This window comes from Agromyces aurantiacus, assembly GCF_016907355.1.
GTDB lineage: Bacteria > Actinomycetota > Actinomycetes > Actinomycetales > Microbacteriaceae > Agromyces > Agromyces aurantiacus.
Window position 1 is genome coordinate 2,653,171 of sequence record NZ_JAFBBW010000001.1, and the last position, 454,050, is coordinate 3,107,220.

The window sequence follows — 454,050 nt, forward strand, 5'->3', positions numbered from 1 at the left end:
GCGCTCCATCGCGGCGTCGACGTGCGTCGTCGAGTAGCCGCCCTTCTGCATCGAGAAGGCCGTGAGGCGGATGCGCTCGGCGTCGAGTTCGGGGTCGTCGGGTCGGGCGGCGCCATCGTACGCGCGGCGTGCGCGCTGCAGGAACTCCTCGACCTCGGTCGTCTTGTAGCCCAGCTGGTTCCTGCGGGCACGGGGGAACGTGGCATCCACCGCACCAGTATCGCGCACGATCACCCGAACAACCGGAACGCCGCGTACGCCACGGCCGCCGAGGGAAGGATCGAGTCGAGCCGGTCGAGGAATCCCCCGTGGCCGGGCAGCCACGAGCTCATGTCCTTGATGCCGAGATCGCGCTTGATCAACGACTCGGCGAGATCGCCGAGCGTGGCCGTCAGCAGGATGATCGCGCCGAACACCAGGCCGAACCACCACGGCTGCCCGAGCATGAAGAGCGCGAGGATGACGCCGGCGACGAGGCTCGCGAGCGCCGCGCCACCGAATCCCTCCCACGTCTTCTTCGGGCTGATGACGGGCGCCATGGGGTGCTTGCCGAACGCGAGGCCGAACGCGTAGGCACCCGTGTCGGTGGCGACCGCCGTGATGATGAAGGCGAGCGTCCACCACTGCCCGCCGTCCGCCGCGGTGAGCACGACGGCGAAGGTCGCGAGGAAGGTCACGTAGCCCTGCACGAACAGGCCGGCGCCGAGGTCGCGGGCGAGCCCCATCGAGCTGCCGGCGCGGATGCGCGGGATCGCCTGCTCGACCAGGCGCCAGGTCACGACGAGCACCATGCCGCCGAGCACCGCGACCAGTTGGCCGGCCCCGCCGCCGTAGTACGCGGCCGGTACGGCGGCGACCGCGGCGACGACCGTGGGGATGCGGGGCACGAGGTACCCGCCGTGCCGGAGGGCCGCCGCGAGCTCTGAGCTGGCGAACGCGGCGACGACCACCGCGAACACCATGAACAGCTCCTTGACCACCAGGAGGCTGAGCAGCAGCGATCCGCCGAACACGACGCCGATGACGATCGCGAGCAGCAGGTTCCGTCCAGTGCGCGCGTTGATGCGCTCCTGCGCCTGGTCGAACTGCGCGCGGGACGTCTCGAGCTGACGCTCGAGGTCGATGCGCGCCTGGTGCATCGACTCACGGAACTCGGATCGCGCCGGATGCCGCTCGTCGCCGGCGCCCGGATCCTCCCCGTCGGGGACGCCTGTCATGATGGGCCCTAGACCTCGAGGAGTTCGGCTTCCTTGCGCTTGAGCGCCTCGTCGATCTGGTCGACGTGCGTCTTCGTGACGTGCTCGAGCTCCTTCTCGCCGCGAGCCACCTCGTCGTCGCCGACCTCGCCCTTCAGCGCATCGAGGTCGTCCTTGGCCTTGCGTCGGATGTTCCGGACGGACACGCGAGCGTCCTCCGCCTTCGACCGCACGATCTTCACGAACTCCTTGCGACGCTCCTCGGTGAGTTCGGGGAGGGTCACCCGCACGATGTTGCCGTCGTTGGTGGGGTTCGCGCCGAGGTTCGGGGTGTCGCGGATCGCCTGCTCGATGTCCTTGAGCGCGCTCTTGTCGTAGGGCGTCACCACGAGGGTGCGGGCCTCGGGGTTCTGCAGCGAGGCGAGCTGCGAGAGCGGCGTGGGCGTGCCGTAGTAGCTCACCATGATCTTCTGGAAGAGCTGCGGGTTCGCGCGCCCGGTCCGGACGGACGCGAAGTCGTCCTTCGCGACCTCGACGGCCTTCTGCATGCGTGCACTTGCTTCGGACAGTACATCCGCGATCACGGGGACTCCTTCTCTCGGGCTCGGGCCAGTCTATCGAGCGAGGGCCGGTTCGCCGTTGCTCACGACGGTGCCGAGTTCCTCGCCCAGGATGGCCTTGGTGACGTTGCCGCTGGGCTCCATGCCGAACACGAGCATCGGCATGCCGTTGTCCATGCAGAGGCTGAACGCGGTCGAGTCGACCACCTTCAGGCCCCGCTGCAGGGCCTCCTGGTAGCTGATGCGGTCGAGCTTGCGCGCGTCGGGATTGGTGCGCGGGTCATCCGTGTAGACGCCGTCGACGCCGTTCTTGGCGACGAGCACGACGTCGGCGCCGATCTCGAGCGCGCGCTGCGCGGCGACCGTGTCGGTCGAGAAGTACGGCAGGCCCGCGCCGGCGCCGAAGATGACGACCCGGCCCTTCTCGAGGTGCCGCTCGGCGCGGCGCGGGATGTACGGCTCGGCCACCTGGGTCATCGAGATCGCCGACTGGACGCGCGTCTCGGCGCCCGCCTGCTCGAGGAAGTCCTGGAGGGCGAGCGAGTTCATGACCGTGCCGAGCATGCCCATGTAGTCCGCGCGGCCGCGATCCATGCCGCGCTCGGAGAGCTCCGCGCCGCGGAAGAAGTTGCCCCCGCCGACCACGATCGCGACCTCGACGGTGCGTGCCGCATCCGCGATCTCGCGGGCCATCGCGCTGACCACGTCGGGGTTGACCCCGAGCGCGCCGCCGCCGAACGCCTCGCCCGAGAGCTTGAGCATGACCCTGCGCTTGTGTTCCGTCATCGCCGAACCGATCCTTCCCCTCTGGGAGTCAAAACTAGTGCGTCGCCGGTCCCCGGCGCAGCGCCGGGTCCCGACCGGGCCGACCCGGCCCGGATCGTCCGGTCGCCGTTCCACCGGCGTCCGGACACAGCAAAGGAGTCCGGATCGCCGAGGCGATCCGGACTCCCCTGTCGCAACTTACGCGCCGACCTTGAAGCGGGCGAAGTCGGTGACCGTGAGGCCGGCGTCGGAGACGACCTTGCCGACATTCAGCTTGTTGTCCTTGGCGTAGTCCTGCTCGAGCAGCGCGACCTGCTTGAAGAACGCACCGAGGCGACCCTCGACGATCTTCGGGAGGGCGGCCTCGGGCTTGCCCTCCTCGCGGGTGATCTGCTCGACGATCGTGCGCTCCTTCTCGACCGCCTCGGCCGGGACGTCCTCACGCGTGAGGTACTCCGGCGCGGCGAACGAGATGTGCTGGGCAATCGAGCGCGCCGTGTCGGCGTCGGAACCGGTGTACCCGAGCACCACGCCGACCTGCGGGGGCAGGTCCTTCGAGGTCTTGTGCAGGTAGATCGAGAAGCTCTCGCCCGTGACGAGGCGGACGCGACGCAGCTCGACCTTCTCGCCGAGGATCGCGGCGTCCTCGGAGATGACGTCGGCGACGGTCTTGCCCTCGGCCGGCGCGGCCAGGGCGGCCTCGACGGTCTCGGCGCGAGACGCGGCGACGGCCGCGAGCACGCGGTCGGCGAGCCCGACGAACTTGTCGCCCTTGGCGACGAAGTCGGTCTCGCAGGCCAGCTCGATGAGGGTGGCGGTGCCGTCGCCGTTGTCGACGGCGGCGACGAGGCCCTCGGCGGTCGAGCGGTCGGCACGCTTGGCGTTGCCCTTCGCGCCCTTCAGGCGGAGGATCTCGACGGCCTTCTCGAGGTCGCCGTCGGCTTCGACGAGCGCGTTCTTGGTGTCGACCATGCCGGTGCCGAGGCGCTCGCGCAGGGTCTTGACGTCTTCGAGGGTGAAGTTGGCCATATCAGGCAGTCTCCTGGACTCGTGGTCTTACTTGGACTCGGCGGCGGCAGCGCCCGCGGCGTCGGCCTCGGACTCCGTCGCGGCGACCTCGGCGGCCGCCTCGTCGACGACCTCCGCGGCCTCGGCCTTCGCCTCGGTCTCGGTGCCGGCGACCTTCGCCGTCTCGGCCGACGACTGCGCGGGGGTCTCCGCGGCGCCGGCCTGCAGCAGCTCCTGCTCCCACTCGGCGAGCGGCTCCGCCTCCTCGCCCTCCTCGGGCTTCTGGTGGCGCTGGATCAGGCCCTCGGCGGCGGCGTCGGCGATGATGCGCGTGAGCAGGCTCACCGAGCGGATCGCGTCGTCGTTGCCGGGGATCGGGTACTGGACCTCGTCGGGGTCGCAGTTGGTGTCGAGGATTCCGATGACGGGGATGCCGAGCTTCTTGGCCTCGTCGATCGCGAGGTGCTCCTTCTTGGTGTCCACGACCCAGAGCGCCGACGGCGTCTTCGAGAGGTTGCGGATGCCGCCGAGCGACTTGTGCAGCTTGTCGAGCTCGCGCTTCTTGAGGAGGAGCTCCTTCTTGGTGAAGCCGCTCGTGGTGCCCTCGAAGTCGAGCTCCTCGAGCTCCTTCATGCGCGCGAGGCGCTTGGAGACCGTGGTGAAGTTGGTGAGGAGGCCGCCGAGCCAGCGCTGGTTGACGTAGGGCTGGCCGACGCGGGTGGCCTGCTCGGCGATCGACTCCTGCGCCTGCTTCTTGGTGCCGACGAAGAGGATGGTGCCGCCGTGGGCGACCGTCTCCTTGACGAAGTCGTAGGCCTTGTCGATGTAGGCCAGCGACTGCTGGAGGTCGATGATGTAGATGCCGGAACGCTCGGTGAAGATGAAGCGCTTCATCTTGGGGTTCCAACGGCGTGTCTGGTGCCCGAAGTGGACGCCGCTGTCGAGCAGCTGGCGGATGGTGACGACGGCCATGGCCGTTCTCCTTCTGTTCTCAGTTGTCGCCCCGGCCGGCGGCCGGAAGCCCTGGTGCCCGGCACGGCTCCGCCGGCTCGCGCTTCGGGAGCGCGGAGCGGGACTGAGTGGAGTCGGTGGCCGAATGGGCACGCGTAGTCGCCCCGACAGGCGGGGCGCTTCGCACATGCTATCACGCGCGGGGCCCGCACTCCGGTCCTCCACAGGAGCGTGCGGACGCACCGCCGGCACCGATCCCGCGGGGTCCCTCGCGACGGATGCCGCGGCGCGCATGATCCACGCATGCCCCGAGCACCTCGTCGTCCCGCCCGTCACACGCTCGTCCTCGCGGCCGTGCTCGCGATCCATCTCACGTTCACTGCGGCGGAGCCATCCGCAGCGCGCGACCCGGCTGAGATCAGCCCCTCGCCGTCGCCGATCGACGTGGACCCGGCATGGGCCTGGCCGGTCGGGCCGCCGGTGCGCCTCCTCGCGCCGTTCCGCGCGCCGGCGACGCCGTACTCGGCCGGCCATCGCGGGATCGACCTCGCCGCGGCTCCGGGCGGCATGGTCCGCGCGCCGGCCGACGGCGTCGTGTCGTTCGCCGGGCCGGTCGCCGGGCGTCCGGTGCTCTCCATCGCGCACGGCAACGGCATCGTGAGCTCGATCGAGCCGGTGGCCGCCTCCGTCGCGGCCGATGATGCGGTGCGCGAGGGCGAGGTCGTCGGCGTCGTCGGCGTCGGCGGACACTGCGACGGGGCCTGCGTGCACGTCGGGGTCCGGGTCCACGGCGAGTACGTGTCGCCGCTGCTGTTCCTCGGCGGCGTGCCGCGCGCGGTGCTGCTGCCGCTCGGGGGGTGATGCGGCGGCACCCCCGATCCCGGCCCGCTCCGTTCGCCGCGCTCAGGCCCGCGGGTGCGCCGTGCGGTAGGTCTGCTTGAGCCGCTCGGCGGAGACGTGCGTGTAGATCTGGGTCGTCCCGAGGCTCGCATGACCCAGGTACTCCTGCACCGCGCGCAGGTCGGCGCCGCCGTCGAGCAGGTGCGTCGCCGCGCTGTGGCGGAGGGCGTGCGGCCCGGCAGGGCCGGAGCCGGGCAGGTCGCGGAGCAGGCCGGCGACGAGGCGATGGACGCTGCGGACGCCGAGGCGGCCACCGCGGACGCCGACGAACGCGGCACTGGTCGCGTCGGACGACAGCGGCGCCGCGGCCGCATCGGCTCGGGCGTCGGCGAACATCCGCGCGCGAGCGCCGTCGAGGTAGCGATCGAGGGCGATCGCGGCGGGTGCGCCGTAGGGCACCACGCGCTCCTTCCCGCCCTTGCCGGTGACGCGGACCGTACGGTTGCCCCGGTCGATGTCGTCCACGTCGAGGCCGACGAGTTCGGAGACGCGCAGGCCGCACGCGTAGAGCAGCTCGACGATCGCGAGGTCCCGCACGGCGGCCGGCGCGCCGTCGGCGGCCCTCGCCTGCAAGCCGGCGAGGAGCTCGTCGATCGCCGGCGCGGAGACCACGCGGGGCAACGTGCGGTTGGCGCGCGGCGCGCGCAGCCGCACGGCCGGGTCGAGCGGCACGAGCCCGGTGCGCTCGAGCCAGGCGCCGAACCCGCGCGCGGAGGCGGCCCGGCGCGCGATCGTCGCGCGCGCGAGCCCCTGTTCGGTGGAGACCCAGAGCCAGTCGCGCAGCAGGTCGAGGTCGAGCCGGTCGAGCGCAGCGGCACCGCGAGACTCGGCGAACCGGAGGAGATCGGCGAGGTCGGAGGCGTACGCGGCGACGGTGTGCGCGGAGTACCCGCGTTCGATGCGGACGTGGTCGAGGTAGCGGTCCACGAGCGCGTCGACGGGGACGTCCGCGTCAGTCACCCGCCGGGACCTGCCGCTTCCGGGAGAACATCTCCAGGCGCCCCGCCTCGTCGAGGCCCTCGAGTTCGCGGAGGAACTGCTCGCCGAAGCTCGTGATCTCGTGGAACGACCCGACCGGGACCACGGAGGTCACGACGTCCTCCTGGAACAGGTGGACGAGCGAGACGGAGTGACCGCCGTCGATGCCGACGAGTTCCCGCGGCGGAGCGGAGAGGTCCATGGTGTAGGCGAGCGAACCGGCCACCGACACGGGGATGCCGGCGAACGCACCCTGCGTCGGGTAGTGCAGGTGCCCGCCGAGGATGGCGCGCACGTCGCGCCCGCGGATGACCTCGGCCAGCTCGTCCTGTCCGCGCAGCTCCAGCACGTCCATCAGCGCGAGGGGCGTCGCGATCGGCGCGTGGTGCATCGCGAGCACGGTGCCGTCCGGAGCGGGCTCGGAGAGCACGTCGTCGAGCCACTCGAGCGTGGTCCGCTCGAGCCGCCCGTGGTGGTAGCCGGGCACGCTCGTGTCGAGCGTGACGATGCGGAGTCCGGCGAGGTCGACGACGCGGTTCACGGGCTCCCCGTCGGACTCCTCGCCGAGGAGGATCTCGGCGAACGGCCGCCGCTCGTCGTGGTTGCCCATGACCCACACGAGCCGCGCGCCGGTCTCCTCGGCGAGGGGTTCGAGCGCGTCCTTGATGCGCCGGTACGCGTCGGGTTCGCCGAGGTCGGTCACGTCGCCGGTCACGAGGATGGCCGCGAGCGACCCGGCCAGGCGGCGCACCTGGGTCACCGCCCGCTCGACGTGCGCGACGGTGTCCGCGAGGCCGCCGAGCGGCGCACCGCCGGCGAGGAAGTGGGTGTCGCTGAAGTGCGCGATCACGTGCCGTGCCGCCGGGTACCGGCCGAGCCGAGGATGGTCCATGTCTGCCTCCGCGGCCAGCCTAGGACCAGGTCCGCCGTCGGGTCACGCCGTCACGCCGAACGCCGCCGAACCCACCCCTGACCGGCGCGTCGCGCGAGCCCGGCCGCGTCGAGCGCGCCGAGCGCGCCCATCACCGCGCCGGGCGTGACCCGCGCCCGCTCCGCGAGCTCCTCGACGGTCCGGGCGCGCCGGACTCCGAGCGCGCGCAGGACGGCCCGCTCGTCGTCGACTGGCTCGTGGCTGGCAGGCCCGGACGGCGTCGGCCGATCGCCCCGCACGGGCGTGTCGGAATCGCCGACGGCCGCCTCGGCGACGTGCACGAGCTCGGCCATCTGCGCGGCGTCCGTCACGCAGACCGCGTCGAACTCGCGCAACAGGCGATGGCATCCGGCCGACGCAGGGCTGGTCACCGGGCCCGGCACCGCGCCGAGCGGCCGGCCGAGCGCGGCCGCGTGCCCGGCCGTGTTGAGGGATCCCGAGCGCACCCCCGCCTCGAGCACCACGGTGGCGTCGGCGGCCGCGGCGATCAGGCGGTTCCGCTGCAGGAAGCGCCATCGCGTCGGTGCCGCTCCGCACGCGAGCTCGGACACAACGGCGCCGGTCTCGGCGATGCGCGTGAGGAGGGCCTCGTGCCCGGCCGGGTAGAACCGGTCGACGCCGCCGGCGAGGAAGGCCACCGTGGTGCCGCCGTTCGCGAGGGTCGAGCGATGCGCGGTGCCGTCGATGCCGTACGCACCGCCCGAGACGACGGCGAACCCCCGGTCGACGAGCCCCGCGGCCGCCTCGATCGCGACGTGCTCGCCGTAGTGCGTGGCGGCACGCGCGCCGACGAGGGCGATCGACGGCGATTCCGCGAGCGCCTCGACGCGCCCCCGCACCCAGAGCGCGAACGGCGCGTGCACGTCGAGCCCGCGCAGCCCGGCGGGCCACGCGGCGTCGCCGGGCAGCACCAGTCGTGCGCCGACGCGCGCGGCCTGGCCGAGCGCGCGGCGGAACGCCGCGTGGTCGACCCGCGGACGCCATCGGTCGAGTCCGGCGGAGAGTTCGCGCGCGCCGATGGCCGCGCCAGCCGCCTCGGCGGCCGCCCGCCACTCCTCGCCGGGACGATGCTCGATGAGCGCCGTCGTCGTCCACTCCGCACCGAGCGCGGCGACGAGGCGCCCGAGTGCGCCATCGCCGGGTTCGGAGACGAACCCAAGGATGGCCGCCGCGACGGCGGCGCGATCGGCGACCGGGTCATCCGAGGTCCGGCGCAGCGCCGCGAGCTCGGTCGCGACGTCGGCGACGGTCGAGTCCAGCCGGTTCATGCCGCCATCCCCTGCCGCATCCCGAGGGCGCGACCGACGTGCTGCGCGGTCGGGCGCGCGGCGCCCTCGAGATCCGCGATGGTCCAGGCCGCCTTGAGCACGCGGTCGTACCCGCGCATGGTCACCGCACCGCGCTCGAGCGCGTGGTCGAGCGCCCGCGTCGCGCGTCCGCCCGGGTGCAGGCCACCCTCGCCGCGCAACCACGGGCCGGGGATCTCGGCATTGGTGCGCCAGGGCGTTCCCGCGAGCCGCTCGGCGGCCGCGCCCCGAGCCCGCTCGACGAGCGCCCTCGCCTGCTCCGAGGTCATCCGCCCCTCCTCCGCGGGCATGCGCAGCTTCGCCGGCGTGATGCGGTTCACCCAGAGTTGCAGGTCGACGCGGTCGAGCAACGGCCCCGAGATCCGAGCGAAGTAGCGTCGTTTCGCGGCGGCCGGGCACGCGCAGCCCTCGTTGGGCGAGTCGCCCCCGCCGCACGGGCAGGGATTCGCGGCGAGGACGAGCTGGAACCGCGCGGGGTAGGTGGCGACGGCGTTCGCCCGGTGGATGCTGATCTCGCCCGATTCGAGCGGTTGCCGGAGGGCGTCGAGCACCGCCGACGCGAACTCGGGCGCCTCGTCGAGGAACAGCACGCCGTGCGAGGCGCGCGCCGCGGCGCCGGGTCGGATCACCCGGCTGCCGCCCCCGACCATCGCCGCTGCGGACGCCGTGTGGTGCGGCGCCTCGAAGGGCGGCCGCACCACGAGCGTCTCCCCCACGCGCCGGCCCGCGAGCGATCGCAGCGACGCCACCTCGAGCGCAGCCTGGGGTGTGAGATCGGGAAGGATTCCGGGCAGTCGCGACGCCAGCATGGTCTTGCCCGCGCCGGGCGGTCCGGCGAGGAGCAGGTGGTGGCCGCCCGCAGCGGCCGTCAGCAGTGCGTCGATCGCCTGCGGATTCCCGACGACGTCGGCGAGGTCGCCCGTCGGTGCGGGCGGCCCGTCGGATGCCGGGTCGGGATCGGCGTCATCGGGGACGGGATCGATCACGGCGGTGGCGGCGTCATCGAAGCGCCCGCCATGCCGGATGGCCGCATCGAGCAGGGAGGAGACGCCGACCACCTCGATGCCGGGCACGAGTCGCGCCTCGGCCGCGTTCGCAAGGGGCACCATGACCCGCCCGAGCCCGGCCCGCGCGGCGGCGAGGACCGCCGGCAGGATGCCGTGCGTGGGCCGCAGTCGTCCGTCGAGTCCGAGCTCGCCCAGGTGGACGAAGCGCTCGACGGACGCCGGGTCGATCGTGCGCGCGGCCGCGAGGCACGCCATCGCGATCGCGAGGTCGAAGCCCGAGCCGTGCTTCGGGAGCGCGGCGGGCGAGAGGTTGACCGTCAGCCGACGAGCGGGCAGGGCGCAGCCGGCGTTCGTCGCGGCGGCGCGCACCCGCTCACGGGCCTCGCCCAGCGCGGCATCGGGCAGGCCGATGATGACGAACGCCGGCAGTTGCGAGGAGAGGTCGGCCTCGACCTCGACCACGGACCCTGCAAGCCCGACGAGGGCGATGGAACGCGTGCGGGCGACGGGCATCAGGCGATCCCCTCGAGGTGCTCGACGATCGCGGGCGCCGCGGCGGGCGCGAACACCGCGACCGCGTCGATCCGGATGCGTCCGGATGGCGCACCCCGCTCGCCGCACCACTCGAGCGCGAGGCGCCGGAGCCGCGCGAGCTTGCGTGCCGTGATCGCCTCGAACGGGTGGCCATAGCCCTCGCCGGCGCGGGTCTTCACCTCGACGAAGACGGTCTCGTCGCCGTCGCGCGCGACCAGGTCGAGCTCGCCGTGGCGGCAGCGCCAGTTGCGGTCGATGACGCGCATGCCGCGCGCCTCGAGGTGGTCGGCCGCCAGCTGTTCGCCGCGTCGGCCGAGTTCGGTGTTGTGGGCCATGGCCCCAGCATCGTGGCGCCGTCGACCAGCTCACCCGGCCCGGCGCACTCCCGTGGGAACGTCGCCGTCACGACTTGCTGTTGGGGACGAGTCCGCGCGGACCGTTACTCCTCGAGCGCGAGGTCCTTCGGGAGCTCGAACTCGCGCGTGGCCAGCTCCTCGACGTTGACGTCCTTGAACGTCAGCACGCGCACGGCCTTGACGAACCGGTCGGCGCGGTAGACGTCCCAGACCCAGACGTCCTTCATCGAGAGCTCGAAGTAGAAGTCGTGCTCGGTGTCGCGGCGCACCAGCTCGACCTCGTTCGCGAGGTAGAACCGTCGCTCGGTCTCGACCACGTACTTGAACTGCGCCACGATGTCGCGGTATTCGCGGTAGAGCGCGAGCTCCACCTCGCGGTCGTAGTCGTCGAACTCGTCCTCATCCATCGCTGATCATCCTACTTCGAGGTCGAACAGCGACGGTGCCGCCTCGGCGGGCCGCTCGTGCAGCCACGTGTGCCGGTGCAGCCCGCTCGGGCCGTGCTCCGCGATCGCGGCGAAATGGGCCGGGCTCGAGTAGCCCTTGTTCTCGTGCCAGTGGTAGAGCGGGGTCTCGTCATGGGCGCGTCGCATGCCGCGGTCGCGATGCACCTTGGCGATGACGGACGCCGCCGACACCGACGCGCAGTCGCGGTCGGCCTTGATGCGCGTCACGACCTGGGCGCGGTGCTCGATGGACTGGCTCAGCCAGTCGTAGTTGCCGTCGAGCAGCAGCGGCGCGCCGGCGACGAGGCCGCGGTCGACCCCGAGCGCCGCGAACGCGCGCGCGCCCGCGAGCCCGAGGCAGGCCATGATGCCGAGGCGGTCGATCTCGTCGGCGGACGCCTCGCCCACGGCCGAGGCGAGCACCCACGACGCGGCGCGCGGCGCGAGCAGCTCGCGCTTGGGCTCGGGCAGCAGCTTGGAGTCGCGCAGACCCGCGGGCATCCGCTTGACGGTCGCGTCGATCACGACGATGCCCACGGTCACCGGGCCGGCCAGTGCTCCCCGCCCGACCTCGTCGCAGGCGAGGACGACGGGCGCTCCCCCGGCCAGCAGTTCGCGCTCGATCCTCAGTGTCGGCACGCCGGCGGGGCTCACCTCACCCGGTCCCCTCGTCGACGCCGGCGAACACCTCGGGGTAGTTGTCGAGCCAGGTCCAGTGCGAGATCGGCCAGCTCACCACGACCGCGCGGCCGACGACGTTCTCGATCGGCACGAAGCCCTTCAACGGGGTCTCGGTGTTGTAGCGGGAGTCCTTGGAGTTGTAGCGGTTGTCGCCCATGACCCACAGCGAGTCGTCGGGGACGGTCACGTCGAAGTCGTCGGCCGACACCTTGGTCTCGCCGGGCGGCAGTGCGACGTAGGGCTCGTCGAGCGGCACGCCGTTGACGCTCATCTGCCCGAGCGCGTTGCAGCACACCACGTGATCGCCGGGCAGGCCGATCACACGCTTGACGAGGTGGTCGTTGGAGTCGGGCGCCGAGAGGCCCACGAACGCGAGGAACCAGTCGATCGCGGCGACGAGCGGCGGCGGCGTCTCCTCGGCGCGGGCCGGCAGCCATCCGCCCGGGTCCTTGAAGACGACGATGTCGCCGTGCTCGATGGGCATCAGCTCGGGCGTGAGCTGGTTGACGATGATCCGGTCGTCCTGGACGAGCGTCATCTCCATCGACTGCGACGGGATGAAGAACGACCTGATGAGGAACGTCTTGATCAGGAACGAGACCAGCACCGCGACCAGGAAGATCACGACGAGGTCGCGCAGGAACAGCAGTGTGCTCCGGCGGCGCGATGACGGCGCCCCGGATTCGGCGCGTTCGTCGCGCGTGATGCGTGTGTCTTCAGTCATGAAACGGCTCGAGCTCCCCGACCCAGTCTAGGGGTGGGGAGCTCGAGCGGATGACGCCTGTGGGGCGCGGCGATCAGCTGTCGCGCTTCTCCTTGATCTTCGCCTTCTTGCCGCGAAGCTCGCGCAGGTAGTACAGCTTCGCGCGGCGCACGTCACCGCGGGTGACGACCTCGATGCGGTCGATCACGGGCGAGTGCACCGGGAACTTGCGCTCGACACCGACCTGGAAGCTGATCTTGCGGACGGTGAAGGTCTCGCGCACGCCCTCGCCCTGGCGGCCGATGACGACGCCCTGGAAGACCTGGATGCGCGAGCGGCTGCCTTCGATGATGTTGACGTGCACCTTGACGGTGTCGCCGGGGCGGAAGTCCGGGATGTCGGAGCGGAGGCTCGCGGCGTCGACGTGGTCGAGGATGTGCATGATGGTTCGCTCTCTGCGCCCGCCACCGGTCGAACGCGGATCATTGATGGGAAAGTTCTGGTGCCGCTTCGCGCGATCACTCACGCCGTGCGAGCTCCCCGGAGGCAGAGCCATGCGGCGGCACGATCCTCCATTCTGCCAGATCGCAGGCCACGCGGCCAAAAGAGGGTGACGGATGACTCGACGCGCCGCGGTCTCCGACGCGCGGGCTAGTCGCGCCGCTCCTCCCAGCGCCGCTCCTCGCGGATCACGATGACCTCGCCGCCGTCGGCGGCGCGATCCGTCCCGCCATCGCCCGAGGCACCCGCGCCCGGCGCGCCAGTGGCGGCCAGCCGCTCGTATTCGGCGATCGTGGCGCGCACCCGCCGGGCGCCGTCCCTGAGCAGGCGCCACACCGCGTACCAGAAGGCGCCGATCGCCCCGACCATCGCGAGGATCGCGAAGGTGATGCCGGTGTCGCCGTAGAACCCCGCGGCGATGATCAGCAGGTGCCAGACGCCGAGCACCGCGACATCCGCCCAGTCGACGGCCCTGTCGCGGCGCACATCGGGCCGGGCCGCGACGATGAGCGCGACGACGCCGAGCGTGATGAAGGCGATGGGCGTCGCGAACATGAGGCCGATGACGCCCCAGCCGCTGTCGCCGAACATCGCGTAGCCGATGAGCAGCCACACGGGCAGCACGATCGCGGCGGCGAACTGCCACCGGTAGAACCCGCGTCGGATCAGCATGGATCAAGGGTAGCGAGGCCCCCTGCGCGCGGGCGGGGTGTTCACTCAGGGCGGAGCCGACAGAATGGTGGGCGGAGAGGATGAGCGTGATCGAACTGAGGACCCCTGCCGAGATCGAGGAGATGCGACCCGCCGGTCGGTTCGTGGCGAGCGTGCTGGAGGCCACGTCGAAGGCGGCGGCCGTCGGCGTGAACCTGCTCGAGCTCGATGCGCTCGCGCACGAGATGATCCGCACCGCCGGCGCCGAGAGCTGCTACATCGACTACCACCCGTCGTTCGGCGCCAGCCCGTTCGGCAAGGTCATCTGCACGTCGGTGAACGACGCCGTGCTGCACGGCCTCCCGCACGACTACGCGCTCGAGGACGGCGACCTGCTGAGCCTCGACTTCGCCGCGTCGGTGAACGGCTGGGTCGCCGACTCGGCCGTCTCGATCGTCGTCGGCACGCCGCGCGAGGAGGACCTGCGGCTCATCGAGACGACCGAGCGCGCGCTCGCCGCCGGCATCGCCGCGGCCCGCCCCGGCAACCGCATCGGCGACATCTCGCGCGCGATCGCCGACGTCGCGAAGGCCGAGGGCTACTCGATCAACACCGACTTCGGCGGGCACGGCGTGGGCCGCACGATGCACGGCGACCCGCACATCCCGAACAACGGCCGCCACGGCCGCGGCCTGCCGCTGAAGCCCGGGCTCGTCGTCGCGATCGAGCCGTGGTTCCTCCAGACGACCGACCGCATCTTCACCGACCCCGACGGCTGGACGCTGCGCAGCGTCGACGGGTCGCGCGGCGCGCACTCCGAGCACACGGTCGCCATCACCGACGGCGAGCCGCTCGTGCTGACGCGGCGGGATTGAACTCCGGGACTCGCGACGCCGGTCAGGCCCGCAGTTCGACCTCGAGCATGCCCCCCACCACGCGCGTGCGGTAGGTGTGCAGCGAGAGGGCCGGATCGGTGAAGCACTCCCCCGTGCCGAGGTCGTAGACCTCCTTGTGCAGTGGCGAGGCGATCGTCGGGCGGTCGCCCCGCGATCCGACGATGCCGCGCGCCATGACGGGCGCGCCCGTGTGCGGGTCGTGGTGGTCCACGGCGTACACCTCCTCGCCGGCGACGCGCACGAGGGCGACCCGCCGTGCGTCGAGCAGCGCGACCTCGCCCCAGCCGGGCTCGAGGTCGGACACCGCGCACGCGCGGACCCAGGTGGTCGTGATCTCGATCGTCGACGTCATCTCGGCTCCTGTCGTCTCGGTGCTGCCGACGCTAGGCGCGGCATGTTTCCCGCGCGCCATCCGGCGTGTTTCGCGAGGGTGAAACCGGCCTCACATCGACGGCCGGCCCGCGTAAGGTCCGCGAGCGCTTGCGTTACGACCCCGAAACAGGGCGGAAACGCCCCCGCCCTACGCTCGCCGTCAACCTGACCCGGGGAGGCAGCCATGAACGAGACCGCGAGCAGCGCGTCCGGCACGCGACACGTCGTCGTGGTCGGCGGCGGGCCGGCCGCGCACCGACTGGCCGACAGCCTGCACGCCCGCGACACCGAGCGCCGCCTGCGCGTGACGGTCGTCGGCGAGGAGCCGTGGGCGCCCTACGACCGCGTCGCGCTGAGCACCCGCCTCGCCGACACCGGCGCCGACCTCTCGCTGCCGGACACGCCGTGGGACGACGGGCACGTGCGGCTGCTCACGGGCGAACGCGTGGTCGAGGTGAGCCGCGCGACCCGCACGGCGACGACCGCGTCGGGGCTCGAGCTGCGCTGGGACGACCTGGTGCTCGCAACCGGCTCGAGCGCGCCGGTGCCCGACCTGCCCGGTCGCGAGCATGCCCGCGTCTACCGCACGATCGACGACGTCGACGCGCTCGTCGCCGAGACCCGCGAGCTCGCCGAGCGGCTCGGTCGCGCGCCCCGCGCGATCGTCGCGGGCGGCGGGCTGCTCGGCCTCGAGGCGGCCGGCGGCCTCGCCGCCATCGGCGCGGAGGCCGCGATCGTGCACTCGGGCGGCTGGCTGATGTCGGCACAGCTCGACGAGGGCGCCGGGCGCGCACTCGGCCGGATCATCGCCGGCACGGGCATCGGATTGCACCTCGGGGTCCGCCCCGCGAAGGTGCTCGCACGCAGCGGCGGCGTCGTGGGGGTGGAGCTCACCGACGGCCGCCGCGTCGACGCCGATCTCGTCGTGTTCGCGATCGGGATCACGCCGCGCGACGAACTGGCTCGGGCGATGGGGCTCGAGCTCGGTCCGCGCGGCGGTGTGGCCGTCGACACGTCGTGCGCGTCCTCCGCGCCGAACGTGTGGGCGATCGGCGAGGTCGCGAGCTTCGAGGGCCGATGCACCGGTCTCGTCGCCCCCGCGAACGCGATGGCGGAGGTCGTCGCCGACCGGCTGCTCGGCGGCGCGGCGGAGTTCACGACGGTCGACGACGCGACCAAGCTCAAGCTCGCCGGCGTGGACGTCGCGAGCTTCGGCGACGCGCTCGCGCGCACCGAGCAGGCGCTCGAGATCGTCTACGCCGACCCGGCGCGCGGGCTGTACCAGAAGCTCGTCATGACGGACGACGCGAAGACGCTGCTCGGCGGCATCTTCGTGGGCGACGCGTCGCCGTACGCGTCGCTTCGGCCCCTGCTCGGCACCGAGCTGTCGAGCGAACCGGCGGCGTACCTCTCCGCGTCGGGCGTGGAGGCGCCGGCCGGCGACGAGCTGCCCGCGGCCGCGCTCGTCTGCGCCTGCAACAACGTCGCGGCGGGCACCATCCGCGACGCCGTCGACGGCGCGCACGGCGCGCACGAGGCCGGCTGCACCGACCTCGGCGCGCTGAAGACGTGCACCCGGGCGGGCACGCAGTGCGGTTCGTGCGTGCCGCTCGTGAAGAAGCTGCTCGAGGCGGAGCTGAGGAAGTCGGGGCAGGCGATCTCGCGCGCGCTCTGCGAGCATTTCGCGATCTCCCGTCAGGAGCTGTTCGAGTCGATCCGCGTGCTCGAGCTCGCCTCGTTCGAGGAGATCGTCGAGCGGCTCGGCACCGGGCGGGGCTGCGACGTGTGCAAGCCCGTGGTCGCCTCGATCCTCGCCGCGCAGCACGGCTCCTACATCCTCGACGGCGGTCGCGGCGGCCTGCAGGACACCAACGACCGCGCCATGGCGAACATGCAGAAGGACGGCACGTACTCGGTCGTCCCGCGGATCCCGGCGGGTGAGATCACGCCGCAGAAGCTCGCGGTCATCGCGCAGGTCGCAACCGACTTCGGCCTGTACACGAAGATCACCGGCGGACAGCGCATCGACCTGTTCGGCGCGCGGCTCGAGCAGCTGCCCGACATCTGGAGGCGGCTCGTCGACGCGGGCTTCGAATCCGGCCAGGCGTACGGCAAGGCGCTGCGCAACGTGAAGAGTTGCGTGGGGTCCACGTGGTGCCGCTACGGCGTCCAGGACTCGGTCGCGATGGCGATCCGCCTCGAGCTGCGATACCGAGGGCTGCGATCCCCGCACAAGCTGAAGTTCGGCGTCTCGGGCTGCGCGCGCGAGTGCGCCGAGGCCCGCGGCAAGGATGTCGGCGTCATCGCGACCGACCAGGGCTGGAACCTCTACGTCGGCGGCAACGGCGGCTTCCAGCCCGCGCACGCGCAGCTGCTCGCGAGCGACCTCGACGACGAGACCCTGCTGCGCTACATCGACCGCTACATCATGTACTACGTCCGCACGGCCGATCGGCTGCAGCGCACCGCGCGCTGGATCGAGGACCTCGAGGGCGGGCTCGACCACGTGCGCGACGTCGTCGTGCACGACTCGCTCGACCTCGCCGACGAGCTCGAGGCCGCGATGGCCAGGCACGTCGACACGTACGAGGACGAGTGGGCCGCGACGCTCGCCGACCCCGACCGGCTCCGCCGCTTCCGCTCGTTCGTGAACGCGCCGGGTGCGCCGGACGCGCCGCCGGCGCGCGTCGAGGAACGCGGCCAGCTCCGGCCGGCGCGCCCCGACGAGATCGCGCGCGGCGAGGCGGTGCTCGTCGCCGGCGCCAGGATCCCCGTGCGGGAGGCCGACGCATGACCGGCCGCGTCACCCTCGTCGGCGGCGGCCCGGGCCGCGAGGACCTGCTGACGGTCGCCGCGCTGCGCGCGCTGGGGTCCGCCGATGTCGTGCTCTACGACCGCCTCGCCCCGCACTCCCGGCTGTCGGAGCTCGCGCCCGACGCCGAGCTCGTCGACGTCGGGAAGCGGCCGGGGCACCATGCCATCCCGCAGTCCGAGATCGAGGCGATCCTCGTCGGGCATGCGCTCGCCGGTCGCCACGCGGTGCGGCTCAAGGGCGGCGACCCCTACGTCTTCGGCCGCGGCGGCGAAGAGGTGCTCGCATGTCATCGCGCCGGCGTGCCCGTCGAGGTCGTCCCCGGCGTGACGAGCGCCGTCGCGGTACCCGGCGCCGCCGGCATCCCGCTGACCCATCGCGGCGTCAGCCACCTGTTCACGGTCGTGTCGGGTCACGCACCGCTCACCGACGACGAGCTGCACCACCTGGCGGGCCTCGGCGGCACCATCGTCGTGCTGATGGGCGTCAACACGCTGCCCATGCTCGCCGCCGGGCTCGCCCGGCACGGCATGCGCGCGTCGATGCCCGTCGCGATCGTCGAGCGCGGCTTCCGCCGCGACCAACGCACGACGATCGCCGACCTCGCGGGCATCGTGACGGCGGCCGGCGTCGCCGGGGTCGGCTCGCCCGCGGTGGTCGTCGTCGGCGAGGTCGTGAGGCTCGCACACGAGGGCGACCAGAGCGCCGCGCAACTCATGGAGCGCGCGGCCGGCTTCGCGGCGGTGGCCGCGTGACCGACCAGGCCGAGTGCGCGATCGGTTTCCGGCCCGACCAGCTGCAGGGATTCCGGATCGGCGTCACGAGCGACCGCCGTTCCGGCGACCTCATCGACGCGTTCGTGCGGCGCGGCGCGCAGGTGCTGCACGCGCCGACGATCCGGATGGCGAACGCGAGCTCCGACGAGCCGGTGATCGCCGACACGCGCACGATCATCGCGGCTCGGCCCGACGTGCTGCTCGCGACGACCGCGTACGGCGTGCGCCGCTGGTTCGAGGTGGCGGATGCCGCGGGGCTCGGCGACGATCTGCTCGACGCGCTCCACGACACGGCGATCCTCGTCCGCGGGCCCAAGGCGCGTGGCGGCATCCGCGCCGCCGGGCTCGACGACGTCGGCATGAGCGCCGAGGAGACCACCGAATCGCTCATCGACACCGTGCTCGCGGACTACCCCCCGGGGCTGACCGTGGCGGTGCAGCTGCACGGCTACCTGCCGCCGGAGGCCCTCGATCGGCTGCGCGATGCGCACGCCCGGGTCCTCACGGTCGAGCCATACCGGTGGATCGACCCCGACTTCACGGACGAGCGCGTGGACCGACTCGTCGAGGCCGCCTGCACGGGCGGCCTCGACTGCATCACGTTCACGAGCGCGCCGGCGGTGCATGCGCTGTTCGGCGCCGCCGAGGCGCGCGGGCGGTACGACGACCTGGTCGACGCCATGCGCGGTCCCGTCGTCGCGGCGGCCGTCGGCCCGGTGACAGCGGCCCCGCTCGTCGCCGTCGGCGTCGAGCCGGTGCAGCCCGAGCGATTCCGCATGGGCGCGATGATCCGGCTCGTGTGCGAGCACCTCGAGAGCACGCGCATCGTCCGCCTCGAGACGCAGCGCGGTCCGCTCGCACTGCGCGGCGCGGCGGTCGACCTCGGCGAGCGCCGGATCGAGCTCGCCCCCGTGGGCCTCGCCATCCTGCGCGCGCTCGTGCAGGCGCGCGGCTCGGTCGTCTCGCGCGAGCGACTCGCGGCGAGCATGCCGGGCACGACCGACGAGCACGCGCTCGAGGTCGCGCTGAGTCGGCTGCGGCAGACCCTCGGCGTGCCGGGGCTGATCGCCACGGTCGTCAAGCGGGGGTACCGGATCGATGTCTGAGCACCGCCTCACACGGCCCGCTGCGCGTGGTGAGCAGGTGGGAACGCAGGATTCACAGCCCGAACCATCCGGGGAAACACGCCGCGGATAGCGTCGGCGACACCCTCTCGAACCGACGAGACCGACCTCCCGGAGGCACCGATGACCGACACCATCCAGGCTCCCGCGTCCGAGTCGACGGATGCCGCGACGCGCGTCGCGGCACCCGTCGACCAGGCCCTGCTCACCATCCGTCCCGGCCGCTGGATCGACGGCTGGGACGCGGAGCATCCCGTCCAGTGGGAGCGCGAGGGGCGTCGCATCGCCCGTCGCAACCTCAACTGGTCGATCTTCGCCGAGTTCCTCGGCTTCGTCGTCTGGCAGCTCTGGAGCATCGTCGCCGTGGCCCTCCCCGCCGCGGGCTTCGAGCTCTCGACCGGCGAGCTGTTCTGGCTCATCTCGATCCCGAGCCTCGTGGGCGCGACCCTCCGCATCCCCTACTCGTTCCTCGTGCCGATCTTCGGCGGACGGAACTGGACCATCATCTCGGCGGGCCTGCTGCTCGCCCCGACGATCGCACTGGCCGTGTGCGTCTCGAACCCCGAGACGCCCTTCCCGGTGCTCCTCGGCGCGGCGGCGCTCGCGGGCTTCGGCGGCGGCAACTTCGCCAGCTCGATGTCGAACATCACGTTCTTCTACCCGCAGCGCGAGAAGGGCTGGGCGCTCGGGCTGAACGCCGCCGGCGGCAACCTCGGCGCCTCGGTCGCGCAGTTCACGGTCCCGATCGTCATCACGATCGGCGCGGGCGCGACCCTGAACCTGCCGCTCGCGGGCCTCATCTGGATCCCGCTCATCCTGGTCGCCATGTTCGGCGCCTGGCGGTACATGGACAACCTCTCCAACGCCAAGGCCGACCTCTCCGGTTCGGCCGCGGCGCTCAAGGAGCCGCACCTCTGGCTGCTGTCGCTGCTCTACATCGGCACGTTTGGCTCGTTCATCGGGTTCGCGAGCGTCTTCCCCAAGCTCATCGCCGACCAGTTCCCCGAGTTCTCGACGATCGGCGTGCTGGGCGCGACCGTCTCGCTCGCCTTCCTCGGCGCGCTCGTCGGCTCGCTCGCTCGGCCCTATGGCGGCCGCCTCTCCGACCGGTTCGGCGGCGCCCGCATCACGATGATCGCCTTCGCGGCGATGGCGACGATCACCGTCGCGGTGCTCGCAACGCTGCCGCTCGGGAGCTTCTGGCTCTTCCTCGGCCTGTTCCTCCTGCTGTTCGCCACGGCGGGCATCGGCAACGGCTCGACCTACCGCATGGTGCCGATCGTGTTCGCGATGCGTGCCGGCCACGGCGCCGGCGACATCTCGACGCAGCGCAAGGCCGCGGCCGCGCTGGGGCTCATCTCGGCGATCGGCGCCTACGGCGGCTTCCTCATCCCGCAGGCGCTGAACCTGTCGTTCCAGACCACCGGGAACTACGCCGGCGCGTTCATCGGCTTCATCGCCGGCTACGCGGTGCTGCTCGTCCTGACCTGGGCGGTGTACGTCCGTCCCCGCCACCTCCGCGAGCACAAGATCTGACCCCCGCACCATGACCGATCGCCCCGCCTCCACGCACTGCCCGTACTGCGCCCTGCAGTGCGCGATGACCCTCACGCCGACGGACGCCGCGGATGCCGCGACCACGCCCGTGACGGTCGCCGGCCGCGACTTCCCCACGAACCGCGGCGGGCTGTGCAAGAAGGGCTGGACGTCGGCCGAGCTGCTCCGCGCTCCCTCACGTCTCGGCGCCCCGCTCGTGCGGGGCGCCGACGGCGTGCTCCGGGAGGCGAGCTGGGACGACGCGCTCGAGCTCGTGGCGACGCGACTGCGCGACATCCGCTCGGAGTACGGCGCCGACGCCGTCGGCGTGTTCGGCGGCGGGGGGCTCACGAACGAGAAGGCGTACCTGCTCGGCAAGTTCGCGCGGCTGGCCCTCGGCACGAGCCGCATCGACTACAACGGCCGCTACTGCATGTCGTCGGCGGCCGCGGCCGGCAACCGGGCGTTCGGCGTCGACCGCGGGCTGCCGTTCCCGCTGGCCGACCTCGGCGACGCCGAGACGATCCTCCTGCTCGGAACCAACGTCGCCGAGACCATGCCGCCGTTCATCGGCCACCTCGCGGGGGCGCAGGCCGCGGGCGGGCTCGTCGTCGTCGACCCGCGGCGCACCGCGACCGCGAAGCTCGCCGATGACGGCAAGGGACTGCACGTGCAGCCGGCGCCGGGGACCGACCTCGCGCTGCTGCTCGGCATCACGCACGTCGTCATCGCCGAGCGGCTGGTCGACGAGGCGTACGTCGCCGAGCGCACGACCGGGTACGCGTCGCTGCGCCGCAGCGTGGCCTCGTGGTGGCCCGAGCGCGTGCAGGCCGTCACGGGCGTCGCCGCGCCGACCGTTCGTCGCCTCGCCCGCCGGCTCGCGGCCGGAGGCAGCACCTACATCCTCACGGGGCGCGGCGTCGAGCAGCACGTCGACGGCACCGACACGGCGACGGCCGCGATCAACCTCGCGCTGCTGCTCGGCCTGCCCGGCCGACCGGGCAGCGGCTACGGCACCCTCACAGGTCAGGGCAACGGCCAGGGCGGCCGCGAGCACGGCCAGAAATGCGACCAGCTGCCCGGGTACCGCAAGATCACCGACCCCGAGGCGAGGGCGCACGTCGCGCGCGTGTGGGGCGTCGACCCCGCCGAGATCCCGGGCCCCGGCGTACCCGCGATCGAGCTGCTCGCCTCACTCGGGCAGCCGGGCGGCGTGCGGGCGCTCATGGTGCACGGCTCCAACCTGGTGGTCTCCTCGCCCAACGCGGCCGCGGTGCGCCGCGGCATCGAGGCGCTCGACCTCCTCGTGGTGTGCGACTTCGTGCTCTCCGAGACGGCGGCCATGGCCGACGTCGTGCTGCCGGTCCTGCAGTGGGCCGAGGAGGAGGGCACGATGACGAACCTCGAGGGTCGCGTCATCCGTCGCCGCCGTGCGATCGCGCCGCCCGACGGCGCCCGCGACGAGCTCTGGATCATGCACGAACTGGCCCGTCGCCTCGGCTCGACCGCGGCGTTCGACATCGACCCCGAGGCCGTGTTCGAAGAGCTCCGGCTCGCGTCCGAGGGCGGCATCGCCGACTACTCGGGCATCGACTACGCGCGGCTCGATGCCGGCGAGGCCGTGTACTGGCCGTACCCGCGCGGAAGCGCCGGAACGCCCCGGCTCTTCGCCGACCGCTTCGCGCACCCCGACGGACGGGCCCGGCTCGTCGCCGTGACCGTGCGCGCCGCGGCGCACCCGGCGCCCGGCGCCGGCGAGGTCACGCTCGTGACCGGCCGGCTGCTCGAGCACTACCAGAGCGGCGCGCAGACGCGGCGCGTGCCCGAGCTGCTCGAGACGCAGCCCGAGCTGCGCGCGTCGCTGCACCCCGCCACCGCGGCCCGGCTCGGCATCGCCGAGGGCGACCCGGTCGAGGTCGCGAACGCTCGCGGCCGGGTGCACGGGCGCGCGCGGCTCACGGCCGACATGCGCCCCGACGCGGTCTTCCTGCCGTTCCACTACGGCGACGACCAGGCGGCCAACCTGCTCACCTCCGACGCGGTCGACCCGATCTCGTCGATGCCGGAGTTCAAGACCAACCTCGTGCGCGTCACGAGCCTCGCGGAAACCGGAGCCCCCGCATGACCGAACCGCTCAGGATCGTCCTCGTCGGATACGGCCCCGTCGGCGCCCGCTTCGTCGAGGAGGTGCTGCCGGAGGTCGCAGCCGGCCGCATCGCACTGACCGTCGTCGGGGGCGAAGAGGTCGAGGCGTACAACCGCGTGCTCGTCGCTGAGTACGCCGTGGGCAATGCCGACCTCGAAGCCATGCTCGTCGGCGATCGCGACGCGGCCGAGGCCGCCGGGGCGCGCATGCTCGTCGGCGTCGCCGCGACCTCGATCGATCGCGACGCGCGCGTCGTGCGGTGCTCGAACGGCGAGGCGCTGCCCTACGACAGGGTCGTCCTCGCGACCGGCTCGCGCGCGAACGTGCCGACCCTCGACGGCGTCGAGCGCCACCGCCGCGACCTCGCCTCGCTCGAGAAGCACGCCGCCGCCCTCGTCGCGCGCGACGACGCCCTCCCCGAGGGCATCACGGCGCTCCGCGACCTCGCCGACGCCGAGCGCGTGCTCGCGGCCGTGCGGGGGCGACGCCGCATCATCGTGCTCGGAGCAGGAGTGCTCGGCCTCGAGCTCGCGCTCGCGGCGGCGCACGCCGGCGCCCAGGTCTGCGTCGTGCACCACGGGCCCATTCCGATGCCGCGCAACCTCGACCGGGGCGGCGGCCAGGTGCTGCGCTCGGCGCTGCGGCGCACCGGCATCACCGTCGTCGCGCACAGTCGCGCCGAGGCCGTGGGCTTCCGCACCGACGACGACGGCACGCGCCGCTTCGACATGCTCGTCACCGCCGACGGCAAGCAGCTGCGCGGCGACCTGCTCGTGCTCTCGTGCGGCGTGAGCCCCCGCAACGAGCTCGCGACCCTCGCGGGGCTCCGCACCGCGGTCGGCGTCGTGGTCGGCACCGACCTGCGCAGTTGGACCGACCCCGACGTGTACGCGATCGGCGACTGCGCGCACGTCGTCGAGCGCACCGACGAGACCGCCGGACGCCGAGACCTGCCCGGCGCGCCATCCGGGCTCATCGGCCCGGGGTGGCGGCAGGCGTCGTGGCTCGCGGCCGAGTTCGCGGCCCAGGCCGCGGCCGCATCGCCGGCCTCAGCGGGCGATCGCGAGCACGGCGCCGCCGAGCGCCTGCCCGCCGAACGCGACCCCATCGTCATGCTCAAGGCCGAGCACGTCGACGTCGTCGCGGTCGGCGACGTCAGCGCCGACCCGTGGGACGACGATGCGCTCGCGACGCGGCGCCGGGTCGCGCAGTGGGCCGATCCCGAGCACCTGCGTTACGTGAAGATGGTCACCGAGGACGGCGTGCTGACCGGGTTCGTGAGCGTCGGGATGCCGCGCACGGCCGCCGAGCTCACGCTCCTGTTCGAGCGCGGCGGCGAGCTGCCGGCCGACCGGTCGCTGCTGCTGCGCTTCGACGGCCCCGACTACGACCCCGCCGAGGACGCCGACGCGTTCGCGCCCGAGACCACGGTCTGCTGGTGCAACGGCGTCACCGTGGGCCGGATCGAGGAGTCGGCCGCGTGCGGCAACGCCACGGTCGAGTGCATCGGTCGCGACACGCGCGCGGGCACGGGCTGCGGCGGATGCCGCGGACGCATCGCCGAGGTGCTCGCACGGGCCGCGGAGGCCGACGGCGCGCTCACGGCATGAGCCCGGCGTCGCGAACGTGCCGCGACACCCCTGTGCATCGAGTGGGCGATCTTGGCGATGCTCGGCGCAGCCGAGCCGCCAAGATCGCCCACTCGATGCACGTGCCGCGTCGGACACCGGCGCGCAGCGGTCGAACACGGCGGGAGGTCAGGCGCGCTCGCGCCGATCCTGGCCCACGGCCGCGTAGCGGTCGAGCACGAGGTCGACGAGCGCGGCGGGCGCGGGCTCGCCGGGCAGGAGCAGCGGGTCGGCGATCGCGTCGGCGCCGGAGGTCGCGGCCTGGTCGTAGAACGTGCCGGGCGCGAGCAGGTACGGCACCACGACCACGCGCGAGCCGGGATGCACCTCGCGGATCATCTCGATCGCGTCGGGAAGTCGCGGGATCGCCGCGGCGATGAAACCGGCCGTGACCGACCGGCCCAGTCGCTGCCCGAGCCGACGAGCGGTCTCGAAGCACTCGCGCACGGCGCGCGGATCGTTCGAGCCGGCGGCGGCCAGCAGCACGGTGTCGCCCTCCGCGAGGCCGAGCTCGTCGAGCCGCTGCGCGAGCACGCGGACGATGCGCTCGTCCGGTCCGAGCTCCGCCGCGAGCCGCGCCGAGCCGCCGATCCGGTCGAGGCCCAGCGAGAGGCCCGTACGCACGTGGAACCCCGCGGAGAGCACGAGCGGCACGATGACCGCGTCGGGCTCCGCCGCGGCCTCGAGCGCCGATCCCACGTCGACGTTGCTCGCATCGACGAAGGTGATCGAGACGTTCAGCTCGGGGCGCGCGGAGGCGACGCCGTCGACGAGGCGGATGACCGCCTCGCGGTTGGCCGTGGAGGGCGTCCCGTGCGTCACCGCGACGAGCCGGAGCGGCGGGTGCCCGATCCGGTCCGATGCTCCGGATCCACTCGTCCGATCCATCTCCCGACCCGCGCTTCCCGGCGGAATCCGGTGTCACCCGCCGGTTTCGACGCTATGCAGGGCGTGTTTCGCGAAGTACACCCGCGTGTTTCCGACGCGTGAAGACTCCCTCACTCGGGCGGCGTCGACGGGTCGCCGGGAAGCATCTCGGGACGCACCCGACGGGTGCGCTCGAGCTGCTGCTCGCGCCGCCACTCGGCGACCCGGCCGTGGTGGCCCGAGAGCAGCACGGGCGGCACCTCGAGGCCGCGCCAGACGGCGGGCTTGGTGTAGCTGGGGTACTCGAGGAGCCCGTCCTCGTGGGACTCCTCCACGAGGCTCTCGGGGTTGCCCACGACGCCGGGCACGAGCCGTCCGGCGGCCTCGATCATCGCCATGACGGCGACCTCGCCGCCATTGAGGACGTAGTCGCCGAGGCTGATCAGCCGTACGCGCATGCGCGTGGCGTAGTGGTCGACGACGCGCTGGTCGATGCCCTCGTAGCGGCCGCACGCGAACACGAGGTGCTGCTCGGCGGCGAGCTCGCGCGCGACCGCCTGCGTGAACGGCTCGCCCGCGGGCGACGGCACGACGAGCAGGGCGTCGGATGTCGCGTCGCCGACGATCGCGTCGAGCGCCTCGCCCCACGGCTCGGGCTTCATGACCATGCCGGCGCCGCCGCCGTAGGGCGTGTCGTCGACCGTGCGATGCCGGTCGTGCGTGAAATCGCGCAGGTCGTGCGTGCGCACGTCGATCAGGCCCGTCTGCCGGGCCTTGCCGAGCAGCGAGAGGTCGAGCACGTCGAAGAACGACGGGAAGATCGTGACGATGTCGATCCGCACGACGTGCCTACTCCGCGTCGGCGCGAGCGGATGCGTCGGGCTCGTCGTCGCCGGAATCCGCGGTCTCCGGGAGCTCAGCGGTCTCCGCGACCTCGGCGGACTCCGACGGCTCCTCGGGCAGCTCCTCGAAGAGCCCCGGCGGCGGCGTCACGGTGACGGTGCCGGCGTCGAGGTCGACCTCGGGGACGATCGCCGAGACGAACGGGACCATGACCTCGCCGCGGCCGGTCCGGACGACCAGCAGGTCCTGGGCCGGCAGGTGGTCGACGTGCGCGACCTCGCCGACCTTCTCGCCGTCGCGCACGACCGCGAGGCCCACGAGCTGATGGTCGTACCACGCGTCGGGCTCGGGTGCCTCGTCGGCGGGCTGGTCGACCCAGAGGATGGCCCTGACGAGCCCCTCCGCGGCGGTGCGGTCGTCGACGCCCTCGAAGAAGCCGACGGGGTGACCGTTGTACCAGCGCAGCTCGCGCATGGTGAGGTGCTTGCCGTGCCAGGGCGAGTCCTCGGGCACCTGCAGCGAGAACTCGGCGCCGGGCACGAAACGGCGCTCGGGATCGTCGGTGTACAGCTCCAGCTTGATGGCGCCCTTGAGGCCGTGCGCCTTGGTCAGTCGCCCGACGCGCAGCTGCTGGGGACGGTTCGCCGCGGCCACGTCAGTCGTCGGTGTCGACGACGTCGACACGCACGCGGCGGCCGTCGGCGAGGGCGGCGACGATGGTGCGCAGCGCCTTGGCGGTGCGACCCGCCCGCCCGATCACACGACCGAGGTCCTCGGGGTGCACGTGCACCTCGAGGACCTCGCCGCGTGCGCTCGACGCGGAGACGACCTTCACCTCGTCGGGGTGATCGACGATCCCCTTGACGAGGTGCTCGAGCGCGGAGGTGAGCAAGGCCTACGCCTCGTCCGACGCGGCCTCGTCGGCCTCGGCGGCCGGCTCCTCGGCCTTGGCCGGCTTCTCGGCCTTGGGCTTCACGACCGACTTCTTGGCCTCGTCGACCTTGAACTCGGCCTTGGGCTCGGCGGTGCGGACGGTGCTCTTCGCACCCTTCTCGCCCTTGAACGTGCCCCAGTCGCCGGTGAGCTTGAGGATGGCGAGCACCTGCTCGGTCGGCTGGGCGCCGACGCCGAGCCAGTACTGGGCGCGCTCGGAGTTCACCTCGATGAACGAGGGCTCCTCGGTCGGGTGGTACTTGCCGATCTCCTCGATCACGCGACCGTCGCGCTTGGTGCGCGAGTCGGCGACGACGATGCGGTAGTACGGGGCACGGATCTTGCCGAGCCGCTTGAGGCGGATCTTGACAGCCACGATTCTCCTGAAGATGTAGTGAGGTAGGCGAACTGACAGCCGTGAGCGTGGGGTGCACACCCGGCGGAAGCTCAAAGGTGCCCTGCACCACCGGATAGAGGGTCGGGTGGCACAGAACTCGACTGACCATTCTTGCAGATTTCGTCCCGCGACGATAATCACGCGGGTCCGCGAGGTCGCGTGACAGGATGAGCGCACGTCGCGATCGCGGCGATGCGAGGGGGAACCATGCACATCGGGTTCGCGCAGTCCGAGCGCTCGACGGTCGGCATCGAGTGGGAGCTCGCGATCGTCGACCGGGTCGGCGGCCAGCTGGCGTCGGTGGGCGACCGCGTGCTCGGCGAGCTCGGCGACGCGGACGGCACGCCGCATCCGTTCATCACCTCCGAGCTGCTGACCAACACGGTCGAACTGGTCAGCGGCGTGCACGATCGCGTCGCCGGCGCGGTCGACGACCTCACCGGGCAGGTCGGCGAGGTTCGCGCCGTGCTCGACCGGCTCGGCGAGTACGAGCTCATCTGCAGCGGCTCCCACCCCTACAGCCAGTGGTACGACCAGCGGCTGACCGACAAGCCGCGCTACCGCAAGCTCATCGAGCGCACCCGCTGGTGGGGGCGCAACATGATGATCTGGGGCATCCACGTGCACGTCGGCATCGAGGAGCGCGACAAGGCGCTGCCGATCCTCGACGGCATGCTCGCGTACGTGCCGCACCTGCAGGCGCTCTCGGCGTCCAGCCCGTACTGGGCCGGCGTCGAGACGGGGTACGCGTCGAATCGGGCGCTGATGTTCCAGCAGCTGCCGACCGCCGGCCTCCCCTACCCCCTGCCCGACTGGGACGCGTACGAGCGCTACGTCGACGACCTCGTGCGCACCGGGGTCATCGAGGACCACACCGAGGTGCGCTGGGACATCCGCCCGTCGCCGCGCTGGGGCACGATCGAGGTGCGCGTGTGCGACGGCGTCTCATCGGCCGACGAGATCGGCGCGATCGCGGCGCTCATCCAGTGCCTGGTCGAGTGGATGTCGCAGCGGCTCGACGCCGGCGAGGAGCTCACGGTGCTCCAGCCGTGGTACGTCCGCGAGAACAAGTGGCGCGCGGCCCGCTACGGCATGCACGCCCGCGTCATCACCGATGCCGCCGGCACCCAGCGTCCGGTCGTGGACGACCTCGCCGACCTCGTCGAGACGCTCGCGCCCATCGCCGAGCGCCTCGGATGCACCGCGGAGCTCGAGCGCGTGCGCCGGACCCTCGAGGGCGGCGCGAGCTACCAGCGGCAGCTCGCGGTGGCCGCCGAGCACGACGGCGACCTCACCGCCGTCGTCGCGCACCTCGCACGCGAGCTGCGCGAGGGCACCGCGCCGGCCTAGGCGGGGATCCTGCGGGAGCGGATCAGTTCGGCGAACCAGCGCGCGCTGGCCTTGGGCAGCCGCTCGAGCGTGTCGTAGTCGACGCGCACGATGCCGAAGCGCTTGGAGTACCCGTAGCCCCATTCGAAGTTGTCGAGCAGCGACCACACCTGGTAGCCGCGCAGGTCGACGCCGCGCGAAATGGCGCGGTGGGCGGCGGTGAAGTGGCGGCGCAGGTAGTCGATGCGGTCGAGGTCGCGCACCTCGGGACCGTCGGGACCCTCGGTCACGACGTCGTCGAAGGCGGCGCCGTTCTCGGTGATCATGAGCGGCACGTCGGGGTACGCGCCGTGCAGTGCGACGAGGAGGTCCTCGAGCCCCGACGGGTCGATGTTCCAGCCCATCGCGGTGTACGGGCCCGGCTGCTCGAGGAACTCGACGTGCTCGGAGCCGGGCCAGGGCGTGCCGCCCATGTCCTTGTGGCCGTCGGCGTTCACGCGTGGGGAGACGCCGTCCCACATCCGCACGGTCACGGTCGAGTAGTAGTTGACGCCGAGCACGTCGATCGGCTGGGCGATGAGGTCGGTGTCGCCCGGCTTGACGAACGACCAGTCGGTGACCCCGGCGGTGTCGGCAATCACGTCCTCGGGGTAGCCGTCGCCGAAGATCGGGCCGAGGAAGACGCGGTTCGCGAGGCCGTCGATGCGCCGCGCCGCCTCGTGCCCGGTCTCCCCCGACGGACGGATCACGTGGAGGTTGAGCGTGATCGAGAAACCGGGATCGTTCGTGACGACCTCGCGGAGCGCGCGGACCGCGAGCCCGTGCGCGAGGTTGAGGTGATGCACCGCGGCGAGAGCCTTCGCGCCGTCGAGCAGCCCCGGGGCGTGCGCTCCCGACCCGTAGCCGAGGTACGCCGAGCACCAGGGCTCGTTCAGCGTGGTCCAGACGGCGACTCGGTCGCCGAGCCGCTCCCCCACGAGGCGCGCATACTCGGCGAACGCCTCGGCCGTGGCCCGGTTGGTCCAGCCGCCCTCGTCCTCGAGCGCCTGCGGCAGGTCCCAGTGGTAGAGCGTCGCGATGGGGCGGATGCCGCGTGCGATGAGCCCGTCGACGAGGCGCTCGTAGAACGCGAGCCCGGCCTCGTTCGCGGGGCCGCGGCCGGTCGGCTGGATGCGCGGCCATGCGATCGAGAAGCGGTACGCCTCGAGTCCGAGCTCGGCCATGAGGTCGAGGTCGGACTCCCACCGGTGGTAGTGGTCGCACGCGACGTCGCCGGTGTCGCCGTTCCAGACCTTGCCGGGCGTGTGGCTGAACGTGTCCCAGATGGACGGGCCGCGGCCGTCCTCGTGCACGGCGCCCTCGATCTGGTACGACGCGGTCGCGGAGCCGAGCAGGAAGTCGGCGGGGAACTCCAGGCCGGAGTCGCGGTAGTCGGGGTCGCCGGTCGTCATGCTCGTGCTCCAGTCGTCGTTCGCCGCATTTGTTGCGGCACCCACCCTATCCTCGCCCCGACGCGCATGACATGGCGCGCCGCGTCCGCCGGCGAGCGCCGCCTAGCGCCCGAGGAACTTCTGCAGGGCGGCCATCTCCTCCTCGGAGGGCGCGCCCTTCGGGGCACCGCCGCCGAGGCCGAAGCCGGAGCCCGCGGGAGCCGTGGACGCGGCCGGGTTCACGCCCGACGCGATCGCCGCGTTCTCGGCGGCGCGCTTGGCCGGGTTGCCCGAGCGCGAGCCGCCGCCCGACTTCTTCTTGTTCTTCGCGGCCTGCCGCTTGCCGCCGCCGTAGCCGCCGACGCCGGGAATGGGCCCCATGCCCGGGACCTGCGGCACGCCGCCGCGCGCGACGGTCTTCATCATCTTGGCCGCCTGCTCGAAGCGCTGCACGAGCTGGTTGACGTCGGTCACGGTCATGCCGGAGCCCTTCGCGATGCGGAGGCGCCGCGAGCCGTTCAGGAGCTTGGGGTTGCGTCGCTCGGCGACGGTCATCGACTGGATGATCGCCTCGGTGCGCACGATCTCGCGCTCGTCGAAGTTCTCGAGCTGCTGCTTCATGCCGCCCGCGCCCGGCAGCATGCCGAGCATCTTCTTGATGGAGCCGGCGCCGCGCAGCTGCTGCATCTGCTTCAGGAAGTCCTCGAGCGTGAACTGCTCGGTCGCGAGCTTCTCGGCGACCTTGAGCGCCTCCTCCTCGTCGAAGGCCTGCTGGGCCTGCTCGATGAGGGTGAGGATGTCGCCGAGGTCGAGGATGCGGCTCGCCATGCGGTCGGGGTGGAAGGGCTCGAAGTCGTCGAGGGTCTCGCCCGTCGAGGCGAAGATGATCGGGCGCCCCGTGACGGAGGCCACGGAGAGCGCGGCACCGCCGCGTGCGTCGCCGTCGAGCTTGGAGAGCACGACGCCCGTGAAGTCGACGCCGTCCTGGAAGGCCTTCGCGGTCGCGACGGCATCCTGGCCGATCATCGCGTCGATCACGAACAGCACCTCGTCGGGGTTCGTGGCCTTGCGGATGTCGGCGGCCTGCTTCATCATCTCGGCGTCGACGCCGAGTCGGCCGGCGGTGTCGATGATGACGACGTCGTGCTGGGCGCGCTGGGCCTGCGCGACGGCGTCCTTCGCGACGCGCACGGGGTCGCCCACGCCGTTGCCGGGCTCGGGCGCGAACACCTGCACGCCGGCCTGCTGGCCGACGACCTGGAGCTGGTTCACCGCGTTCGGGCGCTGCAGGTCGGCGGCGACGAGGAGCGGCGTGTGGCCGTCCTTCTTCAGCCACTTCGCGAGCTTGCCCGCGAGCGTGGTCTTCCCGGCACCCTGGAGGCCCGCGAGCATGATGATGGTCGGCGGCGTCTTCGCGAACTGCAGGCGACGCTGCTGCCCGCCGAGGATGCCGACGAGCTCCTCGTTCACGATCTGGACGACCTGCTGCGCGGGGTTCAGCGCACGGTTCACCTCGTCGCCGAGCGCGCGCTCGCGGACGGTCGCGGTGAACGACTTGACCACGTCGAGCGACACGTCGGCGTCGAGCAGCGCCCGCCGGATCTCGCGGACGGTGCCGTCGACGTCGGAGGCGGAGAGCTTGCCCTTGGTGCGGAGGTTCTTGAACGTCTCGGTGAGACGGTCGGAGAGGGTGCCGAACGTAGCCATAGTGGGCAGAAGTCTACTTGGCGCGGATGGGCGCCCGCCGCGCGCGGCCTACGCGTCGAAGCGGAGGTCGACGAGTTCGCGGCCGATGTCGATCGTCGCGACCAGGCGCGCGTCGAGGTCCTCGGGTGCGAGGCCGTACTCGAACTCGGCGAACGTCTCGCCGTCCTGGTCGGCGTCGGGGCGCAGGTCGACCCGGACCAGCGAGAGCGATCGCAGGGCGTCGATGTCGCGATCGCCGGAGTCGCGCGTGATCGCGTCGGCTGCGGCATCCGCCTCGTCGCCCTCGCCGCCGAGCACGGCGCGCAGGAATCGCACGACCGGCGAGCCCGACGAGTCGAGCTGCCCGACGAAGAGCGACCGCAGCTCGTCGTCGACGAGCTCGAGCTCGCCGATCAGCGTCGCGGCCGCGTCGAGCGCCGCGGTCGTCACGCTGTCGGCGTCGGCGTCGAGCACGACCTCGACGTCCTGGTCGGCGTACTGGAAGCGCTCCGACCAGTAGTCGCCCACCAGCCCGAAGTAGTCGTGCTCCATCGACATGCCGGTCTCCCCTCTCAGCCGACGAGCTTCTGGGCGAACACGTGCGGCGTGAAGCCCGTCAGGTCGCCGATGCCCTCGCCCTGGCCGATCAGCTTGATCGGCAGGCCCGTCTTCTCCTGCACGGCGATGACGAACCCGCCCTTGGCCGAGCCGTCGAGCTTGGTCAGCACGAGGCCCGTCACCCCGCCGTGCTGGATGAACGCCTCGGCCTGCGCGAGCCCGTTCTGCCCGGTGGTCGCGTCGAGGACGAGCAGCACCTCGCTGATCGGAGCCTGCTTCTCGACGACGCGCTTGATCTTGCCGAGCTCGTCCATGAGCCCGCCCTTGGTGTGCAGCCGGCCGGCCGTGTCGATGATGACGATCTCGGTGCCCGTGCGCTTGGCGTACTCGACGGTCTGGAACGCGACCGACGCCGGGTCCTGGCCCTCGCGCTCGGGGCGCACGACCTCGGCGCCCGCGCGCTCGGCCCAGGTGGCGAGCTGGTCGACCGCCGCGGCGCGGAACGTGTCGGCGGCGCCGACCACGACGCTGCGGCCATAGGTGCGCAGGAACCGGGCGAACTTGCCGATCGTCGTGGTCTTGCCGACCCCGTTCACGCCGACGACGAGCACGACCGCTGGCCGCTCGGTGAGCTTCAGCGTCGGGTCGTACTTCGAGAGCCGCTCCTCGACGAGCTCGCGCAGCATCCGCTGCACGTCGCGCGGGTCGGTCGTGCGGTACCGCTCGACCTGCGCCTTGATGCGCTCGACGATCTCCTCGGTGACGGCGGGCCCGAAGTCGGCGCGGATGAGCGCCGACTCGAGGTCGTCCCAGGTGTCCTCGTCGATGGTCTTCGCGCCGAACACGTTGCGGAGGGCCGCGCCGAGCGACCACGATGCGCGTTCTGCCATGTCCTCCAGCCTAGGGGCCGAGCGGACGGCGCGGCTCCCCGCGCTCGCGGATAGCGGCGGCCGCAACGCCCCCGCAAGGCCTTGCCCGCGTGCCGCGCCTGCGGAAGCATCGGGCACGGCGGAAGGAGAACCCCATGCCCCTCGTCGGATTCCACGCCTCGCACGAGCAGCTGCCCCCGAGCGCACTGCTCGATGCCGTCGTCCGCGCCGAGCAGGCCGGCTTCGAGGCCGCGATGTGCAGCGACCACTGGGCGCCGTGGAGCGTGCGCCAAGGCCATTCGGGCTACGCCTGGAGCTGGCTCGGCGCGGCGCTGCAGGCGACCTCGTTCTCGCTCGGCGTCGTCACGGCGCCCGGCCAGCGCTACCACCCCGCCATCGCTGCGCAGAAGATCGCCACGTTGGGGGAGATGTTCCCCGACCGGTTCTGGGCGGCGATCGGCAGCGGCGAGCGCATGAACGAGCACATCACCGGTGATCCCTGGCCCGACAAGGAGACCCGCGACCGGCGCCTCGCCGAGTCCATCGACGTGATCAGGCGCCTGCTCGCCGGCGAAGAGGTCGACCAGGACGGCATCGTGCCGGTGCACCAGGCGCGGCTGTGGACCCGTCCCGAGACCGCGCCCGCGCTGCTCGCCGCCGCGGTCTCCCCCGAGACCGCCGTCGAGACCGCCGGCTGGGCCGACGGCGTCATCACCGTCGACCAGGACCGCTCCGCCATGCGCGACTTCATGCAGGCCTACCGTGACGCGGGCGGGCGGGGCCCGATCTGCGTGCAGGTGCACCTCAGCTGGGCTCCGACCGACGAGCAGGCCGTCGCGATCGCCCACGACCAGTGGCGGCAGAGCCTGGTCCCCGCGCACGAGGCGTGGGAGCTCGAGCAGCCCGAGGACTTCGACCGCCGGACGGCGGACGCGACGCCCGAGAAGGTGGCGACCACCCTGCTCGCGTCAGCCGACACCCGACGCCATCTCGACGCCCTGCTCGAACTCGCCGAGACCGGCGTGGACCGCATCTACCTCCACCACGTCGGCCAGGAGCAGCGGGGGTTCGTCGACGCCTTCGGCGAGCACGTGCTGCCGGAGCTGACGAACGCCGGCCCCCGGATCGGAGCCTGACCCGTGCGCGCCACCGATCGAGGCGACCTCTGGTGGAAGACCGCCGTCGTCTACTGCCTCGACGTCGAGACGTTCATGGACTGGAACGACGACGGATGCGGCGACTTCGAGGGCCTCGCGCAGCGGCTCGACCACCTCGCCGAGCTCGGCGTGACCTGCATCTGGCTCATGCCGTTCCAGCCGTCACCCGACCTCGACGACGGGTACGACATCGTCGACTTCGTGGGCGTCGACCCGCGCCTCGGATCGCTGGGCGACGTGGTCGCCTTCACGCGCGCGGCGCGCGACCGCGGCATCCGGGTGATCATGGACCTCGTCATGAACCACACGTCCGAGCGGCATCCGTGGTTCCAGTCGGCCAGGCGCAGCCGGAACTCGCCGTACCGCGACTTCTACGTGTGGCGCGACGAGGTGCCGCCGAACCCGCCGCCGAGCGTCTTCCCCGGCGAGGAGGACGGGGTGTGGGAGTGGCACGAGCCCACGGGGCAGTACTACCTGCACTCGTTCTACCGGCACCAGCCAGACCTCAACATCGCCAATCCCGACGTGCGCGACGAGATCGCGAAGACCGTCGGCTTCTGGCTCGAGCTCGGCATCTCGGGCTTCCGGGTCGACGCCGTCCCGTTCCTGATCGAGCCGCCCGCCGGCGAGGACGTCGGCGATCCGCACGAGCTGCTGCGCGACCTGCGGCGCTACCTGCAGCGCCGCGCGAGCGAGGCGATCCTGCTCGGCGAGGTCAACCTGCCGTACGACCAGCAGCTCGACTACTTCGGGCGGGCAGGCGACCCGGCCGAGCTCACCATGCAGTTCGACTTCGAGGCGATGCAGCGCCTCTACCTCTCGCTGGCCAGGCAGGATGCCACGCCGCTGCGCGACACGCTCGCCCGACGCCCGCAGCTCGAGCCGGAGATGCAGTGGGCCAACTTCGTGCGCAACCACGACGAGCTCACGCTCGACAAGCTGAGCGACGCCGAGCGCGAGGAGGTCTTCGACGCGTTCGCGCCCGAGGACTGGATGCGCGTGTACGGCCGCGGCATCGTGCGCCGGCTCCCGACGATGCTCGAGGGCGACCCGCGCCGCATCCGGATGGTGTACAGCCTGCTGTTCTCGCTGCCCGGCACGCCCGTGCTGTTCTACGGCGAGGAGATCGGCATGGGCGAGAACGGCGAGCTCGAGAAGCGGCAGGCCGTGCGCAGCCCGATGCAGTGGACGGGTGGCCGGCACGGCGGCTTCTCGCGGGCCGCGGCGAACCGGCTCGTCGCCTCGCCCCCGGCCGACGGGTACGCGCCCGAGCACGTCAACGTCGAGGCGCAGATGCACGATCCCGACTCGCTCCTGTGCACCATCTCGGGGTTCGTGCGGCGCTACCGCAGCTCGCCCGAGATCGGATGGGGCCGCCTCGAGCTGCTCGACGTCGGCGAGCCCGCCGTGCTCGCGCATCGCATCGTCGAGGACGACCTCCGGTTCGTCGCGCTGCACAACTTCGCGCCGCGACCGTCGCGCGTCGGGCTCGAGCTCGGCGACGTGCCGGAGGGGTCGGTGCTCTCCGATCTCTTCGCCGTCGGCGCCGACGACATCGACGAGCGCGGGCGGGTCGACGTCGAGCTCGACGCCTACGGGTACCGCTGGTTCCGCGTGCTCGCGCCGGACGACCGACGACTCACGTGAGCACCGGGGCGGGTCGAGCTCAGCTGGCCTTGGCCTCGACCTCGTCGCGCACGCGCTGGCCGACGACGGCCGAGACGCCGTCCTGTCGCATGGACACGCCGTAGAGCGCGTCGGCGATCTCCATCGTGCGCTTCTGGTGCGTGATCACGATGAGCTGGCTCGACTCGCGCAGGTCCTCGAAGGTCGTCAGCAGCCGCCCGAGGTTCGCGTCGTCGAGCGCGGCCTCGACCTCGTCCATGATGTAGAACGGGCTCGGCCGGGCCTTGAAGATCGCGAGCAGCAGCGCCACGGCCGCGAGCGAGCGCTCGCCGCCCGAGAGCAGCGAGAGCCGCTCGATCTTCTTGCCGGCCGGCTTCACGCTCACCTCGATGCCGGTCGTCAGCATGTCGTCGGGGTTCGTGAGCGCGATGCGCCCCTCGCCACCCGGGAAGAGGATCGGGAAGACCTCGGCGAACGCCGCCTGCGTGTCCTCGAACGCGGCGCGGAAGATCGACTCCATCCGGCCGTCGATCTCCTCGATGATCGTCAGCAGGTCCCTGCGCGTGTTCGACAGGTCGGTGAGCTGCTCGGTGAGGAACTGGTGGCGCTGCTCGAGCGCCGCGAACTCCTCGAGCGCGAGCGGGTTCACGCGGCCGAGCTGGGCGAGCTTGCGTTCGGCGGCCTGCAGTCGCTTCTGCTGCTCGGCCCGGTCGAACGGGCGCGGCTCGGCGTCGGCGTCGCCATCGACCGGCACCGGCTGGTCGGGCCCGTACTCGGCGACGAGGACCTCCTCGCCGAGGCCGAGCTCGCTCTCGGCGCGCTCGATGAGCGAGGCGACGTGCAGCTTCTTCTCGTAGATGCGCAGTTCGAGTCCGTGCACGTCCTCGGTGACGGCGTGCAGGCGTTCGCGGACGGATGCCTCGGCGCGGCGGGCGGCCTGGACCTCCTCGTTGCGGCTGGCCCGCTCCGCCTCGGCCGACGCGAGCGCGACGCGCGCCTCCGCGACGGACGCGCCGACCGACGCGAGCACGGGCGGCAGGGCGTCGGCGACGCGCGTCGCGGACGCCAGCTGGGCGCGCCGCACGACTGCGCGACGCGCGGCCTCCTCGGCGGCCCGGCGCTCGGCCTCGTACTGGCGTTCCATCGCGGCGATCCGGGCCTCCTCGGCCCGCACGCGCTCGCGTGCGGTCTCGAGCCGCAGGCGCGCCTCGACCTCGCCCTCGCGAGCCCGCTCGAGCGCGACGAGCGCACCGTCGCGACGCTCGGCCTCGAGCACCGGGCGCGGCTCGGCACGCGCCGCCTCGAGGTCGGCCTTCGCGGCACCGGCCGCCGTCTCCGCCTCGGCGATGCGCTCCTCGGCCGTGCGCAGCGCCTCCGCGAGGCGCTCGGTCTCGGCCGACGCCGCCTCGGCCTGCACCCGGGCGCGATTGAGGGCCTCGGTACGCTGGGCGAGCCGCGCGTCGAACTCGCGGAGCGCGGCGAGCGCGAGCTTGGACTGCTCCTTGGCGTGTTCGGCGAGTCCTCGCTGCTCGTCGAGGTCGAACCGCGCGCGCTCGATGTCGGCGCGGACCTCCTCGAGCCGGGCTCCGGCCCGGTCGCGCTCGGCGATCAGCTCGATGCGGCTCTGGGTGCGACCCGATCCGCCGCGGACGACGTAGCGGCCGACGACGGTGCCGTCGCGCGTGATGACGGTCGCCGGCCGGTCGAGCGCGGCGAGGTGCGCCTCGGCGGCGCGCGCCGCGGCGAGGTCGTCGGCCACGAGCACCTCGCCGAGGAGCGCGAGCACGCCCGACGGCGCCGTGACGACGTCGGCCGCGGCGACGAGCCCCGGGACCGCGAGCGCCGCGGGGACGGCGCGGCCCGGCTCGGCGATGGTCAGCGCGACGCGGCCGAGGTCGCCGTCGGTCGCCGCGGCGACAGCGCGCAGCGCGGCCTCGCGGTCGTCGACCAGCACGGACTCGGCGAGCGAGCCGAGGGCCGCCGCGACCGCGGCCTCGTAGCCCGGATCGACCCGGAGGTGCTCGGCGAGCAGGCCGCGGACACCGGCCGTGCCCGAGGCCACGAGCGCGGCCGAGCCGTCCTTCTGGTCCAGCGCGAGCGAGAGCGCGCCCACGCGGGCGCCCAGCGCGTCGCGTTCGCGCTCGCGCTCGTGCAGCGCCTCGCGGAGCCGCTCGATCTCGCCCTCGGCCTCGAACACGGCCGCCTGGGCCAGCTCGTACGCCTCGTCGAGGTCGGTCTCGGCCGCGGGGTCGGCGTCGGACTCGGCCTCGACGCGCGCGAGCTCGGCGTTCGCGGCCTCGCGGCGCGACAGCGCGGCGTCGAGCGCGTTGCGGTGCCGCAGCACCTCGCCGCGCACCGCCGCGAGCTTCGAAGCCGCGGCATCCGCGCGCCCCGCCAGCTGCGACGCACGCAGGTCGTACTCGCTCACCCGAGCGGCCTGCGCGGCGATCTCCTCGTCGACCGCGTCGAGCGCGGTGCGGGTCTCGCGCGTCGCCGAGGCGGCCTGCTCGAGCGCGGATGCCGCATCGCCGACGCCGCCGCGGATGCCCTCGAGCTCGGCGCGCGCGGCGTCGATGTCGGCGCGGGTCAGGGTCGGTGCGGCATCCGTGCCCTCGTCGGCCGCGGAGAGGAGCGCGATGCGCTGGCGTGCCAGGGAGTCGAGCGATCGCAGGCGCGCCTCGGACTGCTCGAGCGCGAAGCTCACCGCGCGCGCCCGGTCGACCTCGTCGCCGCCCGACGCCTGCTCGAGCCGGGCGATGTGCGCCTGGTGGCGCTCGAGCTCCTGCTGCAGCACGAGTCGCTCGGCGTGCCGCTCGTGCTCGGTGCGGCCGGCGGCCTCGAGCCCGCGCCGCAACTCGACGACCTCGTCGGCGACGAGCCGCGCCTTCGCATCGCGCACGATCGCCGCGATGCCCGCGGCCTCGCGCGCGACCTCGGCCTGGCGGCCGAGCGGCTTCAGCTGGCGGCGCAGCTCGGCCGCGAGATCGGTGAGGCGCGTGAGGTTCGCCTGCATGGCGTCGAGCTTGCGGAGCGTCTTCTCCTTGCGGCGGCGGTGCTTGAGGATGCCCGCAGCCTCCTCGATGAAGCCGCGCCGATCCTCTGGGCTCGCGTGCAGCACCTGGTCGAGCTGGCCCTGCCCGACGATGACGTGCATCTCGCGTCCGAGGCCCGAGTCGCTGAGCAGTTCCTGCACGTCGAGGAGCCGGCACTGCTCGCCATTGATCGCGTACTCGCTGCCGCCGTTGCGGAAGAGCGTGCGCGAGATGGTGACCTCGGTGTACTCGATCGGCAGCGCGCCATCCGAGTTGTCGATCGTGAGGCTCACCTCGGCCCGACCGAGCGGGCCCCGCGTCGAGGTGCCCGCGAAGATGACGTCCTCCATCTTGCCGCCGCGGAGCGTCTTCGCGCCCTGCTCGCCCATCACCCAGGCGAGCCCGTCGACGACGTTGGACTTGCCCGAGCCGTTCGGGCCGACGATGCATGTGACCCCGGGTTCGAACGCGAAGGTGGTCGGCTGCGCGAAGGACTTGAAGCCCTTGAGGGTGAGGCTCTTGAGGTACACGACCACCCTTCCGACTGCCGAGCGCTGCGGACTACGGTAACCGACGTTCGAGGCGCGGCCCGTCGCGCTCGCCGCCGAGCGCCGATCTCTCCTTGCCGCCGGGCGTGCCGCGTCGTAAGCTGACGGGCTGCACCGACGCGGCGAGAAGGGGGTCTCGTGGCCGTCGACATCCGCCCCATCCGAGTGCCCGAACGCGTCGAGGCCGATGACGCCGGCGAACTCCTCGCCCTCGCCGAGCTGTCCCGCCGCCTCGACGCCGAGGCGCTCGGCACGAGCGACCTCAGCCGCCGGCCCCGGGAGCTGCTGCGCGACCTCCAGCAGACCGAGTACACGGCGCGGACGGCCATCGGCGCGTTCGACGGTGACGCGCTCGTCGGGGTCGCCGAGGTGCAGTGGGAGCTGGATGCCGACGCCGGGACCGCGTACGTGACGACCGTGGGCGTCGATCCCGCGCGCCGCCGCCGCGGCATCGGATCGCGCCTCCTCACCGCCGCCGAGGAGGCCGCGAGGCGCGCCGGCCGGGCCACCACCGTGATCTGGGCCGATCAGCTCATCGACGAGCGGGATGTGCCGGGGCCCCGTCTGCATGCGCCCCAGGGCGACGCGAGCATCTCCGCCGACGGGCCCATCCCACAGTTCGCCCGCACCCACGGGTACGAGCTCGGCCAGCTCTACCGCATCAGCGCACTCGACGTGCTCGGGCGAGGCGATGAGTTCGCGTTCCAGCTGGATGCGGCGCTGGACGCGGCATCCGACGGCTATCGCCTCGTCACGTGGCGGAATCGGGCCCCGGACGCGCTGGTCGATTCGCTCGCGCGCGCGCACGAGCGCATGTCGGTGGATCCCCCGAGCGGCGCGATCTCGTTCGAGCTGGAACCGTGGACCGCCGCCCGCGTGCGCGAGGCCGAGGGACGCGCCGTCGATGCGGGTCGCGTGAACCTCAGCGTCGCGGCCGTCGGGGCCGACGGCGAGGTCGCCGGGTTCACCGAGCTCTCGCTGCTTCCGGAGTCCCCCGCCGTCGAGCAGTGGGACACCATCGTGCTCGGCCCCCACCGCGGGCACCGGCTCGGACTGCGGATGAAGCTCGCCAACCTGGTCGCCCTCGCCCGGGAGGACCCGTCGCGCGATCGGGTCTGCACGTGGAACGCCGACGAGAACGCGCACATGCTCGCGATCAACGTGGCGCTGGGCTTCCGGCCCTTCGCTCTGGAGTCGGCGTGGGAGCGCCCGTCGACTGGCGAGTCATCCGCAGCCGCTGGCAGCGCGGGCATCGGTGCGACGACCGGTTCATGAACGCCTCTCGCACGATGGGCGTGCCGCACCGCGGGCACGGCTTCCCCGTCTGCCCGTAGGCGTTCAGCGAGTGCGAGAAGTAGCCCGACGCGCCGTTGACGTTGACGTACTGCGCGTCGAAGCTCGTGCCGCCCTCGGCCAGGGCCTTCTGCAGCACCTCGCGCACCGCCTGCAGCAGCTCGCGCACCCGACGCGGGCTCAGCGTGTCGCCGGGCTGCTCGCCGTGCATGCGCACCGCCCAGAGCGCCTCGTCGGCGTAGATGTTGCCGATGCCCGAGATGAGCCCCTGGTCGAGCAGGATGCGCTTGATGCCGGAGGCGCGGCGCCGGACCGCACGGACGAACTCGTCGTCGCGGAACGCGGGGTCGAGCGGATCGCGCGCGATGTGCGCGACCTGCGAGGGGATGGTCCGCGCCCATGGGCCCGTGACGTCGGCCGAGTACCCGGCGATCTCGCCGTCCGCCGTCGGCAGCATGCGGTCGACGGCCATCGAGCCGAAGATGCGCTGGTCGACGAAGTCGACGCGCAGTTCGCCGTGCTCGGGGTGCTCGAGGTGCAGCCGGATGCGCGCGTGGCGGTCGTCGCCCGGGTGGTCGGGCGTGCGGAGGAGCATCTGCCCGCTCATGCCGAGGTGCCCGACGAGTGCGTCGCCGCTCGCGAGCGGCAGCCACAGGAACTTGCCGCGGCGCACCGCCGCCTCGATCCGCTCACCCGTCAGCCGGTGCTCGAAGTCGCCGGATGCCGCGTCGTGCCGCTTCAGCGACCGCGCGTCGAGCACCTCGACGCCGGCGATGCGCGCGCCGGTGACCGCGGGCGCGAGCCCCGCGCGGACGACCTCGACCTCGGGCAGCTCGGGCACGTCAGCGGTCGTTCAGCGTGGTCCACGCCTCGAGGGCCGCGGCCATCTCGGCCTGCTTCTTGCTCGACCCCTCGCCCGACGCCGTGACCAGGTCGCCGACCGTCACGGTCGCGACGAAGTGCTTGCTGTGGTCGGGCCCGCTCTCGGCGACGACGTACGCCGGCGCCGGTGCACCCCGTCGCGCAGCGATCTCCTGCAGGCTCGTCTTCGGGTCCATCGCCGCGCCGAAGCGGCCCGGATCCTTCATGAGGGGCGTGATCAGGCGCAGCACGAGGTCGGTCGCGACGTCCCCGCCGCGGTCGAGGTAGACCGCGCCGATGATCGCCTCGACCGTGTCGGCGAGGATCGACGGCTTGTCGGCGCCGCCGGTGAGCGTCTCGCCGCGCCCGAGCCGGATGTAGGGCCCGAGGCCGATCGTGCGGGCCACCTCGGCCAGCGCGACCGACGAGACCAGGCTCGCGCGGCGCTTGGCGAGCTCGCCCTCGTCGAGCTCGGGGTGCTCGGTGAACAGCCGCACGGTGACGGCCTGGCCGAGGATCGAGTCGCCGAGGAACTCGAGGCGCTCGTTGGTCGGGATCCCGCCGTTCTCGTACGCGAACGACCGGTGCGTGAGTGCCAGGAGCAGGAGCTCGGGGTCGAGCTCGACGCGCAGCGTGCGCTGCAGCTCGGCGAGCCCTGATGCCCCGGTGTCCGTACGCGCAGCGCGCCTCACGACCGGTCGTTCGGGAGTCTCGGGCCGACTAGACGTCGGCGACCTTGCGGCCCTTGTACTCGAGGAAGAGCGGGGTGCCCGCCGAGTCCTCGACCACGCGAGCGCGGTGCGGGAGGCTGTAGGTGACCTTGCCGTTCTCGACGGTCTTGACGAGCGTGGGCACCTCGGCCTTCCACTGCGAACGGCGCGCGTGGGTGTTGGCGCGTGACTTCTTCCGCTTGGGAACAGCCATGACTCTCTCTCAATCTCTCTGCTGGTCGGCGTCGGATGCAGCACCCGCGCCCTCGTCTTCGGAAGCCCTGAACCCTGCGAGCGCGGCCCATCGCGGGTCGTTCTCCTCAGGGGCGACGAGTTCCGGATGATCGGCCAGACGCAGCCCGGTCTCTGGGTCGAGACCCGGGCAATCCGGCCGGCACACCGGCTGGAAGGGCAGTGCCAGCACTACCGCATCTCTGATGAGCGGTTCAAGATCCACGTGGTCGTCTTGAACCTCATACTCGAAAGCTTCTCCGGAATGATACGCGAAAAGCTCCTGGAACTCGACTTGGAGGGGCAGCGCGATGTCGATCAGGCATCGACCGCACTCGCCCTCGGCCGTCGCGTCGACCTCGGCGGTGACGAGAATGCCCTCGTGCACCGACTCGAGACGGAGGTCGATCTCGAGCTCCGAACCCGTGCGCACGGCGACGAGCCCCTCGCCCATCTGCTCGGGCGCGGGCACGTCGAGGAGCTGCTCGCGCATCTCGCCGGGCTTGTTCACGAGGTCGCGCACGTTGACGCGGAAGGGGGTCTGCTGGACGGCCACGATCGACGATTCTACGCGCCGCGCGGCGCCCCGCGCCCGAGCACGGCACGGCCGGCCGAGCGCAGCGAGCGCGCCAGCAGCACGGCCTCGGCCCGTCGCGCGGCGGGCGCGTCGGCGCGGAGGGCGGCCGACGCGATCGCGAGGTCGTCCGCGAGGGCGCCCCGCACCGCGGCATCCAGGGGCGCGGAGGGCGCGTAGCGCTCACGCTCGACCGCGTCGCGCAGCCGGCGCAGCGACGCCGCCGCACTCGGCGCGCCGGGCTCCGCCGGGTCGGCCGCGAAGCCGGGCCGTCCGGCGAGCTCCTCGGCGAGCGCCCGCGCGGTACGGCGATCGTCGACCGCGACGCCGAGGTCGACCGCCGTCGCCGCGAGTTCCCGCCACGCGGCATCCGCGGGCTGCGGCCCCACCCGGATGCGACGGCGCCGGGCCGCACGCGCGCCCCACCGGATCATGGCCGGCAGCAGGACCAGCACGAGCGCGGCGACGAGGATGGCGCCGCCGCGCACCCATCCGGACGCGGCCGTGACCGTGCCCGAGTCGCCGCCGAGCGCGCGGTCCGGATCGCCGTCGGGCCGCCCGGTGGACCCCGGCCCGGTCGACGGGGAGGACGGGATGAGGCCGGGCGACTGCTCGTCGGCGCCGGGGCGGGAGTAGCCGGGGACCGTACCCCGACCCGGAGTCGGCTCGAACGGCACCCACCCGACGCCCTCGAAGTAGAGCTCGGGCCAGGCATGCAGGTCGTGCGAGTCGACCTCGACGACCACCTCGTCGTCGACGCGGCGGTCGGTGGGCGTCCCCGACGTGTAGCCGACGGAGATGCGCGACGGGATGCCGACCTCGCGCGCGAGCACCGCCATGGTCGAGGCGAAGTGCACGCAGTAGCCCTCGCGCACCTCCAGGAACTGGGCGATGGCGTCGAACCCGCCCCCGTCGAACCCGCCCTCGACCGGCGCCTCCTCCGAGTAGGCGAACGCCGAAGAGCGCAGGAACGCCTGGATCTCGACCGCCGCGTCGTAGCGCGTGGGCGCCGAGGCCGTCACCTCGGCGGCCGTCTCGGCGATGATCGGCGGCAGTTCCTCGGGCAGGGCCAGCGTCGACGCGTGCACGGCGCCCGGCGCCGGCTCGCCCGAGCTCCGCAGCTGCTGGACGCTCGGCTGCACGTCGAGGTGGGTCAGCCGATAGCGCTGCTCGAGCGTCGTCGCGTCGACGCTGCGCACGTTGAGGGTGCCGTCGTCCCAGAACCAGGAGCCGCGGACGCCGTCGATCTCGGTGACCGGATACGGCAGCGGGAGCCAGGCCGTGCGCACCTCCTGCGTCTGCACCGCGACCTGCCGCGCCTCGGTGACGACATCGTCGGCGAGCCCGTCGGGGCGCGGCAGCGTGTCGAGCGTGTGGTCGCCGTCGACGGCGCGCTCGGTCGCGGTCCACACCTCTCCCTCGAGCCGCTCGACCGTCAGCAGCGTGAAGTAGGGGCGGATGCCGTCGGGCGACACGTACGTGAACGCCGGCACGGGGTCGGGCCGCCGCAGGTCGCGGCCGAGCTCGAGGTACGGGCTCACGCCTCGGGCGAAGAGCGTGCCGGGCCCGCCGGTGCCGATCAGGAAGCTCGTCGAGATGCTCGGGGTGGCCGCCGTGATCACCGACGCGGCCACGAGACCGACCGCCGCGAGCCCGAGCGAGGCCCCCATGGTCGGCACGATCGGCGCCCGCTTGGGTGCGATGACGAGCGGCGCATCGTCGCGGTCGTCCTCCTGGAGCAGCTCCGCGCTCCGTCGCACGCGCACGTCGACGCGGAGCAGCAGCAGGTAGGCGGCCGCCGTGAGCACGAGCGCGCCGACCTCGGCGCCGGCCTCGGTGAACAGCCCCGGCACGAGGACCGGCACGAGCACGGGCACCGCGGCGAGCGCGGGCAGCCGCACGCTCTGCACGATGAGGTCGAGCAGCACGGCGATGATCCCGACCCCGACGCAGATGGCGAAGACGAGCGCCGGAACGGGGATGGCCGGCACGGACTGCTGCTCGATCGTGCTGCGCGCCCCCTCGGCGAGCTCGCCGAACGCCGCGAACGTGTCGGGGGTCGGCACGATCAGCGCGAGGCTCGTCGAGCCTCCGAACAGGAGCGTGAGCACGAGGAGCATCGCGACGAGCTCGAGGGGCGGCACCAACGACGGAGGCGTCCGGACGGCGCGCAGGCCGGCGCCCGCGCCGATCACGCCGATCGCCATGACGGCGCCGGCCCACCACCATCCGCTGCCGCTGATGAGCGGCCCGAGGGCGGTGGTGGCTACCAGCAGGAGCAAGAGCGTCGCGCCCGACAGCGCGAGGCTCTGCGGCGTGGACAGCGGGAGGCGTTCAGGGCGCACGGCGGCCTCCGGTGCGCGCGGCCTCGCGCGCGGAACGCCAGGCGTCGGACCACGCGGCGGGAAGCTCGGCGGGCCGGCGCACCCGGACCACGCGCCAGTCCGCCTCCTCGAGGCGGTCGACGACGGCCTGCGGCGTGCTGCTGGTCGCGAACGCGAGCGCCGGCTCGACGCCCGGGCGAAGCGCCACGAGCGACTCCACCGCGCCGGCCGCGGGCTCGACGAGCACCGCGAGCGCGGGCATCCTGGCGTCGCGGCGGGTCGATGCGGACGGGGGCTCGGCCGCGGTCACCCGCCCGCCGGGCTCGCGACGGGCCGCCCGCCGCGGCGGCTCGAGCCGGGCGAGGTCCTCGAGGAGCGACCCCTCGCCGCCGACGGCGCGGTACCCGCCGGGCTCGGCGGCGATCCGGGCCGACGGTGCGTCGGGGTCGTCGACGGCGTCCAGGCGCACGCGGAACCCGTGCGCGAGCAGGTGCACGCCGAGCGAGGCCGCGATCTCGACGCCGAGCTCGAAGGCGGGGTCGAGCGTCGCCGCGCGCTCCGGCGCATCCGCGGCGGGGTGGTGCGAGCGCCCGCCGAGCGCGATGTCGAGGAGCAGCCGCACCTCGGGGTCGCCGCGCTGCTCCTCCTCGCGCACCATGAGCTCGCCGCGCCGAGCGGTCGCGGCCCAGTGCACGCGGCGGAGGGGATCGCCGTAGCGGTACTCGCGGGCGATGAGCTCGTCGCTGTTGGGGTGCGTGCGTCGCTGCAGCGCGTGCACCGTGCCGTCGACGCTCGCCACGACGCCCGGCTCGGTCTCGAGCGGCGTCACGCGGGGCGTGACGACGAGTTCGCGGGGCGTGCCGGCGACGCGATCGATGCGGGCCAGCCCGAACGGGTCGGTGACGGCCACGCGCAGCGGGCCCACCTCGAACACGCCGCGGCGGGGGGTGCGCAACCGGTACTCCAGCCGCACGGTGTCGTCGCCGGACGGCAACGCGCCCTCGTGGCGGCCCACCGCCGGCAGCACGGCTTCGCCCGGCGGGTGCAGCGCCGGGCTCGCGAGGTCGCGCCAGTGCGCGCCGTCGAACGCGCGCGAACTGCGGTTCTGCACGCGGAGCCGCACGGCCGTGGACTCCCCCGCACGCACGACCGCGGGCTCGAACACGCGGGTCACCGCGAGCCGCGGCGCGCGCAGGGCCAGGAACCCGAGCGCGGCGAGCGGCGTGGCGAGCCCGACCGAGGCCAGCATCATGATGTCGCGGAGGTCGAACCAGAGCGCGATCGCGAACAGCACGCCGCCGATGGCCATGAGCGCGATGCCCCGCCCGGTCAGGCGCGGTCGCGACTGGGCGCGTGCGGCGCGGACCCGCGACATCGGGCTCATTCCCTCCGGGCGCTGCCCACCGGCACGGGCGTGTCGGCCACCACGCGACGCACGATGGCGTCGATGAGCGGACCGCCGTCGCGGTCGTGGCCGCCGACCGCCCGGCTCGTGGGCACCAGCCGATGCGCGAGCACGGGCACGGCGAGCGCGTCGACGTCGTCGGGCAGCACGAAGTCGCGGCCGTGCATCGCCGCGTGCGCCTTCGCCGCGCGGATCAGCTGCAGCGTGGCCCGCGGGCTCGCGCCCAGGCGCAGCTGGCGATCGTCGCGGGTGGCCCGCGCGAGCTCGACGGCGTACTCCTTGACCGGCTGGGACGTGAACACCCGGTGCACGGCGGCGATCATCGACCGGAGCTCGTCGAGCGAGACGACGTGCTCGAGGGCGTCGAGCGGGCTGGCCGTCTCGCGCTGCGCGAGCATGTCGAGCTCGTCTGACGGCGCGGGGTAGCCCATCGAGATGCGCGCCATGAACCGGTCGCGCTGGGCCTCGGGCAGCGGGTAGGTGCCCTCCATCTCGACGGGGTTCTGGGTGGCGACGACCGTGAACGGCTGCTCGAGCCGGTAGGTCGTGCCGTCGGCGGTGACCTGCCGTTCCTCCATGCACTCCAGCAGGGCCGACTGGGTCTTCGGGCTCGCCCGGTTGATCTCGTCGCCGATGACGATGTTCGCGAACACGGGCCCGTGCTTGAACTCGAACCGGCGCGTGGCCTGGTCGAACACCGACACGCCCGTCACGTCGGAGGGCAGCAGGTCGGGCGTGAACTGGATGCGGCTGACGGTGCAGTCGACCGAGCGCGCGAGCGCCTTGGCCAGCATGGTCTTGCCGACGCCCGGGACGTCCTCGATCAGCAGGTGCCCCTCGGCGAGGAGGACGGTGAGCGCGGCCGTCACCGCATCGCGCTTGCCGCTGATGACGGTCTCGACGTTGCGGACGATGGCGGCGGCACGGTCGCCCACCTCGTCGATCCTCATCGCGGGCAGGGTCTCGGGGCTCGCGACGGCCGCCGGCTCGCTCACGGTCGCATCGCCCCCTGGAGGAAGTCGGCGACCGCGCGCGGCACGTAGGGGCTGACGTCGCCGCCGAGGGCGGAGACCTGCCGGACCAGCGAGCTCGAGACGTGGCCGTTGGCCGGGTCGGGCAGCAGGAAGACGGTCTCGACGCCCGCGAGGTGCCGGTTGACGATGGCCATCGGCGTCTCGTAGCCGACGTCGACCGCCGAGCGGATGCCCTTCACGAGGACGGACGCGCCGACGTCGGTGCAGTAGTCGACGAGCAGGCCCATGCTCCACGAGGCGACGATGATATCGCCCGGGATGTGCGCGTCGGCGATGGACTGCTCGATGAGCGCGACGCGCTGGGCGATGGGTAGCAGGGCCGACTTGTCGGGGTTGTGGACGACGACCACGTGCAGCTGGTCGTACAGCCCCGCGGCACGCTCGATGACGTCGAGATGCCCGCGCGTGACGGGGTCGAACGATCCGGGAACGACGGCGATCCGCTGCATACGAGCCAGCGTAGTGGGCGATCGCGGCTGCGGAGCCGCCGCTGGAGAGTCTCAGCCCCTGCTCAGGTACTCGCTCGCCTCGTCGTCGAGCCGGCGCCGCAGCGCGGCCGCGAGCGCGGGGTGGCGGGTGAGCGCGGGATCGTCCTCGATGACGCCGGCCGCAGCCTCGCGGGCGTCGGCGATCACGTCGCCGTCGCGCGCCACGCGGAGCAGCTTGAGCGAGGACCGGCCGCCCGACTGGACGGCGCCGAGCACGTCGCCCTCCTGCCGCAGCTCGAGGTCGACCCGCGCCAGCTCGAACCCGTCGAGCGTCGCCGCGACGGCGTCGAGCCGCTCGCGCGCCACGGTGCCGGCCTCGGCGGCGGTGACGAGCAGGCACAGGCCGGGGACGCTGCCGCGCCCGACGCGGCCGCGCAGCTGGTGCAGCTGGGACACCCCGAAGCGGTCGGCGTCGACGACGACCATCGTGCTGGCGTTGGGCACGTCGACCCCGACCTCGATGACCGTCGTCGCGACGAGCACGTCGAGCTCGCGAGCCGCGAACGCCCGCATGGTCTCATCCTTCTCGTCGGAGCCCATGCGGCCGTGCAGGGGCGCGACGCGCGCCGAAGTGAGGTGCTGGTTCGCCTGCAGCTCGGCGAGCACCGAGGCCACGGATGCCGCAGGGCCGGCGCCCGGCGCGGCCTCCCCCTCGGGCGGGTCGGCCTCCTCGGCCGCCTTCGCGTCGATCGCCGGGCACACGACGAACCCCTGGCGGCCCTGCGCGAGCTCCTCGGCGAGGCGCTCCCAGACCCGGGCGCGCCACGCGGGTCGCTCGGCGAGCGGCACGACGTGCGTCTCGATGCCGGCGCGGCCCGCGGGCAGCTGCCGGATGGTCGAGACGTCGAGGTCGCCGAACACCGTCATCGCGACGGTGCGCGGGATGGGCGTCGCGGTGAGAACGAGCACGTGCGGGTGCCGCCCCTTGAGACGGAGCGCCTCGCGCTGCTCGACGCCGAAACGGTGCTGCTCGTCGACCACGACGAGTCCGAGGTCGGCGAACGAGGTCGTCTCGCCGAGCAGCGCGTGCGTGCCGACGACGATCCGCGCTTGCCCCGCGGCGACGCGCAGGGCCGCCTTGCGCCGGTCGGCGGCGGGCAGCTGCCCGGTGACGAGGGTTGGCATCACCTCGGCGGAGAGCTCGGGGCCGAGCATGCGCGCGATCGAGCGGAGGTGCTGGGCGGCGAGCACCTCGGTCGGCGCGAGCAGCGCGGCCTGCCCGCCCGATTCGGCGACCGCGAGCATGGCGCGCAGCGCGACGACGGTCTTGCCCGAGCCGACCTCGCCCTGGATGAGCCGGTTCATGGGCACCGGCCGGCCGAGGTCGTGGAGGATCTCGTCGCCCACGGTGCGCTGGTCGTCGGTGAGCTCGAACGGCAGCGCGGCCTCGAAGCGCTCGAGCAGCCCGCCGGGCGCGGGTTCGCGGCGCACGGCCTCGTGGGCCCGCGCCGCCGCCCGGCGCTCGAGCAGCGCCGACTGGAGGACGAACGCCTCGGTGAACCGGAGCGTGCGGCGTGCCGCCTTCCAGTCCTCGTCGCGTTCGGGCCGGTGCACGCGCTCGAGCGCGTCGCGGTGCGCGAGCAGTCCGCGGCCGCTGCGCACCGCGTCGGGCAGCGGGTCGTCGACGACGCCGAGCCCGTCGAGCACGACGCCCACGGCGGTCTGCAGCTGCCAGCTCGAGAGCGTGCCCGTGGCGGGGTAGATGGGGATCGGGGCGGTCGCCCAGCGCACCGCCGCGGCGTCGACGCCGACGGCCGGCTGGGCGTTGTCGAAGAGCTGGTAGTCGGGGTGCGCGAGCTGCCGGGTGCCGCGGTAGTCGGTGACCTTGCCCGCGAACATGCCGCGAACGCCCGGCTTCAGCTCGTTGGCGCGCCATTTCTGGTTGAAGAAGGTCAGCGTGAGGATGCCGGTGCCGTCGGAGATCTTCGCCTCGAGGATCGAGCCGCGGCGCGACCGCATCGTCCGCTCGCGGACCTCGAGCACCTCGGCGACGATCGTGACGTTCTCCTCGAGCGGGAGTTCGGCGAGGGCGGTGAGCTCTCCGCGCGCGGCGTACCGGCGCGGGTAGTGCGCGAGCAGGTCGCCGACCGTCGTGTGCCCGAACGCGCGCTGGAGCGCCTGCGCGGTGCGGCCGCCGAGCGCGCCGGTGAGCCGGCTGTCGAGCGTCAGCGCGCCCTCGGCGACACGTTCGGCGGTCATGCCTCGATCGTAGGCTCCGCCTCCGGCGTCGCGTCCGTGAGCGCCTCGATCTCGGCCTGGACGTACGTGTCGTCGGGGCGCGCCCGCGCGAGCTCGCGCTGCAGCTCGAGCGCCTCGTCGGTGCGGCCGAGGCTGCGCAGCGCGCGGCCCACCGACCAGCGCGCGACGTGCTGCTGGCCCGCCGTACCGTACTGGTCGGCCGCGTCGACGGCCTTCTGGAAGTGGTACAGCGCGGCCTGCGCGTCGCCCGCGTCGTGCTTGGTCCAGCCGAGGTTGTTGTGCAGCGCGACGCCCCAACGCTTCAGCCGGGGATCGCGGACTCCGTCGAGGATGTCGAAGCCCTCGGCGGCCCACTCCTCCTCGTGCCCGGTGTCGTTCAGCGCGAGCATGTGAAGCGCGTCGAGCACGAGGAACGTGGAACCGGCCAGCGCGGCCTCGCGCACCGCCCTGGTCAGCAGCGGCACGGCCTCCTCGCCGTGCTCGGCGGCCGCGGCGATGCGGCCGCGCTCGAGCGCGACGCGCGCGCGCACCTCGGCGGCCTCCTCGGCCGTCTCGCCCTCGCGCTCGGCCGCCTCGAGCTCGTCGAGCGCGGCGAGCGCCTCGTCGTCGCGGTGCTGGATGCCCATCGCGCGGGCCAGCTGCGTGATCATGACGGCGCGCTCGTGCGCCGAGTGCGCCTCATCACCGGAGGCCGCACGGAAGCGGGCCTCGCTCGCCGCCGGATCGGCGAAGTCCCACAGCCGGTCGATGGTCTGCTGTTCTTCCCCCCGGTGGCGGGACGGATCGGCGTGCAGGGCGTCGGTCATCTCTTCCACACCTCCATCATGGCAGCGTCGCGGAGCGGCCCGTTATGCTCCCGAGACATGACGCGCATCATCGCCGGGTTCGCCGGCTCGCTCGCGCTGGCCGTGCCGCGCTCGGGCACCCGCCCCACGAGCGACCGGGTGCGCGAGGCGATCTTCTCCGCGCTCGAGGCTCGCGACGCCGTCCACGGCGCGGTCGTGGTCGACCTGTACGCGGGCTCGGGCGCGCTCGGGCTCGAGGCCGCGAGCCGTGGTGCGAGCGAGGTCGTGCTCGTCGAGCGGGCGAAGCCCGCCGCCGACGTGTGCCGGCGCAACGCCGCCGCGGTGGTCCGGGCGGCGCGCGGCACCCGACCCCGGATCCGGGTCGAGGCGCGCAGCGTCACCGCCTACCTCGAGACGGCGCCGGGCGGCGTCGACCTCGCGTTCATCGATCCCCCGTACGACCTCGGCGAGCGCGAGCTCGCCCGCGACCTCGCGCTGCTCGCACCGCGGCTGGCGGATGACGCGACCGTGGTCGTCGAACGCAGCTCGCGCTCCCCCGAGCCGACGTGGCCGCCGGGGATCGCGGCCGAGCGCCGCCGCGACTACGGCGAGACGACGCTGTGGTGGGCGTCCGCCGCGGCGGCGCACGATCGCGAGCCGGATCAGCCCTCGACGCCGTCCCAGCCCGCGTAGGGATCCCACCCGCTCGTGTCGACGGGCTCGCCGTCGAGCGTGAGGCGGCCTGCGTCGGCGTTGGCCGTCCCGATGGCCTCGAAGGGATGCGGCGGCACCACGCCGGGCGGGAAGGCGGCGAGCAGTCCGTGGTCCTCGGCGCCGGCGAGGGCCGTGAGGGGGTCGGCCCCGAGCGCACCGCGGCGGAAGTCGATGCCGACCGCGCTCGCCTCGGCCAGGCGGCGCGCGTCCCGCGCGAGTCCGTCGCTGACGTCGAGCATCGCCGTGGCGCCCGCCAGTGCGGCGACGACGCCGGCCGCGACGGGCGGGCGCGGTGCGAGCTGGGCGGCCACGAGCCGTGGATGCCGTTCGCGCGCGGCCGCCGCGGACGCGGCATCCGGTTCGCCGTGCTCGTCGCGCCCCTCGGCGAACAGCACGGCGAGTCCCCGGGCGGCGTCGCCCCGGGCTCCGGCGTGGGCGATGACGTCGCCCGGCCGGGCGCCCGAGCGGAGCACCGGGCTTCGGCCCTCGAGGTCGCCGAACGCGGTGACCGCGATCGTGAGGGCATGCGAGGCCGACAGGTCGCCGCCGACGACCCCCGCGCCGGGCGCGAGCTCGGCGAGCGCATCGCGGAGGCCGTCGGCGATGCCCTCGAGCACGGCGACCGGCAGGTCGACGGGCGCCGCGATCGAGACGACGAGCGCAGTCGGGCGGGCGCCCATCGCCGCGACGTCGGTGAGGTTCGTCGCCGCGGCCTTCCAGCCGAGGTCGTGCGGCGTCGACCAGGCGAGCCGGAAGTCGGGCCCCTGCACCATCATGTCGCTCGTGACCACGAACCGGCCGTCGGGCGCCGCGACGACGGCGGCGTCGTCGCCGGGTCCGAGCAGCGATGCCTCGCCGGACCGCAGGCGCGGGAGCACACGCGCCAGCACGGCCGACTCCCCCAACTCCCCGATCGTGGGCGCGGACGTGCGTGCAGGGGGCTCCATGGCTCCCACGGTAGCCTGAACGACGATGTCCGCTCCCCGCTTCCCCCGCCCACCGCGCACCCTCCCGAGGCGTGCCGCCGCGGCATCCGTCGCCGTCGTCGTGCTGTCGGCGCTCACGGCGTGCAGCCAGCCCGTGCCGTTCGATCCCGCACCGGACGCCGCCGACCCCGACTGCGCGGCCGTCGTCGTGCGGCTGCCCGACGAGGTCGCGGGCCTGGCCGCGCGCGAGACCAACGCGCAGGGCACCGGGGCCTGGGGTTCGCCCGCGTCGGTGCTGCTGCGCTGCGGGGTCGAGCCGCCCGGGCCGACCACGCTGCGCTGCGTGAGCGTCGACGACGTGGACTGGATCATCGACGAGTCCGACGCGCCGCGCTACCGCTTCGTGACCTACGGGCGCACGCCCGCGGTCGAGGTCGTCGTCGACAACGACGTCGTGTCGGGCACGACCGCCGTCACCGACCTCTCGACCGCCGTCGCTGCGATCCCCGCGGAGGGCGGCTGCACCGACCTCGAGGAGCTGCCGGACGCCGGCTGACCGGAGCCTGCGCGTCCGCGGGGCCCGTCCGCCGCGCCGGCACTCCGCGTCCCGCACGAATCCCGGGTTCGTGCGGGCTCACCCGCACGAACCCGGGATTCATATCGGACTCCGCCGCGGCGGCGCGGGGCGGTCGGCTGCTGCGGGCTGGTCTACCTGGCGCCTCGCGCGACCCCGAGGTCGATCAGCTCGGCGATGAGCTCGGGATAGGTCAGGCCCGAGTTCAGCCAGCACGTCGGGAACATCGAGATCGGGGTGAAGCCCGGCAGCGTGTTCACCTCGTTCACGACGAACTCGTCGCCCGTGTAGAACACGTCGACGCGAGCGAGGCCCTCGCCGCCGATGGCCTCGAACGCGCGCTGGGCGATCCGGCGCAGCTCCATCGTCTCGCCGTCGCCGAGGTCGGCCGGGCACACGAGCTCGACGCCGGCGCCGTCGAGGTACTTGCCCTCGAAGTCGTAGAACTCGCGGCCGCTCAGCACGATCTCGCCCGCGACGCTCACGCGTGCGGGGCCTCCGTCGCGCGCCTCGAGCACGCCGCACTCGATCTCGCGGCCGGCCACGGCCGCCTCGACGAGCACCGTGCGGTCCTCGGCGAACGCGACCTCGAGCGCCGCGTCGAGCGCGCTCCAGTCGGCGACCTTGCTCACGCCCACCGACGAGCCGCCGCGCGCGGGCTTCACGAACGCGGGCAGTCCGAGCGAGCGCACGCGCCGCTCCCAGAGCTCGCGGTCGCCGTCCCACGCCGCGCGGGTGAGCGTCACCCATGGCGCGACCGGGATGCCGGCACCCTCGAGCACCGTCTTGGTGACGTGCTTGTCCATGCCGATCGCCGAGGCGAGCACGCCGTTGCCGACGTACGGCAGTCCGAGCAGCTCGAACAGGCCCTGCACCGTGCCGTCCTCGCCGAAGCGGCCGTGCAGGATCGGGAACACGACGTCGACGTCGCCGAGCGAGGACTCCGCGCCGTCGGCCTGCACGACCCGCAGCTCGCGGCTCGACGCCGACTCGGGCCAGCGCACGCGCGTGCCGTTGTCGACGACCTCGGGCAGGTGCCCGGGGTCGAGCACGAAGCGCGAGGGGTCGTCGGCCTCGAGCACGAACGCGCCCTCGCGCGTGATGCCGACCGGGATCAGCTCGAAGCGGTCACGGTCGATCGCCGAGAGCACCCCGCCCGCCGTGGCGCAGCTGATCGAATGCTCGCTGGAGCGCCCTCCGAAGAGCAGAACCACCCTGAGCTTGTCCATCCATCGTCCTTTCGCCCTGCGGCTCGTCGTCGGTCGTGAGGTGCGGCGCGATGTCCTTCGGTGCCAGCGTGCCGGCGAGCACCTGTCGCACCTGCTCGACGATGGGCATCTCGACGCCCTTCGCGCGCGCGAGCTCGAGGATCGGACCGACCGACGCGAGACCTTCGGTGGTCTGCTGCATCTGGTTGACGACCTCGGGCAGCTTGTAGCCCTGGCCGAGCAGGCGCCCGGCGGTGTTGTTGCGCGACAGCGGCGACTGGCACGTCGCGATGAGGTCGCCGAGCCCCGCGAGGCCCGAGAGCGTGTCGGGATGGGCGCCGTAGGCGACGGCGAAGTCGGTCATCTCGACGAGCCCGCGCGTGATGATCGACGCCTTCGTGTTCTCGCCGTAGCCCGCGCCGTCGACGATGCCGATCGCGACGGCGATGAGGTTCTTCAGCACGCCGCCGAACTCGGTGCCGATGACATCCGTGTTCACGAACGAGTGGAAGTACGGGTTGCGCGAGACGGATGCCACGGCCTGCGCGGTCTCGAGGCTCGTCGACGACACCACGGCCGCCGTCGGCTGCTCCTTGGCGATCTCGAGCGCGAGGTTCGGGCCGGAGATGACGGCGATCTTGGACTCCGCGATGGGCAGCACTTCGGCGATGACCTCGCTCATGCGGTGACCGGTGGATTTCTCCACGCCCTTCATGAGCGAGACCACCGTGGCCTGCGCGTGCAGGTGCGGCTCGGCCGCGATGAGGTTCTGCCGCAGGGTCTGGCTCGGCACGCACACGTAGACCTGCTCGGCGCCCGCGAGCGCGAGGTCGAGCCGGCTCGTGGCGCGAAGGCCGATGGGCAGGTTCACGCCGGGGAGGTAGTCGCTGTTGCGCTTGGCCTCCTGGATCTCACGGGCGAGCTCGGGACGACGCGCCCACAGCACGACGTCGGCGCCGCCGTCGGCGAGGATCTTCGCGAACGTCGTGCCCCAGCTGCCCGCGCCGAGCACCGCCACGCGCTTGCCGGGCGCGCGGCGTGCGGCCGGCCTAGCCATCGAGGCGCCCCGTCTCCTTCTGGCCGTGCTTGGCGGGGTCCCAGCGATCTGCCGGCGGCGTCTCGCCACGCAGTTCGCCCAGCAGCGCGGCGATCGCGTTCATCAGGTCGTTGGTGGCCGCGAGGAGGTTCGCCTGGTCGAGCGGCTTGTCGCGGTAGGCGGACAGGTCGAGCGGCTCGCCGATGATCACGTCGACGGTCTTCCGCGGGAACAGGCTGAGCTTCTTGCCGTACCGAGGCAGGATCGCCTGCGTGCCCCAGTGGGCGGCGGGGACCAGCGGGATGCCGCGCTCGAGCGCGATGCGCACGGCGCCGGTCTTCCCACGCATGGGCCACAGGTCGGGGTCGCGCGTGAGCGAGCCCTCCGGGTACACGATGACCATCCGGCCCTTCTCGACGAGCTGCTCGGCGGCCCGGATCGCGGTGTGGCTCTGGCTGCCCGCGCGCTCGACCGGGATCTGTCCCGACGTGCGCAGGAACCACCCCAGGACGGGGTTCTTGAAGAGCGACGCCTTGGCGAGGAAGCGGGGCGCGCGGCCCAGGTGCCATGCGGCGGCGCCCATCACGACCGGGTCGATCTCGCTGTAGTGGTTCGGCGACAGCACCAGGGCGCCGGTCTGCGGCATCCGCTCGCCGTGGTGGAAGCGGTACTTCACCCCGAGGCTCCACAGCGGGAGGATCAGGGCGGCCAGCACCCAGAAGAACGAGGGGCGGCGCTTCTCGGCGCCGGGCTTCACTGCGGGCACGGCGGCGGGGTCATGTTGGGGCACCGACCCATTATCCTTCGAGCGCGAAGTCCGCTCCGAGCAGCTCCAGCTTGGTGATGAAGTTCTCGTAGCCGCGCGCGATGATGCCGACGTTCGACACGGTGGAGCGCCCCTCGGCGGTGAGGGCCGCGATGAGGTGGCTGAAGCCGCCGCGGAGGTCGGGCACCTCGATGTCGGCGCCGCGCAGCTGCGACGGGCCGGAGATCACCGCGGAGTGCTTGAAGTTGCGCTGGCCGAACCGGCACGGGCGACCGCCGAGGCACTCCTTGTGCACCTCGATCGAGGCGCCCATCTCGACGAGCGCGTCGACGAAGCCGAAGCGCTGTTCGTACACCGTCTCGTGCACGATCGAGACGCCCTTGGCCTTGGTGAGCGCCACGACGAGCGGCTGCTGCCAGTCGGTCATGAACCCGGGGTGCACGTCGGTCTCGATGATGACGGGCTTGAGGTCGCCGCCGGGGTGGTAGAAGCGGATGCCGTCCTCGTGGATCTCGAACGCGCCGCCGACCTTGCGGAAGACGTTGAGGAAGGTCAGCATCTCGGCCTGGCGTGCGCCGCCGACGAAGATGTCGCCCTCGGTCGCGAGCGCGGCGGCCGCCCAGCTGGCGGCCTCGTTGCGGTCGAACAGCGCCCGGTGCGTGTAGCCCTGGAGCTTCTCGACGCCCTCGATGCGGATCACGCGGTCGGTCTCGACCGTGATGATGGCGCCCATCTTCTGGAGGATGTTGACGAGGTCCATGATCTCGGGCTCGATCGCCGCGCCCGAGAGCTCGGTGATGCCGTCGGCGAGCACGGCCGTGAGCAGCACCTGCTCGGTCGCGCCCACGCTCGGGTAGGGCAGGGACACCTTGGCGCCGTGCAGTCCGTTCGGCGCCGACATGCGGATGCCGCTCGGGAGCTTCTCGACGATCGCGCCGAAGTTGCGCAGCACCTCGAGGTGGTAGTCGATGGGGCGGTCGCCGATGCGGCAGCCGCCGAGGTCGGGGATGAACGCCTCGCCGAGGCGGTGCAGCAACGGCCCGCAGAACAGGATCGGGATGCGGCTGGAGCCCGCGTGCGCGTCGACCTCGGCCATGTGCGCGGTCTCGACCGCGGACGGGTCGAGCACGAGGTCGCCCTCGTTCGCGCCCTCGGTGACGGTCACGCCGTGCACCTCGAGCAGCCCGCGCACGATGCGCACGTCGCTGATGTTGGGGACGTCCTTCAGCACGCTCGGCGTGTCGCCGAGGATCGCCGCGACCATCGCCTTGGTGACGAGGTTCTTCGCGCCCTTCAACTCGATCCTGCCGCGGAGCGGCTTGCCGCCGTCGATCGTGATGCGGTCGACCTGGAGGCCGACGGCCGTGCCGTGCTGCTTCGCGTCATCCACGAGTGTGTTCACTCAGTTCCCTGTCTCTGCCGGCTCCCGGATGGGGAGGGTCGTCGGGCGCCACGCCTCTCGGTGCGACTCGAACTCGGCGATCGCCGGCTCGTCCCGGAGGGTGAGCCCGATGTCGTCGAGCCCTTCCAGGAGCCGCCACCGAGTGTAGTCGTCGATCTCGAACGGCACCGTGAGCGTGCCGATGCCCACCGTACGGTCAACGAGGTCGACGGTCGCCGCTATTCCCGGCTGGGCCTCGATCGCCTCCCACAGGCGCTCGACGTCCTCGTAGGCGACCTGCGCGGCGAGGAGTCCCTGCTTGCCCGCGTTGCCGCGGAAGATGTCGCCGAAGCGACTCGAGATCACGACGCGGAAGCCGAAGTCGCGCAACGCCCACACGGCGTGCTCGCGGCTCGAGCCGGTGCCGAAGTCGGGGCCGGCGATGAGGATCGACGCGCCCTGGAACGCGGGCTGGTTGAGCACGAACTCCGGATCCTGCCGCCACGCGTGGAAGAGGGCGTCGTCGAAGCCCGTCTTGGTCACGCGCTTGAGGAAGACCGCGGGGATGATCTGGTCGGTGTCGACGTTCGAACGGCGCAGCGGGGCGGCGACGCCGGTGACGGTGCTGAACTTCTCCATGTCAGTTGCCCTCCGCTCCAGTGGTCGAGTACGCCGGCGCGGCGGTGCCGTCACCCTCCTGCTCGAGGTCCCACGGACTCGACAGCGTGCCGCGCACCGCGGTCGCGGCCGCGACGAGCGGGGAGACCAGGTGCGTGCGGCCGCCCTTGCCCTGGCGGCCCTCGAAGTTGCGGTTCGACGTCGAGGCGCAGCGCTCTCCCGGCGCGAGCTGGTCGGGGTTCATGCCGAGGCACATCGAGCAGCCCGCGAAGCGCCACTCGGCGCCGAACTCCTCGAAGACCTTGTCGAGGCCCTCGGCCTCGGCCTCGAGGCGCACGCGCGCGGAGCCGGGCACGACCATGACGCGCACGCCGTCGGCCTTCTTCCGGCCCTTGACGATCGACGCGAAGGCGCGGAGGTCCTCGATGCGGCTGTTCGTGCACGAGCCCATGAACACGGCGTCGACCGGGATCTGCTTGAGCGGCGTGCCGGGCTCGAGGTCCATGTACTCGAGGGCGCGCTCGGCGGCGGCGCGCTCGTGCTGGTCCTCGATCGCGGCCGGGTCGGGCACGACGTCGCTGAGCGAGACGCCCTGGCCGGGATTGGTGCCCCACGTCACGAACGGCTCGAGCTCGTCGGCGTCGATAAAGACCTCGGCGTCGAACACGGCGCCCTCGTCGGTCGGCAGCGAGCGCCAGTACTCGACCGCGGCATCCCAGTCGGCGCCCTGCGGCGCGTGCGGGCGGCCCTGCAGGTAGGCGAACGTGGTCTCGTCGGGTGCGACCATGCCGGCGCGGGCGCCCGCCTCGATCGACATGTTGCAGATCGTCATGCGGCCGTCCATCGAGAGCGAGCGGATGGCGCTGCCGCGGTACTCGAGCACGTAGCCCTGCCCGCCGCCGGTGCCGATCTTGGCGATCACGGCGAGGATGATGTCCTTCGCGGTGACCCCCGGACGCAGCGTGCCCTCGACCGTGATGGCCATGGTCTTGAACGGTTTCAGCGGCAGCGTCTGCGTCGCCATGACGTGCTCGACCTCGCTCGTGCCGATGCCGAACGCCATGGCGCCGAACGCGCCGTGCGTCGACGTGTGGCTGTCGCCGCAGACGACGGTGATGCCGGGCTGGGTCAGGCCGAGCTGCGGGCCGACGACGTGGACGATGCCCTGTTCCTTGTCGCCGAGCGAGTGCAGGCGGATGCCGAACTCCTTCGCGTTGCGGCGGAGGGTCTCGATCTGCGTGCGGCTCGTCGGGTCGGCGATGGGCTTGTCGATGTCGAGGGTGGGGGTGTTGTGGTCCTCTGTGGCGATCGTCAGGTCGGGACGACGCACGGGCCGACCCGCCATCCGGAGGCCGTCGAACGCCTGCGGGCTCGTGACCTCGTGCACGAGGTGCAGGTCGATGTAGATGAGGTCGGGCGTGCCGTCCTCGCCCTTCTTCACCAGATGCGCATCCCAGACCTTCTCGGCCAGGGTGCGCGGGTGCTCGGGGATGTTCGGGCTCTGCTCAGTCGCTTCCGCGGTCATTGGTGATGCGTTCTTCCTCGTGACGGGTGTGGCAGCCGACGACGAACTCCGCGACGGGGAAGGCCGTCAGAACGAGGCCCCGTCGCGGCGGAGAAGGAGGAGCCGGCCGCTGAGCACGTGGCAAGGCTACCATCCCCTCGCGGGGTGCCCGTTCCGGCGCCGTCACGGACCCGCGCGGTCAGGATCCGGTGCCCGGCACCAGGTCGACGAGGAAGGCCACGTCGCCGAGGAGGAGGACGGCGTCGAGCGGGACCGGCGTCGGTGCGCCCGGGCGCAACTCGATCGCGTCGCCGCCCTCGGGCCAGATGCGCACGCCGTTGGTCGAGCGCAGGTCGGTGACGAGCAGGCGGTCGCCCTCGACCTCGAGCAGCGCGTGGGTCTTCGACATCGACCGGGCCGGGTCGGGCACGGCGACGGGCGTGCCACCGCCGTGCACCGCACTGGGGAGGGGATCGCGTCCGACGACCGCGCGCGAGCGCACCGTGAACTCGACGCCGTCGGCGGTCCGCAACCGCCACGCACGGGCGGAGTCGGCGGACGGCGGAACCGGGCCGGACGGGTCCGGACCGGCGATCCGCGCCGGCGCGAACGCGGGTGGCCGCGCGCCGGCGCCGGAGACCGGCGCGACCGGGGCGACCGGAGGGAACGAGGGAGCGGGTGCGGCCGCGCTGCGCTCGGCCGGAGGCGGCTCGTCCGGGGGCGCCGCCGGCGGCGCGGGCGGCCCGGGCGGCAACGGCAGCGCCGACGGCACGGCCGATGGGGGCGGCGCGATCCGATCGACCGCGGGCGGCACCGAGCCGACCGGGCGGAAGGCGGGCAGCCGCCGGCTCGCCCGCACCGTGCCGTCGGGCGTCTCGCCCGCCTCGGGCTCGGGCTCGTCGGGGACGAGCCCCGGCGGGGGCACGATGAAGTCGGGCTCGCTCACGCCCCCACCTTAACCGTCGCGTCGCCGCCGCCGCAGCCGGTACCGCGACACGAGGCGCCGCAGTCGGCCGCCGGCCGCCGACACCGCCGCGGCCGCGGCATCCGCCTCGGACCACCGGCGCTCGATCGAGGTCGGGGCGACGTCGCCGCCGCCGAACACATCGCGATCGACCGTCGCCGCGAGCGTCACGAGCCGCACGCCGTCCTCACCGGTGCGCACGCCCGCGAGCCCCTGCTCGTCGAGCTGACGCTCGAGGGTGCGCGCGGTCTGCAGGCGTGAGGCGCGCTCGGGCGGCTCGAAGCCGAGCTCGGCGAAGCGGTCGACCAGCTCCTCCCAGGCTCCGGCCGCCTGCCGGTCGCCGGCACCGCGGCGACGGATGGCGCGACGCCGTCGCTTCGCGAGCGCGACGACGAGCATCGGCAGCAGCAGGATCGCGGCCGGGATGCCCACGCCGGCGATGATCGCCCACGCCCACGCCGGCAGCTGGAACGGGCGATCGCGGTCCTGGTCGTCGGTGTCGTCGATCTCGACGGTGGTGAGCAGCTCGTCCTCCGCCTGCTCGGCGCGCGGCGGCTGCCGCACCTGCGGCTGCGGCTCCGACTTCGGCTTCGGGGTCTGCTCCTGTGGCACGTCGACGTTGTCGGGCGTGGGCCGGAAGGCGACCCATCCGACGCCCTCGAACGGCACCTCGACCCACGCCGTGACATCGGAGCCGAGCACCTCGACCTCGTCGGCGCCCTCGGCGACCTCGGGGGCATAGCCCATGACGACGCGGGACGGATAGCCGAGGTGCCGGGCCATCAGCGCCATGGCCGCGGCGTACTGCTCGGCGTCTCCGACCATCTGCGTGCGCGTGAACAGCTCGATGAGCCGGTCGGCGCCGTGCCCGGCGCGTGAGGGCACCGCGTCGCTCGCGAGGCCGTGACTGAGGAACCCGTTCGTCTTCAGCGCCCGCTCGATCGCGCGCAGCTGCTCGATCGGGCTGGCGGCCTCGCCCGCGTACTCGTCGGCCTTCGCCGCGACCACGTCGGGCAGGTTCTCGACGATCGGCAGCGGCAGCTGGGCCACAGGCACGTCGGCGAGCGCCTGGTCGTCGGGCTCGCGCTGGGTCCGCGACTCGAGGCGGTACCGCGTGCCCTCGGCCGCGCCGCTCGTGAGCACCGCGGTGCCGGCGGCCGCGTTGTAGCGCACGTCGCCGGCGCGCTCCGCGGAGCCCGCGTCGAGCAGCTCGAGGCGCGAGCCGTAGCCGACGGTCGGCAGCCACACGTCGTCGTAGGCGAGCATGTCGACCTCGATCGAACGCGCGCTGCCGAGGTCGGCGAGCTCGGGTTCGGGCAGGGTCGTGCCGACGATCGCGTAGCCGCCGTCCTCGGCGGCCTGCTCCGGACCGGCGACGTTCCACAGTCGCCCGGTGTACGAGTCCATCGCGGCGAGCCGCACGGTGTCGCCCGGCTCGAGCCCCGATACCGTGAACAACGGCTCCTCGGCGAGGTCCTTCGTGTACTGCCGGAACCCCGCGAGCGGGCTCGGGAACTCGAGCGGATCGAACGGCGGCACGACCTCGTCGCGGAGCACGAACCGGTCGGGCGCGATGGGGGCGACCGCGAGGCCCGCGACGGCGCCGATCGCGACCGCGCCGGCCACGACGGTCGCCGAGCCCGTGAGCCTGCGGCGTCGCAGGCGCGCCGCGCCGTCCCCCGCCGTCTCGACCTGCGCGCCGCGGCGCCACGCGATCCAGGACAGGGCGATCGCGGCGAAGGCCACGCCGCGCACGGCCGCGAGGAATGCCTCGTCGGTGCCGAGCAGGATGCCCGAGAGGAAGAGCAGCACTGGGCCGATGAGCAGCACGGCCGCGCGCAGCGGTGTACGCCGCACGGCCAGCCAACGCAGCACGAGCCGTCCGCCCACGAGCGAGACGACGCTCGCCGCCGCGTACGGCACGGCGCCCACGTACGCCGGCGCCTCGACCGGTGCCGAGATCGTCAGGATGTCGGCCCAGCCGTGCACGGCGCCGATGGCGAGCCCGGCGAGCGACGTGAGGCTCGGCAGGACCCCGAAGAGCGCCGCCTCGGGCATGACGAACGGCGTACCGACGACGAAGTACAGCGCGATGCCGAGCAGGACCGTGACGAGCACGCCCAGCCGCCACAGCGTGCCGAGCACGGCGGCGAGCGTGCCGACGGCGAGCCCCGCGATCGCGGCGAGCAGGAAGTCGAACCCGCCGAAGCTCGTCTCGTAGCCCGCGATCGCGAGCAGCGACAGCAGTGAGAGCACGCCGAGGTCGGCCACGGCGGCACGGGGGATCCGCGTCACGGGCGCACCCTCCTCACGAGTCTGGGCAGCTCGTCGAGCGAGCCGACCGTGACGACGGTCGACTCCCCCACCCGGGTGATGCGCGACGCCGCTCCGAGCTCGGCCCGGAACACGATGACCTGCGTGTCGGAACCGAACACCGTCTCGACGGCGCGGAACTCGGCCAGCGGCGCACGCGAGCCGCCGACGACGATGAGCACGCTCGGCACGGGCACCCGCTTGGCCGCCTCGCGCACGAGGTCGCGCACCGGCGCGGCGCCCTGCGCGAGCGACTCGATGCGGCTCGTGTCGTCGAGCAGCGCGGTGGGCGTCGCGGTGTTCAGCCGCAGCCGGTCGGTCGCGGTGGCGAGCCGCGTGGCGTCGCGGATGACCTGCACGCCGATCGACGCGAGCACCGACACCGCGAGCTCGAACTCGTCGTCGGACGCGTAGTGCGCCGCGCTCGTGGCCTGCACGAGCAGCAGCTGCGAGCGGCGCGTCTCCTCGTACTGCCGCACCATCAACTGCCCGGTGCGCGCCGACGTGCGCCAGTGCACGTTGCGCAGCGCGTCGCCCGGCTCGTACGCGCGGAGCGCGTGGAAGGAGATGTCGTTGTTCGTGATGGTCTTCGTGACCTCGCCCTCGAGGTCGCGCACGAGGCCCGCCGCCGAGGGACGCAGCCGCGCCGTCACGGGGTGCACGAACAGCTCCACGGGCTCGGTCCAGCGCACCTCGCGGCGCAGCAGCCCGAGCTGGTCGCCGCGCACGGATGCCGCAGGCCCGGCGACGATCACGGCGCGCCGCTGCGTCGGCACCGCGAAGAGCTCCTCGTGCTCGCCGCCCGCGGGGATCGACGGGATCACGAACTCGGCGAGCCCCCGGCCGACCGGGAGCTCCAGCTGCGACGGCACGGATGCCGCGTCGGCGACGTTGTGCACGACGAGCCGGCCGAGCGCCCGCTCGCCCGCCACGACGCGGCGCGGCTGCAGCTCGATCTCGACGCGGTACCGCATACGCCCGAACACGAACGGGACGGCGACGAGCAGCGCGGCGAGCAGGGTCGCCCCGACGAAGGCGAGCTCGATCCAGCCGAGGCCCCACGCCAGCGCGAGCGCCACGGCCGAGCCGGCGAGCACGAGCCATCCGACCGGCGAGATCACTCCCGTCACCGGCGCGGTGAACGCGGCCACGGCCGCACCCGCCCGGCGCAGGCGTGCGCCACCCGAGCCGGCGGATGCCGCGATCGAGCGTCGCACGGAGCGCAGCGCGAGGCGCGCCTGCGACGGCGCCGCCGCGGGCGACGGGGTGGGCGGTCGGCTCGCCGGGGCGGGCGCGCCGGGCGCCTCGGTCTCGAGCGTCATGCCGCCCGGTACGCCGGCGGCGCGATCTCGACGAGGACCTTGCCGACGATCTCCTCGGCGGTCACCCCCGCGAACTCCGACTCGGGGTCGACGATGATGCGGTGCGCGAGCACCGGCACCGCGAGCTCGCGCACGTCGTCGGGCGTGACGTAGGTGCGGCCGCGCGAGATCGCCCAGGTCTTCGCGGCGCGCGCGAGGGCGAGCGCGCCGCGCATGCTGACCCCGAGCGCCGAGTCGCGGTGGTCGCGCGTCGCGGAGACGATCTGGTTGAGGTACGAGAGCACCGCGGCATCCACGTGCACCTCGGCGGCGAGCCGCGCCATGGTCGTCACCGAGCTCGAGGCGATGATCGGCGAGACCTTCGAGGCGCGCGCCCGGTTCGCCGAGTCGAGCAGCAGCGTGACGGCCGTGTCGTGGTCGGGGTAGCCGAGCGAGGTCTTCACGAGGAACCGGTCGAGCTGCGCCTCGGGCAGCGAGTAGGTGCCGGCCTGCTCGACCGGGTTCTGCGTCGCGATGACCATGAACGGGCTGCCGACCTCGTAGCTCACGCCGTCGACCGTGACGCGGCCCTCCTCCATGACCTCGAGCAGCGCCGACTGGGTCTTCGGGCTCGCGCGGTTGATCTCGTCGGCGAGCACGATCGAGGCGAAGATCGGCCCGCGGTGGAACTCGAACTGGCCCTTGCCCTGGTCGTAGATCGTCACGCCCGTGACATCCGAGGGCAGCAGGTCGGGGGTGAACTGGATTCGCGAGTGCGTGCCGTCGAGCGTGTTCGCCAGGGCCTTCGCGAGCACCGTCTTGCCCGTGCCGGGGAAGTCCTCGAGCAGCACGTGCCCCTCGGAGAGCATCGCGGTCACGACGAGCTCGATGATCTCGCGCTTGCCGAGGATCGCGCGGTCGACGTTGTCGACGAGCTTCGAGAAGGCGTCCTGGAACCAGAGGGCCTGGTCTTGCGTCACGGTCATGCTCGGGTCTTCTTCCTTCTGTATCTGGTCGTCTCGAGGCGGGGTCGGCTCACCAGTTGTTGCTCCGGATGCCGTCGATGACCACCCACGCGTCGGGGTTGCCGCACCACGAGTCGGGGAACTTCCCGGAGTAGCTGCCGGTGCCGTTGCGCACGTCGATGCGGATGTTCGTCGAGAGTCGCGTGCCGCTGCAGTAGGCGTAGCCCGAGGCGACGCCGTCGGGGAAGCCGCTCACGGTGACGTCGTAGTGCCAGCAGGTGCCGTTGCAGTAGCCGTACGGCCCGTTGTAGTAGCCGAGCGTGTCGCCCTTCTTGAGGGTGACCACCTTCGGCGGGTTGCTGACGCCGACCGAGTCGGAGGCGAAGTCGCCCGTGCCGCCGCCGTTCTTGTTCACGGCGCGGACGTCGACCCGGTGCGTCCCCGCGCCGACGCTGCCGAACGACGTCGACGTGCCGCTCACGGCCTTCCACCCGCCGCTGTCGATGCGCGCCTCGTAGGTCACGCCGCCGCCGCCCGTGTCGGACGGCGCGTTCCACGTCACGTCGATGCGCGTCGGCGCGTATCCCGCCGCGGTGGCCTTCACGTCGCGCGGCGCGCTCGGCACGCCGTAGGGAGTGCGCGAGGCCGACGGGCTCGACCACTCGCCCCAGCCGATGGCGTTCTGCGCGCGGACCTGGAAGTCGTAGGCGGTGCCGTTCGTCAGCGGCGCGAACCGCTGGTTCGTGCCGGCGCCGTCGGCCGCGAACGAGGCGGTCTGCCCGTTGTACTCGACCTGGTACCCGGTGATCGGCGAGTTGTTGTTCGCGGGCGCGGCCCATCGGATGGTGATGGCGCTGTCGCCGGACGAGACGATCTCGGGAGCTGCGGGCTTGTCGGGCTCGTCGCGTACGACGACGGTGATGCGTCCCTGCGTCTCGCGGGCCGGGTCTTTCGTGCCGTCCTGGATGCGGTAGACCACGCTGAGCGTGCCCGTGAACGCGGCACCCGTCCGAACCGTGACGTCGGACTCGGTGTGGCTCGCCGTGGCCTCGGCGCCGACGCTCTGCTGGTCGATCTGCGCGTCGACCACGCGGAGCGGGGCGTCGGGCGCGAACGGGTTGAAGTCGTTCGCGAGCACGTCGAAGGTCTGGACGTCGCCGCGCTGCATCTCGTACGGCCCGTCGTCGTTGGCCTGCGGCAGCGCGCGCGTCGACGAGACGACCTTCACGTCGACGTACCCGGGAACGGTGAACTCGTTGAAGACGACGTCGAACGCGATGCGCACCTGCGTGCCCGGCTGCACGCCCAGCGGTGCGGACACCCGCAGCACCGAGCCCTCCACGATCTCGGCGCGCACGTCGGCCGTGGCGCCGCTGAGGTTGCGGTACTCGACGCGCTGGATGTTGTCGGGGTTCGGCTGGTCGGTCGAGGAGCGCAGGTCGACCTCGAGCGGTGCCTCGCCCGCCTCGATCGTCTCGCTCCGCGGCGTGAACGTCGGCGGCACGTCGTTGAAGTTCGGATCGCCCACGGTGATGGGGATCGTCAGGATCGCGGTGCGGCCGACGGGATCGTCGGCGCTCTTCCCGTCGGTGACCTCGAACGTGACGGATGCCGCGCCGCGGTAGTCGGTCGCGGGCACGAACTGGAGTGCCGTGCCGCTGACGAACGGCGCCTCCCCGGAGTTCGTGGCGGTTGCCGAGAGGATGAGGGCGGGGTTGCCGGACGGCACCACGACGAGGTCGTCGACGTTCCAGCTGATCCGGCCGTTCATGGGCACGATGACCTCGCCGAGGTCCTTCAGGTACGGCGCCGGGAACTTCGCCTTCTCCTCGGCGAGCAGCTCCTCGGGCGTCTTCGGACGCTGGGTCTCCTCGACCGTGTCGTCGCCGGATGGCACGGCGGGCACGATCACGAACGCCATCGCCGAGAGGTCGTCGAGTTCGTTGGTGAGCCGGTAGGCGACGGCATAGCGCTCGCGCCCCGGCGTGACCGTGATGGTGCCGTCGGAGGCGACCTCGGCCCGGCCGGCGTTCGGCCCCTCGACGGTGACCGCGAGATCCTCCACGAGCCCGCCGGGGTTCGTCGCGTCGGCGAGCGGATCGACCGTGACGGGCGCGCCGTCGACGACCTGCTCGGGCTCGATCACCTGGTCCTCGGCGGTCGGCGGGTCGATGACCGCATCCTCGGTCACCGCGACCTGCAGGAAGGCGGTGTCGGCGCCGCCGTGGCCGTTCGAGATCTCGTATCGGATCGTGTACGCGGCTTCCTGCTGGGGCGCCGTGACGACCACGCGCCGGCGATCGCGGATCTCGGCGTCGATGCCGTCGTCGACCTCGGGGAGGTCGGCGACGTGCAGTCGGTACCCGCTCGGGTCGGAGTCGTTCAGCAGCACCTCGACCGACGCCGTGCGACCCGGCTTCATCTCGATCGCGTCGTCGACGGCCTTCGGCGGCAGCTGCACCTCGGGCCGCGGGATGACGCCGATGCGGATGGCGCCCTCGGCCGTCGCGCCGAACGTGTCGCGCACCTCGTACGTGAGCTCGTCGGTCCCGGCCGAGCCGGCGAACGCCTCGTAGGTCAGCGACGTGCTCGTCCGCTCGATCACCCGGCCGAGTTCGGGCGCGACGGCGATGCCCGTGAGCGTGACGGAGTCGCCGTCGGGGTCGAGCTGGTCGAGCGGCACGTCGATCGTCACCGCGGAGCCCGCGAAGGTGCGCGAGGTGAGCGGGGTGGGCAGGGGCGCGCGGTTCTCCCCGGCGTCCTTCGCGACGACGGTGAAGCGGACGGCGGCGCGCGCCGTCTGCTCGAACTCGTCGCCGATCGTGTACACGGCGCTGTAGACGCCGGCCTTCTCGGGCGCCTGGAACCGCACGGCGTCGCCGTCGACGAACGCGAGGCCGTCGGGCGCGTCGACCTCGACGAGCTCGGGCTGCACGTGGAGCGTCGCGGCATCCGGGTGGTAGTCGTTCTCGAGCACCGGCACGGTCACGATGTCGCCCGCGCGCACGATCGCCCCGTCGTCGACCGCGACCGGAGGCTGGTGCTTGACGAGCGGCGGGACCGGCACGACGGTCACGGTCGCCGTGGAGGAGTTCACGCCGTCGGAGACGGTGTAGGCGACCTGCAGCTGCGTGTCGACGGCCTGCGACGCCGTGATGCGCAGCACCGTGTTGGTGAGGATCTCGACCGAGACGAGCCCCTCGGCGGCCGAATCGTCGATGGACTGCACCGCGAGCACCCGGCCCGAGGGCGAGACGTCGTTGGCGAGCACGGGCACGGTGAGCGGCTCGCCCGCGCGCAGGTACGCGGTGTCCTTGACCGCGATCGGCGGCGGCACCGCGGCGGGCGGCTCGACGACCTGCACGCGGATGAGTCCCTTGCTCACCGCGGCACCGGCGCCGAGGCCGTAGAGGAACACGTACTCCCCCGGCTCGTTGGCCGAGAACGACAGGGTGCCCCGCTCGACGTTGGGCGTGACGGCCGCGCCGTCGGGCACCTCCTCGACGCCGAGCAGCTCCAGGCCGGCGCCCGAGGGCGAGAGGTCGTTGGCGAGCGGCTCGATGAGCTCGGTCTCGCCCGCGAACACGCGCGCGTAGTCGGGCGTGCCGACCGGATTCAGCGACCCGGTCGGCTTCACCTCGACGGTGAGGGTGCCCGCGGCGGTCGTGGCGCCGTCCGAGACCGTGAAGCGCACCTCCTTCGTGCCGAGCTCGGCCGAGCGGTGCTCGAAGGTCACGTACCCGTCGGGGCTGGAGCGCACCACGTCACCGCCCGCCGGGGACGCGTCGACGAGGTAGAGGTCGTCGCCGTCGGGGTCGTTCCAGTCGGCGAGCACGTTGTACGAGATCTGCTGGCCCTGCTCGACGCTGATCGCGCCGCTGCGGATCGACGTGGGCGCGGTGTTCTCGCTCTCCGGCACGATCCGCACGTTCACCGACGCCTCGGCGACCCCGCCGCGGCCGTCGTCGACGCCGTAGCGGAAGGAGACGCTGCCCGCGGCCCCGTCGGCGGGCGAGAACTGCAGGGCGCGGCCGCCGTCGATGAGCTCCAGCCGGCCGGCCGATGCCGAGACCTCGGAGGTCGACGCGATCGTGAGCACGTCGCCGTCGGGGTCGGTGTCGTTCTCGAGTACCTCGAGCACGGTGGTGCGCCCCGGCCGGACGCCGTACTCGTCGTCGCGGGCCACGGGAGGCCGGTTCACGTCGGTGCGCTCGGCCAGGGTGTCCTCGAACGTCTGCTGCGCCGACTTCTCCTCGCCCTCGAGGTCCTCGCTCTCCTCGGGCGGCGTGACCTCCTCCCAGTTGTCCACGAGTCGGAGGTCGGAGTCGACGAGCCACGAGTTGCCGTTGGTGAGGTCGTTGAGCACGATGACGTCGCGGTTGACCCGGAACTCCAGTCGCGAGCCGGCCGTCGGCTGGTCGATGGCGGTCGATTCGGGGTCGCGCCCGTCGCATGCGGCGACGTACCGGCCGCCGGCCGCCCACGCCCCGTGGATGCACGAGCCCAGCCGCACCGGCGCCGCGACCTCGTCGGCCTTCGTCGCGGCGACCTCCGCCCCGTTCGGGATGGTGCGGATGCCGCCGCCGCCGAGCGGCACGTCGAGCAGGCCGGTCGCGGTGGCCAGCACGACGGCATCGCGCTCGGGGCCGGACTGCTGGAGCCTCAACGCCGGTTCGGGCAGGGGGATCTCGCGGTCGTCGACGAGCACCGCGTCGCCTTCGACGTCGAGCACGACGGGTCGCTCACCGACGGCGGCGAGCTGGTGGCGGCCGAGCTTGCGCAGCTCGCGTCGATCCGGCTCGGTCGCGTCGCGACGCAGCGAGAGCAGCTCGCGGTCGCCGGGCGCCGTCGCGAAGACGGTGCCCTCGGCGCTCACGGCGACCTCGGCGCCGTCGCCGAGGTCGGCGACCGGGTCGGTCCCGCGGAAGTCGAACGCGAGCTCGGCCCCCGCGGGCACGCGCCACAGCTCGCCTTCGGGAGAGAGCACCGCGAGCACGTCACCGCCGTACGCGACGGAGGAGGCGGGCGGGACGTCGATGCGCTGCACGAGCGTGGTGAAGGACGGGTCGATCCGCTCGATCGAGCCGACCCCCGGGTCGTAGAGGAACGCGTCCTCGCCGTCCTGGAAGACGTCGATCTCGTTCGTGGCCGTGGCGACGGCCGCGTCGAGCTCCTCGATCTGGCGGTTGAGCCGTCCCGCGAGCAGGTCCTCGGCGTTGGTGACCCACACCTCGCGCGCGCGCAGGTCGGGGTCGGTCACAGGGAAGCCCTGGTGCAGCACGGCGATGCCGACGGGCACGCCGGCGAGCACCGCGATGGCGGTCGCCGACGCCACGTTGCGGCGCGAGCGCAGCCAAGACCTCAACGTGACCAAGCTCGTCTCCCCCGGGTGCCGTCCGTCGGTAGGGCGTCGGATGGCGCCGCCGAGACCGGCGGGCCGGGCATCACGCTAACACGGGGTCCGAGGCCCCCGAAATGGGGAGTCCTGCCCATCCGAACGCATGAAACGGATGCGCCCCTCCGGGGATGTCCGGGCGATCACGAGGCGCCGTCGGCCGCCTCGTCGCGCGCGCCGTCGAGCAGCACGAGATCCTCCGCGCTCACCAGTCGCGTCGCGACCGCGTACTCGACGAGGCGGGCGCGGCGGTTCACCGCGAGCCGGCCCCGGCCACCCCGCAGGCCGTCGACCCCGATCTTGTCGAGCTTCTCGCACACGTTGTCGAGCTTGCGGTTGAAGGTCGTCATGCTCCAGCCCAGCCGCGCGGCCGCCTCGGCCGAGCTCGGCACCGTCGCGCGCCCGGCGGACGGCTGCGAGAGCACGTGCTCGGCGAGCGCGACCACCAGCAGGCGCTGGCTCGTGGTGAGCGTGACCGGCAGGATCGTCGTGCCGCCGTCGGCCGGCGAGGCCGTGAGGGAGGTGTTGTAGAAGTCCTCCTCGGCGTGCACGGTGAAGTCGTACGTGGTCGCGCCCGCGCTGAACATCACGTGCACGGACTTGAACACCAGCGGCAGCTTCGCGCCCGGCGCCACCCACGACTGCACGCTGCCCGTGGCATCCGACACCGTCGCCGACAGCAGCTGCCCGACGTTCGAGAGCCACCACAGCCCGAACTCGCTGGAGAGCGTGAGGAAGGTCCGGTGCAGGTACGGGTTGTCGTCGATCGTGAGGTCGGACTCGCGGCCGATGGTGAACGTGCGGCCGGCCTCGACCGTGTACCACTCGCCGCAGTACTCCACGCGCAGGGGCCTCATCCGCTGCACCCCCGCACCGGCTCGGAGGTCTTGCTGCCGCGCTGCACCTGCACCTCGATGCAGACCGTCGCACCGTCGGCGACGCCCTGCACCACGATCTCGGACCCGGTCGCGACGGCGGTCGTGCCGACGCCGTCGACCCGCCGCCAGCGGTAGCGGTCGCCGTCCTCGGTGGGCTCGTGCGATACCGGGAACACCACGTCGCCGCCGCTCGTGCGCTCGCCGTCGCCGACCTCGGGGGCGGGCACGCGTGCCGCGATGATCGCATCCTCGGCGGAGGGCTCCGGGGTGCTCGGATCCTCGCCGCCGGCGCTCCCCGCGCCGCCGAGCGCGATGGCCGCGGCGACGGCGCCGACCACGACGATGGACGCCGCCGCGACGATCGCGCCGGTCACGGCGCGACGGCGACGCGCGGGCCGATCTGCGGGTTCCGCTTCGCTCGACGGCCCGCTCGGGCGGGCCGCGCCGGAGACGGCCGGGCGGACGACGGTCCCGTCCTCGACGGCATCGCCGAGATCGCCCGCCATGGACGACGCGGATGACGCGGCCGCGCCGGGCTGCGCGCGCACCTCGCGGACGCTCCGCGCCCGGGTCGCATCCTCGTCGGGCGCAGCGGCGCGCAGGGGCGCGGACATGGGCGCCGGGCCGGGCGGCGGCTCGGCGTGCACCACCCGGACGGCTCGGGCTCGAGTCGCCGCGTCATCGTCCGGGGCGCCGGGCTCCGCCGCGGCATCCGGACCCGACTCGACCGCGCCGGGGTCGGCGGTCGGCAGGCTCGGCACCTCGATGCCCGTGACCGAGTACCCGAGCTCGAGCTCGATGCGCTGGAGCGCACGGCCGAACTCGACCGCGCTCTGGTAGCGATCCTCGCGACGCACCGCCATGCCGGTCGCGAGGACCGCCTCGAGGCTCGCGGGCACGTCGTCGCGCCCGATCGGCGTGACGCGACCGCGCTCGATGCGGCCGATGAGGTCGAGCGGGCCGTTCGAGCGCCCGGGGATCTCGAAGGGCGTGCGGCCCGCCAGGAGCGTGTGCACCGTGGCGGCGAGCGCGAACACGTCACTGCGCGTGTCGGGCCGGGGATCGTCCTCGAACAGCTCGGGCGGGGACCACGGCACGCTCATGCCGACGGCCGCGCGGTCGGAGCCGGTGCGCGAACCCGTCGCGCCCGGATCGGCGGTGAACGACATCGTGTGCACCGGCAGCTCGCCCTCGAGATCGGACGAGATGCCGAAGTCGCTGAGCGCCGGCCAGCCGTAGTCGTTCGTGAGCACGTTCGCCGGCTTGATGTCGCGGTGCAGGATGCCGGCCGCATGCGCCGTGGCGACCGCACCCGACAGGCGGATGCCCGTACGCAGCGCATCCTCGACGCTCAGCGGCTGCCGCTTGTACCGTTCGGAGAGGCTCGGCCCGGAACAGTACTCCATGACGAAGTACGGCCGGCCGTCGGCCGAGACATCCGCGTGGAAGATCGTCACGATGAACGGATGGGCCGAGAGGCGCGCCATCAGGTTCGCCTCGGCGACGAACTGCGCGCGCGTGCCCGCGTCGATGTCGTCGGCGAGCAGCACCTTCACCGCGACCTTGCGCCGCGGCAGGCGCTGCTCGTAGAGGAACACGTCGGCGAACCCGCCGGAACCGAGCAGGCCGAGGTGCGTGTAGCCGGGCAGCTCGGGAGGCGAGGAGGGCGGACGGCGCATCAGCGCGTCACCACCTGGATCGTCCAGCCGCCGCCGAGGTCGATCACCGTCTCGGGCAGCACGGGCGTGGGCTCGGCGGGACGCAGGCGCACGGGCGGCAGGCCCGGCGCGACGACGTGCGTGCCGTTGCGCGACTCGAGGTCGGTCACCACGGCGGTCCCGCCCTCGACGACGACGCGCAGGTGGGTGCGCGAGATGTCGGGGTCGCCCGCGCCGATCACGACCGTGCGCGGGACGCGAGCCCCGACGACGCGGCCGATCGCGGGCGCGCGCCCGAGGACGAGCTCGCCGACGATCGGCTCGATCGAGCCGTCGGGCAGGCGCAGCGCGAGCGACGGCGTCGCGGCGCCCGGCGCCGCGGCACCCGGCCGCACCCCGGCGCGCTCCGTCTCGCGCTGCTCGCGCAGCCGGCGGATGTCGGCGCTCGCGACCGTGAGGCCGTCGTGGTCGCCGAGTGCGCTGCGCGGCGGCTCGGCCGACGGCACCGCGGGCGGCGCGGCCGAAGCATCCGCGGCGATGCCCGGCGGTGGGACGATGACGGTCGTGTCGACGGAAGGGTCGTCCCGGACGTCGGCGGCGGACGGAACCCGCTCGGCGCGCGGGGGGATCTGCGGCCGCTCGGTCCGCGAGAAGCCCACGACCGTGTCCTCCGGCACCATCGTGCGCTCGTCGGGGCGCTCGTGGGAGCGCTCGTCCACGGTCGCCGACGACGGCACCGGCACCGGGGCCGCGACGACCTGCGCACTCGACCCGTCGTCTCGGCGATGGAGATCGACAGGCCTCGTCGCCTCGTCGCCCGCCCACTCGACCTCGGAGGCGAGGACCGCGCCGCCGATCAGCGGGAGCCGCACGGGATTCGCGGGTCGTGGCGCGCCGTCGTCACCGCGAATCGGTGCCGCCGCCGAGACGCGCACCGCGGGCGCCCCGCCGACGACGCGTTCCTGCCAGGTCGAGACCTGCTCGCCTGACACCTCGACGTCGCCGAGCCGCACGGTCAGCGCCCCGCGCACCACGGCGCGCGCGGTGCCCGACGCGCGTTCGCGCACGACGAGCGCGAAGCTCGGCACCGACGCCACGCCGCCGGCCGCCAGCCGGTCGATGACCTGCGTCGCGGCATCCGCGGCGCCGAGCCGCGGCCAGAGCGACGCGAGGTCGTCGGCGCGATCGGCCGGGAGCATCAGCAGCGCGTCCTCGCGCAGCGCGATCACCCAGCGGCCGCCATCGTCAGGACGGTACTCCGCCACCCTCGTCCCCCGTCTCCCTCGGCGTGGTCTGCTCGAGCCCCTCGGGGAGCGCCGCATCGCGATCGCGCGTCGCCCCGTCGTCGTCGGCGTCGCCGCCGAGGTCGGATTCGACGACCACCGCCGTCACGTTGTCGCGCGCCCCCGCCGCGAGTGCCGCATCGACGAGTTCGCCCGCGAGCCCGGCCGCGTGCATCGAGTGCCCGGTGAGGATCTGGGCGAGCTGCTCGTCGTCGAGCTCCTTCGACAGCCCGTCGGAGCAGATCAGGAACACCTGGCGACCGCCCGCCGGGATGAGCCACACGTCGGGCTCGACGACGTCGTCGGCGCCGATCGCGCGCGTGATGACATTGCGGTCGGGATGGCGCTCGGCGTCATCGCTGCTGATCACGCCCGCGTCCACGAGTTCCTGCACGGCGGAGTGGTCGACCGTGACCTGCTGCAGGCGCCGGCCATCCCATGCGTACACGCGCGAGTCGCCGACGTTGAAGACCATCCAGTGCACGCCGCGACCCTCGCCGGCGTCGACGAGCACGACCCCCGCCACGGTCGTGCCGGCCACCGCGGTGCCCTCGTCGCCGTCGTCGGACAGCGAGCGGACCACCTCGTTGGAACTGTGGATCGCGTCGAGCACCTGCTCGGGCGTCGACGGGCGGCCGTGGTCGAGGTGGCGCGTGAAGGTGTCGACGACGGCGCGGCTCGCGGCATCCCCTCGGGCGTGCCCGCCCATCCCGTCGGCGACGACGTACACGGGCGCGTGAGCGAGCAGTGCATCCTCGTTCACCGTCCGGACGTTGCCGACATGCGTACGGGCGCTGTGGGCGATGCGGGCCGAGCCGCTCGGAATGGGGACGACACCGCTGCCATCAGACGTCACGGGATTCGGGTCCTCTCTGAACGGGTCGGGTCGTCGCCGAGGCGCAGTCGCTCAACGCTAGCAAGCGCTGGGCGACTGCGCGTGCGCAGGGCGGCCGCCTGTGGACAGGTCAGCGCTGCGGCGAGGCCTCGTCCTCCGCGCGCTCGGCTCGGTCGCCCTCGTCGGTGAAGTGCGGGATCTCCTCCGCGAGCGTGTGGCCACGCCGGCGCGCATCGAGGTTCGCCTTGACGAGGCTCGCGACCGTGGCCACGGCCATCGCGCCGATGATGACGGCGAGGGAGGTCCACGTGGAGATGTCGGGCGCCCACTCGATGTGCTCGCCGCCGTTGATGAACGGCAGCTCGTTCTCGTGCATCGCGTGCAGGACGAGCTTCACGCCGATGAAGGCGAGGATGAACGCGATGCCGTACTTGAGGTACTCCAGGCGCTCGAGCAGGCCGCCGAGCAGGAAGTACAGCTGGCGCAGGCCCATGAGCGCGAACACGTTCGCCGTGAACACGATGAACGGGCTCTGCGTGATGCCGAAGATCGCGGGGATCGAGTCGAGCGCGAAGATCAGGTCGGTCGTGCCGATCGCGACGAACACGATGAGCATGGGCGTGAAGAAGCGCTTGCCGTTGATGACCGTGCGCAGCTTGACGCCGTCGTAGTCGTTGGTGATGGGCAGGCGGCGGCGCAGCACGCGGATGAGGGCCGAGTCCTTGCCCTCGTCCTCGTGGTCGCCGAACGCCTGGTTGAACGCGGTCCACAGCAGGAACGCGCCGAAGATGTAGAAGATCCAGCTGAAGTTCGCGATGAGCTGCGCGCCCAGCAGGATGAAGATGCCGCGGAGGATCAGCGCGAGGATGATGCCGACCATGAGCACCTCCTGCTGGTACTTCCGGGGTACCGCGAACCTGGCCATGATGATCACGAACACGAACAGGTTGTCGATCGACAGGCTGTACTCGGTGAGCCATCCGGCCAGGAACTGGGCCCCGTGCTCGGCGTCGCCGATCACGAACATGAGCCCCGCGAAGATCAGCGCGAGCACGATGTAGAACACGACCCACAGCGTCGACTCCCGGAACGAGGGCACGTGCGGCCGCTTGATCACGAGCAGGAGGTCGGCGACGAGGATCAGCGTCAGCACGATGAGCGAGCCGACTTCGAACCAGATGGGCAGTTCGGTCACGAGACGCCTTTCGGAGGTGAAGGGTTGGTGGGGACCGAAAGTCTCTCCCGGCTGCACCCCTGGTGCGCCGCCACGCCCGGAGCGGCATCGACGGCGCTCGTATTGACGATCGTGGCCCGGAACGTGCGCTCCGGCGGGATACTCCCCTTCGCTCGGACGAGTCTAGCGAGTCGCCCCGCCGAACGACGAACGCCCCCGGCACATGGTGCCGAGGGCGTTCATCGGTGTTGGTGACCCCAGCGGGATTTGAACCCGCGCTACCGCCGTGAGAGGGCGGCGTCCTAGGCCGCTAAACGATGGGGCCTCGTCGCAACGTGTTCGAGTATGGCATACGCGCCGAGCGCATTCCAAATCGAGGCGCCTCGGGCGTGCGGCCCGGGCGCGTCACGCGAACACGGACAGCGCGCCCGGCACCACCTCGACCTCGACGGGCAGCGCGCCGAGGCGCTCGCCGTCGGCGTACGCGACGATGCCATCGGCCTCGAGGCGCACGCGTCGCGCCTGCGCGAACTCGACGGCCGGATGCCCGACGTGCTCGCCCGCGAACACGCTCGGGAACACCGCGAGCAGTCCCATCCGGGAGAGCGGATGCACGATGAACACGTCGAGGATGCCGTCGGACAGGTCGGCGTGCGGAACGATCCGCATGCCGCCCCCGAGCGACGGCGTGTTGGCGATCGAGACGAGCATCGCCGCCTGCTCGCGCCGCACGCCGTCGATCGTGATCGCGTAGCGCCGCGGTCGGAAGGTGGCGAGCTCGCGGACCAGCGCGAACGTGTACCGGCTCGGGCCGCGCGGTCGCACCATCCGGTTCGCGCGCTCGTTGACCACCGCGTCGAACCCGGCCGAGAGCACGCACGCGAACCACGTCCGGAGCTCGCCGTGGTGCGCGAGGCCGAGGTCGACGACCTGCGGCGGCCGGCGGAGCGCGTCGACGAGCGCCTCGATCGCGGCCTCGGGGTTGTCGTGCGGCAGCCCGAGCGCGCGCGCGAAGTCGTTGCCCGTGCCGGCGGCCACCACCCCGAGGGGAACGCCCGTGCGCGCGAGGATGTTGGCGCCCATCGAGATCATGCCGTCGCCGCCCACGACCACGAGCCCGTCGGTGCCCTGCTCGAACGCCGACTGGGTCTCGCGCCGCAGCAGCTCGAAGTTCGCCTCGCGGATCAGCGCGACCTCGTAGCCCTCGTCGGCGAGCCGCTCGGCCACCGCGGGCCCGACCCAGCGCGTGCGGCCGAACGAGGCGTACGGGTTCACCGCGAGCAGGAGTCGGCGGGGGCCACGCGTCATGGTGCGATTGTGGCAGGCAACCCGGTTGCGCACATCGCGGACACGGTGTTGGCTCGGCTCATGCGCGTCACGAAGCTCGAGCATGCCGCCCTCGTCGTCGAGCAGTCAGGCAGCCGGCTCTTCATCGATCCAGGCAAGTTCACCACGCCGATCACGGAGGCCTCGGGCGCGGTGGCCGTCGTCGTCACGCACCAGCACGACGACCACTGGACGCCGGAGCAGCTCGCGCGCATCCGCGATCGCAACCCCGATGTGCGCGTGTACGGTCCGGCCGGCATGGCCGATGCCGCCGCCGAAGCGGGCGTCGAGGTCGAGCGCGTCGCGCCGGGCGACGAGATCGAGGTCGGCCCGTTCCGCTTGCGGTTCTTCGGCGGGCGTCACGCCGTGATCCACTCGTCGATCCCGGTGATCGACAACGTGGGCGTGCTCGTGAACGACGCGCTGTACTACGCGGGCGATTCGTTCGCGGTCCCCGAGGGCGTGCAGGTGCAGGCGCTCGCGGCACCGGCCGGGGCGCCGTGGATGAAGATCGCCGAGTCGATGGACTACGTCATGGCGGTGCGGCCCCACCGCGCGTTCCCGACGCACGAGATGGTGCTCTCGCGGGCGGGCAAGGCGCTCTCGAACGCGCGGCTCGCCTGGGCGACCGAGCAGGGCGGCGGCGAGTACCTGCCGCTCGAGCCCGGCGACTCGTTCGACCTGTAGCCGCCCGATGGGGCTCGACGACGCGCCGCTGATCCAGCCGGCGACCGCGGCGGAATGGCGCGACTGGCTCGAACGCCACCACGACACGGCGACGGGCGTCTGGGTCGTCACGTGGCGCTCGCCGGGCCCGGGCCGGGAGCCGCTCCCATACGAGGACCAGGTCCTCGAGGCGCTCGCGTTCGGGTGGATCGACGCGACCACCCGCCGGCTCGACGACGACCGCCGGGCGCAGTACTTCGCGCCGCGCAAGCCGGGCGGCACCTGGGCGCGCAGCAACAAGGACCGCATCGAGCGCCTGCGTGCCGAGGGCCGGATGGCTCCGGCCGGCGAGGAGGCGGTCCGCCGGGCGATCGCCGACGGGAGCTGGTCGATGCTCGACGCGATCGACCGGATGGACGTGCCCGACGACCTCGCCGCCGCCTTCGCGCGCCATCCCGGATCGCGCGAGCTCTGGGAGGCCTTCCCACCGTCCGCGCGCCGCGGGGCGCTCTGGTGGATCCACCAGGCGAAGCGACCGGCGACGCGCGAGCGACGCGTCGAGGAGACCGCGCGCCTCGCGGCCGAGAACGTGCGCGTCGGATCGGAGCCCCGCCGGGAGGCGTGATCCGCCCGCGCGGAGGCCGACCTCCGCTGTCGATGAGCGACAAGGCCGCTCGCATCGCCGAAGCGCGCCTTGGCGGTTTCCGCCGAAGTTCTCCGGCATCCGTTGACGACTCCACAGTCGCTCTGCCAGATTCGTGCCACTTCCGGGCGCGACGGGGCGCCGCGGGGGTCGGATGTCGCGACCGCCGGTCCCGTCGGTGCCCGAGTGTCGGCGCTGCCCTGCACCATCGCGCCGTCGTCCTGCACCCCCGACCCGGGCTCCTTCGGCGTGCCCGCAACACAGGAGACTCAATGACGAGCATCGACCCCGCGCCGCATCGGCACGGCCTCGGAGTGCGAATCGCCGCCATCGCGGTGACCATCGGCCTCATCGCCCTCGCGGCCTTCTTCCTGCTCACGACCAACACGATCTCGGCGGGTGCCAAGAGCCTGTCCGACGGCGCCGGCCTCGCCGACGCCGGCTCGACCGAGCTCGCCGAGGGCGCGGAGACGCTCGCGTCGGGCGCGGGCGACCTGAGCCGCGGCGCATCCGACGCCGCCGAGGGCGCGGAGAAGGTCGCCGACGGCGCCGCGAGCGCCGCAGCGGGCGCCGCGCGCGTCGAAGCGGGCGCGGCCAAGGCCGCCTCCGGCGCGCGCGACCTCTCGGACGGCGCGGCGCGCAGCGCGAGCGGCGCGAGCGACGTGTCGGCGGGCGCCCAGCGCGCCGCCGACGGCTCGAGTGCGCTCTCCGACGGCATCAGCCGGGCCAACGCGGGGGCCGGCGCCCTCGCCGACGGCGCGGGCCGGACCTCGGCGGGTGCTGGCACACTCGCGGGCGGCGCAACGGAGGCGAGCACCGCGGCCGGGACGCTCGCGGTCGGCGCGGCCGATCTCGACGAGGGCGTCGCCGCACTCTCCGCGGGTGCGGGCGAACTCGCCCCGGGCGCCGCGACGCTCGCGGCCGGACTGGCGCAGGCCGACGAAGGCGCCCAGAAGCTCGCGGCGGGTTCGACACCGCTCGCCGAGGGCGCCGCATCGGTGCGCGACGGCGCGGCGGGCGTGGCGGACGGCACCGCGAAGCTCTCCTCCGGCTTGTCCGCCCTCCATGAGGCGCTCGTGTCGGCAGGAGTGGACCCGGCGCTGGTCGCCCAGGCCGCAGCACTGCGCGACTCGGCGAGCGGACTCAGCGATGCAGCCGGCAAGGTCGCCGACGGGTCGCAGGTCGTCGCGGCGGGCGCGGAGTCGACGCGCGCCGGGCTCGCCCTGGTCGCTCCCGGCGTGCACGCGGCACACCTGGGCTCGGCGATCCTGCGGGACGGTACCGCGAACCTCTCCGCCGGCGCGGCGACGGCGGCCGCGGGCTCGGCGAAGGTCGCCGCGGGTGCGGCGAAGCTCGCCGCCGGAGTCGATCGCGTCGCAGCCGGCGCGTCCGACCTCGCCGCCGCATCGGCCCGGGTCAGCGACGGCGCGGCCGCCCTCCGCGGCGGCACGTCGACGCTCGACGTGAAGGTCGACGAGCTGGTCGCCGGCACGGCGAAACTCGCCAGCGGATCGGCCGAGCTCGCCGCTGGTGCGCAGCGGCTGTCGAGCGGCGCGAGCGAGCTCGTGAGCGGCACCGGCCGGCTCTCATCGGGCGCGAAGGGGCTCTCCGACGGCCTGGACGAGCTCTCGTCGGGGTCGGCCGAGCTCGCGGCGGGCACGACGACGCTGGCCGACGGCAGCATCGTGCTGCAGTCGGGGGCGAGCGACCTGTCGGACGGCGCCGCCGCGCTCCGCGACGGCAACGGACGGCTCGCGGCCGGCAGCGCCGAACTCGCCGCAGGGACGCAGGGCGTCTCGCCCGGGGCGCTCCTGCCGTGGATGCTCGTGTTCGGCGCGCTCGTGCTCGCGGCCCTGGCCGCGTGGGCCGTGCACCGCGTCCGGCACAGTCGTGCGACGGTCGCGACCGTCTGACCGACGAGCACCGAAGGCGCCTCGCACCCGCGTGCGAGGCGCCTTCACGCGTCATCCGCCGGGACGGTTGCCGTTCCCGTTCCCGTTCCCGTTGTTCCCCGGCCCGGTGCCGCCGCTCGGCGGCGGTTCGGCGGGCGTGCCGTCGGTCGGGGTCGGCGTGGGCGTCGGGTTGCCCTGACCGGGCACGATCGACCCGTCGGGAGACGAGCCCGGCCCGGTCACGGGCCCCATGCCGGCCTGGCTGAAGGGATCGCCGCCGTACTTGGCCGCCGCGACCGACATGACCTCGGGCCACATCCGGTGCCGGGCGGTCGCGGCCTGCCCCGTCGCGAAGTCGATGCCGCGCTGGTTGGCCTCGCCGTTGACGCTGACGACCGCGACGGCCGTGGCGACCTTCGAGCTCGCGCCGACCATCCAGGTGTCCTTGGCGCCGTCGGTCGTTCCGGTCTTGCCGATCAGGGGCACGCTCGGCACGACGTTCTGGTTCGACTGCCTGCCAGTGCCGCCGGTCATCACGGCCCCCATCGCGGTGTGCATGGCGGCGGCCACCTCGGGCAGGACCGACTGCGTGCAGGTCGACTTCGGCGGCGGGATCTCCTCGCCGTCGCGACCGACGATCCGGTCGATCGCGATCGGAGTGCAGGTCGTGCCGTTGTTGGCGATGCCCGCGAAGGCGACCGCCATCGACAGCGGCGCCACCTCGTTCGTCCCGATCACCGAGGAGGGGCCCTCCGCGAGCGGGTCGCCGTCGGCCCGATGCACGCCGAACGCCTCGGCGCGCTTGCGGATGTTGCAGAGGTCGAGCCGCTTCGCCATGCCGATGAACCCGGTGTTGATCGAGTTGATGGTCGACTCCATCGCGCTGTAGTTCCCGCCGGACTCTCCCGCGTCGTTCTTCGGGTTCCAGTCGCCTGCGAACTGCGGACCGAGGCAGCTGTCCTGGAAGACGCCCCAGTTGCTCTTGGGCCGCGAGTCCACGCGCTCCGCCAGGCCATGCCCCGAGCTCAGCCACTCGGCGAGCGTGAAGACCTTGTACGACGATCCGGGCTGGAAGCCACGCGACCCGCCGTAGGCGTAGTCGGTGTTGTAGTTGATGCTCGTGAACTGCGGGCCCTGCGCCAGCACGTCGGGGTCCTGGCTGTAGGTGCGGTTCTGGGCCATCGCGAGCACCCGGCCGGTGCCGACCTCGACGCTCGAGATGACGCCGCCGACGTCCCAGCCCGGGAACGTGGCCGGCACGTGACGCGCCATCGCCTGCTCGGCCGCAACCTGCAGGTCGAGGTCGAGCGTCGTGTACACGTCGTAGCCGCCGCGCCGGAAGTTCAGGAGCCGCGTCTCCTCGTCCTCGCCGAAGGTCGGGTCGTTCTGGAGGACATGCTTGACGTAGTCGCAGAAGTACGCGCTCCCGGCCGCCGTCTGGCATCCGGTGCTCGGCTCGGTGATCTTCGGCTCGACCGGCGTGGCGACCGCGGCGTCGTATTCCTCGCGCGTGATCTTCCGCTCCTCGAGCATGCTCTTGAGGATGTAGTCGCGGCGGCTGGTGTTGTCGGCGTAGCCGTTCGCCGTCCCGTTCGTCTCATCGTCGGGCTGGTCGATCCGGAACTTGCCGGGGTTGTTGACGATCGCCATGAGGGATGCCGCCTGCGGCAGCGTGAGGTTCTTCGCCGACGTGCCGTAGTAGTAGTTCGCGGCCGCCTCGATGCCGTACACCGTGCCGCCGAAGCCGGCGATGTTGAGGTACCCGAGCAGGATCTCGCTCTTGGTGTAGCGCTTCTCGATCCCGATGGCGAGCCGCATCTCCTTCAGCTTGCGATCGATGGTGGTCTCGGTGACGGCGTCGTAGCAGCCGTCGCGCTCCTCCTCGGTCGTGGCATCCCGCTCGCATTCCTGCACACGCACGTTCTTGACGTACTGCTGCGCGATCGAGGAGCCGCCCTGGGTCTCGCGCCCGGTCGCCGTCGTCGCGGCCGCGCGCAGCGTGCCCTGGAGGTCGACGCCGCTGTGCTCGTAGAACCGCGGGTCCTCGCCGGCGATCGCGGCATCCTTCACGTACTGGTTGATCTGGTCCCAGCCGACCTCGACGCGGTTCTGGTCGTAGAAGGAGGCCAGGAGCGCGACGGACCCGTCGGACCGGGTCGCGTAGATGTTGCTCTTCTCCGAGAGCTCGCCGATGTCGAGGTAGCTCGGCAGGTTCTCGAACATCGAGATGGTGCTGGAGGTCGCGACGCCGACAGCCGCGATCGCGGGCGTGATCGCGACCGTCACGAGCGTCGCGGCGGCCGCGCTCGCGGCCACGAGGCCGACGAGTCCGCCCACCACGCCCGCGGGCGTCCGAGTCTCCTGGAAGTCGCGGTTGCGCATATTGCGGAACTGCGGCTGCATCGACCACCTCCGTCTGCTGCGACCCGTGGTCTCCCCCGAACGGGGGCCTGCATCCACGCCTCACTCCATGGAACCGCAGCGGGCGGCCGATGTCCAGCCGGTGGCGTCGGCGCGTCGGCGAGCATCCCCGTTTCGGCCGACGACCCCCGTTGGAGGTCTGTTCGCGCCGGTCGAAGCGACGTAGAGTGCCTGTCGCCGCACGATCGAGGAGGCACGATGATGCCGACACCACCCGCACCCGCCGACCACGACGAGGCGGACTGGCACGGCTTCGACGACGAGATGGCGGCGCTGGAGGGTATTCGCGGCGTCTGATCGGCGCACCGGATGCGCGTGAGCAGGCCGAGCAGGGTGTGGAGATCATCGTCCTCGAGATCGTCGAGGCGAGTCCAGGAGAGGCTCTGGACGCGACATCGGATCAGGTCTGGGCGTTCGTCGACTGCGCCGGCCTCCGAGCCCGGTGGGAGCGCGAACCGAGGCGACGACTCGACTGCGCGAGCATGCCCCGACCGCTCAGCGCGGAATGACCGTCACGAGGTCGAGGGACACGAGAACCGGACCCTCTCCGGTCAGGCCGGTGACGGCATCACGAGGCACCACCCGGCGGCGTGTTGGCAGGACCAGCCCGTCGAACTCGCGGTGGCGCTCGGTGTAGTGCGCGGTCGGGGCACCGCCGAACACGTCGGCCGCGTAGTCATGCCGGCGCTGCAACCCGTCGTCGTCGAAGTAGAACACCTGCGTGGCGTTATGGGTCGCGATGGAATCGGGGAAGGTCACCTCGACGCGCCGCCAGGTCTCCGGGAGCCCGATGGTGTGCGCGCTCACCTCGGTCCACGGCTCGAGCTCGACCACGCGCACGTCGGGACGTCGGAACAGGTGCGGCACGTTGAGGTAGTTCCAGAGCGCGTAGCCGGCGAAGTACGTCGCGTCCGCGAGGTCCCACGGTGGGCCGCCGCGCGAGATCACGACGGACCGGGGGTCGGCTCGGCGCTCGATCAGCGCGCCGTTCGCCTCCCGCAGCACCACCTCGGAGGGCGTGTACTCGGCGCTGACGTCCGGCGAGCCGAAGGCGCGGTACTGGACTCGCTGCTCTCTCGTCGAGACCGAGGCGTCGATGTGGCCCGTCAGACCGGGCTGGCCGAACTGCGCCCAGAGCCCGCCGCCGAGCTCGAAGCCGACGTCGATGCGGGTCAGCTCCGCCCAGCGACGTGCGCCGCCTGCGGCGTCGGTGATCTCGTCGAGCAATTCCGTTCCGCCGAGCAGGGGTGCTCCGGGGATCGAGGTGGTCATGGTCTCGTTCCTTTCATCGGTGGCGACGGGACCGACGCAGGGCGACGACGGCGGTGACGAGGGCGAGGACGGCGATCGGAGCCCCGATCACCTGGAAGGCGACCTGGACGCCGAACACGCCGACCAGGACGCCGGCGAGGACGGCGGGAATCGACAGGGCGAGGTAGGCAACGAGGTAGAACGCGGCCATGATCGCTGCGCGTTCGGCTGCGGGGATCGCGCCGGTCAGGAGGCGCAGGCCGCCGAGGAATCCCGTACCGAAGCCCAGGCCCGAGACCGCCGCCCCGATCAGGAACACCGCGCCCGATCCGGTGGCGGCCGAATAGGAGATGAGGGCGACGCCGATGGCCAGTGCGGCCGATCCCGCTGCGGCGGCCTGACGGGGCGGGAGTCGGCGGAAGACGAGCTGCGAGATCGTCGCGGTGCTCGCCAGGGCCACGATGCAGGCGCTGGACAGGATCACGTCGGCGGTGTCGAAGAGTTCGGCACCGAGCGCGGGCCCGAGGCTGAACAGCAGGCCCCCCAGGGACCAGGACGCCGTCACGGCGAGCGCCGCGACCGTGAACGGGCCGCGAGCTGCGATGGGAACGCTCGGGCGCCGGATCCGCCACCGGAGCCCGCCGCGCCGTGCGACGGTCTCCGGCATCGCCATGACGCCGACGGCGGCCACCGCGAGGAAGGCGAGCTGAGCGAGATAGGGCAGCACTCGGGGGGCCCAGTCGTACTGGACCAGGAGCGACGCCACGAGCACACCGAGGGCGATGCCGACGCTGCTGGCGACGCCGTTCGCGAGGCCGGCGGCGGCCGCATCCCGGCGCGGATGAAGGTCGAGCAGTGCCGCTCCGGCGGTGCTGAGCGCGAGCCCCGTCGCGATCCCCTGCACGGCCCGAGCGACGACCAGCCAGACGACCCCCGGGGCGAGAGCGGAGAGGATGGTGGCGGCGATGAGGCCGGCCACCGCGACGAGCAGCACGGGTCGTCGCCCGACCTCGTCGGATGCGGTCCCGGCGATCAGCAGCGCGAGCAGGACGCCGATGGCGTACGTCGCGTAGACGAGCGTGAGCGTCAGCGGCGACAGGTCCCAGGCCGCCTGATAGGTCGGATAGATCGGTGACGGCGTCACCGAGGCGAACAGGCCCAGGCCGACGATGCCGGCGGTCAGGACGAACGACGGCTTCCGGCTCAGCGTCGGCCGACGATGTTCGGTGCCGCGACTCGTGCGGCCGGAGGGTGCGGGAGTGAGCAGTGTGGTGTCCACGTGAGTTCTTCCGGTTCGGGCCCGCCGCACGCCGGCCGAACGGCGCGGCGGGCGGCGGGCATCTGGGCCGTTCAGCGGACGGCGGACGCCGCGAACTCGGGAACGAGGAATTCGCGGAGCGCGTCGAGCATCTGCTCCGGCGCCTCCTCGGCCACCCAGTGACCCGCACCCTCGACGACGAGACCGGTCACGTCCTCGGCGAGGCCGTGCATGTTCTCCTCGACGTGGGGGCCGTAGCTGCGCTCGCCGCCGATCGCGAGGACCGGCACCGTGAGCTTGCGCTGGGCGCGCTCGGCGTTCTGCGCGAGCGTCTCGTCGAAGGCCCGGTAGAAGCCGAGGCTTCCGGTGAGCGACACCGGGTCGGAGACCAGGCCGATGTAGTAGTCGATGGTCTCCTGCGTCACGCCGCCGCCCTGGATGGCGAACTCGTAGCCGAAGTAGACGTCCTCCCGGCCGGCGATGAGCTGCTCGGGGAGCCCGGCCGCGCGGTTGAACGGGATGTGCCAGAGCTTCTCGTTGAGCGGTCGGGGAAGGAACAGGGGCGGCGCCGGGGTCGCACCGGGGGGCGCGGGGATCTCGGCGAGCGCGACGCGCGTCACCCGGTCGGCGTGGTCGGCGGCGAGGGCGTAGCCCACGGCGAAGCCCGTGTCATGTCCCACGACCGCGAAGCGCTCGTGGCCGAGCGCGTCCATCAGGCCGATCAGGTCGCGTGCGACCGTGCCGGTGTCGTATCCCGATTCCGGCTTGTCGGAGAGGCCCGCCCCGCGCTGGTCGACCGCGATGACGGTGAAGTCCTTCGCGAGCTCGGGCATCAGCAGGCGCCAGGCGTACCAGGTCTCCGGCCATCCGTGGATGAGCAGCAGGGCCGGGCCCCGGCCGCCGATCACGGCATGGAGCCGGACGTCGCCGGTGTCGATGATCCGGCTCGTGTAGGTGTCGGCGAATCCGGCGGGGAGGTCGGGGGCGCCGGTGACGGCTCCCGGTCCTTCGGGGACGACGGAGCCGGTGAATGCGGTGTTCATGTTCGTTTCCTGTTCTTCGGTGGTTCCTCGGTGATGCGGATGTCGGTGGATCAGGCGGCGATCGGGTGCAGGTCCGATCCCCTCTCGATCCAGTCGGGTCGCGCGGCGCTGTCCCGCCCGTACGTCTCGAGCAGCCGCAGCCAGATCTCGCTGACCGTCGGATATGCGGGGACCGCGTGCCAGAGGCGGTCGAGCGGCACCTCGCCGACGATCGCGGTGGTGGCGGCGTGGAGCAGTTCGGCCACGTCGGGGCCCACGAAGGTGGCGCCGATGATCACGGAGCGGTCCTCATCGACGACCATGCGGGCCTGCCCGCGGTAGTCGTCGGCGTGCAGGCTCGCGCCCGCGACCCAGCCGAGCTCGTAGTCCACTGCGCGAGCCCGGTACCCGGCGGCCTCGGCCGCGGCGAGCGTCAGGCCCACGGATGCCACTTCGGGATCGGTGAAGGCGACCTGGGGTACCGCTGCGTGGTCGGCGGTCGCGACATGGGCTCCCCACGCGGCATCCGACACGGTGGTGCCGTTGGCCCGCGCGGCGATCACGTCGCCGGTCGCGCGGGCCTGGTACTTGCCCTGGTGGGTGAGCAGCGCGCGGCCGTTGACGTCGCCGACGGCGTACAGCCAGTCGAAGCCGGGGACCCGGAGGGTGTCGTCGGTGTCGATCCACACGCCCGGGGTCAGCCCGACGGTTTCGAGGCCGATGTCGGTCGACCGAGGCGTGCGGCCGGTGGCGACGAGCACGCGCTCGGCGCCGACGGCGTCGCCGGTCACCGTCTCGACGGTCACCCCGTGTTCGCCGTGCAGGACCCGCGCCGTGTCGGTGTGCAGCAGCAGCTCGACGCCCTGTGAGCGGAGCGAGTCGGCGACCCGCTCGCGGGCGAACGGCTCTGCGCCGGACAGGAGGTCGCCGCGTGCGATGACCGTGACCTGCGTGCCGAACGCCGCGAAGGCGGTCGCCATCTCGGCCGCGACCACGCCGCCGCCGATGATGGCCAGGCTCCCCGGCACTTCGCGGACGCTGGTCGCGTCCCTGCTGGTCCACGGCTTCGCCTCGCGCAGGCCATCGATATCCGGGATGGCGGCGTCGGATCCGGTCGCGATCGCGACGGCGTGCCGCGCGGTGAGGACGAGGGTCGAGCCGTCGGCGGTGCGCACGGTGACCTCGCGGATGCCGCTCAGGCGGCCGTGCCCTCGGATGAGGTCGATACCGGCCCCACGGGCCCAGGCGACCTGGCCGTCATCGGACCAGTTCGACGTGAACCGGTCGCGGCGTGCGAGCACCGCCGCGACGTCGAGGTCGCCGGTGACGGCCTCGGCGGCGCCCGCCACGTTGCGCGCCGCGCGGAGCGCGGCCGGAGAGCGGAGCAGCGCCTTCGAGGGCATGCACGCCCAGTACGAGCATTCGCCGCCGAGCAGCTCGTGTTCGACGATGACGGCGGTGAGACCGCCCCGGACGGCCCGGTCGGCGATGTTCTCGCCGACCGCACCGCCGCCGAGGACGACGAGGTCGTATTCCTCGATGAGTGTGGTGTCCATGCTGATCACTGCTCCTCGTTTCGTGTCGGCGTCAGACTTGGCCGTCGACGATGCGGTAGCCCTGGGCTGCGAGCGCCACGGTCATGTGTGCCGCGTACCACTGGGGCCACCCGTCGTCGTAGGCGCCGTCGAGTTCTTCCGCTTCGTAGACGCCGTGCGCCGCGGCCGCTCCGGTGAGCAGGGCGAGGATGGCGTCGTAGGTGATGTCGTCGTTCATGGCTCCGTCTGCCTTCCGTTCCGTTCCGATCAGCGACCGGGGAGACGCTTCTTGATCTCCTGGAGGATCCAGAGGTTCCCGTCGGGGTCCGCGAAGGTGGCGTAGGAGCCGTAGTCGGCCCGCTCGGGGTGCGGGCCGGCGATGCGGCGCTCCGTACCCGGGTGGATGAAGGCCTCGGCCTCGTGGAAGACCTCGGAGATCTCGATCCCACGGGCCGCGATCTCGGCTCGCGTCTCCTCGATGTCCCAGACGGCGAGCAGCAGGCCATCGTTCGATCCCGCGGGCGAGGTGGTGACACCCGTGCCGAAGATGATCGACGCAGTCGACCCCGGCGGAGTCAGCTGCACGACCCGGTAGGAATCGTCGACGATGAGATCGGCGTCGAGCCGGAAATCCAGGCGACGGTAGAAGTCGAGGGTCCGATCGACGTCGGCGACGGGGAGGAGGGCGACTTCGAGCTTGAGTTCCATGGGATTCACTCCTGTTCTAGGACTAGTTCATCCTGATACAGGACTCAACTGTGCGAAGGCGGTACTCTATTCCCATGAGTTCGAGGAAGTTCGCTGATGCGTGCGGGATCGCAAGGTCACTGGATGTCATCGGCGAGCGATGGGCGCTCCTGGTGGTGCGCGAACTCGTGTTCGGCCCGAAGCGCTTCACCGACCTGCGCAACGGCCTGAACGGCATCAGCCAGAACGTGCTCAGCCAGCGGCTGCGCGACCTCGAGGCGGCCGACGTGGTCCGGCGGACGACGCTCGGGCCGCCCGCGAGCACGAAGGCGTACGAGCTGACTCCCGCAGGGCAGGCCCTCGAGCCGGTGCTCATCGCCATGTCGCGGTGGGGCGCTCGCACGCCGGTCGAGCCCGGCACGCGGATGAGCGACGACGCGTTCGCGCTGGCGCTGAAGGCGCTGTTCGTCGCATCGGCCGACGCCGCCTTCACCGGACGCGTGCGGCTGAGGCTCGGCCATGACGCGTTCGACGCCGAGGTCGGCTCGAGCGAGATCGCCGTGGCCCGAGCAAGCGGTCCCGATCCCGACCTCGTCCTGATCGGAGACGAGTCGAGCCTGCGGTCGGTGATGTTCCACGATGAGACCCTGGCGGCCGCCAGGGCGAGGGGAACGATCGAGGTCCACGGCGATGCGGACCGTGCCGCGCAGTTCCTGGCGCGCTTCGGACTGCCGACGGACGATCCGGTGGCGCAGCGCTGAATCCCCATCACCGCGTCGATCGACGCGCCCATCGGCACGACGACATGGCGGGCAAGCGCCTTCGGGGGGCGATCGACGTGCAGACCGCCGTGATCGAGGGACTGTCGGTCGCGACCGGCAGCCCCTCGGCGATCGCCGGCGCTCAGGCGTCGTGATCCGCAGGGGTGACGGGCCCGGCGGGTCGCTCGATCTTCGAGACGTGGTAGTGGCTGATGAGCCAGGCACCGGCCGTCAGTTGCAGCAACGCGGTGAGGTGAACCGGAATCACTGCGGCATCCGGTGGGCTGAAATCGACACGGGCGTACACGAGGACCGCTCCGGCGGCGATCCGACGTCGTTCATCGACGTGGAAGGCCGCGCTGAGACCGATCGGCTGCTTGGCGTAGTACGCGGCGATGCCGGCGCGGCCGACGACGTGGACGGGGTCGAAACCCTGGAAGACGGCGTCCTCCGTGAAGACGGACGCCACGTGCTCAGGCTCATGTGCCCGGATGCCGTCCGCCCACGCCTGGAGCGTGGCGGTGGTGAGCCGGTCCTGTTCGACGGCGTCGATCGTTTCGATTGTGGACATGTGCTGCTGTTCCTTTCCCGGGGTGGGGGCGGCGGCGGTGCTCGTCACCGCCCCCGCCTCGGTGGTCAGTGACCGGCGCTCTGTCCGCCGTCGACGTGGAGGAACTCTCCGGTGACGAAGTGCGCCTGCTCGAGGTAGAGCACGCCGTGGACGACCTCGTCGATCGTGCCCATCCGTCCGACCGGGTGCAGCCCGGCGTACGTGGGGTGTGCGTCGACGGAGTGCAGGGGCGTCTTGATGATTCCCGGGGAGACGGCGTTGAACCGGATGCCGCGGCCCGCATACTCGATGGCGAGCGACTTGACGACCGCCGACGTGCCGCCCTTCGTGAGGGAGGCGAGAGCGGACGGGACACTGGAGATGGCGTTCTCCACGAGGGTGGTCGTCACGTTCACGACGTGGCCTGAGCCCTGCGCCGACATCTGTGCGACGGCCCTCTGAGTGACATGGAAGAAGCCGCCGAGGTTGGTGCGGAGCGCCTCGGCGTAGTCGTCCTGCGTGTACTCGAGGAAGGGCTTGGCGATGAAGATGCCGGCGTTGTTGACGAGCGTGTCGACGCGGCCGAACGAGTCGACCGCCGTGCTGATGACGGTCTCGGCGACGGCCGGATCGGAGATGTCCCCCGCGACCGTGATGAGACCGTCCTCGTCGGATGCCGCGATGCTGCGCGAGTTCGCGACGACCGCATAGCCGAGGCGCCGGTAGGCCTCCACCAGTCCCCGGCCGATGCCCTGCGAGCCTCCCGTGATGACGGCGACCTTACGTGTTTCCATGGTTTCCATTCCTAACTAGATGGTCGGTCAACTATCGACGTGGACAGTTATAGCCGACCGGTCGTATAATTGCAAACCATGGGACGCAGATCAGATGCCGGCGACCGGATTCTCGCGGCGGGTACCAAGCTGTTCGGTCAGCGCGCGTACGCCGCGATCGGGGTGGCCGAGATCGCCGCAGAAGCCGAAGTTCCGAAGGGCAGCTTCTACTACTTCTTCCCGTCGAAGCAGGCCCTGGCGATGGCGGTCGTGAACCGCCACTGGGAGCACCAGCGGGCCGAATGGCTGCGGATCCTGACCGCGCCGGACTCGCTCGCCGATCGCCTTCGTGCGCTGTTCGTCTCGACGGCAGAGGTGCAGCGGCAGGCCGTCAACGGCACAGGCGCCGTCGTGGGGTGCCTCTTCGGGAATCTCGCCCTCGAGGTCAGCGCCCAGGACGACCCCCTGCGGATTCGGCTCCAGGAGATCTTCGAGGAACAGATCGACATCGTGGAGGATGCGATTCGAGGGGCCATCGAAGCCGAGGAAGTGACCGTCGCGACTCCGCGTGAGAGCGCGAAGTCGATCGTCGCGCAGATCGAGGGCATGGTGTTGTTCGCGAAGCTCTTCAATGACCCGGGGCAACTCGACCGGCTCTGGCAGGACAGCATGCGACTCCTCGGTGTCGACGAGGAGGCTGCCGCCGCCTGATCGCGGGGGGAACGGTGCCGGCCGCCTGCCGCGCTACTGGAACATCCCCTCTTGTGGCGTCTCGGCGAGGCGTGTCAGCGCCTCTTCAGCACGTGCTGCGTGCCCGCGGCGTGCAGCGGCCACCTGGAGCCGTCCCCCCGATGACACCGCCAACGCGCGCCCGTCCGGCGAGTTCGACGCCGGGGACGGCTTCGACCTCGGCGTCTGAAGCAAGAGGGAGACGCAAACGAAGAAGGGCCGCGGATTCCGCGGCCCGTCACAGCTGGGGTACCTGGACTCGAACCAAGAACAACTGAACCAGAATCAGCCGTGTTGCCAATTACACCATACCCCAATGGCCCCGAACCGAAGTTCCCGGGCCGACATGTAACTCTAGCCTACGGGCCCGACCCTCGCCAAAACGGCGCGGCCGCCCGGGCGCGTCAGCCGAGGAGGGCCGCGAGCCGGTCGACGCGGTCGAGCGTGTCGACGCGGCCGAGGATCTGCATCGACTCGAAGAGCGGCGGCGAGACCCGTCGCCCGGAGACGGCGACTCGGAGCGGCCCGAAGGCCACGCGCGGCTTCAGCCCGAGCCCGTCGACGATCGCGTCGCGCAGGGCTTCCTCGATCTCGGCGTGCGACCACGCCTCCCCCGGGATCCGCTCGAGCGCCTCGCGCGCGGCCGTGAGCACCGCCGGCGCGTCGGCGGGCAGCGACCCGACGGCGGCCTCCTCGTACTCGAGCCCCGCGGCATCCGTGAACAGGAAGCCGAGCATCGTCGGCGCCTCGCCGAGCAGCCCGATGCGCTCCTGGACGAGCGGTGCGGCCTCGGCGAGCACCGCCTCCTGGGCGGGCGTGATCGGGGTGTCGACGACGCCCGCGGACTGCAGGTAGGGCACGGTCCGCTGCGCGAAGTCGGCGACGTCGAGCCGGCGGAGGTGGTCGCCGTTGATCGCCTCGGCCTTCTTCAGGTCGAAGCGGGCGGGGTTGGGGTTCACGTTCGCGACGTCGAACGCCTCGACGAGCTCGTCGCGGCTGAACACGTCGCGGTCGGCCGAGAAGCCCCAGCCGAGCAGTGCGAGGTAGTTGACGAGGCCCTCGGGGATGAACCCGCGGTCGCGGTGGTGGAAGAGATTCGACTCGGGGTCGCGCTTGGAGAGCTTCTTGTTGCCCTCGCCCATGACGTAGGGCAGGTGGCCGAAGCGCGGCACGAAGGTGGTGAGCCCGATGTCGATGAGGGCGTGGTAGAGGGCGATCTGCCGCGGCGTCGAGCTGAGCAGGTCCTCGCCGCGCAGCACGTCGGTGATGCCCATGAGCGCGTCGTCGACGGGGTTGACGAGCGTGTAGAGGGGCGCTCCGTTGGGGCGGACGACCACGAAGTCGGTGGTCGAGCCGGCCGGGAAGTCGATGCGGCCGCGCACGAGATCGTCGAAGCCGAGGTCGACGTCGGGCACGCGCAGTCGCAGCGCCGGCACGCGGCCCTCGGCGCGGAAGGCCGCGCGCTGCTCCTCGGTGAGGTCGCGGTCGAAGTTGTCGTAACCGAACTGCTTCGGGCGACCCGCGGCCTCGTTGCGCGCGTCGATCTCCTCGGCCGTCGAGTAGCTCTCGTAGACGTGGCCCGATGCCTTCAGTCGCTCGATGACGGTCGTGTAGATCTCGCCGCGCAGCGACTGGCGGTACGGCGCGTGCGGGCCGCCGACGTCGATGCCCTCGTCCCAGTCGAGCCCGAGCCAGGTGAGCGCGTCGATGATCTGCTCGTAGCTCTCCTCGCTGTCGCGAGCCGCGTCGGTGTCCTCGATGCGGAAGACGAAGGTGCCACCGGTGTGCCGCGCGTACGCCCAGTTGAAGAGGGCGGTGCGCACGAGGCCGACGTGCGGCGTGCCGGTCGGCGACGGGCAGAAGCGCACGCGGATGTCGCGGCCGGTGGCGGTGGTCGTGGGGTGGATCGTGTCAGGCATCGCTGTCAATGTTAAGGCCCGTGGCCGGGTCGCCTCGACGGCCGACGAGGCGGGCGAGCAGGTCGGCGGCCACCGCCACGGCGGGCACCCCCGTGCCGCCCTTCGCCGTCACGAGGTGCAGCGTGCGGCGGTCGTCGTTCGCGGTGGCCCGCACGGCCACGCCCGGGCGCACTCCCGCCGACTGCACCGCGAGCGCGGGGAGCACCGCGACGCCGAGCCCGCTCGCGACGAGCTCCTCGACCGCGACGAAGTTGTCGGTCTCGACCGCGATCCGCGGCGCGAAGCCGGCCACGTCGCAGAGTTCGAGCAGGTGGCCGCGGCAGCGGGGGCAGCCGGCGATCCAGCGCTCGTCGGCGAGGTCGGCGAGGTCGACCGCGTCGTTCCGGGCGAGCGGATGGTGCGCCGGGATCACGACGTGCATCGGATCGCTGCCGATGGTGGTCACCTCGAGTCCGCGCGCGCTCTCGCGGTGCGGGTCGCTGCGGTCGCCCGGGTACGAGAACGTGAGCGCGACATCCGCGCGGTCCTCGCGCACCGCGGCGACGGCCTCGGGCGGCTCGGCCTCGACGAAGCTGACCTGCACGCCGGGGTGGCGGGCGGCCATCTCGGCCATGAACGCGGGCACGATCGTGGGCGACGCCGACGGGAACGCCATGAGGCGGACCCGACCGGAGCGGAGTCCGCGAAGCGCGGCCAGCTCGCCCGTCGCGGCCTCGAGGGCCGTGGCGACGGCCGCGCCGTGCCGTGCCAGAAGCCGGCCTGCGGCGGTCAGCCGGATGCCCCGCCCGGTGCGTTCGACGAGCGCCATGCCGGCGCGCGCCTCGGCGCGTCGTACCTGCTGGCTGAGCGCGGGCTGGCTGAACCCGAGGGCCGCGGCGGCCGAGGTGATCGTGCCGTGGTCGGCGATGGCGCGCAGCACGAGCAGGCTCGCGGCGTCGAGGTCGGTCATGACAGCAGGATAAGCGGTGCTTATGCATCGGATGCATCACTGGGCCTGTACGAATCGGATGGACGGGCGCAGGCTGTCGGCATGCCTCGCACCGACTCCTCCGGCCTCGACGTCCGATCCGCCGCACACCCGCGCTTCACCGCCGGCCGCGGCTACCTCGCCGCGTGCACGCTCGGCCTGCCGGCGACCGCGACGATCGAGGCGGTCGAGCGCGACCTCGAGCGCTGGCGCACCGGGCGGGCCTCGGCGGCGGACTACACCGCGGTGGTCGAGCGCGCACGCGCGCACGCCGCCGCGCTGCTCGGCACGACGGCCGACCGCGTCGCCGTCGGCTCGCAGGTCTCGCCGTTCGTCGCGCTCGCCGCCGCGTCGGCGCCACGCGGCGCCGAGGTCGTGTGCGTCGACGGCGATTTCAGCTCGGTCGTCGCGCCGTTCCTCGCGCGCGGCGACCTGCGGGTCCGGCACGCACCGCTCGACGCGCTCGCGGACGCGATCGGCCCGAGCACCTGGCTCGTGGCGTTCTCGCTCGTGCAGTCCGCGACGGGCGAGGTCGCGGACGCGGCATCCGTCATCGCCGCCGCCCGGGACGCCGGCGCCCTCGTGCTCGTCGACACCACGCAGGCCACCGGATGGATGCCGACCGACGACCTCGACGCCGACCTCGTCGTATGCCACGCGTACAAGTGGCTGTCGGCACCGCGCGGCGCCGCGTTCCTGGCCGTGAGCGATCGGGCGATCGCCGAGATCATGCCGCTGACGGCCGGATGGTACTCCGGCGAGGATCCGTGGGTCTCCTGCTACGGACCCGGGTTGCACCTGGCCGCCGGTGCGCGCCGGTTCGACGTCTCCCCCGCGTGGCACGCGTGGGCGGGCGCCGAGGCCGCGCTCGATGTGGCGGCGAGCCTCGACATGCCGTCCGTCCGGACGCACGACCTCGCCCTCGCCGACGCCTTCCGCGAGCGGATCGGGCTGCCGGCGGCCGCGAGCGCGATCGTCTCCTGGCCCGACCCCGAAGGGTGCGACCTCGCCGCGCTCACGGCCGCGGGCATCACCGCGTCGGGCCGGGCGGGCCGCGCCCGCGTCGCGTTCCACCTCTGGAACGATCCTGAGGACGTCGACCGTGCCGCGCGGGCGCTCGGGCGCTGACGAAGCCGTTCGTCCCGCCCATTCTTGACCGGGCGGTCAGTCGGTCGTAGCGTCGGATCGACCCCCGATCGGGAGCCACCACCTGTTCGAAGGAGGGGTGATTCGGATGAGTCGATGGACACGCTGGGAGGACTGGGTCGCCGTCGCGGTCGGCCTCGTCGTCGCACTCTCGGGCATCTTCCTCGAGCGCGAAGGCGCATCTCTGGTCTGGATGCTCGTGCTCGGCGTCCTGCTGGTCGCCTCGGGGCTCGTGAACCTCGCCATGCCCGGCCTGGTCGCGACCGAGTACGTGCAACTCGGCCTCGGCGTGCTGCTGTTCATCGCCCCGTGGATCGGCGGCTACGCCTACGAGCTGGGGCCCACCGCTTGGATCTCGTGGATCGGCGGCGCGGTCGCGGCGATCGTCGCGGCGCTCGCCATCCGGCCGGCGATGCAGATGCACGACCGCACCGTCCCGCATTGATCGACGGACGACCGAGGCGGGGGCGACGGTACCGGCCGGCGCCCCCGCCCGCCGCGACCTGACGCGGTTCCCATCAGACGACGACCCCCGGAACGACCCCTGAGCCGACGATGACGCACACCCCCCACCCCACTCGCACGCGGATCCTCGACGCGGCCGAGCGGCTCTTCGCCGAGCGCGGCTACGACGCGACCCCGACCTCCGCGATCGCACACGCCGCCGAGGTGCCGAAGGGCCTCCTCTTCTACCACTTCCCCGCCAAGACCGACCTCCTGCGCGCGCTCATCGGCGAACGGCTCGACCTCGACCCGATCGACACGACCTCGCTCGTCGCACTCGGCGACCCGGCGCGCGCCCTGCTGAACGTGACGCGCCGGCTGCACGAACTCCAGGAGGCCACCGACGTGCGGCGCGTCATCGTCTGGCGCGAGCAGCGAACCCATCCCGAGGTCCGGACGCGATTGCGGGAGTACCGCACCCAGCTCGAGGGCGTCGTCGAACGCGTGCTCGGGGCGAGCCTCGTCCATCCGATCGCCGCCCGGCGGCTGCGCGCGGCGGCCTCGGCGTGGGTCGCGATCATCAGCATGCCGGCGCCCGACGACGACGCCGGATCCGAGGTGCCGGATGTCGCGGAGCGCTCCCGGCTCCCCGAGCTCGCCGAGCTCATCTCGGCCGGCTTGCGCGAACCGGCCGCCTGACGACCGCCGCGCTGGCGGTCACGGCGCGACGCGCACCGGGTTCGCGAGCGTGCCGAGTCCCGACACCGTCACCTCGACGCGATCGCCGTCGACGATCGGGCCGACGCCGGCGGGCGTGCCCGTGAGGATCACGTCGCCGGGCAGCAGCGTGAACACGTTCGACGCGTAGGCGACGATGGCGGGCACCGAGTGCACCATGTCGGCGAAGCGCCCGTGCTGGCGGCGCTCGCCGTTCACGCTCGTCTCGATCACGCCGTGCTCGAGGTCGAGCTCGGTCGCGATGACCGGCCCGAGCGGGCAGAACGTGTCGAAGCCCTTCGCGCGCGTCCACTGCCCGTCGCGACGCTGGAGGTCGCGTGCGGTCACGTCGTTCGCGATGGTGTAGCCGAAGATCACGGATGCCGCGTCGGCCTCGCTCACGCGGCGCGCGACGCGACCGATGACGACCGCCAGCTCGCCCTCGTGCTCGACCTGCTCGCTCTCGGGCGGCAGCACGACGGCGTCGCCCGGGCCGATGACCGACGTGTTGGGCTTCAGGAACAGCAGCGGCTCGGCGGGCGCCTCGCCGCCCATCTCCTCCGCGTGCTCGCGGTAGTTCTTGCCGACCGCGACGACCTTCGACCGCGGGATCACGGGCGCGAGCAGCCGTGCCTCGCCGAACGGCACGCGCTCGCCGGTCGTGTCGTAGCCGGCGAAGAGCGGGTCGGACTTCAGCACGACGAGCTCGTGCTCCTCCTCGTCGACGATGCCGAACGAGATGGACTCACCGTGGGCGAAGCGCGCGACCTTCATGACGCCAGCCTACGGGGCGGCGCCGCCGGCGCCGCCGGACGAGCGGATGCGGGCGCCCGCAGGGGCACCCGCATCCGTACCCGACGTCAGGCGTCGAGGCGCACCATCCAGCCGTGCCGGTCCTCGACGCGGCCGTACTGGATGCCCGTGAGCTCCTCGCGCAGCGACAGGGCGAGCTCCTCCGCCTGCGAGCCCGAGTGCACGATCTCGAAGTCCTCGCCGAGCAGGCGCCCGATCGGCACGACCACCGCGGCCGTGCCGCACGCGAACGCGCCCACGATGTCGCCGGATGCCGCGCCCTCGCGCCACTCGTCGAGCGTCACGCGCCGCTGCTCGACCTGGTGCCCGCGGTCGGCCGCGAGGCGCAGGATCGAGTCGCGCGTGATGCCCTCGAGGATCGAGTCGGACTCGGGCGTGATGAGCGTGCCGTCCTTCGTGACGAGCACGACGTTCATGCCGCCGAGCTCCTCGAGGTACTTCCCCTCGTCGAGGAAGAGCACCTGCTGGCAGCCCTTCTCGTACGCCTCGGCTTGCGGGAGCAGGCTCGACGCGTAGTTGCCGCCCGTCTTGGCCGCGCCCGTGCCGCCCTTGCCGGCCCGCGCGTACTGGGTCGAGAGCCAGATGTTCACGGGCTGCACACCGCCGGGGAAGTACGCCGCGGCCGGGCTCGCGATCAGGTAGTACGCGACCTTCTTCGCGGGGCGCACGCCGAGGAACGCCTCCTTCGCGAACATGAACGGGCGCAGGTACAGGCTCGTCTCGGGCGCGCTCGGCACCCAGTCGGCGTCGATCGCCACGAGCTGCTTGAGCGAATCGATGAAGTACTCGACCGGAAGCTCGGGCAGCGCCATCCGGCGGGCCGAACGCTGCATGCGCGCCGCGTTCTCGTACGGGCGGAACGTGCGGATCGACCCGTCGGCGTACCGGTACGCCTTCAGGCCCTCGAAGATCTCCTGCGCGTAGTGGAGCACGGCCGCGGCCGGGTCGAGCTGGATCGGGCCGTAGGGAGAGACGCGGGGGCGGTGCCATCCGCCCTTCTCCGACCAGCAGATGTCGACCATGTGGTCGGTGAAGTGGTTGCCGAACCCGGGGTCGGCGAGGATCGCGTCGCGCTCGGCGTCGGACTTCGCGGACTCGTTGCGGGTGACCTGCCAGACGAGACCGGCGGGCGAGGGCGACTTGAGGGTGAGGTTCGACGTGGTCAAGGTGTTCCTCCTTCGGGAGCGGAAGTCAGTGGGCGCCGACGGGGGCGCCGATGCGTGCGGCGATCGCGTCGCCGATCTCGGAGGTCGAGCGCCGAGCGTCGCCGCGGTCGGCGATGTCGGCGGCGACCGCCTGTCGGACCCGGTCGGCGGGCCCCGCGTGACCGAGGTGGTCGAGCAGCAGGGCGACCGAGAGGATCGCGGCGGTCGGGTCGGCGATGCCCGTCCCGGCGATGTCGGGCGCGGAACCGTGCACCGGCTCGAACATGCTCGGGAACCGGCCGTCGGGGTTGATGTTGCCCGAGGCCGCGAGGCCGATGCCGCCGCTGATCGCGCCGGCCAGGTCCGTGAGGATGTCGCCGAAGAGGTTGTCCGTGACGATGACGTCGAATCTAGCAGGATCCGTGACGAGGAAGATCGTCGCCGCGTCGACGTGGAGGTAGTCGACCGCGACATCCGGGAACTCGGCGGCGACGGCGTCGACCTGCCGCTTCCACAGCGAACCGGCGAACACCAGCACGTTGGTCTTGTGCACGAGCGTGAGCCGCCTCTTCGGTCGAGCGGATGCCGCGGCGAACGCGTAGCGCACGACGCGCTCGACCCCGTACGCGGTGTTCACCGAGACCTCGTTGGCCACCTCGGCGGGCGTGCCGACGCGGATCGCGCCGCCGTTGCCGACGTAGGGCCCCTCGGTGCCCTCGCGGACCACGACGAAGTCGACGTCGCCCGGGTTCGCGAGCGGGCTCGCGACGCCCGGGTAGAGCACGCTCGGGCGCAGGTTGACGTAGTGGTCGAGCTCGAAGCGCAGCTTCAGCAGCAGCCCGCGCTCGATGTTGGCACCCGCGAGGCGCGGGTCGCCGGGCACGCCGCCGACGGCGCCGAGCAGGATCGCGTCGTGGCCCTTGATCGCGTCGAGGTCGTCGTCGGTCAGCACGTCGCCGGTCTCGAGGTAGCGGGCGGCGCCGAGCGAGAAGTGCGTGCGCTCGAACGCGACCTCGGTGCCGGCGGTCGCGGCGTCGAGCGCCTTGAGCGCCTCGCCCACGACCTCGGGCCCGATCCCATCCCCCGGGATGACCGCGAGCTTGACCGTCGATACCATGAACACTCCTTCGTCCGCCAGCCCTCCCAGCGTACTGTCCGCGGAGGGGACCGCTCACTACACTCGGCCTCAAGGGGGCGGGTGCCTCGCCTGCCCTCGTCCCGCGGCGCTCCCCCGCCGCCCGAGTGAAAGGCACCATCCATGAGTCTCGGTCTCGGAATCGTCCTCTTCGCCATCGGCGCCGTGCTCGCGTTCGCGCTCAACGTGGCGGTGGACTGGATCAACCTGCAGATGGTCGGCTACATCCTGATGGCCGCCGGTGCGGTCGTGATCGTGCTCGGCATCATCCTGATCGCGCGTCGCCGCAGCGCCGTCACCACGTCGCGCACGACCGTCGACCCGGCCACGGGCGAGCGCATCACGCGCAACGAGACGTCGCGCACCGACGACTCGACCACGATCTGATCGTCGGCGGCACGCCGCCGACCGGCCCCGAAGGGCGCCGCCTCAGTGCGAGGCGGCGCCCTTCGGCTCGTCCAGGGTGAGTGCGGCCACGACGGCGGCGGCGAGCATGAGCCCGACGCCGATGAGTGCCGTCACCACGACCCCGCCGTCGAAGGCGTGCGCGGCCGAGGCGACCAGGGCGGCCGCGTCGCCCGGAGCCAGCGTCTCCGCGACGTTCACGGCGCCCGCGAGCGTCTCGCGCGCGGCATCCGCCTCGCCCGCGGTGAGCGAGGCCGGCAGCTCGATCGCCGACCGGTACCAGGCCGCGAGGATGCTGCCGAGCAGGGCCGTGCCGAGCACCGCGCCCAGCTCGTACGCGGTCTCGGACACCGCCGAGGCCGCGCCGGCCTTGGCGGGCGGCGCGCTCGAGAGGATGAGCTCGTTCGAGACCGTCTCGGCGACGCCGATGCCGAGCCCGAGCAGCACGAACGCGACCACGAGGCCGGCGATGCCGGCGTCGGTGAACAGCGCCACCACGAGGTAGCCCGCGGCCGAGATCGCGAGGGCCGAGGGCACGAGGACACGCGGCCGGATGCGACGTCCGAGCGGCACGACCGCGAGCCCGGCGGCGATCATGGTGACCAGCCCGGGCGTGAGCGCGAGCGCGGCCTCGACCGGCGAGAGCCCGGCGATGAGCTGCAGATGCTGCGACACGAAGAAGAGGAACCCGACCAGCGCGATGACGCTGAGCAGGTTCACCAGCACGCCGCCGCCGAACGAGCCGGTGCGGAAGAGCCGCATGTCGAGCATGGGCGTCTCGGCGCGCAGCTGGCGGCGCACGAACCAGGCGCCGAGCACCGGGCCGATGAGCACTGCGGCCACGCCGATCGCGTCGACGCCCTCGGTCGCGAGGTGCTTGATGCCGTAGACCGTGCCCCCCATCGCGGCGAGCGACAGGATGATGCTCAGCACGTCGATCGGCCCCGGCGCGGGATCGCGGCTCTCGGGGACGAGCAGCGGCAGCAGGATCACGAGCGGGACGAGCACCGGCACCGCGAGCAGGAACACCGAGCCCCAGCCGAAGTGCTCGAGCAGGATCCCGCCGACGATCGGGCCGAGCGCGCTGCCCGCGGCGAATCCCGAGGCCCAGATGGCGATCGCCACGCGGCGCTGCTCGCGGTCGGCGAAGACCGAACGCAGCAGGGACAGCGTCGAGGGCATGAGCATGGCGCCGAAGAAGCCGAGCGCGGCGCGCGCCGCGATGAGCGCCTCGGCGGTCGGCGCGAACGCCGCCGCGACCGAGACGAGCGCGAAGCCGATCGAGCCGATCAGGAGCATCCGGCGCCGGCCGAACCGATCGCCCGCGCTGCCCATCGCGACGAGCAGGGCCGCGAGCACGAGCGGGTAGGCGTCGACCATCCAGAGCTGCTGCGCGGCGGTCGGCGCGAGGTCGCGCGCGATCTCGGGCAGCGCGAAGCTCAGCACGGTGTTGTCGACCGAGACGAGCAGCACCGGGAGCATGAGCACCGCGAGCGCGAACCACTGGCGGCGCGGCGCGCGTGCCCGGCCGGGGTCGGCATGGGCGGGGGCGGATGCCGTGGCATCCGTCCGTGCGGGAAGCGTGGCGGTGGTGGTCGTCTCGTCGATCATCTCGGGGTTCCTATAACTGTACCGTCTGGACGGTAGAGTATCAGATGAAGCCGACGCCCTCCTCGCTACGATCGGACCCATGAGCCGCCCACCCGCCGCCCGCGATGCCGTCCTCGACGCGTTCGAGCGCATCCTCATCGAAGCCGGGGAGCGTGCGGCCACGCTCGACGCCACCGCGAAGGCGGCCGGAGTCTCCAAGGGCGGCCTGCTGTACCACTTCGCCAACCGCGAAGCGCTCGTCGAGGGCGTGCTCGAGCGGTTCGCGCGCCTCGTCGACGAGGACATCGCGGTGCTCGAGCGCGCACCCGAGGGCGCGGTCGCCTACTACGTGCGATCGTCGGTCACCGTCGGCGGTCCGCTCGATCGCGCCGGGGTCGCCGCGACCCGGCTCGCGCAGGCCGGGCACGACTCGGCGGCGCAGACCATCCGATCGGTGCGGCAGCGCTGGCTCGCCGCGGTGCGCCGGCACGTGCCCGATCCCACCGTCGCCCTCGCGATCACGCTCATCGGCGACGGCCTGTACTACGACTCCGCCCTGCACGGGCAGGACCCCGAGCTCGGCGTCGACGCACCGCCGCCCGCCGAGCTCGACGCGCTCGTCGCGCTGCTCGAGCGCCTCGCGGCGGGTTCGCCTACGACTCGGTGATGTCGATCTCGACGAACACGTCGGCGTCGATCGCGCTGCGCACGCGCTCGAGCACCTCGGCCGGCACCGGCGAGTCGACGGTGAGCACCGACAGTGCCTGGCCGCCGGCCTCGCGGCGCGCGATCTGCATGCCGGCGATGTTGATGCCCGCCTCGCCGAACGCTCCGCCGTAGACGGCGACGATGCCGGGCCGGTCGGTGTAGATCATCACGATGTGGTGATCGGCGATCGGCACCTCGATCTCGTACCCGTTGATGCCGACGAGCTTCTCGATCTGCTTGGGCCCGGTCAGCGTGCCCGACACCGAGACCTGCGTGCCGTCGGCGAGCGCGCCGCGCAGCGTGATCACGTTGCGGTACTCGGGGCTCTCGGCGTCGGTGATGAGCCGCACCGCGATGCCGCGCTGCTCGGCGAGGAGCGGCGCGTTGACGTACGACACCGTCTCGCTCACGACGTTCGTGAACACGCCCTTGAGCGCCGCGAGCTTCAGCACGCTGACGTCGTAGTCGACGAGCTCGCCGTGCACCTCGACGTCGAGGCTCGTGAGCGGGCCGTGCGCGAGGCCGGCGAAGAGCTGGCCGAGCTTCTCGACGAGCGGGATGCCGGGGCGCACGTACGGGTCGATGACGCCGCCCGCGACGTTGACGGCGTCGGGCACCAGCTCGCCCGCGAGCGCGAGGCGCACCGACTTGGCGACCGAGATCCCCGCCTTCTCCTGCGCCTCGTCGGTCGACGCACCGAGGTGCGGCGTGACGATGACGTTCGGCAGCGCGAGCAGCGGCGACTCCTTCGGCGGCTCCTGCACGAACACGTCGAGCCCGGCGCCCGCGATGGTCTTCGCGACGAGCGCGTCGTGCAGCGCCGCCTCGTCGATGAGCCCGCCGCGCGCGACGTTCACGATGTACGCCGTCGGCTTCATCTTCGCGAGCTGCTCGGCCGCGATCATGCCCGTGGTCTCGGGCGTCTTCGGCATGTGGATCGTGATGAAGTCGCTGCGCTCGAGCAGCTCGTCGAGCGTGACGGTCTGCACCCCGAGCTGCTGGGCCCGCGCGGCCGTGATGTACGGGTCGTACGCGATGACCTCGACGCCGAACGCCTGCAGGCGCGCGGCGATGAGGGCGCCGATGCGGCCGAGGCCGATGATGCCGACGGTCTTCTCGTAGAGCTCGGTGCCCGTGTAGGCCGACCGCTTCCACTCCCCCTTGGCCAGCGCGGCGTGCGCGGCCGGGATGTGCCGGGCGAGGCTCAGGATGTGGCCGACCGTGAGCTCGGCAGCCGAGATGATGTTGGAGGTCGGTGCATTCACGACCATCACGCCGGCCGTCGTCGCCGCCTTGATGTCGACGTTGTCGAGGCCGACGCCCGCGCGCGCGATGACCTGGAGCTTCGGCGCGGCGGCGATCGCCTCGGCGTCGACCTTCGTGGCCGAGCGCACGAGGATCGCGTTGGCGTCGGCGAGGGCCGCGAGCAGCGCCGGGCGGTCGGTGCCGTCGACGTTGCGGATCTCGAAGTCGGGCCCGAGGGCGTCGACGGTGGCGGGCGAGAGTTCTTCGGCGATCAGCACGACCGGCTTCGACACGGACGGATCCTCACTGCGGTTGGGAGATGCGGCCTTGATGCACCGCGGAACGTCGCGCCGGCGTCGTCGGGGCGCGGATGACGCGGCCAGCCTACTTCAGCCGTGCCGGGTCGCCCGAATCGTGTGACGTGCGCAGCTGAGCAGCCGCGTCATGGTGTCGCGCTCAGGAGAGCAGTGCCCCCGGGCCGAACATGAGCAGGATGTCGAGGTACAGCGCCGCCGACACCGCGAGCCCGGTCAGGTACAGCACGGCCTGCACGAGCGCCGTCCGGCGCCGCCCGAGCAGGAACGCGACCGCGAACAGGCCGACGGGCAGCACGATCGACACGATGAGCACGACCCAGCCGAGCCCGGTGATCGACGTGTCGAGCGCCGACGCGATCTGGCTCATGCCGACGAGGTTGCCCACCGCCTCCCACGCGTCGTACGCGAAGAACAGTCCGAACGCGATCGCGAGCGTGAGCTCGAGCCAGAACGGCGTGCGGCGCACCGGCGCCTCCGCCTCGGCCGCGGCGGCGGTCATGCGGTCACCCCCGCCACGAACGCCACGGGCAGCAGCACGACGGCGCCGACCAGCAGCCAGATCAGCCGAGCCCTGGTCCGCCCGCGGGTCAGGGCGAACGTCACCCCGAACCACAGCGCCGGCGCGAGCACGGCGAGCCACAGCCCGAGCGCGAACATGACCTGCGAGACGGGATCCTGCGCGGCGTTCTGCACGCGCAGCACGCTGAGGATCCAGCCGAGCGTGTAGAGCAGGTAGACCCCGCCGAACACGCCGAGGAGCACCAGCTCGGCCGAGCCGGGCTGGGCCGCGGCGGTCTCGTCGGGCTCCCCGGCCTCCGCGATCGCCGACACGGCGGTCGCGCCATCCGACGTCGCGCCTTCCGCGCCCTCGACCGCACCGGGCGAGGGAGCGGCGGCCGGGCTCCCGACCCGCTTCCACCCCGGCGCGAGCGTCGCGTCGTCATCGCCCTCCCAGCGGAGGGCCTCGTCTTCGTCGTCGCCGTCGCGGCTCATGCCTTCACCCTATCGAGACGGTGCGGCACGGCGGGGCCGGCCGCAGCCGACCCCGCCGCAACGGGATGCCCAGCCCGATCAGAAGACCGGCGTGCCGTTCCGCACCAGCCGCCAGTTCTCCACGTGGAAGTCGGCCGGGTCGATCGTGCCCGCCGCCGACGCGTAGGAGATGATCGCCTCGCGGATCGCGACCTGCGCGTTGTAGACGACCGGCGCGGTCGCGATGTGCGGGAACCCGCCGCCGCCCGACTGGCGGTAGTTGTTGACCGCGACCAGGAACTGCTGGCCGGCCGTGACGGGCGCCCCGTTGTAGGAGAGCCCCACGATGCGCGAGCCGATCTCCTGCGAGATGTCGACGCCGTAGTCGAGCCCCGAGAACTGGTCGTAGTTGTAGTCGGGGGTGTTGAGGTTGTTCGTCCACGTCGCGGGGGCGACCGGGGCGTCGGGGGCGACCTTCACGAAGTACTTCGCGGAGTACTCGAGGTAGTCCTTGATCTGCGCACCCGTGAGGATCGAGGCCATCAGCGTGTTGTCGTAGATGTAGAGCCCCGCGACATCCCGGATCGTCACCTCGCCGGCGGGGAACGTCGCCCCGCGGTTGAACGGCGCGGCGATCGAGACGATCGGCAGTGCGGCCTCGGGAGTGCCCGCGACCGCGGCCGCCACCGTGGAGGTCTGCACGGCGTTGACGTAGTCGAGGATCGCCGTGTCCTTCCAGCACGCCTCGGCCGCCGACAGCGCCTCGGTCGAGACCGCCACGGGCGTGTTGACGTAGGTCACGACCGCCTCGTGCTGCGCGCGGACGACCGCGACGAGCTCGGCATCGTCGACGACCGTGTTCGTGTTGACCGTGGTGGCCGAGTGCTTCGCGACGCTCCACTTGCCGCGCACGAACTCGAGTTCGAGGTCGAAGATGCTGAGCCGCTGGCCCCAGTTCTTCGGCTCGCTCAGGATCACCTCGCGGCCCGTCGCGGCGTTGGTGACGAGGCGCTGCGGGATGTCCTTGTGGGCGTGCCCGAAGAGGATCGCGTCGATGCCGGGCACCTGCTCGGCCACGAGCGCGGCAGCGTTCTCGACGGGGAGGTCGCCGCCGTACGACGAGAGGCCGCTGTCGCCCGAGTGCGCGCTCACGACCACGACGTCGGCACCGGCGTCGCGCATCACCGGCACCCACCGCGCCGCGGCCTCGACGAGGTCCTGCACCTCGATCTTCCCGCTCACGTTCGCCTTGTCCCAGATCACGACGCCCGGGTTGGTGAGGCCGAGCACGCCCACGCGGATCGGCGGGCGCCCCTTCACCTTCATGCTCGTGATCGTGTACGGCGTGTACGCGGGCACCTTGGTGCCGGCGTGGACCGCGTTCGCGGCGAGCACCGGGCACTCCATCTGCGAGATCCAGTAGTCGAGGAACTCGAGCCCGTAGTTGAACTCGTGGTTGCCGAGCGCCACGGCGTCGTAGCCGATGGCGTTCATCTGCGCCGCGATCGGGTGGACCGCGCCCGACTCGGTCACGGGGTCGACGAGCGCGTAGTAGAACCCCAGCGGCGAGCCCTGGATGGTGTCGCCCGCGTCGAACAGCAGGGTGTGCTCGCGCCCGCGATCGGCGCGGATCTGCTTCACGACGCTCGAGACGCGCGCGAGGCCGATCGCGTTGCCGGCGCTGTCGCTGTAGGTCGCGTCCTTGTAGTAGTCCCAGTTCACGGCGTTGGCGTGCAGGTCGGACGTGCCCATGATCGTGATCGTCACCGAGCCGTCGCGCGGCGCGGCCTGCGCGGCGCCGGGCCAGCCGGCGGCGGCGAGGACGGAGGCCGCGGACGCGCCGACCAGCAGGCCGCGCCGGCTGAGGCCGGACGTGGTGGGCTCGGACGCGTCATCCGGGACGGCGCACGAGCACCAACGGGGGGCGGGTTCGGAGTGGGGAGCCGTGTGTCGGGTCATGGGTCAGATGCGACCACAACGGGTGCCGCCGCGACAAGGGGTCGGGCGGGATTTGCTCATCTGCGCACGCGAACGGCCCGCCCGGATGATCCGGACGGGCCGTTCGAGTCGTCAGCTAGCGAGCGACCTCGCCGTCGGCGCCGGACGAGGGCCGGCGCCGCATCAGCACAGTGACGGAGAGGGCGGCAGGTCCGCTCGCGTCAGCGAGCGACCTCGCCGTCGGCGCCGGACGAGGGCCGGCGCCGCATCAGCACAGTGACGGAGAGGGCGGCAGGTCCGCTCGCGTCAGCGAGCGACCTCGCCGTCCACGTAGTCGTCCTCGTCGACCTGCGTCCACGAGAAGAGCTTGCGCAGCTCGCGGCCGGTGGTCTCGATGGGGTGGCCCTGGCCCTTCTCGCGGAGCTCGAGGAACTCCTTGGCGCCGTTGTCCTGGTCGTCGATGAAGCGCTTGGCGAACGCGCCCGACTGGATGTCGGCGAGCACGGCCTGCATGTTCTCCTTGACGTGCGGGTCGATGACGCGCGGGCCCGACACGTAGTCGCCGTACTCGGCCGTGTCGGAGACCGACCAGCGCTGCTTGGAGATGCCGCCCTCCCACATGAGGTCGACGATGAGCTTGAGCTCGTGGAGCACCTCGAAGTAGGCGATCTCGGGCTGGTACCCGGCCTCGGTGAGGGTCTCGAAGCCGTACTGCACGAGCTGCGACACGCCGCCGCAGAGCACGGCCTGCTCGCCGAACAGGTCGGTCTCGGTCTCCTCGGTGAAGGTCGTCTTGATGACGCCGGCGCGCGTGCCGCCGATGGCCTTCGCGTACGACTTCGCAAGATCCCAGGCCGAGCCCGAGGCATCCTGCTCGACCGCGATGATGTCGGGGATGCCGCGGCCGGCGACGAACTCGCGGCGCACGGTGTGGCCGGGGGCCTTCGGCGCGACGAGGATGACGTCGACGCCCTCCGGGGCCTCGATGTAGCCGAACCGCACGTTGAAGCCGTGGCCGAAGACCAGCGTCTTGCCGGGGGCGAGCTGGTCCTTGACCGACTCGGCGTAGATGTGGCGCTGGAACTGGTCGGGCGCGAGGATGACGACGACGTCGGCCCACGCGGCCGCGTCGGCGACGCTCTTGACCTCGAAGCCGGCCTCCTCGGCCTTGGGCTTGGACTTCGAGTCCTCCTTCAGGCCGATGACGACCTGGACGCCCGAGTCGCGGAGGTTCTGCGCGTGCGCGTGGCCCTGCGAGCCGTAGCCGATGACGGCGACCTTCTTGCCTTGGATGAGCGAGAGGTCGGCGTCCTTGTCGTAGTAGATCTCAGCCATGTTGCGGTTCTTTCTCCTTGGTTGGGTTCGATGGGCGGATGTCGCGACGCGCGTCGCGACATCCGGAATCAGCTCTTGAAGACGCGCTCGGTGATCGACTTGCCGCCGCGGCCGATGGCGAGCAGGCCGGACTGGGCGATCTCCTTGATGCCGTAGGGCTCGAGGACCTTCAGCAGCGCGGTGGTCTTGCCGGAGTCGCCGGTGACCTCGATCACGAGGGCGTCGGTCGACACGTCGACCACGCGGGCGCGGAAGAGGTTCACCGCCTCGAGCACCTGCGAGCGGGTGGTGTTGTCGACGCGCACCTTGATGAGCAGGTGCTCGCGCTGCACCGACTGCGCGGGGTCGAGCTCGACGATCTTGATGACGTTGACGAGCTTGTTCAGCTGCTTGGTGACCTGCTCGAGCGGCAGGTCCTCCACGTCGACGACGACGGTGATGCGCGAGAGGCCGTCGATCTCGGAGTGGCCCACCGCGAGCGACTCGATGTTGAAGCCGCGCCGCGCGAACAGGCCGGCGACGCGCGTCAGCAGGCCGGGCTTGTCCTCGACGAGGAGGGAGAGCACGTGGGTCGACATGTTCAGTCCTCCTGGCTGAAGGCCGGCGAGTGGTCGCGGGCGTATTGGATGTAGGAGTTGGAGACGCCCTGCGGCACCATCGGCCACACCATGGCGTCGGCGGAGACGACGAAGTCGATCACGACCGGGCGGTCGTTCGTCTCGAGCGCGAGCTTGATGGCCGCGTCGACCTCCTCCTCCTTCGTCACGCGGATGCCGAGCGCGCCGTACGCCTCGGCCATCTTCACGAAGTCGGGCACCCGCACGGTGTCGTGGCCCGTGTTCAGGTCGGTGTTGGAGTACCGGCCGTCGTAGAACAGCGTCTGCCACTGGCGCACCATGCCGAGCGAGGAGTTGTTGATGACGGCGACCTTGATCGGGATGTCGTTGAGCGTGCAGGTCGCGAGCTCCTGGTTGGTCATCTGGAAGCAGCCGTCGCCGTCGATCGCCCAGACCACGCGGTCGGGCTGGGCGACCTTCGCGCCCATGGCCGCGGGCACCGCGTAGCCCATGGTGCCCGCCCCGCCCGAGTTCAGCCACGCGTTGGGCCGCTCGTACTTGATGAACTGCGCGGCCCACATCTGGTGCTGGCCGACGCCCGCGGCGTAGACGCCCTCGGGGCCGGTCAGCTCGCCGATGCGCTGGATCACGTACTGCGGCGCGAGCAGCCCGTCGGACGGCTGGGTGTAGCCGAGCGGGAACTCCGAGCGGAGGCCGTCGAGCGTGGCCCACCATTCGGCGAGGTCGGGCGCTCCGGCCGCGGTGACGTCGCGGTACGCCGCGAGCAGGTCGACGAGCACGTCCTTCGCGTCGCCCACGATCGGCACGTCGGCCGCGCGGATCTTGCCGATCTCGGCCGGGTCGATGTCGACGTGCACGACCTTCGCCTCGGGGGCGAACAGCGCGGCCTTGCCGGTGACGCGGTCGTCGAACCGGGCGCCGAGCGCCACGAGCAGGTCGGCCTCCTGGAGCGCGAGCACCGCGGGCACCGTGCCGTGCATGCCGGGCATGCCGAGGTGCTGCGGGTGCGAGTCGGGGAACGCGCCGCGCGCCATGAGCGTGGTCACGACGGGCGCCTTCGTGGCATCCGCCAGGGCGACCAGCTCGTCGGATGCGCCGGCGCGGATGATGCCGCCGCCGACGTAGAGCACCGGGCGCTTGGCCTCGGCGATGAGCTGAGCCGCGGCGAGCACCTGCTTGCCGTGCGCCTTGGTGATCGGCCGGTAGCCGGGCAGCTCGACCTTCGGCGGCCACGAGAAGGCGAACGTCGCCTGCTGCGCGTCCTTCGTGATGTCGACGAGCACGGGGCCGGGGCGTCCCGTGGTCGCGATGTGCACGGCGGCCGCGATCGTCGCGGGGATCTCCTCCGGGCGCTTGACGAGGAACGAGTGCTTGGTGATCGGCATCGTGATGCCGACGATGTCGGCCTCCTGGAACGCGTCGGTGCCCATGAGGTTCGAGAAGACCTGGCCGGTGATCGCGAGGAACGGGACCGAGTCCATGTGCGCGTCGGCGATCGCGGTCACGAGGTTCGTCGCGCCGGGGCCCGAGGTGGCGATCGCGACGCCGAGCTTGCCCGACGAGGAGGCGTAGCCCTCCGCCGCGTGGCCGGCGCCCTGCTCGTGGCGGACCAGGATGTGGCGGAGCCGGCGGCTGTCGAGCAGCGGGTCGTAGACGGGGAGGATCGCGCCGCCGGGCAGGCCGAACACGTCGGTGATGCCGAGCAGTTCGAGCGAGCGGACGACGGCCTGGGCTCCGGTGAGCATCTCGGGGCTGCCGTGCGTCGCGGACTGCGACTGCGACAGGGAGGCGGGCGATGGCACGGGACTGGATTCCGTGGTCATTCGATTCCTGTTCGTGGTGGGCGGGATGTTCGGGACAGGCGAACGTCTCAGCCCGTGGTCGCGCCTTCGGCAGCGGAGCGCACGAGCTTGGAGTACTTCGCGAGGACGCCTCGGGTGTAGCGCGGAGGAAGCGGAGCCCAGCCTTCCCGGCGGGCTGCCAGCTCGGCCTCGTCGACCAGTAGGTCGATGGAGCGAGCCGCGATATCGACCCGAATCAGATCACCATCGCGCACGAAGGCGATGGGACCTTGGTCGACCGCCTCGGGTGCTATGTGGCCGATGCACAGGCCGGTTGTGCCGCCTGAGAATCGACCGTCCGTCAAGAGTAGTACATCTTTTCCGAGCCCAGCGCCCTTGATGGCGGCGGTGATGGCGAGCATCTCGCGCATGCCGGGCCCGCCCTTCGGGCCCTCGTAGCGGATGACGACCACGTCGCCGTGCGAGATCTCGCCGTTGGTCAGCGCGTCCATCGCCGCGCGCTCGCGCTCGAACACGCGTGCGGGGCCCTCGAACGTCGCCGCGTCGAAGCCCGCGGTCTTCACGACGGCGCCCTCGGGTGCGAGCGACCCGTGCAGGATCGTGAGCCCGCCGGTCTCGTGGATGGGGTTGTCGAGCGTGCGCAGCACCTCGCCGTCGAGCGGCGGGATGTCCATCTCGGCGAGGTTCTCGGCGAGGGTCTTCCCGGTGACGGTGAGCGCGTCGCCGTGCATGAGGCCCGCGTCGAGCAGGGCCTTCATGAGCACGGGCAGGCCGCCGCGGCGGTCGACGTCGTTCATGACGTACTTGCCGAACGGCTTGAGGTCGCCGATGTGCGGCACCTTGGAGCCGATGCGGTTGAAGTCGTCGAGCGTGAGCTCGACCTCGGCCTCGCGCGCGATCGCGAGCAGGTGGAGCACGATGTTGGTCGAGCCGCCGAGCGCCATGCCGACCGCGATGGCGTTCTCGAACGCCTTCTTGGTGAGGATCTGCCGCGCCGTGATGCCGGTCTTCAGGAGGTTCACGACCGCCTCGCCCGAGCGGTGCGCGTAGTAGTCGCGGCGGCGGTCGGCCGACGCGGGCGACGCCGAACCCGGCAGCGACAGGCCGAGGGCCTCGGCGACCGAGGCCATGGTGTTCGCGGTGTACATGCCGCCGCACGCGCCCTCGCCGGGCGCGAACGCGCATTCGATGCGCTTGGCGTCGGCCTCGCTCATCTTGCCGGCCTTGACCGCGCCGACCGCCTCGAACGAGTCGATGATCGTGATGTCCTTCTCGGTCCCGTCCTCGAGGCGCACCCAGCCGGGCGCGATCGAGCCGGCGTAGAGGAACACCGACGAGAGATCGAGGCGGGCCGCGGCCATGAGCATGCCCGGGATGGACTTGTCGCAGCCGGCGAGCAGGACCGAGCCGTCGAGGCGCTCGGCCTGCATGACGACCTCGACCGAGTCGGCGATGACCTCGCGCGAGACCAGCGAGAAGTGCATGCCCTCGTGGCCCATCGAGATGCCGTCGGAGACCGACACGGTGCCGAACTGCAGCGGGTAGCCGCCGCCGGCGTGCACGCCCTCCTTCGCGGCCTGCGCGAGGCGCGCGAGCGAGAGGTTGCACGGCGTGATCTCGTTCCAGGAGCTCGCGATGCCGACCTGTGGCTTGTCCCAGTCGGCATCGCCCATGCCGACCGCGCGGAGCATCCCGCGGCTGGTGGTGGCCTCGATGCCATCCGTGACGACGCGACTGCGGGGCTTGGGATCGATCTCCGACATATCGTCGAGTCTAGATCCCCGCGAACGCCGGTTTCGCCGAGCGGTCGCCCGCCGCGACGGGCCCCGCGCGGGGTCTCAGCGGGCGGCCTCGCGCTGCTCGGCGAGCAGTTCGAGCAGCAGCGCCACGTCGTCGGGACCGCGCAGCCGGTAGGCCGCGAGCGACTTGCCCTGCCCCACCTTGACGCCGACATCGTCGGTCTCGAGCGTGGCGAACGCGTCCTCGTCGGTGACGTCGTCGCCGACGTACAGCACCGCATCGGCGCCCGAGTGCTGCCGCAGCCGGGTGAGCGCCTCGCCCTTGTCGCTCGCGCGCACGGCGAACTCGAGCACGTTCTTGCCGCTCCGGGTCGCGAGGCCCGGCAGCGCCGCCTCCACGCGCTCGCGGGCCACGCGCTGCAGGGCGGCGCCCGCGCTCGCGCCGAGGCGGCGGGTGTGCAGCGCGATGCCGGCGGGCTTGCGTTCCACCCACGCGCCCTCCGAGGTCGATGCCGCATCCTCGACGATCTCGATGAGGCGATCGAGCCGGGTGAGCTCGGTCTCGCGCAGGTCGAGCGTGACGCCGCCGCCGTCGAGCTGGAGCTCGACCCCGTGCGAGCCGCTGAGCAGCGCCGCGACGGGTGGCGCCGCGACATCCTTCAGGCTCTCGAGGGCGCGGCCCGAGATGAGCGCGACGCGCGTGTCGTCGGAATCGGCGAGCCGCTCGATCGCCGCGCGGGCGCGATCGGTCGCGCGCGCCTCGTCGGGGCGGTCGACGATCGGCGCGAGCGTGCCGTCGAAGTCGAGCGCGACCAGCAGGCGCGGCACCTCGGCGAGCCTCGCGATGGCGGCCCGCACGGGGTCGGGCACGCCCGGCGCGATGGGACCGGCGCCCGTGAGCGTCTCGAGGAAGGTCGCCGACCAGTTCGCGACGTCGTTCTCGCGCACGCGCTTGCGCAGCGCCCGCATGCGGCGCGCCCGCTCGCGCTTGGGCATGCGCGCCGCCTCGACCATCGCGTCCTTCAGGCCCTCGATGTCGTGCGGGTTCACGAGGATCGCCTGACGCAGCTCGTCGGATGCCCCGGTGAACTCGCTGAGCAGGAGCACGCCGTCGTCGTCGTAGCGGCTGGCCACGTACTCCTTCGCCACCAGGTTCATGCCGTCGCGCAGCGCGGTGACGAGCATGACGTCGGCGGCGAGGTAGAGCGCGGCCATCTCCTCGCGCGGGTAGCCGTGGTGCAGGTAGGTGATCGCGGCGTGGCCGAGCGTGGAGTGGTCGCCGTTGAGCCGGCCGACCAGGAGCTCGATCTCGTCACGCAGCTGGCGGTAGGTGTCGACGCGCTCGCGCGAGGGGCTCGCGACCTGCACGAGGGTCGCCTCCTCGACCGCGAGCCGGCCGTCGCGCAGGAGCTCGCCGAACGCCTTGATCCGGTGCCGGATGCCCTTCGTGTAGTCGAGCCGGTCGACGCCGAGCATGACGACCTCGGGGTCGCCGAGGCTGCTGCGGATCTGCCGCGCGCGCTCCTGGACCTCGGGCCGACGGGCGAGCTGCTCGAACGCGGCGGCGTCGATCGAGATCGGGAAGTGTCGCGCGACCACGTGCCGCACTCCCCCGTCGCCGTCGGGGACGTCGATCACGGTGCCGCGTGTGCGGTAGCCGAACAGCCGGCGCACCGCGCGCGAGAAGTTGCCGGCGTCGGCGGCGCGCTGGAAGCCGATCACATCGGCGCCGAGCAGGCCGTCGACGACCTGCCGGCGCCAGGGCAGCTGCGAGTAGATGCCGTACGCGGGGAACGGGATGTGGTTGAAGAAGCCGATCACGAGGTCGGGGCGGATCTCGCGGAGCATGCGCGGCACGAGCTGGAGCTGGTAGTCCTGCACCCACACGACGGCGCCCTCGGCGGCGGCGTTCGCGGCGGCCTCGGCGAAGCGGCGGTTGACGCGGACGTACGCCTCCCACCACTCGCGGTGGAACCGCGGCGGCGCGATGACGTCGTGGTACAGCGGCCAGAGGGTGTCGTTGGAGAACCCCTCGTAGTACTCCTCGACCTCGTCCGCCGACAGCGGCACGGGCACGATCGTGATGCCGTCGTGCTCGAACGGCGCGAACTCGCGGTCGGCGACTCCTGCCCAGCCGACCCACGCGCCGTCGGCGGCGCGCATGACGGGTTCGAGCGCGGTGACGAGGCCGCCCGGCGACCCCTTCCAGCGCGTGTCGCCGCCCTCGCCGCCGACGTAGTCGACGGGGAGCCGGTTGGAGACGACGACCATCTCGTAGACGGGCTGCGTATCCGGTTCGGATGAGTCGGTTGCGGGCTTCACGGCGACGGGTCCTCCTCGCGGACGGCTCCGATTCAGGCTACAGGAGGTCGTCGGTCCCACCCGCCGTCCAGCCTTCCGGGCTAGACTTCGAGACCTCATGATGCGCATCGGTATGAGCACCACCTGCGTCTATCCGCTCGAACCCGAGCACGCCTTCCGGCTGGCGAAGGAAGCGGGATTCGACGGGGTCGAGATCATGGTGACCCAGGAGGCCACCACCCAGCAGGCCGAGGGCCTGATCGAGATGTCGGAGCGCTGGGAGCTGCCGATCCTCTCGATCCATGCGCCCGTGCTCCTGCTGACGCACTTCGTCTGGGGCCGCGACCCTCGCGTGAAGCTCGCGCGCACAGCCGAGCTCGCGAGGTCCGTCGGCGCGGGCGCCGTGGTCGTGCATCCCCCGTTCCGCTGGCAGTCGAGCTACGCGCTCCAGTTCCTGCCGATCGTCCGCGAGCTCTCCGCCGAGCACGGCGTCGAGATCGCGGTCGAGAACATGTTCCCGTGGCGCGCGGCCGGGCGGAACATGAAGGCGTACATGCCCGGATGGGACCCGCGCGAGATGGACTGCGACGCCGTCACGCTCGACTTCTCGCACGCGGCGCTCTCGGGCGTCGACAGCCTCGAGTACGCGAAGGACCTCGGCGACCGCCTGCGTCACGTGCACCTCTGCGACGGCTCCGGCGCGATCGGCGAGGGCCAGATCTTCGACGAGCACCTGCTCCCCGGCTACGGGCGCGAGCCCGTCGCCGAGACGCTGCGGATGCTCGCCGACCGAGGGTGGGACGGCTCGGTCGTCGCCGAGATCAACACCCGCAAGGCCAAGTCCGAGGCCGAGCGGCTCGACATGCTCCGCGAGACGGTCGCGTTCGCACGCGAGCACACCGCGGCGGTCGCCGCGCCCGAGCACGAGTCGCCGCTGCGTCGAGCGATCGACGCGATCCTGCCCGGCCGCAACCGCTGAGCGGCGCGGCCGGGGTCCGGATCACGCGACGGCGGGTGCGAGCCGGCCGGCGGGCCGGATGGCGCGTCGCCGCGCCACCACGATGGCCGTGCCGACGGCGCCGAGCACGCCGAACAGTGCGATGACGCCCGCCGAGGCCCACACCGTGGAACCGCCCGCGCCCGAGACGATGTGCTGCATGCCCTGGACCGCCCACGTGAGCGGCAGGAACGGGCTGATCGCCTGGTACGGACCGCTGACGATCTCCAGCGGGTAGAGTCCGCCGGATGCCGCGAGCTGCAGCACCACGAGCACGAGCGACACGATCGTCCCGGCGCGGCCGAGCCACGCGGTCAGGAACGCGTGGATCGCGGTGAACGCGACGGCGAGCAGGGCCGAGAACGCGAGCGTCTGCGGCAGGAGCGCCCAGTCGACCCCGAGCGCCGTGTGCATGAGCAGCACCACGGCCGCGGCCTGGACGAGCCCGACGAGCGAGCCGCGGAACAGCGTGCGGCCGACGAGCCGCCCGGTGGGCGCGGTGCTCTCGAGCGCCTCCCGCGAGAAGGGCCGGAAGACCAGGAACAGGGCCATGGCACCGAGCCAGAGCCCGATCGGGGCGAGCAGCATCGCGACGACCTGGCCGACGTTGCTGATCTCGTGGTCGCGCGTGGACTCGGAGACGACAGGGTCGGCGACCACGCCGGCCGTCTGCTCCGGGTCCATGTCCTCCAGCGACGAGGTGCCCTCGGCGCCCTTCGCGAGCCCGTCGGCGAGGTCCTGCGTGCCGCCCGCGAGGTCGGACGCGCCGTCGGCCGAGGCGGACGCCCCGGACTCGAGCTGCGTCAGGCCGCTCGCGATGCCGCTCACGCCCGACGCGAGCCCGCTCGCGCCGTCGCGCAGCTGCGGGGAGCCGGCGGCAGCGGCGTTCGCGCCGTCCGAGAGCTGCGAGATGCCGGACTGCAGGCCGTCGATGCCCGACCCGGTGCCGGAGACGAGGGCCGCGCCGCCCGCTGCGAGCTCGTCGAATCCGGTCGCGGTGCCCGTTCGAAGCGCGTCGCCGCCGGCGGCGAGCTTCGCGAATCCGTCGGCGGTCCCGGCCTGCAGCTGGTCGCCGCCGGCGACGAGCTGGTCGAACGTCGAGTCGGTCCCGGCGACGAGGTCGTCACCGCCGTCGGCCGCGGCGTGCACGCCGGCCGCGTACTGCTGGATCGCCGCCTGCAGGGCGGCACCGCTCGGGTCGGCGGCAAGCAGCGCGGGCACGGAGGCCGCGAGCTGGTCGCCGCTCGCCGCGAGCTGGTCGATGCCGTCCACGTAGCCGGAGGTGCCTGCGACGACGCCGTCGCCGGCGATCCCGATGCCGTCGACGTAGGACGCGATGCCCGCGTCCACGCCGGAGCCCGCGGAGCGGACGCCTGCCACGTACTGCGCGATGCCGTCGTCGACCCCGGACCCGGCCTGGGCCACTCCGCCGACGTACTGCGCGACTCCCGACGTGATCCCGTCGAGCCCGCCCGCCTCGGTGTCGAGCGTGGCGACGCCGCCCGCGAGCTGCTCGACCCCGGACGTGTACTGGTCGACGCCCGCGGCGTACGCCGCGGCGCCGTTCGCGGCCTCGCTGGTCCCGTCGGCAGCCGAGCCGATTCCGCCCGCGAGCTGGTCGAGGCCGTTGGAGAGCGAGCCCGCGCCGTCGGCGAGCCGGCCGGCGCCGTCGGCGGCGTCGCCGAGCGAGCCGCCGACCGTGATGAGGTTGCCGTAGAGCCCCTCGAGGTACTGCGTGGTCAGCTCGTGGCCGAACGCCGAGGCGATCGCGTCGCCGACCGTGCCGCCCACGACGCCCGCGAGGTAGCCGTGCGCGTCGTCGGTGCGGATGTCGAGGTTCGCCGTGGTCGGGGCGTCGCCCGAGAGCGAGGTCACCGACGCCGAGAAGTCGGAGGGGATCGTGAGCACGGCGTAGGCGTCGCCGGCGGCGAGGGCCTTCGCGGCCTCCTCGTCGTTCGAGATCGTCCAGTCGAAGCCCGTGTCGCCGTCGCCGGTGAGCTCGGTGACCAGCTGGCGGCCGGCGAGGACCGGCTGCTCCTCGCCGTCGGGCGTCGTGATCGTGACCATCTCGTCGTTGTTGACGACGATCGCTGGGATGGCGTCGAACCGGTCGTCGGCGCCGCCGATCGCGCCGGCGACGAGGCCGGCGACGGCGATCGGCACGGCGGCGACCACCGCGAGCAGGGCGACGCGGCGCCCGCGACGGCGGACGGCGGTCGGGTCGGTGCGGGTCATCGGAGGGCCTCCTGCGGGCGGGTGACGAGGTCGAGCGAGCGGATGCCGCGGGCGTCGAGCGCCGCACGGACTGGGTCGAGGTCGGCGTCGAGCGGGGTCGTCACGATGAGGACGACGCCGGTGGGGACGAGGTGCGCGAGGGCCTGCCAGGTCCGCCGCGCGTCGGCCGCCACGACCTCGACATCGACGACCACGGCCGCCGGCTTCTCGGCGAGCGCCGCGGCGACGGAGACCAGCAGCCGGTCGAGCGGGTCGAGCGAGGCGAGCGGCGTGTCGGGGTCGAGCGCCCGCGCGCGCCAGGCGAGCGGGTCCGCGGAGGCGGTCCGCGCCTCCGCGACGCGGCGCAGCGCCGCACCCACGGCCGACCGTGTGGACCCGAGGCGGTACCACGGGCGGGTGGCGTCGATGCGGGCGGCGACGAGCTCGCCCGCGGTGCCGACGGGCGCGCCATCCGCGACCGGATCGACGACGGCGACCCGGCGCATCACGGCGCCGGCATCCGTCGGCAGCGGGAGTCCGAGCACCGCGAGCCGCCCGCCGGCCGGGAGCACGCGCCCGGCGAGGGTCGCGGCGAGCACGCGCCGTTCGCCGGGTCGACCGCGTGCGACCAGGGCGCCGCCCCTGGGCACGGCGACCGAGAACGGCCCGATCGGTTCGGCCGGGTCGCCGATGCGAAGCTCGTCGGCGAGCACGTCGGCGTCGCGCGCGGCGGCCCACTCCGACTCCGCGAGGTGGGCGCGCAGTCCCTCGCCCTCGATGTCGACGTCGGGCAGGATGCGCGCGAGCCATCGGGGCAGCCACCACGCGCCGCGGCCCGCGAGCGCCATGGCGGCGGGCACGAGCGTCATCCGCACCAGGAACGCGTCGAACGCGACGCCGAAGGCGAGCGCGAACGCGATGCCCTTGATGACCCCGGTGCCCTCGGGCACGAACGCGAAGAAGACGAAGAACATGATGAGCGCGGCGGCCGTCACGACGCGGGCGGCGTGCTGGAACCCGTGCACGATCGAGGTGCGCGGGTCGCGGGTCTTCACGAACTCCTCGCGCATGCCCGAGACGAGGAACACCTCGTAGTCCATCGCGAGGCCGAACAGCACGGCCATGAGCAGGATCGGCAGGAAGCTCAGGATGGGGCCCGGCTCGATGTGCAGCAGGTCGGCGAGCCATCCCCACTGGAACACCGCGATGGTGAGCCCGATCGCGCCGAACGCGGAGAGCAGGAAGCCGAGCGCCGCCTTGATCGGCACGAACACCGAGCGGAACACGATGAGCAGCAGGATGATCGAGAGCCCCACGACGATGAGTGCGAACGGGATGAGCGCGTCGGTGAGCCGCTGCGAGATGTCGATCGACACGGCCGTGTAGCCCGTGACCGCGATGGGCGTGCCGAACTCGTCGACGATCTCGCCCTCGAGTGCACGGATGTCCTGCACGACCTGCTTGGTCTCGGGGTCGGTGGGCGCGCTGTCGGGGATCACCTGGATGATCGCGGTGTCGACGGTCTCGTTCGGCAGGCCCTCGCCGACGTACGCGACGCCGTCGACCTGGGCCAGGCGCGCGGCGATCGCGTCGAGGTCGTCGAAGATGTCGGTGGTCTGCGTGATGTCGACTGTGACGATGAGCGGCCCGTTGTAGCCGGGTCCGAAGCCGGCCTCGATCATCTCGTACGCCTCGCGCTGGCTCGAACCGGGCTCGCCCCGGCCGCCGGGGAGGTTGAGGTCGAGGCTGGCCGCGGGGATGGCGGCCGCGCCGAGCAGGCCGACGACGAGGAGCACGAAGACGATCGGCGCCTTCAGCACGGTGTCGACCCAACGGCGGCCGAGCGTGGGCCGGCCGCCCTCGTCGTGCGCGACGGCGCGTCGGTGCGCACGGCTGCCCGGCTTGGGTGCGAGCCGGCCCTTCGCGAGCCCGAGCAGCGCGGGCAGCAGCGTCGTGGCGCCGATCACGGCGACGAGTACGGCGAACGCGGCCGCGACGCCCATGACGCTGAGGAACGGGATGCCGACCACGAGCAGGCCGAGCAGCGCGATGATGACCGTGAGGCCCGCGAAGACGACCGCGCCGCCCGCGGTCGCGACCGCCTCGGCCGCGCTCTCCTCCGGGTCCATGCCGCGCGCGAGCTGCGTGCGATGCCGCGACAGGATGAACAGCGCGTAGTCGATGCCCACGGCGAGGCCGATCATGACCGCGAGCATGGGCGCAGTGCTCGAGACCGGCGCGAACGCCGCGACGAGCGAGATGCCGCCGAAGGTCGCGGCGACCCCCACGAGGGCGGTGAGCAGGGGCATCCCGGCCGCGAGGAGCGAGCCGAACGTGATGAGCAGCACAACCCCGGCGAAGAGGACGCCGAACGCCTCGGTGATCGTCAGGCCGAACGTCGTGTCCTGGAAGACCTCGCCGCCGAAGGCGACCGTCAGCCCGGACTCGCGGCCCGTGTCGCCGGTCGCGAGCACGGCGTCGATCGACTCCTGCGTGACGTCGGTGGTCGGTCCGTCGAACTGCACCTGGATGTACGCGGTGCGCTCATCGTCGGAGACCTGGTCGCCCGCGTACTCGTCGAACGGTCCGAGCACGCTCGCGACGCCGTCGACGTTCTCGAGCTCGGTCTCCATGGCCTCGATCGCGTCGCGGTACGGCGCGTCCTGGACGGACTCGCCGTCGGGCGCCTCGACGACCGCCTTCGCGGAGGCGCCGGCGGTCTGGGGGAAGACCGCCGCGAGCTGGTCGATCGCGTCCTGCGACTCGGTGCCCGGGATCGCGTAGGACTCCTGGAGCTGGCCGCCGAGGCCGACGCCCAGGCCGAGCAGGGCGGCCAGGCCGAGGGCCCAGGCGATGATGACGAGCCAGGCGCGGCGGAATGCGGCGCGTCCGATGCGATGGAGGAAGAGGGCCACGGGTTCTCTCTCGGTGGGCGGCGGTCAGATGGGACGGGGCGGCGCGGGTCAGGCGGTCGGCGCGAGCATCTCGCGGATGACGTCGTGCAGGGCGACTCGGAGCTCGTCGTCGGTGGGGCGCAGCTCCTCGTCGGCGAAGGTGCGCCCCGCCGTGAGGAGGAAGGCGGCACCGCCGAGCGCGATGCCGAAGCGCACCTGGTCGGCGACGTTCTCGCGCTCCTCGCAGACGGCGGCGGCGAGGCGGCGCACCGAGGCGTTGGCGCGCGCGATGATCGGCAGGTCGGAGAGGCTCGGGCCCTGGATGAGGAAGACGTGCACGGCCTCGCGGTGCACGAGCAGCAGGTCGACGACCCGGTCGACGAGCACGCGCCGCCGACCGGTTCCGCGCCCGGAGAGGTAGGCCTCGAGCACCTCCTCGAACTCGGCCACGGCCGGTTCGATCGCGGCCTCGAGCAGCGCCTCCTTGGAGGCGTAGTGGTAGAGCACGCTCGACTTCGAGTAGCCCGCGCGGTCGGCGATGTGCTGCAGCGACGACGCGGCGAAGCCGATCGAGGCGAACTGCTCGAGGGCGACCTGCTTGAGCTCGTCGGCTGCGCGCACGCGCGAGGACGGCTTGACGTCGGTGGGCATGCGACGAGGGTACTTGACCGATCGGTCAGATCCTGCACGATCGGTCAGGGTTCGGGGCGTTCTCCCAGCCGCGCGCTGTCAACCGGTCGCCCCCGCCCGAGCGTGCGCGATAGCGTTGCGGCATGCGCAAGTACCTCTTCAGCACGGCGGTCCTGAGCTCGATCTTCAGCGCGATCGGCGTCATCCGTGCCACCGCGGCCGGCCCGCGCGACTGGAGGCTGGCGCTCATGTGGGTCTCGTGGATCGCGACGTTCGCCATCGCGCTCGGCACGGTCGCCGACGAGGAGAAGCGGCGAGAGCTGGCCGAGTAGGCGCCCGCTCCGAGCCGTCATCGTCCCGGTCGCCTGCGGCGGCGTGTCCGACCGGGTTCCCCGCGGGCGTGCCCGACACTGGAATGGACCATCCCGCCGCCGAGTCCGCGACCCGAACGCACGATCGAGAGGACACCGATGTTCCGCCGCTGGCGCCGCGCACGGCTCGCAGCCCAAGCCGCCGCCCACACCGCATCCGCACCGTCGCCTCGCGCAACGGCCGCGGACCTCCGCGGCGAGCACATCTTCGAGCTCGTCAACGCCAGGCTCTCGCGGTTCATCGGGCCCGAGGGCGAGTGGTCGCTCGTCCGCCGCGTCGCGGGCGACTCGGACCGCATTTTCCAGGCCATGCTGACGCACCAGATCGCGGCCGAGGTCACGCGCGCGATCCTCGAGGAGCGCGAGCAGGTCGCGGTGGTCGTCCCCGCCGACGAGGCTTCGCTCGCACTCAGCTGGACCCCGGCTCCGCTCGTCGTCTGGGCCGACCCGGTCGACCTCGGCGAGACGGCCGCCGCTGAGGACGCCGCGGCCGAGGCGGAGAACGCCGACGTCGCGGAGCTCGCACCCGTCGTCGACGCCCTCGCGGTGCGCGACACGGTCCGCGCCGCCTGATCGTCGGGCCCGCCCGGCTCGAGCGCGGCGCTCAGCCGCCGCCCTCGCCGACCCGCACGATGCCGTGCTCGTACGCGAGGATGACCAGTCGCGACCGGTCCCGCGCGTCGAGCCGCGCGAGCAACCGGCTCACGTACGTGCGCGCCGTCGCAGGACTCAGGTGCAGCGACCGCGCGATCTCCTCGTTGGTCTCGCCCAGCCCGACGTGACGCAGCACCTCGCGCTCCCGGCCGGTGAGCGACTCGATGCGCGGATCCCGAGGGCGGGGCACCGGCTCGTCGGCGAGGCGCCGCAGGAGCCGTCGCGCGACGTCCGGCGCGAGCAGGCTCCCCCCGGCTGCGACCGTGGCGATCGCGGTGCGCAGCTCATGCGGCTGGAAATCCTTCAGCAGGTAGCCGGATGCGCCCGCGCGGATGGCCTCGAGCACCTCCTCGTCGCCGTCGAACGTCGTGAGCACCACGACCTCGACCGAGGCGAGCGCGGGGTCGGCCACGATCCCCCTGGTCGCCTCGAGCCCGTCGAGCACCGGCATGCGCAGGTCCATGAGCACCACGTCGGGCACGACCTGCCGCACGATCGAGAGCCCCGCGCGACCGTCCGCCGCCTCGCCGACGATTTCGACCCCCGGCGCGCCCTCGAGCAGCGCCGCGACCCCGGCGCGCACGAGCGGCTGGTCGTCGACGAGCACCACCCGGACGCTCACGCCGCCCCCAGCGGGAAGCGCGCCGACACGCGGACGCCGTTCGGCCCCGCCTCCACGCCGACCGTGCCGCCGACGCTCGCCGCCCGTTCGGCCATACCCTCGAGTCCGTTCCCGGCGGGCAGCGCGTCGAGCGGCCCGCCATCGTCCTCCACCTCGAGCACGAGCTCATCGGGAACGCACGTCGCGCTGATCCGCACGCGCGAGCCGTCGGAGTGGCGGATCGCGTTGGTCACGGCCTCCTGCGCGATACGGAATGCCGCGGCATCCGTCGCGGGCGGGATCGTCGCGCCGTCGAGCGCGAGGTCGACCTCGACCGCGAACCCCGCGCCGCGGACGGCCTCGACGAGCGGTCCGAGCGTGCGCAGCGTCGGCCCGCCGGGCCGTGGTTCGGCGGCGTCCCCCGACCGCAGGACGCCCACGGTCGCGCGCAGCTCGCGCAGCGCCTCGGCCGCCGACTCGCCCGCGTGCCGCACCGCGGTGCGCGCGGCGTCGTCGTCGAGGCCGATCCGCTCGTCGGCGACGTGCGATTGGATCGAGACGACCGTGAGTGCGTGGCCGATCGAGTCGTGCAGGTCCCGCGCGATCGCCATCCGCTCCGAGCGGACCCGGCGGTCGGCGAGGAGCTCGGCCTCCTGGCGCTGCAGCTGCGCGATCCGATCCGCACGAGCCCCCGCGACGCGTCGCAGGCGGACCACCTCGCCGAGCGCGATGGCCGCGCCCATCAGCGCCACGTGCGACACGAGCTCGTAGCCGACCACGAACGCCGCGCTGTCGCCCTCGATCAGGCGGGCGAGCACCGACACCGCGAGCAGCGTCGCCGCGCCGGCGACCGCGAACCTGGTGCGTCCGGCCTCCGCCGCCGAGAAGAGCGCCGGCGCGACGGGCACCGAGACCGGCACGGCGGGGTAGCCCGCGGCGAAGTAGGCGACCACGCCGAGGATCGTGACCGCGAGCACGGCACGCGGGTACCGCCGGCGCGCGAACATCAGCGCGCCCAGCCCCGCCGCCCAGAGGTAGGCCAAGGCGTCGACCGGCCGCGTCGCGGCCTGTTCGGCGCCGATCACGAAGGCCAGCACGAGCGTCACCGCGACCGCGAGGCCCGCGTCGACCAGCACCGCGCGGCGCACCGGAGCCGGCTTGGTCATGCCCCCACGCTAACCCGAGGGCCCCGACGCGGCCATCGCCCGGAGGCGACATCCGGCGTCGACCGGGAGCGAGGGCGGATCGGGATCCGGGTCGGTATCGGCCGCGGAACGGCGTTCGTAGCGTCGAACGCATGACTGAGAACACCACCCCCACCACCGTCCGCCGCCGACCGCTCGGCCTGCCGATCATGGCCCTCGTCGGGCTCGCCCTGCTCGCCGCACCGCGCGTCGTGCTGCACGACCTCGGGATCGTCACCGAGGAGAACCCCCTCACGATCCTGCTCGTCGTCGTGCCCGTCGCGGTCTGGATCGCCGTGGCCGTCGCGATGCGCGTGCCGAACCCCTTCCTCACCCTCCTCGTCGTGGGCGCCATGTACGGCGTCATCCTCGCGCTCGGTCACCAGGTGATGTGGGCCGAGGCGTTCGAGGGCGCCCCGCCGGTGGTGTTCGGCAGCGAGCTCGTGCCGCGCTTCGCGGCCATCGTGAGCAGCCTGTTCACCGGCACCATCGTCGGCGCGCTGGCCGGCCTGATCGCGTGGGGCATCCGCCGGGGCATCGACTCGGCAGGCCGGCAGCCGGCCTGATCCGCTCCGGCCGCTCCCGGCGCTCCAAAATCCCGCGGTGATTCTTGTACGGCCACCGCGAGCGACCGCTCCCCCGCCGTTCGTAGCGTGAACGCGAGGCATTCCGCCTCGTCCGACGATCCGAACGCCGACCGACGGGAGCCGCATGACCGCCACCGAATCCACCCCCGACGCCGTCGCCGCACCCGAGCGCGCGCGCAGCCGCACGTCGGCGCGCGACCTCGCGCAGATCGCGGTGTTCGCCGCGCTCATCGCCGCGCTGGGCCTGCCCGGTGCGCTCTACCTCGGCGGCACCGCCGTGCCGATCACGTTCCAGACGCTGGGCGTGATGCTCGCCGGCGCCATCCTCGGCGCCCGCAAGGGCGCGCTGTCGGTGCTGCTGCTGCTCGCGCTCGTCGCGGCGGGGCTGCCGCTGCTCTCGGGCGGGCGCGGCGGCATCGCGGTCTTCGCGGGCCCGTCGGTCGGGTACCTGATCGGCTGGGTGCTCGGCGCGTTCGTGGTGGGCTGGCTGACGGCCCGCCTGCTCCCGACGTACCGCGTGCTGCCGGCGCTCGCCGCGACCGCCTTCGGCGGCATCGTCGTCGTCTACCTCGTGGGCGTGCCGGTGCTCGCCGCCATCACGGGCACGCCGCTCGGGGTCGCGCTCGCGGGCTCCGCGATCTACCTGCCGGGCGACGTGCTCAAGGTCGTGGTCACCGTGTTGGTGGCCAAGGGCGTGCACCGGGCCTGGCCCGGCCTCATCGAGCCGCGGCCCTGGCCGTGGCGTCGCCGGGCGGTGACCGCGTCGGCATGAGCGAGTGGCTGCGCGGCCGCCCGGAGCGGGTCGCCCTGGTGTTCGGCGGCGACGCCGTGCGCTACGGCGAGCTCGCCCGTGCGGTCGACGCGGCCGTGCTCCCGGCGGGTCCGGGCCCGGTCGGATGCCGCGCCGGCGCCGGTCCCGCCGAGCTGGTCGTGACCGTGCTGGCGTGCCTCGTGCGCGGCCGGGCCGTGGTCGTCGGCGCCGACCAGGCCGCCGCCGATCGGCTCGGGGCGGCGATGCCGGATGGCACCGAGCTCGCCCTGACGACCTCCGGGTCGACCGCGACCGACGGCGCTGCCCCGCGCGTGATCGCCCGGACGAGCGCGTCCTGGCTCGCGTCGGCCGCCCCGCTCGCCGACGTCGCCCGTCTCGGCGCACGCGACCGGGTCGCGGTAACGGGGCCGCTGCACGTCTCGATGCACCTCTACGCGGTCCTGCATGCGCTCTGGCTGGGTGCGACGGCGACCGACCTCGTCGATGGGGCGTCCGTCGTGCACGCGACGCCCACGCGCCTCGCGCGCCTCGCCGAGTCGCCCGCGATGCCGCCGGCCGCGATCGTCGCGGGCGCCGCGCTCGGCGAGCGCACGCGAGCGCGGGCCGAAGCCCGCGGCGTCCGCCTCACCGAGTACTACGGGGCGGCCGAGCTGTCGTTCGTGCTCGCCGGATCGGGCGGCTCGCTCGCGCCGTTCCCCGGTGTCGACGTCGAACTGCGCGCCGGCGGCGCCGGCGACGAGCTCTGGGCGCGCTCGCCCTACCTCGCGCTCGGCGTCGTGGGCGGCACCATGCGCCGCGACGAGCGTGGATTCGCGACGGTCGGCGACCTCGCCGAGCGCACGGCCGACGGTGGCCTCCGGGTGCTCGGACGCGGCGACGCGGCCATCACGACGGCGGGCGCGACCGTGCCGGCCGAGCAGGTCGAGGCGAGGCTCGCGGCCCTGCCGGGCGTGCGCGCCGCAGCCGTCGTCGGCGAGCCGCACGAGCTGCTCGGCCAGCGCATCGCGGCCGTGCTCGAACTCGACGACGGTGTCGGGCTCGAGCAGGTCGCGGCCGCCGCACGGGCGTCGCTGTCGCCCGTCGAGCTGCCGCGCCGCTGGTTCGCGCACGCGCTGCCGCGCACCGAGTCCGGCAAGCTCGCGCGCGGCGTGCTGCGGGACGCGATCGTCGCGGGCCGTCTCGGGCCGGGGCATCCGGCGCCGTTCGAGCGCGGGAGCCGCGCATGAGCGCCGTCGACCGCTCCCCCGTGATCGTCGCGGCCCGCCGCACCGCGATCGCGACGTCGGGGCGCGCGTTCGCCGCCCACGCGGTGGATGCGCTCGCCGCGCCGGTCGTCGCCGCCGCGGCCGAGGCGGTCACGGCATCCGGCCTGCCCGTCGACGACGTCGTGCTCGGCAACTGCATGGGGCCGGGCGGCGATCTCGCGCGCGTCGCCGCGCTGCGCGCCGGACTGGGCGTCGAGGTGCCGGGCGTCACCGTCGACCGCCAGTGCGGATCGGGCCTCGACGCGGTCATGCAGGCCGCGTCGCGGGTGCGCGCGGGCGACGCGCGCCTCGTCATCGCGGGCGGCGCCGAGTCGGCGTCGACCGCGCCGCACCGGCTCTGGCCCGGCACCGGCGAGCGGTTCACGCGCGCGCCCTTCGCGCCGACCGGATTCCCCGACCCCGACATGGGGCCGGCCGCCGAGCACCTCGCCCGCGTCCGCGGCATCACCCGCGCCCGCCAGGACGCCTGGGCCGCCCGATCGCACGCACGCGCCGCGGCCGCACAGGCGGCGGGCGCCTTCGACGCCGAGATCGTGCCGGTCGACGGCGTCGTGCGCGACGATCGCCCGCGCGCCTCGATGGACCTCGGCCGCCTCGCACGCTTCCCACCGGTCTTCGCGCCAGCGTCGGCGTCGCTCGCACGCGACGGCGCACGGCCCGGCGGCACCGTGACGGCCGGCAACTCCTGCGGCGTCTCGGACGGCGCCGCGGCGATGGCCGTGACGACCGCCGAGGTCGCGCGCGTGCTCGCGCTCCCCGCGCTCCGCGTGCGCGCGGCCGCGGTCGCGGGCTGCGATCCCGCGCTGCCGGGTCTCGGCGCCGCGCCCGCCGCGCGCGCCGCGCTCGCCCGCGCCGGCATGACGGTCGCCGACCTCGGCTTCGTCGAGATCACCGAGGCGTTCGCCGCGCAGCTGCTGGCCGTGAGCGACGAGCTCGGGCTCGACGATGAGACGATCTCGGGCGACGGCGGCGCGATCGCGCTGGGCCACCCGTGGGGCGCCTCGGGCGCCGTCCTGCTGGTCCGGCTCGCGGCGCGCATGCTCGCGCGCGACGACGCCCGAGCGGGGCTCGCGGCGTGCTCGATCGGCGGCGGACAGGGCATCGCGATGATCGTGGAGCGGGTCGCATGAGCGTCATCCGGTTCGAGCGGGTCGGCCACGCCTTCGGCGACGAGCGCGTCGTCGACGGCGTCACCCTCGAGCTCGCCGAGCGCCGCGTCGGGATCGTCGGCGCCAACGGCTCGGGCAAGTCCACGCTCGCCCGCATGGTCAACGGCCTGGTGACGCCGACCGAGGGGCGCGTCGAGGTCGACGGCCTCGACGTCGCCCGGTACGGCCGCGAGGTGCGCCGACGCGTCGGGTTCGTGTTCACCAACGCCGACACGCAGATCGTGATGCCCACCGTCCGCGAGGACGTCGCGTTCACGCTGCGCCGGCACCGGCTGAGCCCGGCGGATGCCGCCGCGCGCGTCGATGCGACCCTCGAGCGGTTCGGGCTCACGGGACTCGCCGACCGCCCCGCGCACCGCCTCTCGGGCGGGCAGAAGCAGCTGCTCGCGCTCGCTTCGGTGCTCGTCGGCGAACCCTCGATCGTCGTCGCCGACGAGCCCACGACGCTGCTCGACGCCCGCAACGCGCGGCGCATCGCCGAGCACTTCGAGGCGCTCGACCAGCAGCTCGTGGTCGTCAGCCACCAGCTCGAGCTGCTCGAGTCGTTCGATCGCGTGATCGTCATGGAGGCCGGGCGCGTCGTGGCCGACGACGAGCCGCGTCCCGCACTCGACGCCTACCGGGCGCTGATCGGGTGAGCTCCGCATGATCGGCGTGTACCACCCCGGCACCTCCCCGGTGCACCGTGCGCCCGCGCTCGCGAAGCTCGCGCTGCTGGCGGACGCGGTCGCCGTGGTGACGCTGCTGCCCTCGCTCGCGGCGCTCGGCGCGGCATCCGTCGCGGTCGTCGCGGTGTTCGCCGTCGCGCGCATCCCCGTGCGGCTGGCCTGGCGCCAGGTCGTGCCCGTCCTCTGGGTGCTCGCCTTCGCGGTGCCCGTCCAGTGGATCTTCGCGGGCTGGGAGGCGGCCGCCATCATGGGCGTGCGGCTCGTGCTCGCGGTCGCGCTCGCGGCGGTCTACTCCCTCACGACCCCGGTGTCGGCGACGCTCGACGCCATGCAGGTGCTCCTGCGACCGTTCCGTCGCTGGGTCGACGCCGACCGCGTCGGGCTCGCGCTCGCGCTCGCCATCCGCTGCGTGCCGCTGCTCGCCGAGCTCGTGCGCGAGGTGCTCGAGGCACGGCGAGCGCGCGGGGCCGAGGGGTCGCCCACGGCGTTCGCGGTGCCCGTGATCGTGCGCGCGCTGCGGACCGCCGACCACCTCGGCGAGGCGCTCATGGCGCGCGGCGTCGACGACTGAGGAGTGTCGCCGGGATCCGGCAGACTGGTCGATCGCCGACCCGACGGCCGACCTGAAGGAGCCACCCACCCCGATGATGGGCATCACCCACGCGACGAGCGGCGCCGCCGCATGGATCGCGATCACCTCCACGCTGCCCATCGTCAGCTCGGGCGCCTATCCGCTCGATCCGGTCGGCGTGCTCGCGGGCACCGCGGTCTGCGCCGGCGCGGCGCTGCTGCCCGACGCCGACCACCACAGCGCGACCATCGCGCACTCGGTGCCGCTGCTCGGCCGGATCGCGACGGGCACGGTCGGCATGCTCTCGGGCGGGCACCGGCAGGGCGCGCACTCGCCGATCGCGCTCGCACTCGTCACGGCGGGAGCGTGGGCGCTCACGCTCGCGACCTTCGCGACCGACGGGTTCGGCACGCTGGCCGTCGGCGCCGGCCTCGGCGCGGCCGCGCTCACGGCGTTCGGGCTCAAGGCGCGCGACTTCGTGCGCACCTGGGCCGCGGCGTGGGCGCTCGGCGCGATGCTCGGCGCGTTCATCGTGCTGTTCGCGCCCGAGCAGGTCGCCTGGTTCCCGCTGGCCGTCGCGGTCGGGTTCGTCGTTCACCTCGCCGGCGACTTCCTCACCACGGGAGGGCTCCCGGGCCTGTTCTGGCCGTGGGTGCCGCGTCCGCCCGAGGTGCTGCATCCCGTGCCGGTGCTGAACCGCATCTGGATGCGCAACGGCTACGTCGCGCTGCCCGTGCTCGGCGACACGGGCTCGCTCCGCGAGACCCTGCTCGGCGCGGTGCTCGGCCTCTACTGCTTCACGGGCTTCGCGCACGAGGGGCTGCTGCTGATCGGCGTCGACCTCTCCGCGTTCTGGTGAGGCACCATGGACGCGTGAGTACGAACGCACTGCCCGAGACCGTCGCCGTGCGCTTCGAACCGGCCTCGGCCGCGCAGGACGTCGCGACCGTCGAGGCGATCGCGGCGCTCGTCAACGCCGTCTACGACGTCGCCGAATCGGGGCTCTGGGCGGATGGCGCGCAGCGCACGTCGCCCGCCGAGGTCGCCGAGCTCATCGCCGACGGGCAGATCGCGACCGCCCGCGCCGGCGGCCGCCTCGTCGGCGCCGTGCGGTTCCGGTCGCTCGATTCGGAGGTCGCGGAGTTCGGCATGCTCGCCGCCGACCCCGAGTGGCGCGGGCGGGGCGTCGGTCGCGACCTCGTCGCGTTCGCCGAGGCGAGCGCCGCGGCATCCGGTCACCGCACGATGCAGCTCGAGGTGCTCGTGCCGCGAACCTGGACGCACCCGTCCAAGGAGTTCCTCCGCGCCTGGTACGCACGCCTGGGCTACCGCGTCGAGCGCGTCACGCACCTCGAGGAGCTCTACCCCGACCTCGCGCCGCTGCTGGCCACCGAGTGCGACCTCGAGGTCTCCCGCAAGCCGCTCGTGGGAGCGAGCACGCGGGAGAACACCACCAGGTCGTCGCCGTCCGTCCAGTAGTCGGCGATCCGGGCCACCTCGTCGTAGCCGAGCCGCGCGTAGAACGCGCGCGTTCCCTCGAACCGGTCGGTGCCGGAGGTCCGGACGAGCAGCAGGCGCTGGCCCCGCTCGACGAGCTCGCGCTCGACCTCGCCCATGAGCGCCCGGCCGACGCCGGTGCCCTGCAGGCCGGCGCGGACGCCGATCATCGTGAGATCCCAGACGCGGTCGGTCGCCTCCTCGGGGCGCGCGTAGACGACCCCGACGATCCGCTCGCCGTCGATGGCGACGAGGCATCGCGACTCGCCGGACGCCAGGTGGGCGTCGAGCACGCCCTCGAGGAAGCCGGCGTCCTCCGCCTCGAACAGCGTGGAGTCGATCATCGCGCGAACCGCGTCGTCACGGTCTGTGGCGGTGTACTCGCGAATGACGGGCATCGTGGACCTCACCTTCCCTGCGCCCCTCCGGAGACGACGAAGCCCCGACGATCGTGATCGCCGGGGCCGGTGGTGCACCCCCAGGGACTTGAACCCTGAACCCACTGATTAAGAGTCAGTTGCTCTGCCGATTGAGCTAGAGGTGCGTTTCGGGCGGGATTTCGACAACCCCGAACCGAGGATCAACGGTATCAGGTGGCCGCCCCGAACGCGAAATCGGAGCGCATCCGGGCGCGTCGTCGCATCCGTCGCCGTCAGGGGGCCCGCGGCTAGGCTGACAGCGTGACGGATGCGACGACCCCGCCGGAACCCGACGACACCGCCGATCAGGCCCTCGAGGCCGATCTCGACGCCCTCGCGCTCGACAGCGACCTCGCGCTCGCGCTCGAGCTCGCCGACCTCGCCGACCGTGCCGCGATGGAGCGCTTCCGGGCGGTGGACCTGCAGGTCGACACCAAGCCCGACCGCACCTACGTGACCGAGGCCGACCTCGCGGTCGAACGCGCCGTGCGCGAGCTCATCGCCCGGCGGCGGCCCGCCGACGGCGTGCTCGGCGAGGAGTACGGCACGGCCGGGTCGGGCGCGCGGCAGTGGATCGTCGACCCGATCGACGGCACCTCGAACTTCCTGCGCGGCGTGCCCGTGTGGGGTGCGCTCATCGCGCTCACGGTCGACGGCGCGCCCGTCGTGGGCGTCGCGTCGATGCCCGCGCTCGGCCGACGCTGGTGGGGCGCGCAGGGCCTCGGCGCGTTCACGACCGACGTGCCGGGCGGCGAGCCCCGTGCCATCCGGGTCTCGCAGGTCGGCGGTCTCGCCGACGCGTCGCTGAGCTTCCAGAGCATCGCGCAGTGGCGCGATGCGGGGCAGCTCGACCGGTTGCTCGCGCTGGGCGAGCGGGTCTGGCGCGACCGGGCGTACGGCGACCTGTGGTCGTACTGCCTGCTCGCCGAGGGCCTGGTCGACATCGTGGCCGAGTTCGACCTGAAGCCGTGGGACATCGCGGCGGCCGTGCCGATCATCGAGGCGGCCGGCGGCCGCGTCACGTCCACGTCGGGCGCGGCGCTCGGCGACGGCAGCGTGCTGGCCACGAACGGCCGGCTGCACTCGGCCGTGCTCGACGTGCTCGGCAGCGGCGCGACCTCCGGTACCGCCTGATGGAGCTGTGCATCTTCACGGAGCCGCAGCAGGGGTTCAGCTACGACGAGCAGCTCGCGCAGGCGCAGGCGACCGAACGGCTCGGTTTCGACGGATGGTTCCGCAGCGACCACTACCTGCGCATGGGTCCCGGCGACCCGATGCCGGGGCCGACCGACGCGTGGACGACGCTCGCCGGCCTCGCGCGCGAGACCAGCCGCATCCGGCTCGGCACGCTCGTCTCGTCGGTGACCTTCCGACACCCCGCCATCCTCGCGATCCAGGTCGCGCAGGTCGACGCGATGTCGGGTGGCCGCGTCGAGCTGGGCCTCGGCACCGGATGGTTCGCCGAGGAGCATGCCGCGTACGGCCTCCCGTTCCCCGAGCGCCGGTTCGACCTGCTCGACGAGCAGCTGCAGGTGGTCACGGGCCTCTGGTCGACGCCGCCCGGCGAGCACTTCGACTTCGCGGGGCGCCACTACCGCCTCGAGCAGTCCCCCGCGCTGCCCAAGCCCGTGCAGCAGCCGGTGCCGCTCATCGTCGGCGGCGGCGGACCGACGCGCACGCCCGCCCTCGCCGCACGCTACGCGACCGAGTTCAACCGCGGGTTCACCGGCGAGGACGAGATCGCGGCCGCCTTCGCCAGGGTGCGCGCGGCCTGCGAGCAGATCGGCCGCGATCCCGCCACGCTCCGCCTGAGCGTGGCCCTGCCCACGGTCGTGGCGACGGATGACGCGACCTACCGCCGGCGCCTCGACGCCATCCACGCCGACCCCGGGACCTTCGCCGACGTGAACATCGCGGGCACGCCCGAGCGGGCCGTCGAGAAGCTGCGGCGCCTGCGCGAGCTCGGCGCCGACCGCGTCTACCTGCAGCTGGTGGACGCCCGCGACCTCGACCACGTCGAGCTGGTCGCCGCCGAGGTGCTCCCGCACCTGCGCTGAGCGCGCACGGTTCCACCGTTCGATGGACGTCACACTCCCAGAAGCGTCGTACGCTTGACGTGAGGGCCGGGGGGCCTCGAGGGGATGAACGACGATGGCGGCCAGACGGCATCGCACGGTGGTGGACCAGCCGGAGCTGGGTCCTGACGACGACCCGTACGCGGCGTACCTCGTGTGGCGCGCGGAGCGCGAGGCTGCGGCCGCGGCGGCGGCCGACCTCGACGGCACGGATGCCGCAGCCGCGGTGGATGCGACGGCCGCCGCTCCCGCCCGCGGTTCGTGGGTGCGCCGGCTCGCCGTCTGGCACCGCAACGCCGGCTGAGCGCGGGCATCAGGCGGATTCGTCGGCGTCGATCGTGGTGACGTGCCCGTGCGCCTCGCGGATCTCCCGACGGTGCGCGGCGTACCGGGCGCTCTCGACGACGATCAGCGCGGCCGACGCCACGACGAGCAGCGTCAGGGCGACGAGCGGCGGGAGGAGGGCCGCGACGGGGATGCCCGCGAGCAGCAGGACGGCGGCGCCGAAGCGCAACCACTTCACGTGCCGGGTGGCGCGCAGCGAGAAGAACGCGACGCCGGCCACGTAGCACGAGACGCCGCCGTACAGGGCGGCGGCGCCGAACCATCCGAGCGGCTCCGTGTCATCCACGTGCGCGATCACGTCCTCGACGCCGAGGGCCGCGAGCACGATGCCGGCGATGAGGGCGAAGTGCAGGTAGGTGTACCCGTCGATCGCGAGACCCGCCCGCGAACCGCCGCGCAGCTGCGAGAGTTCGCGTTCGGCCGCCAGCTGCGTCGTGTCGAAGTAGAGCCACCACAGCGCGATCGACACGAGCACGGCGAGCGTGGCGCCCACGATGATCGGCACGCTGATCGGCTCCCTGGCCGCCCCGACGCCGATGGCCACGATCGACTCGCCGAGCGCGAGGATCACCACGAGGCCGAACCGCTCGGCCCAGTGCGCCGCCGAGTGGACGCGCCAGCTGCCGCCCGCCGACGTGAGGTAGGTCAGGAGGACGTCGAGGCCGAGGCCGACCAGCCACAGCCAGGTCTGCAGCGCCCCGTCGACGAGCGCGCCCGCGATGAGGAAGCCCGACCCGACCAGCATGGCGGTCGAGGTGCGCAGGACCTGACGCCGCAGCGGCGGATCCTGCGCGGCGGCGACGTAGTACAGCGAGAGGTGCGCCACCCGGACCACGACGTAGGCGACCACGAGGACCATCGGCCCGTACAGTCCGCCGGGCAGGTCGACGTACGCCTCGGGGATGACGAGCGCGACGACGAACATCGCGATCATCGCGATCGACATGCCGAGCTTCACGAACCCCTCGTCGACGTGGGTCTGGTTCGCCAGCCACGCGTACGAGACCCACGACCACCACAGCAGGCCGAGGATCGTGAGTGCCTGGAGGATCCCGATCGCGCTGTGGGTGGCCGCCATGTACTGCGTCACCTGCGTGAACGCGAAGACGAACACGAGGTCGAAGAACAGCTCGAAGGTCGTCACTCGGTGCGCCTCGTCGGAGACGCGGAACCCCTTGGCCGGGGCGAATCGCCACTGCATGGCTCCAGTCTCGCGGGGCGGGGCCGCGGCCGGAAGGGGCGGCGGCTCGGGCGACTACCGTGGAGGCATGCCGACCGATCTCATGAACGGCGACGACGTCGAGCGCCTCGTCGTCGCGTTCTACGAGACGGCCTTCCGCGATCCGCGGATCGGTCCGATCTTCACCGACGTCGCGCACATGGACCTCGCGGCGCACCTCCCGATCATGTGCGACTTCTGGGAGACCGTGCTGTTCCGAACGGGCGCGTACCGCCGGAACGCGCTGCAGGTGCACGTCGCGCTGAACGCGCGGCATCGGCTCACCGACGAGGACTTCTCCCGCTGGCTCGAGCTGTGGACGGCGACCGTCGACGATCGGTTCGCGGGCCCGGTGGCCGAGCGGGCGAAGCTGCAGGCCGCGCGCATCGCCGGGTCGATGCGGCGTCGGCTCGCCGGCCGATCGGGCAGTGCGTTCGAGACGCTCGCGACGCGGGCCGGGCACCCCCAGGACTGAGGGTGGTCCTGCGGCCGATGCCGCCGATATGCTGGCGCCGCGCTGCACCTCCCTACGGGCGCATCACTCGACGACAGGACCCCCATGCACACGACCCGAACGCTCACGCGCGCCGTTTCCGTCGCGGCGGCCGCCATCCTCGCCGCCTCGCTCTCGGGCTGCAGCCTCATCGGCGACCTGCTGCCGGCCCCGCAACCGCAGCGCGACGACACGACGCAGGAGATCACGGAGAGCGGCGACGCCGACGTCTTCGCGCTGCGCGTCGGGGACTGCCTCGAGATGGTCGAGGGCGAGGCCGTCGAGACCGTGCCGGTCGTGCCGTGCTCCGAGCCGCACACCGACGAGGTCTACCACGACTTCCAGATGCCCGACGGCGAGTTCCCCGGCGACGAGGCCGTGACCGCCGCGGCCGAAGAGGGGTGCCTGGCCGCCTTCGAACCGTTCGTCGGCGTCGCCTACGATGCGTCGACGCTGTACGTCGCGTGGTACTCCCCGACGCAGGAGTCGTGGGAGGGCGTCGACGACCGGATGGTGTCGTGCACCGTCTCCGACCCCGCGGGCGACGTCACCGGTACGCTCGAGGGCGCCGCGTACTGACGCGTCGGGTCCGGAGCGCCCCGACCGGGTCGGGCGTGGCGCTACGGACGGAGCGTCGGGAGCGGGCCGCCGCGGCGGGCGTCGGCCCACAGGTCGACGTCGGAGTCGATCGCGGACCGGTCGATCTCGGCGAGCTCGGCGTCGGTGAAGTCGAGCCGGTCGAGCGCCGCCACGTTCTCCTCGAGTTGGGCGACGCTGCTCGCGCCGATCACGAGGCTGGTCACGCGCTCGTCGCGCAGCGCCCACGCGAGGGCCAGTTGGGCGAGCGACTGCCCGCGACGTGCCGCGACCTCGCCGAGGGCGCGGATGCGCTCGGCCGTGGCTTGCGTCAGCATCGACCGGTCCAGCGACGTGTCGGCGGCCGCCCTCGACTCCGCGGGGATGCCGGCGAGGTACTTGCCCGTGAGCATGCCCTGCGCGAGCGCGGTGAAGCCGATGATGCCGACCCCCAGCTCACCCGCGGCGTCGACGAGGCCCTCCGACTCGATCCAGCGGTTCAGCATCGAGTACGACGGCTGGTGGATCGTGAGCGGCGTGCCGCGCTCGGCGAGCAGCCTCGCCATCTCGCGGGTCGCCTCGGTGCCGTACGAGGAGATGCCGACGTAGAGCGCCTTGCCCGAGCGCACGATGTGGTCGAGCGCCGCGGCGGTCTCCTCGAGCGGTGTCTCGGGGTCGGGCCGGTGCGAGTAGAAGATGTCGACGTAGTCCAGCCCGAGGCGGACGAGCGACTGGTCGAGGCTCGCGATGAGGTACTTGCGACTGCCGCCGACGCCGTACGGCCCCGGCCACATGTCCCACCCGGCCTTCGTCGAGACGACGAGCTCGTCGCGATACGGCGCGAAGTCGGTCGCGAGGAGGCGCCCGACGTTCGCCTCCGACGAGCCGTACGGCGGGCCGTAGTTGTTGGCGAGGTCGAAGTGCGTGATGCCGAGGTCGAACGCGCGCCGCGCGATCGCGCGCTGCGTCTCGAACGGGCGGTCGTCGCCGAAGTTGTGCCAGAGGCCCAGTGAGAGCAGCGGCAGCTTCAGCCCCGACGAGCCCACGCGACGGTAGGGGATGCGGTCATAGCGGTCGGCAGCGGCGAGGTAGGACATGTGGCCGATCGTAGCCCCGGGGCGCCAACGCGGCCCGGGCATGGCGAAGGCCGCCCCGTTCGGGACGGCCTTCGTCGGCTCCGCACGTGCGATGACGGCAATGGTGGAGATGGGGGGAATTGAACCCCCGTCCATCGCTGAGATTCCGCGCCTTCTCCGGGCGCATCCTGTGCAGCGTTCTACTCGGCCCCGACCCTTGCCACAGGCAGCCAGGTCGACGGGCCCAGCCTGAAGAAGTCCCGTACGACGCTCAGGCGACGTCGTACAGCGAGTTCCCTAGATGACGCCAGGGACCGGGGCGGGAACAGACCCGGACTGACGGACTATCGGGCTCGCTTAGGCAGCGAGGGCGAAGTCGGACTGCTTCGTATTGGCAGTTATTTGTTCGCAGGGAGCGTTCACGAGATAACCCTGCATCCTCGGCCCGCTTCTCGCAGTCTCACAGGCGATGTCGAAACCGATCATCCCCATGTCGCCGACCCCGATTCGCATCGGAGACGGGCCGTCATTCGCACGCTGTGGAATTGCCATGACCCGGGCGGCGACTCGTTGAACAGCCTGGTGCCCGGCCTTACAGTCTAGAACAGGCGTGGCCGCTCCGCCATTCCCGAGCGGGCCGACGGAAGGAACCGCATGCCCACGATCATCGCCGTCACCGGTCGCGCCCAGGAGCGGATCGAGCCCGAGCTCGGCGCGGTCTCGCTCACGGTCGGCACCTCGGGCGGGGATCGCGAGGCGACCCTGCGCTCGGTCGGCGACTCGCACGAACGCCTTCTCGAAGAGGTGCGCGAGCTCGAGGCGTCCGGCGCGCTCGAGTCGTGGTCGGCGGGGCAGCTGCGGGTGTGGTCGCACCGCCCGTGGAACGCCGAGGGCCGGCAGCTGCCGCTCGTGCACCAGGCGAACGCCGAGGTCGAGGTGGTCTTCCGCGACCTCGCGGCGCTCGGCGCGTGGGTCGGCTCCGTGTCGGGCACGGCGAACGTCGCCGTCGGCGGCGTGGACTGGCGACTGACGGATGCCACGCGCGACCGCGTGCAGGAGACGGCGCAGCGCACGGCCGTCGCCGACGCCGTGCGCAAGGCCGGCGTCTACGCCGAGGCCCTCGGGTTGGGCACTCCCGCCCCGGTCGAGCTCGCCGACCACGGGATGCTCTCGGAGCAGCCCGTTCCGGTCATGCACAAGGCCACGATGGCCCGCGCGATGGCGGCCGACGCCGGCGCCGGCCCCGCGCCCGAGTTCGCGCCCGCGAAGCTCGTGATCGAGGCCTCGGTCGACGCCCGCTTCAGCGCGGAGTGATGGCGGGGCGGATGGCGCTCAGCCGCGCTCGATGAGCCACGCCTCGAGCGCCTCGAGCTCACGACGCTCGAGACCCGACGCGAGCAGGTACTCCCGCGCCGACCCGTGACGTCGCTCCACCTCGTCGAGCGCCGACTCGAGCGCCTCGCGCGGGCTCCCGCCCATGAGCGTGCGCAGCTCGGGGGTGTCGGGCACGCCGTACCGCCCGATGAGCGCGACCATCTCCTCGAGCCATTCGCCCGCCAGGTGCGACTCCGTGACGACGTAGTCGGCGATGACGGCCTCGCGTTCGACGCCCGCCGCGAGCAGCGCCATCGCGATGACGATGCCCGTGCGGTCCTTGCCCGCGGTGCAGTGCACGACGACCGCGCGCTCCCCCGCGTTCGGCAGTTCGCGCAGCGCGTCGACGAGGACCGGCGAATGGGTCGTCACGATCCGGTGGTAGAGGGCCTCGAGCGAGATGCCGCGCCGACCCTGGGACGCGCCGGCGCCCTCGAACACGGGCAGGCGGCGCACCGCGACATCCAGCCCCTCGAGGTCGTCGGGCATGAGCTGCGCCTCGTTCTCGTCGCGCAGGTCGATCACCACGCCCACGTCGAGCCGGCGCAGCGCCTCGCGGCCCTCGTCACCGAGCCGGTGGAGCCCGTCGGAGCGGAACAGCACGCCGCGGCGCACCACGCCTTCGCGCGCCGGCAGTCCGCCGACGTCGCGGAAGTTGTAGGTGCCCGGCACGGGGATGCGCGTCGAGATCTCCACGCAGCGGAGCCTACCCCCGGCGACTGGGCCCGAACCTCAGGATCCGCCCGGACCCGGCCGGACCCGGCGGCACTCGGTGCGACCTACTCGCCGAGGTGCCGGCGCGACGCCATCGCGCGATCGGCCTCGCGCTTGTCCTGCCGCTCGCGCAGCGCCTGGCGCTTGTCGTACTCGCGCTTGCCCTTGGCGACCGCGAGCTCGACCTTCGCGCGGCCGTCCTTGAAATACAGCGACAGCGGGATGAGCGTGTAGCCGCCCTCCTTGGTCTTGTGGCTGATCTTCACGATCTCCTGCTTGTGCATCAGGAGCTTGCGCTTGCGCCGCGGGGCGTGGTTGTTCCACGTTCCCTCGGTGTACTCGGGGATGTGCACCGCGTCGAGCCAGATCTCGCCGCCGTCGATGAAGGCGTACCCGTCGACGAGCGACGCCCGCCCCTGGCGCAGCGACTTCACCTCGGTGCCGGAGAGCACGATGCCGGCCTCGTAGGTGTCCTCGATCAGGTAGTCGTGGCGCGCCTTGCGGTTGGTCGCCACGACCTTCTCACCGCGTTCCCTGGGCACGGTCCACTCCTCGGTTCGATCGACGGATGTCGCCGGCGAGCGCCGGCAAGCCCTCCAGTCTAGCGTCAGACGCGCAGGTACCTGCGGATCGCGATCGCCGCCGACACCGCGGCGAGCAGCACGCCCACGCCCACGAGCAGCGGCACGACGAGCAGCGCGTCGCCCACGTCGACGAACGTGAACGAGAGCGCGTCGGCGAGGTAGCCCTGGACGAAGAAGTACACGATCGCGACGACCGCCCCGCCGGCGAGCAGCGAGCCGATGAGCCCCGCGAACACGCCCTCGAGGACGAACGGCGTCTGGATGAACCGGTTCGACGCGCCGACCAAGCGCATGATGCCGAGCTCCTTGCTGCGCGAGAACGCCGACAGGCGGATGGTCGTCGCGATGAGCAGCGCGGCGGCGACGAGCATGATCGCGGCGATCGCGACGGCGGTGTAGCTCGCGGCGTTCAGCACGTTGAAGATCTGGTCGAGGTAGCGCCGCTGATCGACGACCTGCTCGACGCCCGCCATGCCGGCCAGGCTCTCGGCGATCACGTCGGACTGCGACGGGTCGGTGAGGTTCACCCAGAACGTCTCGTTGAGCACGTCGGGCGTGACGTAGTCGGCTGCGGGCGTGCCGGCGAACTGCTCCTGGAAGTTCGCATACGCCTGGTCGCGATCCTCGAAGTAGTACTCGTCGATGAACGGGTCGAGGGTGTCGCTGTTCAGCTGCGCCTCGACGGCGTCCTTCTGCTCGGGCGTCGCCTCGCCGTCGACGCAGCCGGCGGCCGTCGAGACCGAGGTGCAGAGGTAGACGGCGACTTGGGCGCGGTCGTACCAGTAGCCGCGCATCTGCGCGATCTGCAGTTGCAGCAGCGCGGCCGTGCCCACGAACGTGAGCGAGACGAACGTGACCAGCACGACCGAGATGACCATGGTGGCGTTGCGCCGCAGGCCGTTGGCCGCTTCGGCGAACACGAGACCGAACCTCACTTGACCGGCCCCACTTCCTGGTCGTCGTCGCCGGGGCGCGGGCCGGCGGGACTGCGCAGTCCGAGGCGCTCGGCCAGGGTCAGGTTCGCCGACTTCCTCGGCGTGGCGGCCGGGGCCGGCCGGCCGGGTGGGCCGCCGGCGTCGGCGTCGGATGCCGCGGCGAGCGCCTCCTCGTCGGCGTCGTCGGGGAGCCGCTCGATCGGAGCGGTCGCGGCGGCGGTGATCGCTGCGGCCTCGTCGGTCACCTCGTCGGTCGCCTCGGGCTCGATGTAGAGCGGCGGCGCATCGCGCATGACCTCGCGGGTGACCTTGGGCGCCGCAGAGGTGATCGTGCCGGGCGCGGACTCCTCGTCGCGGAGCGCGGCCACGACGGCGTCGGCGTCCTCGCCCGTCGCGGGCACCTCACGCGCGGTCGTGTCGAACTCGCCGGCGTCGTGGAGGACGGCGTCGGTCGGTGCGGCCTTCTTCTTCCGGCTGCTCTTGCCGGTGCCGCGACCCGTCGTGCTCCGCGCGGCGGCCACGGCGGCCGCCGCGGCGGCGGCGGTCGTCTCGGCGGACGTCGGCTCGGGTGCGGCGACCGGCTCGACCGGCGCGGTGGTCGCGACGGCATTGGCGGCGGCGGGCTCGCCGGCCTCGCCGGCGACGGGAGGAGCGGCGGCTTTCGTGCGCGCGGCGCTCGTGCGCGCGGCGGGCTTGCGTCCGCCGCCGGCGCGCGCCGGAGCCTTCGCGCGCGCGGCGGGCGCCGCCGCGGCCGGTGCCGCCGCGGCATCCGTCGTCTCGACCTCGCGCGCGACCGCCTCGGAGGTGATCGCGTAGCCGGCGCTGCGCTCGTCGCGCACGAGTTCACCCGAGGAGAGCTCGATGACGCGGCGCTGCATCTGGTCGACGATGCCGGCCTCGTGCGTGGCCATGACGACGGTGGTGCCGCTCGCGTTGATGCGCTCGAGCAGGGTCATGATGCCCGCGCTCGTCACGGGGTCGAGGTTGCCCGTGGGTTCGTCGGCGAGCAGGATCTGCGGCTTGTTGACGATGGCGCGGGCGATCGCCACGCGCTGCTGCTCGCCGCCCGAGAGCTCGTGCGGCATCCGCTTGCCCTTGCCGTCGAGGCCGACGAGCCGGAGCGTCTCGGGCACCGCGGTCTGGATGAAGCCGCGCGACTTGCCGATGACCCGCAGCGCGAACGCGACGTTGTCGAAGACGTTTTTGTTCGGCAGCAGCCGGAAGTCCTGGAAGACGACCCCGAGGTTGCGCCGGAAGTACGGGACCTTGCGCGTCGAGATGCGCCGGAGGTCCTGGCCGAGCACGTGGATCTGACCCGCCGAGGGCCGCTCCTCCTTCAGGATCAGCCGGAGGAAGCTCGACTTGCCCGAGCCCGACGCGCCCACGAGGAACACGAACTCGCCGCGCAGGATCTCGACCGTGACGTCGTCGAGGGCCGGCCGCCCCTGCCCGGGGTAGGTCATGGTGACGGAGTCGAAGCGGATCATCGCGTTCGAGCCTAGGCACGATCGACCCGAATCGGGGCAGCGACACCGGAAAAGGCAGACCCGCCTCGCGCCGGTACAGTGGCCGACGTGAGCGACTACCAGGTGTTGGAGATGGGCGGCCTCGACGAGTGGCGCGAGCACTACGGCGGGTTCCGCCCGGAGAGCTCGCGCGACGGACGGCGGGTCGTCGACCACGAACTCACGATGCAGTTCATCGGCATGACCGCGAACGCCTACGAACCCGGCGAGGAGGCCGGGTACTGGCACACGCACTCGCGCGTGGAGGAACTGTACGTGTTCCTCGCCGGTCGCGGCCAGATGGGCCTCGACGACGACGTCGTCGACGTCGGTCCCGGCACCGTCGTGCGCGTGGGCCAGGGCGTCTGGCGCACCTGGCGGGCGGTGCCCGACAGCCCGGGCCAGCTCAGGTGGCTCTGCATCCGCGCGGGCGGCGAGGAACTGCCGCGCCTGCCCGACGACGGCCGACGCGACGAGGATCGCCCGTCGCCCTGGTGACCCGGCGCGTCAGGCCGGCTGGGTCGCGAGCTCGGCGGCCACCGCGTCGGCCCACGCGTCGATGGCATCCCAGTCGCGGAAGTCGCCCTCGGGCAGCGCGTCGTTCTCGGGCATCCAGCTGAGGATGCGATCGGATCCGCGGAGCCCGTCGATGTCGAGCGCCCCGAAGAAGACCATCGTGCCGCGCGGGTGCAGCTCCTCCTCGTAGTCGGCGAACTGCCGCGGCTGCGCGCCCGCGAGCACGTCGTTGCCCTCCTTGTCGATGCGCGACGTGCCGAGCGGTCCACTGGCGAAGAGCCACGTGGGTCGGCTCGCGAGCAGCTCGTGGTTGTGGCGCACGAATCGACGCGCCTCCTTGCGCCAGTTGAACATGTAGGTGGCGGCGCCCACGACGAACGCGTCGAACCCCTCGGGGTACTCGACGTCATCGCAGCGCTCGACGTCGACCTCGTGGCCCGCGAGACGGAGCCGCTCGCCGATGCGGTCGGCGATCCCCCTCGTCGACCCGTACTTGCTCGAGTACGCGACCAGCACGCGCATGACGTCCACCTCCGTCGGTGATCCGCTGTCGATCCCGCGGGCGAGGCTACGCGCGCGGCCGTGCCGCGTTGAGTGCCGAAGGTCCCCTGCCGATCTCCGCGCGACCGGCGTAGGTTGGAGGGCGAGACCGACCGGAGCCTGGGAGGTGCGATGACCGTTCCCCTCGTCGGCGTCGTCGCCGATCGCAAGTCCGCGAGCGCCGGGGCGTGGGTCGACATCCCCACCGACGGACTCCCGCACGCCTACATCTCCGCCCTCCAGGAGGCGGGCGCCGCGCCGATCGTGTTCCCGAGCATCGACGTGCACCTGTCCGACCCGGATCGGCTGCTCGAGATCGTCGACGGGCTCTTCCTGCCGGGCGGGCGCGACATCGACGCCGAGCTCTACGCCAACGAGGCGCACCCCTCGAACGATCCGCCCCTGCGCGTGCGCGACGAGCTCGAGATCGCGCTCGTCCGCGGAGCGCGCGAGCGCGGCATGCCGATCTTCGGCGCGTGCCGCGGCATGCAGGTGCTCAACGTCGCGCTCGGCGGAACCCTCGAGCAGCACCTCGGCGACCGGCTCGACCTGACCCCGCACCGGGCGACGGTCGGCGAGAAGACCGAGCACCCCGTCGCCATCCACGACGGCACGCTGCTGCGGCGCATCACGCACGACGCCGAGTTCGACATCTCCTCGCACCACCACCAGGCGGTCGAACGGCTCGGCGAGGGGCTCGTCGCCTCGGCGAGCGCGCCCGACGGCGTGATCGAGGCCATCGAGACCACCGACGGTTCGTTCTGCCTCGGCGTGCAGTGGCACCCCGAGGAGCGGCTCGATCCCGAGGGGATCGTGCTCATCCGGGCGTTCGTCGACGCGGCGCGCGCGCACGCGCGGTCGCAGGTGCGGGGCGCGGCGGCACCGGCGGTCGCACGGGCGTCGTAGTCGGCGGATGACGCGGGCGCGCGCCATCCGTCACCCGGGCGCTACTCGCCCGCCTGCTGCTTCTGCTTGCGCCACTTGATGCCCGCGGCGATGAACCCGTCGAGCTCGCCGTCGAACACCTTCGACGGGTTGCCCTCCTCGTAGTCGTTCCGCAGGTCCTTCACCATCTGGTACGGCGCGAGCACGTACGACCGCATCTGGTCGCCCCAGCTCGCGGTGATGTTGCCCGCGAGCTCCTTCTTCTGGGCGGCCTCCTGCTCCTTCTGGAGGAGGAGCAGTCGCGACTGGAGCACCCTCATCGCGGCGGCGCGGTTCTGGATCTGCGACTTCTCGTTCTGCATCGAGACGACGATGCCGGTGGGGAGGTGCGTGATGCGCACGGCCGAGTCGGTGGTGTTGACCGACTGTCCGCCGGGGCCGGACGAGCGGAAGACGTCGACGCGGATGTCGTTGTCGGGGATGTCGACCTCCTGCGCCTCCTCCATGAGCGGGATGACCTCGACCGCGGCGAACGACGTCTGGCGCTTGCCGGCCGCGCCGAAGGGGCTCATGCGCACGAGACGGTGGGTGCCCGCCTCGACCGAGAGGGTGCCGAACGCGTAGGGCGCGTCGATCTCGAAGGTGGCCGACTTGATGCCGGCCTCCTCGGCGTAGCTGGTGTCCATGACGGTGGCGGTGTAGCCGTGCTTCTCGGCCCAGCGCAGGTACATGCGCATGAGCATCTCGGCGAAGTCGGCGGCGTCGACGCCGCCGGCGCCCGAACGGATGGTGATGACGGCGGGCCGCGCATCCCATTCGCCGTCGAGCAGGGTCTGCACCTCGAGGTCGCCGATGGTCTTCTCGAGCGAGGCGAGCTCGGCGCGCGCCTCGGCGGCGGACTCCTCGTCGTCGGCCTCCTGAGCCAGCTCGACGAGCACCTCGAGGTCGTCGAGGCGCTGCTCGATGCCCGTGATGCGGTTGAGCTCGGACTGGCGGTGGCTGAGCGCGCTCGTCACCTTCTGGGCCTGCTCGGGGTCGTCCCACAGGTCGGGCGCACCGGCCTGCTCGCTGAGCTTGGCGATGTCGGCCTCGAGGGCGTGGACGTCGACGACGGCGCGGATGTCGCGGAAGGTGGTGCGCAGGGAGGCGATCTCCTGCGAGAGGTCAAGATCCAACATGGCCCCCCAAGCCTAGTGGGCGGGGCTGGGCGCACCCTGCGCGGGCATACGATCGAGGGGATGACCGCTGATGCCGCGCGCCCGTTCTCGTGGCGTTCGGTGATCCTTCCCGCCTACCTGCCGACGCTGCTGTTCTCGGTCGGCGAGGGCGCGATGATCCCCGTGATCCCGGTCGTCGCCACCGAGCGGGGCGCGTCGCTGGCGCTGGCCGGCCTCATCGCGGCGATGCTCATGGTGGGCCAGCTGCTCGGCGACCTGCCCGCCGGATGGCTCGTGGCGAGGATCGGCGAGCGGACGGCGATGATCGGCGCGTCGGCCGTGGCGTCGGCCGGCACGCTGCTCGCGCTGCTGGTGCCGACGGAGCGGGCGCTCGGGGTCGGCGTGTTCCTGCTCGGCCTCGCGACCGCGGTGTTCGGGCTCGCGCGGCACGCGTTCCTGACGAGCCACGTGCCGGCGCGCGTGCGGGCGCGGGCGCTCTCGACGCTCGCGGGCGTGTTCCGCGCCGGCTGGGCGGTGGGTCCGTTCACGGCCGCCGCGATCATCGCCTGGACGGGGTCGGCGGCGGCGGTGTTCTGGGTGCTCGTCATCTCGTGCGCCGCGGTCGTCGTGGTGCTGCTCGTGCTGCCCGATCCCGAGACGGCGTTCGGCGGCGCCGACCGGCCGCAGCCGAACCCGGCGCACGGCGTGCGGCACGCGATCGTCACCTATCGCGAGGTGCTCGCGCGCATCGGCACCGGCGTCGGCATCCTCACGGCGCTGCGCGCGAGCCGCACGGTGATCCTGCCGCTGTGGGCGGTCTCGATCGGCATGCGCCCGGATGCCGCGGCGCTCGTCATCGGCATCGCCGCGACGATCGACTTCGCGCTCTTCTACGTCAGCGGCCACGTCATGGACCGGCACGGCCGGCTCTGGAGCGCCATCCCCGGACTGGTCGGGCTCTCCATCGGGCACCTCGTGCTCGCGTTCACGCACGACCTGCCCACCGCGGTGGCCTGGTTCACCGGCGTGGCCATCCTGCTGGGCGTCGCGAACGGCCTCTCGAGCGGCGTCGTGCTCACGGTCGGCGCCGACCTTGCGCCGAAGGAGCATCCCGCCCCCTTCCTCGGTGCGTACCGCACGCTCGCCGACGCCGGGCAGGCCGCCGCGCCGCTCGCGATCGCCGCCGTCACGTCGGCGCTGTCGATCATGGCGGCGAGCGCGGCGATGGGTGTGGTCGGGCTCGCGGGTGCGGCGATGCTCTGGCGGTGGATCCCCCGATACGTGCCGCGGCGGCCGCGGCATCCGGAACCCGACGAGGGCGAGCGCGACGAGGGCTGGACGCCCGCGTCCGACACCTGAACGCCCCGGCGCACCGATCCGCACGCATGGAACCTTGACAGCGCGCGGTGAGCCCCAGCAGAGTGTGCGCTAGGGTCCGCAGGCGCCAGAAGCGTGGCGGGCATCGGTATGCGCACGACGATGTCGCCACCATCCCTCTGCACCGGAGCCGGGCCGGAGGAGTCGTCATGGTCGATACTCGTTCCATCCCCCGTCGTCTCGCCGTCGGCGTCGCCGCGCTCGCACTCGCGTTCTCGGCGCTGAGTCCGATCGCCGCCAACGCCGTCGACGACGACACCGGCGCGCTCGACATGTACACGGCCGACGTGAGCGCCGAGCAGGCGGCCGAGATCTCCGCGGCCGGATTCGAGGCCGTCGCGACCCGCGCGACCGAGGACGGCGTGAGCGTCGACCTCGTGCTCACCGAGGCCGAGGCGAAGGGCCTCGCCGACCACGGCGTCGACGTGAAGGTCAAGAAGAACAAGGACGGCAAGTCGGCGCGGCAGCTCGCGGCCGAGCAGGCCGAGTCGGGCTACACCGTCTGGCGCTCATGGGACGAGCAGGGCGGCATCCGCGACGAGCTCTACGAGGTGGCGAAGAAGAACCCGTCGATCGTGAAGCTCGAGGTGCTCGGCCACACCGCCCAGGGCCGGGAGATCATCGCGGTCAAGCTGACGCAGGCTGCGAAGCCGACACGGGATGGCAGCCGGCCGGCGGTCGTCTACAGCTCGACCCAGCATGCGCGCGAGTGGATCTCGACCGAGGTCAACCGCCGCCTCATGCACTACTACATCGACGGCTGGAAGGCGGGCGACCAGGAGGTCAAGCGGCTGCTGAAGAACAACGAGCTGTGGTTCCTGCTCGTCGCGAACCCCGACGGCTACCAGTACACGTTCGACCACGAGCGGCTGTGGCGGAAGAACCTGCGCGACAACGACGGCGACGGGCAGATCACCCGGGCCGACGGCGTGGACCCGAACCGCAACTACCCGGAGCACTTCGGGTACGACGAGGAGGGCTCGTCGGCGCAGATCTCGAGCGACACCTACCGCGGCCCGGCGGCCGCCTCGGAGCCCGAGACGCAGGCGATGATCTCGCTGCTCGACCGGTCGGCAGCCGAGTTCCAGGTCAACTACCACTCCTTCGGGCAGTGGCTGCTCTACGCCGAGGGATGGCAGACGGGCACGCCGACCGCCGACGACCCGATCTACTACGCCCTGTCGGGCAACCGCGACAACCCCGCGATCCCCGACTTCGAGCCGGGCCTCTCGTCCGACGTGCTGTACGTGACCAACGGTGAGACGACCGACTACGCGCACGTGCAGAACGGCACGCTGGCATGGACGCCCGAGCTCGGCGAGGGGTCGGACGGCGGCGGGTTCGTCTTCCCCGACGACGAGGCGCAGGTGCAGGCCGAGTTCGAGCGCGCGCTGCCCTTCGCGCTCGACGTCGCGAAGTCGGCGGCGAACCCGGCCGACCCCGTGTCGCACCTCGGGCTCGAGACGAAGCCGTTCTACCTGAAGAGCGACGACACCTACAAGTACGGGCTGCCGCTGGCGAACTTCACGTTCGACTACTCCTACGGCGACCCGCAGGAGGTGCGCGTGACGGCGCTCCGCAGCCTCGGCGACGTCACGCTGAAGTACTCGATCAACGGCGGCGAGCCGATGAGCGCGTCGACCGAGGAGTGGACGGGCGGTGACCGCTATGGCGGGAAGACGTCCGTGTACTACCGCGTCATGAGCGGGTTCGTCACGGGCACGAGTCCGGGCGACAGCGTCGAGGTCTGGTTCGAGGGCGGCGGCGAGACGAGCGACTCGTTCACGTACGAGGCGGTCGCGGAGACCGAGCACAGCGTGCTGATCATGTCGGCCGAGGACTACACGGGCGCCTCGCCAGTGCAGGCCGGCGGACCCAACTACCTCGCCTACTACCAGGACGCGCTCGCCGCGAACGGCGTGAGCTACGACGTGTACGACGTCGACGCCCGCGGTCGCGTGGCGCCCGACGCGCTCGGCGTGCTCTCGCACTACGAGGGCGTCATCTGGTACACCGGCGACGACATCGTGACGCGGGAGCCCGGATGGGGCGGCGGCAACGCCTCGCGCCTGGCGATGGACGAGATCCTCGAGGTGCGCGACTTCCTCAACGAGGGCGGCAAGGTGCTCTACACGGGCAAGTACGCCGGCAGCCAGTACACCCCGAACGTCGGGACCCAGTTCTACGACCCGACCGAGGCGAACGAGGAGTGCCGCGCCAGCGAGGACGTCCTCGTGCGGTGTCGTGCGCTCGGCGGTTCCGGTGACGGCACGAACGACATGCTGCAGTACTGGCTCGGCGCGTATCTCGCCGTGGACGACGCCGGCACCACCGACGAGGGGGACATCCTCGACGCGCTCGGCGTGGGCGAGCCGCTGGACGGCCTCGCGTGGGGCTTCAACGGTGCCGACAGCGCCCAGAACCAGACGCACTCGAACTCGTTCATCACGACGAGCGGCATCCTGAACCCCGACGACTACCCGCAGTTCGAGAGCTGGGTCGCCGGGCGCTGGGACCGCGCGGGCGGCCCGTACGCGCCGCACACCGGTGACGACTACGCGTACTCGCAGATCGGCGACGTGTCGTACAAGCGACTCATGCGCACGATCGACGTGCCGGCGGGCGGGGCGACGATGTCGTTCTGGACCTCGTACGACACCGAGGCGAACTGGGACTTCCTCGCCGTCGAGGCCCATACCCCGGGCGAGGACGACTGGACGACCCTGCCCGACGCGAACTCGCACACCACCCAGAACACGGGCGACAGCTGCCCGGCCGGATGGAACGAGCTGCACCCGCAACTCGACTTCTACCAGACGTTCGTCGACGACTCCACGTGCGACCCCACCGGCAGCGGTGACGGCGAGTGGAACGCCGCGACGGGCAACTCGGGCGGCTGGCAGCAGTGGACCGTGGATCTCTCGGCCTACGCCGGCGGCCAGGTCGAGCTGTCCATCGCGTACATCAGCGACTGGGCCACGCAGGGCCTCGGCGTGTTCGTCGACGACATCGAGGTGTCGACCGGCGAGGGCTCGACCTCGTTCGAGTCGGGCGACACGGGCGGATGGGTCGTCGCCGGCCCGCCGCCGGGGAGCGCACCGAACCCGAACGACTTCATCATCACGACGGCGGCCGGGTTCCCGGAGGCGGCGGTGGTGGCGACGCCGCACTCGCTGCTGAGCGGCTTCGGGTTCGAGGGCATCTCGGGCTCCGCGGCTCGAAACGCCTGGATGGGACGCGTGCTCGACCACCTGCTCGACTGATCCTGCGATCGGGCGTGCGCCCGGTGCTCCCTTCGTCGGAGCGCCGGGCGCTCGTCTGCGGTGCCGCCTTCCACACCCGCGGTGCCGACGCAAGCCCGCGAGGGATCGAGGTGCGCGACGCTAGCGTCGTGGGTGACGTGAAGGATCGCCCTCGATGAGTACCCCGAACACGCTCGTCGCCGACCGCTATCGGCTGGTCAAGCTGATCGGCACCGGCGGCATGGGCGTCGTGTGGCATGCGCACGACGAGCGCCTCCAGCGACCCGTGGCACTGAAGATGCTGCGGCCGCAGCCCGAGCTCACCGACGAGGAGCGCGAGGTCGCGACGGCCCGGGCCATGCGCGAGGCGCGGATCAACGCGGGCCTGCACCATCCGAATGCCGTGCCGGTCTTCGACGTGGTCGAGCACGAGGGGCGCCCGTGCCTCGTGATGCAGCTGATCGACAGCACGCCGCTGTCGGTGCTGCTGCAGGAGCACGGGCCGCTGACACCGCCGGAGACAGCGCGGATCGGGGCGCAGGTCGCCGCGGCCCTCGCGGCCGCGCATCGCCTGCGCATCGTGCACCGCGACGTCAAGCCGGGCAACATCCTCATTCGCGAGGACGGGTCGGCGATGATCAGCGACTTCGGCATCGCGCACGCGCTCGGCGACACGACCATCACGGGCACCGGCATGGTGCACGGCACGCCCGCCTACCTGGCGCCCGAGGCGGCGCGCGGCGACGCATCGGGCTTCCCCTCCGACGTGTTCTCGCTCGGCTCGACCCTCTACGCGATGCTCGAGGGGTCGCCGCCGTTCGGCGACGACCGGAACGCGATCGCCCTGCTGCACCGCGTGGCGCGCGGCGAGCACCCGGCGCCGGCGCACGCGGGGGCGCTCGCTCCCCTGCTCGCCGAGATGCTCGCCGTCGATCCGAAGCAGCGTCCGCGCATGGACCGCGTCGCGGAGCGATTGGCCGAACTCGACGCCGCGCTCGCCGACGGCAGCCCGCCGACGCTGCCGCTGGGCGCGGTTGGGGCCGCCACGGGGATGGCCGACGTGACCGCGATCGACGTGGCCGCGGCCGCGGCCCCGGCGCCCACCGTCCCGTCCGCGACGCGGGTGATCGGCGGCACCGCCGAGACCGAGCGCATGACGGAGGTCGGGACCGACGACGAGGATGAGCAGGATGACCGGGTCGCGGCCGAACCCGGCGCTCCCCTGTTCCCGTGGTTGGCCCAGCCCATCGACGAGCCGGCCACCGCCCCGGAGCGCGCCGTTTCGGGCCCGGGCCCGGCGAGCGCCGGCGACCGGGAGCATCCACGACGGCGCCGCGGTGCGCTCATCGCCGCCGTCGTCGTCGTCGCGCTCCTCGCGCTGGGTGGCATCCTGCTCGCCGGCGTGCTGCGACCGGATGGCGGCCCCCGCGCCGAACCCGACCCCGACGAGTCGTCCGCTGCCGCCGAGACGAGCGAGCCCGCCCCGACGCCGTCGGAATCGCCGAGCCGGGAGCCGAGCGCCTCACCGGAGCCCACTCCCGTCCCGGCGCCGACTCCCACTCCTGCCCCGGCCCCGGCGCCGCAGACCGCCGAGGAGCGAGCGGTCGACGCGGTCGTCTCCTACTACTCGCTCATGCCCGGCGACCTCGACGCCGCCTGGCCGCTGATGACCGCCGACTACCAGGTGAACCACGTCGGCGGCCGCGACGCATACCAGGCGTTCTGGGGCGACGTGTCCGACGTGGAGGCATCCGACGTCTCCGCGAGCGCGCCCGACCGGGTGCAGGCGACGCTGGTCTACACCTTCACCGACGGACGGGTCGTCCGCGAGGTCACCGCGTATCGCCTCGTCGACGAGAGCGGCACGTTGAAGATCGCCGAGACCACGGTGCTCAGCAGCGAGGAACTCTGATCCCTCCGATCACCTCGGCCCGGCCACGAACCGGGGATGCCGCTCCACGCGCCATCCGCCGGCGTCGTAGCCGAAGTTGTCGAGCACCTTCTTCGGCGGGTCGAACGTGCCGCCGCCGTTGCTCAGCGAGGCCCACACGCCGGCGTATCCGAAGCCGAGGATATCGGCGCGCTGGTTCCCGGCCACGTCGGCGACGAACCGCGGATGCTTCTCGACCCGCCATCCGCCCGCGGTGTACCCGAAGTTGCTCAGCACCTTCGTCGGAGCCTGGAACGTGCCGTCGCCGTTGTTCACCGAGACCCACACGCCCTGGTCGCCGAACCCGACGATGTCGGCGTAGGTGCCGCCGGCCACGTCGGCGACGAAGCGCGGATGCTTCTCCACGCGCCATCCACCGGCGCTGTAGGCGAAGTTGTCGATGACCTTCTTCGGCGCTTGGAACGTGCCGTCGCCGTTGTTCACGGAGACCCACACGCCCTGGTCGCCGAACCCGACGATGTCGGGGGCCTTGCCGCCCGCGACGTTCGCGAGGAACCGCGGGTGCTTCTCGACCCGCCATCCTCCCGCGCTGTACGCGAAGTTGCCGAGCACCATCTTCGGCGGCTGGAACGTCCCGTTCCCGTTGTTCAGCGAGACCCACACCCCCTGGTCGCCGAAGCCGATGATGTCGGCCCGACCGTCGCCGGTCAGGTCGACGACGAACCGTGGATGCTTCTCCACGCGCCATCCGCCGGCCGTGTACGCGAAGTTGCCGAGCACCATCTTCGGCGGCCGGAACGTCCCGTTCCCGTTGTTCAACGAGACCCAGACGCCCTGATCGCCGAAGCCGATGATGTCGGCGCGACCGTCGCCCGTGAGGTCGGCGAGGAAGCGGGGATGCTTCTCCACGCGCCATCCGCCGGCACTGTACGCGAAGTTCCCCAGGACCTTGGTGGGCGGCTGGAAGGTGCCGTTGCCGTTGTTGAGCGACACCCATACCCCCTGGTCGCCGAACCCGACGATGTCGGCCCGGCCGTCGCCGGTCAGGTCGGCGAGGAAGCGCGGATGCTTCTCCACACGCCATCCGCCCGCGTTGTAGGCGAAGTTCGCGACGACCATCTTCGGCGCCTGGAAGGTGCCGTCGCCGTTGCTGAACGACACCCATACCCCCTGGTCGCCGAACCCGACGATGTCGGCCCGGCCGTCGCCCGTCAGGTCGGCGGTGTACGGCATGCCGTACTCGCGCGGCACGGCGCCCTCTTGCAGCGCCCGTCGGGCGTTGACGCGCCCATATCCCATCTGGTCGTTGCGGGTGCCGTTCGGGAACCCGGCCTGCTGCGCGTAGGGCACGGTGCCGACCTTGTCGGCCGTGGTCTCGATGCGCCTGCGGATCTCGACGTTCGACAGCCCGGGCTCGTGCGCCTTGATGAGCGCGGCGATTCCGGCGACGTGCGGCGTCGCCGACGACGTGCCGTTGAAGGTCGCGACGTAGTCACCCGCCGTGCCGGGCTGCGGGTTGTACCCGGCCGTGCCCTGCCGATCGGTCGTCGGGATGCGGACCCCGGGCGCCACGACGCTGACGCCCGGCGCGTAGTTGGAGCCCCACCAGTCCTCGCCGTCGGGGCTCGTCTCCGACTTCCGGTTGTCGGCTTGGTCGGACGCCCCGCAGGCGATCACGAGCGGATGGCGCGACGGGTACCGGTTGAACGTGTCGATGTTCTCGTTGCCGGTGGCGGCGCACAGCACGAGTCCGGCTGTGTGCGCCTCGGCGATGGCCGGGTCGATGATCGCGAAGTCCCAGCCGACCGGCCCCATCCCCTCACCGGGCCCGTAGACGCCGAAGCTCATGCTGATGACGTCGGCGCCGTGCTGGGCGGCGTACCGGATGCCCGCCGCGCACTCGACGTCGGTCCAGTTCTGGAAGGCGAGCGGCAGGATCGGCGAGCGCCCCGCGACGCCGGCGACGCCCACGCCGTTGCCGGTCGTCGCCGCCGCGATTCCCGCGCACGCCGTGCCGTGGTTGCCGGTCGGGCTCCCGTCGGGCTGCATCGTGCCGAGGTTGATACCCGGGTCGCTGAACGACAGGTCGGGGTGCGTCAGGTCGCACCCTTCGTCGAGGATGCAGACGACGGCATCCGCGCCACCCTGGCCGAGGTCCCACGCACCCGGCCCGTCGATCTGGGCCATGCCCCACTGCTGCGGGTAGAGCGGGTCATTCGGCACGCCCGAGACGGGCACCAGCATCGGCATGGTCTCGAATCGGGCATCGGTGAAGAGGCCGTCGTCGAGCAGCGCCTCGCGCAGCTCGATCGCATTGCGGTCCTTCGGCGCGGTGACGCGGCAGTACCGGAACGGGTCGGTGTAGCGGCTGCGCTCGTCGTCGGGTTCCAGCCCGAGCTCGGCGAGCCTGCCCCGAACGGCGTCCTCGGATGCGCCGTCGGCCGGCCGCACGAGCAGGACGTCGGGCACCAGCACGACGGTGCCTCCCATGCCCTCGACATCGGGGAACTGGTACGCCGGGGCGAGCCAGTCGACCTGGTCGCCGAGCTGGGCCTCCACGTCGGTCGTCGCCCTCGGCGCGCCGTCCGGGGCCGGGATGCGAACCCAGCGACGGCCCCCACCGTCGTTGATCCGCGTGTGGCCGCCCAGGCTGTCGGTCGTCAGCTCCTCGTCGCTGACCGGCACCAGCCCGGCCGAGGTCAGCGCGTCGATGCCTTCGGCGCCCGCCGTGACGTCGGCCGCGAGCGACGCGACGCCGATGTCGGGCACCTTGGTGAGGGTCACGCCGGTTCCGTGCGTCACCTGGTTCGGGTACTCGTTCATGATCTCTCTCCCCCTGGATCGGACCGTGGCACGAGCGATATCGAGAACGCGCCCATCCGACCGCGGTGGCGCCCGAGGGCACCTCGACCGCGCGGCGACGTCGCCGTGCACCTCCACACCGGGAGGGCGGCCGGGTCGACCGGCGGACGTCACGGTCGGACGGACCGTCGATCGGGCATCGCACGGTCGGTCCTCGCCCCCAGTCCTACTCCGCGGGCACGAACATGACTAGTCCTCAGTTATGTGGACCGCCGTGTCGGACCCTCGTGCCGGCACCGCATGCGCCGCGCCTCAGTGGAACACCGAGCGAGCGTCGGCCGTCACCTCGATCGGTACGGTGAGCGGGAGGAACTCCGATGAGATCGGGGCCCGCCAGACCGCCCGCAGCGTGACGGTCGCGCTGCGACCGTCGGCCGATCCGGCGCGGACGAGTTCGACGCCCTCGAGCGAGGATACCGCATCGCCGAGGTACTCGGCCGCCGCCTCGCGCACCGCGGCGTCGTCGAGGTCGAACACGAGGTCGCGGCCCTCGACGCGGACGTCCTCGAGCCGCCACGACTCGGCGGCCGCGAGCGCCGCGCCGTCGGCGAGCGTGAACAGGCGCTTGCGCTCGAGGTAGAGGGACGTCGCCGAGACCACGACCAGTACGAGGGCGAGCGCCAGGACCCCGTAGAAGATGGTGAGCAGGAGCGTCGAGCCGTCCTCGTCGGCGACGCTGCGGCCCCGCCTCACGGTGCGCCCGCGAACCGCGACACCGTGTGCGTCGCGCTCGACCGGAGCTCGACGGTGCCGATCGAACTCGAGGCGAGCACCTGCGGCACGAGCGGGAGGGCCACGAGTGCCCGTACGCGCACCGTGATGCGCGACCCGGGCGCGTCGCAGGCCTCCGAACAGTCGACGTCGACGGATGCCGTGCCGGCATCGATGCCGTAGTCGGCGAGCACGACCCGAACGGTGCGCTCGACCGCACCCGGTGAGCCCGCGGCATCCGCCCGCAGCACGGCGACCCGCGCCGCCTGCCGGGCAGCGCCCTCGACGCCGAATGCCGCCGCCTGGATCGAGGCGACGGCCAGCACCAGGTAGACGAGCGGAACGAGCAGGATCATGCCGACCGTCAGGAACTCGAGCGACGCCGAGCCGCGCTCGCCCACGTCGCCGTCACTCGACGGTCTCGAGCGCGGCATGCCCGGTCACCTCCAGGGCGCGTTTCGGCCCGAGCAGGCCCACGACCGGCAGCGTGGTGCGGACCGTGACCGCGATCGCGGGGACGCCATCGATCGACGTCGTCGCGGCGCTGACCTCGCCGGCGAACTCGGCGGCGATCGCCGAGCCGATCAGTTCGCGTGTGCGCTGCACCCCGGCGTCCGGCGAAGACCCGGTGAGCGCCGCGTACCTTGCGCCCTCCGCCGCCGCGTCGAGCACGGTGTTCCGCACGTGCAACGCGAGCGCGAGCTGCACGACCGCGAGCAGGAGCGCGGTGAGCAGGACCCCGACGAGCGAGAACTCGGCGACGGCCGAACCCCGCTCGTCGCGGAGCGGCCTCAGAACCCGGTGACGCGGCTGATCGCCTGGTCGAAGACGCCCGACAGCGCCGGGCCTGCGAGGCCCCAGATCACGATGACCAACCCTGCGGTCATGAGCGTGATGAGCACCCAGCCGGGCACGTCGCCGCGCTCGTCCTTCAGTCGTCGAGCGATCAAGTGCGGCATGAGGGGTCCTTTCGAGGTCGGTTCGGGGTCGATCGCGCATCAGAATCCCGCCTGCAGCACGAGGTAGCCCGGGAAGAGCGCGAACGCGATGGTCACGGGGAGGATCAGGAAGATCAACGGCACGAGCATCGCGATCTCCTTGCGACCGGCGAGCTCGATGATCGTGCGCTTGGCCTCGGCACGCGCATCGCCCGCCTGGGCGCGGAGCACCGCGGCGAGCGGAGCGCCCCGATCGAGTGCGCCGAGCACCTGGTCGAGCGCGCGCGTCAGCGCGGGATGGTCGAGGCCGTCGCGGAGATCGGCGAGCGCATCGGACAGCGCGATGCCGGTGCCGACGGCGGCGACGACGCGCGCGAACTCGGTGGGCAGCTCGCCCGAGCCCGCACGGGCCACGCGCCGGAGCGCGTCGAGCATGCCCTCGCCCGCGGTGAGGCTCAGCGTCAGGAACTCGAGCATGGTCGGCAACTCGGCGGAGATCCGCGCGAGGCGCCGGCGTGCGGAACGCTGCAGGAGCCAGTCCCGGAGCACGACCCCGGCGATCGCGGCGAACGCGGGCACCGCGACGCGCACGACCGTCGGCATCGTCGCGAACGACGGCGCGAGAACTGCCAGCGCGGCGCCGATCGTGAACGCGACGCCGGCCCACGCGAGCTGCTCGCCACGGAAACGCTCCACCGTCGCACCCGACCCCGCCTGGCGCAGCCGACGTGCGATCGCCTCGTTGCCGCCGAGCACGCCGCTCAACGTCGCGCGAAGGCGGCGTGCGACCGGGAGGACGAGGAGGCCGAGCACCGATCCGGGATCGGCGTCGGATCGTGCGCGCATCGCGCGCGCCTCGGGCGAGATGTCGGTGAGGTACGGCGCGACTCGATCCACCAGGCGCGCGCGGCCCAGGCGCGGCATCGACGCCGCGACGAGCCAGAGGCCGAGGCCGAGCACGGCGCCGAGCGCCAGCGCGATCGTCGGGACGGTGCTCAGGTGAACCATCGACGCTCCTCCGGCAGGCGGCCGAGGCCGAGCATCAGCCGGTACGCGACGATCGTGACGGCGACCCCGACGAGGATGAGCGCCGTGCCCGCCGCGGAGTCGTACGCCTCGAGCGTCTCCGGTCGGCTCGCGAGGACCAGCAGCAGCAGCCACGGCGCCGCGACGCCGAGCCGTGCGGCGTTCCGGATCCACGACTGCCGTGCCACCACCTCGGCGCGCAGCGTCGCATCCTCGCGGAGGTACGCGGCGAGCCCGCGGAGCACGGCGGTCACGTCGGTGCCGCCGACCTCCCGCGCCATCCGCAACGTCTCGAGGATGCGGTCGGCCACCGGATCGGCCAGGCGCGACTTGAGCGAGTCGATCGCCGAACCGAAGTCGCCCGTTCGACGGAACTCGCCGTCGAATCCCGCGAAGGCGGGCCGCGTCGCCGCAGGCCCGAGCTCGGCGAGCGCCCCGATGCTGTCGGGCAGCGACATGCCCGCCCGGACGGAGGCCACGAGGTGATCCACCACGTCGGGCCAGATGGCGCGGTTCGCGGCACGCCGCCGGTTGGCGCGCGACCGGATCACGACGACGAGCAGCAGCGCGCCGAGCACTCCGGCGACAGCAGTGAGCACGGGGACACCGAAGACCGCCTGCGCGAGGGCCGCGGCCACGACGCCGAGCACCAGCCCGACGACCACGACCGCCGCGACGGGAGCACCGGGCAGGCCCGCGAGCGCCAGTTCGTCGGCGATGGTCGACGAGCGCCGGCTCTGCGCGGGCGCGTCGTGCCGCTTCGGCCACATCCACGTCGATGCGACGAGCAGCAGGCCGACCCCGAGCATCGCCCCGAGCAGGAGGCTCACGCCGCCGCTCCCAGAACGATCATCGGGTCGAGTCCGACTGCCGCGAACTTCTCGGGTCGCGCGGGCAGCGCACCGGTCGGTACGAGGTCGCCGCCGTCCAGGTGGAAGATCGGATCGCTCAGCACCGCGGCGCCCGACGCCTCGCCGGTCGGAGCGATGATCTCGGCGACGCGCCGACGACCGTGCCGGTCGATCGCGAGGTGCACGACGACGTCGACGCAACTCGCCACGGTCGGTACGACGAACGCCGAGTCGATGTTCCGACCCGCGAGCAACGGCAGGGTGCAGAGCTTGGTGAGCGCATCGCGCGCCGAGTTCGCGTGGATCGTGCACATGCCCGGAAGCCCCGAGTTGAGTGCGATCAGCAGGTCGAGGCTCTCAGCTTCGCGCACCTCCCCGACGACGAGGCGGTCGGGTCGCATGCGCAGCGCCTCCTTGATGAGGCGCCGCAGCGTGATCTCGCCCGTGCCCTCGAGGTTGGGCTGGCGGCACTGCATCGACACGAGGTCGCGGACGTCGAGGTCGAGCTCGAACGTCTCCTCGACCGTCACCACCCGCTCGGAGGCGCGCGCGGTCGACATGAGCGCGTTGAGCATCGTGGTCTTGCCGGTGTGCGTCGCGCCCGAGACGAGGATGTTCGCCCCGGCGAGCACGCTCATGCGCAGGAACTCCGAGGCCTGGTTCGTGAGCGAACCGAGCTCGACGAGCCGGCCGAGCGTCCGGATGCGCTGCTGGAACTTGCGGATGTTGACGGCCCAGTGCGACCGCGTGACATCCGGGATCGCGACGTGGAGCCGCGAGCCGTCGGGAAGCGACGCGTCGACGAACGGCGAGGACAGGTCGACGCGGCGACCCGAGTGCTGCAGCATCCGTTCGACGAGGTCGCGCACCTCGCGGTCGGAGAGCACGAGCGTGGTCAGCTCGGGCACGCCGGCACGGGCGATGAACACGCGCGTGGGCGAGTTGATCCAGATCTCCTCGATCGAGGGGTCGTCGAAGAACGGTTGCAGCGGCCCGTAGCCGGTGATGGATGCCACGACCTCGCGCGCCGTGCCCGGCTCGTCGCCGAGCGGGGCGTGCGCGCCGGCGAGCGCGCGCTCGGAGTACCGGCGCACCTCCTCGGCGGCGTACCGCGCCGCCAGCGCCTCGTCGCGGGCGAGGTCGGCGCCCTCGCGGAGCACCCGGCCGCGCACCCGCTCGGCGATGGTGCGCACGGGGTCCGACATGCGCTCCATCTTGGCGACCGCCGCGACGACGGCGTCGGAGTTATCCACACCACTCGCGCCGGCTGGGTCGGCCACCGGGTCGGTCGCCGTGCGTCCATCACGGCGCGACGAGCGCGAGGAGTGCGCGAGTTCGCAGGATGAGCCGCGTCATCCGCCCGCCCACGCCCCCTCACGTCGTCTCATCCTGCGAACTCGCCCCGGCGATCCACGTGGTCCGCCCGGCGCACGGAACCGACGCGGGAGCAGCGGCCCGGCGTGACCGCTCGGTCGCGCAGGGGCATCATGGAGGCATGGCAGGGCTCCTGCTCGACCTCGACGGCGTCGTCTACGTCGGCGACGCGGCGGTGCCGGGCGCACGCGAGGCGCTCGACCGGCTCGTGCGCGAGGGCGTGCCGCACCGGTTCGTGACGAACACGAGCTCCCGGCCGCGCCGGGCGATCGTGGAGAAGCTCGCGCGGCTCGGCGTGACGGTGCGCGAGGAGGATATCCTCACGCCGGCGGTCGCCGCGGCGGCGTGGATGCAGCGGCGCGGCCTGTCGCGACCCGCGCTGTTCGTGCCCGACGCGACCGCGGGCGAGTTCGCGGGATTCGACGCCCTCACCCGCAGCGCCGACGACGGCGCCGACGCCGTGGTGGTCGGCGACCTCGGCGACGGATGGGACTTCGCCACGCTGAACCACGCGTTCCGCCTGCTCATGGCCGACCCGGCCGTGCCGCTCGTGGCGCTCGGCCTCACGCGATACTGGCGCGCGGAGGACGGCCTGCGCCTCGACGCGGGCGCCTTCGTGCGCGCGCTCGAGTACGCCGCGGGCCGCGAGGCGATCGTGCTCGGCAAGCCCGACGCCGCGTTCTACCACGCCGCAACCGACGCGCTCGGGCTGGATCCGGCCGACGTCGTCATGGTCGGCGACGACCTGCGCGCCGACGTCGAGGGCGCCCAGCGCGCGGGCCTGGCCGGCGTGCTCGTGCGCACCGGCAAGTTCGCGCCATCCGATCTCGAGGCCGAGGTCGTGCCCGACGCCGTGCTCGACTCGCTCGCCGACCTGCCCGACTGGTGGGCCGCGCGCGGGCGCAGTTGACGCCCTACATCGACGCCAGCACCCGCCCGATCCCGAGCACCACGCCCGTGATGGCGAGGAGCATCAGCCAGACGCGCGCCCGCCCCAGTTCGGGGCCCGCGATCTCGGCGAGCGCCAGTGCGGCGAGCGACACGGGCACGGTGAACCAGATGCCGCTCGCCCACGTCAGCATCGAGACGCCCGCGATGACGAGCGCCCATGCCTTCGCCGGCGCGGGCCACTCCGGCCGGGTGCGTGCGCTGCGAGGCTGGTCGTGGGTCATGGCGGTTCCACCCTCGACGGTAGGTCGCATGCCGCCGCCGGCGGACGGGCTTGACAGCGGCCCGGATCAGGAGCGCTGCTCGACCGCGGGCTGCTCGGCCTTCGGCACGATCCGGAACTCCGGGGCCCGGGTCACGAGCAGCCACGCGGGCAAGATGATCACGCACAGCCAAGGCAGCAGGCCGATGTCGCCCGAGACGCCGGCGGCCATGAACAGCGACAGCCAGCCGTCGCGCGTCGCGACGAGCAGCATCCCGATGAGGGCCGCCGCGACCGCCAGTCCGAGCGGCAGCCCGGGGATCACCGCGGACGCGAGGACGCCGATCGCGACGCCGATGAAGGTGGCCGGGAACACGCGGCCGCCGCGGAACGCGGCGCTCGCGGCGACGACGAGCGCGACGAGCTTGACCACCACGATGAGCACCAGGTCGCCCGGCGAGTAGTCGTCGGGGTTCGCGAGCAGCTCCCCCATCTGGTCGAGGCCCTTGAAGAGCGTGATCGGCCCGCCGATGAAACCGAGCACGCCCAGCACGAGGCCGCCGAGGCCCGCGATGAGGATGGGGCTGCGCAGCGCATGGAAGGCGCGGTGCACGACGGGCAGCGCGATCACCCCGAGCAGGCCCACGAGCACCGCCGCGCACGCGACGGCGACGCCGATCACGACATCGAGCGCGTCGACCGTGCTCGGCGGCACCGTGAACGAGAGCGGCGGCACCCCGAGCACGTGCATCGTCCCCGACCCCGCGGCGGCCGAGGCGAGCGGCAGGAACAGCTTGTCCCACAGCGAGCCGCCGCCGCGCACCGCGGCGAGCGCGCCCGTGAAGAGCAGGGCCGCGCCGACCGGGGTGCCGAACAGCGCGCCGATGGTGCCGGCCGCGGCCATGAGCATCGCGAGCCGCGGCGGCACGCGCGGCACGAACCGGGCGAGCAGCGCCACGGCGAGCGAGACGTTGATGGCGATGATCGGGTTCTCCGGCCCGAGGCTCACGCCGCCCGCGAGGCCGAGGACGGTGACGATCGCGATGCTCGGCAGGGTCCGCAGCTTCAGCGGCGGCTCGAAGAGCTCGGTCGTCGCCGAGTCCGGCCCGCCGTGCCCCGGGATGAACTGCAGGCACACGCCGACGAGCAGGCCGGTCGTCGTGAGCACGGCGACGATCCACCATCCGCTCGGATCGATGCCGAGCGCGTCGGGCAGCGTCGTCCACACGGCGTCCTCGATCACGCCCGCGACCGCCTCGAGCGCCCAGAGCATGAGCGCCGTGATGATGCCGATGACCAGCGCGGGGATCGACAGCAGCGCGAGCTGCCGCGGCGTCGGCGCCGGTGCCTCCTGATCCGTCGTCTGCATCACGCCTCCACGATGTCGCGTCGCTCGAACGCGACGATTCCAGCACTGCACAGGATGGCGGCGACGGCCGTCATCACGATCGCCGACCATGGGTCGATCGGGTCCACCGGCACCTGCTCGAGGTGGTGGAACGGCGAGACGTCCTGCACCCACTCCGGCCACTCGAGCAGCTCGCCGACGAGCTCGATCACGTAGGCCACGACCGCCGCCCCCGCGGCCACGGGCACCGTCGCGCGCGGCGCGACCCCGAAGACGAGCACCGCGAGCCCCGCGAACACGGCGACCGCGGGGAGCACGTTGATGAGCGCCGACGCGACGTCGGCGGTCGTCACACCCGAATCGGTCGCGAGGGCGCTCAGGGCCAGCGCGGTCGCGGCGACGGACGCGAGAACCAGGATGGCGCCCGCCATCGCCAGCACGTGCCCGCCGAGCCAGCGCCAGCGCGACAGGGGCCGGGTCAGGAGGAAGTCGGCGCGCGTCGACGCCTCCTCCGCCCGGGTCGCGCCCATGCGGAACGCCGCGTACACCGCGAGCACGAGACCGATGATCTTCGCGATCATCGCGACGAACCCGAGCGTGACCTCGTCGACCGACATCCCGAAGGCCGTCAGCAGCTCGACGAAGCCCTGGTCCTCGAGCAGGAAGTCCTCGACGATCGGGAGCATCCACCCCATCACGATGCCGACGGCGGCGAGCCCCGCCGCCCAGGCGGCGAGCACGCCGGAGTTCGTGCGCCACGCGAACGAGGTCGCGCCGCCGAGGCCCCAGCGCCGCGTCCGCCCCGTCGTGCGCGCGCGCACGAGCCCGGCTCCCGAGTCGCGCACGCCGCGCAGCAGCACGGCGGCGCCTCCGAGCACGAGGATCGCGGCCAGCGGCACGAGCAGCACCTCCCACCGGTCGGCGTCGAACGCCTCGATGCGGTCGAACCAGCCGGCGGGGGTGAGCCACCCGAGCCAGGCGCGGCGGTCCGCGCTGTTCGCAGCCATCCGCAGCAGGATCCAGGCGACCATGAGCCCGCCTGCGACGGACAGCGCCAGGCGCCGCGTACCGAACACCTGCGAGCACACCGCGCCGACCGCCACGAGGGTGCCCGCGTAGGCGGCCACGGTCAGCCCGGCCAGCGCGGAGCCCTCGGGTTCGGCGCCGATCGCCGTGAACGCGATGCCGACCGCCGCGCCGACGAGCAGGCAGGCGATGAGGAGCACGCTCGCCTGCACGGCGAGCACGCTCCGCGCGCGCAGCGCGCCGACCGCCTGGACCGCGTCGGCGCGACCCGAGTCCTCGTCGCCGCGCAGCACGCGCGTCGCGACCGTGAGCGCCCACGCGGCGGAGATCAGGGTGAGGTACAGCCCGGCATCCCAGAGCGCGAACCCGCCGACCGTGTCGACCGCGCTGCCCGTGCCCGAGATGATCCGCACGCCGGGGTCCTCGGCCCAGAACAGCAGCGCCCGCCGCGATTCCGCGTCGGGGTAGGCCGTGCGGAATGAGAGGCCCTCGAGCACGATGAGGCCGCCGAGGCCGAGCGCGATCGCGACGGCGCCGCGCACGACGAGCCGCGTCGTCAGGAGCGCGACCGCGCCCATGGGGTTCGGCGCGTGCCCGGCACGCAGGTGGCGGTGCGTCGCCGTCGCGTGCGCGGTGGTCATGCGGTTCCCTTCCCCGGTTCCGGTCGCGGTCGTGGTCGTCAGTAGTACGTGAGGAAGATCTCCTCGAGCGAGGGCTCGACGGTGTGCAGCCGGATCACCCGGTGCCCGGCCAGGCGGCGGATGAGCGCGTCGGGTTCGCCCGCGACCGTGATGCGCACGCCGCCGCGGACGCCCGCCATCGGTTCGACGCCGGCGACCCCCTCGACGCCCTCGAGCGCCGGCGCCTCGCCGTCGAACACGACCTCGAGGATGGTCGCGCCGATGCGCCGCAGCTCCTCGAGCGCGGCCACCTCGACGAGCCGCCCGGCGCGGAGGATGCCGACCCGGTCGCAGAGGTCCTGCACCTCGTCGAGGATGTGCGACGACAGGAAGATGGTCTGCCCGCGCGCCGCGGCATCCCGCGCCACGACCTGGAACTGCTCCTCCATCAGCGGATCCAGGCCTGCGGTCGGCTCGTCGAGCAGCAGGACGTCGGGGCGGCCCATGAGCGCCGCGACGAGCGCGACCTTCTGCCGGTTGCCCTTCGACATCGACCTGATTCGCTCGGAGGGATCGACGTGGAACCGGTCGATGAGCTCGGCCCTGAAGCCGGGGTCGACCCACCCGCCGACGTTGCCGAGGAGCCTCAGCACCTCGTCACCCGTGAGCTGCGGCCACAGCGCGACCTCGCCGGGCACGTAGCCGAGGTGCCGGTGCGAGCGCACGACGTCGCCGACCGGCACGCCCAGCACGGTCGCGCTCCCCCGCGTCGGCCGGATGAGCCCGAGCAGCAGGCGAATCGTGGTCGTCTTGCCCGAGCCGTTCGGCCCGAGGAACCCGAAGATCTCGCCCCGGCGCACCTCGAGGTCGAGACCCTCGAGCGCCGCGACCCGCCCGTAGTGCTTGGTCAGGTCGGCCGTCGCGATCGCCGCGTCGCTCATCGGGCCTCCTCCCGCGTCCCCTGCAGTCTCGCGGTCGACCGCCCGGGCGGGCGGGGCACAAGGTCCCGGATGGCACGGGTCGGCGTGACATGACGTCCGGATGGCACGCGCAGGCGGATGCCGCGCGCCCGACGGCGGCGGCGCGTCAGCCGAGGTGGCCGAGCTCGGCCTCCGCCTCCTCGATGTCGACCTCGGCGCGGTCGGCCGCGTCGGCGGCGGAGTCGTGGTCGCGACGTGCCGACCTGGCAGAGCGCTCGGCGTCGGCCAGCTCATCGCGCAGCTCGTCGAGCCGTCGCTCGAGCTCGTCGCGCTCGGTGCGGAGCTCGTCGACACGTCGAGATTCCGCCTCGAGCCGCGCGGTCGCCTCGTCGAGCGCGCGACGTGCCCGCTCGGCGTGCTCGCGCGCCGACCTGACGGCTGCCTCGGCGCGCCCGTGGGCGGCGCGACGCTCCCGCTCCTGCGTCTGCGCCTGCTCGGGCGCCGGTTCCGGCTCCGCGGCGGCCGCCTCCGTCCCGCGCCCAAGGCCCTGCTCCGCCTCGGGTCCCCCGCGCCGGGCCGTGCGCGCCGGCGGTACCGCAGACGCGTCGCCCGCGACGGCTCCGTCGAGCTCGACGTCGAACCCCACCGCCTGCAGCGCACGCACGAGCCGCCCCGACCGCACCGCCGCTCCCGCGTCGGCCGAGACGGTCGCCGCGACGAGCGTCTGCTCGACCTCGTCGAGCACCGGGCGCGACGCGGAGCGGTCCGCGGCATCCGCCAGCGCGACCGCGGCGCGCAGGAGGTCGCGGACGACCTCGCGCCGCTCCGCCGCGAGCGCGGTCATCGCCCGGCCGTCGGCCGACGCCTGGGCCTCGGCGAGCTCGCCGCCGAGGCCCACGAGGTCGCCCAGCCGGTCGGCGTGGTCGCGCGCCAGCCGGTTCACGATCCACGCGGCGGGCGACGGACGCCGCAGCGCCGCGATCCGCCTGGCGAGCGCGGGATCCGCGGGCTTCGCCCCGGCCGCGCGCGCGTTCCGCGCCGCCGTGAACTCGTCGGGCACGAGCGCGTAGAGCGCGTCGGCCGCGTCGGTGAGCCCCTCGGTCGCCATCACCCCATCATGGCGCGGCGCACCATCCGTCACACCGTCTCGAGGTACTTGTGCACGACGCTCAGCGCGACGGCGCCCTGCCCGACCGCGGACGCGACTCGGCGCATGACGTCGGCGCGCACGTCGCCCGCCGCGAAGATGCCGGGCACGCTCGTCTCGAGGATGAACGGGTCGCGCTTGAGCTTCCACCCCCGAGGGCGTCGGCCGTCGTGCACGAGATCCTGCCCCGTGAGCACGAAGCCGTGGTCGTCGAGCTCGACGAGGTCGCGGACCAGGTCGGTGCCGGGGACCGCACCGATGAAGACGAACATCGCATCGGCCGGGATCGACTCCTCCTCGCCCGTCACCGTGTCGCGGACCGTCATCGACGTCAACCGGGTCTGGCCCTCGAGCGAGGTGACCTGCGCGTGCGGGCGCACCGTGATGTTGTGCGTCGCCTCGATCTGGTCGATGAGGTACTTCGACATGCTCCTCGCGAGCGAATCGCCGCGCACCAGCACGGTGACCTCGGCCGCGTACCGCGAGAGGAACATCGCGCCCTGGCCCGCCGAGTTCGCGCCGCCGACGACGACCACGCGGCATCCGGTGTAGCTCACGGCCTCGCTCGCCGCTGCGCCGTAGTACACGGATGCACCGCTCAGCCGCTCCTCGCCGGGGATGCCGAGCGTGCGCGCCTCGACCCCGGTCGCGAGCACGACCGCGCGCGAGCGCAGCTCGCTGCCGTCGTCGAGCGTCACGATCTTGTACGACTCCTCGAGGCGAATGCCGGTGACCGCCTGCGGGTTGAGGATCTCGGCGCCGAGGCGCTTGGCCTGCGTGACGGCCCGCCGCGCGAGGTCGGCGCCGCTGATGCCGTGGGGGAAGCCGAGGTAGTTCTCGATGCGCGAACTCGTGCCCGCCTGCCCTCCCGGGACCTCGCGCTCGATCACGGCCGTGCGCAGCCCCTCGGACGCGCCGTACACGGCTGCGGCCAGGCCCGCCGGGCCCGCGCCGATCACGATGAGGTCGTAGAAGGGCGACTGCGGGGGCGTGCGCAGCCCGATCCGCTGGGCGAGCTCGTGCAGGTCGGGGCACGCGAGCACCGTGCCGTCGGGCAGGAACACCACCGGCAGCCGAGTGCTGCCCTGGAGGGCCGCCTCGACGAGCGCCTTCGCGCCCTCGTTGCGTTCGATGTCGAGCCACTGGTACGGGATCTGGCTGCGCGCGAGGAAGTCCTTCACCGCGTGCGTCGTCGGCGACCACAGCGTGCCCGCGACGCGGATGCCCTCGTAGATCGGCGGCGTGTTCGCGTGCCAGTCGTCGAGCAGGTCGTTGAGCACCGGATAGAAGCGCTCCTCGGGTGGATCCCACGGCTTCAGCAGGTAGTAGTCGAGGTCGAGCGCGTTGATGCTCGTGATCGCGGCATCCGTGTCGGCGTACGCGGTGAGCAGCACGCGCTTGGCGTCGGGGTAGTGCGCAACGGCCTCGGTGAGGAACTCGGTGCCCGACATGCCGGGCATGCGCTGGTCGACCACGAACAGCGCGATCGGGGTGTTGCGGCGCTCGAACTCCTCGACGGCACCGAGCGCCTCCTTGCCCGAGGCGGCCCGCACGATGCGGTAGTCCTCGCCGTACCTGGACTGCAGGTCGCGCGCGACCGCGTTGAGCACCTGCGGCTCGTCGTCGACGGTCATGATCACGGGCTTGGCCATCGATCACACCTCCTGGGGCTGCGGGGGTCTGGCTCCGGCCTCGTCGGCGGTGCCGGCCGCGTCGGTGGTGCCGGCCGCGTCGGCGGTGCCGGCCGCGTCGGCGGTGCCGGCCGCGTCGGGCGCGCGGTGGATCGGCACGCGCACCGTGAACCGGGTGCGTCCGGGGCGGGAGTCGAGGTCGAACGTCCCGCCGTGCTTCTTCACGACGATGTTCCGCGAGATCGCCAACCCGAGCCCCGTGCCCTCGCCGGGCGCCTTCGTCGTGAAGAACGGGTCGAAGACCTTCGAGCGGATGTCGTCGGGGACGCCGGGACCGTCGTCCTCGAACTGGACCTCGACCCACTCGCCGTCGCGGCGCGCGCGGACCGTCAGCGTGCCCTCGCCGCCCATCGCGTCGATCGCGTTGTCGATCAGGTTCGTCCACACCTGGTTCAACTCGCTCGCGTACGCCTGGATGGGCGGGAGGTCGGGATCGTACTCGCGCCGCACGGTCACGCCGCGCTTGAGCTTGTTCTGGAGGATCACGAGCGTGTTGTCGAGGCCCGACCGCAGGTCGACGTCCTGCACGGGCGCCTGGTCCATGTACGTGTACATCTTGAGCGCCCGCACGAGCTCGACGATCCGGGTGGTGCCGACGACGATCTCGGAGAGCAGGGCGTAGATCTCCGACTTCAGCGCCAGCCACCGCGCGACGACCGGCAGCGCGTCACGCCCGAACCACCCCATGTACTCCTCGAGGTCGGCGACGCCCACCCCGAGGCTCACGAGCGACGCCGCGAGCTCCATGCTCGACGGCACCCCGTGCGCCTCCAGCCAGTCCTCGAGCTCGGCCTCGCGGTCACTGCGCTCGATGGGCCCGAGCTGCACGGGATCGTCGGCCCGGTCGGCGGCGAGCCGGTCGAGCTGTCGAAGGCGGTCGAGCGCCCGGCCGTACAGGCCGAGCGAGCCGAGCTCGATCTGCGCGTCCTGCAGCCGTTCGAAGACGTCGATGGCCTGCGACGCACCCCGTTGCGCTGCCGCCGCCGGATTGTTCATCTCATGTGCCATGCCCGCGGAGAGGCGGCCCAGCGAGGCGAGCTTCTCCTGCAGGACCAGCTGGTCCTGCATGGTGCCGATGCGGTGCAGCGTCTCCTCGAGCTCGGCGTTCCGTCCGCGGAACTCCGCTTCCCTCGCCCGGAAGTCCTCCTCGCTGCGGCGCAGCGCCTCCTCGACCGCGCGGCGCTCGCCGAGGTCGCGGATGATGCCCGTGTAGTAGCGGTCGCCGCGGACCGTCCACGTCGAGAGCGACAGCTCGACGGGGATCTCCCGGCCCGCCTTCGTGAGTGCGGCCAACTCCACCGTGCGGCCGATCACGTGGGCCTCGCCGGTCTCGTTGAAGCGGGCCATGCCCGCGCGGTGCTGCTCGCGGTACCGCTCGGGGATGATCAGCTCCAGCTGGCGGCCGACCGCCTCCGACTCGGCGTGACCCAGGATTCGCGTCGCGGCGGAGTTCCACGACACGATCCGGCCCGCGCGGTCCACGGAGACGATCGCGTCGATCGCCGACTCGGTCACCGACCGCAACCGCTCCTCGGTCGCCTCGGCCTCCCGCAACGCGGTCCGGGCCCGCAGCACCGCCACCTGGCGGTCGACCGTCGCGAGCACCTCCGCGCGATCGAACGGCCTCGCGAGCACGTCGACTCCGAGACGGATGGCTCGGGTGCCCCGCTCGGCGTCGCCCTCTCCGACGACGTAGACCACCCGCAGATCGCGCCCGTGACCTTCGCGAGGCAGCTTCTCGGCGAGATCGAACGGGTCGACGCCCGTGATCGCCGTGTCGACGAGGAGCAGGTCGGGCGCGCCGTCGAGCGCCGAACGTGCCAGTTCATCACCGTGGACGGCCTCGACGTCGTAGCGCCCGCCGTCGAGGATGCGGCGCAACTCGGCCACCGTTGCGGCGTCGTCGGAGACGACGACGATCATCGCGCGCTCGGCCATGCGAGTCCCTCCTCGTCGCTCCGTCGCGATCCAGTCGGCCCTCAAGGGTCAGGGTAGACCCGCGGGTCGTCGTGGAGCCATATCCGCGCGCACGATGCGGCGGCGCTCGCCGCGCCGTGGCGCCGCTGCCCGGTTCGATGCGATCCGTCCGATACATTCGGCCTCGAGCACGTGTTCGCGTGCACACCCCGGGGGACGACGAGGAACGGGAGGACGGATGACACCATCCGGATCGGCGGAGCCCGGGATCGCGCCAGGCGCGGCCCCCGCCGCAGAGGACCTCGACGCGCTGCTGAAACGGATCGTCGCGGACGAGCTCGAGACCTTGCGACTCGCGTTCGACGCGGGCGCCGAGTTCGCCGTCACGCGCGCGGGGCGTCGCGACGAGACCCTGCACCGACTCGAGTGCCCGGCACTGGAACCGCACCTGGACCGCCGTGCCCGCTGGACCGAGGAGCATCGAGAGCGGCTCGCGGCCGACCACTCCTATCGGATCCCCCTGCCCACGCTCATCACGCGCGAGCACGCGCGCACCATCGCGGAGGTGCGCGGCTGCCGCACCTGCTGGCCGAACATCACCGGGAGCGCACCGCGACCGCTCAAGCGCCTGACCGCGCGCGGCCTCCGCGCGCACCACGTCGGCCGCGTGCTCTCGACGGAGTCGGGCGAGTCGCTGGGCTCCATCGTGCGGACCTCCGCGCACACGGGCGCCGACCTGTTCGGCGTGGAGCACGACGAGATCGAGGTGGTGACGTCGGCGCGCACCATCCGCTACGCCCCGTCGGAGCACGTGTACCTCTGGGACCTGCCGAGCGACGCCGAGGCGATCGAGCGGAAGATGCGGCTGTTCACCCGACTCGGCACGGGGATCTCCCCCGCCGGTTGACCCGATCTCGCGGCCTAGACTGAACGGGCACTCGCGGGAGTGGTGAAATCGGCAGACACGCAGGATTTAGGTTCCTGTGCCTTCGGGCGTGTGGGTTCAAGTCCCACCTTCCGCACTCGACCGGGCGACCGGTCGTGCCGATCGGCGGCCGGCCCGGAACGGGATCGGCGGAGGTGGCGGATGACGCAGGATGCGCGGGTCGCCGGGGCCCCTCGCCCCGCGAGCCGGGCGCGCGAACGCCTCGCGCTGCCGCGGCCGTCCGCGAAGGCCACTGCGACCGGGATCGCCGTCGCGATCCTGCGCCACGTCGCGCCCGGCCTGCTCGTGCGCATCGCCGGGCGAGCGACCGACGGCGGCATCCCCCCGTTCGTCGACCTGCTCCGCATCGCCGAGCTCGCCGGCACCCTGCCGTCGACCGACCCGTCGTCCTCACCGACGGGGATCCTGGCTCGGTTCCCGCAGCTCGCCGACGTGGCGACCCGCGACGTCGTCATCGCCGGTCCGCACGGACCGGTGCGCGCCAGGACGTACCGCCCCCCGCATCCGAGCGGGATCGGCCTCGTCTGGGTTCACGGCGGCGCGTTCATCTCCGGCGACCTCGACCGGCCCGACGCGCACTGGCCCGCGCTCGAGCTCGCGCACCGCGGCGTCGCCGTGGTCTCGGTCGACTACCGGCACGCCGTACGGGGCGTGCACCATCCCGTCCCATCCGACGACGTGCTGGCCGGATGGCGCTGGGCCGCCGCGCACGCCGCCGAACTCGGGGTCGCGCGCGGCGCGCTCCACCTCGGCGGCTCGAGCGTGGGCGCGAGCCTCGCCGCGGGCGTCGCGAAGCGCGTGCGCGACTCGGGCATCCCGGAGACGACGCCGGCCGGCCTGGTGCTCGTCACGCCGTTCCTGCACTCGTCCGCCGCGCCGTGGCCGGCGGACCTGCTCGCGCGGATGCGCGCCTCGACGCGCAGTGCCGTGTTCTCGCCCGACGACCTCACGCACCTCGCCTGGAACTACGCCGGACGACGCAGCGTGCTCGACGACCCGTACGCGTTCCCGGCGAACGGAGACCTCGCGGGCCTGCCGCCGACGCTCGTCATCACCGAGGAGATCGACACGATCCGCACGTCGGGCGAGGACTTCGCCTCGCGGCTGCGGGCCGCCGGTGTGCCCGCGGTGGTGCGCATGACGCCGGGGGCGGCGCACAGCTCGATGAGCCGGCCCGCCGAGCCCACCGCGCAGGTCACGCTCGACGCGGTCGCCGAGCACCTGCTCGGGCGCTGGTCGCCGCAGGCGTGAGCGAGGGGTCTCGCGCCGACCCGCGCCTCAGCCTTCCCGGGCGTAGTACGGCCACGGGAGGAATCGGCGTTCTCCCCGGCGATCCGGGCCACGGAGCGTGACCTCCCCGGTCGCCGCCCACTCGACGCCGCGCGGGAACATCCGGATGAACTCGATGCGCCGGAACGTGTCGATGTCGTGGCCGATCGTGATCGTGAACGACCGGCCCGCGCCGTACTCGTTGATCCACGCGATGGGCTGGTCGGTGTTCATGCCGTTCAACTCGGCGATGCCGCCGTCGGGGATCACGACCGGATAGTGCGACATCGGCCAGACGGGCGCGTTCTCGTAGGCCTCGAGGTCGTCGAAGGTCGTCAGCAGCACCCGGGCACCCTCGTAGAGGTTCACGCCCGTGAGGATGTCGTCACCCGTCACCGTCCAGCGGGCGCTGATCCCCTCCGTGATCGGATGCCGCGGCTCGACGGTGTCGAGCTGCGCCTCGCCCCACGGCCGGGGGCGCAGGCCCGTCTCGTACGCGCTCAGCTTCGCGCCCCGCATGACGTTGTACTCCTCGGGGTAGCCCCAGCGGTCCTCCTGCGCGGCGGAGCCGTGGAACCACACGATGCCCTTGCCGTCGTCCTGGACGAACTTCAGGATCGCGGCATCCGTCTCCGCTCCGAATCCGACGGCCTTCTCGAAGAACCCGTCGCGACCCTCGAACACGACGATCAGCACGTCGTACTTGTCGATGATGTCGGCACCGAGGCCGCGCGGGTCTTCCACGACGCGCACCCGGAACCGCCCGGTGTCCTCGAGGAGCGTGGTGATCCACTGGTTGTGCAGCCGGAAGCTGCGGAACTCGTTGTCGTGCTCCCGGGTCATGTGCCCGGAGAGGATGAGCACGTTCAGGGTCTCGGCCATATGAGCGCTCTCTTATCTCGTGATCGACGGCGTCGTGGTGGAGACGCGTCGGAGGATCGGATCGAGCACGTGTTGCATCTCCCATCCGTTCAACATGACGCTGGTCGCGGGATGGGGAGTGAAGTCGCTCTCGACGACGATCCATCCGTCGTAGTCCGACTCCCGCAGGGCCCGAACGAACCCCGCGGAGTCCACCAGCCCGTTCGAATCGCCCAGTTCGGTGAACCAGCGAGGCACCACTCGAGACCCGCCCGCGCGCAGCACCCCGTACTCAGCAGCCGGTTGCCGGTACTCCTCGAGGTCGTCGACGACAGCGGCGTTCTTGAGCTGGACATGCACCACGCGATCCGGGTGGCGTTCGAGGAACGCGATCGGATCGATGCCGGCGATCGTGAGTTCGGCGGTGTCGAGCGTCAGGCCCACCGTCTCGGGATCGCTCGATGCGATGAGTCGTTCGAGTCCGTCCTCGGCCCGAAGACCGGACAGGAAATCGAAGTGGAGGCCCAGCCGCACGCCGAACTCCGCGATCGACTCGCCGACGAGCTGCCAGGCGGACGCGAGGCGCTCGATGGCTGCGTCGTCGAGCGGTCCCGTGCGACCCGCTCCGGCGCACGGGCGTGCGACCAGGACGCTCCCGCCGAGCTCTTCGAGAGCCTTCGCGAGCCACCGAGCGTGTTCGACGAGCAGAGGCCGCGCCGCCGGGTCGAGCGGATCCGTTCCGTGCGAGAGATCCTCCTGGAATGGCGCAGTCGGATCCCACACCCAGCTGCTCACGGAATCGAGCGCGGCATCCTCGACGAATGCACGAAAGCCCGCCACCGATCCGAAGTTCGCTGCGATCTGGGTGGGATTGCCGAGTGGCTCCCAACGGCCGCTGCCGGCGCTCAGCTCGACGCCGTCGAAGCCGGAGATCGAGATGACGCGCAGGGCCCGTTCGTGCTCACGGCGCCTGGCGAAGTCGTCGAACTGCGGCTTGAACTGGTTGATTCCGTACGCCCAGCGGATCATTTCCCCGCCTCCTCGGCGGCGACGCGCTCCAACACGTTCTTCGCGTACCACCGCGCGATGGCGGTGCTCTCGGCGTGGTCCCCGCCGAGCTTGTTCGCCTTGTCGTGCTCCACCGTGAGCCATCCGTCGTAGCCGTTGCGCACGACGGCGCGCATGAATGCCTCGAAGTCGACGAGGCCTTCGTCGTCGCCCATCTCGTAGAACCAGCGCGGGGTCGTCTCGGCCATGATCTCGGAGTCGGGCCGGCGGCGGTAGTCGCCGATGAGGTCGCGGTGACGGGTGTCCTTGAAGTGGAACCCGGTCACGCGGTCGGCGTACTGCTCGTAGAACTCGACCGGATCCACCGAGGCGATGCAGTGCTGCGCGGTGTCGACGAACAGGTTGACGAGGTCGGGGTCCGTATTCGCGTAGAAGGTGTCGAGTTCGTCCTTCGACTGGATGCCGCAGAAGAACTCGTGGTGACAGGTGAGCTTCACACCGGCGTCACGCGTGATCTCGCCGACCTTGTTCCAGAGGTCGGCCGTGACCTTGATCTTGTCCTCGGTGACCGGCTCCATGTCGGAGTAGAGCGTGGCCGGCATCACGATGATGTTGTCGAGCTCGATCCCCGACCATCGGTCCATCGTCACCCGGAAGCCCTCGAGGATGTTCTCGTGCGTCTCCGGAAGATGGGGCGCATAGTTGCGGGTGTCGTAGTCGGCCGCGTGGAAGATGTTCACGATGCGTTCGAGTCCGCGCTCGCGAACGAACTCCTGGTAGTTCGCGACCGAACCGTACATGCCCATGATCTGGTAGTAGCGGAAGTCGAAGGTGTCGATCGCGTCGTATCCGACCGCCGCGACCTGCTTCAGGAAGCGGTCCATCGTGTCGAGCGATTCCCACTGATCGATCGGGCCGTGCGGCGACTGGCTGCGCCAGTGGTCCATGTAGCTCCACTTCATCGCCGGCCTCACGCCTTCGTCGAGAATGCCGCGTCGAAGGACGCGTGCGGGGGCGTGATCTCGGCGAGCTTCCGCACGAAGGCGAGGGCTTCGGGCGCGCCGACCAGCCGGTCCATCCCGGCGTCCTCCCATTCGACGCTCGTCGGCCCGTCATAGCCGATCGCGTTCAACGCCCTGAAGAGCGGCTCCCACGGCACCTGGCCGTGCGCGGTGGACACGAACGTCCACCCGCGGCGGGGGTTCGCCCACGGCAGGTGCGAGCCGAGCACGCCATTGCGCCCGTCGAGGTTCGTGATCGACTCCTTCACGTGCACGTGGAAGATGTGGTCGGCGAAGTCGAGCACGAACGCGACCGGGTCCAACTGCTGCCACATGAAGTGCGACGGGTCGAAGTTCAGCCCGAAGCTCGCGCGGTGCCCGATCGCCTCGAGCGTCGCCTTGGCGGTCCAGTAGTCGTACGCGATCTCGCTCGGGTGCACCTCGAGGCCGAAGCGGACCCCCACCTCCTCGAACACGTCGAGGATCGGGTTCCACCGGTCGGCGAAGTCCTGGTAGCCCGCCGCGATCCACTCGTCGGACGCGGGCGGGAACATCGCCACCGCCTTCCAGATCGACGAGCCGGTGAACCCGTTGACGGTCTTCACGCCCAGCTTGGCCGCGATCCGGGCGGTGTCCTTCATGTCCTCCGCGGCGCGCTGCCGCACCCCCTCCGGGTCCCCGTCGCCCCAGACGCGGTCGGACAGGATGTCGCGGTGGCGTTCGTCGATCGGGTCGTCGCAGACCGCCTGGCCGGTGAGGTGATTGGAGATCGCCCACACCTTCAGCCCGTTTCGCTCCAGGATGTCCAACCGTGACTGCACGTACGCGTCGTCGTCCCAGCGCGACACGTCGAGGTGGTCACCCCAGCAGGCGATCTCGAGGCCGTCGTAGCCCCACTCCCCCGCGAGTCGCGCCACCTCCTCGAACGGGAGGTCGGCCCACTGGCCGGTGAACAGCGTGATCGGACGAGGCATCCCAGCTCCTTTGCTCTGTCGTCGGTTCGAATTCATCGCGAGGCGGCGACCGAGGCGCCGACGGGGACCCACGAGGAGCCCCGCTCGGAGCTCTGCTCCACGGCGTCGAGCACCCGCTGCACCGAGAGACCCTCCGCGAAGGAGGGGTGCGGGTCGGTGCCCTCGGCGATTGCGGTGACGAGGTCCACGACCTGGTGGCTGAACCCGTGCTCGTAGCCGAGCATGTGGCCCGCGGGCCACCACGCCGAGACGTAGGGATGCTGCGCCTCGGTCACCAGGATCCGGGTGAAGCCCTGCGTCTCAGCCGGTGCGGTGCGGTCGTAGAACCAGAGCGTGTTGAGGTCCTCCAGCTCGAACCGGAGCGCGCCCTTGTCGCCGGACACCTCCAATGTCAGCGCGTTCTTGCGCCCGGTCGCGAACCGCGTCGCCTCGAACGAGACGAGCGCGCCGGTCGACAGGCGACCGGTGAAGATCGCGACATCGTCGACCGTCACCTCGCCGTAGCCCTCAGCCGCCGTCCCCGACAGGCCCGAGCCGGACCCCTGCAGCGGCCGCTCTGTGACGATGGTGTCGACGACGCCCGTGACCGCCGTCACCTCGAGGCCGGTCACGAACTGCGTCATGTCGATGATGTGCGCCCCGATGTCCCCGAGCGCGCCCGAGCCGGCGTGCTCCTTCTGCAGGCGCCACGCCAGCGGCATCTCGGGGTCGACGAGCCAGTCCTGGCGATATGCCGCACGAACCTGAGCGATCCTTCCGACCGCTCCCTGAGCGATGAGGTCGCGAAGGAACGTCACTGCAGGCACCCGGCGGTAGGTGAAGCCCACCATCGACCGCACACCCTTCGCGGCTGCGCGGGCCGCAGCATCCGCCATAGCCTCCGCCTCCGCCACGGTGTTCGCGAGCGGCTTCTCGCACAGCACGTGCTTGCCCGCCTCCAACGCCGCGATCGCGATCTCGGCGTGCGAGTCGCCCGGCGTCACGATGTCGACGATGTCGATGTCGTCGCGCGCGATCACCGCACGCCAGTCGGTCGCCGACTCCTGCCAGCCCCACCGCGCCGCGGCATCCGCCACCGCCTCCGCATTGCGCCCGACCACGACGGCCATCTCCACGGCCGCGGGCAGCTCGAACACCCTGGGTGCCTGGCGCCACCCCACCGAATGCGCGGCCCCCATGAACCCGTACCCGATCATCGCGACCCGCAGGGGCTGCGTCTCGCTCATGCCAGCACCAGCTCGCGCTGAACGGGCACGCGGTTCACCACGTAGCGCCCGGGGCCGCCGTCGACGCCCGGCATGATCTGCATGTAGAGCAGACGCATGGTGAGCGCGACCTCGACGGTGACCTTCTCGCCCGCCGACGGAGCGCGTCCGAGATCGATCAGGATCTCCGGGCGGTCCGCCACGAACCAGAGGGTGTCCCACTGCTCGGGGAGCTCGTCGATGCGGTACTCGCGACCGTTGAGCACGAAGCGCAGCTTCTCGGTGGGGATCGGCTCCCCGTTGACGGATGCCGCGACCCCGTCGACCGCCGAGAGCCAGAGGCTGCGGTACCAGGGAAGCTGCACGGAGACGGCGAGGCCGGACTCGGTGCGACGCACGTCGTCGTCGGCGAACAGGGAATCGTGGGTGGCCATGGCTCCTCCGAGCGGATCAGGCGTAGGTGTCGGTGAAGGTCTCGTGCGGAACGGGGGGCTCCGGCTCGAGCTTCTGCACCGTCTCGGGGCTGTACGGGTGGTTGGTCGAGGGCACGGGCTCGTCGGCCGGGGGCATGAAGACGGGCTTGCCGTCGTCGCCGAAGTACATGAGGTCGAGGTCGAACGCGCCCTGGTTCTTGAGGCCGAAGCTGACCCAGTTCTCCTCGAACGGCGCGCGGGCGAGCTCGTAGCAGCGGAACTTCCAGAACTTCCACTCGCCGTCCTGCTTGAGGAAGTCGATCGCGTACTTGCACCACACCCAGTGCGCCCAGACCTTCTTGCCGAGGGTCTCCTGCGGGGAGTACATGTCGGGGAACTCCTCCGCGACCTTCGGGTCGGTGAGGCCCGACTCGGTGCCCGCCATGATCCACACGCCCTTCGCGGTCCTGCCGTCGGCCGCGACCTCGATCACCGGCGTGGTGGTGGCGTGCAGGATGAGCTTGCCGACGGGGTGCGGTCGACCGCGGTGGTAGTCGGTCACGCTCTTCCAGGTGGTGTACTGCCCCGCGTTGGTATAGCGCGCACGGATGCCCTCGGTGCCCTCCTTCACCCACATGGGGATGATCTGCTCGTCCTCGAAGGCGTTGTGCAGGTACATGTATCGGTTGAACAGGTTCTCCACCTGTCCGCGGTCCTCGGCGCGCTGCGCGAGGGCGCGCGCGGCGACGACCTCCTCACGCAGGCCGGCCAGCTCGGACTGGAGCTCGGCGAGCGTGGCGGGAGCGATGGTGTCAGACATGTGCGGCCTCCTGGGCGGCGACGGTTTCTTCGATGGCCCTGCGCATGAGCGCGTGCTGCTTCTTCACGAGGTCGATCGGGTCGTCCTCTCCGAGGTCGGCGAAGGCGTGACCCTCCCACTCGCTCGAGAGGAAGCCGGTGTACCCGCCGTCGACGAATTGGCGGACGATCCGCGGGATGTCCATCGCGGGCTCGTCTCCGTTGCCGTCGATGGCGTAGAACTTGGCGTGCACGTGGAAGATCTGCGGCATGATGTCGAGCCACTCCTCCGGCGGCACGAGCCCGTGCATGTTGAAGGCGAGTCGCGTGAAGGGGCCGAAACGCAGGAAGTCGACGCCGTCGGCCGTGAGGATGTCCTCGAACTCCTGGTTGCGCACGTGCATCGGCAGCGGCTTGCGCCAGATCTCGTCCATGACCGGGAAGTACTTCTCGTCCATGCCCATCTTGCGCAGGGTCCGCAGCAGGGTCGGGGAGAGGCTGTGCATCGTCGATGAGAAGTCGGCGGTGAAGCCCAGGCGCTCGCTGCCCAACTCGTCGTAGAGCTCCCGGATCTGGACGACCTTGGGGCTGTTGGGCCCTTCCGGCGCGTGGATCTCGTACCCCAGGTACTGGTCGTACTGCTCCGCGAGCGGGAGCAGGCTGCGCAGCAGCTCCTTCCCCGCCGACCGGATGACGATCCTGCGGAAGCCGAGCGTGTTCGCCGTCTTCAGCTGGCGGGCGAGGAAGTCGTGCTCCTCGTCCGGGGTCATGTCCCGGTCCTTGCGGCGCCCCATGTCCAGGTTCGTGCCGACCGCGCTCGCCTCGAGGCCGTACTTCTCGAGGGAGTCGAACCACAGTTTCACGAACTCGTCGTCGACATCGGGGTACGTGCGCAACAGCTGGGCGATGTTGAACTCGACGCCCGGGCCGATCCCCTCCTCGGCGACGGCGGCGATGAGCGTCTCGGGCGTGTAGAGGCCGGCGGCGAACTCGCTCGTCATCGAGTACAGGGTGGTGCCGAGCTTGATGCCGGTGCCGGCGATGCCGTCCGGTTCCTGAGCCTGTCGTCGGGCGGTCATGCGGATGCTCCTTGGGTGGTGGGCAGCCAGGCGGCGAGCTGGGCCCGCGCCTCGGCGAGGTCGGTCGTCATGCGCGAGCCGGCGTCGGCGGCCGCGGAACGCTGCACGGCCTGCTCGTCGCGGATGATGTCGAACGGGCTCTGCCAGGAGTTCCAGTGCCAGCCTTCGTACTCGCTCGAGATCGCGCCGTTGTACCCGTTCTGCACGAGCAGGCGGATGAGGTCGGGCACCGGGACCGACGGCTCCTCGTGCTGCTCGTCGATGCCGAAGAACTTGCCGTGCACGTGCCTGATCCACGGGAAGATCTCGAGCCAGTCGTCCACGCGGGCCGGGCCGAACAGGCCGGTCGCGTTGATGCCCAGGTCGATCCCGAGGTCGGGTCGCCCGTGCTGGGCGGCGAGAGCGATGAAGCGGCCGAAGCGCTGACCGTGGTCGGCCTGGTCGACCGGGGGGCCCTGCCGGTAGAAGTCGTCCCACAATCCGGTGACGGCGTTCAGCAGCTCCTCCGAGGCGCCGCGGCGGCGGTACGCCTCGATGAGCGAGGGAGCGAAGCCCGAGACGGTCGCACCCCAGTCCATCGTGAAGCCGAGGAAGGGCGAGCCGACCTGCTCGTAGCGGTCGCGCAGCGCCAGGATCCGCGGGTGCGAGGCGTACTGGTCGGCGTGCACTTCGAGCGCGAGCGTGACGCCGTACTCCTCGGCGATGGGGGCGAGCGCCTCCATCGAGTCGGGGGTGATCGAGATCTGCACGCGGGCGATCGGGAAGCCGAGCTTCGCAGCGGCGGCGATCTGGCGGCGCATGTACTCCAGCAGTTCGTCCTGCGTGAGCAGGCGATCGCGGTGGATGCCGATGTCGGCGTTGACCGCGAGCGAGGTCGTGGCCAGACCGGTCTCGGCGATGAGGTCCTTGAACCAGCCGGCGTAGTGGTCGTCGATCTCGGGGAAGCCGCGGAAGCTCGAGAACCCGATGATCTCCAGGCCCGGGCCGAAGCCCTCGGCCGCCGACTTGCGGATGAGGCCCTCGAGATCGTATTCGCGGCCATGGAAGGCGCGCGTGAAGCTGTAGAGCGTGACGCCCTGGATGGGCGTGCCGAGTTCCGGTCCCTGAGCCTGTCGAAGGGTCATGCCGCCACCGCCTTCTTGGCCGTCATGGTCTTGGAGTCCTTCTCTTCGATGTGCAGCACCTCGTCGGCGCCGATCACGATGTAGGGGATGTAGAGCACCAGCTCGACGGCGACGGTGTGCTCGCCGTCCTCTGCCACCGGGACGTCGCCCGAGAGCACCGCCGAATCGGTGGGGAACCACCACTCCTCGGTGTTCGGCACGAGCTCGGGGAACGTGAACGTCCTGCCGTTCATCTGCCACCGGAGCGACTCGGCGGGCGCCTCGACGCCGTCGACGCTGAGCTTCGCGCCGGCGATGCACGACGCCGGCAGCGCCCGATACCAGGGGAGGCGGACCTCGACCGCGGCGCGTGTCCCATCGGTCGTGAGCGTGCCCTGCTCGATGATGCGATCGGGGATCACAGCAAACTCCTGACTACTTTGTCTATGTTTCTACACTCTAATGTCTGAATTAGACAGAAGCAAGCGCGCGGGTGATCCGGCGCGCTCCGCGGACGGCGAGTGCCACCGACGTGACCGTCGGGTTGCACGCCGTGGCCGTGGGAATCACCCCGTTGCCCGCGACGAAGAGGCCGGGGACGCCCCACACCTGACTGTCCGGGTCGCACACCGATGCCCCGTCGTCTGTCTCGCCCATCCGGGTGGTGCCCTGGTAGTGCAGCGACGCGCCCAGCGGCATCGTGAACGGCCGGTCGCCGATCGGCGCTCCGACCGCGTTCGCGAGCGCGACGATCTCCTCACGCGCACGATCGAGCACGGCATGGTCGCGATCGGTGAGGCGATAGTGGATCGTCATCGCCGGCATGCCGTAGCTGTCGACGCGGTCGCTCGAGAACTCGACCCGGTCGTCCCACTGCAGATCCTTCGCGCAGAACAATCCGAGACCGACGATCGAGCCTGGAACGACCGGATCGTCGTCCGCGAGCGGCACCGGCGAGGCATCGAGTTGCATGATCTGCCCGTGGAACGGCATGTCGTCGGTGAACGGCACCCAGCTCACACCGCTCTGCTCGCTGAGCGGGCCGTCGATCACTTCGTCGGTGCCGAGCGATCCGCCGCCGCGGGCGGCGACCGCGGCGGCGTCCGTGATGCGGGCGGCGTAGACCACCTGCGCCTGGTCGTTGAGCGTGCGACCCAGCGCCTCGGGGCGGATGCCGGAAGCCCACAGCAGCTGCGGCGTGCGCAGCGCGTCGGCCGCGACGACGACGAACCGCGCCCGGACCTCGTGCTCCTCGCCGGTGCGCAGGTCGCGCACCGTCACGCCCACGGCGCGACCGTCCTCCCGGAGCACCGTCGTGACCAACGACTCGTCGAAGAGGGTGAAGTCCGGGTTGTCGCGCGTGACCTCTCCGAGCACGATGTCCGATCCCGACCACACCAAGCGCCCGTCGTCGCGGCGGTGCACGGCGAGCGGCATGCGCTGCACACGCGCCCACTCCTCGCGTCCCTCGTCGACCGCTGCCGCGAGCCGCTCTCGCACGAGTGCGGTGAAGGGCGCACGGTCGAAGGCGTCCGTCGTCACTCCGAGAAGGCGATCCGCCTCTCCGAGGAGCTCGTCGAGGTCGGGGAGGAAGGCGATGCGCTCGCTCCCTCCCGGACGCGGGCACGCGCCCGTCCAGTGGGCCGCCATGCCGCCGACATTGCTCGAGAAGGCGACCACCGGAAGGCCGTCCTCCCCCTCGAGCCGATAGCCATCGGGGAGAAGATAGGTGCCCGGTCGCGCGCGGCGCATGCCGTCGGTCACCGAGCCAGGGCCACGCACGGTGGCCTCGTCGGCCGCCGGCCCCTGCGAGCGGCGCTGCGCCTCCTCACGGGCGGCGGGATCCTCGATGTTCTTGACATGGGCCCCAGGCGGATCGGAGACGGTCGGGCCGACCTCGAACATCGCGATCGTCGCGCCGCGCGCCTGCTCGCTCAGGATGCGCGCGTACGCGGCACCGGTCGGGCCGCTCCCGACGATGACGACGTCTGCCGATGCCGGGTACCTGGTCATGCCGACGCCGCCAGTTCGCGAATGATCGCCACCGATGCCACGGACTCGACCGTCGGGTAGTACTCCAGGCCGATCGGTCCGTCGTAGCCCGACGCGCGCAGGATGCCGAGGCGCTCGGCCCAGTCCAGCGACCCCGAACCGGGCTCGCCGCGGCCGGGCGCATCCGCGAGCTGCACGTACTTGATGAGTTCTCCGGCGTTCGCGAGCTCAGCTGCCATGTCCTCGCCCTCGACGGCCGAGTGGTAGATGTCGTAGAGCACGCCGAAGAACGGGGAGTCCACTCCCCTGGCGATGTAGACGCCCTCGGCAGTGCGGTCCAGGAGCGAGCCGGGGTGGTCGACGCGCACGTTCACCGGCTCGAGCACGAGGGTGATCCCCGAGCCGTCGATCTGGGCCGCCGCCTTCCGGTAGATCTCGATGAGCTTGTCGAGCTGCACCTGGCGCTTCCACCCTCCGAAGCCCGTGCCGCTTCCCACGACGATGCGGGGGCAGCCGAGCTCCTGCGCGATCGCGACGCCTTCGTCGAGCTTGCGGAAGAACTCCGAGTGGTCCCACGGCGGGATCATGAACTGCGTGCGCGGCTCCGAGAGTTGAGCCGTGAGCTGGGTGCCGGTCTCTTCGAGGGCGGCCTTCAGCGCGGGGATGTCCTTGGGCTGGGACGGAGCGTCCGCCCCGGTCGGGCCCCACATCTCCACGGCGTCGAAACCCGCCGCCGCGGCGGCGCGCACGCGGTCGTGGTAGTCGCCGGCTTCGGTGAAGAGCAGTTCGATGTTGGGTGCGAGTTGGTACATGGGATCTCCGAATCGACGTAGAGGTGGGAGTGGGCGACGTGCGGTGCGCGGTCCTGCGCGCCGCTCGACGATCCGGTCGCCCCCGAATCGATGGCTCGGCGGATCAGCCCTTGAGGCCGCCCGCGAAGCCCTGGATGAATCTCTTCTGCGCGAACATGTAGAACAGCAGGATCGGGATCATCGAGATGATCACGACCGCGAAGATCTTGTTCCACGCCGACACGAGGCCGCCGACGTACGTGTACATCGCGACGGGCAGCGTCTGCGTGGTCGACCCCCCGAGGAAGATCAGCGAGTTGAAGAAGTCGTTCCACACGATGAGCCCGGCGAGGATCGCGACCGTGCCGGTGGCGGGGGCCATGAGGGGTAGGACGACGCGGAAGAAGGCCTGCGTCGGAGTGGCACCGTCGATGACCGCAGCCTCCTCGTACTCGGTGGTGAGGCCGCGGAAGAAGCTCGCGTAGAGGAAGACCGACAGCGGGAGCAGGATGCCGATCCACAGGAGGATCATGCCGATCGCGTTGCCCGTGAGACCGACCGACCGCGCCCCGATGTACAGCGGAACCGTTCCGAGCTGGGCCGGCAGGATGATCGCGATGAGGACGAGGTAGAACGTGAGGTTGGTCCATGTGCGCGTGCGCCGCGTGATGACATAGGCCGCGACCGAGCCCAAGAGCACGAGCCCCGCGATGGCCCCCGCGGTGATGATCACGCTGTTGAGGATGCTCATCGGGATGCTGTTGCGACCCGTTGCCGTGAGCACGGACACGAACGCCGAGAAGTCGAGCGACTGAGGCGGAGCGATGGCGCTGGTCGTCAGCGTCTCCTGGTCGGTCTTGAAGGCCGTCGCGATGAGGAAGTAGAAGGGCAGGAGCCCGACGAGCGTGACGATCCAGATGAGGACTTCGCGCAAGGCGGTGAGTCTGGTGTACCGGAACATGTCAGGCCTTTCGTCCGACGGCGTCGCGGTCGCGCGTCGCGTACTGCTGGAGGATGGCGAAGATGAGGATCAGGACGGTCAGCACGAGCGCGAGGGCCGACCCGAATCCGAACTGGCCGAGCGAGAACGCCTGCTTGTAGACCTGGGTCGCGAGCGTCTCGGTGGCACCGGCCGGACCGCCGCCGGTGAGGGCGAGGATCTGGTCGAAGATGCGCAGGCCCTGGATGATGCCCAGAGTCGTCGCGATCGCGATCGACGGGCGGATGCCGGGAACCGTGACGTGCCAGAAACGCTTGAAGATGCCGGCACCGTCGAGCGCGGCGGCCTCCTCGAGCTCCACCGGCACCGAGGCGAGACCTGCGAGGTAGATGACCATGACGAACCCGGTCTGCTGCCACACGACCGTGAGCAGGATCGCCCAGATCGACCAGGTCGGGTCGGCGAGCCAGACCTTCTGCAATGACTCCAGCCCGATCGCGGAGAGGACGCCGTTGAGCGGGCCGTTGAACTGGAAGATGAACTTCCACACGTAGGCCACCGCGAGCGGGCTGAGCACCACCGGCATGAACAGGAGCGTCCGCAGGATGTAGCGGGTCTTGAGCGTGCGGTTGATCGCGAGCGCATATCCGAGGCCCAGGATGTTCGTGAGGATGACCGAGCCGAAGGCCAGGAAGAGCGTGTTCCACACCGAGCCGAGGAGCGTCGGATCGCTGAAGATGCGCACGAAGTTGTCGAGCCCGATGAAGTCCCAGTCGCCCAGGCCGGTCCAGTTCGTGAAGGCGAAGAAGCCGCCGGTCAGGTTCGCGACGTAGTGCACGCCGATCACGAGCACGATGGCGGGCAGCGCCCACCACCAGTGGCCGTAGCTGATCAGGGGCTTGCGCGTGCGGTCGTAGGGCCGTGGTGTCCGCCTCGCGTCGGGAGGCACCGTCAGGGTGCGCGTCGCGTCTTTCTCGATCGTCACGTGCTGTCTGCTCTCTGACCTCGTCGTCATGCGCCACCCGTCCCGGTGACGCCCACTGCCACTCTCACACACTTGGGTCGAAAGCACACATTAGTCCTACCAATGTCGGATATAAGTGGCTCGGACTTTTCCGCCCGCTCGTGGCTGCGAGGATGAGGACCGTGACAGAGCCGTGCGCGCCGGATCCGCTCGCCGACCTCTGGGCGGCGTTCATCGAGCCACCCGACGATGCGCGCCCGCGCGCGTGGTGGCACTGGATGGACGGCAACATCGATCCCGCCGGCATCGTGCGCGACCTGACCTGGCTGCACGGCGTGGGCGTGCGCGGTGTCCAGCTCTTCGACGGCGGGATGGGCGTGCCGCTCGTCGTCCCGAAGCCGGTGCGGCCGGGAACCGATGACTGGGCCGAGGCCGTCCGGACCGCTTCGTCCACGGCCGCCGGCCTGGGCCTCGAGCTCACCGTCGCGACGTCGTCGGGATGGAGCGCTTCCGGCGGCCCCTGGGTCGAGCCCCGGGATGCCATGAAGAAGCTCGTCTGGTCCGAGACGGTCGTCGACGGCGGCCGGCGGTGCGTACTGGAGCTGCCCGCGCTGCCGGACGTCGCAGGCCCCTTCCAGGACGCGTCGCGATGGGGATCGCCCGCCCGGGCGCCGTTCGCCGTCGACTGGCGCGTCGTCGCGTTCCCCGCCGACTCCGCCCACGAGACGCTGCGGCCCGCTCGGATACGCAGCGGGGAAGCCCTCTCCGACACGTCCCTGCTCCTCGACGGCTGGGTCGGCGAGGCGCTGACGCTCTCGCGCGACCCCGACGCATGGTCGTCCTCGTGGCTCGAGCAGGAGTTCGACGAACCGGTCACCGTGCGCTCCGTCACCGTCGGGCTCCCCGGACCGGGCGGGTTCGGCGCGGCACCACCCGCGCACGGCGTCCTCCAGGCGAGCGACGACGGCGTGCACTACCGCGACGTCGCGGAGCTTCCCGCCTCGACCGTCCCCGCACGGACGGTCGCCTTCCCGCCGGTGACGGCGCGGCGGTTCCGTCTCGTGTTGTCGGGTGCGAGCGCGGCCGAGGCGCTGCCACCCGTCGCGGGCGGCGTGCGGCTGCCGCCGGTGCTGCGCCGCAGCGACGAGTTCCACGTCTCGGAGTTCGCGCTCCGCGCGGCCGGCCGGGTGCACCGCGCCGAGGCCAAGGCGGGCTTCGGCGTCGTGCCGGACTACTACGCCGTCGACACCGACCCCGGCGCGGACGCGGGGTCGATCCCCGTGGCGGACGTGCTCGACCTGACCGGGCACGTGGTCGACGGCCGCCTGACCTGGGACGCGCCGCCCGGGCGGTGGCACGTCCTGCGCCTCGGAGCGTCCCTCACCGGTCAGACGAACGGACCGGCCCTGCCCGACGCGACCGGGCTCGAGGTGGACAAGCTCGACGGCGGCCGCATCTCCGAGTACCTCGAGACGCATCTCGCGCGCTTCGCGCCCGGCCGATTCGACGCGCTGCTCAGCGACAGCATCGAGGCCGGCGCGCAGAACTGGACCGACCGCATCGACGAGAGGTTCCGCGAGCTTCGCGGCTACGACCCGACGCCGTGGCTGCCCGCGCTCGCGGGCTACCTCGTCGGCGACTCGCGCGCGTCGGACCGCTTCCTCTACGACTACCGTCGCACGCTCGCCGAGCTGCTCGCCACCGAGTACTACGGCACCCTCGCCGCGGAGGCGCACGCCCGCGGCATGACGTACTACGCCGAGGCGCTCGAGGACGGCCGACCGCAGCTCGGCGACGACCTCGCGATGCGCTCGCACGCCGACGTGCCGATGGGCGCCATGTGGACCTTCGACCCCGGCGCGGGCCCCAGGCCGACCTATGTCGCCGACCTCAAGGGCGCGGCCTCCGTCGCCCACGTGCACGGCAAGCGCTGGACGGGCGCGGAGGCCTTCACGAGCTTCGACCGCCCGTGGACGTCGTCGCCGCGAAGCCTCAAGCACGTCGCCGATCTCCAGCTCGCACTCGGCGTGACGCGCTTCTGCATCCACACGTCGCCCCACCAGCCCCTCGCCGCGCCGCCGCCCGGCGTCGCCCTCGCGCCGTTCCTGGGCCAGGCCTTCACGGTGAACGAGACCTGGTCGGGGATGGCACGGCCGTGGATCGACTACCTCGCGCGCTGCTCGGCGGTGCTGTCGGCGGGTGAGCCCGCGGTGGACATCGCCGTCTTCACCGGCGAGGAAGCGCCGGTCACGGGGCTCTTCGACGCGGTCCTCGACACGGCTGTGCCCGAGGGCTTCGACTTCGACTACGTGGGCCCCGACGGCCTCGCGACGCTTCGGGCCGTCGACGGCGAATTGGTCTCGGAGGGCGCTCGGTACCGACTGCTCTTCCTCGGCGGTTCGAGCCGCCGGCTCACGGTCCCGACGCTCCGCCGCATCGCCGCGCTGCTGGAGGCGGGCGCGACGGTCGTGGGGGCCCGGCCGCAGGGTTCGCCGTCGCTCGGCGACGACGACCTCGAGTTCGCGCGGCTCTGCGCCGAGATCTGGGGACCCCTGCGCGCCCGTGGCCGGGTCGTCCCGACGACCGACCTGCGCGCCGCCCTCCGCGAGCTGGGCATCCGACCCGATCTGCGGGTCTCCGGAGCGTCGCTGCGGACCATCGCGCGGATCATCGGCGGCCGACGGGTCACATTCCTCGCCAACCCGACGGACGAGGAGGTCGACGTCACGGTGCACGTGCCGGCCGCCGTGGATGCGCTGAGCGCGTGGGATCCCGTCGAGCTGCACAGCGTCGAGCTCGACGTGCGACGCGACGACGACGACGGGCGCGAGTTCGAGCTCGTCCTGCCGCCGTTCGGCTCGGTGTTCGTCGTGCCCGCGCCCGCGCAGCGCCGCAGGGGCGAGGCGCTCCCTCCCCGACGGATCGCCGGACGGTGGACGCTCGATCTCCCCGGTCGCCCACCGCGCGAGGTGCCGGACGGCCCGGCGCTGTGGACGGAGCTCGGTGCTGCGGAACGGGAGTTCTCGGGTATGGCGGTCTACCGCACCCGGTTCACGCACACGGGCGAACCCACCGCCGGGCGCCTCTGGCTCGAACTCGGGCGCGTCGGCGACATCGCCCGGGTACGGGTGAACGGCGTCGACTGCGGCATCGCCTGGACCGCTCCGTTCCGGGTCGAGGTCACGCATGCGGTGGTCACCGGGAGCAACGACCTGGAGGTCGAGGTCGCGACGCCGTGGCGCAATCGCCTCATCGCCGAGGCATCCGCCCCCTCCGGAGAGATCTTCTCACCCATGACCGAGGTCTTCGAGCCGGCTGCGGAGCCGGTCCCCGCGGGACTGGGCGGACCGGTCGCGCTCGTCGTCGAACCGTGCGCATGACCTGATCGGAACCGCAGATCGACCCGGCTATTGCACCGTATAATCAACACTAATGTCGGAATCGTGCGAATGTGTGTCAGGCTGAGCGTGCGGCCAGGGGCCGAGCCAGCATCCCGAGCTGGCGACAACGAAGTCACGAAAGGGTCGAAATGCCACAGCACACAGCCTCCCCGCGTCTACGGTGGTCACTTCTCGCAGCGCCGGTCGTCGGAGTCCTCGTCCTCGCCGGTTGCTCCGCTGGGGGCGCCGACGGCGGCAGCTCGGGCGGCGACGCCGCCGGCGAGGGATTCAGCATCATGGTCGCCCAGGCGAACGACCAGGACGACACCTACGCCCAGACGGTCGACAAGTGGTCGAAGGAGACCGGCATCCCCGTCGAGGTCATCCCCTACCCCTCCGAGGCGTACAACACCCAGGTCACGACGCAGCTGCAGGCGGGCAACGCGGCCGACATGATGATCCTCGCCCCGGGCACCGGCCAGCCCATCTCGGTCGTGAACCTGGCCGAGGCCGGCTTCCTCGAGCCGCTCGACGAGACCTCGGCCGGCATCATCCCGGCCGGCTCGGAGGCGGAGTACACCGTCGACGACGAGGTCTACGCCCAGCCGACGGCACTCGCTCCGGTGGGTCTGGTCTACAACCCGGCACTGGGCGAGGAGGTCGGCATCGACGAATACCCGTCGACGTACGAGGACCTGCTCGCGGCGTGCACGACCGCCCGCGATGGCGGCAAGACCTTCACCGTCCTCGCCGGCGGCGTGCCGTTCAACACGGGCCTGCTGTCGATGCTCGTCTCGGCGACTCGCGTCTACGCGGAGGACCCCGACTGGAACGAGCAGCGCGCCGCGGGCGACGTCACCTTCGCCGGAAGCGGCTGGGAGGACGTGCTCAACGACATCGTCGCGATGAAGGACGGCGGCTGCTTCCAGGACGGCGTCGAGGGTGGCACCTTCGACACGATCACGCAGGGCATGGCCCAGCAGACGTCGCTGTCGGCGGCAGTTCCCGGTTCGGCGGCGGCGTCGATCGGCGGCGGCGCGGGCATCGAACTGAACGTCCAGGCATTCCCGCCCGCCGACGGCGGCGAGGCCTACACGCTCGCCTCGGCGAACTACGCGTACGGCATCAACGCCAAGGCCAGCGACGGCGCCAAGAAGTCCGCCCAGGAGTTCCTGGACTGGGTCGCCCAGCCCGAGCAGTCGAAGGCCTACGCCGACCTCGCCGGTCTGGTGCCGATCACCGGCGCCACCGCTGACAGCCTCCTTGCGGAGTACCAGCCGATCGGCGACCTGCTCGAGAACGGCGACTACGCGGGTCTGCCCAACGCGACCTGGCCGAACCCGGCCGTGTACGACGCGCTCGGCACCGGCGTGCAGGGCCTCCTGACCGGTCAGAAGACGGTCGACCAGGTGCTCCAGGAGATGGACGCCGCCTGGGACAGCTGATTCGAGGATCGTGCTGGGAGATGCCGCCCGGGACCTCGGTCTCGGGCGGCATCTGCCGCCTCCCGGTCCCACGCCACATCGACGACCGAAGGAACCGCCGTGTCGACTGACCGCATCTGCGGACTCATCGAGCGCATGAATCCGGCCGAGAAGCTCGGCCAGCTGCAGATCGTCTTCCGCCCCGAGCCCCACGACGCCGCGGAGATCGTGCGCGCCGGAGTCGGCTCGATCTTCTGGCCACGGTCGGCCGCCGCGACCAACGAGTTGCAGCGCGTCGCCGTCGAGGAGACGCGCCTCGGCATCCCCGTTCTCGTGGGACTCGACGTGATCCACGGGCAGAGGACGATCTCACCCGTTCCGCTCGCGCAGGCAGCGGGTTTCGACCCGGTTCTCGTGCAGGAGCTCGCCGCGCTCGCGGCGGCCGAGGCTCGCTCCGGCGGGGTGACCTGGACCTTCTCGCCCATGGCCGACATCTCGCGCGATCCCCGGTGGGGACGCGTCGTGGAGGGCTTCGGGGAGGATGTCCACCTGACGAACTCGATGGTTCGGGCGATGGTGCGGGGCTACCAGCGCGACGGTCTCGCCTCGCCCGGTTCGGTCGCGTCGACCGCCAAGCACTACGTCGCGTACGGCGCGCCCCAGGGCGGTCGCGACTACGACGGCGTGGATGTGTCGGAGCACCAGCTGCGCAACGTCTTCCTCGAGCCGTTCCGCGCCGCGGTCGACGAGGGCGTCACCGCCGTCATGGCGGCCTTCAACACCGTGGCCGGCGTCCCGATGCACCTCAATCGACGCCTGCTGACCGGTGTGCTGAAGAATGAATGGGGCTTCGCCGGAATCGTCGTCGGCGATGCCGACGGAGTGCGCAACCTCCTTCCGCATCGCGTCGCCGCCGACGAGGCTGACGCCGTGCGCCTCGCCTACGAGGCGGGACTCGACCTCGAGATGGGCGGCGTGCCCGCAGCCCTCTCCGACGCAGAACGCTCCCTCATCGACGGCGCTCGGCTCGACGACGCCGTCGCGCGAGTCCTGGCACTCAAGGAGCGCCTCGGACTGTTCGACGATCCCTATGTCGACGAAGGCGCCGAGATCACCGAGCCGACCGCAGACGGTCGGCGGCTCGTGCGCCGCGCCGCCGCGCGCGCATGCGTCCTGCTTCGCAACGACGGCACCCTCCCCCTCGCCTCCCCACGGCGAGTGCTCCTGACCGGTCCGTACGCCGACTCCACCGACCACCTCGGCGCGTGGACGCAGCACTTCGGCGCCCGAGCGGGCACCATCGCCGACGAGCTGCGCCTGCGCCTGGCCGAGGCCACGCTCGAGGTCATTCCCGGCGTGGGCTTCCTCTCGGACGACGCGTCGGGCATCGCCGCGGTCGTCAGCGCAGCTCGATCAGCCGACGTCGTGGTGATCTGCGCGGGCGAGCCGAGCGCGCTCTCCGGCGAGGCGGCGTCGCGCAGTGATCTCCGCCTCCCGGGCCGGCAGGAGGAACTCATTCGGGCCGTCGCCGGCACCGGCACGCCGTTCGTCGTCGTGCTCGAGTCTGGCCGTCCTCTCGTCGTCGCGGACTGGATCGACCACGCGCCCGCGGTGCTCGCCGCATGGCACGGTGGGACCGAGGCGCCCGCCGGGATCGTCGACGTGCTCCTCGGCGACGAGGACCCGGCGGGGCGCCTGCCGATGTCGTGGCCGCGATCGGTCGGGCAGATCCCCATCCACTACGCCCACGAGAACACGGGACGCCCGGCCACGACGGGCGGCACCCTCACCGTCGACGAAGCCGACGTGGGACTCCACGGGCCCGACAACCTGCAGGACAAGTACACGTCGAAGTACCTCGACCTCGACCTGGGACCGCAGTTCTCGTTCGGTCACGGCGGGAGTTACGCGGCGTTCGCACACGGCGAGCCGACCGTGTCGGCCGAGCAGGTCGCGCTCGCCGACCTGGACGCCGGCGCCACCGTGACCGTCTCCATCCAGGTCACGAACACGTCGGGACGCACGGGAGACGAGGTGGTGCAGGTGTACGTCGAAGACCTCGTGGCCAGCGTCGCACCGCCGGTCCGCCGCCTCGTCGCGTTCGAGCGCCGCACGCTGGCCCCGAGCGAGACGGCGGCGTTCTCATTCGACATCGGGGTCGATCAGCTCGGGTTCTGGGCGACGGATGCCGCCCAGCCGGCATTCACGGTCGAACCGGGACTCTTCCGGCTCCACATCGGAGCGACCCTGGCCACGACCCAGCCCATCGACCTCTGGGTCCGATGACCGGCGATTCAACGCAATTCGTGCTCGGAAAGGAGCAGTGATGGGAGAACCACGCAAGATCCTCGTGGTGGGAGCCGGACTCGGCGGGTTGGTCGCCGCGATCGCGCTCGCGCAGATCGGAGCGAAGGTCGACGTCATCGAGATCAAGGAGGACAACAGCGTCCCGGGTGTGGGATTCGGCCTGAGAGGGAACGGCTTGCGCGCCGTCCGCGAGGTCGGCCTGCTCGACGCGTGCATCCAGATCGGCAGTGAGTCCACGGGCGTGAACTATGTGGACCCGCAGGGCCGGCATCTCTGCACCCTGAAGTACGGCATCTTCGAGGAGGGCCTGCCCGGAGTCCTGAGCATGCCCCGACTCGACTTCCTCGATGCCGCGACAGCTCGGGCGCTCGAGGTCGGCTGCGTCATCCGCATGGGGACGACGGTCGCCGCCATGCAGCAGGACGCCGACCGCGTCACCGTCACCTTGAGCAGCGGCGAGACGGAGGAGTACGACCTCGTCATCGGATTCGACGGGATCAACTCCCAGATCCGCCGGGAGTACTTCGGTGCGCAGTACGACCCGACCCCCGTGGGCGGCGTCGCGTGGCGCTCTGCTCTTCCGGTCGCGCCGGGCATGACGGGCAACATCTTCATCCAGGGTGCCGGGGGGAAGCTCGTCCTCACTCCGCTGTCCAGCGAGATCATGTACGCGGTGCTGACCGTCGCCGAGGAAGGGCGTCCGCGTCACGACCCGTCGAAGATGGGGCAGATCATGTACGAGCGGGCTCGCGCGCTCATGGGCGATTCCGACTTCATGGCCGACTCGCTCGAGCACCTCCGGGAGTCGACCTCGGTCGCCTACACGCCCTACTCGATCACCTGGGTGCCCTACCCCTGGTTCCGTGGGCGCATCATGATCATGGGCGACGCGACACACGCCATGACGCCGTACCTCGGGTCCGGCGCGGCGATGAGCATCGAGGACGGCATCGTCCTCGCCCACGAGCTCGCGAAGGACCAATCGCTGGTGGATGCGCAGCTGTCGTTCATGGCGCGACGTCTGCCCCGAGTGCGGGCCGTGCACGAGCGGTCGCAGGAGACGATGTACCAGGAGTTCGATTCCGTGTCGCCGGAAGCCCTGCAACGGCGCCTGGAGTTCTTGCGGACCCAAGAGCCCCTCGCGAACGAGTACGCCAATCGGCTGCTGGCGCAGCCCTACTGAGGAGTCGGAGTGCAGACGTCGAAGCAGGAGATGCGCGTACTGGAGGTCGACGCGAGCGATGTGCGCGCGTGGAAGTCGCACAAGGGCGCGGCCGGAATCCCCGGATCCGCGCCCGGGCACCCGGGATTCCCCGACATGACGCCGCTGTGGCGTGATGCCGGCGTGAGGCTCGTGCGCTCGTATGACTGGGTGTCTCGACTCGACACCCGCGACAATCCCGCGAGCCTCTTCCCCGACTGGGATGCCGACCCTGCCGATCCGGCCAGCTACAACTTCGCGGCGACGGACGCGTGGGTGGAGGCCGTGCACTCGGTCGGCGCCGACGTCCTCTTCACCTTCGCGAGCTCCATCCCGCAGAACAAGCTCCCCGCGATCGACCTCGCGAAGTACGGCATCGTCGTCGAGCACGTCGTGCGCCACTACGCCGAAGGCTGGGCGGACGGTCCTGCCAAGCCGATCCGCATGTTCGAGTTCGGGGACCAACCCGATCTGGGGCCACTGCACTTCGTCGGGCGACCCGAGGAGTTCTTCGACATGTATGCGGAGTTCTGCGCGGCGGTCAAGCGGGTCGATGACACGCTGATCGTCGGGGGTCCTTCGCTCGCGTTCCCCCTCAACGCCGACGCGGACTACCGCGAGGGGTTCCTCTCGTTCGTGCACGAGCGAGAGCTGCCGCTGGATTTCTTCTCGTTCCTGTGGTTCACCGATGCCACACGCGACCCCATGGACTTCCGGTTCCTCGCGACGGAGTTGCGTGCGCTGCTGGATGCCTCCGGCTTCCCGGACACCAAGCTGATGCTGTCCTACTGGAACTATCTGGGGATCCCCGCCAACGACGCTCCTGCGGCCGAGAAGGCGGCGTTCCAAGCGGCATCCATGGTCTACCTGCAGGACACCCCCCTGGACTACGCGATCTTCTTCCGCGCCGACAGCGGAAAGGATCCGCACTACGGCTTCGTCGATCCGGCGGGCGTCCACGGACGTGATGGGTCGCCTGACGAGCGCGCCGTGGCCTTCTCGCTGATCGGCCGCGCGATGACCGGTGAGCGGCTCGGGGTGTCGGGCGGAGACCAGGCGGGCTTCGCCGCCCTCGCCGGCCGTGACGGCGACGTGGTTCGCATCCTCGTCTCGAACTTCGAGGCGCCCGAGTCCGCGCTCGCCCCGAGAGCGAGCGACGAGTTCGTGTTCCGCATCCCGATCGGCTCCGAACGGATCGAGCTGGGACTCCGCCTGCCTCCGCAGCGCGACGCGCTCGCGTCCGCGGGAGTCGATTCGGCGCGCATCGCGCTCGTCAACCTTCCGTGGAGTGGCCGAGACGTGTCGATCCAGGTGCAGTCGCTGCACGGTCCGCGCGGAGGGGCGCGCCACGAGCACGTCTCCGAATCCGGATCGCTCGACCTGGATGTCGAGATCGAGCCGCAATCCGTGCTGCTGGTCGAGCTCAGCCTTCAGGAGCGTTGACCGGGCGGTACCGGAAGTCGCGGAAGCGGACCGAGCCCGCTCCGGCGGCGTAGAGGGCCGGCCGCAGGCTCTGCAGGTCGCCCATCGTGTTGACGTGGTAGCCCGAGGTCTCGTAGCGGATCGCGTGTCGCGTCCACTCACCGCGCGGTTCCCGGTACCACGCGGTCACGATGTGCCGGTCGTTCTGCAGCCGCAGCTGCAGCCGGCGGACCGCGGGGGCGGGCTCCCGCCAGTGCGTGACGTGTCCGCCCGCGTAGCTCAGCATCCGCTCGCCATCGATGCCCATGCCGCAGAAGAGCCGATTGTTGAAGTAGAGGAGCAGACCGCCTTCGGCATCGCCGCCGGACAGTTCGACGTCGACCTCGACCTCGTAGGCGTGCTGATCCGCGATGACCGCAAGCGGCGACGTGTCGCCCGGGGACGTACCCTTCCCCGCGAGCACGAGGCCGTCACCGTCGACGCGAAGCCGCTCGACCTCGCCGGGCGAGGGCGCGTGGAACGTCCACCGCTCCCCCAGCCGGAGGGTCTGGAAGTCGTCGTGGAACGGGGCAGCCGGTCGCTGCGGCGCGGCGCCGACCGGGGCCGCGAGCTCGCCGCCGATGTCGGTCGCGCCGAGGGGCCACCCGTCGTCCGTCCAGCTCACGGGCTCGAGGAGGATCTGCCGGCCGAGGGATCGGTAGCCGTTCTCGTATCCATGCGAGACCATCCACCAGTCGCCCTCGCCTGTCCCTCGGACCAGCGTCGCGTGCCCGCGCGACCACCACCGCTCGGCGGCATCCGTCGTGCGGGTCACCGGGTTGTGCGGGCTGTTCTCCCACGGGCCGTGCACCGACCGGGAGCGAGCGGCGATGACCATGTGGCCGGTCGCAGGCCCCGCTGTGCCTCCCACGGCACTCACGAGATAGAGCCACCCGTTGTTCCGGAAGAGCTTCGGCCCCTCGAGCGCATACGCCTCGGTGATCCACTCGTCGGGGTAGCGCCAGCCGTCGTACACGTGCTCGAGCTCCCCGTCGGTCGCGAGGCCGTCGTCGGTCAACCCGATGCGACGGATGCCGTTGACGAAGAGGTACCGCTTGCCGTCCTCTCCCACGGCGTGGCCCGGGTCGATCGCGCCGCGGATGCCGAGGTCGACGGGCTCGGACCAGGGGCCCTCCATCGAATCGGCGTGGATCACGAAGATCGCCGGCGCCGTGAGCGTCGACCACGGCGCAGGGATGAAGGGGATGTAGATGAAGAAGCGTCCTCCGTGCTCGGCGATGTCGACGGCGAACGTGCTGCCGATCGGCTCATCGAGGGCAGATCCCGCGCACGTCCAGTTCACGAGATCGCGCGATCGATACAGGAGCAGCCCGGGCGACGACTCGAACGACGAGTACGTCATCCAGTATTCGTCATCGACCTTGATGACGGCGGGGTCGGGCCGGTCGCCGCCGAGCACGGGGTTTCGGAAGGTCATGCGCTCAGTCATTTCTCGATGCTCCCCGGGCACGGCGTGCTGCCGCCATCCACTCGGACACGACGGGCGACGCGGCGAACCGCTCCGCCATCCGCAGATATCCGGCAGGGCTCGGGTGCAGGCCATCGGGCAACTCGTCGAGGTCGTGCGCCCCGAAGAGCTCCAGCCCGTCCAGGTAGAACAGCGCCGGATCCTCCGGGGCGCGCTGCTGGACGATCCCTTCCAGGATCTCGCGCACCGCGCGGAGGGTGAGGGGCGGATCGAACGGGTCGGGTGTCAGCATCGGCGTCCCGCGCCGCTCGCCGGTTTCGGGATCGGTCACCGTCGGCCCCGGTGTGTCCTCGTGCATCGGGCAGATGATCGGCGAGATCACGAGGATCGGAGCGGTCGGAGCGCCGTCGCGGATCGTGTCGAGGAACCCGTGCACGGCGGGGACGAACGTCCGCCGTTTCATGGTGTCGGCGCCGACGATGTTGATGCCGGCCTTGAGGCTGAACAGGTCAGCACCGGAATCGCGCATCGCTCGTGCGGTGTACTGATCCAGGTGTGCGTTCGCGGCGAACCCGAGGTTCGTGACATCCAGCCCGAGCTGATCGGCCGCTACGACGGGCCACACGCCGAGCGGCGTGTCCGCCTCGATGCAGTGGCTGATCGAGCTGCCGTGATGCCACCACCGCGGCCGGCCCGAAGGCTCGGCGGGCCGCAGCGGCGCGTCGGCGCGCACGTCCTGGAGCTCGACGGTCTCGGTCTGCGGCAACCAGACGACCACCCGGCGCTCCTCGACGCCCGTTCCCCCGAGCTCGAACTGCACGACGGTCGGCCGGCCCTTCACGAATCGAGGTCCGGTCGGCTCGCCGAGATGAAGTTCCGATCCACCGCTCACGCGCGCATCGCCGATCGGCACGCCGTCGATCGTCGCGGAGAAGACCGCCCACCGCACTTCGTCGGGAAGCCAGGGCAGACGCAGACCGGTCGTCTCCACCGTGAGCTCGATCCACGTCGCCGCCGTCCGGAATTCGCAGCGCACGCCGGATGCCTGCTCCGCCGCCATCCGCATCCAGTCCGAGTCGGACTGGGCCAGTGCCCGCGACGGCAACCGCACGGGAGTGAGCCCCGCCTCGGTGACCTTCGCGTCGACGGTCCCGCGCAGGCTCGACCGGAGGAGGTCGGCCGTCTCCTGATTCACCGCGTTCCTCTCGTCCACCGAGCGATCGCCTCGACCGTGGGCAGCGCGGTCGGGTCTGCCGGCTCGTTGATGTGTCCGTGGTCGGCGCCGAGCTCCAGGTGCAGCGTCACCTCGACCCCCGCTTCCTCGAGCTGTCGCGCGAACGCCTCACCCGATGGGCGCAGGCCGTCCTTCTCGCACACGATGACGAGCGTCGGCGGGAAGCCTCGGGCGGGTCCGAGCGCTGCGAAGGCGTGCGGGTCGGCGAGCGCTGCGACGCTGCCGACGAAGTTCAGGGAGAGAGCGCCGTGCGGCGAGTCCGGATCGACCACGGCGGACGCCTCGGGACCGTTGGGGTGCACGACGGGGTAGACGAGCACCAGGCCTGCGGGCACTTCCTCTCCGCCATCCCGCAGCCGCGCGGTCGCCCCGGCAGTGAGGTTGCCACCCGCGCTCGCGCCGCCGAGCAGGATTTCGCTCGCCGGGACGCCGAACAGCTCCTGGGAGTGCGCGACCGCGTGCCGCCATCCCGCGAGCACCTCGTCCGACGGTTCGGGGAAATGCGTCTCGCCCAGGCACTTGACGTAGTCGAGGGCGAGCACGGGGATGCCGCGCGACGCCAGCTCGAGGGCGACCCAGTGCGACTCGGGCATGTCGAGGTGCCCGCCGATGAAGGCGCCGCCGTGCACCCACACCAGGGCCCGACCGGATGCCCCGGCCGAGGCATCCCGATACCGCCGTGCTGGAACGCGGCGTCCGCGCGGTCCGTCGATGCGGAGGTCGGCGATCTCCACGTGCGCGAGGCGCGGGAAGCGGCGCGTGAGCGACGCCGTGTCGATGTCGGGGCGCGGGTCTTCGGGCTCGCCGTTCTCGGCGAGCCAGCGCACCGCCTCCGCGAGCGGCATGCGCCGGAAGTCCGGCACGGTCGTCGCGTCCGGATCAGCCACGGACGCTTCCCTTCATGCGAGTCGTTCCTCGCGCCTCGTGAGGTACGCCGCGAGGAATGCCGCCACGACGACTCGATGGCGTTCTCGCAGTTTCGCGTCGCTCATGCCGGCTGCACCTCCCGCATGGCCGACCGGATGAGGTCGTGCTGGCGACGCACGAGCAGGAGCGGGTCAACCTCGCCGAGCTCGGCGAACGCGTGGCCCTCCCACTCGCTCGACCAGTAGCCGCGGTAGCCGCCCTCGACGAAGACGCGCACGAGCTCGGGGTAGTCGATCGCGGGCTCCTGGCCGTCGTCGTCGATGTCGTAGAACTTCGCGTGCACGTGCAGGATCTGCGGCATGATGTCGGCCCACTCGCGCGGATCCACATGGCCGTGCATGTTGAACGCGAGGTGCGCGAACGAGCCGAGGCGCCCCGGGTCGAAGTCGCGGCCGCGCAGGTAGCCGATGAACTCCTCCTGGCGCTCGCGCATCGGTGCGTCGGTCGCCCAGATCGCCTGCAGCCGGTCGACCGCCTCGTCGTCGAGGCCCGCGCGGCGCACCGCGCGCAGCAGCGTGGGCGACATCGCGTGCATGGTCGACGAGAAGTCGGCGACGAAGCCGAGCAGCGGCGAGTCGAGCTCGGCGTAGGTCTCGCGGACCTTCAGCATCGGGTCGGCGTTCGGCCCGAGCGGCGCGTGGATCTCGTAGCCCAGCTTGAGGTTCAGTTCCTCGGCCACGGGCAGCAGCCGACGCAGCAGCTCGGGCTTGGCCGACTGGATGCGCACGAGCGGGAAGCCGAGCTTCGCCGCACCGCGGAACTGCGTCTCGCTGAACGCGAACTCCTCGTCGGGCGTCATGTCGCGGTCGCGGCGGCGCCCCATGTCGAGGTTCGCGCCGAACGAGCTCGCGTCGAACCCATGCCGGTCGAACGCGTCGCGCCAGGTGCGCACGAACCCGTCGGAGACGACCGGGTAGGTCGGCAGCACCTGGGATGCCACGATCTCGATGCCCGGGCCGATGCCGAGTTCGGCCACGCGGTCGAGCAGGCCGTCGAAGTCGTACCAGCCCGCACGGAACTCCGCGCTCGCGGAGTAGAGCGTGAGACCCAGCTTGAACGGGTCGGCGTCCGTCGCGGGCGGCGGCGGCGCGACATCCGTCACCAGCGCCGGGGCGGGCGCGTCGTGGTCGGTGACCGTGAGGGCGAGCGACTGGCGCACCACGTTCGGCACGTACATGCCGGGCCCGCCGTCGGCGCCGGGCACGATCTGCATGTACGGCAGGCGCAGCTCGCCGAAGATCTCGACGTCGTGGGTCTCGCCGAGCGTGACGGGCTGCTCACGCGTCGCGATGAGCAGCGGGTGCGCCTGCAGGAACCAGAGCACGTCGCTCTGCTTCGGCAGTTCATCGAGCGCGTAGCGCACGCCGCCGAGCTCGAACGCGAGGTCGCCCTGGGGCACCTCCTCGCCGTCGATCGTGAGGCGCAGCGTCGAGACCGACGAGAGCCAGAGGCTTCGGTACCACGGCAGCGTGAGCGAAAGCGCGAGGCCATCGGGGTGGGTGCGCAGGCTGTCGGCCTGGATGAGTCCGTTCGGCATGGTCCGTGTCCTGTCCTGGGTGGTGCCGTCAGCGGATGCCGCGGCTCAGAGCCCTGCGGCGATGCGGCGGATGAGCGAGTGCTGGCGTCGCACCTGTTCGATCGCGCGCCACGGCTCGCGCTCGCCCTCGTACTCGCTCGAGAGGTACCCGGTGTATCCGGCGTCCTTGAGCGCGCGGAGCACGGGCTCCCACGGGATCTGCTGGTCCTCCTGCTGCTCGTCGATGTCGTGGAACTTCGCCTGGATGAACACGACGTACTTCGCGATGTCGGCGATGTCGGCCGGGTCGACGCCGATGCCGTCGAGGAACGCCGGACGCTGCCCGGGCAGCTCGCCGGGCCGCAGCGGGATGGGGCGGTCCTGGAAGATGCCGGTGTCGAGGAGCAGCCCGAAGTGCTGCGTGCCGGTGCGCTCGATGAGTTCGATGTAGTCGTCGACCACCGGGTGCTTGATCGGCGTCGGCGAGTGGATCTCGGGGCAGATCACGACGTCCAGCTCGGCGGCCAGGTCGAGCGACCGCTCTACCGATTCCGTCCAGATCGGGTCGGGCACGAGGTCGCTCGACACGACGCCGATCTTCGGCCGCACGAACCGGAAACCGAGGCGCTTCGCGAGCCGCAGGTCGCGCTGCAGCATCCCGGCGCCCTCCTCGGCCGTGAGCCGGCGCGCGTTCGGCCCGCTCGAGTGCAGCCGGGTGTCGATCCACGAACCGTAGTTCGTGGGCTCGAGCCCGTACCGGTCGAGGAGGTCGAACCACCGGTCGATCCACTCGGTCGTGGGCTCCGGGTACCCGGCGACGTGGCCCTCGCCGAGGATCTCGACACCGGTCGCGCCGACGTCGGCGACGTGCGCGAGCGCCGTCTCGAGGTCGAGCACCGTGCCGTAGTCGGTCATGTAGCTGTACAGCGAGACGCCGTACTCGAAGGGGCCGCCGTCGCCATCGGGCGAGAGTGTGACGTGCCGGCTCACCCGGTACGTGCTCGGCTGGTGCTCCTCAGGGATGTACGACATCCGGAGGCGCAGCTCGATCGCCACCTCGTGCGTGCCCTGCGGGAGCCCGCCCTCGAACGGCACGGTCACGACGGCGGCTTCCTCGAGCGGCCACCGCACGCCATCGGAGTCCCACAGCTCGGCGAGCGTGTACGTGCGCCCACCGAAGGTCCAGCGCGGCACGTCCGCCGCGACGTCCACGAGGTCGCCGACGCGCACCGCGATGCCGTCGATGAGCGACGCCGCCATGCCTCGGTATGACGGCATTCGCACGCGGATCTGGAAGCCGGTGACCCGGTCGCCCTCGCGGACGTTCCGGAAGCCGGTGGACTGGATGAGGTCTCGTTCGAGCAGCATCGTCGCTCTCTCTCGTGGTCGGTTGGGGTGGATTTCAGGTGGAATCAGGCGGTGACGGATGCCGCGGTGCCCGCCGAGAGCTCCTCGACGGCCTTCCGCGCCCCGCGCACGGCGATCGCGAGGCTCATGAGCGTCGGGTTCACCGTGGTCGGCGTGGGGATGAGTGCGTTGCCCCCGACGACGAGGCCGTCGACGCCCCACACCCTGGACCACGGGTCGGCGACGGAGGTGCCGTCGTCGGTCTCGCCCATGCGCATCGTGCCCTGGTAGTGCAGGCTCGAGCCGTTCGGCAGGAGCCGCGGCTCGGCGACGAAGGTGCCGAGCGCAGTCCCCGCGCGACGGAGACGCTCGGTCGCCGCCTCGATCTCGGCGAGCTCGCGGTCCGTGAGCTCGTACCGGATGGTCATGTTCGGGAAGCCGCGGTAGTCGAGCTCGTCGTCGTCGAAGGTGACCGCGTCCTCGTAGCGCGGGAACTTGCGCATGCCGTACCCCATGTTGACGTAGCCCCAGCGGTTGTTCGCGAGCGGGTGCCCGGGGTCCATCGGGAAGGGCGTGGTCTCGGAGTACATGACCTGCAGCGCGAAGGGATGGTCGGGCTCCGAGAACGGGATGCGGTTGACGGCCGCGACCGGGTCGGCCGCGTTCGCCGAACGGCGGGCCAGCTCCGCGTCGAGCTCGTCCTCGGTGGCGTGGCGACCCATCCGCTCCCCGTCGAGCGCCACGGTGGAGATGACGACCGGGTGCTCGGTCAGGTAGTGGCCGAGCGCGGCGGGCCGGATGCCCGACGCCCACAGCAGCTGCGGCGAGCGGAAGGCATCGGCGGCGACGACGACCAGGTCGGCGGGTACGAACGCCGTCTGCTTCGTGCGCAGGTCCTCCACCGTGACGCCCGTGACGTGGTCGGCGTCGCGCTCGATGCGGCGCACGAGCGACAGGTCGCGCAACTCGAACCGCTCGGCAAGGGGGTTCCCCGGCTCGATGAGCGGGCCGAGCACCGCGTCGACGCCGGCCCAGCGCATCGTGCCGTCGGGCTGCGGATCGCCCGCGACGGGCAGCGTGCTGGGACCGTAGCCCTCGGGCAGCTCGCCGCTGAACTCCTCCGCGAGCAGCGAGCGGATGCCGCGTCCGACGGCGGAGTCCGCGAACGCCGCACTCTGCTTGTGCAGGAGGTGCTCCGCCTCGACGATGAGATCCTCCCACTCATCGTCGGCGATGAAGTCGACCTTCTCGCTGAAGGCCGGACGGGGGATGGCGCAGGTCCAGTGCGCGCCCTGTCCGCCGACGTTCGTGGACCCGGCAGCAGCAGGGAAGGCCTGCGCGTGCGCCGAACCTGCGCCGCCGAAGTCGAACAGGTGCGTGCCCTGACGGGCCGTGAACATGCCCTCGACGACCGTGCCGGCGGGGATGCCGAGCGACTCGCGGAACTCCCCCGCCTGCGGGCCCTGCGACATCTCGCGAGCGCGAGCCTTGGCGTCGGGATCGACGATGTTGCGGACGCTCTCGCCCGGGATGTCCGTCAGCCGGGGACCCGCCTCGAACATGACCACGCGGGCGTCGGGAAGGCCCTCCAGGAGCAGGCGCGCGTAGGCGGAGCCGATCGGCCCGCTGCCGACGACGGCGATCGTGGGGCGGTGCGACATGTGCGTCTCCTCTTCGAGTCTCACGCGGTGGCGGGTTCGGTGGCGGGCTCGGTGGCGGTCGGCGTGGGCTCGTCGGAGAGCCGGCCCGCCGGGAGCAGGATGGCCGCGACCACCCCGACCGCGTAGGTGATGGCGAGGGCGGCGAAGACGGGGACGAAGACGTCGCCGTAGATCTGCGCCACCTCGCCCTGGATCGAGGGCACAGCGCCGTGGACGACGTCCGGCGTGAGCGACGAGGCGTCCAGGGATGCGGGCAGCCGCGCGGCGACCCCTGCTCCGATCACGCCGCCGATCACCGCAGTGCCGAGCGTCGAACCCATCTGCCGGACGAGATTCGTCGTGGCGGTGATCGTGCCGGTCTCGTTGCGCGGAACGGCGCCCTGCACCACGGCGATGACGAGGCTCATGAATGAGCCCGTGCCGATGCCGACGCAGAACATGACGGCCATCGGCACCCACAGGGGCGTGCCGACGGGAAGCAGGGCCATGCCGAACAGGCCCACCGCGGCGAGTGTCGTGCCGAAGATCGCGTATCCGCGGTAGCGGCCGGTCCGGCTCGCGAGCCATCCCGTGGCCAGGTTCGCGACGAGCATGCCGAACACCGTGGCGATCGGAACGAGCCCCGACACCGTCGCGCTGGTGCGGTACGCCATCTGGAAGTACGTCGGCAGGTAGGCCGTGACCGAGAAGAGCCCGATGCCGATGATCGCCGAGAGGGCGACCCCGGCCGCGACGGTGCGGTCGGCGAACAGCCGCAGCGGGACGATGGGCTCGGCCGCGCGCACCTCGATCGCGAAGAAGGCGGCCAGGCCGATGCACGCGACGGCGAACGCCGCGACGGCCGCGAGCGCCGAGTGGGGGTCGCCCACCCAGGTGACGCCGAGCACGAGGGCGACGAGCGAGACGGTGAAGGTGATGGCGCCGCCGTAGTCGAAGCGCCGCGGCGCCCCGGTCTCGACGTGCGGCACGGCGAACGCCGCGAGCGCGAGCGCCGCGAGCCCGAGCGGCAGGTTGATCCAGAACACCCACGGCCAGCCCCAGTAGTCGGTGATCAACCCGCCGAGCACGGGCCCGACGAGGATGGCGATGGGGAACGCGGCACCGATGATGCTCATGTACCGGGGGCGCTGGCGCGGTGTCGTCACGTACGCGACGATCGTCTGCGACATCAGCTGGACGCCCGCGGAGCTCATGCCCTGCGCGATGCGCGCGAGAACGAGCTGGGTCATGTCCTGCGCGAAGCCGCACGCGAGCGAGGCGGCGAGGAACACCGCGACCGAGGTGAGGAACACGAGGCGCGGGCCGACCAGGTCGCCCAGCTTGCCGAGGACGGGGAAGAGCGCGGTGCCCGCGAGCGTGTAGCCGACGACGACCCAGCTCATCTGCTCGAGGGCGCCGAGTTCGCCCGCGACCGTGGCGAGCGAGGTCGCGACGATGGTGTGGTCGAGGGCGCCCAGGAACGCGACGGTGAGGAGCGACGAGACGAGGAGTCGGAGCCGGAGTGGGGAGAGCGACATACGTGGAGTGCCCGAACGATCGAGCCGTCGACGCGACCGGATGTGCCCTCGCTCGCGACCTCGCGACGAGGATCGGACCCAGCGGGTCCCGACGTCATGTCGATTCTATGCGATCTTTAGCTTGAAATCAACTAAAGGCCTCAGGCAGCCGAGCGGATGCCACGCGGTCGGCGATGCCCGAATCGTGACGGAGCCGGCTCAGGTCGTCGGCCGGATCGCCCGATTCCGCGGCGTCGAGTGCGCGACGCAGCGCGGCCCGCTCGGCGGACTCGTGCAGGGCAGGAGCGACCGTTCGACCGGCGGCAGTGCTCGTCGAGAGCTCGCGCCGCCCGATGGGGTCGTCGATCTCGAGCTCCGTCGTCGTCTCGCCGAGTGCGCGGACCCGCAGGACCGGGCCACCGGTCGTCGTCGCCGTCGCGACGAGCGTCCCGACCGGCGCCCGCCCCGCGGTCGGGCGCAACAGGGCGGCACCGCCCGTGGCGACGAGCTCCATCGGCCCGCCCGCGAGAAGGCGGATCCACCCGACGGCATCTCGAACCAGCGCGGGGAGGCCGCCGGGCTCGGCACGGCACTCGGCGACGATCACCCGCGCGAGCGCAGTGCCCCGCGCCTCGAGCGCTCGCGCGACGAGATCGTGCCGGAGTCGCGGCCGGTGGAGCAGGAGCGGGACGTCGACGCCGGCCGCGAGGGCGTCGATCGCGTCGACGGGCGCCCGACCGGGGTCGGCCACGAGCACGGCGCCCGCACCACCCGCCGCGGCCCGCGCCGCGGCATCCCACCACTCGCCGCGGCCGTCGACGACGACGACCGCGCGCTCGGGAGCCGAGGCCTCCTCGGCGCGGAACGGGAGTCCCGCGACGGCCACCCGGAACCCCGGCGCGGTCGCGACGACGCCGATGCGCGCGGTCACGCCGCGGCTCCGGCGTGCACCGCGGCGGACGCCGCCTCGGCGAGGTCGATCGCGAACCGCGCGTCGTCGAGGATCTCGTGGTACTCCATCACGGCCGAGCCGTCGAGCAGTTCCGCGAGGGCCCGCCACTCGCGGACGTAGCCGTCCTCGGGGTCGCGAGGGTAGGCCGTCGTGCGGAGGTCGCCACCGCGAACGCGCACCTCGGCGCTGCCGGTGTGCACGAAGGCCGGAGGGAACTCGACGTCCACGCGGTCGATCGCGGCGTCGACCGTGATCCGCCAGGCCGGGTCCGGGCCGTCGGGCAGCATGATCGCCGTCAGGAGCACCGGGATCCCACTCGCCCGGAAGCCGATCGCGTACCCGAGGGGCGTCACCGGCACCGCGAAGTCGACGCCCTCGAACACGGGGGCGAGGTCGCGCACGGCGGGCAGGTCGTGCACCGCCAGCCCGAGCACGAGCTGACGGACGACGCCGGCCGCGACCTCCGGGACGGTGAGATCGGGCACGCCACGAGCGGGAGCGACGCCGGGCTCGACCTCGGTCACGGCACGGTGGAATCGGCTGTTCGGCGGCAGGGCGACGGTCGCGGAGATGGCGCGGATCTCCGCGCGGAGCGAGACGAGGTGGTGCTTCGCCCTGCTCCAGGCCGGGTCGTAGAGGTGGTTGGTCGCGACGACGAGCGGGATCCCGGCATCCTGGCACGCGTCGACGATCGCACGCGCATCGTCGACGGTGGTCGCGAGCGGCTTCTCGCACAGGATGCCGCGGGCGCCCGCAGCGATGGCGTCGAGCGCGTGACGAGCGTGCTCCGCGGGCGGGCTGCAGATGGCGACGACCTCGACGGCGGGGTCGGCCAGGAGATCGGCCGTTCCGCTCGACGCGGCGGCGCCGCTGCGAGCGGCGAGCGCCGCAGCCCGGCCGGAGCCGGCATCGGCGACGTGGACGACCCTGAACCGATCCGACAGGCGGTCGAGGGTGGGCAGGTGCAGGGCGGAGACCCCCGGTCCCGCCCCGATCACGCCGACGCCCCATGACATCCGCTCACCACCCCGATCCACACCACTTCTGCCTCGACTATACAAAAGTCAGCGGGACTTCTGTCTATCGAGCGGGTAAATCGGCCTACGGGGGCATCAGTTGTGTCAGAATTCAGTGCATGACACGCGAGTCCACGCTCCGCTTCGGCGCCCAGACCGACGAGGTCACGAGCCTCCTGCGCATCGTGAACCTCGTCCGCACGGGCGAGGCGACCACGCGTCCCGAGATCGGCCGGCTCACCGGCCTCGGCCGCGGCGTGGTGACGCAGCGCGTCGACCAGGCGATCGAGATGGGCTTCCTCGCCGACGGCGAGTACGGACCCTCCTCCGGCGGGCGCGCGCCGCGCACGCTGCGCTTCCGATCCGAGCAGGGCCGGATCATCGTCGTCGCGCTCGGCGCGCTGCACATCCGCGTCGGCATCGCCGCCCTCGACGGTGACATCATCGCCGACCGGCACGTCGACTGGGACATCGCGCGCGGGCCCGCGGAGACCATCGACCGGGCCCTGGCCCTGCTGGAGGAGATCCTCGCCGAACATGACGACGTTCCGGTCTGGGGCGTCGCGGTCGGCATCCCCGGGCCGGTCGACTTCGACAGCGGCCGCCCCGTCGCGCCGCCGATCATGCCCGGGTGGAACGGCTTCGACATGCGCCGACGCTTCGAGGAGCGGTTCGACGCACCCGTGTGGGTCGACAACGACGTCAACCTCCTCGCGTTCAGCGAGCGCTCGCGCCGCACCGACGAGCGGCTCGACCTCATCTTCTTCAAAGTCGGCACGGGGATCGGCGCCGGACTGCTGTCGCAGGGGCGGATCCACCGTGGGGCCAACGGCGCTGCGGGAGACGTCGGCCACGTGCGCGTGCGCGACTCGGAGGCGCTCTGCCGCTGCGGCAAGGTCGGCTGCCTCGAGGCGGAGGCAGGCGGCTGGGCGCTCGTCCGCGACGCCGAACGCTCGGTCGAGGAGGGCGCGACCGGGGCGCTGGCCCGCTACACGGCCGAGGGCACCGCGCTCACGCCGCAGCTCATCGCCATGTCGGCCATGAACGGCGATGCGCTCGCGATCTCGCTCATCCAGCGTTCGGCCCGACTGGTCGGCGAGTCGATCGCCGCGCTGGTCAACATGTTCAACCCGGCCGTCATCGTCGTCGGCGGCGCGGTGTCGTCGGCCGGCGAGGTGTTCCTCGCCGAGGTGCGGCAGCGCGTCTACGAGCTCTCGCTGCCCCTCGCGACACGCGACCTCAGCATCGTGCGATCGCTCGGCGACGAGAAGGAGCCGCTGCGCGGCGGCGCTGAGATGGTGCGAGAGCAGCTGTTCGAGACCACGTTCCCGCGGTGGTTCGCCGAGGGGCGGCCCCTCGTGCGCGACGTCATGCCCGCAGCATCCTGACCACTTCTTCCTTTTTCTGACATAAGGGCGTATCTTTCAGTCTGAAAAGGACACGAAGGAGTGCCATGCCCGAGTCGACCGACCCGACCCTCGTCGTCATGGGGATGGCGGACGTCGCCCGAGATGGTCGCGACCCCTCATGAGCCTGCCCATCCTGCTCGACGATGCGCTCGTCGCGACCTCCGGCGGATTCGCGCTGCGTCTCAGCCTGCCGTGGATCCGGTCGTTGCCGGTCGCCAGCCTCTCCGACCTCGAGGTGTCGATCGACGGAGCGACCGTGACGGAGCTCCGCCCCCGACCCGACGGCGATTGGTGGTTCGTCCAGGACCGGCTCGTCGTCGAAGGGGCCGTTCCCGTTCACGACGGGCCGTACGAGGTCGCCGTGTCGTTCCGGCTCACCATCCCCTACCTGCCGGCCGGCCCCGACGGCCCGTTGAGCCTGCCCTTCCACGCCGCCCTCACGCTCATGGCGGATGCCGCGGGCACGGCGCTCGCGCCGGTCGCGAATCGTCGTCACGCCGAGGCGGACCCGATGCCTCGGGACTGGCGGGCTCCCTCCGCAGGGCTCCCGACCGGCTGGACCCTCGCGGCGAGCGCGTTCAACTGGACGCCGGACGTCGTGCGCGCCGAGCGACCCGCCGTGGAGGTCGCCCTGGGCATCGTGCGCGACGGCGTGGCATCCGTCATCGAGATCGAGCCGGGCCAGTTGTGGCGCGGCTTCCCCGCACCGGCCGACGACGAGGTCGACGGCTTCCGCGCGGACCTGCACGCCGCCGGCGGGCACGTGAGCATCGTCGGGGCGAGCCTCGACGACTGGACGCCAGTCGGCCGCCGCGACGATGACGAGCGCCTGGCGTTCCTGCTGCCGCAGCTGCGCGCGGCCCGCCTCGTCGGTGCCGCGGGCGTCCGCCTCCCGATCGGCCAGGCCGGTCCCGCACTCCTGGAGCGCCTCCTCCCTGCTCTCCACGACCTCGACCTCGTGCTGTTCGAGGAGGCGCAGGGGCGACAGACGCCAGATGACCCTGAAACCGCACGGGCGCTCGACGCCATCGCCGCGCTCGACGACCCGCATCTGCGCGTCCTCATCGACTGCAGCATGCTCATGCCCGCCCTCCCGGTGACGTACGTCGTCGCCCTCGAGGCGGCCGGCCTCGGCCGTCCGCTCGTCGAACGCCTCGTGAACGGATGGCGCGACCCGGCGACCGTCGACGTGCTGTTCTCGACGCTCCGCGCCGGCGAGGTGCCGCCTGTGGCCCATGCCCTCTTCATGGACATGCTCGTGCGCTTCGGACGCTCGGACGCGTCGGTGATCCGAGACATCCTGCCGCTCGTCGGCGCGTTCCACCTGAAGTTCTGGGACCTCGATGACGCCGACGGGCGGGTCTCGCGACCCATCCGCGACCTCGGTGCGGTGCTCGCCGGCACGGACTTCGCCGGCACGCTCTGCAGCGAGTGGGGCGGCCATGAGTGGCTCGACGCGGATGCCGCGGGCCTGACCCGCCGCCACCTCGCACTCGCGAGAGAGACGCTCGCCGCCGGCGCAGGCCTCGCCGACTCGCCAAGAATCGACGCATCCGGGCTCAGGAAGGTCGATTCCTGGCGAGTCGGCGAGAAGGCGACAGGCTGATCACGATCGGGCATCACGCGTCGCGATGCCCTAGCGCTCCGGATCGACCGCGTTGATAGACTGAGGGGTCCGTCCCGAGCGAAGGATCACAGCGACGTGTCCGACTCCCAGCCTCCCCTCTCCCGGCTCGACCTGAACCTGCTCGTCTCGCTCGACGCACTGCTGACCGAGCGGAGCGTCACCCGTGCCGCCGAGCGGCTGCATCTCAGCCAGCCGGCGCTCAGCGCATCGCTCGCGCGCCTGCGGACGCACTTCAACGACCCGATCCTCGCCCGCTCCGGGAACACCTACGAACTCACGCCGCTCGCCTCCCGCCTGACCGAGCACACGGCCGCCGCACTCGACGCCGCACGGCGCGTGTTCGAGAGCTCAGCCGAGTGGGACCCGAGCCAGTCGACGCGCGACTTCGCCATCTACGGCTCGGATTACAGCGTCGCGACCACCGGCCGACGGGTCGCGGCCCTGGCCGCTGAGCGAGCGCCCGGGGTGCGCTTCCGCTTCATGATGCACAACCCGCAGATCGTCGAGGACGCCGTGAACCGGCTCCGCAGTGCCGACGCGCTGCTCATGCCCCACGGCTTCCTCACCGACCTCCCGTTCACCGACCTCTGGGCGGACCGGTGGGTGGTCCTCGCCTCGGAGACGAACGACGCCATCGCCGACGAGGTCACACTCGAGAACGTCGCGGGTCTCCCCTGGGTCTTCACCTACCAGTCGAGGTCGGCCTTCACGTCGGCGACGCGGCAGATCCAGCAGCTCGGCATCGAACCCCGCGTCGAGGCCGTCGTCGAGAGCTTCCTGTTGCTGCCCATGTTCGTCGCCGGCACCGACAAGTTGGCCCTCATCCAGGCGAGCCTCGCCGACTACGCCCGCAGCGTCGGCGGGGTGCGCGTGTTCGAGCCGCCGTTCGACGCGACGCCGATCCACAACGCGATGTGGTGGCATCCGGTGCACCGCCGCGATCCCGAGCACGAGTGGCTGCGCGGACTGTTCGTCGAGGCGTCGGCGGGGCTGGGCGAGACGACCTAGGCTCCCGGGTCAGGCGCGTTCGCGGGCGCGCGACCGCGTGCGGGCGGGCGGGATCTCCGGCACGGGACGGGCGCGCCCGACCGTGTTGCGGATCTCGCCGATGCCCTCGACGCGCATGATCACCTCGTCGCCCTCGGCGAGCGGCGGCGGCGTGAGCTCGCCCGCGCGGCCCCACAGCTCGGCGAGGCATCCGCCGTTGCCCGCGGTACCCGACCCGAGCACGTCGCCCGGCACGACCCGCGAGTCGCGCGACGCGTACGCGACGAGGTCGCCGAACGGCCAGCCCATGTTCGAGAGCAGGTCATGGCCGATGCGCACGCCGTTGACGAACACCTCCATGCCGATCGGCAGGAAGCCCTCGTCGTCGACCAGGCCCTCGAACTCGTCGGCGGTCGTGATCCACGGGCCGAGCGTCGTCGCGAAGTCCTTGCCCTTGGCCGGCCCCAGTCGCACCTTCATCTCGCGGCCCTGGATGTCGCGGGCCGACCAGTCGTTGAAGATCGTGTAGCCGAAGATGTGGCCGGCGGCCTCGGCGGGCGTCAGATCGCGCCCGTCCGAGCCGGCGACCCCGCCGATCACCGCCCCGACCTCGAGCTCGAAGTCGAGCCGCTCGGTCGCAGGCGGGCGCACCACGTCGCCCGTCGCGACGATCGAGTGCGGGTTGGTGAAGTAGAAGGTCGGGAACGTGTACCACTCGTCGGCGACATGGCTCGCGCCGTCGACCGACGCGGTGACACCCTCGACGTGCTCCTCGAAGGCCACGAAGTCCCGCACGCTCGCGGGCACGAGGGGCGCGAGCAGGTCGACCTCGGCGAGCGGCACGGCGGATGTCGCGGCGTCGGCTTCCACCTCGGCGGCGAGCTCGGGCAGCTCGGCGAGCCCGGCGGCGAGCACGTCGGCGACCGTCAGCCCGCGCGGGAACGGCACGACGCCGTCGCCGATCACGAACCCCTCCCCGACCGCGCCGCGGTGCGCCCAGCGTGCGATCCTCATGCGGCTCCCCCGGCGATGGAACGCGCGGCGGCCCTCGCCAGACGTCGCGCCCCGAGCAGCTCGGCCGCATTGCCCGACAGGATGGCGCGCGCGTCGGCTTCGGCGAGTTTCGCCTCCCGCACGCGGTCGATCGGGTCGTCCACGCCCATGTCGAACGGGTAGTCCGTGCCGAGGAGCACGCGGTCGGCGCCGGCGGCGTCGACCAATGCGCGCAGAGCGCCCGGCGTGTGCACGAGCGAGTCGAAGCGCAGGAGTCGCAGGTACGACGACGGGAGGTCGCGGCATCCGTGCGCCTCGGGCCGCACCTGCCACGCATGGTCGGAACGGCCGAGGAACGTCGGCAGGTAGCCGCCGCCGTGCGCGGCGACGAGCTTCAGGCGGGGGTGCCGGTCGAGCACGCCCGAGAAGATGAGGTGCGAGAGCGCGACGGCGTTCTCGACGGGCTGGCCGACCGTGTTCGAGAGGTAGTAGCGGTCGAGCCGCTCGTCGAGGCTGCAGCCGAACGGGTGCAGGAACACGATCGCGTCGAGCTCCTCGGCGCGCGCCCAGAACGGCTCGAGCCGCTCGTCGGAGAGCTCGACGTCGCCCGCGAACGACGACAACTCGACGCCGGCGAGCCCATTGCCGAGCACGGCGTCCTCGAGCGCGGCCACGATGAGGTGCGGGTGCTGCAGCGGCACGAGCCCCAGCCCGAACAGCCGGTCGGGCGCGCCTGCGACGTGCTCGGCGATCGCGCGGTTCGCCTCGCGCGCGGCCCACGCGGCCAGCTCCTCGCCGGCCCAGGGGTAGTAGTGCGACGGCGACGGCGACACGACCTGCACGTCGACGCCCTGGCGGTCCATCTCGGCGAGGCGCGCGTCGAGCGCGGTGAGCAGCGGCATCCGCTCGCCGATCATGCGGCCCGAGGCGGCGAGGCTCTCGGGCCCGTTGCGCCGCGCGTCGAGCGCCTGCGCGGCAGCGAAGCCCTCGGGGTCGCGGGCGCCGACCGCCTGCTGCAGCGCGGGCAGCAGGAGGTGGGCGTGCACGTCGACGACCGGGCCCGCGGCACCCGTCATGGTGGTGTCGTCGCTCATGCGGGCTGGCTCACGAGCATGGCGATGCGCTGCATGAGGCCGGGCACGTCGGCGTCGCGCACGTGGTCGATCTGCCACTGGCCGAGCTGCACGGATGCCTCGACGACTTCGGTGGCGCGGGGCAGTCGCCGCGCGTGGAACTCGTCCCAGAGCGACTGGTCGACCTCGTCGCGCGAGAGCACGAGCTCGGCGAGCACGACCGCGTCCTCGCCGGCCTGCGCCGCGCCCTGCGCGATGGTGGGCGGGCAGCTGTGCGCGGCGTCGCCGATGACCACGACCCGGCCGCGGTTCCACGCGTCGGGGATCACGTGCTTGGTGAACCAGGTGTAGTTCACGCGCGACGCGCCGTCGAGCGAGGCGCGGATCTCGTTCCACGGGCCGCCGTACGCCTGGGAGAGCTCCTTCATGACCTGCACGCCCTCCTCGGGCGAGAGCAGGTGACGGTCCTGGGCGGGCTCGACGAGGTAGGCGTACATCATGTCCTCGCTCGTCGGGCAGTAGCCGGCGATGTAGACGGGGCCGCCGTAGTACAGGTCGGTCTGTGTGACGTCCTTCGGGCGCGGCACGAAGGCGCGCCAGATGCCCATGCCTGTGCGCTCGGGCTCGACCTCGATGCCGAGCTGCGTCCGGATGGACGAGTTCAGGCCGTCGGCGCCGATGAGCAGGTCGTACCGGCCCGTCGACCCGTCGCTCAGGGTGACGTCGACGCCGGTGTCGTCCTGCGTGAAGCTCGACACGGTCGTGCCGTAGTGGATGCGCGCGCCCAGCTCGGTCGCGCGGTCGGCGAGGATCTGCGCGAGGTCGGGGCGGTACATCCCGGCGACCGCCGGGTAGTCGGGACCGCCCGTGCGGGCGTCGGGGATCTGCGCGATGAACGGGGCTTCGGGGCCGGGGGCGCGCAAGCCGGTCTGGTCGAAGAAGTAGCCGGCCTCCTGCACCTGCTCCCACACGCCGAGGCGGTCGAAGACGCGGAGGGCGTTGCCCTGCAGCGTGATGCCGGAGCCGAGGGCGGTGAGGTCGGGCTTGACCTCGAAGACGTCGACGTCGACGCCGCCCTCGGCGAGCAGGATGGCGGCGGCGGTGCCGGCCACTCCGGAGCCGACGATCGCGACGCGGGAGACTGCGGTCATGGGTGATCCCTCCTTCGGGATGCGTTCGGGTTGGTCTACTCGGTCTACTTCAGGGCGATCGGGTTCACCGGGGAGCCGACGGCGCCGGTGATGGGCAGCGGCGGGGCGACGAGCAGGAACTCGTAGACGCCGTCGGCCGCGCAGTGGGCGGCGAGCTCCTCGAGGTCCCACATCTCGCCGATCGTGAGCCCCATGTTCGGGATCACGACCTGGTGCAGCGGCTGGAACGCGTCGTCGAACTCGTTCGGCCGCACCTCGAAGCCCCACGTGTCGGTCGCGATCGCCGCGATCTCGGTGCGGTGCAGCCATCCGGCGGTCGTGAACGACAGTCCTGCGCTCGGCCCGCCCGCGTACCCGTTCCACCCCTCGCGGAGGGCGCGCGCGTAGCGACCGGTGCGCACCAGCACGAGGTCGCCGCGACCGACGGCGCTCGTCGCGCCCTGGGCGGCGATGCACGACTCCAGGTCGGCGACCGTGATGGCGTAGCCGTCATCCAGCTCGCCGGTCTCGGGCCGCAGGTGGCGGCCGACGTCGAGCAGCACGCCACGGCCCGAGATGACGGATGCCGCGTGCTCGATGCCCGTGATGAGGTCGCCGTCGCTCGTGACGACCTGGCCGGCGTGGCGGCCGTTCCACGCGAGGCCGCGGTCGAAGATGTGCCCGAGGCCGTCCCACTGGGTCGAGCACTGCAGCGGCATCGCGATGACGTCGTCGGCTCCGCCGATCCCGTGCGGGAAGCCCTGGGTGCCGGCCGCGGCATCCGTGCCCGTGTCGAGCATCGTGTGCACCGGGTTGGTGCGGCGTCGCCAACCCTGCTGCGGGCCGTTCATGTCGAACGGCTGCGAGAGCGAGAAGCTCGCCCCGCGGCGAACGAGGGTCGCGGCGTGCGCGCGCTCGGCGTCGCCGATGAAGTTGAGCGTGCCGAGGCGGTCGTCCTCGCCCCAGCGACCCCAGTTGCGGACCGCCTCGGCGGTCTCGGCGATGTGGCGGGCGGGGTCGGTGCGGTCGAGGTCGGCGGGGTTCTCGGTGAGCGGGGGGTGGGTTTCGAGACGGCGCTGGCGCGCCTCCTCAACCCGCACGTTCGCGGAACTCATCGAGAACCCGCCTCGGCGACTGCCCGGACGGTCTGCGCGCCGAGCCCCTCGATCGCGCCGACCATGACGTCGCCGTCGCGGAGCATGCGCCCGTGCACGATGCCGTTGCCCGCGGGGCTGCCCGTGAGCAGCAGGTCGCCGGGCAGCAGCGGCATGTTCTGCGACGCTCCGGCGATCAGCGCCGGGAGGTCGAACAGCAGGTCGGAGGTCGTGGCATCCTGCATCGTCACGCCGTTGAGCGTCAGCTCGAGGTGCAGGTTCCCGGGCTGCCCGACGAACGGCGCGGGCACGAGGAACGGGCCGGTCGGCAGGAAGCCCGGCGCGTTCTTGCCGCGGTACCAGTCGGTGCCGATCTCCTTCATGTCCTCGCGGAAGACGAGGTCGCGCGTCGTGATGTCGTTGACGATCGTGTACCCCGCGACGTGCTCCATGGCGTGCTCGCGGTCGACGCGGTACGCCTCTCGGCCGATCACGACGGCGAGCTCGAGCTCCCAGTCGTGCTGGTCGCTGTAGGACGGCAGCACGAGCTCGACGTCGTCGCCGACGACCGCGGCCGGCAGCCCGATGAAGAAGTACGGCGTGCCCTCGCGCGCGCGCCGGTCCATCATCTCGGCGGCCCACTCGCGCAGCTCCTCGATGGGGCGCGGGTCGTTCTTGGCGCGGCCCGCGGCGACGAGGTCGATGACGTGCGTGCGGTAGTTCGCACCGGTCTGCAGCACCTGCCTGGGCGTGACGGGAGCCGTGAGGGTGACGTCGGCGAGCGGATGCCACGCGGCATCCGCCTGCTCGGCGACACGGCGCAGACGATCCCACGACGCGGGCGCCTCGGCGAGGAACGCATTGAGGTCGGGGGCGCCCAGTTCCTCGGCGCCGATCTCGCGTACGCGATCCCCCGCGACCAGACCGAGACGCGGCGCCTGCCCGTCCTCCGCGCGGAAGCGGACGAGTGCGAACGGGCCGGCCAGGCCGGCGGACGACGATGTCACGGGTGGGTCTCCAATCACGCGCGCAGCGGTGGGCGGCGTGGAACCAGTCAACCGCGTGGGTGGGTATCAGTGAAGGGGCGATCCATGATGGAGTTCATCACTCATGTGGATGGCCCGACCCCATCGCGCGTGCGATGGGGAGCCCGCCGTTGTGACCCGTGAGGCCACCATCGACGGCGACCTCCGTGCCGGTGACGAACGCCGCATCCGGCGACAGCAGGCAGGCGATCACGGCCGCGACCTCGGCCGGCGTGCCGGTGCGGCCGAGCGGCGTCGACGCGAGGTTGACCTCGCGGAACGCCGCCGGCGCGCTCGCGGTCATGGGCGTCTCGATGAAGCCCGGGCTGACGAGGTTGACGCGGATGCCGCGGGGTCCGAGCTCCATCGCCGCAGTCTTCGTGACGCCGCGCAACGCCCACTTGCTCGCGCCGTAGGCGATGCCGTAGTGCGCCATCGCGCCGGCGGCGGATCCGACGTTGACGATCGACGCGCCGTCGCCCATCAGCGGTGCGAGCGCCTGGATGCCGAGCGCCGGTCCGGTGGCGTTCACAGCGAACGACGCCGCGAAGTCCTCGGCAGTCGCGTCGGCCAGGCGGGCGCGCCTCGTGATGCCGGCGGCGTTGACGAGGCCGTCGATGAGCGGCCCGCCGCTGCCCGGCCCGAGGCGCTCGGCGAGCGCGATCCAGGCGGCGGGCTCGGCGACGTCGAGGTCCACCTGCTCGACCGTCGTCGCCCGCCGCGGCGGCGCGGCGGTCCACGACCGGTCGGCGGCGATCACGCGGGCGCCGGCCGCGGCGAGCGCCGACGTCGTCGCGGCCCCGATGCCGGATGCCGCGCCCGTGACGACGTACATCCGGCCATCGTGCGTCCCCATCGTCGTCCCCTTCCGCGCGAGCCCGAGCTTCCATCGTGTCGTGCCGGCGACCGCGTGATGCGGCGCATCACGGATCGCGATGACGGCGGAGGCACGCGGATCGTGGTCTGCCGGGCTCGCCGCGCGAGCGGCATACTGGACGGCACACCGTCCGGACGGAGGACTCCGTGGCCGACCTGAACGAACTCGCTCGAACCCACCTCGCCGCCGCGCTCGCCGACGAGCACGGCCGCAGCGCGGAGCTGATCCTCCGCGACGGCCCCATGCGGCAGACGATCATCGCCCTGCGCTCGGGCGCAGAGCTCTCGGAGCACAATTCGCCCGCAGCGGCGAGCCTCCAGGTGCTCGCCGGGCGCGTGCGCGTGACCGGCCAGCAGGTGGCCGAGGTCACCGCCGGCCGGGTGGACGTGCTCACGCACGACCGACACTCCGTGCTCGCGCTCGAGGACTCCGTGTTCCTGCTGACCACCGTCACCGGCATCGAGCCCACGGGCGGGCCCGAGCGCGCTCGCTGACCCCACGCGCTCGCGCGCGACGTGTCCGCGGACCGCCGCAACGCCGGACATCGCCCGATCGCCGGACCCGAATCCACCTCGGCATCCGTGGTTGCGGCGATCTCCGGCGTTGCGGCGGGCCGCGCGCTACGCGCGCGCGAACACCGCCGCGAGGGCCTGGCCGCCGCCGATGCACATGGTCTCGAGGGCGAGTTCGCCGTCGAGTGCGGGCAGTTCGTGGGCGAGGGTCGCGAGCATGCGAATGCCGGTCGCGCCGATGGGGTGACCGATCGAGATGCCGCTCCCGCGCGGGTTGAGGCGCGGGTCTTCGGCGTCGAGGCCCCAGTCGGCCAGGCACGCGAGCACCTGCACGGCGAATGCCTCGTTGAGCTCGATGGCGTCGAGGTCGTCGAAGCGGATGCCGGCGCGCTGCAGCGCGAGGTTCGCTGCCGGCACCGGCGCGACGCCGAAGCGCAGCGGGTCGTTGCCGGCGACCGCCCACGACACGAGCCGCAGCATCGGGGTGAGGCCGAGCTCGGCGGCCCGCTCGGGCGTCGTGACGATGCACGCGGCGGCGGCGTCGTTCTGCCCGCTGGAGTTGCCCGCCGTCACGGTGGCGTCCGGGTCGCGGCGGCCCAGGATGGCGCGCAGCGCGCCGAGCGCCTCGAGCGAGGTGTCGGCGCGCGGGTGCTCGTCGCGGTCGACGATCGCGCTGCCGCGCCGCCCGGGCACCTCGACCGGCACGAGCTCGGCGTCGAACGCGCCGGAGTCCTGCGCCGCGATCGCGCGCCGGTGCGACTGCAGGGCGAACGCGTCCTGCGCCTCGCGCGAGATGCCGTACTCGGCGCGCAGGAGCTCGGCCGAACCGACGTTGCCGTCGGGTGTCGGGAACCGCCGGCCGCCGACGGTCTCGCGTCCGCGCGCGAGCGCGTCGTGCAGCATGAGGCCCGCACCGGTCACGCCGCGGCGACCCTCCACGGTGTACAGCGGCGCGTTCGACATCGACTCGACGCCGAGCGCGACGACCGCGTCGGCCACGCCGGTCTGCACCTCCATGGCCGCGTTGAGCACGGCCTGCAGGCCCGAGCCGCAGCGCCGGTCGAGCTGGTACCCGGTCGTCGTCACGGGGAAGCCGGCGTCGAGTGCGGCGACCCGGCCGATCGCGGGCGCCTCCATGGTCGGGTACCCCTGCGCGGCGATGACGCCGTCGATCGCGACGGGGTCGACGCCGGTGCGCTCGAGCAGGGCGCGCAGCACCGTCGTCGCCAGCTCGAGCGCCGACACGGTGGCCAGCGTTCCGCCCATCCGCCCGACGGGCGTGCGCAGCGGCGCACAGACGACGACCTCGCGCAGCTCAGGCATTCGTCGCCCCGTCCGCGCGCCACGACGAAGGAGGATCGGCGCGCCGCGCCGATGATGGGTCGGCGTGTCGCGCAGAATCTCCTTCGATCCGCCCGCAGCGCCTCACGAGGCAGCCTCCACAGCGACCGATTCGGCGACCGTGAACGGCGCGCCCGTGGCATCCGTGACCTGCTCGATCGTGACGCCGGGCGCGAGCTCGACGAGCACGAACCCCTCGTCGGTCACGTCGAACACGGCGAGTTCGGTGATGATCCGGTCGACGCAGCCGCGCCCGGTGAGCGGCAGCGTGCACTCCTGCACGAGCTTGGCCGAGCCGTCCTTCGCGACGTGCTCCATGACCACGATCACGCGCTCCGCGCCGTTGACGAGGTCCATCGCCCCGCCCATGCCCTTGACCATCTTGCCGGGCACCGCCCAGTTGGCGATGTCACCGTGCGCCGAGACCTGCATGGCGCCGAGCACCGCGGTCGTGATGCGCCCGCCGCGGATCATCCCGAAACTCGCGGCCGAATCGAAGTACGCCGCGCCGGCCAGCACCGTCACGGTCTCCTTCCCGGCGTTGATCAGCTTGGGGTCCTCCTCGCCCTCCCACGGGTACGGCCCGACGCCCAGGATCCCGTTCTCGGAATGCAGCACCACCTCGACCCCGTCGGGCAGGTGGTTCGGGATGAGCGTGGGCAGGCCGATGCCGAGGTTCACGTACGAGCCGTCCTCGAGCTCGCGGGCGGCACGCGCGGCCATCTCGTCGCGGGTCAGCGGCATCAGCGGGTCTCCTCGGCCTGGTCGGGGGCGGTTCCGGATGCCGCGGGCCGGGGCCGCACGGTCACCTTCTCGATCGGCAGGTCGGCGGACTGCTCCGCCGTCAGGACCACGACCCGGTCCACGTAGATGCCCGGCAGGTGGATGTCGTCGGGCCCGAACTCGCCCGGCTCGACGAGCTCGTCGACCTCGGCGATCGTCACCCGGCCGGCCATCCCGGCGAGCGGGTTGAAGTTGCGCGTCGACTTCTCGAACCGCAGGTTGCCGTGCCGGTCGCCGACCGCCGCCCGCACCAGGCCGTAGTCGGTGCGGATGGCGCGCTCGAGCACGTACTCGCGGGTCCGCCCGAACGAGTCGAACGGCCGAAGCTCCTTGGGCTCGCTGGTCAGCGCGACCGAGCCGTCGGCCGCGTAGCGCAGCGGCATCCCGCCGTCGGAGACGGCCGTGCCGGCGCCGGTCGCCGTGTAGAACGCGGGGATGCCGACGCCCCCGGCGCGCAGCCGCTCGGCGAGCGTGCCCTGGGGCGTGAGCTCGACCTCGACCTCGCCCGAGAGGTACTGCCGCGCGAACTCGCGGTTCTCGCCGATGTAGCTCGCGATCACGCGGCGGATGCGCCCGGCCGCGAGCAGCTCGCCGAGCCCCCACCCGTCGACGCCGCAGTTGTTCGACACCACCTCGAGCTCGTCGACGCCGCGCGCGAGCAGCGCCCGGATGATCGTGATCGGCACGCCCGACAGTCCGAAGCCGCCGACCGCGAGCGAGGCGCCCGATGGGATGTCGGCGACGGCCTCCTCGGCCGACGCGAAGGTCTTGTCCATGTCTCCTCCGGGGTTCAGGGGGTCTCGTCGGGGGCAGCGGGTGTGTCAGGAGCAGCGGGTGCGGAGCTCGCGGCGTCCCCCTCCTGGAAGACCGCGCGCATGATCGCGAACGCCGCGTTCGACGCCGGCAGACCCGCGTACAGCGCGGTGTGCAGCAGCACCTCGGCGATCTCGTCGCGCGTGAGCCCGTTGCGGAGCGCCGCGCGCACGTGCATCGCGATCTCGTTCTCATGGCCGCCGGTGGTGAGCGAGGCGAGCGTCGCGATCGAACGCTCCCGGCGCGACAAGCCGGGTCGGTCCCACACGTCGCCCCACGCGTATCGGGTCAGGAAGTCCTGGAACGCCGCGGTCTCGGGCGTCGTCGCCGCGACCGCACGGTCGACGTGCGCGTCGCCGAGCACCTCGCGGCGCACCCGCATGCCGCGGTCGTGGGCGACGGATGCCGCGCCTGCACGTTCCGCGGCGGCGACGTGCTGCGCGATGAGCTCGGCGGCCGCGGCGGGCTCCTCGAGCACGGCGAGGTGCGACGCCCCGTCGAGCGCGACGTGCCGGCCGTCCGGGACGGCGTCGGCGAGGTCCTGCATCGAGGCGGGGGGCGTCACAGTGTCGTGCTCGCCGCTGATCGCGAGGGTGGGTGCGTCGAGCGCGCCGAGGTCGGCCGTGCGGTCGAACCCGGCGAGCGCCTCGGCGCACGCGGCGTACGACTCGTCGTCGACGTCGACGAGCGTGGAGAGCGAGCGGGCGCCGGGGCCGCCGCCCTCGCGGTCGAGGAACCCGGGCGCGAACCAGCGCGACGCGCTGCCGGTCACGAGGGATGCGGTGCCGCTCGCCCGCACCGACGCGGCGCGCTCGGCCCACCCGTCGGGCGTGCCGATGCGCGCGCCGCTGCAGCTCAGCACGAGCGACCGCACCCGGTCGGGATGCGCGGCCGCGAGCTCGAGCGCGACGGTGCCGCCGAGCGAGACGCCCGCGACGTGGAATGCGCCGCCGCCCGCCTCGTCGACGACCGCCAGCACGGCGTCGGCGAGCTCGCCGATCGTGACGGGCGCGCGCACGACGGGCGAGGCGCCGTGGCCGGGCAGGTCGATCCGCAGGATCCGCAGGCCCGCGGTGCGCTGGTCGGCGCGGAGCCGAGCGACGACGCCGTCCCAGAGTGCGGTCGTCGTGCCGAGCGAGGGCAGCAGGACGAGCAGCGGGTTCGCGGCGGCCGGCGCGGCGCCCGGCGCGAACGAGCCGAGCAGTCGGGGCACGGTCATGGTCTGGCCTCCTGGGGAGCGGATGCGGCGGGGCCGGTGGGATCGGCGACGCCGCCGAAGCGGGAGACCGCCCGGTCGACGATGCGGTCGGATGCCGCGGCGAGCACGTCGCGCGCGGGACGCTCGCCCGCGGGGCCGGCGTCGGCGACGATCGCGGCCGCGCGGACCGCGTCGAACCCGAGCCCGCCGACGAGCCGGGCGGCCGCACCCGCCGAGGAGCGCGCGAGTCGCACGAGTCGCCGCAGCGCCGACCACTCGGCGTGCCATCGCCCGGGCGAGCGCTCGTCGCCCGCGATCGCGGCACTCGCGACGACCGACAGCAGCCCGGGCGCCTCGGTCGCGGCCGCGGTGATCCGCACCGCGTCGACGGGGTTCTGCTTGTGCGGCATGGCCGACGAGCCGCCCGAGGCGGCCAGGCGCACCTCACCGATCTCCTCGCGCGAGAGGAATGTCGCGTCGCCGGCGATCCGCCCGAGCGCGGCGAGCACCGTGGCGGCGGCCCCGGCGACCGCGAGCACGGGCGTGCGCTCGGCGTGCCACGAGCGCCCCGGGTCGGCGAGCCCCAGCCGGCCGGCGAGTTCGCGGCGCACCTCGTCGGCGCCCGTGGGCCGCCCGGCCGCGGCATCCGCCGCCGCACCGGTGCCGACGGCGCCGCCGAACTGCACGGGGAACGCGAGCGCGTCGATCGCCGCGACCGCCGAGGTCACGCCGTCGAGCCAGCCCGCCGCGAGCACGCCGAGCGTCGAGGCCTCGCCGTGCCGCGCGATCGAGCGCGCGATGCGCACGTCGCCGCGGTGCGCGTCGGCGAGCGTCGCGAGCGAACCGCCGGCGGCGACGAGCGAGCCCCGGGCCGCGCGCAGCGCCTCGCGCGCCACGAGCATGAGCGCGGTGTCGACGACGTCCTGGCTCGTCGCGCCGAGGTGCAGCCGATCGGCGGAGAGCCCGGCGGCCTCGAGCTGCGCGCGCAGCGCGGGCACGAGCGCGACGACCGGCACGCCGTCGCGTGCGACGCCGTCGCGCAGCGCGTCACGGTCGAGGGCCGCAGCCTCGAGCGTGTCGGCCTGCGCGTCGAGGACCTCGTCGAGCACGCTCCCCCACGCCAGCAGCAGCGCGCGCTCGACCTCGACCATCGCGGCGAGCGCCGCGTCGTCGTCGCTGCCCGAGGCGTCGGCCGCGCCCGGATCGAGAAGTCCCCAGTCGGTCATCGCTCCATCCTGCTCAGACCTCGGTGCCGTAGTCGAGGAACACGGTCTCGCCCTCGCCCTGCAGCCGGATGTCGAAACGGTACGAGCCCGGGCCGTCGGCCTGCGCGACGAGCGTGCCGCGGCGCGACTCGTCGACGCGCGCGAGCAGCGGGTCGGACGCGTTCGCCGCGGCCTCGTCGGCGAAGTAGGCGCGCGTGAACAGGTGGTGCGTCACCCCGCGCGCGAACACCGTCACGAGCAGGTAGGGCGCCGAGCCCGCCCGGGCGGCACCCGGCTTGATCGTCGTGAAGGCGTAGTGCCCGGCGCGATCGACCGCCGCGCGGCCGAAGCCCGCGAACCCGTGCGCGTCGCGGTCGAACGACCCGCGCTCGGTCGACGGCCGGCCCGCGGCATCCGCGCCCCAGATCTCGACGATCGCATCGGGGATCGGGTCCCCCGCGCCGTCGGAGACCGTGCCGTGCAGCCGGATCGCGTCGGGCAGCCACGGCGCGCGCACGTCGGGCCCGCCGGCATAGGGCAGCGCGTAGCCGAAGAACGGGCCCACGGTCTGCGAGGGCGTCTGGCCGAGCCCGCCGCGGTGGGCGCCGGGATGCGGCGCGTGCGAACCGGGCAGGTCGGCGGCGTCGAACGCCTCGTCGTCGAAGTCGGGCCCGGTGGGGTCGGGCGGGGCGGTCTCAGGCATGGTCGGCGTCCTCCGGCTCCATCCAGGTCGACTTCGGTCCGGTGAGCACGACGTCCCACCGGTAGCCGATCGCCCACTCGGGCTCGCTCACGTCGTGGTCGTACGTCGCGACGAGCCGCTCGCGCGCGGCCGGGTCGACGATCGACTGGTAGATCGGGTCGAGCGCGAAGAGCGGGTCGCCCGGGAAGTACATCTGCGTGATCAGGCGCTGCGTGAAGGCCGACCCGAAGAACGAGAAGTGGATGTGCGCGGGGCGCCACGCGTTGCGGTGGTTCTTCCACGGGTACGCGCCCGGCTTGATGGTCGTGATCCGGTACGAGCCGTCGTCGCCCGTGATGACCCGGCCGACGCCCGTGAAGTTCGGGTCGAGCGGCGCGGGATGCTGGTCGCGCTTGTGCACGTACCGGCCCGACGCGTTGGCCTGCCAGATCTCGATGAGCTGGTTGCGTACGGGGCGACCTTCGCCGTCGAGCACGCGGCCCGTCACGATGATCCGCTCGCCGAGCGGCTCGCCCGTGTGCTGGATGGTGAGGTCGGCCTCCTCTGCCGCGACGTCGGTGTGGCCGAACGCGGGCGAGACGAGCTCGATCTCCTCGGGGTCGGCGCGCACGAGCTCGTGCGTGGGATGGCGCAGCACCGTCGAGCGGTAGGGCGCGAAGTCGCGGCGGGGGTGGGCGGCGAGCGCGCGGCCCGCGGAGGCCGCGGCATCCACCTCGCTACGATGCCGTTCGGCGATCTCGTCGCTGACCTGCCGCTGCGTCGTCTGGGGCTGGGGTGCGGGTCGTTGCATGGTCACTCCGTCGTGAATGGGAGGCCGGCGTACTGCTCGGCGAGGCTCTGCATGGCGGCGCGCGAGCCGGTGACGTACTCGAGCTGGCCGACCTGGCTGCGGTAGCGGAACGCGCGCGCCGAGGCATCCGGGACCTCGTGGTGCACGTGCAGCATCTCGGTCATCCACTGCGAGAAGTGCTGCACCTTCCACTGGCGGGCGAGGGCGCGGTCGCTGTAGCGCTCGAGGCCCGAGTCGTCGCCGGCGCGGTGGTCCAGGATGGCGCGGGCCAGCAGCGCCACGTCGGCGATCGCCGAGTTCAGGCCCTTCGCGCCCGTCGGCGGCACGATGTGGCCCGCGTCGCCCGCGAGGAACATTCGCCCGTGCTGCATCGTCGAGACGACGAAGCTGCGCATGGGCGTGATCGACTTCTCGGTGATGGGGCCCTCGGTCAACTCCCACCCGTCGACGCCGAGGCGGGTCTGCAGCGCGTCCCAGATGCGCGCATCGCTCCAGTCGTCGATCGACTCGTCGGGCGCGACCTGCACGTAGAGGCGCGAGACCTCGAGCGATCGCATCGAGTGCATGCCGAAGCCGTCGCGGTGCAGCGCGTAGATGAGGTCGTCGGTCGAGGGCGGCACGTCGGCGAGGATCCCGAGCCAGCCGAACGGGTAGCTGCGCTCGAAGGCCTCGATGCCGCCGGCCGGGATGCTGCGCCGGCACACGCCGTGGTAGCCGTCGGCGCCGACCACGAAGTCGCACTCGAGCTCCTCGGTGACGCCGTCCTTCGTGTAGATGACCGTGGGGCGCGATCCCGTCACGCCGACCGGCTCGACGTCCTTCGCCTCGAACACGACCTGCGAGCCGATGCGCTCGTGCCCGGCGAGCAGGTGCTTCACGAGCGCCTGCTGGCCGTAGACCGTCACGGTGCGCCCGACGAGGTCGAGGAAGTCGACGTGGTGGCGCTGGCCCTCGTACTGCAGGTAGATGCCGTGGTGGGTGAGGCCGCGCTCGCGGAGGTCGGCGTCGAGGCCGTGCTCGGCGAGCAGGTCGACCGAGCCCTGCTCGAGCACGCCGGCGCGGATGCGGCCGAGCACGTGCTCGCGGGTCTGGGCCTCGAGGATGACGAAGGGCACGCCGGCCTGCGCCATGAGGTGGCCGAGCAGCAGGCCCGCTGGGCCCGCGCCGATGATGGCCACGGAGGTGGACTGTCGCAACGGTCTTCGCTTTCACGTCGTCGGGAAGGACGCGTCGAGCATCGCCCCTCCCGCCCGCCGCCGGCGCGGTACTTCCGCCCAGCGGAAGCGATCACTCCCCCGGTGCGCGGAAGCCGAGCGCCGAGGAGACGCCGCGCGCGGCCATCCGCACGCCGAGTGCGAACTGCGGCTCGCCGACCCGCTCGACGTGCGCGATGATCGACACCGCCGCGACGACCTCGCCGCTCGCGTCGCGCACCGGCGCCGCCACCGAGAAGGCGCCGACGGTGAGCTCCTCGACCGAGGTCGACAGGCCGAACGAGCGGATCTCGGCGAGCCGGCGGCGCAGCCCGCGCTCGTCGGTCAACGTGTTCGGCAGGTACCTCCGGGGGTTCGATGCGAGCACCTCGTCGAACACCTCGGTGGGCGCGTGCGCCAGGAGGACGAGGCCCACGCCGGTCGCGTGCAGCGGCAGGCGCGAGCCGACATCCGAGATCACCGGAACCGCGCCCGGACCGGACAGGCGCTCGAGGTAGATCGCACCGAGCCCGTCGCGCACCGCGAGGTGCACGTGCTCGCCCGTCGACTCGAGGAGGTCGCGCAGGTACGGCATGGCGATGCGCCGGAGCCGCAATGCGGTGGGCTGGCGAACGCCGAGCCGCCAGAGCCGCATGCCGACCCGGTACCGTCCGTCGTCGCCGCGCACGAGCCCGCCCCATTCGACCCACTCGCCGACGAGCCGGTGCGCCGTCGAGAGCGGCAGCCGCGCGCGCGACGCGATCTCGGAGAGGCTGAGGTCCTCGCGGCCGGCGAACGCGTCGGCGATCGCGAAGAGCTTCTCCGCCACCGAGCGCGAGTCCGCGCCGCCTCCCGCCATGCGCACATGCTAGCCCCGGGCCACCCATATCAGCCCCAGCGATGGTCGGCATCAAGAGATTCGGCTTCCCTGATACCTCGGGACCGCCGACAGTGGAACCGTGCCCCCGATCGGCACCCAGAACCACGCGGTCGTCATCACCGCACTCCGACCGAAGGATCGACGATGATCAAACTCCTCTCCCACCTCTCCTACCTCGAGATCGCGGCGCCCGACGTCGAGGCCTCCGTCCGCTTCTACGAGGAGCAGGTCGGGCTTCGGGTGCAGTCGCGCGCGAACGGCAAGGTCTACCTGCGCTCGTGGGGCGACTACTACAACTACTCGCTCGTCATCGCCGAGGGTCCCGAGCCCGCGCTGAACGTCATGGCCTGGCGCACCTCGAGCCCCGAGGCGCTCGACGAGGCGGCCACGCGCATCGAGGACGCCGGCGTCACCGGCGAGTGGATCGACGAGGGCCACGGGCACGGTCGCTCGTACCGCTTCACCGGACCGTGGGGCCACACGATGGAGCTGTTCTGGGACGTCGAGAAGTACGTCGCACCCGAGGAGTTCCGCTCGGTCTTCCCCGACCGCCCCGAGAAGCGCACGCAGCACGCCGTGGGCCCGCGCCAGCTCGACCACGTCACGGTCGCCGCGTCCGACGTGCGCGCGTTCACCGAGTGGTACCGCGACGTGCTCGGCTTCCGCATCATGGCCTACACGACCCTCGACGACTACCCCGTGACGGTCTTCGGCGTGATCACCACGAACGAGAAGTCGCACGACCTCGGCGTCGTCCTCGACAGCTCCGACCGCCCCGGCCGCGTGAACCACTTCGCGTTCTGGGTCGACTCGCGCGAGGAGCTGCTCCAGGCCGCCGACGTGCTCATGGAGCGCGGCACCCACATCGAGTACGGGCCGTCGATCCACGGCGTGGGCGAGCAGAGCTTCCTCTACTTCCGCGACCCGAGCGGCATGCGCATCGAGTGGAACACGGGCGGGTACCGCAACTACGTGCCCGACTGGGAGCCCGGCGAGTGGAAGCCGTCCACCGGCTCGAACAACCTCTACCGCAACGGCGCCATGCCGATGTCGATGACCGAGTCGTTCCCGCCGGACCCCGGCAAGCCCACCGCGACCGAGGAGGGCATCGTGCCCGGCACCGAGGAGGCGATCCTCAACCCCTACGCCGTGCAGGGACGCGGCTGAGACGTGCACGGCCCGGCCGGTGTCCTCCCGGCCGGGCCGGGCGCAGCGCGAACGGCGGATGCCGCGGGTGTGGAGCCCGCGGCATCCGCCGTCGTCATGCGGTCGTCTGCCTCAGCCGCGGAAGAACTCGTTCGCGCGCTGCGAGAACAGCAGCACCAGGCCGATGATCGCCAGCACCGCCGCGATGAGCGCCGACCACAACTGGGACGGCGACGCGAACATCGTGATGATCGCCGAGACCAGGTTGAGGACGAACACGATCGCCACGACGACGCGCGCCGCGTTGTTGCCGCGGAAGAGGCCGAGGCTCACGATGATCGTGATGGCGCCGATGAGGATGGCGACCCAGGCCAGGGTCGCGCCGCCGGCCGCCCCTCCCAGCAGGATCAGGATGCCGGTGAGGATCTGGAAGAACCCCGAGATCCACGCGAGCACCGCGACCAGGGTCACGCCACCGGGACGGGGACCGCTCATGATGAACTCCTTCGCTCATGCCGATCGGGCTGGCCACACGCTACTCGCGAACGACCGCGCGGGGCGCGAGACACGACGACGACCCTCCTGAGTCGGCCGGCCGGGTCCGTGACGCATCCGGGTGCGCACGTCAGATGAAGAGCGTCGTGCCGGACTTCTCCGCCTCTCCGAGGAAGGTCGCGACGCCGCCGAACTCGATCCCGTCGATGAGGTCGGAATCGGCGATGCCCAGCAGGTCCATCGTCATCGTGCAGGCGATCAGCCGGGCACCGCCCTCCAGGGCCGCAGTCATCAACTCGGGCACCGACTGGACCTCGTGCTCCTTCATGACGTGCTTGATCATGGCGGGTCCGGCGCCGGCCATGTTCATCTGCGAGAGCGGCAGCCGATCCGGCCCGGACGGCATCATCAGGCCCATCATCCGCTCGAGGGCGCCGTGGTCGCGCTTCGGGGCGTGATCGCGCCGCAGCGCGTTGAGGCCCCAGAACGTGAAGAACATCGACACCCGCTGCCCCATGGCGAGCGCCCCGTTGGCGATGATGAACGCCGCCAGCATCTTGTCGAGGTCGCCGGAGAAGATCACGAAGGACGTCTGGTTCGTCCGCGCGGCGAGCACGGCCGTGCCCGCGGCAGGTGCCGCGCCACCCTTGCGGAACGCGGCGACGTAGCCCGGACCCTCGGGCGTCATCGAGAGCAGCTCGTGCCCGTGGCTCGCCGCCCACGCCGGGCCGTCGCTGACGAAGCCGGGATCCGAGACGTGGACGACGACCTCGTCGCCCGGCACCAGCTCGGCCATCGTGCTCGAGAGGCGCATGATCGGGCCCGGGCACGCGAGGCCCGTGCAATCGAGATCGACGCTTCGGCCCGTCCCCTTCGCCGCGGCGATGAGGTCCACCGCCTCGGCGTACGCGATCTCCGGCGCGGGGGCGGCGGTCGACGCGGGTTCGACCTCGTGCCGGTAACGGAAGGTGTTCGACCCGCCCGAGAGGGTCGCGACGTCCGCGAAGCCCCGCTGCACGAGGATCCGGTACGCGAGGTAGCTGCGGAATCCCACCGCGCAGTAGAGGCGCACCGGCGCCGACCGGTCCCATCCTCGGCTCGCCTCGCGGAGCGTCGCGAGCGGCACGTTCTCGGCCCCCGGGATGTGCCAGATCTCGAACTCCTCCGGCGTGCGGACATCGATGAGCCGGGTGCCCTCGACCGCGGCGGGCCAGTCCGTCGCGTACCAGAGCACCAGGTCGCCCTGCAGCACGTTGCTCGCGACGAAGCCCGCCATGTTCACGGGGTCCTTCGCCGACCCGAAGGGCGGCGCGTAGGCGAGTTCGAGCTGCTCGAGGTCGTGCACCGTCCCGCCCAGCCGGATCACGGTCGCGAGCACGTCCAGCCGCTTGTCGACGCCGTCGAACCCGGCGGCCTGCGCTCCGAGCAGGCGCCCCGAGCCGGGCGCGAAGAGCAGCTTCAGGTGCATCTGGGCCGTGCCCGGATAGTAGCCCGCATGCCCGGACGGATGGATGTGGACGGCCCGGTACTCGATGCCCTCGTCGCGGAGCTGGCGCTCGGTGGCGCCGGTTCCGCCCGCGACCATGTCGAAGACCTTCACGATCGACGTGCCCTGCGTCGAGCGGTACTCGGTGTCGCGCCCGCAGATGTTCTCGGCGGCCACGCGCGCCTCGCGGTTCGCGGGCCCCGCGAGCGGCGTGATCCACGAACCGGGCAGCACGGTGTGCGGAGTCTCCACCGCGTCGCCCGCCGCCCAGATCGACGGATCCGACGTGCGCATGTGCGTGTCGACGCGGATGCCTCCGCGCGGGCCGAGCTCGAGGCCGGCCGCCGTCGCCAGTCCCACGTTCGGACGCACGCCCGCGGACAGGATGACGAGGTCGGCGTCGACGAACACGTTGCTCTGCAACTCGACGGTGAGGCCGCCACCCGGTCGCTGCGAGAACGCGGCGGCCGCCGTGGAGAGGTGCAGGTGGACCCCGCGACTGCGCAGGTGCTGCTCGACCGGGACCGACACCTCCTTGTCGAGCGGCGGGAGGATCTGGTCGGCCATCTCGACGACGGTGACGGACGCACCGCGGTGCTGCAGGTTCTCGGCCATCTCCACGCCGATGTACCCGGCGCCGATGACGACCGCCCGCACGGGCGTGCCGGTGCGGGCGGGGCCGGATGCCGCGGCATCGAGCGCGGCGTCCAGTTGCGCCTTGATCGCATCCATGTCGGCGATGTTGCGCAGCACGTGCACGCCCGGCAGGTCGATGCCCGGAAGGGGCGGACGGATCGGATCGGCGCCCGGACACAGCGCGAGCCGGTCGTACGACTCGACGTACTCGCGACCGCTGGCGAGCTCGCGCACCGTGACGGACTTCGCGCCGCGGTCGAGCGCGATCACCTCCGACCCGACCCTGACGTCGATGTCGAGCGTCTCGCGCAGGCTCTCGGGCGTCTGCAGGAGCAGGCGACTGCGATCGGAGATCACTTCGCCGATGTGGTACGGCAGGCCGCAGTTCGCGAACGAGACGTGGCCGCCCTTCTCGAGGACGACGATCTCAGCCGACTCGTCGAGGCGGCGCGCCCGCGCGGCGACCGACGCCCCTCCGGCGACCCCTCCGACGACGACGATCTTCATGCTGGCATCCCTCCATGCGCGGGGCCGGGCGGGCGCGGTCGGCCGCCGATCGGCTCGGCGGCGTCCACGCTAGACCGGGACGAGCCTGCGCCCGCGGGCCATCGGTCCCGCGATCGTGGCGGCGCCCCGGTGTCCGCGCGGCGAGGTACCCTCCCATGGGCGTCGCGAGGCCTCGGGCCCGATGGTCCTCGGTCGCCGGGCACCGCGCGCTCACGCCAGCGACAGCACGAACGAGAGCACGAAGCCGGCCGCCGTGCTGAGCGCGACCGCGGGCCCGCCGTGCTCGAACGCCTCGGGCATGAGCGTGTCGGCGAGTGAGGCGATCACGGCGCCGGCGGCGAACGCCAGCGGGAGCGAGATCGTCTCGGGATCGGTGTTCGCGAGCGGGCCGGCACCGAGCGGCACCGCCACGGCGGTGATGGCCGCGGCGAGCGCCCACATCCCGATGATCGATCCCGAGGAGCGTCCCTGCGCCTTCATCGACGCGGCGCCGACCAGCGCCTCTGGGAGGTTCGAGACGAAGATCGCGGCGAGCAGCGCGAGGCCGCCGGCGGTCTCGCCGAGCGAGACGCCGAGCGCGAGGTTCTCGGGCGCGCCGTCGAGCGAGACGGCGGCGAGCAGCGCCAGTCCCGCCGTGCCGCGCGTGGACGCGGACGTCGGGGGCCGCTCGGCGGCCGCGGCATCCGTGTCGAGCTTGACGCTGCCGGGTACCTCGTCGCTCGGCTTGGGGCGCGAACCGGCCTGCGCCCAGCGATCCAGCAGCGCGCTCAGGACGGTGAACACCAGCGCGCCGACGAGCAGACCGCCCGCCGCGCGGACGATGCCCCCTCGCTCGTACGCGTCCTGGAACAGCTCGAAGGTCAGCGCCGTGATCAAGGCGCCCGCGGCGAACGAGAGCATGATCGCCAGCAGGCGCTTGGGCAGCTGCCATCGCACGCCGATCAGCGCGCCGATGACCAACGAGCCGGACGCGATGATCCCGAACAGCAGGGCCGCCCACATCCGTTCAGTGTCGGCTGTCGGTGGACGGCCGGCGAGGGGTTGACGCGAGATGCGTCAGGCCCGACCCTTCAGGATCATGTGCCAGTAGACCCACGGCAGGATGTGCCGGTCGAAGAGCCAGGAGAGCCGGCGCTCGCGCGACAGCGTGCGCCAGAACGGGATCGTGGGCGTCAGCCGGTACCGGTCGTCGAACTCGGCGAAGACCACGGTCGATCGCGACACCGTGAACGGGCAGACGGAGTAGCCGTTGTACCGCCTCGTCGGCTCCCACCCCTCGAGCACCGCGGCGAGGTTCTCGGCCAGCACCTTCGTCTGCTTGCGCAGGGCCCCGCCCGACTTCGAGTTGCGCGTGGCCGCGGCGTCGCCGAGCGACCAGACGTTCGGGTATCGCACGTGCCGCAGGGTCTCGGGGTCGACCTCCACGAATCCCCCGTCGTCGCCGGGTGCCGGCAGGCTCGTGTCCTTGAGCCAGTCCGGCGCGGATTGGGGCGGCACCGCGTTGAGCACGTCGAAGCGGATCGTCTCCGAGGGACCGCCGTGCGTGGATCCGATCTCGATCGTCCGGCGCTCGCCGTCGACCGACTGCACCTCGCTCCCGGTGCGCAGCTCGATGCCGTACTCGGCGATCTTGCGGTCGAGCTCGCGGTCGATCTCGGGGATGCCGAACACGGTCGGGTCGGGCACGACCATCACCACGCGGATGTCGCCGAGCACGCCCGTCGCGCGCCAGTAGTCGCAGGCGAGGTACATGGGCTTCTGCGCGGCGCCGGCGCACTTCGCCGGTCCGGGGGGCTGCGTGAACACCACCGTGCCACGACGGAGGTCGCGGAGCAGTCGGGACGCCTTGGCCACGAGCTCGTACTCGTAGTGCGAGGCGACGGCGGGCGTGCGGATCGCGGCGGCGAGGCCCGGGATGCGGTCCCAGTCGAGCTGGATCCCGGGACACACCACGAGGTGGTCGTATCCGACGCGACCGCCGGAGGCGAGCACGACGGCGTCGTGCTCGGGTTCGATTCCCGCGGCGGCGTCACGGATCCATCCGACGCCTCTGGGCATCGCGGCGGCCTGCGGCCGCACCGTGGTGCTGAGGCGGGCCCTGCCGCCCGCGACATGCGAGAACAGCGGCTGGAAACGGTGCTGCTCCCGCGGCTCGATCACCACCACGTCCTCGACGCCCAGTCGATGCAGTCGTCCGGCGACCGACAGCCCGGCGTTGCCGCCTCCGATGACTACGACGCGGTGATGGGTCATGCGTCTCGCCTCCACGATGCTCGGGCCGCGCTCGGCAGCCGCGGGCCACGCTATGCGGCGGCGGCCGAGGCGGCGACGGGTTGACGCGACCGTCGTCGACGCGTAGCCCTCCTCCATCCGTAGCATGGAAGGCATGATCGAGCCCGGCGTCTACGAGCACTACAAGGGCCGGCGCTACGAGGTGCTGACGACCGCGCGCCACAGCGAGACCGAGGAGTGGTTCGTCGTCTACCGGCAGCAGTACGGCGACGGCAGCACGTGGGTGCGGCCGCTCGAGATGTTCGACGAGACGGTCGAGGTCGACGGCCGCACCATGCCGCGGTTCCGGCGCGTCGACGACGGGCCGCGTCAGCCCGAGTAGTCCGATGCGGCCGATGGGACCGCGGCCACGTCGAGACCGAATGCCGCTGCGGCGTCGCTGATGCGGCGGGCGCGGCCGATGCGGGGCAGGTCGCTGCCATCGCGGATGCCGCAGCGCTCGAGCGTCTCGAGCACCTCGAGCGCCCAGGCGAGATCGCCCGGCGAGGGGCTCATCGCCGCGTGCACGGCCCCGACCTGCTCCTCGCGCAGGCAGAGGCGCCCGGTCATGCCGACGGATGCGGCGTGCGCCGACGCCTCGGCGAGCGCGGCCGCGTCGCGCGACACGGTGGGCCCGTCGACCGGGCCCGGCAGCCCGGCCGCCCGGCTCGTGCTGACGAGGCGCGACCGCGCGTACAGCAGCGCGAGCGGGTCGTCGGCGGCGCCGGTGTCGCGACGGAAGTCGCCGCTGCCGAACGCGAGGCGCGTGACGCCGGGCGCCGAGGCGATCTCGAGCGCCGCCTCGACGCCGCGCGCGCTCTCGACGAGCGCGACGATCGGCGGCGGGGCCGCTCCGCCGCCGAGCGCATCGACCGTGCGTCGGACGTGATCGGGAGACTCGACCTTGGCGAGCACGACGCCCGCGACGAGGCCGCGACCACGCAGCAGCGCGACGTCCGTGCGCCACTCGTCGGACGCGGCATCCGCGATGCGCACCCACACCCGCACGCGGGCCGCCGAGCCCGACCCGTCGAGCGCATCGAGCGTGTCGACCGCGTCGACGAGCGCCCGGCGGGCCTCGCCCTTGCGGTCGGGTGCGACGCCGTCCTCGAGGTCGACCACGACGACGTCGGCGGTCGAGTCGGCGATCCGGGCGGCCAGGTCGTCGGCCGTGCCCGGCACGAGGAGCCAGGAACGCGCGAGCTCGGGCGCGACCGGGGCGACCCCGGCCACCGCGGCGACCCGGTCGATGACCGCGGCCGGCGCCGCCGGCGCGGAGCGATCCGCGTCGACGGCACCGGCGGTGGAACCGTGGGACGCCGAGGTCACCGGCGGCCCGCCTTCTCGTGCTCGAGCTCGCCGACGATCGCGGCGATCGCCTCGGTCGAGGGCCGCTGCTCGCGCTCGACTTCGGCGCGCTCATCGCTCGACAGGTGGTCGTCGACGCTCATGGTGGTCTCGTCGAACGGCTTCTCGCCCGCGAGCACGGCGCGGAGCTGCGTGCGGTCGAGCTCCTTGGTCCAGGTGCCGACGAGGAGGGTCGCGACCGCGTTGCCCGTGAAGTTCGTGAGCGCGCGCGCCTCCGACATGAACCGGTCGATGCCGACGATGACGCCGACGCCGTCGACCAGGTCGGGCCGGTGCGCCTGCAGCCCGCCCGCGAGGGTCGCGAGCCCGGCGCCCGTGACGCCCGCGGCGCCCTTTGAGGCGACCATCATGAACAGGAGGAGACCGATCTGCTCGGGGATCGACAGCGGCGTGCCCATGGCCGAGGCGATGAACAGCGAGGCCATCGTGAGGTAGATCGCGGTGCCGTCGAGGTTGAACGAGTAGCCGGTCGGCACGGTGATACCGGCGACGGGCTTGGAGACGCCCGCGTGCTCCATCTTGGCGATGAGCCTGGGCAGTGCGACCTCGCTCGAGGAGGTAGAGACGATGAGCAGGTACTCCCGGCCGAGGTACTTCATCATCGAGAAGATGTTCACGCGAGCGACCGCCCAGAGCAGCGACCCGAGCACGACCACGATGAAGATCGCGCACGTGAGGTAGAAGGCGACCATGAGCGTGCCGAGCGAGATGATCGCGGCGACGCCGGTCGCGCCGACGACGGCGGCGATCGCGCCGAACGCGCCGATGGGCGCGACCCACATGATCATCGCGAGGATGCGGAACACGAGCGCCTGGATCTGGCGGACGGCGCCGAGGATCGGCGCGCCCTTGGCGCCCATCTTCTGCAGCGCGAACCCGACGAGCAGGGCCACGAACAGCACCTGCAGGATGTTGCCGTCGGTCAGCGCCGACAGCAGCGAGGTCGGGATGACGCCGAGGATGAACTCCTGCGTCGTCTTCGCCTCGCCGGTGCCGGCGTCGTAGGAGGCGCCCGCGATGTTCAGGCCCTCGCCGGGGTGGATGAGGTTGCCCACGACCAGCCCGATGCCGAGCGCGAACGTCGACATGACCATGAAGTAGAGCAGCGCGAGCCCGCCGACCTTGCCGACGATCGCGGCCTTGGCGATCGAGCCGACGCCGAGCACGATCGTGCAGAAGATGATCGGGGCGATCATCATCTTGATGAGCAGCACGAACGCGTCGCCGATCGGCTTCAGGCCGACCGCGAACTCGGGGGCCGCGAGGCCGACGGCGATGCCGGCGGCGACCGCCGCGATCACCGCGATGTAGAGGTAGTGCGAGGAGTCGATCCTCCGCCGCGGCTTCGAGCCGTCGACGCGAGACTGGAGCGCCATTGCCGTCCCTGCCTTCCTTGGTCGGTCATCGCCGGTGGCGACGAGTCGGGGTGTGAGGGCCAGCATGCGCGGGCGGATGTCGCGCCATCCGCTTGTGTTCATACTGTTCGCGTCGCGACCCGCGGCGTGCCCGCCGCCGAGACGTATCGTGAGAACCGACGACGGCGTTTGCGAGGTGGACATGGCCCGGTGGGTCCGCGGATGGAGCATCGCCGCGAAGCTGTTCGCGCTGCAGCTCGCGGTGATCATCGTGCTCGCCGTGATCGCGGTCGCGCTGATCTGGGCCGATGCGCGCGCCGACGTCGAGCGCGACGCCGCGGCGAAGTCGATGGCGATCGCGCAGACCATCGCGAACGACCCGTTCGTGATCGAGGGCGTGCGCTCCGACGACCCGACGGCGGTGCTGCAGCCGTACGCGGTCGACGTCATGCGCGAGGCCGGCGTCGACTTCGTCACGATCATGGCGCCCGACCGCACGCGCTTCACGCATCCGGATCCGTCGCAGATCGGGCGGCAGTTCCTCGGCAACATCGATCCAGCGCTGGCCGGCGAGGCCTTCAGCGAGACCTACACGGGTACGCTCGGGCCCTCGGTGCGCTCGGTGGTGCCGATCGAGGATGCCTCGGGCGAGGTCGTCGCACTCGTCGCGGCCGGCATCACGGTGTCGAACACGCAGGTCGCGCTCGGCGCCCGGATCGCGACCGTGATCGCGGCCGCCGCGGTCATGATCGCGCTGGGCGCGCTCGGCGCGTGGCTGCTGAGCCGCTACCTGCGGCGCGTCACGTGGGGCCGCGGCGCCGAGGAGATGAGCCGCATGTTCGCGTACTACGAGGGCGTGCTGCACTCGATCGGCGAGGGGCTCGTGCTGCAGGACGACCGCAATCGGGTCGTGCTCGCGAACGACCGGGCGGCCGAGCTGCTCGGGCTGCGCAAGCCCACGGGGCGGGATGCCGCTCCGGCGGCGCTCGAGACGCTGGGGCTCGCGCCATCCGTCGCCGACGTGCTCGCGCGCACCGGCGCCGTGGTCGACGAGATCGTGATCACGCCGACGCACGTGCTCGTCGTCGACCGCGACGTGATCGTCTCCCGGGCGCGGCCCGGCGACGCGCGCGCCCGGCGCGTCGGCACGGTGACGACCCTGCGCGACCACACCCGGCTGCAGGAGCTCACGGGCGAGCTCGCGACCATGACCACCCTCTCCGACGCGCTGCGCTCGCAGGCGCACGAGTTCGCGAACCGGCTGCACACGATCATCGCGCTGATCGAGCTCGGCCGCCCCGACGAGGCGGTCGAACTCGCGTCGAACGAGCTCGCGCTCAGCCAGGCGCTCGCCGACCGCCTGCTCTCGGCGGTCGAGGAGCCCGTGCTGCTCGCGCTGCTGCTCGGCAAGGCCGCGCAGGCGGGCGAGCGCGGCATCCGCTTCGACGTCGACCTGCCCGAGCGGCTCGCGGCGACCGGCATCGACCCGCGCGAGACCATCACGATCGTCGGCAACCTCATCGACAACGCGCTCGACGCGGCCGCGGCGACGCCCTCCCCTGCGGTCGACGTGTCGATCGGCATGCGCGACGGACGCCTCGTGGTCGCCGTCGCCGACAGCGGTCCGGGGCCGGTCGCGGGTGCCCGCGTCTTCGACCTCGGCGTGACCTCGAAGCCGGATGCCGCGGGCGGCGCGTCGCACGGGCGCGGCATCGGGCTCGCGCTCGTGCGCCAGTCGGTCGCGCGCCTCGGCGGCGACCTCCGCGTCGAGGGCTCGCGCTTCGAGGTGACGCTGCCCCTGCCCGCCGCTGCGGCGTCCGGCGCCGCGCCGGCCCTGCCGGGAGCCGCCGATGCCTGACCAGACGGGGGCTGATGCCCCGATCCGCGTCCTGGTGGTCGAGGACGAGCCGGTCACGGCCGAGGCGCACACCGCGTACGTCCGTCGCGTCCCCGGGTTCGAGGTCGCCGGCGTCGCCCGCACCGGCGCCGAGGCGGTGCGCCTCCTCCGCGACGCCCGCGCCGCCGACGGGTCGATCGCCGGGATCGACCTGATCCTGCTCGACGTCAACCTGCCCGACACCACCGGCATCGAGCTGTGCCGTTCGCTCCGGGCCGGGGGCATCGAGATCGACGTGATCGCCGTGACGGCCGTGCGCGACGCCGCGGTCGTGCGATCCGCGGTGTCGCTCGGCATCGTGCAGTACCTCATCAAGCCGTTCGCGTTCGCCGCGTTCGCGGAGAAGCTGAACGCCTACCGCGAGTACCGCGGCCGCGTCGGCTCGGCCGTGGTGACCGACCAGCAGGAGGTCGACGCGTCGTTCGCGGCGCTGCGCACCTCGTCGGGCGGCGACGTGCCCAAGGGCCTCACGCGCGAGACGCTCGAGCGGGTGCGCGCTGCGGTCCGCGAGGCGCCCGACGGACGCGGCGTCTCCGCCGCCGAGCTCGCCGCTCGCCTCGACCTCTCGCGCGTCACCGCGCGCCGCTACCTCGAGCAGCTCGCGGATTCCGGCATCGTCGAGCGCGCGAGCCGGTACGGCACGCCGGGCCGGCCCGAGGTCGAGTACCGGCGACGCTGACGGCTCGGGATGTGACAACGCAGATCGATCCTTCAACGACACCGTCGGTATGACCGGTTATACTTTCGCCATGAAGACCGCGATCTCCATCCCGGATGGCGACTTCGAGCGTTTCGAACGCGTGGCCGCCCGGCACGGCATGAACCGCTCGGAGTTCTTTCGACGCGCTGGCCGCCGCTTCGTTGAGGAACTCGAGGGCGAGGCAGAGCTGACCGCCTTGGCCGACGCGGTCATCGAACGCGTCGGGCAGCCCTCTGCCGACAGCCCGTTCCTCGCGGAGTCCGAGCGTCGCATGCTCGAGGCGACTGAGTGGTGATCGCCCACGGCGACGTCGTCTGGGTCGACTTCGGTTCACCGCGCGGGTCGGAACCGGCGAAGCGGCGACCTGCCGTCGTGATGCAGGAGGACTGGCTGCTCGCCACGCGGATCGCCACCGTCCTGGTCGTGCCGTTGACATCGAACGTCGCGCTGGAAGCGTTCCCCGGCAACGTGCTCGTACCCGTCGAGGCTTCCGGCCTCGAGAAGGACTCGGTGGCGGTCGTGTCGCAAGTCGGACCGGTCAGCCGTGAGTTCCTCGACGCGTTCCCGGTCGGGCACCTCCCGAGCTACGTGCAGACGAAGATCGCCGATGGCATTCGCCTCGTCATGGGCATCTGAGCCGCGACCACACTGTCGATTCGCTTACGATCCCTCATTGCGGCGGTCGCCCATCGCGGCTGCGTCTGCCAAGTCTCTCGAGTGCATCACGAGGCGTGACCCCCATGTCGTGTCCCGCCTGTGGAGGCTGCAGCATGAAGAAGGTGGGTTTGTGGAAGGCTCAGCAGACGGCCGATCCGGCCGGACCCGCTCGGAAAGGTCTACATGGAAGCCAAGTAGCGCCCTCAACTCACGGTCGTAGGACTCGTGCTCCTCGCGATCGGGATCTCGGCCGTGTGCGTTGCGTCCTGGAACCTCTCCGCCGACATCGATCGCGCGGACCGCACGGGCACGTCAGGAAACATCTTCGCGCTGGGTATCGCTCCATTGGGTTTCGTCGGATTCTGTGCCGTAGTGGCCGGAATCGTGCTGCTCGTCGTTGTCGCGGCCAGGAAGATCCGAGCCTGACGCTGCGGCGATCCAGCCCGTCGCAACCCGTCCGGTAGCCGGTCCCAATCAGATCCAGTTCGGAAGGTGTGGACGGTTACTGCGGGTAGGCGACAGTCGACACCCGCAACGACTGTCGTAACCGTACTTCAGCCGCCCGTTAGCCGGTCGATCGGCGGGCGGCCATCCTCCACGAGATGCGCCGCTCAGCCTCGATCGCGTCGGTGTCCGGATGACCCGCCCGATGAACCTGCCCGCCTGAGGGACCCCATCTGCGACGAGCCCACCGTCTCGTCACCCATGAGATTCGAGCGTCTCGATCGCGGTCCCGCTCCCATCCGCGCACAGGCCGAGACGAGGCGCCGTTCCGGCTGCCGGCGATTCCCGTGACGCCGTGTCGCGACCTCGAGGGTGAATCCGAGCAGTCAGGTCGGACACGAGACAGCCTGACGACGTATCAGCGGCATGCTCTCCTGGTGCGAGTGACGACCGCGTCATCCGCCCGGTGGATTCGGGGGTTCTCCCGACGTCGCGGCGACCTCCGCTCGGTAGACTGCACGGACACCACGCCCCCTCGACCGGCCTCCACCGTGTCCGACGACAGGAGCACCACGCCGTGATCCACACCGCGCTCATCCCCTGGCTCGACCCCGAGTCGATCATCCAGGCTGCCGGGCCCTGGGCGCTCCTGGTGGTGTGCTTCATCGTGTTCGCCGAGACGGGCCTGCTCGTGGGCTTCCTGCTGCCCGGCGACACGCTGCTCGTCATCTCGGGCCTGCTCTCCAACCCCGACGTCGTGCCGCCCGCGGGCGTGTTCGGCGTCTCGGTGTGGATCGTGGCGCTGCTCATCGGCCTCTCGGCGTTCGTCGGCGGCGAGGTCGGGTACGAGATCGGCCATCGCGGCGGACCGCGGGTGTTCGAGCGCAAGGAGAGCGGGCTCTTCAGCGTCAAGAACGTCGAACGCACGAACGCGTTCTTCGAGCGGTTCGGCGGGCTGACCATCATCCTGGCGCGCTTCGTGCCGATCGTGCGCACGTTCGCCCCCGTCGCCGCGGGCGTCGGGCACATGAACCGCGGCCGCTACACGCTCTACAACTTCATCGGCGCCGTGCTCTGGGGCTTCGGCCTGACCATGTTCGGCTACCTGGTCAGCTTCATCCCCCCGGTCGCCGACCTGGTGCGCAACTACATCGACCTGATCCTGCTCGTCGCGGTGGGCGGCACGGCCCTCGTGACGGTCTGGCACTACCTCAGCGAGCGCCGCAAGGCGAGGAAGGCCGAGGCCGCCGGCGCCGACGTCGTCACCGACGAGGAGGAGGCCGAGGAGCTCGTGCTCGATCCCGACGTGTTCGACCGCCCGCCGCACCTCGACGGCGAGCACCACGGCCACCACGGCCGCCACGGCGACGAGCGTCACGGCGACGAGCACCCGCCGCACGACGGCCGCTGAGGCCGCTCGCGGCATGCCCGGGCCGGATGACGCGCCGAGCCGTCAGGCCGCGAACCAGCCGGTCGGCCCGGCGATCTCGCCCATGCGCGGCACGTACTGCTCGAAGTACACGCGCGAGATGAGCTCGCGACGGCTGCGCACGCCCGCCTTGTCGAACACCGACTTCAGGTGGTCCTGCACGGTGTAGGCCGACACGTGCAGCGTCGCGGCGATCTCCTTGGTCTCGACGCCCTGGAGCACGAGCCGGGTCACGTCGCGCTCGCGCGGCGTGAGGCCGAACGCCGCGACGACGAGCGCCACGATCTCGGGCGGGCGCGCCTCCTCGATCGTGACGACCACGTCGCCGACGACCCCATCGGGTCCGCGAAGCGGCGAGGCGTGCAGCAGGAGCCACACCCCTGACGGAGTGCGCACGCGGGCGCGCGGCAGCGAGGCGCCGGGCACGCCGACCGCACGGCGGGCGGCGCTCACGAGCGACGTGACGAGACTCAGCGGATCGCCCACGTGCCGGTCGCCGCCGAGCTCCGCCATCCGCTCCTCGGCGCCCAGGCTGATCTGCGAGATCTCGTCGTCGGGCCCGACGATGACGACCGCGGGCCCGGACTCCCCCAGCTCGCGTTCGGGCGCCTCGGCGAGGCGGGTCAGGATGCCGGAGCGCACGCCGCGCGCGAACGACTCCGAGAGCGTGCCGAGGTAGTCGATCTCGCCCTCGCCGAAGCGCGGGTCGTCGCCGCCGCGGAACAGCGCGATGCAGCCCCAGACACCCGAGCCGTCGCGGAACAGCAGCCGCGCCTCGTCGGAGAAGCCGTAGATCGGGCGCATGAGGCGGGTCATCCGCTCGGACCGGTCGGCCTCGCCGGGGATCGACGCGTGCATCCCGATCGCCCGGTGCTCGGACATCGCGAGCGAGCGGAACGAGGTCTCCTCGTCGCCGCCGTACTCGATGATGCCGAAGAGCTGGTCATACTCGTTGTTCGCGACGAGCGCGCCGTACTTGCGGGCGCTCGTCAGCATCATGCTCGCCGGATCGTGGGTGCCGACGCAGGCGCCGACCCACGGCACGGCACGGCGCAGCGAATCCGTCGCCTCGAGGAGGAAGTCGTCGAGGTCGAGGCCCGCGCGCGAGAGCACGTCGAGGTCTCCCGCGACGCGCGACTCGGTCAGGCGTGTGCTCACGTCCACCAGTATGCGCCGGGCCAGGGCGCGAACGGTATCCCAGAAGTCTGGGAAAGGGAAGTCCCCGGGCCGACGGGATTCCCCGGCAGAGGTATGGACGGGCACGCTGGCCACCGTGACCATCACGATCGACACCGGCTCCCTCGACGAGGGCGGCGCGCTCATGCACGCCGAGGACGCCCCCGCGCAGCTCTGCCTGGCGCTCGTGCGCCTCGAGGCGAAGCTCGCCGGCTGCGGCCTGGACCTGTCGGACGTCGACCGGCTCCGCGTGCTCCTCATCGAGCGCGTCGCGCCGGGCGAGCTCATCGACCTCATCGCCGAGCGCCTCGACGCCACGGCGGCGACGCCCACGGTCACGTGGGCGTGCGTCGAACGGCTGGAGGTCCCCGGCATGCTCGTCGGCATCTCCGCCGACGTGACCGGTCACCGCATTCACCCCGACCAGAAGGACTGACCGAGATGCACCCGTCGCTCACCGACACCCCGACCCCTCGCCGGGCGGCCACCGTCCACTTCCCCGGCGAGCCGGGCTACGACGCGGCGCGCACGCCGTGGAACCTCGCGGTCGACCAGCGGCCCGCCGCGGTCGCCGTGCCCCGGTCCGTCGCCGAGGTCATCGACGTCGTCACGGCCGCGGTCGCGCGGGGCCTGCGCATCGCGCCGCAGAGCACCGGCCACGGCGCCGCCGCGCTCGGCGAGCAGCCGCTCGACGACGTGATGCTGCTCCGCCTCGACGAGCTCACGGGCGTCGAGGTCGATGCCGAGGCGCACGTCGCGCGCGTGCTCGGCGGCACGCTCTGGCAGGACGTCGTCGCCGCGGCCGCTGCGCACGGGCTCACCGCGGCGCACGGCAGCGCCGGCGACGTCGCGGTGGCCGGGTACGTGCTCGGCGGCGGCCTCTCGTTCTACGGACGCGAGCACGGCCTCGCGTCGTCGCACCTCCGGGCGGTCGAACTCGTGACGGCCGACGGCACCCTGGTGCGCGCGACCGCCGACGAGCACGCCGACCTGTTCTGGGCCGTCAAGGGCGGCGGCGGCAACTTCGGCGTCGTCGTGGCGATGGAGATCGCGCTGCTGCCGATCGCCGACGTGGTCGCCGGCATGCTGCTCTGGGACCTCTCGCGCGCCGAGGAGGTCACTCGCACCTGGGCCGAGTGGACGGCGGAACTTCCCGAGTCGGTCACGACGTCGCTGCGCTACATGCGCTTCCCGCCGCTGCCCGAGCTGCCGCCGTTCCTCAGCGGCCGCAGCCTCGTGGTGATCGACGGGGCCGTCCTCGAGGACGACGACCGCGCAGCCGAACTGCTCGCGCCGCTGCGCGCGCTCGCACCCGAGATGGACACGTTCTCGCGCATCCCCGCGGCCGGCCTGCTCGCCGTGCACATGGACCCGCCCGCTCCCGTGCCGTCGGTGAGCGACCACGCGATCCTCCGCGAGCTGCCCCCGGCGGCGATCGGCGCGCTGCTCGCCGTCGCGGGCCCCGGCGTCGAGACGCCGCTCATGTTCGCCGAACTGCGCCACCTCGGCGGCGCGCTGGCCCGGCCGCAGGATGCCGCGCTCGACCGCCTCGACGGCGAATACGCGCTGTACGCCATCGCCGTCGCGCCCACGCCCGAGATCGCCGCGATCGGCACGGCCGCGACGAGCGAGGTCGTCGCGGCCCTCCGGCCGTGGTCGACCACGCGCACGTACCTCAACTTCGTCGACCGCTCGGTCGACGTCGCGACGGGCTTCGACGCCGCGGCCTGGGACCGGCTCGGCGAGATCCGTCGATCGGTCGACCCCGCCGGTGTCTGGGTCGCCGCCCACCCCGTCGGCGCCCGCTGACCGCGAACCGTCCGGTTCACCCACCCCGCACCATCCACTCGAAGGAGAACCACATGCGAGTCCATCGCATCCTCACCACGGCGGCCGTGCTCGCGGCCGTCGCCGTCGCCGGCACCGCCGTGCCCGCCAGCGCGCGTCCCGTCGACGCCATCCGGCCCGACCACGCGTCGCAGGCCGCACTGGTCGCCGAGCTCCGCGCCGCGACCGCGCGCTTCCACGACGTGGACGTCGCGATCGCCGAAGGGTACCTGCCCGCCGAGGAGTGCTCGGCGTCGCCCGCGGGCGCCATGGGCCACCACTTCGTGAACCCGGCCCTCATCGCCCCGGGCGCTCCGGTCGACGCGTCGAAGCCGCCGGTGCTGCTCTACGGCCCGTCGGCCTCGGGCGAGCTGGAGTTCTGGGGCGCCGAGTTCTTCGAGCCCAACATCGGCCAGCCCACCCCGGTGTTCGGCACGCAGCAGTTCGACGGCCCGATGCCCGGCCACGAGCCCGGCATGCCCGAGCACTACGACCTGCACGTGTGGGTCGGCAAGCACAACCCCGACGGCCTCTACGCGCCGTTCAACCCGAGCGTCTCCTGCTGACCGGGTGATCCCGTCGTCCGGCGGTCCCGCACCATGCGGGGCCGCCGTTCGGCGTGTCAGGCGTGGGTCGCCTGCTCCTGCCGGCCGCGGCCCGACGGCTCGAGCTGGAAGGTGGAGTGGCCGACGTCGAAGTGCTCGTCGAGGCATCCGCCGAGCTCGTCGAGCAGGTCGCCCACACGCCCCTCGGCGAACACCGAGGGTTCGACCTCGACGTGCGCGCTGAAGACGTGGGCGCCCGTCGTGATCGTCCACACGTGCACGTCGTGGACGGCGACCACGCCGCGCGTGCCGAGGATGTGGTCGCGGATCTCCGCGACATCCGTCTCGGCCGGGGTCGACTGGCTGAGCACGCGCATCACGTCGCGCAGCAGCATGAGCGCGCGGGGCACGATGAGCGCGGCGATCGCGAGCGAGGCGATCGGGTCGGCGGCCTCCCATCCGGTCGTGAGGATCACGAGGGCCGCGACGATGACGAGCGCCGAGCCGACGGTGTCGCCGAGCACCTCGAGGTAGGCGCCGCGCAGGTTCATCGACCGGCTCGACCCGCCGCGCAGCACGAGCAGCGCGGCGACGTTCGCGGCGAGCCCGAGCACGGCGATCACGAGCATGGGACCGGCCGCGACCTCGTGCGCCTCGCCCTGCGCACCGGTGACCAGCCGGCCGATCGCGCCGGCGGCGACGGCGACGGCGACCACGACGAGGATGACGCCGTTCGCGAGCGCGCCGAAGACCTCGAATCGCCGGTAGCCGTAGGTCTGGCGATCGGTCGCCGGGCGCGCGGCGACGATCGCGGCGCCGAGCGCCACGAACAGGCCGAGCAGGTCGCTCGTCATGTGCCCCGCGTCGGCGAGCAGCGCCAGCGACCCGCTCAGGAACCCGCCGAGCACCTGCACCACGACGAACGCGCCGATGATCGCGATGGCGATCCCGAGGCGGCCGCGGTCGGCGGCGTGCGCGTCGTGCGCGTGGTCGTGTCCGTGTCCCATGGTGATTCAAGGGTAGGCCGGATGCCGCCGGCCCGCCGCTGACGGGAACGAGACCCATTCTCAGCCGCGACCCGGCACCACCACCCCCGTCTCGTAGCCGAGCATGACGGCGTGCACGCGGTCGCGCAGGCCGAGCTTCATGAGGATGCGGCCGACGTGCGTCTTCACCGTCGACTCGGAGAGGTACAGCGCCGCGGAGATCTCGGCGTTGCTGAGACCGCGGGCGATCGCGCCGAAGACCTCGAGTTCGCGCTCGGTGAGCACGGACAGGCGGGGGTCGGCGGCGCCGCGCAGGTCGTCGGATGCCGCGGCCGGCCCGGCAGCCGGTCGGACCGGTTCACCCTCACCTGCCGGCAGTTGCGCGCCGAACAGGTCGAGCAGCCGCCGAGTGATGCGCGGCTCGACGATCGCGTCGCCCCCGGCCACCGTGCGGATCGCGTGGATCAGGTCGGCGGGGCGGGCGTTCTTCAGCAGGAAGCCGCTGGCGCCCGCGCGCAGTCCCGCGAAGGCGTACTCGTCGAGGTCGAACGTGGTGAGGATGAGCACGCGCACGCCCGGCCGCTCCTCGACGATGCGGCGCGTCGCCGCGATCCCGTCCATCCGGGGCATCCGCACGTCCATCACGACCACGTCGGGGGCGAGTCGTCCGGTCAACTCGACCGCCTCGACCCCGTCGTCGGCCTCGCCGACGACCTCGATGCCGGACTCGCCCTCGAGCACCATCCGGAAGCCGAGGCGGATCAGCGGCTGGTCGTCGACGAGGAGTACGGAGATCGCGGACGGTTCAGGCACGGTCCACTCCCGCGCGCGCGACGCCATCCTCGGCGTTCGGGATCACGGCGCGGACGCGCCATCCGCCCGCCGACGTCGGACCGGTCTCGACCGACCCGCCGAACACCGCCGCCCGCTCGGACATGCCGATGAGCCCGCGCCCGGCCCCGACGGCCGGTGCGCCCGCGCGCCCGTCGTCGACGACCGTGACGATCGTCGCGTCGCCGGCGGCCTGGAGCGTCACGTCGACCCGGCGCACGTCCGTCGCGTAGCGCAGGGCGTTGGTGAGCGCCTCCTGCACGATGCGGTACACCGCGAGGTCGCGCTGCGGATCCGCGGACGGAGCGCCCCGCACGGTGAAGCGCACCGGAAGCCCCGCCTCGCGGAAGCGGGCGACGAGCTCGTCGAGGTCCTCGCGGCCCGGTGCGGGCTCGAGCGACGCGGCCCCCTCGTCGGCGTCCTCGCCGAGGACCGAGAGCACCTGCCGCATGTCGCGCAGCGCATCCCGGCCGGTGTCGGCGAGCCGGTCGAGCGCGCGGCGCGCGCCCGCGGGGTCCCGGTCGACCGCCGTCGCCGCGCCGTCGGCCAGCGTGATCATCACCGAGAGGCTGTGCGCGACGATGTCGTGCATCTCGCGGGCGATGCGGCTGCGCTCGGCGAGGGTCGCGATCCGCGCGCGGTCGTCGCGCTCGCGAGCGAGCTGGTCGGCCCGCTCGGTGAGGACGCGGACGCGCTCGGCACGCTGCCAGGTGTTCGCGCCGAGCAGCACGCCGACCGCGTCGGCCATCCCGATGGTCAGCAGCACGACCGGGATGTCGAAGGCGCCGGGCTCGCCGAGCCGCGCCTCGAGCTCGGGCAGCCAGAGGAAGAGGCTCGCGGCGGTCGCGGCGAACGCGGCCGTACCGGCGATCCAGCCCGCGGTCGGCGAGCGGAACGCGGCGACCGCGTACAGCGCGATCGGCACGGCGAGCACCAGGTTCGACTCGGCCGAGAAGCCGAGCACGGTCGTGAGCAGCGTCACGACGACGAGCACGACGACCGGGGCGCGCCGCCGGAAGAGCAGCGCGATCGCCGTGCCGGCGATGCTCACCACCTGCCACGGCGTGACCTCGGCGTCGCCCGCGATCACCTCGCTGGCGAGGGTGGTGACGACGATCACGGTGAACACGAGCGACACCGCGGCATCCACCAACCAGGGTCGTTCGGCGGCGAGCCGCCGCACGCGGCCGGGCGCGGCATCGGCATCGGCCGGGCTCGTCGCCCGGCCGATGGTGCGTGCCCGTCCGGCCATCACACGTCTCGTCTCGCGAACCGCACTCCGCCCAAGGCCGCCGCGCCGACCGCCCATGCGAGGAGGACGAATCCTCCCGTGAGGATCGGCGGCCATCCGGCCTGGGCCGCGGATTGGAACAGCATCATACCGGCGGTGCTCGGCAGCCACCCGGCGACCGCCGGGCCGACGCCCGGCACGAGCGGCAGGATCGCCGGCGCGACCATGAGCAGTCCCAGCACGGCGCCCAAGCCCGCGGCGGTGCTGCGGAAGAGCGAGCCGATGGCCGTGGAGATGACGCCGATGAGGGCGAGGAACACCACGCCGCCGGCGAGCACCTGGACGACCTGCGCATCGACGAGGCTCGCTCCGAGACCGAGCCGTCCGAGTTGCGGCTGCACGACGAGGAACGAGGCGACCGCCGCGACCGCGCCGATCCCCGCGCCGACCGCCCCGGAGACGAGCAGCTTCGCCGCGAACACGAGGGATCGCCGCGGCGCGGCCGCGAGGGTCGCGGCGAGCAGTCCCGTCGACCGCTCCGGGCCGACGAGCAGCACGCCTGCGACGGCCACGAGCGCGTAGGCGAACATGAACGCGTACCCGAGCACGCCGAGGCTCGGCGCGGGGCCGTAGTTCTCGGCGAGCACCGCGGCCGGGTCGGGCACGTCGGATGCGGGCGCGAGCGTCACGGCGTAGAGGATGCCGCCCGCGAACAGCACGGCGGTCGCGATGGCGAGGCCGGCGGTCCAGTAGGTCGAGCGGACGGTGGCGGCCTTGATCCACTCGGCGCGGATCACGCGCGAGGCGGTCAGCCGCGGCTGGGCGACGGGGGTTGCGGACATGGGAGGTTCCCTTCGGATGGACGTGCGGGGCTCACGCCGCCGGGTCGGCGGCGGCGTACTCGAGCGTCGAGTCGGTGAGCGAGAGGTAGGCCTCCTCGAGCGAGGCCGTGCGGGTGGTGAGCTCGTGCAGCAGCACGTCGCGGTCGCGTGCGATCGCGGCGATCGCGGGGGCGTCGAGTCCCATGACCTCGAGCTCGCCCGAGGCGAGGCTCGTCACGGTCACGCCCGGCGCGGCGAGTGCCGCCGCCAGACGCGTGGCGTCGGGGGTCTTCACCAGGACGCGGGGCGTGCCGACGCCGGCGAGGACCTCGGCCATCGGCGCGTCGACGATGAGCCGACCGCGGCCGATGACGATCAGGTGGTCGGCGGCCTGCGCCATCTCGCTCATCAGGTGCGAGGAGAGGAACACCGTGCGGCCCTCGTCCGCGAGGGTGCGGAGGAAGCGCCGAACCCAGACGATCCCGTCGGGGTCGAGGCCGTTGATGGGTTCGTCGAGCATCAGCGTCTGCGGGTCGCCGAGCAGCGCGGCGGCGAGCCCCAGCCGCTGGTGCATGCCCAGCGAGAAGGTGCCGACGCGCCGTCGGGCGACGGCCTCGATCCCGGTCAGCTGCAGCACCTCGTCGACCCGCGCACTGCCGAGTCCGTGCGTCGCGGCGAGCGCGAGCAGGTGGGCGCGCGCGGTGCGCCCCGGGTGGGCGAGGCCCGGCCCGAGCAGCGTGCCGAGCTCGGTGATCGGTGCGGCGTGCCGGGCGAGCGGGGCGCCGTTGACGCGCGTGGTGCCCGACGTCGGCCGGATCAGGCCGGCGATGGCGCGCATCGTGGTGGACTTGCCCGCGCCGTTGGGCCCCAGGAACCCCGTGACGACGCCGGGGCGCACCGTGAACGAGAGGTCGTCGACGGCGATCGTGTCGCCGAAGCGCTTGGTGAGGTGGGTTGCCTCGATCATGTGACCGGCCATTCCTTCGGATCGGATTCACCCCGGCCGGAAGTCCCGGTCCGGGGCGGATGTCTCGAAGGTAGGCGGACGGATCGCCGCGGTCGTCCGACCGTGGTACCGATCCCGGCGATCCCCGTCGTACCGCAGGAGGAGTCCCGCGGGTGGCCCCGCGGGAGGCGGGGCCGACGTTCAGCCGGCCGCGCGGGCGGCGGCGATCCGCTCGAGCTCGGGCAGGAGCGCCCGGAACGCCCGCGCGCGGTGGCTGTTCGCGTTCTTCACCTCGGGCGCGAGCTCCGCGGCCGAGACGTCGAACCCGTCGGGCCGGAAGATCGGGTCGTAGCCGAAGCCGTTGACGCCCGCGCGCTCGCTCGCGACGCGGCCCGGCCACGTGCCGACCGCCGCGAATTCGAACGGCGCGCCCCCCGCGGCATCCGGCACCACCAGCGCGATCGTGCAGTGGAAATGCGCCGTGCGATGGGGATCGCGGATGTCGCCGAGCTGGGCGAGCAGCAGTTCGAGGTTGGCCTCGGCGCCGCGCCCCGGCCCGGCCCAGCGCGCCGAGAAGATGCCCGGCGAGCCGCCCATCACGTCGACGGCGATGCCGGAGTCGTCGGCCAGCGCGATGCGACCGGTGTGGGATGCCGCGGCCCGCGCCTTGATGAACGCGTTCTCGTCGAACGACGTGCCGTCCTCGACGGGTTCGGGCCCGTCGTAGGGCAGCACCGTGATCCCGGGCACGTGCTCGCCGAGGATGTGCTGGAACTCGGCGACCTTGTGCGCGTTGTGCGTGGCGAGGACGACCTCGAGACCCGTCTGGGACATCCGCCCGCCCCCGCTCAGCCCGCTCGGCCGGGCAGTGACGCCTCGAGCGCGGCCCGCTGGAGGCCGGCGAGCTCGGTCGTGCCGGCGAGCGCGAGGTCGAGCAGCTGGTCGAGCTCCCGGCGGTCGAACGGCGCGCCCTCGGCGGTGCCCTGCACCTCGACGAAGAGGCCCCGCCCGGTGGCGACCACGTTCATGTCGGTCTCGGCGCGCACGTCCTCCACGTAGGCGAGGTCGAGCATGGGCGTGCCGTCGATGATGCCGACCGAGACGGCCGCGACGGTGTCGATGAGCGGCGTCGACTTCTGGCCGATGAACTTCTTCGTGCGCGCCCACTCGATCGCGTCGGCGAGCGCGACGTACGCGCCCGTGATCGCCGCGGTGCGCGTGCCCCCGTCGGCCTGGAGCACGTCGCAGTCGATCTGGATGGTGTTCTCGCCGAGCGCCTTCATGTCGACCACGGCGCGCAGGCTCCGGCCGATGAGCCGGCTGATCTCGTGCGTGCGGCCGCCGATGCGGCCCTTGACCGACTCGCGGTCGTTGCGCGTGTTCGTCGAACGCGGGAGCATCGCGTACTCGGCCGTGACCCAGCCCTTGCCCTGCCCGGTCATCCAGCGCGGCACGCCGTTCGTGAAGCTCGCCGTGCAGAGCACCTTCGTGCGGCCGAACGAGATGAGGGCGCTCCCTTCGGCGTGCGCGCTCCAGCCGCGCTCGATCACGACGTCGCGCAGGTCGAGGGGCGTGCGGCCGTCGGCTCGGACGAGGTCGGGGGCGGGGTGCTCGGTCATGCGGTCTCCTGTCGGTGCGGTCGGCCTGCGAGGCGGTGGGGCAGCGTGAGGGCGCCGGTCTGCACGAGCTCGACGCTCGGGATGTCGGGGCCGATGAGGCGGTTGGCGAGGTCGAGGAACGCCGCGGACGAGCCGCCGGTCGCCTCGAAGCGGTGCGCGGGCGGCGTCGGGGCGCGACGCTCGAGGCCCTGCGAGACGAGCACGCGGTAGACGTCGTTGGCGGTCTCGACGTCGCTCGAGACCAGCGAGACGCCCTCGCCCATGACGTACGAGATCGCGCCCTTGAGGAACGGGTAGTGGGTGCAGCCGAGCACGAGCGTGTCGACGCCGGCCGCGCGCAGCGGCGCGAGGTATTCCTCGGCGACCGCGAGCACCTCCGGCCCGGTGGTGACGCCCGCCTCGACGAACTCGACGAACCGCGGGCACGCCGCGCTCGTCAGTTCGAGGTGGGGCGCGGCCGCGAACGCGTCGTCGTAGGCGCGCGACTGGATGGTGCCGGCCGTGCCGATCACGCCGACCCGGCCGTTGCGCGTGGTCGCGACCGCCCGGCGCACCGCGGGCTGGATGACCTCGACGACCGGCACGTCATAGCGCTCACGCGCATCTCGCAGCATGGCCGACGACGCGGTGTTGCACGCGATCACGAGCAGCTTCACGCCCTGCGCGACGAGGTCGTCGAGCACCGCGAGCGCGTAGCGCCGCACGTCGGCGATGGGCTTCGGGCCGTAGGGCGAGTGCGCGAGGTCGCCCACGTAGAGGATCTCCTCGTTCGGCAGCTGGTCGCGGACCGCCCGGGCGACGGTGAGTCCGCCGACGCCGGAGTCGAAGATCCCGATCGGTGCATCCGTCACGGTCACCCAGCCTAGATCAGGCCTCCCCGCCATCCGCCGCCCGCACCGTTAGGCTGAGCGGCGTGACCGGCTCAGCTGCGCTCTTCACCGACCGATACGAGCTCACGATGGTCGACGCCGCCCTGCTGGACGGCACCGGACATCGCGAGAGCCTCTTCGAGGCGTTCGGCAGGCGGCTGCCGAACGGCCGACGGTACGGGATCGTCGCCGGCACCGGGCGGCTGCTCGAGCTCATCGAGCGGTTCCGGTTCGAGGATGCCGAGCTCGAGTACCTGCGCGAGCACCGCGTCGTGCGCGACGCGACCCTCGACTGGCTCGCCGACTACCGGTTCCGCGGCGAGATCTGGGGCTACCGCGAGGGCGAGGCGTACTTCCCGGGGTCGCCGCTGCTGACCATCCAGGCCTCGTTCGCCGAGGCCGTGATGCTCGAGACCGTGGTGCTCTCGGTGCTCAACTACGACTCGTCGGTCGCGAGCGCCGCCGCGCGCATGGTCTCGGTCGCCCTCGGGCGCCCGATCGCCGAGATGGGCTCGCGCCGCACCAACGAGGGATCGGCGATCGCGGCCGCGCGCGCGGCGTACATCGCCGGGTTCGACGCGACGAGCAACCTCGAGGCGGGCCGCACGTGGGGCATCCCGACGATGGGCACCGCGGCGCACGCGTTCACGCTCCTGCACGACTCCGAGGAGGCGGCGTTCCGCGCCCAGGTCGAGGCCATGGGCACGGGCACGACCCTGCTCGTCGACACGTACGACATCGCGACCGGCGTCGAGACGGCCGTCCGCGTCGCCGGCACCGAGCTCGGCGCGGTGCGCATCGACTCGGGCGACCTCCCGACCGTCGTGGCCGACGTGCGCGCCCAGCTCGACGACCTCGGCGCCGTGAACACGCGCATCACCGTCACGAGCGACCTCGACGAGTACCAGATCGCCGCGCTGTCCGGCGCGCCGGCCGATGCGTACGGCGTCGGCACGTCGGTCGTCACCGGGTCGGGCTTCCCCGCCGCCGGCATGGTCTACAAGCTCGTCGCCCGTCGCGGCGACGACGGCGAATGGGTGGATGTCGCGAAGTCCTCGCCGAAGAAGATCAGCATCGGCGGCCGCAAGAACGCCGCGCGGCGCCTCGATTCGACCCGCACCGCGCGCGAGGAGATCGTCTTCGTGGGCGACGGGCCCGAGGGCGAGGCGGAGTTCGAGCCGGGCGACGAGCTGCGGCCGCTGATGGTGCACCTCATGCACGCAGGCCGGGCCGACGCCGCCTGGACCGGCCACGCGGGCGTCGAGGCCGCACGCGCGCACCGCGCCGAGGTGATGCAGGAACTGCCGATCGAGGCGTTCCGGCTCGGGCGCGGCGAGCCGGTCATCCCGACGACGTATCGGTGAGCGGGGCGGGTCAGCCCTGCTTCAGCCGCTCGTAGATCTCCTTGCAGGTCGGGCAGACCGGGAACTTCTCGGGGTCGCGACCGGGGGTCCACTTCTTGCCGCAGAGCGCACGCACCGGCTTGCCCGTGACGGCCGATTCGAGGATCTGCTCCTTCTTGACGTAGTGGGAGAACCGCTCGTGGTCTCCGGGCTCGATGCCCTCCTCTTCGAGGAGCTTCTCGAGTTCGCGGTCGAGCACCGAGGTGCCGCCACCGGGCGCATCGGGGTCGGCGATGCTCGCCTGCACGGGTCGGATCATGCGGTCGAGTCTACGCCGCGATCAGGCGCGAAGGGCCGCCGCGAGGATCTCCGGGCCGCGGCGCTGGAACACGTTGCCGCCCGCCCACACGCCCAGCACGAGCACCAGCACCCCGAGCCCGACGCCAGCCGCGAGCGACGCGGCGTGCCAGGCGGGATCGGAGAAGATGCCGAGCCCGGCGAAGGCGATCGCCGGTGCGGCGACGAGCAGTGAGCCGAACATCGTGAACGACTGCACGAGGGCGGTAACGGCGCCCGTCGACTGCGGCGCCTGGAACGGGCTGTCGCCCGGCTTGACGACCGGGTACGGCATCGCGGCCGACGTGATCGAACCCAGGCCGAGGCCCGCCAGCAGGAGCGCCGTGCTCACCCCGAGCAGCGACGGCAGCAGGCGCCAGTCGTCGAGGACGAACACCGTCACTGCGCTGCCGAGGCCGATCACGAGGATGCCGGAGATCAGCACCGGCGCGAGACGGCCGACGCGGTCGGCGACGCCCCGCACGCCCGACGCGACGTGCAGCCACACGGCGGTGCTGTCGTAGGCGGTGTCGTTGTGCAGGCTCCAGCCGAGCAGCAGGCACACGAGCGGCACCGGGATGAGTCCCAGGTAGAGCGCGGGGACGCCCGCGATGCCGAGCGGCACCGTCACGAGCACCGGCGTGATCGGGATCATCAGCAGCGCCACCCAGTAGCGCGCGTCGCGGAACCAGTACGTGATGCTTCGCGCGGCGATCGCGCCGGTCGCGCCATGCGGCATCCGCCCGAACCAGCCGAGGCCGTGGTAGCTGCGCGCCGACGCCTCGCGACCAGGCGTGACGAGCATGCGCGCGACGAGCCGCTCCCACGCCATCCACGCGAACCAGACCGTCGCGGCGGCGATCGCGAGCTTCAGGATGGCCGTGCCCCACGCGCCGTCGGCGGCGTCGCCGGGCACCGCGAACGCGGCACCGAGCGGCGTCCACGAGAGCCCTCCGGCGATCGCGCCGAGCGCGCGCCGCCCCGAGTTCGCCCAGTCGACCGTCGTCAGCGCGACGATCAGCGGAGCGGCCATCACGACGAGGAGCACGCCGATCACGCTCGCGACCTCGCGGCTGCGCCGCGTCTCGAGCAGCATCCCTCCGAGGCCCGCGGTGAGCCGCGCCCCGAGCAGGCACGTCGCGAAGGCGAGCGGTGCGGCCAGCAGCGCGAGCAGCGTCTCGCCCACCCCGCGCGACCACGTGACGACCGTGCCGGTCAGCACGAGGGCGAGCGCGAGCGCGGGGACCCCGATCGCCGCGGCGACCGCGAGCCCGAGCGCGAGCGTGCGGTCGGGCATGCCGAACAGCGCGAACCGCCGCGGGTCCATGGTGTCGTCGACGCCGAACACGAGCGGCACGAGCAGGAACCCGACCACGGTGGCGGCACCGCCGACCACGACGACGTCGCGCACGAGCGCGGCATCGTCGACCCCGCGGAGCCCGACGAGGATCAGGAAGAGGAGCGCGGCGATGCCGAGGCCGTAGATCAGGCCCACCACGATCCCCACGACCTGCCACGTGCTGCGCCGGAAGATGTTCCCGAGCAGCCGCAGCTTCAGTCGGAGAAGCTGTGCAACCATTCCATGCCTTCCGCAGCCTTGCGTCCGCCGGCGAGCTCGACGAAACGGTCCTCGAGCGTCTGGCCGCCGCGCACCTCGTCGAGCGTGCCCGAGGCGAGCACGCGGCCGCCGACGATGATCGCCGCCGAGTCGCACACGCGCTCGATCAGGTCCATGCCGTGGCTCGAGAGGAGCACCGTGCCGCCTCCGGCGACGTAGCGCTCCAGGATGTCGGTGAGGTTCGCCGCGGAGACCGGGTCGACCGACTCGAACGGCTCGTCGAGCACGAGCAGGCGCGGCGAGTGGATCATCGCGCAGGCGAGCGCGATCTTCTTCGTCATGCCGGCCGAGTAGTCGGCGACGAGGCGGTCGAGGGCGTCCTCGAGCCCGAAGGCGGCGGCGAGGTCGGCGCTGCGCTCGAGCACGGTCCGATGGTCCAGCCCGCGCAACGAGCCCGCGTAGTAGAGGAGCTGCGCGCCCGTGAGCCGGTCGAACAGGCGCAGGCGGTCGGGCAGGACGCCCGTGATCCGCTTGGCCTCGCGCGGCTGCTTCCACACGTCGATGCCGTGCACGTGCACCGTGCCCGCGTCGGGCCGCAGGAGGCCGGTCGCCATCGACAGCGTCGTGGTCTTGCCGGCGCCGTTCGGGCCGACGATGCCGTAGAACGATCCCGCGCGAACCTCGAGCGAGATCGCGTCGACCGCCGTCGTGTCGCCGAAGCGCTTCACGAGCCCCTCGATCGTGAGCACGCGCGCCGCGTCGGCGGACGGGGCGGGCCTGGCCACGCGCAGCGTGCGCTTCTTGCGCGGCGCCGGCTTGGTCGCGGACGTGACCGGGATCACGGCGACGCCGCGCTCCGCGCCCACGGCGCGGTCGTCGGGCGCGACCGAGGCGGGAGCCTCGGGGGCCGTGGAATCGGACTCGACTTCGGTCGCGACGGGATCGGGTTCGACCTCGCTCGCGATCGGGTCGGTCATGGTGGTCGCAGCGACGGATGCCGCGTCGGCGGCTCGGGCCGGCTCGGATGCGGCGGACGCTTCGGGCTCGGCGGCAACCTCGGGCTCGGCGACCACCTCGGGCTCCGCGACCACCTCGGGCCCGGCGAGCACATCGGTCGCCGTCGCCTGTTCGGGCTCCGCGACCGCCTCGGGCTCGGCCGCCATCTCGGGCTCCGCGACCACCGGCGGCTCGGCCGCCGCCTGCGGCTCGGCGACCGCCTCGGGCGCCGGGTCGACCACGGCCTTCGCGGCGGCGGCGACGACGGCCGCCGCGGCCCCGGCTGTGCCGACCGCCGGCTCGGAGGACTCGGGGCGCCGCGGGCTGCGCTCGGCGGCGGTCGTGTCGGTCGTCACCGCCGCCGCGACCCGCTGGCGCGACGAGGGGGACTTCTTGCGCGCGTCTGCCGTCCGTGCGCGGGCCTTCGCGGCCGACGACGACGGGGTGCGCGCCGACTTCGCCGCCTCCCCGCGCGCGGCGGACGCGGTCGACGAGGCGGCACGCGACGCGGTGCTGCGCTTGGAGACGGGCGCCGCCTCGACCGCAGACTCCGCCGTCTCGGCAGGCTCGACCGCCGGAGGGGCGGGCTTCGCGGTCGACCGCGAGGCGCGCGCGGTGGTCGCCCGCCCGGCGGGCTTCGACTCGGCGGAAGCCTGCTTCGAGCTCGTCGAGGCCGGCGTCGCCTTCGTCGCGGCCGCCTTCGACCCCGCGGACGTGCCGGTGGCGCGCGTGGACGCACCCGACTTCGATGCGGCGGGACGGCCCGCCGACGACGACGTGGACGCCCGTGGCGACCGGGCGCGCGGGGCGCGCCCACCGGACGAGCCCGCCGGCGCAGGCGCGACGGCATCCCCCCGATCGGCGGACACCCCCGTGCCGGTGCCTTCGGGAGTCTCGTCGTCAGGACCTGATCGCGAAACGGAAGTCACCCCGACAACCTACCAACCACCCGCATCCGACGCTGTGGAACCCCTCCGTACGCGCGCCGTTCGGTCACGATCGTGCTACGGCTTGTCGGCGGGTTCGGCAGGTGACGCACCCCTCCGGTATCCTGAGGGTCGGCATAACGGCGTGTCCAGAAGTGAACTTGCGGATGAATCCCCGACGAACTCGCCGTGAAACGAGCGCGTCGCGGCATCCGGACAACGAAGGAGATGCAGTGACCACGCAGATCGTGATCCTCGCAGCCGGCATGGGGAGCCGGCTCGGGCGTTCCCTCCCCAAGCCGCTCACCGAGCTCAGCGACGGCCGCACGATCATGCGCCAGCAGTTCGACAACATCGAGCACGCCTTCGGCCGCAACGCCAGCGTGACCCTCGTCGTCGGCTACAAGCTCGAGCACATCATCGAGGCGTTCCCGCAGGCGTCGTTCGTCTACAACGAGGAGTACGACCAGACGAACACCTCGAAGTCGCTCATGCGCGCCCTCCAGGCGTCGCAGGGCGGCGGCGTGCTCTGGATGAACGGCGACGTGGTCTTCGACCCGCGCATCCTCGACCGTGCGCTGCCGTTCATCGCGCGCGACCAGTCGTTCGTCACCGTCAACACCGCCAAGGTGTCCGACGAGGAGGTGAAGTACACCACGACCGCCGAGGGCTACATCAAGGAGCTCTCCAAGACCGTCAAGGGCGGGCTCGGCGAGGCCGTGGGCATCAACTACATCTCCAGCCGCGACAAGGCGACGCTGCTGGCGCACCTCCAGCGCGTCGGCGCCCAGGACTACTTCGAGCGCGGCATCGAGCTCGCGATCGAGCACAACGGCCTGCTCGTCGAGCCGATGGACGTCTCCGACCTCTACGCGGTCGAGATCGACTTCGCCGAAGACCTGGAGCGCGCGAACCACTTCGTGTGACCTGCGAGATCCCACAGCACGAGGAGCGGATGCCACGAGGCATCCGCTCTTCGCGTGTCGGGCTCTGCCCCGGCGGGCCTCTACGATGTCAGACGTGATGAGCTACGCGGACTCGCATCCGTTCTCGCGGACGCCGTGGGCCGAATACCGGCACTCCCTGTGGCTCCTCACCACCCGCGACCTCAAGGTGCGGTACTCGACATCCGCGCTCGGCTACGTGTGGTCGATCCTCGACCCGCTCGTGATGGCCGGGATCTACTGGTTCGTCTTCACGCAGGTCTTCCAGCGCCCGGTGGGCACCGAGCCGTACATCGTGTTCCTGCTCTCCGCGCTGCTGCCGTGGATGTGGTTCAACGGCGCGGTCTCCGACTCGACGCGCGCGTTCCTCAAGGACGCGAAGCTCGTGCGCTCCACGAAGCTGCCGCGCACGATCTGGGTGAACCGGATCGTGCTGTCGAAGGGCATCGAGTTCGCGCTCTCGCTGCCGGTGCTCGCGCTGTTCGTCGCGGCCGCGGCATGGTCGGGCGTCGAGGTCCGGGTCGGCTGGGAGCTGCTGCTGTTCCCGCTCGCGATGGTGCTCCAGGCGGCGCTCACCGCGGGCGTGGGCATGATCGTCGCGCCGCTCGTGGTGTTCTTCCGCGACCTCGAGCGGGCCACCAAGCTCGTGCTGCGCTTCCTGTTCTACGCCTCCCCCATCGTGTACGGCACGACGAACCTCCCCGAGCAGCTGCACGTCTGGGCGGCATTCAACCCGCTCACCGGGATCTTCGGGCTGTACCGGTCCGGCTTCTTCCCCGGCGAGCTCGACTGGTTCGCGGTCGGCGTCGCGGCGGCCGTGTCGTTCGCGATCCTCGCGATCGGGCTGTGGGTGTTCCGGTCGTCCGAACGCCAGGTGCTGAAGGAGATCTGATGCCCGACGCCGCCATCCGCACCGCCGACCTCGGCATCCGGTTCCGCCGCAACCGCCGGGGCCGCCGCTCCTTCAAGGACCTCTTCTCGCGCAGCCGCCGGCGCGTCCGGCCCGACGAGTTCTGGGCGCTGCGCGACCTCTCGATCGAGGTGCGTCCGGGCGAGGCGATCGGCGTCGTCGGGCGCAACGGCCAGGGCAAGTCGACGTTGCTCAAGCTCGTCGCCGGCGTGATGCTGCCCGACGAGGGCACGGTCGCCGTCAACGGCGGCGTCGCCCCGCTCATCGAGATCACGGGCGGCTTCGTCGACGATCTCACGGTGCGCGACAACGTCTACCTCACCGCCGGCCTGCACGGCATGACGAAGTCGCAGATCGACGCGAAGTTCGACGAGATCATCGGGTTCGCCGAGATCGGCGACTTCCTCGACACGCCCTACAAGCACCTCTCGAGCGGCATGAAGGTGCGCATCGCGTTCGCCGTGATCTCCCAGCTCGAGGAGCCCATCCTGCTCGTCGACGAGGTCCTCGCGGTCGGCGACAAGGCGTTCCGCGAGAAGTGCTACCGCCGCATCGAGGAGCTCCTCGCCGGCGGCCGCACGCTCTTCTTCGTCTCGCACAACGAGCGCGACCTCCGCCGCTTCTGCACGCGCGGCCTCTACCTCGACAAGGGGCGGCTGGTGCTCGACGCGCCCATCGACGAGGTCCTCGACCGCTACAACGCCGACTACGGCACGGTGAAGTAGCGGCGGCGGGCCGCGTCAAGCCCCCGGCCCGGATGCCGCGCCGCGGCCGCCTTCGCAGGTGCGCCGCCTAGGATCGTCGGCATGTCCGAACGCGTGCACAACATCACGTCGATGCGCTCCGGCGCGCCGCGCGAGGGCGAGCCCGGCTCGGATGCCGCCGACCGGGCCGCCGGGCTCGAGCGCGGCTTCGACCGCCTCCTGTCCATCCAGCGGCCCATCGTGGTCGCGCACCTGCGCGGGATCCGCCGGAACCATCCGACCGCGACGCCCGACGAGCTCGTGCGCATCCTCGAGCGGCGCTACCTCACCGCCGTGACCACCGGCGGCGCCGCCGTGGGCGCGACGGCGGTCGTGCCCGGCATCGGCACGGGCGTCACGCTCGCGCTGTCGGGCGTCGAGACCGCGGGCTTCCTCGAGGCCACGGCCCTGTTCGCGCAGTCGGTCGCCGAAGTCCACGGGATGCACGTCGAGAACCCCGACCGCGCCCGCGCGCTCGTGATGACGCTGCTGATGGGCCGCGAGGGCGTCGACCTCGTGCGCCAGTTCGCGGCGCAGGCCACCGGCGGCAGCGTGAGCCGCAACGCGTACTGGGGCGAGGTGATCACCAACGGGCTCCCCAAAGCCGTGATGGGCACCGTCGCCGACCGGCTTCGCCGGGTCTTCGTCAAGCAGTACGCCGTGCGCGGCGGAGCGGGCATCATCGGCCGCGCGATCCCGTTCGGCATCGGCGCGGCGATCGGCGGCGTGGGGAACCACATGCTCGGCCGGCGCGTGCTGCAGCAGTCGCGCCTCGCGTTCGGGGGCGCGCCGCAGGTCCTCCCCGCCGAGCTGGAGCCGCGCGAACCCGGCGTGCCCGCGGGCGTGCGGGCCGCCCGGCGGGGCGCCGCCGTCACGACCGCGCTCGCCTCGGCGACCAGCCGCGGCCTGCGCTCCGCGAGCCGTGCCATCGGGCGCCGGCGCGACGCGGACGCCGGCGCCGGCACCGGCACCGGCGCCGGCACCGGCGCCATCGCACCGGAGGCCGACGACCCGTCGGCCGGATAAACGACCGCTCGACCGAACCCGACCTCAGTCGACCTCGACCTCGTCGGACTGCTCGGCGGCCTCGCCCTCGGCGTCGTGGTCGTCGACCTCGGGATCGGCCGCGTGCAGTGCGGCGAAGCGCTCCCACTCGGCCATCAGGTGGTCGACCGCCTCGTGGAACCGGGCCGTGGTGACGCCGGGCGTGGTGTCGCCGAAGTACCGCTCGACCCAGTACGCGAGCCGGCCGAGCGCGGCTTCGTCGTGCGCGACCTCGTCGACCCGCGCGGTCATGGTCGCGCCATCCGCGGCATCGAGCCATTCGCACGCCGAGAGGTACCCGCCCGTGTCGACCTGCGCGTCGGGGTTCGCGGGCCTGGTCACGAGCAGCGGCCTGCCCGCGGCGAGGCGGTCGTAGACCATCGCCGAGATGTCGACGATCGCGACGTCGGCCGCGGCGAGCTGCCAGCCGAGGTCGGGTCCCGTGTCGACGATGTGGTGCGCCGACGCGTCGCCGGAGTTGGCCTGCTCGAGCACGCGCATGATCTCGCGGTTCGCGACCCCGTAGTCGTGGTCGACGACCCCGGAGCGCGGATGCGGGCGGTAGATCACGCGGTGGCGGCCGGTCGCGACGAGCGCGCGGACGAGCTCGACGCCGTGCGACGCGATCGACCCGTACGCGGCCGCCCCCCGGTCGCCCTCCCACGTCGGCGCGTAGAGCACGACCTCGCGGTCGTCCTCGGGGTAGGGCAGTGGCCGCCCGTCGAGGTAGTGGTCCGCCTGCGGCCGGCCGATCGGGATGGCGCGCTTGTCGAAGTCGTAGTCCCAGAGCACCTTCTCGAGGCGCGCCCGCGCGGCATCGCCGGCGATCAGCGCGTAGTCGTACGCCTTGAACTGGTTGGTGGTCATGTACATCTTGTCGGACTCGCCGTGGTTGATGAACACGTGCCAGCGGCGGCCGTACCGCATCATCTGGAAGTTCTTGGCGTTCTGGTTGACGTAGAAGACGACGTGCAGGTCCTGCTCGTGGATCACCCGCTCGAGGTCGGCGACGCGCCGGACGTAGGCGACGGGCAGCGGCGACTCCTCGCGCAGCGCGAGCGCGGCACCCGACGCGCGGCTGAGGATGAGCACCGGATGGCGCTCGGCGAGCACCGCGAGCGGCCTGTACCACTGCCGCAGCTGGTACAGGTTGACCTTGCCGTCGGCGAAGTACACGCCGATGCGGTACCGGTGCGGCTCGAGCGAGGGCAGCTCGGCCAGGCTGCGCTGCGCGCGGCGCGACCGGATGACGTTCTTGACCAGCGTGACGGCGCGACGCGCGTCTCTCCTCAAACCCACCGTCCAAGGGTAGCCGGAGCCCCCGTGCCGGGGACGCGGGTCAGATGACCGGCGGCCGGCCTGCGAGCGTCATCCGCCAGACGGTGCGCCAGCGCAGCGGACGTCGCGGTCCCGGGTCCTCGCGCCAGCCTGCACGCCATCCCCCGAACCAGGCCCGCAGGGCGGCGGGGTCGCGGAACCACCGCAGCACCTGGATGGCCGTCCACGAGCCGACGTAGAGCGGGACGAACGGCAGGGGCAGGTTGCGGCGCGCGAGCCACACGCGGTTGCGCGCGTTGAGGCGGTAGTAGTACTCGTGGCGCGCCGGGTCGATCACCGGGTGCGCGGCCTCGAGGTCGCCCGCATACCAGGCTCGGTGGCCCGTGTCCCACACGCGCCAGGCGAGCTCGATGCCCTCGTGCGCATAGAAGAACGGGTCGGCCCATCCGCCCGTCGCCTCGAACACGGCACGCGGCATGAGCACGGCGCCCTCCCAGCACGAGAACACGTCGCTGGAGCGCGCCGGGTCGCCCTTGCGGATGCGCGGGATCCAGCGCCGCGGCGCGGTCAGGCCGGTCGGATCGACGACGCGCGGCTGCACGAGCCCGAGGTCGGGGTGCTCGGCGAGCACGCGGCATCCGTCGGCGAGGAAGCGCGCGCTCGGCAGGAACGCGTCGTCGTCGAGGAAGAACAGCACCTCGCCCGACACGTGCGGCACCCCGCGGTTGCGGCCCGCGGGGATGCCGAGGTTCTCGGGCAGGTGCACCGTTCGCACCTCGGGCGGCAGCGGCGGCTCGGCGGTCGCCGGATCCCAGCCGTTGCCGACGCACGCGACGTCGACCTCGACGCCCTCCTGGTCGAGCACGCTCCGGATGCCGCGGGCGAGCTCCTCGGGCCGTCGTCCCATCGTCAGCACGACCACGCCGACGCGCGGCACGGGTGCGGCCTGGTCAGGCGCGGACACGGCGGGAGGCCATGATCGCGAGGAAGTGCCCGACGAGGGCGAGCACGGCGAGCGGCAGGAGTGCCGCGACGACGACGCGATCGACGACCGGCTGGCCCGCGAAGAGGCCCACGACCGCCGCCGCGAACGCGATGAGGGTCAGCTCGACGGAGTGGTAGAGGCGGTGGAACGGCACGAAGCGGGCCGCCTTGCGCAGCGTCGCGATGAGTCCGCCGCGCGGCGCCGTCTCGCCGTGCGTGTCGGCTAGCTTGGGCAGGCCCGCGTTGGCGCGCGCGACGTGCACCATGTCGTTGAGCGCCTTGTTCAGCACGATGACGAGCGCCAGCAGCGCCGCGATCGTCGTCCAGAGGAAGTCCTCGGGGAACTCCAGCGGATACGCCGCGGCGCGGATGCCGAGCGCGAGCGGGATCAGCGCCTCGGTCGTGTAGTGGCCGACCTTGTCGAGGAACACGCCGGCGGGGCTCGAGGTGCGCCGCCATCGGGCCACCTCGCCGTCGCAGCAGTCGACGAGCATCTGGAGCTGGCCGAGCACGACGGCGAGCAGCGCACCCCAGATGCCGGGGATGAGCAGCGCCGCGGCCGTGGACCAGCCGACGAGGATCATGAGGCCGGTCACGCCGTTCGCCGAGATGCGCGTGCGCAGCAGCAGCCAGGTCAGGTACGGCGACAGGTCGCGCAGGTAGAGCGACGCGGTCCAGTGCTCGGCGTTGCGACGACCGCGCACCTCGGGCGGCTGGGTCACCGCACGCAGCTCGGCGATCGATGCCGGCCTGCCGCGCTCGGGCTCGGTCTGCGTCATGCTCACCTTCCCGTGTGGCTGGAGATGTTGCTCGTGAGCGCGAGGTACCCGAGCACGAAGCCCGTGCCCCAGGCCACGTGGATGCAGGGCAGCACCACGAGGAACCACCCCGCGGTGGCCGCACCTCGCCCGCGAGCGTACACGAGCGTCGCGACCGCGACGAAGAGGAGGTAGACGAGGGGTGCGGCGAAGCCGACGAGCATCCACGGGAGCGCGCCGAGGCCCAGCTGCACGAGGCCGCCGATGCCGAGGAGCGTGCCGAGGACGACGCCGACGACCATGAGCGGCGGGATGAAGTAGCGGATGCCGTTGTCGGCCGGGAACCGGCGGGCGAGCTCGCCTCGCCAGAGCCCGGTCGAGAACATCTGCCGGGCCAGGCGCTCCACGCTCGACCGCGGCCGGTACGTCACCGCGAGGCGCGGCGTGAACCACACGAGGCCGCCGGTGTCGCGCAGGCGGCGGTTGAGCTCCCAGTCCTGTCCGCGCTTGATCGTCTCGTCGAAGAGCCCGACCCGCTCGAGGGCACTGCGCCGGAAGACCCCGAGGTAGACGGTCTCGACCGGCCCCTCCTCGCCGCCGACGTGGAACGCCGACCCGCCGAGCCCGACCGGTGTCGTGTAGGCCAGTGCGACGGCGCGCTCGAACGGCGTCTCGCCGCGCGCATCCATCACGCCGCCGACGTTGTCGGCGCCCGTGCGCACGAGCGTCTCGACGGCGGTCCGCGCGTAGTCGCGCGGGAGCATCGAGTGCGAGTCGACCCGGATGACGACCGGGTGGGATGCGGCCCGGATGCCGATGTTCAGCCCGGCGGGCGTGGAGCCCACCTCGTTCTCGAGCACGCGCACGCGCGCGTCGCGCTCGGCGAGGTCGGCGACGAGCTCGGCCGTGCCGTCGATCGAGGGCCCGAGGGCGATGAGCACCTCGACCGGCCCGTCGTACTCCTGGTCGAGGATCGACTCGACCGCGGCACGCACGTGCGAGGCGTCGTTGAGGACGGGCATGACATAGGAGACGCCGATCGGCGGCGAGAGCTCCGCCGGGTGGTGCTGCTCGGGCATGGTCCTCACTCGTGCTGGGTCGATCGAGCCTAGCAGCCGGGCGCCGGGCGGCCGTCCGGGCGTGCAGCGCCACGCCGGGACGGCGACGGGGGCCGGACCAAGCTGGTCCGGCCCCCGTCGGGTGGGAGCGATGCGCGCTCGGGCTTAGCCCTCGAAGGTGCCGAGCGTCACGGTCGTGGTCGTCGACTCGCCGTCGCGCGTGTAGGTGATCTCGGCCTTCGAACCGCCGGCGAGCGCACGCACCTGCGCCGTCAGGTCGGTCTGGTCGGTGATCGGGATGCCGTTCAGCGCGGTCACCACGTCGCCCGACTGCAGGCCGGCCGCTTCGGCGGCGCCACCCGAGCTCACCTCGGAGATCAGCGCGCCGACCGTGGCGCTGTCGCCGCTGGCCTGCGCCGAGGTCACCGTCGCACCGAGCAGGCCGTGCGTGGCCGCGCCGTTGTCGATGATCTCCTGCGAGACGCGCTTGGCGAGGTTGGCGGGCACCGCGAACCCGACGCCGATGTTGCCGGCCTGGCCCGAGCTGCCGCCCGTGGAGAGGATGGCGACGTTCACGCCGATGAGCTTGCCCTGGGAGTCGAGCAGCGCACCGCCCGAGTTGCCCGGGTTGATCGCGGCATCCGTCTGGATCACCGGGATGGAGATGAGGCCGCCGTCCTGCTGCGACGGCGCGCCCTGCTGGCCGTCGTAGTTCCAGAAGTCGAACGGGCTCTCCTGTCCGGTGCCGCCGCCGCCCTGGCCGTCGTCGGGCGTCGACGGGGCCGCGGAGGACTCCACGTCGATGCTCCGGTTCAGCGCGCTGATGATGCCGTCGGTCACGGTGCCGGACAGGCCGAGCGGCGCGCCGATCGCGATCGCGGTGTCGCCCACGTTCAGCTCGTCGGAGTCGGCGAACTCGATGGGCGTGAGGTCGGAGGCGTCGACGAGCTTGATGACCGCGAGGTCGCTGAGCGGGTCGGTTCCGATGAGCTCGGCGTCGAACAGGCGGCCGTCGTCGGTCTTGACCTGGATCTTCGCGTCGCCGGTCGCGCCGTCGAGCGTGACCACGTGCGTGTTGGTCAGCACGTAGCCGTCCTCGGAGAGGATGACACCCGATCCGGTGCCCTGGTTCTGGCCGCCGGCCACCTCGATGGTCACGACGCTCGGGCTCGCGGCCGCGGCGACGGCGCTGACCTGGTTGACCGACTCGGTGTCGTTCACCACGATGCGCTCGGCGCCCGTGGCGCTCTGGGTCGTGCTCGTGTCGTCGTCGCTCGTGACGAGCGCGGTGACGCCGGCGCCCGAGGCACCGCCGATGAGCGCGGCGGCGACGATGGCCGCGGCGACGCCGAGTCCGACGCGGCGCGGCTTCGCCGGGGCGGGCGCGGGTGCGCCGGATGCCGCGGCGGGGCCGCCGAACGCGGGAGGCACGATCCCCGATCCGCCGGGCGCCGCCGCCTGCGGCGCGGTCGGGTGCGGAGCGGTCGTGTGCGGAGCGCCCGCGGGCGCCCCGGCGACGGGCGCCGTCGGGGCGGTCGCCCCCGGAGCGGGTGCGGCGGCCGGCTCGTGGCGGTACTGCCCGGCGACGTACGGCTGCGGCGCCTGGCCGGGCGTGTAGACCGTGCCCGTGGGGCGCGGCGCGGCGGGCGCCTCGGACGCGGGTGCCGCGGGTGCCGCGGGCGTCTCGGCCGCCGGCGCGGCGGGCACCTCGGCCGCAGGCGCGGCGGGCACCTCGGCCGCAGGCGCGGCGGCGCTCGCCGCGGGCGCGGCCGTGGTCTCGGCCGGCGCAGCCGGCGTCGGCGCCGACGTCTCGGTGGCCGCGGGGGCCGCCTCGCGCTCCGGCGCGGTGGTCTCCGGGCGGGCCTCCGGCTCCTGGTCGTGCCCGCCGGTGGTGGTCTCGGTCATGTGGTCGCTCCCTTCCAGCGAAGCCAGCATCGCCCTGCAAGCTGTGCGGCGCGTCGGCGGTGTCTATGACCGGCCTATGCCGATGCCGGGAACCGCCCGGGCGCCCCCGACAGCGTAACGGGCGCAGCGTGACGTACGGTGTGAGCGTGGAATCCAGCCCGCTCCCCCGCCTGGCGCCGTGGCAGCGCACCGCCGCGGGCGCCGGCCTGCTCGCTCCCGACGGCACGGTGGCGGCCACCGTCTTCGCCGAGATGAGCGCGCTGGCCGTGGCGACGGGCGCGATCAACCTCGGCCAGGGCTTCCCCGACGAGGACGGCCCGCACGAGGTGCTCGAGGCCGCGCGCGAGGCCATCTCCGCCGGGCTCAACCAGTACCCGCCGGGCCCGGGCATGCCGGTGCTGCGCGAGGCGATCGCCCGCCACCAGGCCCGCTGGTACGGCCTGTCGGTCGATCCGGGTCGTGAGGTGCTGGTGACCGCCGGCGCGACCGAGGCGCTCGCGGCGACCCTGCTGGCCTTCGTCGACGACGGCGACGAGGTCGTCACGTTCGAGCCGTCGTACGACGCGTACGCGGCCGTGATCGCGCGAGCCGGCGGCATCCACCGCACCGTGCCGCTGCGCTTCCCCGACTGGCGGCCCGACCACGACGAGCTGCGTGCCGCCGTGACCGATCGCACGCGCGTCATCCTGGTCAACACGCCCCACAATCCGACGGGCGCGGTGCTCGACCGCGGGACGCTCGAGCTGGTCGTCGAGCTGGCGCACCGGCACGACGCGCTCATCGTGACCGACGAGGTCTACGAGCACCTGGTGTTCGACGGCGCGCACACGCCGATCGCCGCGCTGCCCGGCGGATGGGATCGCACGATCTCGATCTCGTCGGGCGGCAAGACGTTCAACACGACGGGCTGGAAGATCGGCTGGGCGACCGGCCCCGCCCACCTCGTCACCGCCGTGCTCGCGGTCAAGCAGTACCTCACGTTCGTCAACGGCGCGCCGTTCCAGCCGGCGATCGCGGCCGGGCTCGACCTGCCCGACCGGTTCTTCGCCGACGCCGCGGCGACGCTCGCGGCCAAGCGCGACCTGCTCGTCTCGGGACTGGATGCAGCCGGCTTCGCCACGTCGGTGCCCGCCGCCGGCTACTTCGTCGTCGCGGACGCCGCGGCGCTGGGCGAGGCCGACGCCGTGGCCTTCTGCCGCGACCTGCCGCGCCGCGCGGGCGTCGTGGGCGTGCCGATCTCGGCGTTCGTGCATCCGGAACGGCGCGATCCCGTGCGCAGCCTCGTGCGCTTCGCGTTCTGCAAGCGACGCGAGGTGCTCGAGGAGGCGTCGGCGCGGCTCGCGGCGCTCAGCCCTGCGCCGGGGGCGTCGACCGCTCGGTGACCGCGAACCGGCGCAGCGCGAGCGCGGGGTTGAGCCGTCGCACGGCCGCGATGCGCTCCGAGGAGAGCCACGCGACCGCCACGTCCTCCTGCTCGCCGATCGTGGCCAGCTCCACGCCCATCGGGTCGACGATCATGCTGTTGCCGGCGCCGACCGGCGGCGCGTGGTCGGCGGCGATGACGTAGGCGGTGTTCTCGAGCGCGCGCGCCGTGGTCAGCGTGCGCCAGTGCGCCTCCTTGAGCGGCCCCCGCACCCACTCGGCCGGCATGCAGATCGCGTCGGCCCCCGCATCGACGATGCGTCGCGAGACCTCGGGGAACCGCACGTCGTAGCAGGTCTGCAGCCCGAAACGGAGGCCGCCGGCCTCGAACGTCTGGGGCTCGCCGATCTCGCCGGGAGCCACCCATTCCGACTCGCGCTGCCCGAAGGCGTCGTAGAGGTGCAGCTTGCGGTAGCGCGCGACCACGCCGCCGCCGGGGGCGATGGCGAGCACCGTGTTGCCCACGCGCTGCTGCCCCTCGAGCCGCTCGATCATGCCCGCCACGAGGTGGATGCCGAGCGCGTCGGCGAGCTCGCCGAGCGCGGCCGCGAACGGTCCGTCGACGGGCTGCGCCGCCCCGAGCCACTCCTCCCCCGGCGTGGGCGTGAACCAGCTCGAGTACTCCGGGAACACGATCAGCCGAGCGCCGCGCGCGGCCGCCCGCTTCGCGAGCCGCCCCATCGCATCGAGGTTCGCGTCGGCGTCGTTCCCGGGCGCGAACTGCGCCGTCGCGACCGCGATCTCCGCGCCATCCGTCTGCATGGCCCCAGCCTAGGGGGCGGATTCAACACGATTCGGAGACGGAACTCAAGATCTGTCCTTCGCGGTGGCCGCATGGTCTACTTTCCCCATCTACGCGTGCGCCCGTCATCCGTGCGTGCGCTCGACCGGTCCCCGTCGCCGCGGACTGACCGTCTGCGGTGACGGGAACCTCGACAGAGGGGAACCCGCAGTGCTTCGAGCACCACGCAGCGTCATCGGCGCCGTTGCGGTGGGCGCCTCGGCGATCACCATCGCCGTGGCATCCGCCATACCGGCATCCGCCGACGACCATCTCAACCTGCCCGGCGAGCCGACGATCACGCTGCCGATCAACGACAGCGAGGCCGGCGGCACGTACGACCAGGACTTCACGCGCGTCTACGCCGGCGCCACGCCCGACGGCACGCCCGTCTACATCTACGTGCCCGTCGGCACGCCGCTCGACGGCAGCGCGCCCGTCGGCGTCGACAGCCTCGATCCGGCGTTCGACCACGACCCGACGGATGAGTTCGTGCCGTGCGCCGAACGCGACGTCGAGGACTTCGCGCTCACGCAGGCCCAGATCGACTACATGGGCGACATCCTCTCCGACCAGATCGTCGCGGTCGACGAGGAGCACTACGGGTTCATGGATGCCGCGGACCCGAACGTGCCCGAGAGCGACTCGCTCGTGATGGTCGTCTACAACGTGCAGGACGAGAACTACTACGACTGCGACGCCGACACGTACACGGCGGGCTACTTCGCGCCCGAGTTCATCGACTCGTCGGGCATGAACGCCATCGTCATCGACGCCTTCGACTGGGCGAACCGCGTCGGCCCCGCCGACTCGGAGTGGAACGACGACGACCCGTCGAACGACCGGCCGACGCTCTACGAGGGCGTCATCGCGCACGAGCTCGAGCACCTGCTGCACAACTACAGCGACCCGGGCGAGCTCAGCTGGGTCGACGAGGGCCTCGCCGACTTCGCGGTGTTCCTCAACGGGTTCGACGTGGGCGGCTCGCACCTGACCTACCACCAGGTGTTCTACGCCGAGACGTCGCTGACGCGCTGGGGCGGCGGCCTCGAGAACTACGGCGCCGCCTACACCTTCTTCCAGTACCTCTGGGAGCAGGCGGGCGGCAACGGCGACGGCACCTACACGCCCGACCTCGAGTACGACGGTGCCGGCGGCGACCTGCTGATCAAGCTCATCTTCGAGAACGAGCTCAACGGCATGGAGGGCGTGCAGGCGGCCATCGACGCGTTCAACGCGCAGACCGGAGGGGACCTGCGTTCCGCCGACGAGCTGTACCGCGACTGGGCCGTGGCCGTCTACCTCGACGACGAGGACTCCGACCTCTGGGACATCAAGGCCGTCGACTTCGGCGACCCGAAGGACACGAGCTGGACGATCGACATCGCCGACGACCAGTTCTGGGGCGGTCGCGGCGACAACCGCGGCGCGCAGCCCTCGGCCAAGTGGGACCGGCGGACCAACGGGCAGAGCGATCTCGCCCTTCCGTACGGCATCCAGGTCGAGCGGTTCCGCAACCCGGGGCCGACCGTGTCGCTCTCGTTCGAGGGCGAGCCCACCACGCAGATCGCACCGCACAGGGGCGACACGCACTGGTACGGCGGCTACGAGAGCCAGTCCGACCACGTCCTCGACGTCGACGTCTCGGGCACCGTGACCTCGCTCGACTTCTGGAGCTGGTACTTCATCGAGGAGGGCTGGGACTACGGCTTCGTCGAGGCGCTGGTGAACGGCGAGTGGGTCACCGTGCCGCTCGTGGACGACTCGGGCGCGACCGTGACGTCGAACGACGACCCGCACGGCAACAACACCGAGGGCAACGGCCTGACCGGCACCTCGGGCGGCGCGTACTTCGTCGACCAGCCCGAGTACGTGCACCTCACGGCGCAGCTGCCCGCCGGCACGACCGACGTGCAGTTCCGCTACTCGACCGACGCGGCGTACCTCGACACCGGATGGTTCGTGGACGACGTCATGGTCAACGGCGCCGCCGCAACGCTCTCGTCGGACGAGGGCGAGTGGATCGAGACCTCCGGGCTCCAGGACAACAACTGGACCCTGCAGGTCATCGCGACGTGCGACCTCACGCCCGGCGTGGACGACGAGTTCGAGATGACCGACGGGGCCGGCAACTGGGTGTACCGCCTGGAGCAGGACTCGGTCGACCTCGCCCTCGACACGCGCTGCGCCAACACCTCGAAGCGCGACTTCACGACGCTCGTGTCGAACCTGCCCACGGGCGACCTCGACACGCTCGACGCGGGGTACGACCTGAGGGTCACCAACACCAACACTCCGAACGGGAAGAAGGGCTGAGGCGACGGGTCCGCGCCGGCGCCCGTCGGCGCGGACCCGCCACCGAGCGGCTCTCTTTCATCAGGAAACGCTCGTTTTAGAAGTACACTGAGCGCGTGGAGCAGCAGGGCGCTCGAGGAGCCGCAGCGCGGTCCCGGCGGATCAGGGCGGTCACCGCGCTGTCCGACCCGGCGCGACTCGCACTCTACGAGCTCGTCGCCCGGAGCACCGAGCCCGTCTCGCGCGACGCGGCGGCCGCCGCCGTCGGGCTCTCGCGCAGCACCGTCGCGTTCCATCTCGACCGCCTCGCCGACGAGGGACTCGTCGAGGTGCACTACCGCCGGATCAGCGGGCGCAGCGGGCCCGGCGCGGGGCGCCCGGCGAAGCTGTACGGCCGGGCCGACGACGAACTGAACCTGGCCATCCCCGAGCGGCACTACGACCTGCTGGCCGACCTGCTCGCCGGGGCGATCGAGCGGGCCGCCGCCACCGGCGGAGACGTCGGAGCGGCGCTCGACGACCTCGCCGAGCGCGAGGGCGGTGCGCTGGCCGCGGGAAGCGACTCGTTCCGGTCGGCGCTCGAGGAGGCCGGATTCGAGCCCGTCGAGGACGGAGCGGACGTCGTGTTCGGCAACTGCCCGTTCCACGCGCTGGCCCGGAAGCACACCGCACTCGTCTGCCGGCTCAACCGCGCGCTCGTCGAGGGCATCGCCGGGGCGGCACCCGGCGCCGCGGAGGTGATCGCCGATCCCGGAGCCGGACGCTGCTGCGTCCGGCTCCCCGGCGCCGCAGTGGGCGCGACGAGCTGAGCCGCCTCGTACGACGGAAGGCCCCGGTCCGATCGGACCGGGGCCTTCCCGTCTGCACTTCCAGTCTACCGGCGCACCCGGGGCTTGCGGCAAGGGCCCGGTGGTGACGCAGAATGGTCGGCTGACCAGCGATTCCACTACCGAGGAGCTCGTGATCCACTCCGCATTCGCCCTTCCCGACCACCTCGCCGGCAAGGCCGACCCGGCCCTGATCGCCGATGACGAACGCCACTTCTCGGCGATCTCCGCCAGCCTCGAGCGCTCGATCGACGAGGTCGCCTCCCGGCTCGACGCGGTGCGCCGTGAACGCGGCGGCCACGGCCAGCAGGCGCTCGACCGCGACCTCGAGATCCACCGGCTCACCGCGCGGCTGCGCGCGCTGCGACGGTTCGGCCTCGACCTCTGCCTCGGCCACATCCTGGCCTCGGACGGCGACGACCCCGTCTACCTCGGGCGGCTCGGGCTGGCGGATGCGTCGGGCCGCCGGCTGCTCGTCGACTGGCGCTCCCCCGCCGCCGAGCCGTTCTTCGCGGCGACGCACGCGGAGCCCATGGGGCTCGTCCGCCGGCGCCGATACCGGTGGACCCGCGGGCGGATCACCGACTACTGGGACGAGGTGTTCACCGACGACGAGTTGCGCGAGCACGCCGCAGCGCTCGACGACCAGTCGGCGTTCATCGCGAGTCTCGGCGAGCACCGCTCTGAGCGCATGCGCGACGTGCTCGGCACCATCCAGGCCGACCAGAACGCCATCATCCGGGTGGGCTCGCGCGGCGCGCTCGTCGTCGACGGCGGCCCCGGCACGGGCAAGACGGTCGTCGCGCTGCACCGCGCCGCCTACCTGCTCTATGCCGACCCGCGCCTCGGCCGTCGGCACGGCGGCGTGCTCGTCGTCGGCCCGAGCCGCCCCTACCTCGACTACGTCGCCGACGTGCTGCCGGGTCTCGGCGAGGAGGGCGTGCAGGTGTGCACGCTGGCCGACCTCGTGCCCGAGGGCGGCACGGCCCTCCGGCCCGAGACGCCCGAGGCGGCGCGCCTGAAGTCCTCGGCGGCGCTCGTCGGTGCGGTCGAGGCGGCGATCGCGTACTACGAAAGGCCGCCCGCCGTGGCGATGACCGTCGAGACCGACCACGTCGACGTCGGGGTCGACCCCGTCGACTGGGCCGAGGCGTTCGCGGCGCCGGAGCCCGGCACACCGCACAACGAGGCGCGCGACGAGGTGTGGGACGCCCTCATCGACCGCCTCATGGACCAGCGCGACGAGGAGGTTCCGGAGGCGGTGTTCCGCCGTGCGCTGCAGCGCGACGGCGAGCTGCGCCGCGTGTTCGCCCGGGCGTGGCCGCTGCTCGACGCGGCGGGAGTCGTGGCCGACCTCTGGTCGGTGCCCGCCTACCTGCGCGCGTGCGCGCCGTGGCTCGCTCCCGATGAGATCCGCGAGCTGCAGCGCGAGGATCCCAGGGCGTGGACCGCTGCGGACCTGCCGCTGCTCGATGCCGCCCGCCTGCGCATCGGCGACCCCGAGGCATCCGCCCGGCGCCGGCGCCGCGAGTTCGCGCTCGCCTCGGAACGCGAACAGCGCGAGATGGTGCTCGAGCACCTCATCGCGGCCGACGACTCCGAGATGGCCGTCATGTCGATGCTGCGCGGCGCCGACCTCCAGCGGACGCTGGTCGACGAGCAGGCGCTGCCGCAGGCGGACCCCGACCTGCTCGCCGGCCCCTTCGCGCACGTGATCGTCGACGAGGCGCAGGAGCTGACCGACGCGGAGTGGACGATGCTGCTGCGACGGTGCCCCTCCCGCAGCCTCACGATCGTCGGCGACCGCGCGCAGGCACGGCACGGGTTCCCCGACTCGTGGCCCGAGCGGCTCGCCCGCGCCGGCATCGATCGCGTGACCGTCGCCGGACTGAGTATCAACTACCGGACGCCCGAGGAGGTCATGGCCGCGGCCGAGCCCGTGATCCGCGCCGCGATGCCCGACGCGAACGTGCCGACCTCGGTCCGCCGCACCGGCGTCCCGGTCGCGCACGGCGCGGTCGCCGACCTGCGGTCGATCCTCGACGGATGGCTCGACGCCCACCCCGAGGGCACCGCCTGCGTGATCGCTCGGCCGGCGCTCGAGCCCGCGGGGCTGCCGGACCCGGGCCGCATCCGCTCGCTCACCCCGGAGCTCGCGAAGGGGCTCGAGTTCGACCTCGTCGTGCTCGTCGACCCCGACTCGTTCGGACCCGGCATCGAAGGCGCGGTCGACCGGTACGTCGCGATGACGCGCGCCACGGGGCGTCTCGTGATGCTCTCCGACGCTCCACGAGGTCAAGACCCTCGCGATCCCCGAGGCGTCGGTGCGAGCATGGGTGCTCCGCGCAATGAGGTGGCCAGGAGGTGAGTCGTGGACGGACACGCGACACTGAAGACGGATCGGTTGGTGTTGCTGCCCCTCGCTGACGAGCATGTCGAGCTCGAACTGGAGCTCGACAGTGATCCCGAAGTCCTCCGATACCTCGGCGGACGGGCCCGCAGCCGCGAGGAGGTCATCGCGAGCCACGAGCGGCGGATGCAACTGACCGCGCGGATTCCCGGTCTCGGCTTCTGGATCGCATTCTCGGCAGAAGGGCTCGACGGGGGCTCGCCACGACGAGCGGATGGATTCGTCGGGCTCATCATGCTGCCGCCGGCCCACGGGCCCGACCAGCCGGATGACCCGGATGTCGCTGACCTCGGATACCGCCTGAGACGCCGATATTGGCGTCGGGGGCTTGCCGGCGAGGCATGCCGTGCCGTTCTCACGCACGGGTTCGAGACCGTGGGCATCCAGCGGGTGATCGCACAGACACGAATCGACAACGCGCCGTCTCGCGCGCTGCTGCGCACTCTCGGCATGCGCATGGTGCGCTCGTACGTGCCTGCCGAGGACGAGTCGGCCGCAGGCATGCGCGACGTCGAATACGAGCTCACACGCGACGACTGGCGCCGTCGATCCACTCGTTGATCGCCGCGAAGCGTTCTGCCCGCGACGGTCGGGCGGGTCACGACGTCGGCTCGCCCGGCTCTCCTCGGGCGGGCCGCCCGAGGACGACGCGGACCAGGATCACGGCCTGCACGACGACGCCGATCACGGTGCCGATGATCGCGACGACCAGCAGGATGCGAACGAGCAGCGCCCAGTCGAACCCGGTGTCGGGGAAGTCGAAGGGGAACACCTCCCAGAAGCGCCAGAGCGTGATCACCGCGATGACCGAGCCGACGAGGTCTCCCGCGGTTCGGATCCAGCGCCGATCGAAGACCAGGTCGACGAGGTTCGCGATCGCGCCGACGATCAGCCCCAGGTTGACCAGGCCGAGCACCTCGAGCATCGCCTCGGTGAGGAACGGGACCTCCCGCCAGGTCGGCCACACGTTCACGAGTACGAGCAGCGCGACATTCACGATCACCGCGACGGCGTAGCCGAACCGGCGCCCGGCCGGCCCGGGCCGGGATGGTCGCGATGCGGCACCCCGCCGCGGATCCGTGGACATGGCGCCAATGGTGCTCGCGCTGAGGCCTCCGCGGGACGGGCCAAGGTCCCGGGAGAGACCGTGCACGGCCGGAAAACGAAGAAGTCCCGGAAGCCTGACGGCTTCCGGGACTTCTCACTTTGGTTGCGGGGGCAGGATTTGAACCTACGACCTCTGGGTTATGAGCCCAGCGAGCTACCGAACTGCTCCACCCCGCGGCACAAGAGATAACACTAGCACGGGTTCCGGGGGCCGTCGAATCGGGCTCAGCGCCCGGGCGCGTCGCGCCGGGCGACGATCTCGTACGAGAGCGGGAGCCACGGTTCGGCCGGCCAGCCGTACATGCCGTCGCCCTGCTCGACGACGACCGGGAAGATCCGGAACGGCACCTGGAAGCGCTCCTCGAACTCCTCGACCACGAGGCCGGCGTCGCGCAATGCGCGCAGCACCTCGCTCACGGGGTGGGTCCACTCGAACGTCTTCGCGTTCGCCAGTCGCGCCTCGGGGTCGGCGTAGTCGCCCGGGTCCTCGAACTCGACGACCTCGGCCGAGGAGTACGGGAACGAGAACGTCGGCATGCCGTCAGGGCCGCCGTCGCCGTCGAAGACGAACGCGGCCGGGTGTCCGTCGGCGAAGTACAGGCGCCCGCCCGGCTTGAGGAACCAGGCGATGATCCGGGCCCACTCCGCGACATCCGGAAGCCAGCCGATCGTGCCCCACGTGGTGAACACGAAATCGAACGACTCGGGCTCGGGCAGTCGATGACGCGCGTCGTAGAGGTTCGCCTCGACGAAGCGCGCGCGATCGGCCACGCCGAGCTCCTCGGCCATCCGTCGCGCCTCCTCGACGGCCGGGCGCGAGAAGTCGAGTCCGACCGCGGTCGCGCCCGCGTTCACGAGCGAGAGCGTGTCGGAGCCGAAGTGGCATTGCAGGTGCAGCACGCGAACGCCCTCGAGGCCATCGGGGAACAGCCGGGCGACGCCGGCCGCGGCGATCGGGTCGAGCACGCTGCCGCCGTCGCGCAGCCGAGCGCGGTCGTAGAACTCGGAGGCCACGTGCACCGGGACGCGCTCATCCCAGTTCGCGCGGTTGCCCTCGAGCCACTCGCCCGCGGTGAGATCCGTCATCGCCGACTCCGATCAGCCCTGCGGCGCCTCGGTCGCCGGCGGCTCGGTCGAGGGTGCCTCGGTGCTGCCCTCGTCGGCCAGCACGATGAGCTCCGAGATGATCTCGGCGAGCTCGGCGTCGGCCTTGCCGTAGGCGGCCCAGTCGCCGTCCTGCAGCGCCTGCTGCTTGTCCTCGAGCGCCTGGCGGGCCCGGTTCAGCAGCGACTGCAGCTCGGTGTCGGTCGTGCCGCCGGTGCCGCCGCCCGTGTCGGGCGTGGTGCCGGGCTCGGTCGGCTGGACCTCCTCGTCGCCCGCCGCCGCACCCGAGTCGCCGCCGAACAGCACGTTCAGCGCCTCGTCGAGCGTGTCCTGGAAGGCGATCTGGTCGCCGAACGCCACGAGCACCTTCTGCAGCACCGGATAGCTCGTCTCGCCGGTCGACCGGACGTAGACGGGCTGCACGTACAGCAGGCCGCCGCCGACGGGCACGGTGAGCAGGTTGCCGTTGATCACGTCGGACTGGCCCTGCTTGAGCAGGTTCAGCGACTGCGACACGGTCGGGTCGGAGTTGAACGTGTTCTGCACCTGGCCGGGACCGGGCACGTTGTCGTCCTCCGGCAGGGCGAGCAGCCGCAGCTTGCCGTAGCCGTCGGCCCGGGTGCCGTCCTCGGATCCGGCGTTCGAGTCGACCGCGAGGTAGCCGCGCAGCACGTTGCGGCTCTGCGTGCCCCGGGCCTCGGGGATGAACGTCGAGTAGATCGAGTACGTCGGGGCCTCCTGACCGGGCATCTGCATCGTCAGGTAGTACGGCGGCTGCAGCAGCGAGGTCGTGGAGGGCTGCGTCGGGTCCTTCGGCGTGGTCCACGCGTCCTCGCGGGAGTAGAACGCGTCGGCCTCGGTCACGTGGTAGCGGCCCAGCACGGCGCGCTGCATCTTGAAGAGGTCGGCCGGGTAGCGCACGTGGCTCATGAGCTCGCCCGACATCTTGCTCATCGGCTGGATGGCCTCGGGGAAGATCTTGTCCCAGGTCTTGAGGATCGGATCCTCGGTGTCCCACGCGTAGAGCTTCACGGTGCCGTCGTACGCGTCGACGGTCGCCTTGACCGAGTTGCGGATGTAGTTGACCTCATCGAACGCGAGCGGCTGCTGCACGCCCTCGCTGTCGGAGATCGCCTCGCTGTAGCTGACCTTGTTCGAGTACGGGTACTGGTCGGAGAGCGTGTAGCCGTCGACGATCCACACGATGCGCCCGTCGACGACCGACGGGTACGTGTCGCTGTCGAGGGTCAGGAACGGCGCGACCTTCTGCACGCGCTCGATCGGCGAGCGGTCGTAGAGGATCTGCGAGTCGTTGCTGACCTGGTCGGAGAGGAAGATCTGCTCCGACTGGAACTTCAGCGCGTAGACGAGCTTGGTGAAGAGGTTGTCGAGCTTGGGCCCGCCGTCGCCCTGGAACGTCGTCTGCTGCGGGTTGCCCTCGCCGCCGGCCGGGAAGTCGAGCTCGATCGGCTTCTCGCCCTCGGGCGCACCGACGATCGAGTACTCGGGCGAGTTCTCGCCGAAGTAGACGCGCGGCTCGAACTCGGGAAGGTCGCCGGTCGAGGGGATCCCCGACTGGATGAACACCGGCTGGCCGTCGCTCGACCGCTGGTTGCCGGCCGCGGCGACCAGGCCGTACCCGTGCGTGTAGACGAGGTGGTTGTTGAACCAGGTCTGCGCATCGCCGAGGCCCTCGAGGTTGAGGTCGCGGATGGCGACGACGGTGTCCTGCGTGGTGCCGTCGATCTGGTAGCGGTCGACGTCGAGCGTCTCGGGGAACTGGTAGTACTGGCGGAACTGCTCGAGCTGGCGGAACGCCGGGCTGATCACGGCCGGGTCCATGAGGCGGATGCTCGCCGTCGTCTCGGCGTCGGAGCGCAGCGCGCCCGGCTCGGCGTCGGTCTTCGCCTCGTACGGGATCTCCTCGATGTCGGCGACCCCGAACGCATCGCGGGTCGCCTCGATGTTGCGGGTGATGTAGGGCGACTCGAGGGCACGCGCGCTCGGGTCGACCTGGAATCGCTGCACGACCCACGGGTAGAGCGAGCCGATGAGCAGGCTCGACACGATGAGCAGCACGGCGCCGATGAGCGGCAGGCGCCAGCGGCCGAGGATCGCGGTGATCAGGAACAGCACGGCCACGACCGCGGCGATCACCGACAGGATCTGCCGCCCCGGGATGGTCGCGTTCACGTCGGTGTAGGAGGCACCGGTGATGAGCGAGCCGACCTCGGTGACGGTGGCGTACTGGTCGAGCCAGATGCTCACGGCCTGCAGGAGCAGGTAGACGCCGGCGGTGATGGCGATCTGGATGCGCGCGGCCTTCGACACGACGAGCTCACGGCCGTTGACGCGGATGGCGCCGTAGAGGTAGTTCGTCGCGATCACGAGCAGGCCCGAGAGCAGCACCACGGCCGATGCGAACCCGACGATCGAGCGGTAGAAGGGCAGCTCGAACACGTAGAAGCCGACATCGAGCCCGAACTGCGCGTCCTTCGTGCCGAAGGGCGTGCGGTTGAGCCACACGAGCACGGAGTCCCAGCGGCTGGCCGTCGAGACGCCCGCGAACACGCCGAGCACGATCGGGATGCCGTACATCGCGAGGCGGCGCAGCGGCTCGAAGATCTCCTGGTAGCGGTCGAGCTGGGAGTTCAGCTTCGCGTAGACCGGGCGCGTGCGATAGGCGACCTGGATCGAGATCCACACGGGAAGGGCCATCGCGAGGAACCCGATGACGAACAGCACGACGCGCGCGATCCACTCGGTGGCCAGGACCTCGACGAAGCCGAGCTGCTGGTACCAGAGGACGTCGGCATAGATGCCGGCGAAGACGAAGAAGGCCACCACGAGCGCACCCACGATGCCGATCGTGATCGCGATCGGCGCGCGACGGCGCGGCATCCTCGGTTCCTGCGGCTGTGCTGTGGACACTCTCGGCCTCATTCGGGGTCGGGGCGGGGTCGGATTCCCATCCTAGGGTCGCCAGACTTGGAAACGGCTGCGGGCCTCCGCGCCGATCCGAGGCGCCGCACCGCGCGCGCCGACGGCCGCCGTCAGCCCTCGCAGCGGGCGAACGAGGAGAGGTCGCCGCCCTCGCCGATCGCCTCGACGACGCTCCGCGCGTCGTCGAGCGTCGACACCGCGAACACCTCGAGACCGTCGGGCACGTGTCCGACGACCTCGTCGCAGTTCGCCTCGGGCGCGAGGAACCAGTCGGCGCCCTCGCCCTCGGCACCCCAGAGCTTCTGCCGGATGCCGCCGATCGGCCCGACCGAGCCGTCGGAGTCGATCGTGCCCGTGCCCGCGACGTTCTCGCCGCCGTTCATCGCGCCCGGGGTCAGCTTGTCGACGATGCCGAGCGCGAACATCATGCCCGCGCTCGGGCCGCCGACGTCGTCGAGGCGGATCTCGACGTCGATCGGGAACTCGTAGTGCATGCGCACGCCGACGCCGAGCACGGCCTGCCCCTCGATCGCCTCGGGCGTCGCCTCGAGCTGCACGGTCTCGCCGTCGCGCCGCACGGCGAGCTGCGCGGGCGTGTCGGTGCCGTGCTCGCGCAGCGCGTCGCGCAGCTCGTCGACCGAGTGGACCTCGGTGCCGTCGACCCCGAGGATGACGTCGCCCTCCTCGAGCACGCCCTCGGCCGGCGCGCCCTCGGCCACCGACTGCACGACGACGTCGCGCGGGAAGTCGTATCCGAGCTCGACGAGCGCCGCCGCGATCGCATCCTGCTGCGAGTCGACCATCTGCGCGGTGTTCTGCGCGTCGCGGTCCTCCTCGCTGAGGCCGGGCGGGAACAGCGTCTCGACGGGCACCACCGCCCGGCGCGGGTCGAACCACGCGGCCGCGACGTCGAGCCAGCCGGGCGTGGCCCCGGGCCGGCCGACCGCCGAGACGGTCAGCAGGTCGAGCGTGCCCTCGGTCGGGAAGGTCTCCTCGTCGGGGATCGTGATGAGGGGCACGTCCTCGCCGTCGACCTCGGTCGTGCCGAGCGTGTCGAACACCGGGCCGGGCTGCTGGATCACGTACGGCGAGGGCAGCAGCGCGAAGACGAGGCCGATGACGACCGCGATCGCGACCGCGGTCCACCCGATGCGCTCGCGACGGGAACGGCGCCCCGGAACCGGGCCGGCGGATCCGAGGCCCCCCGACGCGTCATCCGTCTCGGGCCCGAACAGCGACATGCCCCGACATCCTTCCCGGGCACCGCATGGCGGACCCCCACCCGGGGCCGGCGCTGTTCGCGACGGGCGGACACCCGGAAGGTCAGCCTAGGCCATTTCCCGGGAAGGAACCGGGGCCGCGGCGGTACCGTGGAATGCCGAGCGAGGGAGGTGGCCCGAGTGGCCGAAGGCGACGAGGAACGCGACCGGAACCCGGAGGACGAGTTCCGCGACATGCTCCGCGAGCTCCTGTCCGGATCGGGCGGGATCGACGCGTCGAAGCTCGCGAGCGCGGCCGGGCTGCCGAACGACCCCGCGAGCCTCGCCGCCATCTTCAGCCAGCTCCAGCAGGCCATGCAGCGCTCCGAGGAGGAGGGCATCGACTGGTCGCTCGCCCTGCGGCAGGCCGAGCAGCGCGCGTCGGCCGGCCAGCGCCAGGTCGATCCCGCCGAGGCCGAGCGGCTCGACGCGGCCTTCGACCTCGCGGCGCTCTGGCTCGACGAGGTCGTGGATGTCACCTCGCTCCCGGGTACGCCCGAACTGATGACCCGCCGGTCGTGGGCGGCGGCGACCATGCCGATCTGGTCGCAGCTGGCCGAGCCCGTGGCGCTCAGCATCGCCGACTCGCTCACGCGCGTGATGAGCCAGCAGGCCCCCGAGGAACTCCGCTCGATGGTGCAGGGCGCGAGCCGGATGATGCGGGGCATCGGCGGCGCGATGTTCGCCATGCAGCTCGGACAGGTCGTGGGCCAGCTCGCCACCGAGGTGGTCTCGGGCGGCGACGTGGGCATCCCCCTCCTGGAGGACGGGCGGGCCGCGCTGCTGCCGCAGAACGTCGCCGAGTTCGGCGAGGGCCTCGACCTCCCCGGCGACCAGATCGAGCTCTACCTCGCGGTGCGCGAACTCGCGCACGCCCGGCTCTTCCGCCACGCGCGCTGGTTGCGGCTGCACTTCATCACGGCCATCACCGCGTTCGCCCGGGGCATCGACGTCGACGTCGAACGGCTCGAGGAGCTCGCCGAGGGCTTCGACCCGTCGAATACCGACGAGCTCCGCGACGCCGTCGCGAACGGCGCGCTGCTCCGGCCCAAGAGCGCCGAGCAGGAGGCCGCGCTGGGCCGGCTCGAGACGATGCTCGCGCTCGTCGAGGGCTGGGTCGACGTGGTGACCGCGGATGCCACGTCGCGGCTGCCGAAGTCCGACGCCGTCGCCGAGACGATCCGGCGCCGGCGCGCGACCGGCGGCCCCGCCGAGTCGGCCCTGGCCACGCTCGTCGGCCTGGAACTGCGCCCCCGGCGCCTGCGCGACGCCGCGGCGATGTGGCGGGCCGTCACCGACGCCGTCGGCGTCGCGGCGCGCGACGCGCTGTGGGCGCACCCCGACCTGCTGCCGACCGCCGCCGACCTCGACGATCCCGCGCCGCTCGCGGCACGCCTGAAGGCGGGCGGCCAGGCGGCCGGCGAGGCCGATGCCGAGTTCGACGAGGCGCTCGAGGCGCTGCTGCGCGGCGAGACGCCGGGCGCGGCGCCGAGCGATGGCTCCGAGGAGGAGCCGGACGCCGGGTCGGGCGACGAACACGGCGGCGACGAGCCGGGCGAGACCCCGGGCGAGGAGCCGGGCCGGGGCTGACTCCGCTCCCCCGCCTGTGGACGGGGACCGACGCGGTCGCGCGCGCTGCGGCATGCTTCCCGCATGACGCCGCGCCTGGACCCCTCCCTCCCACTCGTCTGGCGTTCGCCCTGCGAGCTGCAGCTCGGCGGCGCGAACGCGGTCGCGGTGCTCCGCCAACCCGGCCCCGCCGAGCTCGGCCTGCTGCGCGCGCTCGCGGCCGGCGCGTCGCGCTCGACGCTGCGCACGATCGGCACGGCGCTCGGCGCGACCGAGGCCGAGGTCGACGCCCTGATCGACACCCTCCGACCCGCGTTCGCGCCCGACGGCCTCCCCGACGGGCACGGCCCGGCGTCCCGGCCGGCGGTCGTGGCCGTCGACGGCGGCGCAGAGCGGGTCGCGGCGCTCGGCGCGCTCCTCGTGCGCCTCGGGCATCACCCCGTCGACGCCGCGATCGCACCCCGCGACGTCGACGCGGCGGTCCTCATCGGCGAGCGCGTGATCCCGCCCGGCGCGCACCTCCCGTGGCTCTCGGCCGACGTGCCGCACCTCGCGATCGTGTTCGACGAGCGCGGCGCCGAGGTGGGACCGTTCGTGCGTCCCGGTTCGGGACCGTGCCTGCGGTGCGTGCACCTGGAACGGCGCGACGCGGATGCCGCGTGGCCGGCCATCGCAGCACAGCTGGCCGCGACGGCACCCCCGCCACGCGCGGCCCGCGCCGAGCACGCGGCGCTCGGGCTCGCGGCATCCGTCGTCGACGACCTCGTGCGCACCGGGCGCACGCGGCTGGACGCCGCCTCGATCCTGCTCAGCGACGCGGGCGACCCGCCCCCACCGGAGTGCCGGCCGCACGCACCGCATCCGGAGTGCGGATGTCGAGCTCTCGGAGGAACCGCGACGGCTCCCGTTCGCCTCGATGCGCGGCGGCCCGCGCCGCCCAGCTCAGGGTCAGCCGACGCCGTGCCCGCGTGAGTCCGACGTAGAGCAGGCGGCGCTCCTCGTCGATGCCCTCGAGCCCGGTCGCGTACGCGATCGGCAGCATCCCCTCGGTGAGGCCGACGAGATGCACCTCGTCCCACTCGAGGCCCTTCGCGGAGTGGAGCGTCGCGAGCGTCACGGCCTGGATCGCGGGCTCGTGGTGGGCCTCGGCACGCGCGCGCAGGTCGTCGGCGAACGCGCGCAGCGTCGTGCCCGGCGGCAGGTCGTCGACCAGGCGTGCGATCGCGTTCAGCGACTCCCAGCGGTCCCGCACCGCACCGGGGCCGGGCGGCGGCTCGACCGACCAGTCGAGCGAGCGCAGCACGTCGCTCACCGCCTTGAAGACGGGCTCATCGGTCGCCGCGAGCGCCTGCGCGCGGATCGCGTGCACCGCCTGGCGCACCTCGGGCTGGTCGAAGAACCGCCGCGCGCCGCGCACGCGCGTGGGCACCCCCGCCTCGCCGAGCGCCTGCTCGAGCAGCGCCGACTGGGAGTTCACGCGCAGCAGCACCGCGATCGACTCCGGCGGGACGCCCGCGTCGAGGCGCGCCCGGATCCGGGTCGCGACGCCGCGCGCCTCGGCGAGCTCGTCGGGGTAGGCGATGACCTCGGGTGCGGGTCCGTGCGGCGCCGCACCACGGCCGCTGACCGACCCGGCAGGCGATCCCGCGCCATCCGCCACCGCCGGGTCGCCGCCGTCGGGCGGCGACGCGACCAGCCGAAGGGCACCCGGCCGTCCGCGCATGAGCCGATTGGCGACGTCGACGATCTCGGGCGTCGATCGGTAGTTGCGCTCGAGCCGCACGAGCGTGGCCTCGGGGTAGCGCCGTTCGAAGCCGAGCAGGTACTCGGCCGACGCCCCCGCGAACGAGTAGATGGTCTGGCTCGCATCGCCGACCACGCAGAGCTCGTCGCGGCCGCCGAGCCACAGGTCGAGCAGCTGCTGCTGCGCCGGCGAGACGTCCTGGTACTCGTCGACGACGAAGTGCCGATACCCCTCGCGCACCTGCATGGCCACGGCGGGCTCGGTCTCGATCATGCCCGCAGTCGCGAGCAGCACGTCCTCGAAGTCGATCATGCGCCGCTCGTCCTTGAGCGTCTCGTACGCCTCGACCAGCGCGATGAGCTGCTCGCCGTCGAGTGTGCCGGGCGCGCCGCGACCCGCGACCCGCACCCGGTACTCCTCCATCGACAGCCCCGTGACCTTGCGGAACTCGATCTCGGCGGCGACATCCCGCAACGTGGCGGTGTCGACGCGGAGCCGGCACCGCTCGACGGCGAGGCCCAGCAGTCGGCCCTTGAACTCGAGCACGCGCGGCGCGGGCCCGCCGACGACGATCGGCCAGAAGTGGTTGAGCTGGGCGAGCGCGGCCGCGTGGAAGGTGCGCGCCTGCACCGTGCCGGCCCCGAGCGCACGCAGTCGCGCGCGCAGCTCGGCGGCGGCGCGCGCGGTGAACGTGAGCGCCATGACGCGCGCCGGATCGTAGGCGCCCGATGCGACGCCGTACGCGATGCGGTGCGTGATGGCCCGCGTCTTGCCCGTGCCCGCACCGGCGAGCACGCGGACCGGCCCGTTCAGCGCCTCGGCCGCGATGCGCTGTTCGTCGTCGAGCGCGGCGAGCAGCGGATCGGCCACCGTCATGAGGTCGACCACGGGAGCGACGAGTCCAGCGGACCGCCGTACCAGCGCTCGAGCATCCAGCGCGCGATCGACGACCCGCCGGGCAGCGCCACGCGGCCGAGCGCCGCCGTGATCTCGTCGCGGGAGAACCAACGCAGCTCGAGGATCTCCTCGCCGTCGGGCACCGCGACGACCGATGCGCCGTCGGCGACGCGCGCCCGGAAGGCGCACATGAGGCTCGCGGGGAACGGCCACGGCTGCGATCCCAGGTACTCCACGCGGTCGACCGCGAGCCCCGTCTCCTCGGCGATCTCGCGCACGACCGCGGCCTCGAGCGACTCGCCGGGCTCGACGAAGCCCGCGAGCACCGAGAAGCGGTCCTGCTGCCACATCGCATTCGAGCCGAGCAGCACCCGGTCATGGTCGTCGGTGACGATCACGATCACGGCGGGATCGGTGCGCGGGAAGCGCTGGCGATCCTCGGCGAGGCAGCGCCGCGCCCATCCCGACGTGACGACCTCGGTCGCGCTGCCGCAGTTCGCGCAGAACGCATGGGTCGCATGCCAGTTCGCAAGCCCGACCGCCTCGATCGCGAGGCCCGCATCGCGGTCGTCGAGCTCGGTCGCGAGGGCGCGCAGCCCGGCCCAGCGCTCGTGGTCGGCGAGCCCGGCCGCGGCGGCGTCGTCGAGCACCCACGCCTCGATCGGGCTCCCCGGTGGCAGCGGCCGCCCTGCGCCGTCCGTGCCGGCGTCGAGCGTGCGGCCGAGGTACGCGCGGAGCGCGGGCGCGGGCAGGGTCGACGGATGGCGCAGCCCGAGCCGTCTCGAGTCGTCGCCGTCGCCGTCGCCGTCGCCGAGGAGCACGCGACCGTCGCGCACGACGAGCACGCGCGCGCGCTCGTCGGCGTCGAACGCCTCCTGCCGGCCGGGCAGCGTGCGGCTCGCGGCATCGCGGTCGAGGTGCTCGCGAGCGAGCGGCGGTGCATCCGGCCCCTGCAGCGCGTCGGAATCGAGCACGGTGCCCCTCTCGTGTGCGGCCGGAGTCGTCGGGAAGGCGTGGCGGTCGCCGGGCAGGCGCGAACACCTGCTTAGGCTGTGTGCCATGGCCAGACCCCCACTCACTCTAGCCGCGTTGGCCACGGCCGCGGTGGCGGGACTCGAGGTGCGGGCGGCCCGGGCGCACACCCGCGGCGCGGGCGGGGCGTTCGACGCCGTCGAGCTCCACGCCGTCGACGGACGTCGCCTCCTCATCCGCGCGCCGCGCTCGCAGAACGCCGAGTCGGAGCAGTCCGCCGACCTCGTGGCCCTGCGCGCGCTGACGCCCGGCATCCGTTCCCGGCTGCCCTTCGCGGTGCCCCAGTACGTGGGGCAGGCGCCGATCGGCCCGACCCGCGCGATCGTGACCGAGTTCATCCCCGGTGCGATGCGGTCGGCCGACGAGCTGACCGCCAACCCGCCGCTCGCCGCCGAGATCGGCCGCGCGATCGCCGCGATCCACGCCCTCCCGGCCGGGTTCGTCGGCGAGGCCGGCCTGCCCCGCCACACCGCCGCCGAGGCGCGGGAGTCGGTGGTCGCCGTGATCGACCGGGCGGCCGACACCGGCCGCCTGCCGGCCGCACTCGTGCGCCGCTGGGAGGAGGCCACCGACGACGAGACGCTGTGGCGGTTCGCGCCGACCGTCGTGAACGGCCAGCTCGGCGCCGAGTCGTTCCTCATCGAGGGCGACCGCGTCTCGGGCGTCGTGGGCTGGTCGGGGCTCGCCGTCGATGATCCCGCGCGCGACCTGCACTGGCTGCTCACCTCGACCGGGGCCGCCGCCGAGGAGGCGCTCGCGGCCTACGTGACCGCACGCTCGGGCGGAGCGGACGCCGAGCTCGCGCGCCGTGCGCTCCTGCATGCCGAGCTCGAGCTCGCGCGCTGGCTCCTGCACGGCGTCGACACGCGCGACGACGCGGTCGTCGAGGATGCGGTCGGGCTGCTCGACGGCTTGGTCGCGAGCGTGCACGACCTCTCGTCGGAGCCGCTCACGAGCGACACGGGGCCGATCCTCGCCGTCGACGAGGTCGAGCGCCTGCTCGACGAGACCCCTCGCGACGTGGTCGGCCGCGAGTCCGGGGCGACCATGCTCACCGACAGCTACGACATCGAGGAGCTGCGACGCCACCTCGACGGTGAGGGGGCTGCCGACCGCGCCGAGCAGCCGGCCGGCTCGCCGCCGCTCGACGCGACCGCGCCCATCCCCCTCGACCTCAGCGACTGGGGCGACGCGAAACCGCCCGCCGAGGGGAACGCGCGCGGCCGGAGCGCCTGACGCTCGAGTGCCTCACGACTCGACGACCGCGTCGCGCACCGCCGTGGGCACGACCGAGCTCCCGAGCTCCGCCGCAGCGGCCACCGCCGCGGCCGACGCCGCGGAGCGCGCGGCGACGCCGGCCCACGCCCGACGGATGGCCGCCTCGTCGTAGAGCCGGTCGGGCCGGAGCACGAGGTCGTCCTCGACGTAGTAGAACACGGCGTCGATCGCCTCGGCGGGCACGTCCGCCCACCGCGCGTACGCGAGGCGGTAGAGCGCCAGCTGCGTCTGGCGCAGCTCGAGCTCGCGCTCGTCCCGCGGCGCCGCACCGGTCTTCCAGTCGACCACCTGGTAGCGGATGCCGCGCCGCCCCGGCTCGGACCCGGGGTCGACCTCGTACACCGCGTCGAGCTTGCACACGAACACGTGCTCGTCGAGTGGCAGGTGCAGTTCGAGCTCGACCGCGACCGGCCGCCGGTCGGCCCATTCGGAGGCGGCGAACGTGGCACGCAGCCGTTCGAGGCGCGACTCGACCGGATCGTCGACGAGGTCGTCGGCGGACTCGGCATCGAGGCCGAAGTCGAGGTCGAGGGCGTCGAGATCGTCGGCGCCGCCCGCGACCGGCGCGGGGCCGCCGGCGCCGGCCGGGCCGCCGATGGAGCGCTGCTCGACCCAGGCGTGGAAGAGCGTGCCGATGCGCGTCGCGCGATACGGCCGCTGCGGCATCGGGCGCGAGAGCTCGGCGGCCACGGCGTCGGGGTCGTCGACGTAGTCCTTGAACCGCGACGCCGGCACACGGGTGGGCACCGCCGCGCCCGTGCGCCCGGCGGCACGCCGGCGACGCTCCTCGAGCAGCATCCGGATCTCGTCGGCGAGCACCGGCCCGATGCCGGCGCCGCTCGGCCCCGCGGCGGCCTCGCGCACCGCGTCGGCCGCGCGGATGATCGCGGGGCGCCGCACGCCGAGCGGGTCGAGCGGCCAGCTCACGCGCGAGGCCTCGGCCGTGCGCGGGTTCTCGGGCTCCTCGGGTGCGGCCGGCAGTGCGGCCGGATCGGCCACGCCCACCAGGACGAGCTCGCGCAGGAACGTGCTCGGCGGCCGCGGCGACTTCTGCGTCGCCCACCACGACCCGGTGAGCAGGAGCTCGGCCCGGGCGCGGGTGACGCCCACGTACGCCAGTCGCCGCTCCTCCTCGGCGTGCCGTTCGCGGTTCTCGGCCGCGTAGGCGCGCACGGACTCGTCGAACTCGGCCTGGCTCTGCACGCCGCGCCAGGCGAGCTCGGGGATCTCGTCGCGGTCGCCGCGGAACTCGTCGGGCAGCATGCCGAACGCGAGCCAGCCCTTGCCGCTGCGCGGCTTCGAGGGCAGCTCGTCCTCGACCAGGCGCGGGATCGCGACGAGATCCCACTCGAGGCCCTTCGAGCCGTGGATCGAGAGGACCTGCACGGCGCCGGGTTCGGGGTCGTCCTGTCGGGGGCTCAGCCGGTCGCGCTGCTCGGCCTCGGTCAGCCAGCCGAGGAAGGCGCCCAGCGTGGCGTGCTCGGCCGTGTCGACGAAGCCCGCGACGAGATCGTCGAACGTCTCGAGGCTCGCCGCGCCGAGCGGCTGCGCCGGGTTGGCGGCGACCTCGATGTCGAGCAGGAGCTCCTGCTGCACGAGCGTCACGAAGTCGACGAGCCCGAGCCCGGCGCGGCGCCGCAGCGACTGCAGCTGCGCGCCCGCGCGACGCAGCCGGGCGAGGCCCTCGGACGTGAACCCCGCGAGCGCCCGGTGCTCGTCGGGCGCCGTGAGCACGAAGTCGAGCGCGTCGACGATCGACGGAGACTCGTCGGGCGCGATCGACCCGCGGATGCCCTGGCGCACCTCGTCGGCGAGGCGGCGCGTCGCGAGGTCGCGCTCGGCGAGCCATCGGGCGAGCGCGCCGAGCGCGGCGAGGTCGGCCGTGCCGACACGCCATCGCGCGCCCCCGAGCAGGCGCAGCAGCTCGGAGCCGGCGGTGGGGTCGTGCACCACGCGGAGCGCGCAGACCAGGTCGGCGATGACGGGCTGGTCGAGGAGCCCCGCCACGCCGAGCACGTGCACCGGCACGCCGCGCTCGCGCAGGGCTGCGGCGAAGAGGTCGACATGGGTGAAGGTGCGGCACAGCAGCGCGCCCGTCCGCCCGCCGGGCCGCATGCGCTCGGCGAACCAGGAGGCGACCGCGGCGGCCTCGGCGTCGATCGTCTCGTGCCAGGAGATCTCGAGCCGGCCCGGCCCGGCGAACGGCGACGGCCGCAACGGCGACTTGGCGATGCCCGCGTCGAGCGGCGCGATGAGGGCGTTCGCCGCCTCGAGCACGATGACGGGGTTGCGCCAGCTCGTCGAGAGGTCGTAGGCCTGCGCCGAGCCCGAGGGCGCGAAGTCGGACGCGAACCGGGCGAGGTTCGCCGCGCTCGCGCCGCGCCATCCGTAGATCGACTGGTCGGGGTCGCCGACCGCCATCACCGGATGGCCCCGGAACAGCGTCGCGAGCAGGCGCGTCTGCACGACGCTCGTGTCCTGGTACTCGTCGAGGAGCACGGTCGCGTACCGCTCGCGGTGCGCCTCGGCCACCTCGGGATGCGCCGTGCAGATCTGCAGCGCGAGGGCGACCTGGTCGGAAAACTCGACCACGCCTCGGCGCTGCTTGGCCGCGGCGTATGCGTCGGCGAGATCGAGCAGCGGCGGCAGCGCGTCGACGACGCCGAGGGCCGAGACGAAGCTCTCGAACGGCGTGCGCTTGCGGGGCGCCTCGATCGGCAGGTCGGCCATCGCGAGGAACTCGCGGGCGAACGCGCGGACGTCGCCGCTGTCGGTCACGTTCTCGGCGAGCGCGCGGCTGAGGCTCAGCACCGCGCCGGTGACGCGGTCGAGCGAGGCGTCGAGCTCGACGAGCCGGTCGTCGGCCGATGCGGCGACGATGCTGCGCGCGAGCTGCCATGCCGCGGCCTCGCCGAGGATCGCCGCGTCGGGCTCGCGGCCGATACGCAGCGCGTGCTCGCGGTAGATCGCGCCCGCGAAGGCGTTGTACGTGAAGACGGCGGCGGACTCGAGCGGGTCGAGCCGCACGTCGGCGATGCCCTCGGCGACGAGCTGTGCGACGCGTTCGCGCACGCGCTCGGCGAGCTCGCCGGCGGCCTTGCGCGTGAAGGTGAGGCCGAGCACCTCGGGCACGTCGACCAGCCCGTTGGCGAGCAGCCACACCACTCGGTTGGCCATCGTCTCGGTCTTGCCGCTGCCGGCACCCGCCACGACGATGCTCTGGCCGTGCGGGTCGGCCTCGATCACGGCGCGCTGCTCGGGCGTGGGCTCGTGCAGCCCGAGGCGGCGGGCGATCTCGCCGGCGCCGATCCGCGCGGTGCGGGGCGCGCTCATGCCGAGACCGCCGGAACCAGGTGCACGCGGTACCGCCAGTCGCCGAAGCGCGACCCGTGCGCCAGCTCGACGGGCGACTCGAAGGCCGCGCCGGCCATGATCCGCGCCACCTCGTCGAGCCGCTCGCGGAACGCCGCCTCGGCCTCGTCGTCGAACGGCTGCTGCGCCCGCTCGGTGTAGAGCCGACCGCCGACCGGGCGGGCCACGTACACGAGCTTCGCGCCGCCGAACCGCCCAGCGTTCGGCAGCACGCCCGCGCGCGCAGCGAGCTGGTACGCGGCCAGCTGCGGGTGCGCGGCGGTCTGCGCTGCGGTCGGCGGCGTCCGGCCGGTCTTGAGGTCGACGATCACGGTGGTGCCGTCGGGCGAGGCCTCGACGCGGTCGATCGTGCCGCTGATGCGCACGCGGCCGAGCACGAGCGTGAACCGCCCCTCGGCGCCCAGCACCACGACGCCGTCGTCGGCGGCGTTGCGCAGGTAGTCGGCGGCGCCCTCGGTCATGCGGCGGGCGCCGCGGCGCTCGCGCTCGGCGACCCAGCCCGCGTCGAACCGGAGATCGCGCCAGCGCCGCTCGACCGACGCCCACAGCGTCTCGACGTCGACCTCGCCCTCGCTCGCGGCCGCCTCTTCGACGACCGCATGCACGATGGTGCCGATCGAGGCTGCGAGACCCGATGGAGGCTGCGCGACGTGATCGACGAACCATCCGAGCGGCGATTCCTCGACCCGGTCGATCTGCGACGGCGAGACCGGGACGAGCGCCTCGGGGTCGCCGTCGAGGTCGACGAGCGGCGCGGTCGTGGTCGGCTCGGCCAGCCCGTACCAGTCGTCGGGATGCGCGCCGGGCACGCCCTGCTCGGCCAGGAGTGCGAGGGCGGCCGCGGCCTCGCGGTCGCCGGCCGACGCATCGCGGCGCAGGGCTCCGACGAGCCCCCGCAGGTGCAGCGGCCGCCGCCGGCGCGTCGCGACGCGCGCCGGCGCGAAGCCCATCAGCACCGACGGCTGCTCGTCGTCGGTCGCGGTGCAGGCGAGCACCACCTGGCGCCGCGCCCGAGAGATCGCGAGCGCGAAGAGCCGCAGCTCGTCGGCGCGCACCGCGGCCCTCACCGCCGAGGCGCTCTCGGGCTCGGGCAACGGAGCACCAGCCCGCACGGCGGCCGCCGCGCGACCGAGGGCGCCGGCGTGGAGCAGCGTGCCCCGCGGCCGGAGGTTCGGCCACACGCCGTCCTGCAGGCCCGCGACGACCACGACGTCGAACTCGCGGCCGATGAGCGCCGGCGGCGTGGCGAGCACCACGGCGTCGGCGCCGCGCTCGGGCGCGAGCGAGTCCTCGGGCAGCGCGTTCTGCCGCATCTCGTCGACGAAGCGGCGCGCGGGCGCGCCCGGCTCCCGCTCGACGAAGCGACGCGCGGCGGCGAACAGGGCCACGACGGCGTCGATCGAACGGTTCGCCTCGTCGGCGAGCACGCCGCTGCCGGCGGCCTGCGCCGCCCACTCCGCCTCGAGCCCGCTGTCGTGCCAGAGCAGCCACAGCAGTTCCTCGACGGTGGCCCCGCGTGCCGCCGACCGGCGGGCGGAGTCGAGCAGGGCGGCGAGGCGCCCCGCGCGCCGGCCGGACGGCGCGTCGATCGTGGCGAAGCCGCCCGGCACGCCGAGCGCCTCGACGAGCAGCTCGTCGGCGCTGCGCACCCCGCCCGCCGCGAGCTCCTCGTGGCGCAGCGCGAGCCGCAGGCGCCGGAGCCCGACGCGGTCGAGCCGGCCGAGCGGACCGGTGAGCAGCGCGGTCGCCGACTCGGGCGAGAGCGGCTCGAGGCCGAGCACGCACGACGCGGCCGCGAGCAGCGCCGCCGAACCGGGGGCATCGCGCAGCGCCGTGCGCGCGACGCCGCCCGACACCGGCACGTCGGCCGCGGCGAGCGCGCGCGCGAACGACGGGATCTCGGCACCCGAGCGGAGCACGACCGCCATGGCCGACCACGGCACGCCGTCGAGCAGGTGGCGCTCGCGCAGGAGGGTCGCCACCTGTGCGCCCTCGGCCCCGGGCGAGGACGCCTCGATGCCGACGACCGGCTCGAGCGGGTCGCCGTCGCGCTCGAGCGCCGCCACGTGCACGGCCGCCCGGTGCGTGCCGCCGAGCGCCGTGCCGATGTGGGCGGCGACCTGCGCGAACAGCTCGCGGTGCGCGGCGCGGCCGCGGTGCACGACGGGCAGCTCGACCCGGCGCACGTCGCACCCGCCGAGGGCCGCCGACAGCGACCCGAGCAGGTCGGCGCGGCCTCCGCGGAATCCGTTGCTCGCGACATCCGGATCGCCGAACGCGACGATCTCGACGCCGCGCGCGGCGAACGCCCCGAGCAGTGCCGCGCCGCCCTCGGTCGCCTCCTGCGCGTCGTCGACCACGATGAGCCGCAGCCCCGCGAGGGCGCCCAGCGCGGCCGCATCGCGCGGGTCGTCGAGGCTGCCGCGCACGATCGCGGCGGCGTAGGCGCCGAGCTCGGCCGAGTCGTACTGGGTGGGTCGCAGCTGTTCCTTCACCTCGGCGTACTCGGCGAGGAAGCGCGCCGCGGCGATCCATTCGGGCCGCTCGGCGCGCCGGCCGAGCTCGGCGAGCTCGGCCGGCCCGACGCCCTGCTCGACGGCGCGCATCATCAGGTCGCGCAGCTCGGACCGGAACCCGCGGAGCGCGCGCACGTCGGCGGAGAGCGCCTCGGGCCAGTCGGGACCGCCGCCGTCGAGCGCCTGGGCCTCGAGCAGCTCGCCGATGACCTGGTCGTGCTCGGCGCCCGTGAGGAGCGTGACCGCCCGGCCGGTGCGCGCGCGGACGAGGTCGTACGCCACGGCGTTCGCGGTCCGCGCGAGCGCCCCGCGCGTGGTGAGCCCGAGCCGCACGGCGAGCGCGTCGCGCAGGCTCGCCGCCGTGCGCCGCGTGGCCGCGAGCATGAGCACCGCGGCGGGGTCGAGCCCGCCCGCCACGCGCTCGGCGACCAGCTCGATCGCGAGCCGGGTCTTGCCCGAGCCGGGCGCCCCGAAGACGGCGGCGTGCCCCTCGCCGACGAGGTCGCCGACGGAGCGGACGGGGGGCGCGTCGAGCTGCATGCCGCCCACGGTATCCGTGTCCGCCGACAGTGAACGTGACGGGGCCCGCCGCCCGCGTGTCGTAGTGTGCTGTCAACGACAGAAAGGCGAATCGTGGACCTTCGCATCGGCATCCAGAACTCCCCCCGCGAGCTCGCGTTCGAGACCTCGCAGACGGCGGCGGAGGTCGAGCAGGCCGTCGCCGCGGCACTCTCCGGCCAGGCGCCGGTGCTGCGCCTGACGGACGCGAAGGGCACCGTGTACGTGGTCCCCGCCGCGGCCCTCGCCTATGTCGAGATCGGCACCGAAGAGGCGCGCCGCATCGGGTTCGTCGGCTGATGGAGCTGCTCTTCGTCACGCTCGGCGGCGCGATCCTCGGCCTCGGCGCGCGCTACGCGCTGCCCCGCCGGCACACCTACGGCGTGGTGCTCGTGCCCGCGATCGGCGCGGCCGTGGCCGCCGTCGCGTGGGTCGCGCTCACCTGGCTCGGCCTCGCCTGGGACGGCGGCTGGATCTGGGCGATCTCGCTCGTCGTCGCCGGCCTCGCCGCGGCCGGGACGGCGCTGCTGATCGGGCCGCGCCGCGAGCGCGACGACGCCGACACCTTCGCCCGGCTCGCGAAGTTCGGGCTCGCGCACCGCTGAGTCCGCGCGGTCGCGGGCACGCCCGGGCGACCCGTCGAGCCCGCGGCCTCAGGCCGTGAGCCCCAGCGCGTCCATCCGCCTCGTGTGCGAGGCGATGAGCTCGGTGAACACGGGCTCGACGTCGGCGCCGAGCGCCCCCGTCGACTCCGAGGCGCGCAGCGCCGACCGAGCGACGAGCAGGGTGTCGCCCACGAGGCTCCGACCCCAGAGCGCCAGCCGGTCGGCGAGCGTCGGGTCGGCCGCGATCGCGCGCTCAAGCTCGCGCTCGACGACCTCGGCGATGTCGCGCTCGGCGAGGACGGCCCGCACGCGCGTGCCGAGCTCGGCGGGCATCCCCTCGGCGAGGCGCGAGAAGTAGTCGTCGAGCATGCCCGACGTGATGTGGATGCCGAGCAGCAGCTCGGTCCAGTCGGCCCCGGAGGTCGCCTGCCGGAACCGGTCGGTCGCGGGGGCGAACGGCGCCATGACCTCCGAGGGCTCCTCGCCGAGGCGGCGCAGTTCCGAGATGAGCTCGTGGTGCTTGCGCAGCGCGACGCCGGCGGCGGCGCTCAGGCCCTCCTTCGCGCCGAGGTCGGGCGCGGTCGCGACGGCCTTGGCGAGGCTCTCGAAGAACTCGAGCTGGATGTACGCCGCCTGGCCGAGGAAGGCCACCTGATCGGGCACGACCTCGGTGAAGTCGATGCGCGTGAGCTCGGTCGGCGCCACGCGCGGACGCGTCCGCGGCGCATCGGGCCGCGGCAGGCGGGGCTTCGACCAGTTCACCACGCAGGACAGCATATCCGGGGGCTCCCAGCGCGCTCGGATAGGCTGGTGGGGCACGCGGGCGATGGAACCGCGGCCGTGCGCCTGGGATCGGAACAGGGCGCACCTTCAATTCCGCATCACCGACAGGCAGATCACGTGACCACGTTCACCGAACTCGGCATCGCGCCCGACATCGTCGAGGCCCTCGCCGGGAAGGGCATCCTCGATGCCTTCCCCATCCAGGAGCAGACCATCCCGCTGGCCCTCACCGGCCAGGACATCATCGGCCAGGCCAAGACCGGCACGGGCAAGACCTTCGGGTTCGGCCTGCCGCTCGTCCAGCGCCTCGGCGACGACCCCGAGCCCGGCGTCAAGGCCCTGATCGTGGTGCCGACGCGCGAGCTGTGCGTGCAGGTCACGGAAGACCTCGAGCTCGCGACGTCCAACCGCCCGACGAAGATCGTGTCGATCTACGGCGGCAAGGCGTACGAGGGCCAGATCGAGCAGCTCAAGGCGGGCGCGCAGATCGTCGTCGGCACGCCGGGCCGCCTCCTCGACCTCGCGAGCCAGCGGCTGCTCTCCCTCAAGGCCGTGAGCGAGATGGTGCTCGACGAGGCCGACAAGATGCTCGACCTCGGCTTCCTCGCCGACATCGAGAAGCTGTTCTCGCAGACGCCCGCGACCCGTCACACCATGCTGTTCTCGGCGACCATGCCCGGCCCGATCGTCGCGCTCGCGCGACGTTTCATGTCCAAGCCCATCCACATCCGCGCGAACGACCCCGACGAGGGCCTCACGCAGGCGAACATCAAGCACCTCATCTACCGCGCGCACTCGCTCGACAAGGACGAGGTGATCTCGCGCATCCTCCAGGCCGAGGGGCGCGGCAAGACCGTGATCTTCACGCGCACCAAGCGCGCGGCGGCCAAGCTCGTCGAGGAGCTCAACGACCGGGGCTTCAACGCCGCCGCCGTGCACGGCGATCTCAACCAGGATCAGCGCGAGCGGGCGATGGCCGCGTTCAAGGCCGGCAAGAAGGATGTGCTGATCGCCACGGACGTCGCCGCGCGCGGCATCGACGTCGACGACGTGACGCACGTGATCAACCACACGATCCCCGACGACGAGAAGGCCTACCTGCACCGCGTGGGCCGCACCGGCCGCGCGGGCAAGACCGGCATCGCCGTGACCTTCGTCGACTGGGACGACCTGCACAAGTGGGCGCTGATCAACCGCGCCCTCGAGTTCGGCCAGCCCGAGCCGACCGAGACCTACTCGTCGAGCCCCCACCTGTACACCGACCTCGACATCCCCGAGGGCACGAAGGGGCGCATCAAGCCGGCCGCGGCGGCGCCGCCGACCCGGTCGAGCACCGCGGGCCGTCGCGAGGGCGAGAAGGCGGCGGATGACGCGTCGCGCCCCGCACGTTCGCGCTCGCGTCGCCGGACCCGCTCGGGTGCGCCCGTGGGCGAGGCCGCGGCGTCCGCCGACGGTCCCGAGAGGGCCGGCGCCTCGGACGAGTCGAAGCAGCCCGGCGCGGGCACGCACGACGGCAAGGGTGCGGAGCACCACGACGGCAACGCCGCCCCGCGTCGCCGTCGGCGTCGCCGCGGCCCCCGCACGGGCGGCGCGGCGCCGATCGCGTAGCCTCCCCGGCGCGGCCTACCGCGCGGGCTCGCCTGCGAGCGGCAGCACGGGCCGCGCCCCCGTCGCCTCGGCGACGAGGCGCGCGACCACGTCGGGATCCGTCACGTACTCGCCGATCCGGTTCGCCTTGCCGAGCCCGTGGTAGTCGCTCGACCCCGTGACGGCGAGACCGAGCCTGGCCGCCAGTGCGCGCAGACGCGGCCTGGATGCGGCGGTGTTCTCCGGATGGTCGACCTCGAGGCCGAACAGCCCCGCGTCGACGAAGCGGCGGAGTCGCTCCTCGGTGAGCACCTCCTCGGCGCCGCGCGTACCGGGGTGGGCGAGCACCGGGACGCCGCCGGCGGCGCGGATCAGCCGGATGCCCGTGAGCGGGTCGGGCGCGTAGTGCGGCTGGGCGTAGCCGGCACGCCAGTGGAGGATGCCGGCGAACGCCTCGGAGCGCGTGGCGGCGTGGCCGCGGGCGACGAGCGCGTCGGCGATGTGGGGCCGCCCGATGGTCGAGCCGTCCGTCGTCTGGGCGAGCACGTCGTCCCACGTGAGGTCGTAGTCGGCGGCGATCCGGCGCACGATGCTCTCGGCGCGCGTGAGTCGCGACGCGCGGATCCGCTCGGTCTCCTCGCGGAGCCCCGCGTCGAGCGGGTCGACCAGGTAGCCGAGCACGTGCACGCTCGAGAACTGCACGCGGGTCGAGAGCTCCATCCCGGGGATGAGGATGAGGCCGGCGGCCCGCGCCGCGTCGGAGGCCTCGGCCCATCCCGCGGTCGAGTCGTGGTCGGTGATGGCGAACGCCCGGAGGCCCGCGCGCGCGGCCGCGCCGACGAGCTCTGCGGGGGTGTCCGTGCCGTCGGAGACCGTGGAGTGCGTGTGCAGGTCGGCCGCGACGTGGACGGGGGGTTCGGCCATGCTCCCATCGTAGGCGCGGCGTTCCCCGGCGACTCCCAGCCGACATGCGGCGGACTCGCGCCGTTCGCCGCCGGCGCTCCCCTACGCTGGGTCGGATGCTCCCCCGGATCCTCGGCTGGTCGGTCGTGCTCGGCACCGCGGCGGTCGCGGCCGTCCTGGCGTGGCCGCAGGCGTTCGGGCTGCAGGACCAGTGGATCGCCGCGCACGTCGTCGCACTGCGGGGCGCGGCGGCGGTGTGCGCCGGTGCGACGGCCGCGGTCTTCGGCCTGCTCGCGCTGACCGGTCCGGGCCGGCGGTTCGCCGCCGCCATGGCGACGATCCTCATGGTCTTCGCCGTGGGCAACGCGGGGGTGCTCGCCGCCCGCGGGCTGGGTGCCCCGCGGGACTCGGCCCAGGCCGCGACCGACTCGATCACCGTGCTCTCCTGGAACACGCTCGGCGAGGTGCCCGATGCGTCGACCATCGCGGGGCTCGCCCTCGACGAGGGCGCCGACGTCGTCGTGCTCCCCGAGACGACCGAGCCGCTCGGCGAGGACGTGGCGGTCGCGATGCGCGAGGGCGGCCGGCCCATGTGGGTGCACACGCAGGCCTTCGACGAGGTCGCCAAGGCGCGCTCGACCACGCTGCTCATCTCCCCCGACCTCGGCGACTACCGGGTCGTCAACGAGGCGTTCCCCGGCCCTCCCGGCAACACGAACACGCTGCCGAGCGTCGTCGCCGAACCGGTGGGCGGCGACGGCCCGCGCATCGTCGCGGTGCACGCGGTCGCGCCCATCCGCTGGGAGCTTCGCAACTGGCGCAGCGACCTCGACTGGCTCGCCGGGCAGTGCTCGGGCGAGGACGTGATCATGGCCGGCGACTTCAACGCCACGGTCGATCACTTCGCGGGACGCGGCGTCGACGGCGGCGACCTCGGCCGGTGCGCGGATGTCGCGGCGCGGGCCGGATGGGGCGGCGTCGGCACGTGGCCGACCCGCCTGCCGGCCCTCCTCGGCAGCCCCATCGACCACGTGATGGCCACGCCGTCGTGGAGCGTCGCGGACTTCCGCGTGGTCGAGGGGCTCGACGACGCCGGCAGCGACCACCGCCCCATCGTCGCGACGCTCGTGCGCGCCTGAGCGGGCCGTCCGGCCCCGTCCGCCCGGTGCGAGAATGGGTCGCATGACCAACACCGGCGACGCCACCGCGACGGCCCCCGAGGCCCGCTCCACCGACGAACTGCCCGCCGAGGAGTCGGACGACCGCAACGCGAACCGTTCGACGACGCCCGAGTCCGAGGGCTTCAAGTCCTTCATCTTCGGGGGCTGGGCCGAGCGCGACGAGCCGGCGCCCACCCCGCGCGAGCAGGCCGCGTACGCCGCGGCGCGGCGCGAGCGCGTGTCGGCCGAGTTCCCGGGGCAGCGATTGATCATCCCCGCCGGCGACGTCAAGCAGCGCGCTAACGACACCGACTACCCGTTCCGCGCGCACTCCGCCTTCGCCCACCTGACCGGCTGGGGCGCCGACTCCGAGCCCGGTGCCGTGCTCGTCATGGAGCCCACCGGCGAGGCGGGGCATGCCGCGACGGTCTACTTCCGCGAGCGCGCGGGCCGCGACTCAGAGGAGTTCTACGCCAACGCCGCGATCGGCGAGTTCTGGATCGGCCCCCGCCCGTCGCTCGCGCACGTCGCGGCCGACCTGCGGGTCGCGACGAAGGGCATCGCCGAGTTCGACCGCGTGATCGACGCGGTCGACACCGCGACGCTCGTGGTCCGCGAGGCCGATGCCGCCCTCACCGAGCGCGTCGACCACGCCCGCCTGCGCTTCGCGGCCGAGGCCGCGCTCTCGACCAACGCGTCCGACGCGCCGTTCAGCCTCGAGGTCAACGCCGAGCACGAGCCCGACGCCGAGCTCGCGCGCGTGCTCTCCGAGCTGAGGCTCGTGAAGGACGAGTACGAGATCGCCGAGCTGCGCGCCGCGGTCGACGCGACCGAGCGCGGCTTCGCCGAGGTGCTCGCCGAGCTCCCGCGCATCACGAGCGAGGTGCGCGGCGAGCGCGTGATCGAGGGCGTGTTCGCGACCCGCGCGCGGCTGGACGGCAACGACGTCGGCTACGCCTCGATCGCGGCGGCCGGCCCGCACGCGACGATCCTGCACTGGACGCGCAACGACGGCCCCGTCGTGCCGGGCGACCTCGTGCTGCTCGACGCGGGCGTCGAGCGCGACAGCTACTACACGGCCGACATCACGCGCACGTTCCCGGTGAACGGCACGTTCTCGCCCGTGCAGCGGCAGGTGTACGAGGCGGTGCTCGAGGCGGCGGATGCCGCGTTCCGCGTCGTTCGGCCCGGCGCGATCTTCCGCGAGGTGCACGCCGCCGCGATGGCGGTCATCGCGCGCAAGACGGCCGAGTGGGGCTTCCTGCCGGTCTCGGCCGAGGAGTCGCTCAAGCCCGAGCACCAGTTCCACCGCCGCTACATGGTGCACGGCACGAGCCACCACCTCGGCCTCGACGTGCACGACTGCGCGCAGGCCCGTCGGACCCTCTACATGGACGGCGTGCTCGAGCCGGGCATGGTGTTCACGATCGAGCCGGGCCTGTACTTCCAGCCCGACGACCTGACGGTGCCCGAGGAGTTCCGCGGCATCGGCGTGCGCATCGAGGATGACATCGTGGTGACGGCCGACGGCGCCGAGAACCTCTCGGCGGGCATCCCGCGCACGGCCGACGAGGTCGAGGCGTGGGTGCGCGGCGCCCGTCGCTGATCAGTCGGCGTGCGCGGCGCTCGCCTGGCGAGCGGCGCGTCGCGCACGCCACCACGCCCAGAACCGGTCGAGCAGGCGCTTGAGCCGGCCCGCGAGCCGGCGCGCCCACGCGAACTCGGTGCCGAGGATCGCGAGGCCGAGGAACACGACGAGCCATCCCGGCCCGGGCAGGGGCACGAGCGCGAGCCCGCCGATCGCGATCACGGCACCGAGCACGCCGACGCCGAACCGGTAGGCCGAGCGCAGCCCGGGGTGCCGGTCGATGCGGCGGCGGACGGCGCGCAGCCACCGGCGGATCGGCCGCTCGGGCCGCTCGGCCTCGACGATCTCGGCCGCGATCTCGCGCTCCAGCGCGAAGGGCTCGCGGTCGGGTCGACGGGCGGGATCGGCCATGCCGACACGGTACGGGCCGAGGCTGGGAGCCTCGCGAGTGCCGCGTGGGAGCCGGCTACGCGTCGCCGCGCTCGCGGGCGGCGCGGCGCGCGGCATCCTGCGCCTCGCCGTAGGTCATCGGCCGGGCGTCGTCGGCGGGACGCGTCCCGGGCGTGCCGCCCTCGCCGGACGGCGGCTCCGTCGCTCCGGGCTCGGCGGGCCGCGCCGGCTCCTCGGCGGGCCGCTCGGCCGGCGGGGGCACGACGGGCGGTGCCGCGCTCGGCCTCGGCGGCGCCGCGGCATCCGTCACCCCCAGCACCTGCCGGGCACGTACGACGTGCTCGGGCTCGGCGATCACCGCGTACCGCGTCGCGAGCACCTGCATGACCGAGGTGAAGTCGCGCCGGCGGCGGTTGATCGAGTACGACACGACGCTGAAGATCATGCCGAACCCGGCACCGATGAGGATCGCGGCGCCGAGGATGCCGAGCGACGTGCCCGACGGCGAGAAGATGAACAGCAGCAGGCCGAGGAACGTGCCGAACCACGCCCCCGAGAGCGCCCCGGCGCCAGCGGCGCGACCCCAGCTGAGCGTCCCCGTGATGCGCTCGACGCTCGTGAGGTCGTGGCCGACGATCGAGAGCTCCCGCACGGGGAACTCGGCCTTCGCGAGCCGGTCGACCGCCTCCTGCGCCTCCTGGTACGTCTCGTAGCTCGCGACGGTCTCGCCCTTGGGCAGCGTCGGGAAGGCGCGGCCGATGCGACCGCCGAACGGGCTCTGCGTGCTCACCCGGCCATTGTCCCACGGGCCCCGTCGCGCCCGCCGGAAGGGCGCGGCTCGGGGGTAAGTTGGAGGCGTGAGCGCCACGAGAGTCTTCGTCGCCCGACTCGCCGGGTGCCCCGTCTTCGACCCCGCGGGCGACCGCGTGGGCAAGGTACGCGACGTGCTCGTCGTGTACCGCAAGTCCGATCCGCCGCGCGTGGTGGGCCTCATCGTCGAGATCCCGGGCAAGCGCCGGGTGTTCGTCTCGATCGGGCGGGTCACCTCGATCGGCGGCGGCCAGATCATCACGACGGGCCTGATCAACCTGCGCCGGTTCGAGCAGCGCGGCGGCGAGGTGCGCGTGATCGCCGAGATGCTCGGCCGCAAGGTCGCCTTCAACGACGGCTCGGGCACAGCGTCGATCGAGGATGTCGCGATCGAGGAGCGCGAGCCCGGCGAGTGGGAGGTCGACCAGCTGTTCGTGCGGCGGCCCAAGACGAGCGCGTCGCCGTTCGCGAAGGGCCCGTCGGCGTACGTCACGTGGCGCGAGGTGCGCGAGACGACCGCCGCAGGCGAGGCGCAGTCGGCCGAGCAGCTGATCGCCACGTACTCCGAGCTGAAGCCCGCCGACCTCGCGAACACGCTCCTCGACCTGCCGCCGCGGCGCCGGCAGGAGGTCGCGGCCGAGCTGCCCGACGACCGGCTCGCCGACGTGCTCGAGGAGATGCCGGAGTCCGACCAGGTCGAGATCCTCGCCAAGCTCGGCGACGACCGCGCGGCCGACGTGCTCGACCACATGCAGCCCGACGACGCCGCCGACCTCATCGCGCAGCTGCCCGAGGACCGCGGCGAGCACCTGCTCGAGCTCATGGAGCCCGAAGAGGCGGAGGACGTGCGCTTCCTGCTCTCCTACGGCCCCGACACCGCGGGCGGCCTCATGACCACCGAGCCGATCATCGTGTCGGCGGATGCCACGGTGGCCGAGGGCCTCGCCCTGATCCGCCGCCACGACCTGCCGCCCGCGCTCGGCGCGGCCGTGTGCGTGACCCTGCCGCCGTACGAGCCGCCCACCGGGCGCTTCCTCGGGATCGTGCACTTCCAGCGGATGCTGCGCTACCCGCCGCACGAGCGCCTTGGCTCCCTCATCGACCAGGGGCTCGAGCCCGTCACGGCCGACACCTCCGCCGCCGAGGTGAGCCGCATCCTCGCCAGCTACGATCTGGTGTCGGTCCCCGTCGTCGACGAGAAGCACCGGCTCGTCGGCGTCGTCACGATCGACGACGTGCTCGACTACCTGCTGCCCGATGACTGGCGCAGTCATCCCGATGACGAATCGGAGGTGACGAGACGCGCGACCGCCCGCGCCCAGCTGGCCACCGGCAGTATCCCGATCGCACCCGGAAGGAGGGCAGGAGATGGCTCGCGCTGAGTCCGACGACCGTCGGTTCGACACCCCGAAGGGGCTGCGGCGATCTACGCCGCCCCTGCGCCTCTCCGGCGACCGGGATCGCTTCGGGCGGTTCACCGAGTGGGTCGCGCGCGCGATGGGCACGCCGTGGTTCCTCCTCGCGCTCTCGCTCTTCGTCGTCGCGTGGATGCTCTGGAACACGTTCGCGCCGGCCGACTGGCAGTTCGACCGCGCCGACTACGGGTTCATCGCGCTGACGCTCGTGCTCTCGCTGCAGGCCTCGTACGCGGCGCCGCTGATCCTGCTCGCGCAGAATCGGCAGGACGACCGCGACCGCGTGCAGATCGAGCAGGACCGCCAGCGCGCGGAGCGCAACCTCGCCGACACCGAGTACCTCGCCCGCGAGGTCGTGGCCCTGCGTCTCGCGGTGCGCGACCTCGCGTCGAAGGAGTTCATCCGGCAGGAGCTGCGGCAGGTGCTCGACGAGCTCGACCGTCGCGACGAGGAGGAGGCGACGCATGCCGCGTCCTGACGCGGCCGACGTCGAGCGCGCCGTGCGGGCCGCCCTCGCCGCCGTCGTCGACCCCGAGATCCGCAAGCCGATCACCGAGCTCGACATGGTCGAGCGGGTCGCGGCGACCGAGACGGGCGTCGAGGTGGGCATCCGGCTCACGATCGTCGGCTGCCCCGCGTCCGACCGCATCGAGCGCGACGTGCGCGCGGCGGCCGAGCAGGTCGTCGGCGCCGGCAACGCGGTGGTCGAGCTCGGCGTCATGACGCCCGAGCAGCGCGCGGCGCTCACCGAGCGGCTCCGCGGCGGCCGGGCCGCGCGCGGCAATCCGTTCGGGCCGGGCACGCTCACGCGCGTGGTCGCAGTCACGAGCGGCAAGGGCGGCGTCGGCAAGTCGACGCTCACGGCCAACCTCGCGGTCGCGCTCGCGGCGCGCGGGCTCTCGGTCGGCCTCGTCGACGCCGACGTGCACGGCTTCTCGATCCCCGGCCTGCTCGGGCTGGTCGACGAGCACGGTACCGCCTCACGCCCCACCCGGGTCGACGACATGATCCTGCCACCCGTGGCGCACGGCGTGAAGGTGATCTCGATCGGGATGTTCGTCGAGCCGACCGAGCCCGGGGGCCGCGGCTCGTCGGTCGCGGTCGCCTGGCGCGGCCCGATGCTGCACCGCACGCTGCAGCAGTTCCTGACCGACGTGTACTTCGGCGACCTCGACGTGCTGCTCGTCGACCTGCCGCCCGGCACGGGCGACGTCGCGATCTCGCTCGGCCAGCTGCTGCCGAACGCCGAGGTCGTCGTGGTCACGACCCCGCAGCCCGCGGCGGCCGACGTGGCCGAGCGTTCGGGCCTCGTGGCCCGGCAGACGGGCCAGCGCGTGGTGGGCGTGATCGAGAACATGGCGGGCCTCGCGCAGCCCGACGGCTCGCTGCTCGACCTGTTCGGCTCGGGCGGCGGCGACGAGGTCGCGCGGCGGCTGTCGGCGGGCGTCGAGGATCCGGTGCCGCTGCTCGCGAGCGTGCCCCTCAGCGTCGCGCTCCGCCGCGGCGGAGACGAGGGCCGGCCCGTGGTGCTCGCCGAGCCCGACGACCCGGCCGCACGCGCAATCGAGCAGGCCGCCGCCGCGCTCGCTGCCCGCCCGCGCTCGCTCGCGGGGCGCCGCCTCGACGTCTCGGTGCGGTGAACCGGATGCCGCGCGCCGACCGCCCGCGTCGCGAGCTCGCGGCCGCCCTCCTCGCCGCCGCCGTCGCCACGGGCCTCGGCGCGTGCGCCCCCGGCGCGCCGGCGGAGACCGACGACGCCGATCTCCCGGAGGGCCTCACGGTCGCCGTGCAGCAGGGCCGGCTCGACGCGCCGCAGGGCCGCCTCGTGCTGCACTTCGAGAACACCGGCGACCCGCTGACGGTCACCGCGCTCGAGGTCCGCTCCCCCGCTCTCGAGCCCGGCATGCGCCGGGACGAGCCGTTCGAGCTCGGCGCCGACGACGCGCTCGACATCCGGCTCGACCTCACCGGCACCGTGTGCGACGGCGATCCGGCCGGCATCGAGATCGCGGTCGACGTGCAATCGGCCGACGGCGCCGAGCCGTCCGGCGTGCTCGTGCCCGAGGATCCGTTCGGCACGATGGCGAGGATCGCCGACGCCGACTGCCTCGCCGAGTCCGCCGCCGCCGTGGCCGCGATCTCGATGCCCGAGCGCCTTCGCAGTGAGGGCTCGGGCGAGGCGAGGCGCGCGTGGATCGACGTGCGCGTCGAACCCGTGGCCACGGGCGGCGGCACGATGCACCTGGATGGCGTCTCCGCGACGACCCTGCTCGGCAACGAGGAGGGGCTCGACTGGCCGCTCGACCTCGACGTCGCGGCCGGCGACGCGCCCTTCACGATCGCGCTCGCGGTCAAGCCCGCCCGCTGCGACGCGCACGCCCTCGCCGACGACAAGCGCGGCACGATCCTGCCGTTCACGATCGCGACGGGCGACGGGCGCGAGGGCCGGCTCGACCGTCCCTCGGGCAATGCGCTGAAGGCCGACCTCTACGCCTACTACGCCGAGCGCTGCGGCCTGCAGCAGCCCGCGGGCTAGGCGCGGGGCTCGACCACCCGCGCGAGCAGTTCGATGAGCAGCCGCTCGGTGAGCGCTCCGGGCAGGGCCTCCACGAGCGCGAGCACGGGTGCGAGCCGGTCGGGCAGCGCGCCGCCCGACCCGTCACCGCCGCCGAGCAGGCCGAACGCCGCGAGCAGCGCGGCGGCCGCGTCGGAGTCGAGACCCGCGGACGCCGCGGCGAGCGCCCGGGTCCCGCCGGGCAGCCCCTCCGCGAGGTGCCCGACCAGCGCCGCACCGTCGATCGGAGGCGTGCCGCGCACCGCGTCGGCGGCCGCCGCGAGCGCATCGGCGAGGTCGTCGGCCACCGACTCCGTGACCGGCGTGACCGTCAGGTGCGTCGTGTGCGGCAGACGCGTGCCGTCGGCCTGCGCGAGCCCGGGCTGGAGCTGCAGCTGCCATCCGGCCGCGCGCGCCGCATCCGCCCAGTGGTGGGGGTCGACGCGGCGCTCGGGCGCGACGCGCTCGTCGGCGGCGACCGCGAGCAGCGGACCGGTGGGCTCGCCCACCACCCGGAGCCCCTCGATGCGCGCGATCGCCTCGCGCAACGCCGCGGTCGCCCGCGCGGCGCGCGAAGTGAGCTCGGCGAAGCCCGGCTCGCCGATCGCCTCCGTGATCGCCCATGCGGCGGCGAGCGGTCCGGCGGGCTTGGAACCGGCCATCGTTGGGTTCACCACGGGGTAGCCCGGCCAGCCGGTGGTCGCGAAGTACTGGTGCCGCTGCCGGTCGCGACCGCGCGTGAGCAGCACCGAGACGCCCTTCGGCGCGTAGCCGTACTTGTGCAGGTCGGCGGAGAGGCTCGTGACGCCGGGCACGCGGAAGTCCCAGGCCGGCACCGCGACGGGCCAGAACGCGAGGGCGAACCCGCCGATGCACGCGTCGACGTGCAACGGGATGCCGGGCGCGGCGCACGCGGCGGCGACCTCCTCGACCGGATCGAGCGTCGCGAAGGGGTAGGACGGCGCGCTCACGACGACGAGCGCCACGTCGTCGCCGAGCCGCGAGGCGATGGCCTCGGCCGACGGCGCGCCGGTCGCCGGGTCGACCGGCACGAGGTCGAGCTCGAGCCCGAAGTACTCGGCGGCCTTGTGGAACGCCGCATGGGCGGTGACGGGCGCCACGAGGCGCGGCCCGCCGGCGGACGACCCGCCTGCTGCGCGCCACGCGTCGCGCGCGCCCTTGACGGCGAGCAGGCAGCTCTCGGTGCCGCCCGACGTGACGGAGCCGACCACCGCCTCCGCGTCATGCCCGCCCTCGCCGTGGAACACCCTCCGGGCGAAGCCGACCAGCCCGGCCTCCATCGCCGCGACCGAGGTGAACGTGGTCGGGTCGAGGCCGTTCACGGGCTGCATGAGCCGAGCCGCGCCCGCGGCGAGCTCGTCGAGCTCGGGCTCCCCTGAGTCGTAGACGTACGAGAGCACGCGCCCGCCGTGCGTCGGGGCGTCGGCGGCCCTGAGCGCGGCGATCTCGGCGAGGATGTCGGCGGGCGCGCGCCGCAGCACGCTCATCGCGCCGCCTCGAGCGCGACATCCGCGTCGACGTCGCCGCGCCGGAGCGGGTACCGAGCGAGCGGCACGAGGCTGAGCAGCACGAGCCCGGCGGGCAGCAGGCTGAAGGCCACGACGATGCCGGCGATCGCCGCGGGCGGCTGGTCGACCACGGCCGAGCCGACCGACTCGACGTACCCGGTCAGGGCGAGCACGATCGTGAGCAGCGTCGCGCCGAGCGCCATGCCCGCGGTCTCCCCCGCCGTCCAGACGCCGCCGAAGCTGCCGGCGCGGCCGTCGCCGTGCTCGCGCGCGTCGTGCGAGATCACGTCGGGGAGCATCGCCATGGGCAGCGACTGCATGCCCGCGTACGCGGCGCCGGCGAGCGCGACGGGCGCGTACACCCACGGGCCGGGAGCCCACAGCATGCCCGCGAGGGTCGCGGCGGCCACCGCGAACAGCACGCTCGCGAACGCGAAGCCGCGCTCCTTGCCGATGCGGCGGGCCAGGCGGCCCCACAGCGGCGCGCACAGCACGGCCGGCCCGATCAGGGCGAGGAAGAGGAACGTCAGGGCGTCCTCGGAGGAGAGCACGCGCACCGCGACGTAGTTGGCTCCCGCGAGCATGAGCCCGGTCGCGAGGCCCTGCAGCACGAACGCCGCGAGCAGGTCGCGGAACGGCCGGCTGCGGCGCAGCGCGGCGATCCCCTCGGCATACCCGTCGCGGAGCCGTCGGGCGGCGCGGGGTCCGAGCGGTGCGCCGCGCGGCGCGGTGGTCGTCGCGACGAGCATGCCGGCGCCGATGACGACGCCCGCGACGACCGCCATTACGAGGTAGCCGAGCGCCTCGTCGCCGCCGCCCGCGCGGCGCAGCAGGGGCCCACCCGCCCCGAAGAGCAGGATCGCCAGGCTCAGCACCACGACCCGCCAGGTCAGCAGGCGGGTGCGGGCGTCGTAGTCGTCGGTGAGTTCGGCCGGCAGCGCGATGTAGGGCACCTGGAACAGGCTGAACGCCGTCGCGGTCGCCAGGAACGCGACGAGCACCCACGCGCCGGCCGTCACGGGCGGCAGCCCGGCGGGGACGGCGAACGTCGCGGCGAACGCGAGCGGCAGCGCGATCGCCCCGACGCGCATCCAGGTTCGCCGGGTCCCGGACGCGGCGAGCGCGCGGTCGCTCCGCTCGCCGATCCACGGGTCGATCACGACGTCCCACACCTTGGCGGCGGTCACGACGAGCCCCGCCGCGAGCGCGGTCACCCCGAGGGTGTCGGTCAGGTAGAACACGAGGACCAGCCCGGGCAGCGTCGCGAACCCGCCGGTGCCGATCGAGCCGATCGCGTACCGGGTCACGACGCCGCGGGCCAGACGTCGCTCCGGTGCGCTCATGCGGGAAGCATATCCCCGGGCGCGACCCCGCCCTAGACTGGCCGCGTGTCCAACGCCGCCACCCGAACGCCGGTCCCCACCACGTACGACACGCTCCTCGCCGACCTCGTCGCGTCGAGCGGGCGCACCGTCGCCGTGCCCACGCCCTCCACCGGCGAACGGCTGGTCGACCTGCCCCGCTCGAACGCCGACGACGTGCGCGGCGCGGTCTCCCGCGCTCGTCTCGCGCAGCTCGCGTGGGCCCGCGCCGGGTTCGCCGCGCGCCGGCGGATCCTGCTCCGCGCGCACGACCTTCTGCTCGACCGGCGCGAGCAGCTGCTCGACCTGACCCAGCTCGAGAGCGGCAAGACGCGCGGGCAGGCCTTCGAGGAGGTCTTCCAGGCCGCGGCGGTCGCGCGCTGGAACGGGCGGATGGCACGGCGCGTGCTCGGCGGCGGACGCCGGCGGGCCGGCATCCCGCTGGTGCTCTCGACGCGCGTGCGCTACCGGCCGAAGGGCGTCGTCGGCGTGATCACGCCGTGGAACTACGCGGTGAGCCTGGCCGCCATGGACGTCGTGCCGGCCCTCGCCGCCGGGTGCGCCGTCGTGCAGAAGGCCGACGACCAGGGCGCGCTGTCGGTGCTCGCGCTGCGCCGGGCGTTCATCGACGCGGGCCTGCCCGAGGCGGTCTGGTCGGTCGTCGCCGGCGAGCCCGGCGAGGTCGGCGAGGCGCTGACCGACGAGGTCGACTACATCTGCTTCACCGGGTCGACCGCCACCGGGCGCCGCATCGCCGAGAAGGCCGGCCGACGGCTCGTGGGGGCCTCGCTCGAGCTCGGCGGCAAGAACGCCCTCATCGTGCTCGACGACGTCGACGTCGACCAGGCGGCCGCGGATGCCGCGCACGCGTGCTTCTCGTCGATGGGCCAGCTGTGCGTCTCGATCGAGCGCATGTACGTGCACCGGGCGGTGGCCGAGCCGTTCACCGCCGCGCTCGCGGCGCGGCTCGGCGACCCGCGCATCGGGTCGGGACTCGACCACGAGGCCGACTACGGAACGCTCGCGACCGCGCAGCAGCTCGAGCGCGTGCGCGCCCACCTCGACGACGCACTGGCCAAGGGCGCGAAGGTGCTCGTCGGCGGCCGTCACCGTCCGGACATCGGGCCGTGGGCGTTCGAGCCGACGGTGCTCACCGACGTGACGCCCGACATGCGCGTGCTCTCCGAGGAGACCTTCGGCGCGATCGCGAGCCTCGCCGTGGTCGACGGCGAGACCGAGGCGGTGCTCCTCGCGAACGAGTCCGAGTACGGCCTGAACGCGTCGGTGCTCACCGGGTCGACGCGGCACGGCCGGCGCCTGGCCGAGCTCATCGACGCGGGCAGCATCAACGTGAACGAGGGCTATCGCGGCAGCTTCGGCTCGGTGGACGCGCCGATGGGCGGGCTCAAGGAGTCGGGCGTCGGCCGCCGCAACGGGCGCGAGGGGCTGCTGCGCTTCGTCGACCCCGTGACGGTGTCGGTGAACCGGCGGCTGATCCCGCTGCCGCACACGGGCCGCGAGTACGAGCGCCTCGGCGGCGTGCTCGTGCTGCTCGCCCGCGCGCTGCGCGCGATCGGGCGGGCCTGACCCGTAGCCCGACCGGGCCGGGACCCGGCGCTCGGGCCTAGGTCGCCTCGGAGTCGAACGGCGCGCCCTCGCCGGCGGCCAGCGCCTCGCGCTTGCGCTTGCGCTGCAGGTAGGCGGAGTTCTCGTTCACGGCCGCGCGCGCGACGACCGGCCTGGCCGGCTCGGCGAACGGGTCGACCTCGGTCAGCGCCTCGCGGATGATGCGCCGCGGGTCGTACTGGCGCGGGTCGAGCTTGCGCCAGTCGACCTCGTCGAAGTCGGGACCCATCTCCTCGCGCACGCGCGACTTCGCGCCGTTGGCCATGTCGCGCATCGACCGCACGAACTTGCCGAGCTGGGCGGCGTAGTGCGGGAGCCGCTCGGGACCGAGCAGGAACACGGCGATCACCCCGATGATGAGGAGCTTCTCGAAGGTGAGGCCGAACATGCGTCAAGGATAGCGGCGGCGAGGCGCATCTCGTGCCGTGCGTCGGCCCCTAGGCTTGGGGACGATCGAATCCCGGGGAGCCGCCACGTGTCCGAGCACGACCTGAACTGGAAGTACGTCGACGAGAGCGTCGTGGAGTCGGAGTCGATCGCGAAGGCCCGCCAGCAGTCCCTCGAGCTGGGGGTCGAGCCGGTGTCGCCGGCCGTCGGCGCGCAGCTCGGCGTGATCGCGGCCGCGTGCGACGCGCGCGCCGTCATCGAGGTGGGCACGGGCCTCGGGGTGTCGGGCCTGTGGATGCTGCAGTCCGCGCGGGGCGCGCACCTGACCTCGATCGACACCGAGACGGAGTACCAGCAGCACGCCCGCGAGCACTTCGCGGAGGCGGGCGTCGCGCCCGCTCGAGTTCGCCTCATCGCCGGTCGTGCGAGCGAGGTGCTGCCGCGGATGAACGAGCGGTCCTACGACGTCGTCTTCGTCGACGCGGATGCCCCGTCGGTGATCGAGTACGTCGAGCACGGGCTGCGGTTGGCCAAGCCCGGCGGCAGCGTGCTCGTCGCGCGTGCCCTGTGGAAGGGGAGGGTGGCCGACCCGGCGCGGCGAGACGACGCGGCGACGGCGTTCCGCGGGCTCATCTCGGAACTCGCGGCGTCCTCCGCCGTCGTCACCGCCATCTCGCCGGCCGGGGACGGCCTGCTTCAGATCGTGAAGCTGGGCGCCTGACCTCAGGCCGCGTTCACGACGCCACCGAGGACGTCGTAGAGCTCCTTGGCCTCAGCGTCGTTCACCGAGACGACGAGGCGGCCGCCACCCTCGAGCGGCACGCGCACGATGATGAGGCGCCCCTCCTTCACAGCCTCCATCGGTCCGTCTCCAGTGCGTGGCTTCATGGCCGCCATTGAGCTACCCCTTTCGTGGCTGAACCTCCATTATCCCGCATCGGAGGGACACGCCGGTGCGACGCGGCCGCCCTGTGGAGTGTCGGACCGGGGTTTCACCGCCCCGCCATCATCCGTTCCCCGGGCGTCCGGGGCGGCTCACGGCGGCGTCCAGTCGTATCCGTCGATGCGCCAGGCGATCAGCAGCCAGCCGAACTGCAGGGCGAGCGAGACGACCACGAGCCCGCCCCGCCACCACGGCGAACGCGGCACGGCGAGCGCGCCTGCGATCGGGAACAGGGGCGCGAGGATCCGGAAGGTGCTCGACTGCGGGAAGAACACCGCGAGCACGTACAGCGCGTAGCTGGCGAGCCAGAGCCGGAGGTCGACGCCGAGGCGGCGCACCCACGGGGTGAAGAGCGCGACGCCGAAGGAGACCACGAGCACGATCGGCACGATGGTGCCCATGGGCTGCCCGAGCCACCAGTCCCCCGCCTGGAACCACGGCGTGAACGGCACCAGCTCGACGTAGCCGATGTACGCCGACCGCCACGCGAGCTCGGTGTCGGTGTACGCGCCGGGGTCGCCCGTCGCCGCCCAGGCGATGGCCGGCCAGGCCAGCCCCGCGATCCCGGCCAGCACGGCGACGGATGCCGCGGCCACGCGCTCGCGCATCGGGAACGGGTCGCGTGCGCGCGTGAACCACCGCACGATCCAGTGCAACCCGAGCGTGAGCGCGAACGCCAGCGCCCCCGGGCGCGTGAACGCCCACACGACGATGACGGGCGCGAGCCAGCCGTAGCGCCGGTCGACGAGCAGGAGCAGCGCGACCGCGAGCCAGAGGAACCCGAGCGCCTCCGCGTAGCCGAACTGCATGATCGGCGCGACCGGCGCGACGCAGAACAGCACGACGGCGAACATCGCCTGGTCGGGCTCGAGGAACCGCGTCATGAGGCGGTGGAAGACGAGCGCCGCGCCGAGCCCGGCGGCCAGCGCGATGACGACCGACGCGACATCCCACGGCACGCCCACGACGGTGAGCACCCGCACGATCCCCGGGTAGACCGGCAGGAACGCCCACTGGTTCTCGGCGACGTGGCCGTCGTCGGTGAGCGGCAGTTCGGTGGGGTATCCGGCGGCCGCGATGTAGGCGTACCACCGGGCGTCCCAGAGGTTCGAGTACGCGAAGAGGCCCGGGTGCGCCTGGGTCCAGGCGTTCCCGGGCTGCTGCCGTGCGAGCTCGAGCACGAACAGGGTGGTCACGAGGCGGGCCGCCGCGTACACGAGCACCACGCGCACCCACGACGGGAGCAGGCGCCACCGCACGCGCGGCGACCACCGGCCGCGCCGGAACGGGTCGGGCTCCCGCACCGCGGTCGGCTCGTGCACGCTCACCGGCAGGGCCTCAGGCCGTGGCTCCGGTGAGCCAGTCCCGCAGGGCGCGCTCGCACGCGAGGATCTCGTCGCAGTCGACGCGCTCGTCGTCGGCGTGCGCGAGCAGCGGGTCGCCCGGGCCGAAGTTCACCGCGGGGATGCCGAGCGCGCTGAAGCGCGCGACATCCGTCCAGCCGTACTTCGGCCGCGCCTCGGCGCCGACCGCGCGCACGAACTGCTGCGCGAGCGGGTCGTCGAGTCCGGGCCGGGCCCCCTCGGCCGAGTCGGTGATGGCGACCTCGTACTCGGGGAACAGCTCGCGCACGTGCGCGGTCGCCTCGGCGACCGAGCGGCTCGGCGCGAACCGGTAGTTCAGCGTCAGCACGGCCTCGTCGGGGATCACGTTGCCGGCCACGCCGCCGTGCACGAGCACCGCGTTCAGCCCCTCGCGGTACTCGAGGCCGTCGACCGTCACGGTCTCGGCCTCGTAGGCGGCGAGCCGGTCGAGCGCGGGCGCGAGCTTGTGGATCGCGTTGTCGCCGACCCAGCTGCGTGCGGAGTGCGCGCGCCGGCCGCGGGCCCGCAGCTCGGCGCGCAACGTGCCGTTGCAGCCGCCCTCGACCTCGGCGCGGGTCGGCTCGCCGAGGATCGCGAAGTCGCCCTCGAACAGCTCGGGGTGCACGCGCAGCACGCGCCCGAGCCCGTTGAGGCCGGCCGCGACCTCCTCGTGGTCGTACCACATCCAGGTCACGTCGACCGCGGGGTCGGCGAGCTCGTACGCGAGCTTCAGCTGGACCGCGACGCCCGCCTTCATGTCGACGGTGCCGCGGCCCCAGAGGATGCGGCGTCCGTCGGCCTCCTCGAGCGTCGTGGGCAGGTTGTCGTTGATGGGCACCGTGTCGAGGTGGCCGGCGATGACGACCCGGCGCTCGCGACCGAGGTGCGTGCGCGCCACGATCGTGTCGCCGTCGCGGATCACCTCGAGGTGCGCCGCGCCGGCCAGCGCGTCGACGATGAGGTCGGCGAGCCGGCCCTCGTCGCCCGACTCGCTGGGGACGTCGCAGATCGCCTGCGTGATCGCGACGACGTCGGCACCGAGGTCGAGCGAGGTGGGCGAGGCGGCGGACGCGGCGGGTTCGGCCATGGCATCGAGTCTACGGTCGACCGGATGCCGCGGCCCGGCGCCGCACGTCACGCGCCGACCCCGTCGCATCCGGCTCGGTACCCTTGAGGCATGCCCGCAGACTCGCCGAACCCGACCGCGCCCACCGCCGCCTGGGGCGACGGACTCGCCACGATCGCCGCCGACGGCACGGTGCTCGACACGTGGTACCCGGCGCCGCAGCTGGGCGAGCTGCCCGACCCGGCGCCGGCCGCGTGGCAGCCCCCGGCCGGCGCGGTCGGCCCCGACGAGCGACGCGGGGTGACGGTCGAGGCGGTCCGCGTGGCCATCCGCCTCGACGAGCCGCCCGCGGGCACCTCCGACGCGTACCTGCGACTGCACCTGCTCTCGCACCTGCTCGTGCGGCCGAACGCGCTGAACCTCGAGGGCATCTTCGGCCACCTGCCCAACGTGGCGTGGACCAACGCGGGACCCGTGCACCCCGACGACCTCGACCGGCTCCGTCCGGCGCTGCAGCGGGCGGGCATCCACGTCACGGGCCTCGACAAGTTCCCGCGCCTGCTCGACTACGTGATCCCCGAGCGCGTGCGCATCGCCGACGCCTCGCGCGTGCGCCTCGGCGCCCACCTGGCGCCCGGCACGACGGTCATGCACGAGGGTTTCGTGAACTTCAACGCCGGCACCCTGGGCAGCTCCATGGTCGAGGGCCGCATCTCGCAGGGCGTCGTCGTCGGCGACGGGAGCGACATCGGCGGCGGCGCCTCGATCATGGGCACGCTCTCGGGCGGCGGCACCCAGCGCGTCGCGATCGGCGAGCGCGCGCTGCTCGGCGCGAACTCGGGCATCGGCATCTCGATCGGCGACGACACCGTGGTCGAGGCCGGCCTCTACGTCACGGCCGGCACGAAGGTCGCGGTCATCGGGGCCGCTGGCGAGCCGGACCGCGTCGTCAAGGCCGTCGAGCTCTCCGGGCAGCCGAACCTGCTGTTCCGGCGCAACTCGCTCGACGGCCGCGTCGAGGTGCTGTCGCGCTCGGGCCAGGGCATCGTGCTGAATACCGCGCTGCACGCCTGAGCGACGGCCCGTCGCGGCATCCGCCGTCGCTGCCGCCGGGAGGTACAGTGATCACCCGGGGCGACCGACGACGGCCGCCCCGCTGCGACGACACGAAGGAGTGACGTGGGAACCGACGCCCCGAGGACCCGACGGCATCGCTGGGGCAAGTTCCTCGTGGGCGTGCTCGTCACGGTGCTCGTGATCGGGGTCGCCGCCGCCGGATTCGGCTGGTGGACGGTGCACCGTTCCTTCCCCACCACCACCGGACGGATCGACGTGCCGGGGCTGCAGGGCGCGGTCACGGTCTACCGCGACGACGCCGGCATCCCGCAGCTGGTCGCCGAGACCGACCACGACCTGTTCTTCGCGCAGGGGTACGTGCACGCGCAGGACCGCTTCTGGGAGATGGACTTCCGCCGGCACGTCACCGCCGGCCGGCTCGCCGAGCTGTTCGGCGAGGAGCAGGTGGCGACCGACGCGTTCGTGCGCACGCTCGACTGGCGGGGCATCGCCGAGACCGAGTACGAACTGCTCGACGAGCGGTCCCGTGCGTACTACGAGGCCTACGCCGACGGCGTGAACGCCTATCTCGACGGCCGCAGCGGCGCCGAGCTCTCGCTCGAGTACGCCGTGCTCGCGCTGCAGAACCCCGGATACCGGCCCGAGCCGTGGGCCCCCGTCGACTCGATCGCGTGGCTGAAGGCGATGGCGTGGGACCTCCGCTCGAACCTCGGCGACGAGATCGACCGGGCGCTCCTGTCGGCGACGCTCCCGCCCGAGGAGGTGCAGCGGCTGCACCCCGACTTCCCGTTCTCGGCCAAGCCCACGATCGTCGACGGACTGGACGGCGCGCCGGCCGCCTCGGCGTCGGCCCCGGTCCCGGCCGACGACGGCGACGATCCCGCCGCCGCACCGTTGGAGGAGGGGCACGTCGACGCGCTCGCCGACCTCGCCGCCAGCGTCGACCGGCTGCCCGAGCTGCTCGGGCCCGAGGGCGGCGACCTGGGCTCCAACTCGTGGGTGGTCTCCGGCGAGCTCACCGAGACGGGCATGCCGCTGCTCGCCAACGACCCGCACCTCGGCCCGGCCATGCCCTCGATCTGGGTGCAGATGGGCCTGCACTGCGCCGAGCCGACCGACGCGTGCACGTTCGACGTCGCCGGGTACGGCTTCTCGGGCCTGCCCGGCATCGTGATCGGGCACAACACGAGGATCGCGTGGGGCTTCACGAACCTCGGGCCCGACGTCGCCGACCTCTACCTCGAGCGCATCGTCGACGACTCCTACGAGTTCGACGGGACGCTGCGCCCGCTCACGGTGCGCGAGGAGGTGATCGAGGTCGCGGGCGGCGACCCCGTGACGATCCAGGTGCGCTCGACCGACCGCGGCCCGATCGTGAGCATCGACGACGCGTCGAACTACAGCCGGGTCGCCACCGACTACGGCGCCACCGTCGAGGCCGGCGGCCCGGCCGCCGACGGCGCCGAGCTCGAGGTGTCGCTGCAGTGGACCGCGCTCTCCCCCGGGACGACCCCGGCGGCGGTGTTCGCCATGGACCGCGCGCAGGACTGGAAGGGGTTCCAGGCGGCGGCGGCGCTGTTCGACGTGCCGGCGCAGAACCTCGTGTACGCCGACGTCGACGGCAACATCGGCTACCAGGCGCCCGGCGCCATCCCGATCCGCAAGGCCGGCGACGGCACGCTGCCCATGCCCGGCTGGACGAGCGCGAACGGCTGGAGCGGCATGGTGCCCTTCGAGCAGCTGCCGTCGGTGCTGAACCCCGAGCGCGGCTACCTCGTCACGGCGAACAACGCCGTCGATGACGACGGCCCCTCGCTCACGCGCGACTGGGACCTCGGCTACCGGGCCGAGGGCATCGAGCGCCGCATCCGCGAGCTCACGGCCGACGGCGGCACGCTCACGGCCGAGGACATGACCGACATCCAGCTCGACACGCGCGACGCCAACGCGGCGGCGCTCCTCCCGGTGATCGCCGAGCTCGACCTCGACGGCGACGCGGCGCGCGGCGCGCAGCTGCTGGCCGGCTGGGATGCGTCGGCCGACGCCGACAGCGCCGAGGCGGCCTACTTCGCGGTGTTCTGGCGGACCCTGCTCGACCGCATGTTCGGCGACCTCCCCGAGGCGACGCGGCCGCAGGGCGGCGACCGCTGGTTCGCGGTCGTCGGGTCGCTCCTCGGCCAGCCCGACGACGCCTGGTGGACCGACGACGAGGCCGGCGCGACCGGACGCGACGCCGTCATCGCGGCCTCGCTCGCGGCGGCGTGGCGTGAGGCATCCGATCGCCTGGGCGACGACCCCGCCGACTGGCGCTGGGGCCGCCTGCACACGCTCAGCCTGAAGAACCAGAGCCTCGGCACGTCCGGCATCGCGCCCATCGAGTGGCTCTTCAACCGCGGCCCGTACGAGACGGGCGGCGGATCGGCCATCGTGAATGCGATCGGATGGGACGCGAGCGTCGGGTACGAGGTCGACTGGGTGCCCTCGATGCGCATGGTCGTCGACCTCGGCGACCTCGACGCGTCGACCTGGGTGAACCTCACCGGGGCGTCCGGGCACGCGTTCCACCCGCACTACGACGACCAGGCGCCGCTCTGGCAGCACGGCGAGACCCGTGCGTGGCCGTTCACGCGCGAGGCCGTGCGCGATGCGGCCGTGGACACGCTGGTGCTCCGTCCCGCGGGCTGAGCGCCGGCGGCGGGAGCCGGAGCGGGGGCTCAGCGCAGCACGGAGCTCAGCAGCAGGCTGGTCTCGCTGTTGACGACGCCCGCGATCGAGCGGATGCGGCCGAGCACGCGGTCGAAGTCGCCGAGGGTGTCCGTGCGCAGCTCGGCCACCAGGTCCCATCCGCCGTTCGTCGTGTGCAGCGCGATGATCTCGGGGAACCCGCGCAACCGGCGGATCACGTCGTCGGTGCTGCGGCCCTCGACCTCGATGAACGAGATCGCGTGGATCGCGAGCGGGTCCATCTCGTCGCGCACGCGCACCGAGAACCCGATGATGACCCCGGATGTCACGAGCCGGTCGATCCGGCCCGTGACGGTCGCTCGCGCGACCCCGAGCCGGCGCGCGAGCTCGGCCACCGGGGCCCGGCCGTCCTCGCGGAGGAGCGCGAGGAGGCGCCGATCGAGATCGTCGAGATGATCCATGCACAAAGTGTAACCCGCACCTTCGCACTCTGCGCTGTGCGCGGACGGTCCGAGTGCAGATCGGTCGTTGCCGTTGCATATCGACCGGTCCTACGCTCGATCGCGGGGGTCGAATCGGAAGGGAACGTGATGACGAGCTTCGTCGACGTACGCAACATGGTCGGCTGGGTCGCCAGCACCGGGCCCGAGCGCATCATCGCCGGGATCCTCGAGTACCTCGAGCAGGACTTCGCCCGCTGGGAGAGCTTCGACAAGACACCCCGCGTCGCGAGCCACACGCCGTTCGGCGTCATCGAGCTCATGCCCACGAGCGACCACGAGTCCTACGCGTTCAAGTACGTCAACGGCCACCCCTCCAACCCGGCTCGCGGCTACCAGACCGTGACCGCCTTCGGTGTGCTCGCCGACGTGCACAACGGCTACCCCACCTTCCTCGCCGAGATGACCGTGCTCACGGCGCTGCGCACCGCGGCGACGAGCGCGTTCGCCGCCAAGCTGCTCGCCCGGCCCGACTCCGAGGTCATGGCGATGATCGGCACCGGCAGCCAGGCCGAGTTCCAGGCACTCGCGTTCCGGTCGGCCCTCGGCATCACGCGCCTGCGCGTCTACGACGTCGATCCCGACGCGATCGCGAAGTTCGTGCGCAACATGCTGCCGCTCGGCTTCGAGATCGACGTGGCCGGCAGCGCGGCCGAGGCGCTCCAGGGCGCCGACGTCGTGACGACGTGCACGGCCGACAAGGCCCGCAACGCCGTGGTCGCCGACGAGTGGGTGCGCCCCGGCATGCACCTGAACGCGATCGGCGGCGACTGCCCCGGCAAGACCGAGCTCGACCCCGCGATCCTCGACCGCGCCGCGGTGTTCGTCGAGTTCACGCCGCAGACCCGCATCGAGGGCGAGATCCAGGCCAAGCCGGCCGACTTCCCCGTGACCGAGCTGTGGGAGGTGCTCACGGGCCGATCGACCGGCCGCACGAGCGCCGACCAGGTCACGCTCTTCGACTCGGTCGGGTTCGCGATCGAGGACTTCTCGGCGCTGCGCTACGTGCGCGACCAGGTCGCCGGCACGCACTTCGAGCAGCGGATCGACCTCGTCGCCGACCCCGACGACCCGAAGGACCTCTTCGGCCTCGTCGGCGCCTTCTCACCGGTGGGGTGAGCCGGATGTCGGTGCAGTCCCCCTCCGCGGTCGTCATGGTGCGGCCCCACCGCTTCGCGCCCAACCCGCAGACCCTCGCCGACAACGGCTTCCAGCCGAGCGCCGACGGGCTCGACCCCGAACGGCTCGCCGCGGCCGCCTACGAGGAGGTGACCCGCGCCGCCGTCGCGCTCGAGTCGGCCGGCGTCACCGTGCACCTCTTCGAGGACGAGGCCGAGCACCGGCCCGACAGCGTGTTCCCGAACAACTGGATCTCGACGCACTCGGGCGGCCACATCGCGCTCTACCCGATGTACACGCCGAACCGGCGCACCGAGCGCCGGGGCGACATCGTCGAGCTGCTGAAGACCACCTACCGCGTGCAGGACGTCATCGACTACTCGGGCCTCGAGTACGACGACGTGTTCCTCGAGGGCACGGGCGCCATGGTGCTCGACCACGAGCTGCGGATCGCGTACGCGGCGCGGTCGAACCGCGCCGACCCGATCGCGCTCGAGCGGTTCTGCACGAACTTCGGCTACGAGCCCATGGTGTTCGACGCGGTCGACGGGCGCGGGGTCGCCGTGTACCACACCAACGTGATCCTCAGCATCGCGACCGAGTTCGCGCTCGTGGCCGCCGACATGCTCGTCTCACCCGCCCGCCGGCGCGAGGTGCTCGATCGCCTGTCGGCGCGCGGGCGCCGCGACGTGATCGCGCTCACCAACGCGCAGGTCGACGAGTTCGCCGGGAACGCGCTCGAGCTGTGGGGCTCGGAGGGGCGCGTCCTCGCACTCTCGCGGCGCGCCCACGACGCGCTCACCGACGACCAGCGCTCGCGGATCGAGCGCAGCGCGCGCCTGCTGCCGCTGGACGTGCCGACCATCGAGCTCGCGGGCGGATCGGTGCGGTGCATGCTCGCGGGCATCCACCTCGACCCGCGACCCGGACTCGTCGAGCGCGAGTCGGCGCGGCTCGACGACTCGGTCGCGCTGCCGGTCGTCGAGTAGCCGTCAGCGAACCGGGTAGTGCCGCTCGGCCGAGCCCGTGTACAGCTGCTGCGGGCGGCCGATCTTCGTCGCGGGGTCGAGGTTCATCTCGCGCCAGTGCGCGATCCAGCCGGGCAGGCGCCCGATCGCGAACAGCACCGTGAACATCCGCGTCGGGAAGCCCATCGCCTTGTAGATCACGCCCGTGTAGAAGTCGACGTTCGGGTACAGCCGACGCTGCTTGAAGTACTCGTCCTCGAGCGCGAACTGCTCGAGTTCCTTGGCGATGTCGAGCAGCGGGTCGTTCACGCCGAGGCCCTCGAGCACGGCGTCGGCGCTCGTCTTCACGATCTTCGCGCGCGGGTCGTAGTTCTTGTACACCCGGTGGCCGAAGCCCATGAGCTTGACGCCGTCCTCCTTGCGCTTGACGCGCTCGACGAACTTCGCCACGCCCTCGCCCGAGTCGCGGATCTGCGCGAGCATCTGCAGGACCGCCTCGTTGGCACCGCCGTGCAGCGGGCCCGAGAGCGCCTGGATGCCGGCCGAGATCGACGCGTACAGGTTCGCGCCGGTCGACCCGACGAGCCGGACGGTGGAGGTCGACGCGTTCTGCTCGTGGTCCTCGTGGAGGATGAGCAGGCGGTCGAGCGCGCGCGCGAGCGTCGGGTCGATCGAGTACGGCTCGGCCATGTTGCCGAAGTTCAGCCGCAGGAAGTTCTCGACGAAGTTCAGCGAGTTGTCGGGGTACAGGAACGCCTGCCCGATGCTCTTCTTGTGCGCGTAGGCGGCGATGACCGGCATCTTCGCGAGCAGCCGGATGGTCGTGAGCTCGACGTGGTCGGGATCGTGCGGATCGGACGAGTCCTCGTAGTACGTCGAGAGCGCGGCGACCGCGCTCGAGAGCACGGCCATCGGGTGCGCGGTATGCGGCAGCGCCGAGAAGAAGCGCTTGAGATCCTCGTGGAGCAGCGTGTGCCGGCGGATCTTCTCGTCGAACTCCGCGAGCTCGTCGGGCGTGGGCAGCTCGCCGTACATGAGCAGCCAGGCGACCTCGAGGTAGGTCGAGTGCTCGGCGAGCTGCTCGATCGGGTAGCCGCGGTAGCGCAGGATGCCCTGCTCGCCGTCGATGTAGGTAATCGATGAGCGCGTCGACGCCGTGTTCACGAAGCCGTAGTCGAGCGCGGTGAGGCCCGTCTGGCGCGTGAGCGTGGAGAGGTCGATGCTCGAGTTGCCCTGCGTCGCGCCGTGGATGGGGAACTCGGCGGTGCCGCCCGGGAAGGCCAGCGTCGCGGTGTCGGGGCGATCGGCCCCGGCCGCTTCGTTCACGACGTTGCTCACGGCATCTCCTGTGATCGTCACTATCGAAGGTCCCCTGCTCTCCGGCCCCGCACCGGTCGGCGCGCGCGGCCCGAATACAGCCTAGACGTGCCGACGGCACACTGTCGCATCCGCCAACAGACGCGGCATTCGCTTGGCGGATGTCACAGGCCCGCGGCCGCCCGGAGCCGGCCCGCGGCCGCGGCGATGCGCTCGTCGGTCGCCGTCAGCGACAGCCGAACGTGACCGGGGAAGTGCGTGCCGTAGAAATACCCCGGTCCCCCCAGGATTCCGAGATCGGCGAGGCGCCCGATGGACTCCCACGCGTCGCGCCCCTCCGTGGCCCAGAGGTAGAGCCCCGCCTCGCTCCGGTCGACGCGGAATCCGGCCGACTCGAGCGCGGGCTTCAGCAGTGCACGACGGGCCCGGTACCGCTCCTTCTGCTCGGCGACGTGCGCGTCGTCGCCGAGCGCGACCGTCATCGCGGCCTGCAACGGGGCCGGGACCATCAGGCCGGCGTGCTTGCGCGCCGTCGTGAGGCGCGCGATCGAGTCGCGGCATCCGGCGACGAACGCAGCCCGGTACCCGGCCATGTTCGACTGCTTCGAGAGCGAGTAGATCGCGAGGATGCGGGTCGTGTCACCGTCGGTGACGCGCGGGTCGAGGATGCTCGGCACCGCGCCGTCCTGCCAGGGCGCCTCCCACCCGAGTTCGGCGTAGCACTCGTCGCCGACGATCACGGCGCCGAGCTCGCGCGCCCGTGCGACGGCGCGTCGCAGCTCGTCGACGCCGAGAACGCGACCGTCGGGGTTGCCCGGCGAATTCAGCCACACGAGCCGTGTGCGCTCGGGCCACTCGTCGGGGTCGTCGGACGCCACGGCCGTCGCGCCCGCGAAGACCGCGCCCATCTCGTACGTCGGGTAGGCCGCCCGCGGATGCACCACGCGGTCGCCCTCGCCGACGCCGAGGAAGAACGGCAGCAGCGCGACGAGCTCCTTCGAGCCGATCGTGGGCAGCACGGCATCCTCGTCGAGGCCGGTCACGCCGCGGCGACGTGCGAACCAGTCCACGATCGCGCGCCGCAGGGCGGGCGTGCCGGTCGTGGTCGGATACGCGTGCGCATCGGTCGCCGCCGTCAGCGCATCGCGCACGATGCGCGGCGTGGGGTCGACCGGCGAGCCGATCGAGAGGTCGACGAGTCCGTCGGCGTGCGACGCCGCCCGATCCCGATACGGGACCATGAGGTCCCAGGGGTAGTCGGGCAGGGCGCCGAGCGCCATGCTCAGTGGCCCTGCGGCGGCAGGGCGGCGACGAGCGGGTGGTCCTTGGGGATCACGCCGACCTTCGCCGCGCCGCCGGGCGAGCCGATGTCGTCGAAGAACTCGACGTTGGCCTTGTAGTAGTCGGCCCACTCGTCGGGCAGGTCGTCCTCGTAGTAGATCGCCTCGACGGGGCACACCGGCTCGCACGCACCGCAGTCGACGCACTCGTCGGGGTGGATGTAGAGCGAGCGTTCACCCTCGTAGATGCAGTCGACGGGGCACTCGTCGATGCAGGCACGATCTTTCACATCGACGCATGGCAGGGCGATGACGTAGGTCACGGTGGGTCGCTGTCCCTTCGAAGATGCCGGACTGCCAGTCTACGCGCGCTCGGTCATCGCGACGTGCGCGCGGCGTCACGTGACGGCAACGAGGGCCACGCCACCACGAGCACCGCGATGAGCGCCGGACCCACCGCCCAGACGGTGCCGACCACGCCGCCGGCGACGAGCACCGAGCCGCCGGGCCCGGGCAGCGAGAAGAGGGCGACCGCGGCGACGATGCCGATCGCCGCCGCCGCGCACGCCGCCCGGCCGCCCGCGACGAGGCGGATGCCGACGAGGAGGGCCGCCACGCCGACCAGCCCGAGCACGAGCCCCCACGGGATGGTCACATCGCCGACCTGCCAGGCGTGGCGGTGGCCGACCGTGCCGAGCGTGCCGTACACCAGGCCGATCGCGAACGCGATCGCGAGGCTCCCGATGCGCGACCCGAGCGAACGCGGTGCCTCCGGCCCGGGGATGCCGTCGACGGTGCTCATCGCGGCGCGGGCATGACCGTGTAGGTCACGGTCGTCTCGTCGCCGGCGAGCACGACGAGGTACTCGCCGTCGGTGTAGACCGAGCCGCCGGCGCTCTCGCCGGAGAGCGTCGCATCCTGCGTGAAGCCCGCCCCCGTGAGGGCCGTGGTCGCGTCGGCCAGCGGATCGGACGAGGGGGACGAGAGCACGACCACCCAGCCCTCGGCACTGCTGCCCGTGCCGCCCGCAAGCTCGATCGTGCCGTCGATGACGGGCACCGACTCGGGGAAGTCGGCCGGCAGGTCGCCGCTGAGTTCGACGTCGCCGCCCGTGGCCCCCTCGACGGCATCCTCGACGGTGCGATCCACGAGGTCCTGCACGGGATTCCCGGCGCAGCCGGCGAGCAGGGCCGCGGTGAGGGCGGCGAGCGGCAGCAGCGCGGCCGCGCGGCCTCGGATGCGGGGTTCAGGCATGCCCGCGAGTCTACCGGCGACGCCCCCGCCGGAGCATGGCGTAGCGTGGTCGCGAGCGCGGCGCCGCGCCGCGGGAAGGACCAGCCGCATGACCGACCAGCCCGTGACCCGCACCGACCCGTCGCCCGTCCGCATCGAGCGCGACGGCGTCGTGGCGACCGTCGTGATCGACCGCCCGAAGGCGCTCAACGCCCTCTCCCCCGACGTGCTCCGCGCCGTGGCCGGCGCGTTCGACCAGCTCGCCGCCGAGGGCGACGCGGTGCGCGGCGTGATCGTGGTCGGCGAGGGCGGTCGCGCGTTCGTGGCGGGAGCCGACATCCGCTCGCTGTCGGAGCTGACGCCCGAGGAGGGTGCCGAAGCGGCACGGCTCGGCCACCGGGTCGCGGCCGCGATCGAGGCGTTCCCGGCCCCGGTGATCGCGTGCGTCGACGGCTTCGCGCTGGGCGGCGGCCTCGAGCTGGCGCTCGCCTGCGACCTGATCTACGCGACCGACGCCTCGGCGTTCGGGCAGCCCGAGGTGCGCCTCGGCCTGATCCCCGGATTCGGCGGCACCGTGCGCCTGCCGCGCGCCGTGGGCCTGCCCCTCGCGAAGGAGCTGATCTACACCGGTCGGCGCATCGACGCGGCCGAGGCGGAACGCGCCGGGCTCGTCGCCCGGCGGTTCGCCGACCGCGAGGCGCTCCTCGCGGGCGCGCGCGCGACCATCGCCGAGGTCGCGGAGAACGCCTGGACGGCGGTCGCCCTGGCCAAGCGCGTGCTCGTGCAGGCCGCCGGAACGCCCACGGCGACGGCATCCGAACTCGAGGTGGCGGGGTTCGAGGACGCCTTCCGCACGGAGGACATGCACGAGGGCGTCGCGGCGTTCCTCGAGAAGCGCGATCCGCGCTTCGCCGGGCGCTGAGCCGGGCGCGCTCGGGGCGTCAGCCCGTGACGTGCGCCTGGAGCCAGGCCATGCCGTCGAAGCGCACGCCGTCGGCGCCGTACATCTCCAGGTGCAGGTGCGGACCGGTCGACTGGCCGGTGGAGCCGACCGCGCCGACGAGCTGGCCCGCGCTCACGCGCTGGCCGACCGAGACCTGCATCGAGCCGTACGCCATGTGCGCGTACAGCGACGTGATGAGCTCGCCGCCGATGTTGTGCTGGATCTCCACGTAGTTGCCGAGCCCCCCGTCGCCCGTGTTCGCCGTGACGACGACGCCGTCGGCGATCGAGACGATCGGCGCGCCCGCGCCGGGGTTGAAGTCGATTCCGTCGTGCGTGGTCGAGCAGCCGGCGCACGGCGCGATGCGCGGGCCGAAGCCGTCGGAGGTGCGGGACGGGTCGACGGGCCAGACGACGCGCGGCGTCTCGATCAGGGCGACCTCGCCGAGGCCCGCCACCTGGGACTCGATGGGCGGCGGCGCCGCCTCGACGTCCCATCCCTCGACGTCGATCGGCGCGAGGGCGACCTCGGAGCCGACGTCGAGGGTCTGCGAGCGGAGCGAGCGCGTGTCCTCGGCGGGCGCGTACACGGATGCGCGCACCTCGCTGTCGGTCGCGGTCACCGCGAGTGCGGGAACGCTCGTCGCGAGGAGCATGCCGCCGACGGCGGACATGGTCGCGATCGACATCAGGGAGCGGGAGGGCGCGGTCGAGCGGGTCCAGCGCGGGGCGCGCGGTGCGTCGGCGGACACGGCGGCGGTGCGGGAGGCGGCTGCGGCGGCCGAGCGGGCGGTCGCGTCGCGGCGCGTGGGGCGTGCGGCCGCGCGGCGGCCGTGCTGGGGGTGGGTCATAAGGGGGAAGTCTCGGGGGTAACGGTTACGTAACGAATGGATGCGTTTCGAACGACCCGAGAAACCCTACGCGGGGGTTTCTGAGAACTTCATCAATCGACGACGGCGGCGGGCCACGCGGCCGATGCCGCGCGTGCCCGCCGCCGCCAGTCGATCAGGCCTGCTTCTTCAAGCGCGAGGCGGCCCGCGCACGCTCGGTCTGGTCGAGGATCACCTTGCGGATCCGCACCTTCTCGGGCGTGACCTCGACGCACTCGTCCTCGCGCGCGAACTCCAGGCACTCCTCGAGCGTGAGCTGGCGCGACGGCGTCATCGACTCGAACGTGTCGGCCGTCGACGAGCGCATGTTGGTGAGCTTCTTCTCCTTGGTGATGTTCACGTCCATGTCGTCGGTGCGCGAGTTCTCGCCGATGACCATGCCCTCGTACACCTCCTCGGTCGGGTTCACGAAGAAGGTCATGCGCTCCTGCAGGGCGATGATCGCGAACGGAGTGACCACGCCCGCGCGGTCCGCGACGATCGAGCCGTTGTTGCGCGTCGTGATGGTGCCCGCCCACTCGTCGTAGCCGTGCGAGATCGCGTTCGCGATGCCCGTGCCGCGCGTGATCGTGAGGAACTCGGTGCGGAAGCCGATGAGGCCGCGGCTCGGCACGATGAACTCCATGCGCACCCATCCGGTGCCGTGGTTGGCCATGTTGTCCATGCGGCCCTTGCGCGCCGCGAGGAGCTGGGTGATGGCACCCAGGTACTCCTCGGGCGCGTCGATCGTGAGGTGCTCGTACGGCTCGTGCACCTTGCCGTCGACGGTCTTCGTGACGACCTGGGGCTTGCCGACGGTGAGCTCGAAGCCCTCGCGGCGCATCTGCTCGACGAGGATCGCGAGCGCGAGCTCGCCGCGGCCCTGGACCTCCCACGCGTCGGGACGGCCGATGTCGAGCACCTTGAGCGAGACGTTGCCGACGAGCTCGCGGTCGAGGCGGTCCTTGACCATGCGCGCCGTGAGCTTGTGCCCCTTGACCTTGCCGACGATGGGCGACGTGTTCGTGCCGATCGTCATCGAGATCGCGGGGTCGTCGACGTGGATGGCGGGGAGCGGCCGGACGTCCTCGGGGTCGGCGAGCGTCTCGCCGATCGTGATCTCCTCGATGCCCGCGACCGCGATGATGTCGCCCGGGCCGGCCTCCTCGGCCGGGAAGCGCTCGAGCGCCTTGGTCTTCAGCAGCTCGGTGACGCGGACGTTGGAGTGCGAGCCGTCGTGGCGGACCCACGCGACGGTCTGACCCTTGCGGATGCGGCCGTTGAAGACGCGCAGCAGCGCGAGGCGGCCGAGGAACGGCGATGCGTCGAGGTTGGTGACCCAGGCCTGCAGGGGCGCCTCGTCGTCGTAGGTGGGCGCCGGGACGTGCTCGAGGATGGCCTCGAACAGCGGCTCGAGGTCCTCGGAGTCGGGCAGGCTGCCGTTCGCGGGCTTCTCGCGCGAGGCCCGGCCGGCCTTGCCCGAGGCGTAGACGACGGGCACGTCGAGGATCGCGTCGAGGTCGAGGTCGGGCACGTCGTCGGCGAGGTCGGACGCGAGGCCCAGCAGCAGGTCCTGGCTCTCCGCGACGACCTCGTCGATGCGCGCGTCGGGGCGGTCGGTCTTGTTGACGAGCAGGATCACCGGCAGCCGCGCCTCGAGCGCCTTGCGGAGCACGAAGCGGGTCTGCGGCAGCGGGCCCTCGCTCGCGTCGACGAGCAGCACGACGCCGTCGACCATCGACAGGCCGCGCTCGACCTCGCCGCCGAAGTCGGCGTGGCCGGGCGTGTCGATCACGTTGATCGTCACCGGGCCGGATGCGGCGTGCGCGCCGTTGTACTCCACCGCGGTGTTCTTCGCGAGGATCGTGATGCCCTTCTCGCGCTCGAGCTCGTTCGAGTCCATCGCGCGCTCGTCGACGTGGGCGTGGTCGGCGAACGAGTGGGTCTGCTTGAGCATGGCATCGACGAGCGTCGTCTTGCCGTGGTCGACGTGGGCGACGATCGCGACGTTGCGCAGGTCGTTGCGGGTGGCCTTGGCCATGGTGGGTCCTCGCGTGGCCGCCGGTCGCCGTGCGGGCTCCGGGGCGCGGATCGGCAGCGCGGGAGGGCGCTGGATGGGAGTCGGTGGAGCGCGACGGGCCGTGACGACGGTTCGCGCCCGTCAAGACTACCCTGTCGGCGAGAGCGTCGCGGAAACGCCGGACGCCCGGCCTCCGTCGAGGAGGCCGGGCGTCCGGTCGGTCGGACCGCTCCGCGCTACGCGCCGAGCTTGAGGTTCGCGCCCGGGATGGCCGCGAGCAGGTCCTTCGTGTACTGCTCCGTGGGGTTGTCGAACACCTCGTCGGTGGTCGCCGCCTCGACGATGCGCCCCTTCTGCATCACGCAGACGTTGTCGGCGATGACGCGCACGACCGCGAGGTCGTGGGTGATGAAGAGGTAGGTCAGGCCGAGCTCGGCCTGCAGGTCGGCGAGCAGGCGCAGGATCTGGGCCTGCACGAGCACGTCGAGCGCCGACACGGCCTCGTCGAGCACCACGATCTCGGGCTTGAGCGCGAGCGCGCGCGCGATCGCGATGCGCTGGCGCTGCCCGCCCGACAGCTCGTTCGGGTACCGGCCGACCAGGGTGCGCGGCAGCGAGACCTGGTCGAGCAGCTCGAACACGCGCTCGCGGCGCGAGTGCGAGTCGCCGACCTTGTGGGTGGAGAGCGGCTCGGCGATCGTGTTCCCGATGTTGCGCAGCGGGTTGAGCGACCCGTAGGGGTCCTGGAAGACGGGCTGCATGCGGCTGCGGAGATCGAAGAGCTCCTTGCCGGTGAGCTTCGCCAGGTCCTTGCCGCCGACGAGGATCTTGCCGCTCGTGACATCCTCGAGCTTCAGCAGCATCTTCGCCACGGTCGACTTGCCGGAGCCGGACTCGCCGACGAGCGCCGTGGTGGTGCCCCTCGGGATCTGGAACGACACGCTGTCGACGGCGGTGAAGTCGCCCGAGCCGCGGATCTTGAAGACCTTGGTGAGGTCCTCGACCACGATCGCCGGCGGCTGCGCGGCCGCGGCCTCGACGGCCTCATGGCGCGCCTCGGCGGTCGCGATCAGGTCGATCGTGTCGCCCGCGACGTGCGAGGCATCCTCCGACATCGACGCCTCGGCCGCCGCGACGCTGCCCGACGCCTGGATGCGACGGGAGGCGAGGCTGGGGGCCGCGGCGACGAGCCGCTGGGTGTACGGGTGCTGCGGGTTCTCGAGGATCTCGCGCGACGGGCCGGACTCGACGACCTTGCCCTTGTACATCACGACGAGCTGCTCGGCGCGTTCGGCGGCGAGGCCGAGGTCGTGCGTGATGAACAGCAGCGTTGTGCCGAGCTCGCGGGTGAGCGACTCGAGGTGGTCGAGGATGACGCGCTGCACCGTCACGTCGAGCGCCGAGGTGGGCTCGTCGGCGATGAGCAGCTGCGGATCGGCCGCGAGGCCGATGCCGATCAGCACGCGCTGGCGCATGCCGCCCGAGAACTGGTGCGGGAACTGCTTGAGACGGCGGTCCGCATCCTTCAGGCCGGCCTGCTGGAGCACCTCGATGGCCCGGGCGCGGACCTCCTTGCGACCCGTCGCGATGCCGTTGGCCTTGATGGCCTCCTCGACCTGGAACCCGATGGACCACACCGGGTTCAGGTTCGACATCGGGTCCTGGGGCACGAAGCCGACCTTGCGTCCGCGGATCGACTCCATCTCCTTCTTCGAGGCCTTGGTCAGGTCCTGGCCGTCGAGGAGGATCTGGCCGCCGGCGACATGGCCGGTGCCCGGGAGGAGGTTGATGATCGCGTGCGCGGTGGTGGACTTGCCCGATCCGGACTCGCCCACGATCGCGAGGCTCTGGCCGCGGTAGAGCGTGATGTTCACGCCGTCGACGGCGGTGACCTTGCCCTCCTGCGTGTTGAACGCGACCTTGAGGTCCTTGATCTCGAGGAGCGGGCGCTCCTCGAGGCCCGTGCCGGTCTGCTGCACGTCGGTTCCGTTCACGGTCGTGGTCATCGCTGGGCCCTCGCCTTCGGGTCGAGCGCGTCGCGGACGACCTCGCCGAGCATGATGAAGCTCAGCACGGTCACCGACAGCGCGATGGAGGGGAGGATCAGCGTCTGCGGGTTGGTCCGCAGGTCGACCTGCGCCTGGCTGATGTCATTGCCCCACGACATGGTGCTCGAGGGCAGGCCGACACCGAGGAAGGACAGCGTCGCCTCGGCCACGATCGCCGATGCCAGCGAGATCGTCGTGATGACGAGCACGGGGGCGATCGAGTTCGGCAGCACGTGGCGCAGCAGGATCCGGAATCGCGAGACGCCGAGCGCGGTCGCCGCCATCACGAAGTCGGCGTTCTTCACCCGCAGGATCTCGGCGCGGAGCACGCGGGCGGTCGCCGGCCACGCGAAGGCGCCGATGGCCAGCGAGATGGTGAGGACGTTCGCGAACTGCGAGAACACCGACATGACCACGACGGCCGCGAGGATGTAGGGGATCGAGAAGAAGATGTCGCCGATGCGCGAGAGCACCGAGTCGACCCATCCGCCGTAGAAGCCCGCGAACGCGCCGAACACGACCCCGAGGAACGCGACGATGAACGTCACGATCAGGCCGACCGACAGCGACGTGCCGGTGCCGTGGATGATGCGGGCGTAGATGTCGCAGCCCTGCCGGTTGTAGCCGAGCACGCTGTCGCCGCCGGGACCCTGGTTGCTCAGCGAGAGCTGGCAGTACCGGGGGTCGACGCTCGTGAACAGGGTCGGGAACAGCGCGACGATGACGATCAGCACGATGAGGATCGAGGAGATCCAGAACATCGGCCGCTTGCGCAGGTCGCGCCACGCGTCGGTCCAGAGGTTCGAGGGCTTGCCCTCGGCCTTGACCGAGTCGATGGCGACGAGCGGGGTCTCCTCGAGGGGAGCGACGTAGTGCGCCTGTGCGGGTCTGGTGTTACTTGGCATAGCGGATCCTCGGGTCGAGAACGGCGTACAGCAGATCCACCAGGAGGTTGATGACGAGGTAGATCAGCACCATGACCGTCACGAACGAGACGACGGTCGGTCCCTCGCTGCGGATGATGGCCTGGTAGAGCGTGCGGCCCACGCCGGGCACGTTGAAGATGCCCTCGGTCACGGTCGCGCCGACCATGAGCACGCCGAAGTCGACGGCGAGGTAGGTCACGACGGGGATCAGCGAGTTGCGCAGGATGTGCACGGGGACGATGCGGCTCCGCGACAGGCCCTTGCTCGCGGCGGTGCGAACGAAGTCCTGGGTGTCCGTATCGATGACCGACGCCCTCGTCAGTCGAACGATCTGGGCGAAGCTGATCGTCGCGAGCACGATCGCCGGGAGTATCAGGTCTTGGATCGGCGCGCCCGGACCGACGGTGGTCCGGAACCAGCCGAGCTGGATGCCGAAGACGTACTGGGCCACGAAGGCGACGACGAAGACCGGCAGCGAGATCAGGATGAGGCTCACGACGAGGAAGCTCGCGTCGAAGATGCCGCCCTTGCGCAGGCCCGATACGAGGCCGATCGCGATGCCGAAGACCATCTCGATGAGCACCGCGAGGATCGCGAGGCGCAGCGTGACGGGGAACGTGTCGGCGAGGATCTCGGAGACGGGCTGGCCGGAGAAGGAGACGCCGAAGTCTCCACGGAAGATGCCGCCGAGGAAGAGCAGGTACTGGACGATGAACGGCTTGTCCAGGTTGTACCGCTCACGGACCGCTTCGAGGACCTGGGGCGGCGGGGTCTTCTCGCCGAACAGGGCGACGATCGGGTCGCCCGGCATGGCGAAGACCATGAAGTAGATCAGGAATGTGGTGCCGAGCAGCACAGGGATCGCCTGGAGCAGTCGGCGCAGGATATAGCCGGCCATCGATCAGGCCCCGCATTCTGCGTGTGTTGACATGTTGGAAGGAAACCTCACCGTTGTGGGGGTGTGCCACACGATGTTACGCGCCTTGGCTCCACCCCGGATACGTGGGAGTGGGGCGGCGATCCGAATGGACCGCCGCCCCACGGGCGACAGAGAGTCTAACTCTCGTTCACCTTGTGCCGTGAATCACTCGGCCGCGGTCTTGGTGACCTCGTAGTAGAGCGGGACCGAGTTCCAGCCGAACTGGACGTTCTCGACCTGCTCGCCCCACGCGCCGTTGACCGTCGCGTACCAGAGCGGGATCGCGGGGAGGTCCTTGAAGAGGATCTCCTGGACCTGCTGGAACTTCTCGTTCGCCGCGTCGAGGTCGGTCTCAGCCGAGCCCTCCTTCAGGAGCGCGTCGACCTCGGGGTTCGAGTAGTCGCCGTCGTTCGAGCCGGCACCCGTGCCGTACAGCGGTCCGAGGAAGTTGAACAGCGCCGGGTAGTCGGCCTGCCAACCGGTGCGGAACGCGGTCTGGATGGAGCGGTCGGTGACCGCGGTGCGGAACTCGGCGAACGTCGGGTACGGAGCGCCCGAGGCGTCGATGCCGAGCTCGTTCTTGATCTGGTTGGTCACGGCGTCGACCCAGGCCTGGTGGCCACCGTCGGCGTTGTAGCCGATCTGGAACGAACCGCTCCAGGGGCTGATCTTGTCGGCCTCGGCCCACAGTTCCTTGGCCTTGTCGGCGTCGTACTCGAGCACGTCGCTGCCGGGGATGTCCTCGGAGTAGCCGTCGATGACCGGCGAGGTGAAGTCGTGCGCCGGCGTACGGGTGCCCGAGAAGATCACGTCGGTGACCTCTTCGCGGTTGATCGCGTGCGAGAGGGCGGCACGACGGAGCTGGCCCTCCTCACCCGCGAAGTGCGGGAGGCGGTCCGGGATGGTGAACGACTGGAAGATCGCCGCGGCCTGGCTGACCGCACGGTCGCCGAACTCGTCCTGGTAGGTCGAGAGCGCGCTGTCGGGGATCTGGTCGATCACGTCGAGGTTGCCGCCCTGGAGGTCGGCGTAGGCCGCATCCTGCGTGGCGTAGAAGATGATCGAGAGGCCGCCGTTCTGCGCCTGGCGCGGGCCCTGGTAGTCCTCGTTCTTGACGAGGTCGATCTTCTCGTTGTGCTTCCAGGCACCCTCTTCGGCCAGCATGTACGGGCCGTTGCCGATCGGGTTCTCACCGTAGGCCTCGAGGTCCTCCCACGCCGCCTCGGGGAGCGGGAAGAACGCCGAGTAGCCGAGTCGGAGCGGGAAGTCGGACTCGGGCTGCTTGAGCTTGACCGTGAAGGTCAGGTCGTCGACGACCTCGAGGCCCGGGAGCTCGGCCACGTTCTCGTCGTACGAGAAGCCGTCGATCGACTCGAAGAAGTAGCTGGAGAGCTGCGCGTTGTCGAGCGCGGCGCCGTAGTTCCACGCCTTGACGAACGACTCGGCGGTCACGTCCTCACCGTTGGTGAACTTCTGACCCTCCTTCACCTTGATGGTGTAGGTCTGCGAGTCCTCGGTCTCGATGGACTCGGCCATGTCGTTGACGGGCTTGCCGTCGGCCTCGTAGTAGACCAGACCCGCGAAGATCGAGTCGAGGATCTTGCCGCCACCGGTCTCGTTGGTGTTCGTCGGGATCAGCGGGTTCTGGGGCTCCGAGCCGTTGGTGGTGATGATCGCGGTCGCATCACCTTCGGGGGCCGCCGGCTCGTTGCTCGTCGAGCATCCGGCCAGCGTCAGCGCGCCGGCCGCAGCAAGAGCAATGGCTGCGAGGCCGATTCTCTTGATCTTCAATGTTCCTCCTGTGAGATGAGCGCACGCTCGCGCGATTTCGTGGTCGAGCAAGGGGGCGCTTGTAGGTGATCCGAGGCTATACGCGGGCTCGGGCCGAGCAAACCTCCTCGCGGAACCGTTACCGAGGCGCAACCTACGACCGGTCTCGTGCGCAGATGAGCAGGCGTGGACGCACGATTCTTGCGTCTGCACGCGTCATGCGAGGATTGCGCCATGTCCTCGGCCCGCCGGCTCCGCATCGAGATCGGCATCGTGCTCGCGCTCTCGCTCGGCGCCTCGGCCGTCTACTCGATCGTGTCGATCATCGGCCGGCTCACCGCCGGGCGCCCGCTCGGCCAGCAGAGCGCGGCGCTCAACCAATCGCGCTCGGAGCGCGAATGGCTCGACTTCACCTACCAGTTCCTCGACGTCGTGTTCGGGGTCGCGGTGGTCGCGCTCGTGCTGTACCTCCTGTGGCAGCCCGGGCGCGACCCGTTCCGCCGGATCGGGCTCGACCTCACGAGGCCCGGCCGCGACGCGGCATCCGGACTGCTGCTCGCCGCCGTCATCGGCGTGCCCGGGCTCGCGCTCTACGCCGCCGGCCGCGCGCTCGGCTTCACGGTGGCCGTGGTGCCGCAGCCGCTCGACGCGCACTGGTGGACGGTGCCGATCCTGGTGCTCGCGGCGCTCAAGGCGGCGCTCGTCGAGGAGGTCGTCGCCGTCGGCTACCTCTTCACCCGCCTCCGCGAGCTCGGCGTCGGTCCGTGGGCGACGATCCTCTCGAGCGCGCTGCTGCGCGGCACGTACCACCTCTACCAGGGCTTCGGCGCGTTCGTGGGCAACGCGGTGATGGGCGTCGTGTTCGGCTGGGCCTACACGCGCTGGGGGCGCACGATGCCGCTCGTCATCGCGCACTGGATCCTGGACATCGTCTCCTTCGTGGGCTACCCGCTCGCCGTCGGCCTGTGGCCGGGGCTCTTCGCCCCGCCGGCCGACTGAGGCACGGCGGGCTCGGCCGGTCGAGCCGACGGATGCCGCGTGCGCGCCGCCTCGGCGACGTGCCGGCCGCGCGCCAGCGCGACCACAGTCGCGGGCATCGGCGGCAGCGCCTCCTCGGGCGGCTGGACGCGGAGGTCCGAGTCGGCGGCGCGGACGCGCGCGCCGTCCATCCAGCTGCGCCGGCTCGGCGTGCAGACCGGCGACATCTGCTCGTAGCCGCCGAATCCGCCGCCGCGCGAGAACTCGCTCATCGCGTCGGCGCGTCGCAGGGCGTCGGCCAGCGCCGGGTCGCGGCGTTCGAGCAGGCCAGCCCGCTGCTGCAGGCCGAGCGAGGACGATCCGGCGAGCGTGCAACCCACCATGACGCCCACGAAGGCGATCGTCGCGAATGCGGCGACGAGGTCGACCGGGATCATGCGCGCACCCCCTAGTGCGAGAGAACCTCAGTGTACTCCCGGGCGGGGATCACGGGAGGGCCCGGATCCGGCGAACCGCGGCCGACGGGACCATGGTCGAGGTCGTCAGGGGGACGACCGGAATCCAGGAGACGACCACCATGGACCTCGCACACGCCATCGCCGCAGGCGGCCTCGCCCGCCGCGCGACCGACCGCCGCCACGCCACCGACGAGACCGAGGTCGCCGAGGCGCGCTCGCGCGCGCTCGCGCGCCGCACGACGGCCGCGGCCGCGACGCCGCGCGTCGAGTACCGCGACCGCGGACGCCACGCGGCGCCGAGGCCCGCCCAGGCCTGAGCCTGCGGCGGCCCCGCCCCGCGGAGGTCGTGACGACCTCGCGGCGCGGGGCCGCTGCGCATCGAGGAGTCCCTAGGCGAACGCCTCGATCGGCGGGCAGGCGCACACCAGGTTGCGGTCGCCGTACGCCTGGTCGATGCGCCGCACGGGCGCCCAGTACTTCGCACGCACGAGCGAGTGCACGGGATAGACCGCCTGCTCGCGGGTGTAGGGGTGCGTCCACTCCCCCGCGATGACCGACTCGGCCGTGTGGGGCGCGTTGCGCAGCGGGTTGTCGTCGGCGGGCCACTCGCCGCGCCCGACCGCGTCGGCCTCGGCCTTGATCTGGATCATGGCCTCGACGAACCGGTCGAGCTCGGCGAGGTCCTCCGACTCGGTGGGCTCGACCATGAGCGTGCCCGCGACGGGGAACGACATCGTCGGCGCGTGGAAGCCGTAGTCGATGAGGCGCTTGGCGACGTCGTCGACCGTGACCCCGGTCTCGGCCGTGAGCGGCCGGAGGTCGAGGATGCACTCGTGCGCGACGAGGCCGTTCTCGCCCGTGTACAGCACCGGGAAGTGGTCGCGCAGGCGCGCGGCCACGTAGTTCGCGGCCAGCACCGCGGTCGCCGTGGCCTGCTTCAGCCCCTCGGCGCCCATCATGCGCACGTAGGCCCACGAGATCGGCAGGATCGACGGGCTGCCGTACGGCGCCGCCGACACCGGGCCGCCGTCGTGCGTGACGCCGCCGGCGTGGTCGTTCCGCTGCGCCATCGGGTGGCCGGGCAGGTACGGCGCGAGGTGCGACTTGGCCGCGACCGGGCCGACGCCGGGGCCACCGCCGCCGTGCGGGATGCAGAACGTCTTGTGCAGGTTCAGGTGCGAGACGTCGCCGCCGACGTCGCCGAACCGGGCGAAGCCGAGCAGGGCGTTGAGGTTCGCGCCGTCGATGTACACCTGGCCGCCGGCGTCGTGCACGGCCTGCGTGATGTCCTTCACGTCGTGCTCGTAGACGCCGTGCGTCGACGGGTAGGTGATCATGAGCGCCGCGACGTGCTCGGCGTGCTCGGCGATCTTCGCGCGCAGGTCGTCGAGGTCGACGTTGCCGAGCTCGTCGCACGCGACGACGACGACGCGCATACCGGCGAGCACCGCCGACGCCGCGTTGGTGCCGTGCGCGCTCGACGGGATGAGGCACACGTCGCGCTCGACGTCGCCGTTCGCGAGGTGGTAGCCGCGGATCGCGAGCAGGCCCGCGAGCTCGCCCTGGCTGCCCGCGTTCGGCTGCAGCGAGACCGTGTCGTAGCCCGTGACCTCGGCGAGCCAGCTCTCGAGCTGCTCGATGAGCCCGAGCGAGCCGACCACGTCGGCCTCGGGCGCGAACGGGTGCAGGTTCGCGAACTCCGGCCACGTGACGGCCTGCATCTCGGTCGCCGCGTTGAGCTTCATGGTGCACGAGCCGAGCGGGATCATCCCGCGGTCGAGCGCGTAGTCGCGGTCGGCGAGGGTCTTGAGGTACCGCATCATCTGCGTCTCGGACTGGTGCGTGTTGAACACCGGGTGCTCGAGGTACGACGACGTGCGGCGCAGCCCCTCGGGCAGGCTCGCGGGCCGCTCCCGCACGGTGACCGGCACCTCGAGGCGCGGGTCGAACCCGAACGCCTCGACGACGCGCGAGAGCTCGTCGGCCGTGGTGGTCTCGTCGACGGCCACGTGCACGGTCGCCTCGTCGGCCTCCCACAGGTTCAGGCCGAGCTCGCGGGCGCGCTCGACGACGGTGCGCGCGAGCCCCGGTACGTGCACGCGGATGGTGTCGAAGTACGCGTCGTGCGCGAGCGTGAGCCCGAACCCGGTGAGCGCGTCGGCGAGCGCCTTCGCCTTCGCGGCGGTGGTCACCGCGATGTGCCGGATGCCGCGCGGCCCGTGGTACACGGCGTACATCGACGCCATGACGGCCAGCAGCACCTGCGCAGTGCAGATGTTCGACGTCGCCTTCTCGCGGCGGATGTGCTGCTCGCGCGCTTGGAGGCTGAGCCGGTACGCGGGGTGGCCCGCGGCATCCTGCGAGACGCCGACGAGACGCCCCGGCATCTGCCGCTCGAGCCCCGCGCGCACCGCCATGTACCCGGCGTGCGGGCCGCCGAAGCCCATCGGCACGCCGAATCGCTGCGAGGTGCCGACGGCGACATCCGCGCCCAGCTCGCCCGGGCTCGTGAGCAGCGCCATCGCGAGCAGGTCGGCCGCGACGACCGCGAGCGCACCCTGCGCCTTCGACGCGGCGATGACCGCCGACGGGTCCCACACGCGGCCGGATGCGCCGGGGTACTGCACGAAGAGGCCGAAGTGCTCGCCGAGCGCCGCGACATCCGTCGTCTCGTCGAGGTCGGCGACGACGAGCTCGATGCCGACCGCGTCGGCGCGCGAGGCGAGCAGCGCCCGCGTCTGCGGCAGCGCGTCGGCGTCGACGACGAACCGGTTCGTGCGGTTCTTCGACGCACGCCGCGCGAGCAGCATGCCCTCGACGACGGCCGTGCCCTCGTCGAGCATCGACGCGTTCGCGGTGTCGAGCCCCGTGAGGTCGGCGACCATCGTCTGGAAGTTGATGAGCGCCTCGAGCCTGCCCTGCGAGATCTCGGGCTGGTACGGCGTGTACGCCGTGTACCAGCTCGGATTCTCGAGCACGTTGCGCTGGATCACCGCCGGCGTGATCGTGCCCGAGTAGCCGAGGCCGATCATCGACGTGCGCACGGTGTTCGCGTCGGCGAGCGCGCGCAGCTCGGCGAGCGCCTCGCGCTCGGTCGCGGCGGCCGGGATCACCGAGTCGATGACCTCGTGCATCCGGATCGCGGACGGCACCGCGGCATCCATGAGCGCGTCGAGCGAGTCGTAGCCGAGCGCGGCGAGCATCCACTCGTGGTCGCGCGGGGTCGTGCCGATGTGCCGGCGCCCGAAGGCGTCGACGTCGAAGGCCGTGGAGGTGCTGGTGGTCATCGTCTTCCTAGTCGTTCGTCGGTCGAGGAGCGGGCGCGGCCCGCGTCTCGAGACCTACTCGCCCGTGAGGGCGCGGTACTCGTCGTGGCTGAGGAGCGTCGGCAGCGACGCGGCGGTCACCTTGAGGAGCCATCCCTCGCCGAACGGGTCGCTGTTGACCAGCTCGGGCGAGTCGACGACGGCCTGGTTCGACTCGACGACCTCGCCGTCGACCGGGGCGAAGAGCTCGCCCACCGACTTGGTCGACTCGATCTCGCCGACGACGGTGCCCGCGGTGATCGCGGTGCCCGCGGCGGGCAGGTCGACGTAGACGACGTCGCCGAGCTTCTCGGCGGCGTAGTCGGTGATGCCGACGGTGACGGTGTCGCCGTCGACCTTCACCCACTCGTGCTCGGCGGTGTACTTGAGGTCGGTCTTCTCGGTCATGCGGGTGCTCCTCTGGTGTCGTGTGGTGCTCGGGCGGAACCGGTCAGGCGCCGCGCTTGTAGAACGGCAGGGCGGTCACGGTCGCCGGGATGCGCGTGCCGCGCACGTCGACGAACAGCTGCGAGCCGGGCTCCGCGGCCTCGGGCGCCACGAACGCCATGGCGACCGGGTGGCCGAGCGTGGGCGAGAGCGCGCCGGAGGTGACCTCGCCGACCTCGCGTGCGTCGTCGCCCTCGCCGTCGAACACGGCGTAGCCGGCGCGCGGCGCACGGCGGCCCTCGGCGGTCAGGCCGACGAGCACGTGCGCGCCCTCGGCGGGCCCCTGCTCGATCGCGCTGCGGCCGACGAAGTCGCCCTCCTTGGTGAGCGCGACCACGCGGCCGAGGCCGGCCTGCACCGGCAGGATGTCGCGGCCGAGCTCGTGCCCGTAGAGCGGCATGCCCGCCTCGAGGCGCAGGGTGTCGCGGCTCGCGAGCCCGCACGGCACGACGCGGGGTCCGCCGGTCTCGCGCAGGGCCTCCCAGAGCCGCTTCGCGCGATCGGGTGCGACGTAGAGCTCGAAGCCGTCCTCGCCGGTGTAGCCGGTGCGTGCGACGAGCACCGGGCCCCCCTCGAACTCGGCGCCGATCGCGCGGTAGTACTTCAGCGCGGCCACGGCCGTGTCGAAGTCCTCGTCGTCGTTGCCGGGGCCCTGGATGCCGAAGCCCTCGGTCTGCTGCAGGACCTCGAGCGCGTCGGGACCCTGCAGCGCGATGAGCGCGATGTCGTCGGACTCGTCGAACACCTCGGCGTCGAACGGCGCCGTCCGGTTGCGGAGCTCCTCGGCGACGACCTCGCGGTTCGCGGCGTTCGCGACGACCATGTAGCGGTCCTCGCCCGTGCGGTACACGACGAGGTCGTCGATGACGCCGCCGTCGCGTGCGAGCAGGAGGGAGTACTTGGCCTGGCCCTCGACGATGGCCGAGAGCTTGCCGGCGAGCGCGTAGTCGAGCGCGTCGGATGCCTCGGGGCCGACCACCAGGATCTCGCCCATGTGCGACAGGTCGAACAGCCCGGCGTGCTGGCGCACCGCGTGATGCTCGGCCAGGTCGCTCGAGTAGCGCACGGGCATCTGCCAGCCGGCGAAGTCGGTGAACGACGCGCCCTCGGCGCGGTGCACCTCGTCGAGGGGGCTGCGGCGCTCGGTGGTGCCGGGGTCGGTGGTGGTGCCGGTTGCGTCGGTCACGAGTTCTCCAGGATCGCGCGGATCGCGCGGCGGACGCCGCTCGAGAACTCCCCCTCTGTCATGGGCCTGAGAGCTTCGCGCCGCGCCCGTGGGGAGCTGTGCTTTCACCTTCGGCGGGATGACGCGTGCGCGCAATCCGCTTTCCAGAGTCGGCCTCGTCGTCGCGGTGATGCGACCTGAGAGATTGGCGGGGAGGCTTGCTCCTTCGGTGCCGGATGGATCCGGCTCTCCCGCGACGCGTCGATGGCCTGATATGCGGTTGTGCAGGCAGTCTACAGTCCCGCCCGAGCCCCGTGGCGCGTGTGCCGCGCTCCCGGTCGCGGCCCTCGCCGTCTTGGTCCGCAGTCGACCACGCGCGCGCACCGCGACGGCGTGGTGAACTGCGGATCGACCTGGTGCCAACTCGCCGCGCAGCTCTCGCTCGAGGACCTCGTGGCGGCCGGCGACCACCTGCTCACGGTGCGCGACCTCGGCGGGCGCAGGGCGCCGTACGCGAGCCTCCCCGCGCTCACCGCCGCGGCGGCCGCGCACCGGGGCTCCGCCGGCGTCGCCCTGCTCCGCTCGGCGCTGCCGCTGCTGCGTCCCGGACCGCTGTCGCGACGCGAGTCGCTGCTGCGGGTGCGGATCGTGCGAGCCGGGCTGCCCGAGCCGCGGGTCGCGTACCGCGTGATCGAGGACACCCTCCCGGGTACGAGCCGACGGTCGACCTCGCCTACCCGGAGCATCGGATCGCGATGGAGTACGAGGGCGATCACCACCGGTCGCATGTGCAGTTCCGGCGCGACATCGCCCTGTACGAGCGGCTCCAGGACGCCGGCTGGACGGTCATCCGCTTCACGGGCGACGACGTCCCCGATGCGCCGACGGTCGCATCGGCCCGAATCATCCAGCGCATCGCCGCACGCCTCGAGCTGCGCGGATGGACTTCCTGACGCCCCTGACGCCCGGCGCAGCCGCTCCGCAGTCCGCCACGCCTCGTCGAGGCGGCGGCGTGGCGGACTGCGGAGCAGTTCGACGTGTCGGGAGGCGCGTCACACGATTCGCGTTCAGGTCAGAGTGACTGTAAGCTGGGCATCCACGGACTTCGCGTCATCTTGACACGAAGCCGGGCGAACGAGAGGCGAGCGGATGTCGCTGCACGACGCGCAGGCGCGCCTGGCCGTCTCCACGGTCATCTTCGCCATCTCACCCGAGGCCGACGGCGACGGCGGGCTGCGCCCCAGCCTGCGGACCCCGCTCGTCCGCCGCCTGCGCGAGCCCGGCCTCGGCCGATGGGCGCTCCCCGGCGGCTGGCTGCCGGTCGACGAGTCGCTCGCCGGGGCCGCTGCCCGCACGCTCGCCGAGACCACCGGGCTCTCGCCCCGCTACCTCGAGCAGCTCTACACGTTCGGCGAGCCCGAGCGCTCGCCCGGCGAGCGCGTCGTCTCGGTCGTCTACTGGGCGCTCGTGCACTCCGACGAGGTCGAGCGCGCGGTCTCCGACGAGAACGTGCGGTGGTTCGACGAGGACGACCTGCCCGACCTCGCGTTCGACCACGCCGCGATCATCGAGTACGCGCTCACACGCCTGCGCACCAAGCTCGAGTACTCGCGCATCGCGCACGCCCTGCTGCCTGAGCGGTTCACCATGGCCGAGCTCCGCGGGGTGCACGAGGCGGTGCTCCGCCGCCGACTCGACCCCGCGAACTTCCGGCGCACCATGGAGGCCACGGGCACGCTCGTCGACACCGGCGAGCGCCTCTCCGGCACCCGGCACCGCCCGCCGGCCCTCTACCGCTTCGACCCCGCCCACTCCCCCGCGGCGCCGCCCTCACCGGCGCCAGCGGCGCCGCGCCATGCGGCATCCGCCTCGGCTTCGGCCGTTCCGCCTCGACCCGGCACCGACAGCAAGGACACCCCGGAATGAGCACCACCCTGCCCGTCACCACGCCGCGCGCCGTCGACGCGACGCGCGCCGCGGCATCCGTCGACCGCACCATCCGCCTCATCACGACGGGCGCGGCGCGCGGCGAGACCTGCACGCCCGACCTCGCGAAGAGTCCGTGGGAGTTCGACCGCGGGCCTGCCGGGTACGGCCCCGGGTCGTCGATGGGCGACGTCATCCCCACCGGCGCGCCGCGCCAGGGCGCGCTGCCCGAGGAGTACCGGCGCGCGTCGGCCCAGGAGCTCGACGGGCGCATCCGTGCCGCCAAGGCGACGCTCGGCGACCGCGTGGTCGTGCTGGGCCACTTCTACCAGCGCGACGAGGTCGTGCAGCACGCCGACTTCACCGGCGACTCGTTCCAGCTCGCGAACGCGGCAAAGACGAAGCCGGATGCCGAGGCGATCGTCTTCTGCGGCGTGCACTTCATGGCCGAGACCGCCGACATGCTCTCGCGGCCCGACCAGGCCGTCATCCTGCCGAACCTCGCCGCGGGCTGCTCGATGGCCGACATGGCCGACACCTCGAGCGTCGAGGAGTGCTGGGAGCAGCTCGCCGAGGTCTACGGCGACCTGACGGCGACCGACGCGTCGGGTCGCGTGCCCGTCATCCCGGTGACGTACATGAACTCGTCGGCCGCGCTCAAGGGCTTCGTCGGCCGCAACGGCGGCATCGTGTGCACGTCGTCGAACGCGAGGACGGTGCTCGAGTGGGCGTTCGAGCGCGGGCAGCGCGTGCTGTTCTTCCCCGACCAGCACCTCGGGCGCAACACCGCGAAGGCCATGGGCGTGCCGCTCGAGCAGATGCCGATGTGGAACCCGCGCAAGGCGCTCGGCGGCAGCACCCCCTCCGAGCTCGAGGGCGCCCGCGTCATCCTGTGGCACGGCTTCTGCTCGGTGCACAAGCGCTTCACGGTCGACCAGATCGCCGCGGCGCGGGCGTCGCACCCCGGCGTGCAGGTCATCGTGCACCCCGAGTGCCCGATGGAGGTCGTCGACGCGGGGGACGCCTCGGGCTCGACCGACTTCATCGTCAAGGCCATCCAGGCCGCCCCGGCCGGCTCGACCTTCGCGATCGGCACCGAGATCAACCTCGTGCAGCGCCTCGCCGCCGAGCACCCCGAGCACGAGATCTTCTGCCTCGACCCGGTCGTGTGCCCGTGCTCGACGATGTACCGCATCCACCCGGGCTACCTCGCGTGGGTGCTCGAGGAGCTCGTCGCCGGGCGCGTGGTGAACCGCATCGAGGTCCCCGACGACGTCGCCGAGCCGGCCCGCGTGGCGCTCGAGCGCATGCTCGCGGCCAAGCCCCCGGCCTCGGTGCCGGTGCCCGCCGGATCCACGATCGCCGCGGCGAGCGGTGCCGTGGCAGCCGCGACCTCGGCGGCGTCGGATGTCGCGGCCGAGCGCGTCGGAGCCTGACATGACCCGCGTGCTCGTCGTCGGCTCCGGCATCGCCGGGCTCTGGACGGCGATCCGCGCCGCGGAGCGCGGGTGCCACGTCACGATCGTGACGAAGGCCGCGCTCGGCGAGGGTGCGACGCCGTGGGCGCAGGGCGGCATCGCCGCCGCGATCTTCGCCGGCGACGCTCCCACCCGTCACGCGGCCGACACGCTCAGCGCGGGCGCCGGGCTCGGCGACCCCGCCGCGGTGCGCGTGCTGACCGAGGAGGGGCCCGCGCGCATCCGCGACCTCATCCGCTTCGGCGTCGCGTTCGACCGCGACGAGTCCGGGATCGCGCGCGGACTCGAGGCCGCGCACTCGCGCGCGCGCATCCTGCACGCGGGCGGCGACCGCACGGGCGCCGCGATCGAGGCGGCGCTCGTCGAGACCGTGCGGCGTCGCGGCATCCGGGTCATCGAGCACACGACGCTCGTCGACCTGGTGGTCGAGAGCGGCCGGGTGGTCGGCATCCGCGTGGTCGGCGACGAGCCCGGCGCGGGCTCGCCGCGGCCCGTGCCGGCGGCCGGCGCTCCGGCGACCGCCCCCGCATCGCCGCCTGGCCCGACCTCGCTGCGCGAGCTCCGGGCCGATGTGGTCGTGCTCGCCACCGGCGGTGCGGGACAGCTCTTCCGTCACACGACCAATCCGGATGTCGCGACGGGCGACGGGGTCGCCGCGGCCGCCCGCGCGGGCGCAGCGGTGGCCGACCTCGAGTTCGTCCAGTTCCATCCGACCGCGCTCGCGGTGCCCGGCACGCCGCTCATCTCCGAGGCCGTGCGCGGCGAGGGCGCCGTGCTGCGCGACGCGTCGGGCCGGCGCTTCCTGCTCGAGATCGACCCGCGTGCCGAGCTCGCGCCGCGCGACGTGGTCGCGCGCGCGGTCTGGCGGCGCATGGCCGAGCAGGACGGCGCGCCCGTCGTGCTCGACGCGACCCACCTCGGCGCCGAGCGCCTGGCCGCCCGGTTCCCCGGCATCGACGCGGCGTGCCGCGCCGCCGGCTTCGACTGGTCTCGCGAGCCGGTGCCCGTCGTACCGGCGGCCCACTACGCGATGGGCGGCGTCGTGACCGACCTGGCCGGCCGCACGAGCCTGCCCGGCCTCTGGGCCGTCGGCGAGGTCGCCCGCACGGGCGTGCACGGCGCCAACCGCCTCGCGTCCAACTCGCTGCTCGAGGGCGCCGTCTTCGCCGAGCGCGCCGCGCGCGACCTGGCCGCCGCGCCATCCGCCCCCGTCCCCGCGCCGGCCCCTGCCCCGGTTCAGAACGGCGGATATACGATCCGACGCGCCGGTGATGGCCCCGGAATCGACGGGGTGGCGGATCGGATATCCGCGGAAATGGACGCGAGTGGGCGTGGACTCGTCGAGCGGGGCGAGCTGCAGCAGCTCATGTGGGACCACGTGGGGCTCGAGCGCGACGCGCGCGGGCTCGCGGCGGCATCCGCCCGGCTCGACGGATGGCGCGCGCCCGAGCCGGTCGACCGCCGCACGGCCGAGGACCGCAACCTGCTCGACCTCGCGCGCCTCACCGTCGCGGCGGCGCTCGCCCGCACCGGCAGCGTCGGCGCGCACACGCGCACCGACGCGGCATCCGTCGCCGAGACCGAACGAGAGGCCGCCTGATGACCGAAGCCCGCGAGATCGAGCGCGTTGTGCTCATGGCGCTCGACGAGGATGCGCCGTGGGGCGACCTGACCGGGGAGACCCTGATCCCCGAGGTCGCGACGGCGACCGCCGAGCTCGTCGCGCGCGAGCCGGGTGTCTTCAGTGGCGCGCGCGTCGTCGAGGCGGCGTTCCGGCTGGTCGACCCGCGGATCGCGGTCGAGGTGCCGACGGCCGACGGCGGGCGGTTCGCGGCGGGCGACGTGCTCGCGCGCGTGCAGGGCCCCGCCCGCGGCATCCTGCGCGCCGAGCGCGTCGCGCTGAACCTCGTGCAGCGGATGTCGGGCGTCGCGACGCTCACGGCCCGGTACGTCGACGCGGTGGCCGGCACACGCGCGCGCATCGTCGACACGCGCAAGACCACGCCCGGCCTGCGCAGCCTCGAGCGCCAGGCCGTGCGAGACGGCGGCGGCCGCAACCACCGCCGCTCGCTGTCCGACGCGATCATGGCCAAGGACAACCACCTCGCCGTGCTCACCGCGAGCGGCGCCGACCTCGCCACCGCGCTGCGCGAGGCGCGCGACCGGATGCCGCACACCGCCCACCTCGAGGTCGAGGTCGACCGCGTCGACCAGATCGAGCCCGTGCTCGCGGGCGGCGCCGACACGATCATGCTCGACAACTTCACGCTCGACGAACTGCGCGAGGGCGTCGCCCTCATCGACGGCCGTGCGATCGTCGAGGCGTCGGGCGGCGTGAACCTCGACACGGTCGCCGCGATCGCCGCGACCGGCGTCGACGTCATCTCGGTGGGCGCGCTCACGCACTCGGCGCGCGCGCTCGACCTCGGCCTCGACGTCGTGATCGAGACGCCGGCGGATGGCGCACCCGGCGCCGCGCCGCGGGAGCGCACGTGATCTTCGCCGACCACGCCGCCACGACCCCGGTCCGCCGCGAGGCGCTCGAGGCGATGTGGCCGTACCTGACGGGATCCTTCGGCAATCCGTCGAGCCGGCACGGGGTCGGCGAGGAGGCCGCGCGCGCTCTCGCGTGGGCGCGCGCGGAGGTCGCCGCCGTGGTCGGCTGCCGGCCCGGCGACGTGGTATTCACCTCGGGCGGGACCGAGGCCGACAACCTCGCCGTGAAGGGCCTCGCGCTCGCGAACCCGCGCGGACGCCACGTCGTGGTGTCGCCGGTCGAGCACGAGGCCGTGCTCGAGGCTGCCGACGCGCTGCGCCGCCTGCACGGCTTCGAGGTGGACCTGGTCGACGTGGACGCCTCCGGGATGGCGACCCCCGGGGCGCTCGCCCGCGTCATCCGGCCCGGCACCGCGCTCGTCTCGGTGCAGCTCGCGAACAACGAGGTCGGCACGGTGAACCCCGTCGCGGAACTCGCGCGCGTCGCGCACGAGGCGGGCGCGCTCATGCACACCGACGTGGTCCAGGCGGCGGGATGGCTGCCGCTCTCGTTCGACGCGCTCGGCGTCGACGCGCTCTCGCTCGCGGGCCACAAGGTCGGGGCGCCCAAGGGAATCGGCGCGCTCGTCGTGCGGGGCCGACTGCCGCTCGAGCCCGTGCTGCACGGCGGGGGCCAGGAGCGCGGGCGCCGGTCGGGCACCGAGAACGTGGCCGGCGCGGTCGCGTTCGCGACGGCGCTGCGGCTCGCCGAGGCCGAGCGGGCGGAGGTCGCGCCGCGCGTGGCCGCGCTGACCGCTCGCTTCCGCGAGCTCGTCGCCTCCGGCGTGCCCGACGCGGTGCCGACGGGCCATCCGGCGAACCGCCTGCCCGGCACGGTCTCCTACGTCTTCCCCGGCACGAGCGGCGAGGCCGTGCTGCTCGAGCTCGAACGGCGAGACGTGATCGTCTCGAGCGGCTCGGCGTGCGCGGCCGGCAGCGACGAGCCGTCGCACGTGCTCACCGCGATGGGCGTCGCGCCCGAGGTCGCGCAGACGGCGGTCCGCTTCTCCTTCGGTGCGGACGCCACCGACACCGACGTGGGGGCGGCCGCCGCCGCCCTCGCGGAGGCCGTGTCGGCGGTCCGCGATATCGTGCGCTGACCCGGGGGAACGTCCCTCCGCGCAGTGCGAACGGGTGTTGCGGTGTGCCGAAAATACATGCATCGGAATACGTCGGCGGGAATCGGGAATAGCGCGTCGCCGACGCCGGTTTCCGGTTCTCGTCGCCGTTCGCGCCCGCGCGGGCGGCGAGGCGACCGCGGGCATGCTCCCCGCACGACACGACACGACACGACACGACGACGACGACGAACGAGCAAGGACGCGCACGTGACCGAACGATCCGCACCCCGCACCGACTCCATCCCCCTGCCCGACGAGGTCGACGAGGCCTTCGACGAGCAGGTCCGCGACGCGCGCCCCGAGCACGGCGCGCGCAACACCCGCGTCATCTGGCTGCTGCTCGCCGCGACGTTCGTGGTGTTCCTCAACGAGACCATCATGAGCGTGGCGATCCCGCACCTCGTCCGCGACCTGCGCATCACGCTCTCGGCGGCGCAGTGGCTGACGACCGCGTTCATGCTCACCATGGCCGTCGTCATCCCGATCACCGGATTCCTCATCCAGCGCTTCCCCACCCGTCCGATCTTCGGCACGGCGATGAGCCTGTTCTCGGCCGGCACGCTGCTCGCGGCGCTCGCGCCGGGCTTCGAGGTGCTGCTCGGTGCGCGGATCGTCCAGGCCACGGGCACCGCGATCATGATGCCGCTGCTCATGACCACGCTCATGACGCTCGTGGCGCCGTCCGACCGCGGGCGGTTCATGGGTCGCGTCTCGATCGTCATGTCGGTCGCGCCCGCGATCGGCCCGGCCATCTCCGGACTCATCCTGAGCTACCTCGGCTGGCGCTACATGTTCTGGCTCGTGCTCCCGATCGCCCTCGCGATGCTGGTGATCGGGCTGCGCCGGGTCGAGAACGTCGGCGAGACGCGCGTGTTCCCGATCGACGTCGTCTCGGTCGTGCTCTCGGCCCTCGGCTTCGGCGGCCTCGTGTACGGCCTCAGCCTCGTCGGCGGCGTCGTGAGCGGGCGCGCCCCGGGCGATGCGACGGCCATGTGGATCGCGCTCGCGATCGGCGCGGCCGGCGTGGTGGCGTTCATCGTGCGCCAGCTGCTGCTGCAGCGCACCGACCGCGCCCTCCTCGACCTGCGCACGTTCCGCACGCGCAACTTCTCGGTCTCGATCGCGCTCATGGCCGTGATGATGGCGGCCCTGTTCGGCACCATCATCCTGCTGCCCATCTACCTGCAGGATGTCGCGGGCCTCGAGCCGCTCGCGACCGGCCTGCTCGTGCTGCCCGGCGGCCTGGTCATGGGACTGCTCGGGCCGACAGTCGGTCGCCTGTACGATCGCGTCGGCCCCACGCCGCTGCTCGTGCCCGGCAGCGTCGTGGTGAGCGGCGTGCTGTGGTCGTTGACGCTCGTGACCGAGTCGACGCCCCCGTGGATGCTCCTGATCGCCCACGTCGTGCTCTCGACGGCGCTCGCGTTCATGTTCACGCCGCTCTTCACGAGCGCGCTGGGCTCCGTCGAACCGCACCTGTACTCGCACGGCTCGGCTACCGTCGGCACGCTGCAGCAGGTGGCGGGCGCGGCCGGTACGGCCCTCTTCATCACGGTGATGACCGCGACGGCCGCCTCGGCCGAGGCCGCGGGCACCGCTGCGGTCGCGGCGCAGGCCGCGGGCGTGCGCAACGCGTTCCTCGTGGGCGCGATCATCTCGCTCTTCGCGATCGTGGGGTCCGCGTTCGTGCGTCGCCCCGCCGACATGACGCACGGCGCTCCCGCGGCGCACTGACGCGAGCTGCATCGAGACGACGAGGGCCCGGCGACGATCCGCCGGGCCCTCGTCCGCGTCTCAGCCGCAGTCGGGGCGGCAGGTCCGCTGCGACAGGGCGTCGACCAGCACGGTCCCGAGGTCCTCGGGCTTCACGGCCGAGTAGGCGCCGCCCTTCGTGGCCTCCGCGATCTTCTGCATCGCCTGCAGGTCGGTGTCGGGCCCGAAGCCGATCATGATGACCGCGACCGGCTTGGAGGGGTCGTCCATCTTCTTCAGCTCGGCGAGCAGCTGGTCGAGGCTGATGCCGTTCTCGTCCTCGTTCTTGCCGTCGGTGATGACGAGCACGGAGTTGACCTTGTCGGGGTCGTAGTCCTCGCGGACCTTCTTCACGGCGGCGAGGGTGGAGTCGTAGAGGCCCGTGGCACCGCCGAGCCGCGAGGGCAGCGACCCGATGATCTGCTGGATCTGCTGGGTGTGTCCCGAGTCGGCGAGCGGCGCGATGGGGGCGAGGTCCTCGTAGTCGAGGTCGCCGTTGCGGGCGGTCGAGAAGATCCAGACGCCGAGCTCGGCCTCGCCGGAGAACTTCGACATGGCGTCGACCGCGGCCTGCTGGAAGATGTCGATGCGCCGCAGTCCGTTGCCGGCGGGCTCCTCCATCGATCCCGACACGTCGATCACCGCGAGCATGCGCGAACGCAGGGTCAGCACGGACCAGGCACGGAGGATCTCGATCTCGGCCGCGTGGTCGAGCTCGGTCTGCGCACGCGGGGCATTGCCGGCGACGCCGGGGGCGTCGAGCTCGCCGCTGCCGTCGGGCGCGCGGAAGCCGGCCTCGGCGAAGTGCTCCGTGGCCTTCTGCAGGGCCGCCTCGAACGCGTCGAGCTGCTCGCCCTCGGCATCGCCGATCCGCACGAACGGGTAGTCGAGTGCGACCGTGCCCTCCTGGGGGTAGGCGGCGACGAGGGGCTCGGCGGTGGAGTCGGTGTTGTGCGCGACCACGCGCGACTCGCTCGTGAGCACGACGGTGGGCTGGGCGGCCGAGGACAGCGTGGCCATCGCGGCATCGGCGTTCGCGGGGATCGACTTGCCGAGCGCGATCATCGCGCCCGCGAACTGGCGCGGGTCGTCGGGCGAGGACTGGCCCTTCAGCGCGAGCAGGCTCGCGAGGCTCGCGGCCGACGCCTCGGGGTCGGGCAGGAGCGCGGGCAGCTGGCCGGCGAGGATGCGCGCCCAGCTGACGGGCTCCGTCGCGATCTCCTGGGCCGCGTCGGCCGGGGCCGCGAAGACGATCGGCGAGCTCGCGATGGATGGGCCGACCACGATGTCGGGCTCGCCGAGCCCCAGCGAGGTGGCCGTGGTGTTGGTGCGCTCGATCCACACCGAGGAGTCGGGGATCCAGGCGTCGGCGTCGAGCGTGCCGGCTGCCAGGGCCGCCGTCGTGTCGGCCGAGTCCTGGGCGCGGACGTCGATCTCGACGCAGCGCTTCGGGCTCGCGTCGAAGTCGTCGGCGAGCTCGATCACCGAGGACGCGATCGACGGGTCGGCGACCACCACGAGCGGCTCGACGGTCTCGCACGCCGGTTCCTCGGCCGAGGCGAACAGCGGGTTCAGGTGACCGCCGACCCAGAGGTACACCCCGGTGGCGACCAGCCCGATCACCGCGACGCCTGCGACGACGGACAGGATGAATCGGCGGCTCGGCGTCTTCGCCGGAGCCGCGACGCTGTGACGTCCCACGACACTCCAAGCCGACCGACAGCGCCGGAGAGCGTGTGTCGATCCCATCTGAACGGGTTCCCCCGTTCAGGGGGAAGGGTGCTGACAGTGTACGCAGAAGATGAGCGATCGGCGAACTCCGATCCGGCCGGTCGCGGCCTCGTTCCGGCACGCGCGCGCGAGGGCTAGGGTCGGCTCATGGAGCCCGTCTCGGTGCCGCTCGCGGAGATCGCCCCATCCCGGTGCGCGTTCTCGGAGGCCCGACCATGAGCCGGTTCGCGGATCGGCGCGACGCGGGCCGGCGGCTCGCGGAGGAGCTGGGCGACCGCCGGGCCGTCGATCCGGTGGTCCTCGGACTGCCGCGCGGCGGCGTGCCCGTGGCCGACGAGGTGGCGCGCGCCCTCGATGCGCCGCTCGACGTGCTCGTCGTGCGCAAGCTCGGCCTGCCCTCGCAGCCCGAGGTCGCGATGGGGGCGATCGGCGAGGAGGGCGCCGAGGTCGTCAACGACGACGTCGTGGGGCTCGGCCGCGTGACCCGCTCCGACTTCGCGGCCGTCGAGCGACGCGAACGCGCGGAGCTCGAGGCGCGCGTGCGCCGGTTCCGGCGGGACCGCCCGCCGCTGCCCCTCGCCGGCCGCACGGTCATCGTCGTCGACGACGGGGTCGCGACCGGCGCGACGGCGCGCGTGGCCTGCCGCGTCGCCCGCGCGCGCGGCGCCGCCCGCGTGATCCTCGCCGTTCCGGTCGGCGCCCCGGATGCCCTGGCGACGATTCCGGAGGCCGACGAGATCGTCGCGGTGAGCGCCCCAGCGTCCTTCATGGCGGTCGGCATGCACTACCTCGATTTCCGCCAGACCGAGGACGCCGAGGTCACCGCGATCCTCGACGCCGCGCACGGTCACGGCGCCTAAGCACACGCCGGCCGGGCGTGCAACCCCGTTCCCGCGAGCCAGTCGCTGCGGTTGAGTGGACGCCGATCGCGCATCGGCCCCTTCGTTGCGCGGAAAGGCGATGGAAACGTGGACACGAGCACCGTCATCTGGATCATCGTGGGCGTCATCGCGCTGCTCGCACTGGTCGCCGTGATCGCGTGGGTCGCGACCTCGGGCCGGCGGCGCGAGGCGCAGCTCGAGCACCGGCGCCGCGAGGCCGAGGAGCACCGCGAGAAGGCGGCCGAGATCGACGCCGCCGCGCGCGAGCGCGAGGTGAACGCCATGCAGTCGGATGCCGCGGCGCGCAAGGCCGAGGCCGATGCGGCGGCCGCCAGGCTCGAGGCCGAGCGGCTCGCGGAGGCGACCCGGGAGCATCGGACCGATGCGGAGCGGCTGCGGGCCGAGCAGGCCGAGCAGGCCCAGCGCGCGGCGGCCGTCGACCCCGACGTGTCGGAGCGCGCCGAGGCGCGCACCGAGTCCCGCGACGCCGAGGTGCCCCCGGCGACCGCCACGGCAGCCACGGCGGGTCCCACCACCGTCGAGTCCCACGGCCGCCCGGTCTCGCAGCCGGCGACCGACGAGCATGGCAACCCGCTGACCTACCCGGCGGCGGAGCAGCAGCGCACGGCCGCTCCCGTCCGCGGTCCGGTCGACGAGTACGGCAACCCCGTCGCGACCGAGCAGGGCGACGAGACGCCGCGTCACGCGCGCGGCGTCTGAGGCGGATCGGCCGCGTCGTCGTCCTCGTGGCCGTCGGCGGGGCCATCGGCGTCGCCACCCGCGCCACCGTCCGCGGGGCCGGGGCCGGGGCCGGAACCGCCGCGCTCCTCGGCGTCCAGGGCCGCGAGTTCGTCGTCGAGCGCGTCGCCGTCCGGCCACGCCGCCGTGAGCACCTCGCCCGCCGCGACCGTGAACTCGACCAGGTGCGCGAGCAGGTCGCGCAGGCTCCGGGAGCGCAGCAGCGCGAACTGGTCGAGCTGCGTGAGCGGCGCGATCCCCGCCAGCTGCCATGACGATTCGACTGGGTCGCTGCTCAGCGTCACGTCGGCGTCCCAGGGGAGGTCGACGAACTCCGCGGCGCGCGCGATCGTGCGTCGCACGACGAGTTCGGCCTGCTCGCGCAACGGCTCGAGCGACTCGTCCCATTCCAACTCTGGGAGCTCGCGCACGACCGCGGCCGGATGCGGGTCGTCGTCGAGCCACTCGAGGACCTCGATGCGCCGGTCGCCGAGCGCGACGACGGCGAGCTCGCCATCGGCGGTGCCGAGTTCGGTGACGCGCGCGACGGTGCCGAAGCCGAACCGGCGCTGAGGTTCGGAGCCGGCCGCCTCGCGACCGCTCTCGATGAGCACCACGCCGAACTCGGGCGGCGGGTCGGCGAGCACGCGCGTCATCATGACGAGGTAGCGCTCCTCGAAGACACGCAGCGCGAGCGGCATGTGCGGGAACAGCACGCTGCCGAGGGGGAACATCGCGAACGCCTCCATGGCGAGAGTGAAGCACCGCGAGGCTGGGAACGGGACGCGAATCCCCTGCTACTTCAGCAGGCGCGAGCGCACCCGGTCGGCGAGCGGCTTGCCGCCGGTCTGGCACGTGGGGCAGTACTGGAACGTCGAATCGTGGAACTCGACCTGCCGGATGGTGTCGCCGCAGACGGGGCACGCCTCGCCCATGCGGCCGTGTACGCGCAGTCGCCGGCGCTTGGCATCCTTGAGCTCGGCCGCGGGCTTGCCGGATGCCTCGTCGAGCGCCTCGCGCAAGGTGTCGCGCATCGCCGCATACAGTCGCGAGACCTCCTCGGCGTCGAGCGCCGACGCGAGCTTGTAGGGCGACATCTTCGCCGCGTGCAGGATCTCGTCGGAGTAGGCGTTGCCGATGCCCGCGAGCACCGACTGGTCGCGCAGCAGGCCCTTGAGCTGCGTGCGCCGCCCGGCGAGGATGCCGGCGAAGTCGTGCTCGGTGAACGCGTCGGCCATGGGGTCGGGGCCGAGCCGCGCGATGCCCGGAACCTCGCCCGGGTCGCGGACGACGTAGACGGCCAGGGACTTCTTGGTGCCGGCTTCGGTGAGGTCGAAGCCCGCGCCGTCGTCGAGGCGCACGCGCAGCGCGATCGGCGACTTGCCCGGGCGCAGCACGGTCGTCGGCAGCTCGTCGTACCAGCGGAGCCAGCCCGCGCGCGCGAGGTGGAACACCAGGTGCAGCGGCGCCTCGGCGTCGGACGCCGGGGACGTGGTCCCGGCAGGCGCGCCGATCTCGAGGTCGAGGAACTTGCCGTGCCGCCGGACGGCGGTGATCGGCCCGCCTTCGATCGCGTGCAGCGGCGGGTCGAAGGTCTTCAGCGCCGCGATCGCCGCGACGCGCGCCGATGAGACGGCGCGGCCGACCGCGCGTTCGCCCAGGAACTCGGCGAGCGCCTCGACCTCGGGCATCTCGGGCACGTGCCCATGCTGCCATCCGCCGCCGACATCCGCACGGGTGCTGAGGTCAGCCGGCCGACGGGGACGCCGGCGCGGCGCCCGCGGCCTCGCCCTCGATCGCGCGAAGCGCCTCGACGACATCCGGCCGCAGCTGCAGGCCCTGCACGGCGTTGGCCGAGATCATGAGGCGATTCAGCCAGCGCCGGTCGAGCGTGCGCTCCTCGTCGACGTCGTACCTGATGACGACGGGCATCGACGGGTTCACGAGCACCTCGTCGTGGCGGCCGTCCGGCTCGGTCCAGCCGACGAGCACGGGCTCGTGCACGCGCAGCTTGGCGATGATGACGGCGTGCACGTGCGCGAGCACGTCATCGGGGAGGTCGATCCGCACGATGCGGCCGAGGTGGAGCGATCCCAAAGGTCGGGTCCTTCCGGGGCGGGGCGAGGTCAGGCCGCCGACCATCCCGGTCTCACCGGGATCCGCGCGGTCGAACTCGCACGGGGGCCGACGGCCTGTCGCGGGCTTCGGGGACCCGCGCTGACAGTTCTAGGCGCGCCGGAAACTTCTCGGGAGGGACTTGACAGGGAGGAACCGGACGTGCAGCGCCGCGCCGCCGACGCCGAGGGCTCAGTTCGCGCCGTGGGCGGCGTCGAGCAGCGAGGTCAGCTCGTCGCGCAGGCGCTCGAGACGCTCGATGGAGTAGCCGAGCCGCGCGACGACCTCGCCGGGCACGGCGAGCGCACGCTCGCGCAGCGCGATGCCGGCCTCGGTGAGCGCGATGTCGACCGCGCGCTCGTCGCTCGCACTGCGCGAGCGCGTCACGAGCCCGGCCGCCTCGAGCCGCCCGATCAGGGGGCTCACGGTCGGCGGCTCGAGGTAGAGGCGTTCGGCGACCTCCCGCAGTCGCTGCGGGCTGCGCTCCCAGAGCGCGAGCAGCACGAGGTACTGGGGATGCGTCAGGCCCAGGGGCTCGAGCGACGGCCGGTACAGCCGCACGACCTCGCGACTGGTCGCCGCGAGGGCGAAGCAGAGCTGCCGATCGAGCTCGAGCGGATCCGTCATGGAATCCAGAATAGCGAGTACACTCATTGTTCGTGCACGAAGAGAAATTGCCGAACCCCTGGAAGGGCGTGCCCGGCTTCTGGGCGCGCGTCAACCAGTTCATCTACCCGATCGCCGGTCCGGCACAGGTGGGCATCGGGCGGCCGGAGGCGCCGTACCGACCTCCGGCCGACCCGGTCTGCCCGCTCTGCAACGCGCCGATGGCCCAGCACCGCATCGACCGCGGCGACGCCACGACCCCGACGCACCTGCACTGCCCTGTCCCCCGCGCCTGAGGCGCTGCTACCCTGAGCGCGACTGGAGGCGCCCATGCTCCTCGCGCTGGAAGCCGGCACCGCCACGGTCAGTGAGATCGTGGTGCCGATCCTCGTCACCGTGCTCACCGTGGCGGGCGCCCTCGTCGCGCCGCGCCTGAACGCCTCAGCCGACGACCTCAAGCGCGCCGAGCAGCTCACCGGCGTGCTCGACGGGATGGCCGACTCCCCCGAACGCGAACTCGTCCGGCAGGTGCGCGACGACCAGGCGACCGCGTGGGCGCTGCGGGCGTCTGCGCCGCCCTTCCCGCGACTGCGCGCTGCCGGCCTGAGCGCGTACTACGCCGGCGTCGTCGCGCTGATCGCCGGGCCGGTGGTGCTCGTGCTCGCTCCCGGGTACCAGTGGTGGTTCTGGGCGTGGTACCTCGCCGGAACTGTGTTGCTGGTCGTCGGCGCCCTCCTCGCGCACCGGCGCTCGATGCGCCGTCGGGAGTGGATGAGCGCCGAGCGCCGTCGCCGCGGGCTGCGCCCTCCGGTCGACGCGCGGCTCTTCCGCGCGGTCGCGAACGAGCCGGAGCGGCGTCGGTACATCGAGACGTTCGACACCGACTGGCGCCGCGAGGCCGGCGACGCGGCAGCCGACGCCGGCGGATCGGCCGGGGACGGCACGTCCTGAGGCGCTGGGCGCCTGACGCATGCCGGACCGCACATATGTGATCGCATAGGGTTGGCGGATGCTCCGACGACTCGTCTCCCGCGTCTACTGGGCCTGCAGCAGGTGGACGCTCGCGGGCGAGCCCGCGCCGCAGCGCCCCTCCGTGCTGATCGGCGCCCCGCACACCTCGAACTGGGATTTCGTGCTCATGCTCGGCATCGCGTGGCACTACGGCATCGACATCCGCTGGCTCGGCAAGAGGGGCCTGTTCGCCGGATGGCGCGGCCCCATCATGCGCCGGCTCGGCGGCATCCCGGTCGACCGTTCCGACCCGAGCCGGGTGGTCGCCGAGGTCGTCGAGCACATGCGCGCCGGCGAGGTGTTCAGCCTCGTGGTGACGCCCGACGGCACGCGCGGCGCGAATGAGTACTGGAAGTCGGGTTTCTATCGGATCGCCCGCGAGACCGGCCTGCCCGTCACGCTCGGCTTCGTCGATCGCACCACGATGACGACGGGTCTCGGCCCGACCTTCGAGCTGACCGGCGACGTGCCGGCCGACATGAGCCGCATCCGCGCGTTCTACGCCGACAAGGCCGGCCTGCGGCCGCACCTGCGCACCGAGCCGCGCCTGAGGTCGGAGGTCGACGCCGAGGACGCCGCCGCCTAGTCGTCGAGCCGGAAGCCGACCTTCAGCGTCACCTGGAAGTGCGAGATGTCGCCGTCGGCGACCACGCCGCGCGTCGAGATCACCTCGAACCAGTCGACGTGGCGCAGCGTGGCCGTGGCCCTCGCGATCGCATTGCGGATCGCGGTGTCGGTGCCCTCGGGCGAACTCCCGACGATCTCGGTGACGCGGTAGACGTGATCGGTCATGGCCGGCTCCTCACCCCCGCGGCGTCGCGGGATGCCTCGACCCTAGCCGCGCACCGTGCCCCGCGACAGCCCTACTCCGTCGAGAAGTCGAGCTGCTCGTCGGCGACGGCGATGATCGACCACGTTCCGCCGTCGGCGTCGGTGAACTCGTACGCGGGCACCACCACGACGCTGCCGTCGGCCTGCCACTGGCTCGCGAGCCCCAGCCGAGCGTCGACGATCTCGACGTCGTTGACCGGCCACGAGAGCGACGCGCCCGCGGCGGGCGTGGCGGGCGGCTCGGTCGGCGGCACCCACTCCGTGGTCGCGTCGGCGGTCGCCTCGCGCATCGCGATCGGCAGGCCGGTCATCTGCGCGCTGAACCGCGGATCGGAGAGCCGCTCGAACGCTGCCTGCTCGCTCACGACGGGGTACTCGCCGAGCGACACGAGCGGGGCGAGCGCGCCGGAGGCGCTGACGATGCCGTCCTCGGAGAGCTCGACGTTCCACGCCTGGTCGACGCGCTGGCCGTCGACGATGGGCCAGGCCTGCGCCATCCGCGTGACCGCGCCCTCCCACGTCTCCGACGTGAACTCGAACGCCGCGACATCCCGACCGGCCGACGACACGAGCGACCGGGCGGCGTCGATCGCCGCCTGCTCGCTCGGCAGCGCGCCGGAGGGCTCGCACGCGTCGGCCCCGTCGGGGCAGATCCACGGGTTGATGCCCGGGTCGGAATAGGAGAACGTCAGGGTGCCGTCGAGCGAGACCCACAGCGACGGCGCGGTGCCGTCCTGCGACCCCACCACCCACGAGCCGTCGCGCAGCTCCGGCGTGCCGTCGACCCCGAGCGCCGCGGCGAGCGCGGCGACCGTGTCGGCGTTCGAGGCGGAGCGCGCGTCGAACGCGTACGCCGTGGCGGTGCCCGCCTCGGTGGACAGCCCGGAGGCGGTGAAGCTGTTGCGACCCGTCGACCACGGGTAGAGCATCGCGTCGGTCGTGCCCGGCGCGGCCATCTTCTGCTGGTCGGGCGAGGCCGCCTCGGCCCCGGTCGTCGCACCGGTCGCGCCCGCCCCGCCCGTACCGCCCTCGAGCGCGATCGGCGGTGCGGCGCCGTCGGCGAGGTCGCCCGAGCGGGGGGCCGCGGCGCCGACGCCGTAGCCGACGGCGCCGACGACCACCAGCGAGGCCGCGACGGCGGCGACCGGCAGCCAGCGCGGACGTCGCCGGGCGCGCTCGCCCGTCAGGTCGGCCACGGGCGCCTCGGTGTCGGCCGGCCGCGAGCGTCCCGCCGAGTCGCCGGCGGCGCGCGCGACGACCTCGTCGGCGAATCCGTCGCGGGGCTCGACCCCGGCGGCGGGATCGGCCGCCCGAAGTCGCTGCATCGGGTCCCGCTGGTCGTCCTCGGTCATCTCGCTCACCCTTCCGTGATGGCGTCTCACTCAGGGTTATGTGCCGGGCCGGGCCGACCTTGCACGGCGCCCGTGATCAGAACGAGAGCCGCTCGCCCCAGGCCTCGCGCAGTCGCGCGCGAGCACGCGAGAGCGCGGCATCCGCCCCCGACCGCGAGATGCCGAGCACCTGCGCGAGCTCCTCGCCGTCGAGGCCCTCCCAGGCGTGCAGCAGCAGGATGCGGCGGTCCCGCTCGCCGACGCTCTGGAGCGCGCCGCGCAGCTCGGCGTCGAAGAGCGCGCTGAGCTCGGGATCGTCGCCGACCCGCGTCGCGTCGGTCTCGGGCACCTCGGCCACCGGGAGGTCGACGAGCTTGCGCCGATGATTGGCGAGCGTGAACCCCGCCGTGCGGTAGAGCCACGGCAGCACGGCCGCGCGCGGGATGTCGTCGCGGCGACGCCATGCGGTCGCGAACACGTCGGCGGCGAGGTCCTCGGCATCCTGTCGCGGCCCGCGCCGCGCGAAGTACTTCACGATCGCGGTCGAGTGCTCGTGGACGACGACGGTGAACCACGCGAGATCCTCGCCCGTCGCGGGCGGCGCGGCCGCATCGTCGGGCATCGCCACCTCCTCGGTGAACTCGGCGTCTGCGGCGGTGCTGGCGATCCTCACACCCCGCTTGTGTCGCGACTGGGCCGAGTCTTGCACGCGAGATGCGGACTTCCCGGGATTCCGGACCGCGCCCGGATGACAGGATGGTCGGCATGCGGGTCCTGCACGTGGCGGAGGCCGACCTCTGGATGCGCGCGCTGGAAGCGGGCGGCTACCGGGGCTCGACGCGCGGCCTCGACCTGGCGCAGGTGGGATTCGTGCACGCCTCGACGGCTCGGCAGCTGCCGGCCGTCGTCGCCGGGCTGTATGCGGACGCCTCGCTCGAGGACCAGGTGGTCCTGGTCATCGACGTCCCGACGTGCGAGTCGAGCGGCTCCCCCGTGCGTTGGGAGGTGCCGGAGGACTCCGCCCAGCCCTTTCCCCACATCTACGGCCCCGTCCCCGTCTCGGCGGTCGTCGCGGTCCTGCGGATGCGTCGTGGCGCCGACGGGCGCGTCACCATGCCCGTGCTCGACGGGCTGGATGTCCTCGAGGCCCCTCCCGCGCGCTGAACGGCACGCGGCCGCGCGCCGCTCGCCCGCCGTCGGCACCCGGCCGCACCCGCAGCGACGAGGGTGATCACGGATCGGTCGCGTTCCCGCGCCGCGGCGGCGCCAGCCCCTACGATCGCGCTGTGGACCCGAACACCGCACGGCGCGTGCTGCGCCTCGATCCCGTCGCGCCCCTGACCGCCGAGGCGGTGGAAGCGGCCTTCGCGCGCGAGTCGTGGGAACGGCATCCGTCGCGCTACCCCGATGCCCCCGGGGCCCAGGCCGCGACGGCGTGGGCCGCCACGCTCGCCCAGGCGCGCGCGGCGCTGCTCGTATCGACCGCGCCCGCGTCGGTCGGCGCATGGGCGCTGCCGTCGACACCGGCCGGCGGCGCATCGGTCGGCGCGTGGGCGCCGCCGTCCGCGCCGGCCGTGGTCGCTCCGTCGGAGCCGCCGATGCCGGGTTCCATTCCGCCTGGGGCCGGTCCGGACCCCGGCCCGCGAGCAGCGGCGGCCCGCGCCCCGCGCCGTCGCGCCGGGCTCATCACCGGCATCGTCGCGGCGGGCGCGGGCGTCCTCGCGCTCATCGGCGGGGCGGCGTTCGGCGCGACGAAGCTCGCGGAGCAGGTGATCGGCGACGCGTCGCAGGTCGCCGACGAGCCCTGGTTCACCGGCGAGACGGTGCACTACTCGGCCGACGAGACGCTGTTCACCTTCCCCGCGGCGCTCGAGGAGTACTACGACGGGCGGTACACGGCACGGTGCCCCGCCGACCTCGACTACGGCTGCTGGGAGTGGGGCGTCATCGCCGAGGCCGCGTGCGCGTCGCTCGAGGTCGACGTCGAGTACGCCGCGGAGGAGACCGCGTGGACCGGTGACGACCGGGAGACGCTCTCCTTCAGCGACGTCGCGGCCGGCGGCGTCACGCCGCTGGTGTTCGGGCACAACGAGTACGAGTGGGCGTGGGTCGCCGACGTGCGGTGCCTCGACGCCCTGCCGACCGCGCCATCCGGGCCCTCGACGACCGGGAGCGCAGTGAGCACGCCGTTGGCCCGCGGCGAGGCCGGCCACTGGAACTCCGCCGACACCGGGTTCTCGTTCCCCGCCGCGCTCGAGTTCTACGACGACGGACGGCTCGACGCGTGGTGCGCGGACGGCTTCGAGCGCGGATGCTGGCAGGCGGCGATCATCCCCGAGGACCGGTGCGGGAACCTCAGGATCGAGTACACGTTGCGCGCGGCGGACGGCTCGGAGGTCACCGACGAGACCTGGCGGCTGACGGTCGACGGCGAACCCGTCGAGGTCGTGTTCGGCAACGACGCGTACGACTCGGCCTGGATCAGCCGCGTCGACTGCATGACCTGACCCCCGCCGAGCGTCGCGCGAGATGACGCGGATCGACGTCCACCATCGCCGGTGGGACGGTTCGCGTCATCTCGGCGAGCGGGCCGGCCGGGCCGGACCGGACCGGGCCGGCAGCGTCAGACGTTGAAGCGGAACTCCACCACGTCGCCGTCCTGCATGACGTAGTCCTTGCCCTCCATGCGCGCCTTGCCCTTGGCGCGGGCCTCGGCGACCGAACCGGCCGCGACGAGGTCGTCGAATGAGATGACCTCGGCCTTGATGAAGCCCTTCTCGAAGTCGGTATGGATGACGCCCGCGGCCTGCGGCGCCTTCCAGCCCTTGCGGATGGTCCAGGCGCGCGACTCCTTGGGGCCCGCGGTGAGGTAGGTCTGCAGGCCGAGCGTGTCGAAGCCGACGCGCGCGAGCTGGTCGAGGCCCGACTCCTCCTGGCCCGTCGACGCGAGCAGCTCGGCGGCGTCCTCGGGGTCGAGGTCGATGAGCTCCGACTCGATCTTCGCGTCGAGGAAGACCGCCTCGGCCGGTGCGACGAGGGCGGCGAGCTCGGCCTTGCGCGCGGCATCCGTCAGCACCGCCTCGTCGACGTTGAAGACGTAGATGAAGGGCTTCGCGGTGAGCAGGCCGAGCTCGGCGATGGGCGACACGTCGACCTTCGACGCCGAGAGCGGCGTGCCGCGCTGCAGCACGTCCTGCGCCTCCTTCGCGGCGGCCAGCACCGACGGGTCGAGCTTCTTGCCCTTGACCTCCTTCTCGTAGCGCGTGATGGCGCGCTCGAGGGTCTCGAGGTCGGCGAGGATCAGCTCGGCGTTGATCGTCTCCATGTCGTTCTTGGGGTCGACGACGCCCTCGACGTGCACGACGTCGGAGTCCTCGAAGCCGCGCACGACCTGGGCGATCGCGTCGGCCTCGCGGATGTTCGCGAGGAACTTGTTGCCGAGCCCCTCGCCCTCCGAGGCGCCCTTGACGATGCCCGCGATGTCGACGAACGACACGGCCGCGGGGAGGATGCGCTCCGAGCCGAAGATCTTCGCGAGCGTCTCGAGCCGGGGGTCGGGCAAGTTCACTACGCCCACGTTGGGCTCGATGGTCGCGAACGGGTAGTTCGCCGCGAGCACCGTGTTCTTGGTGAGGGCGTTGAAGAGGGTCGACTTGCCGACGTTGGGGAGGCCGACGATTCCGATGGTGAGTGCCACGGGCGTCCATCGTACCGGGCGCAGGCCGAGCGGCGGCCGAGGGCGGCGGCCGGGCGACGGCCGAAGGGCGACCGGGCGGCGGATGTCGGCGCGCTCGCCTAGGTTCGTCCCGTGACCCCTCCCGCCCTCAACGTGCTCGAGCGCGGCTCGGGCACTCCCCTGCTCGCCCTGCACGGGTTCCCCGTCGATCATCGGCTGATGAGCGGATGCCTCGAGCCGGTCTTCGACGCCGACGAGCCGATCCGTCGCATCTACCCCGACCTGCCCGGGCTCGGCGCCTCGCCGGGCGACGGCGTCTCGAGCACGCGCGACGTGCTCGATCGCGTCGACGCGTTCGTCGACGAGTCGATCGGCGACGAGCCGTTCCTGCTGGTGGGCGAGTCGTACGGCGGGTACCTCTCGCGGGCGCTCGTGCAGCGGCGACGCGAGCAGGTGCTCGGGCTCGCGCTCGTCTGCCCGTCGGTCGTCGCCGACGCGGCGGGTCGCCGCCTGCCGGCGCGCGTCGTGCGTCGTCCCGATCCCGACCTGGTCGCGGGGCTGGAGCCGGCCGAGGCGGCCGAGTACACGGATGTCGCGGTCGTCGAATCTCCCGAGACCCTCGACCGGTTCCGCGCCGAGGTCGCGCCCGGCCTCGCCTCGGGCGATCCCGACGCGATCGCGCGCATCCGCGCCGCGTACGGGCTCGACGAGCCGATCGAGCAGGGCGCGCCGTACACCGCCCCGACGCTCGTGCTGGCGGGCCGCCAGGACTGGATCGTCGGCTATCTCGACCAGTGGGATCTCGTCGAGCGCTACCCCGCGGCGACCTTCGCCGTGCTCGACGTCGCCGGGCACAACCTGCAGTTCGAGCGGCCCGAGCTATTCCGGGCGCTCGTCCGCGACTGGCTCGACCGGGTCGCGAGCGAGCCTCGCAGGTGACGCGCCGTCGCTCGTCGCCCGGTCGCGGCCCCGGCGGGCGGAGGGAGGACGCAGCGTCAGGTACACGCCCACGATCACGACCGCACCGCCGATGAGGGCCGGGAGCTCGATCGTCGCACCGAACGCGAGCGCGATCAGCACCGTGAACACGGGCAGGAGGTTCAGGAAGATGCCCGCGCGCGACGGCCCGACGCGGGCGGCGCCGATGTTCCAGAGCGCATAGCCGGCCATCGACGGGAAGAGCACGATGTACGCCAGGCCGAGTGCTCCGGCGGGCGAGGACGGCAGTGACAGGCCGGCGATCGCCACGACCGGCAGCATCGTGACGACCGCGAACACGGCCTGCACCGACGTCGCGGTGATCGGCGGTGTGACGAGCCGGCGCGCGATGAGCGAGTAGACCGTCCACGCGAGCACCGATCCGATCACGAGCAGGTCGCCCGCGCCGAAGCCCTGCGCGACGAGCAGGCCGAGGTCGCCGCCCGTGAGCACGACGGTGACACCCGCGAAGGCGATGACGAGCCCGGCGACCTGCACGCGCGTCAGCCGCTCGCGCAGGAAGATCGCGGCCCCGAGCGCGATTGTTGCGGGGTTCACCGCGCTGAGCACCGCCGCGTTGACGGCCCCGGTGAGCCCGAGCCCGGCGTAGAGCAGCAGGGTGTATCCCGTGAGGCCGAGCAGCGATTGCAGCAGGTGCAGCTTCCATTCGCGGAGCGCGACGCGCCAGTCGGGGCGCTCGACGACCCAGGCGAGGGCCAGGAGCGGCAGCGCCGCGAACGCCCATCGCAGAAACGTCAGCGAGATCGGGGAGATCTCGCGCGTCACCATCTCGCCGAACACGTAGTTGCCGGCCCAGAACAGGTTGGCGAGCGCGAGGAACAGGTACACCCGGCCGCGCGTCATCGATCCAGCGTACGTCCCGCGCGAGCGGCATCCGTGCGGTCCCTGATGCGGCGGGGGCCGCGCAGGCGTAGCGTCCGCAGCGACGGCCCGCACCGGGCCCGCTGGTCGACCCTGGAGGGGAACGGATGCTGCAGGCAGGACGCGTGGTCGTGGAGATCGCGCCGCCAGCGACGGTCGCACCGGCCGAGGCGCCGCGGCCCTCGACCATGCCCGCGCCCGTCGCGGCGCAGGTCATCGCGGATGTCGTCGCCCTCGCCGTCGCCGACGGGTTCGGGTTCCCGCGCCTGCACGTGGGGGTGCAGGCGGCGGATGCCGCGCGCCTGGCGATGTTCCTGGCGATGCCGGACGGCACTGCCGCCGTGCTCCCCTTCCTGGCGGTCGACGGCGGCGCGAGCCTCGACCTCGTCCTGCCCGCCCCGGGCGCCCGCATCATCGTGCTCGAGTTCGCCACGGCCGCCGACGCGGCCGCGTTCGCCGAGGCGTTCGCGGCGTCGGGCGTGCCCGGGCCCGGCTTCGGTGCCGGCGAGGAGGGCGTCGAGGCTGTTCCGCCGCCCGCCGGCCCCGCACCCGCGCCCGCCCCGGCCCCGGCTCCCGCGCCCGCTCCGGCTCCCGCGCCCGCCGAGCGGACGCCGTCCGTCGCCGCCCAGGTGCAGGCCGAGATGAAGCCGATCGTGTCCGCCGGCTCGGCCACCACCCTCCTCGTCCGGCTCAGCCGTGGCGCGATCGAGGCCACGCCGGGCATGGTCGAGGACCGCGCCGACATCCCGGTCCTCGCCGACCGCCCGGTGACGGTCACGGTCGTGCCGCGCGGCCTCCGGTTCCCGCTCGGCGCCCTGCGAACGCGATCGCTGCGGCTGCCGGCGACGGGCACGGCCGAGGCGCGCTTCAAGCTCATCGCGGTCGACCGGGGACCGGCGGAGGTCTCCGTCATCGTCCGCCAGGATTCCGAGCTGCCGCTCGCGACGCTCCGCCTCACCGTCGAGGTCGTGGGCTCGCACGACCACGACCAGTCGGGCGTGGCTCGGGTCGCGACCGCGATCGGCACGCCCGACGCCGTGGTCGCCGCGCTGCCCACCATCCGCGTCGACGAGGAGCTCGTCGGCGGCCGCTCGACGCTGCACGCAGCGGTCTCGGCGGGCGGCGAGACGTACCGCTTCCGGGTGCGGTTGGGCGACAAGGCGAGCTTCGTGCGCAACGTCGACGCCTCGATCGCCGGCCTGCGCGCCGAGCTCGCCGAGCTGCCCGCGGGCCAACGCGCCGAGCTGTCGGACCGGCGCCTGCGACGCCTCGGCGCGGCCCTCGCCGACCAGCTGCTCGATCGACGCGCGCGCGAACTGCTCTGGACGCATCGCGACGAACTCGACGGCCTCGTCGTGCAGACCACCGGCGAGGTCGACCTGCCGTGGGAGCTGCTCCTGGTGCACGCGCCGGGCACGGACGCCTCGCCGACCGACCGCTTCCTCGCGGAGTACGGGGCCACGAGGTGGGTGTACGACACCGCGCACCCGACGTCGATCCGAGTGCGGCGCACCCGCGCACGCTACCTCTGCCCGGCCTACGCCTCCCCCGCCCTCGCCCTCACGCGCACCGCCGACGAGGGCGAGGGCGTGCACCGCCGCTTCGGCGCGATCGCGGTCGAACCCGACGCCGCCGACGGGCTCGCCTCGCTCATGTCGAGCGGGTTCGACCTGCTGCACTTCGCCGGCCACGGGCGCTGGACCTCGGGCGCCGAACGCCGCCAGGAGCTGCTGCTCGGCGGGTACCGAGACGACGACGCGACCCCGACCGGCCGGTACACCGACGCCGACGCGCGCCGCGACCTGCCGCGCCGGCCCGCCGCCGAGACCACCCCGCTCGTCGTGCTCAACGCGTGCGACGTCGGCCGGCTGCCGTCGGGCGATCCCGGGCTGGGCGGGTTCGCCGAGGCGTTCCTGCGCGGCGGCGCGGGCGCGTTCGTCGGCTGCGGCTGGTCGGTGGGCGACGAGCCCGCGAGCCGCTTCATGGACGCGTTCTACGAGGAGCTCGCCGACGGATCCACGATCTCGCGCGCGGCGCGCGCCGGCCGTGCGGCGGCCGCGGCCGCGGGTGACGCGTCGGCGCTCGCCTACGCGGTCTACGCCCACCCGGATGCGCGCATCCGGGTGGAGTGAGGGCGATCCATCCGCGACGGAGCAGAAAGGGACGGGCCCATGACCACCACCGAGACGAGGGCCGCATCGACGATCGGCGCCGCGCGGCTCGCCGCGCTCCGCGCGCACGTCATCGACCTGCAGGACGGCCGCCTCGCGGCACGCGGCGCGAAGGCTCCGAAGTCGGTCGGCGAGTACCGGTCCACCGAGGCCGACATCCGGGCGATCTTCCGCACGCACCTGCCCGCCTTCCTCGAGGACCACCGGCCGGGTCCGGTCCCCGTCGTGATCTGGGCCCACGGCGGTCTCGTCGACAAGGACGCCGGCTTCGCGATCGCCGACCAGCAGGTGGACTGGTGGAAGCGCAACGGCGTCTACCCCATCCACTTCGTCTGGGAGACCGGCATCTGGTCGGCCGTGCACGACTCGCTCGCACGCTGGGCGACCGGCGGCCGGCGCGGCTGGCTCGACGACGCGCGCGACAACTTCATCGAGGTCGCCGCGCGACTGCTCGGCGGCGGCGGCGTCTGGAACGACATGAAGGTCGACGCGGCCGCGGCATCCGCACCCGGGGGCGGCGCGCGCGTGCTCGCCGAGGAGCTGGCCCGCTTCGTCCGCGAGCATCCCACCGACGTCTCCCTGCACGCGGTCGGCCACAGCGCCGGCTCGATCTTCCACTCGCACTTCCTGCCCGTCGCGCTCGAGGCCGGGGTGCCGCGCTTCGAGACCGCCACGTTCCTCGCTCCCGCGGTGCGCATCGACACCTTCAGCGAGAAGCTCCTGCCCCGGGCCAAGGCGGGTGCGATCGAGCGGCTCGCGGTGTTCGCCATGGACGACGCGACCGAACAGGACGACACGTGCGTGGGCCTGTACGGCAAGTCCCTGCTCTACCTCGTGTCGCGCTCGTTCGAGTCCGACAAGGACACGCCCCTGCTCGGCCTCGAGAAGGACATCGCCCGCAGTCGCGCCGTCGCCGCCTTCCTCAGCCGCCCGCCCGCGGAGGCGGCGGAGCTCGTGCTCGCGCCGCGCGACCGCGGACCGCGGACGGGAAGCGCGAGCCGCTCGCACGGCGGGTTCGACAACGACGTCGCGACCATGGACAGCGTGCTGCGCCGCGTGTCGGGACGCAGCGACATCGACTCGTTCGCGACGGTCGCGGGCTCGCGCGAGATCGTCGTCCCCGAGACCGTCGTCGACGATCCGGCGGCGGCGAGCCGGGCGGGCGTCTCGAACCGCCGGGCGCTCTGCATCGGCATCGACGACTACCCGACCGAGCGCGATCGGCTGCGCGGATGCGTCGCCGACGCGAAGATGTGGCGCGAGGCGTTCGCGGCGCGCGGGTTCGACGTGACGATGCTCGTGAACGGCGAGGCCACGCGCGACGCGATCCTGACCGGCATCCTCGACCTCGTGAGCGAGGCCGCACCCGGCGACGTGCTCGCGATCCAGTACTCCGGGCACGGCACGACCGCGCCCGACCTCGACGGCGACGAGACGGCCGGCGAGGAGTCGGAGGACGAGGCGCTCTGCCCGGTCGACTTCCGCGACGGCGCGCTCGTCATCGACGACGACCTCGCGCGCATCTGGGAGGTCATCCCGAGCGGCGTCAGCGTCACGCTCTTCTTCGACTGCTGCCACTCGGGCGAGGCGAACCGGGCGCCCCTGGCCGAGGAGCCGCCCGAGGACGCGCTGCCGCGCTGGGTCGCCCTCGACGAGGATGCCGTCGCGGCGTACCGCCGTCGCCGGGGCGCGGCGGCGACGCCCGAGCGCGCCGAGGCGCTCTCGGCGGTGCGGGCGGTTGAACGGCCGGCGAGGCGCGAGCGGCGCTCGCCCCGCACCGGTCGCGAATTCCTCTTCAGCGCCTGCCGCTCGACCGAGGTCGCGTGGGAGTCGGGCGGCCACGGCGACTTCACGCGCATCGCCGCGCCGCTCCTGGCCGCGCCGTCCTCGACCGGCCTGCGCAACCGAGACTTCCACCGCGCCGTGCTCGACGCGTTCGGCGACCGGAGGCGGCAGACGCCCGAGATGCACGGCAGCGACGTGCTGGCCGGGCGCGTGCTGCTGGGGCCGGCGCGGCGCAGCAAGGAGGCCGAACCCTCGACCGGCTCGGTGGCCGTGCCCGCCGGGACCGGCGCAGCCACGGCGGGGGCGGCGGGAGCGGGGGCGGACGCCACGGGGCCCGCTGGACTGCGGCCGACCGGTATCGGCGTCCCCGCGGACCGGCGCGCGACCGCCGTCGCGGCACTCCTGCGGGCCGTCGCCGACCTGCTCGAGACCTGAGCGCCGACGCGTTCAGCCGCGCAGGCGCGTCCGGAAGCAGCGGGTGACGTAAGGCACGGCGAGCTCGTCGGCGCCCGCGACATCCGGATGGGTCGTCAGCAGGGTCTCGAGCGCGGCGATCACCGACCGCTGCTCGGCCGGGGCGGCCGTGAGGTAGTGGCTGCGTGAGCGGACGAGGTCGAGGAACCTCGCGCGCGACATCCGCTCGACCCACTCGACGCGGTGCTCCTCGATCGGGCCGAACGGCGGGCCGACCCGCACGTACGATTCGAAGCTCGCCGATGCATCGTGGCGTTCGTGCATGATCGCGCCCGCCTGGCGGAGCCAGTCGACGGTGGTGTCGCGGCTGTTCCAGACGAGGCCCAGCACGCCGCCGGGCCGGAGCACCCTCGCGATCTCGGGCACCGCGCGCTCGGGGATGAACCAGTGCCACGCCTGCCCGGCCACGACCGCGTCGACCGAGGCGTCCTCGATGGGGATGTCCTCGGCGGTGCCGAGAATGCGCGGCACGCCGGGCACGCGCACCTCGAGCTCCTCGAGCATCTCCTCGACCGGGTCGACCGCGAGCACGTCGAGGTCGAGCTCGAGGAGCGCCTCGGTGAGCCGGCCCGTGCCCGCGCCGAGGTCGAGCACGCGGCGCGCGTCGCCGACGAGCCACGCGACCGCATCGACCGGGTAGCCGGGCCGGGCGGCGCCGTAGACGGATGCCGCGGCGCCGAACGAGCGCGCGGAGCGGACGGTCTCAGCGTCGGCCGGATCCTTCACGAGGGCGTCGCGGTCGTACTCGCGCTGGTCCACCGTGCCATTCCAGCCCGCGACGCGGCATCCGTCAACCGCCGACGCCCGGTTCGGCTCGCCGATCGCCGACGCGCGGGGCGACGCGCCCGGCCGTGTCGGCGTCGCATGCGACGATCCCCTCGTGCCAGTGAGCTTCACCGCGATCGACTTCGAGACCGCCAACTCCTCCCCCGCGTCGGCCTGCTCGGTGGGGCTCGTGAAGGTGGTCGACGGCCGCGTGGTCGAACGCGAGCACCGCTACATCCGCCCGCCGTTCCCGCACGACGACTTCGCGTACTGGAACGTGCGGATCCACGGCATCACGCGGGAGATGGTCGAGGGCGCCGGCGGGTGGGAGGTGCACCTGCCGTTCCTGCGCGAGTTCGCGGGCGAGGACTGGCTCGTCGCGCACAACGCGGGCTTCGACATGGGCGTGATCGCGAAGACGAGCGAGGTGCACGGCCTCGCGGTGCCCGACTTCCGCTACCTCTGCAGCCTGCAGGTCGCGCGCCGCACCTACCACCTCGACTCGTACCGGCTCCCGTCGGCCGCGATGGCCGCGGGCTTCGAGGACTTCTCGCACCACGACGCGCTCGCCGATGCCGAGGCGTGCGCCGCGATCATCGTCCACGCCGCGAAGCGGCACGACGCCGACGACCTCGAGCGGCTCGCGCACGTCACGCGCGTACGCGTCGGCGCGATCGGGTCGGCCGCGTCGGCGGCGCGCGAAGCGGACCACGGCCCGATGGCGCTGCAGTAGTCGGTGGCCGCGCCACCTCGTAGCCCAGTGCGCCATTCCGGGTGGCGCACGAGCGGCCGAAGCGGCGCACACGCGCGGCGCCTCAGCACCGATGTCGGATGCCGCTGACACACTGTCGGCATGGAACTCCTCCTGCTCGTCATCGGCCTCCTCGTCGGCGCCGCGCTCGGCGCCCTCGCCGCGCACCTGCTCGCGTCGAGGCGGCAGGCGGCCGACGCCGCGCAGCATGAGGATCCCGCGCTCGTCGAGGCGCGGCACCAGGCGATGCTCGCCGAGGTGCGCGCGGGCGAGGAGGCCGCGAAGGCGCTGCTCCGCGAGGAGCTCGCGGCCACGCACGCGCGTGCCGAGGGACTCCGCGAGCAGATCGAGGTCGCCCAGCAGCAGTACCGCGAGCTCGTCGAGCGCCAGCGCGCCGAGATCGCCGCACGCGAGGCACGCGATGCCGCCGAGAGCCGCGTGCTGCAGGCGCTCGCGCCCGTGAAGCAGTCCCTGAGCGAGATGCAGCACAAGGTCACCGAGCTCGAGTCGCAGCGCACCCGCCAGCACGGCGAACTCGCGCAGCAGCTGCGCACCGCGACCGAGTCCGAGGAGCGGTTGCGTGCGACCGCCGAGGCGCTCGCGTCGGCACTGCGCTCGAACAGCACGCGCGGGGTCTGGGGCGAGACCCAGCTGCGCAGCGTCGTCGAGGCCGCGGGCCTCATCGAGCGCGTCGACTTCGACGTGCAGTCGAGCATCTCGAGCGACGCCGGCGCGGGCCGGCCCGACATGATCGTGCACCTGCCCGGCGGCAAGTCGATCGCGGTCGACGCCAAGGTGCCGTTCAACGCGTACCTCGAGGCCAGCCAGATCCCGGCCACCGCGACCGGCGCCGACGGGGCCAAGCGCGCCGACTTCATGAAGCAGCATGTCCAGGCGGTCCGCGCGCACATCACCGCGCTGGGCTCGAAGGCCTACTGGAACGGCCTCGACGCCTCGCCCGAGCTCGTCATCGCCTTCATCCCGAGCGAGTCGCTCGTGTCGTCCGCGCTCGAGGCCGACCCCGGCATCATGGAGTTCGCGTTCGGCAAGCGCGTCGCGCTCGCCTCGCCCGTGACGCTCTGGTCGGTGCTGAAGACGGTCGCCTACTCGTGGCAGCAGGACGTGCTGACCAACGAGGCCAAGACCCTCTTCGACCTCAGCCGCGAGCTCTACTCGCGCCTGGCGACCACGGCCGGGCACATCGAGAAGCTGGGCCGCACGATCGAGCGCAGCGTCAAGGACTACAACGCCTTCGTCGGTTCGCTCGAACGGCAGGTCCTCCCGACCGCGCGCAAGCTCGGCGCGCTCGACGAGTCGAAGGTGCTCGCGCCGCTGCAGGGCATCGAGGAGGCGCCGCGCGAACTCACGGCGTACGAGCTCGTTTCACACGAGCAGGCCGACCTCGACCCCGAGCTGCGCGCCTCCGTCACCGCGGGCGCCGAATCCGACGTCGACTGATCGTCACCTCCCCGTGGTGCTCGGCACCACGGGGCACGGCTCGTCGACTCCGCGCCGCGCGCAGTCCGCGCCGCACGCAGCGCGTCGGCGTCAGCTGCGCTCGGGATCGACCCTCGATCGAGTGCTCCTCATCGGCCGGCGCGTCAGGGTCAGTTGCGCTCGGGATCGACCCGCTCGACGGCATCGGCGCTCGAGTGCTCCTCGTCGGCGGGCGCCTCGAAGCCCGCGGCCGCGCCCGCACCGGTCACCTGCGTCGGGTCGGGTACACCGTCGTCCAGCGGGTGCGCGAGCTCGTCCTGCCCGAGGCGTGCGGCCGCGAGCGTGACGATCGCGAGCAGCGGCGGCACGAAGCCGGCGATGAGGAACGCCGGTGCAAGACCGAGCCACTCGCCCATGGGCCCCGCGATCGCCATCGACAGGGGCATGAGCGCGAGCGAGACGAAGAAGTCGAGGCTCGAGACGCGTCCGAGCATGGCCGGCGGAACCCGGCGTTGCAGCAGGGTGCCCCAGACGACCGAGGCCGCATGGAAGAGGAAGCCCACCACGAACGTCGCGACGACCATGACCCACAGCCACGACGTGACGCCGATCAGGGCGAGCGGGATGCACCCGAACCCCCACGCCAGGATCATGAGGGTGAGGTAGCGACGCGGGAGCCGGAGCGACGCGACCAGCAGCGAGCCGATGGCGCCGCCGGCGCCGAACGAGGCGAGCACGAGCGCGAACTCGCCGGCGCCGCCACCGGCCTGGTCGCGCACCGCGAACGGGATCAGCACCTCGATCGGCCCGATGACCGCGAGCACCAGCAGGATCGAGAACGCGAGCGTCGCGAACAGCCAGCGCGTGCGCAGCAGGTACGTGAACCCGTCGCGCAGGTCGGCGAACATCTGCCGCACCGGGTGCGCCTCGCTCGCCTCGAGGTCGCGACGCACGGCGGTGGTGCGCATGAGCCCGAGCCCGACGATCGCGACGACCTGCAGTGCGGCGACGACGAGGAAGGCCAGCCACGGGGCCTGCACCGCGATGAGGACGCTCGCGAGCGCCGGCCCGGCGGCGTTCTGCGCGACCGGCCGCAGCATGCCCTCGACGCCGTTCGCCGCGAGCAGCTGGTCGGACGGCAGCAGGGCCGGCAGCCACGCCGAATAGGCCGGGTAGAAGAACCCGTCGGCGACGCCGAGCACGAACGAGAGCAACGCGAGGTGCCAGACCTCGATCACGCCGGTCACGGCGAGCACGCCCGCGACCGTGAACACGATCGACCGGACGACCTCGATCGTGAGGAGGATGCGGCGCTGCGGCACCCGGTCGGCGACCACGCCGCCCACGAGTACCGCGACGACGAGTCCGAGGCTCGCGCCGATCGCGACCATCGACAGGTCGATCGGCGAGCCGCCGAGCTCGATGACCTGCCACGCCGCCGCGACGACCCATGCGCCCGCCGACAGCAGCGACGCCGACAGTGCGACGACGAGCAGGCGGTACTGCCCGTCGGCGAACGGCCGGAGCGCGCGCGGCATCCGGTTCTCGGAAGTCATCCGCCCAGTCTGGTGGACCCGCCCGACATCGGTCGAGCGATTCCGCTCAGGGCCGCGTCAGCGGTCGCTCTCGTCGAGCCATTTCTCGACGAGGTGGTCGGCGATGATGCGGCGGATGGTGCCCGACTTCCCGCGGAGCACGATCGACTCGGTGCGGATGATCGGACCCTTCTTGCGCACGCCGTCGACGAGCTCGCCGTCGGTCACGCCGGTGGCGACGAAGAAGGTGTTGTCGCTGCGCACGAGGTCGTCGAGCTCGTACACCTTGTCGCAGTCGAGCCCGGCGGCCTCGCCGCGAGCGCGCTCCTCGTCGTCCTTCGGGGCGAGCCGCCCCTGCATGAAGCCGCCGAGCGCCTTGATCGCGCACGCGGTCGTGATGCCCTCGGGGCTGCCGCCGATGCCCACGCACATGTCGATGCGCGACTCGTACCGCGCGGCGTTGATGCCGCCGGCGACGTCGCCGTCGGAGATCAGGCGGGTTCCGGCGCCCGCCGCGCGGATGTCGGCGATCAGCTGCTCGTGCCGCGGACGGTTCAGCACCGCGACGCGCAGCTCGCCGACGTCCTTGCCCTTGGCCGCGGCGAGCGAGCGCAGGTTCTCGCCGATCGGCTTGCGGATGTCGACGACGCCGATGCCCGCGGCATCCGTCACGATCTTGTCCATGTAGAACACGCTCGACGCATCGAGCATGGTGCCGCGGTCGGCGACCGCGATGACCGAGAGCGCGTTCTGACGGCCGGCGGCGGTGAGCGAGGTGCCGTCGATCGGGTCGACGGCGATGTCGCACGCGGGTCCACGCCCGTTGCCGACCTTCTCGCCGTTGAAGAGCATGGGCGCCTCGTCCTTCTCGCCCTCGCCGATCACGACCACGCCGTCGAAGTTCACGGTGCCGAGGAACGCGCGCATCGCGTCGACCGCGGCGCCGTCGGCGGCGAGCTTGTCGCCGCGACCGATCCAGGGGTACGAGCGGATGGCGGCGGCCTCCGTGGCACGCACCAGCTCGAGCGCGATGTTGCGGTCGGGGTGCAGGTAGAGGCTTGCGGTATCGGTGCTCACCATCGAGGTGTCCTCCATGCGTCGTGGGATGGCGCCCGCGCGTCGTGTGCGCTCGTCGGCGTCGATTCGAGCCTACTGACGGCGCCGTCCGAGGTGGGCCGCATGACCGCGTGGGGGCGTGAAAGTTCGGCGATTCTTAACGTGACGAGCGACGACGGAGCCGCATCATCGGAACGCATCGACCGACCCGAGGCGCCATGAGGCGCCCGGCTCGAGCCGCCGGCCCGGCCCGAGGTCGCAGGGCGTGACCGCGGTCAGGAACACCGCCGCCGCGGGCCCGCACAGCTCGACGAGCCCCGCCACGCGTCCGGCCGGGATGCCCGCCGCCGCGAGCCGGTGCGCCTCGCGCTCGGACTGCGGCGCGAGCCGTGCCCGCATCCATCCGCCGAGCGCCCGCACGGCTGCCGCGGTGAGCACGCCCTCGGGCGCCCCGCCGATGCCGACGACGAGGTCGAGGTCGCCGTCGGCGCGGGCCGCGCGCAGGCACCGCTCGACGTCGCCGTGCGCGAACAGCTCGACCGAGGCGCCGGTCGCGGCGGCCGCGCGCGCGAGCGCGGCGTTGCGCGGTCGGTCCTGCACGGCGACGCGCACCTCGGTCACCGGCACGCCGCGAGCCGCGGCGATGCGCGCGACCGTCTCGCGGATCGGCGCGTCGAGCTCGAGCCCGGGCACCCGGCTGACGAGCTTGGCCATGTAGTGCGCCGGGCCGATCTCGAGGAACGCGCCGCGCGGCGCGACCGCCATGATCGCCATCGCCCCGGGCCGTCCAGCCGCGGCCAGGCTCGTGCCGTCGACGGGGTCCACGGCGAGGTCGATCGCCGGGCCGAGCCCGGTGCCGAAGCGCTCGCCGAGGTGGAGCATGGGCGCGTCGTCCTTCTCGCCCTCCCCGACGACCACGCGCCCGTCGGCCGGCGCGTCGGCGAGCGCGGCGCGCATCGCCGCCACGGCGGCGCCGTCCACGGCATCGCGGTCGCCGCTGCCCACGAGCGGGGTGGCGGCGAGCGCCGCGAGCCGCGTCGCCTCCGCGAGGCGGTCGGCGAGCCGGTGGGCGTCGGGCTGCGGGGCGGGCACGACTCCATCGTGCCGCATCGTCCCGCGGCATCCGCTCGCGCGCCCGGCACCTGAGGCTCGCTCGACACGTCGCTAGACTCGTGGCGTCCCCGACTTTCCGAAGGAGCAAGGCATGCCCATCGCAACCCCCGAGCAGTACGCGCAGATGCTCGACACCGCCAAGGCCCAGGGCTTCGCGTTCCCGGCGTTCAACGTCTCGAGCTCGCAGACCCTGAACGCGGTGCTGCAGGGCCTGGCCGAGGCGGGCTCCGACGGCATCATCCAGGTCACGACGGGCGGGGCCGACTACTTCGCCGGTCACACCGTGAAGGCGCGTGCGGCGGGTGCGCTCGCGTTCGCGAAGTTCGCGCACGAGGTCGCGAAGGCCTACCCCGTCACCGTGGCGCTGCACACCGACCACTGCCCCAAGGAGGCGCTCGACGGGTTCGTGTACCCGCTCATCGCCGCGTCCGAGGAGGAGGTCAAGGCCGGCCGCAACCCGATCTTCCAGTCGCACATGTGGGACGGCTCGGCCGTGCCGCTCGACGAGAACCTCGAGATCGCCAAGGCGATCCTGCCCAAGCTCAAGAACATCAACGCCATCCTCGAGGTCGAGATCGGCGTCGTCGGCGGCGAGGAGGACGGCGTCAAGCACGAGGGCTCGAACGAGGCGCTGTACACGACCCTGAACGACGCGATCGCGGCGGTCGAGGCGCTCGGCCTCGGCGAGAACGGGCGCTACATGGCCGCCCTCACGTTCGGCAACGTGCACGGCGTCTACGCGCCCGGCAACGTCAAGCTCCGTCCCTCGCTGCTCAAGGAGATCCAGGACGGCCTCGCCGCCAAGTACGGCACCGGCGAGAAGCCGCTCGACCTCGTCTTCCACGGCGGCTCCGGGTCGACCGACGCCGAGATCGCCGAGGCGGTCGCGAACGGCGTCGTCAAGATGAACATCGACACCGACACGCAGTACGCGTTCACGCGCTCGATCGCCGGCTACATGTTCCAGAACTACGACGGCGTGCTGAAGGTCGACGGCTCGGTCGGCAACAAGAAGCAGTACGACCCTCGTGCGTGGGGCAAGGTCGCCGAGACCGCCATGGCCGCGCGCGTCGGCGAGTCCACCCGTCAGCTCGGCTCGGCCGGCAAGTCGATCTCGGCGTAGGGCGCCGGATGACGCAGGACGAGGCCGCTCGCGACGAGACCGCGCACGCGCGCGGCACCGACGGCGCGCCGCCCGCGCGGCCGCACGACGAGCGGCCCCGTCCGCAGTACGGCGAGTACGCGCCCGAGGGCTGGACCTGGCCGCCGCCCGGCGAGCAGCGCCCGGATGCCTCGGGCGCGTCCTCGCACGGCGCGCCGCCGCCGCCCGCGGCCCCGGCGCCGGCGGCCCCGGCTCCCCCGCTCGCCGGCGCCACCGCTGGGCAACCCCGCACCGTCGACCGCTTCATCACGATCCTCCTGCTCGCGCTCGGCGCGGTCGGCGCGTGGAACACGTCGGTGAGCCTGCAGCAGTTGCCCGGCGCCATCCAGACCGTCTACTCGCAGCAGGGCGTCGGCACCTACACGCCGCAGGAGTGGCTCCCCACCCTCGCGCTCGTGGGCACCGTGTTCATGCTCGCGCTCTACGCGGCCGTGCTCGGCTGGTCGATCGTGCGGATGCGGGCGGGCCGGGCGGCGTTCTGGGTGCCGCTTCTCGGCGGGGCCGTCGCCATGCTCGCGACGATCGTGCTGACCTCGATCGTGTTCTTCACCGACCCCACGTTCCAGTCGTACCTCGACGGGATGGCAGGGGCCTGACCCGCGCGCGGCCGCGCGCCCCGCTCAGGTCGCCGTCCCGGGCGCGGCCGCCGCGACCGGGCCCGCCACCGCGGGCACGGCGTCGGCGTCGATCGGGGCCGCGAACTGCGCCTCGTAGAGCCGCGTGTACGCGCCGCCCGCGGCGAGCAGCTCGGCGTGCGTGCCCTGCTCGACGATGCGGCCCGACTCCATCACGAGGATCAGGTCGGCGTCGCGGATCGTCGAGAGCCGGTGCGCGATCACGAAGCTCGTGCGGTCGCGACGCAGCGCGTTCATCGCGTGCTGCAGCAGCAGCTCGGTCCGCGTGTCGACCGAGCTCGTCGCCTCGTCGAGGATGAGCACGTCGGGCTGCGCGAGGAACGCGCGTGCGATCGTCACGAGCTGCTTCTCGCCGGCGGAGAGGTTCGACGCCTCGTCGTCGAGCACCGTGTCGTAGCCGTCGGGCAGCGTGCGCACGAACCGGTCGACGTAGGTCGCCCGCGCGGCCTCGAGGATCTCCTCCTCGGTCGCGCCGGGGCGCCCGTACGCGATGTTCTCGCGGATGGTGCCCGTGAACAGCCAGGTGTCCTGGAGCACCATGCCCATGCGCGAGCGCAGCTCGTGCCGCGACATCCGGGTGAGGTCGACGCCGTCGAGCGTGATCCGCCCGCCGTCGAGCTCGTAGAAGCGCATGATGAGGTTCACGAGCGTCGTCTTGCCGGCCCCGGTCGGGCCGACGATCGCGATCGACTGGCCGGGTTCGGCGGTCAGCGAGAGGTGGTCGATGAGGGGCTTCTCGGGCTCGTAGCGGAACGAGACGTCCTCGAAGGCGAGCCGGCCGGATGTCGCGGCCGCCGCCTCGCGCGGCGGCGCCTCCGACTCGACCGGGTCGGGCACCTGCTCGTCGGCGTCGAGCAGCTCGAACACGCGCTCGGCGCTCGCGACGCCCGACTGCAGCAGGTTCGCCATCGAGCCGAGCTGGCTGAGCGGCTGCGTGAACTGGCGCGAGTACTGGATGAAGGCCTGAACGTCGCCGAGGCTGATCGAGCCGCCCGCGACCATGAGCCCGCCCACCACGGCGATCGCGACGTAGACGAGGTTCCCGACGAACATCATGGCGGGCATGATGATGCCGCTGACGAACTGGGCGCCGAAGCTCGCCTCGAACAGCTCGCCGTTCTTGTCCTCGAAGGTGCGCTCGACCTCGTGGCGGCGCCCGAACACGCGCACGAGGGCGTGGCCCGTGTACGCCTCTTCGATCTGCGCGTTCAGCGTGCCCGTGTGGGTCCACTGCGCGATGAACAGCTTCTGCGAGCGCTTGGCGATGAGGGTCGTGATGAGCAGCGTGAGCGGGATCGTGACGAGCGCGATGAGCGCCAGCAGCGGCGAGATCGAGAACATCATCACGAGCACGCCCACGACGGTGAGCAGCGAGGTCAGCAACTGGCTCATGGTCTGCTGGAGCGACTGCGAGATGTTGTCGATGTCGTTCGTCACGCGCGAGAGCAGCTCGCCCCGCTGCATCCGGTCGAAGTAGGCCAGCGGGAGCCGATGGATCTTCGCCTCGACCTCCTCGCGGAGCCGGTACACGGTGCGCTGCGTGACGCCGTTCAGCACGTACCCCTGCGCCCAGCCGAACAGCGACGCGAGCACGTACAACGCGAGCACCCACGCGAGCACCGTCGCGAGCGCCGTGAAGTCGATGCCGGCGCCGGGCGTGAGGTGCATCGAGGCGACCATGTCGGCCTGCTGCACCTGGCCGGCGGCGCGCAGCTGGTCGACGACCTGCTGCTGGGTCGCGCCGGGCGGCATCTGCGCCGAGACGAAGCCCTCGAAGATGATGTTCGTGGCCTGGCCGAGGATCTTCGGTCCGAGCACCGAGAACGTGACGCTGAGCACGCCGAGGAGCACCACGAACACGACGGCGGCGCGCTCGGGACGCAGCCGGCCGAGCAGCCGCCGAGCCGAGGGACCGAAGTTCATCGACTTCTCGACGGGCATGCCGGCGCCGGCGAACGGGCCGCCGCCCATCGGGCCGCGGCGGGGCGGCATGGGCAGGCGCGCCGGCGCGGCCGGGCGGGACTCGGGCGCGCTCATGCCGCCTCCTCCACGCTGAGCTGGCTCTCGACGATCTCGGCGTAGGCGGCCGAGCTCGCGAGCAGGTCGTCGTGCGTGCCCTGCGCCGTGATGCGGCCGTCCTCCACGACGAGGATCTTGTCGGCCCCGACGATGGTGGCGACGCGCTGCGCGACGACGATCACGGTCGCGTCCGACACCGAGCGCGCGAGCGCCGCCCGCAGGCGCGCGTCGGTGGCGGTGTCGAGGGCCGAGAACGAGTCGTCGAACAGGTAGATCGGCGGGCGTTTCACAAGGGCTCGCGCGATCGAGAGGCGCTGGCGCTGGCCGCCCGACACGTTCGTGCCGCCCTGGGCGATCGGCGCATCGAGCTGCTCGGGCATCGCGGCGACGAAGTCGCGGGCCTGCGCGATGGCGAGTGTGTCCCACAGCTCGGCGTCCGTGGCATCCGGGTCGCCGTAGCGCAGCGTCGACGCGACGGTGCCCGCGAACAGGTACGGCTTCTGCGGCACGAGCGCGAGCTGGGCGTTCAGCACGTCGGGGTCGAGCTCGCGCACATCGACGCCGCCGACGAGCACGGCGCCGCCAGTGGCGTCGAACAGCCGCGCGACGAGGTTGACGATCGTGGTCTTGCCCGCACCGGTCGCGCCGATGATGGCCGTGACCTCGCCGGGGTTCGCGACGAAGCTCACGTCGTGGAGCACCGGGTCCTCGGCGCCGGGATACGCGAAGTCGACGTGGCGGAACTCGACCGTACCGGGCGCCGTGACCGCAGAGACGGGCCGCTCGGGATCGGTCACGCTCGGGCGGGTCGCGAGGACCTCGTCGATGCGCCCGGCCGAGACCGCCGCGCGCGGCAGCAGCACCGCGATCATGGTCGACATCATGACCGCCATCAGGATCTGGATGAGGTAGGTCAGGAACGCCGTGAGCGACCCGATCTGCATCGAGCCGTCCTCGATCCGGAACGCCCCGAACCACAGCACGGCCACGCTCGAGACGTTGAGCACGAGCATCACGACCGGGAACACGAGCGCGAAGAGCCGCCCCGCGCGCAGCGCCGTGTCGGTGAGCGACGCGTTGGCCTCGGCGAACCGCTCGCTCTCGACGCCCTCGCGCACGAACGCGCGGATGACGCGGATGCCCGTGAGCTGTTCGCGCAGCACCCGGTTCACGCCGTCGATGCGCTTCTGCATCGACTGGAAGAGCGGCACCATCCGGCTGATGATCAGGCCGACCGCGATGAGCAGCACGGGCACCGCGACGACCATGATCCACGACAGCTCGAGGTCCTGCCGGAGCGCCATGATCACGCCGCCGATCGCGAGGATCGGCGCCGAGACGAGGATCGTGCACGACATCAGGACGAGCATCTGCACCTGCTGCACGTCGTTGGTCGTGCGCGTGATGAGGCTCGGCGCGCCGAAGCGCGTGACCTCCTGCTCGGAGAACTCGCCGACGCGGCGGAAGACGCCGGCGCGCACGTCGCGCCCGAACGCCATCGCGGCCTTCGCGCCGAAGTAGACGGCCGTGATCGCGCAGGCGATCTGCACGAGGGTGATGCCGAGCATGAGCGCGCCCGTCGAGAGGATGAATCCGGTGTCTCCCGTGACGACGCCCTGGTCGATGATCTCGGCGTTCAGGGTCGGCAGGTACAGCGACGCGATCGACTGCGCGAGCTGGAACACGACGACCGCGACGAGCAGGGGCCAATACGGCCGGAGGTAGCGCCGGAGCAGGCTCATGAGCATGGTGCGGCCTCCTTCGCGGGGGCAGACGGCGCGGGTCGATCGGCGGCGATCCCGCGGGCGATCAGGTCGGCGAGCTCGGCGGTGTCGAGCCCGGTCGTGTCGGAGAAGTGCGGGACGGCCGAGGCGAACGCGACCAGGCGCACGAATGCGAACACGCGCTCGGGCGGCACGCGCAGGCGCTCGAGCTCGGGTGCGAGCAGGTCGGTGAAGATGCCGACGATGAGCTCGGGCTCGGGGTGCGCGGGCGGGCGCGGGCGCCCGCCGAGGGAGGCGAACACGCCGAAGATGCCGGCGAAGCGGTCGTGGAACCGGTCGAGGATGAGGCGCAGCTTGAGCTCGAGCGACAGCGACGGGTCGATGCGCCGGAGCTCGTCCCGGAACGGCTCGGGATCGAGGAACTCCTCGACGGCTGCGTCGATGATCGCCTCCTTGTCGGCGAAGACGCGGAACAGCGTGCCCTCCGCGACGCCCGAGGCCTCGGCGATCTGGCGCGTCGTGACCTCCCGGCCGTGGGCGACGATGAGCGGCACGGTGGCGCGCGCGATGACGCGACGGCGTTCCTCGACAGGCATCGGGCGCGCACGGCCCGGGCGCTCGGTGACAGCGGACATGCGCCGATCGTAGACCCGGAGTGAGCGCTCACTCCATGATTCGCCGCTCGCCCTCGGCGAACACGCGCGACGCGCGGGTCAGCGACGAGCCGCGCCCGGGCGCGCCCGCCGCGCTCGACGGCGGCGGGCGATCAGGCCTGCGCGGCCGACCGGCTGCGACCGCCCAGGGCGCGCGCGTCGCGGTTGCCCGCGAGGTCCTTGCGAAGCTCCTTGGGCAGCGAGAACATCAGGTCCTCCTCGGCCGTCTTGACCTCCTGGACGTCGCCGAAGCCCGCGTCCTCGAGTTCGAGGAGCACTTCCTTGACAAGGCCCTCGGGCACCGACGCCCCGCTCGTCACGCCGACGGTCTCGGCGCCCTCGAGCCACTCCTGGCGGATCTCGGTCGAGTAGTCGACCCGGTAGGCGCGCTTCGCGCCGTACTCGAGCGCGACCTCGACGAGCCGAACGCTGTTGGAGGAGTTCGCGGAGCCCACCACGATCACCACGTCGGACTCGCGCGCGACCTTCTTGATCGCGACCTGGCGGTTCTGCGTGGCGTAGCAGATGTCGTCGGACGGCGGGTCCTGCAGGTTCGGGAACCGCTCGCGCAGGCGCCGCACGGTTTCCATCGTCTCGTCGACCGAGAGCGTGGTCTGCGAGAGCCACACGACCTTGTCGGGGTCGCGCACCTCGATGTTCGGCACGTCGTCGGGGCTGTTCACGAGCGTGACGTGGTCGGGCGCCTCGCCGGCCGTGCCCTCGACCTCCTCGTGGCCCTCGTGGCCGATGAGCAGGATCTCGAAGTCGTCGCGCGCGAATCGGACCGCCTCGCGGTGCACCTTGGTCACGAGCGGGCACGTGGCGTCGATCGCGTGCAGGCCGCGCTCGGCGGCCTCGTTGACCACCGCGGGCGAGACGCCGTGCGCGCTGAAGACGACGTGCGCCCCCTCGGGCACCTCGTCGACCTCCTCGACGAAGATCGCCCCCTGCTTCTCGAGCTCGGTGACCACGTGGATGTTGTGCACGATCTGCTTGCGCACGTACACGGGCGCGCCGTAGTGCTCGAGCGCCTTCTCGACCGCGATCACGGCGCGGTCGACGCCCGCGCAGTACCCCCGGGGCGCCGCGAGCAGCACCCGCTTGCGTCCTTGGACGGGGATATCCTTGAGCCGGCCGCGCACGCTCGGGATCCGAGGCATGCCGAGGTCGATCCGCGGGGCATCCGTCAAGCTCGTCACGGGTGCCATCCTACGCGGGCGCAGATGGCGAGCGGCTGGGAGGCGCATGGCTCAGGGCCCCACGACCCGCGACACCCCGTGGTCGGTCTCGATGCTCTCGGGCAAGCTCAAGGAGTACCTCGACCGGCTCGGCACGGTGTGGATCGAGGGCGAGGTCACGCAGTGGGGCGTGTCGGCCGGCAACGTCTACGGCAAGCTGAAGGACCTCGAGGCGGATGCCACGGTGTCGTTCACGATCTGGTCGTCGACGCGCGCGAAGCTCACGGAGCAGTTCAAGGCCGGCGACCACGTCGTCGCGCTCGTCAAGCCCAACTGGTGGGTCAAGGGCGGCTCGCTCACGATGCAGGTGTTCGACGTGCGCCACGTCGGGCTCGGCGACCTGCTCGAGCGCATCGAGCGCCTGCGTGCGCAGCTCGCCGCCGAGGGGCTGTTCGACGCGTCGCGCAAGACGCCGCTGCCCTTCCTCCCGGCGGTCATCGGCCTCGTCACGGGCAAGGACAGCGACGCCGAGCAGGACGTGGTCCGCAACGCCCGGCTCCGCTGGCCGGCGGTGGAGTTCCGGATGGCGTACGCCGCCGTCCAGGGCGACCGGTGCGCGCCCGAGGTGGTCGCCGCCATCCGACGGCTGGACGCCGACCCCGCCGTCGAGGTCATCATCGTCGCGCGCGGCGGCGGCGACTTCCAGAACCTCCTGGGCTTCAGCGACGAGCGCGTCGTGCGGGCCGCCGCCGCGGCCTCCACGCCCATCGTGAGCGCGATCGGGCACGAGGCCGACCGGCCGCTGCTCGACGAGGTCGCCGACCTGCGCGCGTCGACGCCGACGGATGCCGCGAAGCGCGTCGTGCCCGACGTCTCCGAGGAGCTCGTCCGCGTCGAGCAGGCGCGCGCCCGCGTCCGTATGCGCGTCACCACGCTCGTCAACCACGAGATCGACCGCATCGGGCACCTGCGCAGCCGGCCGGCCCTCGCCGACGCGTCGTGGATCGTCGACCGGCGCGCCGAGGACGTCACCCGCTGGGTCGCGCGCGGCGCCGAGCTCGCCGAACGCGCGATCGAACGCGCAGCGACGCGCACCGCCGAGCTGCGGTCGCAGCTGCGGGCGCTCTCGCCGCTCGCGACGCTCGAGCGCGGCTACGCCATCGTGCAGCGCGAGGAGGACGGCGTGCTGACCCGACCCGACCAGGCGCCCGAGGGCACGCCGCTGCGGATCACGCTGGCCGAGGGACGTCTCGCAGCGACATCCCGGGGGCCTGTCGGCGACGCCGAATAGAATGCCCTCCATGCCCACCACACCCCCGAGCGTCGCCGAGCTCAGCTACGAGCAGGCCCGAGACGAGCTCGTGCGCGTCGTCGCCGAGCTCGAGCAGGGTTCCGCGACGCTCGAGCAGTCGCTCGCCCTGTGGGAACGCGGCGAGGCGCTCGCGCAGCGCTGCGAGGAGTGGCTGCTCGGCGCCAAGGCGCGCCTCGACGCGGCGCGCGTGAAGGGCGGCGCCGCGGCATCCGACGCCCGCGCCGAGGGCGGCGAGGGCTGATGGCGCGCCGCGAACCCCGCGTGGTCGCCGAGCTCGGCCGTCCGGAGACGCCCGAGGAGACCGCCGCACGCAAGGCCGACGACGCGGTCAAGCGGCGCCAGCGCCAGACGGTGAAGAACCTCGTCGGCTCGCTCGTGGCGACCCTCGCGGTCGTCGCCGTGATCGTGCTCCTCGTGCCCCGCAGCGACGCCCCCATCGAGCGCGACATCGACGTCGCCGCGGTCGCCGCGCAGGCGCAGGTCGGCATCGAGCAGCAGCTCGCCGTGCCCGAACTGCCCGAGGGGTGGCGCTCGAACGACGCGTCGCTGCGCACCCGCGAGGCCGACGGCGTCACGGCATGGTACGCGGGCTACCTCACCCCGAGCGACGAGTACGCCGGCATGTACCAGGGCCTCAGCGCCAATCCCACGTGGACCGCCGCCCTGCTCGCGAACACCATCGCCACCGGCGTCGTCACGATCGACGGCGTCGAGTGGACGGTCTACGACAACCGCGAGTCCGACGCCGACGTCGGCAACGCGCGCTACGGCCTCGTCGCCGAGGCGGGCGAGAGCACCTTCGTACTGCTCGGCACCGCCGACCCCGAGGAGTTCGACACCCTGGCGAGGGCCATCGTCCCCGCCATCGACGCGCAGCGCTGAGAGGAGCGGCCGTGAGCCAGCCCGCCCCCGCACGACCCACCACCCCCGCCGAGACTTGGCGCGAACTCCGCGCGGGCAACGCGCGATTCGTCGCGGGAGTCCCCCAGCACCCCAGGCAGGATGTCGATCGCCGCACCGAGCTCGCCGACCACCAGCGCCCGCTCGTGGCCGTGTTCGGCTGCGCCGACTCGCGCCTCGCGGCCGAGATCATCTTCGACGTGGGCCTCGGCGACGCGTTCGTCGTGCGCAACGCCGGCCAGGTGATCTCCGACTCGGTCGTCGGCTCGCTCGAGTACGCGGTCGGCGTGCTCGGCGTCCCGCTCATCCTCGTCCTCGGCCACGACCAGTGCGGCGCCGTGCGGGCGGCGATCGACTCGCAGGCCGCCGACCCGGCGCCGCTCCCGGCGCACATCCAGTCGCTCGTCGACCGCATCGTGCCCGCGGTGCGCCGCGTCGCCGGCACCGCGGAGGGTCCCATCGACCCCGACTCGGTCGACGCCGCGTTCGTGGGGCGCGAGCACCTGCGCGACACGGTTGCCGAGCTCCTCGAGCGCTCCGAGGTGATCAGCGAGGCGATCGCAGCGGGTACGCTGGCTGTGGTCGGCGCGAACTACCGCCTGCTCGAGGGCCGCGCCGAGACCGACGTGGTCGTCGGTCGCATCTGAGGCCGTCGCGGCATCCGTTCGCCGCGCGCACTGGCGAGATCGAAGGGGAACACACCGTGGTGGACAACGCCGCCGACTACCGGATCGAACACGACACGATGGGCGAGGTGCGGGTCCCCGCGTCGGCGCTCTACCGCGCGCAGACGCAGCGCGCCGTCGAGAACTTCCCCATCTCGGGGCACGGCCTCGAGCCCGCGCAGGTCGCGGCGCTCGCGCGCATCAAGAAGTCCGCGGCCCTCGCCAACGCGCGCCTCGGCGTGCTCGACGCGCAGCTCGCGCAGGCGATCGCCGACGCCGCCGACGAGGTCATCGAGGGCCGGGTCGACATGGTGGCGCACTTCCCGGTCGACGTCTACCAGACCGGCTCCGGCACGTCGTCGAACATGAACATGAACGAGGTGCTCGCGACCATCGCGACCGAGAAGCTCGGCTCGCCGGTGCACCCGAACGACCACGTCAACGCGTCGCAGTCCTCGAACGACGTCTTCCCCACCTCGGTGCACATCGCGGTCACCGCCGCGCTGATCGACGAGCTCATCCCCTCGCTCGACCACCTCGCGGTGGCCCTCGAGGCCAAGGCCGAGGCGTGGGCCGACGTGGTCAAGGCCGGCCGCACGCACCTCATGGATGCCACGCCCGTCACGCTCGGCCAGGAGTTCGGCGGCTACGCCCGCCAGGTGCGCCTCGGCATCGAGCGCGTGCAGTCGGCGCTCCCGCGCGTGGCCGAGGTCCCGCTCGGCGGCACCGCCGTCGGCACGGGCATCAACACGCCCGCGGGCTTCCCGCAGCTGGTCATCGAGCTGCTCCAGCAGGAGACCGAGCTGCCGATCACCGAGGCGGCCGACCACTTCGAGGCGCAGGCCAACCGCGACGGCCTCGTCGAGGCGTCGGGCGCGCTGCGCACCATCGCGGTGAGCCTCACCAAGATCTGCAACGACCTCCGCTGGATGGGCTCGGGCCCGAACACCGGCCTCGGCGAGCTCTCCATCCCCGACCTGCAGCCCGGCTCGTCGATCATGCCCGGCAAGGTCAACCCGGTCGTGCCCGAGGCGGTCCTCATGGTCGCCTCGCGCGTCGTCGGCAACGACGCGACCATCGCGTGGGCCGGTGCGTCGGGCTCGTTCGAGCTCAACGTGCAGATCCCCGTCATGGGCACCGCCCTGCTCGAGTCGATCCGGCTGCTGTCGAACTCGGTGCGCGTGCTCGCCGACAAGACCATCGACGGCTTGCAGGCCAACGTGGAGCGCACGTCGGCGCTCGCGGGCATGTCGCCCTCGATCGTCACGCCGCTGAACAAGATCATCGGCTACGAGGCCGCGGCGAAGATCGCGAAGCACTCGGTCGCCAAGGGCATCACGGTGCGCGAGGCCGTGATCGACCTCGGGCACGTCGAGCGCGGCGAGCTGACCGAGGCCCAGCTCGACGAGGCGCTGCACCTGCTCTCGATGACGCGCCCGCCGCAGGCGAAGTAACGCGTCCGCACGCGACCGGGGCCCGGGCATCGCCCGGGCCCCGTTCGCGTGCTCAGGCGAGCTCGCCGCCGTCGAGCATCTCGGAGACGAGCGCCGCGATCGCCGAGCGCTCGGACCGGGTGAGCGTGACGTGGGCGAAGAGCGGATGCCCCTTCAGCGTCTCGATCACGCTCGCGACGCCGTCGTGCCGGCCCACGCGGAGGTTGTCGCGCTGGGCCACGTCGTGCGTGAGCACGACGCGCGAGTTCTGCCCCACGCGGCTGAGCACGGTGAGCAGCACGTTGCGCTCGAGCGACTGCGCCTCGTCGACGATCACGAACGCGTCGTGCAGCGAACGGCCGCGGATGTGCGTGAGCGGCAGCACCTCGAGGATGCCGCGGTCGACGACCTCCTCGAGCACGTTGTCGGACACGAGCGCGCCGAGCGTGTCGAAGACCGCCTGCGCCCAGGGGTTCATCTTCTCGCCCTGGTCGCCGGGCAGGAAGCCGAGCTCCTGGCCGCCGACCGCGTAGAGCGGGCGGAACACCATGATCTTCTTGTGCTGCTGGCGTTCGAGCACGGCCTCGAGGCCGGCGCACAGCGCGAGCGCCGACTTGCCGGTGCCGGCGCGCCCGCCGAGCGAGAGGATGCCGATCTCGGGGTCGAGCAGCAGGTCGATCGCGAGCCGCTGCTCGGCCGACCGGCCGTGCACGCCGAACACCTCGCGGTCGCCGCGCACGAGCCGCACCTCGCGCTCGCCCACCACGCGCCCGAGGGCCGAGCCGCGCTCGGAGTGGATGACGAGGCCGGTGTTCACCGGCATCCCGTCGAGCTCGCTCGTCGTGAGCGTCTCGTGCTCGTAGAGCTTGGCCATGTCATTCGAGCCGAGCGCGAGTTCGGCCATGCCGGTCCATCCCGAGTCGACGGCGAGCTCGGCGCGGTACTCCTGTGCGTCGAGCCCGACCGCCGCGGCCTTGATGCGCAGCGGCAGGTCCTTCGAGACGACGGTCACGTCGAGCCCGTCGTTCGCCAGGTTGAGCGCGCAGGCGAGGATCCGCGAGTCGTTGTCGGCGAGCTGCAGCCCGCTCGGCAGCACCGAGAGGCTCGAGTGGTTGAGCTCGACGCGCAGCGACCCGCCCTCGCCGACCGGGATCGGGAAGTCCAGGCGCTGGTGCTCGCGCCGCAGGTCGTCGAGGAGCCGCAGCGCGGCCCGCGCGAAGTAGCCGATCTCGGGGTCGTTGCGCTTGGCCTCGAGCTCGGTGATGACGACGACCGGCAGGACGACCGGGTGCTCGGCGAATCGGAACAGGGAGCGCGGGTCGGACAGCAGCACCGACGTGTCGAGCACGTAGGTGCGTTCGGCCTGCGCGGCACCCCGCGGGATCGCGTCGGACGGCCGCGTGCGGCGCTCCTCCGACTCGACCGGACCGTGGGGCTTGATGGGTTCGACAGAGGTCACGACCGCTCCTGCCCCGAGCTCTCGCTCGGCTCACGCGCCGGCGGGCGATCCCTCCACGAGCGGTTCACGAGCCGGCTCGACCGGGCGACTTGCCCGATGCCTCGACGGTACGTCCGACCGCCGACGCCGGGCCGCACGACACGCGGCGCGACATCCGCTGTTCACACACGGTGGACGAACGGCACTCCGGGCAGGCCCGGTCAGTAGGTGGCGGCCGTGTTGAACGAGACGAACGCGCCGCGCAGCATCTCGACGGTGTCCTCGGTCAGCACCGCGTGCACGCTGAGCCTCACGGTGCCGAGCCGGGTCGTCGCGGTCACGCCGTGGTTGTGGAGCGACGCCGAGAGCACCGTGACCTGGTCGGGCTCGGGTTCGAGCACCACGATGCCCGCGCGCTCGCTCTCGTCGCGCGAGGAGGCGATGCCGATCGCGAACTCGTCGGCCAGCTCGATCACGCGGCTGACGTTCTCGGCGACGCGCGCGTTCACCTCGGTCACGCCGACCGCGGCGATCTCCTCCATCGCGGCGGCGAACCGGGCCTGCGCGATCGGGTCGGGGTTCGACACGCGGTACGCGCGGGCGCCCGCGGCGGGCGGCGGCACCTCGTCCCACACCTCGTCCTCGTCGGTGCCCGTGTAGCTGGACCACACGGGAGTGAGACGCTCGACGGCGCGCTCGGAGAGGGCCATGAACCCGGTGCCCCACCCCGCGCGACACCACTTCTGCCCGCCCGTGACGACGACGTCGGCCAGCTCCCACGGCGCGTCGACGACCCCGAAGCCCTGGATCGCGTCGACCACTAGCAGCCGGTCGCCGATGACCTGGCGGATGCCCTCGAGGTCGCACAGGTACCCGGTGCGGCTGTCGACGAGGCTGACCGCGACCGCCGCGACGTTCGACTCGAGCTGCTCGCGGATCTGCCCGGGCGTCACCTTGCCGTGGTCGGTCTCGAGCCACGCGGGCTGCACCGAGTGCAGCGCCTCGCTCGCGCGCACGGCCGCGATCGGCACGCTCGGGAACTCGCCCGGCGAGAGCAGCACCGTCCCGGTCAGGCCGAACATCGCGTGCATGAGCCCGGTCGAGGTGTTGGGGATCGACACGATCCGCTCGGCGGGCGTGCGGGTGAGGGCGGATGCCGCGGCGCGCAGCCGCGCATCCTGCTCGCGGAACGCCTCCATGCTGCCGTGCCGCGCCCGCTCGAGCACCTGCGTGAACGCGAGGGTCTCCTCGGCGGCGACCCGCGCGAGCGGCCCGACCCGGGCGTAATCGAGGTAGCCGGGTTCCTCGCCGAACCCGGCCACGTACTCTTCGATGGTCACGGATGTGCCCCCTTCTCCGAGCCACATCATGGCAGAAAGCGGAGCCGGGGTGATCAGCCGCCGAAGCGCCGATGCCGCATCGTGTAGTCGCGCACAGCCCGGAGGAAGTCGACCTCGCGCAGGTCGGGCCCGAGGGCCTCGACGAAGTAGAACTCGCTGTGCGCGGCCTGCCACAGCATGAAGTCGCTGAGCCGCTGCTCGCCCGAGGTGCGGATCACGAGATCGGGGTCGGGCTGCCCGCCCGTGTAGAGGTGCTCGCCGATCAGCTCGGGCGTCAGCCGCTCCGCGAGGTCCTCGAGGCTGCGCCCCTCGGCGTGGTGCGCGGCGACGATCGAGCGCATCGCGTCGGTGATCTCCTTGCGTCCGCCGTAGCCGACCGCGAGGTTGACGTGGAGTCCGGTCTTACCGGCCGTGCGCTGCTCGGCGGCGTCGAGGGCCGCGACGAGCGGCTCGGGCAGCCCCGTGTCGGAGCCGACGTGCTGGACGCGCCAGTCGCGGTAGTGGCTGAGCTCCTCGGCGAGGTCGGCGATGATCTCGATGAGGTCGGAGAGCTCCTCGGGCGTGCGGTTCACGAGGTTGTCGCTCGAGAGCAGGTAGAGCGTGACCACCCTGATGCCGAGGTCGTCGCACCACTCGAGGAACTCGCGCATCTTGGCCGCGCCCGCGCGGTGCCCGTGAGCCGACTCGTAGCCCAGCTGCCTGGCCCAGCGACGGTTGCCGTCGATGATCATGGCGACGTGGTGCGGGAGTTCGGCCTGATCGAGTTCGCGCCGGAGCCGGTTCTGGTAGAGCCGGTAGAGGAAGCCGCGACCCGAGTGATGATCGCTCGTCTGCACGCGACTACGCTACCCCTCCGCGGGGCCCCGGCTCACAGCAAGCCGTGATGCGCGCAGCCCTACGCTTGCCCCATGACTGCGCACGAGCCCGAGGATGTCGCCGACCACCTCCGCCGACCGGTGTCCGAGCTCGACGATGCCGATGCGGCCGTCGCGGTCGACGACCGACGCGGCCCCGAGCTGCCCAACCTCCCGCTCATCGACGCGTCGCCCGAGCACCCGGCCGAGCTCAAGCCGACCTGGCGCGGGTGGATCCACGCGGGCACGTTCCCGGTCACGATCGCCGCGGGCATCGTGCTCATCGCCCTCGCCGAGGGCCCGTGGGCGAAGTGGGCGTCGGCGGTGTTCACGCTCACGTCGATGCTGCTCTTCGGCAACTCGGCGCTGTACCACCGCTTCGACTGGAAGCCGCGCACGAAGGTGATCCTCAAGCGCATCGACCACGCGAACATCTTCCTGCTCATCGCGGGCACCTACACGCCGCTCGCGCTGCTCGCCCTGCCGCCCGAGAAGGGCTTCCTGCTGCTCGCCATCGTCTGGGGCGGCGCCCTGCTCGGCATCGGCTTCCGCGTGTTCTGGATCACGGCGCCGCGCTGGCTCTACGTGCCGCTCTACCTGCTGCTCGGCTGGGCCGCCGTGATGTACCTCGGCGACCTGCTCGCGGCGAGCGTCGCGATGATGGTGCTCGTCATCGTCGGCGGCGTGCTCTACACGATCGGCGCGGTCGTGTACGGCATCAAGAAGCCGAACCCGTGGCCGGGACGCTTCGGCTTCCACGAGATCTTCCACGTCTGCACGGTGCTGGCGTTCATGTGCCACTGGACGGCGACGCTGCTGATCGCGCTCGAGCCCGCGTACCACGCGGCCTGAGCGCCGGCCGCCCGGCGCCGGGCGGCTACTCGGGCTTCGCGGGCGAGCCGGATGCCGCGGCATCCGCCGGCCCGTCGGCCTCGCGCTCCTCGGCATCGAGGCGCTCGTTCGCCTCGGCACGGTAGTTCACGCGCCGGATGCGGCGGACCATGTCGAGCACCAGCAGCACCACGACGGCCATCACGATGAAGGTGATGACGAACCCCTCGACGCCGGGCGTGACGGTGTTCGGGTCGAATTCCTCCTCGGCCGCGGCAGCGACGAGCAACGCGACGGCGGGCGCGACGGGCATCGGGTTCCCTTCAGGGGGCGGGGTTAGGCTGGATGCCAAGCCTAGACGATGGAACCGGGAAGGAGCCGGGCGGTGCCCCCACGCGAATCCGCCGACGCAGCGGCCGAGGATGCCGCGCTCGACGGCGTTCCGGCGACGACGTCCCCCCGGCCCGAGGCGACCGACCTGGCCGGCCGATACGGCCGCACGCCGAGCCGTCGCCGCAGGGAGCGACTGCTGCTCGCGGGTGCGGCCGCGGCGTTCGCGGTCGTGCTCGTCGCCTGGGTGGTGTGGGCCGGACTCGACGGGTCGAAACCGCAGGTGCAGGCCACCGACCTCGGACACCGGCTCCTCGACGACCGCGCCGTCGAGGTGACGTGGCGGCTCTCCGTGCCGGCGGGCAACGAGACCGCGTGCATCGTCAAGGCCCTGAACGAGGACTTCACGGTCGTCGGCTGGAAGGTCGTCGAGATCCCCGCCTCCGAGCGCCCGTTGCGCACGCTCACGGAGCGCGTGCGCATCGCCCAGGAGGCCAACACGGGTTTGGTCGACCACTGCTGGCTGGTCTAACATAGGAGATTCGCTCCAGCACCTGCTGGGGCGTCATGTCTATCCACGGGAGTGTGCACCATGGCGCAGGACGCCACCGCGACCACCTGGTTGACCCAGGAGGCCTACGACCGGCTCGCCGCTGAGCTCGAGCACCTCTCCACCACGGGCCGCGAGGAGATCGCGAAGCGCATCGAGGCCGCTCGTGAGGAGGGCGACCTCAAGGAGAACGGCGGCTACCACGCCGCGAAGGACGAGCAGGGCAAGCAGGAGGCCCGCATCCGCCAGCTCACCGAGCTGCTGCGCACCGCCGAGGTCGGCGAGGCGCCCGCCTCGAGCGGCGTCGTCGAGTCGGGCACGGTCATCACCGCGATCGTCGCGGGCGACGAGGAGCGCTTCCTCATCGGCAGCCGGGAGATCGCCGGCGACTCCGAGCTCGACGTCTTCAGCGAGCAGTCCCCGCTCGGCGCGGCCATCCTCGGCCTGAAGGTCGGCGAGAAGACCAGCTACACCGCGCCGAACGGCCGCGAGATCGCGGTCGAGGTCACCGGCGTCGACACCTGGACCGGTCAGTGACCTGCTGACCCGGCACCATCGCGAACGGCCCCTCCTCGGAGGGGCCGTTCGTCATTCCTCGATGATCTCGGGTTCGTAGCCCGCACGCCGCAGCACCTGGACGACCTCGTCGCGGTGCTCCGGACCGCGAGTCTCGACCGAGAGCTGCAGGGCGACCTCGGAGATCTGCATGCCCGCGCCGTGGCGCGTGTGCAGCACCTCGACGACGTTCGCGTTCGCCTCGGCGAGCAGCTCGGCGATGCGGGCCAGCTGGCCGGGCCGGTCGGGCAGGCCGATCCGCAGCGTGAGATAGCGGTCGGATGCCGCGAGCCCGTGCGCGATGACGCGCTGCATGAGCAGCGGGTCGATGTTGCCACCGGAGAGGAGCACCACGATCGGCCCGTCGGAGTGCACCTTGCCGGTCATCAGCGCCGCGACGCCGACCGCGCCGGCGGGCTCGACCACGAGCTTCGCGCGCTCCAGCAGCACGAGCAGGGCGCGGGCGATGTCGTCCTCCGTCACCGTCACGACGTCGTCGAGCGTCTCGCGGATGATCTCGAAGTTCAGCTCGCCGGGGCGGTAGACGGCGATGCCGTCGGCGATCGTCGGCACGACGGGCACGGGGACCGGCTCGCCCGCGGCGAGCGACGGCACGTAGGGCGACGCGTTCTCGGCCTGCACGCCGATCACGCGGATGGTGCGGCCCTGCTCGGCGGCCTTGAGCTTCGCGGCGCTCGCGATGCCGGCGGCGAGCCCGCCGCCGCCGATCGGCACGACGATGGTCGTGGCGTCCGGCGCCTGCTCGAGGATCTCGAGGCCGAGCGTGCCCTGGCCGGCGACCACGTCGGCGTGGTCGAACGGCGGGATGATGGTCGCCCCGGTCTCGGCGGCGAAGCGGGCGGCCGCCTCGAGGGTCTCGCCGATCGAGTCGCCCCGCAGCACCACGTCGGCGCCGTACGCACGAGTGGCCTCGAGCTTGGGCAGCGCGACCCCGACGGGCATGAAGATGGTCGCCCGGATGCCGAGCTCGCGTGCGGCGAACGCGACGCCCTGCGCGTGGTTGCCCGCCGAGGCGGCCACGACGCCGCGCGCTCGCTCGTCGGGCGAGAGCTGCGACATCCGGTTGTAGGCGCCCCGGAGCTTGTAGGAGCCGGTGCGCTGCAGGTTCTCGCACTTCAGGTGCACGGGGACGCCGGCGAGGGCGCCGAGGAAGCGCGAGGTCTCCATCGGGGTGCGTCGCGCGATGGCCGAGACCGTGCGCTGCGCCTGCTCGAACGCGGCGAGGTCGGGGCCGGGCCAGGCGGGGCCGGGCGCGGCGGCGGAGCGGGCAGCCGGCTCGGCCGGCCGGGCGTCGAGGGCGTGGTTCATGTCACCGTCCGTATCCGGGGCGCTGAGGGACCGTGCGCCAGAGCGGGGAGTGGGTCTCTTCGGGCGAGGGTGGCGCGGACTGCTTCCACGTGCCGCCGGAGATGTAGAGGATCATCACGTTCAGCACGGCCGCGACCGGGACCGCGAAGAGCGCGCCCGGGATGCCCGCGAGCAGCGACCCGGTCGCGACCGCGACGACGACGCCGAGCGGATGGACCTGCACCGCCGTGCCCATGATGAGCGGCTGGAGGACGTGCCCCTCGACCTGCTGCACGAGCAGCACGACGCCGAGCATGGCCAGGGCGATGCCCCAGCCGTTGTAGACGAGCGCGACGAACACGGCGAGCGCGCCGGTGACCACCGCACCGACGATCGGGATGAAGGAGCCGAGGAAGACGAGCACGGCGATCGGGATCGCGAGGGGCACGCCGAGCAGGAGCGCGCCGAGGCCGATGCCGACCGCGTCGATCGCGGCGACGAAGATCTGCACCTTGACGAAGCTCTCGAGCGTGGCCCAGCCCGCGCGCCCGGCGCCGTCGATCGCGGCCCGCGCCCGGCGCGGGAAGATGCCGACGACCCAGTTCCAGATGTGCCGGCCGTCGATGAGGATGAACAGCGTCGCGAACAGCGCCATGAGCAGGCCGGCGACGAAGTGCCCGACCGACGAGCTGACCGAGAGCGCGCCGGTCACGAGCACGCCGCTGTCCTGCTGCACCGAGGTGACCACCTGCTGCACCATCTGGTCGAACTGGTCGGGCGTGATGTGCAGCGGGCCCTCGAGGAGCCATGCGCGGAAGTCCTCCCACGCGATGACGGTCTGGTCGGCGAGGTCGCCCGACCCGCGCACGATCTGCGAGATGCCCAGCGTGAGCAGCCCGCCGACCACGACGAGCGTCGCGAGCATGGCCGCGGTGACCGCGAGCCACTTGGGCCAGCGGTGGCGCTGGAGGAACTGCGAGAACGGCACGAGCAGCGCCGACACGAGCACGGCGACGAGGATCGGGATGATCACCAGTCGCAGCTGGATGATGAGGAAGATCGCGACGGCGAGCACGCCGCCGATGAGCAGCAGGCGCCACGACCATGCGGCCGCGACCCGCATGCCGTAGGGCACGGAGGTCGCGGCATCCCGGATCGGCTCGGCAGCGGTCGTCTCCGGCGCGCGGGCGGCACGGCGTGCGCGCTGCCGCCGCACGCGCGAGGCCCCGTTCCCCTCGGTCACCGTCTCAGTCTAGGCGCGGCACTCGCCCCCTTCCGTCCGATGTCGGCACCCCCCGTTAGGGTCGGAGCATCATGGTCGACAGCGTCAGCCCCGCCCTCGCTCGCCGCATCGCGCTCGCCGCCCAGGGCTTCGGCCGTCCGGCGCCGGAATCGCCCGGCACCCGGCAGCTCGCCGGCATGGTCGACCGGCTCGGCCTGCTCCAGATCGATTCGGTCAACGTCTTCGAGCGCAGCCACTACCTCCCCGCCTTCAGCCGGCTCGGCCCGTACGATCGGGCGGCGCTCGACCGGCTGTCGTGGGGGCGCCGCGGGCGCATGGTCGAGTCGTGGGCGCACCAGGCCGCGTTCATCCCGCGCGAGCTCTGGCCGCTGTTCGAGTTCCGCCGCGACGAGTTCCGGCGCAAGGGCAGCCAGTGGGGCGGCTGGCTCCACGAGAACCGCTCGCTCGGCGACTGGCTGCGTGCCGAACTCGCCGCGAACGGTCCGATGCGCGCGAGCGAGATCGAGCATGATGCCAACGAGCGCAGCGGGTCGTGGTGGGGCTGGTCCGACGTCAAGCGCACGCTCGAGTGGATGTTCCTCGTCGGCGAGGTGGTGTGCGTGGAGCGGGTCCGGTTCGAGCGGGTCTACGCACTGCCCGAGCAGGCGCTCGCGCCCGAGTTGCTCGAATCGCCCGTGCCCGAGGCCGAGGCGGTGCGCGAACTCGTGCGGCGCGCGTCCGTCGCCCTCGGCATCGCCACCGAGTCCGATCTCGCCGACTACTGGCGCATGAAGCGGCCGCCCGTGCGCGCCGCGATCCGCGAGCTCGAGGCGGCGGGCGAGCTGCTCCCGGTCGAGGTGCCCGGCTGGGTCACCGGGTCACGCGCCACGCCGGCCTGGCTGCACCGCGACGCCCGGCGACCCCGGCGTATCGAGGCCGCGGCGGTGCTGTCGCCGTTCGACCCGGTGGTGTGGTTCCGACCGCGCACCGAGCGACTGTTCGACTTCCACTACCGCATCGAGATCTACACGCCCGAGGCCGACCGCAAGTTCGGCTACTACTCGTTGCCGGTACTCGTCGACGATGCCGTGGTCGGCCGCGTCGACCTCAAGAGCGACCGCAAGGCCAAGGTGCTCCGCGTCCAGTCGGCGTGGATGGAGCACGGCGCGCCCGACGAGACGGCGGCGCGGCTGCTGCCTGTGCTGGCCCGGGCCGCCGCATGGCAGGGGCTCGACGACATCGAGGTGGTCGGCCGGGGCGACCTCTCCCCCGCACTCCGCGCCGAGCTCACCGCCGCCTGAGCGCGCGGCGGCGCGCGAGCTAGAAGCTCCCGCCCATCTCGTGGAGGCGCTGCACGCGCTCGCGGATCGGCGGGTGCGTGGCGAAGAGCCGGTCGATGACCCCGGGCTTCAGCGGGTCGGCGATCCAGAGGTGGGCCATCGAGGTGTTCTGGCGCTGCATCGGCCGGCCGTACGCCTCGAGCTTCAGCAGGGCGCTCGCGAGCGCGTCGGGGTGGCGGGTGGTCATGGCGCCCGTGGCATCCGCCAGGTACTCGCGCTGGCGCGACACGGCGAGCTGCACCATGCTCGCGACGAGCGGCGCGACGAGCATCGCGACGAGTCCGAAGACCATGACGATCGGGTTGCCGTTGTTGTTGCGCCCGAAGAAGGCCATGCGCAGGAACATGTCGGCGATGAAGCCGATCGCCACGACGAGCCCGAACACGATCATCGAGAGCCGGATGTCGTAGTTGCGCACATGGCCGAGCTCGTGTGCCATGACGCCCTCGAGCTCGGAGTCGTCCATGATCTCGAGCAGCCCCGTGGTCGCCGCGACGACCGCGTGCTGCGGGTCGCGCCCGGTCGCGAACGCGTTGGGCGCGGGGTCGGAGATCACGAACACCCGTGGCATCGGCGTCCCGGTCGTGATCGAGAGGTTCTCGACGGTGCGCCACAGCCGCGGATGCTCCGAGACGCTCCGGATCTCGACGGCGCCCGACATCGACAGCGCCTGCCGGTCGGCCGTGTAGTACTGCAGCAGCGCGTAGCCCGTGGCGATGACGAGGGTGATGACGACGATCGTGAGGTCGCCGTAGATCACCGACGCGAGGTAGCCGAGCCCGCCGACGATCGCGAGGAAGAGGAGGATCGTGAAGACGGTGTTGCGCTTGTTCCGGGCGATCGCACGGTACATCGGCTAGAACTGCACGCGCGGCGGCTCGGCGATCGCCGCGGCCTCCGTGACCTCGAAGAACTCGCGCTCGTGGAACCCGAGGCCCCGCACGAACAGCGTGTTCGGGAACACCTTGATCTTGGTGTTCAGCTCGCGCACGCCGCCGTTGTAGAAGCGCCGCGAGGCCTGGATCTTGTCTTCGGTGTCGACGAGCTCGCCCTGCAGCTGCAGGAAGTTCTGGCTGGCCTGGAGCTGAGGGTAGGCCTCGGCGACCGCGAAGATCGACTTCAGAGCCTGCTGCATGTGGTTCTCGGCGACGCCGGCCTCGGCCGGGCCGTGCGCCTGCAGCGTCTCGGCGCGCGCCTTCGTGACGTTCTCGAAGACCGCCTTCTCGTGCGCCGCGTAGCCCTTGACCGCCTCGATGAGGTTCGGGATGAGGTCGGCACGGCGCTTGAGCTGCACCGTGATGTCGCTCCAGGCCTCGTCGACGCGCACGTTCAGCGTGACGAGGGAGTTGTAGGTCGCCCAGAGGTAGATGCCGATCACCAGGACGAGCACGACGACGATGATGAGCGGGATCAGCCATTCCATGGCGCGGACTCCTGGTATTCGCGTTCGATCGGGTGCTCCGATCCTATCGAGCATCTGGGGGTCCGGTCCGAGTTCACATGGGACTCCGAGCCACCGCTCCACGCGCACCCGGCGTAGGCTCGGGCTCGGGAGTGGGAGGGCGCATGGCGGATCACGCCGACCCGGCGTCGTCGGCGATCGTCGTCGAGGACCTGCACGTGCGGCGCGTCGGGATCCCGGTGCTGCACGGGCTCTCGCTCGCGGTCCCCCGGGGCCGGATCGTCGGGCTGCTCGGGCCGAGCGGGAGCGGCAAGACGACGCTCATGCGTTCCATCGTCGGCGTGCAGGTCGTCGACTCGGGCTCGATCCGGGTGCTCGGCCGTCCCGCCGGCTCGCGCGAACTCCGGCGGCGCGTCGCCTACGTCACCCAGCAGGCGAGCGTGTACGACGACCTCACGGTGCGGCAGAACCTCGCGTACTTCGCCCGCATCCTCGGCGCCGCGCCATCCGACGTCGACCGCGCCATCGAGCGCACCGAGCTGGGCCCGCACGAGCGCAGGCTCGCCGGCTCGCTCTCGGGCGGCCAGCGCAGCCGCGTCTCGCTCGCCGCCGCGCTGCTCGGCGAGCCGGAGGTGCTCGTGCTCGACGAGCCGACCGTCGGGCTGGACCCGGTGCTGCGCGTGCAGCTCTGGACCCTCTTCCACGAGCTGGCCGCCGCCGGCGCCACCCTCCTGGTGTCGAGCCACGTCATGGACGAGGCCCGGCGCTGCGACCGGCTGCTGCTCATGCGCGACGGCGAGTTGCTGGCCGACGACACGGTCGAGGGCGTGCTCGCCTTCACGGGCACCGCCGATGTCGAGGCGGCGTTCCTCGAGCTGATCGCGCGGGGTGAGCCCGACCTGCAGCCGCACGGGCGGCACCTGCGCCACGAGTCGGGCACGGAGGCGTCGGGATGAACCTCGGACGCACCCTCTCGACGACCGGCCGCGTGCTCGGCCAGATCCGCCACGATCCGCGCACGATCGCGCTCCTGCTCGTCGTGCCGAGCCTGCTGATCGGGCTGGTGGCGTGGATCTTCACCGACACCGACGTGTTCCAGACCATCGGCCCGGCGATGATCGCCCTGTTCCCGTTCATCGTGATGTTCCTCGTGACGAGCATCGCGACGCTCAGGGAGCGCCGCAGCGGCACGCTCGAGCGGCTGTTCTCCATGCCGATGGGCAAGGGCGACTTCATCCTCGGCTACGCGCTCGCGTTCGGCCTGCTCGCCGTCTTCCAGACGGCGATCGCCGTCTCGTTCGCGGTCTGGGTGTGCGGCCTCGAGATCGCGGGCTCGATCTGGCTGCTGTTCGCCGTCACGGTGGCCGACGCGCTGCTCGGCACGGCGCTCGGCCTCCTCGCGAGCGCGTTCGCGCGCACCGAGTTCCAGGTCGTGCAGTTCATGCCGCTGCTCGTCTTCCCGCAGATCCTGCTCGGCGGCATCTTCATCCCCCGCGACCAGCTGCCCGACGTGCTCGAGGCGATCAGCGACTGGCTGCCGCTGAGCTACGCGATCGACGCGCTGACGGCCGTCGCAACCGCATCCGAGGACGCCGCGTGGATCTGGGCGCGCATCCTGGCGATCGGCGCGTGGATCGTGGGCTCGATCGTGCTCGGCTCGATCACGCTGCGCCGGCGGACGCCGTAGGCCCGGCGTCGGTCGCGGCATCCGCCCGGCCCTCGCCGAGGACCCGGTCGAGGTACGGGTTCGCGAAGCGTCGGTCGGGGTCGAGCTCGTCGCGCACGCGCAGGAAGTCGTCGAACCGCGGGTACGCGTCGCGGAGCGTCTCGGCGGTCATCGTGTGCATCTTGCCCCAGTGCGGGCGGCCGCCGAACCCGCGCATGATGGCCTCGACGGCCGCGAAGTACTCGGTCGGGTCCTCGCGGACGTAGCGGTGCACGGCGACATAGCCCGTCTCGCGCCCGAAGGCCGTCGAGAGCCAGTTGTCGTCGGATGCCGCGGCCCGCACCTCGATCGGGAAGCCGATGCGCCATCCACGCCGCTCGATGAGTGCGCGCACCTCGCGCACGGCCTCGGGCACGGCTTGAAGCGGGATGGCGTACTCCATCTCGCGGAAGCGCACGGCACGGTGCGTCGTGAAGACCGCGGGCGAGACATCCGTGAACTCGCGGTTGCCGGTGAGCTTGTCGGTGATCCGCGCGATGCGCGGCACGGCCGGCGGTGCGGCGCGGCCGACGGTGCACGCGACCTGGAACAGGCCGTTCGCGACGAGCTGGTCGTCGACCCACCGCCTGGCCCGCCCGAGCGGCGCCCTCGGCGCGTCGCCGGGCAGGCGCGTGTTGGTCTTGGTGAGCGCCGTGTCGGTGTGCGGGAACCAGTAGAACTCGAAGTGGTCGCGCTCGCGGACGCGTTCGTCCCACTCGTCGAGCACGAGGTCGAACGGCTCGGGGCGCTCGACCGCGTGCAGCACGAACCGCGGCACGAGCTGCAGGGTCACGTCGACGAGCACGCCGAGCGCACCGAGGCCGAGTCGCACCGCGGGCAGCAGCTCGGGCCGTTCGGACTCGCTCACGCGCAGGAGCTCGCCCGTGCCGGTCACCAGGGTCGCCGCGGCGACCTGCGTGGCGAGGCCGCCGAACGCGAGCCCCGTGCCGTGGGTCCCGGTCGAGATCGCCCCGGAGATCGTCTGCCGGTCGATGTCGCCCATGTTCGCCATCGCGAGGCCGTACGGCTCGAGCAGGTACCGGAGCCGGTGCAGCGGGGTGCCCGCGCCGAGCCGCACGAGGCCGGTCGCGGCATCCGCCTCGATCACGCCCGACAGGTCGGCGAGGTCGAGCTGCACGTCGGGCGCCACCGCGATGCCCGTGAAGCTGTGCCCCGAACCGACCGGCTTCACGCGCAGGCCGGATGCCGCGGCCGCCTGCACCGCGCGCTGGACCGCGCCCGCGTCGGCCGGGCGCTCGACCCGGATGGGGCGCACCGCCTCGGTCCTGCCCCAGTTCCGCCACACCGCGCCCGTCGCCGTCATAGGAACGCCTTCCCCTCGCCTCGGTAGGTGGGAACCGCGGCGACGACCTCGTCGCCGTCGACCACCGCGAACTCGTTCAGGTGCTCGGCGAGCTCGCCCGACTTCGTGTGCCGGAACCACACCCGATCGCCGGGCCGGAGCCGAGCCGCCGCCGCGCCCTCGACCGGGGTCTGCACCTCGCCCGCGGCCTCGCGCGCGAGCATCCGCAGCCCTTCGGGCCAGACGGCGAGCGGGAGCCGGTCGGCGCCCGGCGGACCCGACGCGACCCATCCGCCGCCCAGGATCGTCGCGTGCCGGGGGCTCGGGGTGCGCACGACGTCGAGCGCGAACGCCGCCGCGGGCGCCGGCGCGAAGTGGGCGTACCCGTCGAACAGGTGGCCGGCGAGGATGCCCGAGCCGGCCGCGACCTCGGTCACGGACGGGTCGGCGGCGGTCGCCTCGAGCGAGCCCGTCCCGCCGCCGTTGACGAACTCGAGTTCGGCGTGCCGGCGCACCTCGGCGACCGCAGCTGCGCGGCGTTCGACGAGCTCGGGCATCGAGCGCGCCTGCATCCACCGGTTCACGGCGCCCGCGACGGGCCTGCCGGGCGGCTGGTTCGCGATCCCCGCGACCTGCGCCTCGTAGGCCATGACGCCCACGAGCCGGAAGCCCGCGCGCCCGGCGATGTACGCGGCGAGCGCACCCGCATCCTCCGGATGGTGCACCGGCGAGCGGCGCACGCCGAGGTGGCCGAGCAGGGGCGCCTCCCACGACGCATCGAGCTCGAGGCAGACGCGGACCTCCTCGCGATCGGCGGGCGCGAGCACGGCATCGACGAGGTCGAGCTGGGCGGGCGAGTCGACCATGACGGTGATGCGCCGGGCGAGGTCGGGGTCGGTGGCGAGGCGACGGATGGCGCCCGCCTCGGCCGTGGGGTAGCCGACCACGAGGTCGTCGAGCGTGGGCAGGCGCTCCGCGAGCCAGATCGCCTCGCTCAGCGTGTACGCGAGCACGCCGCGGTATCCAGGCAGCCTGAGCAGCGCGTCGATCACCTCGCGCACGCGGATGGACTTCGTCGCGATCCGGATCGGCGTGCCGCCGGCGCGGCGCGTCATGTCGGCGGCGTTGTGCCGCAGCGCGCCGACGTGGAGCGCGCCGACGGGCGCGTCGAGGTGCCGCGTCGCCTCGGTCAGCGCGGGCCAGTGCCGTGACGGATGGCGCCACGTCGCGTCATCCGTCGTCGCGGCACTGCCCCGCAGGTCGAGCCCGGCCATCAGCGCACGCTCCGCACGCGCGAGACCGCGAGCGCGCCTGCGAACGTGAAGGCGGCGCAGAGCACGAACACGGGCGTGAACGAGCCCGTGGCGGCCACCGCGAGCGCGCCGAGGAGCGGCCCGATCGACTGGGGCACGGCTGTGGCGATGTTCATGATCCCCAGGTCCTTCCCGCGCGAGGCCGGATCGGGCAGCACCTGCGTCGCGAGCGCCTGGTCGACCGAGAGGAAGCAGCCGTAGCCGAGCCCGAGCAGGCCAGCGGCGGTCATCGCGGTGCCGAGCCCCGGTGCGACGGCGAGAAGCAGGGCCGCGAGGCCCTGCAGCAGCGCCGCGAGGAACACGAACAGCCTGCGCCGGCCCAGCCGGTCGGAGAGCCTGCCGAACCCGAGCGACGCGAGGATGACGAAGACCATGTAGACGAGCGTGAGGACGATGAGGTCGTCCTCGGCGTTCGCGTCGCCGAGGCCGAACATCAGGAAGTACAGCAGCAGCCCGGTGCCGAGCGCGTTCCCGATCGAGACGAGCACGCGGCTGAGCAGCGTCCAGCCGAAGTCGGGGTGGCGGCGCGGGCTGATCCAGAGGCTCGCGACGACGTGGCGGGCGGTCACGCGGGCGCGTTCCCCCGCATCGAGGCGCGCGTCGGGCACGAACAGGAACGGCACGGCGAGCAGGACCAGCGCTCCCGCCACGACGGCGTAGCCCGCCGCAGCACCCGTCACCACCATGGTGACCAGCAGCAGGCCCGCGATGATGCCGACCGCCTGCGGCGCCGACATCCAGCCCGAGACGAAGCCGCGCTGGCCGACCGGCACCTGGTCGGAGATGGTCGCGGTGAGCGCGGCCGTCATCACGCAGAAGCCGATGGTGGCGAGCACCCACGCGGCGCCGATCGCCCACAGCTGGGTCTGGAGGCCGAGCAGCACGAGCGCGCCCGCGAACAGCAGCGCGCCCCCGGCGATCCACGGGCGTCGGCGACCGAATCGGGAGGCCGTGCGGTCGGAGAGCGCGCCCGTGAGCGGGTAGGCCACGATCACGAAGACGGCCGCGATGCCCGAGACCACGCCGAACGCGACGACGCTCTCGATCCAGTCGTCGGGATGCAGCCGCGCATCGATCTGCGCCGGCAGGAGCAGCTGCACGGGCGTGAGCTGCGCCATCCAGATGCCGAGCCAGGCGCTCGCGAACGCGGCGATCCATCCGGCGCCCACGCGGCGGGTGGGTTCGGCGAACGCGTCGTGCGCGGCCGGTGCGGCCGCGGCGTCGAGGTCGGTCACGGGGTCTCCGCCATTCTCGAGAGGGCGTCGGCGGCCGCGCGCGCGACCGCCCGCGCGGCGTCGTCGTCGCGGTGGACGAGCCAGGTGAGGGTCAGCCCGTCGGTGAACGCGACGAGCACGCCCGCCGCCTCGGCGACGGGCACGCGCCAGGTCGCGCCCGCGCGCTCGGCCGCGGTCGCGAGCGCCGACTCGGCGAGCTCGGCGTAGCGGCGGTACTGCGCGACGGCCAGCGGATGGCGCTCGGGCGAGCGCAGCGCGTACTGCGTGAGCTCGAGCATGGCCTGCTCGTGCTCGGGGTCGGCGGCGAGGTGGTCGAGGTAGCGCAGGAGCCCGGCCTCGAGCAGGTCGCGCAGGGTGGTCTCGCCGTCGGGCTCGGGCGCCGGCAGCACCGCCGCCTGCTCGCGTGCGACGACGGCCGCGATCAGCTCGTCGACGAAGGCGTCGCGCGAGTCGAACGCGTAGTGGAAGCTCGCGAGCGACATCCCGGCCTCGGCGACGATCGCGCGGGTCGAGGCCTTCGCGAGCCCCTCGCGCGCGACGACGCGCAGGCCCGCGTCGAGGAGGGCGACGCGGCGCTCGGCGGCGGGGATGCGGGGCACGGCGCTCCTCTCGACCTCGTCGCCGTCGGACTGGGACACTCGTCCCAGTCGCACCAGTATGCCCGCGGCGCGAGCGACGCACCAGCCCCGGGCACTACGCTCGCCTCATGCGTCTCGGGGTACTCGACGTCGGTTCCAACACCGTGCACCTGCTCGTGGTCGACGCCCACCCGGGCGCCCGCCCCATCCCCACGGCCTCGAACAAGTCGGTGCTCCGGCTCATGCGCTACCTCGACCCCGACGGCTCGATCAGCGAGGTCGGCGTCGAGGCGATCCTCGAGGCCGTGCGCGAGGGCGCGAAGGTCGCCCGCGAGTCGGGCATCGACGAGCTGCTCGCGTTCGCGACCTCCGCCATCCGCGAGGCGACGAACGGCGCCGAGGTGCTCGCGCGCATCGAGGAGGCCGCGGGCATCCACCTCGACGTGCTGAGCGGGGCCGACGAGGCGCGCATCACCTTCCTCGCCGTGCGCCGATGGTACGGCTGGTCGGCCGGCCGCGTGCTGCTCTTCGACATCGGCGGCGGCTCGCTCGAGATCGCGCACGGCGGCGACGAGGTGCCGGATGTCGCGCGCTCCGTCCCGCTCGGCGCGGGCCGTTCGACCATCGAGTTCCTGCCCGACGACCCGCCCACCGACGAGCAGGTCGCCCGCCTGCGCGAGCACGCGCGGGGGGTGCTCGAGGAGACCGTGCGCGAGATCGGCGGGATCCCCGAGACCGATCACGTGGTCGGCTCGTCGAAGACCATCCGCTCGCTCGCCAAGCTCGCCGGCGGCACCGAGGAGGGCGTCGGCGCCGAGGAGCGCAGCATCCTGAAGCTCTCGCAGCTCGACGACTGGATCCCGCGCCTCGCGCGCATCCCCGCCGACGCGCGCCCCAACCTGCCGGGCATCACCGCCGACCGCACGTTCCAGATCGTCGCGGGCGGGGTCGTGCTCTCCGAGACGATGCGCGCGTTCAAGGCGAAGGTGCTCGAGGTCTCGCCGTGGGCGCTGCGCGAGGGGCTCATCCTCCGGCGCCTCGACCGCATGGAGTGACCTGCGGGCTGCGCTCCGTCAGGCGGCGGGTGACGCCGGAAGCGTGAGGTAGCCGGCCTCCAACGTCCGCAGGAAGTCCCACGTGTCGAGCTCGGGATCGTCGACGTGCATCCGCCAGCTCCAGTACGTCCATGCCGTGGCGGGGCCGAACGCGCGGAGGTGCGCCTCGGCGATCCGGCGGTTGTAGGCACGACGCTCGTCATCGGGCATCGTCGCGAGCGCGGCCTGCTTGGTGTCCAGGCACCACTCGCCGACCAGCACGGGGAAGTGCCGCGTGGCCTCGGCGAGCGTGTCGCCGAACGTCCGGGCGATGTACTCCTCGTAGCCCGCGGGGTCGCGCTGCCCGGCCATCATCACGTACATGTGGGTGTCCACCGCGAAGTTCTCGAACTCGCCCGAGTCGAGCACGCCGTACCACTCGGGCATCCGGAACCCGTCGTGGAACACGACGCGCACCCCGGGGGCGGCCGCGCGGATCCGACGGTACGCGTCGCGGTAGAACCCGACGAGGAACTCCGTGGGCACGCCCTCGGACCCCTTCGCGCGCTCGGGCTCGACCGCGGGATAGCGCTTCGGCACGTCGAGGAGCGCCCACAGCGCCGGGGAGATGGGCTCGTTGAGCACCTCGATGCCCCAGAGCCCGGCTCGGCCGCCGTACCGCGCGGCGAGACGCTCGAGCACGGTCAGGGCGAACTCGACGTGCTGCGGCTCCTGGTGGAACCGGCACACGCCGCACAGTCCGCCGTTGTCGAACCCGTTCTGGCTCTCGGGCACGGTGTGCAGGTCGACCAGCACCTGGATCCCGTAGTGCTCCGCCCAGTCGAGCGCGCGATCCACGTACTCGATGCAGCCGACGAACGGCGGCACGTCGCCGAACACGAAGAACGGGACGGGCAGGCGCACCAGTCGCACCCCGCGCGCCGCGAGGTACGCGAAGTCCCGCCCGGTGATCCACGTGTCGCGATGCACCGAGAACCGTTCCCGACGAGCGACGTCGCCGAGCGCATGCGTGAGGTGCCACTCGTCCTCGGCGTCCGTGCCGGCGAACAGCTCCGGCGCCATCCACTTCTCCAGCACCAGCCAGTTGCCGAGGTTGACGCCGATCGTCTGGTTCATGTCGTTCCCTTCTGGGTGTTCGGGTGGGTCTGCTCGATCCGGGCCCGGGGCAGCACGTCCTCGCCCTGTGCGGCGAGGAACGCGATGAGCGACTCGCGCACCTGGAACTTGAGCACCTCGACGGCGTCGCTGGCCGCACTGAACTGCGCGAGCAGGACGACCCCGGCGGGGGCGGTGTCGCCGACGCGCAGCTCGGCGACCCGGCCGTCCCAGAGCGGCGACGCGGCGAGGATCCGGGTCAGCTCGGTCCGGACCGCCGGCACGGGGACGGCCCATCCCGTGGTCACGGCGACCTCGCCGATGGCGGTGTTCCCCGAATGCGACCAGTTCTCGAACGGGGTCGTGGTGAAGTACGTGCAGGGCAGGATGAGCCGGGTCTCGTTCCAGATCTGGATGACGATGTAGGTGAGCGTGATCTCCTCGATCCGCCCCTGGCGCCCCTCGACCACGACGATGTCGCCGACGCGGATGCCGTCGGTGAACGCGATCTGGATGCCCGCGAACATGTTCGCGAGGCTCGTCTGCGCCGCGAGCCCGGCGATGATCGAGAGGATGCCCGCCGACGCGAGCACCGTCACCCCCACCGCGCGGACGCTCGGGAACGTCCAGAGGGTCGCGCCGATCACGAGGGTGGCCACGGCGGCGATCGCGACCCGCTGGATGAGGGCGATCTTGGTGCGCACGTGCCGTGAGCGCTCGTCGCGCAGTCCCGTCTCCGGATGCTTGGCGAGCGCGGCCTTCGCGGCCGTGCGAACGAGGACGACCGCGAGCCATCCGATCGACCAGATCTGCACGATGGTCAGCAGGTGGGCGAGGCCGGGTGCCCAGCGCCGGTCGGCCTCGGCGACCACCGGCTGGATGGCGGAGGCCATGATCACGGCCACCACCGGCGACTGCCAGAGGCGGCCCGAGAGCACCGTGAGGTTCCAGCGGCGGGCGGCGCGTCGCAGGAGGAGCACCACGAGCACGCCGAGGACGAAGGCGCCCGCGAGCAGGCCGAGTCCGAGCAGGAGCAGCTCGGACGCCGATGCCGCGCTCAAGTCGATCGTCATCGCGAACCCCTCCGGTCGGCGGGAACGACTGGAACCGACCGTAGGCAGGTCGCCTCGCGCGGCGCATCACGCGAACGCGTAGTCCTCAGTTCACCTCCGACGCCGGTCGCGGCTCGCGCGCGACCGCGGCATCGCGCTCGGAGAGCGCGAGGTGCAGCCGGCTCCGCGAGCTGATCCCGAGCTTCCGGAAGGCCTTCCGGAGGTGGTAGTCGACCGTGCTCGCGCTGAGGTGCAGCCGCATGGCGATCGCGGCGTTCGAGAGTCCCTCGCCGGCCAGGCGGGCGACCGCCTCCTCCTGCGTCGACAGCGCATCCGAACCGAGCTCGTCGCCGCCCGGCGTCCGGCCCAGCGCGGCGAGCTCCGCGCGGACGCGTCCCGCGAACCCCTCGGCGCCCATGGCCTCGAAGACGGCGAGCGCCCGGGCCAGCTGCACGCGCGCGTCGGCGCGGCGGCGCTGGCGGCGCAGCCATTCGCCGTAGAGCAGCTGCCCCCTCGCGAGCTCGGCGCGCAGGCCGGTGCGCGCCAGATGATCGAGCGCCTCCTGGAAGCGCCGCTCGGCCTCGATCGGCTCGGTCGCGAGCAGCGCGGCGGCGCGCGCCTCGACGCCGCGCGCCCAGTCCGTCCCGGCGGCGCCGGTCGACGCACGGAGCCGCGCGAACGCGCGCGCCGCCGCCTCGGACTCCCCCGCCCGTGCGGCGGCCTCGACCAGCTCGACCAGCGCCCAGGTCGAGTACACGATCGGCAGCGGGTACCGCGCCCCGGCCTCGGCATGCGGCAGCGCCTCGGCGTAGCGGCCGTGCGCGACCGCGTGCATCGCACGCGCCCAATGCACGAGCGGGCGGCCCATCCCCTCGCCGCGGTCGTCGCACTCGGCGAGCGCGCGAGCGAACGCCGCCTCGGCGTCGGCGGATCCCGTCCAGGCGAGTACCGCGACCGACCCGTACGGCGCCGGCGGGATGGCGATGCCGCCCCAGATCTCGACGGCCTCGTCGGCGAGCGACCGGCCCCGGGCGCCGTCGCCGCTCAGCATGGCGTGGGCGACCCCGGTGGTCAGCGACGCCGCGAGCGCGGTGAGTGCCCCCACCGAGCGGGCGATCGCGGCGCCCTCCTCGACGAACGCCGCCCAGCGGAGCTCGTCCCAGCCGATCGCGGCCAGGCGCCCCGCGACCCACAGCCAGCGCGCACGGTCGCCGGGGTCCTCGTCCGCGTCCGACACCCGGCGGAGGTGGTCGGCGAGCCGGCGGATCCCCGACTCCGGCGGTTCGAGGGCGAGTGCGACCATCACCTCGAGCAGCTCGTCGATCGCCCCGCGCTCGCCGTCCGGAGCCGAAGGAGCCCGGCCGGCGAGCTCGGCGACCGTGCGGATGACGGCGCCGTCCGCACCGGGCGCCGCCACGGTCGCGGCCGAGAGCGCCTCGAGGTACGCCTCGCGCGAGGCTCGGAGGTCGCTCGCCGCGAGCGCGTCCGCCGCGGCCAGGAAGTACGCCACGGCCGCCTCGCTGCGCTCGAGCGTCAGCGTGAGTCGACCCCGGACCAAGTCGATCCGGGCCTTCGACTCGGGGTCCGCGGCCTCGTCGTGCGCCGTGGCGAGGATGCGCAGCGCGCGCGGCTGGTCGCCCGCGAGCTCGAGCGTGCCGGCCGCCGCGATCGCGCAACGGAACCGCGTCTCGGGCGATTCCGCGAGCTCGGCGGCGCGCTCGTGGAAGGCGGCCGCCGCGAGGAAGCCGCCGCGCGCGCCGGCACGGCTCGCCGCGTGCTCGAGCGCGGCCGCGACCTGCTCGGACGGCCCGAACGTGCCGAGCGCGGCGTGCCAGGCGCGCCGGTCGGGATCGCGCTGCCGGTCGGTGGCCTCGGAGAGCGCCGCGTGCACCTGTCGCCGACGTTCGGGCTCGGCGTCGTGGTAGACCCCCGATCGCACGAGGGGATGCTCGAAGGTGATCCGGCGCCCCACCTGCACGAGCCCCGCGGCCTCGGCGGGGACGAGGTCGTCGAGCGACGCGCCGAGCCTCGCCGCCGCTCGGGCGACCAGCCGCGGATCGCCCGTCGGGTCGGCCGCGGCGAGCAGCAGGACGAGCGCCGTCCGTTCGGGCAGGTCCGCGCTCCGATTCGCGAACGCGCCCTCGATGCGGCTCACGACGGGAAGCGAGGCATCGGCCACCCGCATCGGTGCGCCGGCCTCGATCTGGGCGCTCACCCTGGCGGACTCGCGGATGAGGAGCGGATTGCCCCGGGCCTCCTCGAGGATCCGGGACGCCACGGCCGGGTCGAGCGGACGAGCGGCGACCGAGTCCAGCAGCGCGGCCGCCTCCTCGTCGCCGAGGCCGGGAACCGGCAGCACCGGGGTCGAATCGAGGTGCGGCACGTCGAGGCCGAGCCGCTTGACGACGAGCATCGCCACGCGCAGCGACTCGAGTCGACGAGCGACGAATCCCAGCACCTGGACGGTCGAGCCGTCGAGCCAGTGCACGTCGTCGACCGCGACGAGCACCGGCTGGTCGCGCGCGGACTCCGCGAGCAGCCCGAGCACCGCGAGCGCGACGAGATAGGGACTCGGCGCGGGATCCTCGGCGAGTCCGAGGGCGACGCGGATGGCGCGCTCCTGGGGCTCCGGCAGGCGATCGAGGTGATCGGGAAGGCCGCCCACGATCTGCTGCAGCCCCGCGAACGGCAGCTCGCGTTCGGCCTGCACCCCGAGGCCGGTCGTCGTGCGGAAGTCGCCCGCCGCGGCCATCGCGCGCTCGAGGAGCGCGGTCTTGCCGATGCCCGGGTCGCCCTCGATCACGAGCGCCGAGCCCCGCCCCGCGCGCGCGTCGTCGAGCACGCGCTCCAGCGCGAGGACCTCGCGACGACGACCGATCATGCGTGAACACCCCCGAGTGCCCGACGGGCCACGACATCGCGCCCACTCCGACCCGTCGGGGAAAGACTACGCGTTCCCGTGATTCGACGATCGGTCGCCAGACCCTAGCGTGAGGCGCACACGGACCTCGGGAGGTGAGCGCGTATGCCGCGGTGGCTGCCCGACGTGCTGGGCTCGCCGTTCGAGTGCGCCGAACTGGAGTTGCCGGCGGACGCGGAGGGACCGGTCAGCGCCACCCTCGTCCGCCGCGTGCGCGACGAGGTGATCGACGGACCGGGCGTGTTCGACGTCCTCTACGTGCACGGCTGGTCGGACTACTTCTTCCAGCGCGACCTGGCCGAGTACTGGGTCAGCCGGGGCGCGCGGTTCTTCGCCCTCGACCTCCGCAAGTACGGGAGGAGCCTCCGGCCGCACCAGACGCCGGGTTACATCGAGGACCTCGCCGCATACGACGAGGAGATCGACGCGGCGCTCGACGTGATCCGCACGCAGCCGGCTGCGCCGCTCGTGCTCATGGGTCACTCGACCGGCGGGCTGACGCTCAGCCTGTGGGCCTCGCGCCATCCCGACCTCGTCGACGGTCTCGTCCTGAACGCCCCTTGGCTCGAATGGCAGACCCGCGCCGTCGGCCGGGCACTGCTCGAGCCCGCGATCGGCCTCGGCGCCGCCCTGCACCCGCACGCCGAGTTCCCCGAGGTGGACCTCGGCTTCTACAGCCGCTCGGTGCGATCGCGGCTCGGCGGCGAATGGGAGTACGACGAGACCTGGCGTCCCGAGCGCGGCTTCCACACCAACCGGGGCTGGCTCAACGCCGTGCTCCGCGGCCAGGCGACGGTGTCGCGAGGGCTCGGAATCCGCGTGCCGATCCTGGTGCTCCTCTCGACCCGGAGCATGCTGCAACCCGCGTGGTCCGAGCAGATGCGGTACGCCGACACCGCGATCGAGGTCGGCGGGGTCGCGCGGCGCGCGCCCGACCTCGGGCTCGACGTCACCATCCGGCGGATCGAGGGCGCGCTCCACGACGCGACGCTCTCCTCCGCCCCCGTCCGCGCGGTCGTCTGGGAGGCGATCGACCGGTGGCTCCCCGCGGTGGTGGACGGCGCGCCGCGCCCCGCGGCACGCGATCGCGCTTCGGCGCTCGGCATCCCGGGGGTGGGCTGAATGGACCTGATCAGCATCCTGTCGACCGTGCTGAAGGTCGCCGTCGCGCTGACGGTGTTCGGGTACGGGCTGTCGGCGAGGACCGAGGACCTGCTGTTCGTGCTCCGCCGACCGCGCCTGCTCTTCGTCTCGATCGTGGCCATGTTCGTGGTCATGCCGGTGGTCGCCCTCGCGGCGCACGCCTACCTCGACTTCCCGCACGCGGCCGAGGTCGCCCTGGTGGTCATCGCCCTCACGCCCATCCCGGCGCTGCTCCCGCGCACCGAGATCGGCTCGGGCGGGCGAGCGCGATACGCCTTCGGGCTGGCGTTCGCGGTCGCCCTGCTCTCGCCCGTGATCGTGCCGGCGCTCTCCGACCTCATCGGCCGGCTCATGGACCGCCCGTTCGGCCTCTCCCCCTGGACCGTCGCGGTCGCGATGCTGACCCAGATCCTCCTGCCGCTCGGGCTCGGCTGGATCGTCGGCCGCCTCGCGCCCCGCGCCGCGGAACGGCTCGGCGGCCCGATCGTCAACATCGCCAACCTCGCGACGCTCCTCGCGCTCGTGGTCCTGCTCGTGGTCGTCTTCCCGGCCGTGCTCAGTGCGCTGTCGCTCGTCACGCTGCTCGTCATGTTCGGCTTCACCGTCGCGGGCCTCGCCGTCGGCCATGCGCTTGCCGGACCCGACCGGACCGATTCCGTCGTGCTCGCGATCGCGTGCGCCAACCGCAACCCCGGCCTCGCGATCGGCCTGGCGGCGGGCATCTTCCCCGCCGAGAGCTTCGCGGGCACGGTCATCATCTACGCGCTCGTCTCCAACGTCGCCGTCACCCTGTACACCAGGCTGCAACGACGACGCGGCGTCGCACCCGCGCCACAGGTCTCCCCCACGCCCACGGCGAGCACCCAGGAGGACGCATGACCGCCCCCACGACGATCGGCACATGGTTCGCACGACTGCCGCGCTGGCTCCGCGCGGTGATCGGCGCCGCCGCGGTGCTGCTCGGCCTCGTCATCATCGTGCGGCCGACCACCTCGCTCGGCGTGCTCGCCATCCTGATCGGCGCGGGACTCGTGCTCACCGGCATCCTCGAGCTCGCCGGCGGCGGCGAGGAGGACGACGACGAGCGGACGCCGCCGTGGCGCATCGCGATGGCCGTCCTGTGGATCGTCGGCGGCCTGTTCGTGCTGCTGTTCCCGGGCCTCACGGTGCGCATGGTCGCGCTCGTGGTCGGGATCGGGCTGATCGTCAACGGCGTGCTCTCGGTCATCGGCGCCTTCGGCCGGCGCCGGACGCTCGACGCGCGCATCTCGTCGGCCCTGCTCGGCGTCGCGGGCATCGTGTTCGGCCTGCTCGCGCTGCTGTGGCCCGACATCACGCTGTTCGTCGTCGCCGTGGTGTTCGGCGCCCGCCTCATCATCGTCGGCCTGCTCGAACTCTGGCATGCGCTGCGCGGCACCGCACGCACGACGCGGACCGGCGAGCCGTCGACGCTCGCCCGCTGGGGACGGACCATCGCCGCGATCGTCGCCGTCGTCCTCGCCGTCGTCGCCGGGTCGGTGAGCGCGTCGCTCCGCGGCGGCTCGCCCGTGGTCGACGACTTCTACGCGGCGCCGCGCGACGTGCCCGACGAGCCGGGCCGGCTCATCCGGGCCGAGCCGTTCACGCGCGAGGTGCCCGACAACGCCACGGCGTGGCGGATCCTCTACACCACCACGAACGAGGCCGGCGATCCGGCCGTGGCGAGCGGGCTGGTCGTGGTGCCGTCCTCGGGCGACGGCGACTACCCCGTGATCGACTGGACCCACGGAACGACGGGCTTCGCCCAGCCCTGCGCCCCGTCGCTCCTGGCCGAGCCGTTCGAGTCGGGCGCGCTCTTCCTGCTGCCCGAGATCATCGACAACGGCTGGGCGCTCGTCGCGACGGACTACATCGGACTCGGCACGGCCGGCCCGCACCCGTACCTCATCGGCGCGTCGACCGCCTACGCGGCCCTCGACGCCCGGCGCGCGGCGTCCGAGCTCGAGGCCGCCGACCTCGGCGACCAGACCGTGGTCTGGGGGCACTCCCAGGGCGGCGGCGCCGCGCTCTGGACGGGCGCGCTCGCCGACTCGTACGCGCCCGACGTCGAGCTCGCGGGGGTCGCCGCCCTCGCCCCCGCCTCCAACCTGCCGGGGCTCATGGAGAATCTGCCGTCGGTGACCGGCGGGTCGCTGTTCGCGTCGTACGTGATCGCCGCGTACACCGCGATCTACCCGGATGTCAAGTACCGCGAGTACGTGCGGCCGGGTGCCGAGGTCACGGTGCGCGAGATGGCCGACCGTTGCCTCGCCGAACCGGGCGCGGCGGTCTCGGTGCTGACCCTTCTCGGCCTCTCACGCGACCCCGAGATCGCGTCGACCGATCCGACGACCGGGCCGTTCGGCGAGCGGCTCGTCGAGAACACCCCGCCGGCCACCATCAGCGCGCCGTTGCTGCTCGGCCAGGGCGGCGACGACCAGCTCGTCGTGCCGCCCGCGCAAGACGCGTTCGTCGACGCCTACTGCGCCGCCGGCCAGCAGGTCGACTACCGCGTGTACGCCGGGCGCGACCACGTGCCGCTCGTCGAACCCGACTCGCCGCTCGTGCCCGACCTCGTCGAGTGGACCACGGCACGGCTGGCCGGAGAGCCGGTCGACCCGGGCTGCACGCGATCGGAGCGCTAGTGCTCCCGCTGGGATTCGAACCCAGACTGGGGCGGGTTTAAGCCGCCTGCCTCTGCCGATTGGGCTACGGGAGCCGCGGTGCCGGCCGGGAGGCCGGCACCGCGTCACAGCATAGGGCGACTACTTTGCCGCGACCGCCTTGGCGGGCGTCTTCTTCGCCGCGGCGGCCTTGGCCGGCGCCGCGGGAGCCGCGACCTCGGCGGCCGGCTTGGGCCGGGCGGCGAACTGCTCGAACACGGCGCGCGGGTGCTGCAGCGCCGAGAGCGAGACGATGTCGCGGCCGAGCCAGAAGTTGTTCCACCAGCCCCAGAACACGCGGAACTTGCGCTCCCACGTGGGCATCGCGAGGCCGTGGTAGCCGCGGTGCGCGAACCATGCGAGCAAACCGGTGATCGCGATCTTGCCCGACTGGAACGCACCCGAGCCCACGCCCAGGCCGGCGACCGCGCCGAGGTTCTTGTGGAAGTAGTCGCGGGGCTCCTCGCCGCGGAGCACGGCGACGATGTTCTTCGCGAGCAGCTTGCCCTGGCGCACCGCGTGCTGCGCGTTCGGCACGCAGTAGCCGCCGACGCCGCCGCCCGAGAGGTCGGGCACCGCCGCGATGTCGCCGGCCGCCCACGCGTCGGGCACGATCTCGTCGTCGTCGCCGATGCGCAGGTCGGCGCGGGTCTTGATGCGGCCGCGCTCCTCGACGGGCAGGTCGCTCGTGCGCACGATCTGCGGGTTCGCCATGACGCCGGCGGTCCAGACGATGAGGTCGGACTCGAAGGTCTCACCGGTCGAGAGCTCGATCCGGCCGTCGACGGCGCTCGTGAGCTGCGTGTCGAGGTGGATCTCGGCGCCGCGCTGGGCGAGGTGCTTGATGACCCAGTGGCTCGTGGGCAGCGACACCTCGGGCATGATGCGGCCCATCGCCTCGATGAGGTGGAAGCGCGTGTCGTCGAAGCTGAGCTGCGGGTAGTACTTCAGCAGCGCGCTCGCGAACGAGCGGAGCTCGGCGAACACCTCGATGCCCGCGAAGCCGCCGCCGACGACGACGAAGGTGAGCAGGCGGTCGCGCTCGGGACCGGCCGGGAGGTTCGCGGCCTTGTCGAAGTTCGTGAGGACGCGGTCGCGGATCGCCACGGCCTCCTCGATCGTCTTCAGGCCGATGGCCTGGTCGGCGATGCCGGGGATCGGGAAGGTGCGCGACACGGCACCGCCGGTGACGACGACCACGTCGTAGTCGAACTGCCAGGGCTCGCCGACCTCGGGGGTGATCGTCGCGGTCTTGGACGCGTGGTCGATGCCCGTGACCTTGGCCGTGACGACCGTGGTCTTCTTCAGGTGACGACGCAGCGCGACGACGGAGTGGCGCGGTTCGATCGAGCCCGCCGCGACCTCGGGGAGGAACGGCTGGTACGTCATGTACGGCAGCGGGTCGACGATCGTCACCTCGGCCTCGCCGGGGCGAAGCCACTTCTCGAGCTTCCACGCCGTGTAGAAGCCGGCGTAGCCGCCACCGACGATGAGAATCTTGGGCACGGTGAATGCACTCCTTGGATCTGTGGTGACTGCGGTCAGCGCGTGCCGGTGCGCGAGGTCCGCCTGATATGCCGAGTGGCGCCGATGCCCAACAGCGCTGCTAGCGTACCAAATCCGGCGACCAGCGAGAGCGGCACCGTGATATAGGCGAGCGTCCACGCCGTCGGCAGGAGCGTCTTCGCGCTGTCGGTGCGCGGCGGCGGCGGGTCGGCGATGGGCACGATCTCCTGGCTGTCGCCGCCCCCCGCGCCCTCCTCGGCGGGCAGGTCGGCGCGCCGGTGCACGCGGATCCAGTCCTGCAGGCTGCCGAGCGGATTCTCGTCGACCGAGTCGACCTCGGCGGTGAGCGCCGCGACCGGGTCGATGATGCCGTAGCCGTACAGCGGGCTCGGCACCTCCTCACCCTTCGGGTCGGCGGTGCGGATGACGCGGTTGATGACGTTCGCGGCATCCAGGTCGGGGTACTCCGAGCGCACCAGCGCGACCAGCCCCGACACGAGTGGCGCCGCCGCGCTGGTGCCGGACCACTGCACGTAACTGCCGTCGGGCAGGACCCCGACGAGGTCCTCGCTGGGTGCGGAGACCGCGATGGTGATGCCCTGCGAGCTCGCGTCGAAGCTCGCGTTCTGCTCGCGGTCCACGCCCGCGACCGCGAGCACGCCCGGGATGGTGGCCGGCGCCCCCACCTCGCTCGTGCCCGATCCGCGGTTCCCGGCGGCGGCCACGACGACCACGTCGTGCTCGAACGCGTAGAGGAACGCCTCGTCCCAGCTCTCCGGCCAGTCCCGCGTGTTCCTGGTGAGCGACATGTTGATGACGTCGGCGCCGTTGTCGACGGCCCAGCGCACGGCCTCGGCGATCTGCTCGTCATTGGTCTTGTCGGAACCGGTGTCCTGCCCGAACGCGACCGAGATCGAGAGCAGGTCGGCCTCGGGCGCGACGCCGATGACGCCGTTGCCCTCGCCCGTCCCGCGCCCCGCGAGCAGCGACGCGACCATGGTGCCGTGCTGCTCCTCCTCGCCGACCGGGGTCTGCCCGTCGGGCGAGCCGAGCCCCGAGACATCCGTGCCGCCCACGACGACGCCCTTCAGCTCGGCGACCTCGCCGTTTACGCCCGTGTCGATCACGGCGACCGTCACGCCCTCGCCACGCGAGGAGGTCCACGCGGTCGTGTAGCCGTAGTCGGCCAGCCAGTACTCGAGGTCGCGCACGGTGTCGGCGCGGGCGGGCGCCGTGCCCGACACGGCGAGTGCCGCGGCGAGCACGGCGGTCGCGCCGGTCCGCCAGGCGAGGCGGCGGCGACGGCCCGGGTTCCGGATGTCGCGCGTCACGCGCTCTCCGGGGCCTCGAGGTCGTCGACGCCGTAGTCGGGGCAGCGGCAGACGTCGGGCGACCAGCTCGAACGCTCGAGGGCGAGGTCGCCGATGGGGTTCACCCCGGGGCCGGCGGCGAGCGCGTGGCCCGCGAGCGCGTGCAGGCACTTCACGCGCGTGGGCATGCCGCCCGCCGAGATTCCGGCGATCTCGGGCACGACCGCGATCGACTCGCGGTCCTCGAGGTACTGGCGGTGGGCCGCCTCGTACTGTGCGCGCACCTCGGGGTCGCGTTCGAGCAGTTCGGTGTACTCGACCATGAGCTGTGCCGCCTCGAGGAAGGACATCGCCGCGGTCGCCACGGGGTGGGTGAGGTAGTAGAACGTCGGGAACGGCGTCCCGTCGGAGAGCCGCGGCGCGGTCGACACGACCGTCGGCGCCCCGCACACGCAGCGGGCCGCGATGCCCACGACGTCGCGCGCGGGGCGGCCGAGCTGCGCCGACACGATGCGGATGTCGCGCTCGGAGACCGGTTCGAACGGCGGACGGGTCATCGGTTCCCCTCGTCGGCGGGCGTCGGCGTGGGCGCCGGTGCGGTGGTGGCGGCCGGGTCGGCGCCGGCCTCGGGTGCGAGCCCGGCCGTCATCATCGACGTGAGCATGGTCTGCATCCAGTCGCCGCGCAGCTCGGTGACCTCGGCCGAGACCGATGCGTCGGCCGTGCTCGACGACGGGACGGTGCGGTCGTCGATCACGAGGTAGCTGACCTCGCCCGGTCGCACGTAGTAGAGCCGCTCGCGCGCCTGGGTCACGATGAACGTCTCGTCGTTCCAGCGCTCGCGCTCTTGGGCGAGCTCGGCCACCGCGGCCTCCTGCCGGGCGACCTCGGCCTTCAGCTCGGCGATCTGCTGGCGCTGCTTCGCGTACTCGGCGATGCTCGGCGCGAGCACCACGACGGCCAGCACGAGCACGCCCATCATGATGATCGAGAACCCCGAGAAGCGGATGCCGGCCAGCCACGTCGAGGCGACCTGGCGGATCGACTGCCGGGGCGCGCGGGCCTTCGCCGCGGCGGGATCGGCCTTCGGCTTCGCGGCCCGTGCGGCGCGCTCGGGACGACGTGCGGCGTTCATCGTCCTCCTCACCCTCACCGGGATACGCCGACGGGGGCGGCCGGCGGCCGCCCCCGTCGAGCGTCTCTCGGACTCGTTACGCCGTGAAGCGCGGGAACGCCGTGCGGCCCGCGTACACCGCGGCCTCGCCGAGCTCTTCTTCGATCCTCAGAAGCTGATTGTACTTGGCGACCCGCTCGGACCGGGCGGGCGCGCCCGTCTTGATCTGGCCGCAGTCGGTCGCGACCGCGAGGTCGGCGATCGTCGTGTCCTCGGTCTCGCCGGAGCGGTGCGAGAGCACCGCGGTGTAGCCGGCGCGCTGCGCGAGGCTCACGGCGTCGAGCGTCTCGGTGAGCGTGCCGATCTGGTTGACCTTCACGAGGATCGAGTTGCCGACGCCGCGGCCGATGCCGTCGGCGAGACGGGTCGGGTTGGTGACGAACAGGTCGTCGCCGACGAGTTGCAGCTTCGTGCCGAGCGTCGCGGTGACCTCGGCCCAGCCGTCCCAGTCGTCCTCGGCGAGCGCGTCCTCGATCGAGATGAGCGGGTAGGCGTCGGCGAGCTCGCTGTAGTAGGCGTTCATCTCGGCCGCGGTGCGGTCCTTGCCCTCGAAGCGGTACACGCCGTTCTCGAAGAACTCGGTGGCCGCGACATCCAGGCCCAGCGCGATGTCGGCGCCGAGCGTGAAGCCGGCCTTGCCGATCGCCTCGGCGATCAGGTCGAGCGCGGCCCGGTTGCTCGCGAGGTCGGGCGCGAACCCGCCCTCGTCGCCGAGGCCCGTCGAGAGGCCCTTCGACTTCAGCAGGCTCTTCAGCGCGTGGTAGGTCTCGACGCCCCAGCGGAGGCCCTCGGAGTAGGTCGGCGCGCCGATCGGCAGCACCATGAACTCCTGGATGTCGACGCCGGTGTCGGCGTGCGCGCCGCCGTTGATGATGTTCATCATCGGCACGGGCAGCACGTGCGCGTTCGGGCCGCCGAGGTAGCGGAAGAGCGGCAGGTCGGCCGAGTCGGCGGCGGCCTTGGCGACCGCGAGGCTCACGCCGAGGATGGCGTTCGCGCCGAGACGGCTCTTGTTCTCGGTGCCGTCGGCGTCCTTCAGTGCGGCGTCGATGACGCGCTGGTCGCTCGCGTCGAGGTCCTCGATGGCCGGGCCGAGCTCGTCGAGCACGGCGTCGACGGCCTTCTGCACGCCCTTGCCGAGGTAGCGGTCGCTGTCGCCGTCGCGCAGCTCGTACGCCTCGAACGCGCCGGTCGAGGCACCCGAGGGCACCGCCGCCCGCGAGACCGTGCCGTCGTCGAGCAGGACCTCGACCTCGACGGTGGGGTTGCCGCGCGAATCCAGGATCTCCCGTGCGCCGACAGCTTCGATGAATGCCACAGTGAACTCCTCTGTGATGGGGATGTGCGTGGACGACTCCGTCGTGGCCCGCAGGACAGTCTAGGACCCCGCTTCCGAGCCCGTCTCACGTATGTCGCGGGCTGCGCCATCCGCTCGCTCGCGCACTCGCCGGCCCGCGCACCCACCGAACCGCGCCGGGGCTGTGCCGCCAACTTTCGCCCACTCGACTCCCCTGCCCGGTCGGGGCGAGAAGGAGCGGGAGCGGCTACGCGCCGAGCTCGCGGAACGCGAGCGACGACGCATCCGTCGTCTCGGCCGTCACCGACGCCCAGGCGTCGAAGCCGTCGCCCGTCACGCGATCGAGCAGGCCGCGTAGGTTCTTCGTGCGGCGCTCGAACCGCACGCGCATGCCGGATGCCACGAGCTCGTGCTTGAGCGTCAGCAGTTCGGCGGGCGCGACATCCGGGTCGTGCACGAGCACGACGGAGCGCGGCCGGCCCTCGTCGCGCACGGCGAGCAGGTCGACGATGCGCTCGAACCCGATGGAGAAGCCGCACGCGGGCACCTCCTGGCCGAGGAAGCGGCCGATCATGTGGTCGTACCGGCCGCCGCCGCCGAGCGAGTAGCCGAAGTCGGGGTGCGCGATCTCGAAGATCGTGCCCGTGTAGTAGCCCATGCCGCGCACGAGCGTGGGGTCGAAGTCGATGCCCGTGCCCGGCACGGCGTCGCGCAGCGCGATGAGGTCGCGGTAGGCGTCGAGGTCGAGCCACGCGGGCGGCGCGACGACGCCGTCGGCGAGGTGCCAGTCGGCCGCGGCGAGCGCGCGCAGCTGGTCCGCGACATCCGACGTCGTCACGCCGAGGGTCGCGAGCTCGTCGGCGACGCCCTCGGGGCCGATCTTGTCGAGCTTGTCGATCGTGATGAGGGCGCGCTCGCGGAGGTCGTCGGGCACGCCCCAGGAGCCGAGGATGCCGGCGAGGATGCGCCGGTCGTTCAGCCGGATGCGGCACCCCTCGAGGCCGAGCGCGTCGAGCGCGCCGACGGTCGCGGTGAGCAGCTCGAGCTCGGCGAGGTGCCCGGGCTCGCCGATGATGTCGATGTCGCACTGCACGAACTGCCGGTAGCGGCCCTTCTGCGGGCGCTCGGCCCGCCACACGGGGGCGATCTGGATGGCGCGGAACACCGGGGGCAGCGCGGCACGGTGCGTCGCGTAGAAGCGGGCCAGCGGCACCGTGAGGTCGTAGCGCAGCCCGAGGTCGGCGAGCGAGAGCGCATCCCCCGACTCGGCCGCGGCGCGCAGGTCGTCGTGGGTGATGCCGCGCTTCATGACGGCGAACGCGAGCTTCTCGTTGTCGCCGCCGAGCCCCGCGTGCAGGCGCGACGCGTCCTCCATGACGGGCGTCTCGATCTCGTCGAAGCCGTGCGTCGCGTACACCCCGCGGATCACCGAGAGCGCGTGCTCGCGGCGGGCCTTCTCGGCGGGCAGGAAGTCGCGCATGCCGCGCGGGGGCGTGACGGTCTGGGCCATGCGTCCCATTCTTCCAGCAGCGGATGGCGCGGCCAGAACCGCGCGCACCGCGACCGGGTCAGCTCGGCACGTCGAGGCCCTTGCGATGCATGAGGGCGGCGAGCTGCTCGGCGTCGTCGATGCCGAGCGCGAACCGCACGCTGAGCCCGCCGTCCTCGCCGCGCTGCACGTAGTACTCGTAGTCGCTGCGGCTCATGCGCTCGCCGTCGGCGTCGAGGAAGTGCCAACGGATCCGCGCGCGCGTGATGTGCTCGGTGATCGGCACCTCCTCGAGCACGTCGAACTCGACGCCGGCGAGGCCGAGCTGCCGGTACAGCGGATAGGACTGCTCGAGCGCGCCGGCGATCTCGTCGTCGCTGCCGAGGGAGCCGGCGAACGCGTCGGAGAGCATCGCGCGCGGCGGTCCCCAGAGCGCCGCGGAGGCGCGGGCGTCGAAGTTCTCGAGCGCGGCGCCGTAGCGGCCGAAGAACTCGTGGAGGCTCCTGCTGTCGATGGCCATGCGCGCAGGCTACGCCGCCGCGCGAGCCGCGGGATGGGCCTTGCGACCCTCGGCTCAGGCCTCGGCCGCGCGCACGTCGTCCTGCAGCGAGCGGATGGCGCCGCGCAGCGCGCGCTCGGCGTCGAGCCCTTGGGCGCGGGCCGACGCGACGAGGGCGAGGAGCGTGTCACCGAGCTCGGCCTCCGTGGCCGGCGCGGACGCGGCATCCGTCGCCTCGCGCACGACGCCGACCTTCTCGGCCTTGCCGAGCAGCTTCTGCGCGAGCGCGAGCGCGGGCATGCCCTGGGGCACGCCGTCGAGCACGCTCGTGCGGTGCGGCTTCTCGCTGGCCTTGAGGTCGTCCCAGAACGCGACGACGTCGGCGGCGGTCTCGGCCTCGCGGTCGCCGAAGACGTGCGGATGGCGCGCCACCATCTTCGCGGTCATGTGCCGGGCGACGTCGTCGATGTCGTAGTCCTCCCCCGGCGTGTGCGCGGCGAGGTCGGCGTGGAAGAGCACCTGGTAGAGCACGTCGCCGAGCTCCTCGATCATCTCCTCGCGGCTGCCGGCCTCGATCGCGTCGATGAGCTCCCAGCACTCCTCGACGAGGTACTGCACGAGCGACTCGTGCGTCTGCTCGGCGTCCCACGGGCAGCCACCCGGGCCGCGGAGCCGGCCGACCATCGCCACGAGCTCGAGCAGCCCGTCACCTCGCGTCATCTCCACCGCCTCCCGGGACCGCGCGACGCGGCCTGCAGCGAGCCTAACCGGGGGTGCCCGATAGGGTGGATCGCAGGAGTGCCGGGAAGTCTGGTCGGCCGATGCGTCCCGCATCGTCGCCGTCCCGCGTGCGATCGCCCGCCGCCCGACCCGCCAGAGGTGCCATGAACATCCTCCGCTCCGAGCGCGTCTCCGCCTCGCTCCTGCTCGCCGCCGCCGTGCTCGGCCTGCTGCTCGCGAACCTGCCGACCGGCCCGGCGCTCCTCGACCTGCGCGACGCGCACCTCGCCGTGCCGTTCACCTCGCTGGACCTCTCGCTGGGGCACTGGATCAGCGACGGCCTGCTCGCGGTCTTCTTCTTCATCGTCGCCGTGGAGCTGCGCCGCGAACTGGTGATCGGCGAGCTCAACAGCCTCTCCAAGGCCGCGCTGCCCGCGATCGCCGCGCTCGGCGGCGTGGTCGCGCCGGCGCTCGCGTTCCTGGCGTTCGCCGGCGCGGGGCCCACCGCCGACGGATGGCCCGTGCCGACCGCGACCGACATCGCGTTCGCGCTCGGCGTGCTCGCGATGTTCGGCCGGTTCATCCCCACGCGCGTGCGGGTGTTCCTGCTCGCGCTCGCGGTGCTCGACGACCTGATCGCGATCCTCATCATCGCCTTCTTCTTCACCTCCGACGCCGACCTCGCGTGGCTCGGGTACGCGGCGATCACGGTGACGCTGTTCGGCATGACCAGCCGCCTGCTGCGTCCGCGATCGCCGTACGTGCTCGCCCGGCGCGCGCAGTGGCCCGTCATGGCGGTGCTGTGGGTGCTCGCCACGCTCAGCTGGAGCTTCGTGTACCTCTCGGGCGTCCACGCGACGATCGCGGGCGTGCTGCTCGGGCTCGTGATGTCGCGTCGGCCGGCGGGCCGTGCGGTGCATGCGCTCGAGCCGTGGTCGAACGCCGTGATCCTGCCGCTCTTCGCGTTCACCGCCGCGCTCGTGGCGATCCCGCAGGTGCGTCCGAGCGAACTCGATCCCGCGTTCTGGGGCATCCTCATCGGGCTGCCGGTGGGCAAGCTCGTCGGGATCACCCTCGTCGGCGGTCTTGCCGCCGCGGTGGTGGGCCGGCGCACCGGGGTGACGCCCCTGACGTGGTCCGACATCGCGACCGTGGGGGCGCTCGGCGGCATCGGGTTCACGGTGTCGTTGCTCATGAACGAGCTCGCGTTCCGCGAGTACCCCGAGGTCGTCGACCAGGGCACGGTCGCCGTGCTCCTCGGCTCGGGCATCGCCGTGGTGGTGTCCGCGATCGTGGTCGCCCTGAAGTCGCGCGCCTACCGGGCGCACGGCGCCGCGGGCGGCGTGGGCGGCGCGCTCTCCCGCTGATCGCGCGGGCCGCGCCGACCCGGCGGGGCGCCGCGGCGACCGCGTGGGTGCCGGGCCGGCGGACCGCCCGACCGCCCTCGTCAGCCCGCGGTCGCGGCCGCCGCGCCCTCGGCCGCCACCGGCTCGGCCGGGAAGATCACGCCGATGAGGTTCGACACCCACTCGATGAGGTCGCCGTCACCGGGCGCCTCGCCGCCAGGCGTGGGGAACGGCACGAGGATGACGTCGTTCTGCGGGAACAGCTTCGCGCCCGGGTACATGCGCTCGAGCCGCACGCGGCGCGAGTCGGGCAGCTTCGCGGGCGCGATGCGCAGCTTCGACCCGGTGGCGATGACGTCGGACAGCCCCGCGAGCTGCGCCTTCCGGCGCAGGCGCGAGATCGCGACGAGGTGCTCGACGGGCTCGGGCGGCTCGCCGTAGCGGTCGACGAGCTCCTCGACGACGAGCTCGATCTGGCCCTCCTTCGCGGCGGGCCCGCTCGCGGCCGAGAGCTTCTGGTAGGCCTCCAGCCGCAGCCGCTCTGAGTCGACGTAGCCCTCGGGGATATGCGCGTCGACGGGCAGCTCGAGCCGCAGCTCGGTCTGGCCCTCGGCGACCTCGCCGCGGAAGGCGTTGACCGCCTCGCCGATCATGCGCAGGTAGAGGTCGAACCCGACCCCGGCGATGTGCCCGGCCTGCTCGGCGCCGAGCAGGTTGCCCGCGCCGCGGATCTCGAGGTCCTTCAGGGCGACCTGCATGCCGCTGCCGAGCTCGTTGTTCGCCGCGATCGTCTCGAGCCGGTCGTGCGCCGTCTCGCTGAGCGGCTTCGCCGGGTCGTACAGGAAGTACGCGTAGGCACGCTCGCGGCCGCGCCCGACGCGCCCGCGAAGCTGGTGCAGCTGCGAGAGGCCGTACTTGTCGGCGCGGTCGATGATGATCGTGTTCGCGTTGGAGATGTCGAGGCCGGTCTCGATGATGGTCGTCGAGACGAGCACGTCGAACTTGCGCTCCCAGAAGTCCACGACGATCTGCTCGAGCACGTGCTCGTTGAGCTGGCCGTGCGCCACGGCGATGCGCGCCTCGGGCACGAGTTCGGCGAGCTGCGCCGCGACCCGGTTGATCGACGAGACCCGGTTGTGCACGAAGAACACCTGGCCCTCGCGCAGCAGTTCGCGCCGGATGGCGGCGCCCACCTGCTGGTCGGAGTAGGGCCCGACGAACGTGAGGATCGGGTGCCGGTCCTCGGGCGGCGTGGCGAGCGTGGACATCTCGCGGATGCCGGTGACGGCCATCTCGAGCGTGCGCGGGATCGGCGTGGCGCTCATCGCGAGGATGTCGACGTTGGTCTTGAGCTTCTTCAGCTGGTCCTTGTGCTCGACGCCGAACCGCTGCTCCTCGTCGATGATGAGCAGGCCCAGGTCTTTGAACGACACCTTCTCGGTGAGGATGCGATGCGTGCCGATGACCATGTCGACCGTGCCGTCGGCGAGGCCCGCGACGGTCTCGCGCACCTCCTTGTCGGTCTGGAACCGCGAGAGCGCGCGCACGTGCACGGGGAATCCGGCGAAGCGCTCGGAGAAGGTCTCGAGGTGCTGCTTGACGAGGAGCGTCGTCGGGACGAGCATCGCGACCTGCTTGCCGTCCTGGATGGCCTTGAACGCGGCGCGCACGGCCACCTCGGTCTTGCCGAAGCCGACGTCGCCCGCGAGGAGGCGGTCCATCGGGATGGGTCGCTCCATGTCGGCCTTGACCTCGTCGATGGTCTGCAGCTGGTCGGGCGTCTCGGCGTAGGGGAACGCCTCCTCCAGCTCGTGCTGCCACGGCGAGTCGGGTCCGAACGCGTGGCCCTTGGCCGCCATCCGCGCCGAGTACAGCTTGACGAGCTCGACCGCGATGTCGCGCACGGCCTTGCGCGCGCGGCTCTTGGCCTGCGCCCAGTCGCTGCCGCCCATCTTCGACAGGCTGGGCGCCTCGCCGCCGACGTACCGCGAGAGCAGGTCGAGCTGGTCCATCGGCACGAACAGCCGGTCGCCGGCCTGCCCGCGCTTGGACGGCGCGTACTCGAGCACCACGTACTCGCGCACCGCGGTCGGCGCCTGCTGGATGCCGGCGGTGCGGCTCGGGCCGGTGGGGCGGGTGCCCGTGGCGACCTCGCGCTGCACGAGCTCGACGAACCGCCCGATGCCGTGGGTCGCGTGCACGACGTGGTCGCCCGGCTTGAGCTGCAGCGGGTCGACGACGTTGCGCCGCCGGCTCGCGAGCTTCTTGCCCTGGCGGGCGTCGTAGCCCGCGGACCGGCCGTAGAACTCGGCCTCGGCGATCAGCCCGAGCTTCGCCTCGGGCACCTCGAAGCCCGCGGCGGCCTGCGCCTGCACGAGGTACGCGACCCCGGGCTCGAGTTCGACGGGCACCGCATCGACCAGGCGTCCCGCGAGCCCGTGCTCGGCGAGCACGTCCCGCGCGCGCTCGACGAGGCCGTGCCCGGCGGCGGCGACCACCAGGCTCCAGCCGTCGCGGAGCCGCTCGCCGACGTGCGCGACCGCGCCCTCGACGTTGCCCTGGAAGCTCGGCACGGTGCCCGCGGCGACGCGCACGTACGCGGCATCCGCCTCGCCGCCGGTCGCGCCGATCGCCTCGGCCGCATCGCCCTGGTCGAAGCTCGAGAAGGTCCACCACACGCGCTCCGGGTCGCTCGTGCCGGGCGCGCTGAACAGCGCCGACTCGCGCAGCTCGCGCAGCGTGAGGAAGTCGCCGGCCTCGAGGTCGATCGGTGCGGCGGCGCCCGCGGTCGCCGCGTTCCACGCGGCGGCGAGGAACTCGCGGTTGGTCTCGGAGAGGCTCACCGCGCGCGACGCGACGCGCTCGGGGGCGACGACCGCCACCGCGGCCCCCTCGGGGAGGTAGGAGGTCACGGGCACGAGCCGCTCGAGCAGCGCGGGGGCGAGGGATTCCATGCCCTCGACCGGAATGCCCTCGGCGATCTTCTCGAGCATCCCCGACAGGTTCGGGAACTCGTGCACCATCTCGCGCGCGCGCTGTCGCACGGGCTCGGTGAGCAGCAGCTCGCGGCTCGGCGCGAGTTCGACGCGATCGATGCGGTCGGGCAGCGAGCGCTGGTCGGCGACCGAGAACGCCCGCACCTCCTCGACCTCGTCGCCGAAGAACTCGACGCGCACCGGGTGGTCGGCGGTGGGCGGGAAGACGTCGAGGATGCCGCCGCGCATCGCGAACTCGCCGCGGCGCGAGACCATGTCGACGCGCGCGTACGCGAGGTCGACGAGCCGCGCGGCGATGTGCGGCAGGTCGTAGCCGCGCCCGCCCGTGACGAGCTCGATCGGCTCGAGGTCGCCGAGGTTGTCGGCGACCGGCTGCAGCGCCGCGCGCACCGAGGCGACCACGACGAGCGGATGCCGCGCGCCCTCGCCCGCCCAGGCCCGCAGGCGTCGCAGCGCATGCAGGCGCCGGCCGACGGTCTCGGCCGAGGGGCTCAGCCGCTCGTGCGGCAGGGTCTCCCACGCGGGGAACTCCAGCAGCTCGGCGCCGTCGAGGTAGGGCTCGAGCGAGGCGCGCAGCGCCTCGGCCTCGCGACTGGTCGCCGTGATCGCGAAGAGCGCCGGCGCGCGGCCGGCGGCGGCGCGGCGCTCCAGCAGCGCGCCCAGCAGCGGCGCGTCGAGGCCCGCGGGGGCCGAGAAGTCGGCGTTGCGCTCGGCCTCGGCGAGGGCTCGGTCGATCGTGGAGGCGCGCGAAAGCGCCGTGTTCAAGCCCTGCAGGATCACCGGAGCAGTCTACGCGCGGCCGCTGACACGCGGCCGAGGACGGCGGGCGCCGATAGCATGGTCGCCGCCCCGCCCGACCGGAAGGACCAGCATGATCATCGCCGCCGCCGACGGTTCCGCGCTCGGCAATCCCGGCCCCGCCGGGTGGTCGTGGTACGTCGACGACTCGTGCTGGGCGGCCGGGGGCTGGCCGCACGGCACCAACAACATGGGCGAGCTCACCGCGGTGCTCGAGCTGTTCCGTGCGACGGCGCACCTCGACGAGGAACTGCTCGTGCAGTGCGACAGCCAGTACGTGATCAACGCGCTGACCAAGTGGATGCCGAACTGGAAGCGCAAGGGATGGCGCAAGGCCGACGGCTCCCCCGTGCTGAACCTCGAGCTCATGCAGTCGCTCGACGAGGCGCTCCGCGGCCGGCGCTACCGGTTCGAGTGGGTCAAGGGCCACGCCGGCCACCCGATGAACGAGGCGGCCGACGAGCGCGCCCGCGCGGTGGCCGTCGCGTTCCAGAAGGGCGGCGACATCCCGACCGGTCCCGGCTGGACGGGCGCGTGCGAGCCGGCGGTCGACGCGCTGGTCTCGCCGTCGCCGGAAGCCCCCGCGGCCGTGCCCGAGCCGGCGCCCGGCGAGATCACGGAGGCCGAGGAGCCCACGCTGTTCGCGCTCGCGGAGGACGAGGCGCAGTGGCACACGCTCACGCTCGAGCTCTCCGCCGACGAGCACGACCGCCTCGTCGCCCGCGCGCGCGCCGAGGGCGTCTCGCCGGAAGAGCTGCTGCGCGGCCTCATCTGAGGCTCGCGCCGCGAGTCGCCGGAAATCGACGCACGGCGCCGATCTCGGGTCGATTCGTGGCGAGTCGGCGCGCCGAGTCGGCGAGCGGGTCAGGCGGGCGAGTGGAACCGCTGCTGGGCCGCGACGAGGCCGAGCTCGACGACCGCCTCGACGGCGTCCGCGGCATCCGACAGCAGGCTCGGGAGCGCGTCGCGCTCGGCGCCGGCGAAGTCGCGCAGCACGAAGTCGGCCGCGTCCATGCGCCCGGGCGGCCGCCCGATGCCGACGCGCACGCGCGTGAACTCGGGCGAGCCGGCGGCCTTCTGGATGTCGCGCAGCCCGTTGTGGCCGCCGTGCCCGCCGCCGCGCTTGAGGCGCACGGTGTCGAACGGGATGTCGAGCTCGTCGTGCACGACGATGAGCCGGTCGACGCCGAGCGAGTAGAACTTCAGCAGCGCCGAGACCGGGCCGCCCGAGGTGTTCATGTAGCTGTTCGGCTTGGCCAGCACGAGCTTCGGCCGGCCAGGGCCCAGGAAGCCCTCGGCGACGCGCGAGGGCGTCTTGTGGCTCTTGAAGCTCGCGCCGATGCGCGACGCGAGCTCGTCGGCGACCATCTGGCCGACGTTGTGGCGGTTGCCGGCGTACTGGGCGCCGGGGTTGCCGAGGCCGACCACGAGCCAGGTGTTCTCGGACACGGCCTCGTCCTTCCGGCGGTGCAGGAGGCGATCGAGCAGGTTCACGATGCCTCCGGGATCACGTGTGATGGGAACGGCGGAGGGCCTGCGGCCCGCGATCCGAGCGTACCCGGATGCGGACCCGCAGGCCCTCGCGACGAAACGCGGTTCGCGCGGTCGGCTACTCGGCCGACTCGCCCTCGGCGGCCTCCTCGGCGGGCGCCTCGGCCTCGGCGGCCTCCTCGCTCTCGGCCGGAGCGGCCTCCTCGCCCAGGTCGACCTTCTGCGGCACGTGCACGTTGATGACGAGCGTCTCGGGGTCGCTGAGCAGCGCGGCGCCCTTGGGCAGCTCGACGTCGCTCGCGAACAGCTTGGTGCCGTCCTCGAGGCCCTCGACGCTGACCGTCACGTTCTCGGGGATGTGCGTGGCCTCGACCTCGAGCGAGAGGGTCGTGGCGTCGAGGTCGGCGATGGTGCCCGAGGCGGGCTCGCCCTCGACGTGCACGGGGACCTCGACCTGGACCTTCTCGCCGCGCTTGACGACGATGAGGTCGAGGTGCTCGATGACCTGGTGCACCGGGTCCTTCTGCACGTCCTTCACGAGCGCGAGCTCGGTCTTGCTGCCGATCTGCAGCTCGAGCACGGCGTTGGCCTTGCGCACGAGCAGCAGGATCTGGTGGCCCGGCAGCGTGAGGTGGCGGGGGTCGGTGCCGTGGCCGTAGAGCACGGCGGGGATCTTGCCGGCGGCGCGGATCTTGCGCGCCGCGCCCTTGCCGAACGACTCGCGCGTCTCGGCGACGACCTTGTTGTCTTCGTCCATGGTGATGGCTCCTTGCGGGCTCGCGGCCCAGAGTGGGGTGTCTGTCTTCAACTCGAACGCATGCGCGTGAGGAACAGCCGTGAAGCTCGCTTCCACCGCGTCGATCACGGATGCCGCACCCGGACGGATCCGGGCGGTGGCGACATCCCTCGCCGAAGTTCAATCGCCCAGTCTAGCGGATGGCGCGGCCGCTCGGATCGCCGCCGATATCCTCGACGCATGAGCTCCCGCCTGCACGACCTCGCCGTCGAGCACCTCGGCACGCGGATCGTCTCGGGCGAGCTCGAACCGGGCGCGGTGCTGCGCACCGATGCGCTCGAGGACGACCTGCGCGTGTCGCGCTCGGTGGTGCGCGAGGCGGTGCGCGTCGCGCAGTCGCTGGGGCTCGTCGAGACCGTCAAGCGCGTCGGCATCCGGGTCCTGCCCGTGGAGTCGTGGAACGTGTTCGACCCGTCGGTCATCCGCTGGCGCCTCGAGTCGACGGAGAAGGGCGCGCAGCTGCGCTCGCTGACCGAGCTGCGCACGGCCGTCGAGCCCGTTGCGGCCGAGCTCGCCGCGCGCTTCGCGCCGCCCGAGCTCGCGAGCGAGCTCATGCGGATCGCCGCGGCGATGCGCACGGCGGGTCGCGCGGGCGACGCGGGCGCGTTCCTCGAGCTCGACGTCGAGTTCCACCGAACGGTGCTCCGAGCGTCGGGCAACGAGATGTTCGCGGCGCTCGGCGACGCGGTCGGCGAGGTGCTGCGCGGCCGCACGACGAGCGGCCTCATGCCCACGCACCCCAGCGAGGATGCGATGCAGTGGCACGTCGACGTCGCCGACGCGATCCTGGCCGGCCGCGCGGAGGCCGCGCGTGCGGCGATGCTGCGCGTGCTCGGCCGCACGGCCGATGACGTCGAGCGCACCTGGCGCGACCTGCCGCGCGCGCATCTCGCACCCTGACGTCAGCGTCGCGTCGCGTCATCCGGCGCTTAAATCATACTTATTCGGTGCAATACTGGTTGACGTCTGATTCTTGAGCGGCACCGGCCTTGCTAGCGTGGTGCCCGACACCGCACCGACGCAGGAGCACGAGCATGCCCGAGAGCACCCCCCAGGCCACCGCCAACATCGGAGTCGTCGGCCTCGCCGTCATGGGCTCGAACCTGGCCCGAAACCTCGCCAGCCGCGAGGGCAACACCGTGGCGGTCTTCAACCGCTCCCCCGAGCGCACGCGCACGCTCACGACCGAGCACCCGGAGGCGGGCTTCGTCGCCTCCGAGGGCTACGACCAGTTCGTCGCCTCGCTCGCGAAGCCACGCACCGCGATCATCATGGTGCAGGCGGGCAAAGGCACCGACGCGGTCATCTCCGAGCTCGTCAAGCGCTTCGAGCCGGGCGACATCATCGTCGACGGCGGCAACGCGAACTTCCACGACACCATCCGCCGCGAGGCCGAGATCGCGCCGACCGGCATCCACTTCGTCGGCGCCGGCATCTCGGGCGGCGAGGAGGGCGCGCTCAACGGCCCCTCGATCATGCCCGGCGGCTCGGCCGAGTCGTACGAGACCCTCGGCCCGATCCTCGCGTCGATCGCCGCGGTCGCCGAGGGCGAGCCGTGCGTGACCCACGTCGGCACCGACGGCGCCGGCCACTTCGTCAAGATGGTGCACAACGGCATCGAGTACGCCGACATGCAGCTCATCGCCGAGGCCTACGACCTCATCCGCCAGGGCACCGGCAAGTCCCCCGCCGAGATCGCCGACATCTTCGCCGAGTGGAACACCGGCGAGCTCGAGAGCTACCTCATCGAGATCACCGCAGAGGTGCTCCGCCAGGTGGATGCCGCGACCGGGCAGCCGCTCGTCGACGTCATCCTCGACGAGGCGGGCGCGAAGGGCACGGGCGCGTGGACCGTGCAGAACGCGCTCGACCTGGGCGTGCCCGTGTCGGGCATCGCCGAGGCCGTGTTCGCGCGCAGCCTCTCCTCGAAGCGCGCGCAGCGCGAGGCCGCGGCCGACCTCCCCGGCCCGTCGACCGCGTGGACCGTGGAGGAGGCCGACGCCGACGCGTTCGTCGAGGACGTGCGCCGCGCGCTCTACGCGTCGAAGATCATCGCGTACTCGCAGGGCTTCGACGAGATCGTCGCGGGCGCCGAGCAGTTCGGCTGGGACATCCACAAGGGCGACATCGCCAAGATCTGGCGCGCGGGCTGCATCATTCGCGCGCGCTTCCTCAACCGCATCGCCGACGCCTACGCCGAGGACCCGGGCCTGGTCGCACTCGTGACCGCACCGTACTTCCGCGACGCCGTGGCGGGCGCGCAGGACAGCTGGCGCCGCGTCGTGCAGATCGCGGCGGGCGCGGGCATCCCGACCCCGGCGTTCTCGTCGTCGCTCGCGTACTACGACGGGCTGCGCGCCGACCGCCTGCCGGCCGCGCTCGTGCAGGGGCAGCGCGACTTCTTCGGCGCGCACACCTACCAGCGCGTCGACAAGCCCGGCGTGTTCCACACGCTGTGGTCAGGCGACCGGTCGGAGATCGAGACGACGCCCTCCTCGCACTGAGCGAGGGCGACCCGGACCCGGGCGCGGTGCCGATCATGCGCAGACCGTCGTGGCAGGAGGAGGGGCAGGACCCCGACTACCGCTTCACGCTCGCCAACGAGCGGACGTTCCTCGCGTGGATCCGCACCGCGCTCGCACTGCTCGCGGGCGGCGTGCTGCTGCACCAGTTCGCGACCGGGCTCCAGCCGCGCCTCGCGCTCGTGGTCATCGCGGTCGGGCTCGGCGTCGTCGCCGCGGCGCTCAGCGTGATCGCCTACACCCGCTGGCGCTCCACCGAGATCGCCATGCGCCACGGCCGTCCGCTGCCCTACGGCTGGGCCCTGCCGGTGCTCGCGGCGACGACCCTGCTCACCGCGGCGGTCCTCACGATCGTCCTGCTCGTCTCCTGAGCCGGCGCCGTGGCCGTGCACCGCATCGACGCCCCGGGCGACCCGGGCCTGCAGCCCGAGCGCACCGCGCTCGCCTGGGGACGCACCTCGCTCGCGATCGCCGTGAACGCACTGCTGTCGCTGCGCGCCGGCCTCGTGCTCGGCGAGGGCTCCCTCATCGCCGTCGGCGCACTGCTGTTCGCGGCGGCCGGTGCGACGGTCGCCGTCGCGGCGGTCAGGCGCCGCCAGCTCTCCGGGGCTATCCTGACCATCACCCCGCCGCGCTGGGCGCTGCCCGGCGTCGCGGCGGCCACGGTGCTGGCGACCCTCGCCGGGATCGCCTCGGTACTCGTCGAAGGAGGCAGCGGATGACCGACTGGCATCCCGACGCCGACGACGACCGCCCCGTCCGCACCGAACGGCGGCGGCGCCTCCTGCGGGCGGCCGTGCTCGTCGCCCTCGTCGCGATGGTGCTGCCGATCGTGCTCTCGGCGTTCGGCGTGGCGCGCTCCGCCGCCGAGCGGGCCTGCGCGACCTACGCCGCCGACTTCTCGGCGGACGCGTCGGGGCACGTGTCGTTCGACCTGCTCGCCGAGGGCGGGCCGGGATGGCTCTGCTTCGCGCGCCCGGCCGGCGCCGGTCACGACACCCTCCTCGGCAATCTCGGCCCGATGCCCGGCGCGCCGCGGAACGCGCCCGGCCGCGACGCCTGAGCGGACCTCACCCCTCGAGCAGCCGCTCCTTCACCTGGCGACGGATCACCTTGCCGATGAGCGACCGCGGCAGGTCGTCGACCGCCACCACGCGACGCGGCACCTTGTAGGCCGTGAGGCGCTCGCGCGCGACCGACCGGATGGACTCGACGTCCAGCGAGGCGCCGGGCCGCAGCACGACCGCGACGACGACCTGCTCGCCCGACCGCTCGTCGGGCAGGCCGACCACCGCGCAGTCCTCGACGTCGGGGTGATGGCGGATGGCGTCCTCCACCTCGCTCGGCGCGACGTTGAAGCCGCCCGTGATGATCAGCTCCTTGATGCGGTCGACGATGGTGACGAAGCCGTCGTCGTCGATCGTGACGATGTCGCCCGTGCGGAACCACGGCGCACCGCCCGCGGGATCGTCGACGAAGACCGCCGCGGTCTCCTCGGGCTTGTGCCAGTAGCCCTGGAACACCTGCGGGCCGCGCACGACGAGCTCGCCGCGCTCGCCCGCTGGGACGTCGCGCGTGGGCTCGTCGGGGTCGACGACACGGCACTCGGTGTCGGGCAGCGGCAGGCCGACGGTCCCGGCTCGCCGGGTCGGCGCGACGGGGTTGGCCATGAGGACGGGCGAGCACTCCGACAGGCCGTAGCCCTCGACGAGGTACCCGCCGGTCTGCGCCTCCCACGGCTCGACGACCTCGGCCGAGAGCGGCATCGCACCCGAGATGGCGATGCGGATGCCCTGCAGCGACACGCCCTGCTCGACGGCCGCCTTGGTGAGGCGCTCGTAGATCGGCGGGACGGCGGGCAGGAATGTCGGCGGGCGCTTCCGGACGACCTTCAGCACCAGCTCGGGATCGAAGCGCGGGAACAGCACGAGGCGTGCGCCCATGCTCATCGCGAAGGTCAGGCACAGCGTGAGCCCGTAGGCGTGGAACATCGGGAGCACCGCGTAGACCACGGACGTGCCGCGCTCGATCTCGGGCACCCACGCGCGGGCCTGCGCGGCGTTCGCGAGCAGGTTGGCGTGCGTCAGCGTCGCGCCCTTGGGGTTGCCGGTGGTGCCGCTCGTGTACTGGATGAGCGCGACGTCGCCGACGTCGGGCGCGCGCAGGTGCGGGGCGATGCGATCGGAGGCGACGAGCTCCGGCCACGTGACGGTGTCGTGCACCGGCGTGGTCAGCGCCGCGCGGGCCTCGCGCGCCCTGGCGATCGGCAGCCGGAGTGCGGCGCGCGTGCCGAACGGCATCGCCCGGGTCAGGTCGACCGAGACCACGTGGCGCATGGCGAGGTCGTCGGGGAAGTCCTGGATGGTCGCGACGACCTTGTCCCACGCGATCACGACGCGAGCGCCGTGGTCCTCGAACTGGTGGCGCAGCTCGCGCGCCGTGTAGAGCGGGTTGTGCTCGACGACGATCGCGCCGAGTCTGAGGATCGCGTAGAACGCGACCACGTGCTGCGGGCAGTTCGGCAGCACGATGCCGACCGGGTCGCCCTGCTGCACGCCCAGCCGCCGGAGGCCCTCGGCCGCGCGCTCGACCTGCTCGAGCAGCTCGGCGTAGGTCGTGACCCGGCCGAAGAACTCGAGCGCCGGGCGGTCGGGATACTCCGCGGCCGACGCCTCGATCAGGTCGACGAGCGAGCCGGCGGGCGCGGGCAGCTCGTGCGGGACGCCCGGCGCGTAGCTGCGCAGCCAGGGCTTCGCCGCGGCATCCGACATGCTCAGGCCGCCCCGTCGAACATGCTCGTCACCGAGCCATCGTCGAAGACCTCGTGGATGGCGCGCGCCAGGAGGGGCGCGATCGGCAGCACGGTCAGGCGATCCCAGCGCTTCTCCATCGGTACCGGGAGCGTGTCGGTGACCACGACCCGGTCGATGAAGTCGGACTGCAGGATCTCGACGGCGGGGTTCGAGAACACGGCGTGGGTCGCCGCCACGACCACGCCGGTGGCGCCGTTCTTCTTCAGGGCCTCGGCGGCCTTCACGATGGTGCGGCCGGTGTCGATGAGGTCGTCGACGAGCAGGCACACGCGACCCTCGACCGTGCCGACGATCTCGTGCACCGAGACCTGGTTGGGCACGAGCGGATCGCGTCGCTTGTGGATGATGGCCAGCGGCGCGCCGAGCTTGTCGGACCAGATGTCGGCGACGCGAACGCGACCCATGTCGGGCGAGACCACGGTGAGGGTCTGCGGGTCGAGGAGCTTGCGGAAGTGCTCGAGCAGCACGGGCATCGCGAAGAGGTGGTCGACCGGCCCGTCGAAGAAGCCCTGGATCTGCGCGGCGTGCAGGTCGACCGACATGATGCGGTCGGCGCCGGCGGCCTTGTAGAGGTCGGCGACCAGGCGCGCCGAGATCGGCTCGCGGCCACGGCCCTTCTTGTCCTGGCGGGCGTACGGGTAGAACGGCGAGACCACGGTGATGCGCTTGGCCGAGGCCCGCTTGAGGGCGTCGACCATGATGAGCTGCTCCATGAGCCACTCGTTGATGGGTGCCGCGTGCGACTGGATGACGAACGCGTCAGTGCCGCGCACGCTCTCGTCGAAGCGGGCGTAGAGCTCGCCGTTGGCGAAGGTGCGCGCGTCGGTGGGCATGAGCTCGGTCCCGAGCTCCACCGCGATCTGCTCGGCGAGCTCGGGGTGCGCGCGCCCGGAGACGAGCACGAGGCGCTTCGATCCGGTGGTCTCGATTCCCGACATGTGTGCAGTCCTTCCCACCGGAGTCCTTCTCAGTCCTGGCCCTGCTCGCCGGCCTCCGCAGCGGCGGAGGCCTCGCCGCCCGCCGGCGCCGCCTGCGCGGCCTCCGCGGCCTTCGTGCCCGCGCGATGCGTGAGGACCCAGCCGTCGAGGTTGCGCTGCGGCGCCACGTTCACGGCGAGCGCACCGGCCGGCACGTCCTTGCGGACGACCGTCCCCGCCCCCGTGTAGGCGCCGTCCCCAATCGTAACGGGCGCGACGAACACCCCGTGCGAGCCCGTGCGCACATGCGAGCCGATCGTGGTGCGGTGCTTGTTCACGCCGTCGTAGTTGGCGGTGATCGAGCCGGCGCCGACGTTGGAGCCCTCGCCGATCTCGGTGTCGCCGATGTACGAGAGGTGCGGCACCTTGCTGCCCGTGCCGATGTGCGCGTTCTTCGTCTCGACGAAGGTGCCGATCTTGCCGTCGGCGTCGAGCACCGTGCCGGGGCGCAGGTAGGCGAACGGCCCGACCGAGGCGCCCGGCCCGATGACGGCGAGCGTCGCATCGGTGCGCTTGACCTCGGCGTTCGCGCCGACCTCGCAGTCGACGAGGGTCGTGTCGGGGCCGACGACCGCGCCGGTCGCGATCGCCGTCGCGCCCTTCAGCTGCGTGCCCGGGCGGATGGTGACGTCGGGCTCGATGCGCACCGCCAGGTCGATCCAGGTCGTCGCCGGGTCCTCGATCGTGACACCGTTCAGCTGCCAGCCGCGCACGATGAGCGCGTTCAACCGCGCGGCCGTCTCGGAGAGCTGCGCACGGTCGTTGATGCCCGCGACGAGCCACGACTCCGAGACCGGGCGCGCCTTCACCTCGGAGCCCGCGGCGCGCAGGTGCTCGATGACGTCGGTCAGGTACTTCTCGCCCTGGGAGTTCTCGGTGGTCAGGTTCGCGAGCTGGTCGCGCAGCGCGTTGACCCCGAACGCGTAGACGCCCGCGTTGACCTCGTCGATCGCGAGCTCGTCCTCGGTCGCGTCCTTCTGCTCGACGATGCGCGCGAACGCCCCGTCGGCGGTGCGCACGATGCGGCCGTAGCCGCTCGGGTCGTCGTAGCGGGCCGAGAGCACGGATGCCGCGAGCCCGTCGGCGCGGTGGCGCTCGAGCAACTCGCTGAGGGTCGAGGCGTTCAGGAGCGGCACGTCGCCGTTGAGCACGAGCACCTCGCCGGCGAAGTCGGACGGGAGCGCCTCGACGGCCTGCTCGACCGCGCGGCCCGTGCCCGGGATCTCGTCCTGGTCGACGATGATCGCGCCCGGCAGTTCGGCCTCGATGGCCTGCGCGACGCGGTCGCGCTCGTGCCGCACGACGGCGACGACGTGCGCCGCATCGAGCGCCCGCGCGGTCGCCAGGACGTGCGCGATGATCGGCGCGCCCGCGAGCGGGTGCAGGATCTTCGGGGTGGTCGACTTCATCCGCGTGCCCTGGCCGGCGGCGAGCACGACGATCGCGAGGTTGTTGTCCATGCTCCGCCACCAGGATTCGAACCTGGTCCTCACAGCTCCAAAGGCTGTCGTGCTGCCGTTACACCATGGCGGACCGCGCCCGGGCGCAGGCGTCGAAGCCTGCGGGCGCCGCCGTCAAGTCTGCCATGGTCGCGCCGGCGTGCAGGGACGGTGCGGGGACCCGGATCACCCGGCGAGCTGGTCGGCGATCCGGTCGGCCCAGCCACGGATCTCGTCCCAGTCGCGACGGTCCTGGAACTGCTCGGGGGTGTTGCGCACCATGGCCTTCTCGATGAACCCGTCGGGTTCCTCCGGCAGCCGGCCGCCGAACACGACGTGCTCGCGCACCCCTGCGGCCTCGGCCTGCTCGATGACCTTCCGCGGCTCGAGCCACGTGTCATCCTCGGCTGGCGCGTCATCCTTCGGCTCGCCGACCGGCCCCGAGCTGAACACCCAGAACGGCATCCTCGCCAGGCGGTCGCGTTCGTGCGAGAGGAAGCGGCGCGCCTCACGGCGCCAGCGACCCGCATACGTCGCGCTTCCCAGCACCACGGCGTCATATCCCTCGGCGGTCGCGGCGCTCGCCTCGACGGCGTCGGCCTCGTGCCCGCGAGCACGCAGTTCCCCGGCCACGGCCTCGGCGATCTCGGCCGTGGAATGGTGCTTGGTCGCGTACGCGACGAGGACCCGGGCCACGCGTCGATGCTGGCACCGAAGGTCCGACGCGGTGAGGACCTTCGTCCCTGCGAGCCTCGCCGGTGACCTGCTGCCACAATGGGCGGGTGACCGACAGCGACGAAGTGGACCGGATCGTCGAGGACTGGGAGCGCGAGCGACCCGATCTCGACTTCGCGCCGCTGCAGGTGTTCTCGCGCGTCGGTCGGCTGGCCAAGCTGCTCGACCGTGCGCGCAAGCAGGCGTTCGAGCGGTCAGAGCTCGAGTCGTGGGAGTTCGACGTGCTCTCCGCGCTGCGGCGTGCCGGCGCGCCGTTCCGCCTGCCGCCGAAGGCGCTGCTCGCGCAGACGCTCGTGTCGAGCGGCACCATGACGAACCGCATCGACCGGCTCGTGGCCCGGGGGCTCGTGACCAGGCAGACCGATCCGCACGACGGTCGCGGCATCCTCGTCGAGATGACGCCGGCCGGACTCACGCGCGTGGATGCCGCGATCACGCGGCTCGTCGACGCCGAGGCCGAACTGCTCGCGGGCCTGCCCACGGCGGAGCAGCGCCGGCTCGCCGCGCTGCTGCGCAAGCTGTCACTCGGCTTCGCCTGACGCGCCGGCCGGCGCCCCGCCGCCCTACCGGCGCAGCACCTTCCGGGCGAGCCAGTTGCCGAGGTACTGCACGACCTGCACGAACACCACGATGAGCAGCACGGCCGCCCACGTGACGACCGGCTCGAACTGCCGGTAGCCGTACAGCTGCGCGAAGTAGCCGAGGCCGCCGCCGCCGATGAGGCCGGCCATGGCCGACATGTCGATGACCGCGATCACGATGAACGTGTACCCGAGGATCAGCGGCCCGAGCGCCTCGGGCACGACCACGGTGCCGAGGATCCGCCAGGGCCCCGCACCCATCGACCGGGCCGCCTCGATGACACCGGGGCGCACCGTGATGAGGTTCTGCTCGACGATGCGCCCGATCGCGAACGACGCCGCGAGCGAGAGCGCGAAGATCGCGGCATCCGTGCCGATGCCCGTGCCGATCACCGCGCGCGTGAGCGGCTGCACCGCGGCGATGAAGATGATGAACGGGATGGGTCGGAAGAAGTTGATGACGACGTTGAGCACGTTGTTCACGACGGAGTTCGGCAGCAGCCCGCCCCGGCGCGTCACGTACAGGCCGACGCCCAGCAGGAATCCACCCGCGCCGCCGAAGAGCATCGTGAGCGCCACCATGTAGAACGTCTCGGCCGCGGCCGTCCAGAACTCGGGAGCCAGTTCGATGAGCGCATCCATCAGCGGGCCTCCGTCACGTCGGCGTGGTCCGAGATCGTCGCGATCGCGCGGTCGATCGCGGCATCCTCGCCCCGGATCGCCAGGGTGAGGTGACCGAATGCGCGGCCGCGGATGTCGTTGATGCCGCCGTAGACGAGCTCGAACTCGACCCCCGCCTCGGCGAGGTCGAGGAAGACGCGCGCCTGCGACGCGTCGCCGTCGCGGAACGAGCACGTGACGATGCGCCCCTCGTGGCGCTCGCGCAGCACCGCGAGCTCGGCCGGCGACGGCACGCCCTTGATCACGGTGCCGACGAACCGCTGCGACGACGGATGGCTCGGCCGCGAGAACACGTCGAACACGTCGCCGTGCTCGATCACGCGCCCGCGGTCCATCACCGCGACCTTCGTCGCGATCGTCTGGATCACGTCCATCTCGTGCGTGATGACGATGATCGTCACGCCCTGCTCCTCATTGACGCGCTTGAGCAGCGTCAGCACCTCGTGCGTGGTCTCGGGGTCGAGCGCGCTCGTGGCCTCGTCGGCGAGCAGGATGCGCGGGCGCGTCGCGAGGGCGCGCGCGATGCCGACGCGCTGCTTCTGCCCGCCGGAGAGCTGGTCGGGGTGGGCGGCGGCCTTGTCGGCGAGCCCGACGAACTCGAGCAGCTCGTCGACGCGGGCCCGGATGTCGGCCCTCCGCCAGCCGGCGACCTTCAGCGGGTAGGCGACGTTGGCGCGCACGGTCTTCGCGTCGAACAGGTTGAACTGCTGGAAGATCATGCCGATGCCGAGGCGGATCGCGCGGAGCTCCCGCTCGCGCAGGCCCGTGATCTCGCGGCCGTCGATCCGGATCGAGCCGCTCGTCGCGGGTTCGAGCGCGTTGACGAGCCGAACGAGCGTGGACTTGCCCGCGCCCGAGTACCCGATGATGCCGAAGACGGCGCCCGCCTCGATGTCGAGCGAGACGTCGTCGACGGCGACGACCGGGTCGGCCTTCCGGTCGGCCGCCGGGTAGGACTTGGTGACGTGCTCGAGGCTCACGAGCGCCATGGGGAACCTCCTCCATGCACGCCGCAGCGGGCGGAGGGCGCCGGATGCGGCGACCTCCGCCCGCGGGCGTGCCGTGATGATGCGGACGTGGCGGGCGGGGCCGACTAGCCCTGGGCCCGGGTGTCGTCCTCGACGTCGGCGAGCGACGCCTCGAGGTCGGCGACCGGGGTGGTCAGCGGCACCGCGGTGTCGCCCGAGGACTCGAGCAGGCCGGCCTGCACGTCGGGGTCGGTCTGGAAGATCTCGACGAGCTTCTTGTAGGTCGCGTTGTCCTTGTCCTCGGCGCGCGCGGCGAAGATGTTCACGTACGGCAGCGCGTTCGGGTCGGACGGGTCGTCCTTGGCGATCGCGTCGGCGAAGGTGAGGCCGGCGTCCTCGACGAAGTCGTTGTTGATCACGGCGGCCGCGACATCCGGCAGGCTCGTCGGGGTCAGCGACGCCTCGAGCGGCGTGACCTTCACCTTCGACTTCGCCTCGTCGATGTCGGCGACGGTCGAGAAGATCGAACCGCCGTCCTTCAGCTCGATGAGGCCGGCCGACTGCAGCACCAGCAGGGCGCGCGCGAGGTTCGAGGGGTCGTCGGGCACGGCGACGGTGTCGCCGTCCTGGATGTCGTCGACCGACTCGACCTTCGTCGAGTAGAGGCCCAGGGGGTAGATCGCGGTCGCGCCGATGGGCGTGAGGTCCTCGTCGGCCGACACGTTGTAGTCGGCGAGGTACACGATGTGCTGGAACTGGTTCAGGTCGAGCTCGCCCTCGCTGAGCGCGGGGTTCGGCTGCGCGTAGTCGGCGAAGTCGACGAGCTCGATCTCGATGCCGGCCTCGGCCGCGGCCTCCTCGAAGGCGGGCCACTGCGGGTCGGACTTGCCGACGACGCCGATGCGGACGACGTCGTCGCCGCCCTCGGCGCCGGCGCCCGAGGCGCAGGCCGACAGGGCGATGACGAGGGGCGCCGCCGCGAGGGCGGCGAGGATCTTGGTTCGGGTGCTGGGCATGGCGGTGCGGTTCCTTTCACGTGGGCGCGCGCGACCGACTGCCGGATGTGGCGTGGTGAGACGGCACGGCGATGCCACCGGGTTTGGCGGTGGGGGCTTCGATGCCGCGATCGCGGGCGCACTTCCACGTTAGGCGAAGCATCTGCGCCGTATTGACCACGTGGTCATCGGGCGTCACAGATCCTTCGGCGTCAGCCCTCGAGCTGCTCGGATACTTCGAGCCAGCGCGTCTCGAGGTCGGCCACCGCGGTCTCGAGCGCCGTGAGCTCGTCGCCGAGGGCGCCGAGCCCGACGTAGTCGGACTGGTCGTGGCGGGCGAGCTTCTCGTGCTGCTCGGCGATCTGGCCCTGCAGCTTCTCGAGGCGGCGGTCGATCGACGCGAGCTCCTTCTCGGCGGCGCGCCGGTCGGCGCCGGCGAGCTGCGCCGCTGCGGCCGGCGCCGCAGGCCGCGGAGCCGACGGCTCAGCCGCACGCGTCTCGAGCCCCTGCCTGCGCAGCTCGAGGTACTGCTCGACGCCGCGCGGCAGGTCGCGCAGGTGCCCGTCGAGGATCGCCACCTGCCGGTCGGTGACGCGCTCGACGAGGTACCGGTCGTGGCTCACGACGAGGAGCGTGCCGGGCCACGCGTCGAGGAGGTCCTCGATCGCGGCGAGCATGTCGGTGTCGAGGTCGTTCGTGGGCTCGTCGAGGATCAGCACGTTCGGTTCCTGCAGCAGGATCAACAGGAGCTGGAGCCGCCGCTTCTGCCCGCCCGAGAGGTCCCGCACGGGCGTGGCGAGCTGCTGACTCGTGAACCCCAGCCGCTCGAGCAGCTGCCCCGGCGTCAGCTCGACGGCCTTCGAGCCCGACCCGACGGTGTAGCTCGTGCGCTGCGCCGCGACCACGGCGCTCACGCGCTCGTCGGCCCACTCCGCAAGCTCGGCGAGCTCCTGGCTGAGCACCGCGATCTTCACGGTCGTGCCGCGCTTGACCCGGCCGGTCGTGGGCTGCACCTCGCCGGTCACGAGCTTCAGCAGCGTCGACTTGCCCGCGCCGTTCACGCCGAGGATGCCGGTGCGCTCGCCCGGCGCGATGCGCCACTCGAGCTCGTGGAGCACCGTCCGGACCGCGCCATCCGGCGCCGGGTACTGCACCGACACGTCGAGCAGGTCGACCACGTCCTTGCCGAGCCGCGACACCGCGAGCCGGTTGAGCTCGACGGGATTGCGCACGGGCGGCTCGTTCTCGATGAGCTGGTTGGCCGCCTCGATGCGGAACTTGGGCTTGCTGGTGCGCGCGGGCGCGCCGCGGCGCAGCCACGCGAGCTCCTTGCGCATGAGGTTCTGGCGCTTGGCCTCGGATGCCGCGGCCATCCGGTCGCGCTCGACGCGCTGCAGCACGTACGCGGCGTAGCCGCCCTCGAAGGGCTCGACGAGCCGGTCGTGCACCTCCCACGTCGCGGTGCACACCTCGTCGAGGAACCAGCGGTCGTGCGTGACGACCACGAGCGCGCCGTCGCTCGCCGCCCATCGGCCCTGCACGTGCCGCGCGAGCCAGGCGATGCCCTCGACGTCGAGGTGGTTGGTGGGCTCGTCGAGGAACAGCACGTCCCAGTCGCCCACGAGCAGCGCCGCGAGGCCGACGCGGCGGCGCTGGCCGCCCGAGAGGTCGCCGACGAGCCCATGCCACGGCACATCCGCCAGCAACCCGGCGATGACGTCGCGCACCTTCGCATCGCCCGCCCAGACGTGCTCCTCGATGCCGCCGACGACGGCCTCGGCGACCGTCAGGGCCGGGTCGATCGCGTCGGCCTGGTCGAGCATGCCGATGCGGATGCCGCGGCGCACCGTCACGCGACCGCCATCCGGTTCGAGCCGCCCGGCCAGCAGCTTCAGCAGCGTCGACTTGCCGTCGCCGTTGCGCCCCACGATGCCGATGCGGTCGCCCTCGTCGATGCCGAGGGTGACCTCGTCGAAGACGGTGCGCGTGGGGAACTCGAGGTGCAGGCGCTCGGCGCCGAGGAGGTGTGCCATGTGCCTCCCAGCCTACTTGGCCGCGCTTCGCGCGCTCCGCCCCGGGCCCCCGCCGGGCGAGAGTATGCCGAACGACGGCGACGCCGCCGCGTCGGCGTCGTTCGGCATACCTCGTCGCGCACCGGGATGCTCGGATCGGCGATCGGCGATCGGCGATCGGCGATCGGGCGCGGATCGCGCGGCGCGCGGCGGGGGCCGGCGGATCGTCAGGGACCCGCGGGCGGCGCGCCTCGGCGGGCGCCGGGGCGCCATCCTCGCGCGCGGAGTCGCTTGGCGACGCGGTCCGCGAACTCGGCCGAGTTCCGCAGTCGCCCGTCGGCGCTCACGTCGTCGGCGGTCGCCTGCACGATGAGCCAGCCTGCGTCGAGCAGCCGTTCGAGACGCCGCACGTCCGAGCGGTACCGTGCAGGATCCCGGTGCAGGTCGCTCTGGTACTCGATGCCGACTCGGTACTCGGCGAATCCGAGGTCGACCATGGCGACCGCGACGCCGTTCGCGTCGGACACGACGAGATTCGGCGTCGGCTCCGGCAACCCGGCCCGCAGCAGGTCGAGCCGCATGAACGTCTCGCGGCGTGACAGCGAGCCGTACCGGACGAGCGCGAGAGCGGCCCGCAACCGTATCGCCCCTCGACATCCGCGATGACGCCGGATGGCGGCCTCGAGCTCCGACCTGGTGCAGAGCGCCGCCGATCGGCCGGAGGGTTCCTGCCCGGTCACGAGGAAATCACCGACCGCGACGAGGTCGTCGACCTCGAGCAGGCTGGCGAGCTGGCACCACGTGTCGGCGGGCGAGGCGAGGCGCAGGCCGCCGAGCGCCACGACGCCGAGTCGGTCGGCGCGCACGACGTGGCCGACCACGCCCGACGCGAGCGGGCGCGTCGACCCGGGAGCGACGGCGACGTGGAGGCGCAGGTCGCGCTCCAGGCGGTGCGGCAGCGGCATACCCCAGAGCAGCGCGGCCGTGACATGACTGAACACCTGCCGCGGCGGCATCCGCTCGGCGTAGGCCAGCGCGCGGCTCGCGACGGTCTCCGGGACGCCGACCCCCTGGCGGACCCCATGGAACGGGCGCCGCAGGTCCTCGGCATCGAGGCGGCTCGGATGGACGCCGGCGAGTCGCGCCCGCTCCACGGTGAAGGCCGAACGGGTACGGAGTTCAGGGGGCAGGGGCCGGGGCGCGCGCACGCCGTCAGCCTGCACCGCGCGGCGCCGGAATGCGTCCGCTTGTCCACATGCGGCATCCCACCGCGCGGCGAGAGTATGCCGAACACCGGCATGGAGGTCGTCTCGGCGACGTTCGGCATACTCTCGCCGCCATGGTGGGGGCGGGTGGGCGAGGGATGGGAGGGGAGCGGCGGGATGGCGGGGCGCGGAACGGGCGGAGGGCGGAACGGGCGGGGCGCGGGGCGGAACGAGCGCGGCGCGGAAGGGGCGCGACTCAGCGGGTGAGGACGCGGGCGCCGTGCACCGGGCCGTGCACGTGCACCGCGGTCAGGCGGGACGCCGACAGCGCGACCTGCAGCTCGATCGCGGAGTCGGCGTCGTCGACCAGGAACGCGACCGTGGGCCCCGACCCGGAGACGATCCCGGCGAGCGCGCCGTTCGCCTCGCCGAGCTCGAGGATCCCGGCGAGCCCCGGCGCGAGCGAGAGCGCCGCGGACTGGAGGTCGTTGTGCAGGGCGCTCGCGAGCCGGCGCGGATCGCCCGCGCGCAGCGCCTGCAGCACCGCGAAGTCGACGGTGGGCGAGTCGAGCCCGACCGCGACGCCGTGCGCCTGGTCGCGCCACGACGACTCCAGTCCGGCGTCGCGCCGCCGGTCGAGCTCGCGGTACACGGCGGGCGTCGAGAGTCCGAAGTCGGCGACGGCGAGCACCCAGTGGAACGACCCGGTCGCGAGCGCAGGGCTCAGCCGGTCGCCGCGTCCGGTGCCGATCGCCGTGCCGCCCGAGAGCGCGAACGGCACGTCGGCGCCGAGCGTGGCCGCGAGGGCGTGCAGGTCCTCCTTGGGCAGCGCGGTGCCCCAGAGCGCGTCGCACGCGACCAGGGTGGCCGCGGCATCCGCCGAGCCGCCGCCCATGCCGCCCGCGATGGGCACGTGCTTCTCGATCTCGAGGCGCACGCCGCCGGGCACGCCCACGTGGCGGGCGAGCAGCTTCGCGGCGCGGATCGCGAGGTTCGAGGCATCCGTCGGCAGCATCGACGTGTCGATCGAGCCCGAGAACTCGACCGAGAACTCGTCGTCGGGCCAGGCGCGCACGTCCTCGTAGAGCGAGACGGCCTGGTACGCCGTCGCGACGTCGTGGTACCCGTCGGCGGCGAGCGCACCGACGCGCATGAACACGTTGATCTTGCCGGGTGCCCGGACGTGGACAGCCGCGTCGGTCGCCGGGAAGGTCATGCGTCCACGCTAGGGCATGCGCTCAGCCGACGCGTGCCAGCCACTCGCGCATCGCGGCCTTGACGTCGGCGATGCGGGAGCCGTCGGGCATCCGGCCCCAGGTGAGCGAGATCGACGAGCGGCCGCCGTCGCGCGGGCTCGATCCGGCGAGCACGAACTCGCCGCCGTCGAGGTGGAACCGCGCGGTCGGATGGCGCGCGCCGGTGTTGCGCGCCAGCGGCTCGACACCGGTCTCGGCGGTCACCACGTCGGCGAGCGCATCGAGCGCGGCGACGGGTTCGAGCGGCACGGTGCGCGACACGCTCGCCTCGAAGCTGCCGTCCTGTCGCTGGCCGGGGTCGCGGATGCCGCGGGCCTGCTCGTACGCGACGGTGACGTGCTGCGACCACCACGGGTCGACGCCCTGGTCGCCCGCGAGCCAGGCCGCGATCTCGGCGTGCCGCCATTCGGCCGCGCCGACGTCGTCGAGCGTCGCGAACCAGTCCTCGCGCGAGCGGCCGGTGGCCTCGCGCACGGAGCGGTCGCCGGCCGCGTCGCTCGAGCTTCCGATGCTGCCGTCGGTCATGCCCACACGGTACTCCCGCGCCGGGCGCCCGTGCAGGGGGTCGCGCGGCGGGCGTCGACGGGCTAGACGGGCCCGGGACCGACGACGCGGCCCGGACGGACGACGCGCGGGCGCCGACCACACGTCGGGGCCGACTACGCGGCGGGCGCGGATGCCGCGGCGCGTGCGACGCGTAGGAAGTCGTGCGCGGCGAGCTGCTCGCCGCGCGACTGCGGGTCGACGCCCGCGCGCTCGAGCACCGCGCTCGCGGCGGCGGCCGATCCGCCGAGCACGCCGGAGAGCGACTGGCGGAGCATCTTGCGCCGCTGCTGGAACGCGGCGTCGACGATCGCGAACACCGCGACGCGCTCGGCCTCGGTGCCGGGCGGATCGCCGGGCGCCTGGCCGCGCTCGAAGCCGACGAGCACCGAGTCGACGTTCGGCACCGGCCAGAACACCATGCGCGAGACCTGCCCGGCGATGCGCCAGCGGCCGTACCACGCGGCCTTGACGCTCGGCGCGCCGTAGACCTTGGATCCGGGCTCGGCGGCGAGCCGGTGCCCGACCTCGGCCTGGACCATGACGATGCCGGAGCGCAGCGACGGGAACCGCTCGAGCAGGTGCAGCAGCACCGGCACCGAGACGTTGTAGGGCAGGTTGGCGACGAGCCGCACGGGTTCGCCGGGCAGCTCGGTCACCCGCAGGGCGTCGTCGTGGACGACGGTGAGATGCGTGCCGGGCTGCATGAGGCTCACGGTGTGGGGCAGTTGCTCGGCGAGCCGCCGGTCGATCTCGACCGCGATGACGTCGGCGCCCGCCTCGAGCAGCCCGAGGGTGAGCGAGCCGAGGCCCGGGCCGATCTCGAGCACGGTCTCGCCGCGTTCGACGCCGGCGGCCTGCACGATGCGACGCACGGTGTTGCCGTCGTGCACGAAGTTCTGGCCGAGCTTCTTCGTCGGGGTGACCTCGAGCAGCTGGGCGAGGTCGCGGATCTCGGCGGGCCCGAGCAGGCGCGGCGTCGGGTCGTCGCCGTCGGCCTCGTGCCGATGCGCGTTCACGCCGTCCTCCCCCGCACGGTCTCGATCGTGCGCCAGGTCGCGCCCGCTCGGGCCGCGGCGCGCCGTGTCACGCCGATCCCGGTTCGGCGTCGGCGGCGTGGGCGGCGGCCTCGGCGGCGCCCCCGGCGGATGCCGCGAGCCCGTCGCCCCACGACCCGTACGCGCGAACGGTGTTCGCCGCGACTGCCGCGCACACTTCGTCGAGGTCGGCCCCGAGCACCCCGGCCATGAACCGCATGGTGTGCGGCACGAGGTAGGGCGCGTTGGGGCGCCCGCGCAGCGGCACGGGCGTGAGGTAGGGCGCGTCGGTCTCCACGAGGATCCGGTCGCGCGGCACCACGCGCAGCGCCTCGCGCAGGTTCTCGGCGTTCTTGAACGTGATGTTGCCCGCGAACGAGCAGTACCAGCCCTCGGATGCCGCGAGGCGTGCGAGCTCCTCGCCGCCCGAGAAGCAGTGGAAGACGGTCACCTCGGGCGCGCCGACGCGCCGCAGCACGGCGACGACCTCGTCGTGCGCGTCGCGGTCGTGGATCTGCAGCGCGGCGCCGTGGCGCTTGGCGATGTCGATGTGCGCCTCGAACGAGCGGAACTGGGCGTCGCGGCCCCCGTCGCCGGTGCGGTAGAAGTCGAGTCCGGTCTCGCCGACGGCGCGCACGCGCGGCTGGGCGGCGAGCTGGTCGATCACGGCGAGGGCCGCGTCGAGCTCGCCGCGCGCGTCGAGCTCGGGCGCCTCGTTGGGGTGCAGGGCGACCGCGGCGAGCAGGCGCGGTTCGCGCGCCGCGAGCTCGGCCGACCAGCGGCTGGTCGCGACATCCGTGCCGACCTGCACCGCGCCGGCCACGCCGACGGTGGCCGCGCGCTCGAGGTGCTCGTGCGCGGTGAGCGGCAGCGCGCCGTCGGCGATCTCGAGGTGCGTGTGGTTGTCGTAGACGGGCACCGCGAGCGGTTCGGGCGGCGGCGGGTACTCGGCGGCGCGGCCGCCGTCGGAGCGGGTGCGCAGGTGCGCGGCCCCGTCGGTCACTCGGCGACCTCGACGCGCGGGAACAGCGGCTCGAGCGCCGACACCCGCGTGCCCGCGGGCCATTCGAACGCACGGTCGATGCGCGCCTCCTGCACGGTGCCCGGGGCGCCGAGCGCGGTCCACAGCTTCGCGGTGGCCTTGGGCAGCACGGGCGAGAGCAGCACGGCGAGCGTGCCGAGGCCGTGGTACGCCGTGGCGAGCACGGTCTCGAGGCGCTCCCGCTCGTGCGGGTCCTTCGCCAGCGCCCAGGGCTCCTCGGCGGTCAGGTAGCCGTTCAGCGCGTCGACGAGCGTCCATGCCGACGCGATGGCCTCGTGGATCTGCAGGCGCTGGATCGCCGCCCACGCGCCATCCGTCGCCTCGCGCCCGATGCGCACGATCTCGCGGTCGGCCGCGCTCGGCTCGCCGCCCGCGGGCACCTCGCCGTCGCAGTACCGCCCGATCATCGCGATCACGCGCGACGCGAGGTTGCCGAAGCCGTTCGCGAGCTCGGCCTGGTAGCGCGCGGCGAGGTCCTCCCACGAGAACGAGCCGTCCTGGCCGAAGTGGATCGCGGAGAGGAAGTAGTACCGGAACGCGTCGGAGCCGAAGGTGTCGGTGATCTGCGCGGGCGCGATGCCCGTGAGCTTGGACTTCGACATCTTCTCGCCGCCGACGAGCAGCCAGCCGTGGCCGAAGACCCCGCGGGGCACCTCGAGCCCGGCGGCCATGAGCATGGCCGGCCAGATGACGGCGTGGAATCGCAGGATGTCCTTGCCCACGATGTGCTGCGCGGGCCAGCGGCGCGCGAACTCGGCGTCGTCCTGCCCGTACCCGGTCGCGGTGATGTAGTTCAGGAGCGCGTCGAACCACACGTAGACGACGTGCGACTCGTCCCACGGCACCTTGACACCCCAGTCGAACGTGGACCGCGAGATCGAGAGGTCCTCGAGGCCGCGGCGCACGAAGCTGACCACCTCGTTGCGCGCCGACTCGGGCTGCACGAACTCGGGGCGCGACTCGTACAGCTCGAGGAGCTTGTCCTGGAAGGCCGACATCCGGAAGAAGTAGTTCTTCTCGTGCAGCAGCTCGACGGGCTTGGAATGGATGGCGCAGACCAGCTGGCCCTCGTACTCGCCCGTGCCCTCGACGAGCTCGGACTGCTGCTTGTACTCCTCGCAGCCGACGCAGTAGTACCCCTCGTACTCGCCCGTGTAGATCCATCCCTCGTCGAAGAGGTGCTGGAGGAACTTCTGGACGTTGACCTCGTGCCGCTCGTCGGTGGTGCGGATGAAGTCGTCGTTGGCCACGTCGATGGTGTCGAGCAGCGGCTTCCACGCGTCGGCGACGAGCTTGTCGGCCCACTCCTTGGGGCTCACGCCGTTGGCGGTCGCGGTGCGGAGGATCTTCTGGCCGTGCTCATCGGTGCCCGTCAGCATCCACGTGTCTATGCCCGCCTGCCGGTTCCACCGGGCGAGCACGTCGGCCGCCACCTCGGTGTAGGCGTGGCCGATGTGGGGCACGTCGTTGACGTAGAAGATGGGCGTGGTGATGTAGAACGAGGAGGCGTCGGCCATGCGGACAATCCTACGGGCGCCCGCACGACCGAGACGCGCGGCGGATCAGCCCGCAGGCGGGACCGCGGCGGCCGCCGCGACGACCTGCGGGATGGGGCCGGTGCGCAGCCGGCGCGCACGGCCGTCGCCGATCACGGGCGGCAGCACGTCCTCGACGGTGACGCGGTCGTGCGGGGTCGGCACCCCGATCGTGACGTCCTGCTGCTTCAGCCGCGCCGGCTTGACCTTCTGCCCCTTGTACTCGACGAGCTTCATGCCGATCACGATCTTGCCGGCGGAGTCCCGGTGATCGAGCTGGCGGTAGGCGTCGCCGATCTCGCCGAGCGAGAAGACGTCGGCGATCGGCAGGCGCACCTGCCGGTCGGCGACCAGCTGCGCGACCCGGCCGAGCGCGATCGTGTCGCCCGCGTAGAGCTTCACGGCGTCGTGGTCCTCGACCGCGGCCCAGTCGGTGGTGGTGAATACGCGCGTCGGGGCCACGCCGAGCTCGGCCGCCTCGTCGGCCTGGCCCCCGAGGAAGTCGAGGAACGCGGTGACGGGCGTGTCCGTGATCGCGCGCACGCGCTCCGCGAGTCCGGGCCCGTAGCCGACCGGGACCACGCCGAACTGTCGCACGAAGTCGAACCGCTCGTCCGCCGTCGAACCGATGACCTCGGCGCCGCGCGCCTTGGCGAGCTGCGCCGCGAGGCAGCCGATGCCGCCGGCCGCGGCCGTGATGACGACGAGGTCGCCGCGGCCGAGGTTCAGGCTCTCGACCGCGCCGAGCGCGGTGGTGCCGGCCACGTAGAGCGACCCGGCGACCTCCCACGAGAGCGAGATCGGCTTGGGCAGCAGCTGCCCCTCGGGCACCACGACGTGCGTGGCCTGCGCGCCACGGGCGACGTAGCCCATCACCTCGGCGCCTCGGCGGAACCGCGTGACGCCCGGGCCGACGCCCGCGACGACCCCCGCGAACTCGCGCCCCTGGCCGGATGGGAACTCGACGGGCCACCGATCGGCGTTGGTGCCGAGCCGCACGGCGGTCTCGACCGGCGAGATCCCGGCCGCGTAGACCTCGACGAGCACCTCGCCCGGTCCGGGCTCCGGCGTCGGGACCTCCTGGATCTCGAGCACCTCCGGCCCGCCGAATGCACTGAACCTCACTGCCTGCGCCATGCCACACCCCCGAAGACTTCGCTGTCGGGGTCATCCTGAGCACAACGGGTGGGAGCCGCTTGGGAACCGGCTGTGATTCCGATGCAAACGCATCGAGGCGGCCCGGATGGATCCGCCCGGCGCCACCGCTCAGTCGCGGCGCTCTTCCGCGGCGTCCGTCGCCTCCCCGCGACGGGCGTCGCGCTCCTCGCGCTCGGCCCGGTGCCGGGCGCGGACGCGACCGTCGCCGATCACGGGCGGCACGGACTCCTCGACGTCGATGTGCCCGTGCGGCGTCGGCACGCCGAGCGTGACGTCCTGCTCCTTCACATCTGGCTCGCGGACCCGCTGCTGCTCGTAGTGCACGACGTGGAACCCGAGCACGATCTTGCCGGGGGCGTCGCGCCGGTCGAGCGCGCGGTAGGCGTCGGCGACGCGCTCGACGGGGAACACGTCGGCGATCGGCAGCCGCACGCGGTGCGCCGCCACGAGGTCGGTGACCCGTCGCAGCGCGACCAGGTCGCCCGGCTCCACCGCGGCGATCCCGTGCTGCTCGACCGCCGCGCGGTCGAGCACGGTCACGATCCGGGAGGGCGACACGCCGAGCGCGATGCCCTCCGGCGCCTCGCCGCCGAGGAAGTCCAGGAACGCCGTGACCGGCCCGGGCGCGCGTTCCCGGACCCGCGCGGCGAGCCCGGGACCGTAGCCGAGCGGGATGATCCCGTACTGCGCGAGGAAGTCCAGCCGGGCGTCGGCGCTCGTGCCGACCACGGTCGCACCCCGCAGGAGCGCGAACTGCGCGGCGAGGCATCCCGCGCCGCCGGCCGCGGCCGTGACGACCACCGTGTCGCCGGGCGTGAGGGCGAGCCCCTCGACGGCCGACCACGCCATGGTGCCGGCGGTGTAGAGCGAGCCCGCCACCTCCCACGGCACCGACGCGGGCTTGCGCATGAGCTGGCCCGCGGGCACGACGACGTGCGACGCCTGCGCCCCGGCGTCGACGTAGCCCATGACCGCATCCCCCGCGGCGAAGCCCGTGACGCCCGGACCGACCGACGCGACCACGCCGGCGAGGTCGCGGCCCTGTCCGCGCGGGAATCCGTCGTCGCCGGGCGTCCCGTCGCCGCGCCGGGTCACGCTCTCGATGGGATTCAGGCCGGTGGCGAAGACCTCGACGACGACCTCGCCGTCGCCGGCCTCCGGCATCGGGACCTCCTCGACGGCCAGGACGTCGGGCCCGCCGTAGCGGTGGTACCGGATCGCATGAGCCATGTCGCACCTCCCCCGTGCGCTGACTCGATTCTCCTCCCACGCGGCGCGAACCGCGAGGGGCACGAGGACCGCCGGGCCGTGGGGGCGGAGTCAGTCGCGACGCGCCGCGAGCGCCGCCTCGTAGAGCTCGCGCTTGCCGATGCCGGTCTCGGCCGAGACCGTGCTCGCCGCGTCCTTCAGGCGGGCTCCGGATGCCGCGAGCTCCAGCACGCGCGCGAGGGCCGCCGCCGGATCGGCCGGCGCCGCCTCCGCGGCTCCGCCGACCACGATGCAGATCTCGCCCCGCACGCCCCCGGCCGCCCACTCGACGAGCTCGTCGAGCCGCCCGCGACGCACCTCCTCGTGCAGCTTCGTGAGCTCGCGGCAGACCGCGGCGGGGCGGTCGGCACCGAACGACTCGGCGAGCGCCTCGAGGCTCGCGTGCAGCCGCGACGGCGCCTCGAAGAAGACGAGCGTGCGGCGGTCGCCGGCGAGGTCGGCGAGTCGTCGCATCCGCTCGCCTTGCTTGCGGGGCAGGAACCCCTCGAACGCGAACCGGTCGGTGGGCAGGCCCGACACGGCGAGCGCGGTGATCACCGCGCTCGGCCCGGGGATGGCGGTGACCTCGACGCCCGCCTCGACCGCGGCCTGCACGAGCGGGAACCCCGGGTCCGAGACGGTCGGCATGCCCGCGTCGCTGAGGACGAGGACGTCGCCATCGCGCGCGAGCTCGATGAGGTCGGCCGCGCGCGCCCGCTCGTTGTGCTCGTGCAGGGCGATGAGCCGCGGCCGGTTCGCGATGCCGAGCGCGGCGAGCAGCCGCTGGGTCACGCGCGTGTCCTCCGAGGCGACCACCTCGGCCTCCGCGAGGGCCTGCCGCAGCCGGGTCGAGGCGTCGCCGAGGTTGCCGATGGGCGTGGCCGCGAGGATGATCACGTCTCCCAGTCTGTCGCACCGGCCGCTCGGGACGCGCGGCTACAGTAAGGCGCATGGGTGCGAACGGGGCGGATGCGCTGTCGCCGCTCCCCCCACCCGAGGCACCGGCGGCCGCGGGAGCCCGCACGCCGTCGCCCGTCGACGAGCCGCGCGGCAGCCGCCTCGACGCCTGGTGGTCCCGCCTCATGTCGACCCCGCGCCGCCGGGCGCTGTGGTACTGGGGCGGCCCGGCGCTCGTGACCCTGCTCGCCGCCGTGCTGCGGTTCTGGAACCTCGGGCATCCGCACGCGATCGTCTTCGACGAGACCTACTACGTCAAGGACGCGTGGACGCTGCTGCACCACGGCTACGAGTCGACGTGGCCCGAGGGCGCCGACGAGGACTTCGCGCGCGGCGACACCGACCTCTACTCCGATGCCCCGTCGTACGTGGTGCACCCGCCGCTCGGCAAGTGGATGATCGGGCTCGGCATGGCCCTGTTCGGCGCCGACAGCGCGGTGTGGTGGCGCGCCTCGACGGCGCTGGCGGGCACCGTCGCGGTCTTCGCGCTGACCATGGTGGGCCGGCTCCTCTTCCGCTCGACGCTCGTCGCGGTGATCGTCGGCCTGCTGTTCGCGATCGACGGCAACGCGATCGTGATGAGCCGGGTCGCGCTGCTGGACAACTGGGTCATGTTGTTCTGCCTGCTCGGCTTCTGGTTCGTGCTGCTCGACCGCGCGCGCACCGCCGCGCGCCTGGCCGCGCGGCTCGGGGACGATCGCGCCGCCGGGCTCGACCCGCACGCGGGGCCCGTGATCTGGGCGCGGCCGTGGGTGATCGCCGCGGGCGCCGCGTTCGGCGCGGCCACGGCCGTGAAGTGGTCGGGCCTGTACTTCATCGCGGCCTTCGGCGTGTACCTCGTGCTCGTCGACGCGCTCTCGCGCCGCCGGATGGGGCTGCCGTTCTGGATGACGGGCGCCGTCCTCAAGCAGGGGCCGGCGACCTTCCTGCTCTTCGTCCCGGTCGCGGCGGCCGTGTACCTGGCCTCGTGGACGGGCTGGCTCGTGACCGACGGCGGCTACTACC

General features: G+C 72.6%; 410 protein-coding genes, 7 tRNA genes, 1 other RNA gene and 2 riboswitches (2 of these 420 cut by a window edge). Of the genes, 146 read left to right on the forward strand and 272 right to left on the reverse strand.

Annotated elements, in window-relative coordinates; translation table 11 throughout:
* The 6 genes from JOD46_RS12565 to rpsB all read right to left on the reverse strand — a co-directional run.
* On the reverse strand, positions 1 to 210 hold the start of the coding sequence (locus tag JOD46_RS12565) for a DivIVA domain-containing protein (protein WP_204394879.1). Its footprint begins 345 nt before the window's first position; only the first 210 of its 555 coding nucleotides appear in the window; it begins with the start codon at positions 208 to 210; the stop codon falls past the left edge of the window.
* Positions 211 to 230: 20 nt separating this feature from the next.
* The gene (locus JOD46_RS12570) at positions 231 to 1,217 is read right to left on the reverse strand and encodes a phosphatidate cytidylyltransferase (protein ID WP_239562746.1); all 987 of its coding nucleotides are present in this window, start codon (positions 1,215 to 1,217) and stop codon (positions 231 to 233) included.
* 8 nt (positions 1,218 to 1,225) lie between these two features.
* Positions 1,226 to 1,780 carry a ribosome recycling factor gene (gene frr, locus JOD46_RS12575; RefSeq protein ID WP_204394880.1) on the reverse strand — a complete coding sequence of 185 codons (555 nt, stop codon included), beginning with the start codon at positions 1,778 to 1,780 and terminating at the stop codon, positions 1,226 to 1,228.
* A 30-nt stretch (positions 1,781 to 1,810) separates the two neighbouring features.
* Positions 1,811 to 2,542, reverse strand: coding sequence for a UMP kinase (pyrH, locus tag JOD46_RS12580; RefSeq protein WP_204394881.1), 732 nt, complete (start codon positions 2,540 to 2,542; stop codon positions 1,811 to 1,813).
* A gap of 177 nt (positions 2,543 to 2,719) precedes the next feature.
* Entirely contained in the window at positions 2,720 to 3,550 is an 831-nt protein-coding gene (tsf, locus tag JOD46_RS12585; RefSeq protein ID WP_204394882.1) for a translation elongation factor Ts, read from the reverse strand.
* A 27-nt stretch (positions 3,551 to 3,577) separates the two neighbouring features.
* Positions 3,578 to 4,501 (reverse strand): 30S ribosomal protein S2, encoded by a 924-nt coding sequence (rpsB, locus tag JOD46_RS12590; protein WP_204394883.1) that lies wholly within the window; start codon positions 4,499 to 4,501, stop codon positions 3,578 to 3,580.
* A gap of 282 nt (positions 4,502 to 4,783) precedes the next feature.
* Between rpsB and JOD46_RS12595 the strand changes: the two genes are divergently transcribed.
* The gene (locus tag JOD46_RS12595) at positions 4,784 to 5,341 is read left to right on the forward strand and encodes a M23 family metallopeptidase (RefSeq protein ID WP_204394884.1); all 558 of its coding nucleotides are present in this window, start codon (positions 4,784 to 4,786) and stop codon (positions 5,339 to 5,341) included.
* Positions 5,342 to 5,383: 42 nt separating this feature from the next.
* Here JOD46_RS12595 and JOD46_RS12600 read toward each other — a convergent pair whose 3' ends face one another.
* The 10 genes from JOD46_RS12600 to JOD46_RS12645 all read right to left on the reverse strand — a co-directional run bounded on the left by JOD46_RS12600 (position 5,384) and on the right by JOD46_RS12645 (position 13,496).
* Positions 5,384 to 6,340 (reverse strand): tyrosine-type recombinase/integrase, encoded by a 957-nt coding sequence (locus JOD46_RS12600; RefSeq protein ID WP_372432574.1) that lies wholly within the window; start codon positions 6,338 to 6,340, stop codon positions 5,384 to 5,386.
* Positions 6,333 to 7,250, reverse strand: coding sequence for a phosphodiesterase (locus JOD46_RS12605; protein WP_204394885.1), 918 nt, complete (start codon positions 7,248 to 7,250; stop codon positions 6,333 to 6,335). The genes JOD46_RS12600 and JOD46_RS12605 overlap by 8 nt, the downstream gene beginning before the upstream one ends.
* Before the next feature lie 50 nt (positions 7,251 to 7,300).
* The gene (dprA, locus tag JOD46_RS12610; protein WP_204394886.1) at positions 7,301 to 8,557 is read right to left on the reverse strand and encodes a DNA-processing protein DprA; all 1,257 of its coding nucleotides are present in this window, start codon (positions 8,555 to 8,557) and stop codon (positions 7,301 to 7,303) included.
* On the reverse strand, positions 8,554 to 10,116 hold the full coding sequence (locus JOD46_RS12615) for a YifB family Mg chelatase-like AAA ATPase (RefSeq protein WP_204394887.1): 1,563 nt from the start codon (positions 10,114 to 10,116) through the stop codon (positions 8,554 to 8,556). Before JOD46_RS12615 ends, dprA begins: the two co-directional genes overlap by 4 nt.
* Positions 10,116 to 10,472, reverse strand: a complete 357-nt coding sequence (locus JOD46_RS12620) for a YraN family protein (protein ID WP_204394888.1) — start codon at positions 10,470 to 10,472, stop codon at positions 10,116 to 10,118. Before JOD46_RS12620 ends, JOD46_RS12615 begins: the two co-directional genes overlap by 1 nt.
* A 104-nt stretch (positions 10,473 to 10,576) precedes the next feature.
* Positions 10,577 to 10,900, reverse strand: coding sequence for a DUF2469 family protein (locus tag JOD46_RS12625; RefSeq protein WP_204394889.1), 324 nt, complete (start codon positions 10,898 to 10,900; stop codon positions 10,577 to 10,579).
* Between the two features lie 6 nt (positions 10,901 to 10,906).
* On the reverse strand, positions 10,907 to 11,578 hold the full coding sequence (gene rnhB / locus JOD46_RS12630) for a ribonuclease HII (protein WP_307835027.1): 672 nt from the start codon (positions 11,576 to 11,578) through the stop codon (positions 10,907 to 10,909).
* 16 nt (positions 11,579 to 11,594) lie between these two features.
* A complete protein-coding gene (lepB, locus tag JOD46_RS12635; RefSeq protein ID WP_204394891.1) occupies positions 11,595 to 12,344 on the reverse strand; it encodes a signal peptidase I in 750 nt (249 codons plus the stop codon).
* 73 nt (positions 12,345 to 12,417) lie between these two features.
* A complete protein-coding gene (gene rplS, locus JOD46_RS12640; RefSeq protein ID WP_204394892.1) occupies positions 12,418 to 12,765 on the reverse strand; it encodes a 50S ribosomal protein L19 in 348 nt (115 codons plus the stop codon).
* Between the two features lie 209 nt (positions 12,766 to 12,974).
* The gene (locus JOD46_RS12645) at positions 12,975 to 13,496 is read right to left on the reverse strand and encodes a hypothetical protein (protein WP_204394893.1); all 522 of its coding nucleotides are present in this window, start codon (positions 13,494 to 13,496) and stop codon (positions 12,975 to 12,977) included.
* An 86-nt stretch (positions 13,497 to 13,582) separates the two neighbouring features.
* Between JOD46_RS12645 and map the strand changes: the two genes are divergently transcribed.
* Positions 13,583 to 14,350, forward strand: a complete 768-nt coding sequence (gene map, locus JOD46_RS12650) for a type I methionyl aminopeptidase (RefSeq protein ID WP_204394894.1) — start codon at positions 13,583 to 13,585, stop codon at positions 14,348 to 14,350.
* Positions 14,351 to 14,372: 22 nt separating this feature from the next.
* Here the strand turns inward: map and nirD are convergent, their stop codons facing one another.
* Positions 14,373 to 14,723: a nitrite reductase small subunit NirD gene (gene nirD, locus JOD46_RS12655; protein WP_204394895.1), complete on the reverse strand. Its 351-nt coding sequence runs from the start codon at positions 14,721 to 14,723 to the stop codon at positions 14,373 to 14,375.
* 204 nt (positions 14,724 to 14,927) lie between these two features.
* Between nirD and nirB the strand changes: the two genes are divergently transcribed.
* From nirB to JOD46_RS12685, 6 genes are all read left to right on the forward strand, one after another.
* Entirely contained in the window at positions 14,928 to 17,537 is a 2,610-nt protein-coding gene (gene nirB / locus JOD46_RS12660) for a nitrite reductase large subunit NirB (RefSeq protein ID WP_204394896.1), read from the forward strand.
* Positions 17,534 to 18,310, forward strand: a complete 777-nt coding sequence (gene cobA, locus JOD46_RS12665) for a uroporphyrinogen-III C-methyltransferase (RefSeq protein WP_204394897.1) — start codon at positions 17,534 to 17,536, stop codon at positions 18,308 to 18,310. The genes nirB and cobA overlap by 4 nt, the downstream gene beginning before the upstream one ends.
* On the forward strand, positions 18,307 to 19,437 hold the full coding sequence (locus JOD46_RS12670; protein WP_204394898.1) for a uroporphyrinogen-III synthase: 1,131 nt from the start codon (positions 18,307 to 18,309) through the stop codon (positions 19,435 to 19,437). The genes cobA and JOD46_RS12670 overlap by 4 nt, the downstream gene beginning before the upstream one ends.
* 141 nt (positions 19,438 to 19,578) lie before the next feature.
* The gene (locus tag JOD46_RS12675; protein WP_204394899.1) at positions 19,579 to 20,991 is read left to right on the forward strand and encodes an MFS transporter; all 1,413 of its coding nucleotides are present in this window, start codon (positions 19,579 to 19,581) and stop codon (positions 20,989 to 20,991) included.
* 10 nt (positions 20,992 to 21,001) lie between these two features.
* On the forward strand, positions 21,002 to 23,116 hold the full coding sequence (locus JOD46_RS12680) for a molybdopterin oxidoreductase family protein (RefSeq protein WP_204394900.1): 2,115 nt from the start codon (positions 21,002 to 21,004) through the stop codon (positions 23,114 to 23,116).
* Positions 23,113 to 24,747, forward strand: coding sequence for an NAD(P)/FAD-dependent oxidoreductase (locus JOD46_RS12685; RefSeq protein WP_204394901.1), 1,635 nt, complete (start codon positions 23,113 to 23,115; stop codon positions 24,745 to 24,747). The genes JOD46_RS12680 and JOD46_RS12685 overlap by 4 nt, the downstream gene beginning before the upstream one ends.
* Positions 24,748 to 24,894: 147 nt before the next feature.
* Here JOD46_RS12685 and JOD46_RS12690 read toward each other — a convergent pair whose 3' ends face one another.
* The 5 genes from JOD46_RS12690 to rpsP form a co-directional block, all read right to left on the reverse strand.
* Complete coding sequence (locus JOD46_RS12690) at positions 24,895 to 25,653, reverse strand: sirohydrochlorin chelatase (protein ID WP_204394902.1); 759 nt, start codon at positions 25,651 to 25,653, stop codon at positions 24,895 to 24,897.
* A 110-nt stretch (positions 25,654 to 25,763) separates the two neighbouring features.
* Entirely contained in the window at positions 25,764 to 26,474 is a 711-nt protein-coding gene (gene trmD / locus JOD46_RS12695; protein ID WP_204394903.1) for a tRNA (guanosine(37)-N1)-methyltransferase TrmD, read from the reverse strand.
* 7 nt (positions 26,475 to 26,481) lie between these two features.
* Entirely contained in the window at positions 26,482 to 27,129 is a 648-nt protein-coding gene (gene rimM, locus JOD46_RS12700; protein ID WP_204394904.1) for a ribosome maturation factor RimM, read from the reverse strand.
* A gap of 1 nt (position 27,130) precedes the next feature.
* Positions 27,131 to 27,367, reverse strand: a complete 237-nt coding sequence (locus JOD46_RS12705; RefSeq protein WP_129235695.1) for an RNA-binding protein — start codon at positions 27,365 to 27,367, stop codon at positions 27,131 to 27,133.
* A gap of 3 nt (positions 27,368 to 27,370) precedes the next feature.
* The gene (gene rpsP / locus JOD46_RS12710) at positions 27,371 to 27,784 is read right to left on the reverse strand and encodes a 30S ribosomal protein S16 (RefSeq protein WP_204394905.1); all 414 of its coding nucleotides are present in this window, start codon (positions 27,782 to 27,784) and stop codon (positions 27,371 to 27,373) included.
* 228 nt (positions 27,785 to 28,012) lie between these two features.
* Between rpsP and JOD46_RS12715 the strand changes: the two genes are divergently transcribed.
* Positions 28,013 to 29,155, forward strand: a complete 1,143-nt coding sequence (locus JOD46_RS12715) for a glutamate--cysteine ligase (RefSeq protein WP_204394906.1) — start codon at positions 28,013 to 28,015, stop codon at positions 29,153 to 29,155.
* Here JOD46_RS12715 and JOD46_RS12720 read toward each other — a convergent pair.
* The 4 genes from JOD46_RS12720 to ftsY all read right to left on the reverse strand — a co-directional run bounded on the left by JOD46_RS12720 (position 29,152) and on the right by ftsY (position 33,698).
* On the reverse strand, positions 29,152 to 30,585 hold the full coding sequence (locus JOD46_RS12720) for a GH1 family beta-glucosidase (protein WP_204394907.1): 1,434 nt from the start codon (positions 30,583 to 30,585) through the stop codon (positions 29,152 to 29,154). The genes JOD46_RS12715 and JOD46_RS12720 overlap by 4 nt on opposite strands.
* A gap of 102 nt (positions 30,586 to 30,687) precedes the next feature.
* On the reverse strand, positions 30,688 to 32,271 hold the full coding sequence (gene ffh / locus JOD46_RS12725) for a signal recognition particle protein (RefSeq protein ID WP_204394908.1): 1,584 nt from the start codon (positions 32,269 to 32,271) through the stop codon (positions 30,688 to 30,690).
* A gap of 48 nt (positions 32,272 to 32,319) precedes the next feature.
* Positions 32,320 to 32,808: a hypothetical protein gene (locus tag JOD46_RS12730; protein WP_204394909.1), complete on the reverse strand. Its 489-nt coding sequence runs from the start codon at positions 32,806 to 32,808 to the stop codon at positions 32,320 to 32,322.
* 14 nt (positions 32,809 to 32,822) lie between these two features.
* Entirely contained in the window at positions 32,823 to 33,698 is an 876-nt protein-coding gene (gene ftsY, locus JOD46_RS12735; RefSeq protein ID WP_204394910.1) for a signal recognition particle-docking protein FtsY, read from the reverse strand.
* Between the two features lie 134 nt (positions 33,699 to 33,832).
* Here ftsY and JOD46_RS12740 point away from each other — a divergent pair, with 134 nt between their 5' ends.
* The gene (locus JOD46_RS12740; RefSeq protein ID WP_204394911.1) at positions 33,833 to 34,813 is read left to right on the forward strand and encodes a TIGR03885 family FMN-dependent LLM class oxidoreductase; all 981 of its coding nucleotides are present in this window, start codon (positions 33,833 to 33,835) and stop codon (positions 34,811 to 34,813) included.
* 3 nt (positions 34,814 to 34,816) lie between these two features.
* Complete coding sequence (locus JOD46_RS12745; RefSeq protein WP_204394912.1) at positions 34,817 to 36,481, forward strand: alpha-amylase family protein; 1,665 nt, start codon at positions 34,817 to 34,819, stop codon at positions 36,479 to 36,481.
* A gap of 19 nt (positions 36,482 to 36,500) precedes the next feature.
* Here the strand turns inward: JOD46_RS12745 and smc are convergent, their stop codons facing one another.
* A complete protein-coding gene (gene smc / locus JOD46_RS12750) occupies positions 36,501 to 40,022 on the reverse strand; it encodes a chromosome segregation protein SMC (RefSeq protein WP_204394913.1) in 3,522 nt (1,173 codons plus the stop codon).
* Between the two features lie 156 nt (positions 40,023 to 40,178).
* Here smc and JOD46_RS12755 point away from each other — a divergent pair, with 156 nt between their 5' ends.
* On the forward strand, positions 40,179 to 41,315 hold the full coding sequence (locus JOD46_RS12755; RefSeq protein ID WP_204394914.1) for a GNAT family N-acetyltransferase: 1,137 nt from the start codon (positions 40,179 to 40,181) through the stop codon (positions 41,313 to 41,315).
* On the opposite strand, the gene mutM is transcribed toward JOD46_RS12755, so the two are convergent.
* The 10 genes from mutM to JOD46_RS12805 all read right to left on the reverse strand — a co-directional run bounded on the left by mutM (position 41,197) and on the right by JOD46_RS12805 (position 51,965).
* Positions 41,197 to 42,174: a bifunctional DNA-formamidopyrimidine glycosylase/DNA-(apurinic or apyrimidinic site) lyase gene (gene mutM / locus JOD46_RS12760; RefSeq protein WP_204394915.1), complete on the reverse strand. Its 978-nt coding sequence runs from the start codon at positions 42,172 to 42,174 to the stop codon at positions 41,197 to 41,199. The genes JOD46_RS12755 and mutM overlap by 119 nt on opposite strands.
* Position 42,175: 1 nt before the next feature.
* Positions 42,176 to 42,838, reverse strand: a complete 663-nt coding sequence (rnc, locus tag JOD46_RS12765) for a ribonuclease III (RefSeq protein ID WP_239563940.1) — start codon at positions 42,836 to 42,838, stop codon at positions 42,176 to 42,178.
* Positions 42,839 to 42,914: 76 nt separating this feature from the next.
* The gene (gene rpmF, locus JOD46_RS12770) at positions 42,915 to 43,118 is read right to left on the reverse strand and encodes a 50S ribosomal protein L32 (protein WP_067950558.1); all 204 of its coding nucleotides are present in this window, start codon (positions 43,116 to 43,118) and stop codon (positions 42,915 to 42,917) included.
* A gap of 9 nt (positions 43,119 to 43,127) precedes the next feature.
* A complete protein-coding gene (locus JOD46_RS12775; protein ID WP_307835028.1) occupies positions 43,128 to 43,691 on the reverse strand; it encodes a YceD family protein in 564 nt (187 codons plus the stop codon).
* A gap of 11 nt (positions 43,692 to 43,702) precedes the next feature.
* The gene (locus tag JOD46_RS12780) at positions 43,703 to 46,054 is read right to left on the reverse strand and encodes a transglutaminase TgpA family protein (RefSeq protein WP_204394917.1); all 2,352 of its coding nucleotides are present in this window, start codon (positions 46,052 to 46,054) and stop codon (positions 43,703 to 43,705) included.
* Positions 46,044 to 47,408: a DUF58 domain-containing protein gene (locus tag JOD46_RS12785; RefSeq protein WP_204394918.1), complete on the reverse strand. Its 1,365-nt coding sequence runs from the start codon at positions 47,406 to 47,408 to the stop codon at positions 46,044 to 46,046. The genes JOD46_RS12780 and JOD46_RS12785 overlap by 11 nt, the downstream gene beginning before the upstream one ends.
* A 5-nt stretch (positions 47,409 to 47,413) precedes the next feature.
* Positions 47,414 to 48,388, reverse strand: coding sequence for an AAA family ATPase (locus JOD46_RS12790; protein ID WP_204396635.1), 975 nt, complete (start codon positions 48,386 to 48,388; stop codon positions 47,414 to 47,416).
* A gap of 41 nt (positions 48,389 to 48,429) precedes the next feature.
* Positions 48,430 to 48,921 (reverse strand): pantetheine-phosphate adenylyltransferase, encoded by a 492-nt coding sequence (gene coaD, locus JOD46_RS12795; RefSeq protein WP_204394919.1) that lies wholly within the window; start codon positions 48,919 to 48,921, stop codon positions 48,430 to 48,432.
* Positions 48,922 to 48,972: 51 nt separating this feature from the next.
* The gene (locus JOD46_RS12800) at positions 48,973 to 51,159 is read right to left on the reverse strand and encodes an ATP-dependent DNA helicase RecG (RefSeq protein ID WP_204394920.1); all 2,187 of its coding nucleotides are present in this window, start codon (positions 51,157 to 51,159) and stop codon (positions 48,973 to 48,975) included.
* The gene (locus tag JOD46_RS12805; RefSeq protein ID WP_204394921.1) at positions 51,156 to 51,965 is read right to left on the reverse strand and encodes a tetratricopeptide repeat protein; all 810 of its coding nucleotides are present in this window, start codon (positions 51,963 to 51,965) and stop codon (positions 51,156 to 51,158) included. Before JOD46_RS12805 ends, JOD46_RS12800 begins: the two co-directional genes overlap by 4 nt.
* 57 nt (positions 51,966 to 52,022) lie before the next feature.
* On the opposite strand from JOD46_RS12805, the gene JOD46_RS12810 reads away from it, so the two are divergent.
* Entirely contained in the window at positions 52,023 to 52,637 is a 615-nt protein-coding gene (locus JOD46_RS12810; protein ID WP_204394922.1) for an RsmD family RNA methyltransferase, read from the forward strand.
* Here the strand turns inward: JOD46_RS12810 and thiL are convergent.
* A complete protein-coding gene (gene thiL / locus JOD46_RS12815) occupies positions 52,607 to 53,605 on the reverse strand; it encodes a thiamine-phosphate kinase (RefSeq protein ID WP_204394923.1) in 999 nt (332 codons plus the stop codon). The genes JOD46_RS12810 and thiL overlap by 31 nt on opposite strands.
* A 25-nt stretch (positions 53,606 to 53,630) precedes the next feature.
* Here thiL and JOD46_RS12820 point away from each other — a divergent pair, with 25 nt between their 5' ends.
* The gene (locus tag JOD46_RS12820; RefSeq protein ID WP_204394924.1) at positions 53,631 to 54,140 is read left to right on the forward strand and encodes a DUF3515 family protein; all 510 of its coding nucleotides are present in this window, start codon (positions 53,631 to 53,633) and stop codon (positions 54,138 to 54,140) included.
* Positions 54,141 to 54,292: 152 nt separating this feature from the next.
* On the opposite strand, the gene JOD46_RS12825 is transcribed toward JOD46_RS12820, so the two are convergent.
* From JOD46_RS12825 to JOD46_RS12910, 18 genes are all read right to left on the reverse strand, one after another.
* On the reverse strand, positions 54,293 to 55,387 hold the full coding sequence (locus JOD46_RS12825; protein ID WP_204394925.1) for a D-alanine--D-alanine ligase family protein: 1,095 nt from the start codon (positions 55,385 to 55,387) through the stop codon (positions 54,293 to 54,295).
* The gene (locus JOD46_RS12830; protein WP_204394926.1) at positions 55,287 to 56,423 is read right to left on the reverse strand and encodes an NAD(P)H-dependent glycerol-3-phosphate dehydrogenase; all 1,137 of its coding nucleotides are present in this window, start codon (positions 56,421 to 56,423) and stop codon (positions 55,287 to 55,289) included. The genes JOD46_RS12825 and JOD46_RS12830 overlap by 101 nt, the downstream gene beginning before the upstream one ends.
* Complete coding sequence (locus JOD46_RS12835) at positions 56,416 to 57,192, reverse strand: lysophospholipid acyltransferase family protein (RefSeq protein WP_307835029.1); 777 nt, start codon at positions 57,190 to 57,192, stop codon at positions 56,416 to 56,418. The genes JOD46_RS12830 and JOD46_RS12835 overlap by 8 nt, the downstream gene beginning before the upstream one ends.
* Before the next feature lie 7 nt (positions 57,193 to 57,199).
* A complete protein-coding gene (gene murA / locus JOD46_RS12840) occupies positions 57,200 to 58,570 on the reverse strand; it encodes a UDP-N-acetylglucosamine 1-carboxyvinyltransferase (protein WP_204394927.1) in 1,371 nt (456 codons plus the stop codon).
* Positions 58,571 to 59,188, reverse strand: a complete 618-nt coding sequence (leuD, locus tag JOD46_RS12845; protein WP_204394928.1) for a 3-isopropylmalate dehydratase small subunit — start codon at positions 59,186 to 59,188, stop codon at positions 58,571 to 58,573.
* A gap of 1 nt (position 59,189) precedes the next feature.
* The gene (gene leuC / locus JOD46_RS12850; RefSeq protein WP_204394929.1) at positions 59,190 to 60,692 is read right to left on the reverse strand and encodes a 3-isopropylmalate dehydratase large subunit; all 1,503 of its coding nucleotides are present in this window, start codon (positions 60,690 to 60,692) and stop codon (positions 59,190 to 59,192) included.
* Positions 60,693 to 60,870: 178 nt separating this feature from the next.
* Positions 60,871 to 61,617: an FHA domain-containing protein gene (locus JOD46_RS18950; protein WP_204394930.1), complete on the reverse strand. Its 747-nt coding sequence runs from the start codon at positions 61,615 to 61,617 to the stop codon at positions 60,871 to 60,873.
* 9 nt (positions 61,618 to 61,626) lie between these two features.
* Entirely contained in the window at positions 61,627 to 63,930 is a 2,304-nt protein-coding gene (locus tag JOD46_RS12860) for a transglutaminase-like domain-containing protein (protein ID WP_204394931.1), read from the reverse strand.
* Entirely contained in the window at positions 63,927 to 65,270 is a 1,344-nt protein-coding gene (locus tag JOD46_RS12865; RefSeq protein ID WP_204394932.1) for a DUF58 domain-containing protein, read from the reverse strand. Before JOD46_RS12865 ends, JOD46_RS12860 begins: the two co-directional genes overlap by 4 nt.
* Positions 65,267 to 66,235, reverse strand: a complete 969-nt coding sequence (locus JOD46_RS12870; RefSeq protein ID WP_204394933.1) for an AAA family ATPase — start codon at positions 66,233 to 66,235, stop codon at positions 65,267 to 65,269. The genes JOD46_RS12865 and JOD46_RS12870 overlap by 4 nt, the downstream gene beginning before the upstream one ends.
* A gap of 49 nt (positions 66,236 to 66,284) precedes the next feature.
* Positions 66,285 to 71,588, reverse strand: a complete 5,304-nt coding sequence (locus tag JOD46_RS12875) for an Ig-like domain-containing protein (protein ID WP_204394934.1) — start codon at positions 71,586 to 71,588, stop codon at positions 66,285 to 66,287.
* Between the two features lie 164 nt (positions 71,589 to 71,752).
* Positions 71,753 to 72,466 carry an FHA domain-containing protein gene (locus JOD46_RS12880; protein ID WP_204394935.1) on the reverse strand — a complete coding sequence of 238 codons (714 nt, stop codon included), beginning with the start codon at positions 72,464 to 72,466 and terminating at the stop codon, positions 71,753 to 71,755.
* A complete protein-coding gene (locus JOD46_RS12885; protein WP_204394936.1) occupies positions 72,463 to 74,166 on the reverse strand; it encodes a serine/threonine-protein kinase in 1,704 nt (567 codons plus the stop codon). Before JOD46_RS12885 ends, JOD46_RS12880 begins: the two co-directional genes overlap by 4 nt.
* On the reverse strand, positions 74,166 to 75,410 hold the full coding sequence (locus JOD46_RS18955) for an FHA domain-containing protein (RefSeq protein ID WP_204394937.1): 1,245 nt from the start codon (positions 75,408 to 75,410) through the stop codon (positions 74,166 to 74,168). The genes JOD46_RS12885 and JOD46_RS18955 overlap by 1 nt, the downstream gene beginning before the upstream one ends.
* Complete coding sequence (locus JOD46_RS12895; protein WP_307835030.1) at positions 75,391 to 76,191, reverse strand: PP2C family protein-serine/threonine phosphatase; 801 nt, start codon at positions 76,189 to 76,191, stop codon at positions 75,391 to 75,393. Before JOD46_RS12895 ends, JOD46_RS18955 begins: the two co-directional genes overlap by 20 nt.
* Positions 76,192 to 76,393: 202 nt before the next feature.
* Entirely contained in the window at positions 76,394 to 77,458 is a 1,065-nt protein-coding gene (locus JOD46_RS12900) for a TerC family protein (protein WP_204394938.1), read from the reverse strand.
* A gap of 228 nt (positions 77,459 to 77,686) precedes the next feature.
* Positions 77,687 to 77,762, reverse strand: a tRNA-Glu gene (locus JOD46_RS12905).
* Positions 77,763 to 77,842: 80 nt separating this feature from the next.
* The gene (locus tag JOD46_RS12910; RefSeq protein WP_204394939.1) at positions 77,843 to 78,745 is read right to left on the reverse strand and encodes a diacylglycerol/lipid kinase family protein; all 903 of its coding nucleotides are present in this window, start codon (positions 78,743 to 78,745) and stop codon (positions 77,843 to 77,845) included.
* A gap of 60 nt (positions 78,746 to 78,805) precedes the next feature.
* Between JOD46_RS12910 and JOD46_RS12915 the strand changes: the two genes are divergently transcribed.
* From JOD46_RS12915 to JOD46_RS12925, 3 genes are all read left to right on the forward strand, one after another.
* The gene (locus JOD46_RS12915) at positions 78,806 to 79,450 is read left to right on the forward strand and encodes an MBL fold metallo-hydrolase (protein WP_204394940.1); all 645 of its coding nucleotides are present in this window, start codon (positions 78,806 to 78,808) and stop codon (positions 79,448 to 79,450) included.
* 7 nt (positions 79,451 to 79,457) lie between these two features.
* On the forward strand, positions 79,458 to 80,054 hold the full coding sequence (locus tag JOD46_RS12920) for a YdeI/OmpD-associated family protein (protein WP_204394941.1): 597 nt from the start codon (positions 79,458 to 79,460) through the stop codon (positions 80,052 to 80,054).
* Between the two features lie 290 nt (positions 80,055 to 80,344).
* On the forward strand, positions 80,345 to 81,985 hold the full coding sequence (locus tag JOD46_RS12925; protein ID WP_204394942.1) for a hypothetical protein: 1,641 nt from the start codon (positions 80,345 to 80,347) through the stop codon (positions 81,983 to 81,985).
* 51 nt (positions 81,986 to 82,036) lie between these two features.
* Here JOD46_RS12925 and JOD46_RS12930 read toward each other — a convergent pair whose 3' ends face one another.
* The 7 genes from JOD46_RS12930 to JOD46_RS12960 all read right to left on the reverse strand — a co-directional run bounded on the left by JOD46_RS12930 (position 82,037) and on the right by JOD46_RS12960 (position 90,159).
* The gene (locus tag JOD46_RS12930) at positions 82,037 to 84,367 is read right to left on the reverse strand and encodes a transglycosylase domain-containing protein (protein WP_204394943.1); all 2,331 of its coding nucleotides are present in this window, start codon (positions 84,365 to 84,367) and stop codon (positions 82,037 to 82,039) included.
* A 513-nt stretch (positions 84,368 to 84,880) separates the two neighbouring features.
* Positions 84,881 to 85,657, reverse strand: coding sequence for a hypothetical protein (locus tag JOD46_RS12935; protein ID WP_204394944.1), 777 nt, complete (start codon positions 85,655 to 85,657; stop codon positions 84,881 to 84,883).
* A 13-nt stretch (positions 85,658 to 85,670) separates the two neighbouring features.
* Positions 85,671 to 86,915: an MFS transporter gene (locus JOD46_RS12940; protein ID WP_204394945.1), complete on the reverse strand. Its 1,245-nt coding sequence runs from the start codon at positions 86,913 to 86,915 to the stop codon at positions 85,671 to 85,673.
* 71 nt (positions 86,916 to 86,986) lie between these two features.
* The gene (locus JOD46_RS12945; protein WP_204394946.1) at positions 86,987 to 87,937 is read right to left on the reverse strand and encodes an alpha/beta fold hydrolase; all 951 of its coding nucleotides are present in this window, start codon (positions 87,935 to 87,937) and stop codon (positions 86,987 to 86,989) included.
* Positions 87,938 to 87,987: 50 nt separating this feature from the next.
* Positions 87,988 to 89,472 (reverse strand): dihydrolipoyl dehydrogenase family protein, encoded by a 1,485-nt coding sequence (locus JOD46_RS12950; protein ID WP_204394947.1) that lies wholly within the window; start codon positions 89,470 to 89,472, stop codon positions 87,988 to 87,990.
* A gap of 31 nt (positions 89,473 to 89,503) precedes the next feature.
* Positions 89,504 to 89,689, reverse strand: coding sequence for a hypothetical protein (locus JOD46_RS12955; protein ID WP_204394948.1), 186 nt, complete (start codon positions 89,687 to 89,689; stop codon positions 89,504 to 89,506).
* Between the two features lie 29 nt (positions 89,690 to 89,718).
* Positions 89,719 to 90,159 (reverse strand): VOC family protein, encoded by a 441-nt coding sequence (locus tag JOD46_RS12960; protein ID WP_204394949.1) that lies wholly within the window; start codon positions 90,157 to 90,159, stop codon positions 89,719 to 89,721.
* A 74-nt stretch (positions 90,160 to 90,233) separates the two neighbouring features.
* Here JOD46_RS12960 and JOD46_RS12965 point away from each other — a divergent pair, with 74 nt between their 5' ends.
* Positions 90,234 to 90,899, forward strand: a complete 666-nt coding sequence (locus JOD46_RS12965; protein ID WP_204394950.1) for a winged helix-turn-helix transcriptional regulator — start codon at positions 90,234 to 90,236, stop codon at positions 90,897 to 90,899.
* A 142-nt stretch (positions 90,900 to 91,041) separates the two neighbouring features.
* Here JOD46_RS12965 and JOD46_RS12970 read toward each other — a convergent pair whose 3' ends face one another.
* Positions 91,042 to 91,518 (reverse strand): YybH family protein, encoded by a 477-nt coding sequence (locus JOD46_RS12970; protein ID WP_204394951.1) that lies wholly within the window; start codon positions 91,516 to 91,518, stop codon positions 91,042 to 91,044.
* 17 nt (positions 91,519 to 91,535) lie between these two features.
* Positions 91,536 to 92,243: an SDR family NAD(P)-dependent oxidoreductase gene (locus tag JOD46_RS12975; protein WP_204394952.1), complete on the reverse strand. Its 708-nt coding sequence runs from the start codon at positions 92,241 to 92,243 to the stop codon at positions 91,536 to 91,538.
* A gap of 78 nt (positions 92,244 to 92,321) precedes the next feature.
* Here JOD46_RS12975 and JOD46_RS12980 point away from each other — a divergent pair, with 78 nt between their 5' ends.
* On the forward strand, positions 92,322 to 92,933 hold the full coding sequence (locus JOD46_RS12980) for a TetR/AcrR family transcriptional regulator (protein WP_204394953.1): 612 nt from the start codon (positions 92,322 to 92,324) through the stop codon (positions 92,931 to 92,933).
* A 262-nt stretch (positions 92,934 to 93,195) separates the two neighbouring features.
* Here the strand turns inward: JOD46_RS12980 and JOD46_RS12985 are convergent.
* The 3 genes from JOD46_RS12985 to JOD46_RS12995 all read right to left on the reverse strand — a co-directional run bounded on the left by JOD46_RS12985 (position 93,196) and on the right by JOD46_RS12995 (position 95,819).
* Positions 93,196 to 93,267 (reverse strand) — tRNA-Gln (locus tag JOD46_RS12985).
* 88 nt (positions 93,268 to 93,355) lie between these two features.
* A complete protein-coding gene (gltX, locus tag JOD46_RS12990; RefSeq protein ID WP_204394954.1) occupies positions 93,356 to 94,870 on the reverse strand; it encodes a glutamate--tRNA ligase in 1,515 nt (504 codons plus the stop codon).
* Complete coding sequence (locus JOD46_RS12995) at positions 94,863 to 95,819, reverse strand: LysR family transcriptional regulator (RefSeq protein WP_204394955.1); 957 nt, start codon at positions 95,817 to 95,819, stop codon at positions 94,863 to 94,865. The genes gltX and JOD46_RS12995 overlap by 8 nt, the downstream gene beginning before the upstream one ends.
* Before the next feature lie 81 nt (positions 95,820 to 95,900).
* On the opposite strand from JOD46_RS12995, the gene JOD46_RS13000 reads away from it, so the two are divergent.
* From JOD46_RS13000 to JOD46_RS13010, 3 genes are all read left to right on the forward strand, one after another.
* Positions 95,901 to 96,965, forward strand: coding sequence for an aminotransferase class V-fold PLP-dependent enzyme (locus JOD46_RS13000; RefSeq protein ID WP_204394956.1), 1,065 nt, complete (start codon positions 95,901 to 95,903; stop codon positions 96,963 to 96,965).
* Between the two features lie 106 nt (positions 96,966 to 97,071).
* Entirely contained in the window at positions 97,072 to 97,428 is a 357-nt protein-coding gene (locus JOD46_RS13005; RefSeq protein ID WP_204394957.1) for an SPW repeat domain-containing protein, read from the forward strand.
* A 110-nt stretch (positions 97,429 to 97,538) separates the two neighbouring features.
* Positions 97,539 to 98,126: a TetR/AcrR family transcriptional regulator gene (locus JOD46_RS13010; protein ID WP_204394958.1), complete on the forward strand. Its 588-nt coding sequence runs from the start codon at positions 97,539 to 97,541 to the stop codon at positions 98,124 to 98,126.
* Positions 98,127 to 98,144: 18 nt separating this feature from the next.
* On the opposite strand, the gene JOD46_RS13015 is transcribed toward JOD46_RS13010, so the two are convergent.
* From JOD46_RS13015 to JOD46_RS13025, 3 genes are all read right to left on the reverse strand, one after another.
* Positions 98,145 to 98,918, reverse strand: a complete 774-nt coding sequence (locus JOD46_RS13015; protein WP_204394959.1) for a fumarylacetoacetate hydrolase family protein — start codon at positions 98,916 to 98,918, stop codon at positions 98,145 to 98,147.
* Positions 98,919 to 99,004: 86 nt separating this feature from the next.
* A complete protein-coding gene (locus JOD46_RS13020; RefSeq protein WP_204394960.1) occupies positions 99,005 to 100,123 on the reverse strand; it encodes a branched-chain amino acid aminotransferase in 1,119 nt (372 codons plus the stop codon).
* A gap of 25 nt (positions 100,124 to 100,148) precedes the next feature.
* Positions 100,149 to 101,219, reverse strand: coding sequence for a 3-isopropylmalate dehydrogenase (locus JOD46_RS13025; protein WP_204394961.1), 1,071 nt, complete (start codon positions 101,217 to 101,219; stop codon positions 100,149 to 100,151).
* A 141-nt stretch (positions 101,220 to 101,360) separates the two neighbouring features.
* Here JOD46_RS13025 and JOD46_RS13030 point away from each other — a divergent pair, with 141 nt between their 5' ends.
* Complete coding sequence (locus JOD46_RS13030; protein ID WP_204394962.1) at positions 101,361 to 101,624, forward strand: DUF6458 family protein; 264 nt, start codon at positions 101,361 to 101,363, stop codon at positions 101,622 to 101,624.
* 42 nt (positions 101,625 to 101,666) lie between these two features.
* Here the strand turns inward: JOD46_RS13030 and JOD46_RS13035 are convergent, their stop codons facing one another.
* Positions 101,667 to 103,253 (reverse strand): MFS transporter, encoded by a 1,587-nt coding sequence (locus JOD46_RS13035; RefSeq protein ID WP_204394963.1) that lies wholly within the window; start codon positions 103,251 to 103,253, stop codon positions 101,667 to 101,669.
* A 79-nt stretch (positions 103,254 to 103,332) separates the two neighbouring features.
* Between JOD46_RS13035 and JOD46_RS18820 the strand changes: the two genes are divergently transcribed.
* On the forward strand, positions 103,333 to 103,899 hold the full coding sequence (locus JOD46_RS18820; protein ID WP_204394964.1) for a TetR/AcrR family transcriptional regulator: 567 nt from the start codon (positions 103,333 to 103,335) through the stop codon (positions 103,897 to 103,899).
* On the opposite strand, the gene serA is transcribed toward JOD46_RS18820, so the two are convergent.
* The 9 genes from serA to JOD46_RS13085 all read right to left on the reverse strand — a co-directional run bounded on the left by serA (position 103,886) and on the right by JOD46_RS13085 (position 116,137).
* On the reverse strand, positions 103,886 to 105,478 hold the full coding sequence (gene serA / locus JOD46_RS13045) for a phosphoglycerate dehydrogenase (RefSeq protein ID WP_204394965.1): 1,593 nt from the start codon (positions 105,476 to 105,478) through the stop codon (positions 103,886 to 103,888). The two genes, JOD46_RS18820 and serA, sit on opposite strands and share 14 nt — an antisense overlap.
* Positions 105,479 to 105,641: 163 nt before the next feature.
* Positions 105,642 to 106,001 (reverse strand): hypothetical protein, encoded by a 360-nt coding sequence (locus JOD46_RS13050; protein ID WP_204394966.1) that lies wholly within the window; start codon positions 105,999 to 106,001, stop codon positions 105,642 to 105,644.
* Entirely contained in the window at positions 105,998 to 106,495 is a 498-nt protein-coding gene (locus tag JOD46_RS13055) for a DNA polymerase III subunit gamma/tau (RefSeq protein WP_204394967.1), read from the reverse strand. The genes JOD46_RS13050 and JOD46_RS13055 overlap by 4 nt, the downstream gene beginning before the upstream one ends.
* Positions 106,496 to 106,573: 78 nt before the next feature.
* Entirely contained in the window at positions 106,574 to 108,433 is a 1,860-nt protein-coding gene (locus JOD46_RS13060; RefSeq protein WP_204394968.1) for a bifunctional metallophosphatase/5'-nucleotidase, read from the reverse strand.
* A gap of 285 nt (positions 108,434 to 108,718) precedes the next feature.
* Complete coding sequence (gene ilvC, locus JOD46_RS13065) at positions 108,719 to 109,747, reverse strand: ketol-acid reductoisomerase (RefSeq protein ID WP_204394969.1); 1,029 nt, start codon at positions 109,745 to 109,747, stop codon at positions 108,719 to 108,721.
* A gap of 68 nt (positions 109,748 to 109,815) precedes the next feature.
* Complete coding sequence (ilvN, locus tag JOD46_RS13070) at positions 109,816 to 110,325, reverse strand: acetolactate synthase small subunit (RefSeq protein WP_204394970.1); 510 nt, start codon at positions 110,323 to 110,325, stop codon at positions 109,816 to 109,818.
* A gap of 2 nt (positions 110,326 to 110,327) precedes the next feature.
* The gene (locus JOD46_RS13075) at positions 110,328 to 112,148 is read right to left on the reverse strand and encodes an acetolactate synthase large subunit (protein ID WP_204394971.1); all 1,821 of its coding nucleotides are present in this window, start codon (positions 112,146 to 112,148) and stop codon (positions 110,328 to 110,330) included.
* A gap of 47 nt (positions 112,149 to 112,195) precedes the next feature.
* Positions 112,196 to 113,890 carry a dihydroxy-acid dehydratase gene (gene ilvD / locus JOD46_RS13080; RefSeq protein ID WP_204394972.1) on the reverse strand — a complete coding sequence of 565 codons (1,695 nt, stop codon included), beginning with the start codon at positions 113,888 to 113,890 and terminating at the stop codon, positions 112,196 to 112,198.
* A 75-nt stretch (positions 113,891 to 113,965) separates the two neighbouring features.
* Positions 113,966 to 116,137 carry a bifunctional alpha,alpha-trehalose-phosphate synthase (UDP-forming)/trehalose-phosphatase gene (locus tag JOD46_RS13085; protein ID WP_204396640.1) on the reverse strand — a complete coding sequence of 724 codons (2,172 nt, stop codon included), beginning with the start codon at positions 116,135 to 116,137 and terminating at the stop codon, positions 113,966 to 113,968.
* 148 nt (positions 116,138 to 116,285) lie between these two features.
* On the opposite strand from JOD46_RS13085, the gene JOD46_RS13090 reads away from it, so the two are divergent.
* Positions 116,286 to 117,146 (forward strand): sugar phosphate isomerase/epimerase family protein, encoded by an 861-nt coding sequence (locus JOD46_RS13090; RefSeq protein ID WP_204394973.1) that lies wholly within the window; start codon positions 116,286 to 116,288, stop codon positions 117,144 to 117,146.
* A gap of 21 nt (positions 117,147 to 117,167) precedes the next feature.
* On the opposite strand, the gene JOD46_RS13095 is transcribed toward JOD46_RS13090, so the two are convergent.
* The 3 genes from JOD46_RS13095 to JOD46_RS13105 are packed head-to-tail and all read right to left on the reverse strand — an operon-like array spanning position 117,168 to position 122,923.
* Entirely contained in the window at positions 117,168 to 119,399 is a 2,232-nt protein-coding gene (locus tag JOD46_RS13095; protein WP_204394974.1) for a YhgE/Pip domain-containing protein, read from the reverse strand.
* Positions 119,396 to 122,293: an MMPL family transporter gene (locus tag JOD46_RS13100; protein ID WP_204394975.1), complete on the reverse strand. Its 2,898-nt coding sequence runs from the start codon at positions 122,291 to 122,293 to the stop codon at positions 119,396 to 119,398. Before JOD46_RS13100 ends, JOD46_RS13095 begins: the two co-directional genes overlap by 4 nt.
* Positions 122,294 to 122,341: 48 nt before the next feature.
* Positions 122,342 to 122,923 (reverse strand): TetR/AcrR family transcriptional regulator, encoded by a 582-nt coding sequence (locus JOD46_RS13105; protein WP_204394976.1) that lies wholly within the window; start codon positions 122,921 to 122,923, stop codon positions 122,342 to 122,344.
* Between the two features lie 122 nt (positions 122,924 to 123,045).
* Here JOD46_RS13105 and JOD46_RS13110 point away from each other — a divergent pair, with 122 nt between their 5' ends.
* Positions 123,046 to 123,234 (forward strand): hypothetical protein, encoded by a 189-nt coding sequence (locus tag JOD46_RS13110; RefSeq protein ID WP_204394977.1) that lies wholly within the window; start codon positions 123,046 to 123,048, stop codon positions 123,232 to 123,234.
* A 138-nt stretch (positions 123,235 to 123,372) separates the two neighbouring features.
* The gene (locus tag JOD46_RS13115) at positions 123,373 to 123,846 is read left to right on the forward strand and encodes a hypothetical protein (protein WP_204394978.1); all 474 of its coding nucleotides are present in this window, start codon (positions 123,373 to 123,375) and stop codon (positions 123,844 to 123,846) included.
* 31 nt (positions 123,847 to 123,877) lie between these two features.
* Here JOD46_RS13115 and JOD46_RS13120 read toward each other — a convergent pair whose 3' ends face one another.
* Together JOD46_RS13120 and JOD46_RS13125 are read right to left on the reverse strand one after the other, a co-directional pair.
* Positions 123,878 to 124,549, reverse strand: a complete 672-nt coding sequence (locus JOD46_RS13120; protein WP_204394979.1) for a response regulator — start codon at positions 124,547 to 124,549, stop codon at positions 123,878 to 123,880.
* Positions 124,546 to 125,694, reverse strand: coding sequence for a sensor histidine kinase (locus JOD46_RS13125; protein WP_204394980.1), 1,149 nt, complete (start codon positions 125,692 to 125,694; stop codon positions 124,546 to 124,548). Before JOD46_RS13125 ends, JOD46_RS13120 begins: the two co-directional genes overlap by 4 nt.
* A 131-nt stretch (positions 125,695 to 125,825) precedes the next feature.
* On the opposite strand from JOD46_RS13125, the gene JOD46_RS13130 reads away from it, so the two are divergent.
* From JOD46_RS13130 to JOD46_RS13165, 8 genes are all read left to right on the forward strand, one after another.
* Positions 125,826 to 126,278, forward strand: a complete 453-nt coding sequence (locus JOD46_RS13130; RefSeq protein WP_239562753.1) for a hypothetical protein — start codon at positions 125,826 to 125,828, stop codon at positions 126,276 to 126,278.
* A 145-nt stretch (positions 126,279 to 126,423) separates the two neighbouring features.
* The gene (locus tag JOD46_RS13135; RefSeq protein ID WP_204394981.1) at positions 126,424 to 127,071 is read left to right on the forward strand and encodes a biotin transporter BioY; all 648 of its coding nucleotides are present in this window, start codon (positions 126,424 to 126,426) and stop codon (positions 127,069 to 127,071) included.
* Positions 127,068 to 128,297: a class I adenylate-forming enzyme family protein gene (locus tag JOD46_RS13140; RefSeq protein ID WP_204394982.1), complete on the forward strand. Its 1,230-nt coding sequence runs from the start codon at positions 127,068 to 127,070 to the stop codon at positions 128,295 to 128,297. Before JOD46_RS13135 ends, JOD46_RS13140 begins: the two co-directional genes overlap by 4 nt.
* Complete coding sequence (locus JOD46_RS13145) at positions 128,294 to 129,466, forward strand: thiolase family protein (protein WP_204394983.1); 1,173 nt, start codon at positions 128,294 to 128,296, stop codon at positions 129,464 to 129,466. The genes JOD46_RS13140 and JOD46_RS13145 overlap by 4 nt, the downstream gene beginning before the upstream one ends.
* Positions 129,463 to 130,143, forward strand: a complete 681-nt coding sequence (locus tag JOD46_RS13150) for an energy-coupling factor ABC transporter ATP-binding protein (protein ID WP_204394984.1) — start codon at positions 129,463 to 129,465, stop codon at positions 130,141 to 130,143. The genes JOD46_RS13145 and JOD46_RS13150 overlap by 4 nt, the downstream gene beginning before the upstream one ends.
* Positions 130,144 to 130,150: 7 nt before the next feature.
* Positions 130,151 to 130,744, forward strand: a complete 594-nt coding sequence (locus JOD46_RS13155; RefSeq protein ID WP_204394985.1) for an energy-coupling factor transporter transmembrane component T family protein — start codon at positions 130,151 to 130,153, stop codon at positions 130,742 to 130,744.
* 73 nt (positions 130,745 to 130,817) lie between these two features.
* Entirely contained in the window at positions 130,818 to 131,603 is a 786-nt protein-coding gene (locus tag JOD46_RS13160; RefSeq protein ID WP_204394986.1) for a metal-dependent hydrolase, read from the forward strand.
* A 14-nt stretch (positions 131,604 to 131,617) separates the two neighbouring features.
* Positions 131,618 to 132,223, forward strand: coding sequence for a GNAT family N-acetyltransferase (locus JOD46_RS13165; RefSeq protein ID WP_307835031.1), 606 nt, complete (start codon positions 131,618 to 131,620; stop codon positions 132,221 to 132,223).
* Here the strand turns inward: JOD46_RS13165 and JOD46_RS13170 are convergent.
* Together JOD46_RS13170 and JOD46_RS13175 are read right to left on the reverse strand one after the other, a co-directional pair.
* The gene (locus tag JOD46_RS13170) at positions 132,106 to 132,639 is read right to left on the reverse strand and encodes a GNAT family N-acetyltransferase (protein WP_204394987.1); all 534 of its coding nucleotides are present in this window, start codon (positions 132,637 to 132,639) and stop codon (positions 132,106 to 132,108) included. The two genes, JOD46_RS13165 and JOD46_RS13170, sit on opposite strands and share 118 nt — an antisense overlap.
* A 70-nt stretch (positions 132,640 to 132,709) precedes the next feature.
* Positions 132,710 to 132,785 (reverse strand) — tRNA-Lys (locus JOD46_RS13175).
* A 136-nt stretch (positions 132,786 to 132,921) separates the two neighbouring features.
* On the opposite strand from JOD46_RS13175, the gene hisN reads away from it, so the two are divergent.
* The 3 genes from hisN to JOD46_RS13190 all read left to right on the forward strand — a co-directional run bounded on the left by hisN (position 132,922) and on the right by JOD46_RS13190 (position 135,039).
* Positions 132,922 to 133,794, forward strand: coding sequence for a histidinol-phosphatase (gene hisN / locus JOD46_RS13180; protein ID WP_204394988.1), 873 nt, complete (start codon positions 132,922 to 132,924; stop codon positions 133,792 to 133,794).
* A complete protein-coding gene (locus tag JOD46_RS13185) occupies positions 133,794 to 134,717 on the forward strand; it encodes an LLM class F420-dependent oxidoreductase (protein ID WP_204394989.1) in 924 nt (307 codons plus the stop codon). Before hisN ends, JOD46_RS13185 begins: the two co-directional genes overlap by 1 nt.
* A gap of 118 nt (positions 134,718 to 134,835) precedes the next feature.
* Entirely contained in the window at positions 134,836 to 135,039 is a 204-nt protein-coding gene (locus JOD46_RS13190; RefSeq protein WP_204394990.1) for a hypothetical protein, read from the forward strand.
* A gap of 9 nt (positions 135,040 to 135,048) precedes the next feature.
* On the opposite strand, the gene JOD46_RS13195 is transcribed toward JOD46_RS13190, so the two are convergent.
* Positions 135,049 to 136,281 carry a low temperature requirement protein A gene (locus JOD46_RS13195; RefSeq protein ID WP_204394991.1) on the reverse strand — a complete coding sequence of 411 codons (1,233 nt, stop codon included), beginning with the start codon at positions 136,279 to 136,281 and terminating at the stop codon, positions 135,049 to 135,051.
* 67 nt (positions 136,282 to 136,348) lie between these two features.
* Here JOD46_RS13195 and JOD46_RS13200 point away from each other — a divergent pair, with 67 nt between their 5' ends.
* A complete protein-coding gene (locus JOD46_RS13200) occupies positions 136,349 to 136,774 on the forward strand; it encodes a group III truncated hemoglobin (RefSeq protein WP_204394992.1) in 426 nt (141 codons plus the stop codon).
* Between the two features lie 84 nt (positions 136,775 to 136,858).
* Positions 136,859 to 137,371, forward strand: a complete 513-nt coding sequence (locus JOD46_RS13205; RefSeq protein WP_204394993.1) for a septum formation family protein — start codon at positions 136,859 to 136,861, stop codon at positions 137,369 to 137,371.
* A 41-nt stretch (positions 137,372 to 137,412) separates the two neighbouring features.
* Here the strand turns inward: JOD46_RS13205 and mgrA are convergent, their stop codons facing one another.
* Together mgrA and ssrA are read right to left on the reverse strand one after the other, a co-directional pair.
* Positions 137,413 to 138,465 (reverse strand): L-glyceraldehyde 3-phosphate reductase, encoded by a 1,053-nt coding sequence (gene mgrA / locus JOD46_RS13210; RefSeq protein ID WP_204394994.1) that lies wholly within the window; start codon positions 138,463 to 138,465, stop codon positions 137,413 to 137,415.
* Positions 138,466 to 138,566: 101 nt separating this feature from the next.
* Positions 138,567 to 138,934: a transfer-messenger RNA gene (gene ssrA / locus JOD46_RS13215) on the reverse strand.
* 164 nt (positions 138,935 to 139,098) lie between these two features.
* On the opposite strand from ssrA, the gene JOD46_RS13220 reads away from it, so the two are divergent.
* A complete protein-coding gene (locus JOD46_RS13220; RefSeq protein WP_204394995.1) occupies positions 139,099 to 139,758 on the forward strand; it encodes an SIMPL domain-containing protein in 660 nt (219 codons plus the stop codon).
* A gap of 18 nt (positions 139,759 to 139,776) precedes the next feature.
* Here JOD46_RS13220 and JOD46_RS13225 read toward each other — a convergent pair whose 3' ends face one another.
* The 4 genes from JOD46_RS13225 to ftsE all read right to left on the reverse strand — a co-directional run bounded on the left by JOD46_RS13225 (position 139,777) and on the right by ftsE (position 143,538).
* Positions 139,777 to 140,514: a tyrosine-protein phosphatase gene (locus JOD46_RS13225; RefSeq protein ID WP_204394996.1), complete on the reverse strand. Its 738-nt coding sequence runs from the start codon at positions 140,512 to 140,514 to the stop codon at positions 139,777 to 139,779.
* An 83-nt stretch (positions 140,515 to 140,597) separates the two neighbouring features.
* Complete coding sequence (gene smpB / locus JOD46_RS13230; protein WP_204394997.1) at positions 140,598 to 141,074, reverse strand: SsrA-binding protein SmpB; 477 nt, start codon at positions 141,072 to 141,074, stop codon at positions 140,598 to 140,600.
* 65 nt (positions 141,075 to 141,139) lie between these two features.
* Complete coding sequence (ftsX, locus tag JOD46_RS13235) at positions 141,140 to 142,051, reverse strand: permease-like cell division protein FtsX (protein ID WP_204394998.1); 912 nt, start codon at positions 142,049 to 142,051, stop codon at positions 141,140 to 141,142.
* Positions 142,048 to 143,538, reverse strand: coding sequence for a cell division ATP-binding protein FtsE (gene ftsE, locus JOD46_RS19010; protein WP_204394999.1), 1,491 nt, complete (start codon positions 143,536 to 143,538; stop codon positions 142,048 to 142,050). The genes ftsX and ftsE overlap by 4 nt, the downstream gene beginning before the upstream one ends.
* Before the next feature lie 87 nt (positions 143,539 to 143,625).
* Between ftsE and JOD46_RS13245 the strand changes: the two genes are divergently transcribed.
* On the forward strand, positions 143,626 to 144,054 hold the full coding sequence (locus JOD46_RS13245; protein ID WP_204395000.1) for a cupin domain-containing protein: 429 nt from the start codon (positions 143,626 to 143,628) through the stop codon (positions 144,052 to 144,054).
* A gap of 9 nt (positions 144,055 to 144,063) precedes the next feature.
* Here the strand turns inward: JOD46_RS13245 and JOD46_RS13250 are convergent, their stop codons facing one another.
* A complete protein-coding gene (locus tag JOD46_RS13250) occupies positions 144,064 to 144,594 on the reverse strand; it encodes a flavodoxin domain-containing protein (RefSeq protein ID WP_204395001.1) in 531 nt (176 codons plus the stop codon).
* Between the two features lie 150 nt (positions 144,595 to 144,744).
* Between JOD46_RS13250 and JOD46_RS13255 the strand changes: the two genes are divergently transcribed.
* Positions 144,745 to 145,518: a gamma-glutamyl-gamma-aminobutyrate hydrolase family protein gene (locus tag JOD46_RS13255; RefSeq protein WP_204395002.1), complete on the forward strand. Its 774-nt coding sequence runs from the start codon at positions 144,745 to 144,747 to the stop codon at positions 145,516 to 145,518.
* Positions 145,519 to 145,559: 41 nt separating this feature from the next.
* On the opposite strand, the gene prfB is transcribed toward JOD46_RS13255, so the two are convergent.
* Complete coding sequence (gene prfB, locus JOD46_RS13260) at positions 145,560 to 146,675, reverse strand: peptide chain release factor 2 (RefSeq protein ID WP_204395003.1); 1,116 nt, start codon at positions 146,673 to 146,675, stop codon at positions 145,560 to 145,562.
* 60 nt (positions 146,676 to 146,735) lie between these two features.
* On the opposite strand from prfB, the gene JOD46_RS13265 reads away from it, so the two are divergent.
* The 3 genes from JOD46_RS13265 (at position 146,736) to JOD46_RS18825 (ending at position 153,185) form a co-directional block, all read left to right on the forward strand.
* Positions 146,736 to 148,013: an MFS transporter gene (locus tag JOD46_RS13265; protein WP_204395004.1), complete on the forward strand. Its 1,278-nt coding sequence runs from the start codon at positions 146,736 to 146,738 to the stop codon at positions 148,011 to 148,013.
* Between the two features lie 167 nt (positions 148,014 to 148,180).
* A complete protein-coding gene (locus JOD46_RS13270; RefSeq protein ID WP_204395005.1) occupies positions 148,181 to 151,294 on the forward strand; it encodes a M14 family metallopeptidase in 3,114 nt (1,037 codons plus the stop codon).
* 154 nt (positions 151,295 to 151,448) lie between these two features.
* Positions 151,449 to 153,185 (forward strand): serine/threonine-protein kinase, encoded by a 1,737-nt coding sequence (locus tag JOD46_RS18825; RefSeq protein WP_204395006.1) that lies wholly within the window; start codon positions 151,449 to 151,451, stop codon positions 153,183 to 153,185.
* Positions 153,186 to 153,194: 9 nt separating this feature from the next.
* Here JOD46_RS18825 and JOD46_RS13280 read toward each other — a convergent pair whose 3' ends face one another.
* From JOD46_RS13280 to JOD46_RS13310, 8 genes are all read right to left on the reverse strand, one after another.
* Positions 153,195 to 155,987, reverse strand: a complete 2,793-nt coding sequence (locus JOD46_RS13280; RefSeq protein ID WP_204395007.1) for a S8 family serine peptidase — start codon at positions 155,985 to 155,987, stop codon at positions 153,195 to 153,197.
* 291 nt (positions 155,988 to 156,278) lie between these two features.
* Positions 156,279 to 156,719, reverse strand: a complete 441-nt coding sequence (locus tag JOD46_RS13285) for a pilus assembly protein TadG-related protein (RefSeq protein ID WP_204395008.1) — start codon at positions 156,717 to 156,719, stop codon at positions 156,279 to 156,281.
* A complete protein-coding gene (locus JOD46_RS13290) occupies positions 156,716 to 157,171 on the reverse strand; it encodes a hypothetical protein (RefSeq protein WP_204395009.1) in 456 nt (151 codons plus the stop codon). Before JOD46_RS13290 ends, JOD46_RS13285 begins: the two co-directional genes overlap by 4 nt.
* A complete protein-coding gene (locus JOD46_RS13295) occupies positions 157,146 to 157,598 on the reverse strand; it encodes a TadE/TadG family type IV pilus assembly protein (RefSeq protein ID WP_307835106.1) in 453 nt (150 codons plus the stop codon). The genes JOD46_RS13290 and JOD46_RS13295 overlap by 26 nt, the downstream gene beginning before the upstream one ends.
* Complete coding sequence (locus JOD46_RS18655; RefSeq protein ID WP_239563984.1) at positions 157,529 to 157,696, reverse strand: hypothetical protein; 168 nt, start codon at positions 157,694 to 157,696, stop codon at positions 157,529 to 157,531. The genes JOD46_RS13295 and JOD46_RS18655 overlap by 70 nt, the downstream gene beginning before the upstream one ends.
* 39 nt (positions 157,697 to 157,735) lie before the next feature.
* Positions 157,736 to 158,683, reverse strand: coding sequence for a type II secretion system F family protein (locus JOD46_RS13300; protein ID WP_204395011.1), 948 nt, complete (start codon positions 158,681 to 158,683; stop codon positions 157,736 to 157,738).
* Positions 158,671 to 159,531, reverse strand: a complete 861-nt coding sequence (locus tag JOD46_RS13305; RefSeq protein WP_204395012.1) for a type II secretion system F family protein — start codon at positions 159,529 to 159,531, stop codon at positions 158,671 to 158,673. Before JOD46_RS13305 ends, JOD46_RS13300 begins: the two co-directional genes overlap by 13 nt.
* A complete protein-coding gene (locus JOD46_RS13310) occupies positions 159,528 to 160,757 on the reverse strand; it encodes a TadA family conjugal transfer-associated ATPase (RefSeq protein WP_204395013.1) in 1,230 nt (409 codons plus the stop codon). The genes JOD46_RS13305 and JOD46_RS13310 overlap by 4 nt, the downstream gene beginning before the upstream one ends.
* Positions 160,758 to 161,047: 290 nt before the next feature.
* On the opposite strand from JOD46_RS13310, the gene JOD46_RS13315 reads away from it, so the two are divergent.
* Positions 161,048 to 161,836 (forward strand): TIGR01458 family HAD-type hydrolase, encoded by a 789-nt coding sequence (locus JOD46_RS13315; RefSeq protein WP_204395014.1) that lies wholly within the window; start codon positions 161,048 to 161,050, stop codon positions 161,834 to 161,836.
* Positions 161,837 to 161,840: 4 nt separating this feature from the next.
* On the opposite strand, the gene JOD46_RS13320 is transcribed toward JOD46_RS13315, so the two are convergent.
* From JOD46_RS13320 to JOD46_RS13350, 7 genes are all read right to left on the reverse strand, one after another.
* On the reverse strand, positions 161,841 to 162,098 hold the full coding sequence (locus JOD46_RS13320) for a hypothetical protein (protein ID WP_204395015.1): 258 nt from the start codon (positions 162,096 to 162,098) through the stop codon (positions 161,841 to 161,843).
* A 66-nt stretch (positions 162,099 to 162,164) separates the two neighbouring features.
* On the reverse strand, positions 162,165 to 163,445 hold the full coding sequence (locus JOD46_RS13325) for an ion channel protein (RefSeq protein WP_204395016.1): 1,281 nt from the start codon (positions 163,443 to 163,445) through the stop codon (positions 162,165 to 162,167).
* Positions 163,445 to 165,091, reverse strand: a complete 1,647-nt coding sequence (locus tag JOD46_RS13330) for an efflux permease Rv1217c-related protein (protein ID WP_204395017.1) — start codon at positions 165,089 to 165,091, stop codon at positions 163,445 to 163,447. The genes JOD46_RS13325 and JOD46_RS13330 overlap by 1 nt, the downstream gene beginning before the upstream one ends.
* A gap of 38 nt (positions 165,092 to 165,129) precedes the next feature.
* Positions 165,130 to 166,011: an ABC transporter ATP-binding protein gene (locus JOD46_RS13335; RefSeq protein WP_204395018.1), complete on the reverse strand. Its 882-nt coding sequence runs from the start codon at positions 166,009 to 166,011 to the stop codon at positions 165,130 to 165,132.
* A 145-nt stretch (positions 166,012 to 166,156) separates the two neighbouring features.
* A complete protein-coding gene (locus JOD46_RS13340; protein WP_204395019.1) occupies positions 166,157 to 167,098 on the reverse strand; it encodes a hypothetical protein in 942 nt (313 codons plus the stop codon).
* 29 nt (positions 167,099 to 167,127) lie between these two features.
* Positions 167,128 to 168,789, reverse strand: a complete 1,662-nt coding sequence (locus tag JOD46_RS13345; protein WP_204395020.1) for an FAD-dependent oxidoreductase — start codon at positions 168,787 to 168,789, stop codon at positions 167,128 to 167,130.
* A 3-nt stretch (positions 168,790 to 168,792) separates the two neighbouring features.
* On the reverse strand, positions 168,793 to 170,766 hold the full coding sequence (locus tag JOD46_RS13350) for an ATP-binding response regulator (RefSeq protein WP_204395021.1): 1,974 nt from the start codon (positions 170,764 to 170,766) through the stop codon (positions 168,793 to 168,795).
* 217 nt (positions 170,767 to 170,983) lie between these two features.
* Between JOD46_RS13350 and JOD46_RS13355 the strand changes: the two genes are divergently transcribed.
* The 3 genes from JOD46_RS13355 (at position 170,984) to JOD46_RS13365 (ending at position 172,942) form a co-directional block, all read left to right on the forward strand.
* Positions 170,984 to 171,652 (forward strand): hypothetical protein, encoded by a 669-nt coding sequence (locus JOD46_RS13355; protein WP_204395022.1) that lies wholly within the window; start codon positions 170,984 to 170,986, stop codon positions 171,650 to 171,652.
* 33 nt (positions 171,653 to 171,685) lie between these two features.
* Positions 171,686 to 171,767 (forward strand) — tRNA-Leu (locus JOD46_RS13360).
* A gap of 65 nt (positions 171,768 to 171,832) precedes the next feature.
* Complete coding sequence (locus tag JOD46_RS13365) at positions 171,833 to 172,942, forward strand: alpha/beta hydrolase (RefSeq protein WP_204395023.1); 1,110 nt, start codon at positions 171,833 to 171,835, stop codon at positions 172,940 to 172,942.
* Between the two features lie 27 nt (positions 172,943 to 172,969).
* Here the strand turns inward: JOD46_RS13365 and JOD46_RS13370 are convergent, their stop codons facing one another.
* The 14 genes from JOD46_RS13370 to JOD46_RS13435 all read right to left on the reverse strand — a co-directional run bounded on the left by JOD46_RS13370 (position 172,970) and on the right by JOD46_RS13435 (position 186,110).
* On the reverse strand, positions 172,970 to 173,842 hold the full coding sequence (locus JOD46_RS13370) for a ThuA domain-containing protein (RefSeq protein WP_204395024.1): 873 nt from the start codon (positions 173,840 to 173,842) through the stop codon (positions 172,970 to 172,972).
* 12 nt (positions 173,843 to 173,854) lie between these two features.
* Positions 173,855 to 174,850, reverse strand: a complete 996-nt coding sequence (locus JOD46_RS13375) for a sugar phosphate isomerase/epimerase family protein (protein WP_204396646.1) — start codon at positions 174,848 to 174,850, stop codon at positions 173,855 to 173,857.
* Entirely contained in the window at positions 174,847 to 175,791 is a 945-nt protein-coding gene (locus tag JOD46_RS13380) for a sugar phosphate isomerase/epimerase family protein (RefSeq protein WP_204395025.1), read from the reverse strand. Before JOD46_RS13380 ends, JOD46_RS13375 begins: the two co-directional genes overlap by 4 nt.
* Positions 175,792 to 175,799: 8 nt before the next feature.
* Positions 175,800 to 176,804, reverse strand: coding sequence for a sugar phosphate isomerase/epimerase family protein (locus tag JOD46_RS13385; RefSeq protein ID WP_204395026.1), 1,005 nt, complete (start codon positions 176,802 to 176,804; stop codon positions 175,800 to 175,802).
* A gap of 32 nt (positions 176,805 to 176,836) precedes the next feature.
* On the reverse strand, positions 176,837 to 178,000 hold the full coding sequence (locus JOD46_RS13390) for a Gfo/Idh/MocA family protein (RefSeq protein ID WP_204396648.1): 1,164 nt from the start codon (positions 177,998 to 178,000) through the stop codon (positions 176,837 to 176,839).
* Positions 178,001 to 178,026: 26 nt separating this feature from the next.
* Positions 178,027 to 178,443, reverse strand: a complete 417-nt coding sequence (locus JOD46_RS13395) for a C-glycoside deglycosidase beta subunit domain-containing protein (protein ID WP_204395027.1) — start codon at positions 178,441 to 178,443, stop codon at positions 178,027 to 178,029.
* Positions 178,444 to 178,459: 16 nt separating this feature from the next.
* Positions 178,460 to 179,242: a nuclear transport factor 2 family protein gene (locus JOD46_RS13400; protein ID WP_204395028.1), complete on the reverse strand. Its 783-nt coding sequence runs from the start codon at positions 179,240 to 179,242 to the stop codon at positions 178,460 to 178,462.
* Positions 179,235 to 180,299 (reverse strand): sugar phosphate isomerase/epimerase family protein, encoded by a 1,065-nt coding sequence (locus JOD46_RS13405; protein WP_204395029.1) that lies wholly within the window; start codon positions 180,297 to 180,299, stop codon positions 179,235 to 179,237. The genes JOD46_RS13400 and JOD46_RS13405 overlap by 8 nt, the downstream gene beginning before the upstream one ends.
* The gene (locus JOD46_RS13410) at positions 180,296 to 181,423 is read right to left on the reverse strand and encodes a sugar phosphate isomerase/epimerase family protein (protein WP_204395030.1); all 1,128 of its coding nucleotides are present in this window, start codon (positions 181,421 to 181,423) and stop codon (positions 180,296 to 180,298) included. The genes JOD46_RS13405 and JOD46_RS13410 overlap by 4 nt, the downstream gene beginning before the upstream one ends.
* Positions 181,420 to 181,824 carry a C-glycoside deglycosidase beta subunit domain-containing protein gene (locus JOD46_RS13415; protein WP_204395031.1) on the reverse strand — a complete coding sequence of 135 codons (405 nt, stop codon included), beginning with the start codon at positions 181,822 to 181,824 and terminating at the stop codon, positions 181,420 to 181,422. Before JOD46_RS13415 ends, JOD46_RS13410 begins: the two co-directional genes overlap by 4 nt.
* Before the next feature lie 49 nt (positions 181,825 to 181,873).
* Positions 181,874 to 183,415 carry a c-glycoside 3-oxidase CarA gene (gene carA / locus JOD46_RS13420; RefSeq protein WP_204395032.1) on the reverse strand — a complete coding sequence of 514 codons (1,542 nt, stop codon included), beginning with the start codon at positions 183,413 to 183,415 and terminating at the stop codon, positions 181,874 to 181,876.
* Positions 183,412 to 184,206: a TIM barrel protein gene (locus tag JOD46_RS13425; protein WP_204395033.1), complete on the reverse strand. Its 795-nt coding sequence runs from the start codon at positions 184,204 to 184,206 to the stop codon at positions 183,412 to 183,414. The genes carA and JOD46_RS13425 overlap by 4 nt, the downstream gene beginning before the upstream one ends.
* A gap of 103 nt (positions 184,207 to 184,309) precedes the next feature.
* A complete protein-coding gene (locus JOD46_RS13430; protein ID WP_239562755.1) occupies positions 184,310 to 185,119 on the reverse strand; it encodes a carbohydrate ABC transporter permease in 810 nt (269 codons plus the stop codon).
* A 28-nt stretch (positions 185,120 to 185,147) separates the two neighbouring features.
* Positions 185,148 to 186,110, reverse strand: coding sequence for a carbohydrate ABC transporter permease (locus JOD46_RS13435; RefSeq protein ID WP_307835033.1), 963 nt, complete (start codon positions 186,108 to 186,110; stop codon positions 185,148 to 185,150).
* A 161-nt stretch (positions 186,111 to 186,271) separates the two neighbouring features.
* Between JOD46_RS13435 and JOD46_RS13440 the strand changes: the two genes are divergently transcribed.
* The 5 genes from JOD46_RS13440 to JOD46_RS13460 all read left to right on the forward strand — a co-directional run bounded on the left by JOD46_RS13440 (position 186,272) and on the right by JOD46_RS13460 (position 195,844).
* Positions 186,272 to 189,469 carry a glycosyl hydrolase gene (locus tag JOD46_RS13440; RefSeq protein ID WP_307835034.1) on the forward strand — a complete coding sequence of 1,066 codons (3,198 nt, stop codon included), beginning with the start codon at positions 186,272 to 186,274 and terminating at the stop codon, positions 189,467 to 189,469.
* Positions 189,470 to 189,765: 296 nt separating this feature from the next.
* Positions 189,766 to 190,914: an ABC transporter substrate-binding protein gene (locus tag JOD46_RS13445; protein ID WP_239562757.1), complete on the forward strand. Its 1,149-nt coding sequence runs from the start codon at positions 189,766 to 189,768 to the stop codon at positions 190,912 to 190,914.
* A gap of 99 nt (positions 190,915 to 191,013) precedes the next feature.
* Positions 191,014 to 193,179: a glycoside hydrolase family 3 N-terminal domain-containing protein gene (locus tag JOD46_RS13450; RefSeq protein ID WP_307835035.1), complete on the forward strand. Its 2,166-nt coding sequence runs from the start codon at positions 191,014 to 191,016 to the stop codon at positions 193,177 to 193,179.
* A gap of 40 nt (positions 193,180 to 193,219) precedes the next feature.
* Positions 193,220 to 194,383, forward strand: a complete 1,164-nt coding sequence (locus JOD46_RS13455; protein ID WP_204395038.1) for an FAD-dependent monooxygenase — start codon at positions 193,220 to 193,222, stop codon at positions 194,381 to 194,383.
* 9 nt (positions 194,384 to 194,392) lie between these two features.
* Positions 194,393 to 195,844, forward strand: a complete 1,452-nt coding sequence (locus tag JOD46_RS13460; RefSeq protein WP_204395039.1) for a GH39 family glycosyl hydrolase — start codon at positions 194,393 to 194,395, stop codon at positions 195,842 to 195,844.
* Here JOD46_RS13460 and JOD46_RS13465 read toward each other — a convergent pair.
* The 9 genes from JOD46_RS13465 to JOD46_RS13505 all read right to left on the reverse strand — a co-directional run bounded on the left by JOD46_RS13465 (position 195,825) and on the right by JOD46_RS13505 (position 207,440).
* The gene (locus tag JOD46_RS13465) at positions 195,825 to 197,312 is read right to left on the reverse strand and encodes a family 43 glycosylhydrolase (protein WP_239562759.1); all 1,488 of its coding nucleotides are present in this window, start codon (positions 197,310 to 197,312) and stop codon (positions 195,825 to 195,827) included. The two genes, JOD46_RS13460 and JOD46_RS13465, sit on opposite strands and share 20 nt — an antisense overlap.
* Positions 197,305 to 198,351 (reverse strand): GDSL-type esterase/lipase family protein, encoded by a 1,047-nt coding sequence (locus tag JOD46_RS13470; protein WP_204395040.1) that lies wholly within the window; start codon positions 198,349 to 198,351, stop codon positions 197,305 to 197,307. The genes JOD46_RS13465 and JOD46_RS13470 overlap by 8 nt, the downstream gene beginning before the upstream one ends.
* A 131-nt stretch (positions 198,352 to 198,482) precedes the next feature.
* On the reverse strand, positions 198,483 to 199,412 hold the full coding sequence (locus JOD46_RS13475; protein ID WP_307835036.1) for an alpha/beta hydrolase: 930 nt from the start codon (positions 199,410 to 199,412) through the stop codon (positions 198,483 to 198,485).
* A gap of 101 nt (positions 199,413 to 199,513) precedes the next feature.
* Positions 199,514 to 200,989, reverse strand: coding sequence for a C-glycoside deglycosidase beta subunit domain-containing protein (locus JOD46_RS13480; RefSeq protein WP_204395041.1), 1,476 nt, complete (start codon positions 200,987 to 200,989; stop codon positions 199,514 to 199,516).
* Positions 200,990 to 201,034: 45 nt separating this feature from the next.
* Positions 201,035 to 202,336 carry a C-glycoside deglycosidase beta subunit domain-containing protein gene (locus JOD46_RS13485; RefSeq protein ID WP_204395042.1) on the reverse strand — a complete coding sequence of 434 codons (1,302 nt, stop codon included), beginning with the start codon at positions 202,334 to 202,336 and terminating at the stop codon, positions 201,035 to 201,037.
* A gap of 44 nt (positions 202,337 to 202,380) precedes the next feature.
* Positions 202,381 to 203,976, reverse strand: a complete 1,596-nt coding sequence (locus JOD46_RS13490; RefSeq protein ID WP_204395043.1) for a GMC oxidoreductase — start codon at positions 203,974 to 203,976, stop codon at positions 202,381 to 202,383.
* A gap of 20 nt (positions 203,977 to 203,996) precedes the next feature.
* Positions 203,997 to 205,493: an MFS transporter gene (locus JOD46_RS13495; protein ID WP_204395044.1), complete on the reverse strand. Its 1,497-nt coding sequence runs from the start codon at positions 205,491 to 205,493 to the stop codon at positions 203,997 to 203,999.
* 127 nt (positions 205,494 to 205,620) lie between these two features.
* Positions 205,621 to 206,403 (reverse strand): hypothetical protein, encoded by a 783-nt coding sequence (locus JOD46_RS13500; RefSeq protein ID WP_204395045.1) that lies wholly within the window; start codon positions 206,401 to 206,403, stop codon positions 205,621 to 205,623.
* Positions 206,400 to 207,440, reverse strand: a complete 1,041-nt coding sequence (locus tag JOD46_RS13505) for a Gfo/Idh/MocA family protein (RefSeq protein WP_204395046.1) — start codon at positions 207,438 to 207,440, stop codon at positions 206,400 to 206,402. Before JOD46_RS13505 ends, JOD46_RS13500 begins: the two co-directional genes overlap by 4 nt.
* A gap of 119 nt (positions 207,441 to 207,559) precedes the next feature.
* On the opposite strand from JOD46_RS13505, the gene JOD46_RS13510 reads away from it, so the two are divergent.
* The 3 genes from JOD46_RS13510 (at position 207,560) to JOD46_RS13520 (ending at position 211,484) form a co-directional block, all read left to right on the forward strand.
* Complete coding sequence (locus JOD46_RS13510; protein WP_204395047.1) at positions 207,560 to 208,828, forward strand: ROK family protein; 1,269 nt, start codon at positions 207,560 to 207,562, stop codon at positions 208,826 to 208,828.
* 139 nt (positions 208,829 to 208,967) lie between these two features.
* Positions 208,968 to 210,455, forward strand: coding sequence for a hypothetical protein (locus tag JOD46_RS13515; protein WP_204395048.1), 1,488 nt, complete (start codon positions 208,968 to 208,970; stop codon positions 210,453 to 210,455).
* A gap of 96 nt (positions 210,456 to 210,551) precedes the next feature.
* Positions 210,552 to 211,484, forward strand: a complete 933-nt coding sequence (locus tag JOD46_RS13520; protein WP_204395049.1) for a LysR family transcriptional regulator — start codon at positions 210,552 to 210,554, stop codon at positions 211,482 to 211,484.
* Between the two features lie 9 nt (positions 211,485 to 211,493).
* Here JOD46_RS13520 and JOD46_RS13525 read toward each other — a convergent pair whose 3' ends face one another.
* From JOD46_RS13525 to JOD46_RS13550, 6 genes are all read right to left on the reverse strand, one after another.
* A complete protein-coding gene (locus tag JOD46_RS13525) occupies positions 211,494 to 212,477 on the reverse strand; it encodes a fumarylacetoacetate hydrolase family protein (protein ID WP_204395050.1) in 984 nt (327 codons plus the stop codon).
* Complete coding sequence (locus JOD46_RS13530; RefSeq protein WP_239562766.1) at positions 212,474 to 213,550, reverse strand: amidohydrolase family protein; 1,077 nt, start codon at positions 213,548 to 213,550, stop codon at positions 212,474 to 212,476. The genes JOD46_RS13525 and JOD46_RS13530 overlap by 4 nt, the downstream gene beginning before the upstream one ends.
* Positions 213,547 to 214,680: an FAD-dependent oxidoreductase gene (locus JOD46_RS13535; protein ID WP_204395051.1), complete on the reverse strand. Its 1,134-nt coding sequence runs from the start codon at positions 214,678 to 214,680 to the stop codon at positions 213,547 to 213,549. Before JOD46_RS13535 ends, JOD46_RS13530 begins: the two co-directional genes overlap by 4 nt.
* 44 nt (positions 214,681 to 214,724) lie before the next feature.
* A complete protein-coding gene (locus JOD46_RS13540) occupies positions 214,725 to 215,774 on the reverse strand; it encodes a cyclase family protein (protein WP_204395052.1) in 1,050 nt (349 codons plus the stop codon).
* Positions 215,771 to 216,760 (reverse strand): fumarylacetoacetate hydrolase family protein, encoded by a 990-nt coding sequence (locus JOD46_RS13545; protein ID WP_204395053.1) that lies wholly within the window; start codon positions 216,758 to 216,760, stop codon positions 215,771 to 215,773. Before JOD46_RS13545 ends, JOD46_RS13540 begins: the two co-directional genes overlap by 4 nt.
* Positions 216,761 to 216,857: 97 nt before the next feature.
* A complete protein-coding gene (locus JOD46_RS13550) occupies positions 216,858 to 217,634 on the reverse strand; it encodes an SDR family oxidoreductase (RefSeq protein ID WP_204395054.1) in 777 nt (258 codons plus the stop codon).
* A 167-nt stretch (positions 217,635 to 217,801) separates the two neighbouring features.
* Between JOD46_RS13550 and JOD46_RS13555 the strand changes: the two genes are divergently transcribed.
* Complete coding sequence (locus JOD46_RS13555; RefSeq protein WP_204395055.1) at positions 217,802 to 218,149, forward strand: cupin domain-containing protein; 348 nt, start codon at positions 217,802 to 217,804, stop codon at positions 218,147 to 218,149.
* 126 nt (positions 218,150 to 218,275) lie between these two features.
* Here the strand turns inward: JOD46_RS13555 and JOD46_RS13560 are convergent, their stop codons facing one another.
* The 9 genes from JOD46_RS13560 to JOD46_RS13600 form a co-directional block, all read right to left on the reverse strand.
* Entirely contained in the window at positions 218,276 to 219,490 is a 1,215-nt protein-coding gene (locus tag JOD46_RS13560; protein ID WP_204395056.1) for an acetyl-CoA C-acetyltransferase, read from the reverse strand.
* Positions 219,491 to 219,592: 102 nt separating this feature from the next.
* A complete protein-coding gene (locus JOD46_RS13565; RefSeq protein WP_204395057.1) occupies positions 219,593 to 220,252 on the reverse strand; it encodes a CoA transferase subunit B in 660 nt (219 codons plus the stop codon).
* Positions 220,252 to 221,067: a CoA transferase subunit A gene (locus JOD46_RS13570; protein ID WP_204395058.1), complete on the reverse strand. Its 816-nt coding sequence runs from the start codon at positions 221,065 to 221,067 to the stop codon at positions 220,252 to 220,254. Before JOD46_RS13570 ends, JOD46_RS13565 begins: the two co-directional genes overlap by 1 nt.
* 14 nt (positions 221,068 to 221,081) lie before the next feature.
* A complete protein-coding gene (gene pcaDC, locus JOD46_RS13575; protein WP_204395059.1) occupies positions 221,082 to 222,323 on the reverse strand; it encodes a bifunctional 3-oxoadipate enol-lactonase/4-carboxymuconolactone decarboxylase PcaDC in 1,242 nt (413 codons plus the stop codon).
* Positions 222,320 to 223,528 carry a lyase family protein gene (locus JOD46_RS13580; protein ID WP_204395060.1) on the reverse strand — a complete coding sequence of 403 codons (1,209 nt, stop codon included), beginning with the start codon at positions 223,526 to 223,528 and terminating at the stop codon, positions 222,320 to 222,322. The genes pcaDC and JOD46_RS13580 overlap by 4 nt, the downstream gene beginning before the upstream one ends.
* Before the next feature lie 13 nt (positions 223,529 to 223,541).
* Positions 223,542 to 224,210: a protocatechuate 3,4-dioxygenase subunit alpha gene (pcaG, locus tag JOD46_RS13585; protein WP_204395061.1), complete on the reverse strand. Its 669-nt coding sequence runs from the start codon at positions 224,208 to 224,210 to the stop codon at positions 223,542 to 223,544.
* On the reverse strand, positions 224,203 to 225,000 hold the full coding sequence (gene pcaH / locus JOD46_RS13590; protein ID WP_204395062.1) for a protocatechuate 3,4-dioxygenase subunit beta: 798 nt from the start codon (positions 224,998 to 225,000) through the stop codon (positions 224,203 to 224,205). Before pcaH ends, pcaG begins: the two co-directional genes overlap by 8 nt.
* A gap of 2 nt (positions 225,001 to 225,002) precedes the next feature.
* Positions 225,003 to 226,178 (reverse strand): 4-hydroxybenzoate 3-monooxygenase, encoded by a 1,176-nt coding sequence (locus JOD46_RS13595; protein WP_307835037.1) that lies wholly within the window; start codon positions 226,176 to 226,178, stop codon positions 225,003 to 225,005.
* A gap of 109 nt (positions 226,179 to 226,287) precedes the next feature.
* Positions 226,288 to 227,052, reverse strand: coding sequence for an IclR family transcriptional regulator (locus tag JOD46_RS13600; RefSeq protein ID WP_204395064.1), 765 nt, complete (start codon positions 227,050 to 227,052; stop codon positions 226,288 to 226,290).
* A gap of 165 nt (positions 227,053 to 227,217) precedes the next feature.
* Here JOD46_RS13600 and JOD46_RS13605 point away from each other — a divergent pair, with 165 nt between their 5' ends.
* A complete protein-coding gene (locus tag JOD46_RS13605; protein ID WP_204395065.1) occupies positions 227,218 to 228,240 on the forward strand; it encodes a VOC family protein in 1,023 nt (340 codons plus the stop codon).
* Positions 228,241 to 228,351: 111 nt separating this feature from the next.
* Here the strand turns inward: JOD46_RS13605 and JOD46_RS13610 are convergent, their stop codons facing one another.
* From JOD46_RS13610 to JOD46_RS13625, 4 genes are all read right to left on the reverse strand, one after another.
* The gene (locus JOD46_RS13610; RefSeq protein WP_204395066.1) at positions 228,352 to 228,714 is read right to left on the reverse strand and encodes a hypothetical protein; all 363 of its coding nucleotides are present in this window, start codon (positions 228,712 to 228,714) and stop codon (positions 228,352 to 228,354) included.
* A 130-nt stretch (positions 228,715 to 228,844) separates the two neighbouring features.
* Entirely contained in the window at positions 228,845 to 231,343 is a 2,499-nt protein-coding gene (locus JOD46_RS13615) for an FAD-dependent oxidoreductase (protein WP_204395067.1), read from the reverse strand.
* 210 nt (positions 231,344 to 231,553) lie between these two features.
* On the reverse strand, positions 231,554 to 232,345 hold the full coding sequence (locus JOD46_RS13620; RefSeq protein WP_204395068.1) for a ZIP family metal transporter: 792 nt from the start codon (positions 232,343 to 232,345) through the stop codon (positions 231,554 to 231,556).
* Between the two features lie 54 nt (positions 232,346 to 232,399).
* A complete protein-coding gene (locus JOD46_RS13625) occupies positions 232,400 to 233,596 on the reverse strand; it encodes an NAD(P)/FAD-dependent oxidoreductase (RefSeq protein ID WP_204395069.1) in 1,197 nt (398 codons plus the stop codon).
* Between the two features lie 133 nt (positions 233,597 to 233,729).
* Between JOD46_RS13625 and JOD46_RS13630 the strand changes: the two genes are divergently transcribed.
* A complete protein-coding gene (locus JOD46_RS13630) occupies positions 233,730 to 233,957 on the forward strand; it encodes a DUF1653 domain-containing protein (protein ID WP_204395070.1) in 228 nt (75 codons plus the stop codon).
* Here the strand turns inward: JOD46_RS13630 and JOD46_RS13635 are convergent.
* A complete protein-coding gene (locus JOD46_RS13635) occupies positions 233,945 to 234,943 on the reverse strand; it encodes an HpcH/HpaI aldolase/citrate lyase family protein (protein ID WP_307835038.1) in 999 nt (332 codons plus the stop codon). The two genes, JOD46_RS13630 and JOD46_RS13635, sit on opposite strands and share 13 nt — an antisense overlap.
* Positions 234,940 to 236,358, reverse strand: coding sequence for a cation:dicarboxylate symporter family transporter (locus JOD46_RS13640; protein WP_204395071.1), 1,419 nt, complete (start codon positions 236,356 to 236,358; stop codon positions 234,940 to 234,942). The genes JOD46_RS13635 and JOD46_RS13640 overlap by 4 nt, the downstream gene beginning before the upstream one ends.
* Positions 236,359 to 236,539: 181 nt before the next feature.
* Here JOD46_RS13640 and JOD46_RS13645 point away from each other — a divergent pair, with 181 nt between their 5' ends.
* From JOD46_RS13645 to JOD46_RS13670, 6 genes are all read left to right on the forward strand, one after another.
* Positions 236,540 to 238,195 (forward strand): ATP-binding protein, encoded by a 1,656-nt coding sequence (locus JOD46_RS13645; RefSeq protein ID WP_204395072.1) that lies wholly within the window; start codon positions 236,540 to 236,542, stop codon positions 238,193 to 238,195.
* Entirely contained in the window at positions 238,188 to 238,913 is a 726-nt protein-coding gene (locus JOD46_RS13650; protein ID WP_204395073.1) for a response regulator, read from the forward strand. The genes JOD46_RS13645 and JOD46_RS13650 overlap by 8 nt, the downstream gene beginning before the upstream one ends.
* A gap of 70 nt (positions 238,914 to 238,983) precedes the next feature.
* Positions 238,984 to 239,229 carry a ribbon-helix-helix domain-containing protein gene (locus JOD46_RS13655; RefSeq protein WP_204395074.1) on the forward strand — a complete coding sequence of 82 codons (246 nt, stop codon included), beginning with the start codon at positions 238,984 to 238,986 and terminating at the stop codon, positions 239,227 to 239,229.
* Positions 239,223 to 239,570, forward strand: coding sequence for a type II toxin-antitoxin system PemK/MazF family toxin (locus JOD46_RS13660; protein ID WP_307835039.1), 348 nt, complete (start codon positions 239,223 to 239,225; stop codon positions 239,568 to 239,570). Before JOD46_RS13655 ends, JOD46_RS13660 begins: the two co-directional genes overlap by 7 nt.
* Positions 239,571 to 239,816: 246 nt before the next feature.
* Complete coding sequence (locus JOD46_RS13665; RefSeq protein ID WP_204395075.1) at positions 239,817 to 240,017, forward strand: hypothetical protein; 201 nt, start codon at positions 239,817 to 239,819, stop codon at positions 240,015 to 240,017.
* 598 nt (positions 240,018 to 240,615) lie between these two features.
* Entirely contained in the window at positions 240,616 to 241,446 is an 831-nt protein-coding gene (locus JOD46_RS13670; RefSeq protein ID WP_204396663.1) for a DedA family protein, read from the forward strand.
* Between the two features lie 42 nt (positions 241,447 to 241,488).
* On the opposite strand, the gene JOD46_RS18960 is transcribed toward JOD46_RS13670, so the two are convergent.
* Positions 241,489 to 242,622 carry a helix-turn-helix transcriptional regulator gene (locus tag JOD46_RS18960; RefSeq protein ID WP_204395076.1) on the reverse strand — a complete coding sequence of 378 codons (1,134 nt, stop codon included), beginning with the start codon at positions 242,620 to 242,622 and terminating at the stop codon, positions 241,489 to 241,491.
* A 115-nt stretch (positions 242,623 to 242,737) separates the two neighbouring features.
* On the opposite strand from JOD46_RS18960, the gene JOD46_RS13680 reads away from it, so the two are divergent.
* From JOD46_RS13680 to JOD46_RS13690, 3 genes are read left to right on the forward strand one after another with little or no spacing between them, the layout of a single operon-like run.
* Positions 242,738 to 243,076, forward strand: a complete 339-nt coding sequence (locus tag JOD46_RS13680) for a RidA family protein (protein ID WP_204395077.1) — start codon at positions 242,738 to 242,740, stop codon at positions 243,074 to 243,076.
* A 5-nt stretch (positions 243,077 to 243,081) separates the two neighbouring features.
* Positions 243,082 to 244,449, forward strand: a complete 1,368-nt coding sequence (locus JOD46_RS13685; protein ID WP_204395078.1) for an FAD-binding oxidoreductase — start codon at positions 243,082 to 243,084, stop codon at positions 244,447 to 244,449.
* Between the two features lie 53 nt (positions 244,450 to 244,502).
* Positions 244,503 to 245,033, forward strand: a complete 531-nt coding sequence (locus JOD46_RS13690; protein ID WP_204395079.1) for a hypothetical protein — start codon at positions 244,503 to 244,505, stop codon at positions 245,031 to 245,033.
* 56 nt (positions 245,034 to 245,089) lie between these two features.
* On the opposite strand, the gene JOD46_RS13695 is transcribed toward JOD46_RS13690, so the two are convergent.
* The 8 genes from JOD46_RS13695 to murI all read right to left on the reverse strand — a co-directional run bounded on the left by JOD46_RS13695 (position 245,090) and on the right by murI (position 252,297).
* Positions 245,090 to 246,019 carry a cation diffusion facilitator family transporter gene (locus JOD46_RS13695; RefSeq protein ID WP_204395080.1) on the reverse strand — a complete coding sequence of 310 codons (930 nt, stop codon included), beginning with the start codon at positions 246,017 to 246,019 and terminating at the stop codon, positions 245,090 to 245,092.
* A gap of 60 nt (positions 246,020 to 246,079) precedes the next feature.
* Positions 246,080 to 246,838 (reverse strand): response regulator, encoded by a 759-nt coding sequence (locus tag JOD46_RS13700; protein ID WP_204395081.1) that lies wholly within the window; start codon positions 246,836 to 246,838, stop codon positions 246,080 to 246,082.
* Positions 246,804 to 248,081, reverse strand: coding sequence for a sensor histidine kinase (locus JOD46_RS13705; protein WP_204395082.1), 1,278 nt, complete (start codon positions 248,079 to 248,081; stop codon positions 246,804 to 246,806). The genes JOD46_RS13700 and JOD46_RS13705 overlap by 35 nt, the downstream gene beginning before the upstream one ends.
* Entirely contained in the window at positions 248,081 to 248,902 is an 822-nt protein-coding gene (locus JOD46_RS13710; RefSeq protein WP_204395083.1) for an ABC-2 transporter permease family protein, read from the reverse strand. Before JOD46_RS13710 ends, JOD46_RS13705 begins: the two co-directional genes overlap by 1 nt.
* 31 nt (positions 248,903 to 248,933) lie before the next feature.
* Positions 248,934 to 249,848 carry an ABC transporter ATP-binding protein gene (locus JOD46_RS13715; protein WP_204395084.1) on the reverse strand — a complete coding sequence of 305 codons (915 nt, stop codon included), beginning with the start codon at positions 249,846 to 249,848 and terminating at the stop codon, positions 248,934 to 248,936.
* Positions 249,849 to 250,028: 180 nt separating this feature from the next.
* On the reverse strand, positions 250,029 to 250,661 hold the full coding sequence (locus JOD46_RS13720; RefSeq protein WP_204395085.1) for a non-canonical purine NTP pyrophosphatase: 633 nt from the start codon (positions 250,659 to 250,661) through the stop codon (positions 250,029 to 250,031).
* Between the two features lie 14 nt (positions 250,662 to 250,675).
* Positions 250,676 to 251,446, reverse strand: a complete 771-nt coding sequence (gene rph, locus JOD46_RS13725; RefSeq protein ID WP_204395086.1) for a ribonuclease PH — start codon at positions 251,444 to 251,446, stop codon at positions 250,676 to 250,678.
* Entirely contained in the window at positions 251,443 to 252,297 is an 855-nt protein-coding gene (murI, locus tag JOD46_RS13730; RefSeq protein WP_204395087.1) for a glutamate racemase, read from the reverse strand. The genes rph and murI overlap by 4 nt, the downstream gene beginning before the upstream one ends.
* A gap of 62 nt (positions 252,298 to 252,359) precedes the next feature.
* Here murI and JOD46_RS13735 point away from each other — a divergent pair, with 62 nt between their 5' ends.
* A complete protein-coding gene (locus JOD46_RS13735; RefSeq protein ID WP_204395088.1) occupies positions 252,360 to 253,679 on the forward strand; it encodes a nicotinate phosphoribosyltransferase in 1,320 nt (439 codons plus the stop codon).
* A 10-nt stretch (positions 253,680 to 253,689) separates the two neighbouring features.
* On the opposite strand, the gene JOD46_RS13740 is transcribed toward JOD46_RS13735, so the two are convergent.
* Genes JOD46_RS13740 through JOD46_RS13750 form a run of 3 tightly spaced genes read right to left on the reverse strand, consistent with a single transcriptional unit; the run spans position 253,690 to position 256,904 of the window.
* Entirely contained in the window at positions 253,690 to 253,977 is a 288-nt protein-coding gene (locus JOD46_RS13740; RefSeq protein WP_204395089.1) for a DUF3039 domain-containing protein, read from the reverse strand.
* A 21-nt stretch (positions 253,978 to 253,998) separates the two neighbouring features.
* Complete coding sequence (locus tag JOD46_RS13745; RefSeq protein WP_204395090.1) at positions 253,999 to 255,573, reverse strand: hypothetical protein; 1,575 nt, start codon at positions 255,571 to 255,573, stop codon at positions 253,999 to 254,001.
* On the reverse strand, positions 255,549 to 256,904 hold the full coding sequence (locus tag JOD46_RS13750; protein ID WP_307835041.1) for an ABC transporter ATP-binding protein: 1,356 nt from the start codon (positions 256,902 to 256,904) through the stop codon (positions 255,549 to 255,551). Before JOD46_RS13750 ends, JOD46_RS13745 begins: the two co-directional genes overlap by 25 nt.
* Here JOD46_RS13750 and JOD46_RS13755 point away from each other — a divergent pair.
* The 5 genes from JOD46_RS13755 (at position 256,891) to JOD46_RS13775 (ending at position 261,097) form a co-directional block, all read left to right on the forward strand.
* Positions 256,891 to 257,667, forward strand: a complete 777-nt coding sequence (locus JOD46_RS13755; protein WP_204395091.1) for a hypothetical protein — start codon at positions 256,891 to 256,893, stop codon at positions 257,665 to 257,667. The two genes, JOD46_RS13750 and JOD46_RS13755, sit on opposite strands and share 14 nt — an antisense overlap.
* A 40-nt stretch (positions 257,668 to 257,707) precedes the next feature.
* Positions 257,708 to 258,400: a phosphocholine cytidylyltransferase family protein gene (locus JOD46_RS13760; RefSeq protein WP_204395092.1), complete on the forward strand. Its 693-nt coding sequence runs from the start codon at positions 257,708 to 257,710 to the stop codon at positions 258,398 to 258,400.
* A gap of 97 nt (positions 258,401 to 258,497) precedes the next feature.
* Entirely contained in the window at positions 258,498 to 259,310 is an 813-nt protein-coding gene (locus JOD46_RS13765; protein ID WP_204396674.1) for an ABC transporter permease, read from the forward strand.
* On the forward strand, positions 259,310 to 260,053 hold the full coding sequence (locus JOD46_RS13770) for an ABC transporter ATP-binding protein (protein WP_204395093.1): 744 nt from the start codon (positions 259,310 to 259,312) through the stop codon (positions 260,051 to 260,053). The genes JOD46_RS13765 and JOD46_RS13770 overlap by 1 nt, the downstream gene beginning before the upstream one ends.
* A gap of 81 nt (positions 260,054 to 260,134) precedes the next feature.
* Positions 260,135 to 261,097, forward strand: coding sequence for a hypothetical protein (locus tag JOD46_RS13775; protein WP_204395094.1), 963 nt, complete (start codon positions 260,135 to 260,137; stop codon positions 261,095 to 261,097).
* A gap of 24 nt (positions 261,098 to 261,121) precedes the next feature.
* On the opposite strand, the gene JOD46_RS13780 is transcribed toward JOD46_RS13775, so the two are convergent.
* The 5 genes from JOD46_RS13780 to JOD46_RS13800 form a co-directional block, all read right to left on the reverse strand.
* Complete coding sequence (locus JOD46_RS13780) at positions 261,122 to 262,414, reverse strand: CDP-glycerol glycerophosphotransferase family protein (protein ID WP_204395095.1); 1,293 nt, start codon at positions 262,412 to 262,414, stop codon at positions 261,122 to 261,124.
* Between the two features lie 40 nt (positions 262,415 to 262,454).
* A complete protein-coding gene (locus JOD46_RS13785) occupies positions 262,455 to 263,300 on the reverse strand; it encodes a glycosyltransferase family 2 protein (protein ID WP_204396676.1) in 846 nt (281 codons plus the stop codon).
* Between the two features lie 43 nt (positions 263,301 to 263,343).
* Positions 263,344 to 264,156: a CDP-alcohol phosphatidyltransferase family protein gene (locus JOD46_RS13790; protein WP_204395096.1), complete on the reverse strand. Its 813-nt coding sequence runs from the start codon at positions 264,154 to 264,156 to the stop codon at positions 263,344 to 263,346.
* Between the two features lie 2 nt (positions 264,157 to 264,158).
* Positions 264,159 to 265,214: a glycosyltransferase family 2 protein gene (locus tag JOD46_RS13795; protein WP_239562770.1), complete on the reverse strand. Its 1,056-nt coding sequence runs from the start codon at positions 265,212 to 265,214 to the stop codon at positions 264,159 to 264,161.
* A gap of 144 nt (positions 265,215 to 265,358) precedes the next feature.
* The gene (locus JOD46_RS13800; protein ID WP_204395097.1) at positions 265,359 to 267,098 is read right to left on the reverse strand and encodes a S1C family serine protease; all 1,740 of its coding nucleotides are present in this window, start codon (positions 267,096 to 267,098) and stop codon (positions 265,359 to 265,361) included.
* Positions 267,099 to 267,244: 146 nt separating this feature from the next.
* On the opposite strand from JOD46_RS13800, the gene JOD46_RS13805 reads away from it, so the two are divergent.
* Positions 267,245 to 268,480, forward strand: a complete 1,236-nt coding sequence (locus JOD46_RS13805) for an aminotransferase class I/II-fold pyridoxal phosphate-dependent enzyme (RefSeq protein ID WP_307835043.1) — start codon at positions 267,245 to 267,247, stop codon at positions 268,478 to 268,480.
* Here JOD46_RS13805 and JOD46_RS13810 read toward each other — a convergent pair.
* Complete coding sequence (locus JOD46_RS13810; RefSeq protein WP_204395099.1) at positions 268,446 to 269,282, reverse strand: carbon-nitrogen hydrolase family protein; 837 nt, start codon at positions 269,280 to 269,282, stop codon at positions 268,446 to 268,448. The two genes, JOD46_RS13805 and JOD46_RS13810, sit on opposite strands and share 35 nt — an antisense overlap.
* Before the next feature lie 190 nt (positions 269,283 to 269,472).
* On the opposite strand from JOD46_RS13810, the gene JOD46_RS13815 reads away from it, so the two are divergent.
* From JOD46_RS13815 to JOD46_RS13830, 4 genes are all read left to right on the forward strand, one after another.
* A complete protein-coding gene (locus JOD46_RS13815; RefSeq protein ID WP_204395100.1) occupies positions 269,473 to 271,617 on the forward strand; it encodes a M6 family metallopeptidase in 2,145 nt (714 codons plus the stop codon).
* A 95-nt stretch (positions 271,618 to 271,712) separates the two neighbouring features.
* The gene (locus JOD46_RS13820) at positions 271,713 to 272,405 is read left to right on the forward strand and encodes a helix-turn-helix transcriptional regulator (protein ID WP_204395101.1); all 693 of its coding nucleotides are present in this window, start codon (positions 271,713 to 271,715) and stop codon (positions 272,403 to 272,405) included.
* A gap of 103 nt (positions 272,406 to 272,508) precedes the next feature.
* On the forward strand, positions 272,509 to 274,791 hold the full coding sequence (helR, locus tag JOD46_RS13825) for an RNA polymerase recycling motor ATPase HelR (RefSeq protein WP_307835044.1): 2,283 nt from the start codon (positions 272,509 to 272,511) through the stop codon (positions 274,789 to 274,791).
* A gap of 3 nt (positions 274,792 to 274,794) precedes the next feature.
* Positions 274,795 to 275,394: a GNAT family N-acetyltransferase gene (locus JOD46_RS13830; protein ID WP_204395102.1), complete on the forward strand. Its 600-nt coding sequence runs from the start codon at positions 274,795 to 274,797 to the stop codon at positions 275,392 to 275,394.
* A gap of 37 nt (positions 275,395 to 275,431) precedes the next feature.
* On the opposite strand, the gene JOD46_RS13835 is transcribed toward JOD46_RS13830, so the two are convergent.
* The 5 genes from JOD46_RS13835 to JOD46_RS13855 all read right to left on the reverse strand — a co-directional run bounded on the left by JOD46_RS13835 (position 275,432) and on the right by JOD46_RS13855 (position 281,228).
* Positions 275,432 to 275,920 carry a hypothetical protein gene (locus tag JOD46_RS13835; RefSeq protein ID WP_204395103.1) on the reverse strand — a complete coding sequence of 163 codons (489 nt, stop codon included), beginning with the start codon at positions 275,918 to 275,920 and terminating at the stop codon, positions 275,432 to 275,434.
* A 120-nt stretch (positions 275,921 to 276,040) separates the two neighbouring features.
* A tRNA-Met gene (locus tag JOD46_RS13840) sits at positions 276,041 to 276,117 on the reverse strand.
* 48 nt (positions 276,118 to 276,165) lie between these two features.
* Positions 276,166 to 277,026 (reverse strand): class I SAM-dependent methyltransferase, encoded by an 861-nt coding sequence (locus JOD46_RS13845; protein WP_204395104.1) that lies wholly within the window; start codon positions 277,024 to 277,026, stop codon positions 276,166 to 276,168.
* Positions 277,027 to 277,038: 12 nt separating this feature from the next.
* Entirely contained in the window at positions 277,039 to 279,945 is a 2,907-nt protein-coding gene (locus JOD46_RS13850) for a UPF0182 family membrane protein (protein WP_204395105.1), read from the reverse strand.
* 152 nt (positions 279,946 to 280,097) lie between these two features.
* Positions 280,098 to 281,228, reverse strand: coding sequence for a YlbL family protein (locus JOD46_RS13855; RefSeq protein WP_204395106.1), 1,131 nt, complete (start codon positions 281,226 to 281,228; stop codon positions 280,098 to 280,100).
* A 213-nt stretch (positions 281,229 to 281,441) separates the two neighbouring features.
* Here JOD46_RS13855 and JOD46_RS13860 point away from each other — a divergent pair, with 213 nt between their 5' ends.
* Positions 281,442 to 282,836 (forward strand): zinc-dependent metalloprotease, encoded by a 1,395-nt coding sequence (locus JOD46_RS13860; RefSeq protein ID WP_204396684.1) that lies wholly within the window; start codon positions 281,442 to 281,444, stop codon positions 282,834 to 282,836.
* A gap of 787 nt (positions 282,837 to 283,623) precedes the next feature.
* Here the strand turns inward: JOD46_RS13860 and JOD46_RS13865 are convergent.
* Both JOD46_RS13865 and nudC read right to left on the reverse strand, forming a co-directional pair.
* Positions 283,624 to 285,435, reverse strand: a complete 1,812-nt coding sequence (locus JOD46_RS13865; protein WP_204396685.1) for an ATP-dependent helicase — start codon at positions 285,433 to 285,435, stop codon at positions 283,624 to 283,626.
* A complete protein-coding gene (gene nudC, locus JOD46_RS13870) occupies positions 285,432 to 286,430 on the reverse strand; it encodes an NAD(+) diphosphatase (protein WP_307835045.1) in 999 nt (332 codons plus the stop codon). Before nudC ends, JOD46_RS13865 begins: the two co-directional genes overlap by 4 nt.
* A gap of 85 nt (positions 286,431 to 286,515) precedes the next feature.
* On the opposite strand from nudC, the gene JOD46_RS13875 reads away from it, so the two are divergent.
* Complete coding sequence (locus JOD46_RS13875) at positions 286,516 to 287,724, forward strand: phosphotransferase (protein ID WP_204395108.1); 1,209 nt, start codon at positions 286,516 to 286,518, stop codon at positions 287,722 to 287,724.
* Positions 287,725 to 287,736: 12 nt separating this feature from the next.
* Here JOD46_RS13875 and JOD46_RS13880 read toward each other — a convergent pair whose 3' ends face one another.
* Together JOD46_RS13880 and JOD46_RS13885 are read right to left on the reverse strand one after the other, a co-directional pair.
* Complete coding sequence (locus JOD46_RS13880; protein ID WP_204395109.1) at positions 287,737 to 291,099, reverse strand: ATP-dependent DNA helicase; 3,363 nt, start codon at positions 291,097 to 291,099, stop codon at positions 287,737 to 287,739.
* On the reverse strand, positions 291,096 to 294,194 hold the full coding sequence (locus JOD46_RS13885) for a UrvD/REP family ATP-dependent DNA helicase (protein WP_204395110.1): 3,099 nt from the start codon (positions 294,192 to 294,194) through the stop codon (positions 291,096 to 291,098). The genes JOD46_RS13880 and JOD46_RS13885 overlap by 4 nt, the downstream gene beginning before the upstream one ends.
* A 93-nt stretch (positions 294,195 to 294,287) precedes the next feature.
* On the opposite strand from JOD46_RS13885, the gene JOD46_RS13890 reads away from it, so the two are divergent.
* A complete protein-coding gene (locus JOD46_RS13890; protein WP_204395111.1) occupies positions 294,288 to 294,512 on the forward strand; it encodes a DUF3107 domain-containing protein in 225 nt (74 codons plus the stop codon).
* Positions 294,512 to 294,817, forward strand: coding sequence for a hypothetical protein (locus tag JOD46_RS13895; RefSeq protein WP_239562772.1), 306 nt, complete (start codon positions 294,512 to 294,514; stop codon positions 294,815 to 294,817). The genes JOD46_RS13890 and JOD46_RS13895 overlap by 1 nt, the downstream gene beginning before the upstream one ends.
* Positions 294,818 to 294,865: 48 nt before the next feature.
* Here the strand turns inward: JOD46_RS13895 and JOD46_RS13900 are convergent, their stop codons facing one another.
* A complete protein-coding gene (locus JOD46_RS13900) occupies positions 294,866 to 295,582 on the reverse strand; it encodes a ferritin-like fold-containing protein (protein WP_307835046.1) in 717 nt (238 codons plus the stop codon).
* A 135-nt stretch (positions 295,583 to 295,717) separates the two neighbouring features.
* Here JOD46_RS13900 and JOD46_RS13905 point away from each other — a divergent pair, with 135 nt between their 5' ends.
* On the forward strand, positions 295,718 to 297,208 hold the full coding sequence (locus tag JOD46_RS13905; RefSeq protein ID WP_204395112.1) for a DEAD/DEAH box helicase: 1,491 nt from the start codon (positions 295,718 to 295,720) through the stop codon (positions 297,206 to 297,208).
* A gap of 15 nt (positions 297,209 to 297,223) precedes the next feature.
* On the opposite strand, the gene JOD46_RS13910 is transcribed toward JOD46_RS13905, so the two are convergent.
* Complete coding sequence (locus JOD46_RS13910; RefSeq protein WP_204395113.1) at positions 297,224 to 298,111, reverse strand: PHP domain-containing protein; 888 nt, start codon at positions 298,109 to 298,111, stop codon at positions 297,224 to 297,226.
* A gap of 95 nt (positions 298,112 to 298,206) precedes the next feature.
* Here JOD46_RS13910 and JOD46_RS13915 point away from each other — a divergent pair, with 95 nt between their 5' ends.
* Both JOD46_RS13915 and JOD46_RS13920 read left to right on the forward strand, forming a co-directional pair.
* Complete coding sequence (locus JOD46_RS13915) at positions 298,207 to 299,229, forward strand: endonuclease/exonuclease/phosphatase family protein (RefSeq protein WP_204395114.1); 1,023 nt, start codon at positions 298,207 to 298,209, stop codon at positions 299,227 to 299,229.
* A 43-nt stretch (positions 299,230 to 299,272) separates the two neighbouring features.
* Positions 299,273 to 300,856 (forward strand): aminopeptidase P family protein, encoded by a 1,584-nt coding sequence (locus tag JOD46_RS13920; RefSeq protein ID WP_204395115.1) that lies wholly within the window; start codon positions 299,273 to 299,275, stop codon positions 300,854 to 300,856.
* Here the strand turns inward: JOD46_RS13920 and JOD46_RS13925 are convergent, their stop codons facing one another.
* Both JOD46_RS13925 and JOD46_RS18665 read right to left on the reverse strand, forming a co-directional pair.
* A complete protein-coding gene (locus JOD46_RS13925; protein WP_204395116.1) occupies positions 300,857 to 301,249 on the reverse strand; it encodes a TIGR02611 family protein in 393 nt (130 codons plus the stop codon). It lies immediately after the preceding gene.
* A gap of 55 nt (positions 301,250 to 301,304) precedes the next feature.
* Positions 301,305 to 302,018 (reverse strand): YflT domain-containing protein, encoded by a 714-nt coding sequence (locus JOD46_RS18665; protein ID WP_307835047.1) that lies wholly within the window; start codon positions 302,016 to 302,018, stop codon positions 301,305 to 301,307.
* A gap of 67 nt (positions 302,019 to 302,085) precedes the next feature.
* Here JOD46_RS18665 and JOD46_RS13935 point away from each other — a divergent pair, with 67 nt between their 5' ends.
* From JOD46_RS13935 to JOD46_RS13950, 4 genes are read left to right on the forward strand one after another with little or no spacing between them, the layout of a single operon-like run.
* A complete protein-coding gene (locus tag JOD46_RS13935; protein WP_204395117.1) occupies positions 302,086 to 303,420 on the forward strand; it encodes a magnesium transporter MgtE N-terminal domain-containing protein in 1,335 nt (444 codons plus the stop codon).
* Positions 303,407 to 303,931, forward strand: a complete 525-nt coding sequence (locus JOD46_RS13940; protein WP_204395118.1) for a DUF1003 domain-containing protein — start codon at positions 303,407 to 303,409, stop codon at positions 303,929 to 303,931. The genes JOD46_RS13935 and JOD46_RS13940 overlap by 14 nt, the downstream gene beginning before the upstream one ends.
* Positions 303,918 to 305,093, forward strand: coding sequence for an Mrp/NBP35 family ATP-binding protein (locus tag JOD46_RS13945; protein ID WP_204395119.1), 1,176 nt, complete (start codon positions 303,918 to 303,920; stop codon positions 305,091 to 305,093). The genes JOD46_RS13940 and JOD46_RS13945 overlap by 14 nt, the downstream gene beginning before the upstream one ends.
* 5 nt (positions 305,094 to 305,098) lie before the next feature.
* Positions 305,099 to 305,989: a hypothetical protein gene (locus JOD46_RS13950; RefSeq protein ID WP_204395120.1), complete on the forward strand. Its 891-nt coding sequence runs from the start codon at positions 305,099 to 305,101 to the stop codon at positions 305,987 to 305,989.
* Here the strand turns inward: JOD46_RS13950 and JOD46_RS13955 are convergent.
* Both JOD46_RS13955 and JOD46_RS13960 read right to left on the reverse strand, forming a co-directional pair.
* Complete coding sequence (locus JOD46_RS13955; protein ID WP_204395121.1) at positions 305,986 to 307,515, reverse strand: pyridoxal phosphate-dependent decarboxylase family protein; 1,530 nt, start codon at positions 307,513 to 307,515, stop codon at positions 305,986 to 305,988. The genes JOD46_RS13950 and JOD46_RS13955 overlap by 4 nt on opposite strands.
* The gene (locus tag JOD46_RS13960; RefSeq protein WP_204395122.1) at positions 307,512 to 308,879 is read right to left on the reverse strand and encodes an MFS transporter; all 1,368 of its coding nucleotides are present in this window, start codon (positions 308,877 to 308,879) and stop codon (positions 307,512 to 307,514) included. The genes JOD46_RS13955 and JOD46_RS13960 overlap by 4 nt, the downstream gene beginning before the upstream one ends.
* 45 nt (positions 308,880 to 308,924) lie before the next feature.
* On the opposite strand from JOD46_RS13960, the gene JOD46_RS13965 reads away from it, so the two are divergent.
* Positions 308,925 to 310,484, forward strand: a complete 1,560-nt coding sequence (locus tag JOD46_RS13965; protein ID WP_204395123.1) for a succinic semialdehyde dehydrogenase — start codon at positions 308,925 to 308,927, stop codon at positions 310,482 to 310,484.
* 37 nt (positions 310,485 to 310,521) lie between these two features.
* Here JOD46_RS13965 and JOD46_RS13970 read toward each other — a convergent pair whose 3' ends face one another.
* Positions 310,522 to 310,911, reverse strand: coding sequence for a twin-arginine translocase TatA/TatE family subunit (locus JOD46_RS13970; RefSeq protein ID WP_204395124.1), 390 nt, complete (start codon positions 310,909 to 310,911; stop codon positions 310,522 to 310,524).
* Positions 310,912 to 310,998: 87 nt separating this feature from the next.
* Between JOD46_RS13970 and JOD46_RS13975 the strand changes: the two genes are divergently transcribed.
* Positions 310,999 to 311,631, forward strand: coding sequence for an O-methyltransferase (locus JOD46_RS13975; RefSeq protein ID WP_204395125.1), 633 nt, complete (start codon positions 310,999 to 311,001; stop codon positions 311,629 to 311,631).
* A 2-nt stretch (positions 311,632 to 311,633) separates the two neighbouring features.
* On the opposite strand, the gene JOD46_RS13980 is transcribed toward JOD46_RS13975, so the two are convergent.
* The 3 genes from JOD46_RS13980 to dapE all read right to left on the reverse strand — a co-directional run bounded on the left by JOD46_RS13980 (position 311,634) and on the right by dapE (position 314,304).
* Entirely contained in the window at positions 311,634 to 311,807 is a 174-nt protein-coding gene (locus tag JOD46_RS13980) for a DUF3117 domain-containing protein (protein WP_019179788.1), read from the reverse strand.
* Between the two features lie 138 nt (positions 311,808 to 311,945).
* The gene (locus tag JOD46_RS13985; RefSeq protein ID WP_307835048.1) at positions 311,946 to 313,181 is read right to left on the reverse strand and encodes a hypothetical protein; all 1,236 of its coding nucleotides are present in this window, start codon (positions 313,179 to 313,181) and stop codon (positions 311,946 to 311,948) included.
* 10 nt (positions 313,182 to 313,191) lie between these two features.
* On the reverse strand, positions 313,192 to 314,304 hold the full coding sequence (gene dapE / locus JOD46_RS13990; RefSeq protein WP_204395126.1) for a succinyl-diaminopimelate desuccinylase: 1,113 nt from the start codon (positions 314,302 to 314,304) through the stop codon (positions 313,192 to 313,194).
* A gap of 90 nt (positions 314,305 to 314,394) precedes the next feature.
* Between dapE and dapD the strand changes: the two genes are divergently transcribed.
* Together dapD and JOD46_RS14000 are read left to right on the forward strand one after the other, a co-directional pair.
* Positions 314,395 to 315,357, forward strand: a complete 963-nt coding sequence (dapD, locus tag JOD46_RS13995; RefSeq protein WP_204395127.1) for a 2,3,4,5-tetrahydropyridine-2,6-dicarboxylate N-succinyltransferase — start codon at positions 314,395 to 314,397, stop codon at positions 315,355 to 315,357.
* Between the two features lie 105 nt (positions 315,358 to 315,462).
* Positions 315,463 to 318,045 (forward strand): penicillin acylase family protein, encoded by a 2,583-nt coding sequence (locus JOD46_RS14000; RefSeq protein ID WP_204395128.1) that lies wholly within the window; start codon positions 315,463 to 315,465, stop codon positions 318,043 to 318,045.
* 29 nt (positions 318,046 to 318,074) lie between these two features.
* Here JOD46_RS14000 and JOD46_RS14005 read toward each other — a convergent pair whose 3' ends face one another.
* Positions 318,075 to 318,506, reverse strand: a complete 432-nt coding sequence (locus tag JOD46_RS14005) for an Lrp/AsnC family transcriptional regulator (RefSeq protein WP_204395129.1) — start codon at positions 318,504 to 318,506, stop codon at positions 318,075 to 318,077.
* A gap of 129 nt (positions 318,507 to 318,635) precedes the next feature.
* Here JOD46_RS14005 and ocd point away from each other — a divergent pair, with 129 nt between their 5' ends.
* Together ocd and ctlX are read left to right on the forward strand one after the other, a co-directional pair.
* Positions 318,636 to 319,664, forward strand: a complete 1,029-nt coding sequence (ocd, locus tag JOD46_RS14010; RefSeq protein WP_204395130.1) for an ornithine cyclodeaminase — start codon at positions 318,636 to 318,638, stop codon at positions 319,662 to 319,664.
* Positions 319,665 to 319,669: 5 nt separating this feature from the next.
* Positions 319,670 to 320,653 (forward strand): citrulline utilization hydrolase CtlX, encoded by a 984-nt coding sequence (gene ctlX, locus JOD46_RS14015; RefSeq protein WP_204395131.1) that lies wholly within the window; start codon positions 319,670 to 319,672, stop codon positions 320,651 to 320,653.
* A 3-nt stretch (positions 320,654 to 320,656) separates the two neighbouring features.
* Here ctlX and JOD46_RS14020 read toward each other — a convergent pair whose 3' ends face one another.
* The 5 genes from JOD46_RS14020 to JOD46_RS14040 all read right to left on the reverse strand — a co-directional run bounded on the left by JOD46_RS14020 (position 320,657) and on the right by JOD46_RS14040 (position 324,483).
* A complete protein-coding gene (locus tag JOD46_RS14020) occupies positions 320,657 to 321,970 on the reverse strand; it encodes a citrate synthase (RefSeq protein WP_372432650.1) in 1,314 nt (437 codons plus the stop codon).
* Positions 321,971 to 322,113: 143 nt separating this feature from the next.
* On the reverse strand, positions 322,114 to 323,229 hold the full coding sequence (gene dapC, locus JOD46_RS14025; protein ID WP_204395132.1) for a succinyldiaminopimelate transaminase: 1,116 nt from the start codon (positions 323,227 to 323,229) through the stop codon (positions 322,114 to 322,116).
* Between the two features lie 2 nt (positions 323,230 to 323,231).
* Positions 323,232 to 323,552, reverse strand: a complete 321-nt coding sequence (gene fdxA, locus JOD46_RS14030) for a ferredoxin (RefSeq protein WP_092669160.1) — start codon at positions 323,550 to 323,552, stop codon at positions 323,232 to 323,234.
* A 53-nt stretch (positions 323,553 to 323,605) separates the two neighbouring features.
* Entirely contained in the window at positions 323,606 to 324,031 is a 426-nt protein-coding gene (locus JOD46_RS14035; protein WP_204395133.1) for a hypothetical protein, read from the reverse strand.
* Positions 324,028 to 324,483 (reverse strand): hypothetical protein, encoded by a 456-nt coding sequence (locus tag JOD46_RS14040; RefSeq protein ID WP_204395134.1) that lies wholly within the window; start codon positions 324,481 to 324,483, stop codon positions 324,028 to 324,030. The genes JOD46_RS14035 and JOD46_RS14040 overlap by 4 nt, the downstream gene beginning before the upstream one ends.
* An 88-nt stretch (positions 324,484 to 324,571) precedes the next feature.
* Here JOD46_RS14040 and JOD46_RS14045 point away from each other — a divergent pair, with 88 nt between their 5' ends.
* Positions 324,572 to 325,384: an enoyl-CoA hydratase/isomerase family protein gene (locus JOD46_RS14045; RefSeq protein ID WP_204395135.1), complete on the forward strand. Its 813-nt coding sequence runs from the start codon at positions 324,572 to 324,574 to the stop codon at positions 325,382 to 325,384.
* Between the two features lie 19 nt (positions 325,385 to 325,403).
* Here JOD46_RS14045 and JOD46_RS14050 read toward each other — a convergent pair whose 3' ends face one another.
* The 6 genes from JOD46_RS14050 to JOD46_RS14075 form a co-directional block, all read right to left on the reverse strand.
* Positions 325,404 to 326,255 carry a M23 family metallopeptidase gene (locus JOD46_RS14050; protein WP_204395136.1) on the reverse strand — a complete coding sequence of 284 codons (852 nt, stop codon included), beginning with the start codon at positions 326,253 to 326,255 and terminating at the stop codon, positions 325,404 to 325,406.
* Between the two features lie 154 nt (positions 326,256 to 326,409).
* Positions 326,410 to 328,314, reverse strand: coding sequence for a translational GTPase TypA (gene typA, locus JOD46_RS14055; RefSeq protein ID WP_204395137.1), 1,905 nt, complete (start codon positions 328,312 to 328,314; stop codon positions 326,410 to 326,412).
* 215 nt (positions 328,315 to 328,529) lie between these two features.
* Complete coding sequence (locus JOD46_RS14060) at positions 328,530 to 330,299, reverse strand: dipeptide ABC transporter ATP-binding protein (RefSeq protein WP_204395138.1); 1,770 nt, start codon at positions 330,297 to 330,299, stop codon at positions 328,530 to 328,532.
* Entirely contained in the window at positions 330,296 to 331,246 is a 951-nt protein-coding gene (locus JOD46_RS14065) for an ABC transporter permease (protein WP_204395139.1), read from the reverse strand. The genes JOD46_RS14060 and JOD46_RS14065 overlap by 4 nt, the downstream gene beginning before the upstream one ends.
* Positions 331,236 to 332,165, reverse strand: a complete 930-nt coding sequence (locus JOD46_RS14070; protein ID WP_204395140.1) for an ABC transporter permease — start codon at positions 332,163 to 332,165, stop codon at positions 331,236 to 331,238. The genes JOD46_RS14065 and JOD46_RS14070 overlap by 11 nt, the downstream gene beginning before the upstream one ends.
* A 186-nt stretch (positions 332,166 to 332,351) precedes the next feature.
* Positions 332,352 to 333,977: a peptide ABC transporter substrate-binding protein gene (locus JOD46_RS14075; protein ID WP_204395141.1), complete on the reverse strand. Its 1,626-nt coding sequence runs from the start codon at positions 333,975 to 333,977 to the stop codon at positions 332,352 to 332,354.
* Positions 333,978 to 334,190: 213 nt separating this feature from the next.
* Between JOD46_RS14075 and JOD46_RS14080 the strand changes: the two genes are divergently transcribed.
* Positions 334,191 to 334,955 (forward strand): CPBP family intramembrane glutamic endopeptidase, encoded by a 765-nt coding sequence (locus tag JOD46_RS14080; RefSeq protein ID WP_204395142.1) that lies wholly within the window; start codon positions 334,191 to 334,193, stop codon positions 334,953 to 334,955.
* Here the strand turns inward: JOD46_RS14080 and JOD46_RS14085 are convergent.
* Positions 334,901 to 335,371 carry a hypothetical protein gene (locus tag JOD46_RS14085; protein ID WP_204395143.1) on the reverse strand — a complete coding sequence of 157 codons (471 nt, stop codon included), beginning with the start codon at positions 335,369 to 335,371 and terminating at the stop codon, positions 334,901 to 334,903. The two genes, JOD46_RS14080 and JOD46_RS14085, sit on opposite strands and share 55 nt — an antisense overlap.
* Positions 335,372 to 335,511: 140 nt before the next feature.
* Between JOD46_RS14085 and JOD46_RS14090 the strand changes: the two genes are divergently transcribed.
* Positions 335,512 to 335,709 carry a hypothetical protein gene (locus JOD46_RS14090; RefSeq protein ID WP_204395144.1) on the forward strand — a complete coding sequence of 66 codons (198 nt, stop codon included), beginning with the start codon at positions 335,512 to 335,514 and terminating at the stop codon, positions 335,707 to 335,709.
* Between the two features lie 72 nt (positions 335,710 to 335,781).
* On the opposite strand, the gene gcvP is transcribed toward JOD46_RS14090, so the two are convergent.
* From gcvP to gcvT, 3 genes are read right to left on the reverse strand one after another with little or no spacing between them, the layout of a single operon-like run.
* A complete protein-coding gene (gene gcvP, locus JOD46_RS14095) occupies positions 335,782 to 338,679 on the reverse strand; it encodes an aminomethyl-transferring glycine dehydrogenase (protein WP_204395145.1) in 2,898 nt (965 codons plus the stop codon).
* A gap of 54 nt (positions 338,680 to 338,733) precedes the next feature.
* Positions 338,734 to 339,105 (reverse strand): glycine cleavage system protein GcvH, encoded by a 372-nt coding sequence (gene gcvH / locus JOD46_RS14100; RefSeq protein WP_204395146.1) that lies wholly within the window; start codon positions 339,103 to 339,105, stop codon positions 338,734 to 338,736.
* Positions 339,106 to 339,148: 43 nt separating this feature from the next.
* Positions 339,149 to 340,330, reverse strand: coding sequence for a glycine cleavage system aminomethyltransferase GcvT (gene gcvT / locus JOD46_RS14105; protein WP_204395147.1), 1,182 nt, complete (start codon positions 340,328 to 340,330; stop codon positions 339,149 to 339,151).
* A gap of 45 nt (positions 340,331 to 340,375) precedes the next feature.
* Positions 340,376 to 340,483, reverse strand: a riboswitch (glycine riboswitch).
* A 1-nt stretch (position 340,484) separates the two neighbouring features.
* Positions 340,485 to 340,573: riboswitch (glycine riboswitch) on the reverse strand.
* Between gcvT and JOD46_RS18830 the strand changes: the two genes are divergently transcribed.
* The 7 genes from JOD46_RS18830 to JOD46_RS14140 all read left to right on the forward strand — a co-directional run bounded on the left by JOD46_RS18830 (position 340,546) and on the right by JOD46_RS14140 (position 349,103).
* Entirely contained in the window at positions 340,546 to 341,262 is a 717-nt protein-coding gene (locus tag JOD46_RS18830) for an endonuclease domain-containing protein (protein ID WP_275588154.1), read from the forward strand. It overlaps the preceding riboswitch by 28 nt.
* 196 nt (positions 341,263 to 341,458) lie before the next feature.
* Positions 341,459 to 342,235: an NUDIX hydrolase gene (locus JOD46_RS14115; protein WP_204395149.1), complete on the forward strand. Its 777-nt coding sequence runs from the start codon at positions 341,459 to 341,461 to the stop codon at positions 342,233 to 342,235.
* The gene (gene nadA / locus JOD46_RS14120; RefSeq protein WP_204395150.1) at positions 342,232 to 343,671 is read left to right on the forward strand and encodes a quinolinate synthase NadA; all 1,440 of its coding nucleotides are present in this window, start codon (positions 342,232 to 342,234) and stop codon (positions 343,669 to 343,671) included. The genes JOD46_RS14115 and nadA overlap by 4 nt, the downstream gene beginning before the upstream one ends.
* 1 nt (position 343,672) lies before the next feature.
* Positions 343,673 to 345,313: an L-aspartate oxidase gene (locus JOD46_RS14125; protein ID WP_204395151.1), complete on the forward strand. Its 1,641-nt coding sequence runs from the start codon at positions 343,673 to 343,675 to the stop codon at positions 345,311 to 345,313.
* The gene (gene nadC / locus JOD46_RS14130; protein ID WP_204395152.1) at positions 345,313 to 346,209 is read left to right on the forward strand and encodes a carboxylating nicotinate-nucleotide diphosphorylase; all 897 of its coding nucleotides are present in this window, start codon (positions 345,313 to 345,315) and stop codon (positions 346,207 to 346,209) included. The genes JOD46_RS14125 and nadC overlap by 1 nt, the downstream gene beginning before the upstream one ends.
* Positions 346,206 to 347,348 carry a cysteine desulfurase family protein gene (locus JOD46_RS14135; protein WP_204395153.1) on the forward strand — a complete coding sequence of 381 codons (1,143 nt, stop codon included), beginning with the start codon at positions 346,206 to 346,208 and terminating at the stop codon, positions 347,346 to 347,348. The genes nadC and JOD46_RS14135 overlap by 4 nt, the downstream gene beginning before the upstream one ends.
* Before the next feature lie 228 nt (positions 347,349 to 347,576).
* Positions 347,577 to 349,103 carry an MDR family MFS transporter gene (locus tag JOD46_RS14140; protein ID WP_307835049.1) on the forward strand — a complete coding sequence of 509 codons (1,527 nt, stop codon included), beginning with the start codon at positions 347,577 to 347,579 and terminating at the stop codon, positions 349,101 to 349,103.
* Between the two features lie 60 nt (positions 349,104 to 349,163).
* Here the strand turns inward: JOD46_RS14140 and JOD46_RS18965 are convergent, their stop codons facing one another.
* Positions 349,164 to 350,822 carry a VWA domain-containing protein gene (locus tag JOD46_RS18965; RefSeq protein ID WP_204395155.1) on the reverse strand — a complete coding sequence of 553 codons (1,659 nt, stop codon included), beginning with the start codon at positions 350,820 to 350,822 and terminating at the stop codon, positions 349,164 to 349,166.
* 245 nt (positions 350,823 to 351,067) lie between these two features.
* Between JOD46_RS18965 and JOD46_RS14150 the strand changes: the two genes are divergently transcribed.
* Together JOD46_RS14150 and JOD46_RS14155 are read left to right on the forward strand one after the other, a co-directional pair.
* On the forward strand, positions 351,068 to 351,712 hold the full coding sequence (locus tag JOD46_RS14150) for a phosphoribosyltransferase (RefSeq protein WP_204395156.1): 645 nt from the start codon (positions 351,068 to 351,070) through the stop codon (positions 351,710 to 351,712).
* A 108-nt stretch (positions 351,713 to 351,820) separates the two neighbouring features.
* The gene (locus JOD46_RS14155) at positions 351,821 to 352,453 is read left to right on the forward strand and encodes a hypothetical protein (protein WP_204395157.1); all 633 of its coding nucleotides are present in this window, start codon (positions 351,821 to 351,823) and stop codon (positions 352,451 to 352,453) included.
* Here JOD46_RS14155 and JOD46_RS14160 read toward each other — a convergent pair.
* From JOD46_RS14160 to JOD46_RS14175, 4 genes are all read right to left on the reverse strand, one after another.
* Positions 352,435 to 353,220, reverse strand: coding sequence for an LON peptidase substrate-binding domain-containing protein (locus tag JOD46_RS14160; protein WP_204395158.1), 786 nt, complete (start codon positions 353,218 to 353,220; stop codon positions 352,435 to 352,437). The two genes, JOD46_RS14155 and JOD46_RS14160, sit on opposite strands and share 19 nt — an antisense overlap.
* Positions 353,221 to 353,268: 48 nt before the next feature.
* Positions 353,269 to 354,171 carry an Fpg/Nei family DNA glycosylase gene (locus JOD46_RS14165; RefSeq protein WP_204395159.1) on the reverse strand — a complete coding sequence of 301 codons (903 nt, stop codon included), beginning with the start codon at positions 354,169 to 354,171 and terminating at the stop codon, positions 353,269 to 353,271.
* 46 nt (positions 354,172 to 354,217) lie between these two features.
* Positions 354,218 to 354,568 carry a DUF7882 family protein gene (locus tag JOD46_RS14170; RefSeq protein WP_204395160.1) on the reverse strand — a complete coding sequence of 117 codons (351 nt, stop codon included), beginning with the start codon at positions 354,566 to 354,568 and terminating at the stop codon, positions 354,218 to 354,220.
* Positions 354,569 to 354,778: 210 nt separating this feature from the next.
* The gene (locus tag JOD46_RS14175) at positions 354,779 to 355,213 is read right to left on the reverse strand and encodes a MarR family winged helix-turn-helix transcriptional regulator (RefSeq protein WP_239562774.1); all 435 of its coding nucleotides are present in this window, start codon (positions 355,211 to 355,213) and stop codon (positions 354,779 to 354,781) included.
* Positions 355,214 to 355,245: 32 nt separating this feature from the next.
* Between JOD46_RS14175 and JOD46_RS14180 the strand changes: the two genes are divergently transcribed.
* From JOD46_RS14180 to JOD46_RS14190, 3 genes are read left to right on the forward strand one after another with little or no spacing between them, the layout of a single operon-like run.
* Positions 355,246 to 355,488, forward strand: coding sequence for a hypothetical protein (locus JOD46_RS14180; RefSeq protein ID WP_307835050.1), 243 nt, complete (start codon positions 355,246 to 355,248; stop codon positions 355,486 to 355,488).
* Positions 355,489 to 355,522: 34 nt separating this feature from the next.
* Positions 355,523 to 356,143, forward strand: coding sequence for a hypothetical protein (locus JOD46_RS14185; protein WP_204395163.1), 621 nt, complete (start codon positions 355,523 to 355,525; stop codon positions 356,141 to 356,143).
* Between the two features lie 58 nt (positions 356,144 to 356,201).
* Complete coding sequence (locus tag JOD46_RS14190; RefSeq protein WP_204395164.1) at positions 356,202 to 356,789, forward strand: 1-acyl-sn-glycerol-3-phosphate acyltransferase; 588 nt, start codon at positions 356,202 to 356,204, stop codon at positions 356,787 to 356,789.
* Here JOD46_RS14190 and JOD46_RS14195 read toward each other — a convergent pair.
* From JOD46_RS14195 to JOD46_RS14205, 3 genes are all read right to left on the reverse strand, one after another.
* The gene (locus JOD46_RS14195; RefSeq protein WP_204395165.1) at positions 356,786 to 356,995 is read right to left on the reverse strand and encodes a dodecin; all 210 of its coding nucleotides are present in this window, start codon (positions 356,993 to 356,995) and stop codon (positions 356,786 to 356,788) included. The two genes, JOD46_RS14190 and JOD46_RS14195, sit on opposite strands and share 4 nt — an antisense overlap.
* Before the next feature lie 71 nt (positions 356,996 to 357,066).
* Positions 357,067 to 358,386 (reverse strand): hypothetical protein, encoded by a 1,320-nt coding sequence (locus tag JOD46_RS14200; protein ID WP_204395166.1) that lies wholly within the window; start codon positions 358,384 to 358,386, stop codon positions 357,067 to 357,069.
* Positions 358,387 to 358,462: 76 nt separating this feature from the next.
* Positions 358,463 to 359,038, reverse strand: coding sequence for an RNA polymerase sigma factor (locus JOD46_RS14205; protein ID WP_307835051.1), 576 nt, complete (start codon positions 359,036 to 359,038; stop codon positions 358,463 to 358,465).
* 92 nt (positions 359,039 to 359,130) lie between these two features.
* Here JOD46_RS14205 and JOD46_RS14210 point away from each other — a divergent pair, with 92 nt between their 5' ends.
* On the forward strand, positions 359,131 to 359,529 hold the full coding sequence (locus tag JOD46_RS14210; RefSeq protein ID WP_204395167.1) for a DUF952 domain-containing protein: 399 nt from the start codon (positions 359,131 to 359,133) through the stop codon (positions 359,527 to 359,529).
* A gap of 122 nt (positions 359,530 to 359,651) precedes the next feature.
* Entirely contained in the window at positions 359,652 to 360,872 is a 1,221-nt protein-coding gene (locus tag JOD46_RS14215) for a hypothetical protein (protein WP_204395168.1), read from the forward strand.
* Between the two features lie 116 nt (positions 360,873 to 360,988).
* On the opposite strand, the gene ychF is transcribed toward JOD46_RS14215, so the two are convergent.
* Positions 360,989 to 362,062: a redox-regulated ATPase YchF gene (ychF, locus tag JOD46_RS14220; protein WP_204395169.1), complete on the reverse strand. Its 1,074-nt coding sequence runs from the start codon at positions 362,060 to 362,062 to the stop codon at positions 360,989 to 360,991.
* Positions 362,063 to 362,173: 111 nt separating this feature from the next.
* Here ychF and JOD46_RS14225 point away from each other — a divergent pair, with 111 nt between their 5' ends.
* Positions 362,174 to 362,980, forward strand: a complete 807-nt coding sequence (locus JOD46_RS14225; RefSeq protein WP_204395170.1) for an alpha/beta fold hydrolase — start codon at positions 362,174 to 362,176, stop codon at positions 362,978 to 362,980.
* Here JOD46_RS14225 and JOD46_RS14230 read toward each other — a convergent pair.
* A complete protein-coding gene (locus tag JOD46_RS14230; protein ID WP_204395171.1) occupies positions 362,921 to 363,883 on the reverse strand; it encodes a DMT family transporter in 963 nt (320 codons plus the stop codon). The two genes, JOD46_RS14225 and JOD46_RS14230, sit on opposite strands and share 60 nt — an antisense overlap.
* Positions 363,884 to 364,008: 125 nt before the next feature.
* Between JOD46_RS14230 and JOD46_RS14235 the strand changes: the two genes are divergently transcribed.
* Together JOD46_RS14235 and JOD46_RS14240 are read left to right on the forward strand one after the other, a co-directional pair.
* Positions 364,009 to 366,033: a DUF7363 domain-containing protein gene (locus tag JOD46_RS14235; RefSeq protein WP_204395172.1), complete on the forward strand. Its 2,025-nt coding sequence runs from the start codon at positions 364,009 to 364,011 to the stop codon at positions 366,031 to 366,033.
* 39 nt (positions 366,034 to 366,072) lie between these two features.
* The gene (locus JOD46_RS14240; RefSeq protein WP_204395173.1) at positions 366,073 to 368,292 is read left to right on the forward strand and encodes a caspase family protein; all 2,220 of its coding nucleotides are present in this window, start codon (positions 366,073 to 366,075) and stop codon (positions 368,290 to 368,292) included.
* A gap of 12 nt (positions 368,293 to 368,304) precedes the next feature.
* On the opposite strand, the gene JOD46_RS14245 is transcribed toward JOD46_RS14240, so the two are convergent.
* Positions 368,305 to 369,090: a class I SAM-dependent methyltransferase gene (locus JOD46_RS14245; protein WP_307835052.1), complete on the reverse strand. Its 786-nt coding sequence runs from the start codon at positions 369,088 to 369,090 to the stop codon at positions 368,305 to 368,307.
* Positions 369,091 to 369,211: 121 nt separating this feature from the next.
* Between JOD46_RS14245 and JOD46_RS14250 the strand changes: the two genes are divergently transcribed.
* A complete protein-coding gene (locus tag JOD46_RS14250; RefSeq protein ID WP_204395174.1) occupies positions 369,212 to 369,829 on the forward strand; it encodes an exonuclease domain-containing protein in 618 nt (205 codons plus the stop codon).
* Between the two features lie 120 nt (positions 369,830 to 369,949).
* On the forward strand, positions 369,950 to 371,305 hold the full coding sequence (locus JOD46_RS14255; protein ID WP_204395175.1) for a DNA recombination protein RmuC: 1,356 nt from the start codon (positions 369,950 to 369,952) through the stop codon (positions 371,303 to 371,305).
* Between the two features lie 149 nt (positions 371,306 to 371,454).
* Here the strand turns inward: JOD46_RS14255 and JOD46_RS14260 are convergent, their stop codons facing one another.
* From JOD46_RS14260 to JOD46_RS14270, 3 genes are all read right to left on the reverse strand, one after another.
* A complete protein-coding gene (locus JOD46_RS14260) occupies positions 371,455 to 372,840 on the reverse strand; it encodes an MFS transporter (protein ID WP_239562778.1) in 1,386 nt (461 codons plus the stop codon).
* Between the two features lie 57 nt (positions 372,841 to 372,897).
* Positions 372,898 to 373,899 (reverse strand): class II fructose-bisphosphatase, encoded by a 1,002-nt coding sequence (gene glpX, locus JOD46_RS14265; RefSeq protein WP_204395176.1) that lies wholly within the window; start codon positions 373,897 to 373,899, stop codon positions 372,898 to 372,900.
* 162 nt (positions 373,900 to 374,061) lie between these two features.
* The gene (locus tag JOD46_RS14270; RefSeq protein ID WP_204395177.1) at positions 374,062 to 374,967 is read right to left on the reverse strand and encodes a fructose-bisphosphatase class II; all 906 of its coding nucleotides are present in this window, start codon (positions 374,965 to 374,967) and stop codon (positions 374,062 to 374,064) included.
* A gap of 112 nt (positions 374,968 to 375,079) precedes the next feature.
* Here JOD46_RS14270 and fbaA point away from each other — a divergent pair, with 112 nt between their 5' ends.
* Positions 375,080 to 376,111: a class II fructose-bisphosphate aldolase gene (gene fbaA, locus JOD46_RS14275; protein ID WP_204395178.1), complete on the forward strand. Its 1,032-nt coding sequence runs from the start codon at positions 375,080 to 375,082 to the stop codon at positions 376,109 to 376,111.
* Between the two features lie 8 nt (positions 376,112 to 376,119).
* The gene (locus JOD46_RS14280) at positions 376,120 to 376,746 is read left to right on the forward strand and encodes a DUF6264 family protein (RefSeq protein ID WP_204395179.1); all 627 of its coding nucleotides are present in this window, start codon (positions 376,120 to 376,122) and stop codon (positions 376,744 to 376,746) included.
* Between the two features lie 24 nt (positions 376,747 to 376,770).
* On the opposite strand, the gene JOD46_RS14285 is transcribed toward JOD46_RS14280, so the two are convergent.
* From JOD46_RS14285 to JOD46_RS14300, 4 genes are all read right to left on the reverse strand, one after another.
* On the reverse strand, positions 376,771 to 378,822 hold the full coding sequence (locus JOD46_RS14285; protein ID WP_204395180.1) for an ABC transporter ATP-binding protein: 2,052 nt from the start codon (positions 378,820 to 378,822) through the stop codon (positions 376,771 to 376,773).
* The gene (locus JOD46_RS14290; RefSeq protein ID WP_204395181.1) at positions 378,819 to 380,552 is read right to left on the reverse strand and encodes an ABC transporter ATP-binding protein; all 1,734 of its coding nucleotides are present in this window, start codon (positions 380,550 to 380,552) and stop codon (positions 378,819 to 378,821) included. Before JOD46_RS14290 ends, JOD46_RS14285 begins: the two co-directional genes overlap by 4 nt.
* Positions 380,543 to 381,163 carry a TetR/AcrR family transcriptional regulator gene (locus JOD46_RS14295; protein WP_204395182.1) on the reverse strand — a complete coding sequence of 207 codons (621 nt, stop codon included), beginning with the start codon at positions 381,161 to 381,163 and terminating at the stop codon, positions 380,543 to 380,545. Before JOD46_RS14295 ends, JOD46_RS14290 begins: the two co-directional genes overlap by 10 nt.
* Positions 381,164 to 381,294: 131 nt before the next feature.
* The gene (locus tag JOD46_RS14300) at positions 381,295 to 382,341 is read right to left on the reverse strand and encodes a 4-hydroxy-3-methylbut-2-enyl diphosphate reductase (protein ID WP_204396699.1); all 1,047 of its coding nucleotides are present in this window, start codon (positions 382,339 to 382,341) and stop codon (positions 381,295 to 381,297) included.
* Between the two features lie 85 nt (positions 382,342 to 382,426).
* On the opposite strand from JOD46_RS14300, the gene xseA reads away from it, so the two are divergent.
* Genes xseA through JOD46_RS14325 form a run of 5 tightly spaced genes read left to right on the forward strand, consistent with a single transcriptional unit; the run spans position 382,427 to position 386,690 of the window.
* Complete coding sequence (xseA, locus tag JOD46_RS14305; RefSeq protein ID WP_239562787.1) at positions 382,427 to 383,650, forward strand: exodeoxyribonuclease VII large subunit; 1,224 nt, start codon at positions 382,427 to 382,429, stop codon at positions 383,648 to 383,650.
* Between the two features lies 1 nt (position 383,651).
* Entirely contained in the window at positions 383,652 to 383,912 is a 261-nt protein-coding gene (locus JOD46_RS14310) for an exodeoxyribonuclease VII small subunit (protein ID WP_372432670.1), read from the forward strand.
* Complete coding sequence (locus JOD46_RS14315; RefSeq protein ID WP_204395185.1) at positions 383,912 to 384,553, forward strand: DUF4245 family protein; 642 nt, start codon at positions 383,912 to 383,914, stop codon at positions 384,551 to 384,553. Before JOD46_RS14310 ends, JOD46_RS14315 begins: the two co-directional genes overlap by 1 nt.
* An 11-nt stretch (positions 384,554 to 384,564) precedes the next feature.
* Positions 384,565 to 385,218, forward strand: coding sequence for a carbonic anhydrase (locus JOD46_RS14320; protein ID WP_204395186.1), 654 nt, complete (start codon positions 384,565 to 384,567; stop codon positions 385,216 to 385,218).
* A gap of 56 nt (positions 385,219 to 385,274) precedes the next feature.
* Positions 385,275 to 386,690, forward strand: coding sequence for a class II fumarate hydratase (locus JOD46_RS14325; RefSeq protein WP_204395187.1), 1,416 nt, complete (start codon positions 385,275 to 385,277; stop codon positions 386,688 to 386,690).
* Positions 386,691 to 386,742: 52 nt separating this feature from the next.
* On the opposite strand, the gene phoH2 is transcribed toward JOD46_RS14325, so the two are convergent.
* The 3 genes from phoH2 to JOD46_RS14340 form a co-directional block, all read right to left on the reverse strand.
* A complete protein-coding gene (gene phoH2, locus JOD46_RS14330) occupies positions 386,743 to 388,053 on the reverse strand; it encodes an RNA 5'-3' helicase PhoH2 (protein ID WP_307835107.1) in 1,311 nt (436 codons plus the stop codon).
* Positions 388,054 to 388,328: 275 nt separating this feature from the next.
* Entirely contained in the window at positions 388,329 to 389,447 is a 1,119-nt protein-coding gene (locus JOD46_RS14335) for an aminotransferase class V-fold PLP-dependent enzyme (protein WP_307835053.1), read from the reverse strand.
* Between the two features lie 53 nt (positions 389,448 to 389,500).
* Complete coding sequence (locus tag JOD46_RS14340; protein ID WP_204395188.1) at positions 389,501 to 390,283, reverse strand: isoprenyl transferase; 783 nt, start codon at positions 390,281 to 390,283, stop codon at positions 389,501 to 389,503.
* 72 nt (positions 390,284 to 390,355) lie between these two features.
* On the opposite strand from JOD46_RS14340, the gene trhA reads away from it, so the two are divergent.
* On the forward strand, positions 390,356 to 391,153 hold the full coding sequence (trhA, locus tag JOD46_RS14345; protein WP_204395189.1) for a PAQR family membrane homeostasis protein TrhA: 798 nt from the start codon (positions 390,356 to 390,358) through the stop codon (positions 391,151 to 391,153).
* Positions 391,154 to 391,178: 25 nt separating this feature from the next.
* Here the strand turns inward: trhA and JOD46_RS14350 are convergent, their stop codons facing one another.
* A complete protein-coding gene (locus JOD46_RS14350) occupies positions 391,179 to 391,445 on the reverse strand; it encodes a hypothetical protein (protein WP_239562789.1) in 267 nt (88 codons plus the stop codon).
* A 72-nt stretch (positions 391,446 to 391,517) separates the two neighbouring features.
* On the opposite strand from JOD46_RS14350, the gene JOD46_RS14355 reads away from it, so the two are divergent.
* Both JOD46_RS14355 and greA read left to right on the forward strand, forming a co-directional pair.
* A complete protein-coding gene (locus tag JOD46_RS14355; protein ID WP_204395190.1) occupies positions 391,518 to 391,994 on the forward strand; it encodes a DUF4307 domain-containing protein in 477 nt (158 codons plus the stop codon).
* 60 nt (positions 391,995 to 392,054) lie between these two features.
* Positions 392,055 to 392,549, forward strand: coding sequence for a transcription elongation factor GreA (gene greA / locus JOD46_RS14360; RefSeq protein ID WP_204395191.1), 495 nt, complete (start codon positions 392,055 to 392,057; stop codon positions 392,547 to 392,549).
* A gap of 51 nt (positions 392,550 to 392,600) precedes the next feature.
* Here greA and ilvA read toward each other — a convergent pair whose 3' ends face one another.
* Complete coding sequence (ilvA, locus tag JOD46_RS14365) at positions 392,601 to 393,896, reverse strand: threonine ammonia-lyase (RefSeq protein ID WP_204395192.1); 1,296 nt, start codon at positions 393,894 to 393,896, stop codon at positions 392,601 to 392,603.
* Position 393,897: 1 nt separating this feature from the next.
* Entirely contained in the window at positions 393,898 to 395,118 is a 1,221-nt protein-coding gene (locus JOD46_RS14370; protein ID WP_307835054.1) for an AI-2E family transporter, read from the reverse strand.
* Positions 395,119 to 395,189: 71 nt separating this feature from the next.
* Between JOD46_RS14370 and JOD46_RS14375 the strand changes: the two genes are divergently transcribed.
* Positions 395,190 to 396,398, forward strand: coding sequence for a winged helix-turn-helix domain-containing protein (locus JOD46_RS14375; protein WP_204395193.1), 1,209 nt, complete (start codon positions 395,190 to 395,192; stop codon positions 396,396 to 396,398).
* Between the two features lie 19 nt (positions 396,399 to 396,417).
* Here JOD46_RS14375 and JOD46_RS14380 read toward each other — a convergent pair whose 3' ends face one another.
* Together JOD46_RS14380 and JOD46_RS14385 are read right to left on the reverse strand one after the other, a co-directional pair.
* Entirely contained in the window at positions 396,418 to 397,290 is an 873-nt protein-coding gene (locus JOD46_RS14380) for a M48 family metalloprotease (RefSeq protein ID WP_204395194.1), read from the reverse strand.
* 3 nt (positions 397,291 to 397,293) lie between these two features.
* Positions 397,294 to 397,860: a LemA family protein gene (locus tag JOD46_RS14385; RefSeq protein ID WP_204395195.1), complete on the reverse strand. Its 567-nt coding sequence runs from the start codon at positions 397,858 to 397,860 to the stop codon at positions 397,294 to 397,296.
* 143 nt (positions 397,861 to 398,003) lie between these two features.
* On the opposite strand from JOD46_RS14385, the gene JOD46_RS14390 reads away from it, so the two are divergent.
* Together JOD46_RS14390 and JOD46_RS14395 are read left to right on the forward strand one after the other, a co-directional pair.
* On the forward strand, positions 398,004 to 398,795 hold the full coding sequence (locus JOD46_RS14390; RefSeq protein ID WP_204395196.1) for an ABC transporter ATP-binding protein: 792 nt from the start codon (positions 398,004 to 398,006) through the stop codon (positions 398,793 to 398,795).
* Complete coding sequence (locus tag JOD46_RS14395; protein ID WP_204395197.1) at positions 398,792 to 399,526, forward strand: ABC transporter permease; 735 nt, start codon at positions 398,792 to 398,794, stop codon at positions 399,524 to 399,526. The genes JOD46_RS14390 and JOD46_RS14395 overlap by 4 nt, the downstream gene beginning before the upstream one ends.
* Here the strand turns inward: JOD46_RS14395 and JOD46_RS14400 are convergent.
* The 4 genes from JOD46_RS14400 to JOD46_RS14415 are packed head-to-tail and all read right to left on the reverse strand — an operon-like array spanning position 399,501 to position 403,994.
* Positions 399,501 to 400,868: a D-arabinono-1,4-lactone oxidase gene (locus JOD46_RS14400; protein WP_204395198.1), complete on the reverse strand. Its 1,368-nt coding sequence runs from the start codon at positions 400,866 to 400,868 to the stop codon at positions 399,501 to 399,503. The two genes, JOD46_RS14395 and JOD46_RS14400, sit on opposite strands and share 26 nt — an antisense overlap.
* Positions 400,865 to 402,121 carry an alanine racemase gene (locus JOD46_RS14405; RefSeq protein ID WP_204395199.1) on the reverse strand — a complete coding sequence of 419 codons (1,257 nt, stop codon included), beginning with the start codon at positions 402,119 to 402,121 and terminating at the stop codon, positions 400,865 to 400,867. Before JOD46_RS14405 ends, JOD46_RS14400 begins: the two co-directional genes overlap by 4 nt.
* Positions 402,121 to 403,395 carry an MFS transporter gene (locus tag JOD46_RS14410; RefSeq protein ID WP_307835055.1) on the reverse strand — a complete coding sequence of 425 codons (1,275 nt, stop codon included), beginning with the start codon at positions 403,393 to 403,395 and terminating at the stop codon, positions 402,121 to 402,123. Before JOD46_RS14410 ends, JOD46_RS14405 begins: the two co-directional genes overlap by 1 nt.
* Positions 403,392 to 403,994, reverse strand: coding sequence for a TetR/AcrR family transcriptional regulator (locus tag JOD46_RS14415; protein WP_204395200.1), 603 nt, complete (start codon positions 403,992 to 403,994; stop codon positions 403,392 to 403,394). Before JOD46_RS14415 ends, JOD46_RS14410 begins: the two co-directional genes overlap by 4 nt.
* Before the next feature lie 107 nt (positions 403,995 to 404,101).
* Here JOD46_RS14415 and JOD46_RS14420 point away from each other — a divergent pair, with 107 nt between their 5' ends.
* Positions 404,102 to 405,028 (forward strand): Ppx/GppA phosphatase family protein, encoded by a 927-nt coding sequence (locus tag JOD46_RS14420; protein WP_204395201.1) that lies wholly within the window; start codon positions 404,102 to 404,104, stop codon positions 405,026 to 405,028.
* Between the two features lie 18 nt (positions 405,029 to 405,046).
* Here the strand turns inward: JOD46_RS14420 and JOD46_RS14425 are convergent, their stop codons facing one another.
* The 3 genes from JOD46_RS14425 to JOD46_RS14435 all read right to left on the reverse strand — a co-directional run bounded on the left by JOD46_RS14425 (position 405,047) and on the right by JOD46_RS14435 (position 410,056).
* The gene (locus tag JOD46_RS14425; protein ID WP_204395202.1) at positions 405,047 to 406,144 is read right to left on the reverse strand and encodes a glycoside hydrolase family 5 protein; all 1,098 of its coding nucleotides are present in this window, start codon (positions 406,142 to 406,144) and stop codon (positions 405,047 to 405,049) included.
* Positions 406,141 to 407,196, reverse strand: coding sequence for a mechanosensitive ion channel family protein (locus JOD46_RS14430; RefSeq protein ID WP_204395203.1), 1,056 nt, complete (start codon positions 407,194 to 407,196; stop codon positions 406,141 to 406,143). Before JOD46_RS14430 ends, JOD46_RS14425 begins: the two co-directional genes overlap by 4 nt.
* Positions 407,197 to 407,281: 85 nt before the next feature.
* On the reverse strand, positions 407,282 to 410,056 hold the full coding sequence (locus JOD46_RS14435; protein WP_204395204.1) for an AAA family ATPase: 2,775 nt from the start codon (positions 410,054 to 410,056) through the stop codon (positions 407,282 to 407,284).
* Positions 410,057 to 410,200: 144 nt separating this feature from the next.
* On the opposite strand from JOD46_RS14435, the gene JOD46_RS14440 reads away from it, so the two are divergent.
* Genes JOD46_RS14440 through JOD46_RS14450 form a run of 3 tightly spaced genes read left to right on the forward strand, consistent with a single transcriptional unit; the run spans position 410,201 to position 413,901 of the window.
* A complete protein-coding gene (locus JOD46_RS14440; protein ID WP_204395205.1) occupies positions 410,201 to 411,217 on the forward strand; it encodes an alpha/beta hydrolase in 1,017 nt (338 codons plus the stop codon).
* The gene (locus JOD46_RS14445; protein ID WP_204395206.1) at positions 411,218 to 412,117 is read left to right on the forward strand and encodes a bile acid:sodium symporter family protein; all 900 of its coding nucleotides are present in this window, start codon (positions 411,218 to 411,220) and stop codon (positions 412,115 to 412,117) included.
* Positions 412,114 to 413,901, forward strand: a complete 1,788-nt coding sequence (locus JOD46_RS14450; protein WP_204395207.1) for a lipase family protein — start codon at positions 412,114 to 412,116, stop codon at positions 413,899 to 413,901. The genes JOD46_RS14445 and JOD46_RS14450 overlap by 4 nt, the downstream gene beginning before the upstream one ends.
* On the opposite strand, the gene JOD46_RS14455 is transcribed toward JOD46_RS14450, so the two are convergent.
* The 9 genes from JOD46_RS14455 to JOD46_RS14495 form a co-directional block, all read right to left on the reverse strand.
* Positions 413,902 to 413,975: transfer RNA gene (locus tag JOD46_RS14455), tRNA-Leu, on the reverse strand. It lies immediately after the preceding gene.
* A gap of 46 nt (positions 413,976 to 414,021) precedes the next feature.
* Positions 414,022 to 415,425, reverse strand: a complete 1,404-nt coding sequence (locus JOD46_RS14460; protein WP_204395208.1) for an NAD(P)/FAD-dependent oxidoreductase — start codon at positions 415,423 to 415,425, stop codon at positions 414,022 to 414,024.
* A gap of 35 nt (positions 415,426 to 415,460) precedes the next feature.
* Positions 415,461 to 416,756 carry a S8 family serine peptidase gene (locus tag JOD46_RS14465; protein WP_204395209.1) on the reverse strand — a complete coding sequence of 432 codons (1,296 nt, stop codon included), beginning with the start codon at positions 416,754 to 416,756 and terminating at the stop codon, positions 415,461 to 415,463.
* Entirely contained in the window at positions 416,753 to 417,292 is a 540-nt protein-coding gene (locus tag JOD46_RS14470) for a DUF501 domain-containing protein (RefSeq protein ID WP_204395210.1), read from the reverse strand. Before JOD46_RS14470 ends, JOD46_RS14465 begins: the two co-directional genes overlap by 4 nt.
* Positions 417,289 to 417,870: an FtsB family cell division protein gene (locus JOD46_RS14475; protein ID WP_204395211.1), complete on the reverse strand. Its 582-nt coding sequence runs from the start codon at positions 417,868 to 417,870 to the stop codon at positions 417,289 to 417,291. Before JOD46_RS14475 ends, JOD46_RS14470 begins: the two co-directional genes overlap by 4 nt.
* A gap of 76 nt (positions 417,871 to 417,946) precedes the next feature.
* The gene (eno, locus tag JOD46_RS14480; RefSeq protein ID WP_204395212.1) at positions 417,947 to 419,227 is read right to left on the reverse strand and encodes a phosphopyruvate hydratase; all 1,281 of its coding nucleotides are present in this window, start codon (positions 419,225 to 419,227) and stop codon (positions 417,947 to 417,949) included.
* Positions 419,228 to 419,453: 226 nt separating this feature from the next.
* The gene (gene hisS, locus JOD46_RS14485; RefSeq protein WP_204395213.1) at positions 419,454 to 420,716 is read right to left on the reverse strand and encodes a histidine--tRNA ligase; all 1,263 of its coding nucleotides are present in this window, start codon (positions 420,714 to 420,716) and stop codon (positions 419,454 to 419,456) included.
* Positions 420,717 to 420,774: 58 nt separating this feature from the next.
* Positions 420,775 to 421,215 (reverse strand): DUF6841 family protein, encoded by a 441-nt coding sequence (locus JOD46_RS14490; RefSeq protein ID WP_204395214.1) that lies wholly within the window; start codon positions 421,213 to 421,215, stop codon positions 420,775 to 420,777.
* Between the two features lie 54 nt (positions 421,216 to 421,269).
* Complete coding sequence (locus JOD46_RS14495) at positions 421,270 to 421,914, reverse strand: nucleoside triphosphate pyrophosphohydrolase (RefSeq protein WP_204395215.1); 645 nt, start codon at positions 421,912 to 421,914, stop codon at positions 421,270 to 421,272.
* A gap of 164 nt (positions 421,915 to 422,078) precedes the next feature.
* Here JOD46_RS14495 and nhaA point away from each other — a divergent pair, with 164 nt between their 5' ends.
* A complete protein-coding gene (gene nhaA / locus JOD46_RS14500) occupies positions 422,079 to 423,281 on the forward strand; it encodes a Na+/H+ antiporter NhaA (RefSeq protein ID WP_204395216.1) in 1,203 nt (400 codons plus the stop codon).
* An 80-nt stretch (positions 423,282 to 423,361) separates the two neighbouring features.
* Here the strand turns inward: nhaA and mfd are convergent, their stop codons facing one another.
* On the reverse strand, positions 423,362 to 427,036 hold the full coding sequence (gene mfd / locus JOD46_RS14505; RefSeq protein ID WP_204395217.1) for a transcription-repair coupling factor: 3,675 nt from the start codon (positions 427,034 to 427,036) through the stop codon (positions 423,362 to 423,364).
* A 91-nt stretch (positions 427,037 to 427,127) separates the two neighbouring features.
* On the opposite strand from mfd, the gene JOD46_RS14510 reads away from it, so the two are divergent.
* The gene (locus JOD46_RS14510; RefSeq protein WP_204395218.1) at positions 427,128 to 427,829 is read left to right on the forward strand and encodes an RNase H family protein; all 702 of its coding nucleotides are present in this window, start codon (positions 427,128 to 427,130) and stop codon (positions 427,827 to 427,829) included.
* An 89-nt stretch (positions 427,830 to 427,918) separates the two neighbouring features.
* On the opposite strand, the gene pth is transcribed toward JOD46_RS14510, so the two are convergent.
* Complete coding sequence (gene pth, locus JOD46_RS14515; RefSeq protein WP_307835056.1) at positions 427,919 to 428,548, reverse strand: aminoacyl-tRNA hydrolase; 630 nt, start codon at positions 428,546 to 428,548, stop codon at positions 427,919 to 427,921.
* 115 nt (positions 428,549 to 428,663) lie between these two features.
* Complete coding sequence (locus tag JOD46_RS14520; RefSeq protein ID WP_204395219.1) at positions 428,664 to 429,302, reverse strand: 50S ribosomal protein L25/general stress protein Ctc; 639 nt, start codon at positions 429,300 to 429,302, stop codon at positions 428,664 to 428,666.
* Between the two features lie 219 nt (positions 429,303 to 429,521).
* Here JOD46_RS14520 and JOD46_RS14525 point away from each other — a divergent pair, with 219 nt between their 5' ends.
* The 5 genes from JOD46_RS14525 (at position 429,522) to JOD46_RS14545 (ending at position 432,926) form a co-directional block, all read left to right on the forward strand.
* Positions 429,522 to 430,241 (forward strand): FadR/GntR family transcriptional regulator, encoded by a 720-nt coding sequence (locus JOD46_RS14525; protein WP_204395220.1) that lies wholly within the window; start codon positions 429,522 to 429,524, stop codon positions 430,239 to 430,241.
* 134 nt (positions 430,242 to 430,375) lie between these two features.
* Complete coding sequence (gene gnd / locus JOD46_RS14530; protein ID WP_204395221.1) at positions 430,376 to 431,845, forward strand: NADP-dependent phosphogluconate dehydrogenase; 1,470 nt, start codon at positions 430,376 to 430,378, stop codon at positions 431,843 to 431,845.
* A gap of 35 nt (positions 431,846 to 431,880) precedes the next feature.
* On the forward strand, positions 431,881 to 432,234 hold the full coding sequence (locus JOD46_RS14535) for a YidH family protein (RefSeq protein WP_204395222.1): 354 nt from the start codon (positions 431,881 to 431,883) through the stop codon (positions 432,232 to 432,234).
* 9 nt (positions 432,235 to 432,243) lie between these two features.
* Positions 432,244 to 432,585: a DUF202 domain-containing protein gene (locus tag JOD46_RS14540; protein WP_204395223.1), complete on the forward strand. Its 342-nt coding sequence runs from the start codon at positions 432,244 to 432,246 to the stop codon at positions 432,583 to 432,585.
* Entirely contained in the window at positions 432,582 to 432,926 is a 345-nt protein-coding gene (locus tag JOD46_RS14545) for a hypothetical protein (RefSeq protein WP_204395224.1), read from the forward strand. Before JOD46_RS14540 ends, JOD46_RS14545 begins: the two co-directional genes overlap by 4 nt.
* A gap of 7 nt (positions 432,927 to 432,933) precedes the next feature.
* On the opposite strand, the gene JOD46_RS14550 is transcribed toward JOD46_RS14545, so the two are convergent.
* From JOD46_RS14550 to JOD46_RS14570, 5 genes are all read right to left on the reverse strand, one after another.
* Entirely contained in the window at positions 432,934 to 434,634 is a 1,701-nt protein-coding gene (locus JOD46_RS14550) for a long-chain-fatty-acid--CoA ligase (protein ID WP_204395225.1), read from the reverse strand.
* A gap of 2 nt (positions 434,635 to 434,636) precedes the next feature.
* Complete coding sequence (locus tag JOD46_RS14555) at positions 434,637 to 435,614, reverse strand: ribose-phosphate diphosphokinase (protein ID WP_204395226.1); 978 nt, start codon at positions 435,612 to 435,614, stop codon at positions 434,637 to 434,639.
* 29 nt (positions 435,615 to 435,643) lie between these two features.
* Entirely contained in the window at positions 435,644 to 437,113 is a 1,470-nt protein-coding gene (gene glmU, locus JOD46_RS14560) for a bifunctional UDP-N-acetylglucosamine diphosphorylase/glucosamine-1-phosphate N-acetyltransferase GlmU (RefSeq protein WP_204396712.1), read from the reverse strand.
* A gap of 1 nt (position 437,114) precedes the next feature.
* Positions 437,115 to 437,186 (reverse strand) — tRNA-Gln (locus tag JOD46_RS14565).
* Positions 437,187 to 437,278: 92 nt separating this feature from the next.
* A complete protein-coding gene (locus JOD46_RS14570; RefSeq protein WP_204395227.1) occupies positions 437,279 to 437,788 on the reverse strand; it encodes a flavodoxin domain-containing protein in 510 nt (169 codons plus the stop codon).
* Positions 437,789 to 437,874: 86 nt separating this feature from the next.
* Between JOD46_RS14570 and JOD46_RS14575 the strand changes: the two genes are divergently transcribed.
* The gene (locus tag JOD46_RS14575; RefSeq protein ID WP_204395228.1) at positions 437,875 to 438,366 is read left to right on the forward strand and encodes a MarR family winged helix-turn-helix transcriptional regulator; all 492 of its coding nucleotides are present in this window, start codon (positions 437,875 to 437,877) and stop codon (positions 438,364 to 438,366) included.
* A gap of 24 nt (positions 438,367 to 438,390) precedes the next feature.
* Here JOD46_RS14575 and JOD46_RS14580 read toward each other — a convergent pair whose 3' ends face one another.
* The 13 genes from JOD46_RS14580 to rsmI form a co-directional block, all read right to left on the reverse strand.
* Positions 438,391 to 439,050 carry a methionine ABC transporter permease gene (locus tag JOD46_RS14580; RefSeq protein WP_204395229.1) on the reverse strand — a complete coding sequence of 220 codons (660 nt, stop codon included), beginning with the start codon at positions 439,048 to 439,050 and terminating at the stop codon, positions 438,391 to 438,393.
* The gene (locus JOD46_RS14585) at positions 439,050 to 440,078 is read right to left on the reverse strand and encodes a methionine ABC transporter ATP-binding protein (protein ID WP_204395230.1); all 1,029 of its coding nucleotides are present in this window, start codon (positions 440,076 to 440,078) and stop codon (positions 439,050 to 439,052) included. Before JOD46_RS14585 ends, JOD46_RS14580 begins: the two co-directional genes overlap by 1 nt.
* Positions 440,079 to 440,182: 104 nt before the next feature.
* Positions 440,183 to 441,073 (reverse strand): MetQ/NlpA family ABC transporter substrate-binding protein, encoded by an 891-nt coding sequence (locus JOD46_RS14590; protein WP_204395231.1) that lies wholly within the window; start codon positions 441,071 to 441,073, stop codon positions 440,183 to 440,185.
* 191 nt (positions 441,074 to 441,264) lie between these two features.
* Positions 441,265 to 443,085, reverse strand: a complete 1,821-nt coding sequence (locus tag JOD46_RS14595) for an ABC-F family ATP-binding cassette domain-containing protein (RefSeq protein WP_204395232.1) — start codon at positions 443,083 to 443,085, stop codon at positions 441,265 to 441,267.
* Positions 443,086 to 443,291: 206 nt separating this feature from the next.
* Complete coding sequence (locus JOD46_RS14600) at positions 443,292 to 444,218, reverse strand: putative endonuclease domain-containing protein (RefSeq protein WP_204395233.1); 927 nt, start codon at positions 444,216 to 444,218, stop codon at positions 443,292 to 443,294.
* 307 nt (positions 444,219 to 444,525) lie between these two features.
* Positions 444,526 to 445,485 carry a 4-(cytidine 5'-diphospho)-2-C-methyl-D-erythritol kinase gene (locus JOD46_RS14605; RefSeq protein ID WP_204395234.1) on the reverse strand — a complete coding sequence of 320 codons (960 nt, stop codon included), beginning with the start codon at positions 445,483 to 445,485 and terminating at the stop codon, positions 444,526 to 444,528.
* A gap of 22 nt (positions 445,486 to 445,507) precedes the next feature.
* Positions 445,508 to 446,050, reverse strand: coding sequence for a hypothetical protein (locus JOD46_RS14610; RefSeq protein WP_204395235.1), 543 nt, complete (start codon positions 446,048 to 446,050; stop codon positions 445,508 to 445,510).
* Between the two features lie 134 nt (positions 446,051 to 446,184).
* A complete protein-coding gene (rsmA, locus tag JOD46_RS14615; protein WP_204395236.1) occupies positions 446,185 to 447,087 on the reverse strand; it encodes a 16S rRNA (adenine(1518)-N(6)/adenine(1519)-N(6))-dimethyltransferase RsmA in 903 nt (300 codons plus the stop codon).
* A gap of 67 nt (positions 447,088 to 447,154) precedes the next feature.
* Complete coding sequence (locus JOD46_RS14620; protein WP_307835057.1) at positions 447,155 to 448,108, reverse strand: TatD family hydrolase; 954 nt, start codon at positions 448,106 to 448,108, stop codon at positions 447,155 to 447,157.
* Positions 448,105 to 449,664, reverse strand: a complete 1,560-nt coding sequence (metG, locus tag JOD46_RS14625; RefSeq protein ID WP_204395238.1) for a methionine--tRNA ligase — start codon at positions 449,662 to 449,664, stop codon at positions 448,105 to 448,107. The genes JOD46_RS14620 and metG overlap by 4 nt, the downstream gene beginning before the upstream one ends.
* Before the next feature lie 45 nt (positions 449,665 to 449,709).
* Positions 449,710 to 450,807: an NADP-dependent oxidoreductase gene (locus tag JOD46_RS14630; RefSeq protein ID WP_204395239.1), complete on the reverse strand. Its 1,098-nt coding sequence runs from the start codon at positions 450,805 to 450,807 to the stop codon at positions 449,710 to 449,712.
* A gap of 141 nt (positions 450,808 to 450,948) precedes the next feature.
* Positions 450,949 to 452,070, reverse strand: a complete 1,122-nt coding sequence (locus JOD46_RS14635; protein ID WP_204395240.1) for an NADP-dependent oxidoreductase — start codon at positions 452,068 to 452,070, stop codon at positions 450,949 to 450,951.
* A gap of 90 nt (positions 452,071 to 452,160) precedes the next feature.
* Positions 452,161 to 452,985, reverse strand: coding sequence for a 16S rRNA (cytidine(1402)-2'-O)-methyltransferase (gene rsmI / locus JOD46_RS14640; protein WP_204395241.1), 825 nt, complete (start codon positions 452,983 to 452,985; stop codon positions 452,161 to 452,163).
* Positions 452,986 to 453,038: 53 nt separating this feature from the next.
* Here rsmI and JOD46_RS14645 point away from each other — a divergent pair, with 53 nt between their 5' ends.
* Positions 453,039 to 454,050: the 5' portion of a dolichyl-phosphate-mannose--protein mannosyltransferase gene (locus tag JOD46_RS14645; RefSeq protein WP_204395242.1), read on the forward strand. 644 nt of this gene lie beyond the right edge of the window; only the first 1,012 of its 1,656 coding nucleotides appear in the window; its start codon is at positions 453,039 to 453,041; its stop codon lies off the right edge, out of view.

Excerpts from the sequence above, each read along its gene's own strand:
- gnd (WP_204395221.1), top strand. The coding sequence starts at position 430,376 with ATGCCCGAGAGCACCCCCCAGGCCACCGCCAACATCGGAGTCGTCGGC.
- hisS (WP_204395213.1), bottom strand. The coding sequence starts at position 420,716 with ATGGCCCAGACCGTCACGCCCCCGCGCGGCATGCGCGACTTCCTGCCC.
- dapC (WP_204395132.1), bottom strand. The coding sequence starts at position 323,229 with ATGGCGCTCGGCGCCCTGCCCGACTACCCCTGGGACCTCATGGTCCCG.
- JOD46_RS14435 (WP_204395204.1), bottom strand. The coding sequence starts at position 410,056 with ATGATCGGTCGTCGTCGCGAGGTCCTCGCGCTGGAGCGCGTGCTCGAC.
- JOD46_RS13865 (WP_204396685.1), bottom strand. The coding sequence starts at position 285,435 with ATGACGGTGGCCGATCCGCTGCTCGCCGCGCTCGACGACGAACAGCGC.
- JOD46_RS13350 (WP_204395021.1), bottom strand. The coding sequence starts at position 170,766 with ATGGCCGAGCGCGCGATGATCGTCGTCGTCTCCGACGACGCCGCAACG.
- mgrA (WP_204394994.1), bottom strand. The coding sequence starts at position 138,465 with ATGTCCTACCTCGCCGCTGCCGACCGCTATGACCGCATCCCCTACCGT.
- JOD46_RS14605 (WP_204395234.1), bottom strand. The coding sequence starts at position 445,485 with ATGACCTTCCCGGCGACCGACGCGGCTGTCCACGTCCGGGCACCCGGC.
- JOD46_RS14310 (WP_372432670.1), top strand. The coding sequence starts at position 383,652 with ATGCCCTCCATGCCCACCACACCCCCGAGCGTCGCCGAGCTCAGCTAC.
- JOD46_RS13600 (WP_204395064.1), bottom strand. The coding sequence starts at position 227,052 with ATGGCGGGAGGCGGCGCGGACTCGCGCTCGGTGGCGGAGAAGCTCTTC.
- JOD46_RS13405 (WP_204395029.1), bottom strand. The coding sequence starts at position 180,299 with ATGACCGCCCGACGACAGGCTCAGGAACCGGACGGCATCGCCGGCACC.
- JOD46_RS13880 (WP_204395109.1), bottom strand. The coding sequence starts at position 291,099 with ATGAGCGCGCCCCGCACCGCGCGGATCGGCGCCGGCGAGATCGCCCGC.
- JOD46_RS12925 (WP_204394942.1), top strand. The coding sequence starts at position 80,345 with ATGACGAGCATCGACCCCGCGCCGCATCGGCACGGCCTCGGAGTGCGA.
- nirB (WP_204394896.1), top strand. The coding sequence starts at position 14,928 with ATGAACGAGACCGCGAGCAGCGCGTCCGGCACGCGACACGTCGTCGTG.
- JOD46_RS13205 (WP_204394993.1), top strand. The coding sequence starts at position 136,859 with ATGCACACGACCCGAACGCTCACGCGCGCCGTTTCCGTCGCGGCGGCC.
- JOD46_RS13330 (WP_204395017.1), bottom strand. The coding sequence starts at position 165,091 with ATGACCACCGCGCACGCGACGGCGACGCACCGCCACCTGCGTGCCGGG.
- JOD46_RS14610 (WP_204395235.1), bottom strand. The coding sequence starts at position 446,050 with ATGACCGACGGCAGCATCGGAAGCTCGAGCGACGCGGCCGGCGACCGC.
- JOD46_RS13560 (WP_204395056.1), bottom strand. The coding sequence starts at position 219,490 with ATGCCTGAGCTGCGCGAGGTCGTCGTCTGTGCGCCGCTGCGCACGCCC.
- JOD46_RS12825 (WP_204394925.1), bottom strand. The coding sequence starts at position 55,387 with ATGGACAAGCTCAGGGTGGTTCTGCTCTTCGGAGGGCGCTCCAGCGAG.
- JOD46_RS13300 (WP_204395011.1), bottom strand. The coding sequence starts at position 158,683 with ATGGTTCACCTGAGCACCGTCCCGACGATCGCGCTGGCGCTCGGCGCC.
- JOD46_RS14315 (WP_204395185.1), top strand. The coding sequence starts at position 383,912 with ATGGCGCGCCGCGAACCCCGCGTGGTCGCCGAGCTCGGCCGTCCGGAG.
- JOD46_RS13025 (WP_204394961.1), bottom strand. The coding sequence starts at position 101,219 with ATGGTATCGACGGTCAAGCTCGCGGTCATCCCGGGGGATGGGATCGGG.
- JOD46_RS14450 (WP_204395207.1), top strand. The coding sequence starts at position 412,114 with ATGACCGCCCCCACGACGATCGGCACATGGTTCGCACGACTGCCGCGC.
- JOD46_RS14390 (WP_204395196.1), top strand. The coding sequence starts at position 398,004 with ATGGCGGATCACGCCGACCCGGCGTCGTCGGCGATCGTCGTCGAGGAC.
- JOD46_RS12625 (WP_204394889.1), bottom strand. The coding sequence starts at position 10,900 with ATGGATGAGGACGAGTTCGACGACTACGACCGCGAGGTGGAGCTCGCG.
- JOD46_RS12885 (WP_204394936.1), bottom strand. The coding sequence starts at position 74,166 with ATGCGCCGTCCGCCCTCCTCGCCTCCCGAGCTGCCCGGCTACACGCAC.
- JOD46_RS14490 (WP_204395214.1), bottom strand. The coding sequence starts at position 421,215 with ATGGCCATCGACAGCAGGAGCCTCCACGAGTTCTTCGGCCGCTACGGC.
- JOD46_RS14190 (WP_204395164.1), top strand. The coding sequence starts at position 356,202 with ATGCTCCGACGACTCGTCTCCCGCGTCTACTGGGCCTGCAGCAGGTGG.
- JOD46_RS12920 (WP_204394941.1), top strand. The coding sequence starts at position 79,458 with ATGGGGCTCGACGACGCGCCGCTGATCCAGCCGGCGACCGCGGCGGAA.
- JOD46_RS14590 (WP_204395231.1), bottom strand. The coding sequence starts at position 441,073 with ATGCCCAGCACCCGAACCAAGATCCTCGCCGCCCTCGCGGCGGCGCCC.
- metG (WP_204395238.1), bottom strand. The coding sequence starts at position 449,664 with ATGGCCGACGCCTCCTCGTTCTACATCACCACGCCCATCTTCTACGTC.
- JOD46_RS13515 (WP_204395048.1), top strand. The coding sequence starts at position 208,968 with ATGAGCCTGCCCATCCTGCTCGACGATGCGCTCGTCGCGACCTCCGGC.
- JOD46_RS13860 (WP_204396684.1), top strand. The coding sequence starts at position 281,442 with ATGCTCCGCGAGCTCCTGTCCGGATCGGGCGGGATCGACGCGTCGAAG.
- JOD46_RS13185 (WP_204394989.1), top strand. The coding sequence starts at position 133,794 with ATGGAGCTGTGCATCTTCACGGAGCCGCAGCAGGGGTTCAGCTACGAC.
- JOD46_RS13920 (WP_204395115.1), top strand. The coding sequence starts at position 299,273 with ATGACCAACACCGGCGACGCCACCGCGACGGCCCCCGAGGCCCGCTCC.
- ilvD (WP_204394972.1), bottom strand. The coding sequence starts at position 113,890 with ATGTCGGAGATCGATCCCAAGCCCCGCAGTCGCGTCGTCACGGATGGC.
- JOD46_RS13325 (WP_204395016.1), bottom strand. The coding sequence starts at position 163,445 with ATGCAGACGACGGATCAGGAGGCACCGGCGCCGACGCCGCGGCAGCTC.
- JOD46_RS13535 (WP_204395051.1), bottom strand. The coding sequence starts at position 214,680 with ATGACCGCAGTCTCCCGCGTCGCGATCGTCGGCTCCGGAGTGGCCGGC.
- JOD46_RS12620 (WP_204394888.1), bottom strand. The coding sequence starts at position 10,472 with ATGGCCCACAACACCGAACTCGGCCGACGCGGCGAACAGCTGGCGGCC.
- JOD46_RS13925 (WP_204395116.1), bottom strand. The coding sequence starts at position 301,249 with ATGGCCGATCCCGCCCGTCGACCCGACCGCGAGCCCTTCGCGCTGGAG.
- nhaA (WP_204395216.1), top strand. The coding sequence starts at position 422,079 with ATGAACATCCTCCGCTCCGAGCGCGTCTCCGCCTCGCTCCTGCTCGCC.
- trhA (WP_204395189.1), top strand. The coding sequence starts at position 390,356 with ATGACTGCGCACGAGCCCGAGGATGTCGCCGACCACCTCCGCCGACCG.
- pyrH (WP_204394881.1), bottom strand. The coding sequence starts at position 2,542 with ATGACGGAACACAAGCGCAGGGTCATGCTCAAGCTCTCGGGCGAGGCG.
- JOD46_RS14160 (WP_204395158.1), bottom strand. The coding sequence starts at position 353,220 with ATGGAGGCGTTCGCGATGTTCCCCCTCGGCAGCGTGCTGTTCCCGCAC.
- ilvN (WP_204394970.1), bottom strand. The coding sequence starts at position 110,325 with ATGTCGACCCACGTGCTCTCCCTCCTCGTCGAGGACAAGCCCGGCCTG.
- JOD46_RS13365 (WP_204395023.1), top strand. The coding sequence starts at position 171,833 with ATGACGCAGGATGCGCGGGTCGCCGGGGCCCCTCGCCCCGCGAGCCGG.
- JOD46_RS14400 (WP_204395198.1), bottom strand. The coding sequence starts at position 400,868 with ATGACGGCGACGGGCGCGGTGTGGCGGAACTGGGGCAGGACCGAGGCG.
- JOD46_RS13950 (WP_204395120.1), top strand. The coding sequence starts at position 305,099 with ATGCCGCGCGCCGACCGCCCGCGTCGCGAGCTCGCGGCCGCCCTCCTC.
- JOD46_RS14510 (WP_204395218.1), top strand. The coding sequence starts at position 427,128 with ATGATCATCGCCGCCGCCGACGGTTCCGCGCTCGGCAATCCCGGCCCC.
- JOD46_RS13790 (WP_204395096.1), bottom strand. The coding sequence starts at position 264,156 with ATGACGCAGACCGAGCCCGAGCGCGGCAGGCCGGCATCGATCGCCGAG.
- JOD46_RS12910 (WP_204394939.1), bottom strand. The coding sequence starts at position 78,745 with ATGACGCGTGGCCCCCGCCGACTCCTGCTCGCGGTGAACCCGTACGCC.
- JOD46_RS14470 (WP_204395210.1), bottom strand. The coding sequence starts at position 417,292 with ATGACCCGTCCGCCGTTCGAACCGGTCTCCGAGCGCGACATCCGCATC.
- JOD46_RS12965 (WP_204394950.1), top strand. The coding sequence starts at position 90,234 with ATGAGTTCGAGGAAGTTCGCTGATGCGTGCGGGATCGCAAGGTCACTG.
- JOD46_RS13490 (WP_204395043.1), bottom strand. The coding sequence starts at position 203,976 with ATGTCGCACCGCCCCACGATCGCCGTCGTCGGCAGCGGGCCGATCGGC.
- greA (WP_204395191.1), top strand. The coding sequence starts at position 392,055 with ATGGCGCAGGACGCCACCGCGACCACCTGGTTGACCCAGGAGGCCTAC.
- JOD46_RS14065 (WP_204395139.1), bottom strand. The coding sequence starts at position 331,246 with ATGCCAAGTAACACCAGACCCGCACAGGCGCACTACGTCGCTCCCCTC.
- JOD46_RS13655 (WP_204395074.1), top strand. The coding sequence starts at position 238,984 with ATGAAGACCGCGATCTCCATCCCGGATGGCGACTTCGAGCGTTTCGAA.
- JOD46_RS14060 (WP_204395138.1), bottom strand. The coding sequence starts at position 330,299 with ATGACCACGACCGTGAACGGAACCGACGTGCAGCAGACCGGCACGGGC.
- dapE (WP_204395126.1), bottom strand. The coding sequence starts at position 314,304 with ATGGCCGAACCCGCCGCGTCCGCCGCCTCGCCCACCTCGCTCGACCTC.
- JOD46_RS14580 (WP_204395229.1), bottom strand. The coding sequence starts at position 439,050 with ATGGATGCGCTCATCGAACTGGCTCCCGAGTTCTGGACGGCCGCGGCC.
- JOD46_RS13530 (WP_239562766.1), bottom strand. The coding sequence starts at position 213,550 with ATGAGCGACGACACCACCATGACGGGTGCCGCGGGCCCGGTCGTCGAC.
- JOD46_RS14260 (WP_239562778.1), bottom strand. The coding sequence starts at position 372,840 with ATGACTTCCGAGAACCGGATGCCGCGCGCGCTCCGGCCGTTCGCCGAC.
- JOD46_RS13195 (WP_204394991.1), bottom strand. The coding sequence starts at position 136,281 with ATGCAGTGGCGATTCGCCCCGGCCAAGGGGTTCCGCGTCTCCGACGAG.
- JOD46_RS14230 (WP_204395171.1), bottom strand. The coding sequence starts at position 363,883 with ATGACGCGCGGCCGGGTGTACCTGTTCCTCGCGCTCGCCAACCTGTTC.
- JOD46_RS13580 (WP_204395060.1), bottom strand. The coding sequence starts at position 223,528 with ATGACCGACTGGGGACTTCTCGATCCGGGCGCGGCCGACGCCTCGGGC.
- leuD (WP_204394928.1), bottom strand. The coding sequence starts at position 59,188 with ATGGAGAAGTTCAGCACCGTCACCGGCGTCGCCGCCCCGCTGCGCCGT.
- JOD46_RS18825 (WP_204395006.1), top strand. The coding sequence starts at position 151,449 with ATGAGTACCCCGAACACGCTCGTCGCCGACCGCTATCGGCTGGTCAAG.
- JOD46_RS13810 (WP_204395099.1), bottom strand. The coding sequence starts at position 269,282 with ATGCAGACGGATGGCGCGGAGATCGCGGTCGCGACGGCGCAGTTCGCG.
- JOD46_RS12595 (WP_204394884.1), top strand. The coding sequence starts at position 4,784 with ATGCCCCGAGCACCTCGTCGTCCCGCCCGTCACACGCTCGTCCTCGCG.
- JOD46_RS13380 (WP_204395025.1), bottom strand. The coding sequence starts at position 175,791 with ATGAAGTGGAGCTACATGGACCACTGGCGCAGCCAGTCGCCGCACGGC.
- JOD46_RS13700 (WP_204395081.1), bottom strand. The coding sequence starts at position 246,838 with ATGGCGTCGCGCGCGCGGGAGTGGACCGTGCCTGAACCGTCCGCGATC.
- JOD46_RS14050 (WP_204395136.1), bottom strand. The coding sequence starts at position 326,255 with ATGACCCACCCCCAGCACGGCCGCCGCGCGGCCGCACGCCCCACGCGC.
- JOD46_RS13255 (WP_204395002.1), top strand. The coding sequence starts at position 144,745 with ATGACCGTTCCCCTCGTCGGCGTCGTCGCCGATCGCAAGTCCGCGAGC.
- JOD46_RS13915 (WP_204395114.1), top strand. The coding sequence starts at position 298,207 with ATGCTCCCCCGGATCCTCGGCTGGTCGGTCGTGCTCGGCACCGCGGCG.
- JOD46_RS13640 (WP_204395071.1), bottom strand. The coding sequence starts at position 236,358 with ATGGCGCTCCAGTCTCGCGTCGACGGCTCGAAGCCGCGGCGGAGGATC.
- JOD46_RS12880 (WP_204394935.1), bottom strand. The coding sequence starts at position 72,466 with ATGAGGCCCCTGCGCGTGGAGTACTGCGGCGAGTGGTACACGGTCGAG.
- JOD46_RS13565 (WP_204395057.1), bottom strand. The coding sequence starts at position 220,252 with ATGCCGCTGACCCGCGACGAGATGGCCGCGCGTGCCGCCCGCGAGCTC.
- JOD46_RS13385 (WP_204395026.1), bottom strand. The coding sequence starts at position 176,804 with ATGCCTCGTCCGATCACGCTGTTCACCGGCCAGTGGGCCGACCTCCCG.
- JOD46_RS14395 (WP_204395197.1), top strand. The coding sequence starts at position 398,792 with ATGAACCTCGGACGCACCCTCTCGACGACCGGCCGCGTGCTCGGCCAG.
- JOD46_RS12690 (WP_204394902.1), bottom strand. The coding sequence starts at position 25,653 with ATGGATCGGACGAGTGGATCCGGAGCATCGGACCGGATCGGGCACCCG.
- JOD46_RS14550 (WP_204395225.1), bottom strand. The coding sequence starts at position 434,634 with ATGTCGGATGCCGCGGCGAAGCCCTGGCTGCGCAGCTACGCGCCGGGC.
- JOD46_RS14070 (WP_204395140.1), bottom strand. The coding sequence starts at position 332,165 with ATGGCCGGCTATATCCTGCGCCGACTGCTCCAGGCGATCCCTGTGCTG.
- JOD46_RS13345 (WP_204395020.1), bottom strand. The coding sequence starts at position 168,789 with ATGGCCAAGCCCGTGATCATGACCGTCGACGACGAGCCGCAGGTGCTC.
- gcvP (WP_204395145.1), bottom strand. The coding sequence starts at position 338,679 with ATGACCACCAGCACCTCCACGGCCTTCGACGTCGACGCCTTCGGGCGC.
- JOD46_RS13485 (WP_204395042.1), bottom strand. The coding sequence starts at position 202,336 with ATGCTGCTCGAACGAGACCTCATCCAGTCCACCGGCTTCCGGAACGTC.
- JOD46_RS14035 (WP_204395133.1), bottom strand. The coding sequence starts at position 324,031 with ATGAGCACCGTCGACGGCATCCCCGGGCCGGAGGCACCGCGTTCGCTC.
- JOD46_RS13720 (WP_204395085.1), bottom strand. The coding sequence starts at position 250,661 with ATGTCCCAGACGGGTCTCGAGGTCGTCCTCGCCACGCACAACGCGCAC.
- JOD46_RS14375 (WP_204395193.1), top strand. The coding sequence starts at position 395,190 with ATGGTCGACAGCGTCAGCCCCGCCCTCGCTCGCCGCATCGCGCTCGCC.
- JOD46_RS14045 (WP_204395135.1), top strand. The coding sequence starts at position 324,572 with ATGACCGACCAGCCCGTGACCCGCACCGACCCGTCGCCCGTCCGCATC.
- JOD46_RS13155 (WP_204394985.1), top strand. The coding sequence starts at position 130,151 with ATGATCGGCGTGTACCACCCCGGCACCTCCCCGGTGCACCGTGCGCCC.
- JOD46_RS13170 (WP_204394987.1), bottom strand. The coding sequence starts at position 132,639 with ATGCCCGTCATTCGCGAGTACACCGCCACAGACCGTGACGACGCGGTT.
- JOD46_RS12615 (WP_204394887.1), bottom strand. The coding sequence starts at position 10,116 with ATGCCCGTCGCCCGCACGCGTTCCATCGCCCTCGTCGGGCTTGCAGGG.
- pcaDC (WP_204395059.1), bottom strand. The coding sequence starts at position 222,323 with ATGACCGTGCCCCGACTGCTCGGCTCGTTCGCGCCGGGCGCCGCGCCG.
- JOD46_RS13470 (WP_204395040.1), bottom strand. The coding sequence starts at position 198,351 with ATGGCGGCGGAGCAGGCATCCGGCGTGCGCTGCGAATTCCGGACGGCG.
- JOD46_RS13610 (WP_204395066.1), bottom strand. The coding sequence starts at position 228,714 with ATGAGCGGTCCCCGTCCCGGTGGCGTGACCCTGGTCGCGGTGCTCGCG.
- JOD46_RS14290 (WP_204395181.1), bottom strand. The coding sequence starts at position 380,552 with ATGCTCATGAGCCTGCTCCGGCGCTACCTCCGGCCGTATTGGCCCCTG.
- JOD46_RS13315 (WP_204395014.1), top strand. The coding sequence starts at position 161,048 with ATGGCAGGGCTCCTGCTCGACCTCGACGGCGTCGTCTACGTCGGCGAC.
- JOD46_RS14150 (WP_204395156.1), top strand. The coding sequence starts at position 351,068 with ATGAGCCGGTTCGCGGATCGGCGCGACGCGGGCCGGCGGCTCGCGGAG.
- JOD46_RS13075 (WP_204394971.1), bottom strand. The coding sequence starts at position 112,148 with ATGACCACGGAATCCAGTCCCGTGCCATCGCCCGCCTCCCTGTCGCAG.
- JOD46_RS13355 (WP_204395022.1), top strand. The coding sequence starts at position 170,984 with ATGACACCATCCGGATCGGCGGAGCCCGGGATCGCGCCAGGCGCGGCC.
- JOD46_RS12790 (WP_204396635.1), bottom strand. The coding sequence starts at position 48,388 with ATGAGGATCGACGAGGTGGGCGACCGTGCCGCCGCCATCGTCCGCAAC.
- JOD46_RS14235 (WP_204395172.1), top strand. The coding sequence starts at position 364,009 with ATGCTGCAGGCAGGACGCGTGGTCGTGGAGATCGCGCCGCCAGCGACG.
- JOD46_RS13955 (WP_204395121.1), bottom strand. The coding sequence starts at position 307,515 with ATGAGCGTGCTGCGGCGCGCGCCCGCCGACATCCTCGCCGAGATCGCC.
- JOD46_RS14525 (WP_204395220.1), top strand. The coding sequence starts at position 429,522 with ATGAGCTCCCGCCTGCACGACCTCGCCGTCGAGCACCTCGGCACGCGG.
- pcaG (WP_204395061.1), bottom strand. The coding sequence starts at position 224,210 with ATGCCTGAGACCGCCCCGCCCGACCCCACCGGGCCCGACTTCGACGAC.
- JOD46_RS14185 (WP_204395163.1), top strand. The coding sequence starts at position 355,523 with ATGCTCCTCGCGCTGGAAGCCGGCACCGCCACGGTCAGTGAGATCGTG.
- gcvH (WP_204395146.1), bottom strand. The coding sequence starts at position 339,105 with ATGACCGAGAAGACCGACCTCAAGTACACCGCCGAGCACGAGTGGGTG.
- JOD46_RS13775 (WP_204395094.1), top strand. The coding sequence starts at position 260,135 with ATGTCCGAACGCGTGCACAACATCACGTCGATGCGCTCCGGCGCGCCG.
- JOD46_RS13855 (WP_204395106.1), bottom strand. The coding sequence starts at position 281,228 with ATGTCGCTGTTCGGGCCCGAGACGGATGACGCGTCGGGGGGCCTCGGA.
- JOD46_RS13445 (WP_239562757.1), top strand. The coding sequence starts at position 189,766 with ATGGTCGCCCAGGCGAACGACCAGGACGACACCTACGCCCAGACGGTC.
- tsf (WP_204394882.1), bottom strand. The coding sequence starts at position 3,550 with ATGGCCAACTTCACCCTCGAAGACGTCAAGACCCTGCGCGAGCGCCTC.
- JOD46_RS12740 (WP_204394911.1), top strand. The coding sequence starts at position 33,833 with ATGCCCCTCGTCGGATTCCACGCCTCGCACGAGCAGCTGCCCCCGAGC.
- JOD46_RS13540 (WP_204395052.1), bottom strand. The coding sequence starts at position 215,774 with ATGAGTTCCGCGAACGTGCGGGTTGAGGAGGCGCGCCAGCGCCGTCTC.
- ftsE (WP_204394999.1), bottom strand. The coding sequence starts at position 143,538 with ATGATCCGCTTCGACTCCGTCACCATGACCTACCCCGGGCAGGGGCGG.
- JOD46_RS13875 (WP_204395108.1), top strand. The coding sequence starts at position 286,516 with ATGGCCAGACCCCCACTCACTCTAGCCGCGTTGGCCACGGCCGCGGTG.
- JOD46_RS12870 (WP_204394933.1), bottom strand. The coding sequence starts at position 66,235 with ATGACCGTGACGCAAGACCAGGCCCTCTGGTTCCAGGACGCCTTCTCG.
- JOD46_RS14040 (WP_204395134.1), bottom strand. The coding sequence starts at position 324,483 with ATGCCTGAACCCCGCATCCGAGGCCGCGCGGCCGCGCTGCTGCCGCTC.
- JOD46_RS13320 (WP_204395015.1), bottom strand. The coding sequence starts at position 162,098 with ATGACCCACGACCAGCCTCGCAGCGCACGCACCCGGCCGGAGTGGCCC.
- JOD46_RS13005 (WP_204394957.1), top strand. The coding sequence starts at position 97,072 with ATGAGTCGATGGACACGCTGGGAGGACTGGGTCGCCGTCGCGGTCGGC.
- JOD46_RS12570 (WP_239562746.1), bottom strand. The coding sequence starts at position 1,217 with ATGACAGGCGTCCCCGACGGGGAGGATCCGGGCGCCGGCGACGAGCGG.
- rplS (WP_204394892.1), bottom strand. The coding sequence starts at position 12,765 with ATGCACATCCTCGACCACGTCGACGCCGCGAGCCTCCGCTCCGACATC.
- JOD46_RS13125 (WP_204394980.1), bottom strand. The coding sequence starts at position 125,694 with ATGACCAAGCCGGCTCCGGTGCGCCGCGCGGTGCTGGTCGACGCGGGC.
- JOD46_RS13030 (WP_204394962.1), top strand. The coding sequence starts at position 101,361 with ATGAGTCTCGGTCTCGGAATCGTCCTCTTCGCCATCGGCGCCGTGCTC.
- JOD46_RS14005 (WP_204395129.1), bottom strand. The coding sequence starts at position 318,506 with ATGGATCATCTCGACGATCTCGATCGGCGCCTCCTCGCGCTCCTCCGC.
- JOD46_RS13105 (WP_204394976.1), bottom strand. The coding sequence starts at position 122,923 with ATGCCCACCGACGTCAAGCCGTCCTCGCGCGTGCGCGCAGCCGACGAG.
- ilvA (WP_204395192.1), bottom strand. The coding sequence starts at position 393,896 with ATGAACCACGCCCTCGACGCCCGGCCGGCCGAGCCGGCTGCCCGCTCC.
- JOD46_RS14445 (WP_204395206.1), top strand. The coding sequence starts at position 411,218 with ATGGACCTGATCAGCATCCTGTCGACCGTGCTGAAGGTCGCCGTCGCG.
- JOD46_RS13340 (WP_204395019.1), bottom strand. The coding sequence starts at position 167,098 with ATGGCGACCGAGGGGCTCACCGACGCGGCCGACGCGCTCTACGCGCTC.
- JOD46_RS13395 (WP_204395027.1), bottom strand. The coding sequence starts at position 178,443 with ATGGCCACCCACGATTCCCTGTTCGCCGACGACGACGTGCGTCGCACC.
- dapD (WP_204395127.1), top strand. The coding sequence starts at position 314,395 with ATGCCCGCAGACTCGCCGAACCCGACCGCGCCCACCGCCGCCTGGGGC.
- JOD46_RS13060 (WP_204394968.1), bottom strand. The coding sequence starts at position 108,433 with ATGACCCGACACACGGCTCCCCACTCCGAACCCGCCCCCCGTTGGTGC.
- JOD46_RS13425 (WP_204395033.1), bottom strand. The coding sequence starts at position 184,206 with ATGTACCAACTCGCACCCAACATCGAACTGCTCTTCACCGAAGCCGGC.
- JOD46_RS14520 (WP_204395219.1), bottom strand. The coding sequence starts at position 429,302 with ATGGACGAAGACAACAAGGTCGTCGCCGAGACGCGCGAGTCGTTCGGC.
- JOD46_RS14240 (WP_204395173.1), top strand. The coding sequence starts at position 366,073 with ATGACCACCACCGAGACGAGGGCCGCATCGACGATCGGCGCCGCGCGG.
- ctlX (WP_204395131.1), top strand. The coding sequence starts at position 319,670 with ATGTCGGTGCAGTCCCCCTCCGCGGTCGTCATGGTGCGGCCCCACCGC.
- JOD46_RS12720 (WP_204394907.1), bottom strand. The coding sequence starts at position 30,585 with ATGACGACCGGCGACCCCGACTACCGCGACTCCGGCCTGGAGTTCCCC.
- JOD46_RS12730 (WP_204394909.1), bottom strand. The coding sequence starts at position 32,808 with ATGTCGATGGAGCACGACTACTTCGGGCTGGTGGGCGACTACTGGTCG.
- JOD46_RS13630 (WP_204395070.1), top strand. The coding sequence starts at position 233,730 with ATGATCGAGCCCGGCGTCTACGAGCACTACAAGGGCCGGCGCTACGAG.
- JOD46_RS13055 (WP_204394967.1), bottom strand. The coding sequence starts at position 106,495 with ATGAGCCGCGACGGCGACGACGAAGACGAGGCCCTCCGCTGGGAGGGC.
- JOD46_RS13130 (WP_239562753.1), top strand. The coding sequence starts at position 125,826 with ATGACTGAGAACACCACCCCCACCACCGTCCGCCGCCGACCGCTCGGC.
- JOD46_RS13845 (WP_204395104.1), bottom strand. The coding sequence starts at position 277,026 with ATGACGGATCTCACCGCGGGCGAGTGGCTCGAGGGCAACCGCGCGAAC.
- JOD46_RS13550 (WP_204395054.1), bottom strand. The coding sequence starts at position 217,634 with ATGGGGACGCACGATGGCCGGATGTACGTCGTCACGGGCGCGGCATCC.
- JOD46_RS13745 (WP_204395090.1), bottom strand. The coding sequence starts at position 255,573 with ATGGTTGCACAGCTTCTCCGACTGAAGCTGCGGCTGCTCGGGAACATC.
- JOD46_RS13570 (WP_204395058.1), bottom strand. The coding sequence starts at position 221,067 with ATGGACAAGACCTTCGCGTCGGCCGAGGAGGCCGTCGCCGACATCCCA.
- JOD46_RS13970 (WP_204395124.1), bottom strand. The coding sequence starts at position 310,911 with ATGTTCGGCCTCACCTTCGAGAAGCTCCTCATCATCGGGGTGATCGCC.
- JOD46_RS14295 (WP_204395182.1), bottom strand. The coding sequence starts at position 381,163 with ATGTCCGCTGTCACCGAGCGCCCGGGCCGTGCGCGCCCGATGCCTGTC.
- JOD46_RS13980 (WP_019179788.1), bottom strand. The coding sequence starts at position 311,807 with ATGGCGGCCATGAAGCCACGCACTGGAGACGGACCGATGGAGGCTGTG.
- JOD46_RS13650 (WP_204395073.1), top strand. The coding sequence starts at position 238,188 with ATGCCTGACCAGACGGGGGCTGATGCCCCGATCCGCGTCCTGGTGGTC.
- JOD46_RS12785 (WP_204394918.1), bottom strand. The coding sequence starts at position 47,408 with ATGTCGCGGGTCCGCGCCGCACGCGCCCAGTCGCGACCGCGCCTGACC.
- JOD46_RS12830 (WP_204394926.1), bottom strand. The coding sequence starts at position 56,423 with ATGGCTAGGCCGGCCGCACGCCGCGCGCCCGGCAAGCGCGTGGCGGTG.
- JOD46_RS13265 (WP_204395004.1), top strand. The coding sequence starts at position 146,736 with ATGACCGCTGATGCCGCGCGCCCGTTCTCGTGGCGTTCGGTGATCCTT.
- JOD46_RS13400 (WP_204395028.1), bottom strand. The coding sequence starts at position 179,242 with ATGTCTGACACCATCGCTCCCGCCACGCTCGCCGAGCTCCAGTCCGAG.
- JOD46_RS12680 (WP_204394900.1), top strand. The coding sequence starts at position 21,002 with ATGACCGATCGCCCCGCCTCCACGCACTGCCCGTACTGCGCCCTGCAG.
- JOD46_RS13525 (WP_204395050.1), bottom strand. The coding sequence starts at position 212,477 with ATGAGGATCGCACGCTGGGCGCACCGCGGCGCGGTCGGGGAGGGGTTC.
- JOD46_RS13625 (WP_204395069.1), bottom strand. The coding sequence starts at position 233,596 with ATGACCCATCACCGCGTCGTAGTCATCGGAGGCGGCAACGCCGGGCTG.
- JOD46_RS13850 (WP_204395105.1), bottom strand. The coding sequence starts at position 279,945 with ATGCCGCGCCGTCGCGCGCCGATCGCGATCACGATCGGCATCGTGGGT.
- JOD46_RS13410 (WP_204395030.1), bottom strand. The coding sequence starts at position 181,423 with ATGACCCTTCGACAGGCTCAGGGACCGGAACTCGGCACGCCCATCCAG.
- JOD46_RS13370 (WP_204395024.1), bottom strand. The coding sequence starts at position 173,842 with ATGGCCGAGACCCTGAACGTGCTCATCCTCTCCGGGCACATGACCCGG.
- JOD46_RS13605 (WP_204395065.1), top strand. The coding sequence starts at position 227,218 with ATGATCAAACTCCTCTCCCACCTCTCCTACCTCGAGATCGCGGCGCCC.
- JOD46_RS13145 (WP_204394983.1), top strand. The coding sequence starts at position 128,294 with ATGAGCGCCGTCGACCGCTCCCCCGTGATCGTCGCGGCCCGCCGCACC.
- JOD46_RS14425 (WP_204395202.1), bottom strand. The coding sequence starts at position 406,144 with ATGAACCAGACGATCGGCGTCAACCTCGGCAACTGGCTGGTGCTGGAG.
- JOD46_RS13945 (WP_204395119.1), top strand. The coding sequence starts at position 303,918 with ATGCCGCGTCCTGACGCGGCCGACGTCGAGCGCGCCGTGCGGGCCGCC.
- JOD46_RS13150 (WP_204394984.1), top strand. The coding sequence starts at position 129,463 with ATGAGCGTCATCCGGTTCGAGCGGGTCGGCCACGCCTTCGGCGACGAG.
- thiL (WP_204394923.1), bottom strand. The coding sequence starts at position 53,605 with ATGGAGCCCCCTGCACGCACGTCCGCGCCCACGATCGGGGAGTTGGGG.
- JOD46_RS14195 (WP_204395165.1), bottom strand. The coding sequence starts at position 356,995 with ATGACCGATCACGTCTACCGCGTCACCGAGATCGTCGGGAGTTCGCCC.
- nirD (WP_204394895.1), bottom strand. The coding sequence starts at position 14,723 with ATGACGTCGACGATCGAGATCACGACCACCTGGGTCCGCGCGTGCGCG.
- JOD46_RS13220 (WP_204394995.1), top strand. The coding sequence starts at position 139,099 with ATGCCCACGATCATCGCCGTCACCGGTCGCGCCCAGGAGCGGATCGAG.
- JOD46_RS14545 (WP_204395224.1), top strand. The coding sequence starts at position 432,582 with ATGACCGACTGGCATCCCGACGCCGACGACGACCGCCCCGTCCGCACC.
- JOD46_RS14280 (WP_204395179.1), top strand. The coding sequence starts at position 376,120 with ATGACGCAGGACGAGGCCGCTCGCGACGAGACCGCGCACGCGCGCGGC.
- nadC (WP_204395152.1), top strand. The coding sequence starts at position 345,313 with ATGACCGAAGCCCGCGAGATCGAGCGCGTTGTGCTCATGGCGCTCGAC.
- ocd (WP_204395130.1), top strand. The coding sequence starts at position 318,636 with ATGACGAGCTTCGTCGACGTACGCAACATGGTCGGCTGGGTCGCCAGC.
- JOD46_RS14555 (WP_204395226.1), bottom strand. The coding sequence starts at position 435,614 with ATGTCGGGAATCGAGACCACCGGATCGAAGCGCCTCGTGCTCGTCTCC.
- typA (WP_204395137.1), bottom strand. The coding sequence starts at position 328,314 with ATGGCCAAGGCCACCCGCAACGACCTGCGCAACGTCGCGATCGTCGCC.
- JOD46_RS12810 (WP_204394922.1), top strand. The coding sequence starts at position 52,023 with ATGACGCGCATCATCGCCGGGTTCGCCGGCTCGCTCGCGCTGGCCGTG.
- JOD46_RS12820 (WP_204394924.1), top strand. The coding sequence starts at position 53,631 with ATGTCCGCTCCCCGCTTCCCCCGCCCACCGCGCACCCTCCCGAGGCGT.
- JOD46_RS12715 (WP_204394906.1), top strand. The coding sequence starts at position 28,013 with ATGCACATCGGGTTCGCGCAGTCCGAGCGCTCGACGGTCGGCATCGAG.
- JOD46_RS13645 (WP_204395072.1), top strand. The coding sequence starts at position 236,540 with ATGGCCCGGTGGGTCCGCGGATGGAGCATCGCCGCGAAGCTGTTCGCG.
- rpmF (WP_067950558.1), bottom strand. The coding sequence starts at position 43,118 with ATGGCTGTTCCCAAGCGGAAGAAGTCACGCGCCAACACCCACGCGCGC.
- dprA (WP_204394886.1), bottom strand. The coding sequence starts at position 8,557 with ATGAACCGGCTGGACTCGACCGTCGCCGACGTCGCGACCGAGCTCGCG.
- JOD46_RS14475 (WP_204395211.1), bottom strand. The coding sequence starts at position 417,870 with ATGAACGCCGCACGTCGTCCCGAGCGCGCCGCACGGGCCGCGAAGCCG.
- JOD46_RS13885 (WP_204395110.1), bottom strand. The coding sequence starts at position 294,194 with ATGCAGCTCGACGCGCCCCCCGTCCGCTCCGTCGGCGACCTCGTCGGC.
- JOD46_RS18820 (WP_204394964.1), top strand. The coding sequence starts at position 103,333 with ATGAGCCGCCCACCCGCCGCCCGCGATGCCGTCCTCGACGCGTTCGAG.
- glpX (WP_204395176.1), bottom strand. The coding sequence starts at position 373,899 with ATGGTGAGCACCGATACCGCAAGCCTCTACCTGCACCCCGACCGCAAC.
- JOD46_RS14125 (WP_204395151.1), top strand. The coding sequence starts at position 343,673 with ATGACCCGCGTGCTCGTCGTCGGCTCCGGCATCGCCGGGCTCTGGACG.
- JOD46_RS12955 (WP_204394948.1), bottom strand. The coding sequence starts at position 89,689 with ATGAACGACGACATCACCTACGACGCCATCCTCGCCCTGCTCACCGGA.
- JOD46_RS13290 (WP_204395009.1), bottom strand. The coding sequence starts at position 157,171 with ATGCCGCGCTCGAGACCGTCGAGTGACGGCGACGTGGGCGAGCGCGGC.
- JOD46_RS12945 (WP_204394946.1), bottom strand. The coding sequence starts at position 87,937 with ATGAACACCGCATTCACCGGCTCCGTCGTCCCCGAAGGACCGGGAGCC.
- JOD46_RS12975 (WP_204394952.1), bottom strand. The coding sequence starts at position 92,243 with ATGGAAACACGTAAGGTCGCCGTCATCACGGGAGGCTCGCAGGGCATC.
- JOD46_RS14430 (WP_204395203.1), bottom strand. The coding sequence starts at position 407,196 with ATGACGATCGACTTGAGCGCGGCATCGGCGTCCGAGCTGCTCCTGCTC.
- JOD46_RS14385 (WP_204395195.1), bottom strand. The coding sequence starts at position 397,860 with ATGGAATGGCTGATCCCGCTCATCATCGTCGTCGTGCTCGTCCTGGTG.
- JOD46_RS13800 (WP_204395097.1), bottom strand. The coding sequence starts at position 267,098 with ATGACCGAGACCACCACCGGCGGGCACGACCAGGAGCCGGAGGCCCGC.
- JOD46_RS13250 (WP_204395001.1), bottom strand. The coding sequence starts at position 144,594 with ATGCGCGTGCTGGTCGCGTACTCGAGCAAGTACGGGTCGACGAGGGGG.
- JOD46_RS14200 (WP_204395166.1), bottom strand. The coding sequence starts at position 358,386 with ATGACCGAGGACGACCAGCGGGACCCGATGCAGCGACTTCGGGCGGCC.
- JOD46_RS14495 (WP_204395215.1), bottom strand. The coding sequence starts at position 421,914 with ATGACGCGAGGTGACGGGCTGCTCGAGCTCGTGGCGATGGTCGGCCGG.
- JOD46_RS13095 (WP_204394974.1), bottom strand. The coding sequence starts at position 119,399 with ATGACCCGCACCGACCCGACCGCCGTCCGCCGTCGCGGGCGCCGCGTC.
- JOD46_RS13015 (WP_204394959.1), bottom strand. The coding sequence starts at position 98,918 with ATGAAGGTCGCGCGCTTCGCCCACGGTGAGTCCATCTCGTTCGGCATC.
- JOD46_RS13835 (WP_204395103.1), bottom strand. The coding sequence starts at position 275,920 with ATGTCCACGGATCCGCGGCGGGGTGCCGCATCGCGACCATCCCGGCCC.
- JOD46_RS12960 (WP_204394949.1), bottom strand. The coding sequence starts at position 90,159 with ATGGAACTCAAGCTCGAAGTCGCCCTCCTCCCCGTCGCCGACGTCGAT.
- JOD46_RS12935 (WP_204394944.1), bottom strand. The coding sequence starts at position 85,657 with ATGACCACCTCGATCCCCGGAGCACCCCTGCTCGGCGGAACGGAATTG.
- carA (WP_204395032.1), bottom strand. The coding sequence starts at position 183,415 with ATGACCAGGTACCCGGCATCGGCAGACGTCGTCATCGTCGGGAGCGGC.
- JOD46_RS13110 (WP_204394977.1), top strand. The coding sequence starts at position 123,046 with ATGCGCAAGTACCTCTTCAGCACGGCGGTCCTGAGCTCGATCTTCAGC.
- JOD46_RS14380 (WP_204395194.1), bottom strand. The coding sequence starts at position 397,290 with ATGTACCGTGCGATCGCCCGGAACAAGCGCAACACCGTCTTCACGATC.
- JOD46_RS13010 (WP_204394958.1), top strand. The coding sequence starts at position 97,539 with ATGACGCACACCCCCCACCCCACTCGCACGCGGATCCTCGACGCGGCC.
- JOD46_RS13465 (WP_239562759.1), bottom strand. The coding sequence starts at position 197,312 with ATGACTGAGCGCATGACCTTCCGAAACCCCGTGCTCGGCGGCGACCGG.
- JOD46_RS13895 (WP_239562772.1), top strand. The coding sequence starts at position 294,512 with ATGGAGCTGCTCTTCGTCACGCTCGGCGGCGCGATCCTCGGCCTCGGC.
- JOD46_RS13200 (WP_204394992.1), top strand. The coding sequence starts at position 136,349 with ATGCCGACCGATCTCATGAACGGCGACGACGTCGAGCGCCTCGTCGTC.
- JOD46_RS14585 (WP_204395230.1), bottom strand. The coding sequence starts at position 440,078 with ATGGCGCTCGTGAGCCTCGAGCACGTCACCAAGTCCTACCCGGCGGCC.
- JOD46_RS13160 (WP_204394986.1), top strand. The coding sequence starts at position 130,818 with ATGATGGGCATCACCCACGCGACGAGCGGCGCCGCCGCATGGATCGCG.
- JOD46_RS14420 (WP_204395201.1), top strand. The coding sequence starts at position 404,102 with ATGCGTCTCGGGGTACTCGACGTCGGTTCCAACACCGTGCACCTGCTC.
- ffh (WP_204394908.1), bottom strand. The coding sequence starts at position 32,271 with ATGGCTACGTTCGGCACCCTCTCCGACCGTCTCACCGAGACGTTCAAG.
- JOD46_RS13705 (WP_204395082.1), bottom strand. The coding sequence starts at position 248,081 with ATGGCCGGACGGGCACGCACCATCGGCCGGGCGACGAGCCCGGCCGAT.
- glmU (WP_204396712.1), bottom strand. The coding sequence starts at position 437,113 with ATGGACAACAACCTCGCGATCGTCGTGCTCGCCGCCGGCCAGGGCACG.
- JOD46_RS14175 (WP_239562774.1), bottom strand. The coding sequence starts at position 355,213 with ATGACGGATCCGCTCGAGCTCGATCGGCAGCTCTGCTTCGCCCTCGCG.
- JOD46_RS12865 (WP_204394932.1), bottom strand. The coding sequence starts at position 65,270 with ATGACGCTCGAGACCGAGGCGCCCGGCGCGCCCGCCCCGGCGAGCCGA.
- JOD46_RS14440 (WP_204395205.1), top strand. The coding sequence starts at position 410,201 with ATGCCGCGGTGGCTGCCCGACGTGCTGGGCTCGCCGTTCGAGTGCGCC.
- JOD46_RS12930 (WP_204394943.1), bottom strand. The coding sequence starts at position 84,367 with ATGCAGCCGCAGTTCCGCAATATGCGCAACCGCGACTTCCAGGAGACT.
- lepB (WP_204394891.1), bottom strand. The coding sequence starts at position 12,344 with ATGACTGAAGACACACGCATCACGCGCGACGAACGCGCCGAATCCGGG.
- rpsB (WP_204394883.1), bottom strand. The coding sequence starts at position 4,501 with ATGGCCGTCGTCACCATCCGCCAGCTGCTCGACAGCGGCGTCCACTTC.
- JOD46_RS13960 (WP_204395122.1), bottom strand. The coding sequence starts at position 308,879 with ATGAGCGCACCGGAGCGACGTCTGGCCCGCGGCGTCGTGACCCGGTAC.
- JOD46_RS14080 (WP_204395142.1), top strand. The coding sequence starts at position 334,191 with ATGTCCTCGGCCCGCCGGCTCCGCATCGAGATCGGCATCGTGCTCGCG.
- JOD46_RS14285 (WP_204395180.1), bottom strand. The coding sequence starts at position 378,822 with ATGAGCGCGCCCGAGTCCCGCCCGGCCGCGCCGGCGCGCCTGCCCATG.
- JOD46_RS13135 (WP_204394981.1), top strand. The coding sequence starts at position 126,424 with ATGACCGCCACCGAATCCACCCCCGACGCCGTCGCCGCACCCGAGCGC.
- ilvC (WP_204394969.1), bottom strand. The coding sequence starts at position 109,747 with ATGGCTGAGATCTACTACGACAAGGACGCCGACCTCTCGCTCATCCAA.
- JOD46_RS12995 (WP_204394955.1), bottom strand. The coding sequence starts at position 95,819 with ATGACCGACCTCGACGCCGCGAGCCTGCTCGTGCTGCGCGCCATCGCC.
- JOD46_RS13090 (WP_204394973.1), top strand. The coding sequence starts at position 116,286 with ATGATGCGCATCGGTATGAGCACCACCTGCGTCTATCCGCTCGAACCC.
- JOD46_RS12980 (WP_204394953.1), top strand. The coding sequence starts at position 92,322 with ATGGGACGCAGATCAGATGCCGGCGACCGGATTCTCGCGGCGGGTACC.
- JOD46_RS14535 (WP_204395222.1), top strand. The coding sequence starts at position 431,881 with ATGCGCAGACCGTCGTGGCAGGAGGAGGGGCAGGACCCCGACTACCGC.
- JOD46_RS12685 (WP_204394901.1), top strand. The coding sequence starts at position 23,113 with ATGACCGAACCGCTCAGGATCGTCCTCGTCGGATACGGCCCCGTCGGC.
- JOD46_RS13695 (WP_204395080.1), bottom strand. The coding sequence starts at position 246,019 with ATGGGACACGGACACGACCACGCGCACGACGCGCACGCCGCCGACCGC.
- JOD46_RS14350 (WP_239562789.1), bottom strand. The coding sequence starts at position 391,445 with ATGCCCGTCGCGCCCGCCGTCGCGTTGCTCGTCGCTGCCGCGGCCGAG.
- JOD46_RS13940 (WP_204395118.1), top strand. The coding sequence starts at position 303,407 with ATGGCTCGCGCTGAGTCCGACGACCGTCGGTTCGACACCCCGAAGGGG.
- JOD46_RS13335 (WP_204395018.1), bottom strand. The coding sequence starts at position 166,011 with ATGAGCGACGCGGCGATCGCGACGGCCGACCTGACCAAGCACTACGGG.
- JOD46_RS14635 (WP_204395240.1), bottom strand. The coding sequence starts at position 452,070 with ATGGCTCATGCGATCCGGTACCACCGCTACGGCGGGCCCGACGTCCTG.
- leuC (WP_204394929.1), bottom strand. The coding sequence starts at position 60,692 with ATGACCGCGGAAGCGACTGAGCAGAGCCCGAACATCCCCGAGCACCCG.
- cobA (WP_204394897.1), top strand. The coding sequence starts at position 17,534 with ATGACCGGCCGCGTCACCCTCGTCGGCGGCGGCCCGGGCCGCGAGGAC.
- JOD46_RS13510 (WP_204395047.1), top strand. The coding sequence starts at position 207,560 with ATGACACGCGAGTCCACGCTCCGCTTCGGCGCCCAGACCGACGAGGTC.
- JOD46_RS13480 (WP_204395041.1), bottom strand. The coding sequence starts at position 200,989 with ATGCCGAACGGACTCATCCAGGCCGACAGCCTGCGCACCCACCCCGAT.
- JOD46_RS14210 (WP_204395167.1), top strand. The coding sequence starts at position 359,131 with ATGCGGGTCCTGCACGTGGCGGAGGCCGACCTCTGGATGCGCGCGCTG.
- JOD46_RS14085 (WP_204395143.1), bottom strand. The coding sequence starts at position 335,371 with ATGATCCCGGTCGACCTCGTCGCCGCATTCGCGACGATCGCCTTCGTG.
- JOD46_RS13455 (WP_204395038.1), top strand. The coding sequence starts at position 193,220 with ATGGGAGAACCACGCAAGATCCTCGTGGTGGGAGCCGGACTCGGCGGG.
- rph (WP_204395086.1), bottom strand. The coding sequence starts at position 251,446 with ATGACCGAGCACCCCGCCCCCGACCTCGTCCGAGCCGACGGCCGCACG.
- fbaA (WP_204395178.1), top strand. The coding sequence starts at position 375,080 with ATGCCCATCGCAACCCCCGAGCAGTACGCGCAGATGCTCGACACCGCC.
- JOD46_RS13270 (WP_204395005.1), top strand. The coding sequence starts at position 148,181 with ATGGTCGATACTCGTTCCATCCCCCGTCGTCTCGCCGTCGGCGTCGCC.
- JOD46_RS13000 (WP_204394956.1), top strand. The coding sequence starts at position 95,901 with ATGCCTCGCACCGACTCCTCCGGCCTCGACGTCCGATCCGCCGCACAC.
- JOD46_RS12915 (WP_204394940.1), top strand. The coding sequence starts at position 78,806 with ATGCGCGTCACGAAGCTCGAGCATGCCGCCCTCGTCGTCGAGCAGTCA.
- JOD46_RS13685 (WP_204395078.1), top strand. The coding sequence starts at position 243,082 with ATGCACCCGTCGCTCACCGACACCCCGACCCCTCGCCGGGCGGCCACC.
- JOD46_RS13770 (WP_204395093.1), top strand. The coding sequence starts at position 259,310 with ATGCCCGACGCCGCCATCCGCACCGCCGACCTCGGCATCCGGTTCCGC.
- pcaH (WP_204395062.1), bottom strand. The coding sequence starts at position 225,000 with ATGCAACGACCCGCACCCCAGCCCCAGACGACGCAGCGGCAGGTCAGC.
- JOD46_RS13310 (WP_204395013.1), bottom strand. The coding sequence starts at position 160,757 with ATGTCGGACCCCGTGCGCACCATCGCCGAGCGGGTGCGCGGCCGGGTG.
- JOD46_RS13615 (WP_204395067.1), bottom strand. The coding sequence starts at position 231,343 with ATGAAGATCGTCGTCGTCGGAGGGGTCGCCGGAGGGGCGTCGGTCGCC.
- JOD46_RS12805 (WP_204394921.1), bottom strand. The coding sequence starts at position 51,965 with ATGACCGACGCCCTGCACGCCGATCCGTCCCGCCACCGGGGGGAAGAA.
- xseA (WP_239562787.1), top strand. The coding sequence starts at position 382,427 with ATGGCTCAGGGCCCCACGACCCGCGACACCCCGTGGTCGGTCTCGATG.
- JOD46_RS13690 (WP_204395079.1), top strand. The coding sequence starts at position 244,503 with ATGCGAGTCCATCGCATCCTCACCACGGCGGCCGTGCTCGCGGCCGTC.
- JOD46_RS13140 (WP_204394982.1), top strand. The coding sequence starts at position 127,068 with ATGAGCGAGTGGCTGCGCGGCCGCCCGGAGCGGGTCGCCCTGGTGTTC.
- JOD46_RS12605 (WP_204394885.1), bottom strand. The coding sequence starts at position 7,250 with ATGGACCATCCTCGGCTCGGCCGGTACCCGGCGGCACGGCACGTGATC.
- JOD46_RS13505 (WP_204395046.1), bottom strand. The coding sequence starts at position 207,440 with ATGTCATGGGGCGTCGGCGTGATCGGGGCGGGACCGGGGGTCTCCGCC.
- JOD46_RS14090 (WP_204395144.1), top strand. The coding sequence starts at position 335,512 with ATGGACCTCGCACACGCCATCGCCGCAGGCGGCCTCGCCCGCCGCGCG.
- JOD46_RS13495 (WP_204395044.1), bottom strand. The coding sequence starts at position 205,493 with ATGTCGCTCTCCCCACTCCGGCTCCGACTCCTCGTCTCGTCGCTCCTC.
- JOD46_RS18655 (WP_239563984.1), bottom strand. The coding sequence starts at position 157,696 with ATGCCGCACTTGATCGCTCGACGACTGAAGGACGAGCGCGGCGACGTG.
- gltX (WP_204394954.1), bottom strand. The coding sequence starts at position 94,870 with ATGCCTGACACGATCCACCCCACGACCACCGCCACCGGCCGCGACATC.
- JOD46_RS13050 (WP_204394966.1), bottom strand. The coding sequence starts at position 106,001 with ATGACCGCCGCCGCGGCCGAGGCGGAGGCGCCGGTGCGCCGCACGCCG.
- JOD46_RS13785 (WP_204396676.1), bottom strand. The coding sequence starts at position 263,300 with ATGGGACGACGGCCCGAGGAGCTCGCCCGCGGCATCCGGAGCGTGCTC.
- JOD46_RS13390 (WP_204396648.1), bottom strand. The coding sequence starts at position 178,000 with ATGATCGGGTACGGGTTCATGGGGGCCGCGCATTCGGTGGGGTGGCGC.
- JOD46_RS14300 (WP_204396699.1), bottom strand. The coding sequence starts at position 382,341 with ATGCCTCGGATCCCGAGCGTGCGCGGCCGGCTCAAGGATATCCCCGTC.
- JOD46_RS13740 (WP_204395089.1), bottom strand. The coding sequence starts at position 253,977 with ATGATCCGACCCGTGCAGGCGAGCATCGCCGACCCCGATGCGCCCGGT.
- JOD46_RS14405 (WP_204395199.1), bottom strand. The coding sequence starts at position 402,121 with ATGGCCGGGCTCGACCTGCGGGGCAGTGCCGCGACGACGGATGACGCG.
- JOD46_RS13115 (WP_204394978.1), top strand. The coding sequence starts at position 123,373 with ATGTTCCGCCGCTGGCGCCGCGCACGGCTCGCAGCCCAAGCCGCCGCC.
- JOD46_RS14255 (WP_204395175.1), top strand. The coding sequence starts at position 369,950 with ATGGAACTCCTCCTGCTCGTCATCGGCCTCCTCGTCGGCGCCGCGCTC.
- JOD46_RS12645 (WP_204394893.1), bottom strand. The coding sequence starts at position 13,496 with ATGCTGATCCGACGCGGGTTCTACCGGTGGCAGTTCGCCGCCGCGATC.
- JOD46_RS13910 (WP_204395113.1), bottom strand. The coding sequence starts at position 298,111 with ATGGCCGAACCCCCCGTCCACGTCGCGGCCGACCTGCACACGCACTCC.
- JOD46_RS14115 (WP_204395149.1), top strand. The coding sequence starts at position 341,459 with ATGTCGCTGCACGACGCGCAGGCGCGCCTGGCCGTCTCCACGGTCATC.
- JOD46_RS13035 (WP_204394963.1), bottom strand. The coding sequence starts at position 103,253 with ATGATCGACGAGACGACCACCACCGCCACGCTTCCCGCACGGACGGAT.
- JOD46_RS18830 (WP_275588154.1), top strand. The coding sequence starts at position 340,546 with ATGGATCCGGCTCTCCCGCGACGCGTCGATGGCCTGATATGCGGTTGT.
- JOD46_RS13710 (WP_204395083.1), bottom strand. The coding sequence starts at position 248,902 with ATGTCCGCAACCCCCGTCGCCCAGCCGCGGCTGACCGCCTCGCGCGTG.
- JOD46_RS13795 (WP_239562770.1), bottom strand. The coding sequence starts at position 265,214 with ATGCCCGAGCAGCACCACCCGGCGGAGCTCTCGCCGCCGATCGGCGTC.
- JOD46_RS13085 (WP_204396640.1), bottom strand. The coding sequence starts at position 116,137 with ATGGTCGTCGTCTCCAACCGGCTCCCCGTCGACTACGTCGGCGGCGAG.
- JOD46_RS12675 (WP_204394899.1), top strand. The coding sequence starts at position 19,579 with ATGACCGACACCATCCAGGCTCCCGCGTCCGAGTCGACGGATGCCGCG.
- JOD46_RS13715 (WP_204395084.1), bottom strand. The coding sequence starts at position 249,848 with ATGATCGAGGCAACCCACCTCACCAAGCGCTTCGGCGACACGATCGCC.
- JOD46_RS12800 (WP_204394920.1), bottom strand. The coding sequence starts at position 51,159 with ATGACCGCCGAACGTGTCGCCGAGGGCGCGCTGACGCTCGACAGCCGG.
- coaD (WP_204394919.1), bottom strand. The coding sequence starts at position 48,921 with ATGCAGCGGATCGCCGTCGTTCCCGGATCGTTCGACCCCGTCACGCGC.
- nadA (WP_204395150.1), top strand. The coding sequence starts at position 342,232 with ATGAGCACCACCCTGCCCGTCACCACGCCGCGCGCCGTCGACGCGACG.
- ftsY (WP_204394910.1), bottom strand. The coding sequence starts at position 33,698 with ATGGCAGAACGCGCATCGTGGTCGCTCGGCGCGGCCCTCCGCAACGTG.
- JOD46_RS13765 (WP_204396674.1), top strand. The coding sequence starts at position 258,498 with ATGAGCTACGCGGACTCGCATCCGTTCTCGCGGACGCCGTGGGCCGAA.
- JOD46_RS13280 (WP_204395007.1), bottom strand. The coding sequence starts at position 155,987 with ATGAACGAGTACCCGAACCAGGTGACGCACGGAACCGGCGTGACCCTC.
- JOD46_RS13620 (WP_204395068.1), bottom strand. The coding sequence starts at position 232,345 with ATGTGGGCGGCCCTGCTGTTCGGGATCATCGCGTCCGGCTCGTTGGTC.
- JOD46_RS14595 (WP_204395232.1), bottom strand. The coding sequence starts at position 443,085 with ATGGCACACCTCCTCGGCGCCGAGCGCCTGCACCTCGAGTTCCCCACG.
- prfB (WP_204395003.1), bottom strand. The coding sequence starts at position 146,675 with ATGTTGGATCTTGACCTCTCGCAGGAGATCGCCTCCCTGCGCACCACC.
- JOD46_RS12950 (WP_204394947.1), bottom strand. The coding sequence starts at position 89,472 with ATGGACACCACACTCATCGAGGAATACGACCTCGTCGTCCTCGGCGGC.
- JOD46_RS13375 (WP_204396646.1), bottom strand. The coding sequence starts at position 174,850 with ATGATCCGCTGGGCGTACGGAATCAACCAGTTCAAGCCGCAGTTCGAC.